Raw genomic sequence first — 461373 nt, forward strand, 5'->3', positions numbered from 1 at the left:
GCCGTCTCCGGGACGCCGATCTCCCGGTAATACTCGATGTTCGCCTCGGGATCCTTGCGCTTGCTCAGCTTGCGTCGCGCGTCCGAGACCTTCGGCTCGCCCGTCTCCGGGTCGGCCTCCTCCACGCGATCGAGCTTCTGGATCGGCGGGACGTGGGCGTACTCGACCGGCTTGAACCCGAGCACGCGGAAGAGCTGCAGGTGGAGGGGCATCGACGAGATCCACTCGTCGCCGCGGATCACGTGCGTCGTCCGCATCAGGTGATCGTCGACGGCGTGGGCGAAGTGGTAGGTCGGGATGCCGTCCGACTTGAGGAGGATGGTGTCGAGATCGTTGACCGGCATCGAGATGACGCCCTTCACGCCGTCCTTCCACTCGACCCGGCCCGAGACGTCGTCCGGGGCGCGCAGCCGGAGCACGAACGGGGTGCCGCTCGCGAGCGCCTCCTTCACCCGGGCGAGCGGCGCGTCTCGCCACTTCGCCCACCGGCCGTGGTATCCGGGCTTCACCGTGAGCGCCATCTGCTCCTGCCGGATGGCGTCGAGCTCCTCGACCGTGCAGAAGCAGGGGTAGGCGAAGCCGCGGCGGATGAGGTCGATCGCGTAATCCCGGTAGATCTCGACCCGCTCCGTCTGGATGTAGGGGCCGTAGCTGCCCTGCTGGATGAACTCGCCCCGCGCCTCCGGCCCGCCGCCCTCCTTCGCCGGCGCGCGGAGCACGCCCTCCTGGGGCGAGAGATCGAAGCGCGCGAGCGAGTCGACGATGGTGTCGAGCGCGCCGGGGATGGCGCGCTTCACGTCGGTGTCCTCGAGGCGGAGGAAGAAGACTCCCTCGCTCTGGAGCGAGAGCCGCTTGTTGATGAGCGACACGAAGATGCCGCCAATGTGCATGAACCCGGTCGGGCTCGGCGCGTAGCGGGTGACCATCGCGCCCTTGGGCAGGGCGCGGCGGGGATAGCGCGCCTCGTACTCCTCGGGCCGCTTGGCCGACGCGGCGGCGTCGCCGAACAGGAGGCGCACGAGCTCGTCGCGGTCCTCTCCGGGGCCCGGCTCGCGGACGGTGACGGGAAGCGTCGTCTCGTTCAGTGCCTGCTTGTCCATGAGGGCGCGTCGCTCCAGGTCTGACATCGGGCGGGGGGCAGCCATTGCACGCCCGCCAGGCCTTGTCAATCGCGGCCTTGGGCGCGGACGCCGCGGTCCGCGCGGCCGCGCCGGGCGAAGCGCGCCCCGCATCGCGTGTCGCGCGTCGCGCGTCGGCCGCGCTACTGCGGTGTCTTCTCGCCGAGGAGCCAATAGGTCTTCATGGCGCCCTTGCCCTTGATCGCCACGAGGCCACGCTCCTCGAGGAGGAAGTCCCCCCGGAGCAGGGCATAGCTCGCCTCGCTCACCTGGACGCGCCCGGGCTCTCCGCTCGACTCCATGCGGCTCGCCACGTTCACCGCGTCGCCCCAGAGATCGTAGCTGAACTTCTTCTTGCCGATCACGCCGGCGATGACAGGCCCGGTGTTGATGCCGATCCGGAGCCGGAACGGCTCGCCGTCGTCGGCCAGGAACTGGCTCATGGCGCGCGTCATCGCGAGGGCCATCTGCGCTATCGCCCTCGCGTGGTCGGGGCGCTGCGCCGGCAGGCCGCCGACGACCATGTAGGCGTCTCCGATGGTCTTGATCTTCTCCAGGCCGTGCTGGTCGGCGAGCTGATCGAACGACGAGAACATGCGGTTGAGGAGGCCGACGAGCTCGGTCGGGTTCAGCCGCGCGGCGAGGGAGGTGAAGCCGGCGATGTCCGCGAAGAGGATGGTCACCTCCTCGAAGTGCTCGGCGATGAGCTGCTCGTGCTCCTTGAGCTGATCGGCGATGGATCGCGGCAGGATGTTGAGGAGGAGCCGGTCCGAGCGCTCGTGGGCGCGCTCCGCCGCCGCCTTCGCCTGCTCGAGCGCGGCCTTCTGCTGGCTCTGCCGCCGGGCGTTCGCGTCGAGGGCCGAGAGCATGCCGTTGATCGAGCCGGTGAGGCGCGACAGCTCGTCGGTGCCCGGCATGGCGACCCGCGCCGAGAGATCGCCGACGCCGCCGATGTCGGTGACCTCCCGGCTGAGGCGGGCGAGCCGGGAGAGGACGAGCCTCTCCAGGAGCAGCAGGGTGACGCCGCCGAAGACCAGGCCGACGAGCACCGTCACCAGGACGAGGTAGCGCAGGGTGTCGTGGCCCATCCTGAGGATCGCCCGGTCGTTGTCCACGCGCAGGAGCAGCGCCGGCCGGCCGTCGATGTCGTCGAGGACGGTGTACCCGGCGATCCGGTCCTCGCCGAGCGGGTGGACGAGGATGGCGTCGGGGTCGCCCATGGCGGCGCGGGCTTCGCGGAAGTCGGCGGGCAGGTCGGGGTCGTCGAGGCGGCGCACGGCGAGCGAGAGGCCGGCGGGCTCGGTGAGTCGCTTGATCTCGGCGTCGGTCAGGAAGCGGCCGAACGTGACGGTGCCGGCGACGGGCCCGCGGCCCGAGCTGCCGACGCTCGGCTGGGAGCAGACGAGCATGGGCCCGTCCGGCAGGAGGACGATGCCGCCCCGGACCGCGCTCGGCGGCGCGTCGCGCCCGAACAGGAGATCGCCGACGCGGAGCCGCTCGGCGATGCCTCGAGGGAGCGGGGCCCAGCGCTTCCCGGCGCGATCGTAACCGGTGCTGTACACGGGGATTCCGTCCGCATCGGCGAAGACGGCGAGATCGATCCGGGCGATATCGAAGAGCTCGGCGACCAGGTTCGAGCGGACGAACTCTTGATTGCCGTCCTGCACGAATGCGTGTGCGTCGTCCCACTGGCTCCAGTCGGTCCAGCGGGCGTTGAAGTCGTGGACGGCCTGGCTCACCAGGTTGAGGGCGACCTGGACGGTGCGGCGCGTGTCCTGGGCCTCGGCGGCCATGGAGTTGGCGAGGAGCGCCCGCGACGAGACGCCGTACAGGGCAAAGCTGAGCCCGAGCAGCGTGGCGGCGATCGCCAGCAGCGTCTTCGCGCGCAGCGAGAGCAGGGCGTCGAGGGCGGGCTTCAGCGTCAGGGACGCCGAGCCTATCGAAATGCGCGCCGGTGCGGAAGCGCGGCGGACGGAGCGCTGGATGGAGCGGCCGACGGGCGGAGGCGTGCTGGGCCGATGCTGGGGCCGAGGTGGAAGCAACCGGGTGGGACGCCGGGCGGGGCGCGGTGCGAGGGGGGTCGGGGAAGGGAGCGGGGCTCCGGGGAACTGGCGCTCGTCGGGGTCCTCGACGCTGGCGGGCCGGGAGGGAGCGATGTCCTCCCGGCCCAAGCAGCGCGCCAGGTGACGGACCGAGCAGGGGGCCAGGTACCGAGTTCCAGGTGTGTATCGACGACGTTGCCGCGGCCGTCCGTGCTGCGGTGCGCCTGGGGCATCTCCTGGGAAATTCAGGTTTATGGTAACGGATGCAACTCTGCAGGTCGTCGGCGTTACGGGCCCGTGGTGCGCATCGTCACGGTATCGCATTCCACCCGGGTGGCTTCCTTGGACCGCTCTCGCGAGAGCAGATAGAATGCTCTCAATGCTCACGCCCCACCGGCAGCTGGTCGTTCCTGCGCTCCTCCTCATCCTCGCTGCGTGCGCGAACGGCACCGACGAGTTGATGCCCGGGTACTACGAGGAGCAAGCCGGCGGAGGCGGAAGCGGCGGCGGGGGAGGCGAGGGCGGGGCTGGAGGGGTGACCGCGTCCTCCAGCTCGAGAGCGAGCTCAAGCGCCAGCACCAGCTCGAGCTCCGCCGGGGCCGGCGGCGCCGGGGGCGAGGGCGGGAGCAGCGATGGAGGCGGGGGCGAGGGCGGCGACGGGGGAGCGGCGGGCGAGTGCGACTATGGCTCGCCGAACACGTGCGCGGGGGCCGAAGATCTCGGTGAGATCTTGGGCGACGATGGCGGCGATGAGTTGACAGTGACAGGGACTACGTCGAAGTGGTTCAAGATCAAGGTAATCGACTGGGAGGACGAGGCTAGCTCGGAGCATTTCCGTGCTACGCTCACTTCCCCGCCGGGCATGAACTTCGATTTGATCGTCTATGAGGGGGGGCTCGACGCGCCGGACTGCTTTGCCTCCGGCGTGAGGGGGCAGGGTACGCCTGAGTCGTTCTATGCGACATGGGATGACTTCCCGATTCTTGACGACCACCGCTGGTTCAGCCTCGAGGTGCGGCATGTGGAAGGGACCACCTGCGGCGACGATGCGGCGTGGACGCTGACGGTCAGCGGCAACAATGCAGCGTTGCCTTGAGCCTGCACGTCCCGACATGTCTGCTGCCGCTCGGGCTGATCCTACGTGCGTCGCGCGGAACAGCGCTTCTTCTTCGCGATCGTCCTCAGGGTGACAGTCGCGCCAACACTAGGCTGGCGTTATCCGTCGTCAGCGGCGGATCCAGCAGATCGATCGCGCCGTCAGTGAGGCCTGCTACGACGATCTCGCGCGACGCAGAATGGACCGCTGCGGATGTCGCTCCCTGAAACGCCGCGCCGCTTCCGTAACGATGACTCCACCTGTGAGTTCCCGACGCATCGAACTTGGCGATGAACCAGTCTGTGTCGTTGGCGGTCAGCTCCCCGCCGCCGAAATCCACCTTTCCGCGGAAACCCCCTGCGAAGACGAGCTCCCCCTCGCTGTCGAGCGTGACGCCCTGAAATGGTAGGCTCCAGCTCTGGTCGGTCTTATCTCCGAGCTGTTTCGACCACGAATGAGTGCCGGTCGTTGATAGGCGGACGACGAATAGGTCGACGTCGTCCGCGCCTTTAGTCTCGCGCGTCACGCGGAGGTTGTTCGTGCTCGGGAATTTAACCGTGCCGGAGAAGAGCCCCACGATGCCTACGTTGCCCGCAGGATCGACGTCAACACCGCTGATCTCCACCGTGCTTCCGTCATTGCCATGCACGAAAGTGGTACTCCAGAGCGGCATTCCCTTCGCGTCGAACTGGGCCACCCAGCTGAGTGCTCCTGTGTTGTCGGCGTCGTCGTGCGTGCGATCAGAGCCGAAGTTGATCGAGTTTGTGAATGTGCCGACGACCACCGCACGGCCCATTGCATCGACCCCGACGCCTCTGCAGTATTGGTCTCCCGGGATATCTCCTGTGTGGTCCCCGATTTGAGCGCTGTATACGTGGCTGCCGTCTTCACCACTCAGTCGTACCAGAAAGCCGTCCATGTCCGACTCTTCCGCGGTCTCAAGCGTCGGGCCGCCGAAGGTCACGGTCCTGCTCAACGCCCCGGTGATCACCGCATCGCCGTCGGGCGTCACGGCGATGTCGATCGGTATAGTTTGACCTTCCGGACCGCCGAACTGCTTGCTCCACTTGTGCTTGCCATTCGCGTCGAGCTTGACGACCAGCATGTCACTGGTACCGTTCGCCGAAAGATCGCCGCCGCCAACGTTCACGGTCCCCGTGTACTTCGTCGTGAACAGCGCATTGCTGTCTGCGTCCAGAGCCACCGCGGCAGCGCTGTCTCCCGGGAGCGGCAGCCCGATGCTGTACACGTGATTACCCTCGCCATCGAACATGGCCAGGAAAGCACTACCGTGAGAATGCTCCGGCAGGACCGTCGTGGTATCCGCACCGAAGTTGAGCTCGCCTTGGTAGAGACCTGCGAGCGCGATGCGATCTCCCTTGGGGCTGATCGCCATCGACATTACCCAGTATCCAGGCCCCGCGCCCAACATCCTCGCCCACAGGACGTCGCTGCACCCCACGCCGTCGCAGTCCTCATCGCCCCTCTCGTTGCAGTCCTCCTCCCCCGGAAGCACCTGCTTCTCGCAAGCCCCCCAGCTCCCGTCCGCGCCGCAGGTCTGCGTGCCCGGCGCGCAGATGCCGACCCCCTCGGTCTCGCTCGCGCCCTCGTAGCACGCCCGTGTGTCGCCCCGCTCGCAGGGCGTCGCGTCGCCGCCCCCGGTCCCCCCGGACGGCGCATCGGTGAACTCGTCGAGGCCGAGCAGCGCGCCGCAGCCGGAGACGAGCAGCGTGGTCAAGGCAAAGGATGGCAGGACACGACGCAGAGGAGGCACGCGGAAACAGTAGCCGAGACCGGCCCCTCCAGGACAGGGGCACCTCGACCGAGGGCACCCCGAACGCGCGAAAGGCACCGCGTGCCGCCCCGGCGCCGCCCCGAGGGGCCCGCCGTTCGCAGGCAACGCGGTGCCTCGACCGCTCACACGCCACATCAACCCGCGCTGATCGGGATCTGACGGGGCTTGAGCGACGCGCTCTTCGGCAGGTGAATCCGCAGGACGCCCGCCTGAAGCTCCGCGGAGATCTTCTCCGAGTCGATGCCCTGCGGGACCACGAAGCTGCGACGGAAGTCCGGCAGGTTGTCCGCGCTCTGCTCGCGCTCGGCCGCGTCCGTGCGCCGGCCCTCGAAGCTCAGCTCCCCCTTCTCCAGGCGGATGGCCAGATGATCCTGCGTCACACCCGGGAGATCCGCCACGACCAGGAGCTCCTCGGCGTTCTCGTAGATGTCCACCGCCGGGGCCACCGCAGGGCGCTGCTGGATTTTCTCAGGGTTGGTCTCAGCGCGGTTCGTCAAATTGCGATCGGTGCTCATCTTCTTCACTCCTTCCTCGCTTCCTCTCCTTCAGTGCATTCCAAATCCGCTGCTCGCGGGAGCCTCCCTCTCCGTCAGCTCTCGTCAGCTCCCGCCCGCCTCAGCGCGCCGTCACCGTGATTTGCCGCGGCTGCGCCTCGGCGGCCTTGTTCAGCGTCAGCGTCAACACGCCGTTCCTCAGCACCGCCGTCGTCTTCTCGGGATCGACCTTGCTCGGCAGCGTGAAGCTCCGGCTGAAGCGCACCCCGCCCCGCTCCTTGCGGTGGACCAGATACCCCTCGGGCGCGTCCGGCTTGCGCTCGCCGCTCACCGTCAGGACGTCCTGGTTGAGCGAGATCTGCACGTCCTTCTCCGTCAGCCCAGGAAGGTCCGCCTTCACGACCAGCGCGCTGCCCGTGTCGTAGAGGTGGATGCGCGGGCCCGGCGTGTACCGCGGCGACTGGTCGAACTCGCCGCGGAGCGACGAGCGGGGCGCGTCGTACTCCTCGAACACCCGATCCATCCGCCGGCGAAGCTCATCCATCATGGCAAACGTGCGATCGAAATCCGTGTAACGGTTCAGCATGGCGACTCCTCCGTGACCCCCGCGCGCGGCGCGCGCCGGGGCCTCGCCCGCGGCGCCGTCACCCTGCTCGCGACGGCCCTTTTGTTGTAGCGTTACGGGACCTTGGCTCCGAGAGCCGGTCTCTTCGCACCGCCCAATCTTCGCACGCCGCCGGGGGTGTCAAGAGCCGGGCCAGCCACCTCTCGCCGCGCCAGACCGGCAGGAAAAGCGGACACGACAGCTCCGGCCCGCCTCCCGGCAAAGGACCTCCAGGACACCCGCAAGGCGCCCCCGGCAAGCTCCAGCAAGACCCTCACCGACGCGCCCGCCCGGCATATCGCCCAGCTTGGACAACCCTAGAGATACGTTCCAGAAAATGCTACAAACCATGGACATGCCGAACCGCCCGCCTGCTCGCCGCTCGCGGACCGCCCGCCTCCTCTCGGCCGCGTCCGCCGCGGCGCTGTCGCTCGCGCTGATCTCGGGCGCCGCGCTGGCGCTGCCGCCCGTGGGCGACCGGGCGCCGAACGCGCGCGTCGAGGACGCCGACGGCCGCGAGCTCCAGCTCAAGGCGCTGTGGGGCAAGCCGGTCCTCATCATGTACGAGGACAAGGACTCGGCGACGCAGAACCAGGCCCTCAAGGACGCGGTGGCGAAGCTCGCGAAGGGCGACCGCTACCGGCGCGCCATCGCCGTCGCCGCGGTCGCCGACGTGAGCTCCTACGACTTCTGGCCGGCGAAGGGGTTCGTGAAGGACGCCATCCGCGAGGAGTCGCGGAAGGTCGGCGCGACCATCTACTGCGACTGGGACGGCACCTTCCGCGACGCCTACCGCCTCCGCCGCGGCATCAGCAACGTCATCCTCGTCGGCAAGAACGGCCAGGTGCTCTTCGCGGCCGAGGGCAAGCTCAAGCCCGAGGCGCAGACGAAGCTCCTCGACCTGCTCCGCAAAGAGGTCGAGGGCTGACCGCGGCGCGCGTCCTGACCGCGGCGCGCGTCCTGACCGCGGCGCGTCGAGGGCCGGCCGCGGCGCGCCTTCAGCTCGCGTCCTTGCGGCGCCGGCGCGAGAGCAGCGCGGACTCGACCTGCGCGCGGATCTCCCCGATGTCCGGGGCCGCCACGATGCCGCCGCGCGCCTCGATGAACGGCCGGAGCGCCTCGGAGCCCGCGCCGCCCACGATCCACGCCGCGTCCCGACAGGCGTCGGCGTAGGCGTCGATGAGCTCGCGCGCGGTCGGCGGCGGCGGCGGGATCGCGACCGTCAGCGCGACCATGTCCGGCGCGAGCGACTCGACCGCGCGCGCGATCGCGGCGGGCGGCGTCCGCGGGCCGAGCACGATCGAGCGGAACCCCCACGCGCAGAAGCGCAGGCCGACGCCGAACAGCCCGAGCACGTGATCCTCGTCGGCGAAGGCGGCGAGCAGCACGCGCCGGCCGCTCTCGCCCGGCTGCGCGAGCCGCAGGAGGTGCAGCAGCGTCGCGCCGAGGACCTGCGAGGCGAGGTGCTCCTGCGCGACCGTGATCTTCCCCTCGTGCCAGAGATCGCCGATGCGCTCGAGCGCAGGGCCGAGCGCGCGCTCGAAGATCGTCACCGCAGGGCCGAGCGAGAGGGCGCGGTTCACCTCGGCCTCGAGGGCGTCGGGATCGAACCGGATCGCGGCGTCCACGATGCGCTCGCTCGCGCCCGCGAACGCGTCGCCGCCGTTCGAGGGCGCCGGGGCGCGCGGCGCCTCCGTCTCGAGCACCATGCGCGCCGCCTCGGCGGCCGCCATCCCGCCGTTCACGTAGTCGCGCATCTTCTTGATCACCGCGACGTCGTCATCGCTGTACAGGCGGTACGCCGACGCCGTGCGCGCAGGGGACGGCACGCCGTACCGGCGCTCCCACGCGCGCAGCGTCGCCGAGGACACGCCACACATCTTGGAGACGGCATGGATTCTGTAACGGCTCACGTGGACAACCCTGGTCAACCCGCCGGGCCTCAGCCGCCAGCGCCGGCTCGACGCGCCGAGCCGACGGGCAGCGAGGCCCAGGAAGGCCATCTTGTGCAGATGTTTTCGCCTTTGTCAAAGGCTGGGACAAACATTATACTCGCCGCCATGCAAAACACCAGCGCTTCGTCGGCGCAGGAAGAGCGGCCCGGCGCCTCGCCGGGCGGGGACGGGGCTGCACCGGCGCGGGCGCCGCGCGCGGCGGGCCGCCGGGGCCCGCGGCCGCGCGCCGTCGTGATCGGCAGCGGCTTCGGGGGGCTCGCGGCGGCCGTGCGGCTCGGGGTGCGGGGCTACGAGGTCACGGTCGTCGAGAAGCTCGACGCGCCGGGCGGACGCGCGTACGTCCACCGGCAGGACGGCTTCACCTTCGACGCGGGGCCGACCGTCATCACGGCGCCGTTCCTCTTCGAGGAGCTCTGGCAGCTGTGCGGCCGGAACATGGCCGACGACGTCGATCTCAGGCCGGTGGCGCCGTTCTACCGGATCCGCTTCCACGACGGCGTGACTTTCGACTACACGGGCGACGCCACCGCCATGCGCGCCGAGGTCGCGCGCCTGTCACCCGGCGACGTCGAGGGCTACGAGCGCTTCGTCAAGCGGAGCGAGGCGATCTTCCGCGTCGGGTTCGAGGAGCTCGCCCACGTGCCGTTCGGGTCGTGGACGGACATGGCGCGCATCGTGCCCGACATGATGCGGCTCGAGAGCTACCGCACGGTCTACGGGCTCGTCGCGAAGCACGTGAAGGACGACCGCCTGCGCCAGGTGCTGAGCTTCCACCCGCTGCTCGTCGGCGGGAACCCGTTCTCGACGACCTCGATCTACAGCCTGATCGCGTTCCTCGAGCGCAACTGGGGCGTGCACTTCCCCATCGGCGGCACGGGCGCCCTCGTGCGCGGGCTCGTGTCCCTCATCGAGGGGCTCGGCGGATCGGTGCGGTGCGGCGCCGAGGTGCGGCGCATCTCGGTCGAGGGCGGCCGCGCGCGGGGCGTCGAGCTCGCGTCGGGGGAGCGGCTCGCGGCCGACGTCGTGGTCTCGAACGCGGATTCGGCGTGGACCTACCGGCACCTCGTGGCGCCCGAGGCGCGGAGGCGCTGGACCGACCGCCGCATCGAGCGGCAGCGCTACTCGATGAGCCTCTTCGTGTGGTACTTCGGCACGCGCCGGCAGTACCCGGACGTCGCGCACCACACCATCCTCCTCGGCCCGCGGTACAGGCCGCTGCTCGAGGACATCTTCCAGAGGCACGTGCTCGCAGACGACTTCAGCCTGTACCTGCACCGGCCGACCGCCACGGACCCGGCCCTCGCGCCGCCCGGGTGCGACGCGTTCTACGTGCTGTCGCCGGTGCCGAACCTGCTCAGCGGCACGGACTGGCCCGCGACCCAGGAGCGCTACCGGCGCTCGATCGCGGCGCTGCTCGAGGCGACGCTCCTGCCGGGGCTCGAGGGCGCGCTCGCGAGCTCGCGGCTCCTCACGCCGCAGGATTTTCAGGACCGGCTGCTGTCGTTCCGGGGCGCGGCGTTCGGGCCGGAGCCGGTGCTCACGCAGAGCGCCTTCTTCCGGCCCCACAACGCGAGCGAGGACGTCGAGCACCTCTACCTCGTCGGGGCAGGGACGCACCCGGGGGCCGGCCTGCCCGGGGTGCTCTCGTCGGCGCGCGTGCTGGATCGGGTGGTGCCGGATGCATCGACCTTCGGTTGAGGCGTCGGCGGCGGACTTCGCCGCGTGCAGGGCGCTCCTGCGCAAGGGGTCGAAGAGCTTCGCCGCGGCGGCGCTCCTCCTGCCCGCGCGGGTGAGGGAGCCGGCCGCGGCGTTCTACGCGTTCTGCCGCGTCGCCGACGACGCGGTCGACGAGCTCGGCGAGCACGCCCCGCCGTCGGCCGCCGCGGCGGCGGTGGCGGCCCTGCGCGAGCGGCTCGCGCGCGCGGCGATGGGTCGCCCCGACGACGGCCCCGTCGACCGGGCGCTCGCCCACGTCATGGCGGCGCACGCGCTGCCGCGCGCGTTCATCGAGGCGCTGCTCGAGGGGTTCGCGTGGGACGCGGAGGGGCGCCGCTACGAGACGCTCTCGGAGCTGAACGCCTACGCGGCGCGCGTGGCGGGCGCCGTGGGCGCGACGATGTCGACGCTCATGGGGGCGCGCGGGCCCGACGCGCTCGCGCGGGCGTGCGATCTGGGCGTCGCCATGCAGCTCACGAACATCGCGCGCGACGTGGGAGAGGACGCCCGGCGCGGGCGGATCTACCTGCCGCTCGCGTGGATGCGGGAGGCCGGGATCGAGCCGGACGCGTGGCTCCTGCGGCCCGCCTTCGACGACCGGCTCGGGCGGCTCGTCGCGCGGCTGCTCGACGAGGCGGAGGTGCTCTACCGCCGCGCGGGCGCCGGGATCCCGATGCTGCCGCGCGACTGCCGCGCCGCGATCCAGGCGGCGCGGCTGATCTACGCGGACATCGGGCGCGAGATCGCGCGCCGCGGCTTCGACTCGGTGTCGGCGCGGGCCGTGGTGTCGCCGGGCCGCAAGCTGTGGCTCGTGCTGCAGGCGCTCGTCCGCAGGCCGGTCGCGCCGGCGGAGGAGCGCGAGCACGGCGCGGCGCCGCCGCTCGACGAGGTCCGCTTCCTCCTGGAGGCGGCGCGATGAGCGCCGGGGCAGGCGGCGCGGCGGCGCGGGAGCGCGACGCGGCGCGGGCGCGCGTGCGCGAGGCGGGCGGCGAGGCGCTGCTCGCGCGCCTCGAGCACCTCGACGCGGCGCGGGCCGCGCCTCCGGGGCCGGCGCCGCCGCCGCGGCCGCCGGACCGGGGCGCGGCCGTCGATTTCGACGTCGTCATCGCGGGCGGCGGGCTGTCGCTCCTGCTCGCGCCGATGCTCGCGTCGGCCGGGCTGCGGGTCGCGGTGCTCGACCGGGCGCGGATCGGCGCGGCGCACCGCGAGTGGAACGCCGGGACGGCCGAGGTGGCCGCGCTCGAGGCGTCGGGGATCTTCGCGCCGGGCGAGGTGGAGCGGCTCGTGGTCGCCCGCTACGTCGAGGGGCTGTGCCGCTGGCACGGCGGCGGGACGTACCCGGTGCGCGGCGTGCTCGATCACGCCATCGACGCGGGGGGGCTGCTCGCCGCGGCGCGGGCCCGGGCCGAGGCGCTCGGGGTGACGCTGCTCGACGGGCACGCGCTGCTCGGGCACGCGGAGGGGCCGGACGCGGTCGCGCTCGCGGTGGCCGAGGCGCGGCCGGGCGCCGCGCCGCGCGGCCTGTCGGCGCGGCTCCTCGTCGACGCGCGCGGCGCGGCGAGCCCCTACGCGACCGCGGACCTGGTCTGTCCGACGGTGGGCGGCGTGCTCGCGGGGCTGGCCGAGGGCGACGGCGAGCGGCGGATCCGGCCGGACGTCGGCGAGATCCTCGCCACCACGGAGGACGTCGAGGAGGGCCGGCAGCACCTCTGGGAGGCGTTCCCGGGGCGGCCGGGCGAGACGACGGTCTACCTCTTCTATTACGCGCGCTCCGGGGACGTCGGGCCGGGCGCGCTCCTGTCGCTCTACGCGCGGTTCTTCCGGCTCCTCTCGCGGTACAAGGAGGGCGACGCGCGGCTCGTCCGGCCGACGTTCGGGTTCATCCCCGGCTGGTCGCGGCTGTCGCCCGCGCCGCGCGCGCCGGGGCGGCGGGTGCGGCTCGTGGGGGACGCGGCGGCGCGGCACTCGCCGCTGACGTTCTGCGGCTTCGGCGCGAACGTCCGCGAGCTCGCGACCACGGCCGCCGACCTGGCGCGCGCGGTGGCGGACCCGAGCGCGCCCAGCGCGGCGCGCGACGCGCCGGTGCACGCGGGCACCGGCGCGCTGGCGGCCCTCATGGCGAGGCCGGCCGGCGGGGCGAGGGCAGGGGAGATGAACGCGCTCCTCAACACGGCGTTCGCCGTGCTCCACGCGATGGGCGACGACGCCTACGCGGCGCTGCTGCGCGACGAGATGCAAGCGGCCGATTTCGTTCGATTCTTGCGGGAGACGGCGGCGCGGCGGCCCGAGGTGTACCGCGAGGTCGTGAGCGCGCTGCCGCTCCGGGCTATCGGCCGCTGGGGCGCGGGGCTCGCGCGGGAGCTCTACCGCGCGCGTTGAGTGCGCGCGTCCTCCGCGGCGCCCGCCGCTGTGCGGCGCGCGAGCACGAGGGGGCCGAGGAACAGGCCGTACGGCGGGCCGCCGGTGCTGTGGTGGACGCGGTGCGCGTCGCGGACGCGCGCGAGGTAGGGGATGCGCGCGAGGCCCGAGACCGGGAGCCGCCGGTGGACGAGGCCGTCGTGGACGAGGATGTACGCGAGGCCGAAGGCGGTCATGCCGAGGCCGAAGCCGAACGCGGCCTCGCGCAGCGGCCCCGGCGCGCCGTCGACGCCGTAGATGATGAGCCCGGCGGCGATCGGGGCGTGGAGGAACGCGAGCGCGTCGTTCTGCTCGAAGGCGCCGCGCCGCTTCGTGTGGTGGGAGCGGTGAATGCTCCAGAGGGCGTGGTGCCAGACCCTGCCGTGGAGGAGCGCGGCCCACAGCTCCATGACCGCGAAGGCGGCGAGCGCCGTGGCGATCCAGATCGCGAGCGTCATCGCGCCCTCCGCATGCGGAACGGCAGGAGGAGCTGCACCCAGGGGCTGGCGAAGCGGTCGAGCGAGAGGGCCTCGTGGACGACCGTCGCCGGCTTGCCGCCGAACGTCGCGGCCGCGAGGGAACGCGCGTAGAACGGCGTGTCCTCGTAGGTGCGGAGGAGCCGCGGCGCGGAGCCCGGGTCGGCGGCGATCTCCCGCGCCATGCCCCAGCGCGTGTCGCCGAGCGGCCGCGCGGCGAGCGGCGGGAGCTCGCGCGCCCCGCCCCTCGCGTCGAACGCGGGCGAGAGGAGCATGCGCGTGCCGTCGCGGCGCCGGACATCGTAGGTGAGGGCGATCCCGTCCGACCCGACCGCGCGCGACCAGGTCCAGCGCTCGAACGCGCGCTCGAGCGGCTCGTCGCCGGCGTTCGTGTCGAGGTAGGCGCTGCCGGAGAAGCGCAGCGACGGGTGCGCGAGCTCGACCTCGGCGCGCGCGATCGGCGCGAGCGGCGACCAGCGGTGCCGCCCCGCTCGGTCCAGCGCGACCCCGGCGCGCGCGCCCAGCGCCGCGGCCTCGGGCACGGACGGGCGGAGGCGCACCGTCCCGGCGAGGCGCGAGGGGACCGGCGCCGTGACCTCGTCGAAGGCGACGCGGAGCTCGCCCCCGGACCACTCCATCACGCTCGGGCCGATGGCGAGCGACCGCGGCGCCCTGAAGACGGCGCCCCGCGGCCGTTCGGTCAGCGCCCAGCGGTCGGCGCGCGGGCCGTACAGCGCGATGTTCATCGCGCAGTGCATGAGCGGGTCCGCGGCGCCGCGCGCGCGCGCCCTGGCGTAGTAGGGCGAGAAGACGCTCCCGAGCATCGCGATGATCGTGATCGCGCTCCGGCCGTCGTCGCTCACCGCGTCCAGGTACCACCAGGCGTAGCCGCCGCTCGGGATTTCGAGGTCGAAGCGAGGTCCTCCATCACGCTCCGCGCCGCGAGGTGGCCGCTCAGCGCCGCCATCGGCACGCCCGCCCCCGGGTGCGCGCTCCCGCCGGCGAAGTACAGGCCCGGGAGCTTCGATCGCGAGGCCGGGCGCGCAAAGGTGGAGTTCCACCCGTGGGACACCGGCCCGTACAGCGCGCCCCCCGTCGCCGGGAACATGCGCTCGAAGTCCGCCGGCGTCGTCGACACCGGGGAGTGGCTCGTGCTCCTCAGCGAGAGGCCGAACCGCTGCAGTTGCTGGAACACGCGCTGTTCCCATTCGTGGATCTCCGTGGATGAGGGGGTGTGCATATCACCGGTCGCGGGGGCGTTGACGATGAAAAACAGGCGCTCTTCTGCGAGCGCGCGCGCCGCGTCGAGCTCGGGGGGCGGCTGGCTCCAGCGGTCCTCGGCGCAGATGTAGATGGTGGGGTCGCGCGGGGTCTCGGCGCGCTCGAAGAGGTCGCGGAACTCGGCCTCGTAGTCCCTCGAGAAGAAGACGTTGTGCCGGAGCAGGGGAAAGCCGCTCACCTCGGCGACGAGCGCCAAGGTGCGCGCCGAGAGCGACCGCGGCGCCTCGGCCGGGGCCTTGCGGGCGGCGCGCTTGCCGAAGAGGCCGCTCCGCAGCGCCGCCGGGTCGGCGTTCATCACGATCGCGTCGGCCTCGATGCGCTCGCCGCCCTCGAGCACGACGCCCGTCGCGCGGCCGCGGCCGTCCTCGATGGCGGCGACGTGCGCGCCGCAGCGGAGGATCGCCCCGGCGCGGATCGCGGCCGCGGCGAGCGCCTCGGCCACCCGGTACATCCCGCCCTCGGGGGCCCAGACGCCCTCGCGCTCCACGTGCGCGATCACGCTCAGCGTCGCGGGCGCGAGGTACGGCGACGAGCCGCAGTAGGTGGCGTACCGCCCGAACAGCTGGAGCAGGCGCGCGTCCGCGAAGAAGTCGCTGAGCGCGCGGTGGAGGGTGCGGTGCCCGTCGATCTTCATCATCCCGCCGAGGCCCAGGCTGCCCGCCGTGCTCAGGATCGTCTTGAGCGTGGGCCGCTCCGCGCGCATGAACGGCGCCTCCACCGCGTCGAAGATCTCGCGCGCGTACCGGCAGAACCGGCGGTACCCGTCCGCCTCGCGCGCGCCCGCGAGCGCGCCGATCGCGTCCGCGCTGCGCTCGAGGTCCGCGAAGAGATCGAGCCTCGAGCCGTCCAGCCAGGCGTGGCGCGCGAGCGTCTCGACCGGGCGGAGCGGCACGCAGTCCCCGAAGCGGAGCCCGAGCGACGCGAAGATCTCGTCGAAGACCCACCGCATCGTGAGCGTCGTCGGGCCGACGTCGAGGCGGCGATCGCCGATGGCCAACTCGCGCATCTTTCCGCCGACGCGCGCCGCCCGCTCGAGTAGCACGACGTCGAGCCCGTTCGATGCCAGGAGCGCGGCCGCGGTCAGCCCGCCGATGCCCCCGCCGATCACCACGACGCGATCTCTCTTGTCCACCATGGATCCGCAGTGTACCCGGCGCGCGCGGTTTGTCTATACTTTGTTTAAGTCGTGTTCAAACTGTTGACAATCCCTCGATCATCGCCCAAAACTCGGTCGATATGGATTTCGATCGCCGGATCGAGCGCGTCCTTCTCGTCGCCATCGAGTCGCTCTCCTCGCCCGCGTCGCCGCCCGGGCTCCTCGCGGCGACGCACCACGCCGTCTTCCCTGGGGGCGCCCGCATCCGGCCGCGGCTCTGCCTGGCCGTCGCCTCGGCGTACGGCGATCCTGCGCCGGAGGTCGCCGACGCGGCGGCGGCGGCGGTCGAGCTCATCCATTGCGCGTCGCTGGTCCATGACGACCTCCCGTGCTTCGACGACGCGCCGCTCCGGCGCGGCCAGCCCTCGGTCCACCGGGCCTTCGGCGAGCCGATCGCGGTGCTCGCCGGCGATCAGCTGATCGTGCTCGCCTTCGAGGCGCTGGCGCGCGGCGCCTTCCACGCGGTGGCGAGCGGCGTGTCGGACGCGCGGCGGGCGGTCCGGTTCTTCGAGGTGCTCGCGGGCGGCGTCGGGATGCCCCAGGGGATCATCGCCGGGCAGGCGTGGGAGTCGGAGGCGAAGGTCGCGCTGTCGGCGTACCGGCGCGCGAAGACGGGGGCGCTGTTCGAGGCGGCGGCGACGCTGGGCGCGCTCTCGGCGGGCCAGGACGGGGCCGCCTGGGGGGACCTCGGGCAGCGGATCGGCGAGGCGTACCAGGTCGCGGACGACGTGCTGGACCTGATCGGCCAGCCGGAGGACATGGGCAAGCCGGCGGGGCGGGACGGGGCGCTGGGGCGGCCGAACACGGCGCTGGAGCTCGGGCTCTCGGGGACGACGCGGCTGCTCCAGCGGCTCATCCAGGACGCGGTCGAGTCGGTGCCGCAGTGCCCGCGGGCCGACGACGTGCGGTCGTGGGCGGTCGAGCTGGGGGACAGGCTCCTCCGGGCTTGCGCGAGGCGGGCGGAGGTCTCGAACATGAGCTCCGCGTAGCGGGCTCTGCTCGGCGTGCGCGGCCCCCGGAGGAGGGTGTGTTCGCGCCGGACGCGGACGGGCTGAGCTCGCCTGGGACGTCGCGTGCCCTCGGGGGCCTACGGCCGTTCAAAGGGGGGAGCTCGGCGGGCCGTCCGAGACTTAGGGGTTGCGGAGGAACAGGGCTGTTTGCGCGTCGCCGGACGGAAGCGAACAACGGGCTTCGGGAAAGGCCTTAATACGGCGTCGATGCGAGACAGAGCGCGTGCGGGCCGGCTCGACGAACGGTGTTTGGAGTGCCATCCTCGCCAGACCTTTCCGCGCCTGCCGCGGCGGGCATGAGCGTGGGGCGGCGCAGAGGGGATATGCCCTGCGCCTCGTGAAGCAAGGGGTGGGTCGTAGTCCGCGATCGGGGGGATTGGGGATGAGGGCGATTCGGGAGCAGCACGCCACCATCGTTTCTCGCAAGCTCGAGGCCGACAGCCCAGGGGGGATGCGCGAGGCGATCACCTCCGTCGAGCAGCTCGCGCGCGTCGCGCGAGGGCGGCTCCGCGACCGGGTGGTGGACGTCGGGAGCCCGACGAACGCAGGCCTCCGGGGCGCGCCGAGGAGCGCGAGCTTCGTCCGGCCGAGCGCCGCCGTGCCGCTGCACGTGTCGCGCATGCTGCTCGATCGACACCAGCTCGCAGCCCACGCGCTCGCCCACCTCTACGCGGAGATCGAGGCCTGCAGATCGCTCGCCAGCTGGGCGTGCGAGGCGGGCGGCGAGGCCAGGGCCGTCGCCGAGGCGCACGCCGGAGCGCTGGTGCTCTCGCTGCGCGGAGGCGTCGATCTGGGAGGCGGAGAGATCGCGCCGCTCGGCGAGCTCGAGCTCCGCGACGACGAGGTCGCCAAGGCGATCGGACACCCCGCGGTCACGGCGTGGGCGCGCGCCGCGGGCTCGGGCGCGGCCGTGGCGGCGCTCGCGCGAACGGCCGCGGAGCAAGGGATCCCCGGCTGCGGCGGCGCCGAGGACGAGCGCGTCGGCTGGATACGGCACAACATGCGCGACTTCGTGGAGCGCCTGGTCGAGCCGCTCGCCCCGGAGATCCACCGGCGCAACGGGCTCATCCCGGAGTCGATCGTCCGCCGCATGGGGGAGTTCGGGGTGTTCCGGCTGGCCACCGCGCCGGAGCACGGCGGCGATGGGCTCGGCGCGGCCGCCATGGCCGCCGCCGTCGAGGAGCTCGCGCGCGGGTCGCTCGGCTTCGGCGTGCTCACCATGACCGCATCCATCGCGGCGGATCTCCTCGCCCGATCCGGGACGGACCTCCAGCGCAGGACCTGGCTGCCGCGCATCGCGGGCGGCGAGGCGCGCTGCGCCCTCGCGCTCTCGGAGCCCGCCTACGGGTCGGACCTCGCGCGCGTCGCCACGCGCGCCGAGCGCCAGGCCGACGGCAGCTACCTCATCACCGGCAAGAAGACCTGGGTCACCGGCGCGTCGCGCGCCGACCTCGTGCTCACCCTCGCGAGGACGACGGCGCACGGCGGACAGGGGCAGCAGCCGCTCGGGCCGAGCCTCTTCGCCATCGCCAAGCGGCGCGGCGCGCCCGGCGCCGACTTCCCGGACGCGGGGATCGCCGGGTCCGAGCTGCGGGCGCTCGGACAGCGCGGCATGGGCCATTACGAGCTCCGCATCGAGGGGCTCCAGGTCGGCCGCGAGGCGCTGCTCGGCGAGCGCGAGGGCGAGGGGATCGCCCAGATCCAGCGGTCGCTCGCGATCGGCCGCGTCTACGCGGCGGCGTGCGGCGTGGGGGTGGCGCAGGCCGCGCTGGAGCTCGCGCTCGAGCGGGCCAGGACGCGCGTGCAGTTCGGGTCGCAGCTCATCTCCTTCCCGCGCGTGGCGCACCGGATCGGCGGGCTCATCGCCCGCGTCGCGGCCGCGCGCCAGCTCACGCGCGCCGCGGCGCAGGCCGCGGACACGGGGCAGCCGTGCGAGCTCACGTCCGCCATGGCGAAGCTGTTCTCGAGCCGCGCCGCGTGGGACGCGGCCGACGCCTGCATGCAGATCCACGGGTCGAACGGCTACGCAGAAAGCTCGGTCCCGGCGCGGCTCCTGCTCGACGCGCGCAGCCTCGCGTTCCACCTGGGCACGCGCGAGGTGCTCGCGCAGGGCATCGCGCGCGCCCTGCTCGAAGGATCGCTGCCCTGAGCGGGCCCGCTCCGGCGCGCGAGCGCACGCGGCCGTGGGCGCGCGCGCCGCGCCGGGCCAGCGCGCGCGGGCGGCGCCGTCGTCAGCGGTGCGCGCCTGTGCCATCATCGCGCGGACCGATGGTCCGCGTCCGCTCTCCCCGCTACGGCCGCAAGCTCGACGATTTCACGGTCGGCGCGGTGTACGCCCACCCCTGGGATGTCACCGTCGACGAGGGGATGCTCGCGCTCTTCGCGGCCTCGTTCCAGGACGCGATCCCGACTTACTCGAGCCGCGTCGCCGCCCGCGCGGTGGGGCTCAGGGACAGGCCGGTGAGCCCGCTGCTGCTCCTCAACCTCGGGATCTCCTTCAGCGTCCACGACGTGAGCGAGCAGGCGATCGCGCACCTCGCGTACATCGACGTGCGGTTCCCGGAGGCCTGCTACCCGGGGGACACGCTGCGCGCGAGCTCGATGGTCATCGGCAAGAAGCCGGTGTCGACGGGCGACAAGGGCGTCGTCCACGTCCGGACGCAGGTGGTGAACCAGGACGGGCAGCTCGTCTGCTCGTTCGAGCGCAAGGCGCTCGTGCCCCCCGGCCGCGTCGCGGAGCGCCCCGCGGACGCGCCGCACGCGGTCGTGCAGCCGGACGAGCCCCCGGGGCGCCTGCCGCGAGAGCTCGGCGGCCCGCTCGCGCCGCCGGCGCGCCACGGCGGCTTCGCCTGCTTTTGGGAAGACTTCGAGGTGGGCGACGTCCTCACCCACGAGGTCGGCCGGACGGTCGGCGACAGCGAGCACATGCAGCTCGCGACCTTCCTGCGCAACTCCCACCCGCTGCACCTCGACGAGCAGTACTGCAAGGCGAGCTCCTTCGCGAAGACGCGCGTCGTCCACGGCGGGCTCGTGCTGTCCTGGGTGCTCGCGCTCTCGAGCCGGGACACGGCCGGGTGCGGCGTCTGGGACCTCGGCCTCGACGACGGCGCCCACCCGAGCGGCGTCCTCGCGGGCGACACGCTCTTCGCCGCGTCGAAGGTGATCGCCCGGGAAGAGGCCGGCGCGGGCGCGGGGAGCGTCACGTTCCGGATCGTCGGCGTGAAGAACACGCCGCCGCGCGCGCTGCTCGAGCAGGGGGCCGATCTGTTCACCCCCGAGCTCGGCAAGGCCGACGGCAGGGTCAAGGAAAAGGTCGTGGAGATCACGCGAACGCTGCTCGTGCGGCGAAGGGGCTAGGCGCGCTCGCGCGCCGCGACCGCGGAGCGCGCCGCAGAAGAGGGATCCCCCGCGGGGCGCGCCGCGGCATACAATGCGCGTCATGAGCACCGGCGCTCCGCGACGAGGGACAGAACGGCCATGAGCGCGGCTGCGAGCCGTGAGCTCGAGGCGCTCCGCGCGCGCGTCGCCGAGCTGGAGCAGGCGCTGTCCCGCGCCGAGGCGTCACGCCAGCGCGGCTCCAGCCCGGACCGGCCCGCGGAGCCGGGCAGCGCGCGAGGCCCCGTCGCCATCGGGTGGGAGGCGCAGCTCGACGAGGCCGAGCAGGCGGCCCAGATGGGCAACTGGCTCTGGGATATCGGCTCGAACCACGTCACGTGGTCGCGGCAGCTGTTCCGGATCCTGGGCTGCGACCCCGCGACGGACAAACCGTCGACGGAGACGTTCCTCGCGGCCATCCACCCCGACGACCGGGAGCAGATGCGCGCCGGCCTGGAGCTGGCGATCGAGACCGGCGAGGGATCGGGCGCGCGCGCGTTCCGCGTGCTCCACCGGGACGGCGCGGTGCGGGAGTGCCTCCTGAGCAGCCTGCCCGTCGTCGAGGGGGCGGGCCCGCCCACCCGGTTCTTCGGCGCGGTCGTCGACCTCACCGAGCGCCGCCGCGCCGAGCAGGAGCTCCGCCGCAGCGAGCGCATGCTCAACGAGGCGCAGCGCATCGCCCAGGTGGGCAGCTGGTCCTACGACCTCGCGTCGCGGACCATCCGCTGGTCCGAGGAGCTCTTCCACATCCTCGGCGTCGACCCGTCGGTGCGCCCGACGTTCGAGCTCTTCGCGAGCCTCATCCACCCGGAGGACCGCCACCGCGTCTTCGGCGGCGCGGAGAGCGCGTCGCCGCTCGGCATCGCGAGCCCCGTCGAGTGCCGCGTCGTGCGCCCGTCGAGCGGGGAGCTGCGGCACGTGCAGATGGCGGCGCAGCTGCTCACCGACGACGCCGGGGCGATCACGGGGCTCGTCGGCACGAGCCTCGACATCACCGAGCGCCGGCGCCTCGAGGAGCAGCTCCTGCACAGCCAGAAGCTCGAGGCGATCGGGCGCCTCGCCGGCGGGGTCGCGCACGACTTCAACAACATGCTCACCGCGATCTTCGGGCACAGAGAGCTCGCGGTGCGCAAGGTGCCGCCGTCGTCGCCCGTGCTCGATCACCTCACGCAGATCGGCACCGCCGCGGAGCGCGCCGCGGCGCTCACGCGGCAGCTGCTCGCGTTCGCGCGCAAGCAGCTCATCCAGCCGACGGTGGTCGACCCGAACGCGCTCATCCTCGGCGTCGAGCCGCTCCTCCGCCCGCTCGTCGGCGAGGACGTGGAGCTCGCCGTGCTGCCGGGGAGCCAGGTCTGGCCCATCCACATCGATCGCGGCCAGTTCGAGCAGCTGCTCATGAACCTCGCCGTGAACGCGCGCGACGCGATGCCCGCCGGGGGCCGCCTGACCATCGAGACCGCGAACACGACGATCGAGGCGGGCGACGCGGCGTCGAGGCCCGAGATCGAGCCCGGCGACTACGTGGAGCTCACGGTCACCGACACCGGGCAGGGCATCGACGACGCCATCCGGCACTACGTGTTCGAGCCGTTCTTCACGACGAAGGAGCCGGGCAAGGGGTCGGGGCTCGGGCTCGCGACGTGCCACGGCATCGTGAAGCAGCACGGCGGCCACATCTGGTTCTCGAGCGCCCCCGGCGAGGGGACGCGCTTCACGATCTGCTTCCCGCGCGTGCGCGGCGCGCCGTCCGAGCAGCCCGCGCGGGCGCCCTCCGCCGTCTCTGGGGGCGGGGAGACGGTGCTCGTCGTGGAGGACGAGGCGCAGGTGCGCGACCTCTGCGTCACCGCGCTGCGCTCGTTCGGCTACTCGGTCCTCGCGGCGCGGAACGGCAAGGAGGCGGTCGCGCTCGCGGCGACCTATTCCGGCGTCATCCACCTGCTCGTGAGCGACGTGGTCCTGCCTGACGCGCGCGGCCCCGCGGTCGCGGCGGCGCTCGCCCGCGCGCGCGCGCCGCTGCCCGTCCTGTACGCGTCGGGCTACACCGAGGACTCCCTCTTCCCGGGCGATCTGCTCGACGGGTCCGTCCACTTCCTCTCCAAGCCGTACACGCCCACGCAGCTCGCGAAGGCGGTGCGCGCCGTGCTCGACGCGTCCGCGCAGGCTCGGCGGGCGAAGGGCCCGGGCGACGCGCCGCCGCCGGCGGCCGCCGAGCGCCTGCAGTGAGCGCGCCCGCGCGCGACGGAGGGCACACACGGCGGAGCGGCGGCGCCGGAGCGCGCCGCGTGTGCGGGCGTGTGTCCGCGCGCGCTCCGGCGCCGCCGCTCCGCGCTGGCCCGAGCGGCCGGGGAGCATCTATCCTGGACGGGCGGCCGTCTCGATGAAGATCCGGGGCTCAGCGCTCATGCATACGAGGACCTACCTGCAGACGCGGTGGGGGAGCCAGGCCATGTCGGTCCTCGACGCCAAGCTGCCCGCCGCCGCCCGCGCGGTCTTCTCCTCGCCTGATCTCGTGGCGCACAGCTGGTACCCGGTCGCGGTCTGGAACGCCATCGCGGACGAGATCTCGAGGTGGCCCAACAAGACCGGTGTCATCCGCGATCTCGCGGCCTACGTCGCCGAGCAGGACCTGACGCTGGCGCACAAGGTGCTCATCAAGCTCGGCACGCCCGCGCTCGTCATGCGGCAGGCCGGCGTGATGTGGGGCATGTATTTCAACGGGGGCCGGCTCGCCCCGCTCGCGGAGGGCGAGCGGTTCTTCCGCCTGATCCTCTACCTCGGCGTCGATCCTCAGTCCGACCCGGGGCGCCAGATCTGCAGAGACGCCGTGCCGGCGTGGCAGGAGAACGCGCTCCGGCTCTCGGGCGCGCGGGGCGGGCAGAGCCTCCACACGAGGTGCCGTTTCGAGGGACACCCCACCTGCGAGTATGAGGTGCGCTGGCTCCGCTGAGGCCGCGGCGGCGCGGTCGCGCCGCGCGCCGGCGCGGGGGCCGCGGCGGGCGCGTCACGTCTTGGTGCAGAACGCGAAGAGGTTGACCTGCGCCTCCTCGGCGCGCACCTCGACGGGGGTGGTCCCGAACTTCGAGCGGGCGAAGAGCGTCTTGAGATCATCGGCGCTGCGATGGATGAGCTCCCACTCGAGGACGTGGTCCATGAAGGCCTTGCTCGGGTTGTTCACCCCGAAGTTGCCGACGACCGCGATGCCCCCGGGGAGGAGCTTGTCGTGCATGCAGTTGAGGAGGCTCACGACGAGGTCGTCGCGGAGGTAGTCGGTGAGCCCGATGCTGTAGATCATGTGCTGGGGCTTGAGCACCGTCCTGCCGCGGCCGTGGGCGAGCCGCACCACGTTGTCCTGGGCGAAGCTGAAGCGGTCCATGACGCCGAGCTCCTCGGCGATGCCGGCGGCGTAGGCGAGAGCCTGGTTGTCGATATCGATGCACGTCGCCTTGATGTCGGGCGGCTCGCCCCCCTCGGCGAAGAGGTCGAACAGCTCGCGGGCCGGGCCGCTCGCCAGGCTGGTCACGAGGATCTGGCCGGGCCCGTGGACGCGGCAGGCCTCCCGGAGCGCGCGGCTCAGCACGCCGCGCCTGTTCTTGACGGCGCGGCAGGCCTCGAGCTCGAGCCCCCAATGGTCGATGAAGCGGCCGAGGCGGCCGTCGCCCGAGGGCTCGTCGTTGTACATCATCTCGATCGTATAGAAATCGCCCGCGTAGCCGCGCGGCTTCGTGTAGCAGCGGTCGACGGTGCGGCTCAGCATGAAGAGCGAGAAGGTCTCGCGGAAGACGTAGGCGCCGATGCCCTTCTCGAGGTGGCGCTCGCGCTCGATGTGCTCGCGCAGCGCGGACACGATCGTCTGGCACGCGGCGCTCACCTTCTCCTGGATCTCCGCCTCGGGGTGCTTGGCCTCCTTGACCATCCTGTCGGCGATCATCATCTCGAACTTGAACTGTTCGACCGTGTCGATGAGCTTCGGAGGGATGTTGTTGGTGCCGGCCTGGCCCGTCCTCGCCGCGTGAAAGCGGTTGACCTGGGGCACGTCCTCGACGAGGAGCGGGGGGAGCATCGCGGTGTTCTCGCGGAGGCGCTGGGCGAGCATGATCGCGAGCGACTGGTAGAAGCGCGCCGCGAGGCCGGGGACGGAGGCAAGCAGCGAGTGGACATACGGGCCCTCGATCACGTCGAGGGTGCACTCCTCGCGGGCGACGACGGAGGCGCTCGCGGCGGCGCTCTCGAGGAACGACATCTCGCCGAAGATCGCGCCGGGGCCGAGCTGGCGGAGGGCCACGCCGCGCCCGAGGTGGGCGACCTCGACGCCGACCAGGCCGCTGCGCACGATGAAGATGCCCTGCCTGCGCGAGCCCTCCTCGAGGATCTGCTCGCCCGGTCGGTAGGTGACGCAGGTCGACTTCTCCAGCAGCAGCCGCTCGTCATCCTGGGTCAAGAACTCGAAACCTGTCGACATGATGCCTCCCGACCACCGCGCGACGCCTCCGCGTCGCGGCGAGCTGGATCCCTCCCCCGCCGCGGCGACCGGACGTCCACGCGTGCGCCTCTTCTACCACGACGCATCGCGACCTCGCTGGGGCATGGCGCGCCCCTCGGCGGCTCGGCCCCGGCCCAGGGCCGCGGCCCTCAACGCGGGAGCGCGCGCGCTCCGCTCACCGCGGGGCGCAGGCCGCGAGGCCGCCGTCCTCGGCGAGCAGCAGCACACAGGTGCGGAGCACATCCATTCCGGCAAATCCGTCCGACGGGCAGGCCCCCCGCCGCTCGCCGGGCAAGAGATCGAGTTCCGCGGCGGCGTCGAACCCCGCCAGGTGGAGGCGAGCGCCTGACAGCACCGGAACGGTGTGCTTGCCGGAGGCGGCGTAGGCGCTCCGGCCGCCGGCCGCCCGGCGCGACAGCCGCCTCCCCGCGGGCGAGGCGGCGAAGAGGGAGCTCTGCGACGCGCCCGAGTCGACCTTCAGCGTCACGGCGATCCCGTCGACCGTCGCCGCGGCGGTGATCTCGTGGCCCTGGTTCGGGCTGCCGCAGTGGCCGAGCTCCGCGACCGCGGCCTCGCCGAACCGCGCCCGGAGCGCGCGGGCGGCCTCGTCGCGGGGCGCCTCGGTCATCCGGCCCTCGCGCAGGTCGAGCACGACCGCGCGGCCCGCCCCGGCCAGCGCCTGCGGCGCGAGGACGCCGCCGATCCCGAGCCGCTGCAGCGCGTCGGGGACGGGGACGACGAGCAGCGCGGGCGCGTCCACCGAGCCCCACCCGGCGAGCGCGATGGTCGCGCGCTCGATCCGGGAGACCGGCAGGGGCCTGCCCGCGTGATCGACCGCGACGTCGCCGGCCGTCGAGAGCGGCAGCGCGAGCTCGTCGGCGAGCCAGCGGGCGAGCACGTGGTGGGAGGCGCCGGTGTCGACGATCAGCGCGGTCGGCTGGCCGGCGACGACGGCATCGATGAGCGGCGAGGGGAACGGGCGCTCGTTGAGCTCGAACTGGAGGCTCGCCCGGCGCCCCCCGGCGCTCGCCGGCGCCGGCGCCGACGCCGCCGAGCCCGCCGGCTCTGCGGGCGGAGGCCCGACGGCGGCGCCTTCGACCGGCGCCGCGCCGTGCGCCGAGGCGGGCGCCGCGCGGACCGCGGCGGGCTCGGCGCAGCCGGCCGCCGCGAGCGCGCCGGCGGCGAGGGAGATCGAGAGCGCGAGGGCGGCACCCCCACGAGCGCGCTTCACCCGCGTCACCAGCGCTCGACCTGCCGCGGTGAAGGCCGGCCCCGGGCCTCGCCGCGCTCGCCTCTCCTCGCAGAGCTCGCAGAGGAGAGCCTCTCTCGCATCGTCATCAATCCATCATTGGCCGGCGCCCGACCTCGGTCAAGCGGCCTCTACCGATGAGCCCGGAGCGCCGCGAAGGTGAGCGCAGTCGACCTTGAGATGTGTCGCCAGCAGAAACCGCACCTCGGCGGATCGACGGGTGCCCTCGTGTTCTCTGCCACTCTCGCGGCGCGCAGGCACCCGCGCGCGGGCGGCGCCAAGGCATCTGCGCCGAGGTTCCTCGCGCCGGTTGTCAGTCGGCCCGTCCGGCTCCAAGGTGTCCGCAGGAGAGGGAAAACGCATGATCCACATCGAGGCGAGGCACGTGATCCGCTGCGACGAGGGCACCTTCTGGGAGCTGTTCTTCAGCGGTGAGGTCAATGAACGGATGTACCGCGACGTCCTCAAATTCCCCTCGTTCGAGGTGCTGGAGCAGCGGGAGGACGAGCGCACGCGGGTGCGCAAGGCGGTCGGGCAACCCCGTATCCACGCGCTCCCCGCCGCCCTTCAATCGATGCTCGGGCCGAACTTCCGTTACGTCGAGGAGAGCGTCTTCGACAAGGCCGCGCGGACGTGGAGCTGGACCATGGCGCCGAGCCTGCTCTCCGATCGGCTGCGCAACTCGGGCACCCTGCAGGTCGAGCCGTCAGGCCCCGGCCAGGTGACGCGCGTGGCGAGGGCCACGATCGAGGCGAAGATCTTCGGCTTCGGCAAGATGCTCGAGGGCCTCATGGAAAAGGAGATGCGCGCGGGCTGGGACGACAGCGCGGCGTTCCTGAATCGATGGATCGCGGAGCACCCGGCCCGGGCGGAGGCGAGCGTCCAGCCGGCGTGAGGGCAGCGCGCCCCGCCCGGAAGGTCGGGCGGAGCGGCGATCACGGGCTCGGGGAGGCGCCGAGGCGGCGCTCCACCTCGGCGCGGGTCGGATAGGAGGGCTGGCACCCCTCGCGCTCGACCGAGATGCCGGCCGCCGCGATCGCGAGGCGCAGCGCGGCCTCGATGGCCATCCCGGAGGCGAGCCCGCCGGCGAGCACGCCCGCGAGCGCGTCCCCCGCGCCGGTCGTGTCGACGGCGCGGGCGGGGAGGGCGGGGAGCTCCTCGCCCGAGGGCAGCAGCACGGCGCCGCGCGCGCCGCGGGTGAGCACCACGCGCTCCGGCAGGTGACCTCGCAGCGCCTCGTGCTCGAGCTCGTTGACCACGGCGAGATCGAACCGGCCGACGAGCGCGGGGTCGATGGCGTTGACGGGCGATGGATTGCAGATCGACAGCGCGCCGTCCGCCCGCGCCGCCGACAGCACGCCGGCGATGGCCTCGGCCGGGATCTCGCCCTGACACAGCCAGACCGAGGCCCCGCACGGCGCGGGCGGCGCGACGAGCGCGTTGGCGCCGGGGATCGCGAGGATCTGGTTCTCCCCGGCGTGGTCGACGCAGATGAGGGCCACGCCGGTCGTCGCGCCGCGGTGGACCGCCACGGCGGAGAGGTCCACGCCGTCGGCGACGAGCGCGGCGGCGCAGAGCTCGCCGTGGGCGTCGTCGCCGCGCGCGCCCGCGAGCCGCACGCGGGCGCCGGAGCGCGCCGCCGCGACCGCCTGGTTCGCGCCCTTGCCGCCCGGCGCGACGAGGAAGCGGCGGCCCAGCACCGACTCGCCCGGGCGCGGCAGCCGCGGGCCGTAACCGAGGAGATCGGCGGTGATCGAGCCGCAGATCGCGAGCAACCCCATGTCCGCCGCATACCACGAACGCGGCGGCGCGGCGCCGCGGGGCGGGCCCTCGCGCCGATGAGAGGTGACCGCTCGCGCGAGATCAGCCGCCGAGCGCGCCGCTCGGCCCCAGGGCGAGCCCGAGGGCGAGCAGCGTCGTGCGGCCGAGCAGCCATGCGAGCGCGCGCAGCGGCCATTTCGTCTGGCGCGCCGCCTCGCTCCGCGCGCCCTCGCCGAGCTCGTGCTCCGCCTTGCCGGCGCGCGAGAGCCGGTGTCTCCGGGCCCTCTCCATCCGCTTCTGCGTCGACTCGCTGGCGAGCTGCGCCGGCGTGCGCGCCTTGGGCCGCGGGCAGATCTCGGCGTCGAAGAGCAAGGCGCCGTCTGGGGCGTAGCGGCGCGCGCCCGAGCCGTTCTCGAAGAGCCAGACGCCGTCGTCGGCGGCGAGGAGCACCGAGTCGCGCCAAACGCGATCGGCCGGGCCGTCGAGGCAGGTGCGGAGCTCCTCGTCCCCGGGCTGGGCCACCCAGAGGCGGCGGTGGTTGAGCACGCCGACGAGCCCGCTCCGGCTGACCGAGAACGAGAGCCCGTCGAGCGAGCCGTCCTTCGGATTGACAAGGAACGTCCTGAGCCCGCCGCGCGGATCGACGACGTCGAGCCGCACCCCGCGGTGGCGGGAGAGGACGCCGAGCCCGCCGCCGGGCAGGCGCCGGACGACCTTCACGCCGCGCCGGCCGAGGACCGCTCCGGGGAGCGCGGCGGCGTCGCCGTGCACCACGGCGAGGCGTCCCTTGTCGATCCGCAGGTGGAGGCCGAGGGCGCGCGCCTCCCGCCCGTGGAGCGACGCGATCATCGCGTCGCTCGTCGCATGTTTCCCGAGCGAGGCGCCCGTCTTGCCGTCGAGCACCTCGTGCCCTTCGCGGGAGGAATAGAGGATGATGCGCTCGCCGTCGGACGCGAGGCCGAGCGCCTGCTTGCCGAGCCTGCCGGGGACGCGCTCGCGCCGGAGCCACCGCACCCGGAGGTCCGGGTCGAGCGCCATGACGACGCGTTCGTGCACCTCGTCGACGCTCCGCCGCGGCCCGGTCCACTCTCCGCTGGCGAGCGAGAGCAGGACGAACCCTCCGTCGTCGAGCGGAGCGACCCTGGGCGCCTCTCTCCAGTCGAAGAGCCCTTCTTGCACGGGCGCGGCGTGCCCGCTGATGGGGGCGAACCGCTCGGACGCGATGAGCCACGTTATCGGCGCGCGGTCACGGGCTCGTTGCGAGGATGTTTCGGGGACGTGCGGGGCCGCGGCGCAGCGCTCGCAGCCCTCCCCGGGAGCGCTGGAGTCGCGCGCGCCGGCGCAAAGCGCGCAGGGCGACGGATCGAGCCCTGGGGCGTCCGGGCGCTCGTCCGGGGGCGCGGTCTCGGCCTCCTCGCCGACGAGGACCGCCTCGGGGTCGAGCCCGGCGATGGGGATGGCGGCCGGCCAGCGGCGGCGGGCGTGCTGCGCCCCGCAGCTCGAGCACGAGAGGGGCGTGAGCGCGCTCGAATCCACCGCGAGCGGCGTCCGGCAAGAGCGGCACGCGGGCTTCGACCGAGAAAATTCGAGCGACAGTGACATTTCCTGCACACGCTGCACCTCGCCGGGCAGCAGGCGCGGAGCGCGGTAGAGCGGCTCGCGTAGCATGCGATGCCACACGCGGTTGGCGATCTCGGTGAACGTGCCGCACCCCGAGCAGAAGATCTTCGTGTCGACCCGGTTGATGGGCAGCATCGCCTGGCAATACCGGCACCGCCCCCGCATCGTTACGCACAGCGCTTCCACGGCAGCGTCCTCGCTTCCCGCCTTCGTCCCGCGCGAAACGCCCGAGGACGGTGAATGATAAAAGCGACATCGGTGACGAGATGTCAAGTCACAGTTCTGCGGATTCCAGTCGAGAAACTGCAATGGATCTGCGTCGCGCTGGAATCCAGTCTGCCGGTTGCTCTCGTCGGTCGGTTGCCGTCCGCGCTCGTCGGCGTCCATCGGCGTTCATCGGCGTTCATCGGCTTTCGTCGTGGGTGGCGGGCGTTGCGCTTCCACGCGGCGCAGGTCTGCGATATCGCGGTTCGGTACCGCGAGGGGGCCGCTGGAGGGAGCCGGCGCTGTGATCCGCGGTGAGCGCTTGTACAATAGAGTGCGCTTCGAAAATACGTCCGAGCTCCGGCGTGTCGTTCCCTGTCACGGCTCGATGTGCCGGTTGCCGGCGTCGCGTCTTTGCGCATTTGCGCCTTCGCGTTAACTCTTCTTCTCTCTACCTCCCTCATCCTGGCATCTCTACACCTCGCCTTCGAGCCACTGCTGCTTCAGCAATGCCGTCCCCCCCGGCAAGCACCGCCGCCTCCCGGGCCGGTCAGTCGGCGCCCCTCGCGGCCACCGCGTCCGTCTTGCCGCCCGCGAGCGCGCCGGCGCGGCGGACGATGCCGATGAACTCCTGCTGATCGCCCTTGCTGGACGCAGCCGCCCTCGCGATCTTCTCGACGTCGGAGAGCCTCCACGAGCGCGCATGCGGGCTGTGGCGCAAGATCTCGGAGAAGCCGGCCACCGCGGACGCAAAGCGAAGATCGGCCGGCGCCGCGTCGAAGGTGGGGGCGATGGCGCCCGGAGCCATCTTGACCAGCGTCTCCTCGGCCACGTCCGAGCCGAGCGGCGCCTTATGGCGGAGGCGCACGACGAGCGGCGCCGCTCCCGCGCCCCTCAGGGCGGCGTCCTTGAGCTCGACATCGTAGATGGCCGTCACGCTGTGACCGGCGCCGATCTCGCCCGCGTCCACCTTGTCGTTCCGGAAATCCCGGTCGGCCACGTTGCGGTTCTCGTAGCCGATCAGCCGATAGCTCTTCACGAAGCTCGGATCGAACTCGACCTGGATCTTCACGTCGCGCGCAATGACCTGGAGCATCCCGCCCACCTGCTCGGAGAAGACCCGCCGCGCCTGCGCCTCGCTGTCGATGTACGCGTAATTCCCGTCGCCCTGGTTGGCGAGCTGCTCCATCATGACATCCTTGTAGTTGCCCTGGCCGAAGCCGACCGTGGACAGCGTGATCCCCTTGTCCCGCGCGCGCTTGATGGTCTTCAGGATCTCCTCGTGAGAGGTCGGGCCGACGTTCGCGTCGCCGTCGGAGAGCACGACGACACGGTTGATATGCCCCTTCACGAGCGTCCGCTCCGCCAGGCTGTAGGCGAGATCGATCCCGCTCGCCATGGCGGTGGAGCCGCCCGCCGTGAGGTCCGCGATCGCCGCGAGGATCTTCCCCTTGCTCTCGATGCCGGTCGGCGCCAGCACCTCCCGCACGCTGCCCGCATAGGTGCAGAGCGCGACCGTATCCCCCGGCTTGAGCGACTCGGTGAGCATCCGCAGGCTCTTCTTCGCGAGCTCGATCCGGTCCGGCGCGTGCATCGAGCCGCTCGTGTCGACGAGGTACACGAGGTGCACCGGCGTCCGCTCCTTGATCGGCACGCGCTTGCCCTGGACCGCCACGCGCACGAGGTGATGGCCCACCGTGAACGGCGAGGGCGCGGCCGCGAGGTGCACCGCGAACGGGCCCGCCGTGGGGGACGCATAGCCATAATCGAAGTAGTTGAGGAACTCCTCGGCGCGCACGGCCTGATAGGGGGGCAGGGCGCCGTCCAGGATCTTGCGGCGCGCGATCGCGTAAGAGGCCGTGTCCACGTCGATCGCGAACGTCGAGAGCCGGTCCTTCGCGGGGTCCTCCACCGGGTTGACGCCGTAGTCCCGGTACGACTCGCTGCCCTGGGGCTCGGGCGCCGTCACGGCGACCGCCGCGGGCGGGGCGGCGGGGCGCGGCGCGGCGACCGGCGCCGGGGCGGAGACCTTCTTCGGCGCCGGCGCGGCGCCCGCCACGCTGCGGCGCGCCTCCGGCTTGCCTGCCGCGGTCGCGCCGGCCGACGGGGCCACCGGCGACGGCGAGGCGGGCGGGGGCGGAGCCGCCGCGACGGCCGGGGCGCCGGAGGCGTCCGCCTCCTCGGCCTTCTCCGCGGCGGCGGACGCGCGGCCCTGCTCTTGCGGAGCGTCGAACTCCGGCTGCATCGACGGCGCGACGGCGGTGTCCATCGGCGCTGCCGGCCCCGCCGGCGCTGCCGGCTCCCGGGCGACAGGCGCGGCGCCGCCGCAGCCGACGAGCAGCGCGGCGAGGAGAGCAGGGGCGACGAGATCGAGGGGCCGGATGCGCATAAGGTGTCCTCCTTGAAGGGGATCGCGAGCGCGGATCCCCGCAGTGCGTTCTCGCGGGGCGGCCATCGCCGACCCCGACACACGTCCTCGCGAGGGCCGCACGCGCGGCCCCCGTTCAGGGGCGAGACGGATCCCTCCGCCGCCTCGCCGCGCGAGAGCCGCGAGCCGCTGGTCGTCCGGCGGCCGACGAAGGGTCCGGCGCGGCCGGGGCTCGCGGTGGCGGGCCCCGGCGCGTCCGAGTGCCAGGGAAACGCGGTCGCCTCCGGCGGCTTACACCCGAAATCGAGGGCGCGTCGGCGGCGCCTCCGCCGCAGCCGGGATCGGGGGCGCGGCCGGCCATCGTGGACGCGGTCGCGGTGCGGCGCGCGCCGGCCGCGGCGCAGACGTCGCCCCGCGGCGTGCGCTAGAGTGCGCTGGAACGCGGGGAGCACCGGGCAGGCGCGATCGCCCTCCCGCCTTCCCGCCTCCCTGCTCGATTCTCAGGAGGTCCGCCATGAGCGCAACGAGCCGCGAGCGTTTCCAGTCCAGCCTGCGCCGCGCCAGGAAGATCGCCGTCCTGACCGGCGCCGGCGTCTCGGCGGAGTCGGGCATCCCCACGTTCCGCGGCGCCGGGGGGCTGTGGCGGCGCTACGAGGCGACGAGCCTCGCCTCGCCCGAGGCGTGGCAGCGCGATCCGGGCCTCGTGTGGGAGTTCTACAACCACCGGCGCGAGCGCGCGCGCGGCTGCCAGCCGAACCCGGGCCACCACGCGCTGGCGCGGCTGGAGGCGCGGTTCCGGGAGGCCGGCGGCGCCTTCACCCTGATCACCCAGAACATCGACGGCCTGCACGAACAGGCGGGCTCGCAGGATCCGGTGCGGCTCCACGGCTCGCTGTGGCAGGTGCGCTGCCTCTCGTGCGGGAGCGTGACCGAGAACCGCGACGTGCCCATCACCCCCGCCTTCGCGGGGAGCGGCTCCCCCGATCCGGAGACCCGCGCCCGCCGCTTCACCACCGCGGAGCTGCCCCACTGCCCCTGCGGCGGCGTGCAGCGCCCGCACGTCGTCTGGTTCGGCGAGGCCTTGAAAGAGAGCGACCTCGCCGCGGCGGCCGCCGGCGTCGACGGCTGCGACCTCCTGCTCGTGGTCGGCACCTCGGCCGTGGTGTACCCGGCCGCGGGGTTCGTCCCCCTGGCCAAGCGCCACGGCGCCCTCATCGCCGAGGTCAACGTCGAGCCCAGCGCGGTTACCAGCCTCTGCGATTTCGTGTTCACCGGCGGCGCGGGAGAGATCCTCCCCTCGCTGCTCGACGTCGCGCCGGCGCACGCATGACCGCCGCGCCGACGCACGCATGACCGCCTCGCGCCCGCCGAGCGAGCCGGCGGCGTCAGCGCCGCAGCGGGCGCGCGGTGCACGTCGCGCGCGGCGCGGCTCGTGCTTCTCCCGGGGGCATGGAACAGGTCAACCGTGGGATTTCAGGGCTAACGTGGGCCGCGATCGTGCTGGCCGTGATCGGCGCCGTCAACTGGGGGCTCGTTGGGCTGTTCGAGTTCGACCTTGTCGCGGCGATCTTCGGCAGGCTCAGCACGATCAGCCGCATCGTCTACGTGCTCGTCGGGCTCGCCGGCCTCTATCTCCTCTATGCCTCGGTCCAGCTCGGAAAGCGCGCGCGCGTCTCCACCATGCCGTGAGCGACACCCTGCCGTGAGCGGCATGGGCTCGATCGGGCGCACCGGCGCGGAGCACGCGCGCCGAGCCGAGCTCCGGAGTCTCTGGGAGTCGGGCGGCTCCTGAGGTCGTGGTCTGTTCCGGCGCGGGTTTTGCAACTCATGGCGCCTATCCAGACACCGAATCCGGATCCATGGAACAGCGAGCACAGCGGCAATTCACGGGCATCCTCTGCCGTTCGCCGGAGGCGTCGATCCGGCGGGCTGGAGACGAGCTGCCGTGTCCCGAGGCTGCCGCGGCCGCCACGGACCAAGGAGTGACACCATGCCCAGCTCTCGAGAACCCGTGACCGCCCTCGTCCGCGACGCCGCCCGGCCGCTGCGCGGCGGCGCGCGCGACTACGACGCGCTGCTCGACGCGATCGGCGATCGCCGCTTCGTCCTGCTCGGCGAGGCCACGCACGGCACCCACGAGTTCTACCAGGCGCGCGCCCAGATCACGCGGCGGCTCATCGCCGAGAAGGGCTTCACCGCGGTCATCGTCGAGGCCGACTGGCCGGACGCGTACCGCGTGAACCGCTACGTCCGCGGGATGGACGACGACGGCAGCGCCGACGAGGCGCTCTCCGGCTTCAAGCGGTTCCCGCAGTGGATGTGGCGCAACGAGGACGTCCTCGGCCTGGTCCGCTGGCTCCGCGAGCACAACGCCGGCGTGCCGCGCGGGCAGGCGAAGGCGGGCTTCTACGGCATGGACCTCTACAGCCTGCACGCCTCGATGGAGGCCGTCCTCGAGTACCTCGACCGCGTCGATCCCGAGGCCGCCAAGCGGGCGCGGCGCCGCTACGGCTGCTTCGACCGGTTCAGCGAGGATCCGCAGGTGTACGGGTACGCGGCCGGCTTCGAGCTCAGCGGGTCGTGCGAGCGCGAGGTCGTCGAGCAGCTGATGGAGCTGATGAAGAAGCAGGCCGAGTACGCGAAGCTCGACGGGCGCGTCGCCGAGGACGAGTACTTCCAGGTCGAGCAGAACGCGCGGCTCGTGCAGAGCGCCGAGGAGTATTATCGCACCATGTTCCGCGGCCCCGTGTCGTCGTGGAACCTCCGCGACCGGTACATGGCCGACACCGTCGAGGCGCTGGTCGCGCACCTCGACCGGTTCCACGCGCCGACGCGGGCCGTCCTCTGGGCGCACAACTCGCATCTGGGCGACGCGCGCGCGACGCAGATGGGCGAATCGGGCGAGTGGAACGTCGGCCAGCTCCTGCGCGAGCGCTTCGGCGAAGGCACCTTCCTCGTCGGCTTCTCGACGCACACCGGCACCGTGATGGCCGCCTCCGAGTGGGGCGACCCCGCGGAGATCAAGCGCGTCCGGCCGTCGCTGCCGAACAGCTACGAGCGGCTCTTCCACGACACGGAGCTCTCGCGCTTCTGGCTCGACCTGCGGCCCGGGGCGGGCGCGCGCCGCGAGCTCGTCGAGGCGCTGCGCGAGCGCTCGCTCGAGCGCGCGATCGGCGTGCTCTACCTCCCGGAGACCGAGCGGGCGAGCCACTACTTCCACGCGAGGCTCAGCGAGCAGTTCGACGCGGTCATCCACATGGACGAGACGACCGCGGTGAGGCCGCTGGAGTGGACCGCCGAGCGGCGCGAGCCCGAGGCGGAGACGTACCCGACAGGGGTGTGAGCGCTGGGATCAGGCGCTCTGGCCATCGGGCAAGAGGCGAGTCGCCTCCCCGCGGCGCGCGCCGGTAACAGAAGGTAACAGAGACCCCGGCGCGCCCTCCGCGCCGGCGCGCCGCCAGCGCGCCCCGGGCGTTCGCGCTTGCCCGCAGGGCCGCCGGGCGCGGTATCGTCTGCGCCGTGTCCTCCGCCCACACGCTCCGCGAGCTCCTCGCGACGCCCGGCCTCCTCGTGATGCCTTGCTGCTTCGACGCGCTGTCGGCGCGCCTCATCGAGCAGGCCGGCTTCCCGCTCACGTTCATGAGCGGCTTCGCGGTCTCGGCCGCGCGCCTCGGCGCCCCGGACACGGGGCTCATCTCGTATGGCGAGATGGTCGACCAGGCGCGGGCGATCTGCGCCGCGGTGTCGATCCCGGTGCTCGGCGACGGCGACACGGGCTACGGCAACGCGATGAACGTGAAGCGCACGGTGCGCGGCTACGCGCAGGCCGGGCTCGCGTGCGTCATGATCGAGGACCAGGTGGCCCCGAAGCGCTGCGGCCACACGCGCGGCAAGCAGGTCGTGCCCCGCGACGAGGCGCTCACCCGCATCCGGGCCGCCGTGGACGCGCGCGACGAGGGCGCCGGGGTGCTCATCATGGCGCGCACCGACGCCCGGCAGACGCACGGCTTCGACGAGGCGCTGGCCCGCGCCCAGGCGTTCGCCGAGCTCGGGGCCGACATCGTGTTCCTGGAGGCGCCCGAGAGCGTCGAGGAGATGCGCACGTTCTGCCGGGAAGTGCGCGCGCCGGCCATGGCGAACATGGTGGATCACGGCAGGACTCCGGTGCTGCCGCCCGCCGAGCTCGAGGCGATCGGCTACAAGATCGCGGCGTATCCGCTCACCCTGCTCTCCGTCGCCGCCGCCGCCATGCGCGAGGCGCTCGCCGCATTGCGCGCAGGCCGGCACCCGGACCCCCGGATGCGCTTCGAGGCGCTCCAGGAGATCGTCGGGTTCCCCGGGTACTACGCGGAAGAGGCGCGGTACGCGCCGCCGCCGCCGGAGAAGGGGTGAACGCATGGGCCGCGATCTGGAGCTCACCATGGCCACGATGTCCTCCGCCGAGCCCGCGCCGCTCCTCGACGCGGCGCGCGGCCTCGTCCCGCTCATCAAGGAGCACGCGCTGCGGGGGGAGCGCGAGCGCCGCCTGCCCGATCCCGTCGCGAAGGCGCTCAGGGAATCGGGGATCTTCCGCATGTGTCGTCCGCGCGCGGTCGGCGGGCTCGAGGCCGACCCGCTCACGGCCCTCCACGTGATCGAGGAGCTCTCGCGCGCCGACGGCGCGGCGGGGTGGTGCGCGATGATCTGCGGAACGACCGGCGCGTTCGAGGCGTACCTCCCGGCGGAGGGAGGTCGAGAGATGTACGCGAGCCCGGAGGTCGTCAGCGGCGGGGTCTTCACGCCGAGCGGGCGCGCCGTCGAGGTCGACGGAGGTGTTCGGGTCACCGGGCGGTGGGCGATGGCGAGCGCCTGCGAGCACTGCGACTGGCTGGGCGGCACCGCGGTGATCTTCGACGGGGCGGCCCCGCGCATGTCGCCGGCGGGCGTGCCCGCGGCCGTCGTGCCGATGTTCCGCGCCTCCGAGTGCAAGATCCTGGATACGTGGAGCGTGTCCGGCCTCGCCGGCACCGGGAGCCACGATTTCGAGGTCGTGGACGTCTTCGTGCCGAGCAGCCGGTGCATCCGTCTCCCGCTGACGGCGCCGACCTATCCGGGGCGCCTCTTCGCGTTCCCCCTCTTCGGCTTCCTCGCGAGCGCGGTCGCGTCGACCGCGCTCGGGATGGCGCGGGCAGCCCTCGATGAGCTGAGGGCGCTCGCGGCGACGAAGCGGCCGGCCGGGATGACGACGTCGCTCGCGACGCGGCCGTCGACCGCGCCCGTCGTCGCCGAGGCCGAAGCCACGCTGGGCGCGGCCAGGGCGTACCTCGTCGAGGCGGTCGGCGACGTGTGGGGCGCCGCGGTCGCCGGCGCGTCGATCTCGATCCAGGAGCGAGCGCGCGTCCGGCTCGCGGCGACGAACGCCGCGCTCAGCGCGGCCCGCGCCGTCGATCTCGCCTTCACGGCGGGCGGCGCCACGGCGCTCTACGAGAAGAGCCCTCTCCAGCGCTGCTTCCGCGACGTCCACGCCGTCACGCAGCACGCCCTCGTCGCGCCGCAGACGCGCGAGGTCCAGGGCCGCGTGCTCCTCGGGCTGGACACCGAGCTGCCGATGTTCTGAGGTCCAGGGCCGCGCGCTCCTCGGAAGCGCGGACAGCACCGTCGAGGCGGGCATGACGCACAGAATGCGCTGGACGAGCCCGGGCCCCGATCGAAGCCTAGCCGCCACGATGATCCGCTCGTGGCGCCGCGCGGCGCACCGCTGCATCGCACTCGCCGCGCTCGCCGCGCTCGCCGCGCCGAGAGCGGCGAGCGCCGGGGACGACGGCGCGCGCGTGTCGCTGGTCTGGCGCACGCCGGAGGGCAGCGACTGCCCGTCCAGGGACGAGGTGATCGAGCAGGTGCAGCGCCTCGTGGGCCCCGCCCCCACGCGCGAGCAAGCGCCCGTGCGCGCGAGCGCCGAGGTTCATCGCGACGCGGGCGGGCGCTTTCGTGTCGAGCTCGTCACCTGGATGGGCTCCTCCCAGGGCGTCCGTGTCATCGAGGAGCGGTCGTGCCGCGCGATGGCCGAGGCGACCGTGGTGATCCTCGCGTGGATGATCGACCCCGAAGCCATGGCCGCGCGCGAGGGCGCGACGGGCGCCGGCCCTGCGACGCCCGGACCACCTCCTCCTCCCCGGGCCCCCGACGCCGCCAGCGCCTCGCCTGCCCCCGTCCCGGCGCCTTCGAGGCAGCGAAGCGCGGCGGACGCCGGCGATCGCATCACCCTCATGGCGCGCCTCGCGGCCGCCGGCGACCTCGGCACGTTGCCCGGCGCGTCGCTCGGCGTGGGCGCCCGCGTCGCGCTCGGCCGTCGCCGCGTGCGCCTCGGCCTCCATGGAGCGCTCTGGCCGGGTCGTTCGACGACGATCGCGTCGGGCCCCGAGGGCACGCCGATCGGGGGCTCCTTCGCGCTCGCCGTCGTCGGCGTCGAGGGCTGCGGCGAGCCAACCGCGCTCCCCGTCGCGCTCTGCGGCGGCCTCGAGCTCGATCACCTCACGGGCACCGGGCTCGGCGTGCGCTTCCCCGCGAGCGCATCGGCGACGTGGCTGTCCTTCTCCGCGGGGCTCGACGCGCGCTTCTCGCTCCTCGGCCCGCTCGGCGCGGCCGCCCACGCCGCGCTCCTGATCCCGACGCGGCGAGAGCGCTTCGCCATCGATGACGTGGGCCTCGTGCACCGGCCCTCGGCGGTCGCTGGGCGCGCGAGCCTGGGGCTGGAACTTTCCTTCTGAGCCGAACAACCTCTCACGCTCGCTGGATTCTTGCGACAGCACGAGAGCGCCCGAGCGATGTCCCCCTCCTCCTCGCTTTTTCGTGACGGATCCGGACGGAGGCGGACAGTTAGCTTCACGTGGTCTTCTCGTTCGCTGCCGGTCAAGCCGCGGAGACGCCCGTGTCTCGCGCCCCATCGAGCCCGCCGCCGGTGAGCGAGAGGGCCGCGGGCGAGCTCACGGTCGAGGCGCTCTACGACGCGTACGCCGACTACGTGTACCGGTCGCTGCGCCGCCTCGGCGTCGTCGAGGCGAACCTCCCCGACGCGCTGCAAGAGGTCTTCGTCGTCGTCCACCGGCGGCTCGGTGAGTTCCACGCGCACGCGTACGTCAAGCAGTGGCTCTTCGTGATCGCGCTCCGCATCGCCCGGAACTACCGGCGCACGCTCGTCCGCAGGAGGCCGGAGCGCGAGGCCCTCGCGGCGGGCGTCGACCCGGACAGCCTCGCCGCCGAGCGCTCGGACGGGCCGTTCGAGCGCGCGGCGCAGGCCGAGGAGATCCGCCTCTTCTACGCCCTGCTCGAGACGCTCGACGACGACAAGCGCGAGGTCTTCGTGCTCGCCGAGCTCGAGCAGATGAGCGTGCCGGAGATCGCCGGCACGCTCTCGCTGAACGTGAACACGGTCTATTCGCGCCTGCGCGCCGCGCGCCAGGCCTTCGAGCGCGCCCTCTCGCGCCGCCGCGCGCAGCAGAACCTGGGGAGCCCCCGATGAGCGAGTTGAGCCGCGAGGCGCGTTCGTTGATCGCGTCGGCCCGTCGCGAAGAGGGCCTCACCCCGGAAGAGCACGCGCGGTACCGCGCGCAGCTCCTCGAGCGGCTGGGCATCGCCGCGGGGGTCGCGGGCGCCGCCGCCCTGGCCCCGGCCAAGGCCGCTGCGACGGCGGACGCCGCCGCGGCCTCCGCCAGCGCAGGGGCGGCCGCGCCTGCGATCCCTGCGACCGCGGCCGCGCCCGCGGTGAAGGCGGGCGTGAGCTTCGGGCTGGGGACGCTCGGCGGCAAGCTCGCGATGGGGGTGACCCTCGCGGCCGTCGCCGTGACAGCGCACCTCGTCACGGGCGGCTCCGCGCAGCGCCACACGCTGGAGGCGCGCCTGTCCAAGAGCGCCGCCGTGACCGCGAGCGCCGCGATCGTCGCGCGGAGGGAGCGCTCGCTCGCCGAGGCCGAGAGCGCGACGCGTGAAGCGCCCGTCGCGCCCGGGCCCGCGGAGGAGCGCGAGGAGCGCGAGGAGCGGCCGGCGCCCTCGCCCAGGGCGGCCGCGCCGTCGAGGAGCGCGAGCCCGGCCGCTGGAGCGCCGGACAACGGCTTCCAGGAGGACGCGAAGCTCCTGCGCGACGTGCGCGCCGCGCTGGGAGCCGGCAAGGACGAGGAGGCCCTCGAGATGCTCGAGGCGCGCCGCGCGAACCCGAACGAAGGCATCTTCGGCCAGGAGCGGGCGGCGGCGCACATCCTCACCCTGTGCCGGCTCGGCCGCACGGCCGAGGCGCGCGCCGCGTCCGAGCGCTTCCTGCGCCAGCACCCGCGCTCCCCGCTCGGCGAGCGGATCCGGCGCGCGTGCGCGGTGGATGCCCCGCCGGGCCCGGCGCAGGCCAAGGGGAGGCGCGAATGAGCCGGCGGCGAGCTCCCACGCGGCCCGCCGACCTTCGCCCCCTGTTCGGGGCAGCGGCGTCGCTCTTGCTCGGCCTCGGGTGCGAAGCGGGAGGGACCTCGTCGCTCGGCAGCGATGGCGCGGGCCTCGGTGGGAGCGAGCCCGGCGCGCCGCCGGGAGGCGCGCTCTCCGGCTTGCCCTGGCCCTCGGGCACCAACGCGCAAGACCTCGATCGGATCGCCGCGTGGGCGTCGTACCGGGGTCGCCCCGCGGACGTCGCGCTCGTGCTCACCGATTACACGAGCTGGCCGGGCATCACCCAGCCGGACGGCGTCCTCGAGGGGCTCGCGGGCTTCACGGGCGAGCTCGTCATCGCGCTCCCCTTCTGGCCGGCCGGCAGCGGCGGGAGCCTCGCGACGTGCGCGCGAGGCGAGTACGACGAGCACTGGCGCGCTTTTGGAGCGACGCTCGTCGCTCATGATCGCGCTGGCTCGATCATCCGCCTGGGCTGGCAGTTCAACGGGAACGACGTCGAGTGGAGCGCGACCGACCCGGCCGCGTGGGTGTCCTGCTATCGGCACATCGTCACGGCCGTCCGCGAGGCGGCCCCCGAGGCGCTCTTCGACTGGTCGAGGGGCGCGCACGGCACGCGGAACCCCGCGAGCGGCGACTCCTCCGAGGCGTACCCGGGCGACGCGTACGTCGACGTCGTCGGCATCGACACCTTCGACATGACGCCCTCGTCTCCCGACGAGGCCGCATGGACCCGGCAGTGCAACGGCCCTGACGGCCTGTGCGCGGTCATCGAGTTCGCGCGCGCTCACGGCAAGCGCGTGGGCGTGGGCCAGTGGGCGGTCGTCACGTGCAACGGCTTCGGCGACGCCGGCGGCGACAATCCATTCTTCATCCAGAAGATGCACGACACGTTCGCGGCCAACGCCGACGTGATGGCGTACGAGACGTACTACAACGACCCGAACGCGGGGGAGTTCTGCACGTCTCTGCACGATCCGGTCGAAGCGCCCGAGGCTTCGGCCCTCTACCAGGAGCTCTGGGGGCCCTGACCCCGAGGTCGGCCCCGAGCTCGTGAAGTAACGGCACAGCGCCGGCGGTGCGCTCCAGGCGGAGCTCTGCCTGCCAGGGCGAGACCACGCAACCACACCGAAAGGGGCTTATCATGGCTCGACGTATCGATCTGTTCTCGCGAACGAGGCTGACCACCGCACTGGCAGCCTCGATGATGGCGGTGCTCTCGATGTCCAGCGGCTGCGTCCTCGGGGATGACCTCGCCGGGACCCCGCTCGATTCCGCCGACACGACGGCCGCCGCGCAGGTGCTCGGCCCGGAGGTCAGCCTGTGGTCGGGCGCGGAGGTGCCAGCCATCCTCGCAGACACCGACACCCAGGCCGTCGAGCTCGGCGTGAAGTTCCGATCGAGCGTCGCCGGTCAGGTCACCGGGGTTCGTTTCTACAAGAGCAGCAGCAACACCGGGACGCACACCGGGCGCCTCTGGAGCTCATCGGGGCAGGAGCTCTCGTCCGTCACCTTCATGAACGAGAGCGCGAGCGGCTGGCAGGTGGCCTATTTCGCCGCGCCCGTCCCGATCCAGGCGAACCAGACCTACGTCGTGAGCTATCACGCGCCGAACGGGCGGTACTCGGCGAACAACGGCTACTTCTCCAGCGCCGGCCGCGCGAACGGCCCCCTCTACGTCTTCAGGGACGGCGAGTCCGGCGGCAACGGCGTCTACAAGTACGGCGCCTCCGGGTTCCCGACGAGCACGTGGCGAGGCTCGAACTACTGGGTCGACGTGCTCTTCCGGTCCGCCGGCGACGCGACGCCGCCGGCCGTCGCCATCTCCTCCCCGGCCGCGAACGCCGCGCTCACCGGCACGGCGCAGATCACGGGCACCGCCTCCGACGACGCGGGGCTCTCGAAGGTCGAGCTCCAGGTGGACGCCGGGAGCTTCGCCACGGTGACCGGCACGAGCCGCTGGACGTACGCGCTCAACACCCTGTCGCTGACCAACGGGAGCCACACGCTGACCGTGCGCGCCACGGACACGTCAGGCAACACTGCGAGCGCCTCGCGCACGGTGACGGTCGACAACCCCTCCGGCGGGGGCGGGAGCCTGAACCTGCCGCGCGTGGCGTGGGAGGGCGGGCCCTCCTACTACAGCGCGTATTCGTACACCGACGCCGCGGCCTGGGACAGCCCGGTGTTCTTCCCGATCGGCGTCTGGTTCGAGGGCGTCTACGGCCAGGGCGACATCGATCTCGACAAGGACGCCGGGATCAACACCTATGTCGAGCTGACCGGCGGGAGCAACATGCCGCTGATCAAGCAGAACGGGTTGTTCGCCATCGCGGGGGTCAGCGGCAAGAGCGGCGAGACGATCGGCCACATGCTGACGGACGAGCCGGACATGTGGGCCGGGCCGGGCTCCGCCGCGTGGACGGGCAACTATCCCGGCGAGGGCGCCATCTGCAGCCCCTCGAGCGCGTCGTGCGGTTACACCGTCATGCAGACGCTGGTCGACGACACGCCGTCGGACGGGCGCGTGCGTTATGCGAACTACGGCAAGGGCGTGATGCTCTGGGAGAGCGACAGCGAGGCGCAGCGGTTCGTCAACGCGTACACGCACGTCGTGTCCAATGACCTTTACTGGTACACCGATCCCAACATCTGCGGCGAGATGCAGACGTTCCTCGGCCTCCCGTCGTCCACGTGCCGGCTCGCCGCGAACTACGGGGTGACCATGGACAGGATGCGCCACCTCGACGGGATGGACGGCCAGCGCCAGCCGATCTGGGCGTTCATCGAGGTCGGCCACCCCTTCACGGAGGACTGGGCGCCGAGCATCACGCCCGACCAGATCGCCGGCGCGGTGATGTCGTCCCTGATCCACGAGGCCCGCGGGATCATCTACTTCAACCACAGCTTCGGGGGCCCGTGCGAGACCCAGCACGCGCTGCGCGAGCCCTGCTACGCCGCGCAGCGCGCCAAGGTCAAGGAGACCAACCTGCGCATCAAGGACCTCGCGCCCGTGCTCAACACGCAGTCGTACGCGTACGCTTTCAACGCGAACCTCGACACGATGCTCAAGGAGCACGGCGGCTCCTATTACATCTTCGCGATGCTCGGGCGCGCGAAGCCGACCGGGAGCTACGCGCTGACGCTGCCGCCCGGCCTCACGGGCTCCACCGTCCAGGTGCTGTACGAGAACCGCACCATCGCCGTCAACGGCGGCGCGTTCACGGACGCGTTCGCGGCCGAGCACACGTACCACATCTACAAGATCACGCCGTGAGCCGGACGGGCGGCGCCGCGGCGCCGGGGCGGGCGAGCCGTCGCGCGCCCGCGGCCGGCGCGCGCCTCACGTGAGCGGGAGATCCACCCAGCGCTCGAAGCCCGGCCGGCGCTTGATGCGGCCGTACCACGCGTCGACGTGCTGGAGCGCGGGCCGCTCGATCGGCAGGTTGTACCACCGCTGCGCCGCCACCCCGAGGGGGATGTCGGCGAACGTGAAGTACTCTCCGGCGACCCACGGCTGCTTCGACAGCTGCCGGTCGAGGATCCCCAGGGCGCCGAGCGCCGCCTTGCGGGCGCCGTCGATCGCGCCCTGATCGCGGCGCTCCTCCGGCGTGCGCAGGAGCTGCACAAGGAGCGTCCGGACCGGGGGCCACAGCGTCCCGAACTGCCAGTCGGTCCACGCGTCGGCGCGCGCCCTGTCCGCGTGATCGCTCGGCTGGAGCGGCGGCGAGCCGTACCGCGAGAACAGGTAACGCACGATCGCGTGCGACTCCCAGAGCACCAGCGGCCCGTCCTCGAGCGTCGGCACCAGCCCGTTGGGGTTGAGGGTGAGGTAGTCGGCGTCCTTCACGCGGCCGAACGGCCCGCCGGCGTCGATGCGCTCGAAATCGAGCCTCAGCTCGTCGAGCGCCCAGAGGACCTTCTGCACGTTCGAAGAATTCTTGTGACCCCAGAGCTTCAACATGATGTCTCCTGTCTGGCGGCGCCGCTCAGGCCGCCGTCGCCGCCGCCGCCGGCTTCACGAACTTCGCGTAGCGCTCCACGTAGAAATCGACCGGGTTCGCGATGGCGCGGACCGCGTCGCGCGCCGCCACCGCGTCGATCCACGCCCGGAGCCGCGTGAGCTCCGCCGGGATGGAGAACCCGCGGAGCCGATCCACCGCGGGCAGCCGCTCGAACCACGGATAGAACGCGAGATCGACGAGGCTGACGTCGGCGCCGAGCCAGTAGGGCCCAGGGCCCGACGACCTCGCCAGCGCCTCCCGATCGATGAACGCGAGCACGTCGCCGAGCGCCTTGCGCCCCTCGGCCTCCTGCTCCGGCGTCTCGGCCCGGAGCAGCTGGGCGAACGCCGGCACGAGGCGCGTGTTGGCGTAATCGATCCAGATCCTCGCCAGGGCGCGCCTGCCCGGCTCCCTCGGCAGGAGCGGCGGCTCGGGGAAGGACTCCTCCAGGTACTCGTTGATGATCGCCGACTCCCAGATGCGGTGGCCCTCGTGCTCGATCGCCGGGACCTTGCCGTAGAGCGAGGCGTCGACGAACGCCCGCGGCTTGTTCTGCAGATCGACCTCGATCAGCTCGGCGTCGATCGCCTTCTCCTTGAGCGCGAGCCGGGTGCGGTGAGCGAAGGGGCACGCCTTCGCGCTGTAGAGTCGCAGCTTCGTCATCCTGTTCTCCTTCGTGGCGTCTGCCACGCGAAAAGCGCTCCTGTCGTCCGGACCCGAGGGCGCGCTCAACGGGGCGGGACGCGGTCGTTGAACCGCCCGTCGAACACCTTCGAGACCTCGATCTTCTGCGGCAAGAGCCCCTCCTGGAAGAAGGCGTCCGCCATCGTTTGCTGCGCTCTGGCGATCTCGTCGTCGAGCGGGACGTACCTCGGCTCGTGGTGCTCGAACATGTCCTCCGCGACCTCGAGCGGCAGCTTGGTGACCTCGGCGAACTTGCGCGCCCACACGTCCTTGTGGCCGTTCGACCACTCGTGGGCCTTGTGCGAGCGGGCCAGGTAGTCCGCGATCGCGGCGGCCTTGCCCGGATCGGCGAGCGCCTTCTCGCTGCTCACCTGGAACGAGAGCGCGTCGGTGAGCCCGGCGCCGTCGAGGAGCTTCACCGCCCCTTGCCGCACGTTGCTCGCCACATAGGGCTCCCAGACCGCCCAGGCGTCGACGCCTCCGCTGGCGAAGGCCGGCTGGGCGTCGTTCGGGTTCATGTACACGGGCACGATGTCCGCGATGCCGAGGCCGTCCCGGCGGAGCGCCGCCAGCAACAGGTAATGGGCCGAGGAGCCCTTGGCCACCGCCACCTTCTTGCCCTTGAGCTCGCGGAAGGCCCGGATGCTCGACCCCTTCGGGACGAGGATCGCCTTGTATTCGGGGCGATTCCGGGTGACCGCGACGATCCGGATCGGGGCCCCGGCGGCCTGCGCGAAGATGGGCGGCGTATCCCCGACGGCGCCGATGTCCACCGCGTCGGCGTTGATGGCCTCGAGCAGCGGAGGGCCGGCGGTGAACGTCGCCCACTCGATCGTGTAGGGGATCCCGTCGAGCTGGCCCGCGGCCTCCAGCCCGCTCTTCACGATGCCCGTCTGCTCGCCGATCCGGAGCGTCACCGCCGCGAGGTCGACCGCGGGCGGCTCGCCGGCCGCGGGGGGAGCGGGCGCGTCCCCCGCCTTCGAGCACGCGGCGACGGACAGGGCGAGCAGCGCCGCCGCGGCGTGGCGGAGCGGGGCGAGCGCGTCGAGGAGAGCGGCGATGGACATGGGCCTTCCTTCAGGAGACGACAGACGGTAGGGCCCGCGCTTCGGCGGGAGCAGGGGGTGGCGAGGGCGCGCGCTGCGTGCGCGCGGTCGATCGGGGGAGGGGAGCGTCGTCCGGCCCGTCGCCCTCGACGCCGAGGTGCGCGAGGAGCGCGCCGCGCAGCGCCGCGAACCGGGGGCCGCTGCGCCGCCGCGGCGAGGGAAGATCGAGGGCGAGGTCCGCGGTGATCACGCTGCCGGCCTCGGGCGACGGCCTGGCGAGGACGAGCGCGCGATCGGCCAGGAGGAGCGCCTCGTCGACGTCGTGCGTGACGAGCAGCACGGCGGGCCGGTGCCGGGCGCAGAGCTCGGCCAGGAGGCCGTGCATGCGGAGCCGCGTGAGCGCGTCGAGCGCGCCGAACGGCTCGTCGAGGAGCAGGAGCTCCGGCTCGCGCACGAGCGAGCGGGCCAGCGCCGCGCGCTGGGCCTCTCCGCCCGAGAGCGTGAGCGGCCAGGCGTCCGCGTGGGCCGAGAGCCCCACCTCGGCGAGCGCGAGGAGCGCGCGCCGCTTCGCCTCGCCCGGCGGGCAGGGGAGCCCCAGCGCGACGTTCCGCCAGACCCGCTTCCACGGGAAGAGCCGCGGCTCCTGGAAGACGACCGCGCGCCGGTCCGGGACGGCGACGTCGCCGCTCGCGTGCGCGTCGAGCCCGGCGAGCACCCGCAGCAGCGTGCTCTTCCCGGAGCCGCTCGCGCCGAGCAGCGCGACGAACTCGCCGGAGCGGACGGTGAGGTCGACGCCGCCGAGCACCGGGCGGGCTCCGAACGCCCGCCGGACGTCGCGGAGGCGCACGGCGGAACCAGGGATCGTGCTCATCCGAGAAGCCTCCACGCTGCGCTCCATGGGATTCTCGCCCTCACCGGCCGGCGAACGCCGCGCGCCAGGCGAGGACGTTGCGCTCGACCCATCGGACGAACAGGTCGGTGCTGAGCCCGAGCAGGGCGTAGATCGCGAGTCCGAGGACGATGATGTCGGTCCGCAGGAACTCTCGCGCGTTCGTCATGAGGTAGCCGATGCCGGCCGTCGCGTTGATCTGCTCGCTGATGACCAGCACGAGCCAGGCGACGCCCATCGAATGGCGCAGCCCGACGAGGGCGTTCGGGAGGGCGCCGGGGAGCACCACGTGGGCGACGAGCCCGATGCGGCCGAGCCCGAGCGTGGTCGCGGCCTCGACGAGCTTGTTGTCGACGCTGCGGATGCCCGCGTACGTGTTCAGGTACACGGGGAAGAACGTGCCCAGCGAGACCAGCGCGATCTTGGGTGTCTCGCCGATCCCGAACCAGAGGATGAAGAGCGGCACGAGCGCCAGGACGGGGAGGGTCCTGAGCATCTGGATGGGAGCGTCGAGCAGGTCTTCGCCGAGCCGGAACAGCCCCGCGACGAGCGCGAGCGTCACGCCGGCGCTCACGCCGAGGGCGAGCCCTCGGCTGACCCGGCCGAGCGACACCCAGAGGTGGCGCGGCAGCTCCCCGCTGGCGAGGAGCGTGAGCCCCGTTTGCGCCACCGTGGTCGGCGACGCGAGCACGCGCGGCGACACGAGGCCGAGCGACGTCACGGCCTGCCATGCGAAGAGCAGGAACAGGAGCACCAGGATCCGGGCCCATCGGACCTCCTTCCAGGTGCGCCGCGCGGCTCCACGCTCGGAGCGCGCGCCGGCGTCGGCGGCGATCGTCGATTGCGTGCGCGTCATCTCACGAGCTGCCGGAAGAGCAGGTAGCGTGCCAGGGCGCTGTCGCAGGAACGGATCGCAATCCGTCATGGTGGACATGGACTTGCTGCGACAGGAGCAAGGCGATGCTGATGATGTGCTGCTACGGCAGCAATCGATCCGGCGCGCGGCGCGGTTGTGGCGGCGGCCTCCCGGGATGCCGAGAGGGGCGCCATGGACCGCCTGGTCGGCGCGCGTTCGAGGTGATCGGGGTCGGCTTGCTCGTCCGGCGCTCCGCGGAGCGCCGGGCGCAGGGGTGGATCGCCGTGAGGGAAGGGGCGAATTGAGTCAAACGCCCGGGAGGCGTTGCGCCCCTCGGGAGTCGCAGGTTCAGATCTTCATCCTTCCTCCTCGTGTCTTGCTGGTCGCGGATGCGACACAGAGAGAGGCGCAGTCGGCGCTACCGCGTCGGGTGGCGCCTCTGCTCGAGCGGGTCATCCACGCGCGGGCGTGGACGCGGGACCTCCTCACCGGCGCAACGGAGGGAGCGTTGCTGTTTTCCGCCTTACTCTTCTGGGACGGAAGTTAGTCCGTTATAACGGAAGTGTCAAGCCGCACCGCGAAGGGGGCGATGCGCCCGTCAGGGGGTCGATGCGCCCGTCGGAGCGCCCGGGAGGGTTCGCGGCGGGAATGGCGCACGGGGAAGTCGGCCGGAGTGCGGGGCTGTGCGGGGGAGGTCTTCGTTGTACGCTCCGGTGCATGATGACGGCTCGTCTCCAAGCTGGAGCGATCTGCGGTGGGGGACATGTCCTTCGCGGGGCCTGCTGCGCTCGACAGGGGAGGGCCATCGGCGTCGGTGGCGCGATGAGGGCGGGTACGGAGCGGGGCGATGGCCGGTGAGCGCCCGCCGGCATGCATCCTGACCGCGCGGCTGACGCTGCGCGCGTGGCGTCCCGAGGATGCCCCGTCGATCAGGGCGGCGATCGACTCCAGTCTTGCGCACCTGCGTCCCTGGATGCCGTGGGCCGTGAACGAGCCGGCCTCCCTGGAGGCGACGACCGCGCTGCTGGAGAAGTTCCGGGACGACTTCACGGCAGGACGCGATTTTCATTACGGCATCTTCACGCGCGACGAGCGCGAGGTGCTCGGGGGTACGGGGCTACACCCGCGGATCGGTCCGGGCGCGATCGAGATCGGCTATTGGCTCCGCGAGGGCGCGACGGGCCGCGGCTATGCGACCGAGGCCGTGGCGCGGCTGACCCGGGTCGCGCTCGAGGAGGTCGGGTGGAGCCGCGTCGAGATCCGCTGCGATCCGCGGAACACCGCGAGCGCCGCCGTGCCCCGGCGGCTCGGGTATCGGCACGTGACGACGCTCGAGGCGAACGCCCTGACGCCGGCGGGCGAGCCGCGCGACACCATGGTGTGGGAGCAGACCGCCGCGGAGCTCGCGGGGCCGAGCCGGGAACAGACCACCTGAGCGTGAAGGCGGGGAGTCAGGGAGAATGCGGATGATCTCCCCTCCTTCCCGTCTTCAACTGAGTCCCTTCGTCATGTGACAACACCGTTGCCGCGGGAGCGTGCACAGCTCATGAGATGACCGCGCTCGGCCACCGCGCCGCGAGCACCCTCCCATCTTGAGAGCGGCGCCCGCGGCGCGCTTGTGGCGCTCAGAGCTCGCGCGTCATCTCGATCATCGTGCGGCGGAAGCCGAACCGCTCGAACAGGCGCTGCGCGGCGGCGTTCTGCGTCGCGGTGTGGAGCACGACGCGCGGCGCGCCGAGGGCGCGGAGGCGCGCGATCACGGCCTCGAGCAGGAGGGCGCCCGCGCCGAGCCGGCGCGCTGGCTCGGCGACGTAGACGTCATGGAGCGCGCCGTGGGCGTCGAGGAGGCTGTTCCAGTCGCGCGGCTCCCGGCGGCCGTAGGCGTAGCCGACCAGCGCCGGTTCGGCGCCGCCTTGCTCGGCGACGACGATGGCGGCGCCGGGGTTTTCGAGCTCGCTGGTGAGCCATCGCTCGTAGCCCGGCTCGAGCGGCTCAAGGCACAGGAAGCGGTGCGGATCCAGGGCGTGGTGGAGGCGGACGAGCTGCGCCGCGAAGCGCGCCACCTCGGGCATGTCCGCGCGCTCCGCCGCGCGGACCGTGATGGGGGAGGTCATCCGCCAGGATAGCCGAGCGAAGGCCGCTCGCCCGGCGCTACCGCCCTTTGCCCGCCCCCAGGCTCTCCAGCGCCTGCTGCGCGTCGCGCCGGTAGGCGTTGTCGGTCGGCGCCGTCTCCAGGAAGCGCTGGTAGTGGCGGATGGCCTTCTCGCGGTCGTTCGTCGCGCGGAGCGCCTCCGCCAGGAGGAAGTGCGCGTCGAACAGCCACGGCGGGGTCGAGCGCTCCGGCGCCTCGGCCAGCGTGACCGCCCGCTCCATCTCGGCCGCGGCCCCGGCCCGGTTGCCGCGCGACGCGTAGATCTTGCCGAGCCGGTAGTGCCACTCGGGGACCTTGTCGTTGGCCGCGATCGCCTTGCGCCACGCCTCCTCCGCGGCCGCCCAGTTGCCCTGATCCTGGTAGCAGAGCGCCATCGTGGCGTAGGCCTCGTAGCGCGACGGCCGCTTCTCGAGCGCGATCTGCAGATCCGCCAGCGCGTCGCGGCTCGCCCCCTGCTTCTGCAAGAGGACGCCGCGCTGCCAGTAGGCGTCGCCGAGCTCCGCGTCGAGCTCCAGCGCCCGCTTGAGCGCCACCTCCGCGCGCGCGGTCTGGCCCGTCTCGTTGGCGCCCCAGCCGACGTAGAGGTGGTACTCGGCGCGGTTCGGGTCGATCTCCGCGGCGCGCTCCAGGAACCGCAGCGCCTCGGCCATGTTCGTGCCGCGCCCGAGGAGCGCGCGGCCGAGGAAATGGTTCGCCTCGGCGGAGTTCGGGCGGTTCTGGATCACCTCGCGCAGGATGGGCTCGGCCTGGCTCGCGTGCCCCGCCATCACCTGGGTCGAGCCGACGCGCAGCTTCAGATCGACGTCGTTCGGCGCCTTGCGGAGCGCGTCGGCGTACATCTCCAGCGCGCGCTCGCTCTGCCCGGTCTCCTCGAACAGGAGCCCTCGCTCCAGCGCCAGGCCGGGGTAGTCCTTGTCCGCCGCCGTGACCTTGTCGAAGAGCCGCGCCGCGTCCTCGAACCGGCGCAGGCGGCGGTAGGCCACCCCCAGCTTGAACTGGCTGCCGAGGTCTTCCTCCTTGGCGAGCGCGAGCTCGAGCTCCTGCCGCGCCTCCTCGTTCCTCCCGGTCTGGAGCGCGACCTCGGCCTTCGCCTTGTGGAGCGCCGGCAGGTCCGGGAACTTCGCCGTCGCCTCCGACAGCTTCGCGGCCGCCGCCTCGTTGCGCCCGAGGCTCGACAGCAGCGACGACAGCGCCACGTAAGCGTCGACCACCTCCGGGCGGTTCTCGCTCGACTTCACCGCGTCGAGGTACGCCTGCTCCGCCTCCTTCTTGTTGCCGAGCGCGAGCTCGGTGCGCCCGAGCCAGTAGGCGACCTGCGGATCCGCCGCGTGGGTCTTCTGCAGCCCCTTCAGGAGGTCCTTCGCCTCCTTCATGCGCTCCTGCGCGAGCCAGGTCTTCGCCTTGCCGATGTGCGCGGCGAGGTTCTGCGCGTCGGCGCGGGACGCGGCCTCGAAGCGCGCCTGCGCCTCGGAGTAGCGGCCGGACCGGTAGAGGACCTCGCCGTTGCCGATGAGCGCGCGCACCGCCTGCGGGTCGATCTTCACCGCGGCGGCGAAGGCCTGCTCGGCCGCGCTCATGCGCGACCGCGCGAGGTGGATGGTGCCGAGCAGCGTGTACGCCTCGACGATCTCGGGGTCGCTCGCGGCGGCCCGGACCGGGCCGTCGCCGGTGACCTTGCCGAGCAGGTCGAGCGCCTCCTGCTCGCGGCCCGGCGTCTGCCAGACGAGCGACGCGACCAGGGTGCGGGCCCCGACGTGGTCCGGCGACGCCTCGAGCGCGCTCCTGGCGCTCGCCTCGGCGCCGGCCGCGTCGCCGGCGAGCAGCTGCGCCCGGGCCGTGCCGAACAGCGTGCGCGCGCTCTTCTGCAGCTCGCGCGCGCGCTGCCACGCCGCAGCCGCCTTGGGCGCGTCCTTGGCGAGCAGCTCGATCTCGGCGGCGAGGACGGCGACGTCGATGTCGTCCTTGAGCTGGGCGCCGAGCGCCTGCGCGGCCTCTCGCGCGCGGGGGAGCTGGCCCGTGGCCGCGTCCTGCGCCGCGACGGCGAGGGTGAGCAGGTCGCTCGGGCGGGAGCTCGCGAGCGCGACCATCTCCTTGCCGAAGGCGTCGTCGACGGTCCGGTGCCCGAAGCGGATGCTGCGCGCGAAGGCGACGTACGCGGCGTAGGCCATGGTCGGCCGGTGGCGGGGCGCGCTCGCGCGCGTGGACTTCGCGTCGCTGAGCGCGCCGTTCGCGGCCGAGGCGGTGTCCTTGGCGAGGGCGGACTGGGTCCGCTGCCGGAGATCGGCGAGCGCCGCCTCGTGCGCGAAGGCGTTGAGCCGGTCGCTGATGAGGTTCACGCCGAAGGCGCCGACGTCCGGGACGAGCGCGAGCGCGCCGCCGCAGACGGCGGCGACGGCGAGCGTCGCGACGACGTAGCGCTTGACCTTCGACTTCTGCGGCGGGGCTTCCTGGGCAGGCGCGGGCTTCTCGGCCTGCGCCTCCGTCCCGGCGCTCAGGTCGCCGATCTCGGTGCCCGCGCCCGTGAGGTCGACCTCGTCGCCGACGCTGGGGTGCGGAGCGCTGAGCTCGATGCCCCGATCGTCGGCGTCCATCGGCGTCTGCGTGAAGTTCGCGGAGCGGTCGGACGGATCGTAGGCGGCGGGCGCGGCGCCGGCGGCGAGGTGGGTCACGCCCTCGCCGAGCGCGATCTCGTCGCCGAAATCGGCCGGCGGCATCGCGCCGGTGCTCCGGCCGAAGCCGGCGGGCGGCATCGCGCCGGTGCTCCGGCCGAAGTCGGCCGGCGGCATCGCGCCGCTGCTCGGGCCGAAGTCGGCCGGTGGCATCGCGCCGGCGCTCGGACCGAAGTCGGCCGGCGGCATCGCGCCGCTGCTCGGGGGCTCGGGCGGCGCCGGCGGGAGCGGGCGCGGGCCGGGCGCCTGGAACGCGGCGCCGACGCGCGAGTCGTCGTAGTCCGGCGGGGCCTCGTCGAAGAGCTCGGCGCCGACGATGGTGCCCGGTCCGGCGGGCAAGCCGGGGCCGGTGGCCTTCGTGGGAAGGGCGGGGCCGGTGGCCTTCGTGGGGAAGCCCGCGGGGGCCGTGGCCGGGAAGCCTGCCTGCGCCGGGGAGGGGAAGCCTGCCTGCGCCGGGGAGGGGTAGCCTGCCTGCGCCGGGGAGGGGAAGCCTGCCTGCGCCGGGGAGGGGTAGCCCGCGGACGCCGTGGCCGGGAGCCCGGCGCGAACCGGCGAGGGGAGCGGGGCAGAGGCCGGCGCGGGCAGGCTCGCGTCCGGGAACGGGGCGGGCATGCCGATGACGCCCGGGACCGAGCTCGGAAGATCTCCGGCGACGATGGGCAGATCGCCCGACGAGGGCAGCTCGGCCTCGCCGTCGCCCTCGAGCGGCAGCTCGAGCTCGCCGAAGCCGAACGACATGGAGCCGCTGCTGGCGCGCGCCGGAGGCGCCGGGGGCGCGTCGTCGTCGAGGTCTCCGAAGTCGTACTCCGGGGCCACGCGCGGGGGCGCGACGTCCCCCATCCCGCGGGTGCGCCCGCGGCCGAGCGGCTGCGAGGCGGCCCCGGAGTCGCGCGTGCCGGGCACGCCGGGCGAGGACGGAGCGCTCGGCCGCGAGTCCCGCAGGCCGAACCCGAGGGTGCGCCGGCTGCTCGGAGGAAGCGGATCGACCCGCGCCGGCAGGTCGGCCTCGGCGAACGCGGTGGGCGTCGCCGGAGCGGTGCGCGACTGCGCGCGCGACCGCGCCGAGAGCGGCGCCGGCGCGGCGGGCGCGTTGCCGTAGACGACCGGCAGGTCGTCGGGATCGAGCCCTTGCACCTCGGCGTCCGTCGGGCTCGGGAGCTCGACCATGAGGTCGATCTCGCCGAAGCCGCGCCGCTGCGGCACCGTCTTGGCGTTGCGCCGATCGGACGGGGCCGGACGATCGGGGACGTCGGGCAGGCCGATCTCGCCGAAGACCTCGGGGCCCGGCGGCTCAGGAGCCGGCGCGGGCGGCGCGGGCGGCGCGGGCGGCGCGGGCCGCTGGGGGACCGTGGTCGCCGCGCGGCGCGGCGGCGTGGCCACCGGCGCCGGCGCCGGACGTCGGGGCGGCGCGACCGCGGGGAACGCGACGTCCTCCGGGGCCGCCACGGGCAGATCGGCGTCGTCGTGCGTCGCCGGCGCGCTCCGCTCCGAGAGCTGCAAGCTTCCCGCTCCAGCCCGCGGCGCGGGCGTCGGCGCAGGCGCAGGCGTCGGCGCAGGGGTCGCGCCCCCCTTGGTCACCAGCAGGCTCGTGCCGCACTTCGGACAGCGCATCCTGAGCCCCGCAGGGGGAACGCGCTTTTCGTCGACCTGGTACGGCGATTTGCATCCGTCGCACTCGACCTTGATCATGCTCCCCGACCCAATGCCGGCGCTGCGAGGGTTTCCGCAGGCGCCTTCACGCTCGTTCGGCCTGCGATAAGGCCGGGATGCCCCGACATCCGCTCTCCTTACTAGCAGGGCTTGTGGTCCTTGGATCGCCTCTTCTACGGGCCGTCCTCAAATCGGCGATTTCCTCGGGCATATCGCGTGCTTGTCTCCGGCGTGAAGCCGGGACGGCGCCGGCGTTGAGCCGGGACAGCACCGGCGTGAAGGCCTCGCCAAGCGTCCTCCACCTGTGCTAACGCGCTGCCGCCCATGCAGCGCTCGACGGCGGTCATCTACACGCTCTTCTTTGCGGGCGCGCTGGCGTTCGTCATCGCGAACGGCGGTCCGAAGGGGGGGCGCGGCGCGGCCGGCGCGCCCGCCGACGCGGGCGCCGACGCCGACGCCGACGCGGGCTCGCCCGCGGCGACGGCGGCCGGCGACGGCGACGCCGGGACCGACGCCGGCGCAGAGGGGCTCGTCCAGGAGAGCGGCCCGGAGCTGGCCGTGCGATCCGACGCGGGCGTCACGCTCCTCTCGGGCGAGGCGCCGCCCGCGCTGTCGGGCGAGGCGCCGAAGAAGGTGCGCTTCGGCGTGGTGCTGGTCCAGTACCGCGGGGCGCAGGGCGCGCCGCAGAGCGCGCGCCCCAAGGACGCCGCGCTGGCGCTCGCCAGGGAGCTCGCCGAGGTCGCCAAGACGGACTTCAAGGCCGCCGTCGACAAGGGGGACAAGGGCTCGACCGACGATCTCGGCTACATCCCGCGCGGCGTGCTCGAGCCCGCCCCGGAGTACGAGCTGTTCAGCCTCCCCAAGGGGGGCGTGAGCGGCCCGGTCGACACGCCGCGCGGCTTTTGGATCGCGCGGCGGATCGAGTAAGTAGGGCCTACCGCGCGGCGCGTCGCCGCGCGCGCGAACGAGTGGAGATACCGTATGGCGACGATCGAGATCCGCCGGCAGCACGCGCTCACCAAGGACGAGGCCAAGAAGCGCGCGGAAGAGCTCGCGCGGGGCATGGAGGACAAGCTCGGCATCCGGTGGCGATGGGACGGCGATCTCATCCGGTTCGACGCCCCGGGCGGCGCCGCGAAGGGCACGACGGGCCTCGTGCGCGTCGAGGCCTCCGCCGTCCAGGTGGACATCGATCTCCCGTTCCTGCTGAAGGCGATGAAGGGCATGGTCGAGTCGAAGGTCAACGAGAAGCTCGACGCCGTGCTCTCCAAGGCCTAGCCGCGGCGGCCGGGCTCGACCCGGAGGGCGCCCCCGGCGCCTCGATCGCCCGCCGCGCCGGCGCCCGCCGCGCGGCTGCCCGAGGCGCATCGTCGCCCCGCGCCCCGTCGTCCTCGCCTCGGTCTCTTCTCGTCCATCGCCCGCGCAGGCCCGCGCCGGCGAGCGACCTCCACCCGAAGCGCCGCGCGGATCGCGCGTGGCAGCGCCCGTGAGCACCTCGCTTTCCAGGGGCGCGCGCGCGGCGGTCGCGGCCGCGCGCGGCGGCCGCAGCGGTCGCGGCCACGCGCGCCGCGGCCACGCCGCGGCCACACCGGAGGAGCGGCCGCGCGTGGCGCTGCCCGAGCCCACCCCCGCCCGGCGAGCTTTACTCCGCGACGTTCGGTTCGCTACTCTCCGCCATCGTCATGCGTTGCGCACAGATCAGACCCCCTTCGGAGGCGACGCGAGCGAGATGACGGTTCAGGTACCCGAGGGGCACGTGGAGAGCATGACGGCCCTGATCGCGCGGCTCCGCGCGGAGCAAGGCGACCAACCGGAGCGACAGCTCCAGGCGCTCCTGTTGCACGAGCTCGGCGCGCTCGAGGAGGCGCTCGGCGAAGAGCCCACGGCCGCGCGCGACTACCTCGCCGCGTTCAACGCCGACCCCCAGTTCCGCGAGCCGCTCGAGGCGCTGGTCCGCATCCTCACCCGCCGCAAGTCGATCAAGAACCTCGGCAAGCTGCTCGACGCGCTCACGCGCGCCGCGGCCACGCCCGAGGAGCGGGCGCGCGCGTTCTGGGAGCGCGCGGCGTACCTCCAGGACCACGAGCAGAACCTCGCGGCGTCCAAGGAGGCGCTCGAGGAGGCGGCGCTCAGCAACCCGGAGGACGCGACGCCGTGGCTCGAGCTCGAGCTCATCGCGGCCAAGGAGGGGGACCTCGCCGGCCGCATGCGCGCGATCGAGGCCCGCGCCGAGCTCGCGACCGACGCGACGTGGAAGGGGCTGCTCTTCATCGAGCTCGCCGACCTCGCCGCCGCGACCGAGAACGTGGAGCGCGCTTACGAGCTGCTCGACGCGGCCGCCGCCCTGGAGGGGCGGGCGCGCTTCCGGTCGCAGCTCGCGCTCGAGGCGATCGCGCGGCGCGAGGAGGACCTCGGCGCGCTCGCGCGCGCCCTCGAGGGCCAGGCGGAGCTCATCGCCGACGCGCTCGACGACGAGGCGAGCGGCGAGGCCAACGGCGTCCCGCGGTACATGCGCAAGCCGGAGTACGCGGCCGACGCGTGGCTCCGCGCCGCCGAGCTGACGCAGCGCGCGGGGACGGGCGGCTTCGCGTCGCTCCTCGAGCGGGCCGCGGAGCGGCTGCCCCAGTCGGCGCTGCTCGGGCGGGCGCGCATCGCCGCCCTCGAGGCCGCCGGCGAGGCCGAGGCCGCCGCCGGCCTGGCCAAGCAGGAGATCGCGCGCGGCGCGAGCGGGCCCGGCGCCGCGGCGCTGTGGCTCCGCATCGCCGAGGCCGCGGCGCTGGCGAGCGACCGCGAGGCCGCTCTCGCGGCGCTCCGGAGCGCGCTCACGGCCGACCCGCAGTGCATCCCGGCGCGCGCGCTGGAGATCGATCTGCTCGGCGACGGCCAGGACCCGTCCGCGTTCGCGGCCTCGCTCGAGGCGATGGCGGCGTCGTACGGCAGCGACGAGGCGAGGGGGCGCGCGCTGCTGCTCGCGGCCTACGTCTGGGCGGTGCGGACGGACGACGTCGGCGCCGCGAAGGACGCCCTGTCGCAGGCCGGCATGGCCGGCGTGCACCCGGGCGTGCTCGCGCGCTTCGGGCGGTCGTTCGCGGCGCTCCGCGGCGACGCGGCCTGGTACGAGGAGTCGACGAAGCGGCTGCTCTCGACCGGCGTCGACCCGGCCGAGAAGGCGAGCCTGTGGTTCGAGATCGGCCGGAGCCGCCTGCTCCGGGGCGACGCGGACGGCGCCGAGGGCGCCTTCGCCGAGCTCGCCGCCGCGGGCGCGGACGACGGCGGCGCCGCGCCAAACGCGTGGCTCGGGCGGGCGCTCGGCGCCTTCGCGGTCGATCTCGTCCGCAGCCGGCGCGAGCGCGGCGACGAGCCCGGCGCCCCCGGCCCGCGGCGCTCGCCGACGGTGATCGAGGCGCTCGCGGAGGTCGAGGGCCCGGAGACCGCGCGCGGGCTGTGGCTCGTCGCGGCCCTGCGCAGCGCGCGCAGCGGCGAGGTCGATCGCGCGCGGAGCCGGCTCCGCGCCCTCTTCGAGCAGTCCGCGGACGACGAGGTCGTCGCGGTGTTCCTGGCCGAGCTGGAGCGGCGCGCCGGGAGCCCCGCCGCCGCGGCCGCGACGCTCTCGACCTGCGCCGCGGCGATCGACGACGCCGATCTGTCGGCGGCGCTGCACATCGAGGCGGCCATCCTGCTCTGGCGCGCCGGCGAGCGCGGGCGCGCCGTCGAGGAGCTCGAGGCGGCGCGGGGCAAGGCGCCGCGGGCGGGCGCGACGGCGCTCACCTGGGCGCTCCGCGGCCACGAGGCGAGCGATCTCCTCGGCCGGCGCCGCGCCCTCGAGGTGGCGGGCGAGGCGGGCGAGGACCCGGCGGCGCTCGCGCTGTCGCGGTTCGGCCTCGAGATCGGCGCGGCCGAGGGCGGCGACGCCGACGAGGCGCTCGCGACGCTCGAGGCGCTGGAGTCGCAGGCGAGCGACGATCTCGCCCTGGCCGCCGCGCTCGGGCGGCTGCTCTGGCAGCCGGCGCTCGAGCAGCGGAGCGCCGTCGAGCGCGCGCTCGACTACATCGAGGAGCGGGGCGACGGCGCCACGTCCATCGCGCACGCCGAGCGCTTCCGCCTCGCGCGCACGCTCGATCATGACCGCGCGCGCACCGCGGCGCGCGCGGCGGCGTGGGCCGCGGCCGACCCGAGCCCGCACGCCGAGCTCGAGTGGCTCGGCGCGGCGCTCGGCGCCGAGGACCGCGAGGCCGAGGTCGCCGCCCGGAGCGCCCTCGCGCGCCACATGGAGGGCGAGGCCCGCGCGGCGATGGAGGCCTCGGCCGCGATCGTCGGCGCGCTCGACCAGCCGAACCTGCCGCGCCCGTTCCTGTCGGGCGAGCACGCGCCCGCGCAGCTCGCCAACCTGGAGCTCGCGCTCCCGGGCTGCGATCCGCGGCGCCGCGCCGCCGCGCTGCACGGGCTCGGCGACGCGCTCGGCGAGGACGCGCAGCTCACCGCGCTCGCGCTCGCGGGCTGGTCGGACTTCGCGGCCGGCGATCACGAGCGCGCGCTCGGCGCGTTCCGCGCGGTGGTCGAGCGGAGGCCCGACGACGTCGCCGCCTGGGAGGGCGTGCGCGCCACGTCCGAGGCGCTGCGCGACCCGGTGTCGACGGCGCTCGCCTCGGCCCAGCTCGGCGCGCTCTGCAAGGACGACGCGCGCGGCGCGGGGTTCTGGGAGAGCGCGGGGCTCCTGCTGCTCCAGCACACCGAGGCGCACGACGACGCCGAGATCGCCTTCGACCGCGCCTTCGCGCGCGACCCGCGGCGCGGCGTCGCCTTCGACCGGCTGTTCCGCCGGGTCCGCGCGCGCAACGAGGACGATCGGCTGCTCGACATCATCGAGCGGCGGCTCGGCGTGGCCGACAACGACCTCGAGATCTGCAAGCTGTTCTGGGAGCGCGCGCGCGTGCTCCGCAAGAAGGGCAAGCTCGACGAGGCGCTCGCCGCGCTCGAGAACGTGACGCTGCTCGAGCCGGATCACATCGGCGCGCTGGCGCTCTCCGCCGACATCTCCAAGGCGCAGGGCGACCTCGGCCAGGCGGCGGCGTTTTACGCCGAGCTCTCGCGGGTCGCCAAGGCGCCCGGGGAGCAGCGCCTCATGTCGGGGATCACGGCGGTCGACGCGTACGAGAAGCTCGGCGACCACGACAAGGCGCTCGAGGTGCTGGTCGGCCTGCACCGCGCCGGGCTGTCGACGCTCCCGGTCCGCGAGCGCCTCGTGCGGGTCGCCGCCCGGGTCGGCGCCTGGGAGGAGGCCACGCGCCTGCTCGAGGAGCTCATGGTCGAGCGCGACGCCCCCGACGGGCGCATCGAGGCGGCGCGGCTCGCGATGGCGATCTACCGCGACCAGCTCCGCGCGCCCCGCCGCGCGGAGCGGGCCGTGGCGAAGCTCCTCGAGGAGGCCCCGGACGACGGCGAGGCGATCGATCTCGTCCTCACGACGGACTACGACCCGGCGTTCCGCACCCGCGTGCTCGGCCGCGCCAAGGCGACGCTGATCCAGGCGCTCGCGTCGGACCCGATCGACGCGGACCGGGTCGCGCTCCTCGCGAAGATCGCCGGCGCCGGGCAGGACGCGCCGCTCCGGCAGGCCACGCTCGGCGCGCTGGTCGCGCTCGGCCGGATCGACGACGGCATCTCCGCGGAGCTCAAGAAGATCGACGCCCGCGTCCCGGCGCGGCCGCAGATCGCCCTCGACGCCAAGGCCATGGCCGACATCGCCGATCCGCTCGACGCCGGGCCGGTCGGCGAGCTGTTCGCGAAGATGGCCGAGACCATCTCCATGGCGCTCGGCCCCTCGCTCGTGTCGCTCGGCGTCGGCAAGAAGGACCGCATCGAGGCGCGCGGCGGCCACCCGCTGCGCGTCGCGGTCGCCGAGTGGATGGGCGCGCTCAGCTTCGAGACCGACTTCGAGCTCTACGTCGGCGGCCCGAGCCCCCGCGGGGCGACGGGCGTCTACGGCCAGCTGCCGGCGCTCGTGCTCGGCCCCGAGATCACGACGCCGCTCGACGCCGCCTCGCGCTCGGCGATCGCGCGCGAGGCGTTCGCCCTGCGCCGGGGCATCACGTCGCTCAGGACCCGGGACGACAACACCGTCGCCTCGCTCGTCGCGGCGGCGTGCATCGAGGCGGGCCTCGCGGTCCCCCAGCCGCCTTACGCCGTCTTCGGCGAGGTCTCGCGCGCCATCCACAAGGAGATGTCGCGCGCGACCCGGAAGGCCATCGCCGAGGTGTGCCAGCGCATCGTCTCGAGCCAGCAGGACCCGCACCGCTGGGCGCAGGCCGCCCGCAGGAGCATCGATCGCATGGCCGTCATCGCCGCCGGCGACGTCTCGCTGGTCCTCTCGGACATCCTCAACACCCCGCGCGAGCAGCTCGGCGGCGTCGTCGCCGAGAGCGAGCGGGCGCGCCAGCTGGTCGCGTTCGTCCTGTCGCAGAGCTACCTCGAGCTCCGGAAGAAGCTCGGGATGGGGGTCCGGTGAGCAAGAATCCGCAATCCAAGAGCTCCTCTGGCAACGGCGGCGAGGAGGGCACGCCGTCGCAGGAGAAGATCACCGTCCCGCCGCCGGCGATGTACGGCGCGGCGGTCTCGGAGGGCGACGTCGAGGAGGCCACGCTCCTCGCGAAGATCCCCGACGAGCTCATCAAATCGATCCGCGCCGAGGAGGGCGAGCGCGTCGGCGAGGGCGGCCTGAAGCAGCTGTTCTCGCGCGAGCCGGTGCCCGTGCCCGCGCGGCCGGCGCAGAGCGCCGGGGAGAGCGACGCGCTCCTCGACATGCTCTTCGAGGACCAGCGCGCCGACGACGCCGACGACGGGGTCGTGACCTCGGCGCCCGCGCTGCCCGGCGCGCGCCGGGGCGCCTCGCCCCCCATCCCGCCGCCGCGGCCCCCGTCGCTGCCCCGCCCCGCGGCCCCGCCGCGCTCGGGCAGGCCGAGCGACGTGAAGGCGCCCGCCGCCGATCTCGCGCCGAGCGATCGGACGCCGAAGATCCCGGCGCCGTCCGCGTCCTCGAGGCCCGCGGCGCCGCGCCCGCAGCCCGCCGCCGCGGTGCCGCCCCCGCTGCCGCCGCAGCCGCAGCCGAGGCGCCTTGAGCCGGTGCAGGACGAGGACACCGCCGAGCCGGGCGACCGCGCCACGCCCATCCCCGACGGCGGCGACTCCCCGTTCGAGTTCGCGCCGCCCAGCCTCGTGAACAGCACCCGGCGCGCCGCGGCGCCGGACTTCGACGACGAGGACACGACCGGCTTCGACGACGAGGAGACGAAGGCCCTCGACGAGCCCGGGCCCACGACCCGGCCGTACGCCGGCGAGCCGTCCGCCCCGGCGAGCCACTGGGACCAGGCCGCGATCGAGAGCGATCCCGGCGAGGTCGTGGACGAGTCGAGCCTGCTCGACGGGCCGGTCGACGAGGACGATCTCGCCCAGACGCGCGTCGCGAGCCGGAGGCCGGAGGTCGGCTCGGCGTTCGGTCCGCCGCGCTCGTCCGCGCCCGCCCGCGCGCCCGAGAGCCTCCCGCCGCTGCCGTCGATCCCGCCGCCCGCGTCCGTGTTCGACGCCGAGCAGGACGCGAGCGCGATCCTCGTCCAGTCGCAGCAGCGCGACGTCTGGGCGGCGCGCGCCGCCTGGCTCCGCGCCGAGGCGGAGCTCATCGAGGATCCGACGTCCCGGGCGCGCGCGCTGCTCCCCGTCGCCGAGCTCTACGTGATGGCCGGCGAGGACGCGACCGCCCGCGCCATCGCCGCCGAGGCGCGCGATCTCGCCCCGAGCCTGATCTTCGCCCACCGGCAGCTCCGCGGGCTCCTGATGCGCGAGGGGGACCTGCCCGCCGCCCTCGACGCGCTGGAGGCCGAGACCCGCATCCTCGGGACGCCGGCCGCGCGCTGCCACAACCTGGCGCTCGGCGCCGAGCTCTCCCGCATCTCGCTCGCCGACCCCGACGGCGCGCACAAGCGCCTGGAGCTCGCGGCCCGGATGCACCCCGCCGATCCGCGCCCGCACGTCCAGCGCTTCTGCGAGGCGCTCGCCGCGCCGGACTCGGACGCCCAGGGCTCGGCCATCGCGAAGTTCCGCCTGCCCGACGCGCCCGAGCTCGCGCCGCTCGCCGCGGCGTGCGCGCAGGTCGCCGCGCACCGCGGCGCGCTGCGGCCGGCGCGCGGCCGCGCCGCCCCCGCCACGCCGTACGAGGCGCTGCTCCGCGCCCGCGCCCACCTCCGCGCCGGCGACCTCTCCGAGGGCCTCGCGAGCCTCGAGCCCCTGCGCGGCACCTCGCTCGCGCCCGGCGTCGCATGGCTCACCGCCGCGCTCAGCGCCGCGCGCAAGGAGACCCGCCCGGCGGCGCTCGGCGCGCTCCGCGCCGTCGCCGCCGGCTCGCACGCCGGCCAGGCGCGGCGCGCGCTCGCCGCGCAGGCGATCGAGCTCGGCGACGCCGCCGCCGCGCGCGAGGCGACGCTCGACGACGGCGACGCGTTCTCGCCGGCCGACCGCATCGTCCTGTCGGCGCTCGCCGGCGGCTCCGCGGGCGAGATCGAGCCGTGGCTCGACGCCCTCGCCGACGATCCGGACTTCGCGCCGCTCTGCGCCGCGGCGAGCGCCGCCCTGAGCGACGCCGGCGGCTCGGCGGCCCAGGCGCCCGCGCCGCGGGGCGTGCGCGCCCTCGGCGGCCCGAGCGCCCGCGCCGCCGCGGTCCTCGGCCGCGCGCTCTCCCGCGAGGCCGTCCCGGCCGAGGGGGGCATCGACGCGAGCGACGCCTTCTCCCGCGCCGTCGTCACCTACGGCGACACCGCGCCCGAGAGCCCGCTCTTCCGGGCCCTCTCGCTCGAGCTCGATCTCGACGGCGACCGCGGCGCCCGCGTCGCCAGGGCCGTGGCGGCGCTCCGCGAGGTCGCGTCCGAGCGCGACAGCGCGCTCGCCGCCGCCGCGATCGCGGAGATCGCGGGGGATCAGCGGGCGGCCATGGGCGACCTCGATCGCGCCCGCGCCGCCGATCCGCAGCACGAGGGCGCCGCGCGCGCCCGCGCCGCGCAGGAGAGCGGCGTCGGCGCCGCCCGCATCCTCGCGGAGCACGCGCTCACGCTCGAGGAGGGGCCGCGCGCCGCGGTGCTCGTCACCGAGGCGGCGATCCGCCTGCTCGACGCCGGCGACAACGACGAGGGCGAGCGCCTGCTCTCGCGCGCCGCGCAGATCGATCCGAAGCTCCCCGTCGCGCTCCACCTCGGCGAGCGGAGCGCGCGCGCCCGCGTGGACCGCGACGGCCTCCTCGAGTGGCTCCGGACCCGCCGCGAGAGCGCGACCGACCCGCTGGAGCGCGCCCACGACCTCGTCCGCGAGGCGCTCCTCGTCGCCGAGGCCGACCCCGCGTCGGCCGCGTCGCTCCTCGAGACGGCGCACCGCTCGCGCCCGCAGGACATCGGCCTGCGCGAGCTCTTCGAGCGGCTCGCGCCCGAGCCCCCGGCCGACCGCGCCGCCTGGCGCGCCGAGCGCGCCACCGAGCTGATGCGCGCCCTCCACCCGGGCGGCGACGGCCGCGCCCCGGCCGAGGGCGACGACCGCGCCCCCACGGGCGTCGAGGCCGCGCGCCTCGCCCTCGAGGCCGCCCTCGAGTACGAGCGCGCCGGCGATCTCGGGCAGGCCGCCGCGTCGGCCCGCCAGGCGATCGCCGCGGGCGACGACGCGCTCGCGCCGATCGCCCTCTACCGCGCGGCCGTCGCCGGCCACGGCGCCGGCGAGCTCGTCGACGCCCTGATCCCGCGCGCCCGCGAGGCCGCGGACGCGGTGGAGCGCCTCGAGATCTACGAGCGCCTCGCGGAGCTCGACGAGCTCGGGCGCAGCGACCCCGGCAACGCCCTGCTCTGGCGCCGCTCCATCCTGGAGGAGACGCCGCACCACCTGCCGACGCTCCGCCGGGTCGCCTCCTACCTCATCGGCGAGGGGCGCGACGAGGAGCTCGAGCCCATCGCGCTCGAGATCGCGCGCGTCCTCGACGGCCCCGAGGCGATCGCGCACGCGCTCCTGTCGGCGCGGCTGCGCCTGCGCGTGCTCCCGTGGGAGGAGACGCTCGAGCCGGTCCAGATCGCGTACAGGAACGAGCCCCGGGGCATCTGGGCGCTGCGCCAGATGGCCGCGCACGCCCGCGCGAAGGCGGATCACGCCCTCGCGATCGAGGCGGATCGCCAGCTCATCGAGCGCACCGATCGCCCGTCCGAGGCCGCCGCCCTCTCGGTGCGGGCCGCCAAGGACGCCCTCCTCGCCGGCTCGATCGAGGACGCCGTCGCCTTCTTCCGGCACGCGATCACGCTCGTCCCGCACTACCTCGTCGCGCACCTCGATCTCGCCGACGCGCTCGAGCGCGGCGGCGACGCGGCCGCCGCCGCGGCCGCGCTCGAGTCCGCGGCGGGCGCGAGCGTCGGCTCCGAGGGGCGCGCGCACTCGCTCTACGCCGCGGCGGTGCTCTGGCAGGACAAGGTCCAGAACGCCGCGCGGGCCCGCGACGTCCTCGAGGCGGTCGCCACGGTCGACCCGTCGTACGCCGACGTCTTCTCGCGGCTCAAGGCGATCTACATCGCCGAGGGCGCGCGCGCCGAGCTGGCCGCCCTCCTCGAGCGCCGCCTCGACGCGGTGACGGACGCGGCGGAGCGGGTCGAGATGGAGGTCCTCCGCGGCCGGGCGCTCGCCGACGTCGGCGACGCGGCGGCGGCGAAGCGGGCGCTCGCCGCCGCGCTCGACGCGAACCCCGACCACGTCGAGGCCCTGTCCGCGTTCGCGGACGTCTGCGCCGGCGAGGGCGACTGGGCCGGCGCCGAGCAGGCCTGGATCCGGCTCGCGCGCCTCGTGCCCGATCCCGACAAGCAGGTCGCGATCTACCTCCGCCTCGGCGAGCTCTACGACGAGCACCTCCCGAACGCGGAGCGCGCCGAGCTCGCCTACCAGGAGATCCTGAAGCGCGCGCCGGGCGACGTGAGCGCGCGCGAGCGCCTCGTCGCGCTGTACAAGCGCGCCGGCGACGGCGCCCGCGCCCTCGAGCAGCAGAACCTCCTCATCAACGCCGCGGAGGCGCCCGAGCAGAAGTGCCGCCGTACGGCGGAGCTCGCCGAGATCTACGAGTCGATGGGGGACATGAAGAAGGCCGAGGCCACGCTGCTCACGGCGCGCAAGACGTGGCCCAAGGACGACTTCGCGCTCGGCGCGCTGGCCCGCTACTACCAGCGCACCGAGCAGGCCTCCGCGGCGGGCGTCCTGCTCGATCGCGCCATCGCCGACGCCCGCCGCGCGCTGAACACCGGCCGCTTCGAGCCGTACCTGTTCTCGACGGTCGCGACCGTCGCGGAGCTGCGCGGCCGCGCCGGCGCCTCGCGCATCGCGCGCGCGACGGTCGCCGCGCTCGACGGCCGCGACGCGGCGATGGGCGGCGCCGGCAACGCCGCGGGCGCGGCCCGCCTCGACGTCCACCTCGCGCCGGAGCTCATGACCGCGGCGTTCCGCGAGCTCCTGCTCAAGACCGGCCCGCTGCTCGACGCCGCGGTGCCGTTCGATCTCGACTCGATCCGCGCGACCCCGCTGCCGCCCCAGCACGCCGACATCACCGACCTGGCCCGCGGCGTCGGCGCGGCGTACGGCCTGCCCAACCTGCAGGTCTACGTGACGGCCGCGCTCGGCGCCGTCTGCGTCCCGGCCTCCTCGAGCCCGCCGAAGATCGTCCTCGGGCAGCCCCTGGTCGCCTCGCCGCGCGAGGACGTCCGGCTCTTCCTCATCCACCGCGCCGTCAAGATCCTCCAGACCAACGCCTCGGCCTTCTCGCGGACGGCGCCCATCGATCTCTGGCCGTTGCTCGCGGCCTATTTGAAGGCGCTCACGCCCTCGTGGACGCCGCAGGGCGCCGACGCCGGTCGCCTGCGCGAGTACCAGGGCCGGATCGAGCGGGTGACGGCGGGCGGGCTGGATCCGAAGCTCGGCGTGCTCGCCGCCGACGTCATCGGCTCGATCGGCAACCGGGCGTCGACGCTGAACACGGCGGTCAACGGCTGGGGGAACCGGGCTGCGTTCCTCGCGGTGGGCGACCTCAACATTGCCCTCACGGGCATCGCCTGGTCGGGCGGCCACACGAACGCGCCGCCCGCCGGGGGCAAGGACCGCGTCACCTGGATCGGGCGCAACGCCGAGGCGCGCGACCTCATCGTCTTCGCCGTGAGCGACGGCCTGGCCGAGGCGCGGGAGCAGCTCGGGTTCACCGAGTGAGCGCGCGGGCGCCCGCGCGCTCGTCGTCGCGCGCCGCCGCGCTATGTTGAGCGCGCGCCGTCGCGAGCACTTCGCCGTCGCGGAGGCTCGCGCGGCCGCGTATGCTCCGCTGCCTGTCAGCGAGCGCGCCGCCTCTCCTCGCCGGCATCGGCCGCACGTCCCTCACGATCCATGACCACGACCCTCAAGGCCAAGCGCCGCGTCTCTTACGACTGCTCGAAGTGCCCGGCCTACTGCTGCTCCATCTACGAGCGGGTCGAGGTGACGCCGCGCGACCTGCGGCGGCTCGCCCGCCATTTCGGCCTCACGCTCGAGGCCGCCGAGGAGCGCTTCACGAAGCGCTACAACGGCGAGCGCATCCTCCGGCGGCAGGCGGATCCGCTGCTCGGCCGCGTCTGTCGGTTCCTCGATCTCACGACGCGCGGCTGCACCATCTACGAGGCGCGCCCGGAGGTCTGCCGCGACTATCCCGGCAGGCCGCGGTGCGGGTACTACGACGTGCTCCAGTTCGAGCGGGAGACGCAGGACGATCCCAACGTGATGCCGCTCGTGCAGATCACGTTCCGGTCCAGGACGCCTGCGGGCTAGCTCCGCGGCTCGCGAAGCTCACGTCGTCTCGCTGCTCTCGTCCGCGTCGGCCTGCGCCTCGACGGCTCTCCTCTTCTCGTGCAGCCACTCCTCCGGCCGGTCGGCGGGATAGACCCGCAGCGACCCATCGGCCGGCCCCAGCAGGTCGGCCGCGCGCGCCGCGCCGGTGATGCGCTGCGCCGCCATGAGGCCCGACATCGCGGCGCCGGCCACCCCGTGGCTCAGCGTGCTCGCGCCGCACTGGTACAGCCCCGGGATCCTCGTCGTGACGGAGAACGACAGCGGGCCGAGCTGCCAGGGCGTCTTGGCGGTGCCGTAGGCGGCGCCGCGGTGCGAGGCGCAGTAGAAGTCGTTGGTCAGCGGCGTCGCCACCGAGCGAAACACGAGCGCGCGGGAGATCCCGGGAATGACGTTCTCCGCCGCGGCGATCATCTGATCTCCGAGCGACTCCTTGAGCGCCTCGTACTCGGCGCCTCGCTTGCCCGTGTGGGTCTTCTCCCAGCGCGTGAAGGGGCCGTGGGGCACGAACGTGAACATCTCGATCGTGTGGTGATCGCCCCGCGTCGGGTGGCCGGGGTCCTTCAGCGTCGTGATGGTCAGGAACAGCCCGTCCACCGCGCCGCGCGGCATCTGGCGCTCCGCGCGCTCGTAGATGCGGTCCACGTCCCTTCCGCGGTACCACCAGTAATTGCCTGAGTCATAGCCCATCGACCGCAGATCCATGTCCACGGCGCAGAACACGCTGAGCAGGCTCACGGAATACTCCATCCGCTGGACCTTGCGGCGCTCGCGGGCGGTCAGCTCGGGCGGGAGCAGCTCGCCGTAGGTGATCGCCGGGTCCGCGTTCGAGACGACGCTCGCCGACCGCAAGATCTCGCCCCCTTCCAGCTCGACGCCGGCCGCGCGCCCGCGCTCGACGAGGATGCGCCTCACCCGCGCGCGCGTCCGCACCCGCCCCCCGAGCCGGCGCAGCGCCCGGATCATCGCGAGCGGGATGCGCCTGGCCCCCCCGCGCGGGTAATACCCGCCGTCGAGGTAATGGCCAATGATGCTCGCGTGGATCGGCAGCGCGACGCGCGACGGCGAGAGGCCGTGATCTCCCCCCTGCGCGGCGAGGAACGCGCGCAGGAGCGGGTCGCGGATCGTCGCGTCCAGCAGATCCTCCTGGGTGCGGAGGCCCCAGCGCACGAGGTCCGGCGCCTTGAACGGCAAGAGCAGCACCTTCGGGAACTCGAGCATCTCGTCGACGCGGCCGAGATCGTCGCTCAGCCCGCGGAGGACGCGGAAGTACCGCGCGATCCCCGCCGCCTCGTGGGGGAAACGCGCGGTGAGCCGGGCGACGAGCCGCTCGAAGCCCTTGGGCACGTCGAACCGCTCTCCGCCGACGATCAGGTGATCGATCCCGTCCGGGTTGAGCTCGCAGAACTCGAGATCCTCCGAGAGGCCGAGCCCCTCATAAAGCCGCCTCACGGCGCCTCCCGGGCCGAGCTCGCCGATGTAGTGGACTCCCGGGCTGAACAGATAGCCGTCCAGCGCGAAGCTGTGGGTCCACCCGCCGGGGAGGTAGTGTTGTTCGACGACGATCACCTTCTGTCCGGCGCGCGCGAGCGCGAGCGCGGCCGTGAGCCCGCCGGCGCCCGATCCGATCACGACGGTATCCGCGTCCCTCATGCGTCCCCCCTCGGACTCCGATGCTCCGAGGAGGAGCCTGGCTGCGCGCTTCCGTCGCTCGTCTTATTTGCCGCCGTCCTGCTTGCGGCCGTCCGGCTTGCCGCCGTCTCGGCCGCCGTCGGGCGGCGCTCCGGCGTCGGGCGGCGCCCTGTCCGCCTTCTCCAGGTTCATGAGCACCAGCGGACAGACGACCGGCACGGCGCGGCTCGGGGTCTGCGCCGACTCGCGCATGCACGTCTTGCCGGTCAGGCGAACGCGCTCGCCCACCTCCAGGTCGGGCGGGCACACGACCGTCTGGGACGCGGAGACGAGGTCCCCGTCGATCCAGAAGAGCTCGCAGCCGTCGTCCGTCCGCCGGAGGTGGTAATACCGCGTCGGCCGCCGCGGCGCCGGCGTGCCCTCGGCCGCGAGCGCGTCCCCGCCGTCGAGCGCCGGCGCCGCCGCGCCCTCCCGCCCCGCGTCTCCCTGGCATGCCGCGACCCCGACGAGCAGCGCGGGCAGGGCCCGCGCGACGAACCCGATCCCCCGGCGCGGCGACGTCGATGACGGCATCGGTGCGCCTTCCGGACCGGGCGCGATCACCGGCTCGGGAAGAACAGGATGGACATCTTGGTCAGGAAGAAGTCGGCGATCAGGATGGCGATCGACGTCACCACCACGGTGCGCGTGGTCGCGTGGCCGACGCCTTCCGTTCCGCCGCGTGTGATCAGCCCGAAGTGACATCCGACGAGCGCGATGATCGCCCCGAAGAAGGGCGTCTTGTACATCCCGCTGAAGTAATCCATGAACGTGACCGAGCTCAGCGCCGTCCTCAGGAAGAAGCCGGCCGGGATGCCGAACTCGGTCGCGCAGATCAGCATCGCGCCGCTGAAGCCCAGCACGAGCGCGAACGCGCCGAGCACCGGCATCACCACGATGCTCGCGAGCAGCCGGGGCAGCACGAGCTTCTTCACCGGGTTGGCGCCGAGGGCGCGGATCGCGTCGATCTGCTCGGTGACGGCCATCGATCCGACCTCCGCCGCGATGCCGGCGCCGATGCGGCCGCCCACGATGACCGCCGTCAGCGTCGGCGCGAGCTCGCGCGAGAACGACAGGCCGATGATGCGGCCCGTGTACTCCATGCCCCCGAACTTCTGCAGGCCGATGGCGAACTGCACCGCCATGACCATCCCGACGAACAGCGCCGTCACGGACGCGATCGCGGCCGAGCGCACGCCGAGCGACTCCATCTGGTAGATGGTCGAGCGCAGCTCGAGCGGCCGCTCGAAGATGGCCTTGATCGCCCCCCAGGTCATCCGCCCGAACTGCCCGAGGTGCTCGACGAACCCGACGGCCGTGTCGTTGATCCTCGCGACGAGCGGCGGGAGCGGCGGCGGGGCGAGGCTGGACGGCCCCCGGCTCCCGGGGGCCAGGCTGCTCGGCGGCAGGCTGCTCGGGCCCGCGCTGGCCGGGGCCGGGCTGTTCGCGGAGGGCGGCGCCGCCTCCAGGGGACGTTTGCGCTCAGTCGTCATCGGCCGGCAGGGTCGAGAAGCCGCGGACCATCCGCGTGAACGCCGGCTCGCCGGCGGCGTAGCGGGCGGGATCGGCGATGAGGAGCATGTCGTACACGCAGCCGTTCTTCTTGAGCACCCAGACGTCGAACACCTTCGGCACCCCGTCGAGCTTCGCCGAGAGGACCGTGTGCATCGCCTCGCGGCCGTCGAACGGGACGACCTCCTGCTTCAGCACCTCGCGCTCCGTGAAGTGCAGGAAGAGGTGGTTGGTCAGCGAGACGAGCGGGACATCGTCCTCGTTCCGGCAGCGTCCGTTCAGGGCGATGGTCGCCCCGTTCGCCTCGTCGCGGTACGCCACGGCGGCGTCGGACACCGAGAGCTGCTTCCAGCTCGCCGGCGCCGCGGGCACGCGGAAGGCGACCTCCGAGCCGCGGTAGACCGTTCCGTCGAACGACGGGCCTCCGCAGCCGGCGAGCGCGACCGCGAGCGCCAGCAGCCTGGCCCGGGGGTTCGCTGCCTCTGCCGCAGAACCGCCGGCGGTGGGGCGCCTTCGAAGGGGTCGTCGCATCGCTGCGGCCCGGACGCTATCACGCTTTTGCATCCTGGGCGAACCACGAGCGCCGCGATCGCGCCGCGCTACCAGCCCCAGGGGTCACGCCGCCGCGGCGCGTCCCACGGCGCGGGGCGGCGGGCTGCCGGGCGCCGGGGCGCCGCGCGCCAGTGCTGCCAGCGCTCGTGCTCGCGCGGGGAGCGCCCCACCATGAAGAGGCGGACGAGGAAGAGCCCGGCGACGAACCCCCCGAGGTGCGCGAAGAACGCGACGCCGCCGCTGCGCATGCCGATGGAGCCGAGCCCGTTCAGCAGGTTCACCACGAAGTACTCGAGGATGACCAGCCACGCCGGGAGCTCCAGGAACAGGCCGAAGATGAACCACAGGAGAAAGATCGGGTTCAGCACCGTGATCGGCGAGCGCGGGTAGAGCGACGCGTACGCGGCCAGCACGCCCGAGATGGCGCCCGAGGCGCCGACCATGGGGATCATCGATCCGGGATCGATCAGGATCTGGGCGCCCGCGGCGGCGATCCCGGACAGCACATAGAACGCCGCGTAGCGGAGGCTGCCCAGCGCATCCTCGACGTTGTCGCCGAAGATCCAGAGGAACAGCATGTTCCCGCCGAGGTGGGCCCACCCCGTCGGGTCGTGCATGAACATGCTGCTGAAGACGGTCCACCAGGTGTCGGTCGGCTCCGTCAGCAGCTGCACCGGGACGAGGCCCCACAGGGAGAGCAGCCGGTCGGGCGGGAACCCGGCCGCGATCATCGACCGCATCCAGAAGAAGCCGAGGACGTTGGCCGCGATCAGCAGGTAGTTGACGATCGGCACCTTGCGGGTGGGCAGTTGGTCTCGGACGGGCAGCATCGCGATCTACTTAAGCACGCGGACCGGTGACAGCATCCGCCGGCCTTGATAGACCCGGGGGCCATGCCCGAGGTGCGGCTCCGCGACACGCTGGCCGAGGCGCCTGCCCCGCTCGGCTCGCCGGTGCGCGGCGAGGTCCGCCGCGCGCGCTCCCCGGCCGCGGCCGTCCTCAGCACCAGTGGACGAAAACGGCAGGCAGATCTAGGTTTCCGCCCGATGCGGGCCCCTCGCGGCCCGCGTCGCCTGCATCTCCTGCAGCCCAGAATGACGACGGACGACCATGGCTCGTGATCTCTACTCCGTGCTCGGCGTCTCGCGCGATGCGGACGAGGACACCATCAAGAAGGCGTTCCGCAAGCTCGCGATGAAGTACCACCCGGACAAGAGCCCGGGGAAGGCCAACGAGCAGAAGTTCAAGGAGATCAACCAGGCGCACGAGGTGCTGAGCGACAAGGCGAAGCGCGCGCTCTACGACGAGTTCGGCGAGGAGAGCCTGTCGCAGAACTTCGACGCCGAGCGCGCGCGCGCCTACCGTCGCTACGCGAACGCCCGGGCCGCCGGCGGGGGCCGCGGCGCGCCCGGCAACTTCGACGTGCAGGAGATCTTCGGCAACGCCGGCGGCGGCGCCGGCGACCTCAGCGACATCCTCGGCGATCTCTTCGGCCGCGGCCGCGGCGCCGCGGGCCGGCGCGGGCAGCCCATGCGCAGCCGCGGCAGCGACGTCGAGCAGGACCTCACCATCGACTTCGTCTCGGCGGTGCGGGGCACGACGCTCCAGCTCCAGCGCGAAGGCGAGCCCGAGCCGGTGACCGTGCGCGTCCCGCCCGGGGCCGCCGAGGGGAGCCGCCTGCGCATCCGCGGCCAGGGCGGCCCGGGCATGGGCGGCGGTGAGCCGGGCGATCTGCTGCTCAACATCCACGTCACGCCGCACCCGTTCTTCAAGCGCGAGGGCGACGATCTCCACCTCGACGTGCCCGTCACCCTGGGCGAGGCCTACCGGGGCGAGAAGATCCGCATCCCCACGCCCGACGGCGAGGTGACGCTCAAGATCCCGGCGCGCACCCAGACCGGCCAGGTCATCCGGCTGCGCGGCAAGGGCATCGCCCGCAAGGGCAAGGAGCCGGGGGACCTCTACGTGAAGTTCGTGGTGCACGTCCCGACCGCCGACGACCCCGAGGTGGCGAAGGCGATCGAGCTGCTCGACGGCAAGGTGGAGGCGCCTCGCGGCGATCTCCGGTTCTGAGCGCAGCGCCCCGCCGCGCGGCGATCCGCCCCGGCGGTCGCGCGCGCGGGCGCGGCTCCCAGGTCGACCTCCCATGAAGCTGCCGCTCGCGATCGATCCCCGGCCCCTCCTCGCGGCGGCCGTCGCGCTCGCCGCGTGCGCGGCGCCGCCGCGCCCGTCGCCGCGCGCCGCCGGACTCCCTGCGCCCGCCGCCGTCCAGCCTGCGCGCCCGCCGCGGCCCGCGGGCGCGCCGGCGGCCGCCGCCGCTTCCACCGCCGCGTCCGGCGCGGCCGCGCCGTCCGCGCCGCCCGCGCCCTCGGCGGTCGCGCCCGCCGCGTCGGCGGCGCTCGGCGCGGCGGGCGCCGCCGACGCGGCCCCGCCCGCCGCGTCCGGCGAGGGCGGCGCCGCTGGCGCGGCCGCGCCGCAGGGGCCCTCGATCGCGATCGAGCCGCCCTACAAGCTCGGCCGGCACCAGGTGCCCCGCGGCCAGGCCGAGGCGGCGGAGCGGGATCGCTGGAACGCCGGGGGCAGGGGAGAGCCGCCCGCGCCGCCGCCGGCGGCCGAGGGGCACCCGCTGCCGCGGATCATCGTGGACATCGACAGCGTGAAGGGGCCGCTCAAGGCGCGCGAGGTCGAGCGCATCGCCCGGCGGCACCTCTGGGTCCACGTCTACGGGTGCTACCGGCTGCGCGCGTACAGGGATCCGTCGCTGCACGGCAAGACCACCGTGCGGCTCACGGTGAGCCGCGCCGGCAAGGTGACGGGCGCGCGCGCGACGTCGTCCACGCTCTCCGCGCCGGACGTCGTCTCGTGCCTCGCCGCGCGCGCGCGGTCGCTCCCGCTGCCCAGGGCCAAGGCCGGCTCGACCGTCGTCGCCACGCTGCAGGTCTACCCGGGCGACGATCCGGTCGAGCCTCCGCCGTCCGTCCTCGCTCCCGGCCCGGGCGAGCTCCGGCCCGACGCGATCGAGGCCGCGGTGGCCGAGGCCATGCCCGCGTTTCGGAGCTGCTACGAGGCGGCCCTCGCCGGCGCGCCGGCGCTCTGGGGCCGGCTCGCCATCCGCTTCCACGTGACCGACGGCGGCGCCGTCGACGAGGCCTTCGAGGTCGAGTCGCGCTTCCCGGACGAACGGCTCACCCGCTGCGTGCTCCGGCGCGCGCGCGCGCTCACGTTCCCGGCGCCGGAGGGCGGCGACCTGCGCTTCGTCGTGCCGCTCCGTTTTTCGCCCGACCCGCAGGGCCCCTGACGGCCGCGCCCGACGTGGGCGGCCCTCCCCGTGCGCTCCCCCCGTGCGAACGCTCACAGCGCATCCACGGCCGAGGCGATTTCGCAATCGATTCGCGCCGCTACAAATTGCGCCCCGAGGTCGATGTGCAACTTTACCGTGGGGGAGGAGGCTCAGGTATATGAACACCACACCGGGCACCATCGTTGGGGGGAAATATCTGCTGGAGAGGCAGCTCGTGCGCCCAGGCGCGCGGCCAGCGCGCGACCGAGGCTCGGTCTGGGTCGCGCGCGAGCTGCGGCTCGGGGGGCGCGTCGCCCTGAAGCTCTTCCACCCCGACGCTGGCGCGACGGGAGAGCTCCTCCGGATCGATCGTTGTGTGCGCGCTGCCGCCGGGCTCTCGTCGCGGCACGTGGTGCGCGTGCACGACCACGGCGCCGAGGGCGACGTCGTCTACCTGGCCATGGACCTGCTCTCCGGCGAGGATCTCGCGGCGCGCCTGGTCCGGCGCAGCCGGCTCTCCCTGCAGGAGGCGGCGCGCATCGCCGTGCAGGCCGGCGAGGCCCTGCGGTGCGCCCACGCGGCGGATCTCCTCCACCAGGGCCTCCGGCCGGAGAGCCTCTTCCTCGCGCTGGACGGCGGCGAGGAGGTCGTGAAGGTGCTCGATCTCGGGCTCCCGAGGGCGGTCGCGCCGCGGCTCGTGGGCGAGGTCGCGGCCGAGGTGAGCGCGAGCTCGCTCCACTACCTCAGCCCCGAGCAGATCCGGTCGGAACGTACCCTCGATGCGCAGACCGATCTCTGGTCGCTGGCGGCGGTCCTGTTCCGCGCGGTGACCGGCCAGCTCCCGTTTCCGGGCGACATCGCCAGCGTCGTCGCCTCGAAGATCCTGCTCGCGCCGCCGCCTGCGGCGACGCAGCTCGTGCCGAGCCTGCCTGCTGCGCTGGACGGCTTCTTCGAGAAGGCGTTCGCGCGCGATCTGGCGCGGCGCTTTCGATCGATCGAGGAGATGGCGGAGTCGCTCGTCCGCATCGCGGATCTCGCGCCGCCTCCCTCGTCGGGCGTGCTGCGTCCGCCCCCGCCGGCGCGCGTCCCCCCGTGGGCGGCCGCGGCGCGGCCGCTGGCCGCGCTGTCCGCGGAGGTCGCGTCCGGCGCTGCTGCGCGGGCGGATCCCGACCCCGAGCCGCCGAGCGCGGGCCAGCGGGCGGCCCCGGACACGCTGCTCAGCGCGGAGAGCGCCGACGTCCTGCGCGGGCTCGACGGCCCGCCCGCGCGCGGCGCGTGGCTCCTCCCGGCGGGCCTCGTGGCGCTGCTCGGCGCGGTGGCGCTCGCGACGAGCGCTCGGCTGGATCGCCCCGCGCCGGCGATGGCCGTCAGCGGCGCCAGGGCGGCGGTGCTCTCGGCCTCCTTCGCGGTGCGCCGCGCCGAGCCGTTGCCCGCCGCGGCCTCGTCCGCGCTCTTCCGGCGAGCCCCTCACGCCTCTCCCCAGCGCAGCGCCCACGCCGCCACGGCTGCGCCGCCGCACGCCGCGCCGCCGCGCCCGGCGCGGCCGGGCTCCTCGGCGGGGCCCGCGCCCGCGCGCGTGCGCCACGGCTTCGCGCCGGACTGAGCGAGCGCGGCGCGCGCGTGCTTCAGCCGCTCCGGGACGCGTCGTCCCCCGCGGCATCCTTCTCGGCGGCATCCTTCTCGGCGGCGGCCTTCTCGGCGGCGGCCTTCTTTTCCTGCGCGAGGTCGTGCGCCTTGCGCGCCTCGTGCGCCGCGCGGATGGCCGACAGCGGGCCGCGCGCGTCGCGGCGCGTCCGCTCGGCTTCCGCGCGGGGCTCGCTTCCGTTCCCGATGCGCGCGCCGGTCATCACCTCGAAGTACCCGAACGCGCTCCAGACGGCGCCGAGCGTGTGCGCGATCTCGGAGCCCTCCGGCCCGAAGTACCCCACCGCGCCGCCGTAGACCCACCGCGGGCCGGCCTCCAGGCTGCGGCTGATGGCGCTCGCGCGCGCTGCCGGCTGGCCGACGGCGCTGCCGCCCGCGAAGGCGGCGCGCATCACCTCGACGAACGACGCGTCCCCGGGGCGCGGCTCGGCCGACGGATCGCGCTCGGCGCGCACGAGCGTCTCGCCCGACGTCCCCGCGATGGTGAGCCCCGGCGCGAACGGCGACTCGGCGAAGTCGAGGAAGTAGAGGTGCGTCGACGGCGCGAGCAGCCGCAGCGCGCGGTACACATCGAACGGATCCGCGCCCCGGAGCGGTGACCGGAACTTGCGGGCGAGCACCACCTCCGTCGCCTCGCCGGCCGCGATCCGCTCGCGCGCGGCCGCCACCTTCGCCGCGTAGCCCTCGTCGGTCACCGGCGTCTCGAGGTGCTCCGGCAGCGCCTCCGGATCGAGCGCGGGCAGGCCCGGCTGCTCCGGCCCGTGCGTCATCTCCCAGGCGCAGCGGTTCACCGCGCCCTGCGATCGGCCGGCGATGGTCATCGTCTGCGCCACGCTGTCGAACACGACCACGGTCGCGTCCTTCAGCACGCGCCCGAGGTACATCTCCTCGGGCCACGGCTCGATGCCCATGAGCTGGTGCAGCGTATCGTACGAGAGGAAGCCGACCCACGACCGGCAGACGCGGGCGGCCAGGTCGCGCGGCGAGCCCGGCGCCGCCGGCTCCGCGAGCCCCTCCGCCAGCGCCTCGAACGGGTCGAACCCGCTCGGGAGCAGGCTCTCGGCGCGCGCCCGGTACCCCAGGATCGCGTAGCGGCCCCAGCGCTCGCCGGAGACGGCGGACTCGAACATGAACGACGATCGGCCCGGGGCGTGGGCGCGGAGCGCGGCGTAGGCGCGGACCGGCGTGATGTGATCGGCCGGGAGGGTGCGGGTCACGACGGAGCTCATCGCCGCCGAGCCTACACGACGTTGCGCCGTCCGGCGAAGGAGGCCAAGGTTGCCCGGGAACACCGTGCGAAGCGCGATCGTCCTCTCGTCGGTCCTCTGCCTGGCTGCCTGCGGCGGCGCCCAGCCCGCCCCGTCCGATGCCCGCACCACCGTCGTCTCGCTGCGGAACATCGACTGCGAGGCGTGCGGCGCCGAGCTCGTCGCCGATCTCCGCGAGCGCCCCGGCGTCTACGCGGCCACGTTCGACAAGCGCCGCGCCGAGATCGCCGTCACCGCGTCGAGCTCGTTCGACGTCGCGGGCGCCGTGAAGCAGCTCGCCGCCGACGAGGGGTTCGAGGCGGTGCTCGGCGGCGGCAAGGGGCAGTACCTCGGCTGGGCGACCTTCCCCGAGGGGGCGGACGCTCGGACGATCTCCGAGGGCGGCGCGGACATCCCCGATCTCGGCGCCCACGTCGTCCCGGGCAAGGTCACGGTCATCGATTTCGCGGCGAGCTGGTGCCTGCCGTGCCGCAAGCTGGACGCGCACATGGCCAAGGTGATCGAGGCTCGCCCGGACGTCGCCTACCGCAAGCTCGACATCGGCGACTGGGGCACCCCGCTCGCCCAGCGCTACCTGAAGCACGTCTCGAAGCTGCCGTACGTGATCGTCTACGACACGACCGGCGCGCACCTGGACGCGTTCGCGGGCCTCGAGCTCGACAAGCTCGACGCGGCGATCGAGCGCGGCGCGCGGCGCTGAGCCGGCGCCCGCCCGGTCGCCCGCGTGCGCGGCGGTGTCCGCCGCGGATCAGTAGTGGCCGAAGAGGTCCTGGATGCGCGACTCGAGGGCGACCGCGATCTTGTAGAGCGACGAGATGGACGCCGACGACTCGGCGCGCTCGATCTGCGAGAGCAGCGACACGCTGAGCCCCGTGCGGCGCGCCATCTGCTTGAGCGTCAGGTCCTTGTCCTTGCGGAGGTTCCTGATCGTGTCGCCGATGACGCGGTGGAGCTGCTCTTCGGGCGTCCGCGCGAGGCCCTTCTTGCGCATGACGCGGGCGAGCACCTCGCGGAACTCGTCGACGTTGAACGGCTTCTTGATGTAGTCGACCGCGTCGAGCTTCATGGACGCGACGGCGCTCTCGAGGTTGGGGAAGCCGGTGAAGATGACGACGGCGATGTCGTTGTCGACCTTGCGGATGCGCTTGAGCACCTCGATGCCGTCGAGCTTCGGCATCATGAGGTCGAGGATGATGAGGTGGTAGCCGCCCGCGCGGACCTCCTCTTCCACGGTCGTGGGATCGCCCAGCGTCTTGACCTGATAGCCGTCGCGCTCGAGCAGCGTCTGCATGTAGTCACAGATCGCCCGGTCGTCGTCGACGATCAGAATGCGCACAGCGGGAAGCTCAATTGCCACCTGTTCCTCCTCTCACGTACCCGTCGTAGGACCGCCGAAGCCGGTCGCCTTTGTCTCACGTCCGACCGAAGCTGGTCGCCCGTGTGTCACGCACCCGCACGACCGCCGAAACCGGTCGCCCTGGTCTGTTCTGGAAGGGGCCGCACCGGCGGTCCCCTGCCCAACGCTGCGCGAGCAGGGGGCGAGGCCCTGACCGGCGCCACAGGCCCCTCGCGCTTTGCTTCCTCTCGGCAACATCGGGATTCCAGTGACACTTTAACACGGTCTGAGCAAGTCGTAGACGGGAGTTTTTTCTTGCGCTCCCTCGATTCTTGGCTTCGTGAAACGTCCGGGGCGCCGGGTGAGGCGGGAAACAGGAGTGTTTCTGGGCACTTTCCGCCGTTTGTCCGTGCTGCGGCGGGCGGGCGTTCCTGGGGGCGCGGGTCGGGGCGGGGGCGCCCTGGATCATTTCGTCTTGACAAGCGGCCCGCTCTTAGCGATGTTGCGCGCCCGCTGTTCAGCGGGCGTTGCTCTTGCGGCAGCGTACGGGGCGTAGCGCAGCCTGGTAGCGCACTCGGTTCGGGACCGAGGAGTCGGAGGTTCAAATCCTCTCGCCCCGACCCTTTTCTTCGACATTCGAACAGGTCGATCGCAGCGAGGGCGTCCGTCGCCCTCGCTGGTATCCCTGTCGCCCGCGAGCGACGCTCGATGGCCCTCAGCGAGCCGCCGAGCCACCGCCGTGGCCCTCTGTGAGCCGCCGCTGGGCCCCCTTGCGCAGCCGCTCGCTGCGGCCCCTGCGGGCCCGCCCCTGAGCGCGCTTGACGAGCTGCCGCTGCGGGCTCCCACCCGCGTCGGAGAGCGCTCCTAGCCATGCGGTAGGCCCTCGGCGGGGGTGGTCGCCGCGCGGCGCACGGAGGGCTGATGTTTGAGCCTGTGCGACGTCGCTCCTCCGGCGAAGCCTGAGGAGCGACGTCACAGGCGAGTTCAGCCCTCCGTGCGCCGCGCGGCGACCACCCCCGCCGAGGGCCGGGCATCTCGGCAGGCCCTCGCCCCCGCCCCCGGCTATCCGGTACGCCCCGCCAGGTTGGCGATCACCGCCGCGAGCTCCGACGCCTCGATCGGCTTGGGAACGTGCGACTGGAACCCCGCCAGCAGCGCCCGCGTCCGGTCCTGCGCGCTCGCGTACGCCGTCAGCGCCGCCGCCGGGATGCGCCCGCCGTGCTCGGGGCTCTGCGCGCGCAGCCGCCGGATCAGGCTGTAGCCGTCCTCCCCGGGCATCCCGAGATCGCTCAGGATCACGTCGGGCTTCTCGCGCGCGATCGCCGACAGCGCCTCGTCGACCGTCGCCACCGCCGTGATGCTCGCCCCCTTGCGCTCCAGCACCGTCGTCACGAGCTCCCGCGCGTCCGGCTCGTCGTCGACCATCAGCACGCGCACGCCCTGCAGCGTCGGCTCCGAATCGGCCGTCAGGTTGCTCAGCCCCTCGGCCTTCCGGAGCGCCGTGATCGCGCCCCGCGGCGCGAGCGGGATGTCCACCGTGAACGTCGCGCCCTTGCCCTCGCCGCCGCTCTCCGCCTTCACCGTGCCGCCGTGGAGCTCGACCAGGTGGCGCGCGATCGCGAGGCCGAGGCCGAGCCCGCTGTGCGGCCGCGTGCTCGTGCTGTCGGCCTGCCGGAAGCGGTCGAACACGTACGGCAAGAACTCCGGGACGATGCCCTGGCCGGTGTCGCTCACCTGGATGCGCGCCAGGCCCTCGACCCTGCTGAGCTGGATCGACACCTTGCCGCCGCGCGGCGTGAACTTGATCGCGTTCGACAGGAGGTTCCACACCACCTGCTGCAGCCGCGTCTGGTCGCCCGAGATCGGCCCCGCGCCCGCGTCGAGCTGCACCGCGAGCTCGATCCCCTTCGCGTCCGCGCCGTGGCGGACCGCGTCGATGGCCGCGTTGATGATCGGCGGCAGATCCACGAGCATCACGTCGAGCCGCAGCTTGCCGGTGATGATGCGCGAGGCGTCCAGCAGATCCTCGACGAGCTGCGCCTGGAGCGTGCCGTTGCGCTCGATCGCCTCGAGCGCGCGGACGTGCGTGTCCGGCTTCAGCGAGCCCTGCCGGAGCATGCGCGCCCAGCCGAGGATCGCGGTGAGCGGCGTCCGGAGCTCGTGGGAGAGCGTGGCGAGGAACTCGTCCTTCGCCCGGTTGACCTGCTGCGACTCGCGGTAGAGCTGCGCGTTGTCGAGCGCGAGCGCCGCGAAGTTGCAGAGCTCCTCGGCGAGCGCGAGATCGTCGACGCCGTAGCGCCGGCTCGACTCGGTCGAGAACAGCGTGATCGCGCCGCGCGTCCGGCCGCGCGCGCGCAGCGGGACGATCATCGCCGAGCGGACGCCGAGCTCCCGGAGCAGCGCGGGGTAGACCGGATCGTGCGCGCCGGACCACGTCTCGCCGCCGGGCTCTGGCGACGAGGCCCGCTGCCACGCCGCCGCGCCGTCGACCTCCGGGAGCAGCAGCGACGTGCCGCACCGGAGCACCGCGTGCACCGCGCGCGGCACCTCGGGGTCGCTCGGGTAGCGGGCCGACAGCTCGTTGCCGAGCGCCTGCTTCACGTTGCTCGCGTGCACGGCCGCGAGCCGGCTCAGCGAGCCGTCGGGCTCGACGATGTCCACCACCGCCGCGTCGGCGATGTGCGGCACCGCGAGGCGCGCGACGTTGGACAGGGTGGTGTCGTACTCGAGGCCGGACAGCGCGAGCTGCCGGCTCGCCTCGCCGATGAAGTAGCGCCGCTTGTCGGCGAGCCGCTTCTCGGTCACGTCGCGGAAGACCAGCACGAGCCCGACGAGCTCGCCCTCGTCGCTCCGGATCGGCGCCCCGCTCGAGTCGATCGCGAGCTCCGAGCCGTCCCTGCGCAGGAGCAGCGTCGTGTCGTCGAGCCCGATGATGCCGCCGTGGCGCAGCACCTCGGTGACCGGGTTGTCGAGGTCGTCGCGCGTCTGCTCGGAGATGACGCGGAAGACCTCGGACAGCCGGCGATCCCGCGCCTCCTCGAGCGTCCACCCGGTCAGCGTCTCGGCCACGGCGTTCATGAAGTCGATCCGGCCCGAGCCGTCGGTCGAGATCACCGCGTCGCCGATGCTCTTCAGCGTCGTCGAGAACTTCGTCCTGCTGACGCGCAGGTCCGCCTCGAGCTGCTTGAACTGGGTGATGTCGGCGAAGATGGAGACGGCGCCGAGCAGCTCGCCCTCCGGCGAGATGAGCGGCGCGCAGCTCCCGAGCATCATCCCGTGGCTGCCGTCGAAGCGCTGGAAGTGGAGCTCCTCGGCGGGCACGCTCTCCCCGCTGGAGAGGCACCGCGCCATCGACCAGTCCTCGCCCTCGAACGGCCGGCCGTCGGGGTGGAACGCGCGGTAGCGCCCCCACCCCTCGACGTTGTCGGCGGTGGAGCTGCCGGCCCAGATGCGCTCGGACGCCCGGTTCTGGAGGATCAGCTTGCCCTGCGCGTCGGAGACGATGATGCCGTGCGGGCTCTCGCTCAGCAGCGCGTCGAGCAGCCCGCGCTCGTGCCGGGTGATGGCGCGCAGCCGCTCGACCTCGCGGCGCAGCGTCTCGATCTCCGTGTCGATCGGCGGCACCGACGCGGCGAGCGGCGTGAGCTCGAACGAGGCGCTCGCGGCCGGGTCGAGGCTCACGATCGCGCGGTCGATCTCCATGACCGCCGGGCCGATGAGCCGGCGCTGCTCGGCGGTCGCGGCGGCCTCGAGGAGCGATGCCCGCGCCTGCGCAAGGGCCGTGACGATCGGGATGTCCGAACGTTCGGGCATGGGTTCAAGGGATCCCACGGCCGCCGGACGCGAACAAGATGCTATGCGGGCGACCTGACACGGAATTTACGTTGCCGTACGTGGACTTCTCGCTGGACGGACTCTTCCGGTGGGCCGGGGCACGCCCGCGGCCGCTTTCTACAGAGCGGCGCGGCGCGCCCCGGCCAGGCCGGTCGCGGCCCGTCGGCTTCTCGGCGTCGCGCCGCGCGCGCCGCCTGGATCAGCCGCGGGCGGCCTGGATCTGCTTCACGAGCTCGGGCACGGTCGTGAAGAGGTCGGCGACCAGGCCGTAGTCGGCGACCTGGAAGATCGGCGCGTCGGCGTCCTTGTTGATGGCCACGATGACCTTCGACCCCTTCATCCCGGCGAGGTGCTGGATGGCGCCGGAGATGCCTACGGCGACGTAGAGCGACGGCGCGACGACCTTGCCCGTCTGGCCGACCTGCAGGTCGCTGGCGGCGTAGCCGGCGTCGCACGCGGCGCGGCTCGCGCCGACGGCGGCGCCGAGGACGTCGGCGAGCGGGTCGAGGACCTCGTTGAACCGCTCCTTCAGGGCGCGGCCGCCGGAGACGACGACCTTGGCCTCGGTGAGCTCGGGGCGCTCGCTCTTCACCTGGTCGAAGGAGACGAACTCCACGCGCTCCGCGGCGGCGCTCGGCGCGACGACCGCGACCTGCTCGATCGGCGACTTCGACCCGGCGGGCTCGGCGGGGGCGAACGCGCTCTGCCGGACGCTCACGACCTGGACCGGGGTCGCGACGGAGCAGATCCCGTACGCGTTGCCGGCGTACATGGGGCGCTTGTACTTGAGCGTCGCGCCTTCGGCGACGAGCTCGGAGATGTCGCTCGCGAACCCGGCGGAGAGCCGCGCGGCCACGCGCGGGAGCAGGTCCTTGCCGTAGGCGCTCGCGGTGCCCACGACGACCGCGTAGCCCTTCGCGGCCGCCGCGACGGTCGGCACGTAGCGCTCGGCCACGTAGTCCTTGAGCGCGCCCGACTCGGCGACGAGCACCTTGGCCGCGCCGAGCGTCGCCGCCTCGGCGGCTGCATCGCCGAGGGCGTCGCCGATCACGAGGATCGCGTACGTCCCGCCGAGCGCCGCGGCCGCCTGCCTGGCGAACGTGACCGCGGAGTGCGTCGTCTTCTTCAGCTTTCCTTCGGCGGCCTCGGCCACCACGAGAACGTCAGCCATGATCCCTCCTGCACCTCCTCAACTGGTGTCGGTTGACCCCCGCGCGGGCGGGGATCTGCCCTTCGGGTCCCGTCAGAGGACCTTCGCCTCGTTCTTGAGGCGGGTGACGAGCTCACCGACGTCCTTCACCTTGATGCCCGCCTTGCGCGCCGGGGGCGGCTGGAACGCGTGGTACTGGACCTTGAGCGCCTGGTCGGCGGCGAGATCGGCGAGCTTCACCTCGGCGAGGGGCTTCTTCTTGGCGGCCATGATGGCGGGGAGCGCCGCGAAGCGCACGCCGTCGTTGTACTTGAACGCGGGCGCGGTCTTCATCGAGTAGACGCTGGTCGGCGCGACGATGCGGAGGTCGACCGTGACGACGGCCGGCAGGCGCACGCGGAGGGTGGCGACGCCGCCGTCGACCTCGCGGCCGACGAGCAGGGCGCCCTTCTCTTCCTTGAGGGTCGCGGCGAAGGTGGCGAGCGGCCAGTCGAGCAGCTCGGCGAGGATCTGGCCGACCTGGTTCGAGTCGCCGTCGACGGCCTGCTTGCCCATGACCACGGCGTCGGGCTTCTCGCGCTCGACGAGCGTCTTGAGGGCGCGGGCGACGAGGTCGCCGTCGAGCTTGTCGTCGGTGACGTCGACGCGGATGGCCCGGTCGGCGCCGGTGGCGAGGGCGGCGCGGAGGGTCTGCTCGGTGTCCTTGGGTCCGAAGGTGACGACGACGACCTCGCCTGCCCGCGTCTTCGGCGCCTTGCCGTCCTCGGTCAGGCGCAGCGCTGCTTCGAGCGCGTATTCGTCGAACGGGTTCGGTTTCCACTCGAGCCCGGTCGTCTCGATTTTGTCCCCTGACGCAGGGATCTTCACCTTGTTCGCGTTATCCGGATCGGCGACGCGCTTGAGCGGAACGAGGATCTTCACGGCTCGGTTGGCTCCTGTGGCTGTGGGGGTAACGCAGAGCGTAGTCCGCCCGGGCAGGGGCGCGCTACACGACAGACGGGCCGGCGGACCCGAGCGTGGATCCGGCGAGCCCGACTGAAATAGCGCGCCCGAGGCGGAGGAAATCGGTCATGGCAGCGCCGACGTGGTGCGTCAAGCAGACGCGGCGGTTCTTGTGGGATGGAGGCGACTCGTTGTGAGGAATCTCGCGGTGGGGAGGGAGCCCGGGGGTGAGCCGGTGTGAGGGCGTGAGGGAGCTCGCGGCGGGGGAGGGGTGATGGAGCCGGGCAGAGGCCGTTGAGAGGGAATCGCGGACGGGGGCGTGACGGATGCGATCCGTTGGAGGGGGCTGGCGGCGGGGGGCGTAACGGAGGCGATCCGTTGAGAGGGGGCTGGTGGCGGGGGGCGTAACGGATGCGATCCGTTGGAGGGGGAGGGGGGCTGGCGGCGGGGGGCGTAACGGATGCGATCCGTTGGAGGGGGGCTGGCGGCGGGGGGCGTAACGGATGCGATCCGTTGAGAGGGGCCTGGCGGCGGGGCGCCGTAACGGATCGAGTCCGTCACGAGGCCCTGGCGGCGGGGCGCCGTAACGGATCGAGTCCGTCACGAGGGGCCTGGCGGCGGGGGGGCGTAACGGATCGAGTCCGTCACGAGGGCCAGGCGGCGGGGCGCCGTAACGGATCGAGTCCGTCACGAGGGCCAGGCGGCGGGGCGCCGTAACGGATCGAGTCCGTCACGAGGGCCTGGCGGTGGCGTCTGCCGCGTCAATCCACGCCGATCTCCGGCGCTTCCTCGTCGATAGCGGGCTTCCCCGCGCCGCCCCCGTCGGTCGGCGCGCCGCCTTCAGCCTCGTCCTTGCCGCTCGAGCGCCGGCGCTCGGCCTTGGCCGCCTCCCGCTCGAGCGGCGCCAGCAGCCGGCGCGTCGTCTCCGCGTCGGCCTCCTCGAGCTCCAGCATCTGGAGCACGCTGCGAACCACCTTGATCCAGCGGTTGCGCGCCCGGATCTGCCCGCCGCGCGAGTCGCCCGTGTCCGGCCTGTCCTGCGCCTCCAGGTGGATGCGCTGCGCGTCGAGCTTGCCGAGCTCGTCGCCCGCGGCGAACCACGCCTGCACGGCCTTGAGCAGGTTACCACCCGGCGTCGGCAGCGCCCTGAGCGCCGCCTTCGACTCCGGCGTCAGCCGGTCGCGCGCGAGCTTCACCTCGCCCGCCTCATCGCTGTAGCTCGCCGAGATGAACTTGAGCCCATCCGCAAAGAGCTGATCGCGGATCTCGAGGTAGATCGCCGCGTCCTCGGGGTCGTCGGCGAGATCGGCGAACCCGGTGAGCACCGCGTGCGCGCCGCGGGCCTTGCGGTCGTGAACCTGGTCGGCCGCGACCTGCTTTTGCTGGATCGCGGAGAGCTCGTCGTTCGCCTTCTTCTGCCGGCGGTGCGACTTCAAGATGCCGTCGTGCGCGGCCTCGATATCGTCGAGGAGCGGGGCGCACCGCTTCAGCGACACGAGGAGCGGCCTTTCGCGCTCCGGGTCGAGCCACGCGGCCGTGATCTGAACCATCTGACGAGGAGAGAGGTCTTTGAGCGCCATGGTGCCTCCTTGGCTGTCCTCCGGCGGCGATCGCCGGGGAATGCACCACCGGCCAGGCTCCCAGGTCGAGCGCTGTCTGGGAAGGCCGCTCGCCCGACGCGAACGTGCCCTGGCCACCATCACGGCGGCAGTTTTTCCGCCGGCGTGAACCCCGGACGCCCGGCGCCGGCTTCCTGCCGCCGTCACGTCGAGCGGGCGAGGCGCGGGCCGGCCGTGCCCTCGCCCATTGACGCCCTGGTCTGGAGCTTCCACGCGGCGTGCGGTGATGGACCTTCAGGACCAAGCATGATGAGGAGACTCTCGAGCCTGGTGCCAGGGCTCGAGGGCGGCTCGATGTGGTGAGTTCCTCAGGCCCCCTCGCTCGGCGGCGGCTCATCGACCTCGCTGGCCCGCAGATCGCCCCGGAGCCGCCTCCGCAGCTGCTCGTCCATGCGCGTCGCGTACTTCTCGTGCACGCCGAGCGCCGCGGCGACCTTGGCCCAGGAGAGGTCCTGCCAGTACCGGAGCTCGATGAGGCGCGCCTCCCGCTCGTCGAGGCCGCGGAGCGCCGTCCGGAGCGCCTCGAGGGCCTGGGTGCGCGCCATCGTGTCCTCGGGGTGCGCCCGGAGCCGCGCGCCGGCGCCGGCGACGAAGCGCGCGAAGACGAGCGCGCGACACTGGTCCTTGAGCTGATTCAAGGCGTCGGCGTCGTCGTCGCCGAACGGATCGCTCGCGTCGCGCATCGACTCGGCCGCGTCGAGCGCGGCGTCGAGGCCGGCGCGCCGGAACGACGCCTCGCGGGTGAGCAGCCGGATGACGGCGCCGGCCACCCGCTTCCAGGCATAAACGCCGAACGGGACGCCGCGCGCCGCGTCGTATCCGGGGCTCGCCTCGAGGAGCGCTTGATACGCCGTCTGCTCGCAGTCCTCCAGGCCCTGTCGCGTCCGCACGCCGTAGACCCGCGCGGTCGTCCGCGCCACGTGGCGCGCCATCGGGAGCGCCTCCAGCACGCGCTCATGATCCGGAGGAGAGGGAGGCGGACGCTGGCTGCCCGTCACCGCCGCCCACCGAAGGTCCCGTCGCCGCGCTCCGGCGCCGATGGGGTCGCCATCGCCCCTTCCGCGCCCGCGCCCTCGCGCGCCACCTCGCCGCTCTCGGACTGGACAGGAGGCCTCGCCCGCAAGCGATCGTAGAGCGGCATCGACGCCGGGTGCGTCGTGAGGAAGACCTCGAGGAGCCTGCGGTAGTCCTCGATCTCCTCGGGCGAGAGCGCCCCGAGGTAGGGGCCCAGCGCGTCGGCGACACAGGCATCGACGAGGGGATCGACGTCACCCATCCTGTCCAGGTCGTCGCGCTCGGGGGCTTCGTGCGTCATGGGGCCTCGCGTGGCGGGACCCCGCGTGCGGCGCGGCGCCCCTTCGTCCTTCCTCTTCTCAAATCACCATCGGTGGACCGGTTCGGACAGGGAAAGCGACGCCCCCCGTCGTTTCTCTGCTTTCTGCGCCGCCCGGGCGCGCGCGGCGGAGGCGGGCGCGGGCCGGGGGCGGATGTGCGGGCGTTCGTGGCCAGGCAACTACGTGAATCGACGCTGCTTTTCAACAATCGACCGCGCCGGTGCATTTTCTCTGTCGGAACCGGCCGCGTGCTCGTGATTTCCCCTTCAGGAGACGACGCCGGTGGCACGCCTCACGTCAGGCAGCGCAGGGCCTCCCCGCGGCGGGAGGGACGAGCTGGAAGGAACGCCGTATCGGGCGCTGCGGCTGCTCGGGCGCGGGGGCATGGGGGAGGTGATCGAGGCGGAGCACCGCGCCCTCCGGAAGCGGGTCGTGGTGAAGCTGGTCCGCCGCGCGCTCGCCGGGGATCCGCGGTTCGCCGACCGGCTGCGGGTCGAGGCGCAGGCGCTGGCGGCGGTGTCGTCGCCGCACGTGGTGGCGGTCCTCGACCTGGGACGGACGCCGGCGGGGCGGCCCTACCTCGTGATGGAGCGGCTCGAAGGCAGGACGCTGGGGGAGGAGCTCGCGCAACGGGGGGCGTTGCCGGTGGCCGAGGCGATCGATCTGGTGCGGCAGGTGCTGGCAGGGCTCGCGGCGGCGCACCGGGTCGGGCTCGTGCACCGCGATGTGAAGCTCGACAACGTGTTCCTGTGCGCGCCGGGGTCGGCGGCGCCGGGCGGCGGCCGCGTCGCAAAGCTGCTCGACTTCGGGGTCGCGAAGGTGCTCGACGGGGGCGTCGAGCCGGGCGCGGAGCGGCCCTTTCCCCTGGACGGGCCGGCGTATCCGACCGAGGCCGGATTGCTCGTCGGGACCCCGCGGACGGCGTCGCCGGAGCAGGCGCAATGCCAGCCGGTCGACGCGCGGGCGGACGTGTATGCCGTTGGGCTGCTGATGTATACGCTCCTCGTGGGGCACGGGCCGTTCGCTCACCTGGACGACGCGCTGGCGGTGCTCCGCGCGCACGTGCTGGAAGCGCTGGCGGCTCCGTCGCGGCGCGCCGCGCAGCCCATCCCGCCGGCGCTGGACCGGGCGGTGCTGAGGGCGCTGGCGAAGCGGCCGGAGGAGCGGTTTCAGAGCGCCGAGGCGTTCGCGGAGGAGCTGGGGCGGATCGCGGCGGCGCTGGGGGAGGCGGGAGGGAGCGCGGGGGCGGGGACTGGCGCAGCGGAGCGGGCCGCGTCGTCGGCGGCGGCAGAGCGGGCATCGAAGGGGGCGAGGGCTGGCGGCGGGGAGGCGGGGGCAGCGTGGACGCCGGAGATCGGGGCGTGGTTCGAGGCGACGCCGGACGGCACCGGCGGGGCGGGGGCTCGCGCGCGCGTGGCACCGGGCGCGGCGGGGGGGGCGGAGCGGGTGGACGCGCGGCTGTTCGCGGCGCTGACCGCGGCGAGCACGGTGGTGTTCTCGCTGATCGCGGCGCTGCTCCTGCACGGCCTGGGGGTGTGGTGATGGCGCGTGAGGCGCTGAAGGCCGGGGACGTGTTCCTGGACTACCGGATCACGGAGGTGATCGACGCGGGTGGGATGGGGGAAGTGTACAAGGCGGTGGAGGAGTACTCGGACGACGTGGTGGCGATCAAGTGCATGTCGCCACGGCACGTGAGGAGAGAGGACTTCGCGAGGCGGTTCCGGCAGGAGTGCAAGTTCTATCCGAAGCTGAAGCACCCGAACATCGTGAGGATGAGGAAGGCCGGGGTGTCGGCGGACGAGGTGGCGTACATCGTGATGGACTACCTCGAGGGGCGGACGCTGAGGAAGGTGCTGAACAAGATCTACCGCCTGGATTTTTTGAGCGCGATGCACGTGATGCTGCAGGTTGCGGACGCGATGACGTTCGTGCACTCGAAGGGGATATGGCACCGCGACCTGAAGCCCGAGAACATCATGGTAGGGGCGAAGGGGGACGCGAAGGGGCACGTGTGGCTCCTGGACTTCGGGATAGCGAAGTTCGCCGATGGGGGAATGAACACGGACGACCTGCCGGACGTGGGTACGGTGAGGTACATCTCGCCGGAGCAGGTGAAGATGCTGTACGGGGCGTCGAAGAAGGCGGAGCGCGGGGAGGGTTCGAGGCCGGACGGTCGGACGGATATTTATGCGTTCGGGGCCATTTTTTACGAGGTGCTGACGGGCAAGCACCTGTTCTTGGACGACAGCGAGGCGGCGACGGCGGAGGAGACGCTGACGGGGCACCTCGTGGCAGCGCCTGAGCCTGTGCACGAGATCGTGCCGGATTGCCCCGAGTTCGTGTGGCCGGTGGTGGCGCGCTGCATCGCGATCGACCGTGAGGAGCGGTATCCGAGGTTCGACGAGGTGGCGCGGGACCTGCGGGGGCTGCTCCGGGACACGGTGCCGGCGGGGCACGTGCTGGCGCAGCGGCTGGCGCAGGAGCGGATGAGGGCGGAGCGGCAGGCGGCGTTCGCCGGGGTGGAGATGGAGGACAGCGCGCCGGTGGCGGGGGAGGAGCGCGGCGAGGGCGGGAGAGAGGGGGGCGGGATGGAGCGGGGGAGCGAGAGCGAGAAGGCGAGCGGGCGGCGGGTGGTGCACGGGGAGACGGCGCCGCTGGAGCAGTTCGTGGCGCCGGCGAGCCCGCTGCCGTTCGCGCCGGCGTCGCGGGAGCCGGCGCGCGTGCCGCGCGGGCGGGGGGTGGGGTATACGGAGCCGCTGCCGCCGACGCTGGCGCCGCTGCAGATGCGCGGGGGCGCGGGGGTGCGCGGGAGCGCGGCGCCGCGGGAGGCGACGGCGGTGCTGGCGGGGGCGTGGGCGGAGAGGGCGGCGGCGCGAGGAGGGGCGCCGGGGCTGCCGCGAGCTGCGGCGCAGTACCCGGCGGCGGCGCAGCTCGAGGTGGGAGCGCAGCGGGCGGTGCCGACGCAGCAGCCGCGGGAGGTCACGTCGCTGTATGTGACGCCACAGCTGCGGGCGCTCGCGGAGCGGCACGTGCCGCCGCCGTTGCCGGTGACGGAGACGCAACGAGCCGCACCGGCGCCGCTGCCGGAGACGACGTCGCCGCAGGCGATGCCGCAGCAGCGGGAGGTCGCGGCGCAGTACGCGACGCCGCCGTTGTCGATGATCGAGATGCCGCGGGCGGCATCGCTGCCGCCGCTGGTCGCGGGACCGCCTGCGGCGCCGAGCTCGGTGACGGCGCCGAGCGCGCAAGCGCCTGGGTCGTTGCAGAGAGAGGCGCCGAGGACGCCGGCGGCGATGCTCGTGCAGCCGCGGCGAGCGACGCGCGTGTATGTGCTGGCGCCGCTGTTGGCGCTGGTGATGACGGTGGTGGGCGTCGGAGCGGCGCTGGGGATCCGAGCGATGAGCGGCGCCGCGCCGGAGGGGGCGCAGGGAGAGCCGGCGGCTTCCGCGGCGCCGGCCGGGAGCGTGTCGGCGAGCGCGGCGCCGGCGGCGAGCGCCGCCGAGCCAGCGCCGGTGGCGGTCCCCGCGGCACCCGCGCCGGAGGCGACGGCGAGCGCGGCGGCGGTGAGCACGGCCGAGGGGGCCGCGGAGCCCGGAGCACCGGCGAAGGCCGAGACGGTGGCGCAAGCGGAGGCTCCTCCTGCGAAGGAGCAACCGCCGGCGAGCGAGCCGCCGCCGGTGAAGGCGTCGCCGGTCAGGACGGCGCCGGCGGAGACGGAGGACGACGACGACGTCTATCCGATGCCGAAGCGGCAGAAGCCGTCGTTTCTGCGGGTGCTGTCGGAGGAGAAGAAGAAGGCGGCGCCGGGGCCGAAGGCGGCGCCTGCGGATGCAGGGGGCGCGAAGCGAAAAGGCCCGTGCGAGTCGGCGGGGTGCAGGCCGTTCTAGTCGCTGAGGAGAGAGGTCTTCGAGATGAGCAGCAACAAGGACAGCGACGACGTCCGGCAGTACCTGCCGGACCTGGAGAGCATCCGGCGCGAGGCGGATCCGGCGGTGGCGGAGCGGAAGCTGCAGCAGGCGCTGAACAACCCGGAGCTGGACCGGGCGCTGTCCGAGATGCAGCAGCAGAAGCCGACAGGGCAGCCGCTGTTCCAGTTCCCGGTGGTGCCGGCGGTGCCCCACGGGCACGCGACGCCGTCTGTGGCGCCGGTGCGGCCGGGGCCGCCGCCGCTGCCGGGGGTGGGGGCGCAACAGGGCGCGGTGGGGCCGCCGCCGCTGCCGGGGATGGCGGCGCAGCAGGGCGCAGCGGTAGCGCATCACGGAGCGGCGGTAGCGCATCACACACCAGCGGCGGCGCATCCCAGAGCGGCGGTGCCGCTGTACGGTGGCGCGGTAGCGTCGCTGGGAGCGGCGATGCCCGGTGCCGTGGTTCCACGGAGCGCGGCGGCGCAGCCGGGAGCGATGGCGCCGAGCCAGCCTGGAGCGATGGCGCCGAGCCAGTGGGCGGATCGTACGCTGCCGCCGATCGACAAGTCGCTGCTGCCGTCGTCGTTGTTGCCGCTCAGGCCGCCGCCGGTGGCGACGCCGAAGACGCCGGCCAGCGTGCCGGCGACCGCGAAGCGCCGGCCGTGGATGCCGACGTGGCTGATGGTCGTGCTAGCGGTGTTCGCGGTGAGCATGCCGTTCGTGCTGGCGGCACTGCTGTTGAGAGAGACGCCGCCGAAGGAGCAGGCGCCGGCGCCGCCGTCGAGCGGGGCGCCGGCGCGGAGCGCGCTGCCGCCGCCGGCCGCCTCGGAGCCGCCGCCGCCGGCAGCACCGGAAGCGCCGGAGGCGGTCGAGCCAAGCCTTGACGATTCCGCGACCGCGAGCGACCCGCCTGCACCTGCACCGACGGCGCCTGCGCGGCCGGTGGGTGCGGCGCCGCGCCTGCCGCAGGCGCCGGCGACACCCGTGCCTACCGAACGGCCGCTTGCCGATGATGTGATGGAGTGAACCCGCGTGGAGCCATGATGATGACCTGCCGATCCTTTGCTCTATTATTCACTGCGGCGACCGTGATTGCCGCCCCGGAGATCGCTGCCGCACAGCCTGCGGCGCCGCGGGAAGCCTCGGCCAGCGCTGATGCAGCGGCGCGAGCCGATGCATTTTATCGACGCGGCTTGCGCCTGTACTCGGACGGAAAATACGTGGAGGCGGAGGCGGAGCTTCAGTCTGCGTGGGAGCTGAACCCGACGTTCGACGTGGCGTACAACCTCGGGAATACGAAGTACCAGCTGAAGAAGCACAAGGAAGCAGCGCAGTACCTTTCGCACGCGCTGCGGCACTGGCCGCTGATGAAAGCGGCGGCGAAGCTGAAGACGACGGCGGAGAAACGGCTGGCGGAGTCGCGAGCGCAGGTGGGAGCGCTGGTCGTGACGGCGGGCGCGCCGGGGGCGGAGGTGCTGGTGGACGGCAAGGCCGTGGGCAAGGCACCGCTGGAGGGGGAGGTGTTCGTCGAGCCGGGCGAGCATCGGGTCGAGGCGAAGCTGGAGGGGTACGCGCCGGCGAGCCAGACGGTGAAGGTGGCCAAGGGCGGGACGGCGGAGGTGACGCTCGCGATGGCGCTGGCGAAGATCGAGGCGCAGGCGGCGGCGCCGGGCGCAGAGGCGGCGGAGGGCGGGAGCGCACCGGGCGCGGGGGCCGGCGCGCCTGCGGCAGCGCTGGCGCCTGGGGTGGCGGTGGAGCCGGCATCCCCGCCGCAGCCAAAGAGTTGGGTGCCGGTGATCGCGCTGGGGGCGGCGAGCGTGGTGGGGCTCGGGGTGGGGATCGGGACGACGGTCGCGTCGAACGCTGCGAGCCGTGACGTTGACGCGCAGGGGCGCGCGATCATCGACGCAGGCGGACAGTGCAAGGATCCACCGAGCGCGTTCGCCGATCGATGCTCGAAGCTGTACGACGCCGGCTCGCGGCAGGAAACGTTGGGCAACGCGGCACGAGTAGCGTTTGTCGCATCGGGCGTGCTTGCCGTCGCCGCGGTGACCTATGCGCTGTGGCCTCGTCCGGAGGCGCGGATAGCGGCGCCGGTGCGCGTGTTGCCCGAGGTGGGTGCTCATAGCGCAGGGATTGCCCTGCTCGGCGTTTGGTAACGAGCCCGAGAGAGAAGAAGATGAGATTCCAAACGAAGCAGCGAGTATGGGCGGCCGTGGCGACCGCCATCATGGCCACGGGCTGTGATGCGCTGTGGCTGGATGTGACAGGGGACTGCAAACGGATGTTGACGTGCGACTACTTCGTTCGAGCTGGAAGTGGTGGCGGGACGCCACCGAGCTGCGTGCCGAGCGAGAACGCGGAGGCAGTTGGGGACGCGTGTGGTGTGTTCGTGTCGGCGAGCGGCAACGATGATGCCGTCGGGACCAAGGCGGATCCCGTGAAAACGCTGAGCGTGGCGATGGCGCGGGCGGCTGCGGAGCAGGGGAGCGCGGTGTACGCATGCGCGGAGGAGTTTGCGGAGGCGGCGGAGGTGCCCGCGGGCATGTCGATCTTCGGCGGGCTCGACTGCGCGAAGGGGTGGCGATGGATCGGCGAGACGGCGAGGACGGTCGTAACGCCGGGCGAAGAGGCAATCGCGCTGAAGGTGATGCAGGGCGAGGGCACGGTGAGAATCGAGGACGTGTCGGTGTACGCGGCGAATGCTCAGACGCCGGGAGCATCGTCGATCGCGGTGCTGGTGGATGGCGCGGAGGCGGAACTGGTGCGGTGCGAGCTGGTCGCCGGGAACGGGGCAGATGGCGCGGAAGGAGAGGATGCGCCGAGCGAGATGCCAGCGCAGGCGGCACCTGGAAACGCCGGAGCCAATGCGTGCAGCGATCTGGATACGTCTGGAGCACCCGATGAGACGCTACCTGGAGGAGCGCAGGTGGAAAGCGTGTGTGGCGGCGATGCGCTCTCCATCGGTGGCGAGGGTGGAGATGGCAGAGTGAACAATGGTGGCGATGGTGCGACCAGCCAAAGCATCGCGGAGACTGCACGTGGTGGCGTTGGCGAAACAGTTGCCGGCACCTGGGACTGTGCTGGCGATGAGCCTAACGGCCGCGGCGACGATGGTGTGAGCGGCTCCTCCGGCCAAGCTGGGCCGGCCGCGAGCGGCCTCGGCATGTTGAGCTCGTCGGGTTACGCCGGCGTGAGCGGCGAAACCGGTAAAGCGGGTCAGCCTGGACAGGGCGGAGGCGGAGGTGGCGGCGCGAAGGGCGGCGCAGCGATCTGCCCCGGCGGCGTGCGGGGCGCCGGAGCGAGCGGAGGCAGCGGTGGGCCTGGCGGCTGCGGCGGGCTGCCGGGGCAAGGCGGCGGAGCCGGCGGAGCGAGCATCGCGCTGGCGAGCTTGGAGGGAAAGGTGACGCTGAAGGACTGCGTGTTGAAGGCGGGTAACGGAGGCAAGGGAGGCGCGGGCGGCGACCTGCAGCCGGGCGGGCTCGGCGGTCTCGGCGGAGTCGGGGGCACGGGGATGGGCGGCTCCAAAGCTGCGTGCGATGGAGGGAAGGGAGGCCAGGGAGGCAACGGTGGCCCCGGAGGAGGAGGTCTCGGCGGACCGTCGCTGGCGATCGCGTACCGGGGGGAGGCGGTGAGGCAGGAAGGGCAGACGATGCTGATGCCCGGCACGGCGGGTGCTGGGGGGCCGGGCGGAAGCAGCAACGTTGAGGAGAACGCAGGCGCCGAAGGCATAAGTGCAGCGGAGCAGAAATTTCCGTGAGCGAGCGGTGAGGTAGCGGGCGGCGTCGTCGAGAGCGCCGCTCGCACGGCCGCGGAGTGCCGCGGAGTGAGGAGGCGAGGAGGTGCTGGTGGTCGCGCGAGAGCGATCGCAGGGGGAGAGGTGTATCCCAAGGTGTGGGCGAGGTGTCGAGCGGGCGCCGGAGGAAGTCCGTTTCCAGCGAGAGTCGCGGAAAGTGAACGCTGCCGTCGGATTTTGTGACAAACCGAGATGGTTATGCGTAAACCATCGAAAGGACACTGATTTCCGGAAAAAACTGCTTGGCGAGCTCTTCCGACATCGGCAGAATCAGTGCTGCCCGATCCGAAAGAGCAGCCATGCCGATGCGCCGAACGTCCCGCGGAGACGACGTCCCTCCCTCTGGCAGGCGTCCCTGCCTGAACGGGATGGGGGAGTGGGAACGGATGTGGGTACGGAAAATGGGTCTCGAGGACATCCCGTGGGATCCGGAGCGATATTGCGAGCACTGCGTCGCGGAGCGCGCGGCTCGCGGCGAGGCGGTGGAGGAGGTTGCGCCGCCGTCGGGGAGTCGACCGAAGCTGCTGCTGGGCCTTGGCTGGGCGAAGACCCCACCCGGGGCGGGCGGTCCGAAGGGGCGGAGCAAGGGCAGCGGTAAGCAGACGCTGCTGAAGCTCGTGCGTTCGTCGCGCTCCAAGCGCAAGGATTCTTGAGCGAAGGCACCGTGTCTAGGGCGCCGGATCAGCATGCGAATGCGGCGACTCGCGTGCTCGGTTGCGAATCGGCGGTGGAGACGAAAGCGCAGGTCGAGCGCACCGAGCCGGGCGACATCTTCCTCGTGTGCTCGGGCGGCCTGTGGGGCTCGGTGCCCGAGCACCGTATCCGTGGCATCCTTGCAGCGTACCGTGAGCTGCGTCTCGCGGCGAGCCTGCTGATGGACTGCGCTCATGAGCACGGAGAGCCCGAGCTCGTGACGTGTATTCTGGCGCGTGTGGGCGACAGCTGAGCGGTGGAACTTACGAGAAGGAATGGTACGCCAGCACGGGAGGGCGGCGGGGCTGTGGCGAGGGGACCCCTCCCGTCCCGCGCGTAGCGCGGGACTTGGGAGGGGCGGGCGGCGCGCAGGCGCGAAGCGCCGAGCACCGACCGGGGGTGGGCATCCTCTCTAGTCGGAAGTGATGCTGGCGAAGAGCGAGGCGCAGGAGGCGGCGCCGGTCGTGAAGACGGACGTGGGCACGAGCGCGCTGCGTGCGCAGGCCGGTGCGCCCGCGGCAGCGCTGGCGCCTAGTACTACAGCCGCGGTTAGGGAGCCCGGGCGCGGGCGCGCGGCCGGTTGCGGCGGCGCCGGTAGCAACAGGCGCGAGCCTGGGCGCGCTTTCGGCGCCGCCACCTCGACCATGCCCAGCGGAACTCGGGCGAATGGGCGGGCAGCGGAAGCACCAGCTCCATCAGGCGGCGGACTTCGGGAATGCTCCAGGGCGCCAGCGTCGACGGACCGTCGCTTTCTGCGGGCGCCGTGGGCTTTTTTTCCCCGACGTGTCAAGCGCCGTCTTCTGCATGCGCTCGACGTTCTTCCCCAGCCTCGGGCGCGCCGTTTTGGGCACGAGCTCGGGGTTCATGGCCGGGGCATACGGGAAGGCGCCCTCCGCGGGAAGCTTCGCGCGCACGGAAGCCAACCACGCCAGGGCCATCATCCCGAGCGTGATGTACCGATGCCAGCTTGGCCACGAGCGGACCTCGTAGTGGTCGAGGCCGACGTCATCCTTCGCTTCCTCGAAGCACTGCTCGATCGTGTAGCGCGTGGAAGCCACGTGCGCGAGCGTTGCCAACGGCGTGGCGGCTCCGGCGTTGGACAGGTAGTAGGCCACTTCCGACGGCTTCGAGACAGAGCGGCGGGCCAGGAGCCAGAGCTCGTCGGCGGGCAAGCGCCGACGGCTGTCGACGACGCGCGCGCGGGCCCAGTCGTACTCGATGGGCCCCTTCTCGCCTTGATGGACGGCAAGGCGATGCCATTGCTTCGGCGACCACTGCGCCGCCACCTTGGCCACGGTGGAGGCGTGCGGCGCGCCCGGTGCAAGACGAGTGCGCGTGCGGCGCGGGCCACGAGGGTGTTCGCGCTCGGTAGGGGGCTCCGCGACCGCGGGTCGCCGGGGCCATACCGGCGTGCTCGAGATGACGGCGAGAACATACCGATGGCCCTGCGCGGCGATGCCGTCGCGAAGCACGGGATCGTCTCCGTAGACTTCATCGCCGGTGACCCACGCCATCGGTACACCACGCTGCCAGGCGCCATGGAGCATCTGCATCGCCAGCTGCGGCTTGGTCCGGAACGCGACATCCTCCGGAACGTGAGCGTCCTGCCTCCGCTCCGGATCGCTGCACCACGATTCTGGCAAGTAAAGACGACGATCAAGGATCACATGCCCACGTGGGCTGGTGTAGCTGAGGAACACACCGATCTGGCAGTTCTCGATCTTGCCTGCCGTCCCGCTGTATTGCCGCGCCACGCCGACGGACTTGGTGCCTTTCTTGAGGAAGCCCGTTTCGTCCAGTACACCGATGCCCTGCGGGTCGCCGAACTGCTCGATCGTGAAGTCCATCAGCAGATCGCGTGCCGCATCCGCGCTCCAGTCCGCACTGTACAGCAGCCGCTGCACGCGATCGGGCGTCGGATCTCCGATGGCCTCGGCCAGCTGCCAACCGTTCCGCCTTGCCGCCGGCCCCATCAGCGAGCGCACGTACTTGATCGCCTGCTCGCGCGGCTCGCTGCGCGCGAACAGCGTCGCGAATCGCGCGTGAAATGCCTCGAAATCTGCTGCCAGCGCGTCCCACGCGGCCGCTGCTGGCAGCTCGCTTGCCCGCGGATCCATGGGCCGATCCTGGATCCAACCCGAGCGATGTCGAGGTGCGGCTGTAGTACTAGGGCGCCGGTGGAGCCGGCATCGCCGCCGCAGCCAAGGAGCTGGGTGCCGGTGATCGCGCTGGGGGCGGGAACGTGGTGGGGATCGGCGTGGAGGCGCGAAACACGATCGAGGGGCGTGCGGGCGCGGCGGCGCTGACCCTGACGGAGACCGCGAGCAAGCCGACGGTGCGGAGCTTCGCGATCCATGCGGCGGACGCGAAGGATGCGAACGCCGAGGCTCACGCGACGGAGGCGGGAAGGTCGTCGATCGGCGTGGTGGTGGCGGATATCGAGGCGGAGCTGGCGCAGGTGGACGTGACCGCGGGCAATGGGATGGATGGAGCCAATGGAGAGACGCCGACAGAGGGGCCGCAGGCCGGCGCGAGCGCGCCGGAGATGAACGCGTCGGCGGCGCGCTCGCTATCTGGCGCGGTGCATGGCGGTGACCCCGGCGAGACGACCTGCGAAGACGGCCTGACCCGCGTCGGCGCCGGCGGGCTCGGCGGGATCACGGGTACCGATGACGGCAACGGGCAGAACGGGACGGATGGCGTGCCGCCGCCGGAGCCGAACCCGGAGGAGTACGGTCTCGGCGGCGCAGGGCAGACCGGTGGCAACTGCCGGCCGGGACAGGAACGAAGGCGGGGCAGTTCTGCCAGGCCATCCCGAACCCCGTCGATGGTCCCGGCGCGAGCGGCGGCGGCGGTGGCGCCGGCGGCTGCGGAGGCAAGGGACGCGGCGGCGGAAAGGCCGGCGGGTCGAGCATCGGGATCGTGAGTCTGGGGACGAAGCTGGTGCTGACGGAGGTGACGGTCGAGGTGGGTACGGCGGGCAGGGGCGGAGATGGCGCCGGCGGAAGAGGCGGTGCAGTTGGGGGCAGCGGCAGCGTCGGTGGGAATCCTTCGACGCTAGGTGGCTCGACGGGTTGCCGTGGCGGCGATGGAGGTCAAGGCGGAATGGGCGGCCCCGGTGCGGGCGGTCGAGGCGGTCACGCGGTGGGCATCGCCTACGCCGCTGTGCCGGGTGGAGCCGTCCAGCTGGCGAGCTTCATGCCGGGCACAGCCGGCGACGGCGGCACCACGGCGCCGGGCGGGAACGCCGGCAAACCGGGCGAGAGCGGAGAATGCTGGGACTTCACCGCCAATGCCAGCTGTGGGCAGCGATAGGCGCGGTGTTGTTGATCGATAATTCCGTAGAGCTCAACGGAATGCAATTGGTCGAGCAACGAAGGCTGCGACTCATGAGCCGCTGAGCTGAAGGACACAACAAGAAATGAGTGGACGCACCCCACGCTGGGGTGTAGGGACTGGTTTGTCGCGGAAACGCGGCACGGTGGGCTGCCCGGCGCTGACAACGTCGCCACTGAAGAGTGGAATGCCCAAGGCGCGGGCGGACGGACCGTCGATCTGCTGAACCCTTCTGCGTCGGGCCGCGAGCGCGGATGTCATCCGACGGTCGCTGAAGGCAGCCCAGCAGCAGATCGCTCTTGCGCGGCGGCGAGCCCGCGAGCTTACGCGGTGGAGGACCCGTGAGCCGTGACCATGGCCGGGTGGACGCGTCGCTGCGCAGCATCGAGAGCCGCCGGCGCTCCAGGGACCCCTCCCGCGCATAGCGCGGGGCATGGGAGGGGCGGATCGCGCGCAGGCCCGCAGGGCCGAGCACGTGCCACCCGGAGGAAGCAGCAGCGTTGCGGAGAACGTCGGCGCCGAAGGCGTAAGTGCGGCGGAGCAGAAGTTTCCGTGAGCGAGCGATGAGGCAGCGGGCGGTGTCGTCGGAACACCGCCCGCGCCGCGGTGGAGAGGGCAGCGAGAGGTTGGTGGCGAGCGCATGAGGAGCTATCGGAGGGGAAGGCGCATTCCGAGGTGTGGCGAGGTGTCGCGAGCGATCCGCAGGAACTACGTTCCCAGCGAGAACCGTGGAACCGGCGCGTCTCCGTACGATTTGGTGATAAACCGACATGGCTAAACGTAAACCAGCGAAAGAGCACTGATTTCTGGAAGAAACCGCTTGGCGGGCTCTTCCGATCTCGGCAGAATCGGCGTTGTCCGAGCCGAAGGAGCCGCCATGTCGATGCGTCGGAAGTCCAGCCGAGACGACCTCCCTCCCTCTCGCAGGCGCCCGAGCCTGAGTGGGATGGGAGAGTGGGAGCGGAAGTGGGTACGGAAGATGGGCCTCGACGACATCCCGTGGGAGCCGGAGCAATGCTGCGAGCACTGCCTCGCGGAGCGAGCGGCTCACGGCGACGCGGTGGAGGAGGTCGCTCCGCCATCGGGGAGCCGACCGAAGCCGCTGCTGGGCATTGGCTGGGCGAAGACCGCTCCTGGGGCGGGTGGTCCGAAGTGGCCGAGCAAGCGCCGAGGCAGGCTGAGGCTCGTGCGCTCACCGCGTGTCGAGCGCAAGGACGCTTGAGGGCTTGAACCGAGGCAGGCGCGGCGGGCCCTGCGCCGAGGCGTCGTACGAGCCACAGGGAGAGCTTTGACGCGTGGCCTTGCCTGGGGCGCCGGTGGATCCGGGGAATGGGTTGTCTCCCGTAGTGCTGTTGGGGTGCTTGTCAGATGGCATCATCGCCTGATGCGCCTGCCATGTTGACGCACCACGCACGCGCGGCGACACGGGTGCTCGGCTGTGACGCGGTGGTGGAAGTGAGGACCCATGTCGAGCGCACCCAGCCAGGCGACATCTTCCTCGTGGGCTCGCCCTCGCCCTCGACGAGAGCTGTCGGCCATGGCCCGGCTCGGCAGACACGCCGCACGTCCGCCTCGCGGGTGAGGCGGACGTGCGGCCAGCCTCGACCAAGGCATCGACCTCGCCCCTGCCCGCGGCGTCGGCCTCGCGGCCGGCTCGCGTCAGCCCCCCACGCCGGCGCTCGCCTCGGCGCGGCTCACCTCGGCGCGGCGCCGCCCGCGCCGGCGCTCGCCTCGGCTCCGCTCGGCGCGGCGCCGGCCCGATCGCCAGGCCCGCAGCGCCCTCACGTGCAGGACGCGCACCACGGCCTACCTTCACACGCCCCGCTCCTGCTACCCTACCGGGCCGTGGCGATTACGACCGATTTCCTCGTCATCGGCAGCGGTGTGGCCGGGCTTACATTTGCGCTCGAGGCGGCCGAGCACGGCGAGGTGATCGTCGTCACCAAGCGCTCGCGCGACGAGTCCAACACGAAATACGCTCAGGGAGGCATCGCCGCGGTCTTCGCGCCGGACGACTCCCCCGAGGCGCACATCGCCGACACCCTCGAGGCGGGCGCGGGCCTCTGCCACGACGTGGTCGTCGAGATCTGCGCGCGTGAAGGCCCCGAGCGGGTGCGCGAGCTCATCGCGCGGGGCGCCCAGTTCGACCACGAGAACGGTCAGGTGCGCCTCGGGCGCGAGGGTGGGCACTCCGCCCGGCGGATCGTGCACGCCGCCGACGCCACCGGCCAGGAGATCGAGCGCGCGCTCCTCGAGCAGGCCCGGCAGAACCCGAACATCCGCTTCGCCGAGCACCACACGGCGATCGACCTGATCCTGCTCTCCCGCTTCGGCGGGCCGGACGTCTGCGCCGGCGCCTACGTGCTCGACGAGACCGACGCCGCGCTGAACCCGGCGCCGCGGCCGCGCGACTCGGAGCGGCCCGCGCCCCGCCACCGCCCCGCCTCGAAGCCGCACGTCGTCGAGACCTACCTCGCGCGGGCGACCGTGCTCGCCACCGGCGGCGCGGGCAAGGTCTACCTCTACACGACGAACCCCGACGTCGCGACGGGCGACGGCGTCGCCATGGCCTACCGCGCCGGCGCCGAGATCGCGAACATGGAGTTCTACCAGTTCCATCCGACGTGCCTGTTCCACCCGGAAGCGAAGAGCTTCCTCGTCAGCGAGGCGCTGCGCGGCGAGGGCGCCATCCTCCGCCTGCCGGACGGCACGGCCTTCATGGCGAGCCACGACCCGCGCAAGGACCTCGCGCCGCGCGACATCGTGGCGCGCGCCATCGACTTCGAGATGAAGCGGACCGGCTCGGACTACGTGCTGCTCGACATCACCCACCGGCCGGCCAGCTTCGTCCGCGAGCACTTCCCGACCATCCACGCGCAGTGCCTCCGCTACGGCATCGACATCACCGTCCAGCCGATCCCCGTCGTGCCGGCCGCCCACTACATGTGCGGCGGCGTCACCACCGACCTCTACGGCAGGACGACGATCCCCGGCCTCTGGGCGATCGGCGAGTGCACGTGCACCGGCCTCCACGGCGCGAACCGGCTCGCCTCGAACTCGCTGCTCGAGGGGCTCGTCTTCGGCCACCGCGCGGCCGCGCGCCTCTCCACGCAGATCGACGAGCTCCGGCAGAGCCCGTTCCCGTCGGTCCCCGAGTGGCAGGTCGGCAACGCGGTCGCGAGCGACGAGGAGGTCGTCGTCGCCCACAACTGGGACGAGCTGCGCCGGACCATGTGGAACTACGTCGGCATCGTCCGGTCCGACGCCCGCCTCCGCCGCGCCGCCCGGCGGATCGCCCTGCTCCAGGAGGAGATCCGCGAGTACTACTGGAAGCACCTCGTCACGCGGGATCTGCTCGAGCTGCGCAACATCGCCACCGTGGCGGAGCTCATCGTCGGCTGCGCCGCCGCCCGGCACGAGAGCCGGGGGCTGCACTCGACCATCGACTACCCGGAGACGAACGATCGCCTCTCCACGGACACGGTCGTGAAGCGGGGTGTGCTGCCTCATCTGCGAGGTCGATGAGCGATCCGCGCAGCACCGCCGAGCCTCCGCCGAGCGACGGAGCGAGAGGCTCGCTCGTCCATCGCGGCCGCGGGGAGCGACCGATGTCGGTCCTCGCGGCGGCCGGCTGGACGGCGGCCGTCACCTTCGTCTTCGTGTGCCTGCTCGGCGCGCTCGCCCTGCTCCGGCCGGCGCCGGGCGGCGCGGCCGGCTCGCCCCCGCCGGCGCCGAGGCTCGACGTGGTCGGCAGCTTCGCGTGCCAGTCCGCCGCGTACGTCCTCGGGCTCCTCGGCGTGCGCCGCGTCCACGCGCCGCGCGCGAAGGCCCGCGAGCTGCTCGGGGTGCGCGGCACGCACGCGGCGTTCTACCCGCTCGCGGTCGCGCTCGGCTTCGCGCTCGAGCCGCCCGTCACCGCCCTCTACGAGGCGATCGAGCGGCGCTTCCCGTCGGGGATCAGCGACGGCCGTCTCGTCCAGGCCTTCGTGGACGCGAGCGCGCTCGATCGGATCGCGTTCGGCCTCATCTTCATCGCGCTCGGCCCCGCCCTGGAGGAGGCCTTCTTCCGCGGGGCGCTCGCCCGCCCGATGCGCCTCGCGCACGGCGCACCGGTCGTGGTCGCGACCACGGCCGCGCTCTTCGGGGCGGCCCACGGCGAGTGGCAGAAGCTCTTGCCGATCGCGCTCTTCGGCGCGGCCCTCGGCGTCGTCCGGGTCGCGAGCGGCTCGCTGCTGCCGCCCATCCTGATGCACGGGACCTACAACGCGATCCAGTGCTTCGCGCTCCTCTCCGCCGGGGGCGCGGGCCCCGTCGACGAGGTGCCCGCCGCTTCCGGCGCGGCGCTGCCGGAGGCCGCGGCGATCCCGGGGTGGCTCGTGGCGGTGAGCTCCGCCTGCGCGCTTGTGTTGACCGCGCTCGCCTGCGCCCTCGGCAACCGCGCCGAGGGGGCAGCCCGCGCGAGGGAAGAGGACCTCCGATGATGCCGGCGTTCGAGAGCCAAGGCGGCGGCGCGAGCCGAACCGCGCAGATCGCAGCGGGGGACGGCGAAGGCCGCGCCCCCGCCACCGTGGAAGCGAACGGCGGGGGCCGCGCGGCCCCGCGCCGCGAGGGGAGGCGGGCCCGCGTGAGCCTCTGCCTCCCGGGGGGCGGCCTGACGGGCGCGCTCTACCAGATCGGGGCGCTCGCGGCCCTCGAGGACGGGGTCGAGGGGATCGACAACCAGAGCTTCTCGCTCTACCTCGGGCACGGCAGCGGCGCCGCGGTGGCCGCGGCCCTCGCCGGCGGCATCCCGACCGAGCGGCTTTACCGCGCCCTGCTCGATCCGGTCGACAACTTCTTCCCGCTGGAGCGCGGCCACCTCCTCCACCTCGACGTCGGCGAGTGGCGCCGCGCGCTCACCACCAGCCTGGTCGCGCTCCGCCACGCGATCGTCCGGCTCTCGACCCGGGGCGACGCGACCCCGAACGCGCCGGCGCAGCAGTACCTCTTCGAGCAGCTCGATCGCTTCAACGACTCGCTCCCCGCGGGCCTGTTCCAGCTCGATCGGTACGAGCGGTTCCTCGCCGAGTTCTTCCTGCGGCGCGGCATCCCGAACTCGTTCCGCGCGATGCCGCGGACGCTGCGCATCCCGACGTACGACCTCGACTCGGGCGAGCGGGTGATCTTCGGCACCGAGGGGTTCGACGACGTCCCCGTGTCGCTCGCCTGCGCCGCGTCGATCGCGCTGCCGCTGTTCTTCTCGCCGGTGCGCATCGACCACCGGCACTACCTCGACGGCGGGCTCGGCCACGTGGCGCACCTCGACTTCGCGCAGGCCGCCGGCGCGGAGCTCACGATCATCGTGAGCCCGCTCGTGCCGGTCTCCACGGCGCACCGCCCGGTCCCGACCGGTCACGGCGTGCGCGAGAGCGTGCGCGACAAGGGCATGCTGTGGATCTTCAACCAGGCGATGCGGATCGGCGCGCACGCGCGGCTCCACCAGGCGGTGGGGCGGACGCTCGCCGAGGGCAAGATGCAGGTCCTCGTGCTCGAGCCCGCGCCGAACGACGCGCTCCTGTTCCTCCACAACCCGGCCAACCTGCGCGCGCGGCGCGCCATCCTCGAGTACGCGTACCGCACGACGCGCGAGCGCATCGCGGTGTGGATGGAGAAGAACCGCGCGGTGGTCGAGGCGGTGGGGTGGCACGAGGCGCGCGCCTCGGGCACGGCGGCTGGCTGAGGCGCGGCGGCCGCTGCCGGCGCGGCGGCCGGCGGCCGGCGCGGCCGCCGACCGGGGCGCCCTGGGCCGGGAGCGCGGTCAGGCGACCAGCGTCGAGAAGCGGGCGATCGTCAGCTCGTCGGGCGGGACGCTGATGCGGGCGCGCGGGACGGCCACGCCGTGGAGGTAGCGCCAGCCCTCGCCGTCGTGGAGGAAATCGGAGAGCTCGATGAACGACCGGTCCGCGCCCGCCTGGAAGATCTGGGCGAGGAACAGCACCGACGCGGAGTCGCCGCCCTGCAAGCTGTCGAGGATCTTCAGGCCGCGGTACCGGTGGTGGTGGATCGTCGCCTTGAGCTCGCGGAGCACCTCGTCCCTGTCGCGCCCCCGGTCGATGTGGCCCATGTGCAGCGTCCGCCAGAGGTAGGCGGCGTCTCCGACCGCGAAGGCGGCGTACCTCGAGCGCATCAGCGCCACGGCGTCCGGCGCCTCGCGATCCCCCAGGTGGCAGGGGGCGCAGCACTCGCGGTACGCGCGCCCCGAGCCGCACGGGCACGGGCGGGAGAGGCTCCCCGTGCCAGGACGAACATCTCGGGCCATCGGCGTCCTCTACACGGGTTCGCGCCGCGCGGCAGCGCCCGGCGTCACCGGCGCGGGCGGAGGCGCGGCGCACCGCAGGCGACGCCAGCGCGCCCCGCGCCGCGCCGCTGCCCCCCGGCGGCGCCGGCGCCCTCCGGGCCCGGCACCCCCTCGCAGGACGCCGCCGCCCCCGGGCGCGAACCCCCTTGCAGGGCGCCGGGGAGGGCGGTAAGGCGGGCGAGACGTATGCCCGCAGCGCGCGCTCACGCTGCGGCCCTCCTCCTGGCCTTTGCCCTGGTTCTGGGGGGCTGCAAGCGCCAATACGCCATCGGCGACGACGTCCTCGTGTCGTGGGAAGGGAACGACTACCCGGCCAAGGTCATCGAGGTCGTGGGGCCGACGAAGTTCAAGGTCCACTACCAGGGGTACGATGACATCTGGGATGAAGTTGTACCGCGAGAGCGGATCCGCGGGCTCGTCGACCGGAACGTCGTTCACCCTCCGCCGCCGCCGAAGGTCCGGAGCAAGGGGCTGCAGGCCTCGCAGACCAACCTGTACAAGATCGGCGACAGGGTGCGCGTCGAGTGGCACGGGCAGATGTACCCGGCCGTCGTCACCGGCATCGTGGGGCAGGAGCGCTACCGCATCCACTACGACGGCTACGGACCGGAGTGGGACGAGACCGTCGGGCTTTCCAGGATCCAGGCCAAGTAGTTGAAATGATCGCGAAGGATCATTTTCCCCCTGGCGCTTGGGATGGGGCCGAATTAAGAGCCGCGCCGAATTTCTGACTGGGCGATCGCAAGAGTGCGCCCGCCCAGCTGAGGTTCATTGCGTGCCGCACGCCCTCCACGGGCACGCCCTCACGGGTGCGCGGCGGGGAGCCTTCTGTGATCAGCGATCTGTCCAAGCTGCGCAACATCGGGATCAGCGCCCACATCGATTCGGGCAAGACGACGCTGACCGAGCGCATCCTCTTCTACACCAAGCGGATCCACGCCATCCACGACGTCAAGGGCAAGGACGGCGTCGGCGCGAAGATGGACTCGATGGACCTCGAGCGCGAGCGCGGGATCACCATCCAGTCCGCGGCGACGCACTGCTTCTGGAACGGGCACCAGATCAACGTCATCGACACGCCCGGGCACGTCGACTTCACGATCGAGGTCGAGCGCGCGATGCGCGTGCTCGACGGGGCGATCCTGGTGCTCTGCGCCGTCGCCGGCGTGCAGAGCCAGTCGCTCACCGTCGACCGCCAGATGCGCCGCTACGGCGTGCCGCGCATCGCGTTCGTGAACAAGTGCGACCGCGCCGGCGCGAACCCGCTGCGGGTCCGCGCGCAGCTGCGCGAGAAGCTCAACCTGAACCCGGTCCTCCTGCAGCTGCCGATCGGGCTCGAGGACAAGTTCGAGGGCGTCGTCGACCTCGTCACGCTGAAGTCCTACCGGTTCGAGGGGGCGAACGGCGAGAAGATCATCACCGGCGACGTCCCGGCCGACATGGCGGACGAGGTGAAGGCGGCGCGCGAGGAGATGCTCGACGCGCTCTCGATGTACTCCGACGAGCTCACCGAGGCGATCCTCGAGGAGCGCGTCACCGAGGAGCTCCTGTACAAGACGATCCGCGAGTCGACCGTGAAGCTCCAGATCGTCCCCGTGATGATGGGGTCGGCCTACAAGAACAAGGCCGTGCAGGTCCTGCTCGACGCCGTGACCCGCTTCCTCCCGAACCCCGGCGACATCACGAACAAGGCCGTCGACCTCGACAAGGACGAGGCCGTGGTCACGCTCGCGAGCGACTCGGAGAAGCCGCTCGTGATGCTCGCGTTCAAGCTCGAGGACGGCCGCTTCGGCCAGCTCACGTACCTCCGGATCTACCAGGGCAGCGTGTCCCGCGGGGTCGAGATCACGAACACCCGCACGGGCAAGCGCCACAAGGTCGGCCGGCTCGTCCGCATGCACGCGGACGAGATGGAGGACATCGAGGGCGCGAGCGCGGGCGACATCGTCGCGATGTTCGGCATCGACTGCAACTCCGGCGACACCTTCACGGACGGGACCGTGAGCGTCGCGATGACGTCGATGCACGTGCCCGCCCCGGTCATCTCGCTGACCGTGACGCCCAAGGACAACAAGTCCCAGGCGAACATGTCGAAGGCGCTGCGCCGCTTCACGAAGGAGGACCCGACCTTCCGCGTCGGGGCGGATCCGGAGAGCGGCGAGACGGTCATCGAGGGCATGGGTGAGCTCCACCTGGACGTCTACATCGAGCGCATGAAGCGCGAGTACTCGGCCGAGGTCATCACGAGCCCGCCGCGCGTCGCCTACCGCGAGACGATCACGCGCAAGGTCGACTTCAACTACACGCACAAGAAGCAGACCGGCGGCTCGGGCCAGTACGGCAAGGTCGGCGGCTACATCGAGCCGTGGGCCGAGGCGCCGTACCGGTTCGACGATCAGGTCGTCGGCGGCGCGATCCCGCGCGAGTTCATCCCGGCGGTCGACAAGGGCTTCCAGTCGATGCTCCCGAAGGGGCAGCTCATCGGCGCGCCCGTCACGGGCGTGTCCGTCACGCTGAACGACGGCGCGGCCCACTCGGTCGACTCGTCCGACATCGCCTTCCAGGAGGCCGCGCGCGGCGCCTGGCGCGAGACGTACCCCAAGGCCGGCCCGCAGATCCTGGAGCCGCTGATGAAGGTCGCCGTCGAGGGGCCGAGCGAGTTCCAGGGCGGCATCGTCGGCATCCTCATGCAGCGACGCGGCATCATCGTCGGTTCGACCGAGGCGGACGGCTTCTGCCGCGTCGAGGCGGAGGTGCCGCTGTCCGACATGTTCGGCTTCTCGACCGTCCTTCGTTCTGCGACCCAGGGCAAAGCCGAGTTCACGATGGAGTTCTCGCGCTATGCTCCCCTTCCGGCGGCGCTCTCGGAGGAGCTCATCAAGAAGTACCGGGAGGAGCAGGCCAAGAAGGCCAAGTGAGGGGGGTGGGCATGTACCGCAAAGAGGTGAACGAGCGGAGCCCGATGCGGGTCTTCGAGGGGTCGATGCACGGCGGCCTGGGCCGCGGCAACGTCGGCGTCATCGTCTCTCGGCCCGGCGTGGGCAAGACGGCGTTGCTCGTGCAGATCGCGCTCGACGATCTGTTCCGGGATCGCAGGGTCCTGCACATCTCGCACGAGAACGCGGTCGACCACGTCCGCGCGTACTACGACGAGATCTTCCACGACCTCGCGCAGTCGATGCGGCTCGAGGAGCCCGAGGCCGTCCGGCTCGAGGTCGAGCGGCACCGGCAGATCTACTCGCACCTCGGCCACGTGAAGGCGTCGCCCGACTCGCCCGAGCAGGCGGCGAGGCTGTGGGTCGAGAAGATGCTCGAGACGGTGGCGTTCGCGCGCGGCGTCGCCCACTTCGAGCCCGACGTGATCATCGTCGACGGCTTCGACGTGGCGGTGGCGTCCGAGCAGGCGATGGAGGCGCTCGGCCGCCTCGCCAAGGAGCGCTCCGCGGAGGTCTGGGTCGCGGCGCAGGTCGACGAGGCGGTCGCCCCGGGCAAGCTGCCGGCGGCGCTCGAGAAGGTCGAGCGCCACCTCAGCGTCGTCGTCTACCTGCAGCCGGAGCGCGACGTCGTCCGCCTGCGGCTGCTCAAGGACCACGGCAACAAGGACCTCGCCGATCTCCACCTGCGCCTCGATCCCCACTCGATGCGGGTCATCGACGAGGACGTGCGCCCCCCCTCGGAGCGGCCGAAGGACCCGCGGAAGTTCCGCCTGCACTCGGGCGGGGCCAAGGGGGCCGAGGCCGAGTTCGGCGCGTGCGCCGAGCGGTACGCGGTGCAGGAGCTGAACTACAGCTTCGAGGGCCACCGGCTCCTCGAGCGTCAGCGGGGCGTGGTCGTGCTCGGCGACGACGAGCTGCGCAAGGGCGACTTCAGCCTCGTCTACGTGTCGCGGCGCCTCGGCCGCGTGCTGAGCGAGATCCCGCTCGTGCGCAACATCCTCCAGACGATCTGGCACCAGATCAACGCGGCCAGCCAGGTCTTCGTCGTGGGGACGCTCCAGGACGACGGCACGGTGCGCGGCGGCACCGGCTGGGGCGCGGAGCTCGCGCGGCTCTGGAAGAAGCCGCTGTTCGTCTACGATCAGGAGAAGCGCGGCTGGTTCCGCTGGAGCGGCACGGCCTGGGAGATGGCGCGGCAGCCGAGCATCACCAGCGAGAACTTCGCCGGCATCGGCACGCAGGATCTCAACGACGCCGGCCGCGAGGCCATCCGCGATCTCTTCGCGCGGAGCTTCGGCGCGCCCGACTGAGCCGCGCGCGAGCGCTCTCCCGACAATCCCTCGGCGCGCCGGCTCGGCCGGCGCGCCGAGCGCTCCCTCGTCCCCCCGACATCTCCCGCCCTCACGGGGCGCGCCGGCGGCGCTTCGGCGCGCAGCAGGCCGGCGCGGGCCTGCTGCGCCGGGCCGATCAGGACGCGTGCTTCTGGATCAGCTGGGCCAGGCGGGGGACGGCCTCCTCGACGTTCTTCTTCGCCGAGCCGCGCAGCTTCTCGTAGGTGCCGCGCACCACGCCGCTCGTCGACGTCTTCGCCTTCTCATCGGTGACGCTGAGGAGCGCGTCGGCGACCCGCGAGCGGTTCGACGTCAGGTACGAGCTCGCACTGCCGCTGCGCGTGGCCTCGGCCCAGATGGGATCGAGCTTCGCGGCGAACTCGGGCAGGAGCTTCTCGACCACCTGGGCGATGAAGCCGGGCTTGATGCCCTTCACGGCCGCGTAGCCGGCCTTGACCGCCAGGCCGGAGAGCCCGCCCTTCGAAGCCACCTCCTCGTCGACAAGCGTGCAGCAGTCGGCGATGACCTGTGATTTCTTGTTCGCATCGAGCAGCGTTTCGCTGAGACCCATTCTCGAACTCCTCCGGGCGCTTCGGAGGCCGGACGCGGCCCCCAGACCCATGTCAGCGTGACCCCCGGCAGGGAGCCCCGACCCCGTCGAGCGGACCTCCGGCCCGCTCCCGACCACATCGAAGCGCGGCTCTTACCACAGCGGCTCAGAGGCAGGCATCGCAAGCGCCCACCCGGGAATCCTTCGGTCCAGGACGGTTCGCGCACCTCCTCGACCGTCCAGGATGACAACCCATCGCGCGTCCCGCGCTCGATTCCCGGGGAGACCCCATGCACGGGCGGCCCGAGCACGCCATACTCACGATGTAATTTAGATCACAGAATACGACGTGGCGGGTGCTCGGCGCCGTCACGGTGCGAGGCCTGCGGGGGGCTCATGGACGTCTACTGCGAAGTCTGCGGAATCGTCACCACGGTCTCGGGCGGCGCGCGCGGCGGGGCTGCGATCGAGTGCCGCGTCTGCGGCGGCGCGATGCACGGCGCGCGGAGGAGGGGCACGGCCGGGCTGCCGGCGGCGGGCGCCGGGGAGGGATCGAGCCGGCCTCCCCCGCCGCTCCGGCGGTCGAGCGCGCCCCCGGTGCCGCGGCACGACGACGACCCGACGATGATGGATCTCCGGTCGCTCGCCCTGAAGTCGTTCCTCGCGACCGATCCCGCCCCGAGGGCGGCGGCGGCGGCGGCGGGCTCGCCGCCGCCGGGGGGCGGCCCGGCCGCTCCGGCGGGCCTCACGGGGCTGGCGGCGGGGCGGGTCGCGGCGTCGACGCCGGTCGCGGTCGACGCGCCGCCGAGCGTGACCGACGTGCTGCGGGTCTACGGCGCGCTCGCGCCGGTCGCGGCGCCCTCGGGGGCGCGGCACCGGGCCCGCGTGCGCGCGCTCGTGGCGGCGTCGGCGGCCGTCGCGCTGGCGATCGCCGTCCTGGTCGCGCTGGTCGTCGCCCGTCAGCGGCTCCGCGCGCCGGAGGACGCGCTGTTGCCCGCCGCGCAGCGCGGCGTCTCCCGGGCCGGGGAGGTCGCGCGCGAGGTGAGCGCGCCGGCCGATGCGCCCGGGCAGCCCGGCGCGGCGCCGCGCGGGCGCGAGGCGCCGGCGTCTGGGTCCGACGAGGCCGGCGCAGCGGAGCGCGGCGCGGCGCCGGCGCCGGCCGCCGCGGCCAGGGCCGGGGCGAGCGCGGCCTCCGGCGCGGACGCTCGCACGGCCCCCAGCGCAGGCGTCCGCGCCCTCGCCGCGGCAGGCGCGCGCGCGGCATCCGCGTCGGGGGCCCGCGCCCGGCCTGCGCGCCCGCCGGCGCCGCCCCCCGCGCCGCCCGCGTCCGAAGAGGCGCCGCGGCCCGCGCCGCCCGTGTCGCTCACCGACGCGATGGCCGCCGCCGTCGCCGGCACGCCGCCGCCCGCCGCCGCGCAGCCGGAGCAGCAGGAGGACCGGAGCGAGGAGTAACCCGCGAGGCGCACTGGGCGAGCGTCAGCGCCGCGCGCCCGGCGAGCGTCAGCGCCGCGCCCTCCCGCGCCGCCGTCGCGCGACGCCGGCCGCGGCCACGGCCGCCGCGAGCAGCGGCCAGCGCGCCGCGCCCTCCGCGGTCGCGAGGCGGCAGCCGCAACCGGCGTCGTCCTGGATGCCGCCTCCGCCTCCGCCGTTGCCGCCTCCGCCGCTGACGCCTCCGCCCGCGCCGCCACCGCCGTTGCCGCCACCGCCGTCGCCGCCACCGCCGTCGCGGCCCCCGCCGTCATCGCCTCCGGCGCCCGCAGCGCCTGCGCCTCCGGCGCCCGCTGCGCCCGCCCCGCCGTAGCCGGCGCTGCCGCTCGAGGGGCCGCCCCCGGCCCCGGCCACGTCGGTGGGGCCCTCGTCGAAGTACGCGCCGCACGCCGGCCCGACGACCAGCCCGTCGCGCGCCGCGAGGGCGAGCGCGTAGACGCCCGCGCCGAACCCGATCATCGGCGCGTTGAACTTGTAGGCGCCGCTCGTCTCGTCGTACGTCTCCGCGATCGCGAGGTAGTTCGCGGACGACTGGTCGAGCACCCACCGGAGCAGCCTGTCCGAGCGCGCCTCGTCCCCCATGAGCCGCGCGGCGACCGCGCCGCGCAGATCGGTCACGACCCACTCGGCGCTGTCGTACTCGCTGCCCCAGGGGCTCAGGTCGCTCGCGCCCGCGTGATCGAAGCGGTCGTCGTTCCGGGACCACCCGGCGCCCGCCGGGACGCGCAGGTGCTCGTCGAGCCCGGCGAGCGTGGCGGCGGCGATGCGGCCCCGCGGATCGAACAGGCCCATCGCGATCCCCTCGAGCACCGCCGCGTCCCAGTAGCCCGCGCCCGCCTCGAGCTCCTCCAGGCTCGCGGCGAGCGCGCCCGAGGCGTCCGTGAGCCGCGCGGCGATCGCGGCGCGCAGCCGGTTCGCGGCGTCGCGGTACCCCGCGGCCCGCTCCGCCTCGCCGCGCCGCGCCGCGATGTCCGCCGCGTCGCACAGGCCGCGCGCCGCGGTGATGCTCGTGTACGCGAAGGAGCGCTCGCGCCCGTTCCAGTGGGTCTCCCAGATCGACGAGTCCTTCCGGACGAGGCCGGTGTCCGGGTCGATGAGCGCGACGAGTGCGTCCGCGACCTTGGCCGACGCTTCGGCCCAGCGCTCGTCCACGAAGGCCGTGTCGCCGGTGAGCTCCTCGTAGCGGCGCAGCGCCCAGAGGAACAGGCCGAACCCGTCGAACTCGAGGTTCGGGCCGAAGTCGTTGAAGTCGGTCTCCTCGACCCCGAAGCCGTAATAGCGCACCAGGCTGATCTGGTAGGGCGGCATGTCGTACGACGCGAGCTCGTTCCAGCGCTGGAAGCGCCCCGCCTCCGCGTCGAGGTAGTAGCTCAGCGCGTCGCGCGCCTCGGCCTCCATGCCGAGGGCCGCCATCGCCACCGTGGCGTAGGCGCCGTCGCGGATCCAGGCGACCGTCCACTCGCCCGGCGGGAGGCTCGCGAGCACCGCGCCGCGGCCGCGGTGGGCGACCGTCGCCGGCAGCGCCGCGGGCTCGCCGCCGAGCGTCGCGCCGAAGCGCGTGGCGCGCGGCTCGTGGTCGCGCGTCAGGTGCTCGCGCAGGAAGGCGTGGTTCTCGCGGGACTGCGCCATCCGGAGCATCACGGCCGACTGCCGGAGCAACGCCGTCTCCTCGGGCGTCGCCGTGGGCGGCACCTTCACCGAGCCCTGGAACGCGCGGTACGCGGCGATCTCGCCCGCGACCACCTCGGCCGCGCCCTTGTCGCCGACGTACGCGTCGAGGGCGCCCTGCACGAGCGGATCCGCCGCGCCCGAGGGGTCGCCGTGGTGGGCGAACGCCACGCCGACCCACCGCGCCTCGCCGGGCGCGATGCTGCCGAGGTCCCACTGGAACGCGCTCACGGATCCGTCCGAGGTCGGCGCGACCCCGTCGAGGTCCGGGAGGTCGGCGACGGCGCCGCCCGCGACGATCCGGTAGACGTTGAGGTCCGCCGGGCTGCTCGCGCTCGACGCGCCGTGGCGCGCGACGGGCGCGAGCGCGCGGGCGGCGACCACGCCCGCGAAGGCGCGCTCGAGGAAGTCGCGCCGGCCGTCGCTCGCGTCGTAGGCGACGGTCTCGCCCGACTCGCCGATGTCGGCCATCACGCCCGGGCGCCCGAAGCCGAGGTGGAAGTTGTGCAGCGAGAACGCCGACACGCCCTCCGCCGGCACGTCGCCCCGGTTCTCGACGCGCATCGCCATCACGAACCCCGCCTGCGCGAGGCCCTGCGGCGCGAAGAAGAACTGCGCGCACTCGAGGTTGCCGACCCGCTGGACCATCGTGACGACGCCCGTGCCGCCGCGCTCCCCGCCGGTCCAGCCGGCGTAGCCGCTCGCGTCGAGATCGACCGGGACGTCGGTCAGCCAGCGCTGCCTGCCGTCGGAGCGCAGCCCGAAGTACGCGTCGTAGAGCAGGTCGCGCGTGGCCACGGCCTGCGGCTGGTTGCCGACCCAGACCTCCGCGCCGCGCGCGTCGAGGAGCGGCTCCTCGGTGGCGAACAGGTGCTCGCGGAAGTGGGTGAGCCTCGCCGCGCCGAGATCGAGGAGCACCGCGCCGAACCCGTTCGACGAGGGCAGCCGGAAGAACGTGCGCCGCACCGGCGCCTCGGCCCGCGCCTCGCCGGGGGCCGCGATCGCCGCCGCGGCGCCGAGCGAGAGGAGCGCGGCGCCGAGCGCATGGAGGGCGCCACGGGCGGCGCGAGGCGGGGCGTTTCGTTGGTGCCCAAAATATTCCCGTGCCGGGGTCCGGCGATGCATCCGCGGCACTTTACAGGAATGACCGTCGTCCCGGCGCGCCGGCTCGCCGGCGGCCGCTCAAAATGCTGCAACGCGCCCCCCGGCGTGGTAACGGCATGCCCATGACAAAACTGCCTGCGTTGATCCTCGTGGTCTCGGCGCCCCTCGCGGCCTTCGCGGCCGGATGTGGCTCCGATCCGCAGCCGCCGGCGAATGTCGGCGGCACCGTCGCGCCCCCTCCGGTGGCGAGCACCGCGGCGCCCGCCCCGAAGCAGGACACCGCCAAACCGACGAGCGGGTCCATCCGCATCGACGACAAGATCCTCAAGGCCTGCGGCGATCTGCCGACGGCCCGCTTCGCGTTCGACTCGACGGCCATCGAGGGCGAGGCGGCGAGCGCGCTCGACGCGCTCGCGCGCTGCTTCGTCTCGGGTCCGCTGAAGGGCAAGGGGATGAAGCTCATCGGCCACGCCGATCCCCGCGGCGAGACGGAGTACAACCTGGGCCTCGGCCAGAAGCGCGCCGGCAGCGTCGCGGAGTACCTCGCCAAGAAGGGCCTCGAGCAGGGCCGCATCGCGACCTCGTCGAAGGGCGAGTTCGAGGCGACCGGCACGGACGAAGAGGGCTGGGCGCGCGACCGGAAGGTCGACATCCTGCTGGCGGACTGAGCGCCGCGCCGCGCGCCGGCGCGCGACGATGTGAAGAGGGCCACGGCCGCGCTTCCAGGTGAGAGAGGGGGCCGCGGCCGCAAACTGCACTGGACGGGGCCGCGCGCGCGCATCCCCGACGAGCCGATTCCCTGACCCGAAGAGATCGACATGGCCTTCCTGCAAAGCGCCCCCGAGGCGGCGACGGCGGTCCCGATCAAGCTCGATCCCGTCTCCCTGATCCTCCACGCCTCCGGTCCCGTCTTCCTGGTCGTCTGGCTGCTGATCTTCGCGGCGATCCTCGTCTGGGTGATCGCCGTCCTCAAGGTCCTCCAGCTGGCCCGGCTCTCGGCGCAGCAGGCGCGGTTCGAGCAGGAGTCGGCGCACGCCCACTCGCCCGATCAGCTGTTCGCGCTCGCGCAGCGGCACGCGGACGCGCCGGGCGCCCGCGTCGTGCTGGAGCTCAGCCGCCGCGCCGGGACGGGCAAGCTCCTCGAGTCGATCGCGAAGCGCGCGATCGTGACCGAGACGCAGCGGGCGAGCTCGCTCATGCCGACGCTCTCGTCGATCGCGGCGGCGTCGCCGTTCATCGGCCTGTTCGGCACCGTCTACGGGATCATGGACGCGTTCCTCCGCATCGGTCAGCAGAAGAGCGCGTCGCTCCCGGTCGTCGCCCCGGCCATCGGCGAGGCGCTCATCGCGACCGCGATCGGGCTGTTCGCCGCGATCCCCGCGGTCATCGCCTACAACGCGCTCAACAAGCGCATCGACGACCTGCTCGCCGCGCTCGAGGCGGCGAGCGAGGGCTGGGTGGAGATCGCGTCGCTGTCGGCGCGGGGGATCCAGGAGTCCATCCCGCTGGCGCTCCAGCGGACGAGCGACCGGCCGACGCCGGTGATGCCGAAGGGCTGAGGGGCGGGGCCGGTCATGGCGATGTCGGTCGGCGGAGGGCGCAGGCGGCGGGGCGGCGGGTTCAGCGAGATCAACGTTACGCCGCTCGTGGACGTGATGCTGGTGCTCCTCGTGGTGTTCATGGTCACCGCCCCGCTGCTCACGGCCGGGCTGCGGGTCGAACTGCCCAACGTCTCCGCCGAGGAGGCGCCGACCAAGGACACGAAGCTCGTCGTGACCGTCACGAAGGAGGAGAAGATCCTCTTCGGCGAGGACGACGCGACCGCCGACATCGAGGGCGTGCTCGCGTCGAACGGGCGCGTGCAGAAGGAGAAGGAGCTCTACATCCGCGCCGACAAGGACGCCCGCTACGGCGCGGTGGCGCGGGTCGTGGCCGCCGCCCGGGCCGCCGGGGTCGAGGGGCTGAACCTCCTCGTCCAGCCGGAGCTCGAGCCCGAGGGCGCGGCGCCTCCGCCCGGCAGCGCGGCGCCGCGGCCCAACGGCGCGGCGACTCCGCCCGGCGGCGCGGCGCCGCGGCCCGGGGGAGCGGCGCCTTGAGCACGGCCGCGGCGCGCGCGCCGCGACCGACGCCGCCGGGGCAGCGCCGGCCGAGGAGCGACTTCCGCCCGCGGGACGTCGCGCTCGCCGTCGCGGTGGCGGCGGCCGTGCAGGCGGGCGCCGCCGTGGCGATCACCTTGGCGGACCTCTCGGTGCCGGCCGCCGCGCCCGAGATCGACAAGGGGCCGAGCGTCCCGGTGAAGGTGATCCCGGTGCTCGACATGGACACGCCGCTGCTCAAGCTGGGCGGCAAGCGCGACAAGATGAAGCTGCCCGACCGGTGGGTGCGCCAGACGCCCAAGCCGCGCGTCGAGCAGAAGGCGTTCGTCTCGCCGGACGCGGGTAAGAAGGAGGAGGACATCCCGCCGCCGGAGATCAAGGTCGCCGACGCGGGCACCGCGCCGCCGCCCCCCGACGCCGAGGTCGCGAAGCAGGTCGACATCGAGCTCGATCCGAAGATCGACGCGGGCGAGGCCCCCAACGTCGACCAGGAGGGGCACGCGGACGGCGTGAAGGAGGGGACGGAGACCGATCCCCTCAAGGCGCGCGCGGTGGATCTGTACCTGGCCCGCATCGCGGGCTGGTTCTCGAGCAGGTTCCGCGTGAACGGCTCGGGGCTCCCGCCGGAGGAGCTCACGAAGCACAAGCCGCGCGCGGTGATCGTTTTGTCGGACGGGCAGATGGTGAGCTACACGCTGACGCCGAGCGGGAATCCCGTCTTCGACGCGGCCGCGCGGGCGACGCTCGAGGGGGCGAAGGGACAGGCGCTGCCGCCGCCGCCCGAGAACTATCCCGACCTCGGTCAGAAGCAGGTCAGCGTCACCTTCGTCTGTCGGGAGAACACATGCGACTAGCTCAATACGCCCTCGGCGCGCTGGCGCTCGCCGCCGCCGCCCTCGCTGCCCCCCCTGCTCCGGCGCAGGCGCCGGCCTCGACCGCGCCCCCCAACGCCGAGGAGATCCTCGGCCACATCACGGTCGTCGCCGGCGCGTCGCGCCCGCTCCCGAAGATCGGCGTCCTGCCGTCGCTCGTCTCCGACCCCGAGGACGTGACGCTCCACAGCGTGGTCCGGCGCGACCTCGAGCTCTGCGGCGAGTTCGAGGTGCTGCCCGACAGCGCCGCGCCCGACGGCCTGTACCTCTCCGACAGCCCGGTGGACGTGAAGGCGTGGTCCGCGAAGGGGGTCGAGGCGGTCGTCAGCGTGCGCGGCAAGAAGCTCGGCGCGGACAAGGCCGAGCTCGTCGGCCAGGCGTTCCTGGTGAACCGCGGGCAGGCCCCCGTGTTCGACAAGAAGTTCATCGTGCCGCTCCGCGACGTCCGGTTCGAGTCGCACCGGGTGGCCGACCAGCTCATCGGCGCCCTCACCGGCCAGAACGGCGGCTTCGCCAGCCACATGACGTTCGCCTCGGGCTCGGGCTCGCTTCGCCGCGTCTTCACGATCGACGCCGACGGGCACGACGCCAAGGCGGTCTCCCCGCCGGATCAGACCGCCATCGCCCCCGCGTTCGGGAAGGGCGAGCAGCTCTACTACGCGGCGAGCGTGAAGGGCGACGAGTACAAGATCTTCACGCCGGCGGGCGGCCCGCAGGCGCTGCCCGTGAAGGGCTCGGTCTACGGGATCGCCTTCTCCAAGGATCGCTCCCAGGTCGCGCTCAGCATCGGCGTCGGATCGACGATCAAGCTGTTCTCCGGGCCCGACTTCCAGAGCATCAAGCCGGCGTCCGAGGTGGGGATGGCGCTCCACCCGGCGTTCACGCCGACCGGCAAGCTCGCCTTCTCCGGCGAGGGCCGGTACGGGCAGCGCATCTACGTGGGCGGCAAGGCGATCTCGCCGGAGGGGCTCTTCGCGTCGGCGCCCACGTTCTGCAACCACCCCGACGGGGTGAAGGCGATCTACGCCGTCGGGGTCGGCAAGAACACCGACCTCGTCGTCTCCGGGGAGACGGGCGGCGGCCTCGCGCGGTTGACCCAGAACCAGGGCAGGAACGGGTACCCGGCCTGCAGCCCCGACGGGCGGCTCGTGGCCTTCTTCTCCACGCGCACGTCCGGCGAGGGCCCCGGGCTCTACATCATGCGCGTCGACGGGCAGCGCCCGAAGCGCATCTCCAACCTGCTCGGGGACTCGCTGCGCTGGGATCCCCTTCCTCCCGGCAAGGCCGTCGAGGCGAAGAACTGACCCGAGCGCGCGCGCCGTCCCGACACGAGCTCCGCTGAGCCGAGCCCGGCGGTGGCGTGTAGAACGGGCGCGCGGCGTGCGGACGCTGCACACGCTGTGGCAAGGCGTCCCGCACGGTCGGCCCCCCGCTCCAATGGACGGCACGCCGCGGGCGGCGCGGCCAGGACGTCCGCGCGCGGGATCGGCGGGCGTCTCGTCGCGGCTGGATCCAGGGGCTCGCCGTCCGGCAACTTCTCCGGCCCAGGCGCGTCTTACGAAGGTCGTTCCCGCGCGAGCGCGCGCGTCTCCGCACCGGGCGGAGCGCCATGAGACCGCGCCCTGGGTCACCGCTTCTTTGGCCCGCTGCGTCGGCCGCGGTTAGCCTCCGGACTGCTCAGGGGTGAGTTGGCTGGAAAGTTGCACCGGACTGGCCGTAGACCGCCCTGGTCAGCCAGCGAGACGAACATGGAGAAGAGCATGGTGTCGAGCCGTATCTGGACCGCCATCGCGATCGTCTGGACCTTCTGCGCCGGTGGCTGCAGCTCGGTGGAGGCGGTCCAGGAAGCGAAGATCAGCGAGCAGGGGGGCTTCCGGGATCCGGAGCAGCGGCTCGCCCCGGGAGAGGACGGGGGCTACTGCAGCGCCGAGGTGCTCCGCTGGCAGTACGATGAGCCGTCGGCGACGCTCCGGCTCGCGGATGCTCGGTTGATGCTCGATTGCTGCGGCAAGCGCGCGATCCACGTCGAGAAGATCGACAGCCTCTACGAGGTCACCGAGCGCGACGAGCCGGACGACGCCGAGGGGCGCTGCAGCGAGCAGTGCGCCTTCGACCTGTCGGTGGGCGTGCAGGACGTCCCGCGGGGCGAGATCTACGTGAAGCTGCTGCGCGACGTCGTCGATCGGCAGGGCAGCCCGGGCGTGGTCTGGAGCGGCACCCTCGACCTGGACGTCGCCGCGGGCGCGGTCGTCCTCGACGATGCCCCCGCGGACGCCGGCTGCCAGGAGCAGAGCCCGCCGCGCCGGCGCAGCACGACCGTCGCCGCGAGGTGACGACGTCGCCCGCGTCGCCCCGCCGCGACCGGCATTGCGGGATCGCGGCCGGGTCGGCGACGCACCTCGACAGACCGGACGGAGGTGGGATGGTGGAGCAGGTCGACCGACCATGACGGCTTAGGTCAGACGACCGAGCGTACTCTGCCACTTTCACCTGGACTTTTATTCCACGAACGCGTAGATCACACCCGAATGTGCGTGCAGCTGCTCCGGGGTGCAGCGTGCATGCGCCACCTACCCACGTCTGCCTGCGACTGAATCCGGGGCATGTGCCGCGGAAACGGATTGCGACTTCTTATCGAAGCCCCTGCTTCTTCATTTTGGGCGTATTTTAACAGTGGGGCGGGATAGCCAAGGACGTCGGGGCATGAAGTACGTGGGGGCCTGCAGGGCGCTTGCAACGGTTGGATCGCTGGTTCTTCTGAGCGCGTGTCTGGAGACGGAGCCCGCGCAGGTCGGGACCGTGAGCGAGGCCGGCGGATTCGTGGATCCGGAGCGGAGGCTCGCCGTCGACGGGGAGGAGAGCTACTGCGGCGCCGAGGTGCTGCGCTGGCGCTACGATCCGTCGACCGGCTCCCTGAAGGTCGCGGACAGCCGGCTCTTGCTGAACTGTTGCGGCCAGCGTGCGATGCACGTGGACCGGATCGACAGCATCTACGAGATCACCGAGAGGGACGAGCCCGATGCGGCGAGCCCGCGGTGCGACTCGGTCTGCGCGTTCGACTTCGCGGTCTCGATCCCCGAGGTCGCCGCGCGCAAGGTGTACGTGCGGCTGCTGCGGGACGTCGTCGACGCGCAGGGCAGCGCGGAGCTCATCTGGCAGGGGGAGATCGACGCCCGGAAGCTGTCCGGCGAGGTGGTGCTCGACCACGCCGCCGCTCCGGGCGAGGCCTGCAGCGGCTCGTCCCTGTGATCGCTCGCCGCTCCGGCGCGGGGGCGGTCCCGTCGCGCGCGAGCTGTCGGCGAGCGTGCGCTCGCGCCGGCGGCCGCGCGGTTGCGTGACGAGCGCTGCATCTTCGACGGAGCACGCGGCCGCGGGACGGCCCAGCGGCGCGAAGGAAGGCTAGGCGGCCGCGATCACGCGTCGACGGTGTCGGCGACGCCGAGGTCGCCCTCCGCGCGCGCGAACGGCTCGTCGGCGCGGCCGTCCGCCGTCAGTCGATCAGCGTGCGGGCGGGGCGACCCGGCTCGCACTTCACGAGCGTCGCGGTCAGCTCGAGCGTCTCGGGGAGCGTGCCCTGCACCTGCGCGACGACCTGCTCGACCACGTGCTGGGCCTCGTCCAGGTTGGGACCCACGATCGAGACGACGAACGTGAGCGGGCCGGTGCGCCCGGCCGCGGCCGGCGTCAGGCTGAGCAGCAGCGTCTGGGTCAGGTCGACGACCTGGAGCGCCGCCTTGCGCAGCGCGAGCATCTCGAGGATCGTCGGCCGCAGGCTCACGAGGCCGTTCTGGCCGCGGAGCTCGAAGCGCGCGATCTGCATCGGCACCTCGGCCCACTCGGCGAAGAAGCCGTCCTCGTCGATGGCCTTCATCAGGTGCTCGCGCACGAGGAGCCCCGTGAGGCCGTCGCGCCGCGCGAGGTAGCGCTTCGCCTTGTCGTGGTGCGGCGAGTCCGGTCCGAACGTGACCACCATGAGGCGGCACTCCCCGAGCTGCACCTCGGCGCCGTGGAGCAGCGAGACCTGCGCCTTGCGCTCGAACGGGAAGTCCGCGTACGTGCCGTTCGTGCTGTTCAGATCCTCGACCAGCCACGAGCCCGTCTGCCAGCGGAGGAGCGCGTGCGATCCGGAGACGGTCGCCTCGGCCAGGACGAGATCCTGATCGCTGCGGCGGCCGATCGAGAGCACCGGCTTCTGCAGAGGGAACAGCGTGGCGACGCTGTCGGGCGCGTTCGTGGCGTACGTGATGAGCAGCGACTGCGCGCCGGGGGTGAACTGCGTCTTGATGGCCCGCCCGGGCGCAGGGCCGGGATCGATGCGCTCGCGCGGCAGCTGGATCGGCGCGGTCGTGGTCTGCGTCGGGTTGAAGAACCGCATGTGCCGCGCCTGCGGGCGCATCTGCGGATCCGGGTTGAGCGCGCGGAAGATCTGCCTGATCTCATCGTTCGTCAGCGCGGCGGGCACGTCGAACGTGATCTGCTGCTTCATCGTCTTGAGCCGCGGCTTGTAGCCGGGCTCGGGGACGCGGCAGGTCCACATCTCCCAGAGCGTCAGCGCCGCGGCGTAGACGTCGTCCTCGGGGCTCGCGCCGCCGTTGCGCAGCCGCTCCGGCGACATGTAGTGAGGCGTGCCGCCGTCCGGCGGCGCCCCCGGCTTGCGCACGGCCGCGCGCGCGCGCTCCTTCGCGAAGCCGAAGTCGAGGATGACGGCGCGATCGTCGGCGACCATCACGTTGCCGGGCTTCAGATCGCCGTGCACGAGCCCCTGCTGGTGGATGGCGGCGAGCCCCGCGCAGACGTCGGTCGAGATCTTGCGGAACTCGTCGGCGCTGAAGCCGCCGGACGTCTTGCGCTTGCGGATGTGGTTGTGGAGCGTCTGCCCGGGGATGTACTCCATCACGAGGATGGGCCCCCACGGGCTCGGCGCGAGGTCGTGCACGCGGCAGACGTTCGGGTGGCGCGCCTTCTGGGCGAGGATCACCTCCTGCCGCAGCGCCTCGTCGTCGCCCGGCATGGCGGAGGCCTCGGGCACCACCTTGAGCGCCACCTGCTGCTGGGTGAGGCGATCGAAGGCCAAGAACACCTCGCCCATGCCGCCTTTGCCGATGCTCTTCAGGACCTCGTACCGGTCGTTGATGACCGTTCCGACGTCGATGGGAGGGAGGGGATCTTTGGTCACGGCCACGGGCGCACGAAGGGTGAGGAAGAGCTCCGCGCCGGCGCCGAAGCTGAACCGCCGGCACGCCGATACGGACTGCGCGCAGGGTCGTCCATTCGAGCCCCGGGCGCAACGAGTCGTTGCACATGCGCTGCGGCTTGCCCATTCGGCGCGGCGCGGAGCGGCCGCGGGCCGCCGTCAGGCCGCCGGCGCGCGGCCGCCACGGCCGCCGGCGCGCGGCCGCCACGGCCGCCGGCGCGGGCCCGCCGGCGCGGCCGACCGCGCGCAGCGGCCGGCTGCGCGCGGCCGCCCGCGGCGCCCGCCCGCGGGAGGGCGCCGCCCAGCGCGTTGTTCACAGGAGGGAGCCGCCCGGCGCGCTGTTCAGGAGAACGGCCGCGCCGTGTGGGCGTGGTTCAGCGGGCCGTGGCCGTGGCCGAGCCCCGGCGCGGCGCGCATCGCCTCGCGGAGGTAGCGGCGCGCACGCGCGATCGCCGGGACGAGGGCGAGGCCCTGGGCGAGGCCGGCGGCGATGGCCGAGGCGAGCGTGCAACCCGTGCCGTGGGTCGCGCGCGTCTCGATGCGCGCGTCCTCGAACAGCTGCTCCCCGCCGGGGTGCCCGGAGGCGCCGGGCTCCGGCGCGGTCCGGAGGACGTCGACGACGACGGCGCCAGGGAGGTGGCCCCCCTTCAGCAGCACGGCGCGCGGGCCCATGGAGAGCAGCTGCGCGGCGGCGCGGCGCATCGCGTCCACGCTGTCGATGACCGTGCCGGTCAGCGCCTCGGCCTCGGGGATGTTCGGCGTGAGCAGCGCGGCGAGCGGCAGGAGCCGGCCGCGCAGGGCGCCCTCGGCGTCGGGCACCAAGAGGCGCGCGCCCCCCTTGGCGACCATCACGGGGTCGACCACGAGCGGCGCGCCGCGGCCGAGGCGCTCGTAGACGCGCGCGACCTCGTCGATGACCTCGGCCGAGTGGAGCATGCCGGTCTTGATCGCGTCGGCGCCGATGTCGTCGAGCACGAGCTCCATCTGGCGGCCGATGAAGTCGGGCGGCACCGGGAACACGCCGGCGACGCCGCGGGTGTTCTGCGCGGTGAGCGCGGTGATCGCGGTCGCGCCGTACGCGTCGAGCGCCGTGACCGCCTTGAGATCCGCCTGGATGCCAGCGCCGCCGCCCGAGTCGGACCCGGCGACGATGAGGACGCGGCCCTTCATGGAGCCCCCGGGCCGCGGAGGGCGGCCAGCCATGTGTCGTTCATGGGCATCCGCCGCCGCGCGTCAATAGTGCTTGTCGAGGACCGCCGGATCGGTCGTTGTCGAGAACACCGTGTCGCAGCGACGGCACCGGTATTTCACCTTCGTCGGCCGCGCCGAGATCCCGAACGCGAGCTGGATGTACCCCATGACGCGGTATTCTGCCTCGGCGCTCACCATGTAGTGATCACGGCCGTGTCCGCAGGGGCACTGCACCGGCTCGGACGTCGTGCGGTTGCGATAGGGCATGGAAGGTGTGCTCGGCGACATGCGCTTTCAGGGTAGTCTAGGGGGTCTGCGGCGGACGTCGAGGGGGGCGTCGCGGAACAGGGCAGACGGGAGGCGGGCGGCGTGAGCAGAAAGCTCGCGCGTGCTGGCGCCGCCTCGCGCGGCGGCCCCGTCGGGAGACCGGCGCTTTGCGCCCCGCCGCGGACCGAATAGGACGTGCCGCATGCGCGCCGCACTCCGCGCCGAGCGTCTGGTGAAGCGGTACGGCGACTTCACGGCCGTGGACGGGATCGATCTCGCCGTACACGCCGGGGAGATCGTCGGCCTGCTCGGGCCGAACGGCGCGGGCAAGACGACGACCCTGCGGATGCTCGCCGGCATCCTGTCGCCCACCGCCGGGCGCGTCCTCGTCGGCGGCGTCGACCTCGCCGCGAGGCCGCTCGAGGCGAAGCAGCGGATCGGCTTCCTCTCGGGCGACACCCAGCTCTACCAGCGGCTCACGCCCCGCGAGGTGCTCCGCTACTTCGGCCGGCTGTACGGCATGGGCGAGGCAGCGCTCTCGCGCCGCATCGACGCGCTCGTGGCCGATCTCGAGATGGAGGCGTTCGCCTCGCGGCCGTGCAGCACGCTGTCGGCGGGGCAGAAGCAGCGCGCCAACATCGCGCGCGCCTTCCTTCACGAGCCCGAGGTGCTCATCCTCGACGAGCCGACGACCGCGCTCGACGTGATCAGCGGCCGCTTCATCGTCGAGTCGATCCGGCGCGAGCGCGCGGCGGGCAGGGCGGTCCTCTTCTCGACGCACATCATGGGCGAGGCCGAGTACCTCTGCGACCGGATCGCCCTCTTGCACGAGGGGCGCATCGCCGACAGCGGCGCGCTGCCGGAGCTCCTCGAGCGCACCGCCACCGCGAACCTGACCGACGCGTTCCTGTACCACGTGGAGCGGAGCCGCCCGCGCGAGGCGCGCGACGACTCAGGGAGCGCCGGCGCGGCTGCTCCGGGAGGGCCGGCGCGGTGAGGCTCGCCATCGTCTGGACCATCCTGCGCAAGGAGCTCGTCGAGTCGCTCCGGGATCGGCGCACCCTCGTGCGCCTCGTCCTCGTGCCGATCCTCCTCTATCCGCTCTTCGCGCTCGCGATGAGCAAGCTCGTCGGCTCGGAGGCGGCGGCTCGCGAGGCGCGCTCGTCGCGGATCGCGGTGTGGGGCGAGCTGGCCGAGGACCTCTCGACGCGGCTCTCGTCGGCGTCGAAGCTCGAGCTCGTGCCGTGGGCCGGCGCGCCGCCGGAGGTGCGCGAGGGGCTCCGCTCCGGGGCGCTCGCGCCGCCGGCGGACCCTCCACCCCGAGCCGAGGACGAGGCGCCCGGGGCCGAGGACCCGCGGCCGCGGTGGATCGAGCCGGACAACCCCGTGCTCGCCGCGGCGCGCGCCGCGGTGAGCGCGCGCGACGTCGACGCGGTGCTCGTGCCGTGGCCGTCGCTGGGGGCCGAGCTCGGGCGCGGCGGGAAGGGCGCGGTCGCGATCTACTTCGACTCGGTGCGCGCCGACTCGGCCACGGCGGAGGCGCGCCTCGCGGGCGCGCTGCGGCGCGCCCGCGGCGGCATCGTCGCCGAGCGCGAGGCCGCGCGCGGCCTGCCCGAGGGGTTCTCGATCGCCTACGACGTCGTGCCGCGCGACGTCGCGGAGGACAGCCGCAAGGTCGGCCAGATCCTCGGCTCGATGATGCCGATGATGCTGATCCTGATGTCGCTCCTCGGCAGCTTCCTTCCGGCGATCGACCTCACGGCGGGCGAGAAGGAGCGCGGCACGATGCAGACGCTGCTCTGCGCGCCGGTGCGATCCATCGAGATCATCTCGGGGAAGTTCCTGGCCGTGTGGATCATCTCGCTGCTCACGGCGCTCGGTAACGTGGTGAGCCTGTCGCTCACGGTGAGCCGGATGCTGCCGGACGTGATGGTCGTCGATCCCTGGATCTTCGCGCTGACGTTCGCGCTGCTCGTGCCGGTCACGCTCCTGTTCTCGGCGCTGTTCCTCGCCCTCGCCGTGTTCGCGAAGGACTTCAAGGACGGCCAGAACGCGCTCATGCCGGCGTACCTGCCGCTCTCGCTGCTCGCCGGCATCACGGCCCTGCCGGTGGTCGAGCTCAACCCGTGGACGGCTTACGCCCCGGTCCTCAACATCGCGGTGCTGATCAAGGCGCTGTTCGTCGGGGAGGCGCCGGTCGATCTCCTGTTCACGGCGCTCCTCTCCTCGGCGCTCTACGCCTGCCTCGCGCTCCTCTTCGCGGCGCGCGTCTTCGAGCGCGAGAACGTGCTGCTCGGCGGCCAGGAGTCGGCGGCCGCGGTGCTGGGCCTCCGGCGTCGGGCCGGCGGGGCGCCGTCGGCCGGGTTCTCGCTCGCGGCGTTCGCTGGCGTCCAGGTGCTCTTCTTCTACGGCAGCCTGCTCATCGCCCGCGCCAGCGTGGCGGTCCAGCTCGCGGTCTCGCAGGTCGGCTTCTTCCTCGCCCCGACGCTCGCGCTGGTCGCCGGCTTCGGCTACTCGCCGCGGGCGACGCTCGGCCTCCGGCGGCCCTCGGTCCGGGGCCTCGCCGGGGCGCTGCTCCTCGGGGCGTCGGCGTGGGCCGCGATCGGCGGCACCGTCCTCCGGTGGTTCCCCCCGCCCGAGCCGTTCGTCCGCGAGCTCGGCGAGCTCGTGCTGCTCGGCGGGCAGCCGTACCTGGTCGTGCTGCTGCTCGTCGCGGTGACGCCGGCCGTCTGCGAGGAGCTCCTGTTCCGCGGCCTCGTCTATGCCGGGCTGCGCCGCGCCGGGCCCGCCGTGGCGATCGGCGTGTCGGCGCTCCTCTTCGGGCTCGCGCACGGCTCGGTGTACCGGCTCCTGCCGACGCTCTCGCTCGGGCTGGTGCTCGGCTACGCGCGCCACCGCACCGGCTCGGTGCTGCCCGGGGCGCTGCTGCACGCCTTGAACAACGGGCTCGCGGTGTCGCTGCTCTATTTCAAGCCGCCGTCGGTGCAAGGGATCGTCGAGGGAGAGCTGCTGCCGTGGAGCGTGACGGCCGCAGCGGCGGTCGTCTCGCTGGCCGGGCTGCTCCTGCTCCGGTCGGCATCGCCGGGAGCGCCGGAAGAGGACGAGCGCCGCGGGGACGGGGAGCCGAGGGACCCTGAGGGCGGGAAGCAGGAAACTATTAATTAAAACAATAGCTTGCCACCATCGTGGGGACGCTTCCGGCGAGGGCGGTCCTCACCGGGGCGGGAGTGGGCCGAGGCTGGCGGGTGCGGCGGTGATGTGAGACGTCGCCCAGAGATGGCTGAATCGCGTGTCTTGCGCCGGTCGCCCGCTGGGGTACGGACATCGATGTGCACGCACGCTTCCTTGTGGGGCTCGTTGCGGCGGCGATGATCTCGGCGCTGTCCTGCTCGCCCGGCGGCCCTACCCTCGCGGACCTCGGGGGAACCGCGCTGATGGCGCCCCCGGCGCCGGCCGTCGTCGGCGGAGCGCCGGCCCTCGCGGGAGCAGCGCCGGCCCTCGCGGGAGCAGCGCCGGCCCTCGCGGGAGCAGCGCCGGCCCTCGCGGGAGCGGCGACGGTGGACGCCGGCGGCGCGCCGACCCTGGCTGAGCCAGCGCCCGCCATCGCCGGCGGAGCTCCCGCGGCGCCGCCGGCGGCGTCGTCGGGATGGGCCGGCCCCTGGGTCGAGCAGCTCGCCGACGCCGCCGGGCTGCGCGAGCGGCCGCCGCGGGCGCAGCGCCAGTGGAACCACATCGCCGCGGCCGCAGGCGCGGATTGCCGCGACGCGCTCAAGCAATCCGGCGCGCGGTTCCAGGCGCTGCCGGACGTCGCGAAGCCCAACAAGAAGGGGTGCGGCATCCCGCGCGGCGTGCTGCTGACGCGCGGCCCGACCGGCATCGTTTACTCGCCGCCGCTGCAGGTCGATTGCTCGCTCGCCCTCCGGCTGGCCGATATCGAGCGCGTGATCCAGGAAGAGGCGGAGACGCACCTGGGCTCGCCGATCGCCCGCATCAGCACCCTGGGGAGCTACGCCTGCAGGGAAGTGGTCGGCAGGATGCGAAGGTGGAGCGAGGGGCTGAGCGAGCACTCGTTCGGCAATGCATTCGATATCTCGCGCTTCTCGCCGAAGCGCGGGCGCGCGATCAGCGTGCTCCGCGATTACGTGCTCTACGGGAGCGACCCGACCACCCGCGAGGCGCGCTTCCTCCGGGGCGTGACCCGCCGCCTCCGCGCCGAGGGGGCGGCCGCGCGCGTCCTCGGGCCGGATTTCGACGCGAGCCACCGGGACCACCTGCACATCGATTGCGGCACGCCGCGCTGGTACTGAGCCACGGGCGCGCGCCTCAGGGCTGCCGCGGCCTCGCGGCGCCGGCCTTCGCCAGCTTCTTCGCGTAGCTCATTGAGATGCTCAGTTCCTACGTTGCAGCCATCGCCAACGGATGGAGTGAATGCCATGCAGGACGTCTCGGTGCTTGGGCTGGGCGTGATAGCGACATCGGCCCGCAGGAGAGCGGCTGTGACGTGAAGTGGACCTCTCGATAAGCCCGCGCGAAACGAGGGCAGGCGGCCCCGCGCTCACCCGGTTCAGGCCCGCAGCTCGAGGATCCGCACGTCGTACGGCGCGAGCTCCACGGCGTGGACCTTGGACTTGCCGCCCAGCTCGGTCAGGTGGCCGGAGGCCGCGACGGGCTTGACCGAGACCGGCGCGTCGGCCTGGCTGACCAGGAACACGAAGCGGCGGCCGTCCCGGTGGCGCAGGGTGTCGGCCGCGACGCGCGGGTCGTCCACGGTCACCGGCCGACGCACGCCGGCGAGCACGGCGAGCGCATCATAAAGACGGTAGGTCGGCTCCGGGTTGACCCGCGGGGTCGCCGCGGCGAAGTGCTCGATCGGATAGGTGCAGAGCACGACGCTGCCGCTGCCGACCCGGCGCCGCAGCAGCGCCGGCCGGCCGCGCTGGTCGACCGCGACGACCTCCGCGCCCTTGGGCCGCACCGGCAGGTAAGCGCGGCTGTGCTCGGTGCCGGCGACCGGGAACGCGAGCGTGGCGCCCTCCGCGATCGTGCCGAACCCCCGCTCGAAGGTGAGCTGCACGCGATCGTCCTCGATCGGGTCGACCATCCCGTAGCGCAGCTGATGCTCGACGCCGAACATCGCGTTGAGGTGCGCGTACCACGGGCCGCGCTGCGACCCGTGCGTGCCGTGGGAGTAGGACGCGTAGACCACCGCGCCGCCCGAGGCCAGCCGCTCCAGGAGATGCCAGCTGGGCGCGGTCAGCTGCTTGGCCGACGGCAGGAGATACAGCCGGCAATCCTCGGCGATCCCGTCCCGCTCGCGGGTCAGCCCGACCGGCAGATCCGCCTCCTTCGCCGCGACGTAGGCCTGCCGCAGCGTCGTGAACAGGTAGCTGCGATCCTCGGCCTCGGTGAACGGAAACGCGCCCTCCAGGTACGACGGCACGATCAGCGCCGCGTCGGCCGGCTCGCGCTCGCAGCCGAGGACGTCGATGTCGGCGAGCACCCGGGCGAAGCGCGCCATCTCCTTGAGCTGCGGCTTGGGGCGACCGTCGGTCGTCGTCAGCCCGAAATGGAGCTCGAACGGGTGATGCCGGTAGGGATCCTGGTCGATGAGGTCGAAATCGGTGTTGTTCCAGCCGATCCAGCCGGTGGCGCCGGCGAGCAGGGTGTTGTGGAGGACCTGCCGGTAGTAATGCGCGGCGTTCTCGTCGGAGACGAAACCCGAGGACACCCCGAACTCCTCCAGCACGACCGGCTTGCCGAGGAAGCCCGTGAGCTCGCAGATGAACGCCGCCCCGTAGTGCTGGCGGACCAGGTCGTTCTCCATCCGGTACACGTGCGGGCCGAGGAAATCGACGAGCGCCCCGAGGTCGCGCACCGAGAACCCGTTGTCGTTGCCGGTGACCTCGATGCCCCACGCGCCGTCGCCGATCGAGATCGGCTGGCTCGCCCCGCCGGCCCGCAAGCCCTGCACGACCAGGCTCGCCCAGCTCGTGACCGTCTCGCGGACCGAGCGCTCGCGCTCGCCGTAGATCGGCATCTCGTTGGAGACGAGCCAGCCGGTCACCGCCGGGTGGCCCGCGAAGCGCCGCGCCATCTGCTCGGCGAACCACGCTTGCCGGGCGACCATGCACACGTCCCCGTAGAGATCGCGCCCGCGCCGCCAGACCGGATCCCAGTTCTCGCCGGACATGTGGCCGACGAGGAGGGTGGGAATGGTGGTCATCCCCGCCTCCACGTGCGCCTCGAGGAAATCGCCGTAGCGCTCCGCGCAGCCCTCGTCGATCCGGTCGGGCTCGGGCATGAAGTGCGGCCAGTAGAAGAACGACCGCGTCATCGTGAGGCCGTGCTCGGCGAGCACCCGGAGCTCCTCGCGGACCAGGGCCGGATCGTAGCTCTGCCACATGAGCGGGCCGCCGCGCCTCGACCAGAAATTGGCCCCGAGCCAGGCGACGGCCTGTTGACGAACAGCGACTTTGGCGAAATTGCGATGCATAGTCCTCACGTCCCGATCAGATTACTTAATCGGTTCAGCGTGCGCTCCGCAAGGGAGGAACGCACCCGCGGCGGCGCGGGGCCGGATCAGGCGCGGGGGGGCGGCGCCGTGCTGCCCCGCGTCGCGAGCGTCGGCGCGCTGCACTCGACGTCGTCGATCGGCTCGCCGGCCACCAGGCGGAGGAGCAGCGCGGCGGCGCGGGAGCCGTGCTCGGCGATGTTGCGGCGCACCGCGGTCAGGGCGGGGTGCACGAGCTGGCACAGCGCCGAGTCGTCCCAGGCCACGATCGAGAGGCGCTCGGGCACGGGGACGCGCATCTCCTGGGCGACGGCGAGCGCGGCCACGGCCATCACGTCGTTGTCGAAGACGATGGCCGTGGGCGGCGCGGCCCCCGCGAGCAGCCGCCGCGTGGCCTGGCCCCCGGCCTCGCCCGTGTAGTCCGCGTGGACCGTCTGCACGCGCTCGATCCGCCGCTGGCGGGCGGCCGCGTTGAACGCCTTGGTGCGCAGCGCGGTGTGCATGAACTCCGCGGGGCCGGCGACCCGCGCGATCGACCGGTGCCCCAGCGCGGCCAGGTAGTCGACCACCGCGCGCATCGCGCTCGCGTCGTCGCTCCACACGCCCGAGAGCCGCCCCTTGCCCGTCGGCCCGCCGACCACCACCGCCGGGAGCTTCAGCTCCTCGACCAGCTTCACGCGCGGGTCGTTCTCGCAGAGATCGACCAGGATCACCCCGTCCACCCGCCGCTCCGCCCACCAGCGGCGGTACGTCTCCAGCTCGGCCGCGCGATCCTCGGTCACCTTGAGCAGCAGCGCCTCCGCCTTCTCGGACAGCTCCGCCTCGATGCCCGAGATGAGCTGCATGAAGAACGGCTCGATGCCGAGCGTGTGCGCGGGCCGATCGATGACCAGGCCGACGGCGCTGGCCCGGCCGTCGGAGAGCGCGCGCGCCGCGTTGCTCGGCTGCCAGCCCAGCTCCGCCGCGATGGCGAGGATCCGCTCGCGCGTCGGCTCCGACACGCCGGGCCTGCCGTTCAGCGCATAGGAGACCGCTCCCTTGGACACCCCCGCACGCCACGCGATGTCCGTGATCGTCGGACGCTTCACGCCTCACCTCCGCTCCAGCCGGTGGAGCGCGCCTCTCGTGTGGACCTGCTCCGCCGCATGGCCCCGGTTGGATAGCACGGCGGCCAGCGGGCGAGCTTCGCGCCGCGCAGGACCGCGCGCCGCCCGAGGCCTGCGCAGCCGCTCCCACACCCCCTCCCAGCGCGGGCGCCGCGGGCGAGGGGCCGCGCTGCCCCGCGCGGCGCCCCGGTCGCGCCGCCCCGCGCGGCGCCCCGCGCGGCGCCCCGGTCAGCGCGCCGAGATCCTCCGGGCTGCGGAGGGGGGAACCGTCTCCGCCCCCGGCGGACACCGTGTTCGCTGAATCGGTTCAGCCTGGTGGCCCGGTTCGTCTGTTGCGGGCGGCGCCGCTCACGCCACTTCCAGGAGCTCGCGCTCGGTGATGCCGAGCAGGAAGAGGATGGCGTCGAGGCCGCTCGCGGACAGCGACGTGTCCGCGGCCTCTCGCAGCTTGGGCTTGGCGCGGAACGCGACGCCGAGCCCGGCGCGCTGGAGCATCAGGAGGTCGTTGGCGCCGTCGCCCACGGCGATGGTCTGATCGAGCAGCACGCCTTCGGCCTGCGCGATGGTCTCGAGGAGCTCCGCCTTGCGCTGCGCGTTGACGATGGGGCCGGTGACCCGGCCGGTGAGCTTCCCGCCCTCGACCTCCAGCGAGTTCGAGTAGGCGTAGTCGATCCCGAGCCGGGCCTTGAGCGCCTCCGCCGCGATCGAGAAGCCGCCGGAGATCACCGCGGTCCGGTAGCCGAGCCGCCTCAGCACGCGGATGAGCGTCTCGGCGCCCTCGGTGATGGGGAGCTCGGCGGCGAGCTTCCGGAGCACGCCGACGTCGAGGCCGCGGAGCAGCGAGAGCCGCTGGCGGAGCGACTCGTCGTAATCCATCTCCCCCTGCATCGCCCGCTCGGTGATCTTCGCGACCTGCTCCGCCACGCCCTTCTCGCGCGCGAGCTCGTCGATCACCTCGATGCGGATCAGCGTCGAGTCCATGTCCATCACGACGAGCCGCTTGCTCCGGCGGAAGAGGCCCTCGCGCTGCAGGGCGAGGTCGAAGCTGTTCTGCATGGCGAGCGCCAGGAGGGCCCGCTTGAGCGCGTCGGCCTCCTCCTCGCGCTGGAGCAGCACCTGGATCTCCACCGACGACAGGCGCTCGACCGACAGCCGCGCGATCTTCTCGATGTTCGCGCCGTGGCGCGCGAGCGTGGAGGCCACGTCGTGCAGCTGCTTGGCGCCGAGCTCCCGCCCGATGGCCGTCACCACGTAGCGGCTCCCCGGGGCGCGCGGCGGCGCGCCGCCGTCGAGCGGCTTGAAGTCGAGCGCCACGCCGAGCTCCTTCGCCGCGAACAGGAGCTCCTTGAGCCCGCTGCGCGTCTCCGGGAAGAGCGCGAGCAGCGCGAGGTTCAGGTTGCCGTGCACCACCACCTGCTCGATGTCGAGCAGCGTGGCGCCGATGTCGCTGAGGACGCCGGTGAGCCGGGCGGTGATGCCCGGGAGGTCCCTGCCGGTGACGGTGACGAGGATGGGATCGGAGGCGGCCATCGCGCGCCCCTTATCAGGGCCGCGCCGCAGGGTCGACGCCGATCCCGCGCGACGCCCGGAAGCCCGGAAGAGCGCCTGTCGCCGCGGAGCCGGGCTCCGTCGCCGTCACCGGTATCGACCGCGCCCCCGCGCCGCCGCCGCGCGCCCGCCGCCGCTCGCCGCCCCTGAGCCCGCGCGCCCGCCGCTCGCCGCCCCTGAGCCCGCGCGCCCGCCGCTCGCCTTGGCGCCCGCGGCCGCGCCCCGCCGGCTCGCCGTTCGCCCGGAGCGCGCCGGCTTCTCCTCGGCCACCTCGCGCGCGGTGCCGGCCTCCCCGTCGCCCTGCTGGGCCTTGAGCTGGCGGAGCTGGTCGCGCAGCCGCGCCGCCTTCTCGAACTCGAGGTTCTCCGCCGCCGCGAACATCTCCTGCCGGAGCGCGTCGATCTGGTCCACAAGGTCGACCGCGGCGCGCGCCTCGGCCGCGGGCTTCGCCGGGCCCTTCGGCACGGCGTAGTAGTCGCGCGTGCCCGACGTGGGCGACAGGTCGAGGATCGCCTTCTTCACCGTGGCCGGCGTGATGCCGTGCTCCTTGTTGTACGCCTCCTGGATCGCGCGCCGCCGGTTCGTCTCGTCCATCGCGCGCTTCATCGCGTCGGTGATGCGATCGGCGTACATCACGACCTCGCCGTGCACGTTGCGGGCGGCGCGGCCGATCGTCTGGATGAGCGAGCGCGGGCTCCGGAGGAAGCCCTCCTTGTCGGCGTCCAGGATCGCGACCAGCGACACCTCCGGCAGATCGAGCCCCTCGCGCAGGAGGTTGATGCCGACCAGCACGTCGAACTCGCCGCGCCGGAGATCGCGGAGGATCTCCACGCGCTGGAGCGTGTCGACGTCCGAGTGGAGGTACCGGACCCGGATGCCGAGCTCGGTGTAATACTCGGTCAGATCCTCGGCCATCCGCTTGGTCAGCGTCGTGACGAGCACGCGGTCGCCGCGGTCCACCCGCTCCCGGATGCGCGCGAGCAGGTCGTCGACCTGCCCGGCCACCGGCCGGATGTGGATCTGCGGATCGATGAGCCCGGTCGGCCGGATGATCTGCTCGACGACCGCGCCGGCCGACTTCTGCAGCTCGTAGTCGCCGGGCGTCGCGCTCACGAAGAGGACCTGGGCGTAGTGGTCTTCGAACTCCTCGAACTTGAGCGGCCGGTTGTCGAGCGCGCTCGGGAGCCGGAACCCGTACTCGACCAGCGTCTCCTTCCGCGCCCGGTCCCCCCGGAACATCGCCCCGACCTGCGGGATGGTCTGGTGCGACTCGTCGATGATGAGGAGGAAATCCTTCGGGAAATAGTCGATCAGCGTGGGCGGGGGCTCGCCGGGCTTCCGGCCCGAGAGGTGGCGCGAGTAGTTCTCGATGCCGTTGCAGAACCCCATCTGCTCCAGCATCTCGAGATCGTACATCGTGCGCTGCTCGATCCGCTGCTTCTCGAGGAAGCGCACGGCCTTGTCGTAGAAGTCGATGCGCTCGCGCAGCTCCTCGCGGATCGCCTGGATCGCGAGCCGGAGCTGCTGCTGCTCGGTGACGTAGTGGGAGCCGGGGAAGACGGCGTAGCGGTCGAGCTGGCCGACCACCTTGCCGCGGACGGGGTCGACCTCCTTGATCGCCTCGATCTCGTCGCCGAAGAACTCGACCCGGATCGCGAGCGACTCCTCGTAGGCGGGGAAGATCTCGACGACGTCCCCGCGGACGCGGAACGTGCCGCGGTGGAAGTCGACGTCGTTGCGCGTGTACTGGATGTCGACGAGCCGCCGCAGGAGCTCGTCGCGGCGGATCTCGGTGCCGCGCTCGAGCTTGATCAGGAGCCCGTGGTAGCTCTCGGCCGAGCCGATGCCGTAGATGCAGCTCACCGAGGCGACGATGATCACGTCCGGGCGCGAGAGCAGCGCGTGCGTCGCCGCGTGGCGCATGCGGTCGATCGCGTCGTTGATGATCGCGTCCTTCTCGATGTACGTGTCGCTCGTCGGGACGTAGGCCTCGGGCTGGTAGTAGTCGTAGTAGCTGACGAAATAGTGGACGGCGTTGTTGGGGAAGAGCTCCCTCATCTCACCGTAGAGCTGGGCCGCCAGCGTCTTGTTCGGCGCCATGATGAGGGTCGGCTTCTGCAGCTTCTCGATCACCTTGGCGGCGGTGAACGTCTTGCCGCTGCCCGTGACGCCGAGGAGGACCTGGAAGGTCTCGCCCTGCTCGAAGGCGGAGCAGATCTCCTGGAGCGCGCGAGGCTGGTCACCGCACGGCTTGAAATCGGAGACGAGCTCGAAGTTTGTGGGCATGGAGCGAAGGACCCTAGTGCGGCGAGGGCCTCCTCGCAACCTCCCGCGCGGTCACGGCCCGCTCCACGCCCCAGAGGCCCCAGAGGTCCGGCCTCGTCGGTGCACCAACCACCGGCCGACCGAAAATTGTCGGCCAGCTGTCGGCCGTGGTCGGACACCGACCACGCGCCGCCCGCACGATGCCGCGCGATGCACCTGCGTGCGGGATGGCGCGCGGGGCGGGGCGGGGCAGGGTGGGGTGGGTGGGGCGATGCGATGCGGCCGGGTGGGGCGATGCGGCCGGGCAGGGCAGGAGGCGCTTGACGACGGCGCCGTGCTGGCGGATTCTAGACGCTGCCGCGTCGTTGTGACGTGAGCCGAACACGGAGGTCAGGTCATGAGTGGGAATACACAGCAAACCCATTGCGCCGCCGCCGTCGTCTCCGCCGCGGCCAGCTGAGCTCGTCTCCACGCCGTAGCGAAGGCGTGCGTGCGCCCTGATCGGCGCGCGCTCGTCCTGCGCTGCGCGCGCGCCTCGCAGGGCATCCGCCCTGGCCGGGCGCGCCCTCCGGCGTGACGTCCTGACGGTCGACGAGCTCCGCGCCGCGGCGGCCCCGCGCGTGGAATGGCCGGCGCGGGCGCGTTCGCGCGCCGCCGCGCCCTTGTCCGTCGATCGCCGCGCGCCGCAGCTCGCGCCGCGCGGCCGAACGCCATGGAGCGCTCGTCCGTCATGCATATCGACTCCGATTTTTCCGTTGATCCGTCTTCGCAGAATGAACCGCGGCCCGATCTGATCGGGCTCGGATGGACTCCCTTCTTCGCGAGCCAGCTCGCGTCCCTGGAGGAGGCCGTGCAGCCGGCGCGCGTCCTCCTCGCCTCCGCCTCGCGGCACCACGTGCAGACCGCGGACGGCCCGCGCCTCGCGGTCGTCAGCGGGCGCCTCGCGCACGAGGCCGCGGGCCGCGCGGCGCTGCCCACCGTCGGCGACTGGGTGGGGCTCAGGCCCGGCGACGGCGCCGGGCCCGCCTACATCGTGCACACCTTCGCGCGGAGCACGTGCCTGCGGCGCAAGGCCGCGGGCCCCGCGATGGAGGCGCAGGTGCTCGCGGCCAACGTCGACAAGGTGTTCATCGTCACATCGCTGAACGCCGACTTCAACGTGCGCCGCCTGGAGCGGTACATCGAGGCGGTCATCGACAGCGGCGCCCGCCCGGTGCTCGTGCTCAACAAGGCCGATGTCTGCCCCGATCCGGGGCGGTTCATCGACGCCGCGCGGGAGGTCGCGCCCGCCGCGCGGATCGCGCTGGTCAGCGCCCTGTCCGGCGCCGGCCTCGACGCGCTCCGCGCCGAGATCGGGGCCGGGGAGACCATCGCCCTGGTCGGCTCGTCCGGCGTGGGGAAGTCGGCGCTCAGCAATCGCCTGCTCGGCGTGGAGGTGCAGCGCGAGGGGGCGATCCGGGCGTCGGACGAGCGTGGCCGCCACACGACCGCCCACCGGGAGCTCTTCGTGATGCCCGGCGGCGGCCTCCTCATCGACACGCCGGGCGTGCGGGAGCTCGGCCTCTGGTCCGACGACGGCGCGGCCCCCGCGGGCTTCGACGACGTCGAGGCCCGCGCCGCGGCCTGCCGCTTCCGGGACTGCAGCCATGACGGCGAGCCCGGGTGCGCGGTGCTGCGCGCCATCGAGGAGGGCGAGCTCGATCCGGAGCGCCTCGGCGCGTACCTGAAGCTCGGGGCGGAGCGGCGCTACCTCGCGCGGCAGCAGGACGTGCGCGCGAAGCTCGAGGAGAAGCGGCGCTGGAAGCAGATCTCGAAGCGAATGCGCGCGAATCCGAAGCAGTAGCCCGCCGGGCGTTCGATTGACGCTCGGAGACCGCGCCGTTAGTCACGAAGTCATGGCGCGCACGGCACCGGTCCCCAACATCCCGGCCATTCCCGGCATGAACCCCGGCGTCTTCGTCATGGGCGGAGGCGCCGGGGGTGGGGGCGCGGGCGGCCGGAGGGGCAATGGCAGCGGCGGTCGACAGGGCGGACGCGGTCGCAACGGCGGGCGCGGCGCGGAAGGCGGGGGCCGCAACGCCTGCAGCCGGCGCGGGAGCTGCGTGCCGACCCACCCCGGCCACCGAGGGCCGGCCTCGCGCGGTGATCCGGTCGACGTCGTGGGCGGCCGGACGTTCGTCGACGCCGAGCCGGACCTCGCGCTCCCGGGCCCGTTGCCATTCGTGCTCGCGCGCTCGTACTCCAGCGATAGCGCGATGGTCGACGTCGGCTTCGGGCACGGCTGGTCGCACTCTTTTGCCTGGTCGGCGCGTGTCGGGCGCAGGGCCGTCGAGGTGACCGATGCCGAGGGGGCGCAGCTGCTGCTGCCCCTGCCCGGGATCGGCGAGGCGCTGCTCGGCGCGGAGGGGTGGGTCGTACGGCGCGCGGCCGAAGAGCGGCTGGAGCTGGTCCGGGAGGACGGGCTCCGGCTCGTCCTCGACGCCCCGCTGGGCGACGGAAAGCTCGGGCTCTCCGCGGTGCTCGACCGTTACAATAACCGGATCTCGCTGACCTACGAGCGCGGCATCCTCGTCGCGTTCGAAGACAGCGCCGGGCGAGCGATCCTCGTGCGCCGGGACGGGAGAGGCCGCATCGCAGCCCTCGAGGTGCCCAGCCAGGACGGCTTCTCGTCCGGCTCGCTGGTCGTGCGTTACTCCTACACGACCGCGGGCGATCTCGCCGAGGTCGTCGATCCCGACGGATTCGTCACCTCGTTCGACTACGAAGATCACCGGATCACGAAGCACCGCTATCCGGGCGGGATGGTGTTTCACTATCGCTATGACGCCCAGGGCCGCTGCGTCGAGACCTGGGGAGCACCGGAGACGGGCGTGGACCCGTGCCTGGATCCCGATCTGCCTGCGACGCTGGCGGACAGGAGGACGCCCGCGAAGGGCATTCTCCATTGCGTCTTCGAGTACGGCCCCGACGGCTACTGCGAGGTCGTCGACGCCGCGCTGATGCAGCGCTACAGCCCCGACGGCGACGGTCGGCTCGACAGGGTGGTCCACAACGCGAGCGTCGTGACGCGTACCTACGACGAGCGCGGCCACGTGGCTTCCTACACCGATCCGCTGGGGGCCACCATCCGCTGGGAGCGTGACGAGTGCGGGCGGCCCTTGAAGATCACCGATCCGATCGGCCGGACGTTGACGGTCGAGCGGGACACGGACGGTCACATCCGGAGCTTCACGGACCCTTCCGGCGCCACGACGACGGTGGAACGCATCGGCCGGCGGCTCGTCTGGAGAGATCCGATCGGGGCGGTCTTCGAGGTGGAGGTCGACGAGCGGGGCCTCACGACCGAGACGGTGGCCCCGAACGGGGGGCGAACGCGCTATCGCTACGACCGGCCAGGCAACCTGATCGAGCGCACCGACGCGCTCGGCCGAACATGGCGATTCTCGTATGATTTCTGGGGCAGGCGGCGCTCCGCGATCGATCCGGCGGGCGCGGTAACCTGGTACTCGTACTCAGCGCGCGGCGATCTGCTCGCGATCACGGACGCCGAGGGGCGCGCCGTGCAGATGACGTACGACGGGCTCGGGAACGTCACCGCCGTGACGTACGCGAACGGCCGGACGGAGCGCTATCGCTGGGGAGGTCTCGGCTGGCTGCATCAGGTGGAGATCGGCGGCGCGGTGACTGCGACCCAGCTCTACGACCGCGAGGGGCGCTTGGTCGCGATCGTCGACGCCGCGGGTGCGCGGCACACCTTCGAGCACGACGCCCGGGGACTCGTGCTCTCCGAGCGCAGCTTCGACGGCGCTCAGCGCCGCTATGGCTACGATCTCGCGGGTCGGCTCACCTCGCTGGTGGATGAGCGCGGTGAGCGCACGGAGCTCCTCTACGACCTCGCCGGCCAGCTCGTCGCCCGCCTCTACGACGACGGATCGAAGGACGAGTTCACGCACGACGAGGCCGGTCGCCTCGTCGACGCGACCCGGGGGCCGGTGCGGGTGGAGCTGCGCTACAATGCGGTGGGCTGGCTCGTCGAGGAACGTCAGACCGTGGGCGCCGAGACGATGACGGTGCACGTCGACTACGACGCGATGGGTAGACCCGTGCGACGCTGGACGGAGCGAGGGCGCGGGGTGGCCTGGGAGCGCGACCTGATGGGCGGCGCGAGCGCCATGATCCTCGGCGCGGGGCAGCGCATCACCTTCGAGCAGGATGAAGGCGGGCGCGAGCGCGCGCGGGTGCTCCCGGGCGGCGGGCGCATCGAGGTGGAGCTCGGCCCTGAGGGGCTCCTCCGCGCGCAGCGCGTGCGCCGCACGATGACGACCGCGTCCGTGAGGCCGGGCGAGCCGGCATGGGTCGGCGAGATCGACGCGGGGCTCACGGTGGCTCGGCGGTACAACCGCGACGCTGACGGCGAGCTGCTCCGTGTCGATGACAGCTTGCTCGGCGCATTTCGGCTCGACCGGGATGCGCTCGGCCGGCTCGCCGCGCTGGTTGGCGATCACGAGGGCGACGGGACAAGGACGAGACACTACCTCTTCGATCCGACCGGCAATCTGCTGCGTGGACCGGCGGGGGAGCCGGCGGAGTTCGGCCCGGGCAACCGGCTCAAGCGGGTCGGGGGCCGGGAGGTCGCGACGGACGCCGCCGGCCGGGTGATCGCGATCACCGAGGGCAAGGCAGACCATCGCCTCATCACGCGCTTCGTGTGGGATGCGACCGGCCTCCTCGAGGCCGTCGAGCGGCCCGACGGCACCCGGGTGGAGTTCGCCTATGACACCTTCGCTCGCCGGCTCGCCAAGCGGGTGATCGATCCGGCCGGGCGCACGCTCTCCTCCACGCGTTACGTTTGGGATGGCGCGCGCGTGCTCGAGGAGCGCCGACGGACGGCGGAGGGAGAGCGGATCCGCGTCTTCTTGACCGACGACGACAGCGGGGCTCCGCTGGCTCAGGCCGAGGGGAAGGAATGGTTCTTCTGCGTGGCCGACGAGCTCGGCGCGGTCCACCACCTGGTGCAGGGCGACGGACAGCTGGCTGGATCCACGTTGCGCGATCCCTGGGGAGGCGTGGAGCGGCGCGAGGGGGACGCGGAGGCGCCGCTGGGCTTCCTGGGGCAGATTGCAGACGAGGAGACGGAGCTCTTCTACAATCGCTATCGCTATTACGACCCCAGGATCGGGCGCTATCTGAGCCCCGATCCGCTCGGCGTCCATGGCGGTCTGAACGTCTTCGCCTACGCCGACAACGACCCGTCGACGCACGTCGACCCCGACGGCCTGCTCCCGATGGCGGTCATCACGCAGCCGGGCCGCCCGGACATCGTCGGGCGGAGCGGCCAGGTGCCCCAGCGGGGCGATCCTGGCTTCGATCCTGCCGTCGGCTATGCGCACTACAACGCCCGCGTCGCGCTCGGGGGCGGGCCCGGGCGCCAAGCGGGCAACGAGGGGTGCGCCGAGATCGCCGCCTTGCACCAGATGGCGCAGCAGATCCGAGCGGATAACCCGAACCGCCGGATGAGCCGGGCCGAGGTGCGGCGGGAGATGCAACGGCGCTTCCGGAACGGCGCCCGCATCTCGACGAACAACGGGATGAACGGGGGCGGGCCCGCGATGTGCCCTTGCCACATGTGCGCGCAGACCTTCCGGGAGCTCGGGCTTCACCCGGGCAACATCAACCAGGGCGCCGCGGCCAACGCGACGGGCGGGGTCGCCGCGCCGAACCCGGGAAGGGGCAACAACCGGGGGCTGTGGGACGGGCAGTCGATCTGGCGCAACAACCGGAACGACAACACCTCGCGCCAGGAGAACGACGCTGCGAACGGGTTGATCGGGGCAACCCAGCCGTCGAGGACGCCTCCTTTCACCGGGACCTGAGCGGAGCCTGAGATGGTGGAGCTGGCATGAGCGGGACCGCTGGACGAACCGTGGAGGACACGTTCCGGACCGCGCTCGAGGAGGCCGCGGCGGCGTGCGGTGGAGATTCGGAGGTCAGCGCTGCGGTCACCGCCGTGCTCGAGCGCCTCTCCTGCGGGACGACGGCCACCCTCGTCGCGGACGACGACTCGGACCGTTGGGCCGTGCTCGGCGGGGTGATCGCGGCGCTGCGTGGTCGAGGCGCGACCGTGGTGCTATGGCCGATCGGGCGAAGGTGGGGCACGGCGCTGCCGCTCGCTAGCGTCGAGGCGCTGGTCGCCGCGCTCGCGGCCGTGGATCCAGCGTTCGACAGCGGTCAGATGCCGGCCACCAGCGAGGACGTCGCCCACGATGCGCGCCTCCGGCTCTCGAGCGAGGCGCTCCAAGCCCTCGGGACGGTGCTCATCGTGGACGCGCCCGAGGACGCGGTGGGGCTCTCGCCGGGCACGATTTTGGACGAGGGGCCGGAGAACGGCGTTCGGGTGCTGCGCAGTGTCCGCGAAGGAGCCGGCGGTACGGAGGAAATCCGGTTGCCGGGGCGAGGCGCCGCGAAGCAGCTCCCTGGAACCGGCGGCATGGAGGGGCTCACCTCGGCAATCGCCGTCGCCCTCGCCCCCGCGCCGATCTCGGTGCTCGCCGCGGCGGCGGGCGTCGATCCGGAGACGGCCGCCGCGTGGCTCGCCGAGGCAGCGGGACCGGGCGGGCGGCTGCTTGTCGAGGGCGGGAGAGTGACCTATCGCGACAGCGGATGGCGGGCCGGCGTGGAGGCAGCGCTCGCGCCGGCGGAGCTCGGGCGAGCGCACGCGAGGTTCGCGGAAGCGGCACGTCGCGCCGCGTGCGGCGAGGCTCCGGGCAGCGACGAGAGGGCCTATTGGGCGGGGTGCCGCGCGGGCCATCTGGTGCTCTCGAGGGCGCCGTGGACCGCGTTCCCCGAGCTCGTCGAGCCAGCGTGGGAGGCGTTTTGCGCGGCGGCCCAAGCGTCGCCGCGCGGCCGCGTCGACGACGCGCGCCTGGCGCGGCGGGCGGCGCAGCGCGCGGCCGTCGGGATCATCGAGCAGCCCGAGACGTCCGCGGGGATCGTCGCCGCGAGGCGCGAGGACGTCGAGCCGGACGAGAGGGCGCGCGCTGCGGCGTTCGCGGTCCACGCGGCGCTGGTCGAATCGTCCCTACGATCGCGGCTCTGGGTGGATGGAGGGCCCCTCGCGGACAGCGCGGCCGCGGCGCAGCTCCTCGCCAGCTGGGCCGAGCGCGTTCGCGGCGCCGCACGCGAGCGCCTGGCAGCGCGCTCGCGCGAGGTGGCGCGGCGAGAGCCCTGCTCGGCTCGAGCGCTGCTCGCGGCGGCGACGGTGAGCCCGAGCGGGGAGCGGGCCGCGCTGCTCGATGAGGCGCTGCGCCGCCTACCCGAGGACCCCACGGAGCGGCTGGAGGTGCTCTGCGCCGCGGCGAGCGTGCTCGGAGGCGAGGCGCCGGGAGCGACGGAGCATGCCGCCGAGCCGTCCTCCGGCGGAACGCGCTCGACCGAGGCGCGCTCCGCGGCGAACGACGGGCTCGCAGCGGCGGATTCGGCGGGCGCCGCGCTCGACGACGTCCTCGCGCAGGTGCTCGCGCTCGTCTCGAGGGAGCTCCTCGGGTCTTTCCAGCGCGCCACGGCGTCCTGGCCGGCGGCGCTCTGCGCCCGCGCGGTCGACGCGACGGGGCCGGAGCACCCGTCGCGGCGCGCGGTGCTCGCGCTGCTCTCGCCCAGGCTGAATGAGCAGGTCCGCTCGGCAGCGGCGGATTGGGTCGCGCGCGACGCCCTCGCGGCGCTCGCGGCCGGCAAGGCGTGGGACGCGTCGGTCTACGAGGACCTGCGGCGCGTGGCGCCGTTCGTCTCCCTCGAGGTCGCGCTCGAAGCGAACGCGCAGCGGGGGCTCATGGACGCGCCGGGGTCGCGGCGCGTGATGCCCGCGCTGCTCGAGCGGCTCCGGTCGCTCGGGGCTCCCGTGGACGCCGCGGGAGCGAGCGACGCGCGCCAGGGAGCACAGGCCAGGAAAGGCGCTCGGACGGCGCGCGCGAGCTCCTCGCAAGGCGCGTCGCCCGAGCTCGCCGCAGGGGCCGCGGGCAGCAGGGGGGCAGCGGGGACGGCGGAGGCGCTCGCGGCACCGGAGGCGGAGGCGCTCGCCGTCCAGGGGCCGGATCGCATGGCGGCCCTCGCCCAGGCGGCGCTCGCGGTCCCGCCGGAGCGCGCCGCGGCGCTCGCGGAGCTCGCCGTGCTCGCGGCCGAGGAACATCCGCCCGGGGACAGCTGGGGCTACTTCCTGCTCGCGCAGCTCGGAGGTGTGCTCTCGCTCGAACGAGCGGCGCAGGTGCTCGGATGGGTGCTGGATGCCGTCACCGGCGCTCCGCTGCGGTCCGACATGCTCTGGACCGGGGACGGCAACGACCTGCGACAGGTCGCCCCGCTGCTCCTGCGGATCGGCGGCGACGCGCTGCTCGTCGACGCGGGCGAGTATGTGGCAGAGATCTCCGCCCGCTACACGTGAATCGGCCAGACAGCGCGGCCTGCCTTCTTCGGCGTGCCGCCCGCGTCCTCGCCGCGCGAGGTGCCGCCCGCACGGTCGCTACGCGGAGCGCGCGCCCGCGGCAGGCCGGCCCTTCGCGGCGCCCCGCAGCGCGTGGACGATCCCGTCTTGCAGGGACCCGAACGTCGCGACCCCGTCGAGGTCGGCCCCGATCTCGACAAGCGCCCTCGCCACGTCCGGGCGGATGCCGCTGAGCAGCACCCGCGCCCCGAGGAGCCGCGCCGCGCCGACCGAGCGGATGAGCCCGTGCACGGCCTGCTGATCCACGGTGCGCACCCCGGTGATGTCGAGGATGACCACGCTCGCGGCCCTCTCGGAGAGCGCTTGCAGCAGCGACTCGGTCATGCGTGACAGCCGCTGCTCGTCGAGCGAGCCGACGAGCGGGACCACCATGATCCCGCCGGTGATGGGGATGATCGGCGTCGAGAGCTCCTCGACGAGGATCGTCTGCCGGTGGACCGCCTCGCGGAGCCGCCAGCGCTCCTCGTCGGCCCGCCTGCTCTCGGTGAGGTCCCGCGCCACGCAGACGAGCCCGTGGACCTGCCCGCCGTCGGTCCGCATGACCGAGGCGAGGAACGACACGGCGACGGCGCGCCCGTCCCTGCGCAGACAGACCCTCTCGTCGCGCGCCCCGCCCGCGTCGATGAGCGCGCCGGCCGCGAGCCCGGGGAACACGACGTCGAGGGGCCTGCCGACGAGCTCTTCCCGGGTGTACCCCGAGAGGTCGCAGGCGGCCTGGTTGACGCTCCGGATCCCGCTGTCGAGGTCGGCTACGACGAGGAGGTCGAGCATCGATTCGATGATGCTCGTCACGTACGTCGTGGAGACCGTCGAGCTCGCGAGCTCCTCGCCGAGCATGTTCAGCCCGGCCGCCATGGCGTCGATCAGATCGTTCCTGTCGCTGACAGGCGCCTTCCTCGCGTAATTGAACCCGACGAGCGCGACGACGACCTCCATGAGCTCTTCCAGCCGCTGGCTCAGCTCGTCCTCGGCCGGGCGCGGCGCCGCGAGCGGTGCCGCGAGCGATCGCAGCGCGGAGAGGGCCTGGTCGAGCGGATCCGCCCCGAAGGCCGGCGGCAGGGCGCCGCGCCGCTCGGCCGGGAGCAGGCGCAGCACGAGCGCGCAGAGCTCGGCCACGCGCGGATCGTCCAGTGGGCCTGTGCCCATCAGTCAGCGAAGCCTCTCAGCCATTGAATCGCCTCCCTCTCCTCGGTGAAGAGCCGAACGGGCTTGGCGCGGTTCCCGTAGACGGTGAGGAAGATGTTGCCGATCATCCGCGCGATCGGGCGCCCGCCGAGGAGCGCCATCGCGCGGTACGCCTGCGTCGCCTCCTCGGATGCGTAGTAGTTGCGCGCGTCCAGGTCCGTGGCCTTGCACCGCGTGAGATCGCACAGGACCGGGTACGGCCTGCCCCTGCTGAATCGCTTGTTCGCGGCGATGTTCTCCTTCGCGTCGGCGAGCGTCTGGACCGCGCCCTCGTCGACATCGAAGCGGACGATCCCGTTCTCCCTATCGAAGGAGAACTCCCCGGTCCGCGTCTTCAGACGCTCGTCTCCGAGCTCGTTCACGTCCCCCCCTCTCGCCGGTTCGCTCGTAGGGCGGGCCCAATGCGACGCGCAGGCCCGTAGTCGCGCCCCACCCGCGTCGATCGCCGGTCCACCCCTGCCGCCGACCATGCGCTCATCGCGCCCCCTGAGATTCGGTTGTAACACCAACCTGCTCGGAATGTCCAAGCTCTTTACAAGGTCTGTGTAGGGCGGAATCCCATTTACGCGATGTGGCAGAGAGATGGTTGGCGTACCAACGAAGAGAGGTCCGGTGGGCGCAGGGATCGGGGCGATGCTTCAAGGCGCAACGGTCCATGCCCTGGAGCATCGTGGACAGAAGCCTTGTGCTTCGCGAGGCTGATATCGAGGCTCGATCTCACGACCGGCGTCTCGCCCTCACGCTCTCCCCCCGCCGCGCCTCGGGAAGAGCCATCGGGAGGGGGTGGCGCGCGCGGGGGTGGCGGGGGAAGGGCCCCACGAATCCGAGCGCCGGCCTGCATCGAAGCGAGTCGCTCCTGGTCCTCCCTCACCCGTTCAGCGGGCCATCGCCACCACAAGGCGCGAGTTCGTGGGAAGGGCCCCCCGCCACCCCCGCGCGCGCCACCCCCTCCCGATGGCTCCCCCGCGCCCCGGCTCTTCTCCCCGCCCCCCGCCCCCGGGCCCCGCGCCCCGTCAGATCCCGTACTGCCGCAGCTTCTTGTGGAGCCCCTCGCGCGTGATCCCGAGCGATTTCGCCGCGTTGGTCTTGTTGTTGTTGTGCCCGCGCAGCGCTTCCAGGAGGAAGAACTTCTCGACCGCGTCCATCATCTCCTTGAGCGATCCCTTGGGCGTCCCCGCGCGCGCCACGAGCCCCTCGACCTGCCGGATCCGCGGCGACAAGAGCTCCGGCGTCGCGAACGCCCCCGGATCCAGCTGGATGACGAGCCGCTGCACCTCGTTCTGGAGCTCCCGGACGTTGCCCGGCCAGTCGTAGGCGACCATGAGCTCCATCGCCTGCTGGCTGAACCCGCCGCACGGCTTGCCGATCTCGTCCGCGTAGCGCTCCAGGAAGTGCGCCGCGAGCAGCGGGATGTCGTCCCGCCGCTCGCGCAGCGGCGGCAGGCGGATCGGGAACACCTTGAGCCGGTAGTAGAGGTCCTCGCGGAACCGCCCCTTGGCCACCTCGTCCTCGAGGTTCCGGTTCGTCGCCGCGACGATGCGCACGTTGACGTGCTTCGGGCTCGTCGCCCCGACGGGGCGGATCTCGCCCTCCTGGAGCGCCCGGAGCAGCTTCGACTGGAGCGACAGCGGGGTCTCGGTGATCTCGTCGAGGAAGAGCGTGCCGCCGTCGGCGATCTCGAACAGGCCCTTCTTCTCCTCGGTGGCGCCCGTGAACGACCCCTTCTTGTGGCCGAAGAGCTCGCTCTCCAGGAGGCTCTCGGCCAGCGCCGCGCAGTTCTGCGCGACGAAGAGCTTGTCGCGGCGGCGGGAGCGGTAGTGCACGGCGGCGGCGATGAGCTCCTTGCCCGTGCCCGTCTCGCCCTCGATCAGCACCGTGACGCGCGTATCGACCACCTTGTCGAGCTGGCCGATGACCCGGCGCATCGCCTCGCTGTTGCCGATGATGTCGACCGCGCCCCCGCCCCGGCGCTTCTCCTCGCGCCCCTTGAGGAAGCTGTTCTCCTTCTGGAGCCGCTCCTCGGCGAGCACGAGCCGCTTGATCAGCCGGGCGTTCGCCACCGCGAGCGACGCGTTCGCCGCCAGCACGAGCAGCGTCTCCAGATCGCCCGCGTTCAGCATCCCGGGCGCGCTCCGGTTGTCGGCCTGGAGCACGCCGATGATCTCCTCGCCCTTCCAGAGCGGCACGGCCAGCGTGCTGCGGATCGAGGCGCCCATCAGCGACTCGGTCTGCCCCACCTCGATCGGCGCGTCGGCCGCGAGCACCGCCGCCCGCTCCTTGATCACCTTCCGGTACACGCTGCGCGTGATCGGCACCGGCCCCGCCGGCGGCGCCCCGCGGCCCGACGGGGAGCGGACGCGCGTCAGCACCGGGACGAACGCCGCCGGCGCCGCGCCCGGCTCCTGGTCGTCGTCGCGCAGCACCACCGTGACGTGCGTCGAGCTCGGCACGAGGGCGAGCACCGCGTCGGCGATCTCGGCGAGCACCTCGTCGAGATCGTCCGCGGCGCCGATGCGCTTCTGCGCCGCGTACATGGCCGAGAGCGCGCTCGGGTCGCGCTCGATCTTCGCCTCGGCGGGCTCGATCTCGTCGAGGCGCCGGATCGAGACGACCCGCGCGTCGTCGGCCTCCTCCGGGATCTTCACCACCATCCGGGTGACCGCGTCGCCCGAGCCGAGCTCGATGACGTCCCCCGTCTGGAGGGCGACCGCGCTGCGCCCGGGCCCGAGCTCGAGCCGCTCGCCCCGGCGCACCACGCTCGTCCCGTTCGTGGAGCGCAGGTCCTCGAGGATCACCCCGTCGGCGCCGTTCACGATGCGCGCGTGCGCCCCGGAGACGTGGCGATCGTCGAGCACGACCCGGTTGTCCGGAGAGCGCCCGAGCGTGATGAGCTCGCCCTGGAGCTCGAAGGCGCGCCCGGCAGCGAGACCCTGGGTTACCTCGAGCACGATCATGGTTCGTTCAGCCAGGAAGGCCCCGTGGGGAAGGCCCGGAGTAAACCGTCAAGACGGAGGAGATGCCAGGAAAAACCGGGGAGCCCTGCGCTCGGGCGAAACATCGCACCCGGAAGGCGCTCGGCAAAGAAAATCTGGGATCAGGAGGTCGCGTCGCGCTTCGTTCCCGCGCACGACCCCGGCCCGCGCACGACCCCGGCCCGCACGCGACCCCGGCCCGCGCGCTTCGTTCCCGCGCGCGCCCGCGCGCGACCCCGGGGCCGAGCGCGGGGCGGCGCGCGCGGCGGCGGCGCTTACTGGGCGCGGGCGGTCAGGCGGTAGATGACCGTCTTGAAGGGCGCGTTGCCGGAGATCTTCTCCGGATCCTTCGAGGCCTCGCCCTCGTCGACGATCTTCTGCAGCTTGGTCGCGACCTCGGCGTCGCCCTTCGGCGACAGCGAGTCGATGACCGAGACCGACACGAAGCGCACGGCCGCGTTCGAGACCTTCGGCAGCGCGTCGATGATCTGCTGTCGGACGTCGGGGGAGCCGAGGACGCCCGTCATGTAGGCGGCCTTGATCCCCTGGAACTGCGTCTCCTTCGCCTGCGACGCCGGGTCCCCGAGCTTGCCGACGTAGCAGTCGACCTTGGTCCCGCAGCCGTTCAGCAGGTCCTTCGCGAGCTTGATCTCCTTCTCCATCGACTTGCCGACCGTGCCGCCGCCGCTCGTGCGGGTGTTCGCGAGCCGGTCGACGTCGGCGACCTGGTCGGGCTTCATCAGCTTGAGCGCCGTCTGGAGCGAGACGTCGCGGATCTGCGCGACGTCGTCCTCCTCGCCGCGCGCCTCGAGCCCCGTCTTCACGAGCCACGGCACGAGGCTCGCGTCGAAGAAGTTGCCCGCCGCCTCGGCGAGCATGACCCGCGCGTTGAGGCCGGCGGGCGGCATCTCGAGGCTCGCGGGCGTCTTCTCGTACGCCGCCTGGAACGCGGCGAGGGTCTCCGGCGTCTTGGGCACCTTGGTGAGCTCGCGCGCGATGATGGCGCGCGGCACGTCCTCGGCCTTCTCGAGCGCGGAGAGCAGCGGCTGCACCGACTCCTGCCGGCCGATCGTCGCCAGGACGAGCGCGGCGGCCGCCACGTGGGCGGTCTCCGCCGCCTTCTTCTGCTCCGCGCTCGGCTTGTCGCCGGCGGCCTTCAGGTTCTCGACCTTCGAGTACTCGATGAGCTCCTTGTGCTCGCCCTGGAGCAGCTGGATCGCCGGCTGGATCGCGGGCTTGCCGATCTTCGTGAGCGCGAGGATGGCCGTCGCGGCGGCGTCCGCCTTGATCGGCGACAGCACCACCTTGAGCAGCGGCACGACCGCCTTCTCGCTGCGCTGCCAGCCGAGCAGCTCGGCCGCGGTGATCTGCCAGAACAGCTCGTTCCGCATCGTGGTGACGTCCTTCGGATCGTTGATCGGACGCCCGAGCATCGTGATGAGCCCGTCCTCCCACGACTTGCTGTTGATCTCGATCATCGCGTCGTGCACGTCGCGCGAGATCGTGGAGCCCTTCGGCTTGCCGTGCTGGAGCTTCGTGAAGACGGCCATGAGCGGCTCGGCGGCCTTCTCCGACTTCATCGCCCCGAGGCCGCGCACGGCCCAGCGGACGTCCTCCTCGGTCGACTCGGGCTTGTAGTCCTTGAGCGCCTTGATGAGGCAGGCGTCGCCGCGCGGGTCGCGCGTGTCGGAGATGAACTTGATGAGCTTCGAGTTCGTGCGCTCGTCGAGGTCGCCGGCCACGCACCGCTGCGTCATCGGCTCGATGATCTTGTCGAGGAGCGGCTTCACGGTCGGGCCGTTCCGGTCCTTGTTGTCGCGCGTCATCGCGTCCTCGAAGAACTGGACGAGCCGGTTGACCGAGGGGGTAACCGTCGCCGGGTCGTCGAGCCGCTTGACGTGCGTCTCGGGGTCGTTCTCGTCGGCGCACCCGGCGACGATCCCTGCGGAGAGCGCCATCGACGACGCGGTGGCGGCCCCCAGGAGGAGCGAGCGAAGGAGCGGCAGGATGCTGCGTGCTGAGCGGGACATGGTGTTTCCTCCGGGACCTCGGTGATGCTGCCGGCCTGACCTCGCCGTCGCGAGGCGCGCGAAAGGAGAGGCGGTCAGCGGCTAGCCTTCGTTAGCCTGAGGGGACGAAAGTGGACAAAAACAGCGCGCGGCAGGGGGCGCGGCCCCCCTTCGGCCACGACGTGGCGCCGCTCCGCCATGGAAACGGCGGAGCCGAAACTATTCGGCGCCCGGGGACGTGTCAACGCGAGCGCGGCACGGACACGAGCCGGCGGATCCCCGTGGCGAACAGCCGGTCGGGGATGACACGGCGCAGCGCGACGAGCGCGCGAGCGTCCCGGCCGATGAGCGTGCGGAACGGCGGCGAGGGCGCCTCGATGAGGCGGAGGATCGCCGCCGCGACCGGGGCGGGCGGCGGGGCCTTGGCGGCGTCCTGGAGGATGAGCTGCTCGAGCGTCCGGGTCATGGCGGCGTAGGGCCCGTCGGGCGAGATGTGGGCGCCGCGACGCTGGTTCTCGAAGAAAATTTCGGTCTTGAAGGTGCCGGGCTCGACGAGGCAGACGTGGACGCCGAACGGGGCGACCTCCCAGCGCAGCGCCTCGCTGAAGCCCTCGACGGCGTGCTTCGTGGCCGCGTAGACGCTCACGCCGGGGAGGCCGACGAGCCCGGAGACGCTCGAGACGTTGACGACGCGGCCGCGTCCGGCGCCGCGCATGGCGGGGAGCACGGCGCGCGTCACGGCCATGAGCCCGAAGACGTTGGTCTCGAACTGCGCGCGGACGTCGTCGTCCGCCTGCTCCTCGAAGGCGCCGCCGACGGCGATGCCGGCGTTGTTGACGAGGGCGTAGGCGGGGCCGTGCTTCTGGAGGATTTCCCGGACCCGGTCGGGGGCGTTCGCCGCGGCGACGTCGAGCTGCTCGACCTCGAGCGACGCGCCCGCCGCCGCGGCCGCGGCGAGGAGCGCGCCGGCCTTGTCGGGGCGGCGCATCGTGGCGACGACCCGGTGGCCCGCGGCCGCGCAGGCGACCGCGGTCGCGAGGCCGATGCCGCTCGAGGATCCGGTGATGAGGATGAGGTCACTCATGGGGGAGGGGGCGAGTATAGACGAGGTGCGAGGATTCACGAGAGCGACAAACGGGATGAAATAGCTCGAAAGAGCAGAGATTCGAACCGCGTCAGCCGTCTCCCGTGCTCGTCTCCCGTCTCCCGTCTCCCGTCTCCCGTCTCCCGTGCTCGTCTCCCGTCTTCCGTGCGCGTCCTTCGTGCGCGTGCGCGTGCGCGTGCGCGATTCCCCAGAATCAGCGCGCACGCACACGAGAGAGGCAAGACGTGAGGACGGAGGACGAAGACGAGAGCCGGTGTACCAATCCCAGCTGAAAACCGCTCTAGACGAATACCGAATCGGTACACGGCTGCCGCGACACACGGCCGCGGCCGGGATCACCCGATGATCATCGCCTCGCTGAGGAGCCGGCCCTCTTTGAAGCGGCGCAGGTTCCAGCGATCGAACAGCGGCAGGGCCGTGCCCTCGGCGATGTGCTGCGCGATGAGCTTGCCCATCACCGGCGCGATCATGAACCCATGCCCCATGAACCCGGAGGCCTGATAGAAGTGCTCCACCTCGTCGACCCCGCCCACGATGGGGTTCTGGTCGGGCGTGAGGTCGTAACAGCCAGCCCACTGCCGCAGCACCTTCACGCTGCCGAGGACCGGGCACGCCGTGACGAGCGCCCGCGCGTACAGCGCGAGGAACTTGTGGCTCGACCCCATGTCGAGGCCCTCGGGCACGTCCTCGTTGGAGATGCCGCCCACAATCTCGCCGCGCATCGACTGGGAGAAATAGAGGCCGTTCGACAGGTCGGCGACGAGCGGGCCGAGCCAGGGCTTGAGCGGCTCGGTCGAGCAGATCTCGTGGCGGTGCGGGCGGTTCGGCAGATCCACGCCGAGCATGCGCGCGATCTCCGGGCTCCACGCGCCGGCGGCGTTGACCACCCGGTGCGTCCGGATCTCGCCGCGATCCGTGACCACGGCGTCGATGCGCGCGCCCTGCGTGCGGAAGCCGAGGACGTCCGTGAAGGTGGCGATGTCGACGCCGAGCTTCTGGGCGCGCTCGGCGTAGCCCCAGACGAACGGCCAGGGGAACACGACGCCGTCGTCGGGGTTGTAGCTCGCCGCGACGACGCCCTCGGTGGAGAGCTCCGGCACGAGCGCGCGCGCCTCGTTCGCCGTGAGCATCCGCGTCCCGAGGCCGCAGTCGTTCTGCACGGCGACGCTCTTCTCGAGCGTCCGACGGCCGGCCTCGCTGCGCACGAGGAAGAGGTAGCCGCCCTGCCGGAACCAGATGTTGATCTTCATCTCGCGGGCGAAATCGCGGCAGATGCGGATGCTCTCCTGCATGAGCCGGATGTTCCCCTCGCTCGAGAACTGCGCCCGCACCCCGCCGCCGTTGCGGCCGCTGGCGCCGCCGCAGAGGTAGCTCCGGTCGACCACGACGACGTCCGTGATGCCGTGGTGCCGCGCGAGGTTGTAGGCGATCGCGAGGCCCATGATCCCCGCGCCGATGATGACGATCTCCGCCTGCGCCCGCATCGCGCCTCAGCCGAGCTCCGACCTCGCCGCGGCGACGACGGCGTCCTGGAGCGCGCCGTTCGAGGCGATGATGCCGCGGGCGAGCTTGAGCCCGGGGCCGGTGTAGTCGATGGGCGCGCCGGCGAGGTCGGTGAAGCGCCCGCCGGCGCCGCGGAGCACGGCCTCGGGCGCGCAGCTGTCCCAGAGCTTGGCGCCGCCGCCGCCGTGCACGTAGAGGTCGACCTCGCCCGTCGCGATCCGGGCGATCTTCACGCCGACCGAGCCGCACGGGACGACCTTGGCGATGCCGAGCCGCGAGAGGAGCGGCTCGATCTCCTTCGGCCGGTGCGACCGCGAGACGATGAGCGTGGCGTCGGCCGGCGAGGCCACCGCCGAGACCTGGAGCGGGCGGCGGCTGCCGTCCCGCGCCTCGAGGAAGGCGAAGCCCCCGTCGTCGCCGGCGCGGCCGGCCAGCGCCTCGCCCGTCGTGGGCATCACCACGACGCCGAGCGCCGCCCTGCCGCGGACCGCGAGGCCGATCATCACGGCGAACTCGCCGTTCCGGTCGGCGAACTCGCGCGTGCCGTCGAGCGGATCGACGAAGAACACCCGCTCCCGGCCGAAGCGTGCGGCGAGCTCGTCGCCGGCCGGGACGCTCTCCTCGGCGAGGATCGCCTCGCCGGGGAACGCGGCCTCGAGGGCGCCGCAGATGAGCGCGTTCGCCTCGCGATCGGCGCGCGTCACCGGATCGCCCGGGCCCTTCATCTCGACGGCGAACGGCGTCGCGTACACGTCCATCACGATCGCCGCCGCCGCGCGCGCGATGCGGACGATCTCGTCGAGCTCCCTGTCGCTCTGGCTCATCCCGCTCACCCCTCGATCCCGACCTGGTTCAGGCGACCTGCGAGCTCCGCGAGCGCCGTGTCGCGGAGGTAGGGGGGCATGCCGGCCTCGCGGACGAGCTGGTCGAGCTGGGCGACCGAGCGGGGGCCGAGCACGGCGGACGAGATGAGGTTGTTCGCGAGGACGAAGCGCAGCGCCACGGAGCGGAGCGAGACGACGGCGCCCCCGACCAGCGGCCTGAGGGCGTCGAGCTGGCCGAGGCGGGTCCGGAGCTCGTCGCGGGTCCACCGGTGCATGCGGTGATCGTCGGGGAAGAACTCGCGGTCGGGGCTCCACTGGCCGGCGAGCAGCCCGTGCGCGAGCACCGAGCGGGCGAGGACGCCGGCCCCGCTCTCGGAGACGTCGGCGGCGACCTCGTGCAGGTCGCCGGGGAGGAAGGCGTTGTAGGCGAGCTCGATGACGTCGACCTCGTCGCGCAGGGCGGAGCGGGCGACGTCCGCGGAGCCGGCGCTCACGCCGAAGGCGCGGATCTTCCCGGCCTGCTTGAGCTCCTTCAGATAGGCGAGGGGCTCCTTCGTCCGCATCGCGGCCACGGTGGGGTTGTGGAGCAGGACGACGTCGACGACGTCGCGGGCGAGCCGCTCCTGGGAGCGCTCGAACGCGGTGCGGAGGTAGGCGGGGTCGAAGCGCTTGGTCGGCGGGAGGCCCTCGAGATCGGTGCCGATCTTGGTGACCACGAAGGTGGCGCCGGCGCCCTTGAGCCGCTTGCCGAGGCGGCGCTCCATCTCGCCGCGGCCGTAGACGTCGGCCGTGTCGAAGAGGTCGATGCCGACCGCGAGCGCGCGATCGATGACGCGATCGGCTTCGAGCTCGGAGACCGGGCCGTAGCCGTCGCCTGAGAGACCCCAGGTGCCGAGGGCGAGCTCCGAGACCTGGAGGGTGGTCTTGCCGAGGGGGCGTTTCCTCACGGGCGGCGATCTACACCAGCGCGGGGAGCGCGCCACGAAATAGGCAGGCGCCCGAGGAGCAGCGCCGCGAGGAGCCAGAGCGGACCGTGGCCGGCATCACCCGGGGCGCCGCCGGGGGAAGCGCTCGCCGCGCAGCCGTTGCCGTGGAGCCGGAGCTCCCCGCGGCGGGCGTCGCCGGGGGGCTCGTCGCCGCCAGCGTCGCCGCCCGCCGCCGCGCCCGCCCCGCCGGAGCCGCCGGCGGCCCCGCCCGTCCCGCCGCCGCTCCCGCCCGTCCCGCCGCCGCTCCCGCTCGGTTCGCCGCCGCTCCCGCTCGGTTCGCCGCCGCTCCCGCTCGGTTCGCCGCCAGCGCCGCCGCTGCCGGGCGGGTCGTCGAGCAGGCAGCCGCCGGCGCGGCATTCGCCGCCGGGGCACGGGGTCCCCTCGAGCTTGCTGCGCTCGATGCAGGCGCCGTTCGGCGCCACGCAGACGAAGCTCTTGCAAGGGCCCGGATCGGGCTGGGGGCACACGTAGCGCTCGGCGCCGGCGCATCGCCCCGCCTGGCAGGTGTCGGCAAGGGTGCAGGGATCGCCGTCGTCGCAGGGATCGCCGTCCTGCTTGGGGGGCTCGCAGCTGCATGCCCGATTGGAGGTGGTGCCCGGGTCCGCGATCGTGGGGCAGGCGTCCTCGACGTCCGGCTTGTCGTCGCCGTCGTCGTCCTCGTCGCACGCGTTCCCCTCGCCGTCGTCATCGATGTCGACGTCTGCGGTGTTCGGCGTGTCGGGGCACGTGTCCCCTGCGTCGACGATGCCGTCGCCGTCGCGATCGAGCGAGCAGACGCCGCCGATGCAGGCGCCCTCGGCGCACTCGACCGTCGCGCCGCAGGGCGCGTCGAGGGGCTTCTTCGGCGCGCAGGTCGGCGGGGCGCAGTAGGCGCCTGCGGCGCAGTCCTCGTGCGCGGAGCAGCGGGTCAGGCACGCGTCGTCCGCGCAGACGTAGAGGCCGCACTCGACGGCGGCGCGCTCGACGCAGGCGCCGCCCTCGGTGCAGCGGCTCGGCGGGACGCTGGAGGTCGCGTCGACGCACGCGCCGGGGGCGCACACCGTGTCCGGCGCCGCGAGGGCGTCGGCGGGGCAGGCGGCGGCGGCGCCGGTGCAGGCCTCGGCGACGTCGCAGGGGCCGGCGGACGTCCGGCAGACCGCGGTGGCCGGCGCGAAGGCGTTCGGGGGGCAGGCGGCGGCGGCGCCGGTGCAGGCCTCGGCCACGTCGCACACGTCCGCCGCGGGACGGCACACGGTGGTGGCGGAGGCAAAGGCGTTGGCGGGGCAGGCGGCGGCGGCGCCGGTGCAGGCCTCGGGCACGTCGCACACGTCCGCCGCGGGCCGGCACACGGTGGTGGCGGAGGCAAAGGCGTTGGCGGGGCAGGCGGCGGCGGCGCCGGTGCAGGTCTCGGCCACGTCGCACACGTCCGCCGCGGGTCGGCAGACGGTGGTGGCCGGCGCGAGGGCGTTGGCGGGGCAGGCGGCGGAAGAGCCGGTGCAGGCCTCGGCCACGTCGCACCCGCCCGCCGCGGGACGGCACACGGTGGTGGCCGGCGCGAGGGCGTTGGCGGGGCAGGCGGCGGAAGAGCCGGTGCAGGCCTCGGCCACGTCGCACCCGCCCGCCGCGGGACGGCACACGGTGGTGGCCGGCGCGAGGGCGTTGGCGGGGCAGGCGGCGGCGGCGCCGGTGCAGGTCTCGGCCACGTCGCACACGTCCGCCGCGGGCCGGCAGACGGTGGTGGCCGGCGCAAAGGCGTTGGCGGGGCAGGCGGCGGAAGAGCCGGTGCAGGCCTCGGCCACGTCGCACCCGCCCGCCGCGGGCCGGCACACGGTGGTGGCGGAGGCAAAGGCGTTGGCGGGGCAGGCGGCGGCGGCGCCGGTGCAGGTCTCGGCCACGTCGCACACGTCCGCCGCGGGCCGGCAGACGGTGGTGGCCGGCGCGAGGGCGTTGGCGGGGCAGGCGGCGGAAGCGCCGGTGCAGGTCTCGGCCAGGTCGCACACGCCCGCCGCAGGCCGGCAGACGGTGGTGGCCGGCGCGAGGGCGTTCGCCGGGCAGGCGGCGGAAGAGCCGGTGCAGGTCTCGGCCAGGTCGCACAGGTCCGCCGCCGCGCGGCAGACCGTGGTGGCGGAGGCGAAGGCGTCGGCAGGGCATTCGAGGGAGCTGCCGTTGCAGCGCTCCTCGACGTCGCAGAGGCCGGCCGAGCCGCGGCAGAGGCTGCCCGAGGCGCGCGGCCCGCACACGCCGTTCGTGGACGCGCCGGCCGCGGCGCTGCAGGCCTGACAGTCGCCGGGAGAGCCGCCGCCACACGCGGTGTTGCAGCAGACCCCGTCGACGCAGTGGCCGCTCAGACACTCGCCATCGGCGAGGCAGGGCGCGCCGTTGGGAATCTCGATGAGGTAGAGTTCGGCGCTCGACAGGGCGAGCGCGGTGTTCCGCCCGCCCGCCGCGAGGAGCTGGCCATTGGCGAGCGCCACGAGCGTGTGCGACCCGCGGGCGGCGGCCATGACATCGTCCGTGGTCCAGGCCGCGGACGGCGCCGCGGTCGGATCGTACCGCGCGGTCGTCTGGAGATACGCGCTGCCGTCGAAGCCGCCGGCGACGAGGACCTGCCCGATCGAGGGGAGCAGCAACGCGGCGTGGCTGCTGCGCGCGCCCGGCACGGTGCCGGCCGGCGACCAGGTCCTCGCCGTCGGGCTGTACCGCTCGGCGCTCGCCAGGTGCGTCCCGTTCGTGCCGCCGGCGACGAGGACATCGCCGTTCGGGAGGAGCGTCGCGCTGTGCAGCCGCCGCGCCGTGGCCAGGCTGCCGGCCGCCGACCACGCATTGCCGGCGGGGTCGTAGGTCTCCGCGGTGGCGAGGTAGGTGGTGCCGTAGCCGCCCGCGACGAGCACGGTGGCGTTGAGCAGCCGCACGGCGCTGTGCGCGTAACGGACGCTCATCGTCCCCGCGGTCGACCATCTGCCCGTCTCGGGATCGTAGCGGCGGGCGTCGCCGATCGCCGCAGTGCCATTGTAGCCGCCCGCCACGAGCACGTCGCCGTCCGCGAGCAGCGTCGCCGTATGGAGCGCTCGATTGGGGATGGCTTCGGCGTTCGTCCAGGTGTTCGTGTCTGGGTCGTAGATCTGCGCCGTGCCCAGATACGTTGCGTCGACGCGGCCGCCGACCACGAGCACGCGGCGCCCGTCGCTCAGCAAGGTCGCGGTGTGCTGGTATCGCGCCGTGCTCATGGCGGCCGCGGGCGACCACGCGTTCGTCACCGGGTCGTACAGCTCCGCGCTGCTGAGGGCGATGGCCCCGTTGTACCCGCCCGTGACGAGGACCTGGCCGGCGCGCGATCCGCTCGTGATCAGGGTCGCGGTGTGCTCCCGGCGCGCCGCGCTCATCCCGGTGGGCACCTCTTCCCAGACCGGATCCACGAGCACCGCCTCCCCCTCCGCGTCCACGTGCAGCGCGAGCGTCGCGCCCTCGACGGAGAGCCGCGCCTCGACAGGGCGCTTGCCGCCGTCGGCGAACGCCTCCGGCGCCGTCACGCGCAGCCGCGGAGCGCCCGTCTCGTCCACGACGAGCACCACCTCGCCCGCCTTGCGCAGCGAGGCGCCTTCGATGTGCCATGAGGCCACGGGGGCGCCGCGCTGGACCGCCCCGGGCTCGAGCAGCAGCCACTCCTCCGCGACGCCGGACGCGGCGGTCCAGAAGGAGGTCCCCCCGGGCCGCCGGTAGGCGATCGCGCGGCCCGCCCGCGTCCCCTGTCCTTGGGCGCCCGCCTCGCGCACCCGGATGTCCAGGGCGCCAGGGCACACGGCCTCGGGGCCGTCGCACCCTCCGGCTCCAGGGAGGCGGAAGCGGATCGCCTGTCCCGCGTCGCTGGGAAGCTCCACCGTGAGGAGCCCCGGAGCGGGGCCTTGCGGCAGCGCGAACACAGCGCCCCTCTCGACGAGCGCCTCGCCCCCGTCGAGCACGCGCGCCGCCACCGCGGGGAACCGCTCCGAGAGCGCCTCGGCCGCCGCGGGCGCCGTCGCCTCGCCGCAGCCCCCAAGGGCCGCGATCGCCGCGAGCAGCCACGCTGCCCGCAGGGGATGGCGGACCGCCGAGCATTCCCCGAGCGATCTGGAGCCCCGCAACATTGCAGCCATGAGAACCAGGCGCCTGGAACGTCGTCAAGCCGGAACGATGTGAGAGCATTTCTGTTGTGGCTGAATGATTCGCTGCCATTGCCCCGCGACACGATCCGCGCGCTCCGGCCCGGATACGTGGGTTTTCTCTGCCTTTTTGATGGAGTACGCGCGAAGCGTCCTGAGATGGCCCGCGGCGAGGCGCGCGCTGCCCGCGCGCCCCGGGCGCTTCAGGCGCTTCAGTCGCTTCAGGCGTTACCGACAAACGCGATTGATCGTAAAAAAAAGCTTCCATGGAGCCGCGGGCACATGCATTATCATGACGCCTCTTTGTGTGGAGGCGAAGCGAGGGCAGGATGAGACGCAACGTTCATCGGGTGTTGACCGTCGGCATCGTGGCGCTCACGGGGGGGGTCTCGAGCGAGGTGCTCGCGGCCGGGCCGGACGCCGTGATCTACGACCCAGGTTGCCTTGCGGGAGGTTCGCTGCCGCCGAACGACGACGGATCGAGCGGCGTCGTGCCGCTCCCCTTCGAGGTCAACTTCTACAATCGCCACTACAACACGGTCTACATCAACAACAACGGCAACATCACCTTCGACGGCCCCCTCAACGTCTACACGCCGTTCCCGCTCGAGACCACGAACCGCGCCATCATCGCGCCTTTCTTCGCGGACGTCGACACCACGGGCGCCGGCTCGGGCGTCGTGCACTGGGGCGAATTCCAGGGGATACTCCCGGGTTATCAGCGGCCCCGGAAGGCCTTCTGCGTGCTGTGGGCGGACCCCGTCGCTCCGCCGAACGGGTTCGCAGGGGTCGGCTATTACCCTCAGAGCACCGACAAACTGAACATCTTTCAGCTCCTCCTCGTCGACGCGCAGACGTGCGTCGCGGGAGACCCCGACGCGAACTGCGACCCGGCGAGCCAGGATTATCGGCCGGCGGGGGATTTCGACATCTGGTTCAATTATGATCAGATCCTGTGGAACTCCGGGTCTGCGAGCGGAGGCCTCGACGGGATCGGCGGCGAGACGGCCCGCGTCGGCTTCGCCTCCGGCACGGGGGTAGGGGCCTTCGAGCTGCCGAAGCCCCAGCTCCAAACGGATCCAGAGCCCAGGGACATCTTCACGGACTACGATGTATCTTACAAGCTCATCGACAACGAGATGGGGAGCAGCAAAAAAGGGCGCTACAAAATCAAGATAGACGAGAATACGGGGGGGCTGGGCTCGAGCGTCATCATGGGCACCGTCCAGGCCCTCAACGCTCAGGGCCAGATGGAGGGGGTGGCCGGCGCGCCGGTGCAGATCTGCCGCACGGTGGCCGCAGCGGCGCCGGATTGCCCGTGGTTCGGGACGACCAACGAGAGCGGCGGGTTCACGGCAAACGCCCTCGCCGAGGGCCAGTACACGATCACGGCGTTCCCGCCGGCGGGGAGCGTCTTGATCCAGAGCGACGTGTCCGTGGGTGCCCTGGAAGGCATCTCGCAACAGGCGCCGCCGATCACCCTCGGCACGCCGGTCGCGCCGCCCCCCGGCACCGGCCTCGAGCCCTCGTTCCCGGGCGGCGGCGACGTCCCCGTCGTCTACTGGCACGACCCGACCACCCTGACCACGCCCGGCTGCGCCGGCGGCACGGCGACCTACGACGTGAAGTTCGGCTCCGTCACCTTCGCGTCGGGCGCGATGCAGCTCGACGGCAACGGCCAGTTCACCGCCGTCATTCCTCCCTTCTACCCGAACCACGGCGCGGCCACGGTCCTCATCCAGACGCAGTGCGGCCCGACGGTCACGAGCATCGTGTTCCCGATCTACATCGACCCGAGCGGGTGGGTCCGGACCGTGGGCGGCGCTCCCATCGACGGCGCCACGGTCACCCTCTTCCGCTCCGACAGCGGGGCGCCGGGCTCGTTCACCGTGGTGCCCGACGGCAGCGCCATCATGTCGCCCCTGAACCGCGCCAACCCGAGCATCTCCGACGGGGAGGGTCACTTCGGCTGGGATGTCATCACCGGCTATTACAAGGTCCGCGCCGAGAAGCCGGGCTGTCACGCGCCCGACGACGCCGCGCAGCCGTATGTCGAGAGCCGCGTCATGCACATCCCGCCGCCGGTCTTCGATCTGGATCTGCGCCTCGATTGCGGCACCGGCGCGGTCGGCGACACGACCGCGCCGACGCTCTCCGTGCCGGACGACCTCGTGCTCGAGGCGACGGGCGCGAGCGGCGCCCCGGCCACGTTCACGGTCTCCGCGATCGACGACGTCGACGGCGCCGTCCCCGTGATCTGCACGACGCCCCCGGGCAGCACCGTCCCGATCGGCGTCACCGTCGTCCACTGCTACGCGCTCGACGCCACCGGCAACCTCGATTACGGCACCTTCGCCGTCATCGTCGAGGACACGAGCGCTCCGGTCCTCACCGTCCCCGGCCCGATGACCCTGGAGCCGACGGGGCCCTGGGGCGCCGAGCTCGCGTTCGTCGCCGTCGCGATCGACGTCGTCGACGGCGCGGTCCCGGTGACCTGCTCCCCCGCGCCGGGCACCGTCCTGCCGGTCGGCGTCTCCACCGTCACCTGCGGCGCGACCGACGCGGCGGGCAACGCGGCGAGCGCCTCCTTCGACGTGAGCGTCCCCGCGTGGGTCGACACCGACGCTGACGCCGTGAGCGACACCTTCGACAACTGCCCGCTCGCCGCGAACCCGGACCAGGCCGACGCGGACGCCGACGGCGTGGGCGACGCGTGCGACAACTGCGCGCTCGCGGCGAACGCGAGCCAGGCCGACGCGGACGCCGACGGCGTGGGCGACGCGTGCGACAACTGCCCGGGCGACGCCAACCCGGGGCAGGGCGACAACGACGCCGACGGCGTGGGCAACGCCTGCGATCCGATCTGCGTCGCCGTCCGCCGCGGCGGCGCCGGCGGGGCCGCCGACGCCTTCATCTCCAGCTCCGAGCCGAACACGACCTCGGGGTCGTATCCCAACCTCTTCACCGGCGTCTCCGGCGCCGGACAGAAGATGAGCCTCGTCGCCTTCGATCTCTCCGGGATCCCCGGGGACGCCACCATCGAGGGCGCGACGTTCTCGGTGAGAGCGCTCTACGCCCCGACGGCCGCGACGCTCAATCTCCACGCGATCACGGCGCCGTGGACCGAGGCCACCGTCACGTACAACACGCTGAACGGCGCCTTCGATCCCGCCGTCGAGGCGTCGCTCGCCGTGCCGGCCAACCTGACGACCACCGTGTCGTGCGACGTGACCGCGCTCGTCCAGGACTGGGTCTCGGGCGCGCTCGCCAACCACGGCGTGCTCCTGCGCGAGCTCGGCACGGGCAAGCGGACCCTCCGGTCGAGCGAGGAGGCGAACGCCGCCGAGCGGCCGCGCCTCGACCTCTGCTACGTGACGCCCTGACAGAGCAAGCCCGCATCCGCGCGTCCCCTCCGGCGAGGCCTCGTGAAGGCGAGCCGCGGCGGCGCGCCGGGCGCTCCGCTCGCGCCCGCCGGTCCGGACGTCGAGGTCGAGCCCGCGCTCCGGTCCGTCAGCGACGACGGCCGCCAGCCGCCGCGCCGCGGGCGCCGCCGCGGTCGTCCTCTCCGTCGCCTTCTCCCTCCTTCTCAGGCCGACGAGGCGCGCGCTGGCAGGGGCCGCCGGGGCGCCACGTCCCTGCGCGCTTGGCCGCGGAACGATCCATGCCAGAGGAGCGGGGAAGGGGAGTGATGTGGCGGCGAGCGGGGCGGCGCGCCGAGGGCAGGTGACCAGGGGACATGCAGAGTCCACCCCTGCCCGCGGCCGACGAGGGGGGCTGTAGAGTATGGCGAAAGGTCCTAATGAGGCATCGAGGGCCGAACCCGTCAGCGACCGGAGATCGCGGCCGCCCGCGGCGAGCGCCTCCGCGCGGCGCGCGCTGGAGCTCGTGGCCGTCCGAGGCAAGGACGTGATCGGCGTCCGTCACCTGCTCGCCGAGGGCCGGGCGCACATCGGCGACACGCCCGCATCCATCGCGCGCGTGCCGTCGATAGAGCTGGACAGGTCGGCCCCCGTCATCGCGGAGGTGACCGGCGCGCGCTACGTGCTGCACGTACCGCGGAGGACGCGGGCGCGCGTCCACGGCGCCGACGGGCTCGGGCGCCTGCTGACGGGCCCCGCCGACATCGAGCTCCAGGAAGGGGACCGCGCCGTCCTCGTGATCGGCGCGGTCCAGATCCGCGCGCAGATCGTGCCCATCGAGATCATCTCCCGGCTGGGCGCGTCCGGTCTGCGCTGGATCGGGCTCATCGGCGCCCTCTACCTCGTCGCGCTCGCCATCTGCGCCGCCCTCGCGCCGCGCGACCGAGCGCGCCTCGACGAGGGCTCGATTCGCCGCGCGGTCAGCGCCGCCGCCGCGCAGCTCTGGGCAGAGCACGCCCCGGCGCCGTAGCGCTCATCCCCGCGCCGTCGTCGGCGGACAAGCCTGGGAGTCGCGGAATGCTATCCTCACTCCCATCATGCGCTTCAACCCCGCATTCCCCCCATTCCACATCCCGCTGTGTCTGCTCGCCATCGCCGGCTGTGGCGGCTCGTCCGCCAAGGACGAAGGCCCGAACAGCCCGCCACGGGCGGGGATCCTGAGCTTGCCCTCCGGATGGAACACCATCGAGCCGGGCGGCGAGACCACCTGCGCGCGCGGCGATCCGTTCAAGTACCTCGTGCGCCCGGGCACCGTCAATCGCCTCATCGTCGAGTTCCGCGGCGGCGGCGCGTGCTGGAGCGCCGCCACCTGCTCCCCCGGCGCCGACATCTTCCAGGAGACCGTCGGCGACGATCCGCTGACGACCGGGATCTACGATCATGACAACCCGGACAACCCGTTCAGGGACTGGCACCATGTGTACATCCCCTACTGCACCGGGGATATCCACTGGGGCGACAACGTAGCCACGTACGGAGAGGGGAGCAGCGCCGTCACCGTCCGGCACAAAGGCGCCGTCAACGTCCGCGCCGCGCTCGACTGGATCTACGCGAACGTCCCCGCGCCCGAGAAGATCTTCGTGACCGGCTGCAGCGCGGGCGCGTATGGCTCGATCCTGTGGTCTGCCCACCTGCGGGAGCACTACAAGAACGCGTCCGTGGTCCAGTTCGCCGACAGCGGCGCGGGGGTCATCACCGAAGCCTTCTTCAACGACAGCCTCCCCTCCTGGAAGCCCGAGGGCGCCTATCCGACGTGGATCCCCGGGCTCGATCCGGCCGAGCTCGTGAACCTGTACGTGCTCTACGAGAAGATCGGCGCGCACTACCCCGACATGCGTCTGTCGCAGTACAACACGGTCCACGACGAGGACCAGATCTTCTTTTTCCGCGCGATGGGCGGCGGCGGCGCGGAGGCGTGGTCGGAGGGCATGAGGGCGTCCGTCGACCACATCGAGGCGTCGACGCCGAACTTCAGCGCGTACCTCGCCGCCGGCAGCGCTCATTGCATCCTCTGGCGGCCGGAGTTCTACACCGTGGAGTCGGGCGGGGCGCGCCTCGTCCGATGGCTCGACGCGCTCGTGAACGGCGAGCCGCCGCCCAGCGTCGCCTGCGACGACTGCGGCTCACCGTAGCGGGCGCGGGGCGAGCCCCGCCCCCGTCGCGGTCGAGCGAGTCGGCGTCGCGACGCCGGAGCGGCTACGTCAGGTTGGTGAGCGGCCCGGTGCAGTCCCGCGGGTCGCCGAACGTGGTCCGGGTGTCGCCGAACAGGTTCAAGATCGAGACGAGCAGGTTGTTGTGCGGGAGGTTCGGGTACCGGAGCCAGCGTCCGGTGCGCAGGCCTCCGCCGCCGCCGGCCAGCAGGAACGGCATGTCGTTCTTCTTGTGCGACGGCGGATCCGAGAGCTCGGAGCCGAAGAAGACGACGCTCTCGTCGAGCAGCGAGTGCCCGCCCATGTCGATCTTCTCCATCTCCTGCAGGAGATAGAGGTGCTGCTTCGAGTACCAGGTGCAGATGGCCTCGCACTCGTTCGGCCTGAAGCCGCCGTCGTGCTGGTAGAAATGGTGGTGCTCGGTCAGGTTGAGCCAGGGGAAGGTGTGCTTCGCCTCGGTGTCGCTCCACTGCAGGGTGCCGACCCCGGTGATGTCGCAGGCGAACGCCATCACCATCATGTCCGTCAACAGCTTGCCGACCTTGGGGATCGCCGCGTCGGTCGAGGTGTCCTTGATCGAGCCGTTGTCGGACGAGTTGAGCCCCGTGCGCGGGTTGTAGTCGGACGTGTCGACCCTCGTCGGCACCTTGCACGCGCTCGTCTCGACCGGAATGTTGCTGAGGCTCTGCTCGATCTCGCGGATCTTCGTGAGGTGCTGGTCGATCTTCTGCTTGTCGGCGGCGCCGAGCTGCGAGGACAGCGTGGCGTAGCGCCGGTCGAGGAAGTCGAGGATCGATTGCTTCCGCGCGAGGCGACGGGCGGCGTCGTTGCCGTCGTTCGGGTTCAGCGTGCCGAAGAGCTCGGTGAAGATCTCCACCGGATCGAGGCGCGGCGGGATCGGCTTGTGCGGCGCGTCGTTCTCGAAATTCGCGGCGTTCATCGGCGACAGCAGGCCGTGAGACTTGCCCGTGGCCCAGCGCAACGCGATCTGGATGCTGGCCTTCGCCTTCTGACCGGCGGAGATCCGGGCGGCGATCACCTGATCGATGGACGGCCCCTTCCCGTAGCCGCCGTTGTTGGAGCCCTCCTGCGACGTGCCCGTGAGCCAGGCGATGATCCCGGCCTGGTGCTGCTCGCCGCGCGCGCTCTTCATGTCGAGGCCGTCGACGACGATCAGCCGGTTCTGCACCGGCGCGAGCGGCGCCAGGATGGGGCTCAAGGTGAAGCTCGTCTCCGAGCCGGTCGGCCTCCAGCGGTTCAGCACGGTCCCGCCGGGCGTGTAGACGGCGAGGAAGCGCTTGGCGGGCGCGGGGGCCGCGTGCGCGGGGCGCTCGGTGCCCATGATCTCCAGCCAGGGGAGCGAGACCGCGATGGCGCCGGCGCCCCGCAGCATGGCACGTCGGCTCAAACGAAATTTCGACATGACCTTCACTCCTGTCCCGAAGCCAAATAGTGGAAAGCGTCCGTCTGCGTGAGATCGATCAGGAGCTGTTTCACGTTGTACCCCGACGCCTTGAAGGCGGTCGTGACAGCCTCTTCGGTGCACAGGTCCTCTTTGCGCAGGGTGAGGCCGTAGGCGAACTCGCTCCAGCGCTTGGCGAAGCAGTCCTGCACCTCTTCGGAAGCGGCGAGCTTCTGCACCAGCTCGATCGGGCCGCTCACGTCCCCCAGCGTCCCCGGGACCGTGCCGCTCGGATCGATCACGACGTCGTTCTCGGTGGTGCGGTACAGCCCGACCGCGTCGTAGTTCTCGAACGCGAAGCCGACCGGATCCATGAACTGGTGGCACCCCGCGCACGCCTTGTCCTGGCTGTGCTGGCTGAAGCGGTCCCGCGCCGTCTTGCCGGAGTACGGATCCGGCGGCTTCACCTGCTCCAGGATGTCGCCGGTGGGGAGCGGGATCTGGATGCACATGAGCTTCTGCAGCACGAACGAGCCGCGGGTCACGGGGTTCGTGTTGTTCGAGTGCGTCGTTCCGGCCATCATGCCCGCCTGGGTGAGGATGCCGAGGCGCTGGGTCGTGTCGAGCTCCACTTTCTGGAACTCGTCGCCCGTCACGCCGGAGATGCCGTAGAACGCCGCGAGCTGCTCGTTCATGAACGAGTACGGGGTCGTCAAGATGGACGGCCAGGTCCCGCCCCCCTCGAAGATCTCGTGCTCGATGAGCCGCTGTGTCTCCTCGCGCATCAGCGAGCCGATGGTGCGAGAGAAGGTCGGGAACGCCTCCGCGTTCCGCTCGAGATCCGCGAGGCTGCTGATGGGGAGCAGGTTGTCGAAGAAGAACCGGATGGTGGGCCGGGACCGGCGATCCTCGAGCATGCGCTCGGCGTGCGCGCGCACGCCTTCCTTCGTCGAGAGCTCACCTGCCTGCGCGGCCGTGCGCAGATCCTCGTCGGGCATCGTGCCCCAGAGCAGGTACGAGAGCCGCGTCGCCATCTCGTCGCCCGTGGGCCGGCGGAGCTCGGGGCGCTCCGGGTCGGGCATGCCGCGTTCGATGCGGTAGAGGAAGTCTGGCGATTGCAGCAGCGCCTCGATCACCGTCGCGACGCCGGTCGCGAACGTCGCGTCGGTCCGGCCGACCCTGTACAGCGCCAGGAGCTCGTTCGCCTCGCCGTCGGCGAGCGGCCTGCGGTACGCGACCGGGGCGAGCTTCTCGATGATCGTGAGCGCGCACGCCTCCTCGTCCGCCGCCCCCACGTTGCTCGCGCACGGGGCGAGCTTCGCGAGCGCCTCCGGGCTGGCGGTCGCGCGCTGGGCGACGCCCTCCGCGACGGTGCCCAGCTGCTCGGCCAGCAGGCTCGAGACCGACAGCGTGTCCGCGTCGTTGCCGAAGCCGTTCCCGACATCCTCGCTGGGCAGCGAAAAGGCGGGGTTGGTCGTGTCGCCCAGGAGATCGCGGACGGTGTTGTTGTACTCGACGCGCGTGAGCCGCCGCAGCGGCGCTCGGCCGGGGTACACGACGCCTTCCTTGCACGCGAGCGGGGCCCCGGTGGTGGGATCCTTGCCGTCGTCAGGCACGGTGCCGGGCTCGTCGCCGGAACCTGAACCGGAACCGGAACCACCGACGTTTCCGATACAGCCGCTGGCCAGGAGCAACGCGGCCAGGATCGCCGACCGAGAGCCTCGGAGAGGACGCGCCTGGTCATGATGGGAGGGCCTAGACATGAACATCCCTCTTCGCCCGCAGTGGGCACGCTGAAGGTAATTGTCGAACAGCTGGCACTCTGACGACATCGTCAGATTATCGCGCGGCAGCCCCCGGAGGGCCCGCCATCAATCTCGAGGAGCGATTGGCAGCCATAGCGAAGAAATGCAATGAGACGGTGAATGCATCGCCTCTCGCGTGGCTCGGTAAAATTCCCGGATGGGCCTCATCCATCAAACCGGTGCCCCCGAGGAGGATCTCGTCATGGTCGCCGCCACGTAGGTCACGCCGTTCCCCGCGCTCGCCTCCGGCCGCGTCGCCGGACCTTGGAGGAATCATTTCCGGTGGGCAGCGCCCAGGAGCTCACGACCTTCGCCGAATCGGCGAGGTGGACCGTGTTCTCTGGTGGAACACCCTTGGTAAAACGCTACCCTTCATCGATCCGCGATCGCGCCCGCGACGGCCGATCAAACGGAATCGGCGCCGAGACCATCGATGGCAAAGCTCTCGGCGCGCAAGACGACCCCTCCAAGACGAAGCAAAAGGATGCGGCTCGGACCAAATGTGAACGATCACATGGCCCATGTCAACGCCAAACCGGACGGCCCGCGGGCTCCTCGGGCCGGGGGCGGCACCTGGCTGGCGGGGCTCCGCCGGAGCGCCGCGTCAGAAGAAATGGGCGCTGAATCGGGCCCCGAATCCCGCCGATTTCGCGCTCGCTGGACGGTTCCGCCCTCCTCGTGGCCAACGGCCCAGCGGCGCTCGGCGTGCTCCGCTCCCTCCTTCACAGGGCCGATGCTGGCCACCTGTTAGCGTTAACATCGGATCGAGCCGGCGCGCGCTCGTGCCGCTCGGGCGGTCAAGTTGCGGCTCCAGTTGACACACGGCCGGCGCTCCAGATGATGTCCGCCGCGATCGCGGGCGCGTCGATGTGCCCGCGGCCCCGGAGGAAGATCTCCGGGAGGAGACAGAGGAATCCATGCGCACGCTTTGTATCGATATCGGCGGAACGGGGATCAAGGGCACCATCCTCGACGGGCAGGGGACTCCGATGGCGGATCCCATGCGCGTGCCGACGCCGCAGCCGGCCTCGCCGGACCCCATCCTCGACGTCATCGAGGAGATGGCCCGCGCGCTGGGGGAGTTCGATCGCGTCTCGATCGGCTTCCCCGGCGTGGTGATGGACAACGTGACCAAGACGGCGCCGCACCTCGACAACGAGAAGTGGAAAGGCTACCCGCTCGCCGAGGCGGTCGAGCGCCGCCTCGCGAAGCCCGTGCGCGTGGCCAACGACGCGGGCATCCAGGGGCTCGCCGTCGTCGAGGGCAGGGGGCTCGAGATGGTGCTCACCTTCGGCACGGGGCTCGGCTGTGCCCTGTACATCGACGGCCACTACGTGCCGAACCTCGAGCTCGGGCACCACCCCTACGGAAAGCGGGACCTGAAGTACGAGGATCGCGTGTTCGACGCCGAGTGCAAGCGCATCGGCCCGAAGCGCTGGAACAAGCGCGTGCGCCAGATGATCGCGCAGCTCGAGCCGATCTTCAATTACCGCAAGCTCTACCTCGGCGGCGGCAACGCGCGCCTGCTCGACGTCTCGCGGCTGCCCGAGAACGTCGTCGTCGTCGACAACGTCGCCGGCCTGCTCGGCGGAATCAAGCTCTGGGCCTAGCAAAGCGCCCCCCGCGCCGCGGGCAGGCCCGGCCGCCTCGCCCGCGGTGCGCCGGCCGGGGCGGGCGCCCGGCGAGCGAAGGCCGCGGCGGCTCCCGAGCGGGCGCGAGCCGCGGCGGTTCCCGAGCGGGCGCGGGCCGCGCCGGTTCCCAAGCGGGCGCGGCCGGCGTACCCTGGCCGAATGAACTCGCCCGACGCACCGAAGCCCGACGCGACGCCTGCGGCCACTCCAGCGGCGGACGCTGATCTCGACCCGTTTCGCCTTCAATCGCCGGAGACCTTCGCGAACCCGTACCCCGTGTACGCGAAGCTGCGCGAGCAAGCGCCGGTGTACTTCAGCGCGGCCTACAACGGCTGGCTCATCACCCGCTACGACCAGGTCGCCGCGGGCTTCCGCGACCCGCGCCTCTCGGCGAAGCGCTCCGGCGCCTTCGTGACGAAGCTGCCGGAGGAGGTGCGCCAGCGGCTCGAGCCGTTGCGCCGCAACCTGGCGTCGTGGGCCTTGCTGCTCGATCCGCCGGAGCACACGCGCATCCGCTCGCTCATCAACAAGGCGTTCGTGCCGCGGCTCGTCGAGGGGCTGCGCTCCCGGGTGGAGGCGCTGGTCAACGAGCTGCTCGACGCGGTCGCGCCCACGGGCCGGATCGACGTCCTCCGCGACCTCGGCGACGTCCTGCCGCTGCTCGTGATCGGCGAGGTGCTCGGCGTGCCCACCCAGGATCGGCACCGGCTGAAGGGCTGGTCGAACGCGCTCGGCGGGTTCCTCGGCTCGGGCCGGCCGACGCTGGAGATCGCGGGCGGCGCGCTGAGCGCCGTCGCCGAGATGGAGGACTATTTCCGCGGCGTGATCGCGGCCCGGCGGCAGAACCCCGGGAGCGACCTGCTCAGCCAGCTCCTCGTCGCGGAGGAGCAGGGGATGATCCTCGGCGAGCAGGAGCTGCTCTCGACGTGCTGCATGTTGCTCTTCGGCGGCCACGAGACCACGAAGAACCTGATCGGCAATGGCCTGCTCGCGCTGCTCCACCACCCGGCCGAGCGCGACGCGCTCCGCGAGACGCCCGCGCTGATCGGCCCGGCGGTGGAGGAGCTGCTCCGGTACGACTCTCCGGTCCAGTGGATGAGCCGCGTCGCCCTCGACGACATCGAGCTCGACGGCGTGCGCATCGCGAAGGGCGATCGCGCCTTCCTGGTGCTCGGCGCGGCGAACCGCGATCCCTCGCAGTTCCCCGATCCTGACCGGCTCGACTTCCGCCGCACGGACATCCGCCACATCTCCTTCGGCCTCGGCGTGCATTACTGCGCCGGCGCCGCGCTGGCCCGGGTGGAGGCCCAGGCCGCGATCTCCACGTTCCTACGCCGCTTCCCGAACGCCGCGCTCTCCTCCGCCCCGCTGACCTACCGCCAGAGCCCCGGCATCCGCAGCCTCACCGCCATGCCGGTCGAGCTGGGCGCGCAGAGCTCCGCCTCCTGATCTCAACGCATCCTGCGACAGCGCCCATCGAGCCTCCCGCCTCCACGCAACTCGACCTCTCCCCCGCCAACAGAGCGCCTCGAGCCGCTGGCGGGAGGGGAGGGTGCGCGCGGGGGGCGAGGGGGAAGGGCCCCGCGGATCCGAGCGCCGGCCCGCATCGAAGCCATCTCCTCCCAGATCGTCATCTCCCGTTCTCATGGCCATAGCCACCACAAGGCGCGAGTCCGCGGGAAGGGCCCCCCTCGCCCCCCGCGCGCACCCTCCCCTCCCGCCGGCGGCCGTTGCCCTCTAGTTATTTCCCCCGCATCCCTGGCGCCAGCTGCGCCGGCAGCGCCGCGCTCGCCGCCTCGAGCCCCGCGACCGGATAAGCGCAGTAGTCCGCCGCGTAGTACGCGCTCGGCCGATGATTCCCGCTGCTGCCGATCCCGCCGAACGGCGCCGCGCTCGACGCCCCCGTGAGCGGCTTGTTCCAGTTGACGATCCCCGCCCGCGCCTCCCGCCAGAACTGCTCGTAGAGCTCCCTGCGATCCGAGATCAGCCCCGCGGCGAGCCCGTAGCGCGTGCGGTTCGCCAGCGAGAGCGCCTCATCGAAGCTCTCGTAGCGCTGCACCTGCAACAGCGGCCCGAAATACTCCTCGTCCGGCAGCTCCTCGATCGCGGTCACGTCGATGATCCCGGGCGAGAGCAGCGCTGTCCCCTCCTCGATCCGGCGCATCTCGAGCAGCGCCTCCCCTCCGAGCGAGATCAGCCGCGCCTGCGCCTCGAGCAGCCGATCCGCGGCCGCGAGCGAGATCACCGCGCCCATGAACGGCTGCTCCGCGTCGTCGTACCTGCCCACCTTGAGCCGCCCCGCCGCGTCGACCAGGCGCTCCAGGAGCGCGTCTCCCTCCGGCGTCGCCGGCACGAGCAGCCGCCGCGCGCACGTGCACCGCTGGCCCGCCGAGATGAAGGACGATTGCAGGATATGGTGAATCGCCGCCTCGGTGTTGGCGGCGTCCTGCACGATCAGCGGGTTGTTGCCCCCCATCTCCAGGGCGAGGATCTTCTCCGGCCGCCCCGCCAGCTGCCGGTGCAGCGCGCTGCCCGTCGCGGAGCTCCCCGTGAAGAAGAGGCCGTCGATGCCCGGGTGACCCGCGAGCGCGATCCCGGTGCTCTTCCCCCCCTGAACCAGGTTGAGCACCCCGGCCGGAACGCCCGCCTCCTGCCACAGCCGCACGGTCTCCTCCGCGACCTTCGGCGTGAGCTCCGACGGCTTGTAGACCACGCAGTTGCCCGCGATCAGGGCCGGCACGATGTGGCCGTTCGGCAGGTGGCCCGGGAAGTTGTAGGGCCCGAACACCGCGACCACCCCGTGCGGCCGGTGCCGCACCACCGCCGTCGCGTCGCCCGCCTCGGCCTGCCGCTCGCCCGTCCGCTCCCGGAAGGCCATGAGCGACACGTCGACCTTGCCGATCATCGTCTGGACCTCGGTGAGCGCCTCCCAGCGCGGCTTGCCGGTCTCGAGCCCGATCAGGTCGGCGAGCCGGGCCTTGTGCTCGCCCAGCAGCCCGGCGAACCGCTTCACCAGCGACACCCGCGCCTCCGCGCCGCCGTCGCGCCACGCCCTGAACGCGCCGCGCGCCGCCTGCACGGCCGCGTCCACCTGCCCCTCGGCCGCGGCGCGCCCCTCGAAGACGAGCGCCTGCGTCACGGGGTTCCGGCTCGCGAACGGCTCCCCCGTGCCGGACACCCAGCAGCCGTCGATGAAATGGGTCGACATGGTCACCTCTCCACGCGGAACGCCCCGCGGGCTCAGCCGTCCGTCCAGCCAAACTGGCGAGCGTCCACCTTGCCCCGCCAGTGTGCACCGTACCAGCCGCCCGCGCAGCGAGCCCGCCCACCCCGGCGGACCGGCTCGCCGGCGCCGCCGCCGATCGGCCCGCCCGCCCCGCCCCAGGGCCGCGGCCGCCCGCCGCGCGCGCCGCATCCGCGCGCGTTCCGGGGCCGACCCCAACGGAGTGGGGGCCGGCTCGATGGACCCACAACCGATGGTATCCGCTCGCCTGATGAGAATTCTTGAAGACGGTCCTTCATGCACGTTGCGCCCCCGCGCCCCGACAGCGCATGTGGCGAGCGCGCGACATTCACAGGAATGCACCGTGGCGAACAGGTGTGCAGAGCGCGATCGATCCGTGGAATCACGCTCCGGGCGAACGCCGCCGGGGCGCGCCGCACGGCCCATGACACCAAGTCTTGACGGTCCCGTGGCTGGCGTGGAAATGTGGATATGTCAGTTTCCCGGCCGATGCATCACACGGTGGCTATCTCAGACATCCATCTATGTGAGCTCGAGCCGACCGCCGGTCTCTGGATGCGCTATCGGCAGGCGCCGTACTCCCCGGACGGGGAGATCGCGGCGATGCTCGACGCCCTCCGAGGAGAGATCCGGAAGGGGACGGGCGGCTCCGGGGGGCTCCACACGCAGCGTGACGAGCTCACGCTGGTCCTGAACGGCGACATCTTCGACCTGGACGCGCCGCGCGTGATCGACAACGAGAGCGTGGTCCACGACCTGCCGCGCACCGCCGAGCACGCGGTGCCGGCGATGGAGGCCATCCTCCGCGATCACCCCGTGTTCGTCGCGGCCGTCGGCCGGGTCGTCGCGGACGGGCACACGGTGGTGTTCGTGGCCGGCAACCACGACATCCAGCTCACGCTCCCCGAGGTGCGCGACGCGGTGAGGCGGCGCGTCGTCGACGCCGCCCTGCACGCGCTCGCCGCCCGCGACGGCGCCCCCGCGGCGGGCGCCGCCCGGGAGCTCCGCGCGGCGCTCGAGGCGCGGGTGGTCTTCCGCGCCTGGTTCCACCGCACGCGCGACGGCGTGATCGTCGAGCACGGCAATCAGTACGACTCGTACTGCTCGTACCGCTACCCGATGGCGCCGTTCGGCCGCAAGCGGGGGGAGATCCAGCCGACCATGGGCTCGCTCGTGAGCCGCCTGCTCGTGTCGCGCATGGGGTACTTCAACCCGCACGTCGACTCGTCGTTCATGCTCTCCGGCTTCGGATACCTCTCCCACTGGGCGCGGTACTACCTGTTCTCGGGCCGGTCGCTCGTGCTCGCGTTCGCCGTGGGCGCGCTGCGCACGATGCTCGAGCTCGTGCGCCGCCGCGACCCGTGCCGCCGCGCGCTCCGGCGCGCCGATCTGGCCGCCGCCGCGCACGAGACCGGCGCGCCGTTCCCCGCGGTGGTGAAGCACGCGCGGCTGTTCGCGCGGCCCGCCGAGGACTGCCTCGGCCGGGTGGCCCGCGAGCTCTGGCTCGACCGGCTCGGCCTCGTGCTCGTCGGGCTCATCGCGACGCTCGCGTGCCTGTGGTGGATGCCGGAAGGGCTCGCGCCGGCGGCCCTGCTCGCGCCGACGCTCCTCGTCGCCTACGAGTGCGCGGTCCCGAAGCCCACGCTCGACGCGGTCTGGCAGGGCGTGAACGGGGCGGCGCGGCTCGTGGCCCGGGCGCACCGCGCGAAGGCCGTTATCTTCGGGCACACCCACAACCCGGAGGGCAGCTGGGAACATGGGGTGTTCTTCGGGAACACCGGCTCCTGGTCGGCGGCGTTCGAGGACATCGCGTGCACGAAGCCGGTCTTCGAGGCGCGCCCGCTCGTCTGGCTGCGCTCCGAGGACGGCGCGGCCCCCGACGCGCCCCTGTCGGGCGGCCTCCTGATGTGGAAAGACGAGCGCTTCCAGCCCTGGAGGGCCGACGCCCGGCCCTCGGTGCCCCGGAAGGCCGAGGTCGCCAAGCGGCCGCGCCCGGCGCTGCGGCCCCAGGCGACCGCCGCGCTGCGCGGCTGATTCCCCCACCTCCGACGCCAACGCACGCTAGCGCGCTCGCCCGGCGCCCTCCGGCGAGCTCGGCAGATCACGATTGCTGAGACTGCCATCCTCGAGACCGGACGAGCGCTCGTCCGGTCTCGAGCCCCGCTTCCCGTCGCGCACTTCCGTAGTAGATGTGCTGACGTGGAGATGACGAGCAACGCGACGCCAGCCCTCGACGCGGCCACCCCCCGCGCGGGCGATGCGCCCGGCGCGCGCTGCGCGGCGGGAGGGGACGCCGATGGCTGACGCCGACGACGTGGACCTCGCACGCCAGCACCGGCCCGCGATCGAGCGGTCCAGGCTCCCCGCGGTCTTGACCACGACGGCACAGCACCTCGTCCTCTACGCGAATCCGGCGTTCTGCGGGCTCTCCGCCGTGCCGCTCGGCGAGCTCTCGGGGGTTCCCCTCACGCATCTCTTCCGGCAGGCGGAAGGCCTGGCGGCGCTGCTCGATCGCGTGATCCGGGACGGCGTCACCGACGTCGCGGCGGACATCGCGTTCGCGTCCCCCGGGGGGAGGGCGTTTCACGGCACCGCGATCGCGGCGCCGCTCCTCGACGAGCAGGCGCGCCCGCGGGGGCTGCTCGTGCAGATCCTCGACACCACCGAGCAGGCCGCGGCGCGCGCCCAGGAGGCCGAGCTCGAGCGGCGCCACGAGCGGGCCCTGTCGCGCATCACCCACGACCTGCGGAGCCCGCTGACCGCGGCGATGTTCTACGCGGAGAGCCTCGAGCTGGCCCGGGCGGAGCACGACACGAAGCGGCTCGCCGGCCGGATCGTCCGCAGCCTGCGGCGCATGGACGAGATGATCCGCGTCCTCCGGGACGTGCAGCGGCTCCAGGCCGGCCACAGGCTGCCGCTCTCGCTCGGCGCGTGCGATCTCGCCGCGATCGCCCGCGAGGTCGCCGACGACCTCTCGGCCTTCCACGACCAGCGCCTCGTCGTCCAGGGGGAGGCGTGCGTCCGGGGGGTCTGGGGCGAGGAGGAGCTGCGCCGCGCGATCGGGATCCTGGTGAGCAACGCGCTCCAGCACGGGGCGCAGGGGGCGCCGGTCGCCATCACGGTCGAGGCGGCGGCGGGGCTCGCCGTCGTGGCGGTCCACAACGAGGGCCCGGCGATCCCGCCCGACGACCAGGCGCGCGTCTTCGCGCCGTTCTTCCGGGCCGGCGCGTCCGAGGCGGTGCCGCGCGGGTGGGGGCTCGGCCTCGCGTTCCTGCGCGGGTGCGCCGAGGCGCACGGCGGGAGGGTCAGGCTGGAGAGCGACGCCGAGCGCGGGACCACGTTCGCCCTGGAGCTGCCCCTCGACGCGAGCCCGTACCAGGACCCGGGCTGACCCGGGGCCGCCGCCCGCCGCGCCGCGCGCGGAAATAAGGCCCCTGGCGAGCGGCGGAGGTGCCTTGGGAGGAGCGGTGTCGCGCGCGCCCGTCGGATTCGAGCCCTCGAGAGCGATTGACAACATGGCAGAAAGCCAGCGCGGCTGTCCGGCGTTGACTGCGGCGGACCGGGGGAGGCGCGGCGTCGTCGCCCGAGCGGTCTCCGGCGGAGCGCGCCGAGCTGCGCTCGTCAATCCAGGGTGGTCCAGGGCCGCTGGCCTCGGCCATCGAGAGGAGAATCATGATGGAGAGTCACCGTATCCGTCGCATCCGGCTCGTCGCTTTGATGTTCGTGCTCGCGACGTTCTCCGCGGCCGGCGCCGCCCGCGCCGAGGACGCCGGCGCGCGCGCGGGCGCCCCCGCGGAGCGCCGCTTCGGGGGGCGCGGGCAGGTCGCCTTCGACAACGTCGTCGGGGTGACCACCGAAGGCGGCCACCTCGGCCCGCACATGGTCGCCGGGGGGCCTTCGGACACCGTCTGGGGAGCCACGGGGTACACGGGGCTCATCGGCTTCACGTTCTCGGACGACCGCAGCGCCGACGAGGACGGGTTCGCCGCCACCTCCCGCACGGTCTGGGTCTCGCCCTCGGTCGACGTGTTCGTGGCCGACGGGGTCTCCATCGGGGGCACGATCGGCTTCTCGTACGCCAGCTACGACGCCCGCCTGTCCGTGGCGGGCGGGGGGACGACCTCGATGGAGGCCGAGGCCTTCACGCTCTCCGTCGTGCCGCGCGTCGGGTACGCGTTCGCGCTGAACGAGCAGTTCTCGTTGTGGCCGCGCGCGGGGTTCGGGTACGCCGGCACCCGCGCCGACCCGGTCGGGTCGGCAGGCGACGCTTCCGTGATGAACGCGTGGATCGGCGTCGCCGACGTCGGGCTCGTCTACCAGCCTTGGGAGCACATCTATCTGCACATGGCCCCGGAGCTCGTGCTCCGGCTCACCCGCCTCGAGAGCTCACGAGGCGGGGCTCTCCAGAGCAGCGCCTCGCTCGAGCTCGGCTTCACCGGCGGGGTCGGCGTGGTGCTGGGCTCGTGACGCGACGCCGGATCCGGGCCGCCGCGCGCCGACAGCCCCTCGCGGCTTGAGGCCTGCGCGCCTCGACGATAGGGTCGGCGCGGACCTCGGCCCGGAGCGCTTCCCGGGCGGGATCCGCGGAGCGACGGATCATGAGCCGCAGCGAGCGCGAGCAGATGGAGATGACGCTGCCCGCGTACGGCGCGGCGGGCCCGGACGAGTCGGGCGACGTGCCGCCGGCCGGCGCCGCGTCGGACGTCACGTTCCGGCTGCGCGTGTCCCCGGCCTCGCCGGCGCCCGAGCGGCCGCCCGTCCCCGTCGCGGCGCCCGAGCCCCTCTCCGCGGAGGAGCGCTACGAGGACCTCGGCTGCATCGGGCGCGGGGGCATGGGCGAGGTGCGCCGCGTGCGCGACCGGATCATGGGGCGCGTGCTCGCGATGAAGATCCAGTCGTCCGAGGCGCGCGACGCGACGCTCGATCGCGCCCGCTTCCTCGCCGAGGCGCGGCTGACCGCGGCGCTCCAGCACCCGGGGATCGTGCCCGTGCACGACTGCGGCGCGCTCGCCGACGGGCGGCTGTGGTTCACGATGAAGGAGGTGCGCGGGCGCACCCTGGGCGAGGTGCTCGACGAGCTGTACGCGGCCGGCGGCGGGAGCCTCTCGCCGGTGGCGCTGCGGCGGGCGGTCGACACGTTCCTCCGCGTCTGCGAGGCCGTGGCCTACGCGCACAGCCGCGGCGTGATGCACCGCGATCTCAAGCCGGCCAACGTGATGATCGGCGAGTTCGGCGAGGTCCTCGTGATGGACTGGGGGCTCGCGCGGCCCGCCGCGCCGCCGCGCGCGTCGCCCGGGGCCGCCGGCGCGGGGGACGTCCTCGAAGCGGCCCCGCTCACGCAGCCCGGCGAGGTGCTGGGCACGCTGCTCTACATGGCCCCGGAGCAGGCGCGCGGCGAGGGCGATCGCCTCGGCGCGGCGAGCGACGTCTACGCGCTCGGCGTCGTGCTCTACGAGATCCTCGCCGGGCGCCACCCGTACGGCGGCCAGCTCGCCGCGGTCTGGAGCGCGCTCCTCACCGGCGGGCTCAGGCCGGTCGAAGAGAGCGCCCCCCACGAGGTGCCCGCGGAGCTCGCGGCCATCTGCGCCCGCGCGATGGCGCTCGCCCCGGAGGCTCGCCACCCCGACGCGGCCGCGCTCGCCGCCGACGTCCGGAGCTGGCTCGACGGCGCGCGGCGGCGCGAGCGCGCGCTCGCGATCGTGGACAAGGCGCGCGCGATCCAGCCGGAGATCGAGGCGATCCGCGCGCGCGCGCGGGCGCTGCGCGCCGAGGCGCGCGCCCTCCTCGACGGCCTGAGCTCGTTCGATCCCGCCGAGCTGAAGGCGCGCGGGTGGCGGCTCGAGGACGAGGCGGAGCACCTCGAGCGGGAGGCGTCGCTCGGCCAGGTCGAGTGGATGCAGCTCCTCCGCGCGGCGCTGAACGAGGCGCCGGATCTCCGCGAGGCGCACGAGGCGCTGGCCGACCACCACGCCGAGGAGCTCCTCGAGGCCGAGCAGGCGCGGGACGCCCGGGGCGCGGCGCGCGCCGAGGCGCTCCTCCGGCAGCACGACCGCGGCCGCCACGCGGTGCTGCTCGCCGGCGACGGGGCGCTCTCGCTGTCGACCGAGCCGGAGGGGGCGGAGGCCTCGCTCTACCGCTATGTCGAGCGCGACCGCCGGCTCGTGCCCGAGCACGCGCGCGAGCTCGGCCCCACGCCGCTCCGCGGGGTGGCGCTCCCGCGCGGGAGCTACCTCCTGAAGCTGCGCGCGCCGGGGCACCACGAGGCCCGCTATCCCGTGCTCATCGAGCGCGGGCGGCCCTGGGACGGCGTCCGGCCCGGCGCGAGCGCGCCGCACCCGGTCCGCCTCCTCCGGCTCGGCGAGCTCGGCGAGGACGACCTCTACGTGCCGCCCGGCTGGTTCGTCTCCGGCGGCGATCCCGACGCGGGCGACAGCCTCCCTCGGCGCCGGCTCTGGTGCGACGGCTTCATCGTCCGGAGGCACCCGGTCACCAACGCCGAGTACCTCGCCTTCCTCAACGCGCTCGTGGCGAGCGGCCGCGAGGCCGAGGCGCTCGAGTGCTGCCCGCGCCTCTCGCTGGGCCGCGCCGCCTCGGACGCGGGCCCGGACTCGCTGCGGTTCGAGCGGGGCGACGACGGCCGCTTCCGGCTCGGGCTCATCCCGACCGACGTCCAGGAGGAGCCGCGGATGCCGGTCGCCTTCGTCCACTGGCGGGCGGCGATGCGCTACGCCGCGTGGTACGCCGCCGAGACCGGCGCGCCGTGGCGCCTCCTGAACGAGCTCGAATGGGAGAAGGCGGCGCGGGGCGTCGACGGCCGCTGCATGCCCTGGGGCGATTTCCTGGAGCCGACCTGGGGGTGCATGCTGGGCAGCCACGCGGGCGTCGCCGGCCGCCGCCCGGTCGACGACTTCCCGCTGGACGAGAGCCCTTATGGCCTGCGCGGCGCGGCGGGCAACGTGCGGGACTGGTGCATCGACGCGTGGAAGCGCGAGGGGACGCGGACCGACGAGGGGGTCGTGCTGCTCGATCCGGCCGACGACGGCGACCCGGATTTCCGCGCGGCGCGGGGCGGCGCGTGGTCGACGTCGCCGAACCTCTGCCGCGCGGCCGGGCGCTTCGCGGGCAAGCCCGGGGATCGCTTCGGGGGGATCGGGTTCAGGCTGGCGCGCTCGGCGCCGCCGTGAGCGGCCCGCCGCCCGGCGCAGGAGGCCTGTCCGGGCGCGCCGCCGCCGCGGCCGGGGCGCGGCGGGAGGCGCGCGGGCCGCTCACGCGGATCTCATCTCGCCGCGGTAGTAGTACCAGGTGCTCTGAGCGTCGATGTCGTGCGGATCGGTCGACGGCGTTCTCTGTTCGCCCACGACGAGCAGCGTGAAGATCAGCTTGCTCGGGGTCTTCTGGAAGATCAGGCCGCCCGTGGGCTGCTTCGTCTTGTACCAGATCACGTTGAGCAGCTCGCCGGCGCTCCCGAGCTCGAAGAGGAGGCCGATCCGGCGCGTGCTCGGCGCGTCCGGATCGGCGGCCCAATAGAGCGCGCTGTTCGGAGAGGTCGGCTGGTGGACGCCCTGGATCCACTGCTGCGCCGACGCCTCCTGGGCCGTCGCGAGGACGCTGCCCCCGGCGAGCCAGTCATGGAACTCCTTCGGGTACCCGGCCGATCCCGAGCGGTTCGCGAACCCGATCGACTCCAGGATGATCGAGCTCGTCTTCAGGGGGCCGCGCCTCGACCAGTACTCGGTCTTCGCCGTGTATCCGGGGGGCGGGTTCGACCCCGTCACCGCCACCTGGAGGAGCGGGCTCTCGGTCACCGCCTCGATGAAGCGGAGCTTCGAGTCGATGGGGATCTGGTTCTGGTCCGGCTGCTCCGTGTCCTCCGGCGCCTTCGGCAAGAGGTCTCCCCTCGTGACATCCAGCTCGCCCGTGCCCGATCCAGTGCTCATGGTTCGATGATCTCCTCGTCTCGTGGGTGGAACGTCCGAATCCTATCCGCTTCGCTCGTCGCGCGCGCCCCCGGCGCGGCGGGCCCTCCCGGGCCCGCGCGCGCCGGGAGGGCTCACAGGAGGCCCACGGTGATGGGCTGGAAGAAGACCTGGACGCCGGTCCTGGAGCCGGCCTCGTTGCCCTTTGTATCGCCGACGTAGTCGAGCAGCGACACGAGGCTTCCGGGCGAGAAGGCGTAGAGATCGCGGGCGTGGTCGGTGTCGGTGTACTCGTGCTCGAAGTAGGTGGGGCTGAGGATCTCGGCGATGGTGCCGGGCGCGGTGTAGAGGTGGAACCAGCCGGTCCCCTCGGCGCGCGTCCAGTCGCTCTTGGTCTCGATGGCGTCGATGTGGACGGAGGCCCAGACCTCGTTGCCATTGAAGACGTGGAGCTCCACGTCGAGGTTGACGCGCGGCCCGTGCCCGCCGAAGTCGGCGTCGCCGCCGACGTGCGGGGGGATGTAGAACGGCGTCTCCGAATGAAACGTGACCGACGAGGAGAGGGCGGCCACGGCGACGTCCACCTCGTCCTCCGCGGCCGTCGCGTCGATCGGGGAGAGATCCTCCTGGGTCGCGTCCTCTGCGGGCGCCGCGGCGCAACCAGCGAACGACACGACGGCCAGCGAAGCAAACAATGCACGCATCATGATGAAGCTCCTTGTTTCGGGTTGCCTGCGCGCCCCTCTGCCGGGACATCGGCTCCGTGCGCGGCGATTCGCTTCGGAGCATGAGCATGCGTCGTGCCACGGCGAGGACGCGGCGATCCGGGCCGGATCCGGGGAGCCCTCGCGCCCCGGCGCCGCAGGTCGCGTCACCCCCGCTCGACTTGAGCAGGCCTTGCGCAAGCGGCGCCGGCGCGCGCCCCGCCCGGCGCCGCGCGCGCGCTCGACAGCCCCGGAGCGCGGACGTACCCTCCTCGCCCGATGCGGCCTGGCGACCTCGTGGCGGGGCGTTTCGTGCTCGAGGCCCAGGCGGGCACCGGCGGGATGGGCGAGGTCTACCGCGCCACCGATCTCCAGCGCGGCGCCCCCGTCGCCGTCAAGCTCCTGCGCGCCGCGAGCGGCGCCGACGCGCCGCGGTTCCTGCGCGAGGCGCGGCTGCTCGAGGGCCTCGAGCACCCCGGGATCGTGCGGCACGTGGCGCACGGCTCGCTCCCGTCGGGCGCCCTGTACCTCGCGATGGAGTGGCTCGAGGGCGAGGACCTCGCGCGCCGGCTCGGGCGCGGGCCGCTCGGCGTGGACGAGAGCGTGGAGGTCGCGCGCTGCGTGGCGGAGGCGCTCGGCGCGGCGCACGCCCGCGGGGTCGTCCACCGCGACCTCAAGCCGAGCAACGTGTTCCTGGTCGGAGAGGGCTCCCGCGACGTGCGGCTGCTCGACTTCGGCGTCGCGTGGGCGGGCGGGACGCGCATGACCCAGAGCGGCGTCGTGATCGGGACGCCCGCGTACATGGCGCCGGAGCAGGCGCGCGGCGGGGACGTGGTCGACGCGCGCGCGGACGTGTTCGCGCTCGGCTGCCTCCTCTTCGAGTGCCTGACCGGCGAGCCCGCGTTCGGCGGGGATCATTTCATGTCGATCCTGGCCAAGGTCCTCTTCGCCGACCCGCCGCGGCTGCGGGACGTGCGGGGCGACGTGCCCGAGCCGATCGCGGCGCTGTGCGCGCGCATGCTCTCGAAGCGACCGGACGCGCGGCCGCGGGACGGCCGGGAGGCGGCGGAGGCGCTCCTCGCGATCCAGCGCGGCGAGCACGCCCCCGCGAGCGCGCACGGCCCGGCGCCATCCCGGCCCGAGGCGCTGACCGCGACGGAGCGCCGGTCCGTCGCGGTGCTCCTCATCGGCGCCATCGACGCGGCCGCCTTCGCGGACGTCGCGACCGAGATCGCGACCGTGCCGAGCCAGCTCGTCGAGGAGGCGTCGGCGTGGGGCGCGCGCGTCGAGCCGTTGCCGGGCGGGGCGGCGGTGCTGACCATGGCCGGGCAGGGCGCGGCGACGGACCTGGCGTGGCAGGCCGCGCGGGTGGCGCTCGCGCTGCGCCGGCAGACCCCCGACCGGCCCATGGCGCTCGCGCTCGGGTGGAGCGCCGCCGCAGGGCGGATGCGCCTCCTGCGCGACGCGATCGACCGGGCGGCGCGGCTCATCTCGGCGCGCGGCCCCGCCGGCCCTGGCGACGCGCGGCCGATCGCGATCGACGAGGGCCTCGTGGGGCTCATCGACGCGCGGTTCGACGTGCGCGAGCACGAGGGGCGCTTCTTCCTGGTCGGCGAGCGCTCGAGCGCCGGCGGCGGGCGGGCGCTGCTCGGCAAGCCGACCCCGTGCGTCGGGCGCGACGGCGAGCTCCGCATGCTCGAGGCGGCGTTCGCGGCGTGCGTCGACGAGCCGTCGGCGCGGGCGGTCCTGGTGATCGCGCCGCCCGGCGTGGGCAAGTCGCGCCTCGCGCAGGAGTTCCTGCGGCGGGCGGCCGAGCGCGCCCCGCGGGCGTCGATCTGGACCGGCCGCGGCGACCCGCTGCGGGCGGACGCGCCGTACGGGCTGCTCGCCGGGGCGATCCAGGGCGCGTGCGGCATCGTGGAGGGCGAGGCGCTCGCGGCGCGGCGGGACAAGGTGCTCGCGCAGGTCGCGCGGCGGGTGCCGGAGGCGGAGCGGCCCCGGACCGCGGCGTTCATCGGGGAGCTCATCGGCGCGCCGTTCCCGGAAGGCGAGAGCGCCTTGCTCCGGGCCGCGCGGCGCGACGCGCAGATCATGGGCGAGCAGGTGCAGCGCGCCCTCCTCGCGCTCGTGCGGGCCGCGTGCGCGGAGGGGCCGGTCGTGCTGGTGCTCGAGGACCTGCACTGGGGCGACCCCGCGACCACGCGCCTCGTCGACGCGGCGCTGCGGCAGCTCGCCGACGAGCCGCTGTTCGTCCTCGCGCTCGCGCGGCCGGAGGTCACGGTCCGGTTCCCCCGGCTCTGGGCGGAGCGGAGCGTGCACGAGCTCCGGCTGAAGGACCTCGGCAAGCGGGCGTGCGAGCGGCTCGCGCGGCTCTTGCTCGGCGAGGGCGCGTCGCAGGAGACCCTCGACCGCATCGTGGCGCTCGCCGACGGCAATGGGTTCTACCTCGAGGAGCTCATCCGCGCGGCGGCGGAGGGCCGCGGGGACGCGCTGCCCGAGACCGTGGTGGCGATGGTGCAGTCGCGGCTCGACGGGCTGGGCCCCGAGGCGCGGCGGCTCCTCCGGGCGGCGAGCGTGTTCGGCGAGGCGTGCTGGGCCTCGGGCGTCGAGGCGCTCGTGGGCGAGCCGGTGAGGGACGGGCTCGCGCTCCTCGCCGCCGCGGAGCTGCTCGTGCGGCGGCCGGCGAGCCGGTTCCCCGGCGAGGAGGAGTTCGGGTTCCGGCACGCGCTCCTGCGGCAGGGGGCGTACGCCATGCTCGGCGACGAGGATCGCGCCCTCGGGCACCGGCTGGCCGGGCGCTGGCTGGAGGAGCGCGGCGAGGCGGACCCGCTGGTCCTGGCCGAGCACCTCGACAAGGGCGGCGAGCGCGCGCGGGCGTCGCGCTGCTGGCTGCGCGCCGCCGAGATCGCCCACCGCAGCGGCGACGTCGAGGCGGCGCTCTCGCGCCTCGACCGGGGGCTCGCGGGCGAGGCGCCGGCCGACGTCGAGCTCGCGCTGCTCGGGCTGCGCTGCGAGCTCGCCATGTGGCGCGTCCCGAAGGCCGGCCTCGCGGCGCTCCGGCAGGCGGGCACGCGGGTGATGCGCGAGGCGGCGCCGGGCAGCCGGCCGTGGATGCAGGGCGCGTCGGCGACGGCGCTGCACGCGACCCTGCTCGGCATGGAGGACGAGCTCGAGGCGATCCTGAGCGCGCTCGCGGCCGTGGAGCCGGCGGAGGACGCGATCGCGAGCGGGGCGTTCGCGCTGCTCGCGGGGCTGTACAGCGCGCTCCACGTCGGCGACGTCGCGAAGCGGGGGCAGCTGGTCGAGCGGGCGCGCGCGACGCTCGAGCGCCACGGCGAGCGCGAGCCGTGGGCCGCCGCGCTCCTCCACACCGCGCTCATGTTCGATCACCTCCTCGCGCTGGAGGACCCGTGGGGCGCGCTCCAGCGCGCCCAGGCGGCGCTCGAGGCGGCCCTCCGGGCCGACCACGCGCGCGGCGCCGGCGCGATCCGGATCCTGCTCGGGACGGTGCTGTGGACCCTGGGCGCGACGGCGCGCGCGGAGGAGGTGCTGGGCTGCGTCCCGGGCCCGGACGAGGAGTACGGGGCCTGGTCGTCGTACCGGCCCTTCGTCCGCGTCCACGTCGCGCTCGAGCGGGGGGATGTCGACGGCGCGCGCCGCCTGGCCGAGGCGCTGATCGCGTCCGGGCGCGCGCGGTCCCCTTCTCCGCACGAGGGGCGCGGCCGCTGGCTGCTCGCCGAGGTCCTCGGCCGCGCAGGGGAGCTCGAGCGCGCCGGCCGCGAGCTCGACGCCGCGCTCGGGCTGCTCTCGGGGGCGGACCGCATCGATCGCCCGGGCGCGATCGCGGCGCGCGCGGAGCTGCGCCTGCGGCAGGGCCGCGCCGCCGAGGCGCTCGCGGCGGTCGAGGAGACGCTCGCGCGGGTCGAGGCGACGGGCGGCGCCTGCGGGCTCTTCGGGGGCGCCCGGATCCGGCTCGCGCACGTCGCGTGCCTCGACGCGGTGGGGCGGCGCGGCGCGGCCGAGGCGGCGCTCGCCGCGGCGCGGGATCGCCTGCTCCGCATCGCCGGGACGATCCCGGAGCCGGCCTACCGGAAGAGCTTCCTCGAGGAGGTCCCGGAGAACCGGACGACGCTCGCGCTCGCGCGGGAGCGGCTCGGCGGCGTGCCCGAGCGCGCGTGACGGCGAGGGCGAGCGGCGCAATCGCTGAGCATCGCGACAGCGCTGCTCCCCGCGCGGGGGCGCTCGCGCTGCAATTCTTCAATCAGAGGCGCATTGCCGGCGGAATTGCCGGGGAAACGAGGAGCGATGCCACGGCGTCGGCGTGATGGGCAAGAACTCTGCATTGCGAGCGAGCGACAAGGTGTGATATGAGACCCCCATGAAGGTTGGGGGAATTCTTTTCAATACCATTGCCGTGCTCCTCGCCTGCGGGTGCGCGTCCTCGTCGCCGCTGTCTCCGTCGCTGCCGGACGGCGCGGACGGCGCGCGCGCTTCGGCGGACGGCGTGCCGGCGGCGGGCGCGCCGGCGCCGGCGCAGAGCGACGCGGCGGCGCGCTCCGCGGGGCCCCGGGGCCGCGTCTATCCGGCGGAAGAGCTGCGCCGGGTGGCCCGCGTCGCATCCGCGCGCTGCAAGAAGGTGAATGCGCCGTCGGATTCGGCGTGCCTCCTCGCGGAGGCCACGCCGTTCCTGAAATACCGGCCCGAGGATCCGGATTGCCGTTATGTGTCGGGGACGGCGCTGTCGGTGGCCGAGTGCTCCGATTTCTCGGAGGGCTGCCAGAGCGTGGATCCCAAGGATCTCGATCACCAGCTCGCCGCCCTGGAGAGCGCCGGCAAGGATTGCGATCGCGAGCCGACCGAGGTCGAGCGGGCCGAGGTGCTGAAGCTCGCCGGCTCGCAGTGAGGCGTTGTCCGGCGGGATGAAGCGCCCCCTGGCGCGGCGCCTGCGCCATCGGACGCGGGCCCTCGCCGGCGGGCCGCGCCGGCCGCGTCAGCCCTTGGCTTTGCCCTTGCGCGGCCGCGGGATGCCGTAGGCGCTCAGCCGGGCGACGAAGGTGCGGCGGGGCATGCCGAGGAGCGCCGCGGCCTGCGTCTGGTTGCCGGCGCACTGCTCGAGCGCGTCGACGATGCGGCGCCGCTCGATCGCGTCGAGCTCGCCGCGCAGGCCGCCCGCGGCCTCGGCCGATCGGGGAGGGCCCGGCGGAAGGGGGTTTGGGGGGAGGGGACCGGCGGGGAGGGGACCGGCGGGGAGGGGACCAGCGAGCGCGGCGACCTCGGCGGGGTGCGCGTCGATGGACGTCGGGGTGCGCGGTTCGACGAGCGGCGGCGGCGCGGAGGCGTCGAGCAGGAGGTGCTCCGGCAGGAGCGTGTCCCCGCCGGCGAGCACGACCGCGCGCTCGATGACGTTGCGCAGCTCGCGGATGTTGCCGGGCCACGGGTGCGCCTCCAGCGCGGCGAGCGTCTCGGGGGCGAACGCCGGCGCCCGGCGCCCGAGCGCGCTGGCGGTCCGCTCGGCCATCGCGCGCGCGAGCGGCGCGATCTCGGAGGCGCGCGCGCGGAGCGGCGGGATCGTCAGCGCGATGCCGTTGAGCCGGAAGAAGAGATCTTCGCGGAAGGCGCCGCGCTTCACCTCGGCGGCCAGGTCCCGGTTCGTGGCCGAGATGAAGCGGACGTCGATGGGCCGCGGGCTCAGCCCCCCGACGCGCATCACCTTCCGGTCCTCGAGCACGCGCAGCAGCTTCACCTGGATGCCTGGGGGGAGCTCGCCGACCTCGTCGAGCATCACGGTGCCCTTCTCGGCGGTCTCGAGCAGCCCGGGCTTCGCCTGGCCGGCGCTCGTGAAGGCGCCTTTCTCGTGGCCGAAGAGCTCGCTCTCGAGGAGCGACTCGGCGAGCGCCGCGCAGTTGAGGCGCAGGAACGGCCCGTGCGCGCGCGGCGATCGCCGGTGGATGTGCTCGGCGAGCACCTCCTTGCCGGCGCCTGTCTCGCCGAGCAGGAGCACGCTGAGGGGCGACGCGGCCACGCGCTCGGCGAGCGCGTAGAGCCGCTGCATGGCCGGGTCGCGCACGATGGGCTCGCCTGGCGCCTGGCCGGCGGCGGCGCTCGCGGTGCCCTCGCGCGGCAGGATCACGATCAGGGTCGAGCCCAGGTTGACCGCGTCCCCGACCGCGAGCTCGGTCGTCTTGCCTGGCTCGAGCTGGAGCTCGAGCAGCTTGGTCGTCGGCCCGGCGCTGCGCTCGCGCCGGAGGCGGGTCCCGTTCGCGCTGCCGAGGTCCTCGATGGCGAGCCGGGCGCCGAGGTGGATGATCGCGTGGCGGCGCGAGACGGAGCTCTCGTCGATCTGGACGTCGTTCTCCTTCGATCGGCCGAGCGACACCCGGCCTTCGGCCGGCAGCGGGTGCCGGGTCACGCGGCCCCCGGCGAACACCGCGAGCTCCAGGGCATGCTGCGCGTCGTTCTGCGCATCCTTCCGGGGGGACATCGCGCCAGCCACGTCTCTCTCCTTGCTCACTTCCGCTCGTTCTAGCGCGCCGCGCCGCCCGCGGGGCGAGCCGAAGCGCCTCGCGGCCGCGCTCGGCCAGGGCCCGGAGCCCGCGGGCGTCGCCCGGCGGCGCGATCGGAGGCGGCCACGGCGCCGGAAGAGCGCAGCACCTCGCGCGCGGCCGCGGCGATGACGGGCAGGACGAGGGGTAGCGACGGGCGTGCGCGCATCGGACGCCAGGATAGCCGAAGCCAGCGCGTCTCGCTGGACCGCGGGAGCCGCAGGGGGCGCGCTGGAGGGGGCGCGATCCTGCGGGGGTGGTACCTGTCATTACATGAGGGCGGGAGAGCCTTGCTGGCCTGAGGCGGTCTTCCCAGGAACCCGACGGCCGCCAGGCGACGTGCCTGGCGGAGCAGTCCTCAATGCGCGGCCTGCAGGAGCTCGACGGGGTTGCCGGACGGGGCCTAGAGCGGGGTTCGCTTGGGTTCAATGCAGATCGCTCCCGTGCTTCGTCTCCCGTCTTCCGTGCTTCGTCTCCCGTCTTCCGTGCTTCGTCTCCCGTCTTCCGTGCTTCGTCTCCCGTCTTCCGTGCTTCGTCTCCCGTCTTCCGTGCTTCGTCTCCCGTCTTCCGTGCTTCGTCTCCCGTCTTCCGTGCTCGTCCTTCGTGCGCGTGCGCGTGCGCGTGCGCGATTCCCCGGAGTCAGCGCGCACGCAGACGCGCACGAGAGACGGGGACGAGAGACGGGGACGAGAGACGAAGCGCGGTGTATCCTCTCGCCATGAGCTCTCACGAACGCGACTACGTGTCGATCAACCTCGCGAACTGGAACAGCCGCGTGCCGCACCACGAGCAAGGCTATGAGCTCCACCGGTTCCGCGAAGACCCGCGGCGGCTCTCGGGCGTCGTCGAGTTCGATCGCGAGCGGCTCGGCGACGTGCGCGGCCTCGACGTCGTCCATTTGCAGTGCCACATCGGCACGGACACGCTGTCGCTCGCCCGGCTGGGGGCGCGCGTGACCGGGCTCGATTTCTCCGAGCCGGCGCTGGCGGTGGCGAGGCGGCTGGCCGCGGAGTGCGGCGCCGAGATCGCGTACGTGTGCAGCACCGTCTACGACGCGGTGGAGGCGCTGGGCGCCGGGCGCTTCGACGTGGTGTACACGGGCGTCGGCGCGCTGTGCTGGCTGGACGACATCCAGCGCTGGGCCGCCACGGTCGCGGCGCTGCTGAAGCCCGGCGGCCGCCTGTTCCTGCGCGAGGGCCATCCGATGCTGTGGGCGCTCGCCGAGCCGCGCCCGGACGGCCTCCTGGTCGTGGAGTATCCCTACTTCGAGGTCGAGGGCGGGACGCTGTTCCACGAGAAGCAGACCTACGTATCCCACGAGGGGGAGCTCGCCGCGCCGGACAGCATCAGCTTCAACCACGGCCTCGGCGAGATCGTCACCGCGCTCTTCGCGGCGAACCTGCGGCTCTCCGCGCTCACCGAGCACGATTCGGTCCCCTGGAATCCGCTCGGAGACGGCATGGTGCAAGACGAGCGCGGCGAATGGCGGCTCCGCGAAAGGCCGGAGCGGCTGGCCGCGAGCTACACCTTGCAGGCCGTGAAGGGCTGAGCCAGCGAAGCGCGCCGGCGCCGCGCGCTCGCCGCCAGGCACCCGGTGAGGGCCCGCGCCGACAGCGGTCCCGGTGCGCGCCACGAGCGGCTCTGGTGATCTCGGACACACGCCCGTGCGCCCGGCGCCGGGAGCCGGCCGGGACCACCAGGGCGAAGGCGCCATGTCGTTGTGCCGTGTCGGCTCAATTCGCGCCGCCTTCACGCACCTCGTCCGCCGGCCGATAGCGGCCTTCGCCGCCGATCCCCGCGTGGCACATCCGCTGCTCAGCGAGCCGGCATGGCCATCGACGCTCCGGCGACCATCGCTCCCGGGCTGCGCGAACGCAGCCTCGAACCCGTGTGTGGGGCCCCTGCGCGAAAGCTCCGCCGCGAGATCACCTCCTTCATCGCCCTCGCCGCGGCGCTCCTCCTCATGGCGCGGGTGGTCCAGCGAACGGTGACCCCCGGGCTGCCCCCCGCCCAGCACATGGCCTATTCTTGGGGGCTTCTGCTCGCCCTCCTCGTCCCGGTCGCGTGGTACGTGCGCCGCCAGTCGCTGCCGCTCTCGCGGATGGGCGTGACCACGGCCGGCCTGCGCAGCAGCCTGGCGGAGTCGCTGGCCGTCGCGCTCGCCCTCGCGGCCGCCTGCTTCGCGCTGCGGCTCGGCGCGTGGACGCGCGGCGAGCCCCTCGTCACCTGGGGATCGATCGCCGATTACGACGCGACCTCGCGGGCGCTCTTCTTCGTCCTCTACGCGCCCCACTGCCTGCTCCAGGAGTTCGTGGCGCGCGGCGTGATCCAGACCTCCCTGGAGCGCTTCCTGCCCCGGTCGGGCCGGGCCGTCCCGCTCGCGCTCACCTCGGCGTTCTTCGGCGTCTACCACCTCCACGTCTCGCTTGGATTCGCCTCCCTCACGTTCGCCATCGGCCTGCTCTTCGGCGCGCTCTACGCGCGGCACCGCACCCTCGCCGGGGTGACCCTCGCGCACGCCGCCCTGGGCCTCGCGAGCGTCGCCGTCGGCCTGAACTGAACCAGGAGCCCCCTTCGATGCGCATCGCGATCATCTCGACCTACACGCACCCGAGCCGCCTGCACCGCAAGGAGCGCTCGGTCATGCAATCCTCCGTGCCCGAGCTCATCGCCGCCCTGTGCCCGCCGGACGCGGAGATCGAGCTCTACAACGAGAAGGAGACGGACATCCCCCTCGATCGCCCCTGGGATCTCGTGTTCTTCTCGTACCTGCACGCCTATTACGAGCACACAAAGGTGCTCTCCGCGCTATTCCGGCGGCGCGGCATCACCACGGTGGCGGGCGGCCGGCACGCGAGCCATTTCCGGGCGGACGCGCTCCAGCATTTCGATGCGGTGGTGACGGGCGATCCGGAGTCGAACGTCCCGGCCCTCATCGCCGATTTCCGGCGGAACGAGCTCCAGCCCGTCTACGCGCTCCCCCCGGTGCCGCCGGACCGGATCCCCACCTACCGCTACGACCTGGTCGATTACCGCAACAACCTCGTCCGGATGCCGGGCATCGAGGCGTCGCGCGGCTGCCCCTTCTCCTGCAACTTCTGCGTGCTCACGGGGCACGAGCAGTATCGATATCGGCCGATCGACCACGTGATCCGGGACATCCGCGACCGGATGATCTTCAACCGGCGCATTCCGGGGGTGACCGGCGATGTGTTCGGCTTCCTCGACAACAACCTGGGCGGCTCTCCCCGCTACCTGCGAGAGCTCTGCGAGGCGCTGATCCCTCTCAAGAAGATCTGGGGCTGCGCGCTGACCTTCAACGTGCTGCGCGACCCGGAGCTTGTGCGCCTCATGGGGCGCGCGGGGTGCCGCTACGTCTATACAGGGCTGGAGTCGCTGAACCCCGAGTCGATCAGCGCGATGAACAAGGGGCAGAACAAGCTGAGCGAGGTCCGCGAGGTCCTGAAGCGGGCCTCGGCGAGCGGGATCGTGCTCTCGTTCGGGCTCCTCGTGGGCGCGGACGGGGACACCAACGAATACCTGGAGCGGGTGCCGGAGTACCTGCACGACCTCGGAGATCAGTGCCCGACGTTCCTCGGGATCGTCTGTCCGTACCCGGAGACGCCGTTCTTCGCGCAGGTGGCGGCCGAGGGGCGGCTGCTGCCCGGGGTGACCAGCCGGGACCTCGACGGGTACACGCTGTGTCACCGGCCGGCCCGGCTGCACCCCTCCGAGGCGATCGAGCACTTCCGGCGCCTGAGCCGCATCCTGGGCAGCGTGCGCAGCGTGGGTCGCCACCTCTGGGGCCGGCTGATGTCGAGCGACCTGCCCCGCTACAAGACGTGCGTTCTGATGTCGGCGCCCGAGGTGATGAGCCTGCGCGCGCCGCTCGCCAACCGCGCGCGCAGCTACATCGCCGGGCGCGACCCGATCGAGGCGTGGGACGCGGAGAGGATGCGGGAGCTCGGGATCGAGCCGCAGCGCATCGACGCCGCGTCCTGCCGGGCGGCTCCGCGCGGCCTCGCCCGGATCCGGCCGCGGCGGGCGGGCCGATCCGGGTTGAGCTCCCCGACCCGGGTTGAGCTCCCCGACCCGGGTTGAGCTCCCCGACCCGGGTTGAGCTCCCCGACCCGGGTTGAGCTCCCCGACCCGGGTTGAGCCGCGAGCGGCGCGATCGACCCTGTTGATGGTGGCCGGCTGCATGGCTGAGTCGGTCGACAGCGCGAGCGACGCCGACACCGAGACGGACGAGGAAGTCGGAACGGCAGCCGACGCTATCACGAATGGATGGACGGCCGACACGTCCGACGGCTGGGCGCCAGTCGCGTGCGACAGCGGCAACGCCATGAGCGCGTTCCATTGCAGCGGCTCCGAGTGTGACAACATCAGGGGCTATTGCTCTTCCCTTGGAACCTACAACACGTCCACGTACTGGACCTCCTACTTCTCCGAGGAGAGCACGAACTACCGGAGGTGCAACTACGGGGATTTCGTCACGGGGCTCGCGTGCACGGGCAGCTACTGCGACAACGTGTCGCTCCAGTGCTCCCACCTCAACGGGAAGACCTGGGGCAGCTGCTACTGGAGCGGATTCATCTCCGAGGAGAACGCTGGGTCGATCTATTTCCCGCCGGGCTACTACATCGCAGGCGCGAAGTGCGGCGGAGATCACTGCGACAACATGGCGTTCTATTACTGCCAGGCCATCTGAGCGCAGGCGCTCACCCGAGCCTGGCCGCTCGGCGCGGCGATCTCCGCGGTCGCGGAGCTTGAGCGGGTTCTGCGGCGTCAGGTACGAGAGCGTCATCGCGAAATGAAAGGCGAGCAGCGCGGGCGCGGACGTTGAGAGCACGCGGAGGTAACGGCGCACGGGTTCGTCCATTCCGGGTTCGGGGTCGCCGGAGAGAAGGCCGCGCGCGGCCCGTGAACGGCGGCGGCCCCGGCGGGCCGGCCGAGATAGCTACTTGTCGAAGAGGACGTCCGCTCGGCCGCACGCAGGTGCGCCGTTCATCGCGATACTCCTCCAGGCCCCGTAGCCGCCGCCCTGGAAACCCTGCGCGTTGGTCGTCGAGACACCGATGTTGCCGATCCCCCCGGCCGGGGCGACCGCCGCCTGCGAGACGACCCCCGAGGCCCCGATCGCGATGCCCGCGGGGTCCACCTGCGTCGTGGTGGCCACGTCGGCCGCGGGGGACCCGTAGAACGCCACCGTCTCTGGCGTCGCGGCGCTCGCCTCCGCGCCGAGGACGGAGCGGGCCTTCAGGCCCGAGGCCGCGGGCGCCGTCGCGTGCGCCAACGCCATGCCGACGAACAAAGACAACACCGCGAGCGCCGTGATGATCTTGCTTGTCATGCTATTTCCTTTCCGTTCAATCATGTGATGGTTGCAGTGGCCCGACATGCCAGCTGGGACGGTCGAGCTCTGCGGAGCCCGCGCGACTGCGGTGCTCCACGGGCTCGGCGCGTCAAGCCAACTCGCAGGTCATGGTAGGCTCTCTGACCAAGAGCACGCGCCGTGCCGGCCGCGCTCTCGCGGGCGCAGCGCGCGCTCCGCCCGCTGGCGGCGCCCACCTACCGGCCGCGCCCGCTGGGCCGCGCGCTCGGGCTGCCGGGCGACTTGCGCGGTCGAGCAAACCACCACGCGCAGCGGTTTGCTCGGCGCGTCGTGCGCGAAGCCGCGAGGTCGCCCCGCGCGGGCGCGGCCGCTCAGGCGCGCGCGAAGGCGAGCAGGGCACGGCTGACGGGCTCGCGGTGGGTGACGAACAGCCCGTGCGGCGCGCCCTCGATCACGAGCAGGCGGCTGCCCGGGATGAGCGCCGCCGTCTTCTCGCCGGTGATCGCGAGCGGCGCCGACGCGTCGCGGTCGCCGTGGATGACGAGGGTCGGCACCGCGATCCGGCGCAGCTCGTCGCGGAAGTCGGCCTCGATCGACGCGCGGTTGCAGTCGAGGAGCGCCTTCATCGAGCACTGGAGCATGAGCTGCTGCACCCAGTCCCTCATGGCCTGCGACGTCTCGGGCACGAAGAACGGCGATGCGTTGTCGGCCAGCCATCCCGGGTAGTCGGCGCGCATCGCCGCGCGCGCCTGCTCGACGAGGCGCCGGTCGAGCCCGTCCGGGTTGTCCGCCGCCCTGAGGAGCATCGGCGTGGTGGGCGCCAGGAACACGGCGCGGGCGATCCGGCCGTCCCCGTGCCGCGAGAGGTAGCGCGCGATCTCGCCGCCGCTCATCGAATGGCCCACCAGCGTGACGTCCCGCAGATCGAGCTGCTCCAGCACCGCGGCGAGATCGTCGGCGAGCGTGTCGTAATCGTAGCCCCGCCCCGGATCGCTCGAGCGGCCGTGCCCGCGCCGGTCGTAGGCGACGCAGCGCAGCCCGTGATCGACCAGGTCGACCATCTGGTATCCCCACATATCGCTGCTCAGCGCCCAGCCGGAGAGGAACACCACGGGCTTGCCCGTGCCCCAGTCGCGGTGGAACAGGCGCGCGCCGTCCTGCGCCTCGATGAACGGGCCGGCGGCGGGCCGCGGCCTGCTCCGCGCCGGCCGCGGCTCTCCGGGGCTCGCCGCCGGGCCGGCTTCGGGATCCACGGGGGTGGCCGGCGTGTCGATGTGCTGTTCAGTCATTGCGGTTCTCCTTCCTCGTCGCGCGTCGTGAGGAGGAGTTGAACCACGCCGCGGGCGCGGGTCGATTACCTCCCAGGTAATGGGAGAGCGCGGGCCGCCGCTCGAGGGCTGGCGCGGCGGCGCGGCCCGAGGTGGCGGGCCGCCGAGGTACGGCCAGCGGGGACCTGCGCGCCGGGGCTGGCGCGATGGAGGGGAGTGGAGGCGTGAGGAGAGCCGGGGGAGGCGCGCGTGGTTGCGTCGGTTGCGCCGGTTGCGTCGGTTGCGCCGGTTACGCTGGTTGCGTCGGTTGCGGGCCATGAAGCGAGCGTGGTACTTGTCGCAACCATGAGGCCTGGGGGATCCTTGCTCGCCCTCGTCGGCGCGTGCGTCGGCTTCGCGTGCGCGTGCTCCGAGACGCCGCGGCCGGCGGCGGGCCCGCGGACCGCCGGCGCCACGAGCGCGCAGCCTGCGCGCCCTCGGGTCCCGATGTACCCGGCGGCCGACCTGGAACGGATGGCGCGCATCGCCGCCGCGCGCTGCAAGGAGGCGAGCACGCCGTCGGACGCCGCATGTCTGCTCACCCAGGCCTCCACGTTCCTGAGGTACCCGCCCGGGGATCCCGACTGCCGCTATGTCGCGGGGACCGCGCTCTCGGTCGCCGAGTGCTCGCAGTTCGAGGAGGGCTGCCTCAGCGTCGACCCCGGCGATCTCGTCCGTCAGCTCGACGCCTTGCAGGGCGCTGGCAAGGACTGCCAGCGCGAGCCGACCGACGCCGAGCGGGCCGAGGTGCTGCGGCTCGCGGGCGCGAAGTGATGGGCGGAGGCGCGTCGCGCCGGCTCGGTCCGAGGGCGGAACGCCATGCTGCGACCGCCGCGAGCGGCGGGACAGGGGAACGCGGCAGAACAAGCCGGCCTTGACGGAGGTCGCGTGCGCGCCGCGCGAGACGCTAGCATCCTCGGCATGAGCGATCTCGGCCCTCAAGACGCGTGCCTCGACGTACGTGACGAGCCCGACGGCATCCTGCGCGTGGCGCTCCGCGGTGACCTCACGGACGACCGGGCGCGCGCTGTGATCGGTGTGCTCCGGCGGGCGGCGGAGAGCGGCCGCGACGTCCTGGTGCTCGCCGACGTGCGTCACACGGGCTCTATCCCGGCGTCGGCGCGCAAGGTGTCGTCGGAAGAGATGCGCACCGCGCGCGTCGATGCCGTCGCCATCGTCGGGGCGAGCTTTTCCCAGCGCGTCGTCGTGACGCTCCTTGCGAAGGGCGTGCACATCCTCACAGGACAGCTCTACCCGCAGCAGTTCTTCGACACCGAGGGAGAGGCGCGCGCGTGGCTGCTCGCCCAGCGGGGCGCGCTCCGGGCCAGGCGGCGTCCGGCCGTATGACGCCGCGCCGACCGGTCCGAGGACCGCTCGGCGTCGTCCGCCGCCTCAAACGATGAGCTCGCTCGCCCGCATCGCCGCGTCGACAGCGGCGTTGACCGTGAAGGCACGCACACCGCCTCGCCGCAGAGGAGCTAGCATGGTCCGCATGAACGATCTCGGCCTCAAGGGCGTGAGCCCGGGTGTACGTGACGAGCCCGACGGCATCCTGCATGTGACGATCGACGGCGAGTTCACGGAAGAGCGAGTGCGCGCCATCTTTGGCGTGTTTCGGCGGGCGGCGGAGAGCGGCCGCGAGGTGCTGGTGCTCGCCGACATGCTTCAGGCGGGCCTCCTCCCGGCGCCGGTGCGCAAGGCGACGACGGAGGAGGTGCGGCGCACGCGCCTCGACGCGGTCGCGATCCTCGGAGCGAGCTTTTCCCTGCGCGTCGTCCTGGGGCTCCTCGCCAAAGGCGCGCAGATGCTCACGGGACGGCCCTACCCGCAGCAGTTCTTCGACACCGAGGGCGAGGCGCGCGCGTGGCTGCTCGCCCAGCGAGACGTGCTCCGGGCCGGGCGGCGCCCGATCGCGTGACGCCAGCACCGGCCCACAACGTCGCCGCTTTGCGTTGATTCCCGGCTGTTCCGCGGGATCTGCGCTGCGCATCGCGATGACGGGTCCTCGATCGCGAGCACGCGCCCCCCGGGCCAGCCCGGCCAAGGCGCCCCGGCCGAGTCCTCGATGCCGTCCTCAGGCCTGGGGTGGCAGCTCGTCGAACTGCGGCACGTCGCCCGTGATGCGGAACCAGCTCGCCTTGGAGCCGACGAAGATGTGCGCCGCCGGCCGGATGCCTGGATCGGTGTCGAGCGTGCCCGCGGGCACCACGGCAGAGCCGCGCTCGGGCGACAGGCGCGGCGCCGCGCCGCCGCAGCCCGTGCAGAAGGCCACGGCGAAGAACCGCGCCTCGGGCAGCTTGTAGCTCGCGACCTGCGCCTCGCCGCGGACCCAGCGGAACCTGTCCAGGGCCACGAAGACGTTGGCCGCGTGCGCCGCGCTGCGCCCGCGGCGGCAGCGCGTGCAGTGGCAGTACATCATGCGCAGGGGCGTCCCGTCGAACTCGAACGCCACGTCGCCGCACAGGCAGCTGCCCTGGGTGACTCCCTCTCTGGCCTCGACCGCGGGGCGCTCCACGACCGGCGCCTGGGTCCCGGGCGGCCACTGCTCGAACCGAGGCAGGGAGTCCGTGATCGTGTACCAGGGGGCCTTGGAGCCGACGAACTGGTGAAACTGCGGCTCGACGCCGAGATCGCCCTCCAGGTTGCCGGCATGGACCAGGGCGAACTGCCGCTCGTGGGAGAGCAGCGGCGCGGCCGCGCCGCAGGTGACGCAGAAAAAGCGATGCGGGCTCGCGCTCGACGCGCGGACGGCTTGCTCGCCGGCGAGCCAGCGAAAGCCTGCCAGCGGAGCGACCGCGGCCGTGGCGAACGCCGAGCCGTGGAATTTGCGGCACAACGAGCAATGACAGTTCAGCATGAGCTGGAACGGACCGTCGATCTCGTAGCGGACCGTTCCGCATAGACACGCGCCCTTGGTCATGGTCGTACCTCCCGTGGTCGTGCTCGATCGGTGTGCGCCGGAGCGATGGTTGGGGCGCGCACATTAGCACGGCGGCGGCTCCTTGCTCCTCCTCGTCGGCGCGAGCGCGGTCCTCGCGTGCGCGCGCTCCGGCCCGGCTCGCGCCGCGGCGCGCGCCGCGAGGATGAAGGGAAGGGCGTCAGGGACGCTGCGCTGGACGCGCCGTTGCGCGCATGGTTGGAACCGCGGGCGACGGCCGCCGCAGCCCGAGCCGCGCCGCGCGCCCCCCTGCATCGCCCGGAGCCCGCATGGAACCGCAACACGCCGAAGACATCTCCGTTCTCGCCTCGCAGCTGCACCGGCTCCGCCGCGACGTGCGCTGGCTCAAGGTCTACGCCGCGCTGTCCACGCTGGCCATGTGCGCGGTCGCGCTGACCGCGGCCCGATCGCTGGGCACGGGCGAGGAGCTCACCGCCGAGCGCATCAATGTGGTCGATCCCAACGGGGCGACGCGGCTGGTGATCGCCAACGCCGAGCGCTTCCCGTTGCCCAGGCTCGCCGGCAAGGAATACCCGCGCGCGGTGCATCCGGCCGGGTTGGTGTTCTACGACGCCAGGGGCAACGAGGTCGGCGGGCTGGCCATCACCGACGCGGGCACGGGCAAGGTCGGCGCGCTGGCGCTCGACTATCCCAACTACGACGCGATGGGGCTGGTGACGCGCATCAGCCCGGACGGCGCCGACGCGCTGGCCGGCTTCCTCATCAACTCGCGTCCGCCGCAGGACCTGGACGTGATCGCCGCCGGCAAGGTCGTGCAGCGCCGCATCGCCATCGAGAACCACAACGAGGACGCGCAGATCGTCCTCTCCGACCCGCAGGGCCGCGAGCGCATCATCCTGGGCGTCGACCGCGACGGGCAGGCGCGCATCCAGATGCTCGACGCACAGGGCAAGGTGACGTTCCAGGCGCCGCAGTGACGCGGCGGAGGCGTGCGCTCGGCCCGCCGGCCGTCCCGGTGGCGGTGCGGGAGGTCGAGCTTGCCGACGCGCGAGGTCGGCGACACGACGCCCCCCTGCGGCACGGACGCCGCGCGCATCAATGCGCACGTGCTATGCGGTCGGCGTGCGAGCCCTCGTTCCGTTGCTCCTCCTTGCCTCGGCGTGCACCCCCGCCGCGCCTCCCTCGCCCGGGCCCGCGCCCACGCCCGTCGCGGTCACCGCGCCCAGCCCCATGGAGCCCGCGCCGGGCCGTCCCGTCGCCTTGCCCGCGGAGTTCGTCGCGGACCGCATCTTCGTCCGCCCCGTCATGGTCGACGGGCGACCCTTGCGCCTCTACACGGACACGGGCGGCGGCACGCAATTCCTCCATCCGCCGGCGGTGGAGCGACTCGGATTCACGGTCCGCACGATCGAGGCGGACGGGGAGAAGCTCTCCCTCACGCCCATTCCCGCCTGGCGCGCCGAGGCGAGCATTCCACCGCCGCTCGCCATTCACCAGCCTCCCGAGCTGAAGACGCACTATTTGGTCCTCGACGAGGCTTTCGACGAGGGGGACGGGTTCCTCGGCCAGGGCTGGTTCGGCGGGCGCACGTGGACGTTCGACTATGCGGCCCGAAAGCTGCTCTGGCGCGCCGCGGGGGACTTCCCTGCCCACGCGTCCTCCGATGCAATCCCGCTCCATCTACCTCGCGCCCAGGATGGCCTGCCCACGATGCACTTCGGGCGCGTCACCGTGCTCGTCGACGGCGAGCCGATCGACCTGCTGTTCGACACCGGCGCCACCCTGACCCTCGCGCCCGAGGCGCTCGCGACCCTGGGCGACGGCGGTCCCGCGACCCGGGGAACGAGCTTCATCGCGCGCGGCGTATTCGAGCGCTGGCGCTCCCGCCATCCAGAATGGCGCGTCGTCGCCGACGCCGAGCGGCGCACTGGCTTTGCAATCATCGAGGTCCCCAAGGTGTCGATTGCGGCCCACGAGGTGGGTCCGGTGTGGTTCACCTTCCGCAAGGACGAGAGCTTCCACGCGTTCATGTCCTCGATGATGGACGCCAGGGTGGAAGGCGCGCTCGGGGGCAGCGCGCTGCGCTACTTCCGCGTCACCGCGGATTTCGCCCAGGGGAAGGTCGTCTTCCAGCGCCCGTGAGCGATGGAGCGCGCCAGGCTCCGCCGAAGGGCAAGCGCGCCAAGGCCGTGGTCGCTCGTGCTTACGCTGTGGTCGCGCTCGAGCAGCGGGACCTGCGCGTGCGGATCAGAGCTCGGACGCCACGCTCACGATGGCCCCGGTGATGCGCGACAGATCCTCCGGCGCGATGATGTAAGGCGGCATCGTATAGACCAGCTTCCCGAACGGCCGTAACCAGACGCCGCGCTCCACGAACGCCGGCTGCACGCGCGCCATGTCGACGGGCCGCTTGAGCTCGACCACACCGATGGCGCCGAGCACGCGCACGTCGGCCACCGCGTCGAGGGCGCGGCAGGGGGCGAGCTCGCGCTTCAGCTGCGCCTCGATGGCCGCCACGCGCGCGCGCCAGGGCGAGTCGAGCAGCAGCCGGATGCTGGCCAGCGCGGCGCTGCACGCGAGCGGATTGCCCATGAACGTGGGGCCGTGCATGAACACGCGCGGCTCGCTCCCGGCGATGGTCTCGGCCACCCGCTCCGTGAAGAGCGTGGCGGCCAGGGTCATGGTGCCGCCGGTGAGGGCCTTGCCCAGGCACAGGATGTCCGGCGCGATGCCCGCGTGATGGCAGCCGAACATCTCCCCGCTGCGGCCGAAGCCGGTCGCGATCTCGTCGAGGACGAGCAGCACGTCGTGGCGGTCGCAGAGGGCGCGCAGCTCGCGCAGGTAGCCCGGGTGGTAGAAGCGCATCCCGCCGGCGCCCTGCACGACGGGCTCGAGGATGACGGCCGCCACCTCGTGCGCGTGCCGCTCGAGCAGGGCGGCCATGCTGCCGAGCGCATCCGGCGACCAGGGCGCGCCGAAGGCCGGGCCGGGCGCCGCGGCGAACAGGTGCTCGGCGAGCGCGCCGCGAAACAGGTGGTGCATGCCGTTCACCGGGTCGGTGACCGCCATCGCGCCGAACGTGTCGCCGTGGTAGCCGCCGAGCACGCTGACCAGGCGGCGCTTCTCCGGCTGCCCCCGCGCGATGAAGAACTGCAAGGCGAGCTTGATGGCCACCTCGACCGACACGGATCCGGAGTCGGCGAGGAAGACGCGCGTCAGCGGCTCGGGCGTGAGCGCCACGAGCGCCTCGCAGAGCTCGACCGCGGGCGCGTGGGTGAGGCCGCCGAACATGACGTGGCTCATCCGCCCGAGCTGGGCGCTGATCGCCGCGGTCAGCGCCGGGTGCCCGTAGCCGTGGATGGCGGCCCACCAGGAGGACATGCCGTCGACGAGCTCGCGGCCGTCGGTGAGGGTGAGGCGGACGCCCTCCGCGCGCTCGACGGCGAAGAGCGGCGCGCTCGAGATGGGCGCGGCGTAGGGGTGCATCACGCAGCGGCGGTCGCGCGCGACGAGATCGTCGCCGCTAGCCACGGCGCCCTCCTCGCCGGGCCTGCCGAGCCGACGGCTCGCCGTCCTCTTCGCGTCGAAGCGGGCTGCGGCGCGCGAGCGCGCGGGTTCCTCGGGGCTCGACCGTTCGCCAGGGCATCGCGGCGCGTCTAGCCCAGAACGCGCAGCGCCACCAGGGTCCGCCGGGCACGGGGGCCTCCCTGCCCGGCGCCGCGGCGCTCCGACGGCCCCGGGCCGCCGCCCCGGCGCCCGCGGCGCGAGGCCGCGACCCCCTCCGTACGATTCCTCGATCGGGCTGTAACGTTCGGGCCCCCTCCGAGACTGTGCTCGTAGCGGGATGAGCCGCCGTGGCGCCGGGGACAGGCCCGGGCGCAGGGGCGCGCGCATTCATCGCACGTCGAGACACGTGATGACGTCGCGCTGGAGGAGAGCCAGGCGACGATGAGGAGACATCCATGAACGGTCTGCTTCGCAAGGTCCTTCGGTTTGGCACCACGATCTCGGCCGCGGCGCTCATGTCGTCCGCGCTCCCCGCCTGCGGCGGCGGGGACGGCGACGGCGCGACCGGGGCCGGCGGCCCCCAGGCGTCGGACAAGAACACCTACGTCCTGGTCCACGGCGCCTTCGTGGGCGGCTGGGCGTGGGACAAGGTGGTGCCGCTCCTCGAGGCCGGCGGCCACGAGGTGATCGCCCTCGATCTCCCCGCGCACGGCGAGGACCGGACGCCCCTCGCGGACGCCAGCCTGCAGGCCTATGCCGACGCCGTGGTGGAGGCCATCGACAGCGCCTCTCGCCCCGTCGTCCTCGTGGGCCACAGCATGGGCGGCATCGTGGTGAGCCAGGCGGCCGAGCAGCGGCCCGACAAGGTGAAGACGCTTGTCTACCTGACCGCGTTCCTGATGAAGGACGGCCAGTCGCTGAACCAGGAGTGGGCCGACGACGCGGGGGCGGAGATCAAGGCGTACGCGGCCGCGTCGAGCGACGGCACCTCGCTGAGCTTCAAGGAGGGGTGGGCCGAAGGCGCCTTCTGCCAGGATTGCTCTCCGGAGGACATCGAGGCGCTCGAGAGCCACCTGCGCGAGGAGCCCGCCAAGCCGTTCGACGAGCCCATCCACGTCACCGAGGAGCGGTGGGGGAGGGTCCCGCGGGTCTACATCGAGGCGCTCCAGGATCTCGCCATCAGCCCTGCGGAGCAGCGGCAGCAGTACACGGCCTTGCCCTGCGAGAAGGTGATCTCGATCGACGCGGGCCACGCCCCCTTCCTGACGAAGCCGAAGGAGGTCGCGGACGCGCTGGCGTCGCTGTGACCCCGTCGGCGGCCGCCGCCCTCGCGGGGGCGAGCCGCCACGGATCGGCGTCGATTGATGGGGGGCGCGGCGGCGTGGTACCGTGCTCCGCGTGTCCCACGACGCTTTGGCCGGCGCCGACGGCCCTGCGGCCGCACCGGCGCAGCGCGCCTCGGCCGAGATAGGCCCGCTCCCCGCGGCGGACGGCGCGGCCGGCTCCGCGGCGTCGGCGGACGACGTCGCGCTCGTCCGCCGGCTCCTCGCGGGGGACGAGCAGGCCTTCGAGCGGCTCGTGACCCAGCTCCACACGCCCATGCTCCGGCTCGCCCGGACCATCGCCGGCCCCGCGTGCGCGCAGGAGGTCGTCCAGGAGACCTGGGCGGCGGTCTTCGACGGGCTCGTCCGCTTCGAGGGGCGCTCCGCGCTGAAGACCTGGGTGTTCCGGATCCTGACGAACCGCGCGAGGACGTGGGGCGCGCGGGAGAAGCGCACGGTCCCTGTCTCCTGGCTGGAGGCGGGGGATCAGGGCGGCGAGCCCGCGGTCGATCCGGCCCGGTTCGACGGCACGGGCGACTGGGTGAGCCCGCCTGCCCCGTGGACGGAGCAGAGCCCGGAGGGGCTCTTGCTGCGCAAGGAGATCGGCGCCGTGCTCCAGCGGGAGCTCGAGGCGCTGGTGCCTGGCCAGCGCGCGGTGGTCTTGCTGCGCGACGTGGAGGGGTGTCCCTCCGACGAGGTCTGCGAGATCCTGGGCATCAGCGAGGCGAACCAGCGGGTCCTGTTGCACCGTGGCAGATCGAAGCTCCGGGCCGCGCTGGAGCGATACCTGACGAGGGGGTGAGCGCGCATGGTCGTCACGTGCTGTCAGCTGACGGAGATGATCACCGACCGGAGCGAGGGAAAGCTGTCCTCGGAGCAGGAGGAGGGCTGCGCGCGGCACCTCGCGTGGTGCGATCGGTGCCGGACCTACCTGCGGCAGATGGAGCTGACGATCGACGCGCTCCAGGGGATCCCGGGCGAGCCGCTGCATGACGAGGTCCGCGCCGCGCTGTTCGCGCAGTTCCAGCGGCGGAAGACGACCGCCGACTAGCGCCGCGGGTCAGGGTGCGCGCCGGCGGCGTGCTGCAGCGCGAACCTGGGCACAGGCGCGCTCGCCGCGGCTCGGCTTCCCTCGCCGCGCGCCGGGTTCTTCTCCGCCGAGCCCGTCACCGTCGCCCTCGAAGGAGGCGCGGAGCGCCCTGGGGCGACGGCGAGGGTGACGGGCGAGCGCGGATGGATCGGGTATATCCAGGGACAGTTCAACGAGGAGCACGATGATTCTCCCCAAAAAACGTGACCCACGGTTCATCACCATCCGCCGCGGAGGGCTCCTGGAGGACGGCACCCACCACGCGCTGGCCATCTGGGCCGCAGAGTGCGCGGAGCACGTCCTGAGGTTCTTCGATGAATACAGGCCAGACGACGACCGGCCGCGCAGAGCGATCGCGCTCGTGCGGGCGTGGACCCGGGGCGAGGCCACCATGAGAGAGTGTCACAACGCGGCGTTCGCCTCCAACGCCGCAGGCCGCGACGCGCCCCCCGCCGCCCGCTTGGCCGCCCTTGCGGCGGGTCAGGCGGTGGCCGTGGCGCATGTCGCCGCCCATGAGCTGGGGGCTGCGGCGTACGCCATCAGGGCTGCCCGGGAAGCCGCGCCGCCGGGCCAAGGGGACGCGGCTGCGCGCGCCGAACGCGCGTGGCAGTGGGAGCGGCTGACCGACGAGATACGGGACCTCGTCCTCGACGACCAGAAGCTGCGAAACGCGCTCTGTTGGGACGTGTTCGTCGACTGAGCCGACGGCGCTGCCGCGAGGGGACGTGACGTTCGAGGGCCGTCGAAGCTCTCGTTCCAGACCGTGCCGGCGGTGAGGTCGAACTCGGCGAGCGCCCGAACGCGCCTACGTCAACCATTCTGCATCGATACGTGGCGCAGCAGCAAAACTCAGCCTGGGCGACATCGGGAGGGCGCGCGAGCTTCACGTCGGAAAGTCGGTCGACGCCGAGACGGCGCGCCACGCGGCGAGCTCCTGCGCCACGAGCGCGTTCTTCGCCTCGATGGCCGCAACGGCGTCGGTGCCGAGCGGAAGACGGAGCGGCGGGTTCTTCGCGCGGGAGAGCTCGACGACCACGCGGGCGAGCCGCACCGGGTCGCCAGGCTGCTGGAGGCTGACCTCCTTCGCGTGGCTCCGGACCTTGCCCGCGGTCTCCGCATAATCGTCGATGACCTTCCCCGTCGTCAGGGTGGACTTCGCCTCCAGGAACTCCGTCCGGAAGTAGCCCGGCTCGAGGATCGTCACCGCGACGCCGAGCGGCGCGAGCTCCGCGTGCAGCGCCTCCGAGATCCCCTCGACGGCGAACTTCGTCGAGCAGTAGATGCCGAACCCAGGCCCCGACCGGTAGCCGCCCAGCGACGAGAGGTTCAAGATCAGGCCGGCGCGCTGCTTCCGGAGCTGCGGGAGCGCGGCGCGCGTCACCGCGAGCAGGCCGAACACGTTCGTCTCGTAGACGCGCCGCACCTCGTCGCCCTGGGTCTCCTCGACCGCGCCGACGACGCCGTAGCCGGCGTTGTTCACCAGCACGTCGATCCGGCCGAACCGCGCGACGGCAGCCTCGACCGCCGCGGCGACGGACGCCTCGTCCGTCACGTCGAGCGCAACGGGGAGGAGCGCCTCATGCTGCCCGAAGCGGTCCGTGACGCTCCTCGGATCGCGCGCGGTGGCGACCACCCGATCGCCGGCGGCGAGCGCCGCGTTCGCGATCTCCGCGCCGATGCCGCGCGACGCTCCCGTGATGAACCAAACACGCTTGTTCTCGCTCGCTTCCATGGGGATCTCCTCTTCGTGGTCCGGGGCTCGCGGGTTGCGCCCCCCTCACACGAGTGAAGATGCAGCATCCCGACCATGAAGAAAATCAGCGAAACGCTTGAAGCTCTATGAATCTGCGGTTCATAATCGGGCATGATCGACGCGCTCGACGGGCTCACGACGTTCCTCGCCGTGGGCCGCTGCAAGAGCTTCACCGCCGCCGCCGCCGCGCTCGGTGTCACCCCCACCGCCGTGAGCCAGAAGATCAAGCTCCTCGAGCGACGGTACGGCGTGGTGCTGTTTCAGCGGACCACGAGGCGCGTCGCGCTCACCGAGCCGGGCGAGAGCCTCTTTCAGCGCCTGCAGCCCGCGATCGCCGACGTCGAGGGGGCGCTCGCCGCGCTCGGCGACTACCGCGGGCGCCCCTCCGGCAACCTCCGCATCACCGCGCCGCGCATGAGCGGCGCATGGCTCCTCGCGCCGCTCGTGGCGCAGATGCGGGAGGCGTACCCGGAGCTGTCCATCGAGGTCTCGCTCGACGATGCCTTCGTCGACCTCGTGGCAGCCGGCTTCGACGCGGGCATCCGGCTCGGCGACGCGGTCGAGAAGGACATGGTGCGGGTCCCGATCACGAGCGACTCGTCGTGGTCGATCGTCGGCTCGCCGGCCTACCTCGCGGAGGCGGGGCGGCCGCGCTCGCCGGAGGACCTCGTCCGCCATCGCGCCATCCGCCAGCGCCTCATCGCGAGCGGCACCGTGTATCGCTGGGAGCTCGAGCGCCGGGGCAAGACGATCACGGTCGATGTCCCCGGCGGCATCGTCGTCGACGACATCGCGCTCATGGTCGCGCTCGCGTGCGCGGGGTCGGGCCTCGCGTACGTCCCCGACCAGGCCATCGAGCGCGACCTCGCCGAGGGACGGCTGGAGCGCGTGCTCGAGGCGTTCATCACGAAGGGACCCGGCTTTTACCTGTACTTTCCGGCGCGCACCCAGGAGCAGCCGAAGCTCCGCGCGCTGATCGAGAGCGTCGCGAGCGCTCGCGGGCAGAAGGCCAAGCGTCGTTCGGGTCGGACCGGCGCCTCCGGCGGCGAGGGCCCCGCGTGAGCCCGAGCCCACCCGCGGCCCGGCGCGGCCGCCGCTGCGGCGCCTCGCCGCCGCCCTCGGCGCCGGCGCTGCCCCCTCACGACGACGGCCGCGTTGCCTCGGTTCAGCCGCCGCCGGCGCGCCGCACGGCGACGCCGACGCCGGCGGTGCTCCAGCAGTTGCTCACATTCCAGGAGATGGTGGTGTTGGAGTTGGCCACGAGGTAGCCGGCCAGCGCGACCATGGTCGCCGGCGAGGTCTGGCGCAGGTTCATCGTCGAGGTGGCCGAGGTTGGGCTGATGGTGGGGCTGGCGTTGGCGTTGCGCGCCGCCATCAACGTGTACACGAACGAGTTTGTCGCGCTGAAGTTGGTGGTGACCCCTCGGGCCGTGCCGTTGCAGTCCGTCGCGTTGTTGAGGAGGCCAGTCGAGGTGGTGCTCGCGAACGGGTTCGACTGATGCACGCCCTTCAGCTCCACCACGTTGGCGAAGGACACGCCCCAGCTGGCCGAGCTCGCCATCTGCACCACCACGGGCCTGGTGCCGGTGGTGGCCGGCAGCTGGCTGTCCAGGAGGTAGTAGATGCGCGCAGCGGCGTTGCTCTCGGTCGTCACCCCGTTGAAGAGCGTCATCGGCGTGCCGTCGTAGGTGACGCTCACCGGCACGAGCGCGTTCTCGGAGGCGACGACCCCGACCAGGACCATGCGATCGTTGCCCGACGGCGACTGCAGCGCGTGGTTCACGGTGATGATGGGCGTCACCATCCCGCTGGCGCTCGCGCTGCCGGTGCTCGAGTTGACGACGACGATGTCCGGCGTGACGACGCAGCTGCCGTTCGAGCAGATGGGCCTCGCTCCCGAGCACACGTGGCCGCAGTCGCCGCAGTTGCTGGAGGTGCCGAGCTGGGTGGTGCAGCCGTCGCTCGGGTCGCCGCACGCCTTCCAGCCAGGGTTGCAGGTGGGCACGCAGGTGCCGGCGGTGCAGGCGACGGCGCTCGCGTGCGCGTTGCTGCACACGTCGCCGCAGTCGGCGCAGTTGCTGACCGTGCCGAGCTGGGTCGTGCAGCCGTCCTGCGGGTTCGCGCACGCCTTCCAGCCCGCGCTGCAGGTGGGCACGCAGGCGCCGGCCGTGCAGGTGGTGGCGCTCGCGTGCGCTGTGAGGCAACGGGTGTCGCAATCGCCGCAAGAGTTGATGTCGCTGGCGGTGTTCTTCTCGCAGCCGTTCATGCCGTTGCCGTCGCAGTTGCGCCACGTGCCGCTGCACACCGGCCGGCACTCGCCGCCGCTGCAGCCGTTGCTGGTCACGTGCGCGCCGGCGGCGGTGCTGCACACCTGGTTGCAATCGCCGCAGTGGCTCGGGTTCGTGGCGGTGTCCGTCTCGCACCCGTTGTTCGCGTTGCCGTCGCAGCTCTCGTAGGCTCCGGCGCACACGGGGTTGCAGCCCGACGAGCTGCACGTGTTGCTGACGACGTGCGCGCTCGACCCGCTCTGGCACGCGAGGTTGCAGCCGAGGCAGTTGCTCTCGTCGTTCCACAGGTCGATGTTGCAGCCGTTCTTCGGTACCCCGCAGTCGTCGTACTGCGCGGTCGTGCACACCGGGTTGCAGACGCCGTCGACGCACTGGTTGCTGGTGGTGTGGATGGTGTTGCACTGGGTGCTGCAGTCGCCGCAGTGCGCCTCGTCGGTCCTGACGTTGGCCTCGCAGCCGTCGCTCAGCGAGCTGTTGCAGTTGGCGTAGTCCGCCTTGCAGCCGACGAAGGCGCAGGCGCCGCTCTGGCACGTCGCGGTGGCGTTCGCGTAGATGGTGTTGCAGTCGACGCCGCCGGCGGCCGCGCAGGCGCCGCAGTGGGTCTGGTTGGCGTTGACGTTCGTCTCGCAGCCGTTGTCCGGGTCGCCGTCGCAGTCGCCCATCCCGCTGTTGCAGGTCCTCACCTTGCATTCGCCGCCCTCGCACTTGGGGGCGCCGCCGGCGATGGTGCAGGTCTCGCCGCAGCCGCCGCAGTGGCTGAGGCTCGTGTCCGTGTTGGTCTCGCAGCCGTTGTCGTAGATGCCGTCGCAGTCGGCGAAGCCCGGCGCGCAGGTGCCGACGGCGCAGCCGGTGGCCGTGCACTTGCCGGTGCCGTTGGCGACCGTGCACAGGCTGCCGCACGTGACGCAGTTCTCCGGATCGGCGGCCAGGTTCACCTCGCAGCTGTCTTCGGGGTCGCCGTTGCAGTCGCCCCTGCCGGCCGGGCAAACCGTCTCTCCGCACTCACCGTCGCGGCACCAGGGCCTGCCGCCCGCCGTGGGCTTGCACTCGATGCCGCACCCGCCGCAGTTCAACACGTCGCGGGTGACCGCCCTCTCGCAGCCGTCGCCGACGAGGCCGTTGCAGTCGGTGAAGCCCTCGTCGCACTCGACCTTGCACTCCGACGCCTCGCAATACGCGTCGCCGTTCACGGCCGGGCACAGCTCGTCGCACGCGCCGCAATGGCTCGAGTCGATCGCGGTGTTCACCTCGCAGCCGTTCTCGGGGTCGCCGTCGCAGTCGGCGTACGGCGCCTCGCACGCCTTGACCTTGCAAGCGCCGCCCTGGCACTCGGCCGTCGCGCGCGGCAGCGCGCATTTCTGGCCGCAGTCGCCGCAGTTGTCCACGTCGCCGCGCAGGTTCACCTCGCATTCGCCCTCGACCTGGCGATCGCAGTTGGCGTACCCGTCCGCGCAGGTGGGGCCGCACACCCCGTCGATGCAATCGTTGCTGAGGCAGTCCCTGCTCGAGCGGCACGTCTTTCGGTCCTCGCAGCCCCCGCAGTCGGCGCCGCAGTCCACGTCGCTCTCGGTGCCGTTGTGCACGCCGTCGGTGCAGGTCGGCGCGACGCACAGGCCCTCCTGGCACACGCGGCTCTCGCAGTCGCTGCCCTGGTTGCAGTCTTGGCCGGTCGCGCACTTCTTGTCGCAGCTGCCGCCGCAATCGATGTCCGACTCCGAGCCGTCTCGGGCGTCGTTCATGCAACCCGCTTCCTGGCAAATGCCGTCGATGCACTCGCCCTCGGCGCAGTCGCGGCTCGCGGCGCAGCCGGCGCCGAGCGGGCACGGATCGCACTCGCCGCCGCAGTTCAGGCCCGTCTCGCCGTCGGACTGCGTGTCGTCGGTACAGTGCGCCGGGGCGGCGCCGCCTTCCGGCGGGAACTCGAAGTCCGGCACGCTGCACGAAACGGCGGAGATCCCCGCCGTCAGCGCGGCGGCCGAGAACGCGCGGAGAAGCGCGAAGCAACGCAGAAAGCTCGGGGTCGACATCCACCGCCAAAAGTACCATCCTCCGGCGGATTTCGCGGCCACAAATCGCGACAGCGCCGGGAACAGCTCGGGGAACAGCGCCGGGAACAGCGCCGAGCTCTGCCGGCGCGCTCGCACCTCCGACGACGACGCGGCGCGGCGTCGCGCGCCGCGGAGGCCGCGCCGCCACGTTGACAGGAGCGGAGACGGCAAGCCACTATGGTAAGCCTCGCATGAGGAATCTCCTACGGATGTTCCGCGTCGCAGCGGTGAGGAATTTTCTACGAATGTTCCGCGCCGCGGCGGTGAGGAATTTTCCACGAATGTTCCGCGTCGCGGCGGTGCTGCTGCTGCTCGAGGCGCCCGCGCTCGCCCAGGACGACGACGCGCTCAAGCGCGCTCGCGCGCAGTTCCAGCAGGCGACCGAGCTGGAGCAGGCTGGCAACTGGGCCGCGGCCCTGCAGCAGTTCCGCGAGGTCGGCCAGGTGCGGATGACGCCGCAGGTGCGCTTCCACATCGCCGTGTGCGAGGAGAATCTGGGGCGGCTCGTGGCCGCGCTCGGCGGCTACGAGCTGGCGCTCGCCGAGGCCGACGCCGTGGGGCCCGATTTCCGGGGCGAGGTCGAGCAGTCGATCGGCCGGCTGCGCGCCCGGATCCCGAAGCTCGTCATCGCGCGCGGCAAGGGGGCGGCCTCCGCGGCCATGGCGCTCGACGGCGTCGCCCTCGGCGGCGCGTCGATCGGCGTCGAGGTGCCGCTCGATCCCGGGCCTCACGCGCTCACCGCCAAGGCGCCCAATCACAGGCCGTTTCAAAAGACGGTGGAGCTGAAGGAGGGCGGGGTGACGCGCGTCGAGGTGACGCTCGAAGCGTTGCCGCAAGAGCTGCTGATCCGGGCGGGCGCCTTGCCGGACAAGCCGCCGTCCAAGGTGGTGCCGTTCGTCGTCGGGGGCGTCGGCGCGGCGAGCCTGATCGGCTCCGGGGTGCTGTTCGTGCTCCGCCAGGGGGCGCTCAAGGATCTGGAAGACGCCTGCGGTCCGGGCGGCAAGTCGTGTCCGCCCTCCATGCAGTCGCGCTACGACGACCTCAAGTTCTATCACTACGGCGCGCAGGTGGCGCTCGGCGTCGGCGTCGCCGCGGTCGGCACGGCGACCGCGATCTTGCTCCTTCAGAAGAAGCCCAAAGAGCCCGCGAAGACCTCGCTCGCGCTGGTGCCCGTCGCGGGCGCATCCGAGATAGGGGCGAGTCTCTCGGGCGCGTTCTGAGCGTCAGAACCCCGGATCGTGCTTCCACGATTTGGGCGGCGCGGACGTCGGCGTCGGGCTCGGCGGCTTGGCCTGCTCGGCGGACTTGTCCCGACGGCGGGGCGCTGGGCTCGCGTGGGACGCCGGGCGCGACGCCGGCGCTGCGCTGGCCGAGGCGGAGGCAGAGGGCTCGACGGGGGGCGCGCCGAGCTCGGCCGCGGGGGGCGCCGCCGCCTCGGGAGGCGCGGGCGCCGGCCCCTCCGCCTTGGGGAGCGCCGGCGCCGGGGCGGCGGTCGCGTCCACCAGCGGAGGAGGGGCGGGTGCGTCGGCGCCTCGGAGCAGCAGCACGGCGAGCACGCCGGCGGCGAGGAGGCCGAGGATGGCGACGGCGAGCGGCGCGCGGCTCCTGGGGCGCGCGAACGGAGGGAGCTCGTCGTCGAGCGCGCCCCTTCCGGACGCGCCCGGGGCCGCGCGGCGGATGTCGACGGGGTTGAAGGCGCTCACCACCGAGTGGCTCGTGCCGGTCACGTCGGAGATGCCGAGGTTGCCGCTCGGCGGATTGCGGTCGGCGCGCTCCAGCGCTTCGGCGAGGGCCGCGCGCGTCTGCTGGTGCTCCTCCTCGAACAGCTCGCGGATGAAGGCGGCGACGTCGTCCTCGGTGGCGCGCTGGTTGGGCGGCAGCGCCCTGTCGAGCGCGCGCAGCAGCTCGTTGGCCGTGGCGTAGCGCTGGTCGCGCTCTTTTTCGAGCGCGCGCATCAGCACGGCCTCGAGCGACGGCGGGTAGCTCGGCTGGAACGTGCGCGGCGCCACCACCGGGTCCGGCGACGAGATGGCGAACAGCGTCGCGCCCTCGGATTCCCTGCGGAACGGGTGTTTGCCGGTGGTGAGCGCGTAGAGCACGATGCCCATCGCGAACACGTCGACGCGCCGGTCGATCGGGTCGCCGCGCACCTGCTCCGGCGCCGTGTAGCTCACCTTGCCCTTGAGCTGGCCGGCCTTTGTGGTGCTGTCGTTGAACGCGGTGGCCTTGGCCACGCCGAAGTCCACCACCTTGGCCATGCCGTTGTACGTGACCAGGATGTTCTGCGGGGAGATGTCGCGGTGCACGAGGCCGACGAGCTTGCCGCCGTTGTCCTTGAGCTCGTGCGCGGCGTGCAGGCCGGCGCAGGCCTGCGCCACGATGCGCACGGCGATCGGGATCGGCACGCCGGTCCGCCGCTTCGCGACCTTCATCACCTGGCTGAGCGGGACGCCGTCGATCCACTCCATCGCCAGGAACAGCACGCCGTCCTGCTCGCCGAGATCGAGGATCTCGACGGCGTGCGGGTGGCGGATCTGGGACGCGAGCGACGCCTCCAGGAGGAACATGCGCTCGAACTGGTCGTCCTCGGACAGCTTCGGCAGCATCGTCTTGACGGCGACGATCTTCTGGAAGCCGCGCGTCCCCTTCAGCCGCGCCGCCCACACCATGGCCATGCCGCCTGCTGCGATCGGCAGCAGCAGCTCGTAACGACCCAACACGGACCCGGGCCCGAGCTCGGCCGCGTTGGTCGCTAAGACGTTCGGCGCAGGATTCACGCTACTCGCAAGGTTAACTACGGCCCCTCACTGTACGAGTGGGCGGCGAAACCAAGCAAGGGCCTAGCGCAAGAAACACGACGGAGACAAGCCGCAATTGTCGCACCAACACCCCCACTCCCTTACATCTTCCGGCAGCCGGCGGGGGCGCTTCGCCGGTGAATCGCCGCTCCCGCAGGCCGTGGCGTGAAGGCGGCCGGTCTGGAGCATGGATGGGTTGTAGATAGAGCGTTGTTTTCCCGGAGAGCTGGATCGCAGAGAGGTTGTTGATACGGCGCCACTTTTCCAGGAAACAGGTGGATCGGGGAAGGTGCTTTATGTCCACCAGCGCATGCAGCGCGACTGGATGGTGGGTGGGACGGCCGCGACGAGGATCTTGACTTTCGGATCGCGTTTGGAGGTCCTTCCATGGAACGTAGTGTCAAGACAGACCAGAGCTGCCGTCGGGGCCGGAACCGCATGGGAGACGACGTCATCGTCGTGCGCCCTCCGTCGGACGGCGTGACGATTTCTTGCATCGCCTGGTGCGTCTGGGCGAAGCTCGGACGCGCCGATCTCGGTCACGCCGCGCCGAGAGAGGGGTCAGGCGGCAACCTGGTCCCTCTTTGTCGTCATGCCGAGACCAGCGAGCTTACGGGGACCCTCAACCCCCACGTTGGCGCCGACGTCGCCAGCGGCCGCGCTGAACGCGCCGCTCCAGCGAGGGGCTCATGCCAGGAGTCGCGATGTCTCTCGATGAAGCACATAGTGAGGCGAACGCCCCCGCGACGCCGCACGCCACACACGTGCCGCGCCATGTAACCGATTATTATCGTACAAAGACCGACTCTATTCTCAAGAAATATGGCCCTGGGCCCCGGATCCATTTCCATGTAGGGCTGCTCGACGCGCCGCCTACGGTCGGCGTGCGCGATCCGCTGCATCACCGCCGTACGATCGTAGCCGCGCAGGAGGCGCTCATGCGGCTGGCCGCCGAGTCCTGGGACGCGCGGCGGTGGCTCACCGGCGAAGTCCTGGATGTAGGATGCGGTCTGGGCGGCGGCTCGCTGTTCTGGGCGCAGGAGTACCAGTCAAACGTAACCGCTCTCACGGTCGCGGCCGAGCACATTCCCATCATCAATGAGCTAGCGCGCCAGGCCGGCGTCGCTCCCAGGGTGAACCCGGTGCTCGCCGACGCCTGCGCGTTCCAGACGCAGCGGCAATTCGACGCCGCGGTCGCGTTCGAGGCCTCGTGCTACCTGCCGCGTCAGGCCTGGTTCCGCCGTCTCAAGGAGCTCGTGCGCCCGGGCGGCGTTGTGTGCGTCGAGGAGCCGTTCGCCCGCGCTGGCGACTACCGCGTGCTGTTCGACCGGTACTGGCGGACGCACGTCGGCAGCGTGCAGGAGTACGCCGACGCCGCTGCCGCCGCAGGCTTCACGCTGGAGCAAGACGTCGATTTGACCGATCAGACGGCCGAGTTTTGGCGGCACAGCATCGCCTGGTCGGAGAGCGTACTGGCGACCGAGGAACTCGAGATCGACGAGCGGCGGCGCCTGGCTACCTCTATCCAGCAGCATGAATATTTCTACAATGCATGGCGGCTGCACGGTATCGAGATACGAATACTCAAATTCCGTCTGCGATGATGGGCCCGCGTTTCTGGAGGACTACTGTGAACCTGAACCCACGTGTTCTCGAGCGACTGATAGCCTTCGGCGACGGCCTGGAGGGCTTCGCCGAATCCTACGCCGTTGATGGCTTGGAGATGGCTCATGGCATGATCGAGGGGGTTCACGACCTGAGCGGTCGCTTTGTCCCTGGCATCGGCGTCGAGGGTGACCGCGCGCTGTGGATAATCGCCCTTGATCTTACCTGGTTGCTCTGGCTCGACGACCGGATCGACACCAGCGCCGCCTCCGCTCGACACATCGACTGGAAGCCGCTCCTTCACGTCGACGAGCAGGCGTCTACGTCCGCTGAGGGCCTCAGCTTTATCCGGATGCGCGCGCACATGGCGCGAGAGGCGGCCACCAGCGCCGCATTCACGAGGTGGCAGGATACAGCGGTCGACCTGTTCCACGCCTACCGTGAGAACTGGCTCTTGTCGGCCGGCGAGCGAACGTGGGGTTACGCGGAGTACCTCCAGAACGGGGAGATCAGCATCGCCCTGCCGCACTTTATCACCGCAGTGTCACTGGCCTGTAACTACGGTCTGGAGTCGCGCACAGACGCGGTGTACACGCGCATCATCAGGAACCTTGCCCTCGCTACGCGTCTACAGAACGACGTGGCCAGCGCCGAAAAGGAGCGCTCGATCGGGGACCGCGCCAATGCTGTGTTGCTCGTGGAGCGGTTCATGACGCAAGACCAGGCACGAGAGTTCGTGCAGGCCGAGCGGTCGAGCTACGAGCGCGCGCTGCTCAAGGATCTGGAGCGGCTCCCGGCGCACGATCTCCTGGTTAAGCTCGCGAACGTTATCCTCGCCACGATGGACGTCTTCTATCAGGACCCGCGCGAGCGGTATATGGTAGCCTCGCCGCTCCGCGCCCACACGTAGCGGAGAGCCGCGGAAACGCGAGATCGGGGGAGCACCACCATGGCAGCTCCTCGTCAGCGTCGGCCGCCGCACAACGTTGTCGTTCTGCCCTCGCGCGGCGCCCAGTCCGACGACGAGCGCATGACGCGCGGGCCCCCCTCGCGCCGGGCTTACGGCTGCTTGACGAGATAGTACGTCGTCTTGTCCTCGAGCTCCGAGAGGCTCTTGAGGCGCAGGATCGTCGTGTCGACGGGATCGATCGTCACGGCGTACGGATAGGAGGTGAGCTGGCCCCCTTCCGGCGCCAGGTTGGCGAAGCATTCGTCGGCGGTGCAGCTGCACGCATTGTAGTAGGGCATGACGCAGAGCTCGACGCGACCGCAATCCACCCGCGTCGCTTCCTCGAGAGAGCGGCCCGCGTAGCAGCCCCCCGGCTCCTCGCAGCTCGAGCTGCTGGAGACGAAGCTGTAGAGCCCGTCGTCGTACATGCAGGCATAGCAGTGGCGTGCGTGCGGAGAGAAGACGGGCGTCTGCGTCGCGCACCAGCCGTCCCACACTTGCATGACCCAGATGTGAAACGACATCTCGCTGCCGCGACCGCTCTCGGCGACGACGGAGTATTTGAAACCAGGGTATCTCTTCACGTACAAGAGCCCCATGATATCGTTGGCGTCGTTCGCCTCCCTGGTCGTGAGGTAGGGGTCGTGAGGGGCGGAGATCGGGGGAAGGTCCGTCGGTTCCCCGAAGAGGAGCGTGCCCTGGCCGCTCGCGTCGAGCACGAGCTCGATGCGCGCGGGGCCGCTGCCGGTCACCCAGGTCCCCGCGAGCGGCGCGACCTCGAGCTCCGCGCCCTGGAGGCCCGCGTCGTGCGCGGCCTTCAGCGCCGCCCCGATGTCCGGACACGCCTCTTCTGGCGGCGGTTCCAGCCCTTGATTTGTATCCACGGTGTTCAGGCAATGCTCGGGCGGGAAGTCGTCTCGCCCGCCCATGCCCGTGGCGGTGGTGGTCCAGCCGCCCATGCCCGTCGCGGCGCTGGCGCCGCCGCCCATGCCCGTGGCGGTGGTGGTCCAGCCGCCCATGCCCGTGGCGGCGGTGCCCCCGCCGCCCATGCCCGTCGCGGCGGTGGTGGCCGGCGGGAAGCCGCCCATGCCCGTGGCGGCGGTGGTGCCCGGCAGGGAGCCGCCCGCGCCGGGATCTCCACCCCCGCTGGACCCGTCGCCAATCTGGAGCTCCATCCCGCAACCGCCGAGGAGCGGCGCAGTCGCCGCAAGCGAAGCGAGGAGAACGAGGTTCGCGGCGCGCCGCGGGAGCGCGGCGCGCGAGGAGAAGCGATTCGACATGGGTCATCTCCATCGAATGGACCGCATCGCGCGGTCACTGGGTGCGTGGAGAGAGCGGCTCAATTTTTTGAAGGGGGTTCCTCGAGGCCGAGCGATTCGAGCCTGCCGCGGTACGCGGAGCCGGGGAACCGCTCGAGCAGGCGCGCGGCGCGGGCGCGCGCCTCGGCCGCGCGGCCGAGGGCGAGCAGGGCGCGGATGGCGATGAACTCGCGCTCTTGACCGAGCACGCCGGCGGGGAAGCGCCGCGCGTGCTCGACCGTGAGCGCGAGGGCCGAGCCCGCGTCGGTGGCGAGCGCGTCCTGCGCGCGGTGGAGCAGCTGGACCTCGGTCTCCGCCTCCCCCGCGGCGCCGGCGGAAGGAGGGCCCGAGCCCGGGGGAGCCCCGCCGCTCGGCGCGCCCGGCGCGGGGATCGCCGCCTCCTCGGCGCGCGGCCCGGCGGCGCTCGCGCGCGGGAGCAGCGCGCCGTGCGGCGCGGTCGCGCTCGCGGGATCGGGCGCCGCGCCGCGACCGGCCTCCGATCCAGCGTGTCCGGCGCGGCCCGGGCCGGGCTCCGCGGACGGCGGGGGGGCGGGCGTGGGCGCGGCGACGCGCGGCGGAGCGGCGCTCGCGACGGCGCTGGGCGCGGCGTCGCGCGGCGCCGTGGCGGCGTCGCGCCACCACACGCCGCCCACGACGCCGAGGCCGAGGAGCGCGCCGAGGAGCGCGCTGGAGACCACGGAAGGCCCCGCGACGGCCGCGGTGAGGTGCCCCGGCGCGAGCGGAGGCGACGGGGGCGGCGAGGCGACCGGGGGCGGCGGCGAGGCGCCCGGGGGCGAGGCGCCCGGGGGCGGGAGCGGCCCGAGCGGGAGGCGCGCGGCGAGGCGGGCGAGGTCGGAAGGCCCGGGGAACTCGCGCCGACCCGCGCGCAGGACGGCGCGCACGGCGTCCGTCGTGTCCGAGGACGCATCGAAGAGCCGCGGCGGATCCTTCGGTTTGCTCACGGCATCCTCCTCCCGGCCGTGGCGCGCCGCAGGGCGGCCTCGACCACCCGGCGCGCCGCGTAGAGCCGCGCGTACGCCGTCTGGAGCGGGCAGCCCACCGCCTCGGCGACCTCCGTCATCGGCAGCTCCTCCAGCTCGAAGAGCACGAACACCGCGCGCTTGTCGTCGTCGAGCGTCTGGACGCACGCGTCGAGGAGCGCGCGCGCCTCGTGGTCCTCGAGCGCCCCGTGCTGGTCCTCGTGCGCTACCTGGTCGGGCAGCTCGGCGCGCGTGGACTCGCGCCGCCGGTGGGCGCGCTTGCGGTAATCGGCCGCGACCCGGACGCAGATGCCGTAGATCCAGGTCTGGACCGAGGATCGCCCCTCGAAGCCCGCGAGGCGCCGGTGGACGATCATGAAGACCTCCTGGCAGACGTCCTCCGCGTCAGCCTCATGGACGCCGAGCCGCCGCAGCGCGCGCCAGACGAACGGCGCGTGATCGAAGAAGAGCTGCTCGAAGGACGGGACCGGGCCGCTCGGCGCGGAGATCGCGTGCGGCCGGCCTTCGCGCGCGGTGGCGAGCAGGGACATGCGCTGGGGTGAGTGGACGCGCGGCGGACGCGTTTTGAAGGAATCGACGCGGCCCGGTCACGGCAGCTCGAGGCCGAGGCCGAGGTCGAGGATCGCCGATACCGGCGACGCCTGGAAGATGTCGTGCCGCGCCCCTGCCGCGTCGGTGTAAAAATAGACGTCCCGCGCGGTCGGCACCGCGAGCCCGAGCCCGACGGCCCCGAACAGCGGCCCCACGAAGCGCCGCCGCACGCGCGTGTCGAGGCTCAGATCGAACACGAGCCGCTCGTGGCGGAACCTGCTCGGCACCGCGGGCCCGTCGACGCGCAGCGATCCGAGCATCGCGCCGGCGCAGCCCGAGAGCGCCGTCCCGCCGCGCACGATCGCGATGGGGCACACGGACAGCCGCCCGTAGGCGAGCGAGAACGCCGGCGATCCGGGCGCCTCGCGGACCTCCGGGCTCGCCCACAGCGCGCCGCCCAGCTCGAAGCCCGGCCCGCGCGGCGGCGTCGCGTGCGCGCGCACCCCGACCCCGACGCTGGCGGGCCCGGGCACGAGCCCGAGCCCGCCCACCGCCTCCACCGCGCCGCCCACCCGCCAGGGAGCGCTCGGCGCCGCTGGCGCCGGCGGACACGCCGGAAGCGCGGCGGCCGCCTTCGCGGCAGGGGGCAGCATCGTTGTGGGGGGCAGCATCGCTGTAGGGGGCAGCATCGCTGTCGGGGGCAGCGGGGCGGGCCGCATTGCCGCGCCCGGCGCTCCCCCGCCGGCGCTCGCGGCCGGGCTGCCCGCGGCGCGGGGGAGCCCGAGCGAGGCGTCGGGGTCGACGAGCAGCGCGATCACGAGCTCGAGCGGATCGTCGATCGCCCGACAATCGACCTGAGCGGCCTCGATCTCCCGCGACCCGATCGCCGTCCCGCCCGCGCCGAACACGCGGATCGTCGCCCGCCAGACGCCGGCCTCCTGCGAGCGCTCGATGCGCCCCTCGATGGCCACCTCGCCGAGGGTGGGCGGCACGAACGCGACCCGCCCGAGCCGCCGCTCCACGGCGAGCGCGAGCGTCCGCGCGTCGATGCACGTCTCGGCCCCAGGCATCCGCACCCACGCGAGCGACGAGGTGCGCGGCTCCGCCGCGGCGGGACGATCGAAGGTGCCGAGCGCCGCCCCGACGAGGAGCGCGAGCGCCGCGGATCTCATGCGGCAGCTTATCCAGACGATCGCCGAGGCCGTCAAGGAGCGGCGCACCGTCTCCTCGCGAGCGCGGCCCAGAGGAGCAAGCGGAAGGCCGCACCTTCCTCAGGTCAGGAGCTCGACAAACCCGTCCGTCCCATTCACGCGGATGCGTTGCCCATCCCGGATCAACCTGGTCGCATTTTCCACGCTGACGACGGCCGGCAAGCCATATTCCCGGGCGATCACCGCGCCATGGGTCATCATGCCGCCCACCTCGGTCACCAGGCCCTTGACGGACACGAACAAGGGCGTCCAGCTCGGGTCGGTGAAGGCGGTGACCAGGATGTCCCCCGCCTCCAGATCCGCATTGGCCATGTCCAGGAGGACGCGGGCTCGTCCCTCGACGACGCCGGAGGAGACCGGTAGGCCGACGATGGCTCCGGCGGGGAGATCGGCGCGCTTGAACGCGCCTGACACGATTTCCCCGTCGGACGTCATGACGCGCGGCGGCGTCATCTTCTTGTGGAGCTCGTGTTCGGCTTTCCGTTGGCGGATGAGCTGGTCGTCCACCCGATGCGTGCGCACGACCTCGCGGAGCTCGTCGAACGTGAGGTAGTAGATGTCTTCGGGGTCGTGGATCACGTTGGCCTGCGCGAGCCGCTCGGCTTCTTGCAGCAAGGCCTGCTTGTAAACGAAGTAGCGATTGACGATGGCGTACTTCGGATACTCGCGATACCCGAGGAAGTTCCGGAGCCGGCGGATCATCCGCTCGGCTTCGCTGGCCTTCTGCTCCCCCTCCGGCAGCTGCCTCAACCGGTCGAGCAACTCTTGCGCTCGCTGCAACGCCTCCTGCCGCCCCTGCTCGAACCTCCGCTTGCCGGCGTGAGGCTCGAAGTTCTTGATGTTGCTCAAAATCAAGGGGACCAGGGTCGTCGGCTTCTCGCTCCAGCGGGCCCTCGTGATGTCGATTTCCCCGGCACATCGCATGCCGTATTTTTGAAGGTACGCCACGATCGCGTCCCGGGCCTGCCGCCCACCGTCGAGCTCGACCAGCTCCTCCAGGAAGCCGTCGTGCTTCACGTTCTGCAGATACGCGACCACGTCCGGATAAGGACGGATCACGTCGGCGACGTCCAACAGCTCGAGGCCCATCTCCGACGTGACGTTGTTCGGCACGGACTGGGAGAGCGTATCCGCGGCGTTCCTCTCGCCGAGCCACTCCATCATCTTGTCGTTGAGCCACCATGAAGCGTTCATGGCCGCCATGATCGCGCCCATGTTCTGTGGACCGAACATGGATGTCTTCATTCGCTGGAGGTCCTCCAGGATGAAGTCGAACAACGCCGTCCCGGTCTTGCCTCGGATGTCGCGCTTCAGCTCCTCGAGCCCGGCCTGGGCCCGCTCGATCAGCGCGGTGACGATCGCCGGGTCGTCTTCGACCTGCGCGTCGAAGCGCGAGGGCGCCGCCCCTTGCCCGCCCTGGCCGGGACTCGAGGCCGCCGGATCGACGGGCAAGGGCTCGATGAAGTCTCCCCGCTCGAGGATGGTCGAGAGGGCGTCCTTGATGAGCGGATCGGAGCGCCCCACGAGTTTCAGGAGGGCGTCCCGGCTGGCCGGGGAGGCCAGCTGCTTCGTGGGATCGACGAACAGCCTGCCGCCCGCTGCGAGCATGTGGCCAGCAGCGGCCAGCTGGAAGAAGGACAGCCCGAGGGGCTTCATGGGGTCGGTCATCATCTGTTGATGGCCGACGGAGATGTAGACGCGGTTGCCTCGATCACCCGCTTGGGGGATGGGGTACAGGGTCGTGATCGGCCGGCTCTGGACGACGTGGAGCTCATCGCCGGCCAGGCACCACTCGATGTCCTGGGGGTGGCCGAAATGCCCTTCGATCTGCCGGCCCAGGCGCTCCAGCCGCAGGATCTGCGCGTCCGTCAGCACCTGCCCGCCCTGCCGCTCGGGCTCGATCGCCCGCTCTTCGGTGCCGCCCGCCTCCAGGGCGCGCGTGGCCAGCGTCTTCTTGGCGATCGCCTTCTCGACGATCTGGCCGTTCCGCACCTTGTAGCGATCGGCGCTCGCCAGGCCGGAGACCAGGGCCTCCCCCAGGCCGAGGCCGGCCTCGATCGACGACACCTTCCGGTTCGACGTGACGGGATCGGCCGTGAACAAGATCCCGGCCGCCTGCGCGAAGACCATCTTCTGCACCACCACCGCCATGTGGACCTTGCGGTGGTCGAAGCCGTGTTGGATGCGGTAGGCCACCGCCCGCTCGGTGAAGAGCGATGCCCAGCACCGGCGGACGTGCTGCAGGACCGCCTGCGTCCCGATGACGTTCAGGTACGTATCCTGCTGGCCCGCGAAGGAAGCCCCCGGCAAATCCTCCGCCGTCGCGCTGGACCGCACGGCGTAGGCATCGCCCGCGCCGAGCCTGGAGAGAGCCTGGGTGAGCGCCGCTTGCAGGTCCTCGGGGATGGCCGTCCCCTCGATGATCCGGCGCAGCTCGCCGCTGAGCTCCCGGATCCCGTCCCGGTCTCCCGCCGCGAGCGACGACAGCCGATCGAGCAACCCGCCGATCGACGGCGCTTCTCCCAGGATCCGCTGGAAGGCCCCGGTCGTGACGCAAAAGCCAGCGGGCACGAGGAGCCCCTCGATCCTGGAGACCTCCCCCAGGTTGGCGCCCTTCCCGCCGACCACGTTGGCCTTCGTTCGATCGACCTCCCGGAGATCGAGCACATAGGTCCGCATCCGTTCACCTCCATCCGACGTTGGCAGCTCGTTCGCTGCGACGGATCGTCACGCCCCCCGCCGAAGGGCGCCACTATAACGATCCACGGAGGGGGTCGCCAGGAACACAGGGAAGATTGTGGGCGACTTGAGTGGTCCGGCGGACAGCGATCCCGGGGCTGCTCGCGGCGCGGCGCATGGCCTATTCTTGACGGCTTCTGCTCGCCCTCCTCGTCCCGGTCGCGCGGTGCGTGCGCCGCAAGTCGCCGCCGCTCGCGCGGACGGGCCACCTTCACCTCGCGCTCGGCTTCGCCTTCCTCATCTTCGCCATCGGCATCCGCTGCGGCGCGCTCCACGCGCGGCGCGGCACCCCCGCCGGGGCGACGCTCGCGCGCGCCGCCGCTGGGCCTCGCGAGCGTCGCCGTCGGCCTGAGCTGAACCAGGAGCCCCCTCGATGCGCATCGCGATCCTCTCGACCTACACGCACCCGAGCCGCCTGCACCGCAAGGAGCGCTCGATCATGCAGTCCTCCGTGCCCGAGCTCATCGCCGCCCTGTGCCCGCCGGACGCGGAGATCGAGCTCTACAACGAGAAGGAGACGGACATCCCCCTCGATCGCCCCTGGGACCTCGTGTTCTTCTCGTACCTGCACGCCTATTACGAGCACACCAAAGTGCTCTCCGCGCTGCTCCGTCGGCGCGGCGTCACCACGGTGGCCGGCGGCCGGCACGCGAGCCATTTCCGGGCGGACGCGCTCCAGCACTTCGACGCGGTGATCGCGGGCGACCCGGAGTCGAACGTGCCGGCCCTCGTCGCCGACTTCCGGCGGAACGAGCTCCAGCCCGTCTACGCGCTCCCGCCGGTGCCCCCGGACCGGATCCCCACCTACCGCTACGACCTGATCGATTACCGCAACAACGTCGTTCGCCTGCCGGGGATCGAGGCGTCGCGCGGCTGCCCCTTCTCCTGCAATTTCTGCGTGCTGACCGGGCACGAGCAGTACCGCTATCGCCCGATCGACCACGTGATCCGGGACATCCGCGACCGGATGATCTTCAACCGGCGCATTCCGGGGGTGACCGGCGATGTGTTCAGCTTCCTCGACAACAACCTGGGGGGCTCTCCCCGCTACCTGCGCGAGCTCTGCGAGGCGCTGATGCCGCTCAAGAAGATCTGGGGCTGCGCGCTGACCTTCAACGTGCTGCGCGACCCGGAGCTTGTGCGCCTCATGGGGCGCGCGGGGTGCCGCTACGTCTATACAGGGCTGGAGTCGCTGAACCCCGAGTCGATCAGCGCGATGAACAAGGGGCAGAACAAGCTGAGCGAGGTCCGCGAGGTCCTGAAGCGGGCCTCGGCGAGCGGGATCGTGCTCTCGTTCGGGCTCCTCGTGGGCGCGGACGGGGACACCAACGAGTACCTGGAGCGGCTGCCCGCGTACCTGCACGACCTCGGGGATCAGTGCCCGACGTTCCTGGGGATCGTCTGCCCGTACCCGGAGACGCCGTTCTTCGCGCAGGTGGCGGCCGAGGGGCGGCTGCTGCCCGGGGTGACCAGCCGGGACCTCGACGGGTACACGCTGTGTCACCGGCCGACCCGGCTGCACCCCTCCGAGGCGATCGAGCACTTCCAGCGCCTGAGCCGCACCCTGGGGGGCCTGCGCAGCGTGGGCCGCCACCTGTGGAGCCGGCTGATGACGAGCGACCTGCCCCGCTACAAGACGTGCGTTCTGATGTCGGCGCCCGAGGTGATGAGCCTGCGCGCGCCGCTCGCCAACCGCGCGCGCAGCTACATCGCGGGGCGCGACCCGATCGAGGCGTGGGACGCGGAGAGGATGCGGGAGCTCGGGCTCGAGCCGCAGCGCATCGACGCCGCGTCCTGCCGGGCGGATCCGCGGGGGCTCGCCCGGATCCGGCCGCGGCGGGGGAGCGGCCCGGCGGCGGTCGTGCGGGGAGGGGGGCCGTCGTGAGGGGCCGCGCGAGCGGCGCGGCGATCGCCTACTTCGCCCTGGTCCACGGGCTGGCCGTCCTGGGGCTGCTCCTGCCGATCCGGGCGAGCTACGTCGCCCTCGCGGCCGGGCTGTACGCGGCGCTCCACCTGTCCACCATCGTCGGCCTGCACCGGCTGCTCTCGCACCGCGCGTTCCGCTGCCCGAGGTGTGTCGAGTACGCGCTCGTGTCGGTGGCGATGATCAGCGGCCAGGGCAGCCCGATCGCGTGGGTGGCGACGCACCGGCGGCACCACGCCCACACCGATCGCGACGGCGACGTCCACTCGCCGCGGCGAGGCCTCTGGTACGCGCACCTCGGGTGGATCGTCGACGACCGCTCGACCGATCCGCGCGATCCGGAGCGGTACTGCCGCGATCTGGCGGGCGATCCCTACTACCGGTGGCTCCTCCGGTGGCGGTTCGCGCCGCAGGCGGCGGCGGTGCTGCTCGCGGGGCTCGCGCTGGGCTGGGGCGCGGTGCCGTTCGTGTTCTTCCTGCCGCTCGTGGGCTGGATGCACGCGACCTACCTGGTGAACTCGGTCTGCCACGCGCCCCGCTTCGGCCGCCGCGCGTTCGAGACCCGCGACGGGAGCCGCAACGTGGGCTGGGTGGCGGTGCTGACCTTCGGCGAGGGCTGGCACAACAACCACCACGCCTTCCCGCGCGCCGCCCGCTACGGGATGGCGCCGGGGCAGCACGACCTCGCGTTCCTGTTCATCCGCGCGCTCGCGGCGCTGGGGCTCGCGTCCGACATCCAGCCCGGGCCGGAGGGGCGCGAGGGCGCGCGGGCCCGGGCGGCGGGGGGCGGATAGGCCGAGCGCCGAGCGGCGGCCGCCGTTCCCGCGGCTCGGCGTGCGGGGGCGCCAGCGCGGCGGGTCCGCCGTCGCGCGCGGGTGGCCGCGAAGCGGAGCGCCGCAGGGCTCAGTCCCGGGGGCGACGCCGCGGGGGCGCCATGCCCCCCGCGCGGTCCCGGACCGCGGCCGCGCGGCCCGGCGGCCTAGCTTCGTCGGACGCGCTGCTCCGGGGCCTGTCGTCGTCGGCCGCGCTGCTCCGAGCCCGCGCTCCGGCCGTACGGCCCGGCGGCCTGTCCTCGTCGGCCGCGTTGGCCCGCGCCCGGGCCCCGGCCGCGCTGCCCCGGGGCCTGACCTCGTCGGCCGCGCTGCCCCGGGGCTTGTCCTCCTCGACCGCGCCGCTCCGCGCCCGCGCCCGCGCTCCAGCCGCGGTGCCCCGGGGCCTGTCCTCGTCGGCCGCGCCGCCGCGCGCGCCGGCCTCGTCGCGCTCGTCGCTCCGCGCGTCGCCGGGAGCGTCGTGGTGGTCGCGGCGGACCTGCACCTTGCGCCCCTTCAGCCGGGTGGCGCGCAGCGCCTCGATGACGCTGTCCACCGCGCCGGCCGGCACCTCGACCACCGAGAAGCCGTCCGCGATCTGGATGGCCCCGATGTCGCGAGAGCTCAGCGACGCCTCGTTCGCGATCGCGCCGACCAGATCGGCCGGCCGGATGCCCGCGGCGCGCCCCGCGCCGATGTAGAGCCGTGCGACGCTGCCGTCGGCCTCCCGCTCCTCGCGCCCGCGCCGCGGCCGCCCCGGCGCCTCTCCCGGCCGCCCCGGCGCCTCGCCCGCCCGCCCGCGCGCCCCCGGCGGGCCGCGCCGCGCGCGCTCCGGCGCGGGCGGCGGCGGCCGGAACGACGGGATCTCCGCCTCCTCCTCCTCCCGATCCCCCTCGGTCGCGCGGTGCGCGAGCTGCACCGCCGCCGCGGCGATGTCCATGACGTCGAACTCGTCGGCGAGCCCCTCGACCACGACCCGGAACCGCTCGGCGCCGCCCTGGAGCAGCGCCTCCCGGAGCGACGCCCGCGTCAGCTCGAGGCGCCGGGCGCGCAGATCCGCCACCGTCGGCAGCGTGGCGGCCTCGATGCGCTGGCCCGTGAGCCGCTCGACGTTGCGCAGCAGGTAGTGCTCGCGCGGCTCGATCAGCGTGATCGCCGCCCCCTCCCGGCCGGCGCGCCCCGTGCGGCCGATGCGGTGGACGTACACCTCGGCGGCGCAGGGGACGTCGTAGTTGATGACGTGCGACACGTGCTCGATGTCGAGCCCGCGCGCCGCCACGTCGGTCGCGACGAGCAGGTCGGCCGCGCCGGCGCGGAAGCGCGCCATCACGCGATCCCGGTGCTCCTGCGAGAAGCCGCCGTGGAGCGCCTGGGCCTCGTAGCCGCGGGCGCGCAGCGCCTCGGTCAGCTCGTCCACCTCGTTGCGCGTGCGGCAGAAGAGGATCGCCGACGACGGGTCCTCCATGTCGAGCACCCGCGTCAGGGCCGCGGGCTTGTGCGCCCGCGGCACGATGTACGCCGTCTGGCGCACGCGCGGGAGCTCGCCCGGCGCCGCCTTCTCGACCGCGATCTTGACCCGCACCGGGTCGCGCAGGTGCCGGCCGGCGATCGCCGCGATCCGCGCGGGCAGCGTCGCCGAGAAGAGCACCGTCTGCCGCTCGCCCGGGGTGGCGGCGAGGATCTCCTCCAGCGCCTCGGCGAACCCCATGTCGAGCATCTCGTCCGCCTCGTCGAGCACGACGGTGCGGATGCCGTCGAGGGCGAGCGTGCCGCGGCCGATGTGGTCGAGCGCCCGGCCCGGCGTCGCCACGACGACGTGGACCCCGCGCCGCAGCGCGCGCAGCTGCTGCCCGAACGGCTGGCCGCCGTAGACCGACAGCACCTGCACGCCCAGCCGGCGGCCGTAGCGGTGCATCGCCTCGGCCACCTGCATGGCGAGCTCGCGGGTCGGCACGAGCACGAGGGCCACGGGGCGGCCGGGCGGCGCGTTGCCGATCTCCAGCCGCTGGAGCAGCGGCAGCGCGAACGCGGCCGTCTTCCCGGTGCCGGTGGCGGCCTGCCCGAGCAGGTCGCGCCCGCCGAGGAGGTGCGGGATCGCCTCGCGCTGGATCGGGGTGGGCTCTTCGTAGCCGAGCTCGGCGAGCTCGCCGAGGAGGGCAGGCCCGATGCCGAGCGCGGCGAAGCTGGCGGACGAGGTGGTCGGTTCCACGGCGGCTCCGCGTCTCATGGCCTCGCGCCGGCGCCATGGCAAGCCGGCAGGCCTGGGATCCGTCGCGGCGTCGCCGCGCGCCGTGGCTCAGGGGAAGCCCTCGGGGAAGGTGCTGGGGTCGCTCAGATCGACGCCGGACTCGATCAGCTCCTTCAAGGCCTCCGAGCTCGCGTCGCACCGCTCGGCGTCGGTCGAGGAGCGGACGATGAGGGCCTTCCACGCCAGCATCGCCCCGTCCGGCATCCGCTCGGTCTGGAAGGTGAAATCGGCGAGCTGGTCCTGATCGACGACCAGGTCGTCCGTGTTCCTCGTGTCGCGCGCTCCGCGCGTGTCGTAGAGCGGCTGTGTGGCGACGATCGCGTCGACGACGGCATCATCGAAGTAGAGCTGGGAGGTCGCGTGCTCCTTGCCGCCCACCCTGACCGTGAAGTGGATGTGGATCGACCGGCCGGGGTACCAGCCAGGGAAGCAGGTGTCGAAATCCACTCGACCTCTCTCGTCCGTCGTCTGGACGCCGCGGAACCACCGCCCGGCGAGCGCGTCCGGGTCGTCGTGGGCGCAGAACGGGTGGGCGTCGTCGCCCGAGTAGTGGCCGCTCGGCCCGCTGTGCCAGATGTCGACCTCGGCGCCCGGGATAGGCGTGCACGACTCGTCCAGCACGAGGAAGGCGAGGCGCACGGGGAGCCCATGTTGGCCCTCGCTGATGTCCTTTCGGACCAGCGTGGCCGCGTAGCAGGGGCCCAGGACCTGCTCGCACGTCAGCTTGCACGCGGCGCCCGGGCCCGCGGCGAACGGGTCGGGGTACGCGCTCGCGGCGGTCATGGCGGCGGTGCCGCCGGTCGCCCACGGGACCGAGTCGGTCCGGCCCTCGGCCTCGTGCTCGTCGGCCGGACCGCACGCGATCAGCTGGCCGAGCGGCACGGCCAGCAAGCTCAGCCCCATGCCGCCAAGGATCGTTCGACGCGTGACCCGCCTCGGCGAGCCGTCGTTCTCAGGGTCGTTCCTCATGTCCTCATCTCCGTGCGCTGTGAGCTCCACGCGACGGCGGATCGCCGTCGAGCGCGAGCTCGTCGTCCTGCGCGAGCGCGCCTCCGCCGCGTCGAGCGCGGCGGTCGCTCCGCGTTGCGACGACGATGGTTGCATCACCGCACGTCCGGCGTAAGGCCTCGAGACGGATCCAGTCTGTTGCGCCGCGCGCACCAATGACCTTCGCCCTGCCGGGGTGGGCGTGGCGCGCGCGCTCCGCGTCTCCTTTCGTCTTTCGTCGAAGCCGATGACGGAGCCGGTCACGAGAAGGACGGCCGTCCCTGGTTTCGCTGCGGAGAGCCCGCGCGGCTGGCCGCCGGCGCCGAACGAGGCTAGTGCACGCGCAGCAGCGATGGACCTGAATCTCCTGTCCATGTTCATCGCGGTCGTGGAGGCCTCGAGCTTCTCGACCGCAGCCATGAAGCTCGGTTTGCGGCGCTCGTCGGTCAGCCGCGGGATCGCGGCCCTCGAGCGCTCGCTCGACGTCCAGCTCTTCAGCCGGACCACGCGCCACGTCGCGCTCACGACGGCCGGGGCCGCGCTGCACGCGAAGGTGGCGCCGCAGCTCGCCTCCCTCCACCAGGCGCTCGGCACGCTCCCGGAGCGCGACGAGCAGCCGTCCGGCGACCTCCGCGTGACGGCGCCGAACGACATCGGCACCGTCATCCTTCCAGGCATCCTCGCCTCCTTCTCGAGGCGATATCCAGCGATCCGGCTGGACGTGCGGCTCACGGGCCGGCGCGTCGATCTCGTGGCGGAGGGCTTCGACGCGGCGTTACGCCTCTCGCTCGGGCGGCTCTCGGACTCGTCGCTCATCGCGCGAAAGCTGAGCGACGTCGAGATCCAGTTCTTCGCGGCGCCGGCCTACCTGGCGCGCGCTGGGACGCCGCGGACGGCGAAGGACACGGCGACGCACGAGTGGGTGCTGCTCAAAGACATGAACATGTCGCTGCCGGTCGTGATCCCGAAGGAGAAGGCCCATGTCGGCGACGATATCCTCTTCATCTGTCAGGCGGTGCGCGCCGGAATGGGCCTGGGCGCGCTGCCTGCATTCCTGGTCCGAGACGACGTCGCCGAGGGCCGGCTCTCGCGCGTGCTGCCGCAGTGCTCGCACCGGTCGGGGGCGCTCTACCTGGTCCACCCGCCGTCGCAGCACGTCCCGCGGAAGGTGACGGCGCTCCGGGATCACCTCGTCGAGCACTTCGCGGCGAACCCGCTGGCCGGCGTCGCCCACGGCCGCCGTGGCGCCGACGACGCGGAGTCTCGCCCCCGCGCTCGCGCGGCGCGGCGTCCGCATCGACGCCATCGCGCCTTGTAAGACGGCCACCGAGCTGGCCAAGGGGCCGGCGACCGTCGGGCCCGGCGAGGCCCGCTCTCCCCGGTCAGCCGAGCTTCGCGGCGAGGGCGCGGTACCGCTCGGACAGGCGCGCGGCGTCCACCCGGCCGAGGAGCGCGCGCGCGGCCTCCTCGGCGCGGGGGCTGCCCTCGGGCGCGCGGCTCATCGCCTCGAGGTGGAGCTCGAGCGCGCGCCTCTGCTCCGCGAGCGCCTGCGCGGCCCGGCCCCGGAGCTCGAGGAGCTCGGCCTGCTCCGCGCAGAGCGCCGCGTACGCGCGGATCTTCTCGGGGTCGCCGAGCAGCGTGGCCGCGCCCGCGGCGTCGACCCGGTCGAGCATGTCCCGCATCGGGCCGAAGAGGCCGTCCGCGGTGGTGCGGACGAGCAGCTCCGCCTCGTCGAGCTGGCCGGCGCGCCGGAGCCCGGCGATCCGGCCGATGGCCTCGGCGAGCTGCTCGATCATGCGGAGGAGGTAATCGCGCTGCCTGAGCGACATGGGGGCTCCTGATCGATCCTGGTCACGCGCCCTTCTTGTGAAACTCCACGAAGAACCTGACCGGACCGTCGGGCTCGACGTGGTGCAGCACCTCCGGCGCGACGATCCCGGGGGTCTCCGGGGTCAAGAGGAGCTCTCGCCCCGCGGGCCCCTCGACGCGGTAGCGGAGCTGCCCCGAGACCACGTGGATCACCCCCCACACCCCGGGCTTCGTCGCATGGTTCTTCCGGAGCCCGGCGGGGATCGTGCCCTCGTCGAGCTCCGCGGTCCGCTTGTAGGCGGAGAGCCCGCCCGGCATGTCGAGCCGATCGCACCGCACGCAATCGAGCTCGGTGCCGAGCATCGAGGCGCGGCCCTCGGCGGTGAGCACCCACGGGCGCAGGAGGAAAGGGGGCTTGTGCCGGACGTGCTGACCGTGACCGCAGCTCAGCTCGGCCACCCAGTCGCCCGCGTCGTCCTCGTGGTAGCCCGTGATCGGTCGGAGCATGCCGGCTTCTCCCCCCGAGGGCTGGCTGCGATGCCAGCGCGGGAGAAGGAAGAGCAGAGAGACTCGAGGACGTCAAGCGAGGCTCGCGGCGCCGGCTGGCAGGGACGCAATCCTCTGCCGTCAGGTGCTTCTTCGTGGGTCGAAGGAGCATACGAGCCCACTCGTACGCCGCGCCCACGACGCCGCTGGGCGCCGCGGCAGCGACGGCGGGGGGCACGATCCGGCCGCCACGCGGACCGTCCTACCGCTGAGATCGCGTGATACGCTCCGATCATGCGCACACGCCTTTCGTTCGCGCTCCTCGCCGCCGCGTCGCTCGCGGCGTGCCTTCCTCCCCAGGCGACCGCAGAGTCGCCCGATCCCTTCGCGACGGCCGAGAGCGAGATCGCGCCGTGGACCGAGCCCGCGCCCGAGATCGTGGAGAGCCCGGTGGGGCCCGAGACGGCGGAGCAGCGGGCCGCGCGGCTGCTCGCCAAGGCGCCCCTCGTGGACGGCCACAGCAGCGTGCCCTCGCCGCTGCTCGGCGGCGCGCCCCACCGGGCGAGCCCGGACCACGAGGCGACGGCCGAGGAGCTCGCCAGGATGAAGGCGTCGGGCGTCGGCGGCGCGTTCTTCTCGATCCACGTCAGCGCGTCCTCGGCGCAGGCCTCGTTCGGCGGCGGCGCCGCGCGCCGCGCGCTCGATCTCATCGACGCGACCCACCGGCAGATCGAGCGCCACCGCGACGCGCTGAAGCTCGCGCAGAGCGCGCGGGACGTGCGCCGCGCCAAGCGTGAGGGCAGGATCGCCGTGATCCTCGGCGTCGACGGCGGGCACGCCATCGAGAACTCCCTGCCGGCGCTGCGCTCGTTCTACCGGCTCGGCGTCCGCAGCATGGCGCTCACGCACACCACGACGAACAGCTGGGCGGACTCCGCGGGAGGCCCCCTCGAGCCCGGGGTCGCCCGCCACCGCGGCCTCTCCTCCTTCGGCGAGACCGTGGTCCGCGAGATGCAGCGGATTGGCATGCTCGTCGACCTCTCGCACGCGTCGGACGACACGTTCCAGGACGTCATGAAGGTGGCCAAGGCGCCGGTCATCACCTCGTCCACGATGCCCGCCGCCGGCCATCTCCGGCGCAACCTCGACGACTACATGCTGCGCGCCATCGCGGAGAACGGCGGCGTCGTCCTCGTGAACTCCTGGGCGCTCTTCCTCGACGCGACCTACGCGGAGCAGTCCGAGCGCTTCGTGCAGAAGCACGGGGCGCACCTCAAGGAGCTCGGCGAGCGGCTCCAGGGCGACGCGCGGGCGCTCCGCGAGGAGCTCGAGAAGCTCAAGGCCCAGGAAGCGCCGATGACGCCGCCGCCGCCCTCGCGGATCGCGGACCATATCGATTACCTGGTCAAGATGGCGGGGATGGATCACGTCGCCGTCGGCTCGGTCTTCGGCGATGGGGAGGCGCTCCAGGCGGGGAGCGCCGGCGCCGACGGGCTCACGGGCATCACGTTGGAGCTCCTCCGCCGCGGCTACTCGGAGGGGGACATCCTCAGCCTGCTGGGCGGGAACTTCGTGCGCGTCCTCGAGCAAGCCGAGGCCTACGCGGCCGCCACGGCGACCACGCTGTCCGGGCACGGCAGCACGCGGCAGCTCACCGCGGCCGAGCTGCGCGAGCTGCAGCTGCTGGACGCGCCGCCGCCGCCCCCGTCGTCGCGGGGGCCGCAGTGGTGGATGGCGCCGCCGCCCGCGCCGGCCGCGCGGCCCGCGAAGGTCGCGGCGCCGCCGCCCCCGCCGCCGGAGCTCGCGCCGTCGCGGTAGGCTCTCTCGGCGGGCCGGCCGGGCGCTCGGCGCGGAACTCGGCGCGGAACTCGGCGCTGAGCGACCGCCGGTTCCGCGCGGCGACGTCTCGGGGCATCCGAACGGCTTGGGACCGATCTCAGATCGTCCTCACGGACGTCTCGTAGCTGAGCCGGGGGCCGCGCGGGTAGAGCCCTTCCGGTTTGCCATGGCCGACCATGCAGATGAAGTTCGATCTCAGCGAGGTGCCCTTGAAGAAGGCCTCGTCGACGAGCGCGTTGTCGAACCCCGAGAGCGGGCCGACGTCGAACCCGAGCGCTCGCGCGGCCAGCATGAGGTAAGCCCCTTGCAGCGAGCTGTTCCGGAAAGCCGTCTCGTGGCTCAGCTGGGCGTTCGACGTGAAGTACGGCTTGACGTCGAACGCGGGCCACAGCTCGTCGAGTCGCTCGTAGAACCGCTCATCGTAGGCGATGACGATCGTCGCGGGGGCGCGCTCGACCTGGCGCCTGTTCGACTCCATCAGCGCGGGGTAGAGCTTCTCCTTCGCCTCTTTCGAGCGGATGTTGAGGAAGCGGGCCGGCATCGAGTTCACCGACGTCGGTCCCCATTTGAACAGCTCGTAAATGGCCTTCAGGTCCTCGTCGGTCACGTCCTGCTCGGTCCAGTCGTGATGCGAGCGCGCCTCGGTGAAGATCTGTTTCAGGGCCTCGGGCGGCAAGATCCTTCTCATGTGTCGTCTCCCGTTGGCCTCATTGTCGGTCGCGGCGGACGGTTTGACTACGCCGGATAATCCGGATAGTCTGTCCGGGGGTACGGATAATGAGCTGGGACCTGAACGCCACGAGGATCTTCGTCGAGGTCGTCGCCGCGGGCTCCTTCACGGAGGCCGCGAAGCGGCTGGAGATGCCCTCCTCGACGGTGAGCGACCGGGTCGCCGCCCTGGAGAAGGCCCTCGGCGTGAGCCTGCTCACGCGGACGACGCGGAGCCTGCGGCTGACCGACGCGGGCGAAGAGTACTTCAACAGGAGCGCGCCGGCGGTCCGTCAGCTCGTCGACGCGTTCGATGAGACCTCCGGGGCGCAGGCGCAGCCGAGCGGGACGTTGCGCCTCGCCTGTCCGGCGGAGTTCGCGCCGCTTCAGATCGCCGAGGCGGTGGCCGAGTACCGGAGGAGATTTCCGCAGATGAGCGTCGAGATCCTGTTCTCGAACGAGCTCGCGCACCTCCATCGCGACCGGATCGACGTCGCGATCCGCGGGGGCCACCTGAAGGACTCGAGCCTCAAGGCGAAGAGGCTGGGCGTCGGCCGGATGATCCTGGCGGCGAGCCCGAAATACCTGCGGCGGTCCGCCCGGATCACCGCTCCGGCGGACCTGCGCGCGCACTCGTGCCTGGGCTTCCTCGGCCCGGACAAGGCCGGCTCCGAGACCGTCTGGAACCTGCAGACGGCCTCGGGCCTGAAGGCAAAAATAAGAGCGAGGATCACCACGAGCGCGAACTCGTTCGCGGCGATGGAAGAGCTGATGAAGGCCCACGAAGGGATCGGCTTCGTCCCCGAGAGCTTCATCCGGGGATCCCTCGGCCGCGGAGAGATCGCTCAGGTCCTCCCGGAGTGGTCGAGCGGCCTCATCCCGATGCACCTCGTCTTCCCGGCGCATCGAACCCAGCTCCCCAAGGTCCGGGAGATCATCCCCCTCCTGACGGCGAAGATACGACCTCTCCTGTCGAGCGAACCGTAGGCTCGGGGCTCGTCACCGGCTTCCTCTTCGACAGCAGGAACCACGACGATCAAATTCCGCCTGAGATATCGCTCACGGTCACGAGGGAGGTGATCCCTTCGATCGTCACGTCCGGCGGCGTCCGGCACATCACCCCGAACTGTAGCTCTTTACCGATAAGCTGCGCGCTGGCTCCCTGGTACAACTCACGAACGCCGGAAATCTTCGAAAGTGCGCCGGTATCTTGCATGATCCCATCCCTATCATACCACATGAGCCGGCAGCTCGGGCAAGTCGCGCCGCCCACGCAGGAGTTCGAGTTCGAGGCAGCCGTGTTGTAGAGATCCGAGTAGTAGACCGTCGTGGCTGTGACGCTGCGATTATGCTCCCGACTGTCGTCCGAGGGTGGAGCGATCGGGCAGAAGATGTCGACGGGAGAGCTCCCGAGGTTCGTGACCCCACCCCCGTTCCGATAGACGGTCTCGATCGCACCTTGCGTGCCCGCCGGCGAACATTCGACGCCGCTCGTCTGAACGTAGTTCCAGCCGCTGGTCGATATCGTGGTGTCGTCCTCCGGATCGCCGCTTCCGTGAGTGCAGTCACCCGTGAGCTGGCAGAGCTTGGCCTTGTAACCGAGAATCGCCGTTCGTTCGGGCACCGAGCACACGAACTCCAGGCCCTTCACGACGGTATCCTCATGGGCCTCCAGCGTGGTGCCGTTGCCCGTACCGCCCGCCCACTGGCCACCGCCGCTCGTCGACCCCGCCACGTCGAGCCGACCGACGCCGGAGCCGCCGGTGTTCGAGACCGAGGCGCTGTAGTAAACAAAGCTATCGGAGGCGCGCATCGCGGCGTAGCAGCTCACGGTCCGCGTCCCCGCTCCTCTGCGATCGAAGTAGACGATCGCCGAGAGCGCATCCCCCCAGCGCTTGGCGTTGAACGCCGTCGTCCCGTTCGAGCCCCAGCGGCCCGACAAGGCGATCGGGCAGATGACGTCGCGCTCCGAGGTGCCGGAGTTGTAAATCGCGCCGCTCGAATCCATCCGATCGGTGGCGAGCGGGTACGCGAATGTACACTCTGCCCCCCCGTTCTTCATCAGCCAGGCTTTGTGCGTCGCGAGCGCCGAATGGCTCAACGAGAGAGCTGCGGCGACGAGCGCCACGATTGTGATCTTCTTCATGCCGTTCACCTGTCAATTCGCAGAGACCGTTGCTTCGTAGGAGCCTATGATGGAGCTAGCTGGCATGGTGCAGGCCAGACCCCACTGAACCGAGGTCTGCGACGTGAAAGGGTTGCTCCAGGAGAGGGTGTTGAACTCACCGGCAGGAGTCATGTAGGACCCCGCCGGCGCGCTGGCGCAACCCCCGGCGGTGGAGCACGCGTAGCGGGAGGTGCCCCAGACGATGCTGCCGCCGATCGATTGCGCGAACGGTGTGCAGCGCACCGACTCTCCCGTATGATAGTCCTTGACCTCGGCCTTCATCCCGGTCGCGGTCACTTCGGTCGCCATGCTTGATGAGACCGAATCCCCGTAGTAGGCGGTCGCGCGCCTCGTGATCGGGCAAACGATAAACACGGGCGCAGAAGCGTCGAACCTGACCGAGGTCCTCTGCACCGAGTGCGTCAGTTCGTCTTGCTCATCACCGAACGCAGCGCGGCAGCGGGTGCCGCTCATGTTGACGTGGTTCGGACCTCGAGTGTAGACGTACTGCGCGTGCGCCCCGACCGTGACCAGGCCGATCGCGCAGAAGGCCAGCGCCCCTATTCGTACCTTGTGTCCCATACCGTTCTCCTCTGTTCTCCGTTCACTTCGACGTCGAGCCGATCAAGGCTCGACGCCGCGCCGCGGCAGCGCAGCTCTCATCGCCGAGAGCCGCGCTCCACGGGCTCGTCGAGGCCGTCCCGAGGCAGCTCCTCCGGAAGTACGGGGCTGTCCGGCGGCGGCGCGTCGAGGATCCAGGTGACCTCCACCCGATCGCCGTCGCGCTCGATCAAGCCGCTGCGCATCTTGCCGGCTTGCCAGCCGTGGAACTCGCCCGTCCGGGTGATGGCCTCGGTGGCCTCCTCCGCCTTCACCGCGGATGCGTGGACGACCGTCACGGCGCAGCCTTTCGCGTAGCACTCCAGCGGCTCGAACGTCCCCGCGGCCCCCAGCTGCGCGAGCTTGCTCGTCCACGCGTCGACGACGGCCGACGCAGGCGCGAACAGGCGGTGGTCCGGGCCTGAAGCCCGGAGCGCACGCAAGACACGATCTCGATGCTCGCGCGGCGATGGCTCCCTCAGCGGCTCGGCGGGCTCGCTCGGAGGCGGCCCCGGATCGAGGGGCCGGTCGGGCGGAGAGGCAGCGCCGGCGGCGTGCTCATCAGCGTGAGCGTGCTGCGCGCGCTCCTCCGCTCCCGGGGCGGCGTTCGGCGCGACCGAGCCTTGCCGCGACGGGCCGTCTTCGTGCTGCCGCTCGCGCTCTGGAAGCGTCGCCCGGGCGCCGAGCTCATAGGCGAAGAACAGCGACCCGATCATCGCGCAGCCAGCGAGCAGCCGCCCCATCCAGCGGTCCTTGGAGCGCTCCGCCGGCAGCCCCGGAGAGCTCGAATCCCGTGGGGTCGAATGCAGCCCCGTCCCTGTCCCAGTGTCATGCTTGACCAGCTGACTCATCCCGTCACTTCCATCCTTACTTCTGCAGCCTGGACCGTGCCGCTCGGGCCCCCATGGCCGGAGCTGGCGAGCACCTGGTATCGGTTCGCGCTCGGCTCGAAAGCTCCGCAAGAACGTGGACGAACGATCGGCGCGGCTCGGGCTCGTGGCAGCTGTGTCGCCTGCGCGCTGGCTGCCAGCTCTGCCGGGGCGCTCATCGTCCGGAGACCCCATGCCCGGAGGCCCGATGTCTCGCGGTCGTCGTGAACGACGGTCCTCCTCGACCGCCGCCCGAACGTCATCAGCATCAGCACGCCTCGTGCCAGGTTCAGCGATGGCCTGGTCGTCCAGACATCACGCTCGGCGCGGAAAAGGCACGGCAGAGCCGGAAATGCGGGGCGATTCGCCGTTGCCCGTCACGGATCGCACCGTGACAAGTCACGGGTTGCACCGTGACAAGTCACGGGTTGCACCGTGACAAGTCACGGGTTGCACCGTGACTCGTCACGGGCCGCAGCGTGAGGGGCTGAGGCGGCGCGGCCTGCTCGCGGGCTCGGTGTTCTGATCCTCGATGCCCGCGGAGGCCTGAGCCGCGTCGTGCGCTTCTATGGCAAGGGCGGCCCCCCGTCGACCGCCTGCCGCCGCCCCTTTCTCTCTCCGCGCGCTGCCAGCACCCCGATGGCCATCAGGAGCTCCGTCGGCTGGATCGGCTTCGCGAGGTGCGTCTGGAACCCGGCGAGCAGCGCTCTCGTGCGGTCCTCGTCTCCGGCGTACGCGGTGAGCGCCACGGCCGGCACGTCCCCGCCGCGCTCCTGCGGCAGCGCCCGCACCCGGCGGATGAGCTCGTAGCCATCCATCCCGCGCATCCCGATGTCGCTCACGAGCACGTCCGGCCTCTCCAGCTCGAGCAGCCTCAGCGCCTCTTCCCCGGATCCTGCGAGCCGGACGCGCGCCTTGCGCTCTTCGACGAAGGTCCTGACCATGTCGCGGGTATCCAGGGCATCGTCCACGAAGAGCACCGAGATGCCGCTCAGGTCGGAGAGCTCGCCGATGTCATCGATGCTCGCCCGGGCATCGACCTCCGGCCCGTCCGTGCCGCCCTCCGCCGGGGCGTGGGCGACGCCGAGCGGGAGCTCCACGGTGAAGGTCGTGCCCTTTCCCACGCCGGCGCTCGTCGCCCGCACGGCGCCGCCGTGGAGCTCGACCAAGTTCTTCACGATGGCGAGCCCCAGGCCCAGCCCGCCGTGCCGCCGCGTCGTCGAGGCGTCGGCCTGGCGGAAACGCTCGAAGACGTGGGGGAGGAACTCGGGCTTGATGCCTTCCCCGGTGTCCGAGACGGTGATTTCGACGTGATCGCCGGCGCGGGAGACCTGCACCTGCACGCGCCCGCCCTCCGGGGTGAACTTGATGGCATTGCTCAGGAGGTTCCACACCACCTGTTGCAGCCGGCTCGGATCGCCGCGCGTCACGCCGACGGCGGGACTCGAGATTTTTTCGATCTGGATCCCTTTCGCCTCCGCCGAGGGCGCGACGGACGAGACGGCCGCGCCGACCACGTCGTGCAGGTCCAGCGGCTGCACGTCCAGGCGGAGCTTGCCCGACGTGATGCGGCCCATGTCGAGCAGGTCCTCGATGAGCTGCGCCTGCGCGCGGGCGTTGCGGTCGATGACCGCGAGCCCCTTGCGGAGGTCCTCGTCCTCGCAGCTCGACCGACGGCGCAGGAGGTGCAACCAGCCGAGGATGGCGGTGAGCGGGGTGCGCAGCTCGTGGCTGACCGTCGAGAGGAACTCGTCCTTCAGCCGGTTCGCCCGCTCGGCCTCGCTGCGCGCGGCCTGCTCCACCTCGAGCAGGCGCGCCCGCTCCTCCTCGGCCTGCTTGCGGTCGGTGATGTCGATCACCGAGCCGACATACCCGAGAAACTCGCCGCTCGGGCTGAACCGCGGGGCCGCCGCGTCGATGCACCACCGGTACTGCCCGTCACGGCGGCGGAGGCGGTAGTCGAGGCGGAACGGCTCCCGCCTGGCGTTGGCGGCGCGGAAGATGCTCGCCGAGCGCTCGGCGTCCTCCGGATGGAGCATGTCGAGCCAACCGAACCCGAGGCCGACGGCCTGAGCCTGCCCCGTGAAGTCGGACCAGACCTTGTTGAGGTAGGTGCAGTAGGCGTCGGGCCGGGTCACCCATATCATCACGGGGGAGTTGTCGGCGATGTTGCGGAATCGCTCCTCGCTCTCGCGGATCGCGTCCGCGGCCGCTCGCTTCTCCGTGATGTCGGTGACCATGCCGATCATGGAACGAGGCTGTCCGGCCTCGTCGTGCTCGACGGCGCCGAAGTCCGTGACCCAGCGGATCTGCCCGTCGGGGCGGACGATGCGGAACTCGATCGCATAGCCCGTCCGCCCCTTGAGGGCCGTTTGCGCCTCCGCCCGGACCCGCACCCGGTCGTCGGGGTAAATCCTCCGCTCGAACGCCTCGAGCGTCCCCTCGAACGTGCCAGGCGGGATCCCGAAGATGCCGCACACCTCGTCGGACCAGACGACGCGGCCGGTGACGAGATCCCAATCCCACACGCCGGTCTGCCCGGCGCGCAGCGCCAGCCGCAGCCGCGCCTCGTTCTCCCGCAGCGCCTCCTCGGCGTGCTTGCGCTCGGTGATATCCCGGACGACCCCGAGCATCACGAGCTCGTTCCCCGCGCGCTCGAAGGCGCCGGTCGACGCCAACCACAGGACGGTGCCGTCGGCGTGCAGGACGCGGTATTCGTCCTTGTAATGGGCTTCGGACAGCCTGGATCGAGCCTGCGCTATCGCCTGGTCGACCGTGCGGACGACGGCCGCGCGGTCCTCGGGATGGATGGCCTCGAGCCAGCGCGCGTAATCCACCCGGCCGCTCCCCGGACGGCACCCCTCGAAGAGCGCGCAGGTTTCGGGCGTCCAGGCAGCGGCTCCGCTGTCGATGTTGAACTCCCACAGGCCGATCCGACCGGCGCGGCTGGCTCGCCGCAGCCGCTCCTCGTTCCTGCGCAGCGCCTCGCTGTTGCGTCGCTCGTCGGCGACGACGGCCAGCACCAGCGTGGTCACGGTGGTCGCGCCGATGAACTGCTGGAGCAGCGCGAACTGAAACCCCTCGGGGGTGCCGAACGGCCCGTGCCCGTCGGTCGTGGCCTGGATCGCGACGACCGCGACCGGGAGCATTGCCGTCGTCGCGCCACGAGCGCCCCACGTCAATGCCGCCCAGGTCAGGGCGGGAAAGGTCAGCCATGGGCGGACCATATGGGAGGATTCAGGCCCGAAGCTCAGCCAGGCCAGGGCCCAGGCAGCCGCCGTGCACAGCGCGAGGTGCAGCCACCGCCCCCGGTCCCAATCGACCGGCTCGCCACGCGCCCAGCTCAGCACGAGGGGCGTCACCACGATCACCCCCGTCACGTCGCCGACCCACCAGTTGAGCCATGTCGTGGGCGCGTGCCTGAAGCCCAGGTCGAACGCGCCGGCGAGCGCGAACGTCCCTGCAGTGGCGGCGATGGCCGAGCTGCCCAGGGCGGCGGCGCTGACGATGAGCACGTCGGTCAGGCGCGTGAGCGCCGGCCGCAGGCGAGCGCGGCGCAGCGCCCATGCGCCGCCCAGGGCTGCCAGCGTGTTCCCGGACGCGAGGGCGGCCTTCACCCACAGCGGGAGGGACGGCGCTTGCAGGAGGAACGCGGCCATCGTCCCGGCGAACACGGCCGGCCACAGCCACGGGCCCCCGAGGAAGAGCCCGGCGAGCGCGACCCCCGCGGCGGGGAACACCGAGGAGGCGGCGCCGCGGACCGTCGCCCACTGGAGGCCCAACAAAGCCAGGAGGAAGTAGCTCGCAAACAACGCGGCGGCAGGGCCGAGGCGACGTGGCCCGTCAGCGTTTCCGCCTGTTTTCACGACGCACCTCCTTCCGCCTTCCGCCGTGCGACGCGCGGGGCGTGCGGGCCGGCTGTTGCTCGGTCGGCGGCCTCGGCACCTCGCGGATCACCTCGCTCGCAGGGCCCGAGACGCAGGAGAAGACCTCCTCGGCGATGCGTCTCCGAGGCGCCAGAGCGAATTACATGGCGAGGGGGCATTGTATGGATAAACGTCTCTCTGGCCTGCGTGCGATCTTTCTCTTACGCATGCGGGAGGAGCCGTCCAGACTCCCAGCCTCCCAGCCGCTGCGCTGGCGAGCGCAGCGCGCGGCGGCAGCGGGGCGGCGGCGACGCGGGTCGCGGCGGGCGGCTTCCGCCGGCCGGACTGCGCGGGATGGTTCCTGGCCCGCGCGCAGGGCGGATCGGCTCCAGGAGGAGGGTTCAGGAGCGCGTCACGGCGCGACGGATCCCCGGGCCGCCGCGCTCTTCGCTGCTGCCTTCAGCTTCTTCAGGTGTCCGTGCAGGGTCTCCGAGTCGAGGCCATGCAGCGTCAACCGAAAGCCAGCCTCCAGCGTCGATCGGGGCACCATGGGATGATGGTTGTGGACCAAGGCGACAGGCAGCGGGTCGTCCAGGATCTTGCCGACGTAGAGCGCGATGATCTCGTCCAGCTGCAGCGAATTGCTCGCCCGCCAGAAATGGTGGTCGGACAGGAACAGCGCATAGAGCGGCGTGTAGATCTCGATGGCGGTCTGCAGGTCGACGACGTTCAGCCAGGTGTTCGGGAGGTCGTCCAGGCTCGCGTCGTCGTCGGTGATGGCAGAGTAGTCGACCTCTCTCCGGGGCTCGATCTCACGCCCCTCTGCGCGGAGCTTCTCGTTCAGCTCGATGATGAAGTTGTAGAACGTCAGATCATGGACCGTGAACGTGTTGTCCAGCAGGTCCTCCAGCCGCCTGGTCCTCAGCGGCGTGGTCGTCTCGATGTCGATGCCCGGGACGTTGTCCTCGATGAATTTCAAGATCTCCGTGCCGATCGTGAAGTGGCGCAGGATGAGGTAATTGGCCTCCGGGGCGACGAAGAGCCTCAGGCCCCAGTAAATGGACCGATGCAAGAGCCACGGCGATTGCCAGCTCGCCGGGGCGAGGATCTTCATGAGCTTGATCCCGGAGATCGACAGGCGGGCGAACGGCCTGACGATCGGCATCACGACCCTGCGCGTGAAGCTGCGCTGGCTCTTCAGGAGGGCGGCCTTGGCCTTCTCGTCGATCGGCAACGACCGGTCCAGGTACAAGGCCAGCCACGGATCGGGATCGCTGGGATCGTGCTTCATCTTCCTGAAAAAGTCTCGAAAATCCATGTCAGTAGCTCCCGATCTCCTCGAGCTGGAGGCGGTAGAGCCGCGCGGTGACCCGTGCGGTCTTGAGGATCCTCGGCGCCATCCGCGGGAGGTTCAAGATGCCAGAGCGGAGCGCCTCCTCCAGCTCGCCCAGGTGATCTTCGTCGGCCTTGGCGTGATAGAGATAGAAGCCGACGGCCTGCGCCTCCAGGCGGAGCGCAGACCGCACGTGCTCGGCCCACCGGGCCGCGACCCGCTTGCCGAGGCCTTCGATGATGTACATGGCGCCGAGCAGGTCGAAGGGGTTCGGCTGATCGGCGCGATGGAAGATCCAGGCAGACAGGGCCTCGCTGCCGATGTTCAGCTCGTGCCGCGCGAGCCCGGCCGGGTCGCCGCCGCTCTCCAGGTAGTCCTGCTCCAGCATCAGGTAATCGCGGTGCTCCGCGGCCGCGTGGCGGATGAAGCGCGAGCGCAGCTCGGCGAACTCGTGGCCGATGTTGGAGGCGGCGCGCGCGATCCAGAGCGCCCCGTTCATGACCTGCGCCCGGTGGTTCAAGAGGAGCTCGTGGTAATCGGCCAGGCGAATCCGGCGCTCGAGCACGCGCCGCACGATCGGGATGTGATCCACCTGGGACTCGAAATCCAGCCAGATGGACGACAGGCCGCGCAGGACGGCCTGCGGTGAATCTTCGTCTCGAGGCGACGTACGTTCCGGAAGCATGCTGGACCTCCCTGGTGAGGACGGCGGGTCAGACGACGGTGAGCAGCATGAAGGCGATGACGCAGCGGCCGCTCTCCGGGATGAAGCCGAGGACCCGCTGGCCCGGCTGCAGATCCCGCTCCTCGATCAGCTGGTGCAGCATGAGGAGGATGGATGCGGCGCCCGTGTTCCCCTGGGAATAGAGGTTCGTGAACCAGCGGGCTTCGGGCACCATCGCGCCGGTCTTCGCGAGCAGCTTGACCATCTCTCCGCGGAGAGAGTGGGACGAGTAGTGCGCGAGGAAGTGATCGATGGCTCCGGGCCTCAGCTGCCGCCGATCCACGAGCTCGAGGTAGTGCTTCGCCCAGACGGGGAACATGCGGTGAAGCAGATCGAAGTCCTGCTTGAGGACGACGGCGCCCTGCTGCGCTGCGAGCGCGGGGCTGTCGTAGTGGCTCCAGGGCTTCCTCTCGCCCGCTCGGTTCCTGGAGGTGCCCGCATACATGCAGGGGTCGAAGCGGTCGGCGTAGGAGCAGAGATCGATCCAGTCCACCCTCAGGGAGCGACGCCCCTCGTTCGGCCGGGTCTCCAGGAGCCAGGCGCCGGCCCCGTCGGAGAGGGTCCAGCGGAGGAACTCGGTCTCCATCAACGCGGAGGAGCCCTCGCCTTCCTGCTCCAGACCGGCATAGAAGCCGGGCCGGAAGAAGCGGCTGGAGAGCTCGGCGGCGCAGGCCACGCCGCAGTCGTGCTCGCCCGCCTTCAGCTGGAGGTAGGCGGACTTGAACGCCATCATGCTGCTGGCACAGACGCTCTGAAAGCTGGCGATCTCCATGGGCCGCAGGCCGAGCTCGCCGTGGACCGCGCTGGCAAAACCAGGGACGAGGAGGTCGCCCTGCGTGGTGGCCGCCGCCAGGAAGGAGAGCCTCTCCGCGGCGATCTCGCTGCGGGAGAGCGCGTCCCGGATCGCGCGAGCCGCCATGTCTGCGCCGGTGTGGAGGTGCACGCCGTCCGGCGTCACCGCGTAATGGCGTGTCTTGATGCCGTTCTGCCGGAGGACGAGGCGCCCGAGCCTGGAGCGCCTGTCGTCGATCTTGCCGATGTACTGCTCCATCTCCTCGTTGGGGACCGGCCTGCCAGGCAAGAAAGCGCCAGTGCTGGTGATGTAGACGGAACGATCCATGATCCCTCTCCGTGGCAGCGATGGGCTGGGAGCTCGTCACGGCGGCCATCGACACTACCTCAGTCGCCCTCGCCGGGCCGAGGCCTAACGATGTCCGTCGGTCGCGTCCTTGCACTCTCGGTCGTGTCCGTCTTGGCCGGAACCTGCGGGCGCATGTCGACGCCTCGGGGATCGGCCGAGCCGTCCCTGGCAGCGGCGCCCTTGCGTTCGCAAAGGCCAGAGACCAGGGAGGGCTTCACCGGCGCGCTCCAGCGCGCCGACGCGTACGACCTCCGCACCGCCCGGTTCGACGGCGACCTGAAGCGAGGAATCCCTATGAACTTTCTGGATGATTCCCTGTTTCCCGAGAATCAAGAGAAGCTCGTCATCACGGTGGCGCCGTACGGGCCGGAGTGGGAGCCTGCCGATTTCCCGGAAGACATCGCGGTGACGATGGCCGAACAGGTCCAGAAGGCGGTGGACTGCTACAACGCGGGCGCCGCCGTGGTGCACGTGCACGCGCGCGACGCGGACGGCAAGGGCTCGAAGCGGCTGTCGATGTTCAACGAGCTGCTGGCGCGCCTGCGCGACGCGGTGCCCGATATGATCCTGCAGGTCGGCGGATCGATCTCCTTCTCGCCGGAGAGCGAAGGCGAGCAGGCCAGATGGCTGAGCGACGACGCGCGCCACCGGCTGGCCGAGCTCTCGCCGAAGCCCGACCAGGTGACGATCGCGATCAACACCACCCAGATGAACGTCGTCGAGCTGATGAGCGAGGACGACGTCGCCGGCAGCTCGTTCGCGCGGCCGGACGTCCACGAGGCCTACCGCGAGATGACCGTGCCGGCCGGCCCGGCCTGGGTCGAGGAGCACCTGAGGCGGCTCTCGGCGGCGGGCATCCAGCCTCACTTTCAGCTCGCCAACGTCCCTCAGCTCGAGACCGTGGAGCGCCTGATCCGCCGTGGCGTCTACGCCGGGCCGCTCAACGTCACGTGGGTCGCGATCGGCGGCGGGTTCGACGGGCCGAACCCTTACAACATGATGGAGTTCATCCGACGCGTGCCCGACGGCGCCTGCCTGACGCTGGAGACCCTCATGCGGAACGTGCTGCCGATCAACACGATGGCCATCGCGATGGGGCTGCACGCCCGCTGCGGCATCGAGGACACGCTGTGGGGACGCAAGGGGCAGCGCATGACCTCCGTGCAGCAGATCGAGCAGACCGTCCGCATCGCGCGCGAGCTCGGCCGCGAGCTCGCGGACGGCAAGGAGGCCCGCCGCATCTACAAGATCGGCGAGACCTACCGGAGCGCCGACGAGACGCTGGCGAAGCTCGGCTATGCGCCGAACCGCAAGGTGGGCGAGCGAGGGGTGCCGCTGCGCGCGGCGGCCTAGCGCCGGGGCGGCGTTCTCGGGGGGATTCGATGGAACACGCAGTCCGCTTCCACAAGACCGGCGGGCCGGAGGTCCTCTGCTGGGAGGAGGCCTCCGTCGGCAGCCCGGGTCCCGGCCAGGCCCGGGTCCGGCACGTCGCCGTGGGGCTCAACTTCGCCGACGCCTATTTTCGCAGCGGGCTCTATCCCGTGCCGCTCCCCAGCGGCATCGGGGTGGAGGCCGCCGGCGTCGTGGAGGCGGTCGGCGAAGGCGTCACGAACGTCGCGCCCGGCGACCGGGTGACGTACACCGGCTTCCTCGACACGCTCGGGGCGTACTGCACCGAGCGGATCCTGCCCGCGGCGCCGCTGATCCGGCTGCCGGACGGCATCAGCTGCGAGACGGCCGCGGCGATGACCATGCGGGGCCTCACGTCGGCTTACCTGATGCGCCGCATCTGGCCGCTCAAGGCCGGCGACAGCATCCTGCTGCACGCGGCGGCGGGCGGCGTGGGCCTGATCGTCTCCCAGTGGGCGAAGCTCCTCGGCCTCCTGGTGATCGGCGCGGTGTCGAGCGACGCCAAGGGGGAGATCGCGCGCGCCCACGGCTGCGACCACATCATCCATTCCGGCCGCGAGGACGTGGCGAGCCGCGTGCGCGCGCTGACCGGCGGGGCCGGCGTCTCGGTCGTCTACGACGGCATCGGCAAGGACACGTTCGCCGGCTCGCTCGCCTCGCTGAGGCGGCGCGGGCTGCTCGTGTGCCTGGGCACGGCCTCGGGCCCGGTCCCGCCGCTCGACGTGGCGCAGCTCGCGGCCAGGGGATCGGTGTTCGTCACGCGCCCGGCGCTCGCCGACTACATCGCCGATCCCGTGGAGAAGGGCGAGCTCGCGGGCGAGCTGTTCGGCCACGTCGCCGCGGGGCGGATCCGGATCGAGATCCACCAGCGCTACAGCCTGGAGGACGCGGCGCAGGCGCACCGCGATCTGGAGTCGCGCAGGACGACCGGGTCCTCCATCTTCGTCGTTTGACGCAGGAGATCGCCTGTTACGCGCGCCCACGCGCGCTGAACCCGGAGGACCAGAATGACCAGCTCAACGTCTGTCGGATCGGCCGCCGCTCGCGCGCCGGCGCGCGGCTCCATCCGGGTCGCGCCGCTCACCTGCACCATCGGCGCCGAGCTCGGCGGCGTCAGCCTGGCCGACGCCGCGCGCGACGACGCGCTCTTCGCGGAGATCAGGGCGCTCTTGTTGAAGCACCGGGTCCTGTTCCTGCGCGACCAGGACATCACGCGCGCGGATCACGTCGCCTTCGCGAGGCGCTGGGGCGAGCTCGAGGACCACCCCATCGCCGGCAGCGATCCCGATCATCCGGGGCTGGTGCGCATCTACAGGGACGCGAACAGCCCGCCGGATCACTACGAGAACTCGTATCACTGCGACGCGACCTGGCGCGAGGCGCCGCCCATGGCCTGCGTCCTGCGCTGCGTCGAGACGCCGGAGGTCGGCGGCGACACCGTCTGGGTCAACATGGTCGAGGCGTACAACCGCCTGCCCGAGCGCATCAAGCAGCGGATCGCCGGGCTCCGCGCGAGGCACAGCCTCGAGGCCACCTTCGGCGGCGCGATGGCGATGGAGAAGCGGCACGCGCTCAGGGCCAGCTACCCCGACGCCGAGCACCCGGTCGTGCGCACCCACCCGGAGACCGGCGAGAAGGTCCTGTTCGTCAACGCCTTCACCACGCATTTCGTCAACTTCCACACGCCGGACAACGTGCGCGTCGGCCAGGATTTCACGCCCGGGGCGAGCCACCTCTTGAGCTACCTGATCAGCCAGGCGGCGATCCCCGAGTACCAGGTCCGCTTTCGCTGGAGGAAGAACAGCGTCGCGATCTGGGACAACCGCTGCACCCAGCATTATGCCGTCCAGGATTACTGGCCTGCGGTGCGCAAGATGGAGCGCACGGCGATCCTCGGCGACCCGCCCAGCTGACCGCGTCGCGCCCGCGAGCGCTGCCCGGTCGACAGGCCGCCTGGCCGGGTCTACCGTACCGATCTCCCGCGATGCGAACGGCGGCGCGACCCCTGACCCGGCGACGAGCGCCCGCGCTCCCGGCGGCGCTCGCCGCCTGCCTGCTCGGCGGCGCTTGCTCGGACGTGCCGCCGCCCCTGGCCGGCCAGGGCGGCGCCGGGCCCGGCAGCGCCGGCGCGACGTCCGTGACGACCACCTACGTGAGCGTCGGCGCCGGCTTCGGCGGCGCCCCGGAGGAGCTGCCGCGCTCGTTCCTCGTGACCGGCGTGGTCACCGACGGCGCGGCGCCGCTCGAGGGCGCCATCGTGATGCAGGCCGGCGGCGCGCCGGCCCTCGTCACCGGCCCGGACGGCGCGTTCTCCGTCGAGATCACGCGCGACATCCCCGGTCAGCCGACCGTGGTCGCGGCGAAGATCGGGTATCGGACCGACGGCATCGAATTCGAGGCTGTCCCCGACGGGCCGGTGGAGATCGCCGTGCGCCGCGTGTCGCCGCCGGACAACGCGCTCGGCTACGCCTACGGCGACCCGGGCGAGGGCGATCCCCACAATTCGACGCGCTTCTGCGATCACTGCCACACGACGCTCGTGGCCCAGTTCCTCGAGTCGGGGCACGCGCGGTCGGCGAAGAGCCCGCTCCTCCAGGCCGTCTACGCCGGGGTCTCGCTGGCCCACGGCGACGAGGCGTCGTGCGCGGCCGCGGGCGGGCGCTGGAAGGCCGGCCGCGTCCCGGGGACCGAGGCCGGCGTCGCGATGCGGTGTTACCTCGGGAGCGGCGTGCTGCCGGATCTCAACCCGTCCTGCGGCGGCGCGGGGCGGCCGTCGTGCGACGACCCCGCGCTGCCCGCGGCGGAGCGGCCGGCGGCGTTCGGCGCGTGCGCCGACTGCCACGCGGCGGGGATCGACGGCCCCGCGGGCGGGCGCGACCTGCTCGAGGCCACCGGCATCGCGTTCGAGAAGGGCGACCACTGCGACGCGTGCCACAAGGTCCGCGACGTCGATCTGAGCAAGCCGCCCGGGGTCGCCGGCGCGCTGATGATCCAGCGCCCGCGGGAGCGGATCTCCGCCGATCCTTCCTCGAAGCTGCTCGACGTGATGTTCGGCCCGCGGCCCGACGTGCCGAACAGGTTCATGGGCGGGAGCTACCAGCCGAAGTACTCGACCTCGGAGTATTGCGGCGGCTGCCACGAGCAGAAGCAGGCGGCGCTCCTGCCGGGCGCGGCGCTCGACCCGGCGCGCTGGCCGGACGGGCTGCCGATCCACGAGACGTTCTCCGAGTGGGCCGGGAGCGCGTGGAACCGCCCCACGTCGCAGTGCCAGGCCTGCCACATGCCGGAGACCCCCTCGCTGAAGAGCAGCGTCGACGTGACGACCGAGGCGAACGCGAGCATCTCGCTCGGCTTCGTCCGCCCGCCGGGGTCGGTCCTCTCGCACGTCTTCCTCGGCCCGCTGCAGGGCGAGCCGCCGCTCATCCGGGGCTCGGTCGAGGTCCGCGTCGCCGCCGCCTCGGTCGCGTCGGGCGAGCTTCAGGTCACGGTCGCCCTGACGAGCGAGCTCGCGGGCCATGCGGTCCCGACCGGGGAGCCGATGCGCGCGCTCGTGCTCCTCGTCGCCGCCGAGGCCTGCGGCGCGCCCATGGCGCCGTCGAGCGGCATGACGGTGCACGACACGGGCGGCGCGCTCGCGGAGGCGCGCGTGGGCCAGGGCGCGCAGCTCTCGGGCGCGGCGCTCGCCTGGCCGGAGGGCGCGGCGCGCGCGAGGGCAGGGGACGTGGTGCGGGTCGTCCGCCCCACCGGCGTGTACGACGATTACACCGGCGTCGGCCGCTTCGCGGATCCGTCGCTCGACGCGGCCGACAAGGGGCTCGAGATCCGCGCGCCGGTCGGCGAGGCGCGGGTGGTCGAGGCGGGCGGCGGCGCGATCGCGCTGAGCGGCGCCATTCCGGCGCAGGACGGGGACATCGTTTACCTCGGCGCGCCGGTGCCCGCGCCGCCGGCCGAGGTCGAGCGACCGGCGGCCGCGTTCGCCGGCGCAGCGGGCTACACCTTCGCCAAGGTGCTCGTCGATCCGGAAGGCGCGCGGCACGCGCCGCAGCACCGCGCCGTCGACATCGCCAGCGACAACCGCATTCCGCCGGGGCACGTCGCGGTGACCTCGCACGGCTTCGCGGTCCCCGCCGGCTGCTCGGGGACGGCGAACGTCACGGCCACGCTGCTCTACCGGCCCGTCCCGCTCGCCCTCGCGCGCGAGCGGGGCGTCGACGCGCGCGATTCCCTGGTCGACGTGGCCGCCTGGCCGGTGCCGCTCGACTGAGCGGCGCGGGCGGTGCAGCGTGCCTGTGATCCGAGCGGTCACAGAGCTGCTGTCGAGCCCGTGCGCTCGCCAGAGCGCGAGCATGCCGCCGTGGTTCCGCCTCCCACGCAGAAGACGTCGTGTTCCAGCGCGAACCGATCGAGCTCATCGGTTGTGTTCGAGCATGTGAGAGCCAAAGCGGACTCGGCGGCTCGCAGAGGTGTTGTTGGGGTCGCTTACCCCCCTGGCGACCGCCGCCATGATAGACGATCGTCCGCTCGGGGCGTCGGCGCCTCCAACGCCGTGGAGGCGTCTCCGCTAGGCTGGAGCAAAGCGACGGGCGCCCGTGGTGAAGGCGTTGTGAGCGCGCGATGGCGGGGTATAGATGATCTAGGAAGCGACGAACGCTGAAGACAGGAGCGATCACCATGTCCACCGCGATGCCGATGACGACGACGAACTCCACGATGCCCACGACCGAGAAGACGTCGGGCGGATCAATGATGCCCAGCATGGGCACGGGCATGATGCCCGGCATGACGGGCATGGGCATGCCGATGATGCCCAACACGATGGGCATGGGCATGATGCCCAACATGATGGGCATGGGCATGCCGATGATGTCCAACATGATGGGCATGGGCATGCCGATGATGCCCAACATGATGGGCATGGGCATGCCGATGATGCCCAACATGATGGGCATGGGCATGCCGATGATGTCCAACATGATGGGCATGGGCATGATGCCCAACATGATGGGCATGGGTATGCCGATGATGCCCAACATGATGGGCATGGGCATGATGCCCAACATGATGGGCATGGGTATGCCGATGATGCCCAACATGATGGGCATGGGCATGATGCCCAACATGATGGGCATGGGCATGATGCCCAACATGATGGGCGCGCGCATGCCGATGATGTGTAAGATGTCCTGCGAGATGACCAAGGACGGGATGACCTGCAAGATGATGCCGGCCGAAGGCATGTCGATGGACATGATGAAGGACTGCTGCGACTCGATGACGAGGATGATGTCGGCCGGCATGCCCATGATGATGATGTGCGGCGGCATGCCGATGATGATGTGCATGCCCACCATGACCAAGTAGCCTGCACCGGCTACCTGGAGCGAAGAACGCCGGCGCTCGCCGGCGTTCTTCGTTTCCGCTCCCCGAATCCTCTCCTCAGCACGCGGGCCCGACGAGCTCGAGCGGCCGAGCGCGCGACACGTCCCAACACTCGTGGATCATCGTTCGGGTCGCCAGCCGCGAGCCCGTGGACCGGCGACGATCGTCCGAACGTGCTCTGCGAGCACCCGATCGTGCGCGACGGCGGCTCGCGCAGGACGCACCCATGGCGAGCATCCGGGCGGGCCCGCCGGCGAGCGGGCGCCCGCCGTCGACTGCGGGTGCGCCAATGGAGGATATTGTATGCGCGACGTCTCGATCATCGGTCTGGGTCTCATGGGTTGCGAGCTCGCTCGGGCGCTGCTCCGCGGCGGCTTCCGGGTCACCGTCTGGAACCGGACGAGCGCGAAGGCTGAGCCGCTCGTCGCGGAGGGAGCGGCGCTCGCGCCGAGCGTCGCGGCTGCGGTCCAGGCGAGCGCGGTCGTCATCGTCTGCGTCACCGACTACCAGGCGACGTACCACGCGCTGGCGTCGGAGGACGTGACCTCCGCCCTCGCCGGCAAGGTGCTCATCCAGCTGAGCACGGGGAGCCCGGACGAGGCCCGCGAGGGCGAGGCATGGGCGAAGCAGCGGGGGATCGAGTACCTCGACGGAGCCATCCTGGCGATCCCGAACCAGATAGGGAAGCCCGAGAGCGCCATCCTCGTCTCGGGGGCGGAGTCGGCGTACCGGAAGAGCAAGGCGCTCCTCGAGAGCATGGCCGGGACCGTGACGTACCTCGGGGGGCAGGTCGGCGGGGCGTCCGCGCTGGACCTCGCGTTCCTCTCGTACCTGTTCGCGGGCCTCGTGGGCTTCTACCACGGCGCTCGCATCTGCGAGGTCGAGGGCCTCCGCGTGGACCATTTCGGAGCCATGATGGCCGGCGCCGCTCCGGCCATCGGCGGGATGGTCAGGCGAGGTGGCGACGCCATCCACGCCGGAGACTACGAGAACCCCGAGGCATCGCTGGAGATCTGCGCGAAGTCGATGGACCTCCTCTTGCGCCAGGCGAGGGCAGCGGGGATCGACGACGAGCTCCCGGCGTTCGTCGCGGGGCTCTTCAGGAGGGGAGTGGCGGCAGGCTACGGGAGCGAAGCGCCGGCCGCGCTCGTCAAGGTGCTTCGCGCGGGTGCCTGACGCGCTGAAACGGTTCGACGGTTCGGTTCATCACGCTGACGAACAGCGGTTCAGCGCCGACCAGCCTGTCGTGGATGGCCCGCGGCGCACGGTCGATCGAACGGATGCGCGCGGGTACAATAGCGAGGAGGGATGCCGACGATGCCGAAGACAATGAGGTTGATCTGGGGAGCTCTCGTGGCGCTGGGCTCGATCCTGGGCGGGTGCAGCGACGAGGCGACGCCGCCAGCAGATGCCGGCGGCGCGGGCGGCGGCGCAGGCGCGGAAGGCGGCGCGGGCGCGGAAGGCGGCGCGGGCGCCGGAGGCGATGCGGGCGCGGGAGGAGATGCGGGCGCGGGAGGCGGCGCGGGCGGGGGAGAGGGGGGATACGAGCTGGCGGGCGCATACCCTGCGAGCGGCGGGGACAAGGCGCGCCTCGTGGCCGTCGGCGACCTCGACGGCGACGGCGCGAACGACGTGGTCCTGGCGGGCGTCGAGGGCGCGTCCGCCGTGGCGCTGCGCAACAAGGGCGACGGCGCGCTCGAGCCCGTCGACACGATCGAGCTCGGCGGCGCCCCCTCGGGCGTCTTCCTGGCCGCGATCGATGCCGACCCGGTCCTCGACCTGGTGACCATCAGAAGCTGCGACGCCTTTCCGTGCGCCGCGGTGGAGGTCTACCCGGGGCTGGGCGACGGGACGTTCGATGCCCCGGTCGTGGCGCTGGAGGTGCCCGAGGACGGGCTCCACGAGCCCATGATGGCGCACGCCGCGCTGGGCGATCTCGACGGCGACGGGCGCGCCGAGATCTACGCCTCCCAGAGCTCCGAGCTGGACGCCTGGCTGATCCGGCGGGGCGAAGACGGCAGCTTCACCAGCGAGAGCGTGCGCGCGCTCGACGCGCCGGCGCTCGTCGACCTCGACGGCGACGGCGAGCTCGACCTGGCGGGCGGGGCGCAGGACGCGGATCTGTCCTCCACCGTGGTGATCCGCAACGAGGGGGACGGGTCGTTCCCCACGCCCGTGTCGGTGGCGGACACCGGGGCCTCCGCCGTCGCGACAGGCGATCTGAACGCGGACGGCAATCAGGACCTGGTCGCGGTGAACTACGCGTCGCTCTCGCTGCTGCTCGGCGCGGGCGACGCGGCGACCTTTTCGAAGGAAGATTGGATGTTCGAGGCGCCCCTCCTGTCGCCGGTGGTGACCGACGTCGACGGCGATGGGGAGCGCGACGACGTGCTGGTCCTCCAGGGGGACAGCGTGACCGTGTTGATCGGCGAGGGCGACATGTTCCGCCCCGCGCCCGCGATCCAGGTCGGCTCCGAGCTGCTCTCGCTCGCCATGGCCGACATGAACGGCGACGCGCGCCCCGACCTCCTGGTCACCCGGGGCGAGACCGGCGATCTGGCAGTCCTGCTCTGGACTCCTTGATCGCCCGGCGCGGCGCCTTCGAGCGCTGTGACCCGAGGTTCGCTTCGACCTCTCGCGCCTCTCTCACTCCTTGGCCGGCGACGTCATCTCGGTGGTCTGGTCCAGGGCCTCGGCGATCTCGGGCAGGATGCCGAGCCGCACGTAGATCGGCCGGGTGAGCCGCCGCAGCTCCGGCAGCTTGCGCACGAACACGCCGACCGCGGCGAGCGTCGCGACGCCGCCCCACAGCACGGTCGCCGGCGCGCCGATGCGGCCGCCCAGCCAGCCGGCGATCAGGCTGCCGAACGGGGCCATGCCGAAGAAGGCCATCGTGTAGAAGCTCATGACGCGGCCGCGCTTGTCCTCCTCGACGATCGTCTGGAGGAGCGTGTTGCTGGCCGCCATCTGCACCATCATGCCGCCGCCGATGATCGCCAGCAGCGGCGCCGACAGCCACACCGAGCGCGAGAGCGAGAACCCCACGAGGCCCAGGCCGAACAGCGCGCCGGCGATCCACAGCGCGCGCCCGAGCCCGAGGACGCTCCGCCGCGAGGCGAGCCAGAGCGCCCCGGCGACCGCGCCGACCCCCGACGCCGCCATGAGCAGCCCGAGCGTGTGCGCGCCCCCGTGCAGCACCTCGCCCGCGAACACGGGCATCAGGATCGTGTAAGGCATGCCGGTCAGGCTCACCAGGGCGAGCAGCAGCAGGATCGCGCGGATGGGCGCGAAGGAGGACACGTAACGGAACCCCTCGCGCAGGTCGGCGAGGACGTCGCCGCGCTTGGCCGCGCGCTGCGCCGGGCGGGCGATGCGCATCGCGAGGAGCGAGGCGATGACGGCGAGGTAGCTGATGGCGTCGATGGCGAAGCACCAGCCTTCGCCCACGGCGGCGATGAGCACGCCGGCGATCGAGGGGCCGAGCAGCCGAGCGCCGTTGACCATCGAGGAGTTCAGCGCGATGGCGTTGGAGAGGTCCTCGCGCGCCTCCACCATCTGGACGACGAACGCCTGCCGCGCCGGGGTGTCGAAGGCGTTGATCACCCCCTGGAACGCGGCCAGGGAGAGGACGTGCCACACGGTGATGGTGCCCGTGAGCGCGAAGGCGGCGAGCAGCGCCGATTGCACCATCGCCAGCACCTGCGTGATCACGAGGACGCGGTGGCGATCCCAGCGATCGACGAGGACGCCGGCGATCGGGGCGATGAGGAACGTGGGTATCTGGCCGGCGAACCCGACGAAGCCGAGGAGCAGCGCGGAGTTCGTGAGGCGGTAGACGAGCCAGCTCGTGGCGACGCGCGTCAGCCACGTGCCGATGAGCGACGCGCCCTGACCGAAGAAGAAGAGGCGGTAATTGCGGTGCCGGAGCGCGCGCCCCATCACGGCGAGCGTCGAGTCGTTGGGAGCCGTGCGCGGGGGTGAAGTCACGAAGCGTGAGCCTAGCATCGGGGCGCGGCGCGGCGCCGGCCCGGGCGGCCGCGGGCGCCCGTGGCAGCGCAATTTCGTTGCCCGGGTGCAGCACCTCGCGGCTGCCGGTCGCCCGGCGCCGCGGAGCGCACGTGCGGGCGGATCCGTGGTACGGCGAGCCGCGTCCAGCGCGGGCGGCTGCTAGGATGCGGAAGGGCCGGGCTGGCGGCGCTCGTCTCGAGGTCATCCATGGTCATCGCGCGATTCCTGGGTTGCGCGCTCGCGGCGGCGGCGCTGGCGGGCTGCAGCGAGCCTGATCCCATCGTCGAAGTTCGCTACGGTGCTTACGAGGGCGACCCCTATCCGAACCGGCGTCCGGAGATCGCGATCCCGGAGGGCGGAATGGGTGTGGTGACCGATAGCCTCTCCGATACGATCTCCCTCATCGCGCTCGAGACCGGGGAGCGGTTCGGCGTCCGCCCCGTGGGCCGCGAGCCCGTGACGATCGACGGGCCTCACCGCGTGGCCGTGGACGCCGCGGGCGGCGCGCTCTACATCGCGCTGTCGTACCCCGACACCGCCGGATCGAGCGGCCCCCACGCGGTGCACGGCGGGAGCGCGGTGGCCGGCTATGTCCAGAAGCTCGCGCTCGACGACCTGCGCATCCTCGGGCAGGTGCGCGTCGAGGCCAACCCGGGCGACATCGCGATCTCGGAGGACGGCGGGCGCGTGGTGGTCTCTCATTTCGATCTCAAGCGCGCGCTCGACAACCCGGACGACCTCGAGGCGGCGCGCTCCTCGCTCGCGGTCGTGGATCCCGACGCGGTCTTGCCCCATGGCTCGGCCGCGCCGACGCGCATCCCGGTCTGCAAGGCCGCGAACGGGATCGCCCTCTCGCGGCCGGACGGCGCTCGGGCCTATGTGGCCTGTTATGGCGACGACGCCCTCGCGATCGTCGACCTGACGGACCCGGACGCCGAGGTGAAGCTCGTCCCTGTCGGGCCGCCGCTCTCGTCCGACGCCCACGCGTCGTCCTACGGGCCCTACGCCGCCGTCATGTCGCCCGATCAGAAGACCATCGCCGTGAGCAACACGGACAGCAGGGAAGTGCGCTTCTTCGATGTCGCGTCGGAGACGTTCGACGAGGAAAGGACGATCCTCACGATCGGCGCGCCCTATTTCGCCGCGTGGACCCCTGACGGGAGCGCCATCTACGTGCCGACGCAGGTGCCCGACACGATCGCGCGGATCGGCATGACCGCGGACGACCGCGGCGCCGTCTCCCGGAACATCAGCGAGGCGTGCTTCAGGCCGCACCTCGCGGCGCTCGACGAGGAGCACGGGCTCTTCATCGTCTGCGAGGGCGACCAGACCACGACGCCGGGCAAGGTGCTCCGGCTCGATCCCGAGACGCTGGAGACGCGCAGCGAGGCCGAGGTGGGCCTCTTTCCCGACGCGTTCGCGCGCGTCGCGGCGGGGGCGCGATGAGGGCCCGACGTCGCCGCCGGCGACACGGGCAGCTGGCTGATCGGCTCGGGACGTGAAAATCGTCTTGTATAACGTCATGGCTTCCGTTATAGCGGACGCATGTCTCTTTGCCTCGTCGCCGCGCGGACGTTCGGTTCTCACCTAGGGGCCAGAGGCGCGTGTCGTCGAACGAGCTGTAGTTAGCCGCATACGCCGTGGCGCGAGCTGCGGCGCGGAGAACAGCGAGGCAGCGCGCCCGTGTCCACGGCGACGCGCCACGCTGTCGTTCGTCGTGACGGCCGAGCCACGCGGCTCATCGCCGTCAGCGTCAGCCCTTCTCGTGGCGTGCCGGCCGAGCTTTCGCCGGCGCGCGGAACGAGGCGTCCCTCCAGGACGGCGGCGGGTGCTCGCTTCCGACGGCGATCGGCTCCGGCATGCGGCGCTTTCAGCACTCCTGAGGAGACAGGTATGAAGCGGTTCTTCGGACGTCATAAATGGATTGGTTCGGCGCTCGCGAGCGGGCCCTGGTTGCTCGCCATGCTGGTCGGCCCGATCGGCTGCGGGAGCGACGACGACGCGGGCAACGGTGGCAGCGCCAGTCAGGCCAGCAGCTCGAGCGGCGGGACGGGCAGCGCGGGCGGCGGGACGGGCGGCGCGGGCGGCGGGACGGGCGGCGCGGGCGGCGGTACGGGCGGCGCGGGCGGCGACGGCGGCGGGACGGGCGGTACGGGCGGCGCGGGCGGCGGTACGGGCGGCGCGGGCGGCGGTACGGGCGGCGCGGGCGGCGCGGGCGGCGCGGGCGGCGGGACGGGCGGCGCGGGCGGCGGGACGGGCGGCGCTGGCGGCGCGGGCGGCGGTACGGGCGGCGCGGGCGGCGGGACGGGCGGCGCTGGCGGCGAGACGGGCGGCGCGGGCGGCGGGACGGGCGGCGGCGCCGCCGCGGGCTCGGGCGGCGCTGGCGGCGAAGGCGGCACCGCGGGCTCGGGCGGCGCCGGCGGGGAAGGCGGCGCGGGCGGAGGCGGCACCGGCGCCGAGCTGCCCAACATCGTCACCATCGTGGCCGACGATCTGGGCTTCTCGGACCTCGGCGCGTTCGGCGGCGAGATCAGCACCCCGAACCTCGACACGCTCGCCGCCGAAGGCCGCATCCTCACCGGGCACCGCTCCGGATCGCTGTGCGCGCCGACCCGCGCGATGCTGGTCTCCGGCACCGACAGCCACTCGGTCGGGCTGGGTCGCATGGGCGGTGGTACCGGCCCGCAAGCAGGGCAGCCCGGCTACGAGGGCTACCTGACCGACAACGCGCTGTCCGTCGCCGAGATCCTGAGAGACGCCGGTTACCACACGTACATCGCCGGCAAGTGGCACCTCGGCGACGACGAGGATCAGAGCCCGCCGGCGCGCGGCTTCGAGAAATCGTACGTCCTGCTCGGCGGCGTGGCGGCGTTCTTCAACGAGTACGCCGACCCGCCGACGACCGCGCAGACGCGGCTCTATCGCGAGGACGGCGTGTACACGCAGCCGCCGCGCGGCTTCTACGCGACCGAGCTCTACACGGACAAGCTCATCCAGTACATCGAGAGCAACCGCGCCGACGGCAAGCCGTTCTTCGCGTTCGCGACGTACACCGCGCCGCACTGGCCGCTCCAGGCTCCGCCCGAGTACATCGACAGGTACCGCGGCCGCTACGACGCGGGCTACGACGCCATCCGCGCGCAGCGCCTCGCGCGGCTCAAGAGCCGCGGCATCATCCCCGAATCGTTCACGCCGAACCCGCGCTTGCCGAGCGACGGCACGAGCCCGAAGACCTGGGAGCAGCTGACGCCGGAGGAGAGGACCTACGAGGCGCGGCGCATGGAGATCTACGCCGCCATGGTCGAGAACCTCGACGCCAACATCGGCAGGTTGATCCAGTACCTCAAGCGCGTGGGCGAGTACGAGAACACCTTCATCTTCTTCCAGTCCGACAACGGCGCGGAAGGCGGCAATCGCGAGGGCTTCGCCGCGAACGACCCGAGCCGCTCCGGAGAGGTGGTGAACACGCTCGAGAACCTGGGTCGACCGGGCTCGTACATCGGCGTCGGACCCCGCTGGGCCGAGGTGAGCGCCACGCCGTTCCGGCTGTGGAAGAGCTACACGACCGAAGGCGGCGTCGCCGTTCCGGCCATCGCGCGCCTGCCGGGACAGCACCACGCGAAGCCGCAGTTCGACGGGACCACGCACGTGGTCGATTTCCTGCCGACCGTGCTCGAGCTGGCCGGCCTGCCCAATCCGGGGAGCACCTACAAGGGCAGGGACGTCGAGCCGATCAGCGGGCATTCGATCCTGCCGGTGCTCGACGATCGGGCGACCGCCGTGCGCGCGCCCGGTGAGACGTTGATCTGGGAGCACGGCAACCACCGCTACGTGATCCGCGACAACTGGAAGCTCCTGTGGCTCGGCGCGCCCTACGGCCCGACGCCGCGCGCCTGGACGCTGTACGATCTGGCCACCGACCGCGGCGAGATCAACGACGTGTCCGCGGCGCATCCGGAGCTGACGGCCGAGCTCGCCGCGGCGTGGACGCAGTACGCCACGGACCGCGGCGTCATCCTCACCGAGTAACCGCGCACCGCGCCGCGCGCGAGACCCGGGCGTCCCTGCGCGACCCGGGTCCCGCGGCGGCGCTCGCCTCCGCTCCGCCCATGGCTGATCCCCGACCCGTTCGCTGGTGGTCCATCGCCGCCCTGACCCTGGCGCTCGCCGGGATCGTGGTCTGGCGCGCGCCCGCGCGCCCATCCTCGCTCACGCCAGCCGACGCCTCCACCGCGAACGCTCCGGGAGCGACGCCCGGGGCGGCGCACGGCGACGCCGCGGACGCCTCGTCGGCTCCGGTGCAGCCGGTGAGCTCGGCGGAGCGCGCAGCGGCCGGCTTCGTCGGCAGCGACCGCTGCGCGCCCTGTCACGCCGCAGAGCACGCCGCGTGGCAGGGCTCGCAGCACGCGCGGGCCATGCAGCACGCGAGCGCCGCCACCGTGCTCGGGGACTTCGAGGGGGCGCGCCTGCGCTACGCCGGGCAGGTCCACCGCTTCGATCGCCAGGACGGCAAATACTGGGTCACCACCGACGGCCCCGATGGCCAGCTGCACCGTTACGAGGTGCTGTACACCTTCGGCGTCGAGCCGCTCCAGCAGTACCTCGTCGCCGGCCCGGGCGGACGCTTGCAGGCGCTGCCGTTCGCGTGGGACGCGCGCCCCCGAGCGCGCGGCGGGCAGCGCTGGTACCACCTGCACGAGCGCGACAGCGTGCGCGCGGGCGACGTGCTGCACTGGACCGCCGCCAGCCAGAACTGGAACCACATGTGCGCCGAGTGCCACTCGACGCACGTCACGAAAGGGTACGACGCGGCCGCGGACCGCTTCACCACCACCTGGTCGGAGATCAGCGTCGGGTGCGAAGGCTGCCACGGCGGCGGCGCGCGCCACCTCGACTGGGCCGAGGCGCGGACGCCGGACCCCTCGAAGGGCCTCGACGTGCGCTTCGACGAGCGCCGGAACGCCACGTGGACGCGGCTGCCCAGCGGCACCGCGCGGCGCGACAAGGGCCCCTCGAGCGGCACCGAGAGCGCCGCGTGCGCGCTCTGCCACAGCCGCCGCGAGAGCCTCTCGCAGCCGTTCCGGCACGGCGCCCCGCTGCTCGACAGCGTCGCGATCGAGCTGCTGACCGCGCCCTTCACCACGCCCGACGGCGTGATGAGCGACGAGGTCTTCACCTACGGCTCGTTCCAGCAGAGCAAGATGGCGAACGCCGGCGTGACGTGCAGCGACTGCCACGAGCCGCACGCCGGCCGCCTGCGCGCCGAGGGCAACGGCGTGTGCGCGTCCTGCCACGATCCGGCGCGCTTCGATGTCCCCGAGCATCATCACCACCGCGCCGCGAACGCCGCCGCCGCGCCCGGCGCGCCCGCCGCTCCGCGCTGCGTCGATTGCCACATGCCGGCGCGCACGTACATGGGCGTCGACGTCCGCCACGATCACGGCTTCCGCGTGCCTCGGCCGGATCTCTCGGCCCGCCTCGGGATCCCGGACACATGCACCGACTGCCACGCGCAAAAGCCCGCGAGCTGGGCCGCCGACGCGGTGCGAGCCTGGCTCGGCCGCCCGGCGCAGGGCTATCAGGGTTACGCCGAGGTCTTCGCGCGCGCGCGCACCGCGCCCGGCGACCCGGCCGTCGCCGCCGCGCTCCAGCGGCTCGCGGAGGACCGCGCCGTCCCCGCCATCGCGCGCGCCACCGCGCTCGCCTCGCTGCGCGCCGCCCCGACGGCCGCGTCGCTCGCCGTCCTCCGCGCCGCGCTCGCCGATCCCGACCCGCTGCTCCGGCGCGCCGCGCTCGGCGCGCTGGAGGGCTACGACCCTCGCCGCATCGCGGCCGTCGCCGCGCCGCTCCTCGCCGATCCGGTGCGCGGCGTGCGCGTCGAAGCCGCGCGCGTGCTCGCGGGCGTCGACCTCGGCGCCGTCTCCGAGCGCGCCGCGCAGCAGCTGGACGGCGCGCTGCGCGAGTACATCGCCACGCAGACCCTCAACGCCGATCGCGCCGAGGCCCAGAACAACCTGGGGCTCGTCTTCTCCCGCACCGGCGAGCCGCGCGACGCCGAGCAGGCCTACCTCGCCGCGCTCCGCATCGAGCCGGGCTACGTCCCCACCTACGTGAACCTCGCCGACCTCTATCGCGAGCTCGGCCGCGACGCGGACGGCGCCGCGCTGCTCCGGCGCGGCATCGCCCGCCTCCCCGACCAGGCCGAGCTGCTCCACGCGCTGGGCCTCGCCCTGGTCCGGCAAGGGCAGCGAGACCAGGCGCTCGAGCCGCTGAGGCGCGCCGCCGAGCTCGCGCCCGAGCAGGCGCGCTTCCAGACCGTCTACCAGGCCGCGCTGGCCGCCTTGCGGCCCTCCAGCCCGGCGCCTCACGCCCAGCCCTCGCTCTGGCGCCCGTGAGCTCTCCATCGCTCGCCCGCGCCGCTAGCGCGGCCGTCGGCGATGTGGGAGAGCGTCGGGCCCGCGGGATCCGCGACGCGTCCGGTGAGCATGGCCAATTACGTCTCGGTCTTCCTCGTGTCGCTGTCGGCGATCTTCTTCGTCGTGGATCCCATCGGCATCGTGCCGCTGTTCCTGACGATGACCGCCGGCGATCCCCCGGAGAAGGTGCGGCGCACGGCGCGGCGCGCGTGCGCCGTCGCCGGCGGGCTCATGCTCTTCTTCGCGCTCTTCGGCGGCGTCATCTTCAAGGTCTTCGGCGTCTCGCTGGCCGCGTTCCGCGTCGCGGGCGGCCTGCTGCTGCTCGTCACGGCGCTCGACATGCTGCGCGCCCGCGCCTCGGCGACGCGCACCACCCCGTCCGAGCAGCAGGAGGGCATCGAGAAGGAGGACGTGGCGCTCGTGCCGCTCGCCATGCCGCTCCTGGCCGGGCCGGGCGCCATCGCCACGGTGATGGTGCTGATGGCGCGCGGGGGCAACGACCCCGTGGCCATGGCGCTGGTGCTCGCCAGCGTGGCCATCACCTTCGCGGCCTCCTACCTCGTGCTGCGCGGCGCCGGCTTCGTGCAGCGGGCGCTCAAGGCGTCCGGCGTGGCCGTGCTCGAGCGCGTCATGGGCCTCATCCTGGCCGCCATCGCCGTGCAGTTCATGGCCGACGGCGTGAAGGAGCTCTGGCGCGGGTGACGGCCGCGCCGCGCGCCGCGGCGTCGAGGATCACCTCGAGGGCTCCCCCGCGGAGCGGGAGCTCCGGAGCAGCTCGCCCCTCCGCTGCTCGTAGGCGGCCTCCGAGATGCAGCTCGTGAAGCAGCGCGTGTGGACGAACCGGCCGTCGCGCCGGAAGACGTTCGCGTTGATGAGCACGTGCTTCACGCTGCCGTCCTTGGCGCGCAGGCGGGCCGGGTAGGAGAGCAGCCGGCCGGCGCCCGCGAGGGCGCCCAGCACGTGGTCGATCACCTCCCTGTCGACATGGAATTCCGCGATATGCCGGTCGATGTACTCGTGGGGCGCGTAGCCGAGGAGCTCGAGCTCGAGCTTGTTCGCCCACAGGATCTTCCCGCCCGCGTCGACCAGGTGGACACCCAGAGAGGCGTTGTCCAAAAAATCCTGCCAGTCCTCGAAACGACTCTGTGCATGCATGGATCCAGCGGCGCAGTCTGCCAGTCCCGGCGCGACCGACAAGGGTGGCGTCGGCCGGGGCGAGCGGTGGAGTCCGCGCCGCGAGGGCGGCGGTCGGCCGAGCCCGCGCGCGCCCTTCGGCTCGGCCCGGCCGGCGGGCGGCTACGCGGCCCGGCCGTCGCGGCGCGCGCCGGGCGCCCCGCGGAAGACGTGCGCGTGGGCGCGCGCGAGATCGCGGAAGGCGCGCGGCGCGCGGCCGGTCACGCGCTGCACCGTGTCGGTGACGCGGTCCTCGGCCCCGTCGCGGATGGCGAGGTCGAGCCGCGCGAGGAACGCGGCGTACGGCTCGGGCATCCCCGCGTTCACGAGGTGCGCGCGGGCGGCGCCCTCGTCGGCGCGGACGTGGCGTATCGGCCGGCCGGCGACCTCGGACAGGATGGCCGCCACGTCGTCGTGGCTGAGCGCCTCCGGACCGGTGATGACGTGCGCGGCGTCGTGGGGCGCCTCGTCGAGGAGCGCGCGCGCGGCGACCTCCGCGATGTCCTCGGCGTCGACGAAGCCGACGCGGCCGTCGCCGGTCGCGGTCGTGATCTCGCCGGGCCCGACGATCCCCGCCCAGCGCGCGTGGCGCGGGTCGACGAAGTTCTGCATGAACCACGACGGCTGGAGCACGGTCCACTCCGGCGCGCGCTCGCGGAGCGCGCGGTGGACGAGGCCGAGGCCGGCGCTCCCCTCCGGCACGACCGAGGCGCTGAGCAGCACGAGGCGGCGCACGCCGCCCGCGAGCGCGCGCTCGACGAAGGGCAGCATGAGCGTCGAGGGGTCCTCGACCAGCGCGGGCGCCAGGAGGTACGCGCGGTCGACGCCGCGGAGCGCCTCCGCGTGCGTCGCCGGGTCGGCCCAGTCGAAGCGCGCGTGCTCCACGCCCTCGCGGCCGGCGGGCGCCGTCCGGCTCGCGACGCGGACGCGCGCGCCGGCGGCCTCGAGCCGCGCGGCGAGCGCCCGCCCGGTGGTGCCCGTCCCGCCGATGACGAGGACGCGCGGCCCGCCGCTCCCTGCGCGCGCGCTCACGACGCCCCCTCGCGACGCGCGGCGACCTCGCCGAAGGCCTCGGCGACGGGCGCCGGGTTCCAGTACTCGCGGTACCGCACGACCTTGCCGTCGCGCGTGGCGACGACCATCACGTAGTCCTGCTCGTAGCGTTTGCCGCCCGGCAGGATGATCGCCGAGCCGTGCACCTCGGCGAGCGCGACGTCCGGATCGGTCGTCCGATACCGCCGCACGTCCCGCAACGACAGGTCGCGAAAGCGCTCGATGGTGCCCTGGAAATGGCGCCGGATGGCCGCTTTGCCCTCGAATCGGCCCGGCACGCCGAGCGCGGTCGCATAGGGGAACTCCACGATGGCGTCGTCGGCGAAGAGGGCGAGCCATCCCTCGATGTCGCGGACGATGAGGTCGAGAAGAGCGTCGAGCGCCTGCGCGGCGTCGAGCGGGCGTGAATGCGGCAGAGGCTGAGTCATACAAGGCCCTTTCGTGGTGGGTGACGGGGAAAACGTAGCCAGGCCGCCATTGCCGCGCGTCCGGCTCTCCGATCCGCGCGTCCACGGACGGCGCCTCTGGCGGGGCCCCGCGCGTGCGGTACAATCGATCGCGCCATGTCTGCCGCGCTCGATGAAATGGCCCGGAGCATCGCGCTCCGCGAGGCCGAGGTGATGCGCTTCGCGCTCGGCGATCGCTGGGGCAAGCGGCAGCCGGCGCAGCGCGCGTCCGCCCGGGTGTACGCGGCGGAGCGCGGCGGCGGGTGGATCGATGTCGCGCGGCGGCGGCTCGCGTTCGGCGCGGGAGAGCTCGTGTTCCTGCCGCGGGCCGACGCGCACGCCATCCGCGATCGGCCGACGACGTCGCTCGAGCAGCCGGAGGCCCTCTGCCGCGGGATGCACGCCGTGGCCGACCGCGCCCTGGCGACGGAGGCCCCGCCGGAGGCGCACCTCGTCATCGTCGACCTGCACCTCGACGCGGCGGGCGCCCCGTGGCTCGCGCTGCTGCCGCCGGCCGTGCACATCACGGGCGCCACGCCGGGCCTCGCGCGCTGGCTGGGCGAGACGCTCGCGCTGCTCGCGGGCGCGCGGGACCTCTCGCCGGCGCTGCGCCGGTCGATCGGCGAGACGTGGGCGCACGCGCTGTTCGCGAGCGCGCTGCGCGACCCCGGGGCGTCGCTGCCGCGGGCCGAGGCGCTCCGGGACGAGCCGGTCGTGGCCGCGCTGGCGCGGGTGCGCGCCTCGCCCGAGCGCGCGTGGGAGCTCGGGGAGCTCGCGCGGCAGGCCGGGCTCTCGCGCTCGGCGTTCGCGGCGCGCTCGACGGCGCTCCTCGGCGAGCCGCTCGGCCACCACGTGCGCCGGCTGCGGCTCCAGCGCGCCGCGGTGCTGCTCGGCGAGACGACGCTCCCCGTGAAGCTCGTCGCCGCCCGCGTCGGCTACGACAGCGAGCCCGCGTTCGCGCGGGCCTTCGCGCGGGCCCACGGCGTGAGCCCCATCGCGTACCGGCAGGCGAGGCGGCGAGAGGACGGCGCGCCCGAGATCCGCCGCGCGGGGTGACCGGCGCGGGAGCGCCGGAGCGCGGCGCGGCGGGCCTCGCGCCGAGCCGGCTCCGGACACCCGCGCGCGCCGGCTGGGGCGCGGCGACACGCTGGCACGCTGGCACGCTGGCACGCTGGCACATGCGTCCGCGCGCGTGGCTCGCGAGCGCTCGCGCGCCGGGGCGCTCCGCGGGTCGCGGCGCTCATCGCTCCTCCGGGCCGGAGCGGCGCGCCGGCATCGGTGGCACCCCTCGTGCTTCGAGAGGCGCGCTTCCTTCCATGCAGCTTGCTTGCCGATGCCCCGTGCTCGACGAGGCGTCGCTCCGTCTGACCTGACTTCATTACAGGACGAGGGGATATGTACAATCTAGACAGCGTCGGCCGATGGTTGGGTATCGCGCTCCTGACCGGAGCGGCGAGCACCGGGTGCGGGTGGATCGCCGTTGATCCGGTGCCCGGCGCGACCGGTACGGGGGATCCTCCTGGCGTCACGACTGGCGAGGGCGTCACGACCGGCGAGGGTGGGTCAACGGGCCCCGGGGAGGAGCCAGCGACGGCCGGCAGCGGCGGTGGCGGTGTCGGCGGCACGGGTGGCGTCGGTGAAAGCGGTGTCGGCGGCGGGGGCGGTGGTGGCGCCGCCGACGGCAGTGGCGTGGGCGGCGCTGGTGGCGTGGGCGGTGGTGGAGCTGGCGGCGGCGAAGCGTGCGCCGGACCGCTCGCGTTCGCCGATGCGGCGCTCGAGGCGGCCGTGCGCGAGGCCGTGGGCATGCCGGACGGCCCCCTCCTCCCGGCCGACGTCGCGTCGCTCGACTACATCGACGCCAGGTACCGCGATATCCAGTCGCTCTCCGGCCTCGACTGCATCAGCTCGCTCATCGCGCTGGACCTCACCGGGAACCTCGTGACCGACGTCACGCCGCTGTCCTCGCTCACGGAGCTGCGCTACCTCGAGCTCGGGTCCAACCTGATCTCGGACATCGCGCCGCTGTCCTCGCTCCTCCAGCTGGAGCACCTGGGTTTGTCGGACAACGAGATCTCGGACGTGACCGTCGTCGGCGCGATGACCGAGCTGCGCACCTTGCGGCTGATCGCGAATCCGATCGGCGATCTCGGCCCGCTCGGCTCGCTGGTCAACCTCACTCAGCTGTACCTCGGCGGCTCCCCGCTCCCGACGCTGGCGCCGCTGGCGGGTCTGGAGGCGCTCCACGTCCTCGTGGCGAACGAGGCGGAGATCAGCGACATCTCGGCCCTGTCGACCATGACGAACCTGCGTCAGGTGATGCTCACCGTGAACCGCATCTCCGATCTGTCTGCACTCTCGAGCCTTCCTCACCTGTTCTACATCACGCTCTTTAGCAACTCGGTGTCCGACCTGTCGCCCCTCGTCGCCAACCCGAGCATCGGCGCAGGGGTCTCCCTGAACGTGGGCGGCAACCCGATCGACTGCGTCGCTCAGGCGAGCAACATCGCCGAGCTCAGGGCGCGTGGAGCGAACCTCGGCTCGGTCTGTCCCTGACGCCGCCCCCGCGAGGCGGAGGCGCTCGCGGCCGCCCACGGCGCGGCCGCGGGCGTATTCTCCATCGCATGAAGCAGAGCGCGAGGATAGGGGCGCTGCTCGTCGCGATGGCGGCGTGCGGCGGCGAGGAGGCAAGGTCCGCGGCCGGCGCCGGAGGCGCCTCGGCGGGCGCGGGCGGCGCGGGCAGCGCCGGTGGGGCCACCGGGCCCGGCGCGGCGAGCGGCGCCGGGGCCGGCGGCGAGGCGCCGGGCGTCCCGGCGTACGGCCGCTTCGGCGAGGCCAGGACGACCTTCACGCTGCCGGCGCCGCCCCCGAAGGAGGGCGAGCGCCCCGCGATCGCGGTCCCCGACCTGGCCACGGCGTTCCCCGAGGTCGACTGGAGCGCGCTCGATCGGCTCTACATCCCGGCCGGCGAGTACCGGAGCATCCTGCTCGGCGGCCTGCCCGAGCGCAGCGCCGAGCGCCCGCTGGTCATCACGAACCTCGGCGGCCAGGTCAAGGTCGGCGGCGACGCCGCCAATCACCTGTTCGTGCTGAAGGGCGGAAAGGGCTGGATCCTGACCGGCCGTCACGATCCCGTCTCGAAGACCGGCGACGCGGGGTTCCGCGGGCACGCCGAGGGCGGCTTCGCCCACAGCCAGGGGACCTACGGCATCTTCATCGACGACGCGTTCAGCAAGGAGGGCCTGTCCGGGCTGGCCATCGGCGGCGGCGCGTCGGATTTCGAGCTGGAGGTCATCGAGGTCGCGCGCGTCGAGTTCGCCGGGGTCATCGCCAAGACCGACGACGACGGGCAGGCCACGATGCGCAACGTGAAGGTCCACGACCTCTACGTGCACGACGTCGGGTCCGAGGGGATCTATTTCGGCAGCACGCAGGCGCAGCCGCAGCACGCGTTCGAGCGCCTCGAGGTGTACGACAACCGGTTCCTCCGCACCGGCACCGAGGCGCTGCAGGTCGGCCAGCTCGGGTCCGACTGCGAGATCCACCACAACGTCCTCGGGCCCGGGGCGGTCCGGTGGCGGTCGGCGTTCGACCATTACCAGGACGGCAACGTGCAGCTCGGCCAGCGCTACGGCAGCTCGAGCTTCCACCACAACCTCGTGATCGGGACGGGCGACCTCTTCGTCGAGGTGTTCCCGACGCGCGTGGACCAGGACCCGCGCTCGCCCGGAGACACGATCTCGTTCACGGACAACTACTTCGCCGACACCTCGCTCAGCGGCGTGTACACGCACGCGGTGGACACCGGGGCCACGATACGGTTCGAGCGCAACGTGTTCCTGGGGTTCCACTTCAACTACGGCGAGGTGTACCCCGACACGGAGGAGCCGGTGCAGGTCTTCGGCGTGGGGAGCAACGCGCCCAATCCGCACGTCCTCCGGGGCAACCGGGTGGACGGGCCCTATCCGTTCATCAAGTGGCTCTTCGACAGCGTGACGGCCGAGGACAACCCCACGGTCGCGGTGCCCCGGGCGCGCTTCCGCGACTTCATGGCGGGCGGCATCGACGAGAACTACCGCCGCCTGGAGTGGTGGACCGACCGCGCCACGCTCAGCCCCGACGAGCGCGCCGTGGTGTACCCGAAGGGCGCCTACGTCCTCCACCAGGGCGCGCTCTACGAGGCGCTCGAGGAGAACCAGGGCAAGCAGCCCGACCAGCACCCCGACGCGTGGCGGGCGCTCCCGCCCCCCGCGGACGACATCCGCCTGAGCGCCGACTCGCCGCACCAGGGGCTCGGCGTCCGCTGGCCGCCCCCGTGAGGCGAGCGCGGGTGATCGCCGCGTCGCCGCCGAGCGCGGCCGGGGTCGAGCTCGCGTGATCCCTCGACGAGCCGCTCCGCCGCCGCTATTCTCTCGCCGCCTGCAAGGAACGCAGGCCGAGGTGTAAGGATGGATACAGCCCAGTCAGACGATTGAGCCGCAGCAACCCCTGAAATCGTTGCTGCGGCCATCTGCTCTCGATCGTCCGACGCGTGCCGTCCTGGAGGCAGATCGCCGCCGAATGTCCACCATTTGCGCGGGTGTATCGTCGTGCCTCGAAATCGTTCAACACATTGGAATCTCTCGCTGTCCGCAGCGCTGCTGCTGATGGCCCCGTTCGACCTCTTGGCCTCGCTGGCCATGGATGTCTATCTGCCGGTGGTGCCGAGCATGCCAGGCATCCTCGGCACGTCGCCTTCGGTCGTTCAGCTGACGTTGAGCCTCTACATGGTCGTCCTGGGCGCCGGACAGCTCGTGTTCGGGCCCCTCTCGGACAGGGTCGGCCGACGGCCGGTCCTGCTCGGCGGCGCCGTCCTGTTTGCCGCCGCGTCGTACCTGCTCGCGGGCACCGGGTCCGCCGCGGCGTTCGTCGCCCTCCGCGTCGTCCAGGCGCTGGGCGCGGCCGCGGCGCTCGTCGCGACGTTCGCGACGGTGCGCGACGTCTACGCGGAGCGCGCCGAAGGGGCGGTGATCTACAGCCTGTTCGGCTCGATGCTGGCGTTCGTGCCCGCGCTCGGGCCCGTGATCGGCGCGCTGCTCGCGGACCACCTCGGTTGGCGCGCGATCTTCGTCGCGCTCGGCGCCGCCGCCACCGCGGCCGCGCTGAACGCGGCGCCGAGGTGGCATGAGACTCGGCCCGTGAACGCGTCGAAGCCGCGCGCGGCGTTCGGCGAGATCCTGACGGACGCCTCGTTCTGGACCTACACGCTCGGCTTCAGCGCGGCCATGGGCGCGTTCTTCGTCTTCTTCTCGACGGCGTCGCGCGTCCTGATCGATCGGGTCGGCCTCTCGCAGCTCGCCTTCAGCCTCCTGTTTGCCACGGTCGCGCTCGTCATGATCGCGACCACCCGGTTCGCGAAGCGGTTCGTGGCGCGGTGGGGGAGGGCCGGGAGCCTCGTCCGCGCGATGGGAATGCTGCTCCTGGGGGCCGCGCTGCTGGTCGTCGGGCAGGTGATCGCCGCCCCGTCGTTCTGGACCTTCGTCCCGCCCATGTGGGTCATCGCGATCGGCATCGTCTTCGCCAATTCGGTGACGGCCAACGGCGCGCTCCAGCGCTTCGGTGACGTCGCGGGCACCGCGACCGCGCTCTACTACTGCATCGAGAGCCTCGTCGTGGGGGTCGTCGGAACGACGCTGGTCGTCCTGCTGCCTGGGGACACGGCATGGCCGCTCTCGGCCTATTGCGCGCTCATGGCCGTGGTCGTGCTGGGCCTCGTGTGGCGGGTGGAGAGGTCCCCGGCGACCGCCGTCTCGCCGGATCCGGCGCGCGCTCGCGAAACCTGAGCTGCTTCGCCGGCGGGAGGAGGAGCCTCTCCTCCTCCCGCTCCAGCCGGGCCCCATCGAAAACCTCGTCGATCGGACCGAAAGCCCCGCCCTTCAGGGGCTCGGCGCGCGGAGCTACGACGGGGACATGGCGAGCGAGACCGACGACCCGCTGCTCACGCGACGCGCGTGGCTTCAGGCGAGCGCGGCGCTCGGCACCGCCCTGGCCGTCCCGGGCTGCGCATCGGGTTGCGGAGCTTCGCGGCCAGCGTCCTCTGCGAGGAAAGCCAACATGTCATACGACGTCATCATCGTGGGAGGCGGCCCCGCCGGGCTCTCCGCCGCGCTGGCCCTCGGCCGCGCGCGCAAGCGTGTCCTGCTCTGCGATGCGGGGGCTCGCAGGAACGCGGCCGCGGAGCACATCCACAACTTCGTCACGCGCGACGGGACGCCGCCGGACGAGTTCCGGGCGATCGGCCGCCGAGAGCTCGCGACGTACCCGAGCGTGGAGGCGCGCGACCTCCGGGTCGAGGCCATCGCGGGGACCCGAGGCGCATTCCAGGTCACCTCGGCGGCGGGCACCGTCGAGGCCCGCCGGGTCCTCCTCTGCACCGGGCTGATCGACGAGCCGCTCGCCATCGAGGGGTTCCGCGAGCTGTGGGGGCGTTCGATCCTTCAATGCCCCTACTGCCACGGATGGGAGGTCCAGGACCGGAGGTGGGGCTACCTGGCGCGAGGGGTACAGTCGCTCCATTTCCCGCTCCTCTTGCGTGGATGGACGCGAGACGTCGTGGTCTTCACGGGCGGAGCGTTCGACGTCCCGGCGGACACCCGCGCCCGCCTCGGCGCCGCGGGGATCCGCGTCGAGGCGCGGCCCGTCGCGCGCCTCGTCGCGCGCGAGGATCGGCTGGAGAGCGTCGAGCTCTCGGACGGCGCGACCGTCCCCTGCGAGGTGCTGTTCGCCCATCCCCCGCAACGCCAGGTGGGCCTGGTCCGGGCGCTGGGCGTGGCCCTCGACGACGACGGCTTCGTGCAGGTCGACCCGGTGAGCCGCGAGACGTCCGTACCCGGTGTTGTTGCGGGCGGGGATCTCGTCTCACGAATGCAAGGGGCGATCCTCGCGGCTGCGTCCGGGATGCAGGCCGCGGCGATGCTCAACCACGAGCTCACGGCGGAGCTGGCGACCCGTGGCGGGTCCGGAGGACCGGAATGAAGATCTTCCTCACGGGAGCAACGGGGTACATCGGCGGCTCTGTTGCCAAGCACCTCACCGAGCAGGGACACTCGGTTCGAGGCTTGGTCCGGCGCCGCGAGCTGGCGGCATCGCTCGAGGCGCAGGGCATCGGCGCGGTGCTCGGCGACTTGAGCGACCATGGGCTGCTCGAGGCCGAGGCGCGCCGAGCGGACGCCGTGGTCAACGCCGCAGACAGCCTCCGCGGCGACGTGGTGACGGCGCTTCTGCGCGGACTGGAAGGTTCTGGTAAGGCGCTGATCCACAGCAGCGGGATCGGCCTCGTGTCGGAGGACGCGTGCGGCGACGTCGTCAGCGAGCGAATCTCCAGCGATGACGAGCCGATCGTCGAGGGGGGGCATCCCATGCAGAAGGCCTTGCGTGAGGTGGAGGTCCAGGTCCTCCATGCAGCACGGGTGGGCGTGCGCGGCATCGTCCTGTCCAACGCGATGGTCTACGGCATCGGCCTCGGCCTGCGCGCGGAGAGCGTCCAGGTCCCGATGCTCGTCAGGGCGGCCCGCGAGGTCGGCGCGGTGTGCGTCGTTGGCAGGGGCGTCAATCGATGGTCGAACGTGCACGTACGCGACATGTCGTCGCTCTATGCGCTGGCGCTCCGCGGTGCTCCCGCCGGCGCGTTCTACTTCGCCGAGGCCGGCGAAGCCTCGTTCGAGGAGATCGCAGCGGCCATCGCCGCGCGCTTGCGTCTCGGTCCGATCCGGAACTGCAGCCTCCAGCAAGCGACGGCCCTGTGGGGCGAGATCCCGGCGCGTTACCTCTTGGGCTCGAACAGTCGTGTTCGGGCCGTTCGCGCCCGTCGTGAGCTCGGATGGGCTCCGCAATGCCCGTCGCTCCTGGCGTGGATCTCGGCCGAGCTGGCGGCGTAGGCCTCCCGCGCCGCGCGAAGGGCTCGGGCTCCGAGAGCCGCGCCGCCGAGCCGCGGATCACCGGGCTCGGCGGCCGGGGCGGCGGCTCGTCAGCGGCCGAGGAAGTTCATGAGCCAGCTCATGGCCGGCCGCATGGTGCCGTTCGAATGCTGGAGGCCCGTGTTGTCCCGCCAGGTGGCGCCGACGATGTAACCCCACAGCGTGATGCCCTTCACGGAGGGGTGGTTCCAGAACATCGTGAACTGCTCCTCCATCACCCGCTTCTGCTGGTTGTCGTCCGCGATGCCGATGTCGTACTCGGTGATGTACACGGGCTTGCCCAGCGAGGCGAGCTTGTCGATGTACCCCTTCACGGTGTTCGTGTTGATCTTGTAGGCGTCGTGGGCCTGCGCGCCGAGCGCGTCGACCGGGGCGCCCGCGTTGATCACCGCCCGCGCGATCCGCATGAAGTTCTGGTGATCGTTCTCGTACTCGATGTTGTTGTAGTCGTTGAGGATCAGGACCGCGCCCGGGCAGAACTCGCGGGCCCACTTGAAGGAGTTGACGATCCAGTCGTAGCCGCTGGCGCCGTCGCCGCCGATGCCGTTCTTGTAGGAAGGCGTGGTGTGGGGCGGCGGCTCGTTGACCACGTCGATGTACTTCGTGTCGGGGTAACGCGCGCAGAACGCCTTCATCCAGTCGCGTACGGCCGCCTGCTGCTCCGAGCCGGAGAGCCCGCCGATCCAGCTGGGTTGCTGGGCACCCCACACGAACACGTGGTGCTTGAAGATGATCTTGTTGTCCTTCGCGTACTTGTAGATCGCGTCGAGCCTGCTCCAGTCTCGCGCGCCGCGGGACCTCTCGACCTCGCCCCACTTGCCCTCGTTCTCGGGCGTGATCTGGTTCCAGTAGTTCGCGAAGCCGTTGCGCACGGAGCCGCTCGTCGTGATGTTGCCCACGAACTTCCCGGTGGTGCCGCCGCCGGAGCCGCCGGAGCCGCCCGAGCCGCCGGAGCCGCCCGAGCCGCCGGCGCCACCCGAGCCGCCGGCGCCGCCGGCGCCGCCCGTGCCGCTGCTCGACGAGGAGCTCGACGCGCTCGAGCTGCTGCTCGACGAGCTGCTCGACGAGGAGGTGGTCGTGCCGGTGCCCGTGCCTCCGTTGCCGTTGACCGAGACGATCGTCGGCCTCCCGGTGCCGTTCGCGCAGAACCCGAACGACGTCGACTTACCCGCGTCCAGCGTTCCGTTGTAGACCTCATTGGTGACGTTCAGCTGCCCGCCCGAGGCCGAGGAGCGCCCGTTCCACAGGTTGGCCAGCGTCGAGCCGTTGAGCCCGACGACCAGGCCCCAGGAGGTGGACCGGCCGGTGCTCGTGTTCGTCACCGTCACGTTCGCGCAGTAGCCGCTGCCCCACTCCGACTGGAGCGCGAGATCCGCCTTCATCGTATTGTCCGCGCTGCTCGCCGCGGACTCGTACGCCTCGCTGTCCTCCAGGTCAGCTGGTTCGACGGCGCAGGCGAGCAGGCCGCACACGAAGGAGAGGGACACAGGGCCAAGCAAGCGATCGATACGCATCAAGGTTCTCCATGATCCGGACGGACGGGTCTCAGGCTTCTGTTCAAGGTGGATAAGTAAACCAGAAGCGCCTGCGAGCCCCACCGCCCATGGACCGGGGCAGCATGATTCCCGGCCAGAGCTTGTTCATCACGACCGCGTGCACCCATTTGCACGGGTCGTATGCCCGGTCACACCGTGGCTGTCGAGGCGAGTCTTGCGCGGATATGCCCGGTGCGAGATGGGCCCGAGCATGTCATGAGATTAAAGCACGCAAGCGCGCGCCGGAGTCAAGCTTCTTGTTCGACGATTTGCCGTACAGCCATATTGCAGTCATGTGTGTTTGGGTGGAAGGAGCGCCAATCGCCATGTGTAGCTGATTTTGCCGTACAGCCATGTCGCACTGACGGGCTCTCGACGGAACGAGGAGCGCGCCGTCCGCCCTCCCGGAAAAGCGATGATGGCTCGATAACGCGGCGAAGATCGATTTCATGGGAAGAGGACCGCGAGGGCGCAAGGGACTCAAGGGCAAGAGAAGAATAAAAATCCATCTCTGTTTCGTTGCGCCTCTTGTGCCTCTTGCGCCTCTTGCGCCCTTGCGGTCTCTCCTCTCGTTGCGTGCCGTGCTCTTCCGGTTTGCCCCTCGGCGGATCCGGCGTCGAGATCTCCACGGCTCGCCGCAGCGTGATGGGCGCTCGACATCCACCTCGCGACGACGGCTCTCGACGTTGCGCCGTCCTCTCACGAGGTGTATGACGAGCCGCGACGACGAAAGGTGACCGATGATCAGTCAGGCCGAGCTGGCCGAGCAGCTCGACCGGGCCCGCAGCCACCTGCGGGCGGTCGCGTTCCGCATGCTCGGCTCGGTGGACGAGGCGGAGGACGCGGTGCAGGAGGTCTGGCTGCGCGCCAGCCGCGCCGACGCCAGCGCCGTCGCCAACGTGACGGGATGGCTGACCACGATCCTCGGCCGCGTCTGCCTCGACATGCTGCGCGCGCGCCGGCGCCGGGGCGAGGAGCTCACCGAGATCGGCGAGCTCGATCGGGGGGTCGACCGCGAGGGGCCCTCCGGCCCCGAGGACGAGGCGGCGCTGGCCGACGCCGTCGGGCTCGCGCTGCTCGTGGTCCTCGACAGGCTCGGGCCCGCCGAGCGCGTCGCCTTCGTGCTCCATGACCTGTTCGCCGTGCCGTTCGACGAGATCGCCGCGATCGTCGACCGGTCGCCGGCCGCCGCGAAGAAGCTGGCGAGCCGCGCCCGCCACCGCGTGCGCGGCGGGACCGCCGCGCCCGCCGCCGAGCTCGCCAGGCAGCGGGAGGTCGTGGAGGCCTTCCTCGCCGCCTCGCGCACCGGCGATCTGGGCGCGCTGCTCGCGGTGCTGGCCCCCGACGTCGTCCGGCGCGCCGACCGCGCCGCGCTGCGGGGAGGCGCGGAGGCCGAGGTGCGCGGCGCCCGGCGCGTCGCCGAGGAGACGGCCACCAACGCCGGTCGGGCGCGCTTCGCCCGGCCCGCCCTCGTGAACGGCGCCGTCGGCGTCGTCGTCGCCCCGCGCGGGCGGCTGCAGCTCGTCCTCGCGGTCGCCGTCGAGGGCGACCGCATCGCCGCGATCGACGTCATCGGCGACCCGGCCCGCCTCCGCCAGCTCCGGCTCGCGGTCGTCGACGCCGCGCCGCCGTGACGGGCCGAGCGGGCCGGGCAGCCCCGAACGGCGATGCGCGGGGGGCGGTCACCTTTCCTCGCCGCGCGTCGTCAGAGCGGTGACGCGCCGGACGCGCTCGCGACCGGCGGCGACAGCCAAGGAGGAAGTACGTTGAGTGTGCACACGATTCAGCGCACGGCGCAGCAGGGCTCGCGGCCGGCGGCGAGCGGAGAAGCGCCCTTGCCGGGGGTCCGCGTCGCGGTCGTCTACCACAGCGGCCGCGGCCACACCGGGCGGCAGGCCGAGGCCGTCCGAGCCGGCGTGCAGCAGGTCGAGGGCGCCGAGGCCCTGCTGCTGACCGTCGAGGAAGCGCAGGCGCGCTGGGGCGATCTGGCCGCCGCCGACGCGATCATCTTCGGCGCGCCGACCACCATGGCGAGCGCCTCGGCGGCGTTCAAGGCCTTCCAGGAAGCGAGCTCCCGCGCGGTCATGGCCCGGGGCTTCGCCTGGAAGGACAAGCTCGCTGCCGGCTTCACCAACTCGGGCTCCCGCTCCGGCGACAAGCTGGCGACGCTGATCCAGATCGCCCTCTTCGCCGCCCAGCACGGCATGCACTGGGTCAATCTCGGCCTGCCGCCCGCGAACAACTCCACGAAGGGATCGGAGGAGGACCTGAATCGACTCGGCTTCTGGCTCGGCGCCGGCGCGCAGTCGAACGTCGACCAGGGCCCCGACGTCGCCCCGCCGGAGGCCGATCTGCGCACGGCCGAGCACCTCGGCCGCCGCGTCGCCGAGGTCGCGCGTCAGCTCGCGTGCGGCCGCCTCGTCACCGGGCAGACGCCCGCGCGGTGAGCGGCGCGGCGCCGCTGGGACCTCGGCGCCGAGCTGACGGGGCCCGCGGCGGCCCGACCGCCGCGAGCGCGGGACGGCGGAGGCGTCGCGGCGGTGCTTCGCGCGGCTCCGGGCCCCGCCCGGCGCCGGAACGGGGTAGGATGCCGTCCATGAACCGCGTTTCCAAGATGATGACGGCGGCGGCGCTCGCCCTCGCGGCGGCCGCGGGCGGCTACGGGCTCCTGGGCTCGCGCGGGTCCGACGCGAAGACGCTGGTCGGGCGCCTCTGGATCGAGCGGATTCCGAGGGACGACACGGACCAGATCGAGCTCATGGTGATGCTCGCCGACGAGCCGATCGGCATCTTCCGGCGCACGTCCCAGTTCGAGGGCTCGTATGCCCTGTTCCGTTACGAGCTGCGCGGCAGCGACAAGCTGCAGCTGCTCTTCCCGCAGAACAAGTCGAAGCACGAGGTCGCCTTCGACGCGCGTCCGTGCGACGTGAAGGGCTTCGACTACTGCCTCGATCTGAGCGGCGCCCCGCGGGGCGCGGCGAAGTACTACAGCCGAAAGGAATGGGAGATCGACGCGAGCGACCCGGCGGCGCTGGAGGGCGCGCTCCGGGAGCTCGTCGAGGAGCTGCGCGCGTCTCCGCCGGAGCCGTGACGACACCCCTCCTGCTCACGCGAAGCGAAGAGATGTCCACCCGGCATCCGCTGGCGGCATTCTCGTTCTACCTGTCCGGCCGGCACCAGGTCCTGCTGTCGATCTCGAAGGAGATCCTCGAGGGGCTCGACGCGTGCGCCTCCGGCGAGGGTGCCTTTCCCCACGAGGCGAGGGCGCGCGCTTCGGATCTGATGTGGCTGTGGACGCTGGGCGCCTACGAGGTGGTCAGGACGATGTGTCAGGCGAGCCGGTGCTTCTCGGAGCGCTTTGCCAGGGCGATATCGCACCTGAAGGCCGATCTGGAGCGGGTCCGGGTGCCGAACACGAAGCTGGAGCGGATCAAGTACAACCGCCGGGACAGGCCCATCCCGGTGAGCTCGGATCGCGGTCCGGACATCTGGGACGACGCCACCAAGGATCTGCTGGTGGGAGATCCTGCGGATGCCGTCTCGTGCCGCATGCTGCTCCGGAGCTACGAGAGCGTCATGTCGTCCCTGACCCTGGACGACGTGAAGATGTCCCACGAGGACTCGTTCGAAAGAACGTAGAACCGCCCCGCGGCCCCGCGCGCCCGTCGACCGCGGCTGGTCGACGGGCGCTTCGACGCGGCGCCTACTGGCGCGCCACGCGCTTGAGCGGGTATGGCGCGGCCTCCCGTTCGGTCATCGTGAAATACCCAGAGCCGTCCGCCTCGTACTCGATCGACTCGCCCTGACCCTCGACCGTGTCCGTGAGCGCGACGGGCGACGCCGCGAAGGCCGCCTCGAAGCCCGCGCCGGCCGGCGCTCGGTACTCGTAGACCGCTCGGTAGGTGCGCAGCAGAAACCGGTCGGCGCACGGGTGGATCGCCCCGGCGGTGACCGACCGGAAGTTCTCGTCCGGGCCGAGGGGCATCTGGAGGTCGGCCACGTGAATCAGCGTGGACAGGGTATCAGGCGCCGGCAGCGGGCTCGGGAACCTGTACACCTTGCTGAGCCCGGTCGTGCCCTCCTTCGTGACGACGTAGATGTCCCCCGTCGTCGGGTGCACCATCAGCGCCTCGGCGTTCTGCGGCGTGTCCGGGTACTGGAAGGGGAACCGATCGCCGGACACCGTGCCGCTCGTCTCCCCCGCGGCGAGGTTCGGCTCCTTCATGCGGACCACGGCGAAGGTCGTCGGGTAGGGCGGCGGGCGTCCGCTGAAGCGGCCGATGTCCCCCATGAAGATGCAGCTCCCCGCCGGGCACGGACCGGTCGCGATGTCCTCCCAGTCCCAGGGGAGCACGCCGGCAACATAGCTCCCCACGACCGCCGCGTTCGTCTTTTGGATGGCGACGAAGTTCGCGTTGTTCTCGCTGTGCGCGTACAGGATGCCGGGGTTGACGCGGCTCGCGGCGAGCCCGGACATCTCCACGATGTCCGTCGCGGTCAGGCTCCCGACCGTCGTGTAGGCGCTCGCGAACGTATCGCCCGCGGAGCAGCTCGGAGCGCCGGCGGGCTTCAGCGCGACGACCTGCGCGGTGTTCGTGTTGGCGAACGGAGAGGTGCCGCTCCACGCCGGCTGCAAGCCCGCAGCGCCGAGCTGGTTGTACGCCGCGTCGAACAGGAGGCCCGCCGACGACGAGAGCAGGCACGTGTCGAACGGCTCGGTGAAGCCCGACGGCGGCACGATCGGGCTCGCCGGGCAGGACGAGCCCGTCCAGACCTGCGTACCGAACCAGACCGCGACGCCGTTCGCCGCCGTGGTGGTGACCGGGGGCGCGGCCAGGGTCGCGGAGTTGCCGTTCTTCTGGCCGCTCGCCGCGTCGATCGGGCTCGCGGGATCGGCGCCGCTGAACGCCACGATGCTCCCCGCCAGGTAGGCCGAGACGTCGAAGCCGAAGGCGTAGCTCGCGGGCTCCGCGCCGGTCGCCACCTTCCAGAGGACCCACGACTTGACGGCGGACGCGCTCTGATCCGAACGGATGACCGTCCATCCCGCCGGCGGAGCGATCACCGCGCCCACCTGGTTCCGGTTGGCGATGCGCGCGAGCAGGACGTCGCCCTGCGCGACGCCCGCCGGCTTCGCGAGCGTCAACGAGGTCACGTTCTTCCCGGTCGCCGTCGAGCTCGAGCGGAAGGTCACCGTCGAGAGCGGCTGAACGGCCGCGCCCATTTCATCGGCGTCGTCACCGTCGAAGTCCGTGTCCTGGTGATCGACGGAGATGCAGCCAGCCCATCCGAGCAGCGAAATCGAGGCGACGAGAAGCGCTCTGGCGCTGAGATTCCTCAAGATCAATGTTGTTTCCTTTCGGGTAAGCGAATTCTTCAAGAGACGGAACTAAACCACAAAAAGCATGGGAAGCAACCCGGGCGGCGACGGCTACAGATGACCTGATGGGGAGCTCGAGAGGGTGCATGTACCCTGGATTCGTGTGGTCGCACTGGCATCTGCACGGGTCGGCGATCCCGGAGAGAGCGGGGCTCGAGAGAGCCGGCGACGCTCGACTGCCGGGCAGCGGGCTACGCCGGCAGCGGCCCGGCATCCAGCCGCGGCCGGCCGGTGCCGCCGCGCGGGGGGCGCCGAGGCGAGCCTCTTTACATCCCTCGCCTCATCGACGGATAATTGCCATCGTGGAGCAAGGAGCGGTCTTGGCCGGACGCTACCGCCTTGAGCACCGCGCTGGCGCGGGGGGCATGGGCGAGGTGTGGAAGGCGCACGACCAGGAGACGCGCGAGGCGGTGGCGGTGAAGCTCTCGCCCCAGCGCGACGGAGAGGATGCGGCGAGGTTCGAGCGAGAGGCGCAGATCCTCGCGGGCATGTCTCACCCCCACGTGGTCCGGTACGTGGCGCACGGGGCGAGCGCCGAGGGCACTCCCTACCTGGTCATGGAGTGGCTCGAGGGCGAGGATCTCGCGGCGCGGCTCGCGCGCGGTCCCCTCGAGATCGACGAGAGCGTGGCGCTGGCGACCGCGGTGGCGGACATCCTCGGATTCGCGCACGAGCGCGGCGTCGTGCACCGCGACCTGAAGCCAAGCAATCTGTTCTTGCCAGGTGGGCGCCTCGACAGCGTGAAGGTGCTCGACTTCGGCATCGCGCGGCTCGGGCAAGCGACGCGGATGACACGCTCGGGCGTGCTGATGGGGACGCCCGGATACATGGCGCCCGAGCAGGCGCGGGGCGAGGCGTGCATCGACGCTCGCGCGGACGTGTTTTCCCTCGGCTGCGTGCTCTTCGAGTGTCTGACGGGCAGGCCTGCGTTCGGGGGTCAACACGCGGCGGCGATCCTGACCAAGGTGCTGTTCGAGGACACGCCGAGCCTGCGAACCCTGCGGACCGGGGTGCCCGAGGCGCTCGACGACCTGCTGCGGAGAATGCTGTCGAAGCGCCGGGAGGACCGGCCCGCGAGCGGGCAGGCGGCGGCGGCGCTGCGCGCGCTCGAGGATGCGTCGCGGTCACCGGCGGTGAGCTCGGTCCCCTCGCCCTCGCTCACGAGCAGCGAGCAGCGCGCCGTGGCGGTGATCGTGGTGAGCGCGGCGGCGGACGCCGCGGTGAGGGCGTTCGGCGGGGACACGACCCTGGTCCTGGCGCCTGGCGACGAGGCCGTCTCGCGCGAGGCCGAGGCGCACGGCGGCCGGAGCGAGCGCCTGCTCGACGGGTCGGCCGTGGTGATGCTGGCGGGCAAGGAGACGGCGACGGACCTGTGCGCGCAAGCGGCGCGGTGCGCGCTCGCGCTGCGCCGGTGCGCCGCGGGCCGGGGCGTGGCGCTGGCCATGGGGCGGGGGGAGCGGACGGCGCGGTCGATGGGGCCGGCGATCGACCGGGCGGCGCGGCTGGCGAGCACCACGGCGCGCCCCGTTGCCCCGGAGGCCCCGGTGATCATCGACGAGGTCGTCGCAGGCCTGCTCGACGCGCGCTTCGAGGTGCGGGAAGGCGAGGGGTCCTTCACGCTGCACGGCGAGCGCCCGCTGGCGGAGGGGACGCGCCTGCTCCTCGGCAGGGCCACGCCGTGCGTGGGGCGAGAGCGCGAGCTCGGCATGCTCCGGGCGCTCGTGCTCGAGAGCATCGAGGAGAGCACGGCGCAGGCGGCGCTGGTGACGGCGCCGCCCGGCGTGGGCAAATCGCGCCTGGCGCAGGAGTTCCTGCAGGAGCTCCGGGGGCAGGGCGAGCGGGTGTCGGTGTGGGCCGTGCGCGGCGACGCGCTGCGGGCCGGCTCGCCCCTCGGAATGCTGGGCGAGGCGCTGCGGAGCGCGTGCGGGATTCACGAGGGCGAGCCGATCGAGGCGCGGCGCCGGAAGCTCTCGGCAGAGATCGAGGCGCGGGTGCCGCCCGGCCACCGGCGGCGCGTCGAGGAGTTCCTCGGCGAGATCGTGGGCGCTGTCTTCCCGGACGAGGACAGCCTGCCGCTCCGGGCCGCGCGCCGCGACGCGCAGCGCATGGCGGACCAGGTGCGCGCCGCCTTCCTCGATTACCTCGCCGCCATCGTCGCCGCCGGCCCGCTGATCGTCGTGCTGGAGGATCTGCAATGGGGAGACCGACCCACGGTGTCGCTCCTCGACGCGGCGCTGCGCGACCTCTCGGATCGGCCGCTGTTCGTGCTCGCCCTGGCGCGGCCGGAGGTGCGCGAGCTGTTCCCGAGGCTCTGGGAGGGGCGGCGGCTGAACGAGCTGCGGCTCAACGAGCTGAGCCGGCGCGCGGGCGAGCGGCTCGCGCGGCACGTGCTGGGCGAACGCGCGGACGCCGACGCGATCGCGCGGATCGTGCGCCTGTCGGAGGGGAACGCGTTTTACCTGGAAGAGCTGATCCGCTGGACCGCGGAGGGCAGAGGCCCGGACGTGCCGGGGACGGTGGTCGCCATGGTGGAGTCGCGCCTCGGGGCGCTGGACGACGAGTCGCGGCGGCTCTTGCGGGCGGCGAGCGTCTTCGGAGAGGTCTGCTGGGCTGGAGGGGTGGCGGCGCTCGTCGGCGGCGAGGCGCGCCGGAGCCAGGTCGCCGCCGGGCTCGAGGCGCTCGTGGCGCTGGAGATCCTGGTGCGCCGCCGCGAGAGCCGCTTTCCGGCCGAGGAGGAGCTCTCGTTCCGGCACGCGCTCCTGCGCGAGGGCGCGTATGCCATGCTGACCGAGGGGGATCGGGTGCTCGGTCACCGGCTGGCGGGGGAATGGCTGGAGCGGGCGGGGGAGCCGGATCCCGTGGTGCTGGCCGAGCACCTCCAGCGCGGGCGAGCGCTCGATCAGGCCGCGTGCCATTACCTGCGCGCGGGCCGCCAGTCGTGCGATCGCGGGGATTTCGCGAGCGCCCTCGCGCGCGCGCAGCGCGGCGTCGACTGCGGCGCGCACGGGGAAACGCTCGGCAACCTGATGGCGCTGCGGGCGATGGCGCATTGCTGGCGATCGGAGTTCGATGCAGCGCAGCAGGCGGGCGCCGCTGCGCTGCCGCTCACGGGGCGCGGGAGCCGGTGGGCGTGCATCGCGCTGTTCCATCGCGCGTGGGCGTCGCTCGTCCTCGACGCAGAGGACGATTTCATGGAGACGGCCGACCGCTTCGTCGAGTTTCAGCCGGACGCGGAAGCGGGCCGGGAGTACATGCTCTGGGCGCCGCTCGCCGCGTCGCTGCTCCAGACCTACGGGCGGCGCGAGCTCTGCAAAGCGTTGCTCGATCGCGCGGACGCGCTGGCGGCCGCCATGCCCGCCCTGGATCTCGATCTCAGGGGCGCGCTCGCCATCGGGCGCAGCGATTATGTGCGCGCCTTCGAGCGGGATCCGTGGCGGCAGCTCCAGCTGACGCGACAGGCGGTGGAGGCGTTCCAGGCGATCGAGGATCTCCGGAACCAGATCACGGCCTTGAACAGGCTCGGCCAAGCCGAGGCCGAGCTCGGCGATCCGGCGGCGGGCGAGGCCACGCTGCGGCGGGCCGTGGCGCTGGCGCAGCGCATTGCGATCCCGTTTGCGCAACGCCAATCCGCATTGCACCTGGCGGCGCTGCTCTCGCGCGGCTCGGATCCGTCGAAATGGGGAGAAGCGAGCGACATGGCCAGATCGTTGCTCGGCGCCGCGGGGGTGAGCGTGGGATACCGAGGCTGGGCCCACGGGATCTGCGCAGAGGTTCTCCTCCAGCGCGGCTCGTACGACGACGCCGTGCGGCAGGCGCGCGAGGCGGATGCGCTGTGCGCCCGCATCCCGCTGCGGCGGCTCTGGGTGACGGCGTTGCTCGTCCGCGGGTTGATCCAGCTGGGTGACCGCGATGAGGCGGCGCGTGTGGCCAGCCGCATCGAGCCCGGGCTCGCGTGTCTGGGCGGAGGCGGCTACGTCGAGATCGACGCGCGGGTGGCGCTGGCGGAGGCGTATTGGACCGGCGGCAGGGTCGACGAGGCGCGGGCGGCGCTCGACGAAGCGATGCGCGGGATCGCTGCGCGGGTGGAGGCCATTCCCGACGCCGCCTGGCGCGCGCGGTACACGGCGTGCGTGCCTGAGATCGTGCGCGCCTGCCGGCTGGCGAGCGCATGGGCGTAGGTGGCCGCGCGGCGAGGCGCTCGCGCGCGTCGGGCGCGCCCGGCTGCGCGCTCGGCTTCACGGCGGCGGCGCGTAGACCGCCGTCCCGCCGCCGGTCTCCGACCGGACGACCAGGGTTCGCGCGCCGTCCGCGATCAGCCACTCCAGCTCCGGCACCACGCACTGCAGCTGCGCGCGCTCGTCGAAGGCGAGCCCTCGCCCCGACAGCCGCGCCGCGAGCCAGCGCGGCAGCGCGCGGCTCGCAACCGACTCTCGACGCAGCTGCTCCGACTCCTCGGCGGAGAGCTCGAGGAGGCTCTGCCAGGCGGCCGCAGCCCGCCTGAGCAGGAAGACGAAGTCGGCGTCCTGAGCGGCCCCCCCGGGCGACACCGCGAGCGTCGCGGCGCGGTGGGCGCACAGCGCGCTCGAGCGCTCGAGCGGCACATAGGTCTCGAACAACGGATTCGCCAGGTAGCGAGGGATGGGGTGGAGCTCACGGTAGTAAGAGGTCCGCGCCATCCGCTGCGTCCCGAGCAGGCGATAATGGCGCCACACCGAGCCCACCTCCGAGAGCCGCGCCCTGAACTGCCGGTTGAGCGACTCCGTCATCTCGGAGACGGGGACGATCCGCTCGACCTGCGTCCGGCGCCGGCCGTCCGCGTCGGGCTCGGGGACGGTGTTGGCCGGCTTTCTCGCGCCCGGATCCCGGAACATCGGCCGCGCCACGGCCCCGGTCAGCGCGTCGTCGGCCGAGAGCGCGTCGACGTGCTCGAACGTCGACCAGACCCAGCTGGCGCTCGATTGCGTCTTGTGCGCCACGTGCATGCCCACGAGCCCGGCGTCCGCGCGCCGGACTCGCCCGTCGTCGCCCTCGACAGGGATCGATTGCGTGTAGAAGCGGCGCGGGTCGTCGCCGCCTCCCAGGATCTTCCACGCGAGCTTCAGCGCGATCGCGCCCGACCGCTCGTGGTCCCGCTCGAGCACCTGCCCGCCCTGGGGGAACTTGTTCCAGTGGAGCCCCGGGGGCATGTACACGGGGCTCGGCGCGAAGGCGCGCTGCCCCTCGACGCTGTAGAGCCCGTGCTTCACGATGAACTCGAACAGCACGCGATTGACGAGGACCTCGTACATGACCCTGTGGCCATTCTGGTCCCAGAGGACATTGCCGTCGGCCTGGGTCGGCTCGGGGACGAAGCGGAACCGCGCATCCGAGACGTCGGGGCTCCGCGCCGGGACGCCGCTCGCGTCGCGGGCGGCGGACCAGGGGAGGGGCCGCAGCCCGTGCGGCGGCGCGAGCTCACGCCCGCTGCGGAAGGTCCGCCAGCGCGGGACGCCGCGCGCGTCGGCCAGGGAGGGGGCTGGCCGCTCGAGCGGGTCGACCGGCCAGATCAACGCCACGAACGTCTGCCAGGACAGCGCATCGAACATGCGGTCGATCTCGGCCGGATCGACGTGGGGCCGCAGGCGATCGACGTCGACGTCGTGGGGCAGCGCGGCGGAGAGCCACGCCTCCTCGGCGCCGGGAGCGCTCACAGGAACGCCGCCCGCGGCTGGAACCCGAGGTAAGCCTTCGCGAGGAGCGGCTTCCCCTCGGCCACGACGAGCTTGACGTCCAAGTAGCGGTGCAGCCGGACAGGCCAGCGCTCGCCATCGAAACAGACGCGCTCGCTCCCTGTCCAGGCGCCGAGCGCCGCGCGCTTCTCGGGACAACACGCGCCCCGCTCGACGCAGAGATCCAGGAGCCCACCCCAGTCGCGCGTCGCTTGGCCCGGACCGCGCAAGTGGAGCTGGGAGAACGCGAGCCCGATCCGGGAGCTCACCGCGTCGGAGATCGTCAGATCGAGATAGACCGGCTCCACCTCCGGGAACGGCTCGCGCGTCAGCGCCGCCACGTCGTCGAGCGCGCCGGGGTACCCGATCTCGTGCAGGTAGGCTGACAGCTCGCGCCGGGGCACGGCCACGTACAGCTTGGCCGCGGCGGGAGACCTCCCGAGCATCACCGAGAGGTGGATCAGCTGCCCGCCGGGCGGCAGCGCGGCGACCGTGCGCTCGAGGCGCCGCAGCGTGGCGCTCTCCACGCCAGGCAGCAGGCAGCGCAGCGACCGGACCAGCGCGGACCAGGCGCGTTCGGGGTCCGCGGCCAGCGTGCGAGGAGAGCGGTACTCCTGGGCGACACACACGCAGAAGCTGGGCGATGGGGAGGCGGGGGCCGGGTGACCCGCGCCGTCGAGCTCCAGCCAGAGGGCGGGCACCTGCGCGTGCAGCTCGGAGCCGGGCTCGCGCCAGGCCGCGCAGAGCTCGGCGAACCGCTGCCACGAGGACGGCGCGTCGAGCTCCCCCTCACGCAGCAGGAGGGCCAGGCTCCGGTGCAGCTCCTCGCGACCTTCCCCGCCCACGCCGGCCAGGAAATCGACCTGCTGCTCGCCCGGATCGAGGCGGCACTCGATGTAGTAAGAGCCCCACCCGTGGGGCAGGCGCTGGCTCAGCGAGAGGATCCTCTCGAGCGCACCCGGGGAGACCAGCTCCCCGGGTACGTGAGGAGCCACCCGCGCCACGGTCTCGCAGGGTGCCCAGGTCATGGCGCTGCTACCACATGAGCTCGCGCCGCTGCTCGACCTCGCTCTGGACGAAGGCGAGGACAGCGGCGCAGTTCTCCGGCGTCAGGTCGTCACCAGCCGCCCTGATCGCCTGCTGCGCTTGCGGTGAGAGCGCGAACTCGTGGAGCACCGAGGAGGGATCCGCCTTGAAGCGAGCCCGGACATCCTCGGTGTTCGCCAGGTGATACAGCAGAGAGAGCGCGCCCGGGGGAAAACTCGTGGTTTGGACCATATCGATCTCCTCTTGTTGGCAGAACGGCCGCGCCGGCGAGGGCCGACGACCGGCTGTCGGGGAGGCGCGCTCCGGCCATCGAGAGCCAGAGTCGTTCAAGCAGATCCGTTGTCCTCCCCCCAGCGCAGCCCGCGCTCGGACCAGCGGAGCCGTACGTCCTCACCTCTATGTGAAAGTGTGCTCCACCACAAGAGACGGCGCGTGGAGAGCAGCAATCCGACGACGCGCTCGCGCGCGAGCGCATCGGGGCTCGCCGGGCCACGCGCACGCGCGATGTGCCGTGTCCGAGAGAGCCAACCTCGATGTCGCCGAGGGAGCGCTGCCGAGCGGCGCGCCTCGCTCGGTGTCACGTCCCCCTTGCCCGCCGTCGTGATAAGATACGCCATGACTGTAATCTGCACCTCACGTTGCGTGATGATGATGTTGCTGGGCCTCTCGCTCCTGGCCTGCGGCGACGACGACGGCAAGGGCGGCGGCGACCCCGGCGGCACGAGCAGCGCCGCCGGCGGGGGAGGGGGCAGCGGGGGTGAAGGCGGCGGCGGAGGGGGCCCGGCGGAGCTCGACCCGCGCGTCGAGGCGTGCCTGCGGATCAACGCATGTGACGCCGACGGCGGCGCGCCGGTGGGGCTCCAGGCCTGCCTCGGCCACGAGCTCGATCAGCGGTGGGCCTGGGCCACCACCGGGGCGAGGCGGCTCGGCCTCGCGGCCATGGACTGCAAGCTCGCGGCGGCCGACTGCGCCGGCGTCCGCGCGTGCACGCCGGCCCTCGACGAGCTCGGCGCGGGGTGCGGCGAGCGGGCCGGCGCCGATCTGTGCGAGGGCGATACCTGGGTGATCTGCGACGACCTGGGCGCGCCGCTCGCCGCGATGGACTGCGCGGCCGCCGGGCTCTCGTGCATGTCCGATTTCATCGCCGGGTGCGGCGCCGAGCCGTGCGATTACGCCACCACGCCGGCGGCGTGCGATCCCGAGGACGGGGACGTGCTCGTCGAGTGCAGCCCCGCCGGCTTCCTGACGCGGGTCCACTGTCCGAGCCAGTACAACCTGGTCCACGTGAACGGCCGTGAGGGGGAGCAGGTCTTCTCGATCGCGGGGGAGACCTGCGGGTTCGACGAGCAGCGCAGCGCGCTCGGCTGCGTGGGCACGGGCGAGGCGTGCTCCTTCTTTTCGCAGCGGTGCGACGGCGCGGTGCTCGAGACCTGCGCGGGCGGCAAGCTGGGTCGCCGCGACTGCGCCGCGCTGGAGCCGGCCGGCCAGGGGTGCGGCTTCGTCCAGAGCGGGCAGTTCGCCGGCGCGGCCTCCTGCGGGCTGGTCGGCGGCGCGTGCGACCTCGGCAGCGACGAGGCGTGCGACGGCGATGTCCTCCGGTATTGCAGCTGGGGAGAGCCGGCGGCGCTCGACTGCCGCGCCGCGGGCTACACCGGCTGCGCCACGGCCGAGCAGGGCGGCCGCACCGTCGCTTACTGCACGCCGTAGGGCCGCCCCGGATCAGGCGCCGAGCGACTCGGCATCTCCTCGATCCGCTGAACCGGGGGGACCGCGCTGCTGCGTGGGCAGCAATCGCGGGCCCCCGTGTTGCTCCGGCGCGACGTGGTCGCTATAAGCTGGCCCGCAGCTTCCGCGCGAGCGGCACGGGTGTCGCTCTCCGCCGGCGCCCCGTTCCCGGAGCCCGCCGCGGGGCCGTGTGGAGGTGGTCGTCGGCCGTGATCGAGCTGCGGGACGTCAGCAAGGTGTACCGGCAGGGCAAGCGCGAGGTGATCGCGCTCGACGGCGTCTCCTTGCGCGTGGCCCCAGGCGAGGTGTTCGGGGTGCTGGGGCACAGCGGCGCGGGCAAATCCACCCTCATCCGCTGCGTCAACCTGCTCGAGCGGCCCACCGCGGGCGACGTGCAGGTCGACGGGCGGGACATGCTGGCGCTCGGCCCGCGGGAGCTCCGGCAGGCCCGCCAGGGCATCGGCATGATCTTCCAGCACTTCAACCTCTTCTCCTCGCAGACCGTGGCGGGGAACATCGCCTATCCGCTGGCGATCGCGGGCTGGCCGCCAGCCCGCATCCGCGCGCGGGTCGAGGAGCTGCTCGCGCTCGTCGACCTCACGGACAAGGCGCAGGCCTACCCGGCCCAGCTCTCCGGCGGCCAGAAGCAGCGGGTGGGGATCGCCCGGGCGCTCGCGCCGCGGCCGCGCGTGCTCCTGTCCGACGAGGCCACCTCCGCCCTCGACCCGGAGACGACGCGCTCGGTGCTCGGCCTCTTGCGGGACATCAACCGTCAGCTGGGGCTCACCATCCTGCTCATCACCCACCAGATGGATGTGCTCAAGGAGATCTGCCGCTCGGCGGCCGTGCTGGAGCGGGGCCGGGTGGTCGAGCAGGGCAAGGTCGTCGACCTGCTCGCGGATCCCGGCACCCGCCTGAGCGCGCTGTGCTATGCGCCGCTCGCCGCGGGCGCCTGGCCCGTCCGCCCCGGAGGTCGCCTGGTTCGCCTGGCCCTCGTCGGCGACACCGCCGCTCGGCCGGTGCTCGCCGTGCTGGCGCGCCGCTTCGGCGTGGACGCCGCCCTGCTCGAGGGCACGCTGGAGCGGGTGGGCGGCGTCCCGGTCGGCCGGCTGCTCGTCGAGCTCACCGGCGCCCCCGACGCGCTGGAGCAGGCGCTCGACCACCTGCGCGAGCAGCGGTATCGGCCGGAGCCCGTGGCGCATGACTAGCGAGCTCGCGGCGTCGCTGTGGACGGCCACGGTGGAGACGCTCTACATGGCGTCGGTCTCCGCGATCCTGGTCCTCGTCGCGGGGCTCCCGCTGGGCGTGCTGCTGGTGATCACCGACCGGGGCGGGCTCTGGGAGCGGCCGCTGCTCCACCGCGCGCTCGGCACGCTCGTGAACGTGGGGCGCTCGGTGCCGTTCATCATCCTCATGGTGGCGATCGTGCCGCTGACGCGGCTCCTCGTGGGCACCACCATCGGCACCACGGCCGCCATCGTGCCGCTGGTCGTGGCGGCGATCCCCTTCCTCGGGCGCGTCGTGGAGCAGAGCCTGCGGGAGGTGGACCCCGGGCTCGTGGAGGCGGCGGTGGCGATGGGCTCCACCCACCGGCAGGTGATCCTGAGGGTGCTCCTGCCCGAGGCGCTGCCGTCCCTCGTGCGCGGCGCGGCGCTCATGGTGATCAGCCTGCTCGGGACCAGCGCCATGGCGGGCGCCGTGGGCGGCGGCGGCCTCGGCGACCTGGCCGTCAAATATGGATACATGCGCTTTCGCACCGACGTGATGCTGGGCTGTCTCGTCGTGCTCCTCGTCCTCGTCCAAGGCGTCCAGCTGCTCGGCGACCGGCTCGCCTCCCGATTCGACCGCACGAGCACCCGGGGCGCCGGCGCTCGCGATTGACCCGTTCCAGGGCCGTGGCCCGCGCCGCCTCGCCACGTGAGCCCTCCGGAGGACCGACCATGAAGCGAACCCCTGCGATCGTTCTCACCGCTCTCCTGCTCTCCGTGATGGCGCTGCTCTCCGGCTGCAACAAGCCCGACGAGCCGGCCGGCGCCGGCGGCGGCCGCACCTTGAAGGTCGGCGCCACCCCCGTGCCGCACGCCGAGATCCTCCGGGTGGCCGCCCCGCTGGCCGAGCGGGAAGGGGTGAAGATCGAGGTTGTCGAGTTCACCGATTACATCCAGCCGAACATCGCGCTCTCGGACGGCCAGCTCGGCGCCAATTACTTCCAGCACGTGCCGTATCTCGAGCGCTTCTGCGCCGACCGGAAGCTCTCGCTGACCAGCGCGGCGGCGGTGCACCTCGAGCCGCTGGCCCTGTACTCCACCAAGCACGCTCGCCTCGAGGACCTGCCCGAGGGAGCGCAGGTGACGATCCCGGCCGATCCGACCAACGGGAGCCGGGCCCTCCAGCTCCTGGCCGAGCACGGGCTCCTGCGCCTCCGCGAGGGGGTGGGGGCCGCCGCGACGGTGAGGGACGTGCTCGACGGCCCGCGCAAGCTCGCCCTCCGGGAGATCGACGCCGAGCAGCAGCCGCGCACGCTGGCGGACGTGGACGCCGCCGTCATCAACGGCAACTACTTCCTCGAGGCGCAGAAGAACCTGAAGCTCGACGCGAAGGTGCTCGGCAGCGAGTCCGCCAAGGGCAACCCGTACGCGAACGTGCTGGCCGTGCGGAAGGGCGATGAGGCGCGGCCGGAGGTGCAGGCGCTGATCAAGGCGCTGCACTCCGAGGACGTGCGGCGCTTCATCGCGTCGACCTACGGCGGCGCGGTGGTGCCGGCGTTCTGACGCGGCCGCGCGCGAGCGCGCGACGCGCGCTCGCCGGCAGCAGCCGCGGGCCAGAAATCCCGCCAGAGAGCTTGCCCTGCGGCGCGTAGGTAAAAGAAGCCGGATTGCAGCGCGAGGAAGTGTAGCGCAGCAAAACCGAAAGGGTGGGACCGCGAGCGTCGTGATGGCTCGGTCCTGGGACGCCCGCCGGAACATCGAACGTGTACTCGGCAGGCTCGCTCGAGCCCACGACCTTCGTGGAGACCATGGCGTGGACGGGCCCGTCGCTCGTGGACGACGGCTGGTCGTGCACGAGCGTGAAGCCCGACGGGGGAGTCACGTCCGGAGGATCGGCGACGACCTCGAGCGCGGCGAGGAGCAGATCCTCCTCGAGCTGCGCGCCGCTACTGCTCTGCGCCGACCTCGTAGAGGAACTCGTTGTAGGCGTCGACCTTCTTCCACGGGACCACGTCGACGCCGAGGTCGAACAGGCTGCCTTCGACGAGCTGCGGCGCGAGGATCTCCTTGGTCGCGTCGAGGCCGATGCTCTTGATGCCGTAGACGATGTAGGGCCCGAGGTACCCCTCGTAGTACTGCCGCTGGACGTGCGTGGCCTTGATGCGACCCTGGCGCATATAATCGGCGGTCTCCGGCGCGAAGTCGAAGGTGACGATGGGGAGGTCGGGCGCGTCCGCGGCGTCCGCGGCCAGCACGCATCGATACGAGTCGATGAACATCCCGATCAGGCCCACGACGGGCGGGTCGGCGTCCTCGATCTCGCCTCTCATCAACTCGACGTCCATGGCTTGGTCATGATAGATGGACTGATGTACCAGAACGTGGTAACCGGCTGCCTCGAACACGTCCCTGGCGCCGTTGGTTCGATGGACACCGTCGAGCCAGATCGGGTCGGCCCAGCCGTGGATGAGCACCGTGCCCGGCCCCTCGGGCAGCATCGGGAGCAGGGTGTTCCCTGCCACGGCCCCGGCATACTCGTTGAGTATTCCGACGTAGATCTGGCGCTTCGAGTTCACCAGGTCGGCGTCGAGCGTCACCACGGGGATCCCCTTCGCGATGGCCTCGTCGAGCGCGGCCGCGTTGCCTTCGCCGACGGGCGTGATGACTATCCCCTCGGCGCCTTCCGCCACCGACCGTTCGATGTGTTGAGTCTGGAATTTCATCAATTCCTCTAGCTCTGTCTCAGTACTGTAAGGCGCGAGCACGTTCCCCGTGGCCCTCCCGGAGTCCCCGAGCTCACCCATGGCTCGGTTCGCGCCCGTGGCGATCGGCGCAAAGAAGTTGTCGAGGGACTTCAGCAACACCGTGATCTGCATCGGTTCGATCGAGCTCTTGTTGATCTCGGCGACGAGCTCGTCGATGGTCGCCTCGATCTCGAGCGGGATGAACTCGCTCCGAGGAAGCGGCGTTCGCTGGATGGGCGCGGCTGTCTGCGCCGCGTCCGGATCGCTCGAGCCGCATGCCGCCGTCGTCAGCATGAGCCCGATGGCCACTGCCCAGTTTCGCCCAATCATCGTCATGAGACCCCCTGCTAGGTTGTCGCTCGTTCGTACGTGGTTCGTGCGGTCGCGCGCGGCACCCTTGCGCGCAGATCAGACCTGATGCGCGCCCGGCGTCCGGAGACGGCCCACTCGATCACGACGATCGAGTCGGCAGCGGGACGAGCGGCCAGCGCATCACGTGCCTGTTCCCCCCGGAGCGATGCGACGCGACAGGTCACATCGAGTCCTTGCTCGACCTGATGGACATCGCATCACAGCGAGGAGCCGCATGTCAAGTGGCGTCCAGGGCGAAAACTTCCAATCTGGATGGCGGGATCACGCCAAGCTGCTGTGGAAACCTCTGGGACCAGGATCCATCCTCGGAGATCGCGTTCCTTGTACGTGGCTGGCGGCTCCTCAGCCGAGAGGTGAGCGCGAGGACGCCGAGGCGGAGCCGCGCCGACCTCGTTCATGGGCGCGAGATGCGGTGTTCGTCGAGCTGCAGTCCTCCTCGACCCGGAGGATCTCGGCAGCATCCACCGCGCGGTGGTGGGCGCGCCTCCAGGCGACCCGCTGGCCTACACGGCGCCATGCGCGACCACGTCGAAGCGCGGTTCTCCCGCGAGGTGTGTACGGCGAGGTGGTGCGCGCCGGCGACGTCGCCTCCGGCGCGGCGCTGGTCGACATGGCGGGCGCCGATGACCTCGCCGTGATCGTGGTGAACGCCGGCGCTGAGCGGGGGTTCACGCGCCGGGCGACGCGCTCGGCGGCAGCGCGCGGAGCGGCGCTCGGTGAGGCGCGTCACCCGGCGAGCGCTCTCCCGCGCCGGCCCCACGAGCGCTCGTCTCGCCGTGAGCCCGATGCGCTAGCCTGCTGGAGATGAGCGAGCCCCGTTCCGAGGACGCATGCCCTTTCCTCCGCGAGGACGCCGACGGCGTTCTTTGTTTCGCCATCGAGGGCGATATCTCGGACGAGATCGCGCGCTCTCTCTGCGCCGTGTTCCGGCGCGTGTGGGAGAGCGGTCGCGAGGTCTTCGTGCTCGCCGACGCCCGCCGCGTCGGGACCCTGACGGCGGCGGCGCGCAGCGCGCTGGCGGAAGAGCTGCGCGGCGTGCGCTTCGGCGGGGTCGCGAGCTTCGGGGCGAGCTTCTCCGTGCGCGTCGTGACGACGCTCGCCTCGAGGAGCGTGCAATTCTTCACGGGCGAGGTCTATCCGCTGGCGTTCTTCGACACGGAGGACGAGGCGCGCGCGTGGCTGCTCGCCCAGCGAGACGCGCTCCGGGCCACGCAGCGGCAGGGCGCATGACGCCCGCCGCCCGCCGAGGCGCGCCCCATCGGCGCAGCGCCGGCGCGCAGGACGCGCGTCGCGGGGATGGGCTACCATGCCTGGCATGAGCGATCCCCGTCCGGCGGGCGCGAGCTTCGAGCTCCGCGAGGAGCCCGATGGCCTCCTGGTCATCGCGACCGACGGCGATGTCCTGGAGGACAACGCGCGCGCGCTCGTGGACGCCTTCCAGCGCCTGACGGACAGCGGCCGCGAGGTGCTGGTGCTCGCCGACGCGCGTCGCTGCGGGACGGTCACGCCGGCGGCGCGCAAGGTGTACCTGGACGGGCTGCGCACGGCGCGCCTCGACGGGATCGCGGTCTTCGGCGCGGGCTTCCATATCCGCGTCATGGCGACGCTCATCGTGAAGAGCATCAACCTCCTCACGAAGCGGTTCCCCTTGCTCGTGTTCTTCGAGACGGAAGCCGAAGCGCGCGCGTGGCTCGTCCAGCAGCGGGGAGCCCTCCGGGCCGGGCGGCGGATCCAGGCGTGACGTCACCCTCCGCGGCGCGCCTGCCGGGGGGGTTCGCTGAGCGGGTGCTATCTGGCCAGCTTGCCGAGCAGTACCTGCTGCATGTGAAACCACTTCGACATCCGGAACAGTACCGGCATAAGCTGAATCATGTTCTGACCCGCGCGCGTGGGCGCTCTCGCCCGATGTCGTGCGCGCGCTGCGCGTCTACTTTGCGATGTGTCCTCCAAAGCAGCGTGTTTTCTCCAGGCCAAGCGGGCTACCCTTACCCGGTCGTGATGGGGCGAAGAGCTTTCGATATCACCTGCGTTGCGCCGGTATCAACAGGCCTGAACTGTTCGAGATCACGGAATCTAGGTTGAACATTCGCTTGCACGACACTCGCGCGACCTTCATTACCATCAAACTAGCGAACGGGCGCACCGAGACGTGGATCTCCGATCGGACCGGGCACAAGTCGAGCAGCCAGATCCACCACTACAAGCGCGCCGCACGTAAGGTCGCGGAGCTCGGCTTGGGAGACTTCGCACCCCTTGATGAGGCGATCCCCGAGCTGCGAGGCGAGGGCCGAGCGGTCAGAGGCGCTCGCCTGTCGGGGGGAGCGGAGGCCGGGGCGGCGGGCGAAGGCCGCTTCCTGGGAGCCGCGCCTCCGGGCCAGACGCCGGCATCGGCCGACGTACCGGCTGCCTCGGCGGCAGAAGACGAAGCGGCGGCCGACGGGGCCGCGTTGGGCCCGCGTTGGGCCGAACCGGCGCCTAGCGCGGCGACAGAGCAGCCGGAAGTGATTGAAATTGTTGGCGTTTCTTCCACTCGCTCCGCATCCGCACGGAAATCCCGCCAGAAAAAACGGTCGATAACGAGCGCCTCGTCTCGATGATCACCACCAACGCCGTGTTCGGAGGCTACGTCCGGGCGTCCATCGATTGCCCCGCGTGCAAGGGCAAGCTTCGTCATCGATCCGCCGTACTCGGTGTGCTGCCCGGCGTGTGCGTGGACATGGCGACGAGCTTCATCCCACCACCGAGGGCTCTGGCGCGACGGCACAGCCTACAATGCGGCGCGCGCGCCCGCTCACTCGGAGAGCGCCGTCGCCATCGTCGCGTCGAGCCCGGCGACCCGCCCCTCGGCGAAGCGCGCCTCGTGCGCGGCGTCCCCCAGCGCCGAGCGCGCAGCCTCGAGGCACGCCGCGAGCGCCGGCCGCTCGATGGGCGGCACCGGCGTGCCGATGGCCTCGCGGAGCGCCGCCGCGCCGCCCAGCAGGCGGGCGCCGCGCGACGGCTTCCCCGCGCGCACCGCCGCGCGCGCGAGCGCCTCCAGGACGCTCGCGGACCGCCAGAGGTCGCCGAGCTCCCGGTGCAGCCGCAGGCTCGCCCGCAGGCGCCGCCCCGCCAGCGCGAGATCGCCGCGCTCGATCGCGACGAGCCCGAGGATGTTGCTCGTCCAGGCGATCCCCTCCTTGAACTTCACCTGCTGCGACAGGCCCTCGCTCTCCTCGCAGAGCCGGGCCGCCTCGTCGAGCTCACCCCGGTAGAACGCCGCGCATCCGAGGTAGAGCAGCGCCCTCGCGGTCCCCTCGCGGTCGCCGGCGCAGCGGAACTCCGTGAGCGCGAGCTGGCACGCGCTCTCCGCCCGCGCGACGTCGCCCGAGAGCCACGCCGCGAACCCCGTGTAGCCGAGCGCGCGCGCCGCCTCGAGCGTGTCGCCGCGCTGCGTGGCGAGCGCGAGGCTCTCGCCGTGCAGCGAGAGCGCGCGCTCGTAGTCGCCCTGCTCGCGCGCGACGCTGCCGAGGATCTGGATCACCGAGGCGAGCCCCCGCTCGTCGCCGAGCCCGCGGTAGAGCGCCGCGCCCCGCTCGAGCAGCGCGCGCGCCTCGCGGTAGTCGCACTGGAGCAGCGCGAGCGTCCCCGCGCCCCGGAGCGCCGGCGCCACGTGCTCGGGCGGGACCCCCGCGGCCCCCGCAAGCGCCCGGCCGAGCCACGCGCGGCCCTCCTGGTAGTGCCCATGGATGTACCAGAACCACGCCAGCGCGGCGGCGAGGCGGACCGCGACGCCCGCGTCGCCCTCGCCGCCCCCGAGCGCGAGCTCGAGGGCGAGGCGGAGGTTCGCGTGCTCCAGGTCGAGCGCCGCGAGCCACGCGGCCTGCTCGGGCCCGCGCAGCGCCTCGGCCGCGCGCTCGGCGAGCTCCAGCGAGAGCTCCACCAAATGCCGGTTGCACGCCGCGGCGGCGCCCTCCTCGTCGAGCCGATCGAGCCCGTACTCGCGCAGGATCGCGAGCATCTGGAACCGGGGCTCCTCGCCCGCGACCGGGAGCAAGAGGCTCTTGTCGACCAGGGACTCGAGGATCCCGAGCGTGTCGAGCGCCGGGTCGCGGAAGGCGCACATCGCGTCCGCCGTGGCCAGCGAGAAGCCGCCCGGGAACACCGCGAGCGTGCGGAACACGAGCTGCTCCTCCGGCTCGAGCAGGCCGTAGCTCCAGTCGATGGCGGCGCGCATGGTCTGCTGGCGCTCGGGCAGATCGCGCGCGCCGCCCGTGAGCAGGCGGAACGAGCCCGCGTTCGCCGGCGCGCGCCCGGCGGCGCCGCGGTCGCCGAAGCGCGCGAGCAGCGCCGCGGGGGTGAGCACCCGCAGGCGCGAGGCGGCGAGCTCGATCGCGAGTGGCAGGCCGTCGAGGCGCGCGCAGATCTCCACGACGTCGGCGACGTTGGCCGGGCCGAGCTGGAAGCCGGGCTTGACCGCCGAGGCCCGGCGGCAGAACAGGCTGACCGCCGAGCTCGCCTGCGCGGCCTCGACCGTGACCTCGCGCGGCTCCGGCAGCTCCAGGGGCGGCACGACGTAGCGCCGCTCGCCCGAGAGGTTCAGGGCCGCGCGACTCGTGACGAGCAGCGACAGGCGCGGGCAGCTCGCGGCGAGGTGCGCGACGACCGGCGCCGCGGCCATCAGGTGCTCGAGGTTGTCCAGCACGAGCAAGAGGCGGCGGTCGCGGAGGAACTGGGCCACGCGCTCCAGATCCGGCCGCGCGCCGCCGTCGCCGAGGCAGAGCGCCTGCGCGATCGCCGAGGGCACGAGCGCGGGCTCGCGCAGCGACGCGAGGGGCACGAAGCAGACGCCGCCGGAGAACACCGGGACGAGATCCTCCGCGACCTGGAGCGCGAGCCGGGTCTTGCCGGTGCCGCCGACGCCGGTGAGCGTGAGCAGGCCGGCCTTCGGGTCGAGCAGGAGCGCGGCGACCTCGGCGCGCTCGCGGGCGCGGCCCACGAACGTCGTGCGCTGGATCGGCAGGTTGTGGCGTGGCCGCTCGGGCTCCGGCGAGACGTTCAGGTCGGCCGGCGTCGAGGCGCTCGGGTTGAACGGCGGCAAGGCGCCGGGATCGGTCGAGCGGGCGCCGGGATCGGTCGAGCGGGCGCCGGGATCGGTCGAGCGGGCGCCGGGGTCCGTCGAGCGGGCGCCGGGATCGGTCGAGCGGGCGCCGGAACCGCGGGAGGAGCTGCCGAGCACCGTAGGGTGAGCCCGCGGCGGACGCCGCGGGGGGGCCTCGACCATGCCCGCGAGCTCCATCGTGTCGGTGCTGGGCATCCTCGCCTTCAGACGGCCTCCGCTCGACCACGGCCGCTCGGCGCCGGACGGTTCGGCGGGCGCGCAGTAGCCCTCGAGGGCGGCGCGCAGCGCGAGGCTCTGCTGGGTGACCGAGGGGAAGCGCCGGGCCGGAACGCGGGCGCACGACCGCAGGAACCAAGCGTCGAACGCGGGCGGGAGCCACGGCCAGCGCATCGACGGCGGGTAGAGCCGCATGACCAGGAGCGCCGCCATCAGCTCGGCCATGCTGTTCGCGGTCCAGTAGATGTCGCCGGTCAGGAGGCGCACGGCGATGAGCCCGATCGCCCACACGTCCGCCGCCGGGCCGATCTGGTCCGAGCGCCCGCGCGCCTGCTCGGGGGCCATGTAGAAGGGCGTGCCCACGGCCGTGCCGGTGGCGGTGAGCCCGCCCGAGTCGCCGAGCGCGCCGGGCTCGAGCTCCTTGACCAGCCCGAGGTCGAGGATCTTCACGCGCTCCTGCCCGTCGTCGCCGATCGCGAGGAAGAGGTTCGCGGGCTTGAGATCGCGGTGGAAGAGGCGCTGCGCGTGGGCGACCTCGAGCGCCCCGGCGACCTCGCCGAGCCAGCGCTGCACCTCGCCGGGCGAGCGCTTGCCCTGCGTGGTGACGAGCTGCTCGAGATCGTGGCCCCGGAGCAGCTCCATCACCAGGAAGGGGGAATCGTCGAGCTCGCGCGCGACGCCGGCGTCGAGCATGCGCACGAAGCCGGGCGCGTCGAGGCGCCTCATGGCCCGGATCTCGCGCTCGAAGCGGGCAGCCGCCGCGCCGACCCGCGGCGCCCGGAGCAGCACCTTCACCGCGACAGGGCCGCCGCCGTCGAGGTCGTCGGCCATGTAGACCACGCCCACCCCGCCCCGGCCGATCTCGCTCACCAGACGGTAGCGGCCACCGAGGACGATCGGGCGATCTTGGGGGAGCATGGGCGATCGCGGTCGGGACGGCCTCGCGAGGAGCCGCGGCCTCGGTAGCTTACCACAGGGCGCCCGCGCGCCGCCCTCGGCCCTCCGTTCTCTGGTGATGTGTACGCGGGCGTTCGTCGCGGCGACCGTGGAGCGCTGGGGCCGCCTCGACTGCGCGGTCGACTCGGCGCGCCTCGCGAGGGTTTCGTGCCGATCACCGACGCCGACGTGTTCGACCGGAGGATGACCGTGAACTGCAAGGGCACGTTCCTCTGCATGAAGCACGAGAGCTCGCCGCCTCTCCTCACGTCGGCCGGCGGGGCTCGCCTCGACGCCACTCCTCGCCTCCTCCTCGGGTCAGGTGCGCGTGATGGAGAGGCCGCCGTCGACCAGCGCGGCCGTCCCGGTGACGGCGCTCGCAGCTCCCCGGGGGCGTCTGATGCAGAAAGCGCACGGACGCTGCAAGGACAGGAGCCGCAAGGACGCAAGGGGCACGAGGGCACGAGGGAGAGAGCGCACGCGCGTCTACTGGAGCCTGCGGAGCAACTCCGTGTCCTGGTCGCCCAGCAGGTAGGTGGCGATGAAGGTCGCGGGGGCCGAGCTGGAATCGTTGTCGAAGCGCTCGATGGGCGTGCTCGCGGGCTCGAAGATCGTCTGCCCTGCCGTGTAGTACCTGGCCGGTTGGCCTTTCACCTGGAACCGAATACGCCCTTCGGTCACATAGCAGACGACCGGACCGGGGTGCGTGTGCGGCCCGGCCTCGAACCCAGGGGGCAACGTCAGCCGCTGCACCTCGACGCGGGTCACGGCCTTCCCGCCCGCGACCGCGTGAGTCCCGAGCGAGGCTCGCTCCAGGACCGAGTCCCGCGCGCATCCCGCGCCGACACAGAGCAAGGCTGTCGCTACCGCGAGCGCAGCCCGGGAGAGCCGGCGCCCGCTCCCAGGGAGCGCTCTCCCCGGACGCCGCGTGCGACGATGGTTGTCGGCGAGATCGCGAGGGAGGTCCCCGTCGCGCAGCGGCGGCTCGCCATTCCGCGGTGAGACGTGAGCGAAACGCATGGAATGTGGGTCCCTGTGTTCTGTCAGGCGGCTCCGGCTCGCCTTGACGCCACCAGCATGACGGAGCACCATCGTGCTGAAAATCAGGAACTTTGGTACGGATAGTTCAGAAAAATGGGATGGTTGGCATGCAACGCGTCACCTTCGATCTCGACGTGTTGCGCAGCTTCGTCGCGGGGGTGGAGCTGGGCAGCTTCGCCAGGGCGGCGGGCCGGGTGGGCCGGTCGACCTCGGCGGTGAGCGCTCAGCTCAAGAAGCTGGAGGAGCAGGCGGGCACGCCGCTCTTTCGCAAGGCCGGGCGCGGTCTCGCGCTGACCGAGGCGGGCGAGACGATGCTGGCGTACGCCCGCCGCCTGCTCGAGCTGAACGACGAGGCGGCGGCCGCGGTCCGCGGCGTCGATCTCGAGGGCTGGGTCCGGCTCGGCCTGCAACAGGACTTCGGTGACGTGCTGCTCTCCGGGGTGCTGGGGCGGTTTTCGCGCGCCCACCCGAGGGTGCGGATCGAGGTGCGGGTCGCGCGGAATGCGGAGCTGCTCGAGCGGGTCACGTCGGGCCGGCTCGATCTCGCGCTCCTGTGGGGCGACGGGATGGGGGCGCCGCATGGCGAGCGTCTGGCCGAGCTGCCGATGCGCTGGATCGGGTCGGCCGCGGGGGGCCCTGCGCGGACCGGGGCGGAGGGCGAGCCGCTGCCGCTCCTGGCCATCGAGGCGCCGTGCCGGTTCCGGGATGCCGGGGCGGCGGCGCTCGATCGCGCTGGCATCCCGTGGCGGCTCGCCTTCACCAGCCCGGACCTGGGCGGGCTCTGGGCCGCGGCGGCGGCAGGGCTTGGGTTCACGGTGCGCACGCCGATCGGGCTGCCCGCCGGCGTGCGCGCGCTCGGCCCCGGGGAGGCCGGGCTGCCGGCGCTGCCCGCGCTCCCCCTGGCCCTGCACCAGGCAACGGCGGAACCGGAGCTCCCGACCGCCCGCCTCGCGGCCCTCGTGGTGCAGGCGCTGCAACGTCCCGTCGAGATCGCTCGTGGAGTCCAGCCGACTGGCGCGCTCCTCGGGCGAAACTAGCCACGTGAGCATCGAGAACATCGAAGATCTGCGCGTGCTGGTGGAGACGGCCCGCCGCGGGACGCTGACGGCGGCGGCGCGGGTCCTGGGCGTCACGCCGGCCGCGGCCAGCGCCATGCTCAAGCGGCTGGAGACGCAGCTGGGCGAGCGGCTGTTCGAGCGGTCCACGCGCGCGCTGCGCCTGACGCCGGAGGGCCAGATCCTCCTGGACTACGCCTCCCGCGCGCTCGATCTCCTGGAAGAGGGCGAGGCGCAGCTCGCGTCGCAGCGCCGCTCGCTCGTGGGCACGGTGCGCGTGGCGGCGCCGTCGGATCTCGCGCGCAGCGTGCTCTTGCCCTGGCTCGACGAGTTCGTGGCGGCCCATCCGGGCGTGCGCTTGTCCCTGTCCGTGACCGATCGCGTGCAGGACGTGATGCGCGACGTGGTGGACCTGGCCTTACGTTACGGCGAGCTCAGCGATTCCCGGCTTGTGGCCCGGGCGCTCTCCACGACGCGCCGCGTGCTCTGCGCTTCCCCCGCGTACCTCGCGCGGCACGCGCCGCCGCGCTCGCCCGAGGACGTGGCCCAGCACAACTGCCTGACCTTCCACGTGAACCACAAGCGGCACGTGGCCTGGCGTTTCGAGAAGGACGGCGCATGGACCGAGGTGCGCGTCGACGGCGACCGCGACGCCGACGACGCGGCCATCGCCCACCAATGGGCCCTCGCCGGCGCCGGCCTGCTCTACAAGTCCGAGCTGGATCTGGTGCACGATCTGCGCGAGGGCCGCCTGGTTCGCCTGCTGCCCGGCTGGCAGGGTGAGCCCTATCCGCTCAACGCCATCCTGCCGAGCCATCGTTTCGTGCCGGCGCGGGTGCGCGCCCTCGTCGACTTCCTCGCGGCGAAGCTCCGCGACCTCTCGCCTCAGAAGCCCGGTGTCCCCGGCGCCAGGGGCTTGAAGCGATAGACCAGGTAGGGCGCCTCGTTCCTGGCCACGCCGTCGGCCTGGAGCGCGCTGGTGAGGGACAGCTGCGCCGCGCCGGTGTACATGCTGCCGTCGCTGTTGTAGGTGACGCCGTCCGGCCAGACCATGTCCGGGTCGCTCACCAGGCGCTCGTATTTGCGGGTGTCGGACGGGATGACGCCCACGGCGCGCTCGCCGACCTCGGTGAGGTACAGGTTGTCGTCCTGGTCGATGGCCAGGCCGCCGTTGAAGGGCTTGTCCGCGTAGGTCTCCACCTTCGCCCCGAGCTGCGCGGCGGTGAGCGACGTGTCCAGGAGGTCGCTCATCCGGATCCGGTACATCTTGTAAGCGTTGAGCGCGGCGAAGTAGAGCCACTCGCTGTTCGTGTCGAGGGCGATGCCGTCCACGCCCACGTACAGGTCGACGGCGCCGCTCGTGGGTCGACCCACGTCCCAGCGGATGGGCTCTTTCAAAGGCATCACGCTGGGGTGGCCTTGCAAGAGGCGCCGGCTCTCGCCGGTGGAGAGGTCCACCACCACGAGCGCCGCCTTGTCGCCGACGCCGCCCGAGCCTTCGCCGATGGCCTCATCGGCGATCACGATCACGCCGTGCTTCAGGTCCACGACGAAGTCGTTGTGCTGCGACTCGGTGAGGGTGGCTTCCGGCGAGATGGGGATGACGCGCTCGAGCTTGTCCTGGTGGGTGTTCCACCCGACGAGCTTGGGCACGAGGTCCGCGGGGCGCCCCGCCGCCTTGTCCGTGGATTTGGCCGAGTCGAGCAGCCAGAGGACGCCGTTCTGGTCCGTATGCAGGCCGAGCACCCAGTCGAGGCAGGCGTCGAAGTCGGATTTCCAGCTGCCGTCGGCGTTCTTGCAGCTTTGCCACGCCGCGCTCGGGTACGGTGTGGTGGACTCCCGGTCTGGGTTGAGCAGCGCGACCTGCACCTCGGGCTCGTAGAACGGGTGAAAGCCGATGATGACCCGGCCGTCGGGCATCTGGGTGATGCCGCCGACGCCGGTCGCGTCGAGCCGAGCGTAGACCTCGAGCGTGGGCTGCGGCGGCGGCGCCGGGCTGGCGCTGTCGCCGCAGGCCGCCGCGGCCGCGGCCAGGGTCACGCTCGCGAGCTTCAGCTTGAGATGGGAAAACCGATGCATGCTTGTCTCCTCGTCGTGGTGGTCCTCCATGCTTGAGGAGCGCGCCCTCGCGGACAAGCGGCGGCGCGCGGAAACAGTTTCAGCGTTTCGTTGAAGATGGCTCGACCCGCGCGGGGCCACGTGGCCACGACGCAGGCTTGCCGCTCGGAACTCTGGGGCTAAATCCTGCGCGGTGCTTGCATTTCGATTTGCAGCGCTCTAGCATCTCGTGGCATCGCGAAGATCACCTTCGGAACCAGGCGCCTGTTCGAGGATGATCCCATGCAGCATCCATCCCCTGATGGGTAAGACCTCCGGGCTCCCCCATCGCCGCTGGGGCTCACCTGTTTGTTCATCGGAATGACGAAAACCTTGCACGACTCGACGGACGAATCGGAGCACTTGGCGCGTCAAGTGATAGACATCGTATTGCGCCGCAAGCGGGACGCTTGGCCGCTCGGTGGCCCAGTCGAGCCGAAGGTGCTGGCGCAGCGGGTCGGGAAGACGATCACGAGCGCGGGCCTCGGGGGAGAGGAGGCGCTGCGGCGCTGGGTCGACGAGCTGGCGCCGGCGACGGTCGCCGCCGATCACCCCCGGTACTTCGCGTTCATCCCCCATGCGCCGACGGAGGCGTCGGTGCTCTTCGACCTGATCGTGAGCGGAGCGGGGCTCTGCGCGGCCAGCTGGCTCGAGGCTGCGGGCGCCGTCTACGCCGAAAACGAGGCGCTGCGCTGGATCGCCGACCTCGCCGGCTTCCCCGCGGCAGCCGGGGGCACCTTCGTGCCCGGCGGGACGCTGGGCACCCTCTCGGCGCTCCACGCGGCGCGACATGCAGCGCTCGTGCGGCGCCAGGGGGTACGGCCGGCCCGCTGGAAGCTGGCGGCGTCGACCGACGGCCACTCGTCGATCCAGCAGGCGGCGCGCATCATGGACGTCGATCTCATCGAGGTTCCCGTCGATGGCCGCCACCGCATGACCGGCACGACCCTCCGGGAAGCGCTCGACGCGCAGGGGGACGATGGGCTCTTCGCGGTGGTCGCATCGGCGGGAGGAACGAACCTGGGCCTGCTCGATGATCTCTCCGGCGTCGCGCAGGTCTGCCGCGAGCGGGGTGCATGGCTGCACGTCGACGGGGCCTACGGGCTCGCGGCGCTGGCCGCGCCGAGCAAGCGAGCGGCCTTTGCCGGGATCGAGAGGGCCGACAGCTTCACCGTCAATCCACACAAATGGCTCTTTGCGCCCTACGACTGCTGTGCGCTCCTGTACCGCGACCCGGCCCAGGCGAGGGCGGCGCACAACCAATCGGCGGCCTATCTGGATCCCATCAACGAGGGCTCCGACTGGAACCCCGCGGACTACGCGCTGCAGATGAGCCGACGCGCTCGCGGGCTCCCTCTCTGGTTCTCGCTCGCCGTTCACGGGACGGACGCCTATTCCGCGGCGATCGAGGCGACGCTGGCGCTGACGCAGCAGGCGGCAGGAGCGATCCGCGCGAGGCCGTTCTTGGAGCTGCTCATCGAGCCTGAGTTGAGCGTCCTCGTGTTCCGCCGCCGCGGCTGGTCCGCGGCGGACTACGATGCCTGGTCGGCCCACCTGATCGCCTCGGGCGCGGGGTTCGTCGTGCCCACGACGTTCCAGGGCGAACCGGCCGTGCGGATCGTCATCATCGACCCGCGGAAGACGCATGCAGACATCGAGCGGGTGCTCGACTCGATGGAGGACGCTCCTCGCTGACCGAACCCGAGGGCGACGCCGACGGATCCAGCGGAGTCTCAGCTCAACCTCGCGAGGGCTTGCGCGAGGTCGGCGATCAGATCGTCCGCGTCTTCCAGCCCGACCGACAGGCGGAAGAGATCGTCGGCCGGCCTGCTCCCGCGTGAGGCTTCTCCACCAGCGTCTTGGACCATCGAGTGCGACATCGATTGAGCATGCTCCATGACGCTATAGATCCCTCCGAGGCTCACCGAGAGCCCGATGATCCGGGGCGCCTCCAAGAGCCGCGCGATGTTGCTCGCGGGGCCCGCCACGGAGAAGGAGATGACGCCCCCGCCGCCGTCGAGGAGCTCGCGCGCCCGGTCATGCTGCGGATGCGACCGCAGGCGCGGATAGCGAACCGACGTGACGCGGGGATGCGCCTCCAAGAACTCGGCGATGCGGGCGGCGCTCGCGTTTTGTTGCGCCACGCGCACATGAATCGTCTTGAGACCCTCGGAGACGAGCCAGGCCGCGTGCGGATCCATGCATGATCCATACAGCGTTTGCCTGCGCCAGATCTTCTCGGCGAGCGCGTCCGAGCACATCGCGGCGCCGCCGTGGACGGCGAAGTGGCCGCTCAAGTACTTCGTCAGGCTGTGGACCACGACATCGGCTCCCAGGGTCGACGTCTCCAGGACCCCGGGAGGGGTGAACGTCGCGTCGCAGATGCTCGTCGCCCCATACCGCGAGGCCAGCCGGCAAATCTGCTTGCAGTCCGGCAAGATGAGCTCTGGGTTGCTCAGCGTCTCGAAGTACACGGATCGGCAGCCCTGTCGGAGCAGCTCCTCGAGCTGCTCCGTGTCCTCGGGCACGAAGAAGCGGACCTCGTAGCCGAAGCGTCGCATCTCTTCGGCGCAGAACCTGAAGCTGTCGCCGTAAATGCGGGTCGACACCGCGAGCGTGTCGCCAGGATCGTTGAGGGCGAGCAGCACGGTCGTGATCGCCGACATGCCCGAAGGAAAGCCGATCGCGGTCTCCGTCTCGGCGAGCGACGCCAGCTGCTTCTCCAGGAAGCTGACCGTCGGGTTGCCCCAACGCGTGTAGTAAGAGCTCGGCCGCGTCGCGTGCTCCGAACCGACGGCGACATCGTAGCTCGGCATGCGGAAGAGCGTGGTCTGATAGATTGGCTGGACCACCGGCACGTTCTCTGCGGCGACCGGCTTCGTCAGGAGGAGCCTAGAGCTGCTTTTCACCAGAACCTCGGTTGAGCTTGCGGCCATCGCCGTTCGGCGCTTCCTGCCAAGTAGATGAAGGGCGCGGGCCGGGCATCAGGGGAACGCCATGGAGCGCGACGGACGCCTCGACGAAGCCGGGCGTCGCGCCGCAGCGCTTCATTCGCAATACGATTCCAGCTTTCCTCGACGTCGGACGTCCAGCGTGACGCAGTGAAAGCCCCCGCCGAGGGTGCGGCCATGGCGCAGCCGGAGCGGGATCACCTCCACGCGGTGCCGTTCGAGCAGGCGGATCAGGCGTGTCTGATCTGCGTCCACGACGGCCAGGTGCGGGCTGAGCATCAGCAGGTTGATCCCAAGCCAGATCGACGCGCTCGGCGCAAGATCCGAGTAGTGCACGACCTCCATCTCGGGAGCTTCGATGATCTCCCACTCCCTGAGCGGTGCCGGAAGGTTGTCCTTGTTGACGCGCTCTGGGTTGATCAGCACGAGGCCAGGGCGTATGGGCGCCAGGGTGGTGTCGATATGCGATCCGCAATAGAGATCGCGGCAGGGATGGACGCGGTATTCCGGCCCGAGCACGCTCTGCAGCCACCGTGCGCCCAGCTCGTTGCCGGTGGATGACACGAGGTAGATGATGTCGCGCCCGAGGCGGAGCACGTTGGCAGCGTCGAAGGCGGGCTCTATCTCTCGCAGGGTCGGCTGAGCAGGGTTGCTGGTCTCGTAGAGCTCATCCCTCAGCGACGGCTTCGGCGCCGACAGCCAGCGCGAGCCGTGCTTCAAGTAGCCGACGATGATGTCGCGGTAGGCCATGGACTCGAAGTACCGCGAACGGAACGGGTTCGGTGACTCGATGACCGTGTCGCCGATCGCGAGCAGGACGTCTCGCGGGCAGTACGGAAAGTAGTGCTCTGATTCCCAGAACGGCGTTCGGACGAGGCCAGAGAAGTCGATCGGCTTTGGCCTTCGGACGACGATCCCCAGCCTGTCCAGTATCTCGATGAAGCGCGCGAGATCTTCTTCCGTCTCCTCGATCACCTTGGCCGGGAACCTTCGGTCCTGGGTCGATTCGAGGATGTGCCGCGTGCCGGGCTCGATCGCGTTCATCCCGTGGTCGAGGTAGGGCAGCTGTGCGAACTTCGCGCTGCCGACGATCACCTCTTCCAGCGGATCCCACTCGTTGTGCACTTCGACGCTGATGTTCTTGTTCGTAAGCATGGTTCTGCTCTCGGTCCTGTGAAGTGTGCAATCGTTGTTGAGCGCTCGCCCGGGCGCGCTGCCTGCGCGCCCCCGCGTCGCTCGTTCGACGCGAGCGCCCGGTCGCCCGCTCGGTCAGGCGCTCGCGATGGATCGTTCCATCTCCGGCTCGGGCAGCGACGCGAAGACGGTGGAGAGCGCGGCCAGACCCTTCGGACGCTTCAGCTCGGCGTATTCGGGATCCCTCCTCAAGATCGTGTGCACTTCCTTCAAGCGCCAGAGGGGGACCCGGGGGAAGAGGTGATGAACCAGATGGTATCCTTCGCCCTCCTCCTCTCCGAGCAGGAGACGCTCGGCTGGTCCGTAATCTCGGTTCCATGTCATGCGTATGTCGACGCGTGACGCGGTTTCGATCAGCGGATAGTGCTCGAGCAGCTCTGCGACCGCGCCTATCCAGATCTGCGTGGTGACCAGCGGGACCATCCAGTACGCCACGAGCACGCCGAGCCACCCCGTGGCCGCGGCGCCGGCGACGATCGTCAGGAGGCCGACGAGCCTGACGTAGCGCTCCCAGGTCGCTTCTTCCTTGTGCAAGATCCTATGTCGAATCAGGTACGCGATATAGGACAACGTCGAGCGTGGGCCGGCCAGGCTCATCAGATAGTCGCGCAGCTTTGCGCGCTGGAGGTTTTGCCCGCACAGTCCGATGCGCTGGTACTGGAGGTAGTCGGGATCTCGCTGGGGGTCGCCGAAACGACCGTGATGGTTGACCACGTGGGAGAGGCGGTACCCGGTGTAGCTCTGGAGCACGGGATGTCCGGCGAACGCCGCTCCGATGATGGAGCCTATCTTGGTGTTCGACATGAGCGTGCCGTGGCAGGCCTGATGGAGCACGCCTGCCAACGCGCGCTGCCGCCCGCCGATGAAGAAGATCGCGACGAGGTACGACGCGGCGCCCAGCGCCAGAGGCAGATGCCGCCACGACCAGCAGGAGAACCAAATCCAAAATGAAATGAACAGCCAGTGCCTGACGATCTCCAGGGGACCATGCCAGTTGTCCGCCGCGTAGCAGGCCCTGACGTCTTTAAGTATGTCTCTCGAGAACTTGTGTCTCTTGACCGAGTACATGGGTTCGACGCAAGGCACTGCAATGCATGTGCCAGGCCGTGCCGTCTGGGGGAAGGCATCTCGTCGCCTGCGTGGCGCCGGCAGCTGGGTATGACGTGCGGAGAGGGGCGGGGCGCATCTTCGCTGGAGGGACCGCTCGCGCCTCGCGGCGCGCAGCGAACATCGAAGCTCAGCGCGCGCGCCTGGGCGTCACGGGAGGGTGGCCTCACCTCGTGCCGCGCCGTCATGCTCCCGAGCCACCAACGGCCCCGATTTCGGCGCGGGAACGAAGGAAGGGCACGTGACACCTGAGACGTGGCACATGGCGACGTGCCACGTGCCCGCGTGCCACGTCTCAGGTGGCGATGTGCCCGACGAGAGGCCCTGCAGGCGCGCTAGGGCCGAGCAGGCTTGGCAGCGCGCTCGTCCATTTCCGCGCTCGCGCTCACGCTCGGGGAGGCGGCTGCCACGTCGCTGATCGAGCCCCGTCCCGGAGGGAGCGATCCCGGTCCGATCGCTCTGGTCCAATGCAGGACGGCTCGCGGTCACGGTCGCGGATTTCACCTCGCCGCCGCATTTCGGATCGCCCCGACGGCGCAGGTCGATGTCCGTCACGGGGTCCGTGGGCACGGCCCTTGCAGCAGACCATGTCCGATCGACATCGTCTCCTGTACTGGCTGTGGCGGGGAGATGCGCCTTTCAGGTGCTGTCACCGAGCCATGCGTCATCTTTTCTTTCAGGAGGGCGGGCTCGCATCGGCCTCTCTATGGCAACCAGCGCGCGGCGTGGCTGTACGTGGGAGGGCCGCTGTGAGGACAACGACGGTCGGATCGCGTCTCGAATTTCTCGTCGCACAAGGGGCAACATGACACAGTACATCATCCGGCTGGCAGGCGTGGCCGACAAGCCGGCCATTCGTTGCTTACAGGAACAGTTCATGGCGGAGATCGACGACCCTCTGGAGCTCGTCGAGTCCGACTTCGACCGCAGCGACTTCCTGCTGGTCGAGGCGGTGGACGGGAGCTCGAGGCGCGCCGTCGGGATGATGAGCATCATGCGTGCCTCCAGCGCCCCCTTCGTCTTTGAGAGGGTGATCCCCGACGTGTGGCAGCGTACCGACGTGCGTGGCCTGACAGGGAGGACCGACCTCCGGCGCGAGGATCTCGTCGAGGTGGACTGGCTCTACGTGGAGAAGCCCCACCGGGCCAGGCAGCTGACCCGGCTCCTGACGGCCGGGGGCGTTCTCCATTCCCACCACCGTGGCTATCCGGTGATCGCCATCATCACCAATGCAGCATCCAAGGCCGGATTGCTGGGCGGCATCTTCCACGGAAGTGGACTGGCGATCGAGGTCGGTGGTGTCCCCTACGAGCTCGGCATCGTCTGGCCTGCTCAGAACGCGGCCCTCATGGCGGATGTCGTCCGATCCGCATGCGCGCGGGATCCCCTCCTCGCGTGGCATCTCAACCTCAGCTGAGCAGCGGGCGCACCGCGCGCAGCGCGTCCGCCAGGCGGGCCTTCGCTCGTCCCTCGGTGGGCCCAAGCACCTCGGCGGCGTCGGTTCTTTTGCGCCTTTGCGCCTTTGCGTCGAGCTCTCTCTCCGGATCCCTGGCCGGACTCCTGGCGGGCAGAGCTAGCGGCTCTCCCGGGCGCGCGCCTTGCGCCGGTAGGCGCCCGGGGTCTCGCCCACGTGGCGCTTGAAGGCCTTCACGAACGCGCCGTCGGTGTCGTAGCCGACCGCGCTCGCCACCGCCGCGGTGCTCGCTGCTTCGTCGGCGAGCATGTCGGCGGCGCGGTGCATGCGCCAGCGCGTCAGGTACTCGAGCGGCGCGAGGCCGAGCATCCCCTTGAAGCGGGCGGCGAAGGCCGAGCGCGATACGCCCGCGGCGCGCGCGAGCGCCTCGACCGTCCACGGGTCGGCGGGCCGCTCGTGCATCCGCTGCAAGGCGACGCCGAGCGTCGGATCCCAGAGGGCCCGCAGCCACCCCGCCTCCTCGCACGTGACGCCCGCGACGTGGGTGCGCAGCGCCTGCACGAACAGCACGTCGGCCAGGCGGCCCGCGACCAGCTCGTGGCCGGGCAGCTCCGCGTCCATCTCGGCGGCGACGAACTGCAGGGTGGACTCCAGCCATCGCGTCGCGACGCCGCCGTCGCCCTTCACGTGCATGAGCTCGGGGAGGCTCGCGACGAGCGGGTTCAGGCGCGCGTCGGTGAAGTGGAGGCCGCCGGCCACGATCGTCGTCGGCGCCCCCTCGCCGCCGTAGTGCACGATGCCGCCGCAGCGGCCCCCGCGCTGGGCGTACACCTCCTCGGCCGAGACGGCGCGCGAGCCTGGGCGATCGCGCAGCGCGTGCGCGAGCCGGGCGCGCAGGAAGACGACATCGCCGGGCGCCAGCGTCAGCCGGCGCCCGCCCACGTCGAGCACGCACCCGCCCCGCGAGAGGGCGTAAAAGGTCGTCACGTCGTGCCCGTCGACCCGCATGCCCCAGGGCGCCTTCATCTCGAGCCGCCCGTAGATCTGGCTCCGCAGCTGCACGCTGCGCAGCGTCTCCGTCAGGATGTCCATGCGTCCTCTCTGCTGGACGATCGAACCATTTTTATGGACGTTACAACGCTGCCCGTCCGTTATCGAGCCCTTATCGTGACGTGCGCGGGCTGCCGGCGCCGGGGCGCCGCAGGCCCGCCACCCACCTGCGAAGGGAGAGCTCGTCATGACAACGAACAAGGAGAGGCTCGTCCTCGTCACGGGCGCCACGGGACAGCAGGGCGGCGGCGCCGCGCGAGCGCTGCTCTCGCGCGGCGTCCGCGTCCGGGCGCTCGTCAGGGACCCGAGCGGCGAGCCCGCCGCGGCGCTGCGCCGGCTCGGGGCCGACGTCGTGGGCGGCGACCTCGGCGATCGCGCCTCGCTCGAGGCTGCGGCCCGCGGGGCGGACGCCGTCTTCAGCGTACAGCCGAGCGAGGGGCAGCCCCAGTATGGCGTCACCTCGGACGACGAGCTGCGCTTCGGCAAGAACGTCGCCGACGCCGCGCGCGCGGCGGGGGTCCGGCACCTCGTGTACACCTCGATGGCCGGCCTCGTGCCGGGCACGGGCGTCGGCCACTTCGAGAGCAAGTGGCAGATCGAGGCGTACGTCCGCTCGCTCGACGTGCCCTTCACCATCCTGCGCCCCGGGGCGTTCTTCGAGCTGCTCACGCAGCCGAACTTTTACGCGACGCCGGGCGCGTTCACGTTCCTCTACCCGCCGGGGCATCGTATCCCCTTCATCGCGGCCGACGACATCGGCGCGATCGCGGCCGCGGTCTTCGCGGCGCCGGACACCTTCGCGGGCCGCACCCTCGAGCTCGCGGGCGACGTGCTCACGGGCGAGGAGGTGGCGGCCGCGCTCGGGCGCGCGACGGGGCGGGCGCTCGCGTATGCGACGGTTCCGGCCGAGGCGCTGCGCCAGAATCCCTTGATCGAGCGCGTCGTCGAGGTCGCGATCCGGCTCCGCGTCGACGTCGACATCCCCTCGCTCCGGGCGATTCACCCGGGGCTGAAGACGCTCGCGGCCTGGCTCGACGCAGGGGGCGTCGCGCGCATTCCCGTGACGTCGCGCTGAAGGGCGCCGGCTGCAGCGCTCTTCGACGTCGAGCTGGGCCCGTCGGTCGCCGGGACATCCACTCATCGACCGCGCTGTCGTGAAGCGAGAGCGGCGTGCGGCTTTTCCCGGTTGCCGAGGATGTCCCTCCCGCCCGCCGCGCCGTTCGGGCATGCTGACGCGGTGCAGCCCGGCGATGTCCTCGCGAACCGCTTCGTCATCGAGCGCCTGGCCGGGGCCGGCGGCATGGGGACGGTATACAGGGCCCTCGATCGCGCCGAGGGGGCTCCGGTCGCGCTCAAGCTCCTGAACGCGTGCGATCCCCGGGACCAGGCGCGCTTCGCCCGCGAAGCCCGGATCGTCGCCGAGCTCGACCACCCGGGCGTCGTCCGCTGCATCGCGCACGACGTCACCGCCGCAGGGCAGCGCTGGCTCGCCATGGAGTGGCTCGACGGCGAGGACCTCTCGGCGCGGCTTGGCCGCGCGGGGCTCAGCGTCGGCGAGAGCGTCGCGGCGATGGTCGCCGCGGCCGACGCGCTCGCCGCCGCCCACGCGCGCGGCGTCGTCCATCGCGACATCAAGCCCTCCAACCTCTTCCTCGTCGGCGGCGATCCGCGGCGCGTCAAGCTGCTCGACTTCGGCATCGCGCGCCTCGGCGGCACCTCGCGGGCGTTCACGGCGCCCGGCGCCATCCTGGGCACGCCCGGGTACATGGCCCCCGAGCAGGCCGCGGGGGAGCCGACGGACTCTCGCACCGACGTCTTCTCCCTGGGCGCCGTGCTCTTCGAGTGCCTCACGGGGCGGCCCGCCTTCATGGGCCAGAACGTCATGGCGCTGCTCGCGCGGCTCTTGCTCGAGGAGCCGCCGCGCGTCCGCGAGCTCCGCGGCGATATTCCCCCCGCGCTCGACGTCCTGGTTGCGCGCATGCTTGCGAAGGACCCGGCGGCGCGGCCCGCCGACGCCGCCGCGGCGGCCGCCGCGCTCCGCGACATCGGCGAGCTCGGGGCAGACCTCTCGGCGCCGCCGTCCCCCGGCGACGCGATCACCCGGCGCGTCACCGAGGAAGCGATTACCGGCGGCGAGCAACGCGTGCTCTCGGTCGTCGTCGCCATGCCCGAGGGAGCCTCGGGCGTGGTGCTCGATGACACGCTGCCCGCCGACCTGAACGAGGAGCAACGCTCGCGGATCCAGGCCGCGCTCTTCCACCTCGGCGCACGCGTGGACCAGCTGGCGAACGGGGCACTGCTCCTGACCCTGCAGGGGGTCGGGAGCGCGACCGACCAGGCGGCGCGCGCGGCCCGCTGCGCGCTCTTGCTCGGCCCGTTGCTCGCGGGGAGCCAGGAGCGGCAGGAGCCGAGGGGCGGGAGCATCGCGGTCGTCACCGGCACCGCCGACATCAGCGGCCGGCTGCCCGTGGGCAGGCTGCTCGACCGCGCCGCGACCCTGCTCGCGAGCGGGCCGCCGCACGCGGGCGCCGCCCGCCTCGACGACGTCACGCAGTCGCTGCTCGACACGCGCTTCGAGGTGGCGTGCGGCCCGCTCGGCTGGGAGCTCCTGGGTGAGCGCGAGATCGGCGAGGGCGCGCGCACCCTGCTCGGCCGGCCGAGCCCCTGCGTCGGGCGGGATCGCGAGCTCCGGACGATCATCGACCTGTTCGAGGAGTGCACCGCGGAGCGGCTCGCCCGCGCGGTGCTCGTCACCGGACCCCCGGGCATCGGCAAATCGCGGCTGCGCGACGAGGCGCTCCGGCGGCTCCGCGCGCTCAAGCCGGGCGTGGAGATCTGGATCGGCCGCGGCGACGTTGTCGGCGAGGGCGCCCCCTTCGGCGTGCTTGGCTCGGCCGTTCGCAGCGCGGCGGGCGCCCCGGCGGGCGCGCCGCTGCCGGAGCGCAGGGCGCTGCTCGCGGCGCGGGTCGCGCGGCGCGTGGCCGGGCCGGACCAGCGCCGCGTCGCGGAGTTCCTCGGCGAGATCGCGGGCGTGCCGTTCCCGGACGAGGAGAGCCCGCCGCTGCGCGCCGCCCGCCAGAGCGCGCAGCTCATGGGCGAGCAGATCGGCCGCGCGTTCGCCGACTTCGTCAAGGCCGAGGCCGACGCGGCGCCGCTCTGCCTGGTGATGGAGGATCTGCACTGGGGCGACGGCCCCTCGGTGCGCCTCGTCGACCAGGCCCTCGCCCGCCTCGCCGATCGGCCGGTCTTCGTCGTCGCGCTCGCGCGGCCCGAGGTCCGCGAGCGCTTTCCCGGGCTCTGGGCCGATCGCAGCACGCTCGAGATCCGGCTCGGCGCGCTCCTGCCCCGCGCCGCCGAGCGCCTCGTCCGGCACGCGCTCGGCGACGCCGCGGGCGCGCCGCAGGTCGCGGCGCTCGTCGAGCGCGCCGCCGGAAACGCCTTCTACCTGGAGGAGCTGATCCGCGCCGCCGCCGAGGGGCAGGGCAAGGCGCTGCCCGAGACCGTGCTGGCCATGGTGCAGGCCCGGCTCGTCGCGCTCGACCCGGCTGCGCGGCGCGTGCTGCGCGCCGCCAGCGTGTTCGGCGAGGTCTTCTGGTCGGGCGGCTTGCGCCGCGTGCTCGGGGGCGATCCGTCGACCGGCGTTGCGGCCGCAGCGCTCGCGGCGCTCGTCGATGAGGAGATCCTCGCGCGCCGAGACGACAGCCGCTTCCCGGGCGAGGAGGAGCTCGCCTTCCGCCACGCCCTGCTGCGCGAGGGCGCCTACGCGAGCCTGACCGACGCCGACCGCGCGCGCGGGCACAAGCTCGCGGCGGCGTGGCTAGAGGCCGCCGGCGAGAGCGACCCGGCGGTGCTCGCCGAGCACCTCGAGCGTGGCGGAGAGCTCGGCCGCGCCGCCGCCTGCTACGCCCAGGCCGCCGAGCGCCTGCTGCGCGGGGGCTGCCCCGAGGGGGCGATGGAGGTCGCCGAGCGCGGCGTGCGCTGCGGCGTCGAGGGCGAGCTCCTCGCGGCGCTGCGCGCGACGCAGGGCGAGGCGACGTTGTGGGCGGGTGACCTGGAGCATGCCGTCGCCTTCCTCGACCAGGCCCGGCAGCTCGCCCGGCCGGGGGGCCGGGTGTTCTGCCGCGCGATCGCCGGGCAGCTCATGACCTCGATGATGCTGGACCGTCCGTTCGAGCAGCTCGGCCTGCGCGACGGGGAGCTGCTCGCGATCGAGCCCGACCCGGAGGTCGCCGGCTCGTTCGCCGCCATGCTGTTCCACCGGTACTCCCTCCTGCTGATGCACACGGCGCAGGTCGAGCTGGCCGACGCGCACCTCGGGCGCCTCCGGCAGCTCGACGAGGCGCTCGGCGGCCGGGATCCGGCGGTGTCCGGCTGGCGCTCCTTCGGCAGCGCGATGGACGCCGGCGTTCGGCGCCCGTCCCCCTGGAAGGCGTACAGGCGGTTCGGGGAGGCCGTGGCCGCGCTCGAAGCGTCGGGACATCGCCAGTTCGCGGAGAGCGCGCGCGCGTTCAGGGCCTTCGCGTGCAGCCGTTTTGGGGCCTATGACGACGCCGAGGAGATGCTGAGCCCTCTCGTCCGTGAGGGGGCCTCCGGGAGCGAGCTCAACGCGCAGCTCGCCTTGCTGCAGCGCGCGAGCGTGCGTGTTTCGCGCGGCGCGCACAACGAGGCGCTCGCGGACCTGCGCGCGGTGACGCAGGCGCGGGCAGGGTGGGGTTTTGCGGTGCAGGTGCGCCTCACGCTCGTGCGGGTCCTCTGCGGCCTCGGGGATCTCGCCGCGGCGGAGCGCGAGGCGCTCGAGGGACTCGAGCGGGGGGAGGCGAGCATGGCCGAGAACATCTGGCGTTTGATCGAGCTCGCCCGGGTCCGGCTCGCACAGGGCCGCGCCGCCGAGGCCGCGGCGCTGGCGCGGGAGAGCGCCGCGGCGTGCGCCCGGGCCTACGGGCCGGAGTACCTGATCCTCGACGATTACGCGCTCGTCCACGTCGAGGCGCTCCACGCCGCCGGCGCGACCGAGGAGGCGCGCGCGACGCTCGCGTCGGTGCGCGCCACGCTGCTCGCTCAGGCGGACGAGATCCCGGATCCCGCGCTCCGGCGCGGTTTCCTTCACGCGGTGCCCGCCCACGCGCGCTTGCTCGAGCTCGCGCAGGCCTGGATGCAATAGCGGAGGCTCGTCGCCAAGCCACCCTGCGCGCGAGACGGGACGCGCGGGCGTGAGGCCCGCGAGGACGTTGCCCCAGACGAGCACCACGGGGTTGTCGTCCTGGGCCGCCCGGAGCCCCATGGTGGCGAGCGCGAAGGGGCGCCTCCCCGAGCCGCGGCGCGCCCGCGCGGGGCCGAGCGACGGCCCCCCCGGCGCTCACGCCTGCTTGATCAGCTGGATATCGAGCGTGATCGAGACCTCATCGCCCACGAGGACGCCGCCGGTCTCGAGCACCGCGTTGAAGCTCATCCCGAAATCGCTGCGGCGGATCTTCGTCGTGGCGGTCGCGCCCAGCCGGCGGTTGCCGTACGGATCGCCGTGCTCGCCCGAGAGCTCGCTCACCGCGAGCGTCACCTCGCGCGAGACGCCGCGGATCGTCAGGTCGCCGACGATGTCGAGCCCCTCGCCGCGGCGGCGGACGCTCCTGGAGACGAAGGTGATCGTCGGGTGCGCCTCGACGTCGAAGAAGTCGGCGCTCCGGAGGTGCTCGTCGCGCTTGTCCTCGCGCGTGTGGATCGACGCCGCGTCGATCGTCGCCGAGACCTTCGACGCCTCGGGGCGCCGCGGATCGTAGGTGACCTCGCCGGCGACGCCCGCGAACTCGCCGCGCACGTTCGAGATCATCATGTGGCGTACGGAGAACGAGACGCTCGAGTGGCTCGCGTCGATCGTCCACCGGGCGGCCTGGGAGGGAATCGCGCTCGGGGTGCTGGTGATGGTCGTGTTGTCCATGGCTCGTCGTCCTTCTTCGTGAAGAGGGGCCCGCCGCGCCCGGCTCATCCGGGGCGCGCGCCGTGCGTCACAGGAGCCACCATGCGTCGTTGCTCGAGGATGCACTAGACAGGCGTCCGAGAACGGGTTGTTCTCCTGGGACGAACAATGGACCTCAACCGCATCGCCGTCTTCGTGCGCGTCGTCGATGAGCAGGGCTTCACCGCGGCGGCCAGGGTCCTCGGGCTGCCGAAGTCCTCGATCAGCCGCTCGGTCGCGCTGCTCGAGGAGGCGCTCGGGGCGCGCCTCCTGCACCGCTCGACGCGCAGCGTGCGGCTCACCGAGGCCGGCGCGGCGTTCTACGAGCGGGCGTCGCGCGGCGTCGCGAGCCTCGAGGAGGCCGCCGCGATGGTGGCCGACCTCCAGTCGGTGGTGCGCGGCCCGATCCGGATCACCGCGCCCGTCGACGTCGGCGTCGCCATGCTCGAGCCGGTGGTCGCCCGGTTCGTGCGGCGCCACCCGGCCGTCCGCGTCGACGTCGTCCTCACCGGGCGCGTCGTGGATCTCGTGGAGGAGGGCTTCGACCTGGCGCTGCGGGCCGGGCCGCTGCGCGACGGCTCGCTCATCGCGCGGAAGATCGGTCAGGTGGAGGACGCGCTGTACGCCTCGCCGCGGTACCTCGAGCGCGCCGGGACCCCCGGCAGCCTCGCCGACCTGGCGGCGCACCGGTGCGTCCTCTTCCGCGCGACGCGGAACCGCGCCGCGTGGAGGCTCACGGGGCCCGCGGGGGAGGAGACGGTGGAGGTCGAGGGGCCGCTCGCCGTCGACGAGCTCAGCTTCGCGCGCCGCGCGGTGCTGGCGGGCGTCGGCGTCGGCCTCCTCCCGATGATCCTCTGCGCCCACGAGGTCGCGCGGGGCCGCCTCGTGCGCGTGCTGCCGTCGCACATGGCCTCGGACGCCCCCTTGCACCTCGTGTACCCGTCCGCGCGATACCTGCCTCATCGCGTCGCGGTGTTCCGCGACTTCCTCGTCGAATCGCTCACGCGGCGATTCCAGCGCTCGCCGTGACCGCCGCTTCGGGCGAATGGTCACCACGGAGGACTGGCGACCTGCGATCAATCATCCGTTCTCGTTATCGTGCGAGTGAACCACCAGGCTCTCCCACGGGCGCATCGACGCGCGACCCCTTTCGCGCCGATGCGCCCGCTGAGAAATTCAAGCAAGAGAGGACCGAAGCCGCATCTGCGATACGCTCATGACATCCCGTGGCTCACGATCGGCCTTGTCGCGGCCCCGCGTCGGAGCGCTCTTGCGGGATCATGCCCATCGACGATCCGGTCGACCATGACGGACTCCATCGTCCTGTCACGCTTCCCTTCACGAGATGCGCTGCGCGCCGCGGCCCTCCCGCCGATGCGTCACTGCTAATTCGACGACTGATCATAGAAGAGGACACCCTCCGTATTGATTCCATGAAACTCGAGGAGCTCTTGCACGGCCGACAGGTTGTCCTGGACCAGCCTCAAGCCATCCGTACGGTTGAACGCATAACTGGAGTTAAGGTCCACCAGCCAGAACTCGGAGGTCTCATCGTAATAACGGCGGATCTCGCCACCCGCGCGCGCTTCTCCACGCGTGAGCCCCCGGTTGCCAGGCGTCAGATCGCCGTGCTTGACGCTGTGCTCTCGACCGTCATTCCGCAGGAACCCTGCCTGCCGTTCGGGCGCCACGTGGAAGTGCCCAGCTGGGCTGACGACCCACAGGTACGTCCTGGTGATGTCCAGCTGATCGAAGCCCGTGAACCTCGTCGCCCTCGGGTGTCCGGGATCCGTGGTGTACATCTCCGGCGGGTTCCTGTAGGGGATCTCGCCTGGACGATTCGTGTGCACCCCGCTCGCAGGGCCGATCGCGTCGAGGATCTCCCGGTGCAGCGCCTGCCGCTGCTGCTGCTGCTGCCGCTGCCGCCGCGCTGAGGGCCGCTGCCGGCTAACCCACTGCCCCAGGAAGCCCGACTCGTCGACGAAGTTGACGGGGTCGTGGATCGCATAAGCGTAGGGGTGGCACTCGAGCGGGCTCCTCGCGCAGAGCTCGGGGTCGCCGAGCGCATAGGGATCCGGCGTCGCGAAGCTCGCGATGGCTGGCACGTAGTCGCGCGCGCCCATGTGGACGAGCCCGGTCTCCGGATCGCGCAGCTGGCCGGTGAAGGCGAGGACGAGCTCGGTGCTGCCCAGGCTCGGAGGGGCGGCCTGGATGTCGCGCGCGAGCGCTCCGAACGGCGTCGTGTCGGCCGTGAGGACCGTCTCGCCGCGCTCGTCGACCACGCGCTGGACGACCCCGCGCTGGTCGTCGATGAGCGAGAGGACGCGCGCCTCGTCGACGAGCACCACAGCGCGGTGGTCCCCGATGCGGACGAGGCTCTGGCGCTCTACGCCGTCGTCACGCGTCGCACGCGTGGGATACACCACGAGCGACCCGGGGACCTCGATGTCCCCCTCGCGGCGGAGCAGCCGCCTGGAGAGCCGCTCGCCGGCAGAATCGTAGCCGTATTCCAGGACGCCGCCGTCGACCTCGACCCGCCGGAGCCTGCCCCAGGGGTCGTACTCGGCGTTGCGGAGGCGCCCAAACGCGGTGAGCCGGCCAAAGCTGTCGAGCTGACCATGGCCCGCTTCGGGCAACGGCAACGCGTCGCGCCCGTCCTCGACGACGAACGGCTGTGCCTCCGCCCCCTCTCCGAGCGACGCGACCAGGCCAGCGGGCGTATACGCATAGGTGTGCGCCACGCCCGCCACCGAGGCGCCGAGCAGCTCGCCGCGCGCGCTGTAGGTGTACGACGAGACGCCGGAGCCCGCCGCGCCCGGAGCGCTCTCACGCGCCGCGACGACACGGCCATCGGCGCGGCGATCATAGGCCACGTCCTGCAGCGGCCCGAGCGCGCAGGGGTCCGCCCCTTCGCCCACGCACGCCTTGAGGTGCGTGAGCAGCCCTGAGCTCGGATCATAGCCGAGCGTCCGGTGCAGGCGGGTGGACGGGACGCGGTAGCTCGCGAGCTGGCCGCGCGGATCATAGGTGATGTCCGTCATGAGCGGCGCCGCCGCGCGATCGCCGGCCGACCAGGCGACGGAGGACGGCTCGCCCGAGGGCGTCCGCGTGAACGACAGCGTGTTGCCGAACGGATCGCGGTACGAGGCGACCGTCCCATCGAGGTCGTACGTCCACTGCTCCTCGTAGTCGCGGCGCGCGTCGCCGGCATCGACGGACTTCGTCCGGGCCGTCGTCCGCCCATCGCGATCGTACGCGAAGGACTCCTGGACGCGCTGCCCGCTGATCCGGTCGAAGGTCGTCGCCTCGACGAGCTTCCCGATGAGCTCGGGGCGCGGCGCTTCGCCTTCTCGACCATCGTAGAGGAAGGAGCGCTCGTCCCAGCCCTCCGGGCGCGACGAGGATGACGCGAACATGTCCGCCGGACGGTCGAGCGCGTCGTAGGTCATCTCGACGCTCTCCCACGCCGCGAACGCCCGATCCCACGTGCGCATCTCCGTCGCCCGCCCGCGCGTGTCGCGGACCCACAGGCGCGTGGGACCGCCGGAGAGCGACGTCATCACGAGCTTGCCCGCCGAGTCGTAGGCCATGCGGCGCGGGGCTCCGGCCCCCGCGAGCGTGACGGCACGCAGGCTGCCGCGCTCGTCGCGCTCGTAGCGTTGCACCTGGCCGAGCTCGTCGACGATCGCGTAGACCTCGTCGCCGCGCGCCACCATGAGGCGCGTCTCGACGCGCGCATCGCTCCCGCCGCGGTTCTCCTCGACGCGCTGGCCCCACGGCTGGTGTGCGATGCGCGTGACGAGCCCCGCGGCGTCGGTGCGGACCACGGCGCGCCCGAGCCCGTCGTAGGCCGTGCTCGTGCCGCGCGCCGCGCCCTCGGGCGAGGGGAATCGACCGGCATCGAAGGCTGTATCGATACCCACCGCGGTCGAATACGGGAGCGCCTCGAAGATCGGGTCGCCGCGGCGCCCATGCCGGGTGAACGCGACGACCCGCGCGCCCCCTGCCTCCTCGTGCTTCACCGCTTGACCGACGGGGAGCCCATCCGCCCGGAAGGCGGCGAGGCGCTCGACGGGCTCGCTCCCCGCGTCGGCCGCCGTGCGCCGAGCGGCGATGTGAACCAGCGCCGGGGTATGCGCGCCAGCGTCGCGGTAGGCGTAGCGGCCCTCCGCGCCGCTCGAGCGCACCCGATGAACGGGGCGATGGCGCGCGTCGTACTCGGTGAGCTCCACGTCGCCCTGCGGCGTCCGGACATGCGTGGGCAACAGGCTCCGCGCCGGGACGAGCCCCTCGGACGGCGGGGCGAGCGATGCAAGCGCGCAGCCCGCCGTGCCGTAGCAGTACTGCGCGGCGTGCCCGAGGGCGTTCTGCCTCTCGACCAGCAAGACGCCGGTCGCGTCATAGATGTTCCTGCTCAGGAGCCCGTGCTCGTCCGAGGTCTCCACGACGTTGCCGAAGGCGTCGTACCGCGACGCATGCACCTGGGTGCGCGACGAGAGGAGCGGCGCGCTCACCGCCGCGGGCAATGAGGCGAGCGCCTCGGCGTCGATGAGGAGAGGCTGGGTCACGCGCACCGGCAGCGGCACGTCGGGCCCGTATTCATACGACGTCCTCTGCAGCACGCGCCCCGATGGCCCCGCGAGCAGCGACTGCTCCCGCACCGCCGTGAGCACGCCGCGCGCCTCCCAGCCCGCGTCGTACGTGAATGTGCTCACGTAGCGGCGCGCCGGCAGCTCCGTCCCGTTCGGCCCGGCGACCGCGGCCAGCGACTGTTCCCGGCGGACGAGCCGGTTGTAGGTCGTGTCGTACGTGTTGGTCTGCGTCACGGTCGCCCCCTCGGCGCACGACCCCGCTCCGCTGCACTGCACGTCGCGCGTGCCGGTCTGTCGCAAGAACGCCGGCGTCTTCGGGTCGGGCGCCGCGGGCAAAAGGGCCCACGCCTCCTCGTGCACGCTGTGCAGCGCCTCCACCTCGTAGGGCTCCTCGCTCCAGGTCTCCGCCGTCTGCGACGCCGCCTCGACGCCGCTCGGCCACGCGCCCGCGCTCGCCGCGATCCGCGCCGCCTGCGCGCTCGAGAGCCGCGGCTCGAAGAACTCCTCGGTGCGCAGCTTGCCGGCGAAGAAGCGCCTCACCGGCGCAGCCGCCGACGCCACCTGGTAGACGCGCCGGCGAACGACGCTCGCCGCGCTGTCGTCTCCAACATCCAGCTCCTCGCACTGCCCGAAGCCCGCGAAGTCGCGCTCCCGCTCGTTGAAGTACGGCGCGTGGTACTGGAGCTCCCGCACCCGCGGCGCCTCGGCGCCCACCGCCGTCAGGTGCCGCTTCACCACCGTCACCGGATACGGCAGCGCCCGCACCCGCGCGTCGTTCCGGCCGAAGCGGCGCGCGTCGCGGATCAACTCATCCGTGCTCGTCGCGTACTGCACCGCGTGCTTCAGGCCCGGGCCCTCCTCCACCTCCGACAGGAGGTCAGGGCCGATCAGGTTCTTCACCCCGTGTCGGTTGAAGTCGATGACCTTGAGCCGGCCTCCGCCCGCGCTCGGCTCGTAGACGAGGATCTCCTCCGCGCCGTCGGCGTCGATATCGAGGACCCGGGTGTTCCACTTGTTGTCCGGATCGACCGACACCCCTTCGTCCAGAGGCATCCGTCGCTCGGCGGCGAAGCCCTTCTGCCCTCGTCCGAGCCAGACGCCGAGCTCGTTGGCGGCCGCCGTCACGTTGACCAGGTCCATGTCCCCGTCTCCGTTGACGTCGATCAGCCACATGGCGTTGATGTTCTGGCTCGCCGCGCGATCAGGCACCGACACGAACCGGCCCTGCCCGCACACCGGGTCGTTCGCGCTCGCGTCCCCGAACAGCAGCCCTCCCGTCAGCTTCGCCACCGAGGACGAGCCAGCCGGGTATGCCACCACCTTGCCCTGGTTCTCGTAGATGCAAATGCCCTTCTCGCCGGCGCCGGTCGACCGGATGACCGCGAAGTCGGTCAGCCCGTCGCCGTTCGCGTCCAGGAAGCGATAGCCCGGGTTGTCGAGCTCCGTCCCCGCGCCCTGCTGGAACGGGAAGGTCAGCCCCACGAGCGGCTTGAACGACAGCGCGCTGGCGCCCGGCTCTGTGACGTTGATGAACGCCGTCCACGTGCTGTCCGTCGACCCGGCCACCGTGGTGAGCAGGTCCGCCTTGCCGTCGGCGTTGAGGTCGATCGCCTGGGTCCGGCCGCGCGCGAACCGCGGCAGCTCGACATCGACCACCGTCGAGCTCGTCGCCGCGGAGAACGGTCGCGTCCGCTCCCCGCGGCCCGCATAGTGCGCGAGCTCCGTTCGCGTCCCCGACGCTGTTGCCTGCACAAGGTCCGTTCGACCGTCAGCGTCGAAGTCGCCGGGGAGGAACACGCTCGTCGCCTGCGCCGCCGCGTCGAACCGCGGGACGTCGCTCCGCGACACGCCGCCGACGGTCCGCTCCACCGTGAGCGGCGCGCCGCTGGTCGCGAACAGGCTCGCCTCCGCGAGATCACCGCCGTTGTACGACGGCACGCTGGTCCCCTCGCGCGCCGAATACCGCACGATGTCCGCGAGGCCGTCCGAGTTGATGTCCATCAGCTCCGAGCCGCCGCTCGGCCCGAAGCCGAACACGTCCGGCACGTCCATGTCATAGACCAGCTCGTGGCCGGACAGGTCGTCGGCGCCCCACGCCGTGTACCGGAACCGGATCAGCGGCTCTGCCGGCGTCGACCGGTCGAACGGCGCCTGGCTGCGCCCGAACCGAACCACCCCCAGAAGCTTGCTCTCGCTGCTGAGCGAGGCCGCCACGCGCTGCCGGTCCGACTCGAAGTCTTCGCTCGCCAGCGCCTGGCAATCCGGGTGCGTCACGATCTCCGGGCCGCTCTCGCCGTGCACCGCGTGCACGAAGCACCAGGTGTACATCGGCTCGCCGTCGAAGCTCGCCACGAGCTTCGTGTACAGCTGCCCCGGCCCCTGCGGGTAGCCCATCAGGTGGCTCACCCGCCCTTCGCGCCGCGGCACCGACTCCAGCGTGTAGACCGAGCGCCCGCCGGCGAACCGCACGCTCTTGAGGTACGACCGGTCGCTCGCCTTCGTGTACTCGTACGACACCGCGTCGCCTGTCGGCGAGATGGCGTGCACGAGCGGCCACCGCGTCGGGGAGAACGTCGACGAGCCCGCCACCCCCTCGGCGACGGTCGGCTCCTCGCTGTAGATCTCCCGCCGGCCGTCCGGATACACGACCTCGAACCCGGTGAACGCCACATTCTGTAGCGCGCCCGATGCGTCGCGCATCGCCACGGTCCCGCCTTGCGGATACCGGTAGAGCCGAACGGTCGTCTCGGAGGCGTCGAGCCGGTACTCGATCCTCGTCTTGCCGCTCACCGTATCCGTCTTCACCCAGACGAGGCGCTCGGCGCCCAGCGACAGGCGCGCCGTCACGTCCTGCGAGCTGCTCAGGCGAGCGCGGTAGGGCACGCCCCAGTCGGTCGTCATCTGGATCGACGGCACGCTCAGGCTGAACCCCACGCCGAACCCCGCCGAGAAGTCCGCGGGTACCGACCCGTACGACAGCAGGACCTCCGCGGCGGACGACGCGCGCGACGGCAAGGCGGGGAACGCAAGACCCGCCGACAGCTCACCGCGCTCCGGCGTGACCGCGACATTGAGCGCCGGCCGCGGCGCCAGCGACGAGACATCGCCGGGCGACGCGCCCGCCGACGACGCCGCAGGCGAAACCCCCTCCTCGAAGCTCGTTACGTCGTCCCCGGGCGCGCTGCCCCCGCACGCGATCAGCACGAAGGCTAGACCGCTGGACCATAAGAATTTTCGCTTCATTGTTCGATCTCCGCCCATCTAAGAATCCGTATGGATTGCCGTGATGTTCTCGACGAGCGCGCGCGCGGCCCCCTCCGCGCCGATGCGCCCGTCGGCAAACTCGATCCAGACCGGAGCGAGGGCCGCGTCCGCGGCCCGCACGCTCGCCGGATCCGCCGAGACGGCGGGCGCGCGCAGCGTGCGCTCCTGCTCCACCTGCTCGGGCGCCGGCGCCTCCGCGGCGCCGTCGGCCGCGCCCGGCGGCTCCGCGAGCGGCAGCTTCCCGAGCGCCGCGAAGACGCGCTTCTGCCCCTCGCCGCGGAGGTAGGCGACAACGCCGTCCGCGGCGCTCGCCTCGCGATCCTTCAGCGCCGGCGCGCGCTCCACGCCGTACGTGCGCCCCACGCTCCTGAGCGGCGGCCCCCCGCGCGAGAGCGACGGCAGCGGCGCCAGCCCGAGGCGCTCGCCGAGCGCGCGCCGGAGCTCGGGGATCCGCCACTCGCCGAGGACCGCGAACGGGACCTGCCCCTCCGCGAGCAGGCGTGCCGCGCAGTCCGACGTGCACGCGTGAGGCGAGAGGCCGTACGTGAAGCGCAGATCGCCGAGGAGCGCGAAGGCCTCCTTCGCGGCCGCCTTCGCCTCGTGCTGCGGCGCGGCAGGCCAGAAGACGTCCGAGAAGAGCGGGAGGAGGGGATGGGTCTCCTCGGGGAGCGCGAGGCCATACGCCACATCGCCCTTCGCCTTCAGCGCGAGCGCCTGCGTCACGAGATCCGGAAAGCTCGCCGGCGGCTCGGCGACGCGGCTGCGGTCATACGCGAGCACCGCGTAGTCCGCGGCGAAGAGCGGCGCGACCTTGTCCGCCTCCGCCGGCTCGAAGGGGCGCAGGACGAGGTGCGCGCCTCGGGCCCCCGAGAGGCCCTCCTCGGCCGCGCGGGGCTTGTAGGTCACGCGCACGCGCACGCCCGGCTGCGCGTTCAGGTAAGGCTTCAAGAGCTCCTCGACGCGCGCCCCGAAGTCGGCGCTCACCGACTGCGCGAGCTCGAGATCGACTCCACGGTCGCGCTCGGCGCGGCGCAGCACGACGACCGCTACGGACAGCGCGAGACACACGAACCCCACCGCCGCGGCCGCGGCGACGATTCTCTCTCTTTTTGTCATGGTCCTTCTCGCCTTATTCGCCGGTGGGATCCCACAGCGTCGCCGATTCGACCGTGCAGGCTCCCTGCCTCAGGCCATACGTGATCTCGTCGAACTCCGGCCGATCGAAGATGATCTTCGCCGTCCCTCCCGACAGCCGCGAGGGGCAGCGGAGCACGTGTCCGAAGTTGACGAATTTCGAATTCACGAAGTTGAGCTGGCCCCTGCCCGCCACCGAGAGCATGACCGACTCGCGATCGAAGTAGCCGGGAGTGCTCGTGAACGTGCTGTCGACCGCGAGGAGCCCGTCCTCGGTCCACGTCGCGCGGTCGTCGTTCCACGCGACCGCCATCGGGCCTGACACGCGCATCCCGACGACGAACGCCTGCACGTCGGCGCTGAGCGTCAGCGCGCGGAAGTTCGCGACCGAGCCCCCGAGCCACTCCCCCCGGAGATCCACGAGATCATCCGCCGTGAGGTCAGGCTGGGCGAGCGACTCGATGCTATGGCCCCCGGCGACCGGCCACGAAACGATGGACACGCGCGCCCGGTCGGCCGACACCCCGTCGGTGAAGGCGCGCACGCTCGAGCTGTGGAGCGCGAGCGTGCCTCCCGAGAACACGATGCCTTTGTAGAACACCGGCGCCGTGTCGCCGCCGATGACCACGTCGCGGACCCGCAGGACGAGCCCTCGCGCAGCGCTGCCCGCGGCCTGCACGCCCACGCGCGCGAGCGGCGCCGGCGGGCCCGCGGTGCTCTCCGTGGGGGCGCGCGACACGAGCCGGAGGTGCTCGAGATCGACCGTCAGATCCCCCTGCACCAGGAGGGCCGGCTGCGCGTCGGTGCACGCGGTGCTCGTGCCGAATCCGCAGGTCGGTTGCGCCACGGTGATGGTCGAGCCCTCCGGCTCGCCGATCATGCGCACCTTGCGCATCCTCGCGGGGAGCGTCGCCGCGTCCAGGGTGAACGGCGGCCGGCTCACCGCGGCGCGCTTGCCCACGCGGACCTCCAGGGCGTCGGCGTCCACCGCGCAGCTCCGCGTCAGGGTGGCGACGGTCGTGGTCGACAGGTCCACGCCCTCGCGGAGCGTGACCGAGCACGTGCGCTCCGGCACGAGGCACGGCAGCGAGACCCGACGGGGCGCCGCGCCCTCGCTCTTGCCGGCGTTGTAGGCCGCGATGAGCCGCGTCAGCCACGTCCCGCCGCCGTCGTGGCCCGAGAGGCCGAAGCGGCGCTCCCACGTCTCGCTCGCGGTGCAGATGGGCAGATCCAGGGTGACGCCGCCGAGCGGCGCGCGCCGGCTCGTCGTCCCGTTGAGCTCGAGGCGGTCGGTATAGCCCTTCCGCTCGCCGTCCAGGCACCCGCCGGTGCTCGGATCGAGCGAGCCGCTCTCGCACTCGAGGTAGCCGTCCCTCAGGACCTTGTGCGCCGGGACCCAGCTGGCCGTGCCGCACCGCTCCAGGCACACGTCGAAGAACGGCATGTCGGGCTGGATCTCTTCGTCTTCCGGGACGACGTCGGTCGACGCCCACGAGCTCGGCACGGCAAGGAGCTTCCTGACGTCGCTGAGCGCCTTGGCGCGCTCGGCGTCGGTGAGGTCGTTGTAGGGCCGCCCGTCGAGCGACTCGACGAAGAACGACGTATTCCCCTTCTTGACGAGCACCATCCACCGGAACTCCACGCTCGGCAACCAGGCCGAGTGGACCTCCCAGCCGTCGTAGGGCTCGGTCGCGCGCTCGTTCGCGCACGAGAGCTGGATCGGCGCGGCGCCCGGCTCGGGCGTCCATCCGGGGCTCCCCAGGGGAGGGGCCGGCGCGCGCCGCGCGCGCTCGGCGATCCCGAGGTGCTTCATCAGCCCCCCGCAGCGGTTGGGAATGACGAAGTAGCGCCCGGGCCCGGCCTCCAGGGGCTCGCCGTCGAGCCGGTATTCGAGGAGCGACAGGCCCTGCGTCCTCGGCTCCGCGTAGACGTTCGCGTCCGCGGCGATGCGGTCCGGACACGCGATCCTCGGCGCCGTCGCGTCGATGACCACGTCGGTCCGCTCGGCGATCGCGCTCCGCCTCACGCCGAACAGCTCGCGCACGACGCGCTCGTCGAGGCACCCCTCCAGGCGGAGCAGGATCATCGTCCCGTCCTCCTGCGGCAGCTCGGCGGCATACCGCATCTCCGAGCCCGCCGCGCCGATCGCGCGGTAGCGAAACAGCGTCGGCTTGGCGGCCAGGAGGGCCTGCGCGCTCGTCATCGCCATCTCCGGCCCGCCCGCATCTCCGCACGCGCTCGCAACGACCGGGACGAGCGCCCACAACCATCTTCGCGTGTTCAACTTGGCCTCGCTACGTGGGGTCACGGGTGGAACTCGCTCATGCAGGTGTCGACCGCCTTGGCGGTCATCGCCGTGTTGGAGACGTACGACGCCGGGAGCCCCACGCTCGCGCACAGCGCGGCGGCCGTCTGCGTGCCGGAGACGATCGTCCCGGCGACGTCCGCCGCGCAGAGCTTGTTCACGTCCTTGAGCGGGCGGCCGGCGGTGGCGTCGATCTGGTTGCAGGCGTTCGTGAAGAACGTCCGGTTACGATTCCGGATCTCGCAGAAGTAGATGCTGCACTGCCGCTTCATCGTCTCGTCCTCGACCGTGCTCCGGTCGGCGAGGAGCGCCATGTCGCGCTTCATGAGATCGAGCTTCTCGAGGAGGGTCATCTCGTTCGGCACCGCCGGCAGCTCGGCGCGCGCGAGCATGTCGCGGAGACCCTCATGGCTCTTCTGCAGCTCGACGCGGACGTCCTTGCCCTGGTACTCGTAGAGACCGCCGACCCAGCGATCGACGAAATCGAGGATCGTCTGGCTCCGCAGCACCGCGCGCTCGTACCCTTCGTGGAGGCGCGTCACGGCCGAGGGGAGCGGACCCGAGCAGAGCCCCGTGGTCTCGCTCCCCGGGAGGCAGAACATCGACGCCATCCCCTGGTAGGAGCTGACGAGGAGGTCCTTCTTTTGCACGAGGCCGCCGAGGAGCGCCGTCGAGTCCCGGAGCGAGCTGTCGGCCATCTCGATCTTGCGCGCCAGCATCGCCTTGAGCGGCGGGATCGCCCTGTCGCCGGGCGGGGCGTCCTCCGTCGCGGAGCCGAAATAATCCGCGAGGATATCGCGGGAGACGACCTCCGCCGCCGCGTCGATGGCCGCCGGCGAGGGCGACGACACGACGCCGCACGTGGCGTCGTACCCGCCGTGCAGGTACTCCGCATAGCATTGCGCCATGCTCTCGGCGTGCCCCGTCAGGCTGAAGTCGGAGGTGTCGTAGCTCATCTCGAGCCCCTCCCACCGCACGCGCGTGAAGCTGGCCTTGGCCATGCCCCGGTGCATGCAGAACGCCTCGCGGGGAGCGAGCTTCGTGGTGAGCTCGCCCTGATACCGATCCTCCAGCTGCGCGAGCTTGCGGCAGTGGAGGAGCCCCTCGAGCAGCGCCGCGGCGTTCCGCTGCGACGGGAGCAGCCCGACGGTCGCGGCCTTCTCGAGCTCGTGGAGGCCGTGGTCGACGTCGCCGTCCGGACGATGCGCCTCGCACACCCCGTTCAGGAAGTGCACCGGCGCGCGCGGCCCCACCGTGAGCTTCTGCCTCCCATCGACCGTGTCGAAGGGATAACCCTGCCGCGGGAGCGCGTCCCACTGCGACGGATCGCAGGGACCGGACCAGATCTGCGCCCGGAGGTGCGTCTTCCGCTCCTGTAGGTCGCACGACGCGAGCTTGCGCGAGCACTCGTCGTCCACCTGGGCCGCCGCCACCCTCATCCCCGGGAGCGTCGCGAACACCGCCGCGACGACCAGCGGGATGCAAGAAGCCATATCCTGTCGAACCATCGGTCAGACTCCTTCTATCCTGTGTAACGCTTCGGCTCCCCGCCCGCGCGCGGACGTCAGCGCACCGGCTTGCGCACGAAGATGAACCCGAGCTGCAACGACGGAGCACCCTGGTTCAGGCAGCGAACCAGGTTCTCGTCGGCGATGATCTCGTACGTCCCCACGAGCGGATGGCCCACGAACGGATACGCGTTCTGGATCAGGCCGTCGGTCAGGCGCCGCTCGAGCCCCTCCGCGGTGTACGGGCCGCGACGGAAGCGGAGGTACTCGTCGTTCATGAGATCCATGTCCGAGCCGCCGTACACCGGGATGAGCGCCGTGACCGGCCGCTTCACCACGAGGCTCGGCACGATCTCGCCGCTGTCCTTCGACAGGCGCGAGAAGACGGTCCCGAACCCGAGGTGGGTCATCTGCATCTGCTGAGAGCGGCACGACGAGCTCGAGACCCCGGCCATGACGTGCACGAGGCGCATCGGCTCGCTCTCGTTCATCGTCATCTCGTCCCAGAGGACGAAGTTGCCGAGGTTCCGGCTATCCGCTTGCGAGCCAGCGAAGGGCGAGATCTCGAATCGCGCGCGCCCGTTCTCGAGGAGCTCGGACACGAGGCCGCTCGTCTTCTCCAGCGTGAACTCGGCCACGCTGCCCGCCATCGTCTCGGTGCTCCAGGCGAGCGAAGAAGGCCGGCAGACCTCGCTCGTGCCGACCGTCCCGCAGTCGCTGAGGAACGAATCCAGCTCGGCCGCCGTCCCGATGAACGTCCTGTCCGAAGACAGGTGCCCGACGTCGCCGGCGAAGTCGCTCAGCACGTTGTAGCGGTTCCGGTACAGGTTGTAGGTGAAGTTGACGTTCTCGACGACGCGGCGCTTGGCCTCGAGGAACTCGCTCGCTCCCCGCGTGAGCTCCGCCTGCATGTCCTCGAAGTCCCAGAAGAGGACCTCGGCGGCGTCGTTCACGGGCGCCATCTCGACGAGCCCCATGATGCGCGTGCGGCTCTCCAGCACCGCCTCGCGCATCTCCCGCTCGATGGCGAGCAGCTCGTGCTCGAGATCCTTCGCCTCTTCCACCATCCGGATCTGCCGGCGGAGGTCCTCGATCTGGACGAAGGTCGCCGCCCGCTCGTCCTCGATGACCGACGCGAGGAACGCCATCTGCCCCTCCGAGATGTTGATGGTGTTCTGCCGGATCTTCTCCCGGATGTCGTTCAGCACCTGGCGCGTCGCGTCGTAGTGCCCCTCGAGATCGTGCACCCTCCCCTGGTAGTGGCCGATCCGGCTGATCTGCGCCTCGATCGACGACTTCATGGCGAGGAGGTTCTGCTTGTCCTGCTCTAGCCTGCTCGCCTCGATGTCGAGCTCCCCGAGCGCGAGGGTGAGCCGCTGGATCTCGATCTGGGCCTGCTCGCGCACGTTCTCCTGCTCGTCGATGTCGAAGTCGACGAGCGCCGACTCGTCCGACTTGGTCTGGAGATCGGCCACGAGCGCCGCGCGGTCGGCCCGCAGCTTGGCGACCGTCGACGCGATCTCACCCCGGTCCAGCCTGCACTGGATCGCGTGCAGCTTCTCCTCGCCGGTGATCTCGACGACCTCCTTGTCGAGCTCCGCGAGCTGGACCGAGATCTCGGCGAGCGCGCGCTTCTTCGTCCACTCTTCGATCAGCTTGTGGATGTCGAGGGCGTTGATCTCCCTCCTCAGCTCCTCGACCCGAACGTTGAGCTCGTGCCGCTCCTGCGCGATCATCTGCTCGAACTGCAGCTCTCCGAACTGCCACTCGTAAACCTGCGCTGCCGTGTCGGCCGCGACCTTCGCCGCCGCCGCCGCCGCCTCGACGAAGCGGAACGTCTTGACGGGGAAGATGCCCATGATGCCCGTATCGCCGTCCGGGATGGCCGCGAGGACGGCGGCGGTGGCCGAGAGCGCGAGCGCAGCCCCCTTCAGCGCATCGAGGCCGTTCTGTTCCGCCATCGCGGCGTCGAGCGCCCGCATGCGATCGTTGATCTGATTGATCGTCGTTTGCCACATGTCGCGCTGGTGGTCGAAGATCTTGAGGTTCTGATTGTAGAGCTCCTCCGCGACCCGCTTCAGGTTCTCGTCCTTCGTGGAGCAGCTCGTGCCAGAGCCGTCGATGCAAGCCCTGATCTTGTCGATCTCCTCCTTGCTCTTGGTGGAGAGCTCTTTCCGCGCCATGCAGATCTCATCGAGGAGCGCCGGCTTCGGCGCCTCGATGGACGGGGGGCTCGTGCACGTGGCCCCGGAGATCGGATCGGTGAACCCCTGCGCCGCCCCGGTGTAGAACGCGAGCTCGGCGTCGACCGAGCAAATCTGGTGCACGACGGGGACGCGCATCGATTCGAACACCGTCTCCTGCGAGGTCCGGAGCCGGCTCGTGATGATCTCGGAGCCCTCGATGCGCTTCTGCTCGAGCGCGATCTGTCGCTCGATCTGCGCCTTGCGGTTGTCGACGAGCTCGAGCTCCTTGTCGTCGGACGCGACGCGGTTCAAGAGCTCGTCGATCTGCAGCTCGAGGCCGTCGCGCTGCATCTCGAAGTTGAAGGCGGCGAGCGTCATGTCGATGTTGAACTGGATCTCGGCGATCTGCTCGCGCACCGCGTCCTGGTCGAGCGCGAGGAGATCTTGCTCGCGCTGGCCCCGGAGGAGCACGATCTGGTTCTCGAGCTCCTTCGTCTCGCGCTTCAAGGCCAGCTCGAGCACGCGGATCCTCTGCTCGAGCTCGAACGTCGAGATGTCGCTCTGGAGCGCGCTCAGCTTCTGCTGCACGTCGTTCTTGAGCTGCTCGGCCATGTCCTGGAGCTGCGCCATCTTGTACACCTCGAGCTCGATGGCCCGAGAGTGCTTCATGTTGGCCATGTCGAACTTCTGGTTCTGGAGATCGGTGTATTTCCGTGCCCACGTCTCGAGCATGTTCTGGATGTTGAGGTCCTGCTGCTCGATCGCGGCCTCCTGCATCCGCAGCTGCTGGCCGAGCCGCTCGATGCTGATGAGCGGGAAATCCTCGGGATCGATGTTGATGTACAGGTAGCCTTTGCGCACCGAGTCGAGGCGGAGCGTCACGTCCTTCTCGATGGTGGCGAGCGTCGCGAGCTCGGCGGTGAAGAGGTCCCGATCGGGGAGGGAGCCCTTGGCCTCGAGGACGAGCCAGAACGCCTGATCGTAATACGTGGCCGCCTTGTAGTACTCGCTCCCTTTGTCCCCGTCCGCCGCGGGCGCGTCGCCGAGCGCCTCGCCGACCAGGTAGCTCATGTGGTCGAGCCGCGCGACGGACGCCTCGCGGTACCAGACGTCGCCCGCCGCAACGAGCAGCTTCGCCTTGAGCCCCTGGAGCTGCGCCATCGCCTTGAGATACCTGTTGAAGGCGATGTTCTTCTGCTCCTCGCCCGTCCCGGAGCTCGTCTGCCGCGGGAGGCGCGCGATCCCCTGCTCCACGATCTCGAGCCCCGCCGTGGCCTGCGCGAGGAGCTCCGCCGGGCTCGTCAGCGCATCGCCGGGCGCCGCGGCCCCCTTCGCGTCGAGGAGCGGCAGCCCCGTGGCGCGAAAGCGATAGACGTTCGCGCGCTGGTAGTAGCACTCTGCATCGCAGACGCGCGTCGTCATGGACTCGGGGCACCTCCCCCTCGCGCCGACGAGCGCCTCGAGATCGCCGAAGCTGTCCTCGAGGAGCGCCATGTTCGCGCGGTACTGCGCGATCTTCAGCTCCGAGACGAGCCGCCCGACCTCCGCGCGGATCGCGGTCTCGTTCGAAGGGATGCACTCGATCTCCTCGGCGCGCGCGGGCGAAGGCAGCAGCAACAGACCGAGGGCGAATGAAGACAACAGTCGTTTCATGGATCGCTCCAGCAAGCTTTGCCGTCGGCTAAAGACTATTGATGTACCCGATATAAGCCTTCGAGAGCCCCGAGACCTTCTCGACGAAGGCCGTCCGGGCCGGGTCGCTCGCGCCCGCCTCGTCCTTGAGCGCGCCGTAGGCCCGCGCCGCCTCGGTCAGGCAGGCGTCGACGCGTCCGGCGTACTCCGCGAAGTTCTCCGGCGTGAGCGCGCCCGGGATCGTCGCGCAGACGCCGAGCTTCTCCTGGGTCGCCCAGTCGAGCCCTGGCGTCCCGGCGATCTCGCGGAGGGCCTCCACCACGGCGCCGAGGAGCGCGGCGTGGCGCTCGAGCGTGGCGCGCGCCGCCGCCACGTCGGCGTCGACCCCGGCGGCGCTGGCGTTGCTCCGGATGCGGTCGATCTCGCTGCGCTTCGCGCGGAGGCGCGCCATGAGCGACTGCCCCGGCGGCGTCGTGGCCGGCGCCCGCTCGAGGCCGAGCGTGTCCCGCTCCACGAACTCGTAGAGAGAAGCCGTGTCCTCGACGGTCTTCTTGAGCAGGAAGATCTCGCGCGTCGGGAGCTCCACGGCCGAGTCCCGGAGGGCCGCCGCGTACTGCCGCTCTTTCTCGGCGAGGCTCTGCGACGTCGCGTCGATCTCCGCCTCGATGCGCGAGCGTATCCGCTCGTCGATGCCGGCGCGGAGCATCGACTCCACCTCGGCTTTGCGCACCGCCTTGCGCATCGAGCAGAGGTTCGCCGGGATCTGGTCGGCGAAGGGCCCGGCGTGGAACGCCCGCGCCTCCTCGAGGAGGGTCTCCCAGCCGGCGCGGACCGGCACGGGGAGGCCGAAGTCGACGCCGAACCCGACATACCGCGCGTGCTCGTTCGCCCGCTGGTACGACAGGCACTTCTCCTCGCGCGTCTGCCCTTCGAGGTACGCGAGGCTATGGGCCACGAAGAGCTCGAGGTGCGCGGTGTTCGCCATCTGGAGGACCTCGTCGCTCCGGCCCGCCGGGGCGCCTTCCGGCTCGCGATAGCTCCGGAGCGCCCCGATGAGGAGCTCGAGGAGCGCGACGCGGCGGTGGAGCTCGCGCGCCGCGGCCGGCTCGACGCCGGCGATGGGCAGGAGACGCACGGTCGTCACGGATCCGGTGACCTCCTCGATGGGCACGGCGTCGTCCTCGATGATCTCTCCGCCCGAGCTGCCGCCGCCCGACGTCGGCGAGCGCAGCTCGTTCGAGGCGAAGGAGAGGAGCGCCGGTTCGAGCGGCCGCCCTGCGGTCGCCCGGCGGAACGCCTCGTCGACATCGACGTACGACGGCGCCGCGATCGCGGGGCCGCTCGGGGTCGGGAGCGAGGCCGCGTGCGAGGCGAGCGACGCGAGCGCCGAGAGGGGCACGATGGCCAGCGCGACACGCCATGTGATCTTCTTCACGGCGTCCTCCTGCAGTACCAGGCCGGCCTCGAGGAATTGCAGTACTTCGCCATCCCTTCCTGCCAGAGCGTCTCGACGTGCGCGGCGGTCCGCGCGAGCTCGTTCCGGTTCGGCTTCGCGAGGGCGTCGTCCAGCGCGGCCCTGCCGGTTCGCTCGGGCGCCTCCATCGCCGTCCAGAAGTTCGTCCCCAGGATCAGCGACGTCGAGAGATCCCTGAGCTCGATCACCGTTCGCTCCTTGCGACTCACGTAATCCTCCATCGACAGGCCGCCGATCGCGGCGATGATCTCCGCCTCGATGATCGCGATTTCCCCGCGCTTCTCCGGCAACAGGAGATCCGTGAAGCGGGTCGTCTTGGCGCCGATCGTCCCGAGGATCTGCGCTTTCCACGTCGCGTCGTACACGAAGCTGGGGAACGACTCGTCACCTCCGACGGGCTGCGCTGCGACCTTGACCGCCTCGGCGCCGAAGAGGCCGTTGATGCGGTCACGGATCCCGAAGAGGTATTGCCGCCCCACGTCGATCTCGGTCAGGTTGAGGCCGTAGCGCGTCTCCACGCTGGACGCCGTCGCCACGAACGCCTTCATCTGGTCGCCGAGCTGCGTCATCTTCTCGTCGAAGCGGTCGCGGAGCGCGTCCGGCCCCGACGTCTCGTAGAAGAGCCCCCGCAGGCGCCCCACCGCGTACCGCCGGCCGTAGCGCTCCAGGCTGGCCGGCGTGTGCGACGACTCCTCGCACCCTGTCACGGCCTCGAGGGCGGCCACCATCTTTGTCGCGTGGTACGTGTACTTCATGTCGTCGGACGTGCCGAACGAGTGCTGCTCGCGATAGAGCACCTGCTGCTCGGTCAGGAACGCCTCGAGGAGCGCGCTGGCGCGGACCGCGGCGTGGCACCGGAGGCTGTCGGCGCCCGTCCGGTTCGACAGCCCGAAGTAGGCCATCCCGAGGAAGTACCGCTCCTGCGGCGTGAGCCCGAGGGTCTCCACCTCGATGAGATCGACGATCTCCTGGTAGCTCCCCCGCGCCGCGAGCGTCTCGTAACAGAGGCGCTTGTTCTGCGTGAACACAGGCCCTTCCGAGGCCGCCGCCCTGCACGCGGGAGGCGGAGCGACGCCGGCGTGCGCGGCGCCGGCCGAGCCGACGACGCACGCCGCGCCGGCGACGATGCTGAGAACCCTGATCTTCATGGTGTCACTCCCGTCGGCGCGGTCGCTCAGCGCTCTTTGCGGCAGGCCGCGATGTTCGGCGAAGAATTGCCCCAGGTCTCCACGACGCAGATGATGGAGAGGTAGTTCCCGGGGATATGGTTGCCGCGGATCAACGCCCCGATGTAGTCCGCCCAGGCCGCGTCCCCGACGCACGGTCTGCCGCTCCTGTGGCAGGCGCGGTCGGTCACGTTCTCGATCTCGTAGAAGCAGCCGTTCGCCTTGTCAGAGCACCTCTTGAGGTAGCTCGCGTGCTCCGCTTCGAGCGAGCGTTGCGTGTAGCCCTTGTCCTTGTTCGCGGGGGTGTAGAACTCGCCGGTCCACCACGCGATCCCCTCGGGCGCGGGGCACGGGCCGACCTCCACGGGCGTCTGCCAGCACCCGTAGGCCCAATCGTAGCTCGCCAGGAGCTCGTCGCGCGACGCGGGCGTCGCGTTCGTCACGCGCTCGTTCATCCACCTGTAGAGGCCATACCGGGCCGCCTGCTCGATGTTCGCGTTGATCTCGTTCGTGAAGTACGTCCGCTCCTCGTCGAAGACACGCCCGCCGTCCAGGTTCGTGCGGCGCGGGTTGCTCCTCTTGCCGTTTCCGACGGCGCGACCGAGGATGTCGTTGAGCGGGTCGGCGAGCCCGAGGTAGACGGCGTAGGCGCGCGACATCATCGTATTGGCCTCGGCCTCGCTCGTGTCGCCCGTTTTGCTGTACTCCGCATAGGCCGCCATCGTGTCCTGGAGCTCGCGGTCGTTCGGCTCCCGCCCGAACACCCAGAAGAACAGCTGCGCAATCCTGGCGCGACCGGGGCCCCAGCACCCGACCTCCAGCATCCGCGTCTTGCTGGCTGGCGCGTTCGGGTCGACGAAGAGGTACGGCACGGCCGCCCTCGGGACCGACTGCGCCGCCGGCGCCCCTTCGGCGAAGAAATTCGCGGCCGTCGGGCACGTGAAGCGAACCAGCGTCTTGCCGCCGGCGAGCTGGAAATAGCGCGCCGAGGGCGACTGATCGGCGGTCTGGAAGATCTTCACGCTCCTGTCGCACGCGAGGTGCGGCTGCCGGTCGGGATCCGATGCGGTGAAGCGCGGGTCGCTCGTCGACAGCTCCTCGAGCGTCGCCGCGGGGTCGAAGCCGAATGCCCGCTTCATCATGTCTGCGTTCGAGCCGCAGTCGATCGCGTAGCCCTTCCCGCCGGCGATCAGGTAGGGCGTCACGCGCGTCCTGATCCCGGTGAAGGAATAGCGAACCAGGTAGAGCTCCGCCTCGGCGGCGTAGCTCGTCTCGGCCATCTGCTGCGGGAGATCGCGGCGGGCCCGCGGGAGCGCCTTCCCGGTGCTCGTGTGGCAGTTGATGTCCCGCGTGGCGATCCCCTGCGCGTTCCAGACATCGAGGACGGCGCGGTTGATGGGGATGCTCACCTGCTCGAGGTTGCTGCCGTCCGCCTTCGTCCACGAGAGCGCCGAGAGCACGTTGCTGCATCCTACGGTGTAGATCGTCCCGGGGTCGTCGCGGAGCCGGAGGTAGTACTCGGACTCGCCCTTCCCCAGATCGGCGTCGACGCGGCGATAGACCTGGAAAATTTGCTGGCGCGTGACGTTGGGATCGGCGTCGCAGCGCAGCGTATGGATGGGGACCGGCCCGCCCGCGTCGCGCTCGAGCTGCCTCTGCACCGAGTCGAACGAGTCGTAGAACGCGGCCTGGTTGAGGTCGAGCGTACGCGGGTACCCGAAGCCCTCCAGGATCGGCCCATAATTCGAGCCGCAGCCGATCTGGAACACCACGTTGGGCTTGTTGTCCTTGAAGCTCACGACGACCGGCACTTCGCGCGGCAGGTCGTCTGCGAGGTCCGGATTGTCGTAGACGAGGACCTCGGTCACGTTCGGCCCGATGACCTCCGCCGCGGCCGTGCCCGTGATCGGCGCGCTCACGTCGGACTCCGCCTCGCCGACGCAGCCAGACACCAAGCCCAGCGAGGCGACCGCCAGGGCCGCGACGCACTGTCGTTGTAAGATCTTCACCTCGTCCTCCGCCTTGATTCGTCCTACCCCGGAGCGTCGGACCGACCGCCGCGATCCGAGCCCATGCCCGATCGCGCGCAGCAGATCGATCCCGGATCCCAATCACGTTATGATCAGGATGCGTAAATGCGCTGAGAGGCGTTCCGAAGGAACGTGCGGGATGCGAGCGCAGCGCGAACTCGAGCTCGTTGCCTCGTGTCGACGGCGTCGACGACCCGTGGACACGGATTCGCCGAAGTGAATTCGAGCAGAGTTGCGTCTGGTCTCGCCGGTGGCGTGCTCCCCGCCGCACCGTTCGGCCAGCTCACTGCCCTTAGTGCCGACAGAGGGCGCGACCCTTCAGATTATTTTGAGTGGCCTCATTGACCAGCTCGCTTGTTCACCCCCGCCGGAATGTCGCTCCATCCACGCTGTCCGCGCAGCATGCTTGGCGGAATCGGAGATGGCTGGGGGTCGCTTGGCGCTGGTGCCGCCGGGGAGCGGGGGGGGCGGGGAACGATCGTGGTCCCCTGCGATGCGCTTCTGCTGCCGGCGCAAATCCGCGGCCTGAGCGAAGGCCGCCCTCGATCGCCGATGCGCTCCACGCGCACGTCGGGCGCCGCCACGCCGCCACGCCGCCACGCCGCATCCGCTATAGGAGAATATGTGTCCGTTATGGTGGACGAGGCCGCCGCTCCGTGGTACTGGAGGCCCACGGACGGAACAGCGATGCATTACCGACAGCTGGGTGACAGCGAGCTCCGGGTCTCGGAGCTCTGCCTTGGGACGATGACGTTCGGCGAGCAGAACACGCTCGAGGAGGCGAAAGCGCAGCTCGACTACGCGTTCGACGCGGGCATCAACTTCGTCGATGCGGCCGAGATGTACCCGGTGCCGACCCGCGCCGAGACGCAGGGCCGCACCGAGAGCTACGTGGGCGAGTGGCTGAGCCAGAGGCCGCGCGACAAGGTGGTCCTCGCGACGAAGATCGCCGCGTCGGGCCGGCCTTTCCCGTGGATCCGGGGCGGCTCTCTCGCCGTCAACCGCGCGAACGTCCGGCGCGCGGTCGAGGACAGCCTGCGGCGCCTCAAGACGGACTACATCGATCTCTACCAGATCCACTGGCCGGATCGGTACGTGCCCCAGTTCGGCGCCACCGCGTACGACCCGGCGAACGAGCGCTCGAGCACGCCGATCCCCGAGCAGCTCGCGGCGTTCGCGGAGGTGATCCGCGACGGCAAGGTCCGCTATCTCGGGCTCAGCAACGAGACCGCGTGGGGGGTGACGCAGTTCAGCCGCGTCGCGGAGCACCTGGGGCTCCCGAGGCCGGTGTCGATCCAGAACGCGTACAGCCTCGTCAACCGCACGTTCGACGCGGCCCTCGCGGAGGTCTCGCGCCGCGAGGACGTGCCGCTGCTCGCCTACAGCCCGCTCGCCTTCGGCCTCTTGACGGGCAAGTACGTCGGCGGACCCCCGCCGGGCTCGCGCCTCGCCCGGTTCGAGGCGTTCGGCCAGCGCTACCGGAAGCCCAACGTGGACGAGGCGGTGCAGGCCTATGTGAAGCTCGCGCGCGCGCACGGCCTCACCCCGGCGTCGCTCGCGCTCGCCTTCGTGCGCAGCCGCTGGTTCGTGGCGAGCACCATCCTCGGGGCGACCACGCTCGCGCAGCTCGAGGAGAACGTGAAGAGCGCGGGGGTGGTGCTCGGCAAGGACGTGCTCGCCGAGATCGAGCAGATCCACGCCCGCTACCCGAGCCCGGCGCCGTGAGCGCGCCGGCCGTGGAGGCGCAGATCGTCCGGCGGGCTCGGCCCTCATACACCGAGGCCGAGAAGCGGCGCTTCATGGCGCGGGCGCTGGAGGTGTCGCGCGGCGCGCTCCCCCGCTGCCGCCCGAACCCGCCCGTGGGCTGCGTGGTGGTGCGCGGCGGGAGCATCGTCGCCGAGGGCTTCACGCAGGCGCCCGGCTGCCACCACGCCGAGGCCATGGCGCTCGCGACGCTTCCCGGCGATCTCTCCGACTGCGCCGCGTTCGTGACGCTGGAGCCCTGCTCGTTCTTCGGCCGCACCCCGTCCTGCGCGAAGGCCCTGATCGCCCGGCGGGTCGGCGCGGTGTTCGTGGCCGTGATCGACAGCCACCCGCGGAACCTCGGCCGCGGGGTCGCGCTGCTGCGCGCCGCCGGCGTCCCCGTCGAGGTCGGTACGCTCGCCGACGACGTCGCGTCGTTCATCGACGGCTACCTCATCCGCTGAGATCCAGGCACCCGAGCGCGACCGCGCGCCGGCGACACCGGCCATCCATGGCAACCCGGGAATGTCGCGCTCGAGCGGCGTGACGGGAGAGGCCGAGATCGCGGATCGATGCGATGCACCCCGTGCCCGGCGCGGTGACGGTGAAACGTTGATGGGTCTCAGATAGTCACTGCCTGTCTGGAGCCCCGGTGCATACTCCCCTGCCGGCGCGGCGAGGGGGGACCTCCCTGGCGCGGCATCGACGCGCCCGTGGGCGCGCGAGCTTGCGGCTCCAGAGGGACCGCGCCCGGCACGGAGGGGAGGAAGCTGTAGATGACGACGAAGGTATCGAGGCGCTGCCTGCTCGAAGGCATGCTGATGATCGGCGCCGCGGGCTGCGCGGCCCCGGAGGCGGCTGCGGCCGCGGGCGATGGGGCGAAGGCGCCGGCCGACGCGTGGCAGCGCGTCCGGGACGAGTTCGAGGTGTCACCCGCGTGGATCCACATGACGTGCTTCTATCTCACCTCGCACCCGCGGCCCGTGCGCGCGGCGATCGAGGCGCTGCGGCGGGAGCTCGACGAGAACCCGGTGGACGCGGTCCACGAGCACGAGGACACGACGCCGGTGCGAGAGGCCGCCGCGGAGTACATGGGCGCCCAGGCCGACGAGATCGCGCTGACGGACAGCACCACGATGGGGCTCGCCTCGCTGTACCTCGGCCTGCCGCTCAAGGCCGGGGACGAGGTGCTCACGACGACGCACGATCACTATGCCATGCAGGAGTCGCTCCGGCTCGCCGCGGAGCGGTCGGGCGCGACGGTGCGGAAGGTCGCGCTCTACGAGCGGGGCAGCGCCGCGACGGAGGCGGAGATGGCGGGCGCGATCGAGCGGGCGATCACGCCGGCCACGCGGGTCGTGGCGATCACGTGGGTCCACTCGAGCACGGGGGTGAAGACGCCGGTGCGCGCGATCGCGGAGGTCGTCGCCAGGGCGAACCAGGGGCGGGCGCCGGAGGATCGCGTCGTCTGCGGCGTGGACGGCGTGCACGGCTTCGGGGTCGAGGACGTCACGATGGCGGACCTCGGCTGCGATTTCTTCGCGGCCGGCTGTCACAAGTGGATCTTCGGGCCGCGGGGCACGGGCGTGCTCTGGGGCAAGGCCGAGCTCTGGCCGCTGCTCCGCCCGAGCATCCCGCACTTCGGCAAGGAGGCATACGAAGCCTGGTTGCAGGGGCAGCCGCCGCCGCCCACGAACGCCAACATGATGACGCCGGGGGGATTCCACTCCTTCGAGCACCGCTGGGCGCTGCCCGCGGCGTTCGCGTTCCACCGGCGCATGGGCAAGGCGAAGGTCGCGGAGCGCATCCACGCGCTGAACCGGCAGTGCAAGGAGGGGCTCGCGGGCATGCGCCACGTCACGCTGCACACGCCGCTCGACGACGCGCTCTCCGCGGGGATCATCGCCTTCGAGGTGGCGGGGATGACGCCGGAGGCCGCGGTGGCGAGGCTCCGCGAGAGGAAGATCATCGCGTCGACGTCGCCGTACCGGAACTCGTACGCGCGCGTCGCGCCGAGCCTGCTCAACGACGAGGCGGAGGTGGAGGCGGTGCTGCGGGCGATCCGGGCGCTCGCGTGAGGCAGCGCGGGGCCATCACGGGATGATCCTCCGCCGCCGGAGATCCTCGAAGATCCCCCGGAACATCGCCTCCGTCTCGACGTGCTCGTGGAAGCCGAACCGGCGCGCCTTCGAGCCGTCGGCGATCATGTCGTAGTCCCACGAGAACACCGCATCTCCGAAGCGCCACGACGACACGTCCCGGTAGGGGTGCCGCGCCAGGCCGTATTTCTCGATCATGGCGTTCCAGAGCGGCTCCTTGTCGGCCATGACGTCCGCGAGCGGCATCGGCAGCGGGGGCGCCGCTTCCATGTCGAACATGCGGGCGATCTTCGGCCACATCTCGCTCCAGCGGAACATGTCGCCGTTGTTGATGTTGAACGCCTGGTTCTTGCACGGCGCGCTGGTCGCCGCCCAGACCGTGGCCCTGCCGAGCAGTCGCGCGTCGGTCATCTCGATCAGCCTGTCGTAGGCGGCCGGCTTGCCGGGGAAGCGCAGGGGCAGCCCGAGCTCCTTCGACATCGCCGCGTAGACCGCGATGACCATGGCGAGGTTCATCGGGACGCCCAGCGCGAAGCCGCACACCACCGACGGCCGGAGGGCCGACCAGGACCAGGCCTTGCCCTTCTGCCGGGCCTCGAGGAACGCCTGCTGGTCGACGTTGAACTCGGGCGGCATGTGGTGCGCGTCGGTCTCGCGGGCCGGCGTCTTGAACGGGCCGAGGTGCGCGCCATAGACCTTGTAGCCCTGCATCAAGCTGATGTGCTGGAGGCCGCGCGCGACCGGCTCCACGGCCTCGACCACGTTGACGAGCATGGCGAGGTTGGGCGGCACGAGCTCGGCCCAGGTGGGCCGGTCCTGATAGGCGGCGTAGAAGATGTGCGTGACCTCGGCCAGGCCGCCGAGCTTCTTCCGGCAGTCGTCCCGGTCGAGCAGGTCGACGACCACGTGGCGGACGCGGCCCGCGGGCGCGCCGCCGCGCCGGGACAGGCCGATGACGTCCCATTCGCCGAGCGCCTCGAGGTGATCGATGAGGTTGCGGCCGATGATCCCCTGCGCGCCGACGACCAGGGCGACCTTGTTTTGAATGCTCATGGTTTGCTCCTGCTTCGAGGTCTCTCCGCGCCCCGTCCGTGCTCGCGAGCGCAGGGGAAAGGTGGAGCGCGGCGGCCAGGGCGAGTACGGGCTCGAGCCGCGCAACACCTTTCGATAAAATCGAAAGATGGGCGCGCTCCTCGAGATGCAGACGTTCTTGGAGATCGTCGATCGCGGCAGCCTCAGCGCGGCCGCGCGCTCGCTCGCGACCGTGCCGTCGACCGTCAGCGCGCGGCTCGCGGCCCTGGAGGCGCGGCTGGGCGTGCAGCTCGTGATCCGCAGCACGCGGCGGCTCCGCCTCACCGAGGAGGGCGAGCGCTACCTCGTCGACTGCCGCCGCATCCTCGACGAGATCGAGCGGAGCGAGGCGTGCATCCGGCGCGGGCAGAGCTCGCTGCGCGGCGGCCTGCGCATCACCGCGCCGTCCGATCTCGGGCGCGGCCGCCTGCGGGCCGTCCTCGAGGCGTTCCTGGAGGCGCACCCGCGCATCAGCGTGTACCTCCACCTCTCGGACGAGGTCGTCGACCTCGTGCGCGGGGGCTTCGACGTGGCGTTGCGCGTGGGACCGCTGCAGGGGAGCAGCCTGACCGCGCGCAGGCTCGCCACGGGGCACCGGGTCGTGTGCGCGGCGCCCGGCTACTGGGCTCGGCACCCGCGGCCGAGCGCGCCGGGCGATCTCGCCGATCACGACTGCCTGCTCTGGAACCCGGAGGGCCGGAACGAGGCGACGTGGACGTTCGCGGCGGAGGGCGAGGGGACGCAGGCGGTCCGCGTGCGGGGGCGGCGCAGCTCGAGCGATGGCGAGCTGGTCCGCGCGTGGGCGCTCGCCGGCCTCGGGGTCGCGCAGAAGTCCTTCTGGGACGTCGAGGGCGACCTCGAGGCGGGCCGGCTCGAGTCCGTGTTGAACCGGTTCGTGCGCGCGGCGGATCTGTCGGTCGTCTACCCGGCGGGCCGCCATCTCCCGCGCCGCGTCCGCGCCCTCGTGGACCATCTGGTGGAGAGCTTTCGGGGGCGATGAGCGGCGGCCCAGCGCCGCCGGGGGCTCTAGACGGCGGCTTCTTCGAGCCGCGCGATGTCGAGCTTCTTCATCTGCATCATCGCCTGCATGACCCGCGCCGCCTTGGCCGGGTCCGGGTGCTGGAGGAGCCGCGGCAGCGCCGAGGGGACGATCTGCCAGGACAGGCCGAACCTGTCCTTGAGCCACCCGCACTGGCTCTCGGCGCCGCCGCCTTCGGTGAGCTTGCTCCAGAGCTCGTCGACCTCCGCTTGCGTCTCGCAGGTGACGGCGAGCGAGATGGCCTCGTTGAACTTGAAGTGCGGGCCGCCGTTCATGGCGACGAAGCGCTGGCCCTCGAGCTCGAACTCGACGGTGAGGAGCGCGCCCTTGGGCCCCGGGCCCGCGTCGCCGCAACGGACCTCCTCGACGACGCGCGAGCGCTTGAAGACGGAGGTGTAGAGCCGCACGGCCTCCTCGGCGTTGTTGTCGAACCAGAGGAAGGTCTTGATCTTCTGCGGGGTGGTCATGGTCGTGGCTCCTGGCCGGGGTCGAGCCCGGCGGTGGGTGGGGGCGCGGTCACCGCGACCTCGCCTCGCCTGGATGTCGGAGCACGACGCGCGGGCTCGACATGGGGTCGAGATTTTTTTTCGGAGGGGTCGCCGGGGCGGAGGCCCCCTGGGGCGGGTCGCCGACCTGGGGGCGGGCCGCGGGGCGGCCGCCATCGCAGCCGGCGCGCGCGGCGGCGCGGGGAGCGGGCGTCGCGCCCGGATGAGCTCGCAGGTCGTGATGGAACCTCGTGGTGATCCGTGAGAGAGCACGCGCATGAGACACATCCTCGACCGCTCGATGGGGCTCCTCCTGGCCGCCGTGCTCTGCTGTGCTGCGTGCAGCGCCTCGCGGAACGAGCCTCCCGGCTCGAACGCGCCGCCGGCGCCGGATCCGGCCACGACGACGCCCACGGCCACCCCGACGGACGACTCGATCGCCGTGGGCAGCGACCCGTGCCAGAGCGACGCGGACTGCGTGCCCGTCTGCGGGTGCCACCCGGCCGCCTGCGTCGCGAAGGCGACGGCGCCCGCGTGCGAGGGAGGGATGATGTGCACGCAGGAGTGCCGGCCGGGGACGATGGATTGCGGCGGCGGCTGTCTTTGCCACGAGGGCCGGTGCGCGGCCCGGCTCGTCAACGCGCCGGCGGCGCGCTGAGCCGGGTGGGGCGCGCTGCCCCGGCGCTGCTCGCGGGCGGCGCGTCACAGCATGTCGGGACGGAAGCGCCGGCGATACCGGCGCGTGTTCTCCCCCGAGAGCATGAAGATGCCGTCGCCGCGGTAATGGATCGTGCGCGGGTAGCGCGGCGTGGTCGCGGCGTGCGCCTTGACCACCTCGAAGATGAAGAAGTTGTACGTCTTCACGAGCCGCGCGTCCGCGAGTCGGCACTCGAGGCTCGCGTAGCACTCCGCGATGAGCGGCGCCCCGACCGCCGCGCCGGGGACCGGCGTGAGCCCGAAGGCCGAGAATTTGTCCGTGTCGCGGCCCGAGCAGTTGCCGATGCCGACCACCGCCTCGGCGAGCTCCGCGGTGGGGACGTTGATCGCGCACTCCTTGCTCCGGCGGATCAGCTCGAAGCTGTGGTTCGCGCTGCTGATGACGCACCCGACCAGCGACGGCGTGAACTCCATGACCGTGTGCCAGCCTATGGTCATGATGTTGGTCTCGCGCCGCCACGCCGAGCTGACGAGCACGATCGGGCCGGGCTCGAGGAACCGACGGATCTCGGCGACCGGGAAATCTTTCTTGGGATAGGCCTTCATCGGCGCGTCGCGCCGCTCACGCGGATCGGAGAGACGCCATGTCGATGGAGAAGCGGTACTTCACATCGGACTTGAGCAGCCTCTCGTAGGCTTCGTTGACCTTCTGGATGGGGATGATCTCGACGTCGGCGGTGATGTCGTTCGCCGCGCAGAAATCGATCATCTCCTGGGTCTCGGCGATGCCGCCGATGTTCGAGCCGGAGAGGCTGCGGCGCCCCATGATGAGCCCGAACGCGGCGACGCTCAGGGGCTTCGCGGGCGCCCCGATGAGGGTCATGTTGCCGTCGCGGCGGAGCAGGTTGAGGAAGGCGTTGACGTCATGGTCCGCGGAGACGGTGTCGAGGATGTAGTCGAGGCTGCCGGCGTGCTTCTGCATCTCGCTCGCATCGCGGGAGACGACGACCTCATCGGCGCCGAGACGGAGCGCGTCCTCCGTTTTGCCGTGCGAGGTGGTGAAGACGACGACGTGCGCCCCGAACGCGCGGGCGAACTTCACGCCCATATGGCCCAGCCCGCCGAAGCCGACCACGCCGACCTTCTTGCCCTTCCCGACGCCCCAGTGGCGCAAGGGCGAATACGTGGTGATCCCGGCGCAGAGGAGCGGGGCCGCGCTGGCAAGGTCGAGGTTCGAGGGGACGCGCAGGACGTAGCGCTCATCGACGACGATGCTGTCGGAGTAGCCGCCGTACGTGACGCCCCCGAGGTGCTTGTCCGGGGAGCCGAAGACGATGATCTGGTTCGGGCAGAACTGCTCCAGCCCTTCCATGCAGCTCGGGCAGGTCCTGTCCGAGTCGACGATGCAGCCGACCGCGGCGAGGTCGCCGGGCTTGTACCTAGTGACCGCCGAGCCGACCTCGGCGACGCGGCCGACGATCTCGTGGCCCGGCACGATGGGGTAGACCGCGCGGCCCCACTCGTTGCGGGCGGCGTGGAGGTCGGAGTGGCAGATTCCGCAGAAGAGGATCTCGATCTGCACGTCGTGCGCGGTCGGATCGCGCCGCGGGATCTGGGTGGGGGCCAGCGGCGATGTCGCGCTGGCGGCGGAGTAAGCCTTCGAGGTGTACATGGTTCGATGCTCCTCGTGACTGGGGTTGCTCGCGGCGATCTGCGGTCGATCGGCTGCGTGCAGGCCTGGGACGGGCGACGCCCTGCGCGCTTTGCGTGACCTCTTCGCTGTTCCTGTTTCCGTGGGTTCGTGCCGTCGAGCCCCGCGCACGAAGAAAAGTACGCCCCGGTCCCGCCGAGGGCCGGGCGCCGCGGAGCGGATGGGCCGTTGAGAGCTGGAGCGGGGCCGCAGGACGTGGCGCGTGCCGGTGCGCGGTGGCGTGGTCACCAGCGACAGCCAGCTGAGCGTGGCCATGGCCGAGGAGTGAAGGCCCGTGCCCTGGCGTCGGGGCGCACGCAGGCCACACGGCGTGACGGATCGGGGGCGCTGCCCGGAATTCAAGAGTGAGACGCGTCTGCTCTGGCGCTTGCGGGACCCGCCGCACGCGCCTGGCACGCCGCCTCAAGGTTCAGCATGGCCGTACTACCCGAGAGACTACCCGATGCCCTCAGTCACCCATGAAGCTCTGGTGGAGCTGTTCAAGAACCGGCCGACGCTGGCCGCCGAGCTGCTGCACGACGCGCTCGGCCAGCCGGTCCCGGCCTTCACGGAGGCGCGCCTCGAACCCGCCGACCTCACCGAGATCCTGCCCTCTGACCGGCGCGCGGACGTCATCGTCGTGCTGCTGGTCGGCGAGCAACGTAGGCCCGCGACGGCCATCGTGGTCGAGGTTCAGCTCGGCGTCGACGCGAACAAGCCGTACGTCTGGCCGGTCTACGTCACCCAGACGCGGGCCCGGCACCGCTGTCCGACCCGGCTGCTGGTCGTGACGATCGACGCGGCGATGGCCCAGTGGTGCTCGAGGCCGATCGACACGGGCCACCCCGGCTTGACGCTGACGCCGCTGGTGCTCGGGCCGGAGGGTGTCCCCGTCGTCACGGACGCCGAGCAGGCGAGGGCGGCGCCCGAGGTGGTGGTGCTGTCGGCGATGGCGCACGGACAGGGCGAGGCGGGGGAGGCGATCGGCGTGGCGTTCCTGGCAGCTGCAGCCGGGCTCGATGAGGAGCGCCGCGCCCTGTACGCGGACGTGGTGCTATCCTCGCTGAACGAAGCGGCGAGGCGGATGTTGGAGGCGATGATGAAGAGCGGATACGAGTTTCAGAGTGAATTCGCGCGCAGCTACGTGGCGAAGGGCGAGGCGCGAGCGGTCCTCGCCTTCCTCGAGGCCCGCGGGCTGGAGGTCCCCGCCGACGTGCGGGAGCGCGTCCTTGCGAGCACCGACCTCGCCGAGCTGGACCGCTGGATCCGCCGCGCCGCCGTCGTCACCGACGCGCGGGAGCTCCTCGCCACGAACGGCTCCTAAGGGGACGCCGCGGGCCCCCACCCCGAGCCGCCCCCAATCCCGTTCGCCTCGTCGTACCTCCCGCTCGCCCAGCCCCAGCTGGCACGTCGGGCCGCCGCGCCGCCGAGGCTCGGCGGGCCGGTCACGCTCCCTCCTGCCGCTTCTGTCGCCGCGACCCCGCGGGCGCCGCCCCGGCCCTCGCCGCGGGCGCCACGCCGGCGGACCCCTCCGGCGCCGCCCCAGGCGTCCCCGCCGCCGCCGTGCTCGCCGGTGCAGCGCGCGAGATGACCGCCGGACCCGGAACTCGGCATCGCTATCCGACCCGGCTGCTCGTTGCGACGATCGACGATGCGGCTTCCCCCTGGCTCCTCAGGGACCTCGGCCCGACGATGCGCCATCCCGACACGTCACGACCGGCGGAGCCGCTCGCGATGTACCGGGAGCACGCGGCGAGAGAGCATCCTGGGCGGACGAGGCCGCGGGATCGCTACCGCGAGCGCCGGCCGTCTGCGGTAGCATCGGCGCATCATGGCTCAAAGGCGGAGGCCTGTCTCGGGCACCGGAGGCAAGCGTGTCGAGCAAGCGTGTTGAGGTCAGGACCCCGGACGAGATCCGGGCGTCGGTTGCCCGGTTCAACCAGCAGGCAAGAGCAGCGGCGGCACGTGTGCGCGCCCTGCTGCGCTCCACGAAGTACTGGGTCTTCGATCCGACGACCGGCGAGTTCGGGCCGGGCAAGTTTGTCGGCTTTGCCGGGATCGACCTCGACGTCTACGAGGCCTCTCTGCGGGGCGAGGTCGGTGGGGCGCCGTTCGATGGCAACTTCACGTGCCGCGCGATCGAGAAAGCCCTCGACATGGAGTTCACCACCGATCCGCACATGGCCGCGCGCCTGGTCGCCTGGGGCGAGGCTCTCCTCGGCGCCGGAGCGTTCGAGGGAGCACGGGGCGGGCAGACCACATGGAAGTTCGTCGCGCTTCCGGCGAGCACGCCGAAGCACTGGAAGATCGCTCCCGGGGAGCAGGCGACGTTCTGGGACGAGAACCGCGAGAGCGGCATCATCGCCGTCGGGTGGGGTGAAGCCGGCGATCCTCGATCCGTCGAGTCCAGGGGGGCGCTCGAGGCGCATTACACCAGGGTGTTCAAATACACGAAGGAGAAGGCTCAGGCCAACGTGCGCATGGTCTGGTGGTTCCTGCGCGACATCAAGCCGGGCCACATCATCGTGGCGAACCAGGGGCAATCGAAGGTCGTCGGACGCGGCGTGGTGCTCGGGCCGCCTGAGTTCCGAGGCGAGCGCGGTGAGTACGCGAACTGCCTGCCGGTCCACTGGTTCGACACACAGAAACGTGACATCGCCCGACAGAAGCATTGGTTTGCGACCGTCTTGCCGATGACAGCCGAGGTGTACGAGGCGCTTTTCGGGGCCCTCGAGGAGGGGGAGGCCATGGAAGGCGACCCGGCTGGAGGCGCCGAAGACAGCAGCGCGGCGGAGGGCAGCCGGCGGCCTGATATCTATGGTTACCTGCGGGACTGTGGGCTCCACTTCCCGGCGGAGCTGGTCACCACCTACCTCCTGTCTCTCAAGACCAAACCGTTCGTCATCTTCTCCGGCATCAGCGGCACCGGCAAAACCAAGCTCGCCCAAGCCGTCGCCGAGTGGGCTGGCAGCGAGGAGGGGGGAGACCTCAAGGAAGAAAAGGAGCACGAGGCGCGCGAGATGGAGCCCGTCCGGCGCCATGAGTTCATCTCCGTCCGGCCCGACTGGCTCGACGGCAAGGAGGTGCTCGGTTTCTACAATGTCTTGACCGAGGCGTACACAACGCGACCCTTCTTGAGCCTGCTTCTCCGCGCCCATCGCGATCCAGGGAAGCCGCACTTTGCCATCCTCGACGAGATGAACCTGGCCCGCGTCGAGCACTACTTCGCCGATCTCCTCTCGGCTACCGAGTCCCGCACGCTGCGCGGAGGTAAGCTGCAGCAAGAAGCCCTCCACCTTCACGACGAACAACGCTGCTTACCGCTCGTCCGGCCCGAGGGATGGCAGCGCCCTGCGCGCTGCGCCTCCTGCAGAGCGAGGGAAGAGGAGGTGGACGGCTGCCCGCTGCACTTCGAGGGCGTGCAGCTGGTCCCGCCTCGCCTCAAGATGCCGCCCAACGTCTACATCACCGGTACGGTCAACATCGATGAGACCACCCATACGTTCTCGTCCAAGGTGCTCGACCGGGCCAATGTTATCGAGTTCAACGAGGTGGATCTCCTCGGGTACGGCCAGCAAGCGGAACCAGGCCGCTTCACGCTGAAGAATGGCCGGCTTGACCTCGGGGTCGCGACGCCGGCCCGACAGGACGATTTCCTCGATTTGCCGGATCGAGCGCGCACGACGCTCGCGGCGCTCAACGGGATCCTCAGGGGCTCCAACCTGCACTTCGGTTATCGCGTGGCCAACGAGATCGCGCTCTACGTGAAGAACGCGGTGGAGCACGTCGGACCGAACGCGGTGGACACGGCGCTCGATCTGCAGGTGCTCCAGAAGGTGCTGCCCAAGCTCCACGGCTCGAAGCAAAAGCTCCTTGAGCCGCTCCGGCGCCTGCTGCTGTTCGCTGTTCTCGGCAACGACGTGGAGAAGGACCGCGATGCCCAGGAGCTCGACAGGATCGAGGAGGCCCTCCGGAGAGGGGAGCCTGTGCCGCCGCCGGTCGAAGGAGAGGCCGAGCGCGTGGTGATGACGCGCTCGGCCGCCAAGCTGTCGTGGATGCTGCGTACGCTCCGAGCGCAGGGATTCGTCTCGTTCCTCGAATGAGGGGAATGGAGCTGCCGTGATCCAGATCTACGATGCCGGGAGCGGCGACCCCGTTCACCAGGACGCAACGGGCGCCTTCGTGGTCCACGACCAGCGCACCTATCTGCTCCGTTCCGAGGAACCGCTGGGTGCAGGAACGCGCCACCTCACGATCCAGCCCGGCTCAAGCGGCAGGGTCGCCACGCTCTGTTTCAACAACTACGTGGGGCTGGCGCAGGTCGCCGGGTTGCGCTTCCGGGTGCGGCACGCCAAGCTCACCGAACCTGCGTTCACCGCGATGCTCGACGGGGTGGTCCGCGACGTGGCCGATCTTGCCTTCGACTACGGCTCGCCGACGACCTTGCCCTTCGAGCGCGATCTCCGCTCGTCCTCTCAGGACGTCCTCTATCATGCCCTGGCGTATCTCCGGCATGTGATGCGCCGCGTGGACGGCGAAGACCAACTCGCTGGGCACTTCCTCCAGATCGCCCGGCATCCGCATCGCCGGGTGGAGCCCGAGGCACGCTGGGTACCGGTGGAACGTGCCGCGCACATCGGGCCCGGAGGCCTGCTTGCGGTCATCGGTCATCCGAAGCGGCTTGGGCGCCTCCGACCTGGATCGAGGCTCGCGGAAACCGGGCTGGGCCGTCGGCTGAGCCGGCATCAGCCGGTGTTCCCGGTCAGCGCCCTGGTCTCCGACCCGACGGAGGGCTTCGATACGCACGAGAACCGGCTCGTGCTTCACGTCCTTCGGCTGGCGTCGGACATCCTCGACGCCTTCGACGGGCGGGACGTCGTGAACCCCGATCTCGGGCACGACGTACGCGCGATGCGCGAGGAGATCGACTGGATGCTGTCCTTCGACTTCCTGCGCGAGGTCGGCCCGATACAGATCGTCCCGTCGCAATCCTCGGTGCTCCAGCGCCGGGAAGGGTACCGGGAGTTCCTCGGGCACTTCGTCCGGTTGTCGCTCTCCTCGGTCTTGGCCGGCGACCGCGATCGCTGGCACGCTCTGCTCGATTTGAAGAACGGGGCCTTGCTCTATGAGCTGTGGTCCTTCTTCGAGGTCAAGCGGGCGCTCGACGCGCTCTTGGGGAAGCCCGAGAGCGCCGATCTCGCCGAAACCGACGAGAAGCGCCGGAAGGTGCCCTGGTCGGCTCGGCTCCGCTACCGCCGTGGCGAGGTCGAGCTCGTGTACAACGGGAGCTATCGCCGGGGATCCGGCTCCTATTCCGTGAGGCTTCGCCCCGACGTTGTTGTCCGAGCGCGGCGCCCCGAGGGCTGGAAGGCTCTGATCCTGGACGCCAAGCTCAAATTCGATGGCGACCGCCTCGACGAACTGGAGGATGACGATCCTTCCGGCTGGGATCGGTCGGTCACCCGCGAGGACCTCTACAAGATGCACACGTACCGCGACGCGATTCGAGAAGCGGTCGGTGCGTTCGTGCTCTACCCGGGCTCCCGGCGGGCGACATACCCCGAAACCGCGGACGGCCGACGCTGGAATGGTATCGGCGCCGTCCCGCTCGAACCTGGTCGGGCAACAGGACAGCTACGGGCGCTGCTCGAAGATTTCCTGGATCCGTGAACGGCGATCCTGAGCCGGCGACGAGCAAGCTGAGCGCGGACCGGGACGGCGCCCGAGGTGGTGGTGCTGTCGGCGATGGCCTACGGACAGGGCGAGGCAGGAAGGCGATCGGCGTGGCGTTCCCGGCGGCAGCAGCCGGGCTCAATGAGGAGCGCCGCGCCTTGTACGCGGACGTGGTGCTATCCTCGCTGAACGAAGCGGCGAGGCGGATGTTGGAGGCGATGATGAAGAGCGGATACCAGTATCAGAGTGAATTCGCGCGCAGCTACGTGGCCAAGGGCCGGCAGGAGGGCAGCATTGAGGCCAAGGCGCAGGCCGTGCTCGCCGTGCTAGAGACCCGCGGGTTGGAGATCCCCGCCGACGTGCGAGAGCGCGTCCTCGCGAGCACCGATCTCGCCGAGCTGGACCGCTGGATCCGCCGCGTCGCCGTCATCAGCGATGCCCGGGAGCTCCTCGCCGCGAACGGCTAGGTCGGCCTGGCCGGTCACGTTCCCGCCTGTCGCTTCCGCCGCCGCGCCCCCGCCGTCGCCGCGCCAGCCGCCCCCGCCGGCGCCGCGCTCGCCGGTGCGCCCGCCGCTGACGGCTCCCCCGTCCGCGGCCTCAGCCCCTCCATGAGCAACCCGCTCACCAGGCTCGCGAGCTGCGCCGCCTCGACCGGCTTGTCGTACCTTCCGAGCTGCCCCTGCGTCAGCAGCACCGCCAGCCCGTGCATGCTCGACCACAGCACCAAAGCGAGCTGCATCGGATCCCCCCCGCGCAGGATCCCCGCCGCCTGCCCCTCCGCGATGCTGGCCATCGTCGCCCCGTGGCCCTCGGCGCGCGCCCGCACGAGATCCGGCGCGCTCTCCTTCACCGTGTCATACGGCGCGTACATCACCCGGAACGCCGCCGGGCGCTCCACCGCGAACACCACATACGCCTCCGCGATCGCGCGCAACCGCGCGATCGGATCCGCGCCCGCCGCCGCCACACGCGGCCTCAGGAGCTCCCCGAAGGCGCGGAAGCCCTCGACCGCGACGGCCGCCAAGAGCTCCTCCTTCGTCTCGAAATGACGGTACGGCGCGCGGGGGCTGACGCCGAGCTCCCGGCCCAGCGCTCGCAAGGAAAGGTCCTCCGCCCGCTGATGCTCGAGCGTCCGCAACGCAGCGTCGACAAGCGCCTGACGCAGATCGCCGTGATGATAGGTGCCAGTTTTCTTCCTCTTCACGCTCGACATTTCGCTCCCGGAGTATACAGTGCATACATGACGAACACGGACGCGACCTCGGCCACGGACTCGTCGCCATTTCACCTGGCCGGCGCCTTCGCCCCCGTGCGCGAGGAGCGGACCGACCTCGATCTCGAGGTGCTCGGCGAGATCCCGGCGGATCTCCGCGGCACGTACGTGCGCAACGGGCCGAATCCTCGGACCGGGTGGTCGCCGGCGTGGTTCGCTGCGGAGGGGATGCTCCACGGCGTGCGCCTGGAGGACGGCCGCGCGCGCTGGTACCGAAACCGCTGGATCGCCGGCATCTACGCGAACACGAGCGTGATCCGGCACGCCGGGCGGATGCTCGCGCTCGTCGAGGCGATGCCGCCGGTCGAGGTGACCGGAGACCTGGAGACCGTGGGGACCTACGATTTCGGCGGAGCGCTCGGCGGCCCGATGACCGCTCACCCGAAGATCTGCCCGCGCACCGGAGAGCTGCTCTTCTTCTCCCAGGGGCACTCGCGCCCGCACCTCACGTACTATCGCGCAGACGCCGCGGGCCGCGTGGTCCACCGCGCGCCGATCGACGTCCCCGCGATGACGTTCATGCACGATTTCGCGATCACCGAGCGATACGTCCTCTTCTACGTCCTGCCGGTGCTGTTCGGCGATGTGCGCTCGGCGGTGCCGCTCCGGTGGGACGACGACTTCCCCGCGCGCGTCGGCGTCCTGCCCCGCGACGGCGGCAACGAGGACATGCGATGGTTCGATGTCGCGCCCTGCACGATCAGCCACACCGTCAACGCCTTCGAGGACGGCAATGCGATCGTGCTCGACGCGGTGCGCGCGCCGCGGATCATGGCGCCGCACGCGCTCCACCGGTTCACGTTCGACCTCGCCAGCGGCCGCGCCGCCGAGTCCGAGCTGGATCCGCGGTTCCTCGACTTCCCGCGCGTGCACCCGGCGGTCGTCGGCGCCCGCCATCGCCGCGCGTACACGACCGAGCTCTGCGACTTCCGCCCCGACGGCGGCTTCTCGCGGACCATCGCGCGAAGGCTCGACCTCGAGACCGGCGCGGCGATCGCTCACGACTTCGGGGACGGCGCGATGCCCGGCGAGTGCGCCGTCGCGCCGCGGCCAGGGAGCGCCGCCGAGGACGATGCCTGGGTGATCCTGTTCGTCCACCGCCGCGACGGCGCCGCGACCGAGCTCGTCATCCTCGACGCCGCGAGGTTCGCGTCGCCTCCTGTCGCGCGCGTCCGCCTGCCGTGCCGCGTCCCGTTCGGGCTCCACGGCGAATGGCTCCCCGACGCGGCGGCCTAGAGCGGTTTGCAGCTGAGACTGGCACACTGTCCTCCGCCTTTCGTTGCTGCCTTCCGCCTTCCGTCTCTCGTACCGGTCTCTCGTACCGGTCTCTCGTACCCGTCTTCCGTCTTCCGTCTTCCGTGCTCGTCCTTCGTGCGCGTGCGCGTGCGCGTGCGCGATTCCCGGGAATCTGCGAGCACGAGAGACGAGCACGAGAAACGGAGAACGGCTTCATCAAACCCGAGCGAAAACCGCTCTAAGGGCGCCAGCGCACCATCTCGGCGGTTCGCTCGAGCCACTCCAGCACATCCTTGGCGTGGTAGGGGTGCTCCGACGGCTCGATGCCGTCGAGGAACGTGCGGTAGATGACCGCTTGGCGGGCAGCGGCGACGGGGGCGAGCAGCTCGGCGGCGCGCTCGGGGTCGGACCCCGGGACCGCGACGCGCCACGCGCGGCCCCAGAGGCTCCGGAGCGGGCCCACCGCGCCCGGCGGAACCCGCGTGAGGAACGCCGGCTGATCGAGCAGCGGGTGCCCGACGCCGCTGTCGCCCCAGTCCAGCAGCGCGACCGACGTCGCGTCGCCGCGGGCGTTGCCAGGATGGAAGTCGCCGTGGACGAGCGTGTCGGGCAAACCGGCCTCCGCCAGGCGACGGAAGCGCTCCGGCAGGCCATCGACGAACCCGTCGAGGGTCGCCCGATCGCCGGCGGACAACTCGGGCGTGCGCTCCACCGCGTCGGCGATGAGCCGTGTCAGGGTCGCCCCGCGGAAGTCCGGCAGCCCCAGCCCGAGGAGCTCGTCGACCTGCCGGCTCGTGTCGCGCTGCAGCCCGACCAGCAGCGCGACCAGCCGCTCCAGGATCGGCAGCTCGGCGTGATACAGATCCTCGCCCGGGAGCTCCGGCATGAGGATCCGCCGGCCGTCGTGGCCGAGGAGCGCCGGCACGGGCCCGCCCGCGAGCCGCGCGATGAGCGCCCCCTCGTGCCCGAAGAACGGCGGGACGTGCTTCAGCCAGAACGTCTGGCCTCCGGCGCGGAGCCGCCACACGCTCGACAGGTTCCAGGACCGGATCTGCTCCGCGGGCGCCGTGCGCGAGAGGCCCCGAGCGCGCAGGACCGAGTCCGCCCAGGCGAGGTCGCCGGAAGGCCCGCCCGGCCGCGCCCACGGCTGCCGGAGCGGGTGATCGTCGAGCGCCCCGCGCCACGGCGCGACGCCGGGCGGCGGCGGCGCCTCGGCCTCGACGAGGTAGGTGACGCCCCCGCCGTGGGGAGCCGGGAGCTCGGTGGCGAGGATCCGGAGGACCGTCACCGCGATGCCGAAGCGCTCGCGAGCCCCCTGGATGACCGCTCCGGTCTCCTGCCACCACGGCGTCGCGACCGGATAGGGGGGCAGCGCGCCCAGGAGCTCGCCCGCCCTGGTGACGAGGACGAGTCGAACGATGCGCGGCGGCTCGGTCTGCACGGGGCGGATGATAGCCAAGGGCCGGCGCCGGTCGAGCGCGCGGATCCGTGACGGACGGCGGCGCTCCCGCGAGGAGAGGCGACTCCGATGCTCGCCCGAACACCGATCTCGTCTAGAGCGGATACGCCGCGACGGCCGCCCTGACGGCGCGCTCGAGCGCCTCGCCGTCCTCGCGCGAGAGGGCGCGCATCGCGCCCGGGAACGCCGCTTCGAGGTCGACGAGCACGTCGAGCGCCGCCTCCGCATCGACGGCCGCGCGATCGTGGCGCCCGACCTTCGAGGCCGCGGAGGCCAGGCGCGGGCCGTTCGCGAGCCGCTCGCCCCAGCGGACCAGCGTGGGCAGATCCACCGGGCGCTCCGGATTCCACGGCGCGCTCTCGTCGAAGCGGTCCTCGCGCATCTCGGCGATCTTGCGCTTGAGCGCCATGTACGCGCCCGCCGGCATGCGGACATCGGGCTTGGCGACCAGCCCCTCCGCGAGGTTGGCCGGGCCGAGCGGCGGCAAGCCCAGGGCGGACGCGACGCGCGACGGGAAGCGCTCGGGCAGGGCGGCGACCTCCGCCTTGCGCCCGCGGGCGAGGAGCGGGGGCATCATCAGCCCCGCCGCGGCGGCGACCGGCGCCGCCTCGCTGAAGGCGAGGAACGCGTCCTCGCCGCCGTCGATGGCGCGGAGCTCGAAGAGCGCCCACCGCAGATCGGGCGCGTACCAGACGCCGGTCTGCACCGGAATCACGCCGCCAGCGGGGACGTCCGGGTGGGGATAGCCGCCGCCGAAGAGCTCGCCGTAGAGGACGATCCGCTCCGCCCCGACCGCCGCGAACGCCGCGCGGGCGGCGTCCCGGAGCGACGCGCGGAGGAGCTGCCAGCCGAAGAACGGGTCCTCGTCCCGGAGCCACTCCTTGCGCTTGCCGAAGCGGACGCCGGCCGCGTCGACGCCGATCACGAGCTGCGCGCCGTGGATCTTCTCGAGCGCGACCCACGTCGGAGCATCGCTCGCCCCGAGGCACGGCATCTTGGGAAAGGCGAGGAACTCCATTGCGCGACGATAACGCGGGTGCCGCCGCCCGCGCGAGGTGCTTGACTTCCGGGAAAGCCTTCGAGTTCTTTGGTCGAAGGGGGGGTCACCTATGTCCGCCGAATCCAGCCAGGCTCCGCCGGCGCCGCGCTTTCGCCTTCTCTTGATCGAGGACAGCGCCATCGCGGCCTCGATCGTCCAGAGCCACCTCGACGCCGTGCCGTGGCAGCGCGCCGAGCTCGCGCACGCGGAGACGCTCGCGGCGGGGCTCGCGCGCGTGAAGGAGGGGTGGGACGTCGTCCTCCTCGACCTCTCCCTGCCCGACGGGGAGGGCCTGGAGGTGGTCGAGCGCATTCGCGACGTGGACGCGCACGTGCCGATCGTGGTGCTGACCGGCCACGACGACGTGCGCCTCGCGGAGCGCGCGCTCGGCGCGTCGGTGCAGGATTACCTCGTGAAGCGCAGCCTCGACGCCGACGCGCTGTGGCGCGCCATCCGCTATGCGGTCAGCCGCCAGCAGCTCGTGACGCAGCTCGCGCGGACCATGGCGGAGGCGCGGGAGAACGAGGCCAACCTGCACCAGCTCATCGCCCGGAGCGCCGACGGGGTGATCGTGCTCGACCCCGGCGGGGCGGTGCTGTTCGCGAACCCCGCCGCGGAGGCGCTGCTCGGCGAGGGGCGCCTCGTCGCCGGGCGGGGCTGCCCGGTGGCGCTGCCCGCCGGCGAGACGAGCCTGGAGCTCGGCGGGCACACGGTCTTCATCGATGTTCGATGGGTCGACGTGGACTGGCAGGGGCGGCCCTCGCGCATGGCGCTCCTGCGCGACGTGACCGGGCGGCGCCGGGCCGAGGAGCTCAGGCTGCGGCTCGAGCGCACCGAGCGGCTCGCCGCGGTCGGCCAGCTGGCGGCGGGCGTGGCCCACGAGATCAACAACCCGCTCGCGTACGTGGTGGCGAACCTCGAGCTGCTCGCCCGCGAGATCCGGCGCCTCTCCAGCCAGGGCGCGGCCACGGCGCACCTCGCCCAGCCGCTCGACGACGCCCGCCACGGCGCGGCGCGGGTGATGCACATCGTCCGGGATCTCGGGGTGTTCGCGCGCAGCGAGGCGAATGAGGCGATCGGGCCGACGGACGTCAACGCGGTGATCGAGGGCGCGCTCAACATCGTGCACGCCCAGATCAAGCACCGCGCGCGCGTGGTGCGCGAGCTCGCCCCGGTCGCGCGCGTGGGCGGGGCCGAGGGGCGCCTCACGCAGGTCTTCGTGAACCTGCTGATCAACGCGGCGCAGGCGATCCGGGAGGGGCGCGTCGCCGACAACCTCGTCGAGGTGCGCACCCGCCAGCAGGGCCGCGAGGTCGTCGCGGAGGTCGTGGACTCGGGCTGCGGCGTGGCCGAGGAGCACATGCCCCGGCTGTTCGAGCCGTTCTTCACCACGAAGCGCGCGGGCGAGGGGACCGGGCTCGGGCTCGCGATCTGCCGGAGCATCGTCGAGTCGTGCGGCGGGAGCATCGGGATCAGCAGCAAGGCCGGCGTGGGCACCTGCGTCCGCGTCCGGCTGCCGGTCTGGACGAGCGCCGAGCCCGCGGCGCTGCCGGCGCCGGCGCGCGACGAGGGGCCGGCGCGGCGCGCCCGAATCCTCGTCGTGGACGACGAGCCGCTCATCCTGCGGGCGCTCGGGGGGCTGCTCGGGTCATCGCACGAGGTCGTGTGCGTGGGCTCGGGCGCGCAGGCGCAAAGGACGCTCCGGCGGGACGCGGGCTTCGATGTCGTGCTCTGCGACCTCGTGATGCAGGAAGGCTCGGGGATAGAGCTCCACGAGTGGATCGAGGCGGAGCTGCCGGCGCTCGCGGACCGGGTGCTGTTCATGACCGGAGGCGGGACGAGCGAGGTGAGCCGGCGGTTCCTGGCGGCGTACGGGGGGCGCGTGCTGCCGAAGCCGATCGAGCCGGCGGAGCTGATCCGCCGGGTCGAGGCGCTGCTGCCGGCGAAGGCGGCGGAGCCGGCGGCGGGGACGTAGCGGCGAGGTCTCGGGACCGGAGCACGAGCGCGACCTGCTTCGAGCTTCGCTCGATCCGTGCACCGAAAACGACGCGCGCCGTGGCCTCGCCGATCGCACGCGCGCGCCGCGGGGCTCACATTCCGCCGCAGGCCTCGAACTCCGCTTTGCACGCGTCCATGCCCGCCTGCTGCACGCACGGCGCGCAGTCCGCCGTGATGCCCCCGCCGGCGCACTCCACCTCGCACTCGTCCGCGCACACGCCCGCCGCGCAGACGCAGGCGATGAGCGCGTCCGTCTCGGCGTCCTGCAGCATGTCCGCGCCCGGATCGCAGCCTTGCACGCACGCGCAGCAGATGCCGTCGCCCGCACAGCACCCGTCGCCGCGCCCCAGGGGACAGGCGCAGTCGCTCCCGTCCGCGTCCATGCACGCCCCGTAGGCGCTGCCGTCGGGGAGGCACGTCGCGACGCCCGGACCGCTCACGGCGTGACAGGTGCAGGACATGGTCGATCCGGGCACGCACGACGTCCCGGTGGCCGAGCTGGCGCTCGTCGAGCTGGCGCTCGTCGAGCTGGCGGCCGACCCGCCGCTCCCGGTCGGGTCCGGGTCGGTCGTCGTCGAGCCGCACGCGGCCGCGAGCGCTGCGGCGATCAAGCAGAGGACAAGGTGGTTTCGCATGACCTCCCCCTATAGCGCGCCGGCGGCGCGGCCGTCGAGGACCGCCGCCGCGCTCCTCCGGAGAGCGCGCCACCACTCTCGACCGGATCGCCGCGCCCGCGTTCGGGCGCCAAAAGGAAGATCAGGGGGCGACCGACTCGGACCCTGGCGAGCAATCGCCCGCGAGCGGGGCGCAGGTGAGCCGGTTCTGCATGAAGCTCACCCGCCGCGGGATCTCGACCTCTTTGACGAAATTCGAGAGGACCCCGGTGCCGTCGGGGCCGGGCGTCGCGAACGGCGCCACATGATAGAAGGTGGCGAGCTGCTGGGTCTCGGCGTTATGGCACCCGTTGCAGGTCTGCCCGGCGAACGCGTGGCGGAGCGGCTCGTCCACGCCGGGAAAAACCCATTTCGTGGCGGAAGGGACGATGTTGCCCTCCGCCTCGCCGCCGAGGAACGAGGGATCGAGCGGCGTCGCGCCGGCGATGATCCCGGTGCGGTTCGCGAGCAGGAAGGCCTCGAGGCCGGCGTCGCCGTTGAGCTGCTGATCCGGCGTCTGGGCGGCCTCTACGAGCCGCAGGAAGGCCTGATAGCCGGTCGGCTCCGGGACGAGGTGGAACTCCCGCCACGACCAGGGGGCGCCCATCAGATCCTCGCTCGTGCGGAGCTGGGCGAGCGCGCTCGCGTTGGGGTTGCCCATCGTGCTGCGCTCGGCGCCGCGCTGCGTGAAGAGATCGGTGATCGCCTGGAGCTCCTGGTTGTACTGGGCGCCGAAGGCGTGCTGCCCGAGCGCGTGGAAGCGGGCGATCCAGCTGTGTCGGTCCGGCGCGATCGAGTTGGTCGGCAGGCGGTACTCGAAGATCACCGTCATGCCGCCGATGAAGTGGTTCGGGGGGACGATGCCGAACACGAAGCGCGCCTCGCCGCTGCCGCTCGCGTGCAGGTCGGTCCGGTTGAAGATGCCGAGGAGCCGGAACGGCGCCTGCGCGAGGTCGAGCTTGCCGTCCGGCCGCGTCGGCCAGAGGTTCAAGAGCGAGAACATCCCCCGGCTCGTGGTGGGGTAGCCGTTGATCGTCAGCGGCTGGAAGCCCTCCAGCCACTCCGCCACGAAATCCGCGGGATCGACGCCGCTCGGGGTCATCTGCTCGATCAGGTACCGGAAGCTCCAGGGCCCGCCGGTCGCGTTCGAGGCGCGCGCGTCCTGCGTGACCGACGGGTCGACGATCGCGATCTCCTTGTAAGGATCGACCGCCGGGCCCGCGCCGCACGCGCCGGCGCAGGTGAAGCTCTGGATGTGATCGGCCGTGACGCTGCCGAGGTTGACCGTGCTCGGCGTGAGCGTCGCGCCCGGCTTTACCGCGGTGAGCGTGTACGTGCCCGCGGGCAAGCCGGCGAAGAGGAAGTTGCCGTGGCTGTCGGTGACGGCCTGGGCGCTCGCGGCGCCGCTGAGCTGCACGATGACGCCGCTCATCCCCGCGCTCGACGCGTCGTTGCCGACGTGCCCCGCGATCGCGACAGCGCCGTTCAACGCCGCCTCGGCGCTGCCGAGCGGCGGCTGCTCCTCGAGCGGCTCGACTCCGCAGGACGCCAGGGCGAGGGCGGAGAGCGCGAGCAGGCGAGAGGGCGATCGGCGTACCGTGGTTTTCATCGACAAGGATCCTTTCAAGATAGGTGGAACCGGCGGACGCGCCGGCGCTCGCCCGATCCTGGCCCTCTAAGAAGGTCGGAAGGCCGGTACGTCAAGAGGCTTTACACTACTTCACGTGGTTTCCACGAGGCGGGGCGCCTTTGCGGCGCGCGCTCTGCGGCGGAGTGCGCGGCGGCCGGCGGGCCCGCGCGGCGCCGGGAGCGCCCGCGCGGCGCCGGGAGCGGTCGGGAGGCCGCAGGCGATTTCTGTGCGCTGGCGCGCTTGCCCGGGGCGCGGGGCGACCACTATGTTGGCGCCCGCGCGCCCCCACCGGCGGTGCTTCCGCACCGCGCTGCCCGTGACGTACGGGGCCCCGCTTCCGCAGCGTGCGATAACAAGGAGACGAAGATGGCAATCTCGATGTATCAGGCGTCGGTCCCCGTGCTCGTGAGGGGGCTCAACAACCTCTCGGCGATCCTCAAGAAGGCCGAGGCGTACGCCGAGGCGAAGAAGATCGAGCCGCGCGTCCTGCTCGACGCGCGCCTCGCCCCGGACATGCTGCCGCTCACCCGGCAGATCCAGATCGCGAGCGACAGCGCCAAGGGCTGTGGGGCGCGGCTCGCAGCCGTCGACGTGCCGAAGTACGAGGACAACGAGGCCAGCTTCGACGACCTGCAGGCCCGCATCGCCAAGACGATCGCGTTCCTGAACACCCTGAAGGCCGAGCAGATCGACGGCTCCGAGGACCGCGAGGTCACGATCCCCACGCGCGATCAGCCGATGAAGTTCAAGGGCCTGCCGTACCTGCTCGGCTTCGTGCTGCCCAACTTCTTCTTCCACGTGACGACCGCCTACGCGATCTTGCGCCACAACGGGCTCGACATCGGCAAGATGGACTACCTCGGCAAGCCCTGAGCGGGCGGCCGCTATCGCCGCGGAGGCCGCCGCTCACCGCGGCGGCGCTTCGATGAACCACGTCGGCGAGACGTACCCCTCCGCCCTCGCTCCCGCCACCGGCGGCGTGCGCGCGCGCCGGTGGCGAGGCAAGGGTGATGTCGAGGAGGGGCTCAGCGGCGCGTGGGCGGCGCCCTCACCTACTTCGCCGCTGCCCCCGCCGCCTGCTGCGCCTTGCGGAAGGCGGCCATCTGCGTCTTCGTCGCCTGGAGGATCTGCGAGTACACCGCGTCGCTCCCCGCTGACTCGCACGTCTGCGCGTCGGCCCCGAACAGCGTGTCCTTCATCATTCGGCGGGGCCTCGACTTCGCCTGGGCGACGAAGTTCAGCCCCTTCTCTCGCCAGAGGGCGCAATCCTCTGCCCCGAGGTCTGCGCACATCCGCGCGTCCAGATCCTCACAGACGTTGCACCCCATCGCCAGGGCACCAACAACACACAACATCAGGACGTTCATCTTCGATTGCATGGAATGACTCACGATCTGCATCAGGGTATCGGCCGCGGACGGGACCCCAGGTCCGCCTGGAGGTTCATCTCGGGTCGACCGACGTGATCGGTGTACTAGCAGCTCGTAACTGTCTACTGCAATACCAGGTTGAAGCGCAAGCGCTCTTCGTCGCAACCGTCGTGGAAAATCAGGTTGGTTCCTTCGGCGGGGGTCGCCGAGCCGCCTTCCGGGTGAACGCAGCGGCCGGTTTCGCTGTTTTGCAGGCTCCCACCGGACGTCACGTCGAAGGCGAGGCGCACCTCGGGGCCGCAGTAGGGGTTGAGGATCAGGCCAACGCCGTTGTAGGCGGTGCCTTGATTCGGGTGAATACAAAGTCCGCTCGGGAGATGCTTCAGCAGGCCGCTGGCCAGGACCCTGAAAGAAGAGGCGAGCGTGCTGCAGCTGCTCGACAGCACCAGCGGCGTGTTGTCGGCCGGCTTCGTGGCGCCGCCTTGCGGGACAAAGCATTTGCCGCTGGTGTGCTGCACGATCTTGTACTCGTCGACCGCGGAGCTCAACGCGTAATCTCTCGGCGTGATCTGGGCGAACGCGCGTGGGCCGAAGCCGCGGTAGGTGTCGTCGGAGGCGATGACGGTCCCCAACCAGTAGTCGCGGTACCAGTGCAACCACGAACGGCCGGGAATCGTGGATTTGGCATAACGATTGGATCCGGTTCCATGCAACACCCCTTCGGGGAGCGGGATCCCCAGCTCTTCGTAGAACCCATCGAGGCCGTGCATGGGTTCATGGATGAACACCTCCGCAGGCTCGCTGTTGACGGTGGACAGCCAGTCCGAGGCGACGGTGTTTTTCCCGTTCACCGTCGTCCACAGGGTGTAGTTCGATTCGTAGCTGCTCCCCGGGCCCCACCCCCAGCCCCCCGGCTTGCTGTCGCCGGGCGTGAAGAACACTTGCACGGTGTCGTATTGGCCGCGGGGCACGAAGCTCTGCACGTCTGGCTGGAGGTGGATGGCCGCCGGCAAATAATTGTCATTGCCCGAGCCCGACAGCGACGTGATAGGATCGTTGGATACGACGCTGGAGCCATGCCATGCGACCCGGCCGTCCGTGATCAGATCCACCCAGTAAGCCACCCGATCTTCGAAGGCGACCTGCACCGCGTCGACGACGCCGGTCGACAGCGAACCTTGCGTGACACCAGGGACGTTGGTATAGGGCTTGACGAGCAGGAGCCCATGAAAATCGAACTCTACGCTCGCGAGGCGCTCACCGAAGCCGACAGGCTCCAGGTACCAGCGCGCGCTGTCGTTGCAGGTCCCCAGGGTGGGCTGTGCGCCGCCGCTCGGGATGGCGCAGCTGTTCCCGTTCGAGCGCAAGCGAACCAGGGCAGGGCGGTCCACCGTGCGGGCGCGCAAGGTCTCCACGGTCCACTCCGCCGCGCTGCCGCTGCAGCCGCCGAGCACCGCCGTGCCGCTCGACGCGACCAAGCACTGGCCGGTCTCCTCGTGAAAAAACTGATACTTGCTCGCGCCGACGCCGATCAAGCGCCAGTGTTGATGGTCGTCGCCCGAGTAATCGGCGCCGACCAGCTGCCCGGTGATGGCATCGCGGCTCAGCGTGCCACGGTCGGCGCGGGACATCAGTCGCCAGAGTCCGATTTCAAGCTCATCATCGCCGGCGTTCGTCGGCTCGACGCGCAGGCTGTGCACGTCGAACTCCGCGGTGCCTTGCGTGTCCCGCAGCTCTACCGTGTTGTTCCCGGCCTGCAGCGTCACCGGGAACGGGCCGAGCTCTTTCCCGGTCGGGCGCGGGCTCTCCGTGGCGGTGGACGTGACGACGGCGATCTGGCTGCCGTTCAGCCAGAGGCTCATCGCTCTGGTCTGCGACGGCACGGCGATCTTCACATAGAGGTCCGCGTTGCCGCCGGCGCCGCCGGCCACGTTCCAGACGAATCCGGTGTTGTCATTGAGGTCGACGCCCCAGCTTTCATTCGTGCAGTTCGCGCCGCCCGTGCACCCGCTGACGCCGGGCCCACCGCTGGACGAGCTCGCAGGATAGACGGCCGCGTGCGCCGAGCCCGCCGCTCCGAGCAGTAGAATCGATGCAATCGCTGTCGAGGTGTAGGGAAGATGCTTCAATCTCATGTACAAGGTTCCTTCTAGACGAACAGGAAAGGGATGCGCGAGCGCGACGCCGCCAGGCGACGTCAAGGAGCCAGACTCCGTCGACATCCGTATGAAACAAAGGATTGAAACGATTGTTTAGCAGGGACGGGCGCGTTGTCAAGGCCGAGGGCTGACGACGGCGCGGGGCGGCTGCTGTAGCACGGCGGAGTCATGTAGGGAGAGGGGCCGGCCGACGTCCGCGAGCGGATCATCACTTCCTGCATGGAGGTCATCGCACGCGAGAGGCGAGCCGGCGCGCTTTCATGGTAGGGTGCCGATCCGTCGCGCATGGCGCCCTACCGGTTCGATCCGAGCACGCTGGACAGCCCGGTCCCCAAGGGGTATCTCGCCGGCACCCACCGCCAGGTGCCGCCCGAGGAGACGCTGCGGCGGGTGCGCCGCCTCATGCCCGTCATGGGCATCACCCGCGTCGCCAACGTCACCGGCCTCGACAACATCGGCATTCCGGTCGTGATGGTCTGTCGGCCGAACTCCCGCTCGCTCTCCGTGTCGCAGGGCAAGGGGCTGGATCTCCCGACGGCGCAGGCGTCCGGCCTCATGGAGTCGGTCGAGGCGTATCACGCGGAGCGGATCGACCTGCCGCTCAAGCTGGCCTCGTACGAGGAGCTCCGCTACACCCACCGCGCCGTCGAGGTCGACGATCTCCCGCGCATCGCGGGCGCTCAATTCCACGCCGATCTGCCGATCCTCTGGGTCGAGGGGGTCGACCTGCTCCAGCGCGAGCCGGTGTGGGTGCCGTTCGAGGTGGTGCACACCAACTACACGGTCGCGATGCACCGGACGCTCGTCGGCTTCGTCGCGAGCTCGAACGGCCTGGCCTCCGGCAATGGCGCGCTGGAGGCGATCAGCCACGGCCTGTGCGAGGCGGTGGAGCGCGACGCGACGACGCTGTGGCGGCAGCGCAGCCCGGAGTCGCGCGCGGCCACGCGGATCGAGCTCGACAGCGTTCCGGAGGGGAGCTGCCGCGCGGTGCTCGACATGTACGCGCGCGCGGAGGTCGCCGTCGGCGTCTGGGAGATCACGTCGGACATCGGCATCCCCGCCTTCCTGTGCAAGGTCTGCGACCGGCGCGACAACCCCTTGCGCAGGCTCGGCGTCACGGAGGGCATGGGCTGCCACCCCGCGCGCGAGATCGCGCTCTTGCGCGCGTTGACCGAGGCGGCCCAGAGCCGGTTGACCCAGATCGCCGGCTCCCGCGACGATCGCACCCCCAGCCAGTACGTGCGGCAGCGCGACCCGAACATCACCGCTGCTGCGCGCGAAGAGCTGGAGCGGCCCGGCCCGCGGCGCGGCTTCGCCGAGGGGCCGACCTTCCATGCCGATACCCTCAACGCCGATGTCGCCTGGGAGCTCGAGCGGCTCCGCGCCGCGGGCGTGAAGCGCGTGATCGCCGTCGAGCTGACCCGACCGGAGCTGGGGATCCCGGTGGTGCGCGTGGTGGTGCCCGGCCTGGAGCCGCTGTCCGGCGACCGCAGCTACGTGCCCGGCGCGCGCGCCAAGGCGCAGCAGGGGCAGGCCGGATGACGGTCCACCTCTTCCTGGGGCCGACGCTGGCCGCCGCCGAGGCCGCCGAGGTGCTGGACGCGGTCATCCTGCCGCCGGTGGCTCACGGCGACGTCTACCGCGCGGTGCAGCGGGGCGCGACGGTGATCGGCATCGTCGACGGCTATTTCGAGGTCGTGCCGTCGGTCTGGCACAAGGAGATCCTCTGGGCGATGCGCGAGGGCGTCCACGTGTTCGGCAGCGCCAGCATGGGCGCGCTGCGCGCGGTGGAGCTGTCGCCGTTCGGCATGGAGGGCGTCGGCGACGTGTTCGAGGCGTACCAGCGGGGCGAGCTGGAGGACGACGACGAGGTCGCCGTCGCGCACGCGCCCGCCGCCTACGGCTACCGCGCGCTCTCGGTGGCGATGGTCAACATCCGCGCCACGCTCTCGGCGGCGGAGGCGCGCGGGGTCGTTCGGCCGGCGACCTGCGCCGCGCTGCTGCGGATCGCGAAGCAGCTGTTCTATCCGGACCGCAGCTACCCGCGGCTGCTCTCGGAGGCCTCCGCCGCGGGGCTCGACCCGGGCGAGCTCTCGGCCCTGAAGGGCTTTTTGCTCGAGGGCCAGGTCGATCGAAAGCGCGCCGACGCGCTCGCGATGCTGCGCGCGATCGAGGCGAGGCTCGCGGCCGGGCTCGCGCCGAAGCGGGTGCGGTATCATTTCGAGGCGACGATCTTCTGGGACTCGCTGCGCCAGGCCGCCGCGCCGCTCGACGAGCCGCGCGACGAGGGCGGGGAGGGGTCGTGGCTGCAGAGCGCGCTGCTCGACGAGGCGCGGCTCCACCCCGTCGCCTACGCGCTGGCGCGCAAGGGCGCGCTGACGCGCCTGCTCTCCCAGGCGCTCGCGGAAGAGCACGCGGCGCGCCCGCTGGGCGAGGAGGTCGACGCGGCCATCCTGAGCTTCCGTCGCGCGCGCGGGCTCTGGGACGCGGACGCGATGGAGGGCTGGCTGCGCGAGAACGGCCTCCGCGCCGAGGAGTTCGCGCGCCTCATGGAGAGCGAGGCCCAGGTCGCGGCGGTGCAGCGCTGGGCGGCGCCGCACATCAGCGCGCACCTCGTGGACCAGCTGCGCCTCGACGACCTGTATGTGGGGCTATGGGCCCGCGCGCGCGACAAGCAACGTTTGCTGGAGGAGGCCGGGCTCGCCGATCCGGACCTCGCGGCGGCGCCGCTCTCGCGGGAATCGCTTTTTCAATGGTACGTTGAGCGGCGCGGCGAGGGCGCCGCGCCTCCCGACCTCGCCGAGGCCGCGCTCCGGGCCGGGTTCCGCGACGAGCCGATGTTCCTGCGCGCCCTGCTGCGCGAATACCATTATGTCCGGCTGCGCGAGCCCCACGAGCGTTAGTGCCGTGCGTCAGAAGTCCCGCCAGGAAAACCGGTCGATGGCGAGCGGTCGCCGGAGAGAGTAGCGATTTTCATGGCTTCCGCCTGTTTCGCCGCCGAGGGGGGCGCCGGTGTGGCCCAACGGCGCGCAGATCTTCGCGTCGCACTGGCCCCGCGTGACCGACCGGCCCGACCCGATCGCCCGCGGCCTGAACGAGCTGCCCAAGCACGTCGCCAGCCGCACGCTCGGGCGCGCCGACTGGGACCCCGCGACGATCGATCGCGATGTCGTCGCCGGGCGTCGCCGGCCTGAAGCAACGCTACGAGCGCGAGGTGCAAGTGCACGGCAGCGCGGGCCTCGCGCAGACGCTGCTCTCGCACCGCCACTCCACACCCTGCGGGAGCTCATGCGCCCACAGATCCTGCGGAGGATGCACGGGCTCGACCCCGAGCTCTATTTGCAGGAGATCCTGACCGTGGCTCCGAGCCATCCGCTCAGTCGCATCCTCGACCTGAGTCCCAAGAACTGGATCGCGACGCGACAACGCCTCATCCCGAGGTGCGGCTCAAGTACCTGGACCTGGCTCGGATCACCGGCTCGCGGCTCGCCTTCCGCGACCGCTGATCGCGCCGCCCGCCTCCGTCGCGCCCACATCGTCCGTAGCGGCCGAGCCAGGCGCGCGTCCTTTTCCGCGCCTCCCGAGACGATCCGGGCCCGCCGCGCGAGGAGCGCAGCGGCCCGAGTCATTTCGCGGAACCGAAACCGCGCGGGCGCTCAGGGCGCCCAGGTGCCGCCGCCGAGCTCGGTGATGTCGATGCCCTCGCACCCGCCGCCGGGGTTCGAGGCGGGATCGCGCACGCACTCGGGCACGGTGAGGCCGAGCACCTTCAGCGCGCCGGTGCTGCTGCCGCCGGTGAACGTGCCGCGCACGGTGGACGACGCCTCGTCGTAGCCGCTCACGTCGAAGCCGGTGATCCCGTACGTCGCCTCGAAGTCGTCGGGCGCGACGCCGCGCAGCTGCACGCTTTGGAACGAGGCGTCGACGAGGCGCCCCTCGGCGTCGGCGAGCGCGTACACGTCGACGTCGGTCTCGAGATCCACGCGGCCGTCCTCGGTCACGAGGTGGAGGCGCGCCGGGATGCGCACGCCCGCCTCGTCGAACTCCCCCCCGAGCGACACGCACGCGACGTCGTCCGCCGCCTCGAGCGACAGCGCGATCCGCGTCGTCGTCCCGTCATCCCAGGTGAACGTCGCCGCGACCTCGGCGTTCTCCGCCAGCACGTCGGCGGCGGAGAACGCGAGCAGCGCGGTGTCGAGGGGCAGCGGCAGGCCGCCTCGGGCGCACGTCTCGGCGGTCGGCCACGACGCGAACGAGCGGAACCCCGCGCCTGTCACCTCGCCGTCCGAGTACTCGAGCCGCGCGTCGATGGATCCCCACGAGGCGCCGGCCGCCATGCCGCCGCGGATGGTGAGATCGGCCAGCGCCCAGCCCTCCCTCTGCGGCGTGAAGACCAGCGATCCGGAGAGCGCGTCGAGATCGAGCTCGGCCTCGAGGGCGACGTGGCGCGGATCCGACGACGAGAGAATGGCGGGCACCGTCTCCGCGAGCGCGCCGCCGCTCGTCGCGATCGTCAGCTCCACGTCGATCTCGATGCGGCTCTTGCACAGGTCGCCGGCGATCGCGGGGCCGCCCTCCATTTCGTCGTTCGACTCCCGGGGCCGCGACTCGACGAACCGCGACTCGACGAACCGGATCGCGCCGCCGCCGTGGGCGACGTTGATCGTGATCTCGCCTTCGCCCTGCTCGGGGCCGGCGTTCACGATGTCGTCGGGTGGCGCCCACACGATGGGGCTCTCGAACGTCCCCTCGGCCTGGGCCAGCACCTCGCCGGCGGTGAAGCCGAGCGCGGTGGCCTCCTCGAGCGAGCCGACGACGATGGATGTCTCCTCGCAGGCGCCGTTGCCGGTCCCGAGGCCGTCGTGACCGGTCTGGCTGCCGCCCTGGGGGGCGGTGCACGCCGCCGCGAGGAGCGCGGCGACGACGAGGAGACCGCGCCCACCGGCGCGAACGGACGAGCGACGAAGCGAAGACGAGCGACGAAGTGAAGACGACACGGCGACCTCCCGGGCGCGCGCGTCACGCGGCGCCTCATGCGGTTCGAGACCAGCTGCGATCGCGATGCTGTGCCTCGACCCCGTCTGCCGCAAGGGCCGTTTCGCACATATCGTGTGGTCAGTCGGCCCTCCAGTGTGCAAACCTCCAAGACATGAACAACCTCGATCTCGACGTCCTCGCGAGCGAGCTCCTGCGCGCCGTGCGGGGAAAACGCTCGCAGCGCGCGTTCAGCCGCCGGCTCGGGTACCGCACGAACATCGCGTACACGTGGGAGTCGGGGCGCAGCTTTCCGACGGCGGCGAAGGCGTTCGCAGTGGCGGAGCGGGCGGGGGTCGACACCGCCGCCGCGATCGCCCGCTTCTTCGGCGCCGCGCCGCCGTGGCTCGCGCGGGCTTCGCTCGGAACCCCGGAGGGCGTGGTGCAGCTCCTCGGCGAGCTGCGGGCCGGGCGCACCATCGTGGAGATCGCGCGGAGCGCGGGGCGGAGCCGCTTCGCGGTCGCGCGCTGGCTGCAGGGCGACGCCGAGCCGCGCCTGCCGGACTTCCTCCGCCTCGTCGACGTGTGCTCGCTGCGCCTCCTCGACTTCCTGGCGACGCTCGTCGACCCCCGGGCTCTGCCGAGCGCGCGCGCGGCGTGGAAGCAGCTCGAGACGCGCCGGCGCGCTGCCTACGAGGTCCCGTGGTCGCAAGCGGTGCTCCTCGCGCTCGAGCTGCGCGCGTACGAGGAGCTGCCGCGGCACCGCGACGGGTGGATCGCCGAGCGGATCGGCATCACGCCCAAGGAGGAGCGCGAGTGCCTCGCGGTCCTCGAGCGCACCGGACAGATTCACCTGGTCGACCGCAAGTACGCGATCGCACCGTCGCGCACGGTGGACACGCGGCGCGATCCGAAGGCGGCGCACCAGGTGAAGGTGTGGTGGAGCCAGCGCGCGGTGGAGCGGCTCGAGCTCGGCGCGCCGGGGCCGAGCTCGTACAACCTGTTCACGGTCTCCGCGCCCGACCTCGAGCGCCTGCGCGAGCTGCACCGCGCGTACTTCCAGCAGATGCGCGCCATCGTCGCGACGTCGCAGCCGTGCGAGCGGCTCGTGCTCGCGTGCGCGCAAATGCTCGACCTCTCGGTCCAGCCGGCGCCGGCGATCAGCGGCGGATCGCCAGCACCGGCGTGAAGACCGCGCGCCGCCGGTCGACGGTGAGCTCGGTGCCTGGCGGGCGTGCTTCCACTTCACGGTCCCGAACGCGAGCACGCGATCGCTGTCGGCGACGCGCGACGCGCGACGCGACCTACGCGTGCCCTACGCGGCGCGGAAGCGCGCGAGGTCGAGGTGCTGGAAGAGCGCGAGCTGCTCGGCATTGAGATCGGAGAGCACCGTGCTGGCGCGAGGGATTCCTCCCTTTGCCGTCGTCGGACAGACGACGGAGACTTCGTGGATGCCGGCGAGCCGTTCGATCATGCGTCAGCGACGCTGAGCGAGATCCCTGCCTGCTCGAGCTTCCTGCGCAAGAAGCTGAGAATCATCAGAGCCAGCACACATGGCAGCGATCCGTCGTCACGCCCTGCCCAAATTCCTGGGGATCCGACGGATTGCGACGGTTCCCCCCCGCGGAAGAGTCCCGCCAGGATCTTCGCTCGGAGGAGAGAAGAGCAAAACGGTCCGATCGGATCGCGGCGCTTCAAGTCGACGCCCGGCGCGGGCAGCGTCATCGGCGGCAGCCGGGCAGCCATCGATGGGGCGGCTGTCGGTCGCGTGGAGGGCCGCGTCAGGTGTCGCGCGGTCGCCGGGCGGGCGCGGAGGCCGGCCGCGACGCCTGCTGCTCGGCCGCGGCCTCCGCGAGCTGCTCGCGCAGCCACGCGTGCGCCGGATCGTCCGTGAGCCTGGGGTGCCAGACGGCCGAGAGCGTGAAGCCCGGGAGAGCGAGCGGCGGCCGCGCGACGACGAGCTTCAGCGCAGGGGCGATGTCCCGCGCGACCGCGCCGGCCAGGACGCCGATGAGGTCGGTGCCCGAAAGCAGGTGAGGCGCCATCAGGAAGTGCGGCAGCGTGACGTGGACGTCGCGCTCGAGCTGCTGGGCGGCGAGCGCGCGATCGACCACCCCGACGCGCCCGCCGTGCGGTGAGACGAGCAGGTGCGGCCGCGCGAGGAACGACCGCAGCGTGCGCGGCGCGGGAGGCTGGCAGACGAGGGCGAAGTCGTCGCGCAGGAGCGGCCGGGACTCGAGCCCGGCCAGCCCGGGCCCCTCCACCGCGAGGCCGACGTGGACCTCGCCCGCGTCGAGCGCCCGGGCGGCGTCGCGCGTCTCGAACGCCAGCACCGCGAGCCTGGCCCTCGGCGCGCGCGCCCGGAGCCGCCGGACGAGCCGCGGCAGCAGCACGTACGCGGCGTAGTCGTTCATGCCCACCCGCAGCTCGTCGCAGAGCGCCGCGGGGTCGAACGCCGGACGGCGGGCGAGCGCCGCCCGCAGGCGGTCCAGGGCCGGGCGCACGTCGCGCCGGAGCTGCTCCCCGCGGGGGGTCAGGAAGAGCGCGCGGCCGCGCCGGACGAGCAGGCGATCGCCGAGCAGCGCGCGGAGCCGGCCGAGGGCATTGCTCGTCGCGGGCTGGCTCAGGCCCACGCGCTTGCCGGCGGCGGTCACGCTGCGCTCCTCGAGCAGCGCCTCCAGGACGACGAGCAGGTTGAGGTCGAGCGCGGAGAGATTCACGACGTGAATGCATAGCATCCGGTGCATCCATTGGACGGGCGGACCGCGCGCCCGCACGCTGGGGCCTGTTCAACGCGGAGGGACAGCACGGATGAGAGCTGCATTGTTGGGACCGGGCCCGGGCGCGGGCGGCGCTGTGATCGGCGAGCGGGAGCTCGGCCCCGTTCCACGCGGGCACGTGCGCGTGCGCGTGGCGTTCGCCGGGGTAAACCACATCGATCTACTGCTCGCCGACGGGAAGCTCCCCCTGGCGCCGATGCCCGTGGGGCTCGGCCTCGAGCTCGCGGGGACGGTCGAGGCGCTGGGCGAGGGCGCGCGCGGGCCGGCGGTGGGCGCGCGCGTCGTCGCCATGGGCACGCCGCACACCGGCGCGTTCGCCGAGCTCGCCGACGTCGAGGCGCGCCGCGCCGCGCTCGTGCCCGACGGTCTGCCGCTCGACCGCGCCGCCGCGTCGATCGTCAACTACGCGACGGCGTGGGTGCTCCTGCGCGAGCGCGCCCGGATCGCCCCCGGCGAGACGGTGCTCGTGCACGGCGGGGCCGGCGGCGTCGGGACCGCCGCTCTGCAGCTCGCGCGGCACCTCGGCGCGCGCGCGGTGGCGCTCGTCGGCGACGCCTCCAAGGTGGATCATGCGACGCGCAACGGTGCCGCCGCTGTGATCGTCCACGGCCGCGAGGACGTCGCGGCGCGGGCGCGCGCGCTGACCGATGGGCGCGGCGTCGATGCAGCGCTCAACGCGACCGGCGGCGCGACGCTCGCGCGCGACCTCGGCTTGCTCGCCCCCTTCGGCCGCCTCGTGTCCTTCGGCTTCCTCGAAGGGCCGCCAGGCGTCGAGCTCGGCGCCGCGCTCGCGGACGGCTTCGGACGCAGCGTATCGCTCGCCATGAGCGACCTGTTCACGGTGGCCAATGAGGCGCCGGAGCGGTTCTCGAGCACGATGGCCGAGGTGCTCGCGCTCGTCGAGCGCGGAGCGCTCGATCCGGTCGTTCACGCGACATGGCCGCTCGAGCGCGTCGCCGACGCGCTCGATGCGCTGCGGGCGCGCGCTGTTCAGGGGAAGATCCTGCTGCGCTGCGCTGCCTGAGGACGCGGCGACGGAGGCACCGCCAGGCGCTTGTGGGGCCCCCAGGCTCTGCCCTAGACTGCGTGGATCGCCGGCCGCGAACCTCGTGCCGGCCGCCGCTCGTCGGCGTAGGCGAGCCGTTCAAGGAGGACCTGAGTCATGGCGGAGCGACAAGCAGCAGAGATGCCCTCCGAGGGGGCGGATGCCACAGCGCCGGTGTCCGACGCGCGCCCGCGGGCGCAGGACGGCACGGAGCACGTGTCGGGCACGCTCTTTCGCGGCGCGGACGGCGACCTGTACTTCATCCCGGATCACCGGCTCCCGCTCTTCCGCGTCTTCGACACGTCGAGGGCCCGTGTGGAGCCGCTGCTCGGCGAGGAGCCGAGCCAGCCGTCGGCGGACGTCTCGCACGCTCGGCTCGAGGCGGTGTATGCCACCATCGAGATCCACGACCCCAAGAACGCGGACGGCTCGCCCGCCGCGATGGACGGCATCATCGCCGCGACGGTGCGCCCCGAGACCGATTGACGGGCTCCTTCGGCCCGCCGCGAGGGGCGCCTCGTCGGCGCCTACTCCAGGTCCAGGGACGAGCAAGCTTCCGTCCCGTTGAGGTGGCCCACGTTGGCCATGCGCATGTCCATCCACGTGGCGAGGTCGAGCGCCCATTCGCTCGAATAAGCGCCGTCGGCCCGCGCGACGGTCGAGAGCGGTACGTTCACCAGCTCTTGCCGGGTCACCTCGCCGTCGGCGTTCCCGTAGGCAGGATCGGTGTCCGCTCCGGCGATCGGATCGAATCGCACCTGGGCCGCCGCTTCGTCCATGCGATCGAAGAACAGGTGATCGCCGCGGATCGCGAGGTCGGCCCGCTCGGTCGCGCCGGAGCGCAGACGGATCGTCGGACCCGAGCCGTCGCCGGCGTTCCAGAGCAATCCACCGCTGCAGAAATCCTGGAAGAGGAAGCTCCACCGGAACACCTTGGTCACCGCCCCCTTGGTCGCCTTGCCCTCCACGTACGCGCCGGTCGCCAGCGCCTCGACGAGGGCCAGATCGTCGTCGGTCACCCCAGGACCTAGCCACTCCTCGGCGTCGTAGTACTCGCGCGGCGGGAGGGGCCCGACATGGTAGGTGAAGCCGCACTCCCCATTGGCGAGGACCCTGGCGACCTCGTGCTTCCCCGGCACCCGCGCGTCGACGAGCGTGGGCGTGTCCGCGATGGCGGTGACGGCGCACTCGGAGGACTCGTGGGTGGTCACGTACCGCGCCGCGAGCAGGAACCTCGAAAACTCGATGCTCCAGCCGTCGGCGCTCTGCACGCCGCCGACGACGTCGGCCGCGCCCGAGATCGTGTAGACGAGCTCGCCGGGCTCGGGCCTTGTCTCGCTCGGCAGGCAGGCGCCCAGGGCGAAGAGCGCGGCGGTCGAGAGGAGCGAAGCACGGGATCTCATCGTCCCCTCCTGGGCTCAGAGCCCGCCCTCCACACCGATGCTCGGAATCGTGACAGGGCCGATCGCTTCTCCACCGATCACCTCCTTCTTCGCGGTCACGTTCATGCCTTCGAGGACGGCCGAGATCCAGCCGCGCTCGCCGATGGACCAGCGCCTCTCGATGCGCGCGTCGAGCCGATAGAAGGGAGGATCGCGGTCGATCCTCGGCGCTTCGCCCGAGCCGTCGCGCTCCTCGGCGGCGAGCGAGGCGCCCGGGCTGCCCGTGTAGAACAGGAACCTCGCGCCGGCGCGCCAGTTCCGGTCGAGCTGGTAGGTCAGCGCGAGGTTGGCGACGTGGGTCCGGTCGAACGGGGCGGGGGACCGCGAGCGCCCGGCGGCCTGGGTCGAGCGCGACAGCGTGTACGAGGCGAACCCGCCGAGCTTCCGGGTGAGGCGGCGCCTCGCGTAGAGCTCGATTCCGTAGCTCGACCCGAGGGTCCGGGGCACGTCCGCGAGGTCGTCGACGTCGTCCGTCCACCGGTGCGCCACGGCGCCCAGCGCGTCCGTCATGTCGAAGAACGCGTTGTGGAACGCGGTCGCGCCGGCGGTGACCCCCTCGGGGAGATCCGCCTCGACGCCGGCGCTCCCCTGCGCGCTCTTCTGGAGCCCGCCGCGCAGGCCCGCCACCTGAACCCCGGGGAGCGGGGCCACGGTCGAGGGCGGCTGATGCGCGACGCCGAACGCGTTCACGAGGCGCAGGCGCTTCGTCACGTCGAGCCGGGACGCGAGCCGGCCGTCCACGCCGACGGCCGTCGCGCCGCCGGAGGCGAACAGGTCCGCGCGCACGCCGGCGGTCAGCTCGAACCGGGGCGAGAGCTTCAGGACCACGTCGGCGTGGGCGCCCAGCGCCGCGTCGTCGCGCGAGCCGAACTGCTGCTCGAGCCGCTTGGAGCCCCCGCGGCTGACGGTATAACCGACGATGTCGGTGGCGTACGCGTCGATGGACCCGTCCACGCCCAGGCGGACCTCGGCGTCGGGGTGGACGCGGGCGATGAAATCGGCCCGGGTCGCGAGCATGTGGTCTCGCGCGGTGCGATTGCCCTCCAGCGCGGTCCGATCGAGCCCGAGGAGGGCGCCGAGCCGCAGCTCGCCGTTCTGAAACCGATGTCGGTACCTGAGGTCGAGGCGGTAGAACTCGACGCCGAACAGGATCGAGAGCCCGTCGTCCCGCTCCTCCCCGAGGAGATCGTACGATCCGAAGCTGAAGACGGTGAGGCGATCGTCCGGCGTGACGTCGTAGGTCAGGCGGGCCTGGTAGTCGCGGTAGTCGATCACCGCGTCCGGCGCGATCAGCGACACGACCGCCGCCGTGTACGAGTACCGGCCGCCGAGCAGCACGGTCCCGCGCCCGTCCGCGAACGGCGCCTCCACCATCGCGCCGGCGTCGAACAGGCGGATGTTCCCCTCGCCGTGGAGCTCGGGCCGCGGCTCCGCGGTCTCGGCCGCCACGATGCCGCCGACGTAGCGCCCGTACCGGGCGGGGTAGCCTCCGGGGTAGAGGTCGACGCGCTCGACGAGCGCCGGATGGACGACCGACGGCCCGGCGGCGAAGTGATACAGGAGCGGGACGCGGACGCCGTCGAGGATGTATCCGACGTTCGCCGGCGGCGCCCCGCGGACATAGAAGTACGGAAGCCCGGAGATGGCGGGGATCACCCCCGGGAGGATCTCGACGGCGCGAAAGGCGTCCCCGAACGCGCCGGGCAGCTGACGGACCTCGCCGCGCGCGATGGACTGGGTGGCGGGCGGGAGCTGCTCGCCGCGGACGACGACCTCGATCGGCGCCGCGCCGGCGACCTGGTCTGCCGGGCGGTCGTGGCGTGGCGCGGCGCCCGGCGCCGGAGCGGGCGCCGCGTCCGGCGGCGGCGCGGCGGCCTCGCGGGGCGCCGTGAAGTCCACCCGCATCCGGATCTTCGCCGCCACGGCGACGCCGTTCCGGGTCGCAGGCTCGAAGCGATAGGCGAGGGCGGCGCGGACCGCGGCGCTGGAGAACGGCTCGTGCTGCTCGACCGGCGCTGCCTCGCGAACAGACCCCGTTGCGTCGACGGTCACGGTGAGGACGACGGAGGCGTCGCCCGTCGCCCCCGGCGGATACGGCGCTTCGGGGGCGGACAGGAGGCGTGGGGGGACCACCGCGCTCGGCGCCGTGGAGGGCATCGCCGCGGCCTCGATCGCCCCCTGGGGTGCGGCGGCCGGCTGAGCGCCGGCGAGCGCCGGCAGGAGCCACCCCGCCATGCCGAGGAGCCATGGCAGCCGCGAGCCCGCCCTGCGCTTCGTTCGCGAGGCGAGGGGAGGGCCGAGCTGCGCCCGCAGCCCAGGAGCGCGCCCTCGTGTCGCGACCGACGCGCGATCCGCGATCTGCAGCCGATGTGTGCCCGGGTAGCGCAGCCTCATCGATGAGCCTATTCCGCGTCACACCCGGGACCCTTTAACCATGCCTGACGATTTCTCGCGCTCGGCCCCGCGGAGCGGGCGCCATGCCCGCAGCGCGCCGCCGCTTCTATCGCTGCCGGCCGAACGGGCGCGCCCCCGTCCGCCCGACCGGCACGAAAACGACGCGCCCGCTGCGGTTCGCGCGAAGGGAGGCCCCTCACCGCGCCGCGACGTCACCGGGCGAGCGCGAGGGCGAACGGCGCGAGCCCTCGCCGTCGCAGCACCGAGGGGACGAGCAAGGCGACCGCCTCGGGCCCGCGGGCGGTCGCGATGTCCCCGAGATCCTCGATCCAGTCCGCCGGCCACCCCAGATCGCCGAGGAGCCTCGCGACCACCGCCTTCGCGCTCTCGTCGTTGCCGGAGAGGAACGCGGTCGGGCGGACGCCGAGGCTCGTGGGATCCGCCATGACGGTGAACAGCATCGTGTTCAGCGTCTTGACCACCGCCGTCTCCGGCAGCGCCGCCTGGAGGTGCTCGGCGACGCTGCCGTTCGGGTAAAGCAGGCTGCCGGGCAGGCCGTCCTGGCCGCGCAGCGTCGCATTCGACACGTCGATCAAGATCTTCCCCTTCAGCGCGTCGCGGAGGGCGCCGAGCCGCTCGACGCTCGTGTCTCCGGGGGTGGCGTTGACGACGATCGCGGCCCTCCGCGCGGTCTCCGCGGGATCGCCGAGCGCGACGCGCGCCCCCGAAAAGCTCGCCGCCGCGCGCGCGGGGTCCCTGGTGCCGACGGTGACGGCGTGCCCGGCGCTCGCGAGCTTGCCGGCCAGGGCCCTTCCGACCCGGCCCGAGCCGAGGATTCCGATGGTTTCCGAGATGCGTTCCATGGTCGAGACCTCTCTCCTCAACGAACGGTGGACAGGACGGCGACCGCGCCGGCGTGAAGCCCTGGCGCTGCGGCCAGGAAGTTTTCGCTGGTCAGGCTCCAGGGGTTCCCGCGGGTGTCCGTGACCGCGCCCCCGGCCTCCGCGACGAGCAGCGCGCCCGCGACGAGCCCGGAGAGGACCTGGCTGTATTGCCAGAAGACGTCCATCCGGCCGGCCGCGACCTCGACGAGCTGGAGGGTGGCCGGGACCGAGACGCGCAGCACCAGCGCGCTTCCGAGCATCGCGGCGACCGACTGGCCGATCCGCCGGTGCGTCTCCTGGTCCTCGCCCGGCATGGCCTGGCCCGTCCCGACGAAGGCGGCGTCGAGCGCCGTCTTCGCCGAGGCCCGGAGCCTCCTCGCCCCGAGGTGGGCGCCGGCGCCCTTCCGGGCGGTGTACGTCTCGCCGCGGAGGGGCAGGTGCACCGCCGTCAGGACCGGCTCGTTGTCGCGGACGAGCGTCGCCGTGACGCACCAGTCCGTCATCCCGTGAACGTGGTTGATGTTCCCCTCGACGGCGTCGGTGACCCACCACTCGCCCGGCGGAAGCGGCCCGCGCTCGAGCTCGTCCTCGACCCACCCGGCGCCCGGGCGAGCGCGCGTGAGCGGCTCGCGGAGCGCGTCGAGCGACACCGCGTCGTTGTCGCCGAGGGCGGCGAAGACCTCCTCGCGGCTCCCGAGGCGCGGCGCTGGCGAGAAGCGAGCGACGAGCCGCTCTCCCGCCGCGGAGAGCGCCGCGACGACCGCGGGCAGCAGGGCCTCGTCGTCCGCGCGGGCCGCGCTCGGGTCCCGTCGCATGGAATGGTCTGTCATCGGCTCCGAATGGGTCGACATGAATCCTCCTGGGCGTGCGGCCCGCGCGTCCTCGCGAGCTCCAGCGCGGAGGAGTAAACCCTGGACGTGGTATGTCGTCCAATGCATCCTTGCTATACGAAGGATTACCCAGATGCATGTGGACATGAACCTGTTGACGGCGCTGGACGCGCTGCTCGAGGAGCGGAGCGTCAGCGCCGCCGCGGCCCGATTGCACCTCTCGCAGCCCGCGATGAGCCGGACGCTGGGGCGCATCCGGGACGCCACGGGGGACCCGATCCTCGTGCGCACCGGGCGAACGATGACGCTGACGCCCCGCGCGCTGGCCTTGCGGCAGGAGGTCCACGCCCTCGTCCAGCGGGCGCATGCGGTGTTCGCGCCGGAGCGGGCGCTCGACCTCGAGAAGCTCGAGCGGACCTTCACCGTCCGCTGCCACGACGCGCTCACGACGGCGCTCGGGACACGGCTGCTCTTCGCGGTGCAGGAGCAGGCCCCTCAGGTGAAGCTCCGGCTCCTGGCCGAGCCCGCGGGGGACACCGACGAGCTGCGTCACGGGCGCGTCGATCTCGAGATCGGCGCGACGGAGCCCGCCCTCCCGGAGATCTGCGGGGAGTCGATCGGCGAGGATCGCCTCGTGGTGGCCGTTCGTCAGGGTCATCCGCTCGCGCGCGGCCGGCTCACCGCCAGGCGCTACGCCGAGGCGCTCCACGTCACGGTGTCGCGGCGCGGCCGCCTGCGCGATCGGATCGACGACGCGCTGGAGTCCCAGGGGCTCCGGCGGCGCGTCGTCGCGGCGGCCCCCACGGTCGCGGCCGCCGCCCATTTCGCCCGCGAGAGCGACCTCGTGGTCGCGCTGCCGGCGCGGGTCTGCGGCCCGATGCTGCGGCCGCTCCACCTCAGCGCCCTGCCGCTGCCGCTCGACGTGCCGGAGGTCCGGATCGTCCAGCTGTGGCACCAGCGCTTCGAGGGCGACAAGGCGCACGCGTGGCTGCGCGGGCTCACGCGCGAGATCGTTCAGGCCATCTGTCGTGGAGAGGCCTAGAGCGCACCGAACAGCTTGAAACGCCCGAGAATGAAGAGATTGGAACCACAGAGGCACAGAGGGCACAGAGGGATGAAGAAAAGATTCTGAGCTATCTCTTCTCTCTTCCTCTGTGTCCTCTGTGCCCTCTGTGGTTCAATTTCTCGGGTCTTCAACCCGTTCGGTGCCCTAGACCAGGAGCAGGGCGGCGTCCTGGAGCGATCTCCGCTGGCTTTCCCTCGATCCTCACGCGCCCTCTTCCGGCGGCGGAGGCCGCTCGCCCGCGGCGACCTGGAGCTCGCGGACGATCGAGAGCAGGGCCGGACAGCAGAAGCGCTCGACCACAGACCCGTCGGAGGCGAGCTCGAACGTCGGCGGCCCGCCGTGCATCGGACAGGCCACGTCGGCGTACTTCGACTCGAGGTCCTTCAGGACGCTGTCGTCGACCTCGCGGACCTCGACGTCGGCGGTCGTGGTCGCTCCCTCGTTCACGTCGTTCGCCATGCGGCGCACGCTAGCACGAAGGGCGCCGCGCCCCGCGCGCGCGGCACCGCGACCGCGTGGACCGGGGGAATGCGCCGCCCCGAATCAAGGCACAAAATAGCAGCGCCGCCGGGCGCCTCGGGGGGTAGCGGAGGCCGCCGGCGGAGCTGGCCGGCGGATAAGCATCGTCCGTACCAGACCCATCCCCCCGGAATTCCCCGCATTTTCTGTCGGGGACATCCACCCGGCGGTTTCGATCCTGCGAGGGCGGCGTTGCAGCGTTGCAGGATCGCGAGGCGCCCGCCGCCGGGCCGATTCTCTTCCGCGGCGGCCGCGGCGGGGGCTAGCTTCGACGGCATGAACCGCCTGCGCCCGATCCCCGCCATCACCCTGGCGCTGCCGCTGCTCGCGGCGTGCAGCGCGCCCGCGCCGAGGCCGCCGGACGAGCCGGCCGCGCCCGCCGCCGCGGCCCCGCCGCCGCTCGCCGCGCCTGCCGCGCCCGCGGCAGGAGGAGCTCGCCTGCCGTACCCGGCGACCCCGAAGCGGCCCGTCACGAACGAGTACCACGGCACCAAGGTCGTCGACCCCTATCAATGGCTCGAGGACTCGAGCTCTCCCGAGGTCCAGCGCTGGATCGAGGATCAGAACCGGCTCACGCGCGGCACCCTCGACGCGCTGCCCGCGCGCGGCGCCGTAAGGGCGCGCGTCGAGGCGATCCTGTCGGCGACCTCCACGAACTACTTCGCGGTCGACGACGCCGGCGGGCAGCTCTTCGCCCTCAAGGACCAGCCGCCGAAGCAGCAGCCCTTCCTCGTGGTCATGAAATCCGCGAACGATCCCGGCTCCGAGCGGATCGTCGTCGATCCGGAGGTCGTCGACCCGAAGGGGCACACGACCATCGACTGGTTCGTCCCCTCGCGCGACGGCAAGAAGGTCGCGGTCTCCCTGTCCCAGGGCGGCACCGAGAACGGCACCGTGCGCGTCTACGACGTCGCGACCGGCAAGGAGACGGGCGACATCGTCCCTTACGCGAGCAGCGGCACGGCGGGCGGCAGCCTCGCCTGGAGCGGCGATGGCAAGGGGTTCTACTTCACCCGCCACCCGCACCCCGGCGAGCGCCCGCAGGAAGACATGGGGTTTTACCAGCAGATCTACTTCCACAAGCTCGGCGCGCCGGAGAAGGACGACACGTACTCGCTCGGCAAGGACTTCCCCCGCATCGCCGAGGTGGAGCTCAGGACGAGCGAGAGCGGCAAGCTCGTGCTCGCCAGCGTGCAGAACGGCGACGGCGGCGAGTACTGGCATTACCTCCTCGACGCCACGGGCAAATGGACCCGCTTCGCCGACCTCCCCGACAAGATCATTTACGCCGAGTTCGGCGCCGACGACCGGCTCTACCTCCTCTCGCGCAAGGACGCGCCGCGCGGCAAGGTGGTGCGCCTCGCGCCGGGCAAGCTCGATCTCGCGAAGGCGGAGCTCGTCGTGCCCGAGAGCGAGGCGGTGATCCAGGATTTCTTGCCCACGAAGGGCCGGCTCTACGTCCGGGATCTGCTCGGCGGCCCGTCCCAGATCCGCGTCTTCGACCTCAAGGGCAAGGCGCTCGGGGCCGTGCCGATCCCGCCGGTGTCCTCGGTGCGGCAGCTCGTGCGCGCGGACGGCGACGACATGCTCTTCCGCGGGGTCAGCTACACCGAGCCGGCGGCCTGGTTCGCGGTCGCGGCCAAGGACGGCAAGGTGACGAAGACGCCGCTCGCGATGACGTCCCCGGTGTCCTACGCCGACGTGGAGGTCGTCCGCGAGGCGTGCACCTCGAAGGACGGGACGAAGGTGCCCATCAACATCCTGCGCCGCAAGGACACGGCTCTCGACGGGAGCGCGCCCGCGCTGCTCACCGGATACGGGGGCTATGGGATGAGCATCGCTCCCGGGTTCAACCCGCTCTGGCGGCTGTGGTTCGACCAGGGAGGGGTGTTCGCGGTCGCCAACCTGCGGGGCGGCGGCGAGTTCGGCGAGGCGTGGCACCGCGGCGGCAACCTGACGAAGAAGCAGAACGTCTTCGACGACTTCGCGGCGTGCGCCAAGCACCTCGTCGACGGCCGCATGACGCGCCCGGACCGGCTCGCGATCCTGGGCGGCTCGAACGGCGGCCTGCTGATGGGCGCGCAGCTCACGCAGCACCCGGAGATGGTCAAGGCGGTGATCTCGCACGTCGGCATCTACGACATGCTCCGGGTGGAGCTCACGCCGAACGGGGCGTTCAACGTGACCGAGTTCGGCACGGTGAAGGACCCGGAGCAGTTCAAGGCGCTCTATGCGTACTCGCCGTACCACCACGTGAAGGACGGGACCGCGTACCCGGCCACGCTGCTGCTGACGGGCGCGAACGACGCGCGCGTGGACCCGTACCATTCGCGGAAGATGGCGGCGCGGCTGCAAGCGGCCACGTCGAGCTCCGCGCCCATCCTGCTCAGGGCGAGCGGCTCGACGGGCCACGGGATCGGGACGCCGCTCGGGGAGAAGATCGAGGAGCAAACGGACGTGTTCGCGTTCCTCTTCAAGCACCTCGGGCTCGAGGCGCCGCCGGGGAAGGAGAAGCTCCGGTGATGGAGCGGCCGCGGCCGCCCCCCTGTCCGGGGTGCGGCCGCGGCCTCACCATGGGCGCGCCTCGGTCGAGGCGCCTCGGTTCACGAGATCTCGTCTACCAGGTGCTGAAGTACGCCCACGACTGGTTGCCGGCGGACGCCTGGAAGCAGTAGCCGCCGTTGCGCTTCGCGGGCAGCGAGATGTTGCCGCCGTTGCAGGTCACGGCCGTGCCGTTGACCGAGAACGTGCGGCCGCTCGCGAAGTTGCCGCAGTTGGCGCCGGTCAGGTTCGCCGTGGTCTCGAAGCAGCGCGCGCCGGTGCCGAGGTTGCCCGAGTTGTAGCTCGGGCCCGTGAACGCGGTGGGGCTCGTGCACAGGTTGCTGCACGGCGCCGTCCCGGTGCTGGGCTGGCACACCCCGGCCACGCAGTTCTGGCTGGTGCAGTCCGCGTTGGTGCTGCACGTATCGCCGTTCGCGCAGTCGGCCGTGCACGTGCCGCCGCAGTCCACGTCGGTCTCGGTGCCGTTCTGCACGCCGTCGGTGCAGGTCGGCGCGGTGCCGCCGTTGATCACGCTCACCCCGAGGGACTGGAGCCACGACGTCACCGGGTAGCGCGCCGACGTGTCGAGCCGCGTGTGCCAGTTGGTCTGCGAGGGCGCCGGGCCAGACCAGCCGGACGGGAACGTGTAATAGGCGTTGACGCCGACGACCACGAGGCTCGTCGAGCTCTGGCGATAGAGCGGGCCGCCCGAGTCGCCGGGGCACAGGCTGGCGTAGCTGGTGCTGCTGGCGTAGCCCGGCGTGAGCACGTACGCCGCCGCGACGTCGATGATGCCCTGGCCCGAGACGTAGGAGCCGGGGTGATTCAGGATCGAGGAGGCCGACGCGGTGAGGTTCTGGAGCTTGAAGAGGCCGCCGCCCGAGCCGCTCGGGTCCTCGCAGCCGTAGCCGGTCGCCACGACGGGATCGCCCACCGCGACCGGCGCCCCGTCCACCACGGCCGCCGGGATCGTCGGCGAGAGCTCGTTGACGACGACGAGCGCGAGGTCGGGCGTGTGCCCCGGGTTCAGGACGTTGACCGCGCAATCGGTCGCTCCGCCCGCCAGCGCGGCGGCGCAGTCCGCGAGCCACTGCGGGTGGATGTACGTCTGCTCGATCGTCAGCTCGACGTAGGGCCAGATCGGGGGCGTGTTGGTGGCGCTGACCCAGTAGGAGCCGCCCGGCCCGTAGCTCGGGGACACGGTGGCGTTGTACTCGTCATCCACGCAGTGAGCGGCGGTGAGGAAGTGGCGCGGCCCGACCTTCGCCGCGGTGCATCCCGGGCCGATGACCGTCGACGGATACTCCGATTCGAGCGCCGGTCGCCCCCCGATCAGCGCGTCGTCCGCCGCGCCGATCTCCTCGGAGGTCTCGACGTAGCCCTCCACGCTGCAGGCGACCAAGGACAATGAGAGCAAAGCATATACAGATGCGCGCACTGGTGGCTTCTCCTGTCGCCCCGATGGTCTCGAGCCCCCACGCCCGGTCGCCCGCCTCGCGCTCCGTGCCCGCGGGCCGGCGTCCTCCGTCGGCCGCGCTCGCGCTCGACGCGGCGCGCACGCGCCGTGTCTCGCTCTCCGAGGTGCGAACGTCAGTGGAGGACGCGTCCCGTGGTGATCCCACGTCGAGCGGAAGGGCAGGCGCGGCCGTCCAGCGGGACCGCCTGCGCGAGGTCTCGTCGTATCGGCGCGACGGCGATGTCTATGTCATTGGAAAGTATCTTTCCAATGAGAATGCAGCATGAACGTCATGCACGGCATGCATGAGGTCGCCCGGTTGTCACGTCGTCGTTTCACCAGCCAGGGTCCCAGGCGAGCCGCCGGAGCGCCTCGCAGAAGGCGTCGAGATCACCCGCCTCGGCGAGCACCTCCCCGATCGGCATGAGGAACATGTTGGCGTGGTCGGGGAAGAACCCTCGACCCGCGGCGAGCTGCCGGCGGCCGAACTCCGTGAGCGCGTCGTGATCGAGCACGAGCCGGCGTAGCCGCCACCGCCCGTCCTCGCAGGTGACGCCGACCTGGAGCGTGGGCCCCCCGATGCGGATGGGGAGCCGGTCGCGGGCGTCAGGGGCGCGGAGCATGGCGATGAGCCGGTCGCGGCCTGTGGGCGGAAGAGGCGCCATGCCGCCGAGGCTCCCCGCGCGCCCGCGGCGCGTCAAGCCGGCTGCCGCCGTCATGCCCGCGCCCGGGTCGGACGGGCGCGCCGCCCCCTCTTGGCCGTTGACTCTGAACCGATTAAGTGCTCTCCTCGCGGGCGCTCCCCGTTGCAACCCCGGCGGCGCAAGGGGTAGCTTGCCCGGGCTCGCGCGACCCGCGCGACAAGGTGTGAATCTTCAGACGGAGAGGGAGTCGCCGTGAGGTCACGCACGATCGAGGCCGTAGCCGCATTTGCCCTGTTCGCCCTCGGGGCCGCCGCGTGTGGCAAGAGCGGGGGCGACGCGCCGTCGTCGTCGCCCTCGCCGTCAGGGTCGCCCGCCGCGGCTCCGCCGGGGTCCGGGCCGGTGACGCTGTCGTACTGGGCGAGCAACCAGGGGCCCAGCGTCGAGGACGACAAGAAGGTGCTGCAGCCCGAGCTCGACAAGTTCGAGAAGCAGACCGGGATCAAGGTCAAGCTCGAGGTCATCCCCTGGTCGGACCTGCTCAACCGGATCCTCGGCGCCACCACGAGCGGCAAGGGGCCCGACGTCCTCAACATCGGCAACTCGTGGTCTGCGTCGCTCCAGGCGACCGGAGCGTTCCTGCCGTTCGACGACGCCGCGCTCGCCAAGGTCGGCGGCAAGGACCGGTTCATCCCGGCGAGCATGTCCGCCACCGGCGCGCCCGGCCAGCCGCCCGCCTCGGTGCCGCTCTACGGCCTCGCTTACGGGCTCTTCTACAACAAGAAGATGTTCGCCGACGGCGGCGTCGAGAAGCCGCCCGCCACGTGGGCCGAGCTCCTCGCGGTCGCCAAGAAGCTGACCGACGCGAAGAGCGGCCGTTACGGCCTCGCCATCATGGGCGCGAGCTACACCGAGAACGCCCACTTCGCGTTCATGTTCGGCCGCCAGCAGGGCGCCAAGATCTTCGAGGGCAAGCAGGCGCGCTTCGACGACCCGGAGCTCGTCGCCGGCGTCAAGCAGTACATCGACCTGCTCGGCGTCCACAAGGTGGTGAACCCGAGCAACGCCGAGTACGTGAACGACACGCAGATCCTCAAGGACTTCGCCGCCGGCAAGGCGGCGATGCTCATGATCCAGAGCTACGCCGCCACGGCGATCGAGCAGAACGGCCTCGCCCGTGACGCCTACGGCGTGGCGCCGATCCCGCTGCCCGATCCGCTGCCCGCGAACGGCAAGCGGGTGAACAGCCACGTGGCCGGCATCAACATCGCCGTGTTCGAGGACAGCAAGCACAAGGACGCCGCGCTCAAGCTCGTCGCGTTCATGACGAGCCCCGAGGAGCAGCGGATCCTGAACGCCGCCTTCAACTCCCTGCCGGTCGTGACCGAGGCCTACGCCGATGAGCGCTTCAAGACCGCGAACATCCAGGTGTTCCAGAAGGTGCTCGCCGAGACGGCGGAGTCGATGCCGATGATGGAGGAGACGACGCAGTTCGAGACGCTGGTGGGCACGGCCATGAAGGATCTCCTGGCCGAGGCCGCCTCCGGCAAGGCGGTGGACGAGGCCGCGATCCGCGCCAAGCTGACCAAGGCCAACCAGCAGATGGTGAGCGGCAAGTAATGCGGGAGGGCGGCGCGGGAGGCGCCGGGGGAGAGGCGCCCGCCGGGGCGGCGCGCGGCGCCGCGGGGCCGCGGGCGGGCTCGCGCTGGCCGCGGGCGTTCCCGTACGTGCTCCTCTTGCCCGCGCTCGCCGCCGAGCTCGCCGTGCACATCGTCCCGATGTTCGTCGGGGCGTGGATGAGCTTCCTCCAGCTCACGCAGCGCTACATCCGCAACTGGGGCAAGGCGCCGTTCGCGGGGCTCGCCAACTACCGCATCGCGGTCGACTTCGGCTCTCCGATCGGCGTCGAGCTCCTGCGCTCCTTCGCGGTCACGGTCGCCGTCAGCGTCCTCGTGGTCGGCGGCTCGTGGCTCCTCGGCACGGCCGCCGCGGTCGCGCTGCAGAAGCCGTTCCGCGGCCGCTCGGCGCTGCGGACGCTGTTCCTCATCCCGTTCGCGATGCCGATCTTCACCGGCGTCATCACGTGGAGCTTCATGCTCCAGCGCGACACGGGCATCGTGAACACGGTGCTCGTCGATCAGCTCGGCCTCGTGCAGGATCGCCCGTTCTGGCTGCTCGGCGAGAGCAGCTTCCTCAGCCTGGTGGTGGTGGCGATCTGGCGGACGTGGCCGTTCGCCTTCCTCACCGTGACGGCGGGCCTCCAGGCCATCCCGTCGGACCTCTACGAGGCGGCCAGCGTCGACGGCGCCGGCCCGTGGACGCGCTTCCGGTCGATCACGCTCCCGATGCTCCGGCCGGTCAACCAGGTGCTCTTGCTCGTCCTGTTCCTGTGGAGCTTCAACGACTTCACGACGCCTTACACGCTCTTCGGGCGGGCGGCGCCGCCGGAGGCCGACGTGATCGCGATCCACATCTACCAGGCGTCGTTCATCACCTGGAATTTCGGGCTGGGCTCGGCGATGTCCGTGCTCCTCGTGGGCTTCCTGCTCGTCGTCACGACAGGCTATCTCTTGATCACCGGCAGGAGCGCTCGCCATGCGTGAGGCTGCGTGGGTCGCCTGGCTGCGGGGCGCCGTGCTCGCGGCGCTCGCGGTCTTCACCGTCGTCCCGCTCTACGTGATGCTGATCTCGGCGATCAAGCCGCTGCGCGACGTCCAGGGGCGCTTCACCTGGGTGCCGACGGAGGTCACGCTCCAGCCGTTCGTCGACATGTGGCGGACGGTGCCGCTCGCGCGCTACTTCGTGAACAGCGCCGTCGTCGCGGCCGCCGCGACGGTGTGCTCGGTGGCGCTGGCGATCCTCGCCGGGTATGCGGTGAGCCGGTACCGCTTCCGGGGCCGGCGCGCGTTCCTCACCACCGTGCTGTCGACGCAGATGTTCCCCGGGATCCTCTTTTTGCTCCCGCTCTTCCTCCTCTTCGTCACGATCGAGCGGTCCACCGGCCTTGCGCTGCACGGGACGCGGCTCGGCCTCATCCTCACGTACCTGACGTTCTCGCTGCCGTTCTCCATCTGGCTCATCGCCGGGTATTTCGACACCATCCCGCGCGAGCTCGACGAGGCCGCCCTCGTGGACGGCGCCGGGCCGCTCACCGCGCTGCTCCGGGTCGTGCTCCCGGCGGCCAAGCCGGGCGTGGTCGCGGTCGCGATCTACGCCTTCATGACCGCGTGGGGAGAGGTCCTGTTCGCCTCCGTGCTCACCGACGACGACGGCCGCACCCTGGCCGTGGGGCTGCAAGGGTATGCGACGCAGTCGAACATCTACTGGAACCAGGTGATGGCCGCCTCGGTGGTCGTCAGCGTGCCCGTGGTGGCCGGGTTCCTCCTGCTCCAGCGCTACCTCGTCCAGGGGCTCACCGCGGGCGCCGTGAAGACGTGACCGGGCGAGACGGGGGCGGCGCCTCGTCCGGACCATGAACGGGCAGTCACAGCCGCCGCGTCGCCCCGGCGTCACGCCTGGCCGCTGCGCGCTCGCGCGCGCGGCGCTCCGGCGGTCCGAGCGCCGGACCGCGAGGCACGTGGCTTGCTTGGTGGCCGGCGGTTGATTCACCGACGACGAGCGCTCGTCGCTGCGCGACGCGCTCGGCGCGTGCCCTTTCCCCTCCACCTTCCAGGAGCGCCTTCGTGTCGAACCCCCCGGTCAACCGCTCGCCCCGAGAGACGGCGATCTCGCGACGCCCTGCGATGTCGTCCTTGCCGAGCGCTCTCCTGATGGCCTGGCTTTGCGCGGGCTGCGTGCAGCTCGAGCTCGATCCCAAGTTCGCCCCCCGGGCGGAAGAGCTGCCGACGGAGAGGCCGTCTGGCTTCTTTCCGCCCGAGTACCTCCGCATCGGCCTCTACCGCGTGACCGCCATCGACTACGAGCGCAGCAGGGGCGTTGCCCTGATGAAGCTCGGCTCGGCGAAGGTGAGCCATGACAGCCGCTGGCGGCTCCGCGCCGCCATGACCGGGCCCGACATGCCGGCGGGCAGCATCGATTGCGCCGGACCGCGCGACCCCTGGAGGAACCGCGGCTCGCGTCAGCTCGGCTGTCGTCTGCACGACGGCACGCGCGCCTGGGCGATGCGGTTCGACGTCGAGCTGAAGACCACCTGGCCGAAAGAGCCCGACTGGGTGCCCGAGTGGGTGAAGGAGATGCGCAAGATCGGGGGGCCCAAGCCCGAACCGCGCGAGCTGCTCGACTGGGACGCGCTCCTGCGCAGCGAGGACGAGCGCGTCCTCTGGGTCGAGTGGGCGCACCAGACGGTGCGCCCGAGCAACGTCGGCGGCTACTACGTGCTGGCCGATGGCAGCATCCTCGGGGCGGTCGACATCACCCCGGGCTCTCGGCGCTCGTACATCGCTCGCGACGCGCCTTCCGCGCTGCGCCCGTCGGTCGCCGTGACCGTCGCCGCCATCCACCTGCTCGTCGAGGTGGATTCCTGAAGCGCGGCGTAGAGGAAGGCATAGCGCTCCGTCGCCCGGGCGCTCGCGCCCGGATGCCCGGCGCCACGAACTCTCCGTCCGGGCGCGGATCTGCTCACCCCTCGAACGCTCCAGCGCTGGAACACGGTCGTTCCGGCCTCGCGCGGTCGCGCCCCGCTCAGGGCAGGAACGCATCCGTGACGTCGGTCGAGCCGAAGCCTTGCTGGGTCCCGCCGCCGGGAACGTAGATCGCCGCGTCGACCGCGACCGCGCCGGTGCCGTGGCGCGGCGTCGTCATCGGCGCGAGCACCTGCCACGCGTCGCGCGCGGCGTCGTAGGCCTCGTTGTCGTCGAAGACGCCCAGCGCGCCCGGCTCCTCGTTGCCCTCGCCGCCGATGACGTAGATCGTCTCGCCCTTCACGGCCGCCGCGACGCCGCCGCGCGCCGTCGGCATCGGCGCGCGCGTCGACCACGTCCGCGCCGAGAGGTCGTACGCGAACACCGTGTCCTTCACGTTCCCCTGGCCGTTCGCCCGGCCGCCGAGCACGTAGAACGTCGAGCCCACGACCGCGCCGCCGACGTGATCGCGCGGCTCGGGCAGGTCGGGCAGCGCCTCCCAGGCGCCGGTCGCGACGTCGTACGAGGAGACGTCGAGCACCGTGTCCTGGAAGCGGGGCGTCAGCGAGCGCAGCCCGCCCGCGAGGTAGATCTTCGTGCCCTCCACGCCGACGGCCGCGCTCCCGCGCTCGGTCCCCTCGGGCATGGGCTCGATCTCCGTCCACGTATCGGAGCCCGGGTCGTACTCGAACGCGTTGCCGACGGCCGTCCAGGGGAACTCGCCGATCATGCCGCCGAGCAGGTAGATCTTGCCGTTCAGGGCCGCGACGTTCGGGTGGTTCAGCGCCATCGGCAGCGGCGCGGCCTCCGACCACGCATCCTCGCGAGGATCGTAGACCTCGACGCGCCCGGTGTTGAGCAGCTCGCCGCCGACGCCCGCGATGACATAGACCTTGCCGTCGAGCGCGACCACGCCGTGCTCCTGGCGCGGGCCGCCCGCGATCGGAGCGAGCCCGCGCCAGCCCGGGCGCGCGCCCTCGTCGACGCCGCCGCCGGAGGCCGCGCTGCCCTCGCCGCCGCCCGACTCATCGCCGGCGCAGGCGGCCGCGGAGAGAGAGAGGCAGAGGGAGAAGCCGAGTGCGGTGATCGATCGCATGGTGTTCTTTCCTTTCGGTGGCTCGCGAGGCCCCGGGCCTCGCGGATCGCGGCGGCGCGCCGCGCGACGGCCTTCCATCGTCGGACCAGAGCGTAACGGCGGCCCCGAGGACGGTCCACGCCGCGGCGCGCCCGACTGGCTGTTACTATCTATCGATGGCGTCGATAGGTCGGCCTTCCACCGCACGCGGCGTCCCGGCGTGGATCTCGCGACAGATCTCGGAGATGCACCGGCGGAGCCAGACGTGCGCGGGATCCTTCTGCCGTGTTGCGCTGAAGAGGCATGAGAACGAAAAGGGCGGGATCGCGAGCGGCGGCTCGATCACGCGGAGGCGCAGGAGCGGCGCGGTCGCGTGGACGAAGCTGCGCGGCAGCGTCGCGATGAGGTCCGTCTGCGCGACGACGAACAGGGCCGCCGAGAAGTGCGGGACCCGGAGCACGACGCGCCGGCGGTGCCCGAGCCGCGCGAGCTCGTCGTCCAGAGGGCTCCCGGGCAGCTCGTAGGGCGCGACCAGGACATGGGCGGCGGCGGCGTACGCGTCGAGCGTGATGTGCTCCCCGAGGTCGGGGTGGTCGCGGCGCGCGATGCACACGAACGGCTCCTCCAGCAGCCGTTGCATCACGAGGCCGGAGAGCGGCTGGAACCTCACGCCGAGCGCCACGTCGATCTCGCCCGACTGGACCGCCCGATCCACATCCATCCTGAAGGAGCGCAGGACGACATCGACGCCGGGCGCCTCGCGGCGCAGCCGCGCCATGAGCGGCGGCAGCATCAGGACCACGGCCCAGTCAGGCGCGGACAGCGTGAACGTCCGCTCCAGGCGCGACGGCTCCACGCCCGCCGTCGGCTCGAGGAGCTGCTCCAGCGCGTCGAGCTGCACGCGCAGCGGCGCCGCGAGCTCCTCGGCGAAGCTCGTCGGCCGGAGCGCGGTTCCGGTGCGGACGAAGAGCGGATCGCCGAACACCTCGCGGAGCCGGCCGAGCGCGTGGCTCACCGACGACTGCGCCCGACCGAGGCGCTTCGCCGCGACGACGGTGCTCTGGCTCCGGAGCAGCTCGTCGAGCACGACAAGCAAGTTCAGATCCAGAGAGGCGAGGCGGGCGCGGCGGCTCATCGCGCGAGCAATAACACTGCCAGCCGCGGTCCGGGTCGCGCCGCGGCGCCGGCGGTGACCAGCGGCTCCGGGGAGGCGCGCGCGTCGAGAAGCGTGCGCGGCGAGAAGCGCGCGCGCCGCGCGTCAGAACATGATATGTGGGCTCCATGTCCCGAGATATCGAGCTCCAGTGTCGTTGCGGAAAGGTTCACGGATGGCTGCGCGATGCGTCGCCGAGCACGGTGAACCGCGCCATCTGCTACTGCAATGATTGCCAGGCGTTCCTGCACCACCTTGGCCGCGCGGATCTGCTCGACGAGCACGGCGGCTCGGACATCGTGCAGGTCCCTCCGTCGGCGATCTCGTTCGACCGCGGCAGCGAGGTCATCGCCGCCGTGCGCCTCACGCCGCGGGGCCTCTATCGGTGGTACGCGAGCTGCTGCAAGACGCCGCTCGGCAACACGCCGACGCCGCGGCTGCCGGTCCTCGGCATCGCCACCGAGCTGTTCCAGCAAGCGCCGAGCGCGAGCCCGTGCGACGAGGTCTTCGGCCCGCCGCGCGGCGGGATCTTCGGCAAGTTCGCGATCGGCGAGCCTCCGCCCGGGACGGTGAAGCCGAACGTGCCCCTGCTCGCGCGCACGATCGGGAAGGTGCTCGGCTGGAAGATCCGCGGCAAGACGTGGCCACACCCGTTCTTCGATCGCGCGAGCGGCAATCCGAAGTACCCGGTCACGGTGCTGCCCCAGGCCGAGCGCGACGCGCTGCGCCCGCTGTGCGGCCCGCGCCCCGCGAGCGCGTGACGACAAAGGTGTCCGGCATGATTTCCGGGGAATCGCGCACGCGCACGCGCACGCGCACGAAGACGTAAGAGGGGAGACGTAAGAGGGGAGACGTAAGAGGGCAGACGTAAGAGGGCAGACGTAAGAGGGGAGACGTAAGAGGGAGCGGAGAACGGAAGATGGGACGAGAGACACCGTGCGTCGTCTCTCGTCCCCGTCTTCCGTCTTCCGTCTTCCGTGCTCGTCCTTCGTGCGCGTGCGCGTGCGCGTGCGCGATTCTCCGGAGTCAACGCGCACGCAGACGAGCACGGAGACGAGAGACGAAGTACGGAAGACGCCTGCGTTGAACCCGAGCGAAACCCGCTCTAAAGGCAGCGTGGAGCGGGGAAGGTGATCGTAACATTCCGGATCTCCTGGCGCGCGACGGCAGCTCCGGTGGCGGCGGCGAAGCCATAGAAGAGCCTCGACCCGACGGGGAAGCCGGGGATGGCGAACTTCTCGATCAGCGGCCTGCCATCGAGGCTCACGCTCGCCTCGCCCTGATTGAGCTCGATGCGGGCCGTATGGAACGCGGCGTCGCCGAGCCGGAGGCCGCCCTCCACCTGGAGCAGCGCGCCGAGGACGCCGTCGGAGCAAGGCCGGGCGAGATCGGCGATGCCCATGTGCTCATCGCTCACGTCATCACAATCGAAGTTCTGGTACGTATCGAACTCGACGCCGTAGCCGTCGAGCCCGGCCATGCCGAGTCCGCCGCCGGGCTCCCCCACGGCCGTCGCTCCCGTCGCCTGGAGCATGAAGCCCACGCCGTCGCCCCGGCCGCGGTCGAGGCGGAACTCGAACGTCGCGGTGAAGGCGTCGGCGGCGAGGGGATTCCGGTAGATGACGGTGCCGGCCTGCTGGTTCATGGCCTCGGTGAGCACGGCGGTCCGCGACTCCGGGTCCCAGAAGGCCGTCCCGTTGAAGGACCATCCCTCCGGCGGCGACGCCATGTCCGCGACGAGGCTCGCGCCGCACGCCGTTCCGTCGGGGCACGTGCCCTCGTCGGTCTGTCCATTGCAGTCGTTGTCGACGAGGTCGCACACCTCGGGCGCCGGCGTGCTCTCGCCGGTGCACCGGCCCCACGCGCCCCCGGAGCAGACCTGCACGCCGGCCCTGCACGCCCCGATGCCCAGGCTGCCCTGCGGGCCCGAGTAGCAGCCCCGCTCTCGCCCCTCCGCGCAAGGGCAGCCCTCGTCGACGACGCGGTCGCAATCGTTGTCGAGGCCGTCGCAGACCTCCGGCGCAGGCTCGCACACCGGGATCGGGGCGACCTCCTCGACGCCGCCCTCCTCGAGGATTTCGCTCCGTCCGCCGCACGTGGGGAGGGCGGCGGCGAGCGCCGGGAGAAGGAGGAGCGCGCGCGGCCGCCGGTCTGCGTGCGGCGCTGCGCGTGAGGAGGAGGTCGGCTGGGATGGCTGCATGTGCTGTCGATGCGGCGCGCGACCGGGGATCGCGCGAACGATGCGGAGCACCCTCGCGCGCCAGCCCTTTCTGCGCCGCAGTGTACCAAATCGAGCGAAGCGCGCCTCCGGGCGACCTCCAGGCCGAGACCCGGCGCGCGGCCCGGGGGCTGCGCCCGAGGCGAGCGCTCGCCGCAGCGCTGGGCGACGACGCCGGACGCCGAGCGCCCGGGCGACCCGGGCGAGCGAGAGCCTCAGTACTCGGTGATGTTCTCCGGCGGAACATCGCGGAAGACGCGGTCGCTCTTGTCGCCCGAGCCCGTGAACTCGTAGGTGAGGTCGTGGTGACGGACGAAGCAGAGCGGGCTGTCGCTCTGCACGACGGCGGAGACGACGCCCGTCACCGTGACGGTGTTGAGGTCGATGCGCAGCTCGAACTCCGTCCCGCCGTTCTGGCGCAGGAGCTTGCCCATCTCGGCGCCCGTGAAGTTCTCGATCCGGACGTCGCAGGGCGCGTTGAACTGGAACATCTTGTCGGCGGCCTTGAACCCCTTGCTGTCCTTGATCGTGATGCGCCCGCCGGGGAAGTAGCTGCGGACCGAGGCCGCGTCCTCTCCGACGTCCTCCCAGGTGATGTTCTCGAGCGCGTTGTCGCCCATCATGTGGATCCCCTCGCAGCCGGGGTAGGTGATGGTCACGTTCTTGACGCTGGCGCCCGGCGCGAGCAGGAAAAACGGCCGCTGGCTCTCGCCCTGCTCACCGCTCGATGTGTCGCATTTCATCGCGTCGACGTCGGCGCTCAGCGTCTCGCCCTTGCCGTCGTACACGGCATGAGGGGGAACGAAGATGGTCTGGGAGATCGTCCGAGCGGTCCCCGTCCCCTCCGTGGCGTAGGTCAGCGGTCCGACCTCGTCGGTGATATATCCCTCGTAGGCCTCGGCCATCTCTTCGTCCGCCGGCGTGAACTCCCTGAGGATGTCGATCGGATCGCCGGTCGGGACGACGCCCCCGCCCCCCGCGCCGCTCGAGCTCGCGGCCGCGCCGCCGCCGGAGCCGCCGCTGCCGGAAGCCGCAGCGCTCGAGCTCGTCGCGCCGCTGCTCGAGCTCGTCGCGCCACCGCCGGATCCGACGCCGCCGCTGCCCGCGCCTGCAGTGCTCGAGCCCGTCGCTCCGCTGGCGACAGGCCCGCCTCCCGAGCCGCCGATGCTGGTGCTCCCGCCCGCCTCGGAGGGCGCGTCGTCGGACGGCGACGAGCACGCCCAGACGAGTGAAACCGCGGAGATCAGGAGACCGGCCCGGAGCCGGGCAGACGCATTGAAAGCTCTCGTCGACATAGGACCTCGCTCAGAAGAACATTTCCGAACGTCGCCTGTGCAACGGGTGTGCCGGAAGGCGCCATGCGGGCACGATCGCGCCGTCGTCGCGGCGCCTTCCGGCGTGGGCGGCGGCGTCAACGGGGGCGCCGGTGGAGCTCTCGCGGATGCACGCGCTGGTCGGCGCGCGCTCAACACCGCTGACGTCAACCGCGTCAACCCTCGGTTGACGGCGAAAGCGGGGAGGGGGACGCCCGGCGGCAGGCCGGCCGCGCGGCGGCTCGGCGCCGCGGACCCAGCCCCGAGCTCTTCCCGCACCCCCGAATTGATGGGAGACTCCACCGGGCAGCGCGCAGCACCCCCGGAACATCACACCTCGCGGACGACGGATGACAACACCGGCACACGAAATCTCCGACTTTTACACGCGCCCCGGCGCGATGACGTCCGGCGGCGCGCACGCGGCCCGGTTCGACGAGCTGCCGAGCGACGTGGCCTCGCTCGTCCGCGTCGTGCAGGGCCTGCTGCTGCACCAGCACTGGGCGCAGGCCTACGGCGTGGAGCTCTCCGACGAGCGCCGCGGCGAGGCCCAGCTCCGTCCGGCGGACCGGATGCTGGAGCGCCTCCTCGCCCACGACGGCCGGCCGCTCTCCGCCGCCCGGCCGCCCGGCGCGCGCCTCGTCGGCAATTGCCGCCACTTCACGGTGCTCCTGGTCGCCCTGCTGCGCGCCAAGGGGGTCCCCGCCCGGGCGCGCTGCGGCTTCGCCGGCTATTTCTCCCCCGACAGCTTCATGGACCACTGGGTCGCCGAGCACTGGAACGCCGCCGAGGCGCGCTGGGTCCTCGTCGACGCGCAGCTCGACGACGTCCAGCGGGCGGCGCTGAACCCCGACTTCGACGCGCTCGACGTGCCCCGCGACCGCTTCGTCGTCGCGGGCGACGCCTGGGCGCGGTGCCGCGCCGGGGAGGCCGATCCGTCGAAGTTCGGCTTCCTCGACGAGCACGGGTACTGGTTCATCGACGGCAACATCGTGCGCGACGCGGCCGCGCTCAACAACATGGAGATGCTGCCCTGGGATTGCTGGGGCGGGATGAGCCGCCCCAACGAGCCGCACGGGGACGAGCGGTTCGCGCTGTTCGACGGGCTCGCCGCGCTCACGCGCTCGCCCGACGCGAGCTTCGCCGAGCTGCGCCATCGCTACGAGAGCGACGAGCGCCTGCGGGTGCCGGCGACCGTCTTCAACGCCGCGCTGGACCGCCCCGACCCGGTCTGAGCCGGGCGGCCCGACCCGGGGCGGACGGCCGCCCCGGCGCCGGGGAGCGCCGCCTCACTGGGGAATCTCGAACGGCTGGCACACGCCGGCCAGGCACACGTCGCTGTCCCAGCAGCAGTCCGTGTTCGCCGTGCACTCCCCACCCGAATCCTTGCACTCCTCACCCCCGTCCGGCTCCTCGCCGGGATCGCTGCCGCCTTCGCCGGCGGGCGGGTCCTCGCCCTCGCACGTCGTGGGGGGGCACGGCCCCGGCGTCACGGTGAGCGTGTCCGACGGGTACTTGCTCGGCGACGCGTGCACATAGCTGATGGTCGCGTCGCCGAAGCCCGCCGCGCCGAACGCCGAGGCGCTCACCCACACGTCGTACACGACCCGGTAGTCCCAGCCCGGCGTCTGCGGATTCGGGGTGTAGCTCTCGTCCGTCTCCGGGGAGTCGACGACGTACGCGCCGTACCCGCACGCGTTGAGATCGCGGTCGAGCGAGGTGGTCGCCGCGACGACGGCCCCCGCGTCTCCGAGGAGCATCTTGCCCTCTCCGCCGAGCACGCCGAGCGATCCGTAGCCCGACGGCTTCGCCTCGTCGACCGAGACGTAGTCGACGAAGAAGTCGAGCACGAGCTCTCCCTTCCCGTCCGTCAGCTGGAACTGGGCCTTGTCGCTGCCCACGAGATCCTTGAACGTGTGCCCCTTGTGCCCCTTCGGCTTCGGCGCGCCCCCGGGCCCGGGCCCGGGCCCCGGCGCGGGCTGCTGCTCGGGCTGCGCTTCGCCGCCCCAGCCGATGGCGGTCTCGCCGTACGTGTTGTCGACGAACGCGGGGTTGAGCGTCAGCCGCACGTGCACGAGCTCCTCGCTCTCGGCGATCTCGACGACCCGCTCGACGAAGGCCATCGGTGTCGTCGGGTTGCTGTTCGTGTAATAGCAGTCGACCTGGGCGGTCTCGTCCACCGGGGTGCCCAGGCGGCTCGCCCCACACGACAGCGAATCGAGATCGGCGGTGATGGGCTCGCCGGCGCCCGACGTGCCGGACCCCGGGAAGCTCGGCGCCGGCGCGCTCCCTCCCTCGTCCGACGGGGCGCAGTCGTCCCCGGAGACCATGTTGTTGCCCGCATCTCCCGTCCCCAGCACGGTACACGCCGGGCCGACGATCGCGAGCGACAACAGCCCACCACACAAACACGCAGTCAACGCGAACGAACGCATCGGGATCCTCCGAAATCGAAGAGCAAGCACGACCTCTGCCGCCGCCGGCGAACCCGCTCGCCGGCGCGGTGAGTTCCTCTGATAAAGTGGAAGTCGCCGGAGGCGCCGAGAGCAGGCAGGGTTCGTCAAAAATCGTGACGGCGCCGCGCTCGGGCGCTCACCGGCGAGCGCCGCTCGGGCGCGAGGCGGACGTGGCTTCCTCGCGGCCGAAGCCCTGCGGGTAGTCCTTGAGATAGCGGCGCGCCTCCGCCGCCGTGCGTTCCTTGTCGCCGAGCATCTCGATCGCGCGCAGGCGCTCCACGCGGGCGATCTCGGCGAGCGGCGAGTCCGGGTAGCGGTCGAGGAGGAGGTCGAGCCGCTCGATCGCCCGGCTCGGCTGCCCGCCCCTCCGGGCCGCCATCGCGCTCTGGAGCAGCGCGTTCTCGGCCGTGAGCGAGGCCCGCGCCGGCGCCTCGCGCGGCGCGCGCGGCTCCGCCTTGCCGCCCTCGCCGGCCCGGCCGCCCTTGTCGCCCTCGTCGGCGGCGCTGTCCTGCTCCTGCCCGTGCGGCGGCGCCGGCGCGTCGCCCGGCCGCCCGTCGGCGGGCTGGTCCACCCGGCGCTCCTCGTCGCGGGACGACCACGTCTCGCCGGGGCTCAGGGCGCGCTCGGCCGCGTCGCTGTGCACGGCGACCCGACCTTCCATGACCGACACGCGCGTCTCGGCCGGCGCCCCCGCCGCGCCGGGCTGCCGCTCGACGGAGAAGCGCGTCCCGTGGACCGTGACCACGGCGTCCAGGGTCCGCACCGACAGGGTCACGCCCGTCGGCAGCGGCGGCACCTCGACGGCGATCCTGCCCTGCTCGAGGGTCACGACGTCGCCGAGGCGGTCGCGCCCGGCCCCCACCGGCGCGAACCGCACCCGGGTCGACGGCCCGACCTCGACGGTCGCGCCCGTCGCGAGCGACGCCTTCGCCCGCGCGCCCTCGCCGGTCCGCAGCTCCTCGTCGCTCGTGAGCGGCACGAGGGCGAGCGACGGCGGCGAGCGCGTCGCGCCCCCGGCCGCGATCTCGACCGAGCCCTGGAGCGCCGTCACCTGCGCCGCCGTGGGCGAGGCGTCCTGCGCCCGGACCCCGATCAGGACGCCGGCGACCGCCGCCGCCAGGGCGGCCGCCAGCGCCGCCGCGACGAGGGCGTCCCGCTTCCGCCGGGCGACGCGGCCGCGCCGCTCCGCCGCCTCGGCGGCGAGCTGGTCGATGCGGCCGGCGATCCGCTGCTGGAGGTACCGCGCCTGGGCCCTGGGCAGCGGCGGCACCGGCTGCTCGACAAGCGCCCGCAGCGAGGCCTCCACGCCGGGCGCATCGGCGCGGTCCTCCGGGGTGGCGTCAACGTCGTCCTGCTTCATCGTGGCTCCTCGGGCCGATCGGGGTCGCGTCGCGTCGCTGCGTCGGGCTCGCAGCGCGCCTTCAGCTCCCGCCGCCCCCGCGACAGCCGCGACTGGGCCGCGGCCTCGGAGACGCCGGTCAAGTTAGCGATTTCATTGAGAGAATAGCCCATGGCGTGGAGCAGCAGCGCGGTCGCGCGGTCGCCGTCCATCGCCGCGAGGTGCCGGCGCAGCGCCTCGAGGTCGCGCTGCGCGCTCACCGCCCGCTCGGGGTCGGCGCTCTGCGCGGGCGGCTCGGGCGCGGCGCCGGTCTCCTCCGAGGGCCCCGGCGCGCGATCGATGACCTTGCGCTCGCGCCGGCGGGCGCGCAGCGCGCTCAGCCCGACGTGGCAGGCGATGACGGACGCCCAGCCCGCCAGGCTGCACTCCCCCGCGAAGCGGCGCTTCGCGAGCGTGCTCACGATCTGCTCGAACGCGCCCTGCACGAGGTCGGCGTGGTCCTGCTCGCGGCAACCCAGGATCCGGTACAGGGTCCGGTCGACCACGGGGAGCAGGTGCTCGTACAGGCGCAGGCCGATCCCGCGTTCGCCCCGGTGGAAGGCGCGCAGGAGCTCCTCGTCGCTGGCGGGCGCGGGCGCGGGCTGCCCGTCGGCCTGAGCGGAGACGAGCCTGAGCCGGCGGTCTGCTGGTCGTGGCTCGGCGGTTCCCATGCTCATGCAGTAGCCGTTCCGTCCGAAAGCAGGCTGAGCCGCGTCGCTTTTTCGATGCCCGCCGCGCGGCCGCTGTGGTCCCGCCCGCCACACGTCGACCCCGACCTGCCGCGGGGTGCGCGGGTGACGCTGGGCTCACCCTTCCGAGGAGCCGCCATCGGGCGGCCGGGCAGGCCCGTGGCCACCGTTCCCAGGTGCGGGGCCAGGTCGTAGCCCTCGCGGGCGAAGCGCAGCCGGGCCGCCTCCAGGAGGCGCGCCCGCGCCCCGATCGAAGACGACGCCAATTTCAGGAAAAGCCGCCCCCCTCCTGCCGTGGGTCGTCCGGCGCTACGTCAGGACGATGACGAAATCACGGAGCGTTGAACCGTCCTTTGGCCAAAAACGCGCCCTGTCGTTGGCGCTCGTGATTTGGGGCTGCGCCTCATGCTCTTTCCCGGACCCGTCTCCGGCAGATGGCGTCAGCGAGCGCTCAATCCAGGTGGATGAGCAGACGCTCCGCTATTTGAGCGCCGGGACCTCTGGCGCGCCGATCGTGCTGATCCACGGATGGCCGCAGAGCTCGGAGGAGTGGCGCGGCATCATGCCTGAACTGGCGGAAGATCATGTGGTCATCGCCCCGGACCTGCGCGGCATCGGCGGCTCATCCGCGCCCGAAGAGGACTGGCGCAAGCAGATCCTTGCAGGAGATATTCACAAACTGGTCGAGGCGTTGAACCTCGAGCGGCCGCTCATCGTCGGCCACGATATCGGTGGCATGGTCGCCTACGCGTACGGGCGACAGTTCGAGGAAGACGCCGGCGGTATCGCGATTCTCGATGTCCCGATCCCGGGATTGGCGCCCTGGGAGGCGCTCATGCAAACGCCGAATGTCTGGCACTTCCATTTTCACGACCAGGAGCCCCTGGCCGAAGCTCTCGTCGCGGGGCGACAGGTGGAGTACTTCCGCTACTTCATCGATCACGTCGCCGCGAACCCGGGTGCAATTTCGGACGAAGCTGTCGCGGCCTACGCCGACGCCTATTCGACCCCGGAGCAACTGCACGCGGGGTTCGAGCTCTACCGGGCCTTCGACGCGGACAGCGAGTTCTTCGCCTCGCAGACTTCGGCCATTGACCTGCCGCATTGGATCGTAGGGGCGGAGTCGTCGATGGGGCAGAGCCTGCCGGTCCTGGCGGACGACCTGAAGCAGCATGGGGTCGGTGAGGTCCATCAGGTCGTGATCGGAGCATCCGGTCATTGGCTCGCCGAGGAACAACCGGAGGCCACGGTTCAAGCCATCCTGGAGCTCGCGCGAATGACGAGCTCTGCCCGGGAAACGCGCGAGTAGGACGGGCCCGGCTTCGCGGTACGGCTCTGCGCCGTCTTCGCGGTACGCCCCTCGAGGAAGACGACGTGCGGGTGTGGACCGATCCGCAGGTCGCCGGACGCACATCGCACGACGGTCACCGTCCCGCGTCCCTCGCTCGGTCTTCGCCAGCGTTGATGGTGTCGAGGTCCGTAGGCTCGCACCCCCCGTCGCTTCAGCGTCCCCCGGCGCCGCCCTGCATCGCGTAGGCGATCCCGGCTTGCAGGGTCCCGCGGGTCACGATGTCGGGCAGGTCGGAGCCGAGATCGACCAGGCACCGCGCGACCTCCGGGCGGATCCCCGTCAGCACCACCTTCGCCCCGAGCAGCCGCACGGCGCCCGCCGCCTGGAGGATCCCGTGGGTGGCCTCCGCGTCCATCCCGGGGACGCCGGTGATGTCCAGGATGGCGACCCTCGCCGAGCGCCGCTGCAGCTCGTCGAGGAGCGCGCCCGTGGCCTGCTGCATCCGGGCTCGGTCCAGCGCCCCGATGAGCGGCATGACGATGACGTCGTCGCTGATGGGGATCACCGGCGTGGACAGCTGCGCCAGCATGGTCATCTGCGCGCGGATGGTCTCCTCCTTGCTCTGGCGCAGCGCCTCCTCGGCCCGCTTGCGATCCGTGATGTCCAGGAGCGACACGAAACAGCGCTCCCACGTCTGCTCGGAGCCCGCGCTCATCGCGAGCCGGAGCGTGACGGTCCTCCGCTCTCCGTCGAGCGTGGAGATGAACGTCTCTTCCTCGAAGGACGTCGCCCCGCTCCCCAAGGCGACGAGCTCGCGGCGGAAGGTCAGCACCGAGGGCTCGTCGAAGATGACCGACAGCCCGGCGAGGATCTGTTCCTTGCTCGAGGCGCGGCAGAGCTCCAGCGTGGCCTTGTTCACGTCGAGGATCTTCACCAGGGCGATGCCCGTGAAGACGTCGTCGACATGGGCTCGGAGGTGCGTGTCCAGATCGGTGACGCCCGACGCGATGATCCGGTCGAGGTGCCGCCTGACCGCCGACCAGTCCTCCTCCCAGAGGGAGATCGGGGAGCTCTCGAAGATACCGCGGTAACGCGCCTCGCTCCGCTCGAGCTCCTCGATACGCCGGCGTAGCTGCGTCAGCTCGTCGCTCGTGTTCATTGATGTCATGCTCGATCGGTTGCTGCCGGGAGCGCAAGCGCCCAGGACCGGGATGCCACGGCGGCCCCTTCAGAGCACGCCAACCACAGCCAGGCCATCGGCCTCTACCGTGCTCGCCGAGCGAGGCCGGCAATCAAAGCCTCGTTCGCTCCATCGCTCGCCCGCGCGGCGCGCCACGCCGAACAGCCTAGTCCTGGCGCAACCTGCGAGACAAGCTGAGCCGGAGCGCGCGTGATCGTGCCTGTTCTGTCCTGGGGGCCCCTCCACCCGCGCGCCCTCGGTCAGCCAGCCTGGATGCGGTGCTCGTCCGGCGGGGCGCCGCCCGGCGCTCTCGTCCGGCAGGGCGCCGCGCGGTGCTCCGAGGGCGCGCCTGCGGCGGACAGGGGGCAACGGCGACGCTATGATGCGATGAGCAGCGACGCGTTGGGCGCCCGAGCATCAGACCGGCCATCTCGTCGAGCTCTCCCGCCGGCGGCGCAGGGGCCCGACAGCCGGGAGCGCCTGGCCGATCCCACCGTGCGCGGCGTTCGCCCCAGGCTGCCGCGCGAGGCTGCAGCGGCCGGAGAGGTGGTGATGGGCCGGCAGAACTTCGCACCAGAGAGCGGCGCACAGGCGACAACGCAGGAGAACGCCGGCTGCGTCGATCCCGCCGTGGGACGGCGCCGTGTGGTGATCGAGCCTCACGAGCAGAGCACGCCCGAGTCGTCCAGCGAAGACTTCGCGCGCACGGTCATGCTCGCGTTGACCCCGGCCAGCTCCGGCGACCAGGCGCACGGCGCCACGCCGCTCCAGGCCGGAACGAGGGACGGGTGGGCGGAGCCCAGCGCGAGCCACATGCCCGTGGGCGTCGGCGGCACCCTCAAGCATTACGAGATCATCCGCACGCTGGGCCGGGGCGGCATGGGGGTCGTGTTCCTGGCCCGCGACACGAAGCTCGGCCGCCTGGTCGCCATCAAGGTCCTCCTCGAGTACACCGGTGACACCGTCGAGCGCTTCCTGGCCGAGGCGCGGGCCACGGCGCGCTGCAGGCACGAGAACATCGTGGTCATCCACGAGGTCGACGAGATCCATGGATATCCCTACCTCGTGCTCGAGTACGTCAAAGGGCGCACGCTGCGCGCGTGGATGGCCCAGCGCGAGCACCCCAGCGCGCCCGGGTCGCCGGGCGTCGCGACGCCGCCTTGCCCGAGGGCGCCCGCCGTCGCCATCGAGCTCGTGATCCCCGTCGTTCGCGCGCTGGTCTGCGCGCACGAGCTCGGGATCGTGCACCGCGATCTCAAGCCGGAGAACATCCTCCTCGACGACGCCGGCGCCATCAAGGTGCTCGATTTCGGCATCGCCAAGCGCATGGAGGCCGAGGACGCCGCGACGCTCTCAGGGGTGCGGGCGGCGCCCCGCGGAGGCGCCAGCCTGAGCCGGAGCAGCGCGGCCATCGGCACGCCACGGTACATGGCGCCCGAGCAGCTGCTGGGCACCTGCGTCGATCCCCGCGCCGACCTCTGGGCCGTGGGCCTCCTCCTGTACGAGCTGCTCGCGGGGGAGCACCCGTTCGAGCCATTCTCGCTCGCGCGGCTCTCGGACATCGTGAACTTCGCCGCCCCGATGCCCAGCCTGGCCGCCAGGCGCCCCGACGTGGGCGCGCTCGGCGAGCTCGTCGACCGCTGCCTGAAGAAGCGCAGCGCCGAGCGCGTCGGCTCGGCCAGGGAGCTGCTCGCCGAGCTCGAGGCGCTCCTGCCCGGCCGGAGGGCGCTCCCGCTGGGCGAGGACGAGAGCCCGTTCGCCGGCCTGTCCGCCTTCCAGGAGGCGGACGCCGCGTGGTTCTTCGGCCGCGATCGCGAGATCTCCGCCATGACGGCGCGGCTGCGCCACCAGCCGCTCCTGGTCGTCGCCGGGCCCTCCGGGGCGGGCAAGTCGTCGTTCGTACGCGCGGGCGTGATCCCGGCCTTGAAGCGGTCGGGGGACCTCTGGGAAGCGTTCATCCTGCGCCCCGGTCGCGCGCCGCTCGCCGCGCTCGCGGATGTGCTCGTGCAGGTCGCCGAGACGGAGACCAAGGGGGGCGCGCTCACGGGCGCGCCCGAGCGCCTCGACCACGATGGCATCGTCGCCGCCCTGCGCGCGCAGCCGGGCACCCTGGGCGCGCGGCTGCGCGCGCGCTGCCGCCGCGAGGGACAGCGGCGCCGAATCCTGCTCTTCGTCGACCAGTTCGAGGAGCTCTACACGCTCGGCGCCGCCCCCGAGGAGCGGGCGGCGTTCGTCGCCTGCCTGGAGGGCGCGGCCGACGACGCCTCGTCCCCCCTGCGCGCCCTGCTCGCCGTCCGCTCGGACTTCCTCGAGCGCATGGCCGACGACCAGGCCTTCCTCCGGGACGCGACCCGCGGGCTGTCGTTCTTGCCCCCGATGGGGCGCGAGGGCTTGCGCGACGCCCTGACGAGGCCGCTCGAGACGGCCGGTCACCGCTTCGAGACCGCGGAGATGGTCGAGCACATGCTGGGCTCGCTCGAGCGCACGCGCAGCCCGTTGCCGCTCCTGCAGTTCACGGCCACCAAGCTGTGGGAGGCGCGGGACCGCGAGCGCCGGCTCCTGACGCGCGACAGCTACGACCAGCTCGGCGGCGTGGCCGGCGCCCTGTCCGCCCACGCCGACGCGGTGCTCTCGGCGCTGTCGTCGCGCGAGCAGCGGCTGGCGCGGGCGGTGCTGCTCCGCCTCGTCACACCCGAGCGCACGCGCGCCGTGGTGAGCCTCGACGAGCTCCGCGATCTGGCGCAAGGCAGCGAGGGCGACGCGGTCGCGCAGGTGGTCCAGCGCCTGGCCGGCGCGCGGCTCCTGCTCATCGAGACGGGCGGCGAGCAGGCCGTCGGCGAGCGGGACGGCACGACCGTGGAGCTGGTCCACGAGTCCCTGATCGAGCGCTGGCCGAAGCTCCGGCAGTGGCTCGCCGAGAGCGAGCAGGACGCGGAGTTTCTGGCCCGGCTCCGCGCCGCGGCCCAGCAGTGGGAGGCGAGCGGCCACACCGAGGGGCTGCTCTGGCGCGACCGCGCGGCGGAGGACGCTCGAGGGTGGTACGAGCGCCGCTGCGCCGCGCAGGGCGACGGGGGGCGCTCCGAGCTCGGCTTCCGCGAGGAGCGCTATCTCCTGGCGGTCGTGGCCCTCTGCGAGCGCGCGCGCCGCCTGCGCCGGCGGCTCGCGACGGGCATGATCGCCACGCTCACCGCGATCGCGGTCATGGTCTCGTTCCTGGCGGTCCGCGCGAGCCAGCAGGCCGCGCGCGCGAGCCAGCAGGCCGCGCGCGCCAACCAGCAAGCCACGCGCGCCGACCAGGAAGCGGCGCGCGCGCACGTCGAAGCGCGAGAGGCGCGCAACGCCACCCGCATGGCGACCGCCCGCGAGATGCAGGACGATCCCACGACCGTGCTCGCGATCTTGCGCGAGGTCGAGCCGCCCGACGTGCCGCGCGCGTGGTCCGTCCTCGCGCTCTCGGCGCTGCACGGCGGGGTCGCCCGCGCGGTGCTCAGCCATCCGGACCTCGTCCTGTGGGTGAGCTATAGCCCCGACGGCAAGCACCTCCTCACCGCCTGCGCGGACAGGACGGTCCGGGTGTGGAACGCCGACGGCACGGGCGGGCGCGTGGTCCTTCGTGACCCCGAGTCGACCGTCAACTCGGCGGCCTTCAGCCCTGACGGCGAGCGCATCGTCACCGCGTCGGACGACAGGAGCGCCCGGGTGTGGAACGCCGACGGCGCGGGCGAGCCCGTCGTCCTCCGCGGTCACGCCGACCGCGTCTACTCGGCGGTGTTCAGCCCCGATAGCAAGCGCATCGTCACGGCGTCCGAGGACGGGACCGCGCGGGTGTGGAACGCGGACGGCACGGGCGAGCCCATCGTCCTTCGCGGCCACGCGGAAGGGATCCATGCGGCGGCGTTCAGCCCTGACGGCAAGCGCATCGTCACCGCGTCGTACGACAGGACCGCGCGGGTGTGGGACGCCAACGGCGCGGGCGAGCTCCTGGTCCTCCGCGGTCACGAGAATGGCCTCAACGCGGCGGCGTTCAGCCCCGACGGCAAGCGCATCGTCACGGCGTCCGAGGACGGGACCGCGCGGGTGTGGAACGCCGATGGCATGGGCGAGCCCCTGGTCCTCCGCGGCCACGGGGCTCGGGTCTATTCGGCGGCGTTCAGCCCTGACGGCAAGCGCATCGTCACCGTGTCGTACGACAGGACCGCGCGGGTGTGGAACGCCGACGGCACGGGCGAGCCGCTGGTCCTCCGCGGCCACGAGGAGGATATCCATGTGGCGGCGTTCAGCCCTGACGGCAAGAGCATCGCCACGGCGTCCAATGACAAGACCGCGCGGGTGTGGAACGCCGACGGCACGAACGAGATCAAGGTCTTCCGCGGCCACGAGGCGGAGGTCAACATGGCGACGTTCAGCCCCGATGGCAGGCGCATCGTCTCGGCGTCTGCGGACAGGACCGTACGGGTGTGGAACGCTGACGGCACCGGAAGGCCCCTGATCCTCCGTGGTCACGAGGCGGACGTCTTCTCGGCGGAGTTCAGCCCCGATGGCAGGCGCATCGCCACCGCATCGACGGACCGGACCGCGCGGGTGTGGAGCGCTGACGGCACCGGAAAGCCCATCGTCCTTCGGGGTCACGAGGCTCGGGTCTATTCGGCGTCGTTCAGCCCCGATGGCAAGCGCGTCGCCACCGCGTCGGACGACAGGACGGTGCGGGTGTGGAACGCCGACGGCACCGGAGAGCCCATCGTCCTTCGAGGTCACGGCCTGGCGGCCGGGTGGGTGTCGTTCAGCCCCGATGGCAAGCGCCTCGTCACCGGATCGCTCGACGGGAGCGTGCGGGTGTGGAACGCCGACGGCACCGGAGAGCCCATCGTCCTTCGGGGTCACGAGGATCGGATCTGGTCGGCGGAGTTCAGCCCCGATGGCGAGCGCATTGTCACGGCGTCTGCGGACAGGACCGCGCGCGTGTGGAACGCCGACGGCGCCGGAGGGCCCATCGTCCTCCGGGGTCACGAGTTCCAGATATTCTGGGCGGAGTTCAGCCCTGACGGCAAGCGCGTCGTCACGGCGTCTGCCGACAACTCCGTGCGATTGTGGAACGCCGACGGCACGGGCGAGCTCCTCGTTCTTCGGGGCTCCGACGCCGGGGTCAACTCTGCGGCGTTCAGCCCGGATGGCCGGCGGATCGTCACGGCCTCCGACGACAAGCTCGTGCGGATATGGGCCGATATCGAGCCGCTCCTCGGCGTCGACGACCCGAAGCTGTGGGCCGCGACGAGCTACTGCATGCCCGTCGAGCGGAGCATGGAGCTGCTTCGCGTGTCGGAAGCCATGGCCCGCGCGAACCGCGAGACGTGCCTGCGCCGCGTCGAGCAGGCCCGCGCGGCGGCCCGGGAGTGAGGGCTGGGCGCGCGGCACAGCGCGCCGCTGCCAAGGTCGGGCTGCGAAGCCAGAAGAGCCTGCCAAGGCGGACGATGACGCCGCTGGTGGTGGTGAACCAGCTCAGCTCATCTCCGCGCGCCAGGGAAATGATGGCCCGGTTTGGTCGCGGAACCCGCCCCTGGCTAGCGAAATAGCGCCTTCGCGGCGGCCGAGAGGCGGCGGCGCACGAGGAGCGGCCAGCGCCTCGGCGCCCTCGGTCACGGCGGCTCGTGTCTGCATCTGTCGCGCGCACCCGAGAGGGGTGCGGCGTTACGCTGGGTTCGCCAGCGCGAGAGTGGCCCAGGCGGAGGTGACGGCCCCCTTGTCTCGGCAGTGAAAGAACATCTTCTCGGAGGGCCCCGTCTCGAACCAGTAATAGAGCATGGGCTCGCCCTCCCAGCCGTCGGGCTTTTTGCGCGCGCGAAGCCACGATTTTGCCTTCCGGAGCGCGGCCGTGCCCGCTTCGCCCAGGGCTTCGAGCGCGAGCACCGCCGCCGAGGTCTCGAGCACCGTCTCGCCCCAGCTGCCGTCGTGGCCCTGGGTCGCGAGAATGAAGGCGGTCGCCCGCCATAGCTGGGGGCGGTACCTCTCGCCGTGAATGCCCAAGAGCTTGGCGGCGTGCAGCGTCGTCACGAACTTCGAAGAGAACCAGATGCTGCTCCAGTAGCCTTCCGGCTCTTGCAGCCCCGCGACGTACTGCGTGCAGGCGCCGACTTCTTGCGGGTAGCGCTCTGGCGCGACGCGGTGCAAGAGGTGGCCGGCGTGGGCCGACACGTACACGGAGGGCCCGAGCCAGTAGTCGGCGAGCCCCTGCGCGCACCCTTTGATCTCGGCCCGGCGCTCCGACAGGCTGTGAAACGCGCCTTGCGGCCGAGAGTAAAAGAGCTCGACCAGGCGGTCTAGCTTCGGCTGAAGTACGTCGCGGCCCACGCCCGCCGCGAGCAGGCCCTCCAAGACGAGCAGGCTGTCGTCGGCCGTCACGCCGAAGCCAACCTGATACTCCCACAGCGATTCGCGCGCGCTTTGCAGCAGATATTCGGTGAGCGGCCGGCTCGGGTTCGCCTGCAGCAGTAGCCCGTAGTAAGAAATGTTGCACTCGCTCTTGGTCTGAACGAACGCGGGCCGCTCGCCCGCCAGTCGGTAGATGGTCGTCTCGATCAACGTCTGCGAGCGAAACGCCTCGACCTCGGCCGGCACGTCGAGGTACGCCCGCACGCTCTCGGCCGCCCTCTTGCCAGACTGCAAGGCCTGGGTCGTGCCAAAGGGCAGAACGTTGTCTGGCTCGACGAAGACGTAGTCGCCGGCCAAGAAGATGCGCTCGCAGGCGCGGGCCTGCCAGTCGGTCCAATCGGCGTAACTCGCGGGCGAGATGCGAGGGCCTACCGTGGGCCAGCGGTGCACGTCCGCGAAGCGGAGCGTCTCCTCGGAGAGCGCGCCGACCTTCAGCGCGCGGGCGTGCTCGAGCGTCCGGCGGACGATCTCTTCGTGCGGCAGGCCGCTCAGCGCCTCGGACGCTTCGCCCACGTAGTACACGAAGAGGGTGTCGGGCTTGCCGTCTCGCCCCCGGTGCTTGATGACGGTGTTGAACGGCAGGTCGGGGGTGACGATGTAGCTGAAGTCGGCGAGGTCGGCGCCCTCGAGGCCGAGCACCACCACGGTGCCTTCGCCGTACCGGAGCGAATCGAGGAAGACCCGGCACCGATCGTTGGTGAGGGTGGTGACGAGCCGCCTCGCCACCGGCGCCGGCGCCGTGCACACCACGGCGCGGGCGGCGAGGGTGTGGGTCTCTTCGCCGCGCCGGAAGACCACCTCGACCGAGCCGCCCTTCTCGGTCAGCGAGAGCACCTCGACGCCGGTCTCGAGCCGGCCCTCGAGCGGCCGCGCCAGCCCCTCGACGAGCGAGCCGTTCGCCGTCTCGTAGTGCCGCGTGGGAAACTTGATGAAGGCGTCGTGCTGCCGCTGCGGCAGGTACTCTCTCATGTCGCCCGGGTGAATGAGGCGAAAGAAGCTGTTGAGGTGCCGGTACGCGCCCGGCAAGAGGGTGCTCGCGTCCTTCTCGGGGTCGGTTTCGAACGCGTCGAGCGTGTCGAGCTCGTGCGGCGCCAGGTCGAGCTGGCGCAGGCACTCTCTCACCGAGGTGCCGTAGTGAACGTTGCCCTGGGCGAAGAGCCCGATGCGCTCGCTCTCGGGGTGCAGCGCGGGCGTCCGCAGGGCGATCGGCGCCGCCGCGGGGTCGTAGGCGAACACCGCGCCCAGGTCGTAGAAGCTCTCGCCCGCCGACTTCGTGTAGACGCGGCCCCCCGGGCGCGGCTCTTTCTCGAGGACGATGATGTTCCGGTCGCGCAGCGCGTGCGCGGCCGCCAGGCCCGCCAGGCCGGCCCCGATGATGGCCACGTCATAGGGGCCCGTGTTCTCGTGTTCGAAGAGTGTCATGTCATTCTCCCGCAAGGTTTTCGCCTACGAGGCGGCGTCGAGCACCACGAGGCTGACGACGGTCAGCAGCCGGCTCCCGAAGAAGGTCACGTCGGGTACCGCCAAGCGCAGCACGCGGTCTCGGTGTTGATCGAGCGGCGCCGCGAGCAGCGCGACGACGATACCCCGCCAGAGAACGGCGGGCGCGAAGCAGACGAGCAAGAGCCTGCGCTGCTCGGGGCCGGCGAGGGCGCCGGCGAGCGAGAGCCCCGCCGCGGCGGCGAGCCAGAGCAAGGCCGCGGCGAGGCTGCTGCCCCTGCGCCCGAGCAGCGCGGCGAGCGTCTTGAGGCCCGCCCTCCGCTCTTCGGCGGCGTCGACGGCGCTCTCGGAGAGGAACACCGCGTACTCGGACAGCGAGACGAAGAAGAAGGCCGGGCCCCACGCGGCCAGCGCGCGCGCGTCGCCCGAGGTGTGCAGGCCGAGGCCCGCGCCCCAGAGGGCGAAGTAGCTGACCAGGCAGGTCAGGAGGTGCCCCCACCAGTATGCCTTCAAGCGCCTGGCGGCCGCGGCGCCGGGTGACAGGTAATTGTAGGAGTAAAGCACCGTAAGCGCGAGAAACGCGCCGAGCCCGACGCCGGCCAAGGCGCGCCCCCGGGCCAGCAGCCAGCCGATACCGGCCGCGCTCGCCAAGAGCTCGGCCGCCAGGGCGCGGACGGTGAAGGTGCGGCTCACCGACAGCCAGCGGTAGAGCTCGGGCTTGGCGCTCGCGTCGAGCTCGGCGTCGGTGAGGACGTTGACGTGGGTCATGAACGCGGAGCTCGCGAGCAACGTGAGCAGCGCGACGGCGGCGGCGCCGGCGTCGACGGGCGCGGGCGAGACCAGCATGCCGCCGAAGAGGAGAAGGGTGAGCGGCAGGTTTTTCTTCCAACGCGCCGCGCGCCACAGCCCGAGAAAGGCAGGGGGCGGGCGCGCGGCGCTCTTGGCGCTCGCGGCGCGCGAAACGGTAACGGAAGGCGGCGAATGGAGCGAGGACGTCGGCATGGGGGTCCTGCCAGGCGCGCGCCGGCGGGCTGGGCTTTGCGCAATGGTCGTTCGGAACGCCGACGGAGTCGAGGTCGTCGCACCCGAACGGTCGAAGCCGGTTTTGCTCGTAAGGTCGTTAGGATCCGGTTCAAAATAATTTTTCATTTTCATGCTCAATTTGATGCGAGCAATCGCGATTATGTCGCGCGTGGTGCGCAGTCGCTCGCGCAGGTGCGCGGCCCATCGCACTTCGCCGGCCCCGCCGGCCGAGGCCTCAGGCGAACGAGAGGCGGTTCAGCGCGTCGAAGTACCGCCACATGGCGCGCATCATCTCTTCGGCCGCGCCCCAGAATTGGCGCAGCCGCTCGGGGTCTTGGGGCAGGTGGCGGGGCACCTCGTAGATTCCCTGGACGTGCTCGAGCTCGACGACGTCGTGGCACTGCGACCAGCGCATGGCCCCCTCCGACAGCCCGAGCCGCCCCATCACCTGGCTGATATGAACGGTGATGTCCGAAGCGATGATCTCGGTGCCGACGTAGGCGCCGAGGCTCTGGTCGACGTCGTCCGAGCCGAGGCACTGCTTCAGCTCTTGAATCAGCCGCTCCTGCGGCTCGCGCATGAACTCCATCGCCGCGCCGTCGGCCCAAGCCTCGAGGCCCTTGACCATGTCGCGGTACAGGTTGGGGTGGCCGTCGTCGGTGAACTTGCCCCGGCCGAGCTCGTCGTGCACCTGGCTCACGAGAATGCTGACCACGGGCTTGTTGGTGTCCCACATCCGGTGCGCCAGCAGAGTGAGGTAGCGGCCCAGCACCTCGCTGAACTCGAAGCCGAGCTGCAACATCGTGCGCAAGAACCGAGGGTCTTTGGCGTCGGCGCGCTGAAAGAACGGGTGGTGGCGCATCATCAGATGCCCGAGCCGCTGCTCAACCTCACTGACCACGGCGCCCGGCCGCGGCTCGATGTTCGTCGCAAGTTCCATGGTTCACTCCGTGACGTTCGATTTCCTTGCGTGTTCCATCATCGATTTCCTGTCCGATATCTTGGACTCGAATGGCAGCATGGTGGAACGCCCATGGTCACGAGCGCCTCTCGCTTTTGATGGAGGTCTATGCGCGGCGCCTGCCGCGGCTGACATCGCATGCCGCCTTTTTCATCGCGCGCTCCCCGAGGACGCCGCCTTTACGTGCAGCAGGACGCGAGCCGAACCCGCGCTCGACCCGGCGCCGCCCCGATCGAGGTGGTCGGCGGATGCCGCACCTGCAGGACCGCGGGCGCACCGTCGACCTGCGCGTGACATCAGGGCCCAGGTGAGCAGCTTCGCGCGCCGCGCGGGAGCTCTGGCCTCGCGCCGCACGGCCTCGCGCCGCAACCTGGGTCGGTTCAAGGATGTCGGGGGCGAATCGCCACGCTACTGTTTCCGGCGACCGTTCGCCCTCGAACGGTTGTTCTGGCGGGACTCTTCCGCGGGGGCGAACCGTAGCGATCCGTCGCTTCCCTGGGGATTGGGGGAGAGCGTGACGACGGATCGCACCCCCTCGGGAGGCACAGACCCAACCCGGGCCCAACCGCCGAGCCCTGGGCCCGGGGAGCTCGCCGAGCCCGACCAATCGCCTCGCGCCGCTGTGGTCGCCTCGCTCGCTGGCACCCTGAGCCGCGCCGTCGCCCTCGGGGATGGGGTGGCGGCCCGGGTCGTTCATGGGGCGATCGGTCGGCTGCTCGGGCTGCCGGTGGCCCCGGACGGGCGAGCACGGTCGCGCCGACAGTAGCAGGCCGCAGAGATGAGGCGTCCGGGTAGGACAGACGCCAAGATCCGCGGGGGCCGAGCCATGTCGGCACGGTCCGCTTAGTCCTGGATCTGCCGCGGCCTGGGTACCGCCGACCCCCGGCAGGGTAGCGGGCCGACGAGGCGCCGCGCTCGATCACCGACCTGGCGAGGTCCGAGAGGTCCTGCGACCGGGACCACGCATGCAGCGCCGCATTTGCACGGATTACCTATGAACGTGCCCACCGCATGCTCTACCTCCACAAGGATCACGACGCCTCCGGTGGTGTGCTCGCCAGGAAGCAGCGCGCTCCTCAAGCGACGCTCCGCGGCGGATATCCGAACGTGCGCTTGAACGCATGGGCGAAGGCGCTCTGCGAGCTATAGCCGACCTCGGCCGCCACGCTCGCGAGGGGGGCCCGCCCTTCGCTCAGCAATCGTCGCGCCAGCACCATGCGCCAATGAGTGAGATCATCGAGCGGCGGCCGGCCAACGCGCGCCACGAAGCGGGCCGAGAAGGCGGAGCGCGACATGCCGACACGCGCTGCCAGCCTGGCCACCGTCCAGGGCTCGGCCACCTCGCTATGCATGAGCCGGAGCGCCGCGCCGACCTGCCGGTCTGCCAGGGCGCCGATCCAGCCGACGCGATCCTCGGCACCCATCGCGATATGAGCACGGATCGCCTCGACCAGGAGGATTTCCGCCAGGCGGTCGGTGATGAGCGGGGCCCCCGGCCGGTCCTCGCCGATCTCCGCCTCCAGGCACGCCAACGTCCGCGCGACGGCTCCCGCCCCGGGCGAGGCACGATCGACCCGGAGGAACGCGGGCAGCGCCTCCAGGATGAAGGCCGCATCGCCGTCGGCGAAGTCGACGCTCCCGCCGAGAAGCCCTGTCTGGAGGCCGTCGCCCAGGCGCCAGACGTCATGGTCCGGCTGCGCGTAGAACGGCGCGCCCTCCACAGGCTCGATCGCAGGGTCGCTCGCTACCGTATAGGGAGTATCGCCGATCAGGAACACGTCGCCCTCGGTCAGCGCCTCCGGCGGGTGGTCGGGCAGGAGCATCCAGCACCGCCCGCGCAGGAGGGCGACGAACTTCAGCCTCGCCTTGCCGGGGAAGGCGAGCGCCCAGCCGCCCGACGCCTCGAACCGCGTGGACCTGACGCTGCGCACGCCCAGGGCCGACAGCACATGGGAAAGGGGATCCAGCGCCCGCGCCATCGCCTTCGCGATCGAGCAGCCGCCCGAGGTCAATGTCGGCAGCGTCGTCGTGTGGCCCACGGCGCAGGGCTGAGGACAGGGCGAGGCGGTGACGGCCCTCGTGCACGCGGAAGAACAGCGGAGTCCTGCCGTCGGGGAGTCGATTGACGCGACGCGCACGACCTCGCAGCGGCACGGAGCCGCGAACGGGCCCGACGAAGCGCGACGGTGAGAAGGCCGAGCGAGGAGCCGCCGTCGTTTCGAGCACCTTAGAATTGGGGCCGTTCGTTCCCGTCAGGCAAGCCGGCGCCCAAGGAGATCGCGCGCGACGCGCGCGGTTACGAGCTCCAATTCGCGACCAGCCACCTCGGTCACTTCCAGCTCACGCTGCGGCTCTTGCCCGCGCTGCGGGCGGCGGGCGGAGCGCGCGTCGTCAACGTGCCGTCGGGGGCGTCGACGGAAGCGGGGGAGGACCAAGCGGGAAACAAGGGCTGAGGTGGACAGGGGTCCAGACCCGCCGCCAGGGCGGGCCTGCTCGCCTCATCGCCGCGCGACCGGGTGTGACGCGGGCGGCCGAGCGAGCTACGCCCCCGCCGGCGGCCCGAACCACGTGGTCAGGGCCTCACGAAGGCCCTTGTCCGTGCCGTGTCCCACCCACGCAACGTATCCATCGGGGCGGATCAACACGGCCCTCGGCGCCGCGACCGCGCCGAGCACCGGGAGCGCCCACACCCCGGCGTAGCGCGCGTCGACCCGCTTCACCCGATCCGCCCAGGGGCCGAGGTCGAGACTCCCGGGCTCATCGAGATCGAGCAGCACCGGCCGGGCCTCGTGCAGCAGCGTGAACACCCGCCGTGGCCCGCCCTCGGTCTCCACGTCCAGATCGGGCATGCGGCGCCCGAGCAGCGGGTGTCCCGCGCCGAGGTCGTAGCGGATGTCCAGACCCGAGATCAGCCCGGCGTACCGCTTGCGCGCCTCCTCGAGCGCCAACAGCTCGGCCATGGTCTCGCGCAGGGCCTTCGTCCGCTCGTCGCCCCGATGGACCGCCGTCGCCGCCATGGTGTGCTTGAGCACCCGCGCCCCGACCGGGTGCCGCTCGGCCTGGTAGGTGTCGAGCAGGCTCTCCGGCGACGTCCCGTGGACCACCTGCGCCAGCTTCCACTTGCCGGATCTCCCTCTCGCACAGCACCGCCCGCACCCGCTTGCCGTCCTCGAGCGGCCCGATGCCATAGACACCCTTGTCCCCCTGGCGGATGCCCAGCGCGGGCTCGACCATCTCGCCCTCGGCCACCAGGTAGCTGACCGACGGCTCCCACCCCGGGAAACCGATCCCGGCCTTCTTGCGGATCAGGCTGCGCCCACCGTCACATCCGACGAGGTACGCCGCCCGCAACGACCGCCCATCGGACAGCGCGACATCGACCCCCGCGTCCTCCTGGGCGAACCCCGTCACCTCACACCCGCGGTAGCTCGGCACCCCGAGCTCCTCGACCCACGCGGCGAGGATGCGCTCGAAGTGCTTCTGCCACAGCGCCAGCCCGTAGTTACGGCGCGTCGGAAAGTCGCTGATGTCGAGGGGCGTCGTCGCGAACGACGCTGTCTGAGCGACCTTCCCTTCCGCGAGGAAGCGATCCGCGATCCCGCGCTGATCGAGCACCTCGATCGTGCGTGCGTGCAGCCCTCCTGCGCGCGACCCCGCGAGCTCCCGACTCTCGCGCCGCTCGACGATGGCGACGTCCACCCGCGCCAGCGCGAGCTCCCCCGCCAGCATCAGCCCCGTCGGCCCCCCACCAGCAATGACCACTGTGTGCTTCGTCATGGCCAGGGAGTGTGCGGCATGATCCAGGGCTTCCAGCAAGCCCCCATGTCTGATATACGCTTGCAGCGGGAAGGGGAAAACATGGCCTTCCCCCGCGCGCTCCGTGCGTGCGCCCCCCGCGAACCACGGCGCGCAAATTCGTCGTTGCCCCGACGAAAAAGGGCGCAGCGAAGATCCGCGTCCCGGACGCCCGGCGCCCTGCGCTCGGCGGCGCCGCTGCTGGTGCGCGCGCTCGAGCGGGAGACACGGGGCACCTCCGGCGAGCCGGCGGTCAAGGATGGCTCGCGCCCGCCGCTCGCGCCGGCGGCGAAGCTCGCCTTCAGCCAGGCATCGCGGGACTCGCCTTCAGCCAGGCATCGCGGGAAATGCCTACGTGAGGTTCGTGAGCGGCCCGGTGCAGTACCGGGGGTCGCCGAACGTGGTCCGGGTGTCGCCGAACAGGTTCAAGATCGAGACGAGCAGGTTGTTGTGCGGGAGGCTCGGGTAGCGGACCCAGCGCCCGGTGCGCAGGCCCCCGCCGCCGCCGGCCAGCAGGAACGGCATGTTCGTCTTCGCGTGGGTCGGCGGATGCGAGATCTCGGAGCCGAAGAAGACGACGCTCTCGTCGAGCAGCGAGTGCCCGCCCATGTCGACCTTCTCCATCTCCTGCAAGAGATAGAGGTGCTGCTCCGAGTACCAGGTGTAGATGAGCTCGCACTCGGTCGGCCTGAAGCCGCCCATTTCCTGGTAGAAATGGTGGTGCTCGGTCAGGTTCAGCCACGGCAACGTGTACTTCGCCTCGGTGTCGCTCCACTGCAGGGTGCCGACCGCGGTGATGTCGCAGGCGAGCGCCATCACCAGCATATCCATCATGAGCTTGCCGACCTTGGGGATCGCCGCGTCGGTCGAGGTGTCCTTGATCGAGCCGGGGTCGTCCGAGTTGAGCCCCGCGCTCGGGTTGTAGTCGGACGTGTCGACCAGATCCGGGGGCTGGCAGGCGCTCGTCGTGGCCGGCAGGTTGCTGAGGCTCATCTCGATCTCGCGGATCTTCGTGAGGTGCTGGTCGATCTTCTGCCGGTCGGCGGCGCCGAGCCGCGCGGAGAGGGCGGCGTAGCGCCGGTCGAGGAAGTCGAGGATCGATCGCTTCCGCGCGAGGCGACGGGCGGCGTCGTCGCTGGCGCCGGGGTCCAGCGTGCCGAAGAGCTCGGAGAAGATCTCCACCGGATCGAGGCGCGGCGGGATGGGGCTGTACGGCGCGGTCTCCTCGAAGTTGGCGATGTTCATCGGCGTCATCAGGCCGTGGGACTTGCCCGTCGCCCAGCGCACCGCGAGCTGGATGCTCGCCTCCGCCGTCCGACCGGCGGAGATCCGGGAGGCGATCACCTGATCGATGGACGGCCCCTTCCCGTAGCCGCTCGGGGAGCCCTCTTGAGGCGTGCCCGTGAGCCAGGCGATGATCCCGGCCTGGTGCTGCTCGCCGCGCGCGCTCTTCATGTCGAGGCCGTCGAGGACGAGCAGGCGGTCCTGCACCGGCGCGAGCGGCGCCAGGATGGGGCCCAGGGTGAAGCTCGTCTCTGTGCCGGTCGGACGCCAGCGGTCGATCAGGGTCCCGCCTGGCGTGTAGACGGCGAGGAAGCGCCGGGCGGGCGCGGGTTGCGCGCGCGCCGGGCGCTCGGTTCCCATGATCTCCAGCCACGGCAGCGCGACGGCGATGGCGCCGGCGCCTCGCAGCATGGCACGTCGGCTCAAGCGGAATTTCGACATACCCTACCCCTCCTGTCACGCAGCCGTGTCGTGGAAAGCATCCGTCTTCGTGAGCTCGCTCAGGAGCTGCTTCACTTTGTACCCTGACGCCTTGAAGGCGGCCTTGACGGCCGTCTGGTGCGCTCGTCCTCGGCGCGCAGGGTGAGACGGTTTCACCAATGGCAGTAGCAGATCGCCATCGGACCGGCTCACCACGAGAGCAGATATTGCCGGAGCGAAGTTTTTCTGTCGCGGCGTGAGCCTGCTGCTCACCGCGACGTGGCATGCCTCCCAGCAGGCGGCATCCTTCTGCGGCGACCCCTGCGGCTGCGGCCCGATGGGGTGACGGCCGCCACCCTGGCGCCGCCAGGGTGAGGCGCTCCTGAAGTCCGCGGAATCACAGCATCTCGGTCGCCCGCCCGCCCCCGGATCGAGGACATCCGCGCGCCGTCCATCTCGGTTGACGCCAGTCATGTAAACGCTCACATTCGCCACCAGGTAGTCTCTGGCGTTGCCATGGATGGGTGCGTGGCAGCGGGCGCCGAACGGCGTGGGCACGTGGTCAGATGCTGGTCCCGGTTCAGGTTGACCCGACCGCCGTGGCGCGTAGGTAAAAGAAGCCGGAGCGCAGCGCGAAGAAGTGGTGCGCCGCAAACCGAAAGGGTGGGGCCGCGAGCGTCGTGATGGCTCGGTCCTGGGCCGAAAGAGCGTGGTCCGGGCGGCGCCGAGCGCGCTACGGGGGCGCATCGGCGTGGCGTGGGCACACGTGTCCGTCCGGGCGTTGGTCTGGCCCGGGAGGCGCGACGCGAGACGCTATACGGCGTCACCGAGCGCCTTGCGGCGCAGAACGGTGCTCTTCCAGTACGGCGGCCGCCGCGTGGACGCTGGGAGAGCGTGCTGGGACGTCGGTCGGCTCGCCGAGCGCGGAGAGGAAGCGGGCGATGTTCCTTGGCTCGGTCACCATGGCGACGAGCTTCATCCGCCCCTTGCAAGCTGGGCACTCGAGGACGTCGATGGCAAATGTGCGGCGCAAGAGCTCGGCGCGGTTCGTCGATCGCCCGATAGCCGCCACGCTTGCGTTTCGAAGCGGCGTCTTCGTCCGCCTTCGTAGGCTCTTGTGGCTTCGCAGGGCGCGGTCCGATGCGATTGCGCGCCAACGTGGGCGACTTGCCGAGGCGAGCACGCCCGCGTACTTGACGGTGTGAAAGCGCGGCGGCGGGACGATGGCTGCGAGGCGGCACAAGAGCGAGAGCGGATCCATGTCCACCGCGACAGTCCCGTCAGCGAAGGCGCGCTTGAGCGAGAGCCGCACCAGGCCGTCCTGCTGCGGCTCGACGCGCTCCTTTGCGATCGGGGGTCGCAGCACGTAACGCAGCAGCGCCTCCCTCGCCGCGGCATGGTGCGCACCGGCGCGCGTCGCTGCGTGCGAGGTGAAGCCATCGAGCGCAGCGCACAGCGGCTTGTGAGCTCGGTGCCGTCTTCGTGATAAGCCCCGTCGAGGAAGACCACGTGCAGAAGCGAATTGAGCCGCATGTCGCCGGACGTGCGTTGCACGACGGTCACCGCGCCGCTCTTGACCGCGCCGCTGAAGCCTCGGCGCGCACCGCGCTCTTCGTAGAACCGCTCCACGCTCTCGACGAAGATGCGGGTCAGCACGCCGAACAACACCCCGTCCTGGGCGAACCTGCGCCGGCTATCACGGTCGCGACTCACGTGAGCGCAAAGTCGCCTACCACATCCGCGGGTTTCGATACCTGTTCTTCTTCGGCACCGTGTCCATCGCCGAAGCGCGCAGGAGCCGGCTCGGCCTGTGCCAGACCGCGATGCGCACGAAGAAGGTCGCGAAGCTCCGGCGATCGAAGTTCCGGCGTCGTCCCGGGCGCGGTCATCACACGCACTGCGTGCCGGTCCGGCGGTGACCATCGATCCGGACATCTCGCCGCATTTGGGCAGTGCCGAAGCCGTCAACGAGGCGTTGCGTGCGCTCGTCGGAGCAACCAAACACATGCGGCGGACGGGCTCATAAGCGAGAGCTCGACGCCGTCGCACCACCTTCGGCTTCCACGGTGGCAGCCGAAGGCAAGTCCACCATCCTTGAAGGGAGCCGCCGAGCCCGCCGATCCTGGCTCCACAGGGGCACCGCGGCCGGCGGCCTCCGGGCGCGCTGGAGGGGGCGAGAAACCTCGCAACGTGGAAGCGTAGCACGGCGGCTCGGGAATGCGAGGCGCGGGACCATCGCCATCGCGGGCCCCGTCATTGGCGCCCGATGGCCGTGGAGTCAGCTGCTGCTCGTCGGCTGGCGAGCTCCGGCGCCTGGCTGCATTTCGCGCAGAGGTCGCGACGGCGATGGGTAAGATCTTCATCGAGGAGATCGCGAGAGTCCAGCGACAAGCAGCGGCAACGAGCGGACCCAGCACGGGGGGCGGCTTGCCCACGATCGGCGTCATTTTTCTCCCCCTGCCCGCGCGGCTTCAAGTTGTGTTACATTAGCGGCGAGGCTCATGTTCGGTCGCATCAGAGACGTTCTTCGGTGTTTGCCCTTGCTCCCCGCAGTGTCGATCGCCGCATGCTGCAGCGTGGGCGAGGCCCCCGTCAGCACCGACAGCGGCGACGGCGGCGGCGGCGCCGCGGGCGGCGTTGATCTCGGGCCCTGCGGTGTGGACTGTGCGCAGCTCGAGACACCGCAGTGCACGGTGGCGGTATGCAACACCGGGCAGGTGCTCGGTCCACTGAACACTTGCATCGTGGTCCCATCTCCAAGCGGAACCGCGTGCGACGACGGCAGATTCTGCACCACCGGCGAGGTCTGCGACAACGGCACCTGCGTTGGCGGGCACCGGAACGACTGCGGGGTCACGCCCTCTCCGTGTTCGGCCGTCATTTGCTACGAGGAATCGAAGTCCTGCGATGTTACGCCGGTGAACGACGGCACCCCATGCACCCCGACGGACCTTTGCCAGATCAACGGCGTATGCCGCATCGGTGAATGCGTGGGCGAGCGGAAGAACTGCACGTTCTCCCCGCTGAACGAGTGCAACACGGTGGCGTGCGATCCGGCCACGGGCCAGTGCGCGGGCACACCCGACCCCAGGAAGGACAACACGCCGTGCGTGCTCACGGGAGACCTCTGTAGAGTCAACAGGACATGCGCGGCCGGGCAATGCGTGGGCGGCGTGCCCAAAGATTGCTCGGCGCTTGACGTGAGGTGCGACATCGGCGTGTGCGACCCCGACACCGGCCTCTGTGACCGGGCACACGCGCCGGTCGGTACCGCCTGTACCGAGGGCATCCCCGAGTGTCATGTGGGCGCATGCAACGCGAAGGGCACGTGCGAATCCGCATCGGCGGCCGATGGCAGCGCGTGCAACGACTACAATGCCTGCACCGATGGGGACAGATGCATGGCCGCCACTTGCGAGGCGGACACACCGGTCGCCGGCTGTGTACTTTACCTCCACGCGGACTTCGAAGCCTGCCCGAATGACTGGACCCTCGGCGGCGATTGGGAATGCGGCGCGCCCGCGAACGTGGGGCCACCCGCGGCCCACCTCGGCAACGGGGTCATCGCCACGCAGCTCCGCGGTGTGTACCACGTAAACCAGAGCTTCAGCACCGCTGTCGCGGACTCGCCGCCCATCGACCTGGCTCAAGCAACCAACCCGATTCTTTCCTTCTGGGCGTGGGACCACACCGAGGGCGGCACCTACGACGGCTGGAATCTGAAAGTCAGCACCAACGGCGGGCGGAGCTTCACCCAGGTTACGACGGTGACTCCGGCCTACAGCCTGACCATCGCCGGTCAACCCACGTGGGGCGGTGATCACTCGGCGCAAGGCTGGCAGAACTACACGGCGGATCTGACCGCCTACGCCGGGCAGTCGATCATCCTGCGCTTCGCCTTCCGCAGCGACGGCGCGACCGTCTTCCCGGGTGTCTACATCGATGACGTCGTCGTCGCGGAGCCGCTGCAGATCCCGCTCTTTGTGACCACGCCATCGTCGCTCGCGGACGTATATGCGGGAATGGCCTACTCGGCACAGATCGTCAAAGTCGGCGGCACGAGCAGCGCGGTGTGGAGCATCAAGCCAGGCGGCATGAACACGGCCTGGCTCACGATCGATCCTGTGACCGGGTTGCTCCAGGGCACGCCTTCGGCGGCAGAGACAGGGCCGGTGAGCGTCACCGTGCACGTCGAGGAGCCGACGTTGCCCTCGAATTTTGCGGAGCAGACGTTCACTTTCACCGTCAAGCCCAATTCGTACTACACGAGCTTCGAGGGCGCGTGCCCGGACGGCTGGACGCTGACCGGCGATTGGCAGTGCGGTGTCCCCATCAACGTGGGCCCCGCGACGGCGTACGTGGGGACGCAGTGCGTCGCCACGCAGATCGCCGGCCCTTACACCAACCACCAAACGTTTGCGGGAACGACCGCCACCTCACCGGACATCGACCTCACCGCCGCGTCGAGCCCGATCCTCACGTTCCGGATGTGGGTCGATACCGAGGGCTCGACGTACGATGGCGCCAACCTGCAGATCAGCACCGACGGCGGGATGACCTACTCGGTCGTCAACAGCGTCCTGCCGGCGTACCCGCTGCTCATCGGCGGCCAGCCCGCGTGGGGTGGTCACCAGTCCGGGCTCGGCTGGCAGCTCGTGCAAGCCGATCTTTCGGCCTATGCCGGCCAGATCATCCGCCTGCGGTTCAGTTTCCAGAGCGATTCCTCCGGGACCTCCCCCGGCGTCTACATCGACGATATCTTCATCGATTGAGGCACAGTCCATGAGCCGCCTTGCAAGAAGCCACCGGCACCTTTTCGTATCACTCACCCTGTCCTGCATCGCCGCCGCGTGGTCGGGCTGCGCGACGGCATCCGACAGGCCCACGACGGGGACGAGCAGCACGAGCCAGAGCTCATCCTCCGGGAATGGCGGCTCGGGAGGCACCGGGGGGCAGTACGCCAGCGATGGTGACGGCGGCGGCGGCGGCGGTGAAACGGGCGCCTGCACCTCCACGAGCGCAGAAGCCCACCGCATCGCGCTCGACATCGTCTTCCTCATAGACCAGTCGGGCAGCATGACGGGCGAGAAGTGGACCGGGACCACCAGGGCCTTGAGAACGTTCTTCGAAGATCCGGCATCGGGAGGCATCGGCGCCGGCATGGTCTACTTTCCGACCCAAGAGCCGGACGACTGCGATGTCACACACTATATGGTCCTCGACGTGCCCATCGATTCGCTGCCGGGGCACGGATTTGCCTTGACAAACTCGATGCCCGCCGACGCCACGGGGGTTGGTACACCCACCTACGGCGCGCTCAAGGGGGCGCTCATGGCGGCGACCGCCTACCAGGACGCGCACCCGACGCACAAGGTCATCCTCGTCCTCGCGACCGACGGCGATCCCAACGGCTGTGAGGGGCAGTCGATCGACGAGATTGCGAACCTCGCCAGGAACGCGCTCAACTACAACGGTGTTCTCACCTATGTCATCGGCGTGTCCGGCTCGACGATCGCGACCCTCGACAAGATCGCGGCGGCGGGCGGGACGACGGCGGCCTATGACATCACGCGGGACATCAGCGAGTTCTCCGCGAAGATGGCCGAGATTCGCACTGCGGAGCTCGGGTGCGATTTCGAGATCCCGCCGCCGCCGAATGGCCAGGAGCTCGACCCGAACATCGTGAACTTCACCTATACGCCGAACGGCATGGGTACGCCGAAGCTCTTGCCCCGCGCCGACGATCTTGCCGACTGCAATGACCAGCCTGGTTGGTATTACGACAGCAACATCGCTCCCAGAAAGATCGTCCTCTGCCCTGCGTCTTGCGCCACGGTGCAGGTCGACATCAACGCGAAGGTCGCCGCCCTCTTCGGGTGCCAATCGGTGGTCAATTGAAGCACACGTGCTCTTATTGTATCGTCGCTGAGCAGCGCGAAGTCTGCGCCGGCCGTGCTTGAGCTCTAAAGTAAGTATTACTCCGGGAAGTGCAGGACAATATGCTTGGGATCCATCGAGTCTTTTTCTCCCTCGCGCTCGTGACCACCGTGGCCGCGGGCTGTGGTGGCGACGCGGATACAGCGGGCAGCGGCGGCAGCGGGCAGGGGGCGACTACCTCCTCCGTGAGCTCCACAAGCAGCAGCAGCAGCAGCAGCAGCAGCGGCGGCAGCGACGTGGAGACGAGCTGCCCGACGAGGGAGGGCACGGTGCTCGCCATCACGGCGCTCCATTTCGGCGAGGGCAACAGCGGGGAGTGGAAAAAGGTCGGCTTCAACCTCGACGACCGAGTGTCGATCGCGGCTTCGAACGACGTGTGCACTCCGAACGCGGACGGTCTGCCTGCTACGGCATACCCCGACGGCGACGACGGGATCGACAACTCGTTCGGGAAGAACCTCCTGCCCACGATCCTCTCACTGTACCCAACGTGGACGACCGATGCTAACAACGGCATCCGGAACGGCGTCTTCACCGCGCTGCTGAAGATGTATTGCCTGCCTCCGACGGGCGATGTCCCCGCGCTCGTCACCACGCTGGTCGGCGGGACCTCGCTCGGCACGAGGCCGAAGCTCGACGGGACGGACAAGTGGCCGGTCGAGCCCGGACTCCTCAGTGATCCCATGGATCCGGAGTCATCGACGATCGCCTTCGAGAACAGCTCGGTGACGGGCACGACGTTCGACTCGGGAAAGAACGTGACGATCATCCTCACGATCCCGTTGAAGACGAGAACGGCGAGCACGTCGATCAAGCTGACCTTGCGTGCCGCGCGGATGACCATGACCCTCGCCGCGGATCGTAAGAGCGCGACGGGCGGCATGATTGGCGGCGTGCTCAACACCGAGGAGTTCGTGACCGAGCTCAAGAAGGTCGGCTACCTGCTTAATCTCTGTGGTAGTGACGTGTTCGATAACATGGTGACCCAGATCCGGCAGGCATCGGACATCATGGCCGACGGCAGTCAGGATCCGAACCAGACGTGCGACGGCATCACCATGGGCCTCGGGTTCGAGATGACAGAGGCGCAGCTCGGCGACGTTGGGGCGGCAAACCCGGTGGGGATGGTTTGCCCGTGATGGCGGAGTACCCCAAACGCAGGCTGATGTGGCCGCCCGCGCGGGGGGCGTGCCCCAGTCTTTATACAAGGTCATGGGTCCACCTTCCGAGGCTTTCAGCAGGGTCATGGGCAGCCTAGCAGACCCGACCCGCGTGAGCAGATGCTCGGCGACGCGGCGCATGAAGTGATAATCGAGCGTGCCCGGGAGATCAGAGGCACCGTGATAATGTGGGTTCCGGAGCGGGCTATCGCCCATTGGCGGCGCCATGGCGGAGTGGCGGGCCGGGGGTCGGCGGGCCGCGACGCTCGCTGCCGCGGCGGCGGAGGCGCTCGCCGAGCCCCCGGCTCGCGCTCGATATGTCGGCGCGCGAGAACGCAGAACGCGAGCGCGCAGCGTTGCAGGAGGAGATCATCCGGGTGCAGCAGAGCCGGCTAGCGGAGCTGTCCACGCCGATGATCCCGATCACCGAGCCCCAAGCTTGCTCACCGTTCCGGTGCCACCGGCAGCCCGAGCAGCTGACCGATCGCCTCGTGCACGACCCGGGCTGCCTCCGGGTCCCCGAGGGCGACGGCTCGGCTCAGGGTGGCGGCGAGCGACGCAACCACGGCGGCTCGAGGCGATGGATCGACCGTCGCGAGCTCCCCGGGCCCAGGGCTCGGCGGTTGGGCCCGGGTTGGGGCCATGCCACCCGAGGGGGTGCGATCCGTCGTCACGCCCCCCCGAAATCCCGCCGAAGGTAACGGATCGCGACGGTTCGACACCGCGGCGGAATCCTGGCGGGATTTCCGACGCGCGGAGCTCACTACCGCAGGCGCAGCTGCACCCCCAGCATCCCCGTGAGGCCGCCGCTCGGCAGCGTCGCCTTGGGCTTCGGGGGCCCGTGCAGGTCGGTCTGATGGATCCGCACGAAGGCCTCGGCGCTGCCGAGGAGGGCCACGCTGCCCTCGGCGGGCCACGCGAGGTCGATCGCCGTGCGCGTCCCGAAGGTCCACCCGTGCCCTGTCTCCTCCGGCTTCTTCGGGTCGTTCGGGGAGGCGATCACCCACTCGGCCGCGGCCTGGATCCTCGCGCGCACGAGCGCGTCGAGCGGCGCGACGGGCGCGGCGATGCCGCCGCCGACCCCGAGCCCGAGCCACTGGACGGACAGCTCCGGGGCCGGCTCGCGCAAGGTCGTGGCATAGGACGCCGACAGCGTCCCGAAGAAGCCCGAGCGCCGGTCGAGCGCCGTGGCCATGGCCCAGCCGCCGGCGCAGGCAGGGCCGCCCTCGACCCCGCTGCCGGCGAGCCCGCCGACGCCAATGAACCAGCCGAGCGGGCGCGGCGGCGTCGCTTCCGCGGCCTGCTCGGCGTCGGCCTGCTCGGCGTCGGCCTGCTCGGCGTCGGCCGGGGCGCCGGCGCGCTCCGACGCCAGCGCCGCGACCAGGAGCCCCGCGGTGCGGTAGCGGTCGGGCAGCGGATCCTCCTCGCGGAACTCGATCTCGCGCGACGACAGCGTGCCCCCGGGCGCGCCGAGCGAGGCGACGTCGACCCGCAGGCGGCGGTGGTCCGGCCCGTCCAGCCAGACGACGGCGAGCGCCCGGACCGGGGTCCCGGTGCGCTTCGGGTCGCCGAGGGCGCACCCGCCGCCCCCGGCGGCGCGGGAGCACGCCTCCACGAGGAGCGCCGGGAGCTCGCCTTGCACGGCAGGGCCCGACGCGATGTCGACGACGATCGGGGCCGCCACGATAATTCTACCCGGGGCCGACGCTACCGGAGGGGGAGGGGCGAAGGCAAGCCGGAGCCGCCCCGGTCCTCGCGGCCCCGGGTCTCGTTCTCCCTTGCGAACAATCCGCTCCGCCGTGCACCGTGGGCGCATGCTCGACCCGCTCTTCGACGATCTGCCCGCCATGCTGTGCTTCGCCCGCGTCGTGGAGCGCCGCTCGTTCACCGCGGCGGCGGCCGAGCTCGGGGTGTCGAAGTCGATGGTGAGCACCCGGGTCGCGCGCCTGGAGGAGCGCCTCGGCGAGCGGCTGCTCGTGCGCACCACGCGCAAGCTCACCGTCACGGACGCCGGCATGAACCTCTACGCCCGCTGCGCGCGCGTGCTCGAGGAGGCCGCGGCGGCGGTGCGGGGCGCGTCCGACGCCGACCGCGGCCGCATCCGGCTCAACGCGCCGGTCACCTTCGCGCAGATGTACCTGGCGGAGCCGCTCGCGCGGTTCCTGCGGTCGACCCCGGGGGCGCACGTCGAGCTCATGCTGAACGACCGGCTCGTCGACCTGGTGGAGGAGCGCGTGGACCTGGCCATCCGGATCACGAAGCTCAAGGACTCGAGCCTGGTCGCGCAGAAGCTCGCCGCGACCGCGCTGCACGTGGTCGGCGCGCCCGGCTACCTCGAGCGGCGGGGGCGGCCCGAGCAGCCGGAGGATCTCCTGCGCCACGACTGCCTGCGCTACCTCCACCTGCGCGTCGAGGACGAGTGGCGCTTCTACGGCGCCTCGGGGCGCATCTCCGTGCCCGTCTCCGGCCCGCTCACGGCGAGCAACGGGACGGCGCTCCGCGAGGCGGCCGTGTCCGGGATCGGCCTCGCGGTGCTGCCGCGCTTCATGGTCGACGAGGATCTCCGGGCCGGGCGCCTCGTCACGCTGCTCGACGCCTTCGCGCCGCGGCCCATGGGCATCTACGCCGTGCACGCCGCCGGCCGGCGCCCGCCCGCGCGGGTGCGCCGGCTCATCGATCACCTGGCCGCGGCGTTCCGCGGCGTCTCGTGGGCGTAGGGGCGGATCGTTCTCCCCGGAGAACAATTCGTTCCGAGGCGCGCTCTACCGCCGCGCCGCGCCGGGGCTTACTCCTCGGGGCATGGAGGCATCACCCATGAACCGAATCGACACGATCCTCACCGCCCCCCGCTCGACCGACCTGGCCGCGCTCCTGTTGCGCCTCGGCCTGGGCGCCGTGTTCCTGGCGCACGCGCTCGCCAAGCCGCTCGTGTTCACGCTGCCCGGCACCGTGGCGTTCTTCGCGGCGAGCGGCTTCCCGGGCTGGACGGCGTACCCGGTGTTCCTCGCCGAGCTGCTCGGCGGCGCGGCGCTCCTGGCCGGGCTCCGGACGCGCGCGGTCGCGCTGGCGCTCCTGCCCGTGATGGCCGGCGCGCTGCTCGTGCACCTCCCGAACGGCTGGATGTTCTCCGGCCAGGGGGGCGGCTGGGAGTACGTCGCTTTCTTGATGATCGGGCTCGGCGCGCAGGCGTTGCTCGGCGACGGCGCGTTCGCCGTCAGCCGGCTCCAGCGCGGCTGACCCCACCCGCGGCGGAGCGCCGCCGGCCGGCGGCGCTCACGCGATCACTGCGCAGCGGGCGGAGGGAGCTTGACGTCCGCGACGTTGCAGGACGTGCAGGCGGGGCCCTCGCCGTTGGGCTGCAACTCACCGTAAAGGATGCTGCGCTCGAAGCTCACGAGCTCGCGTTGCGTGTCGGCGTCGATGACGCTGACCGAATAGACGTCCCCGTCCTCGAGCTCCTTGCCGAAGTCCGGCGAGTAATCGATCGAGAGCTCCCACTGCGTGTTCGTCGGGTCGTCATCGAAGAGCGAGAAGCCGAACCGCCCGCCATCGACGCTGGCGGTCGCGGCGTTGGTCGGGCCCGGCGAGCTCCGCGAATCGCCCGGATCCGAGCCGAGCGTCGCTTCCCCGCAGCTCCCGTTCCTGCAGGCCCGGACCTCGATGCGCGCCGGCGCGCTCACGGCGAGCCCGATCGGCCCCGAGATGTGGGCGCCGTCCGAGCAGCCGACGTCGTTGCCGTTGCACAACGGACATCCGGCGACGAGCGCGGCGAGCGCGAGCAGGGCCGTCACGGCGGCGGCCGCGCGCAGCGCCGCCCGGCCGCGCCTCCCGCCTCCCGCGCGGGTGCCCGCGCGCCGCGTGGAGGACGGCTCGATGCTCCGGATGGTCGCGGCCGAGATGTCGGTTTCCTTCATGATACCCTCGTTGGCGCTGACGAACGCGCCGTGGGGCAGAGTACGACTCAGCGGGGCTCACTTCTCGGCGCAGCACGGTTCCGGCGGCCGCGCAGCGCGCTTGCGCAAAGCTTCGCACAAGTGAGCGGGGCCTCGCGCAACCGAGGGCGCTCCAGCGCGCCGCGGTGCGCGACGCGGGGCGGTCGTGCATCGCAGATCCGTCGCCTGATGCGCGGCGCGCGCGGCGCCCGAGGGCCGCCGGCCTCCGCGCCCAAGGGGTGGCCCCACGCTTGCTCTCCTCGCCGACACCCGGGCTCGACCGGGGACGCAGGATCGAGCCTGCCTTCATCGAGGCCGCTGGGCCTCGATCCTGCGGCGCCGTTCATCACCAACACAGGGCATGACCCGCTCATAGCCAACCGGATCAGGGAGACATCGTATGAACTCGACGCACGCCTTCGCAGCCGCCCTCTCGCTCTCTGTGCTCGCCACGAGCGGCTGCGCGATGGATACCGAGGCCCCGGCCAGCTCGGACGAGCTGGAGATCGAGGGCGAAGGCGAGGTGAGCGAGGCGCCGCAGCCGCTCACCGACTCGCCCGCGACCACCGCGGAGCCGTGGATCGTCAACCTGGCGTTCACCGGCATCGGCGCCCGCTGCACGGCGTCGGTCCTCACCGAGCACTGGCTGCTCACCGCCGCTCACTGCGTCGACAGCCTGTCCACGGGCGCGCTCACGACGGTCAGCGTCAGCACCCGCAACAGCGCCGGCTCGGTCGTGAACGTCTACAGCGGCAACGCGCGGACGTACCAGCACACGTTTTACGATTCCGGGATCACGCCGGACGTCGACAACGACATCGCGATCGTCCGGCTCACGGGCGCGACCGGCGTCAACCTCAGCGTCACCGGCACGGCCAGGCTCTTCGGCTACACGTCGCCGTGGACGTCGACCTCGACCAGCGAGCGCGAGTTCTCGATCATCGGTTATGGCCTGTCGGGCCCGGCCTGCACCGGTTCGGACAGCACGAAGCGCATCGCCACCGGCTTCGTCATGGACAAGGAAGGGTTCGATGTCCGCACGATCAAGTCGCTCTACGCGAGCAGGCACACCTGCGACGGAGACTCGGGGGCGCCCTGGCTCCTCACCCGGAACGGGGTGCGCTCGATCGTCGGCGTCCACTCGGGCCGCTACTACGATGTGTCGGCGCGCTTGATGAAGCAGCAGGCCGCGCTCCTGCCGCCGAAGCGGAGCTGGATGTACGAGACCTCGAAGAACACGGGGCTCATGCTGGACTGCGGCACCGTGTGCACCGAGCGCGTGTACGACCCCGAGCCGCCCCCCGGCCCCGCGTGCCCCTCGGGATTCCACTGCTGCGAGGGCGGCGGCGGCACGACCTGCAATCAGTGCTTGCCGAACTCGGTCGCTTGCCCCTGAGGGCCCGTGGACCCGCGGCGGCGGCGCGGGCGCCGGCGGGCGCGCCGCGTCAGCGCGCGGCGCCGGCCGGGCAGCGCGAGAGCGCGTAGCGCAGGGCGTTCTGGAGCAGGCCGAAGGTCATGAACGCCCCCTCGGCGCCGCCGATCTCGGTCATCGTCCGGGCGATCGCGGGCGAGATCCCCGAGACGAGGCACCTGCTCCCGAGCAGGCTCGCCGCGCGCACCACGGCGAGCAGGTGGGACACGGTCGCGGCGTCCACGGCGCTGACGCCGGTCAGGTCGAGGACGGCATAACGCGCCTGCGTGCGCACGATCTCGGGGAGGAGGCGCTCCATGATCTGCGCCGCCCGCGCGGTGTCCACCGTCCCGATGACCGGCAGCGCGAGGACCCCCTCCCACGCCTGGATGATCGGCGTGGACATGGCGAGCATCGTCTCCTGCTGCTGCCGCAAGAGCGCCTCGGCGCGCTCGCGCTCGGCGTTCTCCTGCGCGAGCATCCGGTTCTTCTGCTCGAGCTCCTCGGCGTCGGCCTCGCGGCGCTGGAGCGACTCCCTGAGGTCGCCCTCCAGCCGCTTGAACGGCGTGATGTCCCTCGCCGTCACCGCGACGTCGTCGTCGCTCAGCGGGATGATCTGGTAGTGCAGCCAGAAGCTCGCGCCGTCGGGCCCGCGGAACTCGATCACCTCGAGCACCCGCTCGCGGGTCCGGAGGGCGCGCTCCATCAGCGCCACGACCCCCACCTGGCGGGTCTCCGGCGTGATCTCGTCGACGGACCGGCCGATGACGGCCTCGCGCGGCCTCCCGAACATCTCGATCAGCTTGGCGTTGGCCTCGGTGAACTCGAAGTCCCCGTCCGCCCCGCGCTCGCCCGGCGCGCGCCGGAGCACGCAGAAGACGTCCAGGCTGCCGTCGATCGCCGCCCGGAACCGGGCCTCGGTCGCGATCAGCGCCTCCTCCGCGCACTTGCGGTCCGTGACGTCGCGCGCGACGAAATAGACGACCTGCGCCTCCTGGTTGGCCGATGAGTTCCACTCGATCCATCGGTACGAGCCGTCCCGGCACCGGTAACGGTTCGTGAACGTGACGCTGCCGGTGCCGGCGAACGCCTGCGCCGACTCCGCGAGGGTGCGCTCTCGATCGTCGGGATGTACGAAGTCGAGGAAGGGCCTGGAGAGGAGCTCTTCGCGCGAGTAGCCGAGCGTGCGCTCCCAGGCCTGGCCGATGCGCTTGAAGTGCCCGTCGAAGCCGGCGATGCCCACCAGATCGACGGACAGCTCGAAGAACCGGCCGAGCTCGTCCAGCTGCCATGATTGCGTCATGTACCGTCTATCCGTATCAGCTTCGGCGCTGAGCGTCGACTCACCGCGCCCTCGACAGGGGGCCAGGTCACATGGCCCCGCGCGCGGCCCCGCGGCGTCGCCGGGGGACGAGGAGGATGCCGGGGCACCTGGTCGCCCCCGGCGCGCCGGTGCGCGTGGCGAGAGATTTGGAGGGGCGCGGCGGCGCGCCGCACAGCCCGGTTGCTACCGATGATCGGGTGTCGATCCGCTGGCCGCTCGGGCCGGGCCGCGCCCGCCGGGCGAGCTCAAGGGAGGATGGCCGGCGACGGCTCCCCCGTGTAGACCTGCGAGCAGCGGGGCTTCTTTGCGTCGGTGGGGCAGCGGAGCCCCTGGTAGAAGCTCAGCGAGTTCGCCGGAGGGGCATAGCCGCTCGGGACCTCCAGCCTCCCGACCTGGGCGAAGTAGGTGAGGCACGCGTCGCGCCACCAGCGCGCCTCGTAGTGCTGGATCTGCAGGAAATCGGCCACGTCTTTGAAGCGCTTGGCGTCGACGCGGCCCTCGACGGACGTCCACGCCTCGCGCAGGAGCCCCACCCCGTCCACGCCGAGGCTGTAGCGATGGACGAGCTCCTCCCAGACCGTCCGCCCGGAGCTCAGCTCGTCCTGCCAGCCGACTTTGTGGAAGAAGAGCAGAAGGTCGTCAGGCACCGTGTCCCGACTTCCGAACTGCTGCCCCACGGGCCCGAAGTACTGGGCGACCGCGTTGCTGCCCGAGGGAGATCGGTTGAAGCCGATGCCGTTCGCGTCCGCCTTGTGGTAGTAGACCGGGTTCCACTCGGCGCGGCTCAGGTTGTTCACCCACGGGGCTGGCCCGTAGTGGTGGTCGCTGCCCATGATGTGGACGAGGCCGAGCGGCGTCATGTAGTCGACGAGCGTCTGGTGAGAGCTCATCATCATCTGAACGACCGGCTCGACGACGGCGGGGTCGTTCGAGAACGTCTGGCGGACCCACTCTTCGGCGATGGCCTCCGCGGAGAGGTCCGGATTCCAGGCCATCCGCCCGAACACGTACCAGTTCGCCTGGTTCATGTGGGACCCGGTCCAGTTCGCGTCGTCGCCGACGTTGGAGACGCCCGCGATCGCGGTGGTCGCGTAGTCGTGGAGGGAGCCGTCGATGACCCGCGCCACGGTCGAGCCCTCCCCGTTCGCGTGGGTGTCCGCCCTGAGGACCTCCTCGTAGAGCGGGCCGAGATAGGCGAGGTGCGTGTCTTCGCCGAGGTACTCCTTGGTGATCTGGAGCTCGAGGGCCAGCGGCGTCTTCGGCATCGCCCCGAACAGCGGATGGAACGGCTCTCGAGGCTGGAAGTCGAGGGGGCCGTTCTTGGCTTGCACGAGGACGTTCGCCTTGAACTTGCCGTCGAGGGGCTTGAACTCTTCGTACGCCTGCTTGATGCGGTCCGGAGGGCTCGTGTCCGAGTAGACGAAGGCGCGCCACATCACGATGCCCTTGTGGGGCGCGAGGGCGTCGGCGAGCATGTTGGCGCCGTCGGCGTGCGTGCGGTTGTAGTCCTGCGGCCCCGGCTGACCCTCGGAGTTCGCCTTCACGAGGAAGCCGCCGAAGTCGGGGATCTGCTTGTAGATCTCGTCGACCTTGTTCGCCCACCATTGCTTGACGTTGGCGTTGGTCGGGTCGGCCGTGCTCAGGTTGCCGATCTCGACCGGAGCGCTGAAGCGGGCCGTGAGGTAGACCTTGATGCCATAAGGGCGGAAGACGTCGGCGAGCGCCTTGACCTTCGTGAGGTACGACGGCGTGAGGACCTGCGCGTTGGCGTTCACGTTGGTGAGCACGGTCCCGTTGATGCCGAGGGAGGCGTTGGCCCTCGCGTAGTCCTTGTAACGGGGGGAGAGCGTGCCCGGCAGCGCGCTCCAGTCCCAGATGGAGCGGCCCGCGTAGCCGCGCTCCACGCTGCGATCGAGGTTGTCCCAGTGGTTCAGGATGCGATGCTCGATCTTGGGAGAGCCCGCGAGCGACAGGCCGGCGAGGGCGCTGTGGCTCTGGAGGTGCCGGAGGAGGGCGTAGGCGCCATAGAGCACGCCGACCTCCGTGTTGCCCGCCACGGCGATCACCGATTGGCCTCCCACGTCCGCGGCCTCGACGAGGTAGCCCTCGGGGCCGAGGTCGCCGAGGCGGGCCGCGAGCGGGAGGCCCTTGATGATGTCGGAGGCGGCCGTGCCGATCACCACGGCGCCCGGGCCGTCGACGGCCGCGCCGGTCTCGACGGCCCCGCCGGTGAGGCCGCTCAGGCCCTTGACCAGCTCGGCCTCGGCGATGTCGAGGCTCGCGCCGCTGCCCGATTTGACGACGCGCTTGAAGGCAGCCTGGTACTCGGCGAGGCGCCTCGGAATCGGGACCTTCGGGTACCGGAGCCAGAGGTCTGCTCCGGTCTCGTCCGGCAGGGAGTCCGGCAGGGGGTACTCCTCGTCGGAGCCCAGCATTCCGCCCTCGCCTCCGGCGCCATCGCCCCCGGCGCCGGTCGTGGCGCCGCCGCCCGAGCCGACGCTCGTGCTCGTCGGGCCGGTCGCCTCGGTGGAGCCCCCCGCCGAGCTGGACCCGCCGCCGCTGCCGGTGGTGCCGTTCGGCCCATCGCCGCCGCCCGAGGAACAGGCGCTCGCGAGCGCGACGCCCAGGAGCCCGACGAGGAGGAGCGGGGCTCTCCGGATCGTCATCGAAGGGGACCGCTTTGCCGGCGGTGGGCCGGAGCGATTTGAAAACTCATTTTCCGAAGGAGGCGTCATCTGCATCAGCCTTTCCAGTGGAGGGGGCCAGGGAGAAGCAAGACCAAAGCGGTTTGCCGGCGTCAAGGGTGAATCGCGGCGCTCGTCTCGGGCCGACACGGAGGCTCCGGCTCGACTCCCACCGTTTGCGCCCATGCGCGATGATTGCGCCTCGGCCGGCACGGGGGAGCGCCGGAGACCCGGGCTTCACCCGTGCCTTTCGGCCCGAGCCCCGGCGCGCGCCGGCGGCACGATCGTTGATTGAGCTCATGGCCAGTCGAGGGCGCGCGCCGCGAGATGCTCCCGGCGCACGCGTATCCGAAGCTCGCGGCCCACCCGAACCTCGCCGGCCACTACGGCTCTGCACGGCAGCACCAGAAATACGCACCTCGGCTTGCCGCGGCTGCTCGACATGGGGCAATGCAACGACGCCTACGGCGCCATCCGCGTGGCCGGCGCGCTCGCCCAGGCGTTCGGCTGCGGGGTGAACGATCTGCCGCTCACGCCGGTGATCTCGTGGCTCGAGCAGAAGGCCGTGGCGGTGCTCCTCACGCTGCTCAGCCTTGGCGTGAAGGGCATCGTGCTCGGGCCGCGCCTGCCGGCCTTCCTCTCGCCGAACGTGCTGCGGCTGCTGCAGGAGCGCTACGACCTCCGGCTGACCAGCCGGGCGCCGTCCACGGATCTCTTGCAGCTGCACCGGGCGCCCGCGCGCGCCTGAGCGCCCGCGCGGGAGCGCCCGCGGCCGCCGTCTCGACGCGGTGGCGCGGGTGGCCTAGCCTCTTCGATCCCGTGAGCCGCACACCCCGTCGAAACCCCGCCTTCCTGGCCTGCATCGCCGCCCATGCGGCCCTCCTGGGGGGCGCCGCGGCGCTCCTCGGCTGCGAGGCGCTCCTCGGCATCGAGGACGTGTCGCTCGACCCGGGCGCGGGCGGCGGCGGCGCCAGCGTGTCGTCGTCCTCGGCCTCGACCTCGACGCACGGCGGGGGGCCGGCCGAGGGCGGCGGAGGGCAGGGGGGCCAGGCCCAGGGCGACTTCACGTTCGCCATCCAGTCGACCGGGGTCAACGTCCCGTACAACGGCGTCAATCACGTCGACGTCGCGATCACCCGGATCGGCGGCTTCGACGGGCCGGTCGAGGTCGACGTGCAGGCGCCGCCTCCGGGCCTCGTCGCCACGGCGATCACCATCGCGCCCGGCAGCAGCGCGGGCAGGCTGGAGGTCGGCGCCTCCGGGGCGCTCACGCTGGGCACCGCGTTCGACCTGGAGCTCGTCGCGACCTCCGGCGGGACCGTGCGCACCGACACCGTGCGGGCCGTGGTCACGGGAAAGCCCGGCACGCTCGACGAGAGCTTCGGCGAGGCGGGCATCTCCGCCTGGAACCTCGGCTCCGACGGCGGGGGCCTCTACGACATCCGGCAGACGGCGCAGGGGAAGATCCTCACCGCCGGCAACAGCATCGACGGCCTCGGCGGGGCCCGCCTCGAGGGCTTCCGCCTGCTCGGCGACGGCGCGGCCGACGCGTCGTTCGCGGGCGGCAGCGTGTCGGAGCGCTTCTGCGGGTGCACGAAATACCAGGAGCTCCGCGGGATCACGCGGCTCCTGAACGGCGCCGTCTTCCTCGTCGGCTACGCCCCCGGAGACGCGACGGACGACATCGCCTTCCTCCGCTACCGCGACGACGGGACCCTGGACCGCGTCGACTCGGCCAACACGGGCATGGATCTGCTCGATCTCGGCGGCGAGGAGCGCGTCGCGGCCATGGATCTGTCGGCCTCGGAGCGGCTCCTCGTGACCGGCCAGCGCGACGGCCAGCTCTTCGTGGCGGCCATCAACCCCACCTACGGGTACCTCGACCGCGACTTCGGCACGGAGGGCTGGACCGTCCCGTCCATGGGCAGCCCGGGCGCGAGCGCGGGCGCGGCGCTCGCGGCGGGCGCGCGCGGCGCGGCGCTGGTGGCCGGCTGGGTGGAGGACGGCGGCGAGCGGGACCTCGTGCTGCTGGAGCTCACCGCGGACGGCGCGGTCGGCGGCCTCGGGATGATGCGGGTGACGCGCGCCGGCCTCCAGGAGCCGGTCGCGATGGCCGTCCAGCCCGACGGCCGAATCCTCGTGGCCGCGCGGAGCGAGGAGGCGGGATCGAGCGACTACCTCGTGGTGCGGTTCGAGGCGGACGGCACGATCGACGAGACCTTCGGGGAGGACGGGCAAGCGCTCGCCGGGGTTCCGGGAGGCGCGGCGGTCGACATGGCGCTCCAGCTCGACGGCCGCATCGTGGTCGCCGGCAACGTGGGGGAGCACGCGGCCAGCCGGCCCACGCTCGCGCGCTTCCTGCCCGACGGCGCGCTCGATCCGACGTTCGGCGAGAACGGGGTGCAGGAGGTGTTCCTCGGCGAGGAGAACGCCGTGCAGTCGATGACGGTCGCGGCCGACGGCAAGCTGCTCGTGGCCGGCACGCGGCAGACGTTCCCCACGTACGGCCTCGTCGCGCGGCTCTGGAACTGAGCGCGGGCGCGCTCCGGCCGCGGCGTCGCGAGGGCCGCCCGCCTGGCGCGGCCGCCGCTGCCGGGCGCGGCGGGGGCGGCGCCCGGCGGGCCGCTGCGGCTCAGAACGGCGAGCCGTCCACGCGCGTGCCGGGCGAGCTGTCGCTCGCGGCGAGGGCGGTGTGCAGCGCGAAGGGCTCTCCCGGGGTGGCGTCGGGGTCGCGGTTCATCGAGACGCCGTCGGCGGAGAGGGTCGCGTCGTAGGTCATCGCGTCCACGGTGGCGCCGGACGCGTCCTTGAGCGTCACGTCGTCGCCCGCGTTGGTGAGCCCGAGGAGCCCCGTGGACGCGGCCACGGCCCAGCTCGCGCCCGGGGGCACGGCCGTCGCGCCGCCGTACACAACGATGGCCGCGTCGGGCGCGAGCGTCGTCCCGGCGGCGAAGGTGTGCCGCACCGACACGCGGTCGGAGAGCGTCCACCCGCCGAGGTCGGCGGCCGACGCGCCGAGGTTCACGATCTCGACGAACTCGCTGGCCGTGACGCTGTCGGGCTCGTTGGCGAGGATCTCGTTGAGGAAGACGGCGGCCGCGCCCGGCGTCGGATCGACGGGGGACGTGTCCACGGGGATCAAGAAGTCGCGCACGACGCCCATGTGCTGCATCTGGGGGGCGCCGCTGTCGGTCGCGAGGGCGGGGCTGAGCTCCGCGATCGGCGTGTAGACGCGGGTGTCCGCCACGAGGCCGTTCGCGAAGCTGCTCTCGCCGAGCACGACGGCGGTCTCGTGCGCATCCAGGTCGTCGTCGACGAGCACCCAGTCGTACGGCTTGCTCCTGCCGGCGTTCGTATCGGCGTCTCCGTTCCTGTCGGCGGGGTAGGGGCCGGACGTGACGACGACCTCCGACAGGGTCGAGATGCACGACTCTGTCCGGGTGTCGGTGTTGAAGTCGCCGCCGATGACCAGGTAATCGCCCTCGGGCATGCGCTCGAGGAGGCGCTCGACGAGCTGCCGCGCCTCGGCCTGGCGGTCGCTCGAGTTGGAGGTCAGGAAGTGGACGCTGACGGCCCAGAGGTCGATCGGGCCGGGGATGTCGATGCGCGCCCAGGCGAAGTCTCGGTTGGGCGCCTCGCTGTCCTCCCACTCGCCGGCTTCGAGGATCGGATAGCGGCTCACGATGCCGTTCGGGATCTGCGCGCCCGCTTCGCGGTAGTAGCTGAACGTGCTGCCGAAGGTGTCGGTGACGAAGGTGCGGAGCGCGTCCGCGCTGTTGTTGCCGTAGTTGAGCTCCTGGAGCAGGACGATATCCGGTCTGACCCCCTGCATGATGCGCTGGCCGTGGCCGGGGTCGTAGCTCTGGAGGTTTCCGCTCGTGAGGTTCGCGGCCATGAGCCGGACGCGCACCGGGGGGACGTCCTCGCCGCCGCCGGAGCCGCCGGAGCCGCCGGAGCCGCCGGAGCCGCCGGAGCCGCCGGAGCCGCCGGAGCCGCCGGAGCCGGCCTCGCCGCCGGAGCCGCCGGAGCCGGCAGCGCCGCCGGAGCCACCGGAGCCGGCAGCGCCGCCTTGGCCACCGGCGCCGCCGTTGCCGCCTTGGCCACCGGCGCCGCCGTTGCCGCCTTGGCCACCGGCGCCGCCGTTGCCGCCTTGGCCACCGGCGCCGCCTTGGCCACCGGCGCCGCCGTTGCCGCCTTGGCCACCGGCGCCGCCGTTGCCGCCTTGGCCACCGGCGCCGCCGTTGCCGCCGTTGCCGCCCTGGCCGCCGCCACCGCCTTCACCGCCGGCGCCACCCCCGCCGCTGGCATCGCCGCCGCCGCCCAGCCCGCCGGCGCCCGCGGTGCCGCCCTCCCCACCCGACGATGCCGACGACGGGAGGTCTTCCCCTTCCACCGGCGGCGAATCGGCGCCGCAGGCGGTTCCGGCGACGGCGGACAGGAGCAAGGACAGCCGTAAGAGCAGGTGCCCCACGGTCAAGGAAGACAACACGCGCATCTCGTTGCACCGGACCTTTCTTGGTTTCCTTTCATGAGAGCATGAAGACGGGCGCGGCAGATACCCTGATCGTCGGCGAGGGCCCGATCTGAGACAATGGGAGCCCATGTGTGTGGAAGTCGCGTATTCAGCCTTCCGCCTGTTCCGTGGCGCGCCCCGGATCTTTCGTCCGCGGTATTTCGTCTGCCGTCTGCCGTCTGCCGTCTCCCGTCTTTCGTGCGCGTGCGCGTGCGCGAGATCGGACCCGGAGCAACTCGCGCACGCGCACGCGCACGCGCACGGGGATGCCAGACGAGGACGGGAGACGGGAGACGGGAGACGGGAGACGGGAGACGGGAGACGGGAGACGGGAGACGGCAGACGAGCACGGGGCCGCGCACGCGCACGGCGGGGCCAGCCACCGGACTCGGAGGGACGGAACGCGCGCTCCGCGCCGGTGATGTGCTCTTCGCCCTCCGCTCGCTTCCCGTGCCCTACCCTGACGGCCCTCGCGAACGCCCCGGAGACAGCCCGATGAAGCGACCTTGGACCAAGACGATGGGCGCGCTCGGCGTGCTCTGCCTCGCCTTCCTCGCCCTCCTCGTCCGCTCCTCCTGCTCCCTCTCCACCCCGGCGCCGCCGGGCAGCGCCGCGCCTCCGCCGGCGAGCGCGGCGCCGGCCGCGGGAAAGGCGCGCCGGCGCGCGACCGAGCCACTGCCCCGCGAGCCCGGGAGCATCGCCGGCCGCGTCGCCGAGCCCGCGGGCGCGCCGGTCGCCGGCGCCGTGGTCTGCGCCGTCGTCGAGCCGGCCGCGCCGGGCGCGCCGCCGCCCGCCGAGGCGCGCGAGCCGGTGTGCGCGCCCTCCGCGGAGGACGGCCGCTACGCGCTCTCCGGCCTGCCGCCCGCGCGCTGGACGATCACCGCCTCGGCGCCGCATCACCGCCCGGCGCGCTACGCCTCGCCCGACGCCGCCCGCACACCGTTCGTCGAGCTCGGCGCCGGCGAGGCGCGCGCCGGCGTCGATCTGGTCCTCCCGGCCGGCGGGGTCGAGGTCCGGGGACAGGTCGAGGACATCGGCGGCGGCGCCATCTCCGGCGCGCTGGTCACGCTCGACTGGCTCGAGCCAGGGATGGGCTCGGTGGTGGCGAGATCCGACGCCCAGGGCCGCTACGCCGCGTGGATCGACGAGGGGCCCTACGTCGCGCGCGCTCAGGCCGACGGCTACGCCGCGGCGTTCAGGGACGGCGTGGCGCCGGGGCCTTCGCTCAAGCTCCTGCTGACGCCGGCGTCCGCGCTCGTCGGGCGGGTCGTCGAGGCAGGCACCGGGACGCCGGTCGAGGGGGCGACGATCTCCCTCGACAGCGAGGGGGCGTGGGGGCCGATGCACGGCATGCCCGCGGCGCGCAGCGACGCGGAGGGCCGCTTCCGCGTCGATCGGCTCGCGCCGGGGCGCTACCGGCTGGTCGCCCGCGCGCTCGGCAAGCTCGGCCAGGCGCGCGAGAGCGTGCTCCTCGGCCTGGGCCAGACCTCGCGCGAGGTGGTGATCGAGGTCCACCCGGCGCGCGTCGTCGCGGGCCGCGTGGACGTCGCGCCGGACGGCGCGCCCTGCAAGCGCGGCAACGTCGCCCTGCTGAGCCCGGGGCAGGCCGGGATCCAGAGCGCCGCCATCGAGGCCGACGGCTCGGTGCTCTTCGAGGCCGTGCTCCGCGGCTCCTACGAGGTGCTCGTGGCCTGCGCCGACCACGTCGCAGAGCCGACCTACCCGGTCGTGGAGGTGGGGGACGCCGACGTCGAAGACCTCGTGTGGACCGTGCGCGCCGGCCTCGCGATCCGCGGCCGGGTCGTGGACCGCGACCAGAGCCCGGTCCTCGCCGCCGTCCACGCGTACGCGCCCGCGATGATAGGCGCCCGGGGCGCCACCGGAGCGGCCGCCCGGACCGAGCCCGACGGGACCTTCGTGCTGAAGGGGCTCGCGCCCGCGAAGTACATGATCATGACGCGTCCGGTCAGCCATGCCGAGCCCGCGCCCGTCGAGGTCGAGCTCCGCGACGAGCAAGCCCCCGAGGTGACGATCGTTGTCGACCGCGGGGGCGCGATCGAGGGGATCGTCGTCGACGAGGACCGGAAGCCCGTCGCGAGCGTGAACGTCTCGATCCTGAGGGCTCCGCCGGACATGGGGGCGCCGGGCGCGGCGATGGGGCTCATGCGGCCGCCCGCGGGCGGGATGGTGAGATCGCTCGACGACGGGAGCTTCGTGATGCGGGGGCTCCCGCCGGGCGATTACCGGGTCTCGGCCAGCGACGCGCCGCCGGCGCTGCCGCCGCCGGGCCCGGGCGAGCGCGGCGCTGCGCCCCCGGCGGCCTCCGCGCGCGTGGAGGCGGGGGCGAGCGCGCGCGTCACGCTGGTCGTGGAGCGCCGGAACGGCGAGATTCACGGGCGCGTCGTGGACGACATCGGCGAGCCGGTGACGGACGCCTTCGTCCACGCCGAGCGCGAGCTCGAGGGCGCGAGCCCGCCGGGGGCGAGCAACCAGGGCAGGGCGCGGTGGGGCGCCTTCGCGCAATCGCCGGTGCTCACCGATCCCGAGGGCAAATTCGTCGTCGGGAGCCTGCCCCAGGGCACGTACACGGTCCACGCGTACCGCAAGGGAGGGGGCGAGGCCTTCGCCGAGCGCGTCCACACCGGCGACAGCGTGACGCTCACCCTGAAGCCGGCCGGCGCGATCTCGGGCACCCTGTCCGTGCCCTCCGGGAAGATCCCCGAGCAGTTCACCGTCCGCGCGCTCGACCGGGGAGCGGCGCTCTTCCGCGCCGAGACCTTCGCCTTCACGGCAGGCGCATTCACGATCAGCGACCTCCCGGAGGGGAAATACGAGCTCTCCACCGAGACGCAGGAAGGGACGGCGTCCGTGGAGGTCGCGCTCGCGCCAGGCGAGCAGCGGAGCGGCGTGGTGCTCGCGCTCGCGCCGCGCGCCTCGTTGAGAGGGCAGGTGGTGTCGCTCGACGGCGGCGCGCCGATCGCCGGGGTGCGGATCAACGTCTATCCTCGCAAGGGGGTGCCGCCCGTGGGCCCGGGCAGCTTCCAGCAGGAGATCCGCACGGACGACGCGGGGCGCTTCGAGGTGAATCAGGCCCCCTCCGGGCCGATCATGCTCGTCTGTGCGCCGCCCGATCCGATGGGCTCACCCTACGACGTCGCCGCGCTCCCGGTGGACGCGCAGCCGGGCGTGGTGACCGACGTCGGGCGCGTCGTCATGGCGAAGCGCCGCGTCGGGCGGGAAAATCCGCCTGGCGATCTCGGGTTCTCGATCAAGGACGCATTCGACATGGAGCGGCCCGCGCAGACCCTCGAGGTGATCGAGGTGCGCCCCGGAGGGCCCGCCGCGCAGGCGGGCCTCCAGGTGGGCGACGTGATCGTGTCCGTCGACGGCCACGACGTCCGCGGGAAGATGGCGTATCTCTACCTGCCGCTCTCCGTCGTCCCCGCGGGGACCCAGGTGACGCTCGGGCTCTCGCGCGGGGCGACCGTGTCCATCACGGCCGGCGAAATGCTGATGCCCCAGGGGCCGCCGGCCGGCGTCCCCGCGCGGTGAGGGCAGCGCCCGAGGAGCGGCGCGCACCGGCGCTCGGAACGCAGCGCTGGAGCACCCATTCTCTTGAAACGCCCGAGAATGAAGAGATTGGAACCACAGAGGCACAGAGGGCACAGAGGGATGAAGAAAAGATTCCGAGCTCTCTCTCTTCCTCTGTGCCCTCTGTGTCTCTGTGGTTCATTTTCTCTGTGGTTCATTTTCTCGGGGTTTCAACCCGTTCGGCGTTCCAGTCTAGGCCGGCTCGGCGCCGCGCTCGTCCGCCTCTGTCGGGTCCAGCGGGAGCTCCACGAAGAACGTCGCGCCGGCGCCCGGCTGGCTCTCCACGCGGATGGATCCGCCATGCGCGATCACGATGCAGCGCGCGATATACAGCCCAAGGCCGAGGCCGCCGAAGTTGCAGACCGACACCGCGCGCTCGAAGCGCTCGAAGATCCTGGCCTGATCCGCCTCCGCGATACCGATCCCCTGATCTCGGACCGCGAGCAGGGCGTGGCCTTCCCGCCGGCGCACGCTGACGTGAATGGGGCCGCCGGCGCCGTATTTCATCGCGTTCGACAGGAGGTTGAGCAGGACCTGCTCCACGCGAGACGGATCCCAGCGCCCGATCACGGGCTCTTCCAGATCGAGCTCGGTCCGGCAGCCCGCGTCGGCGAGCTGGTGGCTCAGCCGCTCGAGCACGTCGCGGGTCAGGTCCGCGAGACCGACGGGCGCGCGCGCGAGCGTCAGCCGCCCGGCGTTCAGCGTCGTGACGTCGAGCAGCTCGTTCACGAGGTGTCCGAGCCGCGCGAGCTGCCGATGGAAGACGCGGAGCGCCCCCTCGATCCGCTCCGGGGCGAGCTCCGCGCGCTGGTGGCGGCGCAACAGCAGCTCGACGCGCTGCGCCTGCAGCTGCAGCGAGGTCAGCGGCGTCTTGAGCTCGTGGGAGGCGACGACGAGGAACTCATCCCTCCGCGCGATGGCCTCCTGGGCGTCGGCGAACAGACGGGCGTTGTCGAGCGCGAGCGCCGCGCGGTACCCGAGCTCCTCGGCCAGCCGCAGATCGGCGGGGCCGTAGCGGCGTTGGGGCGTTGTCGAGAGCAGGGTCATGACCCCGAGGCACCGGTCGCGCGCGACCAGCGGAACCCGGAGGAACGCGTGAATATCGAGCTGCTGCAGCAGGGGCGCGGCGCGGAGGTCGCCGACCTCGGGCCGGTCGAGCGACGCCGCTGCCAGGGGCCGCAGCGCGTCCGCGACCGCGTCGGCCAGCGCGGCGGACATCCCTGCGGTCACCGTGTGTCCCAGGGCGCCGCGGGCGAGGTCGACGTCGATGACGCACCGGTCGGCCAGCTCGGGCACCGCGAGCTGCGCCACGCTCTCGAGGGTCGCGCCGTAGCCGAGGGCCATCAGCTTGCGGCTCGCCTCGGCCAGGAAGCGCTCGGCCCGCTCGGCGCGCTTGCGCTCCGTGATGTCGGTGGAGATGCCGCAGAGCGCGGGAGGCGTGGGCCCCTCGCCGAGAGGGAACTTGACCGACAGGAAGGTGTGCAGCCCGTCCTCCAGCCGCACCTCCTCCTCCCACTCCATCGGCACGCCCGCGGCGAGCACCCTCCGGTCGTGGTCTTCGATGGTCGCGGCGAGCGGAGCAGCGAACACGTCGGCGACCTTCTTGCCGAGGATCTGCTCGGGCGGCAGGCGCAAGATGTTGCCCACGTGCCGGTTGACGAGCAGGTGTCGGCCCTGGTGATCCTTGACGTAGATGGACGCCGGTGAGTTGTCGATGATGGCCTGGAGCGTCTGCTGGTTGGTCTTCAGCGCCTGTTCCGCCCGCCGTCGCTCGGCGTTCTCCTCCTCCAGCTCGGCATAGAGCAGGGCGTTCTCCAGCGAGATCGCCGACTGCGAGGCGAGCAGCTCGACGACGCTGAGCCGCGCGGGGGTGAAGGCGCCGGTGACGAGGTTGTTCTCCAGATAGAGCACGCCGAGCAGCCGGTCCTGGCGCACGATCGGGAGGCACAGCATCGATCTCGTGCGCCTGCGCCTGAAATACTCGTCCTCCATGAAGGGGTGCCGGGCGGCGGCGTCGTCGAGCAGCACGCGCTCGTGGCTGCGGCGAACATAGTTGAGGACCGACTGCGGCAGCGCGGCCGAGGACGCCTCGTCCGCGCCGAGCAGCCGCACCGCGCCGCTCGGCGCCTCGATCGCCGCGGTCCACGCATGTTCACCCCGGACGAGGAGCACGCATCCCACGTCGGCGCCCGCGTGCTCGGCCACGATGCGCAGCAGCATCTCGAGCAGGCGCGGGAGCTTGAGCTCGCCGGAGATGCGCTGCGAGGCCTTGACCACGGACAGGACGTCGAACTGCTCGGCCCGCACGGCGAAGGTGACGGTGGGCGCGATCGGCTTGCGGTCGACGAGGTGGGGATAGCGCTGGTCGAGCTGCTCCACCTTGGCGTGGGCGCCCCAGCGAAAGAACCCGGCGCGGGCCTTTTGCAGGTAGGCGCCTTCGGGGATGGACAGGCCCCGCGCGCGGTAGAACCCCGCGGCGAGCTCGCAGGCGATGGCCTCGTGCTGGACGAAGCCGCCCTCCCGCGCCGACGCGATGGCCTGCTCGTAGAGCCGGGCGGCCTCCGGGTCGTCCCCTCGGAGCCGGGCGATCTCGGCGCGGACCAGCGCGTGCTTGTGGAGGAAATTGTCGGGGCAGCTCCTGGCCCACTCGCCGAGCTGCCGCTCGCAGTCGAGGAGCTGCGCGGGGAGCGCTCCGGGCGGGGACGGCTGCGCCTCGTCGGCGAGGGTCGCCAGCGCGAGCGCGAGGTAATAGACGTTCTCGGCGATGAGCGCGTACGGCTCGGTCGTCCAGGGGTGCTCGACCGTCACGCGGGTCGCTGCGGCCAGCGCCGCCCTGGGAGAGCCGAGCACGAAGAGCGCCTGAGCCTCCAAGCTGTAATAGAGACCGCGGGCGCCCTGGAGATCTCCCTCGCTCAGCCGCGCCTCGAAGGTCGACCGATCCAGAGCGGCGCCGTCCAGCGTCGGGAAGTGGACCGGCCTGCCTCGCAGCGTCTGGATCATGGCGTGGCCGCCGACGAGGGCGCTGTGCGCGAACGCGTAGCCGGCCCTGCGCACGAAGCCGAGGCGCTCTTCGAGCTCGTGGAGCACGTTCTCCAGCGGCTCGCCAGAGAGCAGCGGGAACAGCGCGGCCCAGATGCAGTTGAAGCACGCCATGTTCAGATGACCGGAGTCGGCCGCGGCGCTGAAGCCGGCGCGCGTATAGGGATACGTCTCTCTGTAGTGGCGTGTCCAGAAGACGACCATCTGCCCGAAGAGGGTGAACACCAGCGATTTCGTGGTGAGAGAGCCGCTCCTGTCTGCCAGGTCGTAGCCGAGCTTGCCGAAGAGGTAAGCCTCCTTGTATCGCCCGAACCGCGGGCCGATCAGCCTCGCGAAGGCGGCGTACGCGAGGGCGGAGCTCTCGGCGTTGCCGTGGAGCAGGCTGAGCTTGACCATGCGCATGACGAGCAGATAGTGCAGGTCGTGGTCCACGAAGATCGCAGGGGCCGTCACCCCCTGCAGCACGTCCATCATGACCTTGATCTCCGGGTGCGTCATGGGCGGCAGGCGGATCAGGTCCTCGATCGGCCGGTCGCGCAGGGCCTGCCAGACGCTCTTCGTCTCCTCATCGAGCCGCGCGCCTGAGGGGTGGAGCGGAAGATCGATGTCGCAAGCGCGGAGCCACGAGAGCCCGATCTCCACCGCGCGGGCGCATTGTCCGCGGGTCTGGGAGATGGCGGCGGCGAGCTCGACGGCGGCGGCCGTCTCGATCTTGGTCCTCGCGCGATCCATGAGCTCTCCCAGGAGCCGCTCGGCTTCCTCGAAGCTGCCGGTGATGTACGCGGAGCGCGCGCGCTCGAGGCTCAGGTCATAGGTCAGCTGGTACTGCGTCTCCCAGCGATCCTCGCCGAGGAGGGCCATGCCCGCGGCGAAGAGGGCGCCCGCAGACTCGTGGGCCGCCGCGGCCCGGGCTCGCCTGCCGGCGCGGAGGTTCAGCGCGGCGAGGTCGCCCCGCTCCGCCGGGGAGCGGATGAGCGCGGCGCCGCGGTTGAGGTGGCCGACGATGTCGAAGAGCGCCTCCTCGCGCTCGCCCGCGCTTTGCCCCTTCAGGAGCAGCCGGCCGATGCAGAGGTGCACCTCGGCGAGCTGCGCCGCCGGGATGAGCGCGTGAGCGGCCTGCTGCACGCGGTCGTGGAGGAACCGGTAGTCGCCGTTCCGGCGGAGGAGCAGCCCCTCGCGCACAGCCTCCTCGAGCGCGTCACGGAGCTCCGCCGCCCGACGGTTCGCGACCACCGCGAGGGTGTCGAGGGTGAGGCTGCTGCCGAGGCACGCGGCGAGCTTGAGCGCGTCCTGCGTCGAGGCCGAGAGTCGCTTCAGCTTGCCCACCATCAGGTCGATGACGTTGTCGCTGAAGCCCTTGTCGCGGATCGCGGCGATGTCCCATCGCCACGCCGCCTTGCCCGCGTCGAAGGCGATGAGCCCCTCTTCGTGCAGCGCGAGCAGGAACTGGAGCACGAAGAACGGGTTGCCGCCGGTCTTCTCGTAGACCAGCCGCGAGAGCGGCTCGACCTCGTCGGCGCCGGCGTGGACCGCCCCGGCGACGAGCGCCCCGACATCGGAGGCCGAGAGCGGCGCGAGGACGATGTCGCTGATGACGGCGCCGCGCCTCCGCGCGTCGGCCAGCATGAGCGACAGCGGGTGCGCCGGACCGACCTCGTTGTCCCGGTAGGCGCCGATCAAGAGGAGGTGCTCGGCCTCGGCGTACGTGACGAGCTGATCGAGCAGCTGGAGGCTCGCCGCGTCGGCCCATTGCAGATCGTCCAGGAAGAGCACCATCGGGCGCTCCTTCTGCGCGCACGCCGCGACGAAGCGCTGGAGCGTCGCGTGGACCCGGTGCCGGGCCTCGACCGCCGGGAGCTCCGGCGCGGGCGGCTGTGGGCCGAGGAGCAGCTCGAGCTCGGGGAGCACGCCGGCGAGCAGCCCGCCGTTCGGGCCGAGGGCCTCCCGGAGGCGCTGCCTCCAGCGCTCGAGCTCCTCCTCGCTCACGCACAGGATTTCCTGCACCAGCCCCCGGAACGCCTGGAGAAAGGCGTGGTACGGCATATCCCTCTTGAGCTGATCGAACTTGCCCGAGAGGAAGAACCCCCGCTCCCTCACGACCGGTCGGTGCAGCTCGGCGACCAGCGACGACTTGCCGATGCCCGAATAGCCCGACACGAGCACGAGCACTGGCCGGTCCTGCGTCACCACCCGCTCGAACGCGGCGAGCAACGCCTCCACCTCGCGCTCGCGCCCGTACAGCCGCTGCGGGACCTGGAACCGGTCCGAGACGTCGCGCTGCCCGAGCGGGAAGCGCTCGATGGCGCCGCTCGCCCTCCACCGGGCGAAGCACGCGTCCAGGTCGTGCCGCAGCCCGAGCGCGCTCTGGTAACGCTCCTCGGCGGCCTTGGAGAGCAGCTTGAGCACGACCGCGGACAGGAGCGGGGGAATCGAGGGGACGAGCGCGTGCGCCGCCGGCGGCTTCTTCGCGATGTGGCAATAGACCCATTCGACGGGATCGCTGGCCCGGAACGGCAAGGCGCCGGTCAGCATCTCGTGGAAGGTGACGCCGAGGGAGTACAGATCGGTCCGCTCGTCGATCCAGCGGTTCATCCGGCCTGTCTGCTCGGGCGCCATGTAGGCCAGCGTCCCCTCGATGAGCCCGTGGTGGACGACGTCCTGGGGCTCCCGGGGCGAAAGACAGGCGATCCCGAGGTCGGTGATCTTCACCTGCCCGGTCTCGGCGTTGTAGAGCAGGTTCTGGGGCTTGATGTCCTTGTGGATGACGTGGTGCCGGTGCAGCTCGGCGAGCGCGTCGGTCAGGCGGAGGGCGAGGGGGAAGAATCGTTCGAGCGGCATCGGCTCTCCGAGGAGCCGTTCGAGCGAGCGGCCGCCGAAGTCCTCCAGGATCAGCGCCGCCTGGCCGCCGACCGATCCGAGCCCATGGGCCTTGGCGATGGCCGGCGTGTTCAGCGCCGCGGCGACCTCGTGCTCGTGGCGCAGCCGCCCGAGGGCGCGAGCGTCGGCGTGGTCGCGTCGCAGGACCTTGAGCACCACGGGGAGGCCGTCGTCCTCGCGCACAGCCCGGTAAAGAACGGTGTCCGAACCCTCGCAGAGGACCGCGATGATGGCATAACGGGACGACGCCCCGTGTTCGGTGCAGACGGGAATCGTGTTCACAGGCGCGGTGCGGCGGGGAATGTGCGATGCATGCTGCCATGGTCGGCGCGCATCGCCATCGCTTTGAGCGGGCGAGGCGCCGCCGTCCGCCGCTCGACCGAGCCCTCGTTCAGCAGCGCTCGGAAGCGCTCGATCGCCGAGGGGCCGCTCCGCGGAAATCCTGGAACCTCGAGCGCTTGACGTGAGCTGCGGCCGCGCAGCGGAGGGGCCAGCTACGGGCCAGGCGGGATCTCTGCGCTCGGGACCGGGCGCGGTCGCGGGCCTGCGCCGCACCGGCGCGGGCCCCGCGACTCCGGCGCTGGCTCAGGGCGAGCCGGTGTACTTGAACTCGAGGAGCGCTCCCGGGTTCTCCAGGACGTTCGTGGCGCCGCCGTTCGGTCCGCCCGTGTTTCCGGCGGTGTCCGTGATGACGTAGAGCGTCCGGCGGTCCGGGCTCCAGGCGAGATCGCGGTAGCGGTTCGTGGTGTCGAAGTGGACGACGGGCTCGCCGACCACGGATTTCCCGTTCGGGCTCAGCTTCACCCGGTAAAGCGCGCCCTTCTTCAGGCTGGTCATCAGGAGAGAGTTCCCCCACCCGGGGATGCCGTGCCACCCCGTGGGGTAGTAGTGGAGCGACGAGGGCGCGATCGTCGGCCAGCACATGTACTGGAGGAACCCGCACGCCGGATCGAAGAACTGGTAGTCGTCCTCGACGGTGAAGAAGGTGAGGAGCGGCTCCTTGAAGTCCGGATGGCTGAAGGCGCTCTCCTCTTGCTGTGGGACGGAGGGCGGGGCCTGGTAGTCGTTCCACGCGAGCTCCTCGCACGGCGTCGGGCTCGAGGCCGACCAGTTGTCGTACGTGTAGGCCTGGTTGTCCTGATAACCCGCGACGTGGGGCCAGCCGTAGTTCTTGCCGGGCTTGATGAGGTTCAGCTCGTCGTCGGTCTTCGGCCCATGCTCGTTCGAATACAGCCTGCCGCCGCGACCGAACGTGAGGCCCTGCGGGTTGCGGTGGCCGTACGAGTAGATATGGCTCCGGACGCCGTCGATCCGCGGGTTGTCGTGCGGGATCGACCCGTCGAGGTTCAAGCGCAGGATCTTGCCGACGTACGTCGACCAGTCGTGCGCCGCGACCTGGGCCTTCGTGGGCAGAGCCTGCGCGCGGATGGGGATGCACTTCCTGCCGAACTGGTTGTTCCCCTGATCGCCGATCGTGTAATAGAGCTTCCGATCAGGGCCGAACAGGAGCCGCGCGGAGTTGTGATCGTCGCTCCCCGGCAGGCCCGTGATCACGTCGAAGGGGCTCCCCAGCGTCTGGGTCGCCGGGTCGTACGTGTAGCGGCGGATCTTCGTCCTGCGGTCCACCTCCGTACCGGGGTCGGCGTCATAGGTGTACGAGACGTACACGTAGTCTCTCCCCTTGCCTTTCAGCAGATCCGGGTGCAGCGCCAGGGCCAGGAGGCCGTCCTGCCCCCCCGACTGGTACACCTCCGAGATGGTGATCGCCGTGGTCCGCACGCCGTCCTCCGGCCTCACGCGCACGACGCGCTTCGCGGTGCGCTCGGTCAACCACAGGGTGTCGTCCGGCCCCCAGACGATCCGCATCGGATACTCGAAACCCCGGGTGATCTCGCGCGACGTGAAGGACGTGTCGTCGGCGGCGGCCTCGTTATCGTCGAAATCATGGGCGAAGATGGCGTCGGCGTGAGCTTCGACCGGCTCGTCGAGGGGATCCGCTTGGACGCACCCGATGACGGCCAACGAAGCCGTGGTGAGCAAACCAACTTGAGCCAGGAAAACAGCTGGGCCGCGTGAGATAACAAGCGACATAGAACTACCTCACTGTTTCGTTTCAAGTGACGTTGCCGACCAAATCCCACCGCTCCAGGCCGCGGTGGACGCGCTGGACAAAGCCTCGGCATCTACCGGGGACCGCATGGCTTCCGGTAAGGTGCACCCCCGATTAGGGTAAGGTCTTTACTATAGCAAGCGCAGAGGTCGTCCGCACTGTCAAGGTTGATTTACGACGCCGGCACATGACCAACGCGTGGCCGAGACGACGAGTCTAGTGGCACGGAGGTTGCTGCTATGGCCAGCGCGTCACGCTTCACGCGACGCGCGACGCGGAGGCGAGCCTCGCAGCGAGCCATCGCTGGCAGCGAGAGCACGATAGCGGCGCTCGCGCGGAGAGGGCGAATCGGCGAGATGCCGAGTGAGCCTCTCTCTTCATCCTCTTGGCGTCCTTGGTGCCTTGGCGGCTCCCTTCTCTGGGGCGTTCTGGTGAGAAGGAGATGAACCGCCAAGGACGCCAAGGATGCCAAGGAGAGGATCGCTCGATTCTCCCGGCGTGCTCCGCGCCTCGGCGGCGTTCTTCTCGGGGGGGGCGTGTCAGGAAGGGCTGAGCGCCGCTCGTTGCAGACGCGCAGGAGCGCGGCGCGCTTACTTGGCGGGCGCCGGCTCCGCGGGCGCGCGGAGCGGATCGATCGAGCGCGGGGTCCCGAACCCGGGGCCCCCGAGCGCGGTCTCGATCTTCTGATACACGCCCTCCCGCCCCGCGGAGCGCGCCGCGTCGAGGAGGACGTCATTGCGGTAGAGCGTCAACGTCAGCCCCGTCACGACCGACAGCGCGAGCATCAGGCGCTGCGCCCGGCCCGTGTCGCGCGCCCGCGCGCGCGGCGGCGCCTCGACGGCCTCGGCCGGCTGGATCATCAGCAGCGGGGCGCGCAACTCCGGCATCCCGGGCGGCGGCGTCGGCCGGGACGCCGCGAGGATCGCCGCCGGGGGCGCCTGCACCTCGGTCCGCGTCACGAGGTTCGGCGAGCTGTCCAGCTCCTCGATCGGCATCGTGGGTGAGACCGGAAACATGATGGACGACAGGCTCGACACCACCGGCGTCGGATGATCCGAATCCATGTTCCGCGACGGAGGACTGGGCGGCGGCGGCGGAACCCGCCGCGCCGTGCTCGCCGGAGCCCGCGCCGACTCGGCCGGCGGGTCCGCGTCGAGCCCCGCCACCACGCCGAGCGGCTGCCAGGTGGCCATCCCGGGCTTCCATATCTTCGTGGACTCGTCGATGACGTCGAGCCGGAACAGATCGTCGAGCTTCTCCAATGTGAGCACCTTAATGTCGTCAGGCGCGATCGCGACGTGCCAGAGATTCTCGCGATCGTCGGCCGCCGGAGCGGGCGGCGCCGGGCGCATGGTCGAAGCGGGCGGCGCCGGGCGCATGGTCGAAGCGGGCGGCGCCGGGCGCATGGTCGAAGCAGGCGGCGCCGGGCGCATGGTCGAAGCGGGCGGCGCAGAGCGGGTGGGTGAAGCGGGCGGCGCCGGACGCCTGGCCGGAAGGGGCGGCGGTTTCATACAAAGTCCTCCCTTGCGCGCCTGAGGATGCCACGGCCCGAGCGCACCTGTACACACCGACATGCGGCGCGGCGCGCTTTCGAGACGGTACGGATTTTTTCAGCGAATTGCGGTGCGACCCGTGGCGCTGGCGGGATCCTCGCCATGTAGGTATTCTCGCGGCCGATGGGGGCGGAGCATGGAGGCATTCATGAGCACAGCGGGTGAGGTCGGGGCCAGCAACAGCGCTGGATCGTCCGGCTTCTGGCGCTGGGTCCGGCTCGTGCCGGCGCTCCTCCTCGTCGCGAGCGCGACGTTCGTGGCGGCCTACTACGTTCCGCTCCGCCGCGCTCACTTGCTCCTGATCGAGGAGCAGCGAAGGTCGAACCAGCGAGGCAAAGACCTCGAACAGACGCTGAGCCAGGTGCGCGGAGAGCTCCAGCAAAAGACCGCGCAGGTCGAGAAGCTCGACGCGGAGCGACGGCAGACCGAGGACGCCAAGAAGTCGGGCCTCGCGCGGATCGAGCAGCTCAAGACCGAGCTCGCGGGGAAGCTCGACAAGCAGATCAAGAAGGGGACCGCGGCCGTCGCCGTCGCGGACGGTCAGGCGTTCGTCGCGCTCCCGGAGACGGCGGTGTTCCTTCCCCACAAGCTCGACGTGAGCCCGCAGGGCCGAGCCCTCTTGTGCCATGTCGCGGGCGCCGTCGCGGCCCTCGGCCAGGCGCCGATCCGCGTGGGCGCGGTCAGCGGCCCTCCGGACCAGGTGTCGCCCGCGCTGCAGAGCGGCTATCCGACGCCGTGGGCGCTCTCCGCGGCCCGGGCGGCGAGCGTCGCGCAGACCCTCCAGGACGCGTGCTCGCTGCCAGGAGCCCGGCTGTCCGCGGTCGGGCACGCCGAGCACGACCCCGCCGGCGCCGCGCTCGGGGAGAGCAAGCTGCCCGCGGGGCGGGTCGAGATCTCCATCGCGCTGCCGGGCGAGCCGGGCGACGCGAAGTGACCGGCGCGAATTGACCGGCGCGCGGCGTGCCCGCGGCTCAGCGCGGGTCGCGCAGCGCCTCCGCGCGCCGCGCCGCCGCGCGCCGCAGCGCGCCCGCGTCGACGTGGCGCGCGCCGGCGGCCGAGCAGCGGAGCACCCGCTGGAACGCCGCCCGCGCCTGCGCCCGCTCGCCCCGCGCCAGCAGCGCCTCCCCGAGCAGGAACCACCCCTCGAGGTGCTCCGGATCGGCGTTGAGCAGCGTCGCCAGCACCTGCTCCGCCTCGTCGGCGCGCCCGGCGCCCAGCAGCCTCGCCGCCGCCTCCGCGCCGGCCTCCCGCGCCGCCGCGCCCGCGCCCGCGCCCGCCGAGGCCGGCCCCTCCTCGGCCAGCGCGCCGGGCGCCCGCGGGCTCGCCGGTTCGACCTCGGCATCGCCCTCCGACCGCTGCAGCCAGCCCGGCGCCGGGCCCCGCCGGAGCTCCGGCGGCAGCGGCAAGATGCCCTCCGCGGGCGACAGGACGACGTGGCCGCCAGGGACGAGCTCCGCGGCGAGCCGCCCGAGCAGGCGCGGCACCTGCTCCCGCTCGAAATAGATGAGGACGTTGCGGCAGAAGATGACGTCGAACGGCCCCGCCCCGAGCGCCGGCTGCGCGTCCGTCAGCGACGCCACCTCGAAGCGCACGCGCCGCCGCAGCGCCTCCGGCACCCGCTCGGCCCACGGCGCCGGCAAGGGCGCGCCCACCGAGCGCCGCTGCGGCAACAGGCCGCTCCGCGCCACCGCGATCGCGACCGGGTTGACGTCGGTGCCCAGCACCGCCGCGTCCACCCCCGCCGCCTCGGCGCACGCGGCGGCGCTGTACGCCTCCTCGCCCGTCGAGCAGCCCGCGCACCAGAGGCGCAGCGGGCCCGGCCGCAGCGGCGCGAGGTCGGCCAGCACGCGCCCGAGGCGCTCGAACTGCTCCGGGTGCCGGTAAGCCGCCGTGTGCCCGATCGTCGCGGCGTCGAGCAGCATCGCCAGCGAGGCCGCCTCCCCGGCCTGGGCCACGCGCTCGACGTACTCCGCCTCGCCCAGCCCGGCCCGCTGCGCGCGCTCCCGCACGTGCAGGTAGAGCGGCTCGGGCCACCGCGACGGCGCGTGGCCGAGCCGCGGCGACAGGACCCGCGCGAGGGCGAGCTCCAGCGGGCGATCATCCTTCACCGAGCACCCACCTCCGCGCGAGCTCGACGAAATCCGCGACGCGGATCGGCCGCACCCGCGGCGACGAGAGCAGCGCCGCGCGCGGCATGGCCGGCGCGCTGCACTCCGAGGGCTCCTGCGCGAAGCCGAGGCCCCCGCCGTCCACGAGCGCCGGCAGCGCCCGGGCGCCGTCGCTCCCGAGGCCCGACAGCACCAGCGCGGCGACCCGCCGGGCGAGCGGCGCCGCCGACGCGAACAGGACCTCCGCCGACGGCCGGTGCCCGCCCACCGGCCCGTCGCCCGTCAGCTGGATCCGCCCGCGCCCGTCGATGGCCATGTGCGACCCCGACGGCGCGAGCAGGAACTCCGGCGAGAGCGCGTCGCCGGCGCGCGCCGGCCGCGCCCGCGCGCCCAGCGCGCGGAGCGCCCGCGCGAGGTCCCGCTCCCGCCGATCCGGCAGGTGCTGCACGATCAGCACCGGCACCTCGAGGGGCCCGAGCCCCCGCGCCAGCGCCTCCAGCGCGGGGATCGCCCCGGTCGAGCCCGCGACGAGGATCACGCGCCCGCCCCGCGCCGCGACCGGCCGCCGGGCCGCGCGGAGCACCGCGGCGCGCAGCCGCGCCCGGGCCGGGGCGCCGGCGAGATCGCGCTTCTCGAGGCCGTCGACGGCGCCCTGCGCCAGCGCCTCGCGGACCGCGGCCGAGCCGCGCGGGAGCGAGCTGACCACGATCACCCCGGCGCGGGCGGAGATGGCCCGGATCACGGACAGCCCGTCGAGCTCGGGCATGAGCAGGTCCACGAGCACCACGTCGGCGATCGCGACCGCGGGCAACGCCAGGAGCTCCGCCCCGGTCCGCGCCCGGCCCACCACGCGGATCCCCGCGTCCTCCTCCAGGATCGCCTCGAGCAGGCCCGCGGCGATGTCCGAGTCGTCGGCGATCACGACCCGCGTCGTCACGCGGCACCGAGGCTTTCCGCGACGATCCGGCGCAGCTCCTCCTCGACGAACCGCTGCTTCGACAGCACCGCGCGCACGCCGAGCTCGCGCAGCGCGGCGACGTTCTCTGCGTGGGTCGCGGCGGTCTGCGTCGTCAGCACCACGACCGGCACCCGGGCGAGCGCGGGCGTGCGCCGGAGCTCCGCCACCATCTCGAGGCCGCTCATGTACGGCATCTCGAGGTCGGTCAGCACCACGTCCGGCGGCGCCGCCCGCGCGCGCGCGAGCCCCTCGCGGCCGTCGCTCGCCTCCTCCACGCGCAGGCCGATCGCCCGCAGGATCCCGGAGAGCAGCTCCCGCGCGACCGGGGCGTCTTCTACGACCAGCGCGAGCGGCTCGCGCTTGGGCACGACCAGCGCGAGCGGCTCGCGCTTGGGGACGACCAGCGCGAGCGGCTCGCGCTTCGGCGCGCCGGCCGCCGCGCGCGCCGGCGCCTCCCGGGGCGCCTGCCGCGCCCACGCGAACACCCGCTCGACGTCGAGGAGCAGCATCGCCTCGCCGTCCGCCGTCGGCGCCACGCCGCGCACGAGCGGCGAGCTCCACGGCAGCTCCTCCGACCGGACGAGGGCGACGAGCCGCGGGTTCTCGTACCCGTCCACGCTCACCGCGAACAGGCCCGCGGCGTGGTGCAGCACGAGCGCCGCGTCCCCCGGCGCGGGCTGGCCCCCGTCGCCGAGCACCGCCCCGAGCGCGTAGAGCGGCACGAGCTCCACGCCCGAGCCGCCGGCCAGGCGCACGCGCGGCCCCTCCGAGGTGTGCAGCACCTCTTCCAGCAGCATCACCGAGTGCACGGCGTGCGTCGGCACCGCGCACCGGAACCGGCCGCAGGTGACGGGGACCACCTCCTCGCCGTGGGGGCTCTTCGGCACGACGAGCAGGATCGTCGTCCCGAGGCCGGGCCTGGAGTCGACCCGGACCTGCCCGCCCAGCGCGCCGATCTCCCGCGCCACGACGTCGAGCCCGACGCCCCGGCCCGAGATCGCGCCGACGCTGCGGGTCGTGGTGAGCCCGTGCGCGAACAGGTACGGGATGAGCTCGGCGTCGTCGAGGGACGCGACGTCCGGGACCGCGTCGGCGAGCACCTCGCGCAGGCGCGCGAAGTCGACCCCGCCGCCGTCGTCCTTCACCTCGACCCGCACGGCGGCGTCCGTCTGGACCACGGTCACCGCCACCGCCCCGCGCGCGGGCTTGCCGCGGCGGGCGCGGACGTCCGCCGGCTCGATGCCGTGGTCGACGGCGTTGCGCACGAGGTGCAGCAGCGCCGGCTCGAGGCGGCGCTCCACGGCGGCGTCGAGGAGCCCCGTCCCCAGGGCCCGCACCTCGACGTCCTTGCCCAGCATGCGCGCCGCGCTCCGGGCGGCGAGCGACACCTGGTTCAGGAGGCGCTCGGTGCGCACCACCGACGCCCTGCGGACCACCTCGTCGAGCTCGCCGAGCGCGCGCCCGGCCGCGAACTCGTTGCTCGACCAGTCGGCGCGCACGGCGCCGAGGAGGCGCTCGATCTCCGCGCCGTAGCCGAGCGTCTTCGTGATGCGCTCCGCGACCCGGTCCGCGGCGGCCCCCCGGGGGTCGATCTCGACGAGCAGCGCGCGGAGCATGCGCTGGGCCTCGCGGAGCCGCCGCTGGAGGACCTCCCGCTCGCCGTGGAGCCGCTGCATCTCGTGCAGGACCGCCCCGACCGCCGCGGCGTCGAGGGCCGCGGGCGGGGCGGCCTGGTCCGGCGCGTCCGCCGGGTCGAGCCGCGGCGGCAGGGCGCTCTCGATCGCGGGGGCGGGCGGCGGCGCGGGCTCTCCGGCGGGGGCGCCCGTGAGCTCCGCGTGCGCCGCGCGGAGGGTCTCCTGCACGGGGCCGAGGTCGAGCGCGGCCGCCTCGCCGGCGCTCGCCGACAGGAGCCCGAGCGCCTCCAGCGCGCCGAGGAGGCTGTCGCCGGTGAGCTGCGTGGGGCGCGCGCCGCCCCGCACCGCGTCGATGACGGTCTCGGCCAGCTCGGCGAGGTCGCCGCACGCGGCGAGCTCCAGCATGTGCGCCTCACCCTTCAGCGTGTGCAGGAGGCGGCGCAGGACCGGGAGGTTGCCGGCCTGGCCCTGCTCGAAGCCGAGCCAGAGGTCGGTCGCCTGGGCCACGCGGTCCGGCATGGCCCGGTGGAACGCGGCGACGAGGTCAGCCCGGCTCCTCATCCGCGTCCGCCTCGTCGCTGGCTGCCTTCTCGCGCTTCGCCCCGGCCGGCTTCACCCGGAAGGCCCGCGCCGTCGCCTTGAGCGCGTGCGACAGCTGGAGCAGCGACTCGGCCGAGCGCGTCGCGTCCGCGCTGCTCGTCAGCGTGTCGTTCACCGCCCCGACGATGTCGACGATCGCGGTCTTCACCTGCGCCGTCCCCTCGCGCTGGTGGTCCACGGCGTCCGAGATCTTGGCGGCGGCGGCGGCCGTGTCGCGGGCCAGCTTGATGCCGTCCTCGGTCGCGAGCACGGACGCGTGGGAGGCCGCGTGCATGTCCGCCACGAGCTTGCGGATGTCGCGCACCGAGTCCATGACGTGCTCGGACAGCCGGCGCATCTCGGCGGCCACGAGCGAGAACCCGCGCCCCACCTCGCCGGCCTTGGTGCCCTCGAGGGCGGCGTTCAGGGCGAGCAGGTCCGATTTGTCGGCGATGCTCTGGATCAGCGAGAGGATCTCGCCGATGCGGTCCGAGTGGGAGCTGACGAGGCGCGTCTGCTCGGCGGTGCGCTGGACGCTGACGAGGCTCCGCTGGGCCATCTCGTGCACGGTGGCCGCGTCCTTGGCGATGTGATCGGCGCTGGCGGTCAGGGCCTCCACCGTCCGGCGGATCTCCTCGAGCGCCGCGTTCTGCTGGTTGGCGGTGGTCTCCTGCTCGCGCACCGACGAGAACATCCCGGCCGCGGCCGACGCGACCTCCGACGAGGTGTTGCCGATGCGCGTGGCGAGCTCCTGGAGGCTCGCGACCATAGCCCGGAAGGCGGCGAAGAGCTCCCCGTCGCCGGTGATCTTGCAGGTGAAATCGCCGCCCGCGACCCGCTTCGCCGTCTCCTGGAGCTCGCGCAGCTGGGTGTTCATCCGCTCGAAGGCGCTGGCCATGTCCCCGAGCTCGTCGTCCGAGATCCGGAGCGACAGCCGCGCCGACACGTCGCCGCGGGCGATGCGGTCGGCCGCCTCCTTGATGTGGGCCATCGAGCGGGTCATGCGCGCCGAGATGACCCACGCGAGGCCGAGGCCGAGCAGCATGATCCCCGCCGACTGGAGGGCGATGGTCCTGCGCGCGTCGGCGCGGCGCTGGGCGATCCGGTCGCTGCGCAGCCCCACGGCGAGCGTCCCGAGCTGGCGGTCGCCGTTCCGCGAGCGGATCGGGGCCTCGCTGACGACGACGCCCCCGTCGCCGTCGCCCCGCACGTCCGCCGAGCTCCCGGGCGCCTGCACCGCGCCGATCGCGGCGATGCGCGCGCCCTTTTCGTCGTAGACGGACACCCAGCTGACCAGGGGATCGGTCATGGCGGCCCGCAGGGTGTCCGGGAAGGTCTCCGGCGGCTGCTCGAGGTCCATGGCGACGCCGATGGGCTCTTTCAGCATCGTGGCGAGGATCCCGGCGCGCTCGTGCAGCTCGGCCTCGCTCGCCCGCGCCGTTCGGTCGGGGATCAGCCACAGATCGAGCGCCGACAGCACGATGGCGACCGACGCCACGAGGGCGGCGATCTTCCAGCGGATGGAGCGAAAGTTGAGCATGGCGGCGGAGGAGGAGGATCGATGAGGGTCGCTGATCGATGGCGGACGCTGCGGGAGAGATCGTGAGTCGCGAGCCGTGAACCGTGAATCCTGAGAGGGGCGACGCGCCGTGTCGGCCGGCCGGCGGCCGGGGTCGCGAGGGCCCTAGTCGACGATGCGGGCGAGCCGGAGGAACTGCGGATCGAAGCGGAGGCCGATGGCGTTGGCGTGCTTCACGTTCAGGAGGAGCTCGGGCTTGGTGCCGGCGAGCGCCACGGCCACGGCGCAGCCGCGCTTCGTGTCGTCGCCGTCGCCGCACACGACGATGCGGACCACGGCGCCCTCGCGAGGCGGGATGTCGGGGATGGCCGCGGCGAGCCCGCGCGCCACGTAGACCACCTCGGCGCCGCCGGCGCGCAGCGCCTCCTGCAGCTGGGCCTTTCCGGTGTACGTCACGCGCAGGACGGTCGCCTGCCGGCTGGCCACGGTCGTCTTCGCGGCCAGCTTCGAGAGCACGGCGGCCATCGCGTTCGCGTCCTCCGCGCTCTCGCCCGACTCCCCCCCGACGACGGCGAGCACGGCCGCGCCCTTCCGGCTCGCGAACCCGCTCTCGTAGCCGATCGAACGCAGGAGGATGGCGCCCCTCAGCTCGTACGGGACGGAAGCGGCCGAGCGGCCCTCGGCGCTCGCGGTGGTGACGAGCAGGAGGGCCATCAGCATTCGAATCGAGGAGCTCGGAAACGCCATGGGTCTCTGGTCAGCCTTGAACGACCGCGAACGGATCTTCGATGGGCGCCGCATCAGGCGCCGATGTCGGGGAGGCGGCGGGCGTCGACCACCCAGTGCAGGGCGCCGTCGATCTCGGCGAGCCCGACGACGTGGGGCAGCGCCAGGATCTCGGCGAGGAGCTCCGGCAGCGGCCACACGCGCTCCCGGTCGACCTGCGCGAGCCGGGGGCGCGCGCAGGCGATCGCCCGGGGGGTGCCGCCGGTCGACAGGCGCACGGTCCGCGTGGCCGGCTCGGGGGCCGCGCCCGCCGCGCGGCCCGGGGCGGGGTCGCCCGAGAGGCTGGCGCCGGGCTCGGGCGCGGGGTCGCCCCAGAGGCTGGCGCCGGGCTCGGGCGCGGGGCCGCCCTCGGCGAGGAGCACCTGCTGCGCTGGCACCGCGCATCGCACCCCGGCGTGCAGCATGGCGACCACGGCCCCCACGTCACCGCTCCTTGCCGGCGAGGCGCCGGACGAGGGCTGGCAGGCGATCGAGGTTGCGCTTCGAGAGGACCGCGTCCGCCTGGACTTCCATCTGCAGCTGCTCGAGCTCACGCTCGGAGTGCCCGGACATCAGGATGACGCTGAGGTGCCCGAGCCGCTGGTTCTTCCGGAACAGGGTGAGCAGCCGGTCCCCGCGGATGGTCGGCATGAAGACGTCGACGACGACGATCCGCGCCTGATGCCGGACGATGGCCTGGGTCGCCCCGATGGGGGAGGGGAGCGCGACCACCTGAAAGCCGGCCGAGCGCAGCAAACGGGAGACCTCCTCCCGGGCGATCTCGCTGTCGTCGATGACGAGCACCGGCGGGCTCGGCGGCGCGCTCGACGGCGATCTCGGCGGCGGAAACGTGCTCGTGGGCGTCCCCGCGTCATCGACCGGATCGGCCGGGGGCCTCGGCCTCGTCGTGGGAGATCGGGAGCTCGGATCGCTCATCGACCCAACCAGGCGGACGGATCGTCGCGCGGCGCGACGGACGGCTGCGGCGCGCCCTCGGAAGCGTCGAGCAGGTGGAGCACGTCGAGGAAGGTTACTACTCCCTCGCTGGTGTCGACCACAGCTTTCGGCGCGAGCTCTCCGAACACTTTTACCGCGGCAACACACCGCGTCTTGCCGGCGGGCAAACCCAGGTAACCCCGCTGCGTGCGGCAGACGACGATGCGGAGCGGCGCGGCCTCCGGCTCGGCGAGCGGGGCCGACACGATCACGATGATCCTGCCGCGGTCCTGGAGGATGCCCATCACCCGCGGATCGGCGCGCGGCAGCGGCAGGGGCGTGCGCCATGCGATCACCTCTTCGACCTGCTGGGCCCTCAGGGCGAAGGTCACCGGGCCGAGCTCGAAGAGCAGGAGGTCGACAGCGGCCCTCTCGCGCGGCCCCTTGTCCGGGCTGTCGTCGCGCAGGTCGAGCAGCGCGTGAACCTGAGTGAGCGCGTCGGACAAGGTGTCCTCGATGTATCACAACGGCTGAGGCCGGGGAGCGGGTTTTGCGCTCGTTCTCGTGGATTCATGCGGTATCGGGGGTCTTCTGACTCACCAGGCCAGCCGCGCTGTCCCGCGGCGCCCTCTCGCTCCCCTGCGGGGCTCGGGGTGGCGCGCTGCGCCGCGCCCGGGCGGCGCGCTGGCTGAGCGCGCGCGCAGTGACGCCCGCGCGACCGTGATCCCAGTGCGGCTGGACGCCCGGCGGCGTCCGTGAGCGGCTTCGGCCGAGGCGCCGACATGGTTGTCCAGGCGGGTGCGCAGCGACCTGAAGCGACCGCGCGCATCGACGCTCGGCGTGGGTGGCGACGCGCGCGTCAGGGCATCGGGTACACGAGCGAGAGCCCGGCGACGCACATCTCGTCGAACGTGCTCCCCTCGCCGTAGGCCACGTCGATCGTCGAGGTCATGTGAGCCTCCTTGAGCGCCTTGACCACGTAGGGGTTCTCCGTCGAGTTGTTGTACGTGCACCGGATCTGGAGCACATCGCCCGGCTCGAGCGTCGGCAGCGACTCGATGGGCGCGTCGTACGCGTACGAGCGCTGCCAGGCGAACTCCCACTTCGGCGCGTGCGCCAGGCACTCCTCCTCGGGTTGATCGGGCGAGCCGTTCGCCCGCGTGACCGTCACCTTCTGGTCGAAGCCCAGGTAGTGCATGTGCAGGAGCTGGCCATAGACGCGCGTGCCCGGCGGGATCGGTATCGCTTGCGCCACCGGCGAGTCTGCGGCCGGGACCGTGAACTGCTGCGTCTCCACGTGAGCCTTGCTGTCCGCGGGGACGAGGAACTCGACGCCGTCCTTGTCGCCCGGCCCGGGCAGCAGCCCGAAGCCAAGCTCGTTGACCGGCTCTTGGAAGTTGCCGATCATGTGGTACAGGAAGCCGTACTTCGGCTTCTCGCTGGTGAGCCTGAGCTGGAGGCGCGTCAGGTCCGGGTCGGCCGTGGTGCCGGCGGGGTGGTAGTGGACCTGCATCAGGAGGAGCGACCCTTTCGGGATCAGCTGACCCACCCCGTCGGGCAGATCGATGGGGTCGGCGCCGGGAGCCCAGGCCACGAGCACCTGGAGATCCCCCAGGATCGAGCCCTCCTCGACCTCGCCTTCGCCGCACGGAAAGCTCCCGTCGGGGCCGGCCAGGTCCGCGATCGACCGCGTTGGATCGATGGCGATCACCCCGTGATGAACGACCTTGTTGTTGCCGGGCACCACCTGGAGTCCATTCAGGTACTGGTCCTCGGCGAGCTCGGGATCGATGACGAAGCAGCGGAACTCGTCCCGCTCGCCGGAGGTGACGTAGGGCTCCTTCGGATGAACCTCGAGGGTCGCGCCCGGCAGGTCGGGGCTCTTCGGCACGAACGCGGCGGGCGCGTCCTTCGGATCTCCCTCGGGGCAGCCGGCTTCGTTCCAGGCCTCCAGCGTGCTGATCTCCTCGTCGGAGAGGCGGATGTCGCCCTTCCACGCGTGGCGGGTCGAGCACTCGTCCGTGTCGCGCACGGCGAAGGGCGGCATCGTGCCCGCCCTGGTCGCCTGGACCATGAGCGCCGCGACGGCCTTGGCGTCGTCGTACGAGGTGATGCTGAAGGGGGCAATGTTGCCCGCGGAGTGGCAGCCCATGCAGCTCCTCTGCAGGATGGGCTCGACGTCTTTGTGAAACGTGGGGCTACTCCCGGTAGCCACGGGCTCCGTGCGCTCGTCGCCCCCCGAGCAGCCGGTGAACGAGGCGACGCCAGGGAGGGCGAGGGCGACGGCGAGAACGGACAGCGAGGCTCGGGCG

Annotated in this window: 326 protein-coding genes, 1 tRNA gene and 6 pseudogenes (1 of these 333 cut by a window edge); 169 read left to right on the top strand and 164 right to left on the bottom strand. The window is 72.1% G+C overall.

What is annotated here, in order from left to right; genetic code table 11:
• Both WME83_RS04125 and WME83_RS04130 read right to left on the bottom strand, forming a co-directional pair.
• Positions 1 to 1100: the 5' portion of a glutamate--tRNA ligase gene (locus WME83_RS04125; protein WP_437317945.1), read on the bottom strand. The gene continues 700 nt to the left of window position 1, outside the view; 1100 of the gene's 1800 nt are visible here — the first part of the coding sequence; the start codon lies at positions 1098 to 1100; the stop codon falls past the left edge of the window.
• 161 nt (positions 1101 to 1261) lie between these two features.
• Entirely contained in the window at positions 1262 to 3160 is a 1899-nt protein-coding gene (locus WME83_RS04130) for an adenylate/guanylate cyclase domain-containing protein (RefSeq protein WP_437317946.1), read from the bottom strand.
• A 730-nt stretch (positions 3161 to 3890) separates the two neighbouring features.
• Here WME83_RS04130 and WME83_RS04135 point away from each other — a divergent pair.
• A complete protein-coding gene (locus WME83_RS04135; protein ID WP_437317947.1) occupies positions 3891 to 4256 on the top strand; it encodes a hypothetical protein in 366 nt (121 codons plus the stop codon).
• Between the two features lie 85 nt (positions 4257 to 4341).
• On the opposite strand, the gene WME83_RS04140 is transcribed toward WME83_RS04135, so the two are convergent.
• The 3 genes from WME83_RS04140 to WME83_RS04150 form a co-directional block, all read right to left on the bottom strand.
• Positions 4342 to 5994, bottom strand: coding sequence for a hypothetical protein (locus WME83_RS04140; protein WP_437317948.1), 1653 nt, complete (start codon positions 5992 to 5994; stop codon positions 4342 to 4344).
• Positions 5995 to 6185: 191 nt separating this feature from the next.
• On the bottom strand, positions 6186 to 6566 hold the full coding sequence (locus WME83_RS04145; RefSeq protein WP_437317949.1) for an Hsp20/alpha crystallin family protein: 381 nt from the start codon (positions 6564 to 6566) through the stop codon (positions 6186 to 6188).
• 100 nt (positions 6567 to 6666) lie between these two features.
• Positions 6667 to 7131, bottom strand: a complete 465-nt coding sequence (locus tag WME83_RS04150; RefSeq protein ID WP_061626667.1) for an Hsp20/alpha crystallin family protein — start codon at positions 7129 to 7131, stop codon at positions 6667 to 6669.
• A 367-nt stretch (positions 7132 to 7498) separates the two neighbouring features.
• Between WME83_RS04150 and WME83_RS04155 the strand changes: the two genes are divergently transcribed.
• On the top strand, positions 7499 to 8077 hold the full coding sequence (locus tag WME83_RS04155) for a YtfJ family protein (RefSeq protein WP_437317950.1): 579 nt from the start codon (positions 7499 to 7501) through the stop codon (positions 8075 to 8077).
• A 70-nt stretch (positions 8078 to 8147) separates the two neighbouring features.
• On the opposite strand, the gene WME83_RS04160 is transcribed toward WME83_RS04155, so the two are convergent.
• Entirely contained in the window at positions 8148 to 9152 is a 1005-nt protein-coding gene (locus tag WME83_RS04160) for a MerR family transcriptional regulator (protein WP_437317951.1), read from the bottom strand.
• A gap of 57 nt (positions 9153 to 9209) precedes the next feature.
• On the opposite strand from WME83_RS04160, the gene WME83_RS04165 reads away from it, so the two are divergent.
• The 3 genes from WME83_RS04165 to WME83_RS04175 are packed head-to-tail and all read left to right on the top strand — an operon-like array spanning position 9210 to position 13199.
• Positions 9210 to 10802: a phytoene desaturase gene (locus WME83_RS04165; protein WP_437317952.1), complete on the top strand. Its 1593-nt coding sequence runs from the start codon at positions 9210 to 9212 to the stop codon at positions 10800 to 10802.
• The gene (locus WME83_RS04170) at positions 10783 to 11739 is read left to right on the top strand and encodes a phytoene/squalene synthase family protein (RefSeq protein WP_437317953.1); all 957 of its coding nucleotides are present in this window, start codon (positions 10783 to 10785) and stop codon (positions 11737 to 11739) included. Before WME83_RS04165 ends, WME83_RS04170 begins: the two co-directional genes overlap by 20 nt.
• Positions 11736 to 13199 carry a lycopene cyclase gene (locus WME83_RS04175; RefSeq protein ID WP_437317954.1) on the top strand — a complete coding sequence of 488 codons (1464 nt, stop codon included), beginning with the start codon at positions 11736 to 11738 and terminating at the stop codon, positions 13197 to 13199. Before WME83_RS04170 ends, WME83_RS04175 begins: the two co-directional genes overlap by 4 nt.
• Here the strand turns inward: WME83_RS04175 and WME83_RS04180 are convergent.
• Genes WME83_RS04180 through crtD form a run of 3 tightly spaced genes read right to left on the bottom strand, consistent with a single transcriptional unit; the run spans position 13184 to position 16109 of the window.
• Entirely contained in the window at positions 13184 to 13675 is a 492-nt protein-coding gene (locus WME83_RS04180) for a beta-carotene hydroxylase (RefSeq protein WP_437317955.1), read from the bottom strand. The two genes, WME83_RS04175 and WME83_RS04180, sit on opposite strands and share 16 nt — an antisense overlap.
• Entirely contained in the window at positions 13672 to 14556 is an 885-nt protein-coding gene (locus WME83_RS04185) for a carotenoid 1,2-hydratase (protein WP_437317956.1), read from the bottom strand. The genes WME83_RS04180 and WME83_RS04185 overlap by 4 nt, the downstream gene beginning before the upstream one ends.
• On the bottom strand, positions 14553 to 16109 hold the full coding sequence (crtD, locus tag WME83_RS04190) for a 1-hydroxycarotenoid 3,4-desaturase CrtD (RefSeq protein ID WP_437317957.1): 1557 nt from the start codon (positions 16107 to 16109) through the stop codon (positions 14553 to 14555). Before crtD ends, WME83_RS04185 begins: the two co-directional genes overlap by 4 nt.
• Before the next feature lie 101 nt (positions 16110 to 16210).
• Here crtD and WME83_RS04195 point away from each other — a divergent pair, with 101 nt between their 5' ends.
• The 5 genes from WME83_RS04195 to WME83_RS04215 all read left to right on the top strand — a co-directional run bounded on the left by WME83_RS04195 (position 16211) and on the right by WME83_RS04215 (position 23462).
• Positions 16211 to 17119 carry a polyprenyl synthetase family protein gene (locus WME83_RS04195; RefSeq protein ID WP_437317958.1) on the top strand — a complete coding sequence of 303 codons (909 nt, stop codon included), beginning with the start codon at positions 16211 to 16213 and terminating at the stop codon, positions 17117 to 17119.
• 403 nt (positions 17120 to 17522) lie between these two features.
• Entirely contained in the window at positions 17523 to 19289 is a 1767-nt protein-coding gene (locus WME83_RS04200; protein ID WP_437317959.1) for an acyl-CoA dehydrogenase family protein, read from the top strand.
• Positions 19290 to 19408: 119 nt separating this feature from the next.
• Complete coding sequence (locus WME83_RS04205; RefSeq protein ID WP_437317960.1) at positions 19409 to 20497, top strand: MaoC family dehydratase; 1089 nt, start codon at positions 19409 to 19411, stop codon at positions 20495 to 20497.
• 120 nt (positions 20498 to 20617) lie between these two features.
• Positions 20618 to 22738 carry an ATP-binding protein gene (locus WME83_RS04210; RefSeq protein WP_437317961.1) on the top strand — a complete coding sequence of 707 codons (2121 nt, stop codon included), beginning with the start codon at positions 20618 to 20620 and terminating at the stop codon, positions 22736 to 22738.
• Between the two features lie 178 nt (positions 22739 to 22916).
• Positions 22917 to 23462: a hypothetical protein gene (locus tag WME83_RS04215; RefSeq protein ID WP_148313296.1), complete on the top strand. Its 546-nt coding sequence runs from the start codon at positions 22917 to 22919 to the stop codon at positions 23460 to 23462.
• Positions 23463 to 23516: 54 nt separating this feature from the next.
• On the opposite strand, the gene WME83_RS04220 is transcribed toward WME83_RS04215, so the two are convergent.
• Both WME83_RS04220 and WME83_RS04225 read right to left on the bottom strand, forming a co-directional pair.
• On the bottom strand, positions 23517 to 24974 hold the full coding sequence (locus WME83_RS04220; RefSeq protein WP_437317962.1) for a cyclic nucleotide-binding domain-containing protein: 1458 nt from the start codon (positions 24972 to 24974) through the stop codon (positions 23517 to 23519).
• 196 nt (positions 24975 to 25170) lie between these two features.
• Entirely contained in the window at positions 25171 to 26226 is a 1056-nt protein-coding gene (locus WME83_RS04225) for a retropepsin-like aspartic protease (RefSeq protein ID WP_437317963.1), read from the bottom strand.
• Positions 26227 to 26605: 379 nt separating this feature from the next.
• Here WME83_RS04225 and WME83_RS04230 point away from each other — a divergent pair, with 379 nt between their 5' ends.
• Entirely contained in the window at positions 26606 to 27139 is a 534-nt protein-coding gene (locus WME83_RS04230) for a DUF2505 family protein (RefSeq protein WP_437317964.1), read from the top strand.
• Between the two features lie 40 nt (positions 27140 to 27179).
• On the opposite strand, the gene WME83_RS04235 is transcribed toward WME83_RS04230, so the two are convergent.
• The 3 genes from WME83_RS04235 to WME83_RS04245 all read right to left on the bottom strand — a co-directional run bounded on the left by WME83_RS04235 (position 27180) and on the right by WME83_RS04245 (position 32218).
• The gene (locus WME83_RS04235; protein WP_437317965.1) at positions 27180 to 28025 is read right to left on the bottom strand and encodes a ribokinase; all 846 of its coding nucleotides are present in this window, start codon (positions 28023 to 28025) and stop codon (positions 27180 to 27182) included.
• Between the two features lie 82 nt (positions 28026 to 28107).
• The gene (locus WME83_RS04240; RefSeq protein WP_437317966.1) at positions 28108 to 29811 is read right to left on the bottom strand and encodes a hypothetical protein; all 1704 of its coding nucleotides are present in this window, start codon (positions 29809 to 29811) and stop codon (positions 28108 to 28110) included.
• Between the two features lie 568 nt (positions 29812 to 30379).
• Complete coding sequence (locus WME83_RS04245) at positions 30380 to 32218, bottom strand: vWA domain-containing protein (RefSeq protein WP_437317967.1); 1839 nt, start codon at positions 32216 to 32218, stop codon at positions 30380 to 30382.
• A 493-nt stretch (positions 32219 to 32711) separates the two neighbouring features.
• On the opposite strand from WME83_RS04245, the gene WME83_RS04250 reads away from it, so the two are divergent.
• The 10 genes from WME83_RS04250 to WME83_RS04295 all read left to right on the top strand — a co-directional run bounded on the left by WME83_RS04250 (position 32712) and on the right by WME83_RS04295 (position 43877).
• Positions 32712 to 33527 (top strand): SIR2 family NAD-dependent protein deacylase, encoded by an 816-nt coding sequence (locus WME83_RS04250; protein WP_437317968.1) that lies wholly within the window; start codon positions 32712 to 32714, stop codon positions 33525 to 33527.
• Positions 33528 to 33646: 119 nt separating this feature from the next.
• Entirely contained in the window at positions 33647 to 33886 is a 240-nt protein-coding gene (locus WME83_RS04255) for a DUF378 domain-containing protein (protein ID WP_044985492.1), read from the top strand.
• A gap of 301 nt (positions 33887 to 34187) precedes the next feature.
• Positions 34188 to 35540: an erythromycin esterase family protein gene (locus WME83_RS04260; protein WP_437317969.1), complete on the top strand. Its 1353-nt coding sequence runs from the start codon at positions 34188 to 34190 to the stop codon at positions 35538 to 35540.
• A gap of 176 nt (positions 35541 to 35716) precedes the next feature.
• Entirely contained in the window at positions 35717 to 36589 is an 873-nt protein-coding gene (locus tag WME83_RS04265) for an isocitrate lyase/PEP mutase family protein (RefSeq protein ID WP_437317970.1), read from the top strand.
• 4 nt (positions 36590 to 36593) lie between these two features.
• Positions 36594 to 37793: an acyl-CoA dehydrogenase family protein gene (locus tag WME83_RS04270; protein ID WP_437317971.1), complete on the top strand. Its 1200-nt coding sequence runs from the start codon at positions 36594 to 36596 to the stop codon at positions 37791 to 37793.
• Between the two features lie 109 nt (positions 37794 to 37902).
• Positions 37903 to 38943 carry a hypothetical protein gene (locus tag WME83_RS04275; protein ID WP_437317972.1) on the top strand — a complete coding sequence of 347 codons (1041 nt, stop codon included), beginning with the start codon at positions 37903 to 37905 and terminating at the stop codon, positions 38941 to 38943.
• A 191-nt stretch (positions 38944 to 39134) separates the two neighbouring features.
• Positions 39135 to 39695, top strand: coding sequence for an RNA polymerase sigma factor (locus tag WME83_RS04280; protein WP_437317973.1), 561 nt, complete (start codon positions 39135 to 39137; stop codon positions 39693 to 39695).
• A complete protein-coding gene (locus WME83_RS04285; protein ID WP_437317974.1) occupies positions 39692 to 40588 on the top strand; it encodes a hypothetical protein in 897 nt (298 codons plus the stop codon). Before WME83_RS04280 ends, WME83_RS04285 begins: the two co-directional genes overlap by 4 nt.
• The gene (locus tag WME83_RS04290; protein WP_437317975.1) at positions 40585 to 41631 is read left to right on the top strand and encodes a glycoside hydrolase family 26 protein; all 1047 of its coding nucleotides are present in this window, start codon (positions 40585 to 40587) and stop codon (positions 41629 to 41631) included. Before WME83_RS04285 ends, WME83_RS04290 begins: the two co-directional genes overlap by 4 nt.
• Positions 41632 to 41744: 113 nt before the next feature.
• Positions 41745 to 43877, top strand: a complete 2133-nt coding sequence (locus tag WME83_RS04295) for a DUF4082 domain-containing protein (protein ID WP_437317976.1) — start codon at positions 41745 to 41747, stop codon at positions 43875 to 43877.
• 66 nt (positions 43878 to 43943) lie between these two features.
• On the opposite strand, the gene WME83_RS04300 is transcribed toward WME83_RS04295, so the two are convergent.
• From WME83_RS04300 to WME83_RS04320, 5 genes are all read right to left on the bottom strand, one after another.
• On the bottom strand, positions 43944 to 44564 hold the full coding sequence (locus WME83_RS04300; protein ID WP_437317977.1) for a glutathione S-transferase family protein: 621 nt from the start codon (positions 44562 to 44564) through the stop codon (positions 43944 to 43946).
• A gap of 25 nt (positions 44565 to 44589) precedes the next feature.
• A complete protein-coding gene (locus WME83_RS04305) occupies positions 44590 to 45267 on the bottom strand; it encodes a glutathione S-transferase family protein (RefSeq protein WP_437317978.1) in 678 nt (225 codons plus the stop codon).
• A 65-nt stretch (positions 45268 to 45332) separates the two neighbouring features.
• Positions 45333 to 46355: an ABC transporter substrate-binding protein gene (locus WME83_RS04310; RefSeq protein ID WP_437317979.1), complete on the bottom strand. Its 1023-nt coding sequence runs from the start codon at positions 46353 to 46355 to the stop codon at positions 45333 to 45335.
• A 10-nt stretch (positions 46356 to 46365) separates the two neighbouring features.
• Positions 46366 to 47205, bottom strand: coding sequence for an ABC transporter ATP-binding protein (locus WME83_RS04315; RefSeq protein ID WP_437317980.1), 840 nt, complete (start codon positions 47203 to 47205; stop codon positions 46366 to 46368).
• Between the two features lie 40 nt (positions 47206 to 47245).
• Positions 47246 to 48079: an ABC transporter permease gene (locus tag WME83_RS04320; protein ID WP_437317981.1), complete on the bottom strand. Its 834-nt coding sequence runs from the start codon at positions 48077 to 48079 to the stop codon at positions 47246 to 47248.
• A gap of 847 nt (positions 48080 to 48926) precedes the next feature.
• On the opposite strand from WME83_RS04320, the gene WME83_RS04325 reads away from it, so the two are divergent.
• Positions 48927 to 49514, top strand: coding sequence for a GNAT family N-acetyltransferase (locus WME83_RS04325; RefSeq protein ID WP_437317982.1), 588 nt, complete (start codon positions 48927 to 48929; stop codon positions 49512 to 49514).
• A 190-nt stretch (positions 49515 to 49704) separates the two neighbouring features.
• Here the strand turns inward: WME83_RS04325 and WME83_RS04330 are convergent, their stop codons facing one another.
• On the bottom strand, positions 49705 to 50193 hold the full coding sequence (locus WME83_RS04330) for an N-acetyltransferase family protein (RefSeq protein ID WP_437317983.1): 489 nt from the start codon (positions 50191 to 50193) through the stop codon (positions 49705 to 49707).
• Between the two features lie 37 nt (positions 50194 to 50230).
• Entirely contained in the window at positions 50231 to 54589 is a 4359-nt protein-coding gene (locus WME83_RS04335) for a tetratricopeptide repeat protein (protein ID WP_437317984.1), read from the bottom strand.
• Positions 54590 to 54874: 285 nt separating this feature from the next.
• On the opposite strand from WME83_RS04335, the gene WME83_RS04340 reads away from it, so the two are divergent.
• The 5 genes from WME83_RS04340 to WME83_RS04360 all read left to right on the top strand — a co-directional run bounded on the left by WME83_RS04340 (position 54875) and on the right by WME83_RS04360 (position 67393).
• A complete protein-coding gene (locus tag WME83_RS04340; protein ID WP_437317985.1) occupies positions 54875 to 55477 on the top strand; it encodes a peptidyl-prolyl cis-trans isomerase in 603 nt (200 codons plus the stop codon).
• Positions 55478 to 55531: 54 nt separating this feature from the next.
• Positions 55532 to 55828, top strand: coding sequence for a polyhydroxyalkanoic acid system family protein (locus WME83_RS04345; RefSeq protein ID WP_061621300.1), 297 nt, complete (start codon positions 55532 to 55534; stop codon positions 55826 to 55828).
• Positions 55829 to 56279: 451 nt separating this feature from the next.
• Positions 56280 to 61055, top strand: coding sequence for a hypothetical protein (locus tag WME83_RS04350; protein WP_437317986.1), 4776 nt, complete (start codon positions 56280 to 56282; stop codon positions 61053 to 61055).
• Positions 61052 to 66805: a hypothetical protein gene (locus tag WME83_RS04355; RefSeq protein WP_437317987.1), complete on the top strand. Its 5754-nt coding sequence runs from the start codon at positions 61052 to 61054 to the stop codon at positions 66803 to 66805. The genes WME83_RS04350 and WME83_RS04355 overlap by 4 nt, the downstream gene beginning before the upstream one ends.
• 171 nt (positions 66806 to 66976) lie before the next feature.
• On the top strand, positions 66977 to 67393 hold the full coding sequence (locus WME83_RS04360) for a YkgJ family cysteine cluster protein (RefSeq protein WP_437317988.1): 417 nt from the start codon (positions 66977 to 66979) through the stop codon (positions 67391 to 67393).
• 18 nt (positions 67394 to 67411) lie between these two features.
• On the opposite strand, the gene WME83_RS04365 is transcribed toward WME83_RS04360, so the two are convergent.
• The 5 genes from WME83_RS04365 to WME83_RS04385 all read right to left on the bottom strand — a co-directional run bounded on the left by WME83_RS04365 (position 67412) and on the right by WME83_RS04385 (position 71976).
• Positions 67412 to 69064, bottom strand: a complete 1653-nt coding sequence (locus WME83_RS04365; RefSeq protein WP_437317989.1) for a phytoene desaturase family protein — start codon at positions 69062 to 69064, stop codon at positions 67412 to 67414.
• A gap of 63 nt (positions 69065 to 69127) precedes the next feature.
• The gene (locus WME83_RS04370; RefSeq protein WP_437317990.1) at positions 69128 to 69616 is read right to left on the bottom strand and encodes a hypothetical protein; all 489 of its coding nucleotides are present in this window, start codon (positions 69614 to 69616) and stop codon (positions 69128 to 69130) included.
• Between the two features lie 26 nt (positions 69617 to 69642).
• Positions 69643 to 70575, bottom strand: a complete 933-nt coding sequence (locus WME83_RS04375; protein ID WP_437317991.1) for an MlaE family ABC transporter permease — start codon at positions 70573 to 70575, stop codon at positions 69643 to 69645.
• Positions 70565 to 71125: a hypothetical protein gene (locus tag WME83_RS04380; protein WP_437317992.1), complete on the bottom strand. Its 561-nt coding sequence runs from the start codon at positions 71123 to 71125 to the stop codon at positions 70565 to 70567. Before WME83_RS04380 ends, WME83_RS04375 begins: the two co-directional genes overlap by 11 nt.
• Positions 71126 to 71193: 68 nt before the next feature.
• The gene (locus tag WME83_RS04385) at positions 71194 to 71976 is read right to left on the bottom strand and encodes a rhomboid family intramembrane serine protease (RefSeq protein WP_437317993.1); all 783 of its coding nucleotides are present in this window, start codon (positions 71974 to 71976) and stop codon (positions 71194 to 71196) included.
• A 280-nt stretch (positions 71977 to 72256) separates the two neighbouring features.
• On the opposite strand from WME83_RS04385, the gene WME83_RS04390 reads away from it, so the two are divergent.
• The 3 genes from WME83_RS04390 to WME83_RS04400 all read left to right on the top strand — a co-directional run bounded on the left by WME83_RS04390 (position 72257) and on the right by WME83_RS04400 (position 76029).
• Positions 72257 to 73219 (top strand): DnaJ C-terminal domain-containing protein, encoded by a 963-nt coding sequence (locus WME83_RS04390; protein ID WP_437317994.1) that lies wholly within the window; start codon positions 72257 to 72259, stop codon positions 73217 to 73219.
• A 73-nt stretch (positions 73220 to 73292) separates the two neighbouring features.
• Positions 73293 to 74444, top strand: a complete 1152-nt coding sequence (locus WME83_RS04395; protein ID WP_437317995.1) for an AgmX/PglI C-terminal domain-containing protein — start codon at positions 73293 to 73295, stop codon at positions 74442 to 74444.
• Between the two features lie 160 nt (positions 74445 to 74604).
• Positions 74605 to 76029 (top strand): serine/threonine-protein kinase, encoded by a 1425-nt coding sequence (locus WME83_RS04400; RefSeq protein WP_437317996.1) that lies wholly within the window; start codon positions 74605 to 74607, stop codon positions 76027 to 76029.
• A 22-nt stretch (positions 76030 to 76051) separates the two neighbouring features.
• Here the strand turns inward: WME83_RS04400 and WME83_RS04405 are convergent, their stop codons facing one another.
• Positions 76052 to 77299 (bottom strand): chorismate-binding protein, encoded by a 1248-nt coding sequence (locus tag WME83_RS04405; protein WP_437317997.1) that lies wholly within the window; start codon positions 77297 to 77299, stop codon positions 76052 to 76054.
• A gap of 64 nt (positions 77300 to 77363) precedes the next feature.
• Here WME83_RS04405 and WME83_RS04410 point away from each other — a divergent pair, with 64 nt between their 5' ends.
• Positions 77364 to 78038 carry a TlpA family protein disulfide reductase gene (locus tag WME83_RS04410; protein WP_437317998.1) on the top strand — a complete coding sequence of 225 codons (675 nt, stop codon included), beginning with the start codon at positions 77364 to 77366 and terminating at the stop codon, positions 78036 to 78038.
• Positions 78039 to 78086: 48 nt separating this feature from the next.
• Here the strand turns inward: WME83_RS04410 and WME83_RS04415 are convergent, their stop codons facing one another.
• Positions 78087 to 78695 carry a response regulator gene (locus WME83_RS04415; RefSeq protein WP_020732843.1) on the bottom strand — a complete coding sequence of 203 codons (609 nt, stop codon included), beginning with the start codon at positions 78693 to 78695 and terminating at the stop codon, positions 78087 to 78089.
• Between the two features lie 525 nt (positions 78696 to 79220).
• On the opposite strand from WME83_RS04415, the gene WME83_RS04420 reads away from it, so the two are divergent.
• Positions 79221 to 79294, top strand: a tRNA-Pro gene (locus tag WME83_RS04420).
• Between the two features lie 442 nt (positions 79295 to 79736).
• Here WME83_RS04420 and WME83_RS04425 read toward each other — a convergent pair.
• The 6 genes from WME83_RS04425 to WME83_RS04450 form a co-directional block, all read right to left on the bottom strand.
• Positions 79737 to 82487, bottom strand: a complete 2751-nt coding sequence (locus WME83_RS04425) for an ATP-binding protein (RefSeq protein WP_437317999.1) — start codon at positions 82485 to 82487, stop codon at positions 79737 to 79739.
• Between the two features lie 220 nt (positions 82488 to 82707).
• Positions 82708 to 83679, bottom strand: coding sequence for an electron transfer flavoprotein subunit alpha/FixB family protein (locus WME83_RS04430; protein ID WP_437318000.1), 972 nt, complete (start codon positions 83677 to 83679; stop codon positions 82708 to 82710).
• 72 nt (positions 83680 to 83751) lie between these two features.
• Positions 83752 to 84579: an electron transfer flavoprotein subunit beta/FixA family protein gene (locus tag WME83_RS04435; protein WP_129573104.1), complete on the bottom strand. Its 828-nt coding sequence runs from the start codon at positions 84577 to 84579 to the stop codon at positions 83752 to 83754.
• Between the two features lie 782 nt (positions 84580 to 85361).
• On the bottom strand, positions 85362 to 86180 hold the full coding sequence (locus tag WME83_RS04440) for a hypothetical protein (RefSeq protein WP_437318001.1): 819 nt from the start codon (positions 86178 to 86180) through the stop codon (positions 85362 to 85364).
• 347 nt (positions 86181 to 86527) lie between these two features.
• Positions 86528 to 87169: a sigma-70 family RNA polymerase sigma factor gene (locus WME83_RS04445; RefSeq protein ID WP_437318002.1), complete on the bottom strand. Its 642-nt coding sequence runs from the start codon at positions 87167 to 87169 to the stop codon at positions 86528 to 86530.
• A gap of 44 nt (positions 87170 to 87213) precedes the next feature.
• Complete coding sequence (locus WME83_RS04450; RefSeq protein WP_437318003.1) at positions 87214 to 87534, bottom strand: hypothetical protein; 321 nt, start codon at positions 87532 to 87534, stop codon at positions 87214 to 87216.
• A gap of 301 nt (positions 87535 to 87835) precedes the next feature.
• On the opposite strand from WME83_RS04450, the gene WME83_RS04455 reads away from it, so the two are divergent.
• The 7 genes from WME83_RS04455 to WME83_RS04485 all read left to right on the top strand — a co-directional run bounded on the left by WME83_RS04455 (position 87836) and on the right by WME83_RS04485 (position 96200).
• A complete protein-coding gene (locus tag WME83_RS04455; protein WP_437318004.1) occupies positions 87836 to 89095 on the top strand; it encodes a serine/threonine-protein kinase in 1260 nt (419 codons plus the stop codon).
• Positions 89095 to 91440, top strand: coding sequence for a protein kinase domain-containing protein (locus WME83_RS04460; RefSeq protein ID WP_437318005.1), 2346 nt, complete (start codon positions 89095 to 89097; stop codon positions 91438 to 91440). The genes WME83_RS04455 and WME83_RS04460 overlap by 1 nt, the downstream gene beginning before the upstream one ends.
• A gap of 24 nt (positions 91441 to 91464) precedes the next feature.
• Positions 91465 to 92484 (top strand): hypothetical protein, encoded by a 1020-nt coding sequence (locus WME83_RS04465; protein WP_437318006.1) that lies wholly within the window; start codon positions 91465 to 91467, stop codon positions 92482 to 92484.
• A gap of 14 nt (positions 92485 to 92498) precedes the next feature.
• Positions 92499 to 93617, top strand: coding sequence for a PEGA domain-containing protein (locus tag WME83_RS04470; RefSeq protein ID WP_437318007.1), 1119 nt, complete (start codon positions 92499 to 92501; stop codon positions 93615 to 93617).
• A gap of 20 nt (positions 93618 to 93637) precedes the next feature.
• The gene (locus WME83_RS04475; RefSeq protein WP_437318008.1) at positions 93638 to 95218 is read left to right on the top strand and encodes a PGRS family protein; all 1581 of its coding nucleotides are present in this window, start codon (positions 93638 to 93640) and stop codon (positions 95216 to 95218) included.
• Positions 95219 to 95655: 437 nt separating this feature from the next.
• A complete protein-coding gene (locus tag WME83_RS04480) occupies positions 95656 to 95907 on the top strand; it encodes a hypothetical protein (protein WP_437318009.1) in 252 nt (83 codons plus the stop codon).
• Complete coding sequence (locus WME83_RS04485) at positions 95904 to 96200, top strand: PP2C family protein-serine/threonine phosphatase (RefSeq protein WP_437318010.1); 297 nt, start codon at positions 95904 to 95906, stop codon at positions 96198 to 96200. The genes WME83_RS04480 and WME83_RS04485 overlap by 4 nt, the downstream gene beginning before the upstream one ends.
• 442 nt (positions 96201 to 96642) lie before the next feature.
• On the opposite strand, the gene WME83_RS04490 is transcribed toward WME83_RS04485, so the two are convergent.
• A complete protein-coding gene (locus tag WME83_RS04490; protein WP_437313514.1) occupies positions 96643 to 98064 on the bottom strand; it encodes an IS701 family transposase in 1422 nt (473 codons plus the stop codon).
• 125 nt (positions 98065 to 98189) lie between these two features.
• Between WME83_RS04490 and WME83_RS04495 the strand changes: the two genes are divergently transcribed.
• From WME83_RS04495 to WME83_RS04510, 4 genes are all read left to right on the top strand, one after another.
• Complete coding sequence (locus WME83_RS04495; RefSeq protein ID WP_437318011.1) at positions 98190 to 98873, top strand: hypothetical protein; 684 nt, start codon at positions 98190 to 98192, stop codon at positions 98871 to 98873.
• A gap of 2255 nt (positions 98874 to 101128) precedes the next feature.
• Positions 101129 to 102808 (top strand): L-aspartate oxidase, encoded by a 1680-nt coding sequence (locus WME83_RS04500; RefSeq protein ID WP_437318012.1) that lies wholly within the window; start codon positions 101129 to 101131, stop codon positions 102806 to 102808.
• 83 nt (positions 102809 to 102891) lie between these two features.
• Positions 102892 to 103764 (top strand): CPBP family intramembrane glutamic endopeptidase, encoded by an 873-nt coding sequence (locus WME83_RS04505; RefSeq protein ID WP_437318013.1) that lies wholly within the window; start codon positions 102892 to 102894, stop codon positions 103762 to 103764.
• Positions 103765 to 103907: 143 nt separating this feature from the next.
• Positions 103908 to 105002 (top strand): patatin-like phospholipase family protein, encoded by a 1095-nt coding sequence (locus WME83_RS04510; protein WP_437318014.1) that lies wholly within the window; start codon positions 103908 to 103910, stop codon positions 105000 to 105002.
• 78 nt (positions 105003 to 105080) lie between these two features.
• Here the strand turns inward: WME83_RS04510 and WME83_RS04515 are convergent, their stop codons facing one another.
• Positions 105081 to 105581 (bottom strand): YchJ family protein, encoded by a 501-nt coding sequence (locus tag WME83_RS04515; RefSeq protein WP_437318015.1) that lies wholly within the window; start codon positions 105579 to 105581, stop codon positions 105081 to 105083.
• 225 nt (positions 105582 to 105806) lie between these two features.
• On the opposite strand from WME83_RS04515, the gene WME83_RS04520 reads away from it, so the two are divergent.
• The 3 genes from WME83_RS04520 (at position 105807) to WME83_RS04530 (ending at position 109866) form a co-directional block, all read left to right on the top strand.
• Positions 105807 to 106274, top strand: coding sequence for a Tudor-knot domain-containing protein (locus tag WME83_RS04520; protein WP_437318016.1), 468 nt, complete (start codon positions 105807 to 105809; stop codon positions 106272 to 106274).
• A gap of 176 nt (positions 106275 to 106450) precedes the next feature.
• Positions 106451 to 108538 carry an elongation factor G gene (fusA, locus tag WME83_RS04525; RefSeq protein ID WP_437318017.1) on the top strand — a complete coding sequence of 696 codons (2088 nt, stop codon included), beginning with the start codon at positions 106451 to 106453 and terminating at the stop codon, positions 108536 to 108538.
• 11 nt (positions 108539 to 108549) lie between these two features.
• Complete coding sequence (locus WME83_RS04530) at positions 108550 to 109866, top strand: hypothetical protein (RefSeq protein WP_437318018.1); 1317 nt, start codon at positions 108550 to 108552, stop codon at positions 109864 to 109866.
• Between the two features lie 157 nt (positions 109867 to 110023).
• Here the strand turns inward: WME83_RS04530 and WME83_RS04535 are convergent, their stop codons facing one another.
• Positions 110024 to 110458: a DUF6918 family protein gene (locus WME83_RS04535; protein WP_437318019.1), complete on the bottom strand. Its 435-nt coding sequence runs from the start codon at positions 110456 to 110458 to the stop codon at positions 110024 to 110026.
• Between the two features lie 375 nt (positions 110459 to 110833).
• Here WME83_RS04535 and WME83_RS04540 point away from each other — a divergent pair, with 375 nt between their 5' ends.
• Positions 110834 to 111889 (top strand): hypothetical protein, encoded by a 1056-nt coding sequence (locus WME83_RS04540; RefSeq protein WP_437318020.1) that lies wholly within the window; start codon positions 110834 to 110836, stop codon positions 111887 to 111889.
• Positions 111890 to 111937: 48 nt separating this feature from the next.
• Here WME83_RS04540 and WME83_RS04545 read toward each other — a convergent pair whose 3' ends face one another.
• Positions 111938 to 114718, bottom strand: a complete 2781-nt coding sequence (locus WME83_RS04545; protein WP_437318021.1) for a glycoside hydrolase family 15 protein — start codon at positions 114716 to 114718, stop codon at positions 111938 to 111940.
• Between the two features lie 101 nt (positions 114719 to 114819).
• Between WME83_RS04545 and WME83_RS04550 the strand changes: the two genes are divergently transcribed.
• The 7 genes from WME83_RS04550 to WME83_RS04580 all read left to right on the top strand — a co-directional run bounded on the left by WME83_RS04550 (position 114820) and on the right by WME83_RS04580 (position 120914).
• Positions 114820 to 115365: an OmpA family protein gene (locus WME83_RS04550; RefSeq protein ID WP_437318022.1), complete on the top strand. Its 546-nt coding sequence runs from the start codon at positions 114820 to 114822 to the stop codon at positions 115363 to 115365.
• Between the two features lie 150 nt (positions 115366 to 115515).
• Positions 115516 to 116256 (top strand): MotA/TolQ/ExbB proton channel family protein, encoded by a 741-nt coding sequence (locus WME83_RS04555; protein WP_437318023.1) that lies wholly within the window; start codon positions 115516 to 115518, stop codon positions 116254 to 116256.
• 15 nt (positions 116257 to 116271) lie between these two features.
• Positions 116272 to 116793 carry a biopolymer transporter ExbD gene (locus WME83_RS04560; RefSeq protein WP_437318024.1) on the top strand — a complete coding sequence of 174 codons (522 nt, stop codon included), beginning with the start codon at positions 116272 to 116274 and terminating at the stop codon, positions 116791 to 116793.
• On the top strand, positions 116790 to 117647 hold the full coding sequence (locus WME83_RS04565) for a TonB C-terminal domain-containing protein (protein ID WP_437318025.1): 858 nt from the start codon (positions 116790 to 116792) through the stop codon (positions 117645 to 117647). Before WME83_RS04560 ends, WME83_RS04565 begins: the two co-directional genes overlap by 4 nt.
• Positions 117638 to 118969 carry a tolB protein gene (locus tag WME83_RS04570; RefSeq protein ID WP_437318026.1) on the top strand — a complete coding sequence of 444 codons (1332 nt, stop codon included), beginning with the start codon at positions 117638 to 117640 and terminating at the stop codon, positions 118967 to 118969. The genes WME83_RS04565 and WME83_RS04570 overlap by 10 nt, the downstream gene beginning before the upstream one ends.
• Before the next feature lie 444 nt (positions 118970 to 119413).
• Positions 119414 to 119998, top strand: a complete 585-nt coding sequence (locus WME83_RS04575; RefSeq protein WP_437318027.1) for a hypothetical protein — start codon at positions 119414 to 119416, stop codon at positions 119996 to 119998.
• Positions 119999 to 120368: 370 nt separating this feature from the next.
• A complete protein-coding gene (locus tag WME83_RS04580; protein WP_437318028.1) occupies positions 120369 to 120914 on the top strand; it encodes a hypothetical protein in 546 nt (181 codons plus the stop codon).
• A gap of 241 nt (positions 120915 to 121155) precedes the next feature.
• Here the strand turns inward: WME83_RS04580 and WME83_RS04585 are convergent, their stop codons facing one another.
• The 3 genes from WME83_RS04585 to WME83_RS04595 form a co-directional block, all read right to left on the bottom strand.
• Positions 121156 to 122841 carry an FHA domain-containing serine/threonine-protein kinase gene (locus tag WME83_RS04585; RefSeq protein ID WP_236644444.1) on the bottom strand — a complete coding sequence of 562 codons (1686 nt, stop codon included), beginning with the start codon at positions 122839 to 122841 and terminating at the stop codon, positions 121156 to 121158.
• Between the two features lie 360 nt (positions 122842 to 123201).
• Positions 123202 to 124029, bottom strand: coding sequence for a bifunctional hydroxymethylpyrimidine kinase/phosphomethylpyrimidine kinase (thiD, locus tag WME83_RS04590; protein WP_437321961.1), 828 nt, complete (start codon positions 124027 to 124029; stop codon positions 123202 to 123204).
• 63 nt (positions 124030 to 124092) lie between these two features.
• Positions 124093 to 124317: a hypothetical protein gene (locus WME83_RS04595; RefSeq protein ID WP_437318029.1), complete on the bottom strand. Its 225-nt coding sequence runs from the start codon at positions 124315 to 124317 to the stop codon at positions 124093 to 124095.
• 202 nt (positions 124318 to 124519) lie between these two features.
• Between WME83_RS04595 and WME83_RS04600 the strand changes: the two genes are divergently transcribed.
• From WME83_RS04600 to WME83_RS04610, 3 genes are all read left to right on the top strand, one after another.
• Positions 124520 to 125314 (top strand): ABC transporter ATP-binding protein, encoded by a 795-nt coding sequence (locus WME83_RS04600; RefSeq protein WP_437318030.1) that lies wholly within the window; start codon positions 124520 to 124522, stop codon positions 125312 to 125314.
• Positions 125311 to 127482 (top strand): ABC transporter permease subunit/CPBP intramembrane protease, encoded by a 2172-nt coding sequence (locus tag WME83_RS04605; RefSeq protein ID WP_437318031.1) that lies wholly within the window; start codon positions 125311 to 125313, stop codon positions 127480 to 127482. The genes WME83_RS04600 and WME83_RS04605 overlap by 4 nt, the downstream gene beginning before the upstream one ends.
• A gap of 182 nt (positions 127483 to 127664) precedes the next feature.
• The gene (locus WME83_RS04610; RefSeq protein ID WP_437318032.1) at positions 127665 to 128624 is read left to right on the top strand and encodes an extensin-like domain-containing protein; all 960 of its coding nucleotides are present in this window, start codon (positions 127665 to 127667) and stop codon (positions 128622 to 128624) included.
• A gap of 257 nt (positions 128625 to 128881) precedes the next feature.
• Here WME83_RS04610 and WME83_RS04615 read toward each other — a convergent pair whose 3' ends face one another.
• The 4 genes from WME83_RS04615 to uvrB all read right to left on the bottom strand — a co-directional run bounded on the left by WME83_RS04615 (position 128882) and on the right by uvrB (position 135768).
• Positions 128882 to 130810 (bottom strand): glycoside hydrolase 5 family protein, encoded by a 1929-nt coding sequence (locus tag WME83_RS04615; RefSeq protein WP_437318033.1) that lies wholly within the window; start codon positions 130808 to 130810, stop codon positions 128882 to 128884.
• An 86-nt stretch (positions 130811 to 130896) separates the two neighbouring features.
• Positions 130897 to 131916, bottom strand: coding sequence for a LacI family DNA-binding transcriptional regulator (locus tag WME83_RS04620; protein WP_437318034.1), 1020 nt, complete (start codon positions 131914 to 131916; stop codon positions 130897 to 130899).
• A gap of 366 nt (positions 131917 to 132282) precedes the next feature.
• Positions 132283 to 133464: a phosphoserine phosphatase SerB gene (gene serB / locus WME83_RS04625; RefSeq protein ID WP_437318035.1), complete on the bottom strand. Its 1182-nt coding sequence runs from the start codon at positions 133462 to 133464 to the stop codon at positions 132283 to 132285.
• 105 nt (positions 133465 to 133569) lie between these two features.
• Positions 133570 to 135768: an excinuclease ABC subunit UvrB gene (uvrB, locus tag WME83_RS04630; RefSeq protein WP_437318036.1), complete on the bottom strand. Its 2199-nt coding sequence runs from the start codon at positions 135766 to 135768 to the stop codon at positions 133570 to 133572.
• A gap of 709 nt (positions 135769 to 136477) precedes the next feature.
• On the opposite strand from uvrB, the gene rsgA reads away from it, so the two are divergent.
• From rsgA to WME83_RS04645, 3 genes are read left to right on the top strand one after another with little or no spacing between them, the layout of a single operon-like run.
• Complete coding sequence (rsgA, locus tag WME83_RS04635) at positions 136478 to 137590, top strand: ribosome small subunit-dependent GTPase A (protein ID WP_437318037.1); 1113 nt, start codon at positions 136478 to 136480, stop codon at positions 137588 to 137590.
• Between the two features lie 16 nt (positions 137591 to 137606).
• Complete coding sequence (locus WME83_RS04640; protein WP_437318038.1) at positions 137607 to 141620, top strand: RHS repeat-associated core domain-containing protein; 4014 nt, start codon at positions 137607 to 137609, stop codon at positions 141618 to 141620.
• Positions 141621 to 141646: 26 nt separating this feature from the next.
• Positions 141647 to 144181, top strand: coding sequence for a hypothetical protein (locus WME83_RS04645; RefSeq protein ID WP_437318039.1), 2535 nt, complete (start codon positions 141647 to 141649; stop codon positions 144179 to 144181).
• Positions 144182 to 144259: 78 nt separating this feature from the next.
• On the opposite strand, the gene WME83_RS04650 is transcribed toward WME83_RS04645, so the two are convergent.
• The 9 genes from WME83_RS04650 to WME83_RS04690 form a co-directional block, all read right to left on the bottom strand.
• The gene (locus tag WME83_RS04650; protein ID WP_437318040.1) at positions 144260 to 145387 is read right to left on the bottom strand and encodes a PAS domain S-box protein; all 1128 of its coding nucleotides are present in this window, start codon (positions 145385 to 145387) and stop codon (positions 144260 to 144262) included.
• Positions 145387 to 145788 carry a DUF7793 family protein gene (locus tag WME83_RS04655; protein ID WP_437318041.1) on the bottom strand — a complete coding sequence of 134 codons (402 nt, stop codon included), beginning with the start codon at positions 145786 to 145788 and terminating at the stop codon, positions 145387 to 145389. The genes WME83_RS04650 and WME83_RS04655 overlap by 1 nt, the downstream gene beginning before the upstream one ends.
• Before the next feature lie 651 nt (positions 145789 to 146439).
• Entirely contained in the window at positions 146440 to 148380 is a 1941-nt protein-coding gene (locus WME83_RS04660; protein WP_437318042.1) for a sigma 54-interacting transcriptional regulator, read from the bottom strand.
• Between the two features lie 293 nt (positions 148381 to 148673).
• Positions 148674 to 150428, bottom strand: a complete 1755-nt coding sequence (locus WME83_RS04665; RefSeq protein WP_437318043.1) for a hypothetical protein — start codon at positions 150426 to 150428, stop codon at positions 148674 to 148676.
• 220 nt (positions 150429 to 150648) lie between these two features.
• Positions 150649 to 151491 (bottom strand): SDR family oxidoreductase, encoded by an 843-nt coding sequence (locus tag WME83_RS04670; RefSeq protein ID WP_437318044.1) that lies wholly within the window; start codon positions 151489 to 151491, stop codon positions 150649 to 150651.
• A 356-nt stretch (positions 151492 to 151847) separates the two neighbouring features.
• Positions 151848 to 152996, bottom strand: a complete 1149-nt coding sequence (locus WME83_RS04675) for an NAD(P)/FAD-dependent oxidoreductase (RefSeq protein WP_020732896.1) — start codon at positions 152994 to 152996, stop codon at positions 151848 to 151850.
• A 6-nt stretch (positions 152997 to 153002) separates the two neighbouring features.
• A complete protein-coding gene (locus WME83_RS04680; RefSeq protein ID WP_437318045.1) occupies positions 153003 to 153839 on the bottom strand; it encodes a 3'(2'),5'-bisphosphate nucleotidase CysQ family protein in 837 nt (278 codons plus the stop codon).
• A 5-nt stretch (positions 153840 to 153844) separates the two neighbouring features.
• Positions 153845 to 154786 (bottom strand): aldo/keto reductase, encoded by a 942-nt coding sequence (locus tag WME83_RS04685; RefSeq protein WP_437318046.1) that lies wholly within the window; start codon positions 154784 to 154786, stop codon positions 153845 to 153847.
• Positions 154783 to 158937, bottom strand: coding sequence for a kelch repeat-containing protein (locus WME83_RS04690; RefSeq protein ID WP_437318047.1), 4155 nt, complete (start codon positions 158935 to 158937; stop codon positions 154783 to 154785). The genes WME83_RS04685 and WME83_RS04690 overlap by 4 nt, the downstream gene beginning before the upstream one ends.
• A gap of 335 nt (positions 158938 to 159272) precedes the next feature.
• On the opposite strand from WME83_RS04690, the gene WME83_RS04695 reads away from it, so the two are divergent.
• The 3 genes from WME83_RS04695 (at position 159273) to WME83_RS04705 (ending at position 164494) form a co-directional block, all read left to right on the top strand.
• Positions 159273 to 162326 (top strand): DNRLRE domain-containing protein, encoded by a 3054-nt coding sequence (locus tag WME83_RS04695; protein ID WP_437318048.1) that lies wholly within the window; start codon positions 159273 to 159275, stop codon positions 162324 to 162326.
• A gap of 502 nt (positions 162327 to 162828) precedes the next feature.
• On the top strand, positions 162829 to 163332 hold the full coding sequence (locus WME83_RS04700) for a hypothetical protein (RefSeq protein ID WP_437318049.1): 504 nt from the start codon (positions 162829 to 162831) through the stop codon (positions 163330 to 163332).
• 67 nt (positions 163333 to 163399) lie between these two features.
• Positions 163400 to 164494, top strand: a complete 1095-nt coding sequence (locus WME83_RS04705; RefSeq protein WP_437318050.1) for a pectin acetylesterase-family hydrolase — start codon at positions 163400 to 163402, stop codon at positions 164492 to 164494.
• A gap of 64 nt (positions 164495 to 164558) precedes the next feature.
• Here WME83_RS04705 and WME83_RS04710 read toward each other — a convergent pair whose 3' ends face one another.
• The gene (locus WME83_RS04710; protein ID WP_437321962.1) at positions 164559 to 165905 is read right to left on the bottom strand and encodes a DUF1552 domain-containing protein; all 1347 of its coding nucleotides are present in this window, start codon (positions 165903 to 165905) and stop codon (positions 164559 to 164561) included.
• Between the two features lie 35 nt (positions 165906 to 165940).
• Positions 165941 to 167530: a DUF1592 domain-containing protein gene (locus WME83_RS04715; RefSeq protein ID WP_437318051.1), complete on the bottom strand. Its 1590-nt coding sequence runs from the start codon at positions 167528 to 167530 to the stop codon at positions 165941 to 165943.
• Positions 167531 to 168636: 1106 nt separating this feature from the next.
• Here WME83_RS04715 and WME83_RS04720 point away from each other — a divergent pair.
• Positions 168637 to 169329, top strand: coding sequence for an ROK family protein (locus WME83_RS04720; protein ID WP_437318052.1), 693 nt, complete (start codon positions 168637 to 168639; stop codon positions 169327 to 169329).
• Positions 169330 to 169509: 180 nt separating this feature from the next.
• Positions 169510 to 170799, top strand: a complete 1290-nt coding sequence (locus tag WME83_RS04725; RefSeq protein WP_437318053.1) for a cytochrome P450 — start codon at positions 169510 to 169512, stop codon at positions 170797 to 170799.
• Positions 170800 to 171091: 292 nt separating this feature from the next.
• Here the strand turns inward: WME83_RS04725 and astD are convergent, their stop codons facing one another.
• Positions 171092 to 172558, bottom strand: a complete 1467-nt coding sequence (gene astD, locus WME83_RS04730) for a succinylglutamate-semialdehyde dehydrogenase (RefSeq protein WP_437318054.1) — start codon at positions 172556 to 172558, stop codon at positions 171092 to 171094.
• Positions 172559 to 173095: 537 nt separating this feature from the next.
• On the opposite strand from astD, the gene WME83_RS04735 reads away from it, so the two are divergent.
• The 4 genes from WME83_RS04735 to WME83_RS04750 all read left to right on the top strand — a co-directional run bounded on the left by WME83_RS04735 (position 173096) and on the right by WME83_RS04750 (position 179778).
• Positions 173096 to 174628 carry a hypothetical protein gene (locus tag WME83_RS04735; RefSeq protein WP_437318055.1) on the top strand — a complete coding sequence of 511 codons (1533 nt, stop codon included), beginning with the start codon at positions 173096 to 173098 and terminating at the stop codon, positions 174626 to 174628.
• Between the two features lie 262 nt (positions 174629 to 174890).
• Positions 174891 to 175985: an ATP-binding protein gene (locus tag WME83_RS04740; protein WP_437318056.1), complete on the top strand. Its 1095-nt coding sequence runs from the start codon at positions 174891 to 174893 to the stop codon at positions 175983 to 175985.
• A gap of 281 nt (positions 175986 to 176266) precedes the next feature.
• Entirely contained in the window at positions 176267 to 177061 is a 795-nt protein-coding gene (locus WME83_RS04745; RefSeq protein ID WP_437318057.1) for a hypothetical protein, read from the top strand.
• A 131-nt stretch (positions 177062 to 177192) separates the two neighbouring features.
• The gene (locus tag WME83_RS04750; protein ID WP_437318058.1) at positions 177193 to 179778 is read left to right on the top strand and encodes a bifunctional serine/threonine-protein kinase/formylglycine-generating enzyme family protein; all 2586 of its coding nucleotides are present in this window, start codon (positions 177193 to 177195) and stop codon (positions 179776 to 179778) included.
• A gap of 81 nt (positions 179779 to 179859) precedes the next feature.
• Here WME83_RS04750 and WME83_RS04755 read toward each other — a convergent pair whose 3' ends face one another.
• Complete coding sequence (locus WME83_RS04755; protein WP_437318059.1) at positions 179860 to 180531, bottom strand: hypothetical protein; 672 nt, start codon at positions 180529 to 180531, stop codon at positions 179860 to 179862.
• A 113-nt stretch (positions 180532 to 180644) separates the two neighbouring features.
• A complete protein-coding gene (locus tag WME83_RS04760; RefSeq protein WP_437318060.1) occupies positions 180645 to 181217 on the bottom strand; it encodes a hypothetical protein in 573 nt (190 codons plus the stop codon).
• Between the two features lie 276 nt (positions 181218 to 181493).
• Here WME83_RS04760 and WME83_RS04765 point away from each other — a divergent pair, with 276 nt between their 5' ends.
• Positions 181494 to 185393: a serine/threonine-protein kinase gene (locus tag WME83_RS04765; protein WP_437318061.1), complete on the top strand. Its 3900-nt coding sequence runs from the start codon at positions 181494 to 181496 to the stop codon at positions 185391 to 185393.
• A 199-nt stretch (positions 185394 to 185592) separates the two neighbouring features.
• A complete protein-coding gene (locus WME83_RS04770) occupies positions 185593 to 186117 on the top strand; it encodes a hypothetical protein (RefSeq protein ID WP_437318062.1) in 525 nt (174 codons plus the stop codon).
• Between the two features lie 87 nt (positions 186118 to 186204).
• Here the strand turns inward: WME83_RS04770 and WME83_RS04775 are convergent, their stop codons facing one another.
• Entirely contained in the window at positions 186205 to 187725 is a 1521-nt protein-coding gene (locus WME83_RS04775) for a sigma 54-interacting transcriptional regulator (protein WP_437318063.1), read from the bottom strand.
• A gap of 749 nt (positions 187726 to 188474) precedes the next feature.
• On the opposite strand from WME83_RS04775, the gene WME83_RS04780 reads away from it, so the two are divergent.
• From WME83_RS04780 to WME83_RS04795, 4 genes are all read left to right on the top strand, one after another.
• Positions 188475 to 189305 carry a class I SAM-dependent methyltransferase gene (locus tag WME83_RS04780; protein ID WP_437318064.1) on the top strand — a complete coding sequence of 277 codons (831 nt, stop codon included), beginning with the start codon at positions 188475 to 188477 and terminating at the stop codon, positions 189303 to 189305.
• Positions 189306 to 189584: 279 nt separating this feature from the next.
• Positions 189585 to 190316, top strand: coding sequence for a CPBP family intramembrane glutamic endopeptidase (locus tag WME83_RS04785; protein WP_437318065.1), 732 nt, complete (start codon positions 189585 to 189587; stop codon positions 190314 to 190316).
• A gap of 17 nt (positions 190317 to 190333) precedes the next feature.
• Complete coding sequence (locus WME83_RS04790; RefSeq protein WP_437318066.1) at positions 190334 to 191857, top strand: B12-binding domain-containing radical SAM protein; 1524 nt, start codon at positions 190334 to 190336, stop codon at positions 191855 to 191857.
• Between the two features lie 100 nt (positions 191858 to 191957).
• Positions 191958 to 192467 carry a hypothetical protein gene (locus tag WME83_RS04795; RefSeq protein ID WP_437318067.1) on the top strand — a complete coding sequence of 170 codons (510 nt, stop codon included), beginning with the start codon at positions 191958 to 191960 and terminating at the stop codon, positions 192465 to 192467.
• Between the two features lie 249 nt (positions 192468 to 192716).
• Here the strand turns inward: WME83_RS04795 and WME83_RS04800 are convergent, their stop codons facing one another.
• Positions 192717 to 193109, bottom strand: a complete 393-nt coding sequence (locus tag WME83_RS04800) for a hypothetical protein (RefSeq protein ID WP_437318068.1) — start codon at positions 193107 to 193109, stop codon at positions 192717 to 192719.
• A 353-nt stretch (positions 193110 to 193462) separates the two neighbouring features.
• Positions 193463 to 194380, bottom strand: coding sequence for an alpha/beta fold hydrolase (locus WME83_RS04805; RefSeq protein ID WP_437318069.1), 918 nt, complete (start codon positions 194378 to 194380; stop codon positions 193463 to 193465).
• Positions 194381 to 194722: 342 nt separating this feature from the next.
• Between WME83_RS04805 and WME83_RS04810 the strand changes: the two genes are divergently transcribed.
• The 3 genes from WME83_RS04810 to WME83_RS04820 all read left to right on the top strand — a co-directional run bounded on the left by WME83_RS04810 (position 194723) and on the right by WME83_RS04820 (position 196316).
• Positions 194723 to 195172: a hypothetical protein gene (locus WME83_RS04810; RefSeq protein ID WP_437318070.1), complete on the top strand. Its 450-nt coding sequence runs from the start codon at positions 194723 to 194725 to the stop codon at positions 195170 to 195172.
• Positions 195173 to 195319: 147 nt separating this feature from the next.
• Positions 195320 to 195745: an STAS/SEC14 domain-containing protein gene (locus tag WME83_RS04815; protein WP_437318071.1), complete on the top strand. Its 426-nt coding sequence runs from the start codon at positions 195320 to 195322 to the stop codon at positions 195743 to 195745.
• A gap of 136 nt (positions 195746 to 195881) precedes the next feature.
• Positions 195882 to 196316 carry an STAS/SEC14 domain-containing protein gene (locus WME83_RS04820; protein ID WP_437318072.1) on the top strand — a complete coding sequence of 145 codons (435 nt, stop codon included), beginning with the start codon at positions 195882 to 195884 and terminating at the stop codon, positions 196314 to 196316.
• 156 nt (positions 196317 to 196472) lie between these two features.
• Here the strand turns inward: WME83_RS04820 and WME83_RS04825 are convergent, their stop codons facing one another.
• Positions 196473 to 197318, bottom strand: coding sequence for a GFA family protein (locus WME83_RS04825; protein WP_437318073.1), 846 nt, complete (start codon positions 197316 to 197318; stop codon positions 196473 to 196475).
• 212 nt (positions 197319 to 197530) lie between these two features.
• Here WME83_RS04825 and WME83_RS04830 point away from each other — a divergent pair, with 212 nt between their 5' ends.
• Entirely contained in the window at positions 197531 to 198274 is a 744-nt protein-coding gene (locus WME83_RS04830) for a hypothetical protein (RefSeq protein WP_437318074.1), read from the top strand.
• Positions 198275 to 198419: 145 nt separating this feature from the next.
• Positions 198420 to 199439: a hypothetical protein gene (locus WME83_RS04835; RefSeq protein ID WP_437318075.1), complete on the top strand. Its 1020-nt coding sequence runs from the start codon at positions 198420 to 198422 to the stop codon at positions 199437 to 199439.
• A 105-nt stretch (positions 199440 to 199544) separates the two neighbouring features.
• On the opposite strand, the gene bioA is transcribed toward WME83_RS04835, so the two are convergent.
• Positions 199545 to 200828, bottom strand: a complete 1284-nt coding sequence (gene bioA, locus WME83_RS04840) for an adenosylmethionine--8-amino-7-oxononanoate transaminase (RefSeq protein ID WP_437318076.1) — start codon at positions 200826 to 200828, stop codon at positions 199545 to 199547.
• Positions 200829 to 201259: 431 nt separating this feature from the next.
• Between bioA and WME83_RS04845 the strand changes: the two genes are divergently transcribed.
• From WME83_RS04845 to WME83_RS04860, 4 genes are all read left to right on the top strand, one after another.
• Positions 201260 to 202111, top strand: coding sequence for an alpha/beta fold hydrolase (locus tag WME83_RS04845; protein ID WP_437318077.1), 852 nt, complete (start codon positions 201260 to 201262; stop codon positions 202109 to 202111).
• Between the two features lie 91 nt (positions 202112 to 202202).
• Positions 202203 to 202928 carry an RNA polymerase sigma factor gene (locus WME83_RS04850; RefSeq protein ID WP_437318078.1) on the top strand — a complete coding sequence of 242 codons (726 nt, stop codon included), beginning with the start codon at positions 202203 to 202205 and terminating at the stop codon, positions 202926 to 202928.
• A gap of 6 nt (positions 202929 to 202934) precedes the next feature.
• Positions 202935 to 203177: an anti-sigma factor family protein gene (locus WME83_RS04855; RefSeq protein ID WP_437318079.1), complete on the top strand. Its 243-nt coding sequence runs from the start codon at positions 202935 to 202937 to the stop codon at positions 203175 to 203177.
• A 223-nt stretch (positions 203178 to 203400) separates the two neighbouring features.
• Positions 203401 to 203916, top strand: coding sequence for a putative immunity protein (locus WME83_RS04860; protein ID WP_437318080.1), 516 nt, complete (start codon positions 203401 to 203403; stop codon positions 203914 to 203916).
• Positions 203917 to 204099: 183 nt separating this feature from the next.
• Here the strand turns inward: WME83_RS04860 and WME83_RS04865 are convergent, their stop codons facing one another.
• A complete protein-coding gene (locus tag WME83_RS04865; protein ID WP_437318081.1) occupies positions 204100 to 204948 on the bottom strand; it encodes an oxidoreductase in 849 nt (282 codons plus the stop codon).
• A 132-nt stretch (positions 204949 to 205080) separates the two neighbouring features.
• On the opposite strand from WME83_RS04865, the gene WME83_RS04870 reads away from it, so the two are divergent.
• Complete coding sequence (locus WME83_RS04870; protein ID WP_437318082.1) at positions 205081 to 206031, top strand: LysR family transcriptional regulator; 951 nt, start codon at positions 205081 to 205083, stop codon at positions 206029 to 206031.
• Positions 206032 to 206134: 103 nt separating this feature from the next.
• Here WME83_RS04870 and WME83_RS04875 read toward each other — a convergent pair whose 3' ends face one another.
• Positions 206135 to 209284: a hypothetical protein gene (locus WME83_RS04875; RefSeq protein ID WP_437318083.1), complete on the bottom strand. Its 3150-nt coding sequence runs from the start codon at positions 209282 to 209284 to the stop codon at positions 206135 to 206137.
• 302 nt (positions 209285 to 209586) lie between these two features.
• Between WME83_RS04875 and WME83_RS04880 the strand changes: the two genes are divergently transcribed.
• A complete protein-coding gene (locus WME83_RS04880) occupies positions 209587 to 210525 on the top strand; it encodes a PEGA domain-containing protein (RefSeq protein WP_437318084.1) in 939 nt (312 codons plus the stop codon).
• A 3-nt stretch (positions 210526 to 210528) separates the two neighbouring features.
• Here the strand turns inward: WME83_RS04880 and WME83_RS04885 are convergent, their stop codons facing one another.
• Complete coding sequence (locus tag WME83_RS04885; protein WP_437318085.1) at positions 210529 to 212082, bottom strand: serine/threonine-protein kinase; 1554 nt, start codon at positions 212080 to 212082, stop codon at positions 210529 to 210531.
• 725 nt (positions 212083 to 212807) lie between these two features.
• Here WME83_RS04885 and WME83_RS04890 point away from each other — a divergent pair.
• Positions 212808 to 213707: an SAM-dependent methyltransferase gene (locus WME83_RS04890; RefSeq protein ID WP_437318086.1), complete on the top strand. Its 900-nt coding sequence runs from the start codon at positions 212808 to 212810 to the stop codon at positions 213705 to 213707.
• 26 nt (positions 213708 to 213733) lie between these two features.
• Entirely contained in the window at positions 213734 to 214618 is an 885-nt protein-coding gene (locus WME83_RS04895; protein WP_437318087.1) for a terpene synthase family protein, read from the top strand.
• Positions 214619 to 214767: 149 nt separating this feature from the next.
• Here WME83_RS04895 and WME83_RS04900 read toward each other — a convergent pair whose 3' ends face one another.
• From WME83_RS04900 to rph, 5 genes are all read right to left on the bottom strand, one after another.
• Positions 214768 to 215937, bottom strand: coding sequence for a hypothetical protein (locus WME83_RS04900; protein ID WP_437318088.1), 1170 nt, complete (start codon positions 215935 to 215937; stop codon positions 214768 to 214770).
• Between the two features lie 59 nt (positions 215938 to 215996).
• Positions 215997 to 216917: a hypothetical protein gene (locus tag WME83_RS04905; protein ID WP_437318089.1), complete on the bottom strand. Its 921-nt coding sequence runs from the start codon at positions 216915 to 216917 to the stop codon at positions 215997 to 215999.
• A complete protein-coding gene (locus WME83_RS04910) occupies positions 216914 to 217486 on the bottom strand; it encodes an RNA polymerase sigma factor (protein ID WP_437318090.1) in 573 nt (190 codons plus the stop codon). Before WME83_RS04910 ends, WME83_RS04905 begins: the two co-directional genes overlap by 4 nt.
• Before the next feature lie 57 nt (positions 217487 to 217543).
• Complete coding sequence (locus tag WME83_RS04915) at positions 217544 to 218659, bottom strand: hypothetical protein (protein ID WP_437318091.1); 1116 nt, start codon at positions 218657 to 218659, stop codon at positions 217544 to 217546.
• A 99-nt stretch (positions 218660 to 218758) separates the two neighbouring features.
• Entirely contained in the window at positions 218759 to 221377 is a 2619-nt protein-coding gene (gene rph / locus WME83_RS04920; protein ID WP_437318092.1) for a rifamycin-inactivating phosphotransferase, read from the bottom strand.
• Between the two features lie 433 nt (positions 221378 to 221810).
• Here rph and WME83_RS04925 point away from each other — a divergent pair, with 433 nt between their 5' ends.
• Together WME83_RS04925 and WME83_RS04930 are read left to right on the top strand one after the other, a co-directional pair.
• A complete protein-coding gene (locus WME83_RS04925; protein WP_437318093.1) occupies positions 221811 to 223322 on the top strand; it encodes a B12-binding domain-containing radical SAM protein in 1512 nt (503 codons plus the stop codon).
• A complete protein-coding gene (locus tag WME83_RS04930; RefSeq protein ID WP_437318094.1) occupies positions 223319 to 224155 on the top strand; it encodes an acyl-CoA desaturase in 837 nt (278 codons plus the stop codon). Before WME83_RS04925 ends, WME83_RS04930 begins: the two co-directional genes overlap by 4 nt.
• 463 nt (positions 224156 to 224618) lie before the next feature.
• On the opposite strand, the pseudogene WME83_RS04935 reads toward WME83_RS04930, so the two are convergent.
• Together WME83_RS04935 and WME83_RS04940 are read right to left on the bottom strand one after the other, a co-directional pair.
• Positions 224619 to 226397 (bottom strand): annotated as a pseudogene (locus WME83_RS04935) (DEAD/DEAH box helicase); the annotation flags it as partial.
• A gap of 69 nt (positions 226398 to 226466) precedes the next feature.
• Positions 226467 to 227387 carry a protocatechuate 3,4-dioxygenase gene (locus WME83_RS04940; RefSeq protein WP_437318095.1) on the bottom strand — a complete coding sequence of 307 codons (921 nt, stop codon included), beginning with the start codon at positions 227385 to 227387 and terminating at the stop codon, positions 226467 to 226469.
• Between the two features lie 370 nt (positions 227388 to 227757).
• Between WME83_RS04940 and WME83_RS04945 the strand changes: the two genes are divergently transcribed.
• Entirely contained in the window at positions 227758 to 228723 is a 966-nt protein-coding gene (locus WME83_RS04945; protein ID WP_437318096.1) for a LysR family transcriptional regulator, read from the top strand.
• A 64-nt stretch (positions 228724 to 228787) separates the two neighbouring features.
• Here the strand turns inward: WME83_RS04945 and WME83_RS04950 are convergent, their stop codons facing one another.
• Together WME83_RS04950 and WME83_RS04955 are read right to left on the bottom strand one after the other, a co-directional pair.
• The gene (locus tag WME83_RS04950; RefSeq protein WP_437318097.1) at positions 228788 to 229234 is read right to left on the bottom strand and encodes a hypothetical protein; all 447 of its coding nucleotides are present in this window, start codon (positions 229232 to 229234) and stop codon (positions 228788 to 228790) included.
• A 22-nt stretch (positions 229235 to 229256) separates the two neighbouring features.
• Entirely contained in the window at positions 229257 to 229721 is a 465-nt protein-coding gene (locus WME83_RS04955) for a DUF3565 domain-containing protein (protein ID WP_437318098.1), read from the bottom strand.
• Positions 229722 to 229994: 273 nt separating this feature from the next.
• On the opposite strand from WME83_RS04955, the gene WME83_RS04960 reads away from it, so the two are divergent.
• Complete coding sequence (locus WME83_RS04960) at positions 229995 to 231518, top strand: dipeptidase (RefSeq protein WP_437318099.1); 1524 nt, start codon at positions 229995 to 229997, stop codon at positions 231516 to 231518.
• A 118-nt stretch (positions 231519 to 231636) separates the two neighbouring features.
• Here the strand turns inward: WME83_RS04960 and WME83_RS04965 are convergent, their stop codons facing one another.
• Positions 231637 to 232227 carry a malonic semialdehyde reductase gene (locus WME83_RS04965; protein WP_437318100.1) on the bottom strand — a complete coding sequence of 197 codons (591 nt, stop codon included), beginning with the start codon at positions 232225 to 232227 and terminating at the stop codon, positions 231637 to 231639.
• Between the two features lie 89 nt (positions 232228 to 232316).
• Here WME83_RS04965 and WME83_RS04970 point away from each other — a divergent pair, with 89 nt between their 5' ends.
• Positions 232317 to 233234, top strand: coding sequence for a LysR family transcriptional regulator (locus tag WME83_RS04970; RefSeq protein ID WP_437318101.1), 918 nt, complete (start codon positions 232317 to 232319; stop codon positions 233232 to 233234).
• A 49-nt stretch (positions 233235 to 233283) separates the two neighbouring features.
• Here WME83_RS04970 and WME83_RS04975 read toward each other — a convergent pair whose 3' ends face one another.
• The 7 genes from WME83_RS04975 to WME83_RS05005 form a co-directional block, all read right to left on the bottom strand.
• On the bottom strand, positions 233284 to 234393 hold the full coding sequence (locus WME83_RS04975) for a hypothetical protein (RefSeq protein ID WP_437318102.1): 1110 nt from the start codon (positions 234391 to 234393) through the stop codon (positions 233284 to 233286).
• A 12-nt stretch (positions 234394 to 234405) separates the two neighbouring features.
• Positions 234406 to 234996 (bottom strand): hypothetical protein, encoded by a 591-nt coding sequence (locus tag WME83_RS04980; RefSeq protein WP_437318103.1) that lies wholly within the window; start codon positions 234994 to 234996, stop codon positions 234406 to 234408.
• Between the two features lie 77 nt (positions 234997 to 235073).
• Positions 235074 to 235865, bottom strand: a complete 792-nt coding sequence (locus WME83_RS04985) for a hypothetical protein (protein WP_437318104.1) — start codon at positions 235863 to 235865, stop codon at positions 235074 to 235076.
• A gap of 584 nt (positions 235866 to 236449) precedes the next feature.
• The gene (locus WME83_RS04990) at positions 236450 to 239749 is read right to left on the bottom strand and encodes a PAS domain-containing protein (protein ID WP_437318105.1); all 3300 of its coding nucleotides are present in this window, start codon (positions 239747 to 239749) and stop codon (positions 236450 to 236452) included.
• Positions 239750 to 240161: 412 nt separating this feature from the next.
• A complete protein-coding gene (locus WME83_RS04995; RefSeq protein WP_437318106.1) occupies positions 240162 to 241067 on the bottom strand; it encodes a DUF6999 family protein in 906 nt (301 codons plus the stop codon).
• Between the two features lies 1 nt (position 241068).
• Positions 241069 to 241767, bottom strand: a complete 699-nt coding sequence (locus tag WME83_RS05000; protein WP_437318107.1) for an iron-containing redox enzyme family protein — start codon at positions 241765 to 241767, stop codon at positions 241069 to 241071.
• Between the two features lie 28 nt (positions 241768 to 241795).
• Entirely contained in the window at positions 241796 to 242926 is a 1131-nt protein-coding gene (locus tag WME83_RS05005) for a beta-ketoacyl-ACP synthase III (protein WP_437318108.1), read from the bottom strand.
• Between the two features lie 315 nt (positions 242927 to 243241).
• Between WME83_RS05005 and WME83_RS05010 the strand changes: the two genes are divergently transcribed.
• The 7 genes from WME83_RS05010 to WME83_RS05040 all read left to right on the top strand — a co-directional run bounded on the left by WME83_RS05010 (position 243242) and on the right by WME83_RS05040 (position 252319).
• Positions 243242 to 244300, top strand: a complete 1059-nt coding sequence (locus tag WME83_RS05010) for a 3-keto-5-aminohexanoate cleavage protein (protein ID WP_437318109.1) — start codon at positions 243242 to 243244, stop codon at positions 244298 to 244300.
• A gap of 29 nt (positions 244301 to 244329) precedes the next feature.
• Entirely contained in the window at positions 244330 to 245310 is a 981-nt protein-coding gene (locus WME83_RS05015) for a quinone oxidoreductase family protein (RefSeq protein ID WP_437318110.1), read from the top strand.
• Positions 245311 to 245364: 54 nt separating this feature from the next.
• The gene (locus tag WME83_RS05020) at positions 245365 to 246270 is read left to right on the top strand and encodes a TauD/TfdA dioxygenase family protein (protein WP_437318111.1); all 906 of its coding nucleotides are present in this window, start codon (positions 245365 to 245367) and stop codon (positions 246268 to 246270) included.
• 71 nt (positions 246271 to 246341) lie between these two features.
• A complete protein-coding gene (locus WME83_RS05025) occupies positions 246342 to 248621 on the top strand; it encodes a hypothetical protein (RefSeq protein WP_437318112.1) in 2280 nt (759 codons plus the stop codon).
• A 407-nt stretch (positions 248622 to 249028) separates the two neighbouring features.
• Positions 249029 to 249718 (top strand): hypothetical protein, encoded by a 690-nt coding sequence (locus WME83_RS05030; RefSeq protein ID WP_437318113.1) that lies wholly within the window; start codon positions 249029 to 249031, stop codon positions 249716 to 249718.
• Between the two features lie 321 nt (positions 249719 to 250039).
• Positions 250040 to 250912, top strand: coding sequence for an NAD(P)-dependent oxidoreductase (locus WME83_RS05035; protein WP_437318114.1), 873 nt, complete (start codon positions 250040 to 250042; stop codon positions 250910 to 250912).
• Between the two features lie 141 nt (positions 250913 to 251053).
• The gene (locus tag WME83_RS05040) at positions 251054 to 252319 is read left to right on the top strand and encodes an FG-GAP repeat domain-containing protein (RefSeq protein WP_437318115.1); all 1266 of its coding nucleotides are present in this window, start codon (positions 251054 to 251056) and stop codon (positions 252317 to 252319) included.
• A gap of 63 nt (positions 252320 to 252382) precedes the next feature.
• Here WME83_RS05040 and WME83_RS05045 read toward each other — a convergent pair whose 3' ends face one another.
• A complete protein-coding gene (locus WME83_RS05045) occupies positions 252383 to 253675 on the bottom strand; it encodes an MFS transporter (RefSeq protein ID WP_437321963.1) in 1293 nt (430 codons plus the stop codon).
• A gap of 276 nt (positions 253676 to 253951) precedes the next feature.
• On the opposite strand from WME83_RS05045, the gene WME83_RS05050 reads away from it, so the two are divergent.
• The 4 genes from WME83_RS05050 (at position 253952) to WME83_RS05065 (ending at position 260862) form a co-directional block, all read left to right on the top strand.
• On the top strand, positions 253952 to 255190 hold the full coding sequence (locus tag WME83_RS05050; protein WP_437318116.1) for a YncE family protein: 1239 nt from the start codon (positions 253952 to 253954) through the stop codon (positions 255188 to 255190).
• A 447-nt stretch (positions 255191 to 255637) separates the two neighbouring features.
• Positions 255638 to 257773 carry an arylsulfatase gene (locus tag WME83_RS05055; protein WP_437318117.1) on the top strand — a complete coding sequence of 712 codons (2136 nt, stop codon included), beginning with the start codon at positions 255638 to 255640 and terminating at the stop codon, positions 257771 to 257773.
• A gap of 80 nt (positions 257774 to 257853) precedes the next feature.
• Complete coding sequence (locus WME83_RS05060; protein ID WP_437318118.1) at positions 257854 to 260139, top strand: multiheme c-type cytochrome; 2286 nt, start codon at positions 257854 to 257856, stop codon at positions 260137 to 260139.
• Between the two features lie 90 nt (positions 260140 to 260229).
• Positions 260230 to 260862 (top strand): MarC family protein, encoded by a 633-nt coding sequence (locus WME83_RS05065; RefSeq protein WP_437318119.1) that lies wholly within the window; start codon positions 260230 to 260232, stop codon positions 260860 to 260862.
• Positions 260863 to 260892: 30 nt separating this feature from the next.
• On the opposite strand, the gene WME83_RS05070 is transcribed toward WME83_RS05065, so the two are convergent.
• The 3 genes from WME83_RS05070 to WME83_RS05080 all read right to left on the bottom strand — a co-directional run bounded on the left by WME83_RS05070 (position 260893) and on the right by WME83_RS05080 (position 262814).
• Positions 260893 to 261315 carry a PAS domain-containing protein gene (locus tag WME83_RS05070; protein WP_437318120.1) on the bottom strand — a complete coding sequence of 141 codons (423 nt, stop codon included), beginning with the start codon at positions 261313 to 261315 and terminating at the stop codon, positions 260893 to 260895.
• A gap of 141 nt (positions 261316 to 261456) precedes the next feature.
• On the bottom strand, positions 261457 to 262365 hold the full coding sequence (locus WME83_RS05075) for an NmrA family NAD(P)-binding protein (RefSeq protein ID WP_437318121.1): 909 nt from the start codon (positions 262363 to 262365) through the stop codon (positions 261457 to 261459).
• A complete protein-coding gene (locus tag WME83_RS05080; RefSeq protein ID WP_437318122.1) occupies positions 262362 to 262814 on the bottom strand; it encodes a nuclear transport factor 2 family protein in 453 nt (150 codons plus the stop codon). Before WME83_RS05080 ends, WME83_RS05075 begins: the two co-directional genes overlap by 4 nt.
• A gap of 135 nt (positions 262815 to 262949) precedes the next feature.
• On the opposite strand from WME83_RS05080, the gene WME83_RS05085 reads away from it, so the two are divergent.
• The 6 genes from WME83_RS05085 to WME83_RS05110 all read left to right on the top strand — a co-directional run bounded on the left by WME83_RS05085 (position 262950) and on the right by WME83_RS05110 (position 270745).
• On the top strand, positions 262950 to 263888 hold the full coding sequence (locus tag WME83_RS05085; RefSeq protein ID WP_437318123.1) for a helix-turn-helix domain-containing protein: 939 nt from the start codon (positions 262950 to 262952) through the stop codon (positions 263886 to 263888).
• A gap of 339 nt (positions 263889 to 264227) precedes the next feature.
• Complete coding sequence (locus WME83_RS05090) at positions 264228 to 265385, top strand: leucine-rich repeat domain-containing protein (RefSeq protein WP_437318124.1); 1158 nt, start codon at positions 264228 to 264230, stop codon at positions 265383 to 265385.
• Between the two features lie 68 nt (positions 265386 to 265453).
• Positions 265454 to 267148 carry a right-handed parallel beta-helix repeat-containing protein gene (locus tag WME83_RS05095; RefSeq protein ID WP_437318125.1) on the top strand — a complete coding sequence of 565 codons (1695 nt, stop codon included), beginning with the start codon at positions 265454 to 265456 and terminating at the stop codon, positions 267146 to 267148.
• Between the two features lie 270 nt (positions 267149 to 267418).
• Positions 267419 to 268651, top strand: a complete 1233-nt coding sequence (cml, locus tag WME83_RS05100) for a CmlA/FloR family chloramphenicol efflux MFS transporter (protein WP_437318126.1) — start codon at positions 267419 to 267421, stop codon at positions 268649 to 268651.
• A 271-nt stretch (positions 268652 to 268922) separates the two neighbouring features.
• The gene (locus WME83_RS05105) at positions 268923 to 269843 is read left to right on the top strand and encodes an NAD(P)/FAD-dependent oxidoreductase (protein ID WP_437318127.1); all 921 of its coding nucleotides are present in this window, start codon (positions 268923 to 268925) and stop codon (positions 269841 to 269843) included.
• Positions 269840 to 270745 (top strand): NAD-dependent epimerase/dehydratase family protein, encoded by a 906-nt coding sequence (locus tag WME83_RS05110; protein ID WP_437318128.1) that lies wholly within the window; start codon positions 269840 to 269842, stop codon positions 270743 to 270745. The genes WME83_RS05105 and WME83_RS05110 overlap by 4 nt, the downstream gene beginning before the upstream one ends.
• A gap of 89 nt (positions 270746 to 270834) precedes the next feature.
• Here WME83_RS05110 and WME83_RS05115 read toward each other — a convergent pair whose 3' ends face one another.
• Positions 270835 to 272298, bottom strand: coding sequence for an endo-1,4-beta-xylanase (locus tag WME83_RS05115; RefSeq protein WP_437318129.1), 1464 nt, complete (start codon positions 272296 to 272298; stop codon positions 270835 to 270837).
• Positions 272299 to 273059: 761 nt separating this feature from the next.
• Here WME83_RS05115 and WME83_RS05120 point away from each other — a divergent pair.
• From WME83_RS05120 to WME83_RS05135, 4 genes are all read left to right on the top strand, one after another.
• Positions 273060 to 273953, top strand: coding sequence for a sigma-70 family RNA polymerase sigma factor (locus tag WME83_RS05120; RefSeq protein ID WP_437318130.1), 894 nt, complete (start codon positions 273060 to 273062; stop codon positions 273951 to 273953).
• 201 nt (positions 273954 to 274154) lie between these two features.
• Positions 274155 to 274766, top strand: coding sequence for a flavodoxin family protein (locus WME83_RS05125; RefSeq protein ID WP_437321964.1), 612 nt, complete (start codon positions 274155 to 274157; stop codon positions 274764 to 274766).
• A gap of 149 nt (positions 274767 to 274915) precedes the next feature.
• Positions 274916 to 275410: a hypothetical protein gene (locus tag WME83_RS05130; RefSeq protein WP_437318131.1), complete on the top strand. Its 495-nt coding sequence runs from the start codon at positions 274916 to 274918 to the stop codon at positions 275408 to 275410.
• 32 nt (positions 275411 to 275442) lie between these two features.
• Entirely contained in the window at positions 275443 to 275958 is a 516-nt protein-coding gene (locus WME83_RS05135) for a hypothetical protein (RefSeq protein WP_437318132.1), read from the top strand.
• A gap of 64 nt (positions 275959 to 276022) precedes the next feature.
• Here the strand turns inward: WME83_RS05135 and WME83_RS05140 are convergent, their stop codons facing one another.
• On the bottom strand, positions 276023 to 277660 hold the full coding sequence (locus tag WME83_RS05140; RefSeq protein WP_437318133.1) for a cell wall anchor protein: 1638 nt from the start codon (positions 277658 to 277660) through the stop codon (positions 276023 to 276025).
• A gap of 359 nt (positions 277661 to 278019) precedes the next feature.
• On the opposite strand from WME83_RS05140, the gene WME83_RS05145 reads away from it, so the two are divergent.
• Entirely contained in the window at positions 278020 to 281877 is a 3858-nt protein-coding gene (locus WME83_RS05145; RefSeq protein WP_437318134.1) for a protein kinase domain-containing protein, read from the top strand.
• A gap of 57 nt (positions 281878 to 281934) precedes the next feature.
• On the opposite strand, the gene WME83_RS05150 is transcribed toward WME83_RS05145, so the two are convergent.
• The 3 genes from WME83_RS05150 to WME83_RS05160 are packed head-to-tail and all read right to left on the bottom strand — an operon-like array spanning position 281935 to position 284685.
• Positions 281935 to 283389 carry a hypothetical protein gene (locus WME83_RS05150; protein ID WP_437318135.1) on the bottom strand — a complete coding sequence of 485 codons (1455 nt, stop codon included), beginning with the start codon at positions 283387 to 283389 and terminating at the stop codon, positions 281935 to 281937.
• Entirely contained in the window at positions 283386 to 284435 is a 1050-nt protein-coding gene (locus WME83_RS05155; protein ID WP_437318136.1) for a hypothetical protein, read from the bottom strand. The genes WME83_RS05150 and WME83_RS05155 overlap by 4 nt, the downstream gene beginning before the upstream one ends.
• 7 nt (positions 284436 to 284442) lie before the next feature.
• The gene (locus WME83_RS05160) at positions 284443 to 284685 is read right to left on the bottom strand and encodes a hypothetical protein (protein ID WP_437318137.1); all 243 of its coding nucleotides are present in this window, start codon (positions 284683 to 284685) and stop codon (positions 284443 to 284445) included.
• A gap of 384 nt (positions 284686 to 285069) precedes the next feature.
• Between WME83_RS05160 and WME83_RS05165 the strand changes: the two genes are divergently transcribed.
• The 4 genes from WME83_RS05165 (at position 285070) to WME83_RS05180 (ending at position 288950) form a co-directional block, all read left to right on the top strand.
• Positions 285070 to 286161 carry a hypothetical protein gene (locus WME83_RS05165; protein WP_437318138.1) on the top strand — a complete coding sequence of 364 codons (1092 nt, stop codon included), beginning with the start codon at positions 285070 to 285072 and terminating at the stop codon, positions 286159 to 286161.
• Positions 286162 to 286388: 227 nt separating this feature from the next.
• Positions 286389 to 287387 (top strand): methionine ABC transporter ATP-binding protein, encoded by a 999-nt coding sequence (locus tag WME83_RS05170; RefSeq protein ID WP_437318139.1) that lies wholly within the window; start codon positions 286389 to 286391, stop codon positions 287385 to 287387.
• Positions 287380 to 288060 (top strand): methionine ABC transporter permease, encoded by a 681-nt coding sequence (locus tag WME83_RS05175; protein ID WP_437318140.1) that lies wholly within the window; start codon positions 287380 to 287382, stop codon positions 288058 to 288060. The genes WME83_RS05170 and WME83_RS05175 overlap by 8 nt, the downstream gene beginning before the upstream one ends.
• A gap of 59 nt (positions 288061 to 288119) precedes the next feature.
• Positions 288120 to 288950, top strand: a complete 831-nt coding sequence (locus tag WME83_RS05180; protein WP_437318141.1) for a MetQ/NlpA family ABC transporter substrate-binding protein — start codon at positions 288120 to 288122, stop codon at positions 288948 to 288950.
• A gap of 383 nt (positions 288951 to 289333) precedes the next feature.
• Here WME83_RS05180 and WME83_RS05185 read toward each other — a convergent pair whose 3' ends face one another.
• On the bottom strand, positions 289334 to 290467 hold the full coding sequence (locus tag WME83_RS05185) for a substrate-binding domain-containing protein (protein WP_437318142.1): 1134 nt from the start codon (positions 290465 to 290467) through the stop codon (positions 289334 to 289336).
• A gap of 840 nt (positions 290468 to 291307) precedes the next feature.
• Between WME83_RS05185 and WME83_RS05190 the strand changes: the two genes are divergently transcribed.
• The 3 genes from WME83_RS05190 to WME83_RS05200 all read left to right on the top strand — a co-directional run bounded on the left by WME83_RS05190 (position 291308) and on the right by WME83_RS05200 (position 293100).
• Positions 291308 to 291733 carry an STAS/SEC14 domain-containing protein gene (locus WME83_RS05190; protein WP_437318143.1) on the top strand — a complete coding sequence of 142 codons (426 nt, stop codon included), beginning with the start codon at positions 291308 to 291310 and terminating at the stop codon, positions 291731 to 291733.
• 85 nt (positions 291734 to 291818) lie between these two features.
• A complete protein-coding gene (locus tag WME83_RS05195; RefSeq protein ID WP_437318144.1) occupies positions 291819 to 292244 on the top strand; it encodes an STAS/SEC14 domain-containing protein in 426 nt (141 codons plus the stop codon).
• A gap of 337 nt (positions 292245 to 292581) precedes the next feature.
• Positions 292582 to 293100 carry a hypothetical protein gene (locus tag WME83_RS05200; RefSeq protein WP_437318145.1) on the top strand — a complete coding sequence of 173 codons (519 nt, stop codon included), beginning with the start codon at positions 292582 to 292584 and terminating at the stop codon, positions 293098 to 293100.
• 194 nt (positions 293101 to 293294) lie between these two features.
• On the opposite strand, the gene WME83_RS05205 is transcribed toward WME83_RS05200, so the two are convergent.
• Both WME83_RS05205 and WME83_RS05210 read right to left on the bottom strand, forming a co-directional pair.
• Complete coding sequence (locus WME83_RS05205; RefSeq protein WP_437318146.1) at positions 293295 to 296735, bottom strand: protein kinase domain-containing protein; 3441 nt, start codon at positions 296733 to 296735, stop codon at positions 293295 to 293297.
• Positions 296736 to 297239: 504 nt separating this feature from the next.
• Positions 297240 to 297521: a cupin domain-containing protein gene (locus WME83_RS05210; protein WP_437318147.1), complete on the bottom strand. Its 282-nt coding sequence runs from the start codon at positions 297519 to 297521 to the stop codon at positions 297240 to 297242.
• A 380-nt stretch (positions 297522 to 297901) separates the two neighbouring features.
• On the opposite strand from WME83_RS05210, the gene WME83_RS05215 reads away from it, so the two are divergent.
• Both WME83_RS05215 and WME83_RS05220 read left to right on the top strand, forming a co-directional pair.
• Entirely contained in the window at positions 297902 to 298831 is a 930-nt protein-coding gene (locus WME83_RS05215) for a LysR substrate-binding domain-containing protein (RefSeq protein WP_437318148.1), read from the top strand.
• A gap of 4 nt (positions 298832 to 298835) precedes the next feature.
• Complete coding sequence (locus tag WME83_RS05220) at positions 298836 to 299777, top strand: LysR family transcriptional regulator (protein WP_437321965.1); 942 nt, start codon at positions 298836 to 298838, stop codon at positions 299775 to 299777.
• Here WME83_RS05220 and WME83_RS05225 read toward each other — a convergent pair.
• Positions 299735 to 300928: an L-dopachrome tautomerase-related protein gene (locus WME83_RS05225; RefSeq protein ID WP_437318149.1), complete on the bottom strand. Its 1194-nt coding sequence runs from the start codon at positions 300926 to 300928 to the stop codon at positions 299735 to 299737. The two genes, WME83_RS05220 and WME83_RS05225, sit on opposite strands and share 43 nt — an antisense overlap.
• A gap of 339 nt (positions 300929 to 301267) precedes the next feature.
• Here WME83_RS05225 and WME83_RS05230 point away from each other — a divergent pair, with 339 nt between their 5' ends.
• Positions 301268 to 302641 (top strand): pyridoxal phosphate-dependent decarboxylase family protein, encoded by a 1374-nt coding sequence (locus WME83_RS05230; RefSeq protein WP_437318150.1) that lies wholly within the window; start codon positions 301268 to 301270, stop codon positions 302639 to 302641.
• A 38-nt stretch (positions 302642 to 302679) separates the two neighbouring features.
• Here WME83_RS05230 and WME83_RS05235 read toward each other — a convergent pair whose 3' ends face one another.
• The 3 genes from WME83_RS05235 to WME83_RS05245 form a co-directional block, all read right to left on the bottom strand.
• Positions 302680 to 303855, bottom strand: a complete 1176-nt coding sequence (locus WME83_RS05235; protein ID WP_437318151.1) for a trans-sulfuration enzyme family protein — start codon at positions 303853 to 303855, stop codon at positions 302680 to 302682.
• 138 nt (positions 303856 to 303993) lie between these two features.
• The gene (locus WME83_RS05240; RefSeq protein ID WP_437318152.1) at positions 303994 to 305052 is read right to left on the bottom strand and encodes an inosamine-phosphate amidinotransferase 1; all 1059 of its coding nucleotides are present in this window, start codon (positions 305050 to 305052) and stop codon (positions 303994 to 303996) included.
• 114 nt (positions 305053 to 305166) lie between these two features.
• Positions 305167 to 306159 carry a fatty acid desaturase family protein gene (locus tag WME83_RS05245; RefSeq protein ID WP_437318153.1) on the bottom strand — a complete coding sequence of 331 codons (993 nt, stop codon included), beginning with the start codon at positions 306157 to 306159 and terminating at the stop codon, positions 305167 to 305169.
• 844 nt (positions 306160 to 307003) lie between these two features.
• Between WME83_RS05245 and WME83_RS05250 the strand changes: the two genes are divergently transcribed.
• Positions 307004 to 307615, top strand: a complete 612-nt coding sequence (locus WME83_RS05250; protein ID WP_437318154.1) for a hypothetical protein — start codon at positions 307004 to 307006, stop codon at positions 307613 to 307615.
• Between the two features lie 156 nt (positions 307616 to 307771).
• Here WME83_RS05250 and WME83_RS05255 read toward each other — a convergent pair whose 3' ends face one another.
• Positions 307772 to 308704 carry an AraC family transcriptional regulator gene (locus WME83_RS05255; RefSeq protein ID WP_437318155.1) on the bottom strand — a complete coding sequence of 311 codons (933 nt, stop codon included), beginning with the start codon at positions 308702 to 308704 and terminating at the stop codon, positions 307772 to 307774.
• Positions 308705 to 308849: 145 nt separating this feature from the next.
• Between WME83_RS05255 and WME83_RS05260 the strand changes: the two genes are divergently transcribed.
• Both WME83_RS05260 and WME83_RS05265 read left to right on the top strand, forming a co-directional pair.
• Complete coding sequence (locus WME83_RS05260) at positions 308850 to 309737, top strand: NmrA family NAD(P)-binding protein (RefSeq protein WP_437318156.1); 888 nt, start codon at positions 308850 to 308852, stop codon at positions 309735 to 309737.
• Positions 309738 to 309857: 120 nt separating this feature from the next.
• Entirely contained in the window at positions 309858 to 313823 is a 3966-nt protein-coding gene (locus WME83_RS05265) for a serine/threonine-protein kinase (protein WP_437318157.1), read from the top strand.
• A gap of 195 nt (positions 313824 to 314018) precedes the next feature.
• Here WME83_RS05265 and WME83_RS05270 read toward each other — a convergent pair whose 3' ends face one another.
• Positions 314019 to 314594: a YceI family protein gene (locus WME83_RS05270; protein WP_437318158.1), complete on the bottom strand. Its 576-nt coding sequence runs from the start codon at positions 314592 to 314594 to the stop codon at positions 314019 to 314021.
• Positions 314595 to 314741: 147 nt separating this feature from the next.
• On the opposite strand from WME83_RS05270, the gene WME83_RS05275 reads away from it, so the two are divergent.
• A complete protein-coding gene (locus WME83_RS05275; protein ID WP_437318159.1) occupies positions 314742 to 315641 on the top strand; it encodes a LysR family transcriptional regulator in 900 nt (299 codons plus the stop codon).
• Between the two features lie 356 nt (positions 315642 to 315997).
• On the opposite strand, the gene WME83_RS05280 is transcribed toward WME83_RS05275, so the two are convergent.
• Genes WME83_RS05280 through WME83_RS05315 form a run of 8 tightly spaced genes read right to left on the bottom strand, consistent with a single transcriptional unit; the run spans position 315998 to position 335882 of the window.
• On the bottom strand, positions 315998 to 322447 hold the full coding sequence (locus tag WME83_RS05280; protein WP_437318160.1) for a toxin TcdB middle/N-terminal domain-containing protein: 6450 nt from the start codon (positions 322445 to 322447) through the stop codon (positions 315998 to 316000).
• Positions 322448 to 322465: 18 nt separating this feature from the next.
• Positions 322466 to 323584, bottom strand: a complete 1119-nt coding sequence (locus WME83_RS05285; RefSeq protein WP_437318161.1) for a hypothetical protein — start codon at positions 323582 to 323584, stop codon at positions 322466 to 322468.
• 13 nt (positions 323585 to 323597) lie between these two features.
• Positions 323598 to 325886: a hypothetical protein gene (locus tag WME83_RS05290; protein WP_437318162.1), complete on the bottom strand. Its 2289-nt coding sequence runs from the start codon at positions 325884 to 325886 to the stop codon at positions 323598 to 323600.
• Between the two features lie 20 nt (positions 325887 to 325906).
• Entirely contained in the window at positions 325907 to 327415 is a 1509-nt protein-coding gene (locus WME83_RS05295; protein WP_437318163.1) for a hypothetical protein, read from the bottom strand.
• Positions 327416 to 327471: 56 nt separating this feature from the next.
• Positions 327472 to 331254 carry a hypothetical protein gene (locus WME83_RS05300; protein WP_437318164.1) on the bottom strand — a complete coding sequence of 1261 codons (3783 nt, stop codon included), beginning with the start codon at positions 331252 to 331254 and terminating at the stop codon, positions 327472 to 327474.
• Positions 331255 to 331282: 28 nt separating this feature from the next.
• Positions 331283 to 332668 (bottom strand): hypothetical protein, encoded by a 1386-nt coding sequence (locus tag WME83_RS05305; RefSeq protein WP_437318165.1) that lies wholly within the window; start codon positions 332666 to 332668, stop codon positions 331283 to 331285.
• Positions 332665 to 333855, bottom strand: a complete 1191-nt coding sequence (locus WME83_RS05310; RefSeq protein WP_437318166.1) for a hypothetical protein — start codon at positions 333853 to 333855, stop codon at positions 332665 to 332667. Before WME83_RS05310 ends, WME83_RS05305 begins: the two co-directional genes overlap by 4 nt.
• A 26-nt stretch (positions 333856 to 333881) precedes the next feature.
• Positions 333882 to 335882 carry a hypothetical protein gene (locus WME83_RS05315; RefSeq protein WP_437318167.1) on the bottom strand — a complete coding sequence of 667 codons (2001 nt, stop codon included), beginning with the start codon at positions 335880 to 335882 and terminating at the stop codon, positions 333882 to 333884.
• 708 nt (positions 335883 to 336590) lie between these two features.
• Between WME83_RS05315 and WME83_RS05320 the strand changes: the two genes are divergently transcribed.
• The 3 genes from WME83_RS05320 (at position 336591) to WME83_RS05330 (ending at position 339724) form a co-directional block, all read left to right on the top strand.
• Positions 336591 to 337628 (top strand): aldo/keto reductase, encoded by a 1038-nt coding sequence (locus WME83_RS05320; RefSeq protein WP_437321966.1) that lies wholly within the window; start codon positions 336591 to 336593, stop codon positions 337626 to 337628.
• A gap of 74 nt (positions 337629 to 337702) precedes the next feature.
• Positions 337703 to 338110 carry a bifunctional diaminohydroxyphosphoribosylaminopyrimidine deaminase/5-amino-6-(5-phosphoribosylamino)uracil reductase RibD gene (locus WME83_RS05325; RefSeq protein ID WP_437321967.1) on the top strand — a complete coding sequence of 136 codons (408 nt, stop codon included), beginning with the start codon at positions 337703 to 337705 and terminating at the stop codon, positions 338108 to 338110.
• A gap of 312 nt (positions 338111 to 338422) precedes the next feature.
• Positions 338423 to 339724 (top strand): aminotransferase class V-fold PLP-dependent enzyme, encoded by a 1302-nt coding sequence (locus tag WME83_RS05330; protein ID WP_437318168.1) that lies wholly within the window; start codon positions 338423 to 338425, stop codon positions 339722 to 339724.
• A 15-nt stretch (positions 339725 to 339739) separates the two neighbouring features.
• Here the strand turns inward: WME83_RS05330 and WME83_RS05335 are convergent, their stop codons facing one another.
• Positions 339740 to 340798 carry an SDR family oxidoreductase gene (locus tag WME83_RS05335; RefSeq protein ID WP_437318169.1) on the bottom strand — a complete coding sequence of 353 codons (1059 nt, stop codon included), beginning with the start codon at positions 340796 to 340798 and terminating at the stop codon, positions 339740 to 339742.
• Between the two features lie 127 nt (positions 340799 to 340925).
• Here WME83_RS05335 and WME83_RS05340 point away from each other — a divergent pair, with 127 nt between their 5' ends.
• Positions 340926 to 341816, top strand: a complete 891-nt coding sequence (locus tag WME83_RS05340; RefSeq protein ID WP_437318170.1) for a LysR family transcriptional regulator — start codon at positions 340926 to 340928, stop codon at positions 341814 to 341816.
• A gap of 26 nt (positions 341817 to 341842) precedes the next feature.
• Here the strand turns inward: WME83_RS05340 and WME83_RS05345 are convergent, their stop codons facing one another.
• Positions 341843 to 342322 (bottom strand): VOC family protein, encoded by a 480-nt coding sequence (locus WME83_RS05345; protein ID WP_437318171.1) that lies wholly within the window; start codon positions 342320 to 342322, stop codon positions 341843 to 341845.
• 295 nt (positions 342323 to 342617) lie between these two features.
• Here WME83_RS05345 and WME83_RS05350 point away from each other — a divergent pair, with 295 nt between their 5' ends.
• Positions 342618 to 342998 (top strand): hypothetical protein, encoded by a 381-nt coding sequence (locus tag WME83_RS05350; protein WP_437318172.1) that lies wholly within the window; start codon positions 342618 to 342620, stop codon positions 342996 to 342998.
• 44 nt (positions 342999 to 343042) lie between these two features.
• On the opposite strand, the gene WME83_RS05355 is transcribed toward WME83_RS05350, so the two are convergent.
• Both WME83_RS05355 and WME83_RS05360 read right to left on the bottom strand, forming a co-directional pair.
• Positions 343043 to 343603 (bottom strand): flavin reductase family protein, encoded by a 561-nt coding sequence (locus tag WME83_RS05355; protein ID WP_437318173.1) that lies wholly within the window; start codon positions 343601 to 343603, stop codon positions 343043 to 343045.
• A 16-nt stretch (positions 343604 to 343619) separates the two neighbouring features.
• Positions 343620 to 344669, bottom strand: a complete 1050-nt coding sequence (locus tag WME83_RS05360) for an NAD(P)-dependent alcohol dehydrogenase (RefSeq protein ID WP_437318174.1) — start codon at positions 344667 to 344669, stop codon at positions 343620 to 343622.
• 211 nt (positions 344670 to 344880) lie between these two features.
• On the opposite strand from WME83_RS05360, the pseudogene WME83_RS05365 reads away from it, so the two are divergent.
• The 5 genes and pseudogenes from WME83_RS05365 to WME83_RS05385 all read left to right on the top strand — a co-directional run.
• Positions 344881 to 344973, top strand: a pseudogene (locus tag WME83_RS05365) (LysR family transcriptional regulator); the annotation flags it as partial.
• Positions 344974 to 345150: 177 nt separating this feature from the next.
• Positions 345151 to 346011, top strand: a complete 861-nt coding sequence (locus WME83_RS05370) for a hypothetical protein (protein ID WP_437318175.1) — start codon at positions 345151 to 345153, stop codon at positions 346009 to 346011.
• Between the two features lie 550 nt (positions 346012 to 346561).
• Positions 346562 to 348790, top strand: a complete 2229-nt coding sequence (locus WME83_RS05375) for an McrB family protein (RefSeq protein WP_437318176.1) — start codon at positions 346562 to 346564, stop codon at positions 348788 to 348790.
• Positions 348791 to 348806: 16 nt separating this feature from the next.
• Positions 348807 to 350357, top strand: a complete 1551-nt coding sequence (locus WME83_RS05380) for a DUF2357 domain-containing protein (protein ID WP_437318177.1) — start codon at positions 348807 to 348809, stop codon at positions 350355 to 350357.
• Between the two features lie 48 nt (positions 350358 to 350405).
• Positions 350406 to 350827, top strand: a pseudogene (locus WME83_RS05385) (hypothetical protein); the annotation flags it as partial.
• Between the two features lie 14 nt (positions 350828 to 350841).
• On the opposite strand, the gene WME83_RS05390 reads toward WME83_RS05385, so the two are convergent.
• Positions 350842 to 351564 carry a TetR/AcrR family transcriptional regulator gene (locus WME83_RS05390; protein ID WP_437318178.1) on the bottom strand — a complete coding sequence of 241 codons (723 nt, stop codon included), beginning with the start codon at positions 351562 to 351564 and terminating at the stop codon, positions 350842 to 350844.
• Between the two features lie 36 nt (positions 351565 to 351600).
• Here WME83_RS05390 and WME83_RS05395 point away from each other — a divergent pair, with 36 nt between their 5' ends.
• On the top strand, positions 351601 to 352869 hold the full coding sequence (locus WME83_RS05395) for a carotenoid oxygenase family protein (protein WP_437318179.1): 1269 nt from the start codon (positions 351601 to 351603) through the stop codon (positions 352867 to 352869).
• A gap of 238 nt (positions 352870 to 353107) precedes the next feature.
• On the opposite strand, the gene WME83_RS05400 is transcribed toward WME83_RS05395, so the two are convergent.
• Together WME83_RS05400 and WME83_RS05405 are read right to left on the bottom strand one after the other, a co-directional pair.
• Positions 353108 to 354310: an aminoglycoside phosphotransferase family protein gene (locus tag WME83_RS05400; RefSeq protein ID WP_437318180.1), complete on the bottom strand. Its 1203-nt coding sequence runs from the start codon at positions 354308 to 354310 to the stop codon at positions 353108 to 353110.
• A 112-nt stretch (positions 354311 to 354422) separates the two neighbouring features.
• Positions 354423 to 355346 carry an RNA ligase family protein gene (locus WME83_RS05405; RefSeq protein WP_437318181.1) on the bottom strand — a complete coding sequence of 308 codons (924 nt, stop codon included), beginning with the start codon at positions 355344 to 355346 and terminating at the stop codon, positions 354423 to 354425.
• A gap of 91 nt (positions 355347 to 355437) precedes the next feature.
• On the opposite strand from WME83_RS05405, the gene WME83_RS05410 reads away from it, so the two are divergent.
• Entirely contained in the window at positions 355438 to 357342 is a 1905-nt protein-coding gene (locus WME83_RS05410; RefSeq protein ID WP_437318182.1) for a response regulator, read from the top strand.
• Positions 357343 to 357457: 115 nt separating this feature from the next.
• On the opposite strand, the gene WME83_RS05415 is transcribed toward WME83_RS05410, so the two are convergent.
• Entirely contained in the window at positions 357458 to 358000 is a 543-nt protein-coding gene (locus WME83_RS05415; protein ID WP_437318183.1) for a hypothetical protein, read from the bottom strand.
• A 121-nt stretch (positions 358001 to 358121) separates the two neighbouring features.
• Positions 358122 to 359627 carry a carboxypeptidase-like regulatory domain-containing protein gene (locus tag WME83_RS05420; RefSeq protein WP_437318184.1) on the bottom strand — a complete coding sequence of 502 codons (1506 nt, stop codon included), beginning with the start codon at positions 359625 to 359627 and terminating at the stop codon, positions 358122 to 358124.
• A gap of 387 nt (positions 359628 to 360014) precedes the next feature.
• Between WME83_RS05420 and WME83_RS05425 the strand changes: the two genes are divergently transcribed.
• Entirely contained in the window at positions 360015 to 360521 is a 507-nt protein-coding gene (locus WME83_RS05425; protein ID WP_437318185.1) for a DUF1993 domain-containing protein, read from the top strand.
• A gap of 179 nt (positions 360522 to 360700) precedes the next feature.
• On the opposite strand, the gene WME83_RS05430 is transcribed toward WME83_RS05425, so the two are convergent.
• Positions 360701 to 361027 (bottom strand): hypothetical protein, encoded by a 327-nt coding sequence (locus WME83_RS05430; RefSeq protein WP_437318186.1) that lies wholly within the window; start codon positions 361025 to 361027, stop codon positions 360701 to 360703.
• Between the two features lie 113 nt (positions 361028 to 361140).
• Positions 361141 to 363153, bottom strand: a complete 2013-nt coding sequence (locus WME83_RS05435; RefSeq protein WP_437318187.1) for a hypothetical protein — start codon at positions 363151 to 363153, stop codon at positions 361141 to 361143.
• A 309-nt stretch (positions 363154 to 363462) separates the two neighbouring features.
• Here WME83_RS05435 and WME83_RS05440 point away from each other — a divergent pair, with 309 nt between their 5' ends.
• Together WME83_RS05440 and WME83_RS05445 are read left to right on the top strand one after the other, a co-directional pair.
• Positions 363463 to 364719, top strand: a complete 1257-nt coding sequence (locus tag WME83_RS05440) for a YcaO-like family protein (protein ID WP_437318188.1) — start codon at positions 363463 to 363465, stop codon at positions 364717 to 364719.
• Entirely contained in the window at positions 364716 to 366080 is a 1365-nt protein-coding gene (locus WME83_RS05445; protein ID WP_437318189.1) for a TfuA-like protein, read from the top strand. Before WME83_RS05440 ends, WME83_RS05445 begins: the two co-directional genes overlap by 4 nt.
• Before the next feature lie 753 nt (positions 366081 to 366833).
• Here WME83_RS05445 and WME83_RS05450 read toward each other — a convergent pair.
• Positions 366834 to 368174 carry a hypothetical protein gene (locus tag WME83_RS05450; RefSeq protein ID WP_437318190.1) on the bottom strand — a complete coding sequence of 447 codons (1341 nt, stop codon included), beginning with the start codon at positions 368172 to 368174 and terminating at the stop codon, positions 366834 to 366836.
• Between the two features lie 152 nt (positions 368175 to 368326).
• Here WME83_RS05450 and WME83_RS05455 point away from each other — a divergent pair, with 152 nt between their 5' ends.
• Positions 368327 to 369340, top strand: coding sequence for a DUF4423 domain-containing protein (locus tag WME83_RS05455; RefSeq protein ID WP_437318191.1), 1014 nt, complete (start codon positions 368327 to 368329; stop codon positions 369338 to 369340).
• Positions 369341 to 369466: 126 nt separating this feature from the next.
• Here the strand turns inward: WME83_RS05455 and WME83_RS05460 are convergent, their stop codons facing one another.
• Positions 369467 to 369625, bottom strand: a complete 159-nt coding sequence (locus WME83_RS05460; RefSeq protein WP_437318192.1) for a hypothetical protein — start codon at positions 369623 to 369625, stop codon at positions 369467 to 369469.
• A gap of 307 nt (positions 369626 to 369932) precedes the next feature.
• Complete coding sequence (locus WME83_RS05465) at positions 369933 to 370871, bottom strand: LysR family transcriptional regulator (protein WP_437318193.1); 939 nt, start codon at positions 370869 to 370871, stop codon at positions 369933 to 369935.
• A 106-nt stretch (positions 370872 to 370977) separates the two neighbouring features.
• On the opposite strand from WME83_RS05465, the gene WME83_RS05470 reads away from it, so the two are divergent.
• Complete coding sequence (locus tag WME83_RS05470) at positions 370978 to 371955, top strand: quinone oxidoreductase family protein (protein WP_437318194.1); 978 nt, start codon at positions 370978 to 370980, stop codon at positions 371953 to 371955.
• 138 nt (positions 371956 to 372093) lie between these two features.
• Positions 372094 to 372462 carry a hypothetical protein gene (locus tag WME83_RS05475; protein WP_437318195.1) on the top strand — a complete coding sequence of 123 codons (369 nt, stop codon included), beginning with the start codon at positions 372094 to 372096 and terminating at the stop codon, positions 372460 to 372462.
• Positions 372463 to 372503: 41 nt separating this feature from the next.
• On the opposite strand, the gene WME83_RS05480 is transcribed toward WME83_RS05475, so the two are convergent.
• The 4 genes from WME83_RS05480 to WME83_RS05495 form a co-directional block, all read right to left on the bottom strand.
• Positions 372504 to 373379, bottom strand: a complete 876-nt coding sequence (locus WME83_RS05480) for a hypothetical protein (RefSeq protein ID WP_437318196.1) — start codon at positions 373377 to 373379, stop codon at positions 372504 to 372506.
• Between the two features lie 15 nt (positions 373380 to 373394).
• Entirely contained in the window at positions 373395 to 375812 is a 2418-nt protein-coding gene (locus tag WME83_RS05485) for a TonB-dependent receptor domain-containing protein (RefSeq protein WP_437318197.1), read from the bottom strand.
• Positions 375813 to 376024: 212 nt separating this feature from the next.
• Positions 376025 to 376675 (bottom strand): NADPH-dependent F420 reductase, encoded by a 651-nt coding sequence (locus WME83_RS05490; protein WP_437318198.1) that lies wholly within the window; start codon positions 376673 to 376675, stop codon positions 376025 to 376027.
• 17 nt (positions 376676 to 376692) lie between these two features.
• Positions 376693 to 377547 (bottom strand): inositol monophosphatase family protein, encoded by an 855-nt coding sequence (locus WME83_RS05495; protein ID WP_437318199.1) that lies wholly within the window; start codon positions 377545 to 377547, stop codon positions 376693 to 376695.
• Between the two features lie 112 nt (positions 377548 to 377659).
• Here WME83_RS05495 and WME83_RS05500 point away from each other — a divergent pair, with 112 nt between their 5' ends.
• The gene (locus WME83_RS05500) at positions 377660 to 378568 is read left to right on the top strand and encodes a LysR family transcriptional regulator (protein ID WP_437318200.1); all 909 of its coding nucleotides are present in this window, start codon (positions 377660 to 377662) and stop codon (positions 378566 to 378568) included.
• Between the two features lie 225 nt (positions 378569 to 378793).
• Here the strand turns inward: WME83_RS05500 and WME83_RS05505 are convergent, their stop codons facing one another.
• Complete coding sequence (locus WME83_RS05505; RefSeq protein WP_437318201.1) at positions 378794 to 379051, bottom strand: hypothetical protein; 258 nt, start codon at positions 379049 to 379051, stop codon at positions 378794 to 378796.
• Positions 379052 to 379387: 336 nt separating this feature from the next.
• On the opposite strand from WME83_RS05505, the gene WME83_RS05510 reads away from it, so the two are divergent.
• Positions 379388 to 381634, top strand: coding sequence for a prolyl oligopeptidase family serine peptidase (locus tag WME83_RS05510; RefSeq protein ID WP_437318202.1), 2247 nt, complete (start codon positions 379388 to 379390; stop codon positions 381632 to 381634).
• Positions 381635 to 381728: 94 nt separating this feature from the next.
• Here WME83_RS05510 and WME83_RS05515 read toward each other — a convergent pair whose 3' ends face one another.
• Positions 381729 to 383060 (bottom strand): trypsin-like serine protease, encoded by a 1332-nt coding sequence (locus tag WME83_RS05515; RefSeq protein ID WP_437318203.1) that lies wholly within the window; start codon positions 383058 to 383060, stop codon positions 381729 to 381731.
• Positions 383061 to 383080: 20 nt separating this feature from the next.
• Here WME83_RS05515 and WME83_RS05520 point away from each other — a divergent pair, with 20 nt between their 5' ends.
• On the top strand, positions 383081 to 383395 hold the full coding sequence (locus tag WME83_RS05520) for a hypothetical protein (RefSeq protein WP_437318204.1): 315 nt from the start codon (positions 383081 to 383083) through the stop codon (positions 383393 to 383395).
• Positions 383396 to 383443: 48 nt separating this feature from the next.
• Here WME83_RS05520 and WME83_RS05525 read toward each other — a convergent pair whose 3' ends face one another.
• The gene (locus WME83_RS05525; RefSeq protein ID WP_437318205.1) at positions 383444 to 383773 is read right to left on the bottom strand and encodes a hypothetical protein; all 330 of its coding nucleotides are present in this window, start codon (positions 383771 to 383773) and stop codon (positions 383444 to 383446) included.
• A 231-nt stretch (positions 383774 to 384004) separates the two neighbouring features.
• Here WME83_RS05525 and WME83_RS05530 point away from each other — a divergent pair, with 231 nt between their 5' ends.
• The 4 genes from WME83_RS05530 (at position 384005) to WME83_RS05545 (ending at position 388233) form a co-directional block, all read left to right on the top strand.
• The gene (locus tag WME83_RS05530) at positions 384005 to 385369 is read left to right on the top strand and encodes an ABC transporter substrate-binding protein (protein WP_437318206.1); all 1365 of its coding nucleotides are present in this window, start codon (positions 384005 to 384007) and stop codon (positions 385367 to 385369) included.
• Positions 385369 to 386352, top strand: a complete 984-nt coding sequence (locus WME83_RS05535) for a carbohydrate ABC transporter permease (protein WP_437318207.1) — start codon at positions 385369 to 385371, stop codon at positions 386350 to 386352. Before WME83_RS05530 ends, WME83_RS05535 begins: the two co-directional genes overlap by 1 nt.
• Complete coding sequence (locus WME83_RS05540) at positions 386345 to 387187, top strand: carbohydrate ABC transporter permease (protein WP_437318208.1); 843 nt, start codon at positions 386345 to 386347, stop codon at positions 387185 to 387187. The genes WME83_RS05535 and WME83_RS05540 overlap by 8 nt, the downstream gene beginning before the upstream one ends.
• A 332-nt stretch (positions 387188 to 387519) precedes the next feature.
• Positions 387520 to 388233, top strand: coding sequence for a hypothetical protein (locus tag WME83_RS05545; RefSeq protein ID WP_437318209.1), 714 nt, complete (start codon positions 387520 to 387522; stop codon positions 388231 to 388233).
• A gap of 157 nt (positions 388234 to 388390) precedes the next feature.
• Here WME83_RS05545 and WME83_RS05550 read toward each other — a convergent pair whose 3' ends face one another.
• Together WME83_RS05550 and WME83_RS05555 are read right to left on the bottom strand one after the other, a co-directional pair.
• Positions 388391 to 389425: a Kelch repeat-containing protein gene (locus WME83_RS05550; protein WP_437318210.1), complete on the bottom strand. Its 1035-nt coding sequence runs from the start codon at positions 389423 to 389425 to the stop codon at positions 388391 to 388393.
• 145 nt (positions 389426 to 389570) lie between these two features.
• Positions 389571 to 390539 carry a LysR family transcriptional regulator gene (locus WME83_RS05555; protein WP_437318211.1) on the bottom strand — a complete coding sequence of 323 codons (969 nt, stop codon included), beginning with the start codon at positions 390537 to 390539 and terminating at the stop codon, positions 389571 to 389573.
• 146 nt (positions 390540 to 390685) lie between these two features.
• Here WME83_RS05555 and WME83_RS05560 point away from each other — a divergent pair, with 146 nt between their 5' ends.
• Positions 390686 to 391318 carry a DUF6151 family protein gene (locus WME83_RS05560; protein WP_437318212.1) on the top strand — a complete coding sequence of 211 codons (633 nt, stop codon included), beginning with the start codon at positions 390686 to 390688 and terminating at the stop codon, positions 391316 to 391318.
• Between the two features lie 344 nt (positions 391319 to 391662).
• On the opposite strand, the gene WME83_RS05565 is transcribed toward WME83_RS05560, so the two are convergent.
• On the bottom strand, positions 391663 to 392757 hold the full coding sequence (locus WME83_RS05565) for an L-type lectin-domain containing protein (protein WP_437318213.1): 1095 nt from the start codon (positions 392755 to 392757) through the stop codon (positions 391663 to 391665).
• A 233-nt stretch (positions 392758 to 392990) separates the two neighbouring features.
• Positions 392991 to 394070 (bottom strand): pectate lyase, encoded by a 1080-nt coding sequence (locus WME83_RS05570; RefSeq protein WP_437318214.1) that lies wholly within the window; start codon positions 394068 to 394070, stop codon positions 392991 to 392993.
• A 368-nt stretch (positions 394071 to 394438) separates the two neighbouring features.
• On the opposite strand from WME83_RS05570, the gene WME83_RS05575 reads away from it, so the two are divergent.
• The gene (locus WME83_RS05575; RefSeq protein WP_437318215.1) at positions 394439 to 395323 is read left to right on the top strand and encodes a transglutaminase-like domain-containing protein; all 885 of its coding nucleotides are present in this window, start codon (positions 394439 to 394441) and stop codon (positions 395321 to 395323) included.
• Positions 395324 to 395377: 54 nt separating this feature from the next.
• Here WME83_RS05575 and WME83_RS05580 read toward each other — a convergent pair whose 3' ends face one another.
• From WME83_RS05580 to WME83_RS05590, 3 genes are all read right to left on the bottom strand, one after another.
• Positions 395378 to 396481: a hypothetical protein gene (locus tag WME83_RS05580; RefSeq protein ID WP_437318216.1), complete on the bottom strand. Its 1104-nt coding sequence runs from the start codon at positions 396479 to 396481 to the stop codon at positions 395378 to 395380.
• Between the two features lie 199 nt (positions 396482 to 396680).
• Positions 396681 to 397904 carry a FecR domain-containing protein gene (locus tag WME83_RS05585; RefSeq protein WP_437318217.1) on the bottom strand — a complete coding sequence of 408 codons (1224 nt, stop codon included), beginning with the start codon at positions 397902 to 397904 and terminating at the stop codon, positions 396681 to 396683.
• Complete coding sequence (locus WME83_RS05590) at positions 397901 to 398599, bottom strand: RNA polymerase sigma factor (protein WP_437318218.1); 699 nt, start codon at positions 398597 to 398599, stop codon at positions 397901 to 397903. Before WME83_RS05590 ends, WME83_RS05585 begins: the two co-directional genes overlap by 4 nt.
• A gap of 334 nt (positions 398600 to 398933) precedes the next feature.
• Here WME83_RS05590 and WME83_RS05595 point away from each other — a divergent pair, with 334 nt between their 5' ends.
• Positions 398934 to 399920 (top strand): alpha/beta fold hydrolase, encoded by a 987-nt coding sequence (locus WME83_RS05595; RefSeq protein WP_437318219.1) that lies wholly within the window; start codon positions 398934 to 398936, stop codon positions 399918 to 399920.
• A gap of 193 nt (positions 399921 to 400113) precedes the next feature.
• On the opposite strand, the gene WME83_RS05600 is transcribed toward WME83_RS05595, so the two are convergent.
• A complete protein-coding gene (locus WME83_RS05600; protein WP_437318220.1) occupies positions 400114 to 401061 on the bottom strand; it encodes an STAS domain-containing protein in 948 nt (315 codons plus the stop codon).
• 666 nt (positions 401062 to 401727) lie between these two features.
• Between WME83_RS05600 and WME83_RS05605 the strand changes: the two genes are divergently transcribed.
• A complete protein-coding gene (locus WME83_RS05605; RefSeq protein WP_437321968.1) occupies positions 401728 to 406476 on the top strand; it encodes an nSTAND1 domain-containing NTPase in 4749 nt (1582 codons plus the stop codon).
• Positions 406477 to 406767: 291 nt separating this feature from the next.
• On the opposite strand, the gene WME83_RS05610 is transcribed toward WME83_RS05605, so the two are convergent.
• The 4 genes from WME83_RS05610 to WME83_RS05625 all read right to left on the bottom strand — a co-directional run bounded on the left by WME83_RS05610 (position 406768) and on the right by WME83_RS05625 (position 412911).
• On the bottom strand, positions 406768 to 408930 hold the full coding sequence (locus WME83_RS05610; RefSeq protein WP_437318221.1) for an FAD-dependent oxidoreductase: 2163 nt from the start codon (positions 408928 to 408930) through the stop codon (positions 406768 to 406770).
• Between the two features lie 24 nt (positions 408931 to 408954).
• The gene (locus WME83_RS05615; protein ID WP_437318222.1) at positions 408955 to 410181 is read right to left on the bottom strand and encodes a UbiA family prenyltransferase; all 1227 of its coding nucleotides are present in this window, start codon (positions 410179 to 410181) and stop codon (positions 408955 to 408957) included.
• A gap of 25 nt (positions 410182 to 410206) precedes the next feature.
• Positions 410207 to 410911, bottom strand: coding sequence for an iron-containing redox enzyme family protein (locus tag WME83_RS05620; protein ID WP_437318223.1), 705 nt, complete (start codon positions 410909 to 410911; stop codon positions 410207 to 410209).
• A 1097-nt stretch (positions 410912 to 412008) separates the two neighbouring features.
• Positions 412009 to 412911: an AraC family transcriptional regulator gene (locus WME83_RS05625; RefSeq protein ID WP_437321969.1), complete on the bottom strand. Its 903-nt coding sequence runs from the start codon at positions 412909 to 412911 to the stop codon at positions 412009 to 412011.
• Between the two features lie 294 nt (positions 412912 to 413205).
• Between WME83_RS05625 and WME83_RS05630 the strand changes: the two are divergent.
• Positions 413206 to 413343: pseudogene (locus WME83_RS05630) on the top strand (SDR family NAD(P)-dependent oxidoreductase); the annotation flags it as partial.
• 129 nt (positions 413344 to 413472) lie between these two features.
• On the opposite strand, the pseudogene WME83_RS05635 reads toward WME83_RS05630, so the two are convergent.
• The 3 genes and pseudogenes from WME83_RS05635 to WME83_RS05645 all read right to left on the bottom strand — a co-directional run bounded on the left by WME83_RS05635 (position 413473) and on the right by WME83_RS05645 (position 417887).
• Positions 413473 to 414709, bottom strand: a pseudogene (locus WME83_RS05635) (FAD-dependent monooxygenase).
• A 369-nt stretch (positions 414710 to 415078) separates the two neighbouring features.
• The gene (locus WME83_RS05640; RefSeq protein WP_437318224.1) at positions 415079 to 416422 is read right to left on the bottom strand and encodes a DUF1552 domain-containing protein; all 1344 of its coding nucleotides are present in this window, start codon (positions 416420 to 416422) and stop codon (positions 415079 to 415081) included.
• Positions 416423 to 417254: 832 nt separating this feature from the next.
• Entirely contained in the window at positions 417255 to 417887 is a 633-nt protein-coding gene (locus WME83_RS05645) for a transposase (protein WP_437321970.1), read from the bottom strand.
• Between the two features lie 1120 nt (positions 417888 to 419007).
• Between WME83_RS05645 and WME83_RS05650 the strand changes: the two genes are divergently transcribed.
• The 3 genes from WME83_RS05650 to WME83_RS05660 all read left to right on the top strand — a co-directional run bounded on the left by WME83_RS05650 (position 419008) and on the right by WME83_RS05660 (position 423507).
• On the top strand, positions 419008 to 421203 hold the full coding sequence (locus tag WME83_RS05650) for a choice-of-anchor J domain-containing protein (RefSeq protein WP_437318225.1): 2196 nt from the start codon (positions 419008 to 419010) through the stop codon (positions 421201 to 421203).
• Positions 421204 to 421213: 10 nt separating this feature from the next.
• Positions 421214 to 422329, top strand: coding sequence for a vWA domain-containing protein (locus WME83_RS05655; protein WP_437318226.1), 1116 nt, complete (start codon positions 421214 to 421216; stop codon positions 422327 to 422329).
• An 89-nt stretch (positions 422330 to 422418) separates the two neighbouring features.
• Positions 422419 to 423507 carry a hypothetical protein gene (locus WME83_RS05660; RefSeq protein ID WP_437318227.1) on the top strand — a complete coding sequence of 363 codons (1089 nt, stop codon included), beginning with the start codon at positions 422419 to 422421 and terminating at the stop codon, positions 423505 to 423507.
• Positions 423508 to 424291: 784 nt separating this feature from the next.
• On the opposite strand, the gene WME83_RS05665 is transcribed toward WME83_RS05660, so the two are convergent.
• A complete protein-coding gene (locus WME83_RS05665) occupies positions 424292 to 425212 on the bottom strand; it encodes a hypothetical protein (protein WP_437318228.1) in 921 nt (306 codons plus the stop codon).
• Between the two features lie 115 nt (positions 425213 to 425327).
• Here WME83_RS05665 and WME83_RS05670 point away from each other — a divergent pair, with 115 nt between their 5' ends.
• Both WME83_RS05670 and WME83_RS05675 read left to right on the top strand, forming a co-directional pair.
• Entirely contained in the window at positions 425328 to 426245 is a 918-nt protein-coding gene (locus WME83_RS05670) for a LysR family transcriptional regulator (protein WP_437318229.1), read from the top strand.
• 97 nt (positions 426246 to 426342) lie between these two features.
• On the top strand, positions 426343 to 426765 hold the full coding sequence (locus WME83_RS05675) for a DoxX family protein (protein ID WP_437318230.1): 423 nt from the start codon (positions 426343 to 426345) through the stop codon (positions 426763 to 426765).
• A 44-nt stretch (positions 426766 to 426809) separates the two neighbouring features.
• Here the strand turns inward: WME83_RS05675 and WME83_RS05680 are convergent, their stop codons facing one another.
• Positions 426810 to 427442: a hypothetical protein gene (locus tag WME83_RS05680; RefSeq protein ID WP_437318231.1), complete on the bottom strand. Its 633-nt coding sequence runs from the start codon at positions 427440 to 427442 to the stop codon at positions 426810 to 426812.
• A gap of 418 nt (positions 427443 to 427860) precedes the next feature.
• Between WME83_RS05680 and WME83_RS05685 the strand changes: the two genes are divergently transcribed.
• Positions 427861 to 428856: a trypsin-like serine protease gene (locus WME83_RS05685; RefSeq protein WP_437318232.1), complete on the top strand. Its 996-nt coding sequence runs from the start codon at positions 427861 to 427863 to the stop codon at positions 428854 to 428856.
• A gap of 49 nt (positions 428857 to 428905) precedes the next feature.
• On the opposite strand, the gene WME83_RS05690 is transcribed toward WME83_RS05685, so the two are convergent.
• Both WME83_RS05690 and WME83_RS05695 read right to left on the bottom strand, forming a co-directional pair.
• Entirely contained in the window at positions 428906 to 430174 is a 1269-nt protein-coding gene (locus WME83_RS05690; protein ID WP_437318233.1) for a PAS domain S-box protein, read from the bottom strand.
• 266 nt (positions 430175 to 430440) lie between these two features.
• Positions 430441 to 432861, bottom strand: a complete 2421-nt coding sequence (locus tag WME83_RS05695; RefSeq protein ID WP_437318234.1) for an alpha-glucuronidase family glycosyl hydrolase — start codon at positions 432859 to 432861, stop codon at positions 430441 to 430443.
• Between the two features lie 433 nt (positions 432862 to 433294).
• On the opposite strand from WME83_RS05695, the pseudogene WME83_RS05700 reads away from it, so the two are divergent.
• Both WME83_RS05700 and WME83_RS05705 read left to right on the top strand, forming a co-directional pair.
• A pseudogene (locus WME83_RS05700) lies at positions 433295 to 433627 on the top strand (hydroxylamine reductase); the annotation flags it as partial.
• A gap of 71 nt (positions 433628 to 433698) precedes the next feature.
• Complete coding sequence (locus WME83_RS05705) at positions 433699 to 435411, top strand: delta-60 repeat domain-containing protein (protein WP_437318235.1); 1713 nt, start codon at positions 433699 to 433701, stop codon at positions 435409 to 435411.
• Positions 435412 to 435511: 100 nt separating this feature from the next.
• Here the strand turns inward: WME83_RS05705 and WME83_RS05710 are convergent, their stop codons facing one another.
• Complete coding sequence (locus WME83_RS05710; RefSeq protein ID WP_437318236.1) at positions 435512 to 437368, bottom strand: lamin tail domain-containing protein; 1857 nt, start codon at positions 437366 to 437368, stop codon at positions 435512 to 435514.
• 519 nt (positions 437369 to 437887) lie between these two features.
• Here WME83_RS05710 and WME83_RS05715 point away from each other — a divergent pair.
• Positions 437888 to 440944, top strand: coding sequence for a carboxypeptidase regulatory-like domain-containing protein (locus WME83_RS05715; RefSeq protein WP_437318237.1), 3057 nt, complete (start codon positions 437888 to 437890; stop codon positions 440942 to 440944).
• Between the two features lie 231 nt (positions 440945 to 441175).
• Here WME83_RS05715 and WME83_RS05720 read toward each other — a convergent pair whose 3' ends face one another.
• From WME83_RS05720 to WME83_RS05735, 4 genes are all read right to left on the bottom strand, one after another.
• Positions 441176 to 447181, bottom strand: coding sequence for an AAA family ATPase (locus WME83_RS05720; protein ID WP_437318238.1), 6006 nt, complete (start codon positions 447179 to 447181; stop codon positions 441176 to 441178).
• A gap of 303 nt (positions 447182 to 447484) precedes the next feature.
• Positions 447485 to 448939: a glucose/sorbosone family PQQ-dependent dehydrogenase gene (locus WME83_RS05725; protein ID WP_437318239.1), complete on the bottom strand. Its 1455-nt coding sequence runs from the start codon at positions 448937 to 448939 to the stop codon at positions 447485 to 447487.
• A 660-nt stretch (positions 448940 to 449599) separates the two neighbouring features.
• Positions 449600 to 450280 (bottom strand): DUF4339 domain-containing protein, encoded by a 681-nt coding sequence (locus WME83_RS05730; RefSeq protein ID WP_437318240.1) that lies wholly within the window; start codon positions 450278 to 450280, stop codon positions 449600 to 449602.
• 10 nt (positions 450281 to 450290) lie between these two features.
• Positions 450291 to 450554 (bottom strand): hypothetical protein, encoded by a 264-nt coding sequence (locus WME83_RS05735; RefSeq protein WP_437318241.1) that lies wholly within the window; start codon positions 450552 to 450554, stop codon positions 450291 to 450293.
• Between the two features lie 156 nt (positions 450555 to 450710).
• Between WME83_RS05735 and WME83_RS05740 the strand changes: the two genes are divergently transcribed.
• Positions 450711 to 451496 carry a hypothetical protein gene (locus WME83_RS05740; protein WP_437318242.1) on the top strand — a complete coding sequence of 262 codons (786 nt, stop codon included), beginning with the start codon at positions 450711 to 450713 and terminating at the stop codon, positions 451494 to 451496.
• Positions 451497 to 451533: 37 nt separating this feature from the next.
• On the opposite strand, the gene WME83_RS05745 is transcribed toward WME83_RS05740, so the two are convergent.
• The 9 genes from WME83_RS05745 to WME83_RS05785 all read right to left on the bottom strand — a co-directional run bounded on the left by WME83_RS05745 (position 451534) and on the right by WME83_RS05785 (position 461213).
• A complete protein-coding gene (locus WME83_RS05745) occupies positions 451534 to 452670 on the bottom strand; it encodes a CheR family methyltransferase (RefSeq protein ID WP_437318243.1) in 1137 nt (378 codons plus the stop codon).
• On the bottom strand, positions 452660 to 453607 hold the full coding sequence (locus WME83_RS05750; RefSeq protein ID WP_437318244.1) for a chemotaxis protein CheB: 948 nt from the start codon (positions 453605 to 453607) through the stop codon (positions 452660 to 452662). Before WME83_RS05750 ends, WME83_RS05745 begins: the two co-directional genes overlap by 11 nt.
• Positions 453604 to 455823, bottom strand: coding sequence for a response regulator (locus WME83_RS05755; protein WP_437318245.1), 2220 nt, complete (start codon positions 455821 to 455823; stop codon positions 453604 to 453606). Before WME83_RS05755 ends, WME83_RS05750 begins: the two co-directional genes overlap by 4 nt.
• Positions 455807 to 457381 (bottom strand): methyl-accepting chemotaxis protein, encoded by a 1575-nt coding sequence (locus WME83_RS05760; RefSeq protein ID WP_437318246.1) that lies wholly within the window; start codon positions 457379 to 457381, stop codon positions 455807 to 455809. Before WME83_RS05760 ends, WME83_RS05755 begins: the two co-directional genes overlap by 17 nt.
• 144 nt (positions 457382 to 457525) lie before the next feature.
• Entirely contained in the window at positions 457526 to 458107 is a 582-nt protein-coding gene (locus tag WME83_RS05765; RefSeq protein WP_437318247.1) for a YfiR family protein, read from the bottom strand.
• A 53-nt stretch (positions 458108 to 458160) separates the two neighbouring features.
• A complete protein-coding gene (locus WME83_RS05770) occupies positions 458161 to 458568 on the bottom strand; it encodes a hypothetical protein (RefSeq protein ID WP_437318248.1) in 408 nt (135 codons plus the stop codon).
• Position 458569: 1 nt separating this feature from the next.
• A complete protein-coding gene (locus WME83_RS05775; protein WP_437318249.1) occupies positions 458570 to 459061 on the bottom strand; it encodes a response regulator in 492 nt (163 codons plus the stop codon).
• Positions 459058 to 459567: a chemotaxis protein CheW gene (locus WME83_RS05780; protein ID WP_437318250.1), complete on the bottom strand. Its 510-nt coding sequence runs from the start codon at positions 459565 to 459567 to the stop codon at positions 459058 to 459060. Before WME83_RS05780 ends, WME83_RS05775 begins: the two co-directional genes overlap by 4 nt.
• A 353-nt stretch (positions 459568 to 459920) precedes the next feature.
• Positions 459921 to 461213 (bottom strand): hypothetical protein, encoded by a 1293-nt coding sequence (locus tag WME83_RS05785; protein WP_437318251.1) that lies wholly within the window; start codon positions 461211 to 461213, stop codon positions 459921 to 459923.
• Positions 461214 to 461373 lie beyond the last annotated feature (160 nt).

It is taken from the genome of Sorangium sp. So ce385 (genome assembly GCF_051474135.1).
In the GTDB taxonomy this organism is placed as follows: Bacteria; Myxococcota_A; Polyangia; order Polyangiales; family Polyangiaceae; genus Sorangium; species Sorangium cellulosum_D.

Coding starts and splice junctions, on each gene's coding strand:
- WME83_RS05555 (WP_437318211.1), bottom strand. CDS start 390,539: ATGAGCCGCCGCGCCCGCCTCGCCTCTCTGGATCTGAACTTGCTTGTC.
- WME83_RS05675 (WP_437318230.1), top strand. CDS start 426,343: ATGAACCGAATCGACACGATCCTCACCGCCCCCCGCTCGACCGACCTG.
- WME83_RS04825 (WP_437318073.1), bottom strand. CDS start 197,318: ATGACCAAGGGCGCGTGTCTATGCGGAACGGTCCGCTACGAGATCGAC.
- WME83_RS04595 (WP_437318029.1), bottom strand. CDS start 124,317: ATGCCCTATCGCAACCGCACGACGTCCGAGCCGGTGCAGTGCCCCTGC.
- WME83_RS05545 (WP_437318209.1), top strand. CDS start 387,520: ATGGCCTGGCTTTGCGCGGGCTGCGTGCAGCTCGAGCTCGATCCCAAG.
- WME83_RS05085 (WP_437318123.1), top strand. CDS start 262,950: ATGTCTGCCGCGCTCGATGAAATGGCCCGGAGCATCGCGCTCCGCGAG.
- WME83_RS05005 (WP_437318108.1), bottom strand. CDS start 242,926: ATGGATCGTTCCGTCTACATCACCAGCACTGGCGCTTTCTTGCCTGGC.
- WME83_RS05030 (WP_437318113.1), top strand. CDS start 249,029: ATGTCCACCGCGATGCCGATGACGACGACGAACTCCACGATGCCCACG.
- WME83_RS05000 (WP_437318107.1), bottom strand. CDS start 241,767: ATGCTTCCGGAACGTACGTCGCCTCGAGACGAAGATTCACCGCAGGCC.
- WME83_RS04800 (WP_437318068.1), bottom strand. CDS start 193,109: ATGACAAGCAAGATCATCACGGCGCTCGCGGTGTTGTCTTTGTTCGTC.
- WME83_RS04370 (WP_437317990.1), bottom strand. CDS start 69,616: ATGCCGTCATCGACGTCGCCGCGCCGGGGGATCGGGTTCGTCGCGCGG.
- WME83_RS04710 (WP_437321962.1), bottom strand. CDS start 165,905: ATGCTGCGGGGCGCCGGCGCCATCGCGGTCTCGCTCCCCTGGCTGGAG.
- WME83_RS05270 (WP_437318158.1), bottom strand. CDS start 314,594: ATGGACAACACGACCATCACCAGCACCCCGAGCGCGATTCCCTCCCAG.
- WME83_RS05135 (WP_437318132.1), top strand. CDS start 275,443: ATGTCCACCCGGCATCCGCTGGCGGCATTCTCGTTCTACCTGTCCGGC.
- WME83_RS05060 (WP_437318118.1), top strand. CDS start 257,854: ATGGCTGATCCCCGACCCGTTCGCTGGTGGTCCATCGCCGCCCTGACC.
- WME83_RS05415 (WP_437318183.1), bottom strand. CDS start 358,000: ATGCGAAACCACCTTGTCCTCTGCTTGATCGCCGCAGCGCTCGCGGCC.
- WME83_RS04490 (WP_437313514.1), bottom strand. CDS start 98,064: ATGGATCCGCGGGCAAGCGAGCTGCCAGCAGCGGCCGCGTGGGACGCG.
- WME83_RS05740 (WP_437318242.1), top strand. CDS start 450,711: ATGAGCACAGCGGGTGAGGTCGGGGCCAGCAACAGCGCTGGATCGTCC.
- WME83_RS05265 (WP_437318157.1), top strand. CDS start 309,858: ATGTCCCTCCCGCCCGCCGCGCCGTTCGGGCATGCTGACGCGGTGCAG.
- WME83_RS04570 (WP_437318026.1), top strand. CDS start 117,638: ATGCGACTAGCTCAATACGCCCTCGGCGCGCTGGCGCTCGCCGCCGCC.
- WME83_RS04260 (WP_437317969.1), top strand. CDS start 34,188: ATGCCCAGCTCTCGAGAACCCGTGACCGCCCTCGTCCGCGACGCCGCC.
- WME83_RS04405 (WP_437317997.1), bottom strand. CDS start 77,299: ATGAGCTCCGTCGTGACCCGCACCCTCCCGGCCGATCACATCACGCCG.
- WME83_RS05445 (WP_437318189.1), top strand. CDS start 364,716: ATGACGGTCCACCTCTTCCTGGGGCCGACGCTGGCCGCCGCCGAGGCC.
- WME83_RS04460 (WP_437318005.1), top strand. CDS start 89,095: ATGGCGCGTGAGGCGCTGAAGGCCGGGGACGTGTTCCTGGACTACCGG.
- WME83_RS05240 (WP_437318152.1), bottom strand. CDS start 305,052: ATGCTTACGAACAAGAACATCAGCGTCGAAGTGCACAACGAGTGGGAT.
- WME83_RS04340 (WP_437317985.1), top strand. CDS start 54,875: ATGCAGCGCTCGACGGCGGTCATCTACACGCTCTTCTTTGCGGGCGCG.
- WME83_RS04145 (WP_437317949.1), bottom strand. CDS start 6,566: ATGAGCACCGATCGCAATTTGACGAACCGCGCTGAGACCAACCCTGAG.
- WME83_RS05340 (WP_437318170.1), top strand. CDS start 340,926: ATGGGCGCGCTCCTCGAGATGCAGACGTTCTTGGAGATCGTCGATCGC.
- WME83_RS05175 (WP_437318140.1), top strand. CDS start 287,380: ATGACTAGCGAGCTCGCGGCGTCGCTGTGGACGGCCACGGTGGAGACG.
- WME83_RS05525 (WP_437318205.1), bottom strand. CDS start 383,773: ATGGCGCCTCTTCCGCCCACAGGCCGCGACCGGCTCATCGCCATGCTC.
- WME83_RS04650 (WP_437318040.1), bottom strand. CDS start 145,387: ATGGGCACAGGCCCACTGGACGATCCGCGCGTGGCCGAGCTCTGCGCG.
- WME83_RS04900 (WP_437318088.1), bottom strand. CDS start 215,937: ATGTCGAATCGCTTCTCCTCGCGCGCCGCGCTCCCGCGGCGCGCCGCG.
- WME83_RS05130 (WP_437318131.1), top strand. CDS start 274,916: ATGAACCGCGTTTCCAAGATGATGACGGCGGCGGCGCTCGCCCTCGCG.
- WME83_RS04910 (WP_437318090.1), bottom strand. CDS start 217,486: ATGTCCCTGCTCGCCACCGCGCGCGAAGGCCGGCCGCACGCGATCTCC.
- WME83_RS05490 (WP_437318198.1), bottom strand. CDS start 376,675: ATGGAACGCATCTCGGAAACCATCGGAATCCTCGGCTCGGGCCGGGTC.
- WME83_RS04515 (WP_437318015.1), bottom strand. CDS start 105,581: ATGGCCCGAGATGTTCGTCCTGGCACGGGGAGCCTCTCCCGCCCGTGC.
- WME83_RS04580 (WP_437318028.1), top strand. CDS start 120,369: ATGAAGTACGTGGGGGCCTGCAGGGCGCTTGCAACGGTTGGATCGCTG.
- WME83_RS04470 (WP_437318007.1), top strand. CDS start 92,499: ATGATGATGACCTGCCGATCCTTTGCTCTATTATTCACTGCGGCGACC.
- WME83_RS05285 (WP_437318161.1), bottom strand. CDS start 323,584: ATGACAAAAAGAGAGAGAATCGTCGCCGCGGCCGCGGCGGTGGGGTTC.
- WME83_RS04785 (WP_437318065.1), top strand. CDS start 189,585: ATGGCCATCGACGCTCCGGCGACCATCGCTCCCGGGCTGCGCGAACGC.
- WME83_RS05690 (WP_437318233.1), bottom strand. CDS start 430,174: ATGACGCAATCATGGCAGCTGGACGAGCTCGGCCGGTTCTTCGAGCTG.
- WME83_RS04615 (WP_437318033.1), bottom strand. CDS start 130,810: ATGCATCGCAATTTCGCCAAAGTCGCTGTTCGTCAACAGGCCGTCGCC.
- WME83_RS05310 (WP_437318166.1), bottom strand. CDS start 333,855: ATGAAGATCAGGGTTCTCAGCATCGTCGCCGGCGCGGCGTGCGTCGTC.
- WME83_RS04255 (WP_044985492.1), top strand. CDS start 33,647: ATGGAACAGGTCAACCGTGGGATTTCAGGGCTAACGTGGGCCGCGATC.
- WME83_RS04215 (WP_148313296.1), top strand. CDS start 22,917: ATGCATACGAGGACCTACCTGCAGACGCGGTGGGGGAGCCAGGCCATG.
- WME83_RS04245 (WP_437317967.1), bottom strand. CDS start 32,218: ATGCGCATCCGGCCCCTCGATCTCGTCGCCCCTGCTCTCCTCGCCGCG.
- WME83_RS05640 (WP_437318224.1), bottom strand. CDS start 416,422: ATGCTGCGAGGCGCCGGCGCCATCGCCGTCGCGCTGCCGTGGCTGGAG.
- uvrB (WP_437318036.1), bottom strand. CDS start 135,768: ATGCCCACAAACTTCGAGCTCGTCTCCGATTTCAAGCCGTGCGGTGAC.
- WME83_RS04705 (WP_437318050.1), top strand. CDS start 163,400: ATGCGCTTCAACCCCGCATTCCCCCCATTCCACATCCCGCTGTGTCTG.
- WME83_RS05065 (WP_437318119.1), top strand. CDS start 260,230: ATGGCCAATTACGTCTCGGTCTTCCTCGTGTCGCTGTCGGCGATCTTC.
- WME83_RS05335 (WP_437318169.1), bottom strand. CDS start 340,798: ATGAGCATTCAAAACAAGGTCGCCCTGGTCGTCGGCGCGCAGGGGATC.
- WME83_RS05550 (WP_437318210.1), bottom strand. CDS start 389,425: ATGCGATCGATCACCGCACTCGGCTTCTCCCTCTGCCTCTCTCTCTCC.
- WME83_RS05585 (WP_437318217.1), bottom strand. CDS start 397,904: ATGAAGCAGGACGACGTTGACGCCACCCCGGAGGACCGCGCCGATGCG.
- WME83_RS05155 (WP_437318136.1), bottom strand. CDS start 284,435: ATGACCTGGGCACCCTGCGAGACCGTGGCGCGGGTGGCTCCTCACGTA.
- WME83_RS04765 (WP_437318061.1), top strand. CDS start 181,494: ATGCGGCCTGGCGACCTCGTGGCGGGGCGTTTCGTGCTCGAGGCCCAG.
- WME83_RS04380 (WP_437317992.1), bottom strand. CDS start 71,125: ATGCGACGACCCCTTCGAAGGCGCCCCACCGCCGGCGGTTCTGCGGCA.
- WME83_RS05610 (WP_437318221.1), bottom strand. CDS start 408,930: ATGACACTCTTCGAACACGAGAACACGGGCCCCTATGACGTGGCCATC.
- WME83_RS05115 (WP_437318129.1), bottom strand. CDS start 272,298: ATGCGTATCGATCGCTTGCTTGGCCCTGTGTCCCTCTCCTTCGTGTGC.
- WME83_RS04200 (WP_437317959.1), top strand. CDS start 17,523: ATGAGGGCGATTCGGGAGCAGCACGCCACCATCGTTTCTCGCAAGCTC.
- WME83_RS04855 (WP_437318079.1), top strand. CDS start 202,935: ATGGTCGTCACGTGCTGTCAGCTGACGGAGATGATCACCGACCGGAGC.
- WME83_RS05250 (WP_437318154.1), top strand. CDS start 307,004: ATGACACAGTACATCATCCGGCTGGCAGGCGTGGCCGACAAGCCGGCC.
- WME83_RS04150 (WP_061626667.1), bottom strand. CDS start 7,131: ATGCTGAACCGTTACACGGATTTCGATCGCACGTTTGCCATGATGGAT.
- WME83_RS04230 (WP_437317964.1), top strand. CDS start 26,606: ATGATCCACATCGAGGCGAGGCACGTGATCCGCTGCGACGAGGGCACC.
- WME83_RS04475 (WP_437318008.1), top strand. CDS start 93,638: ATGAGATTCCAAACGAAGCAGCGAGTATGGGCGGCCGTGGCGACCGCC.
- WME83_RS05595 (WP_437318219.1), top strand. CDS start 398,934: ATGACGAAATCACGGAGCGTTGAACCGTCCTTTGGCCAAAAACGCGCC.
- WME83_RS04805 (WP_437318069.1), bottom strand. CDS start 194,380: ATGACTGAACAGCACATCGACACGCCGGCCACCCCCGTGGATCCCGAA.
- WME83_RS04725 (WP_437318053.1), top strand. CDS start 169,510: ATGAACTCGCCCGACGCACCGAAGCCCGACGCGACGCCTGCGGCCACT.
- WME83_RS04290 (WP_437317975.1), top strand. CDS start 40,585: ATGAGCCGGCGGCGAGCTCCCACGCGGCCCGCCGACCTTCGCCCCCTG.
- WME83_RS04400 (WP_437317996.1), top strand. CDS start 74,605: ATGAACACCACACCGGGCACCATCGTTGGGGGGAAATATCTGCTGGAG.
- WME83_RS04465 (WP_437318006.1), top strand. CDS start 91,465: ATGAGCAGCAACAAGGACAGCGACGACGTCCGGCAGTACCTGCCGGAC.
- WME83_RS04970 (WP_437318101.1), top strand. CDS start 232,317: ATGAGCTGGGACCTGAACGCCACGAGGATCTTCGTCGAGGTCGTCGCC.
- WME83_RS04155 (WP_437317950.1), top strand. CDS start 7,499: ATGGACATGCCGAACCGCCCGCCTGCTCGCCGCTCGCGGACCGCCCGC.
- WME83_RS04390 (WP_437317994.1), top strand. CDS start 72,257: ATGGCTCGTGATCTCTACTCCGTGCTCGGCGTCTCGCGCGATGCGGAC.
- WME83_RS04345 (WP_061621300.1), top strand. CDS start 55,532: ATGGCGACGATCGAGATCCGCCGGCAGCACGCGCTCACCAAGGACGAG.
- WME83_RS04790 (WP_437318066.1), top strand. CDS start 190,334: ATGCGCATCGCGATCATCTCGACCTACACGCACCCGAGCCGCCTGCAC.
- WME83_RS04480 (WP_437318009.1), top strand. CDS start 95,656: ATGGGTCTCGAGGACATCCCGTGGGATCCGGAGCGATATTGCGAGCAC.
- WME83_RS04680 (WP_437318045.1), bottom strand. CDS start 153,839: ATGAGCCAGAGCGACAGGGAGCTCGACGAGATCGTCCGCATCGCGCGC.
- WME83_RS05495 (WP_437318199.1), bottom strand. CDS start 377,547: ATGTCGACCCATTCGGAGCCGATGACAGACCATTCCATGCGACGGGAC.
- WME83_RS04890 (WP_437318086.1), top strand. CDS start 212,808: ATGTCTCTCGATGAAGCACATAGTGAGGCGAACGCCCCCGCGACGCCG.
- WME83_RS04645 (WP_437318039.1), top strand. CDS start 141,647: ATGAGCGGGACCGCTGGACGAACCGTGGAGGACACGTTCCGGACCGCG.
- WME83_RS04425 (WP_437317999.1), bottom strand. CDS start 82,487: ATGCCCGAACGTTCGGACATCCCGATCGTCACGGCCCTTGCGCAGGCG.
- WME83_RS04870 (WP_437318082.1), top strand. CDS start 205,081: ATGATCGACGCGCTCGACGGGCTCACGACGTTCCTCGCCGTGGGCCGC.
- WME83_RS05475 (WP_437318195.1), top strand. CDS start 372,094: ATGGCGGAGCGACAAGCAGCAGAGATGCCCTCCGAGGGGGCGGATGCC.
- WME83_RS04385 (WP_437317993.1), bottom strand. CDS start 71,976: ATGCTGCCCGTCCGAGACCAACTGCCCACCCGCAAGGTGCCGATCGTC.
- WME83_RS05105 (WP_437318127.1), top strand. CDS start 268,923: ATGTCATACGACGTCATCATCGTGGGAGGCGGCCCCGCCGGGCTCTCC.
- WME83_RS04430 (WP_437318000.1), bottom strand. CDS start 83,679: ATGGCTGACGTTCTCGTGGTGGCCGAGGCCGCCGAAGGAAAGCTGAAG.
- WME83_RS05655 (WP_437318226.1), top strand. CDS start 421,214: ATGAGCCGCCTTGCAAGAAGCCACCGGCACCTTTTCGTATCACTCACC.
- serB (WP_437318035.1), bottom strand. CDS start 133,464: ATGGCCGCCTCCGATCCCATCCTCGTCACCGTCACCGGCAGGGACCTC.
- WME83_RS04210 (WP_437317961.1), top strand. CDS start 20,618: ATGAGCGCGGCTGCGAGCCGTGAGCTCGAGGCGCTCCGCGCGCGCGTC.
- WME83_RS04860 (WP_437318080.1), top strand. CDS start 203,401: ATGATTCTCCCCAAAAAACGTGACCCACGGTTCATCACCATCCGCCGC.
- WME83_RS04875 (WP_437318083.1), bottom strand. CDS start 209,284: ATGTCGACCCCGAGCTTTCTGCGTTGCTTCGCGCTTCTCCGCGCGTTC.
- WME83_RS04675 (WP_020732896.1), bottom strand. CDS start 152,996: ATGCGGGCGCAGGCGGAGATCGTCATCATCGGCGCGGGGATCATGGGC.
- WME83_RS04755 (WP_437318059.1), bottom strand. CDS start 180,531: ATGAGCACTGGATCGGGCACGGGCGAGCTGGATGTCACGAGGGGAGAC.
- WME83_RS04760 (WP_437318060.1), bottom strand. CDS start 181,217: ATGATGCGTGCATTGTTTGCTTCGCTGGCCGTCGTGTCGTTCGCTGGT.
- WME83_RS05070 (WP_437318120.1), bottom strand. CDS start 261,315: ATGCATGCACAGAGTCGTTTCGAGGACTGGCAGGATTTTTTGGACAAC.
- WME83_RS04330 (WP_437317983.1), bottom strand. CDS start 50,193: ATGACCTCCCCCATCACGGTCCGCGCGGCGGAGCGCGCGGACATGCCC.
- WME83_RS05190 (WP_437318143.1), top strand. CDS start 291,308: ATGAGCGAGCCCCGTTCCGAGGACGCATGCCCTTTCCTCCGCGAGGAC.
- WME83_RS05045 (WP_437321963.1), bottom strand. CDS start 253,675: ATGGGGCGCGCGCTCCGGCACCGCAATTACCGCCTCTTCTTCTTCGGT.
- WME83_RS05055 (WP_437318117.1), top strand. CDS start 255,638: ATGAAGCGGTTCTTCGGACGTCATAAATGGATTGGTTCGGCGCTCGCG.
- WME83_RS04665 (WP_437318043.1), bottom strand. CDS start 150,428: ATGTCCCGCTCAGCACGCAGCATCCTGCCGCTCCTTCGCTCGCTCCTC.
- WME83_RS04365 (WP_437317989.1), bottom strand. CDS start 69,064: ATGAGGGACGCGGATACCGTCGTGATCGGATCGGGCGCCGGCGGGCTC.
- WME83_RS05225 (WP_437318149.1), bottom strand. CDS start 300,928: ATGCATCGGTTTTCCCATCTCAAGCTGAAGCTCGCGAGCGTGACCCTG.
- WME83_RS04740 (WP_437318056.1), top strand. CDS start 174,891: ATGGCTGACGCCGACGACGTGGACCTCGCACGCCAGCACCGGCCCGCG.
- WME83_RS04945 (WP_437318096.1), top strand. CDS start 227,758: ATGGACCTGAATCTCCTGTCCATGTTCATCGCGGTCGTGGAGGCCTCG.
- WME83_RS05775 (WP_437318249.1), bottom strand. CDS start 459,061: ATGAGCGATCCGAGCTCCCGATCTCCCACGACGAGGCCGAGGCCCCCG.
- WME83_RS04545 (WP_437318021.1), bottom strand. CDS start 114,718: ATGCATCGCCGGACCCCGGCACGGGAATATTTTGGGCACCAACGAAAC.
- WME83_RS05510 (WP_437318202.1), top strand. CDS start 379,388: ATGAACCGCCTGCGCCCGATCCCCGCCATCACCCTGGCGCTGCCGCTG.
- thiD (WP_437321961.1), bottom strand. CDS start 124,029: ATGAAGGGCCGCGTCCTCATCGTCGCCGGGTCCGACTCGGGCGGCGGC.
- WME83_RS05575 (WP_437318215.1), top strand. CDS start 394,439: ATGACAACACCGGCACACGAAATCTCCGACTTTTACACGCGCCCCGGC.
- WME83_RS05040 (WP_437318115.1), top strand. CDS start 251,054: ATGCCGAAGACAATGAGGTTGATCTGGGGAGCTCTCGTGGCGCTGGGC.
- WME83_RS04270 (WP_437317971.1), top strand. CDS start 36,594: ATGGGCCGCGATCTGGAGCTCACCATGGCCACGATGTCCTCCGCCGAG.
- WME83_RS05590 (WP_437318218.1), bottom strand. CDS start 398,599: ATGAGCATGGGAACCGCCGAGCCACGACCAGCAGACCGCCGGCTCAGG.
- WME83_RS04195 (WP_437317958.1), top strand. CDS start 16,211: ATGGATTTCGATCGCCGGATCGAGCGCGTCCTTCTCGTCGCCATCGAG.
- WME83_RS05460 (WP_437318192.1), bottom strand. CDS start 369,625: ATGATCGAACGGCTCGCCGGCATCCACGAAGTCTCCGTCGTCTGTCCG.
- WME83_RS04450 (WP_437318003.1), bottom strand. CDS start 87,534: ATGACGCACGAAGCCCCCGAGCGCGACGACCTGGACAGGATGGGTGAC.
- WME83_RS05420 (WP_437318184.1), bottom strand. CDS start 359,627: ATGAAAACCACGGTACGCCGATCGCCCTCTCGCCTGCTCGCGCTCTCC.
- WME83_RS05620 (WP_437318223.1), bottom strand. CDS start 410,911: ATGGAACTTGCGACGAACATCGAGCCGCGGCCGGGCGCCGTGGTCAGT.
- WME83_RS04745 (WP_437318057.1), top strand. CDS start 176,267: ATGATGGAGAGTCACCGTATCCGTCGCATCCGGCTCGTCGCTTTGATG.
- WME83_RS05185 (WP_437318142.1), bottom strand. CDS start 290,467: ATGACGATGATTGGGCGAAACTGGGCAGTGGCCATCGGGCTCATGCTG.
- WME83_RS04975 (WP_437318102.1), bottom strand. CDS start 234,393: ATGAAGAAGATCACAATCGTGGCGCTCGTCGCCGCAGCTCTCTCGTTG.
- WME83_RS05560 (WP_437318212.1), top strand. CDS start 390,686: ATGTCCCGAGATATCGAGCTCCAGTGTCGTTGCGGAAAGGTTCACGGA.
- WME83_RS05090 (WP_437318124.1), top strand. CDS start 264,228: ATGTACAATCTAGACAGCGTCGGCCGATGGTTGGGTATCGCGCTCCTG.
- WME83_RS05015 (WP_437318110.1), top strand. CDS start 244,330: ATGGAACACGCAGTCCGCTTCCACAAGACCGGCGGGCCGGAGGTCCTC.
- WME83_RS05330 (WP_437318168.1), top strand. CDS start 338,423: ATGACGACGAAGGTATCGAGGCGCTGCCTGCTCGAAGGCATGCTGATG.
- WME83_RS04335 (WP_437317984.1), bottom strand. CDS start 54,589: ATGATCAAGGTCGAGTGCGACGGATGCAAATCGCCGTACCAGGTCGAC.
- WME83_RS05455 (WP_437318191.1), top strand. CDS start 368,327: ATGAACAACCTCGATCTCGACGTCCTCGCGAGCGAGCTCCTGCGCGCC.
- WME83_RS05760 (WP_437318246.1), bottom strand. CDS start 457,381: ATGCTCAACTTTCGCTCCATCCGCTGGAAGATCGCCGCCCTCGTGGCG.
- WME83_RS05350 (WP_437318172.1), top strand. CDS start 342,618: ATGAGACACATCCTCGACCGCTCGATGGGGCTCCTCCTGGCCGCCGTG.
- WME83_RS05320 (WP_437321966.1), top strand. CDS start 336,591: ATGCATTACCGACAGCTGGGTGACAGCGAGCTCCGGGTCTCGGAGCTC.
- WME83_RS05520 (WP_437318204.1), top strand. CDS start 383,081: ATGCGCGCACTGGTGGCTTCTCCTGTCGCCCCGATGGTCTCGAGCCCC.
- WME83_RS05195 (WP_437318144.1), top strand. CDS start 291,819: ATGAGCGATCCCCGTCCGGCGGGCGCGAGCTTCGAGCTCCGCGAGGAG.
- WME83_RS05480 (WP_437318196.1), bottom strand. CDS start 373,379: ATGAGATCCCGTGCTTCGCTCCTCTCGACCGCCGCGCTCTTCGCCCTG.
- rph (WP_437318092.1), bottom strand. CDS start 221,377: ATGCGGACCTATGTGCTCGATCTCCGGGAGGTCGATCGAACGAAGGCC.
- WME83_RS04360 (WP_437317988.1), top strand. CDS start 66,977: ATGACCACGACCCTCAAGGCCAAGCGCCGCGTCTCTTACGACTGCTCG.
- WME83_RS04275 (WP_437317972.1), top strand. CDS start 37,903: ATGATCCGCTCGTGGCGCCGCGCGGCGCACCGCTGCATCGCACTCGCC.
- WME83_RS05565 (WP_437318213.1), bottom strand. CDS start 392,757: ATGCAGCCATCCCAGCCGACCTCCTCCTCACGCGCAGCGCCGCACGCA.
- WME83_RS04205 (WP_437317960.1), top strand. CDS start 19,409: ATGGTCCGCGTCCGCTCTCCCCGCTACGGCCGCAAGCTCGACGATTTC.
- WME83_RS04305 (WP_437317978.1), bottom strand. CDS start 45,267: ATGACGAAGCTGCGACTCTACAGCGCGAAGGCGTGCCCCTTCGCTCAC.
- WME83_RS05165 (WP_437318138.1), top strand. CDS start 285,070: ATGACTGTAATCTGCACCTCACGTTGCGTGATGATGATGTTGCTGGGC.
- WME83_RS05120 (WP_437318130.1), top strand. CDS start 273,060: ATGATCAGTCAGGCCGAGCTGGCCGAGCAGCTCGACCGGGCCCGCAGC.
- WME83_RS05245 (WP_437318153.1), bottom strand. CDS start 306,159: ATGTACTCGGTCAAGAGACACAAGTTCTCGAGAGACATACTTAAAGAC.
- WME83_RS05540 (WP_437318208.1), top strand. CDS start 386,345: ATGCGTGAGGCTGCGTGGGTCGCCTGGCTGCGGGGCGCCGTGCTCGCG.
- WME83_RS05255 (WP_437318155.1), bottom strand. CDS start 308,704: ATGGACATCCTGACGGAGACGCTGCGCAGCGTGCAGCTGCGGAGCCAG.
- WME83_RS04540 (WP_437318020.1), top strand. CDS start 110,834: ATGGACGTCTACTGCGAAGTCTGCGGAATCGTCACCACGGTCTCGGGC.
- WME83_RS04995 (WP_437318106.1), bottom strand. CDS start 241,067: ATGGATTTTCGAGACTTTTTCAGGAAGATGAAGCACGATCCCAGCGAT.
- WME83_RS04985 (WP_437318104.1), bottom strand. CDS start 235,865: ATGAGTCAGCTGGTCAAGCATGACACTGGGACAGGGACGGGGCTGCAT.
- WME83_RS04175 (WP_437317954.1), top strand. CDS start 11,736: ATGAGCGCCGGGGCAGGCGGCGCGGCGGCGCGGGAGCGCGACGCGGCG.
- WME83_RS04320 (WP_437317981.1), bottom strand. CDS start 48,079: ATGACGCGCACGCAATCGACGATCGCCGCCGACGCCGGCGCGCGCTCC.
- WME83_RS05435 (WP_437318187.1), bottom strand. CDS start 363,153: ATGAGATTGAAGCATCTTCCCTACACCTCGACAGCGATTGCATCGATT.
- WME83_RS05765 (WP_437318247.1), bottom strand. CDS start 458,107: ATGGCGTTTCCGAGCTCCTCGATTCGAATGCTGATGGCCCTCCTGCTC.
- WME83_RS05325 (WP_437321967.1), top strand. CDS start 337,703: ATGGCGCGGGCGCTGGAGGTGTCGCGCGGCGCGCTCCCCCGCTGCCGC.
- WME83_RS05440 (WP_437318188.1), top strand. CDS start 363,463: ATGGCGCCCTACCGGTTCGATCCGAGCACGCTGGACAGCCCGGTCCCC.
- WME83_RS04820 (WP_437318072.1), top strand. CDS start 195,882: ATGGTCCGCATGAACGATCTCGGCCTCAAGGGCGTGAGCCCGGGTGTA.
- WME83_RS05345 (WP_437318171.1), bottom strand. CDS start 342,322: ATGACCACCCCGCAGAAGATCAAGACCTTCCTCTGGTTCGACAACAAC.
- WME83_RS05260 (WP_437318156.1), top strand. CDS start 308,850: ATGACAACGAACAAGGAGAGGCTCGTCCTCGTCACGGGCGCCACGGGA.
- WME83_RS04980 (WP_437318103.1), bottom strand. CDS start 234,996: ATGGGACACAAGGTACGAATAGGGGCGCTGGCCTTCTGCGCGATCGGC.
- WME83_RS04955 (WP_437318098.1), bottom strand. CDS start 229,721: ATGCTCCGACCGATCACGGGCTACCACGAGGACGACGCGGGCGACTGG.
- WME83_RS05180 (WP_437318141.1), top strand. CDS start 288,120: ATGAAGCGAACCCCTGCGATCGTTCTCACCGCTCTCCTGCTCTCCGTG.
- WME83_RS04845 (WP_437318077.1), top strand. CDS start 201,260: ATGAACGGTCTGCTTCGCAAGGTCCTTCGGTTTGGCACCACGATCTCG.
- WME83_RS04350 (WP_437317986.1), top strand. CDS start 56,280: ATGACGGTTCAGGTACCCGAGGGGCACGTGGAGAGCATGACGGCCCTG.
- WME83_RS05785 (WP_437318251.1), bottom strand. CDS start 461,213: ATGGGCTGCCACTCCGCGGGCAACATTGCCCCCTTCAGCATCACCTCG.
- WME83_RS05020 (WP_437318111.1), top strand. CDS start 245,365: ATGACCAGCTCAACGTCTGTCGGATCGGCCGCCGCTCGCGCGCCGGCG.
- WME83_RS04940 (WP_437318095.1), bottom strand. CDS start 227,387: ATGAGGAACGACCCTGAGAACGACGGCTCGCCGAGGCGGGTCACGCGT.
- WME83_RS04250 (WP_437317968.1), top strand. CDS start 32,712: ATGAGCGCAACGAGCCGCGAGCGTTTCCAGTCCAGCCTGCGCCGCGCC.
- WME83_RS05410 (WP_437318182.1), top strand. CDS start 355,438: ATGTCCGCCGAATCCAGCCAGGCTCCGCCGGCGCCGCGCTTTCGCCTT.
- WME83_RS04295 (WP_437317976.1), top strand. CDS start 41,745: ATGGCTCGACGTATCGATCTGTTCTCGCGAACGAGGCTGACCACCGCA.
- WME83_RS04180 (WP_437317955.1), bottom strand. CDS start 13,675: ATGACGCTCGCGATCTGGATCGCCACGGCGCTCGCCGCCTTCGCGGTC.
- WME83_RS04555 (WP_437318023.1), top strand. CDS start 115,516: ATGGCCTTCCTGCAAAGCGCCCCCGAGGCGGCGACGGCGGTCCCGATC.
- WME83_RS05600 (WP_437318220.1), bottom strand. CDS start 401,061: ATGAACACGAGCGACGAGCTGACGCAGCTACGCCGGCGTATCGAGGAG.
- WME83_RS05430 (WP_437318186.1), bottom strand. CDS start 361,027: ATGCAATCGAAGATGAACGTCCTGATGTTGTGTGTTGTTGGTGCCCTG.
- WME83_RS05535 (WP_437318207.1), top strand. CDS start 385,369: ATGCGGGAGGGCGGCGCGGGAGGCGCCGGGGGAGAGGCGCCCGCCGGG.
- WME83_RS05300 (WP_437318164.1), bottom strand. CDS start 331,254: ATGAAACGACTGTTGTCTTCATTCGCCCTCGGTCTGTTGCTGCTGCCT.
- WME83_RS04325 (WP_437317982.1), top strand. CDS start 48,927: ATGGCCGGTGAGCGCCCGCCGGCATGCATCCTGACCGCGCGGCTGACG.
- WME83_RS05010 (WP_437318109.1), top strand. CDS start 243,242: ATGAACTTTCTGGATGATTCCCTGTTTCCCGAGAATCAAGAGAAGCTC.
- WME83_RS05280 (WP_437318160.1), bottom strand. CDS start 322,447: ATGAAGCGAAAATTCTTATGGTCCAGCGGTCTAGCCTTCGTGCTGATC.
- WME83_RS04660 (WP_437318042.1), bottom strand. CDS start 148,380: ATGATCGTGCTCGAGGTAACCCAGGGTCTCGCTGCCGGGCGCGCCTTC.
- WME83_RS04670 (WP_437318044.1), bottom strand. CDS start 151,491: ATGAGTGACCTCATCCTCATCACCGGATCCTCGAGCGGCATCGGCCTC.
- WME83_RS05295 (WP_437318163.1), bottom strand. CDS start 327,415: ATGGTTCGACAGGATATGGCTTCTTGCATCCCGCTGGTCGTCGCGGCG.
- WME83_RS04220 (WP_437317962.1), bottom strand. CDS start 24,974: ATGTCGACAGGTTTCGAGTTCTTGACCCAGGATGACGAGCGGCTGCTG.
- WME83_RS05685 (WP_437318232.1), top strand. CDS start 427,861: ATGAACTCGACGCACGCCTTCGCAGCCGCCCTCTCGCTCTCTGTGCTC.
- WME83_RS04440 (WP_437318001.1), bottom strand. CDS start 86,180: ATGGCGCTCAAAGACCTCTCTCCTCGTCAGATGGTTCAGATCACGGCC.
- WME83_RS04550 (WP_437318022.1), top strand. CDS start 114,820: ATGACAAAACTGCCTGCGTTGATCCTCGTGGTCTCGGCGCCCCTCGCG.
- WME83_RS04170 (WP_437317953.1), top strand. CDS start 10,783: ATGCATCGACCTTCGGTTGAGGCGTCGGCGGCGGACTTCGCCGCGTGC.
- WME83_RS05405 (WP_437318181.1), bottom strand. CDS start 355,346: ATGGAGTTCCTCGCCTTTCCCAAGATGCCGTGCCTCGGGGCGAGCGAT.
- WME83_RS04165 (WP_437317952.1), top strand. CDS start 9,210: ATGCAAAACACCAGCGCTTCGTCGGCGCAGGAAGAGCGGCCCGGCGCC.
- WME83_RS04720 (WP_437318052.1), top strand. CDS start 168,637: ATGCGCACGCTTTGTATCGATATCGGCGGAACGGGGATCAAGGGCACC.
- WME83_RS05215 (WP_437318148.1), top strand. CDS start 297,902: ATGCAACGCGTCACCTTCGATCTCGACGTGTTGCGCAGCTTCGTCGCG.
- WME83_RS04530 (WP_437318018.1), top strand. CDS start 108,550: ATGTACCGCAAAGAGGTGAACGAGCGGAGCCCGATGCGGGTCTTCGAG.
- WME83_RS04795 (WP_437318067.1), top strand. CDS start 191,958: ATGGCTGAGTCGGTCGACAGCGCGAGCGACGCCGACACCGAGACGGAC.
- WME83_RS04285 (WP_437317974.1), top strand. CDS start 39,692: ATGAGCGAGTTGAGCCGCGAGGCGCGTTCGTTGATCGCGTCGGCCCGT.
- astD (WP_437318054.1), bottom strand. CDS start 172,558: ATGTCGACCCATTTCATCGACGGCTGCTGGGTGTCCGGCACGGGGGAG.
- WME83_RS04915 (WP_437318091.1), bottom strand. CDS start 218,659: ATGAGATCCGCGGCGCTCGCGCTCCTCGTCGGGGCGGCGCTCGGCACC.
- WME83_RS04505 (WP_437318013.1), top strand. CDS start 102,892: ATGTCGGTCCTCGCGGCGGCCGGCTGGACGGCGGCCGTCACCTTCGTC.
- WME83_RS04690 (WP_437318047.1), bottom strand. CDS start 158,937: ATGGCTGCAATGTTGCGGGGCTCCAGATCGCTCGGGGAATGCTCGGCG.
- WME83_RS04960 (WP_437318099.1), top strand. CDS start 229,995: ATGCGCACACGCCTTTCGTTCGCGCTCCTCGCCGCCGCGTCGCTCGCG.
- WME83_RS05425 (WP_437318185.1), top strand. CDS start 360,015: ATGGCAATCTCGATGTATCAGGCGTCGGTCCCCGTGCTCGTGAGGGGG.
- WME83_RS05025 (WP_437318112.1), top strand. CDS start 246,342: ATGCGAACGGCGGCGCGACCCCTGACCCGGCGACGAGCGCCCGCGCTC.
- WME83_RS04865 (WP_437318081.1), bottom strand. CDS start 204,948: ATGGAAGCGAGCGAGAACAAGCGTGTTTGGTTCATCACGGGAGCGTCG.
- WME83_RS04315 (WP_437317980.1), bottom strand. CDS start 47,205: ATGAGCACGATCCCTGGTTCCGCCGTGCGCCTCCGCGACGTCCGGCGG.
- WME83_RS04925 (WP_437318093.1), top strand. CDS start 221,811: ATGCGCATCGCGATCCTCTCGACCTACACGCACCCGAGCCGCCTGCAC.
- WME83_RS05095 (WP_437318125.1), top strand. CDS start 265,454: ATGAAGCAGAGCGCGAGGATAGGGGCGCTGCTCGTCGCGATGGCGGCG.
- WME83_RS04375 (WP_437317991.1), bottom strand. CDS start 70,575: ATGACGACTGAGCGCAAACGTCCCCTGGAGGCGGCGCCGCCCTCCGCG.
- WME83_RS05500 (WP_437318200.1), top strand. CDS start 377,660: ATGCATGTGGACATGAACCTGTTGACGGCGCTGGACGCGCTGCTCGAG.
- WME83_RS04300 (WP_437317977.1), bottom strand. CDS start 44,564: ATGTTGAAGCTCTGGGGTCACAAGAATTCTTCGAACGTGCAGAAGGTC.
- WME83_RS04520 (WP_437318016.1), top strand. CDS start 105,807: ATGCCCGCAGCGCGCGCTCACGCTGCGGCCCTCCTCCTGGCCTTTGCC.
- WME83_RS04880 (WP_437318084.1), top strand. CDS start 209,587: ATGTTCCGCGTCGCGGCGGTGCTGCTGCTGCTCGAGGCGCCCGCGCTC.
- WME83_RS04750 (WP_437318058.1), top strand. CDS start 177,193: ATGAGCCGCAGCGAGCGCGAGCAGATGGAGATGACGCTGCCCGCGTAC.
- WME83_RS04965 (WP_437318100.1), bottom strand. CDS start 232,227: ATGAGAAGGATCTTGCCGCCCGAGGCCCTGAAACAGATCTTCACCGAG.
- WME83_RS05205 (WP_437318146.1), bottom strand. CDS start 296,735: ATGCTCCCCCAAGATCGCCCGATCGTCCTCGGTGGCCGCTACCGTCTG.
- WME83_RS04600 (WP_437318030.1), top strand. CDS start 124,520: ATGCGCGCCGCACTCCGCGCCGAGCGTCTGGTGAAGCGGTACGGCGAC.
- WME83_RS05505 (WP_437318201.1), bottom strand. CDS start 379,051: ATGGCGAACGACGTGAACGAGGGAGCGACCACGACCGCCGACGTCGAG.
- WME83_RS05230 (WP_437318150.1), top strand. CDS start 301,268: ATGACGAAAACCTTGCACGACTCGACGGACGAATCGGAGCACTTGGCG.
- WME83_RS04535 (WP_437318019.1), bottom strand. CDS start 110,458: ATGGGTCTCAGCGAAACGCTGCTCGATGCGAACAAGAAATCACAGGTC.
- WME83_RS05275 (WP_437318159.1), top strand. CDS start 314,742: ATGGACCTCAACCGCATCGCCGTCTTCGTGCGCGTCGTCGATGAGCAG.
- WME83_RS05355 (WP_437318173.1), bottom strand. CDS start 343,603: ATGAAGGCCTATCCCAAGAAAGATTTCCCGGTCGCCGAGATCCGTCGG.
- WME83_RS05695 (WP_437318234.1), bottom strand. CDS start 432,861: ATGACGATCCGGAGAGCCCCGCTCCTCCTCGTCGGGCTCCTGGGCGTC.
- WME83_RS04310 (WP_437317979.1), bottom strand. CDS start 46,355: ATGTCCATCGCCGCTCTCCTCGACGCGCTCGCCCCGCTCCGCCACGCC.
- WME83_RS04815 (WP_437318071.1), top strand. CDS start 195,320: ATGAGCGATCTCGGCCCTCAAGACGCGTGCCTCGACGTACGTGACGAG.
- WME83_RS05360 (WP_437318174.1), bottom strand. CDS start 344,669: ATGTACACCTCGAAGGCTTACTCCGCCGCCAGCGCGACATCGCCGCTG.
- WME83_RS04395 (WP_437317995.1), top strand. CDS start 73,293: ATGAAGCTGCCGCTCGCGATCGATCCCCGGCCCCTCCTCGCGGCGGCC.
- WME83_RS04575 (WP_437318027.1), top strand. CDS start 119,414: ATGGAGAAGAGCATGGTGTCGAGCCGTATCTGGACCGCCATCGCGATC.
- WME83_RS04695 (WP_437318048.1), top strand. CDS start 159,273: ATGAGACGCAACGTTCATCGGGTGTTGACCGTCGGCATCGTGGCGCTC.
- WME83_RS04235 (WP_437317965.1), bottom strand. CDS start 28,025: ATGGGGTTGCTCGCGATCTGCGGCTCGATCACCGCCGATCTCCTCGGT.
- WME83_RS05680 (WP_437318231.1), bottom strand. CDS start 427,442: ATGAAGGAAACCGACATCTCGGCCGCGACCATCCGGAGCATCGAGCCG.
- WME83_RS04830 (WP_437318074.1), top strand. CDS start 197,531: ATGGTTGGAACCGCGGGCGACGGCCGCCGCAGCCCGAGCCGCGCCGCG.
- WME83_RS05570 (WP_437318214.1), bottom strand. CDS start 394,070: ATGTCGACGAGAGCTTTCAATGCGTCTGCCCGGCTCCGGGCCGGTCTC.
- WME83_RS05370 (WP_437318175.1), top strand. CDS start 345,151: ATGCCCTCAGTCACCCATGAAGCTCTGGTGGAGCTGTTCAAGAACCGG.
- WME83_RS05625 (WP_437321969.1), bottom strand. CDS start 412,911: ATGGCGCGGGCGCTGGATCCCCTTTCCCATGTGCTGTCGGCCCTGGGC.
- WME83_RS05080 (WP_437318122.1), bottom strand. CDS start 262,814: ATGACTCAGCCTCTGCCGCATTCACGCCCGCTCGACGCCGCGCAGGCG.
- WME83_RS05035 (WP_437318114.1), top strand. CDS start 250,040: ATGCGCGACGTCTCGATCATCGGTCTGGGTCTCATGGGTTGCGAGCTC.
- WME83_RS04770 (WP_437318062.1), top strand. CDS start 185,593: ATGAAGGTTGGGGGAATTCTTTTCAATACCATTGCCGTGCTCCTCGCC.
- rsgA (WP_437318037.1), top strand. CDS start 136,478: ATGCATATCGACTCCGATTTTTCCGTTGATCCGTCTTCGCAGAATGAA.
- WME83_RS05050 (WP_437318116.1), top strand. CDS start 253,952: ATGGTCATCGCGCGATTCCTGGGTTGCGCGCTCGCGGCGGCGGCGCTG.
- WME83_RS04160 (WP_437317951.1), bottom strand. CDS start 9,152: ATGGCCTTCCTGGGCCTCGCTGCCCGTCGGCTCGGCGCGTCGAGCCGG.
- WME83_RS04950 (WP_437318097.1), bottom strand. CDS start 229,234: ATGTCGCTCAGGCAGCGCGATTACCTCCTCCGCATGATCGAGCAGCTC.
- crtD (WP_437317957.1), bottom strand. CDS start 16,109: ATGGTGGACAAGAGAGATCGCGTCGTGGTGATCGGCGGGGGCATCGGC.
- WME83_RS05110 (WP_437318128.1), top strand. CDS start 269,840: ATGAAGATCTTCCTCACGGGAGCAACGGGGTACATCGGCGGCTCTGTT.
- WME83_RS05485 (WP_437318197.1), bottom strand. CDS start 375,812: ATGAGGCTGCGCTACCCGGGCACACATCGGCTGCAGATCGCGGATCGC.
- WME83_RS04560 (WP_437318024.1), top strand. CDS start 116,272: ATGGCGATGTCGGTCGGCGGAGGGCGCAGGCGGCGGGGCGGCGGGTTC.
- WME83_RS05755 (WP_437318245.1), bottom strand. CDS start 455,823: ATGAGGAGCCGGGCTGACCTCGTCGCCGCGTTCCACCGGGCCATGCCG.
- WME83_RS04780 (WP_437318064.1), top strand. CDS start 188,475: ATGAGCTCTCACGAACGCGACTACGTGTCGATCAACCTCGCGAACTGG.
- WME83_RS05715 (WP_437318237.1), top strand. CDS start 437,888: ATGAAGCGACCTTGGACCAAGACGATGGGCGCGCTCGGCGTGCTCTGC.
- WME83_RS05395 (WP_437318179.1), top strand. CDS start 351,601: ATGACGAACACGGACGCGACCTCGGCCACGGACTCGTCGCCATTTCAC.
- WME83_RS05160 (WP_437318137.1), bottom strand. CDS start 284,685: ATGGTCCAAACCACGAGTTTTCCCCCGGGCGCGCTCTCTCTGCTGTAT.